Annotated in this window: 436 protein-coding genes, 7 tRNA genes, 11 pseudogenes and 1 riboswitch (3 of these 455 running past the window's edge); of the genes and pseudogenes, 215 read left to right on the top strand and 239 right to left on the bottom strand. The window is 61.7% G+C overall.

The annotated features are described in order from the left end of the window. On the bottom strand, positions 1-200 hold the start of the coding sequence (gene chrA, locus ABIE40_RS03700) for a chromate efflux transporter (protein ID WP_199626783.1). 1,183 nt of this gene lie to the left of the window's left edge; the window shows 200 of its 1,383 coding nt (coding positions 1-200); its start codon is at positions 198-200; the stop codon falls past the left edge of the window. A gap of 214 nt (positions 201-414) precedes the next feature. On the opposite strand from chrA, the gene groES reads away from it, so the two are divergent. The 4 genes from groES (at position 415) to ABIE40_RS03680 (ending at position 3,512) form a co-directional block, all read left to right on the top strand. Beyond that, positions 415-711 (top strand): co-chaperone GroES, encoded by a 297-nt coding sequence (gene groES / locus ABIE40_RS03695; RefSeq protein ID WP_004675403.1) that lies wholly within the window; start codon positions 415-417, stop codon positions 709-711. Positions 712-767: 56 nt separating this feature from the next. Beyond that, complete coding sequence (groL, locus tag ABIE40_RS03690) at positions 768-2,408, top strand: chaperonin GroEL (protein ID WP_025555501.1); 1,641 nt, start codon at positions 768-770, stop codon at positions 2,406-2,408. 334 nt (positions 2,409-2,742) lie between these two features. Then, positions 2,743-2,925, top strand: coding sequence for a hypothetical protein (locus tag ABIE40_RS03685; protein ID WP_130278970.1), 183 nt, complete (start codon positions 2,743-2,745; stop codon positions 2,923-2,925). Positions 2,926-3,065: 140 nt separating this feature from the next. Then, positions 3,066-3,512 carry a hypothetical protein gene (locus tag ABIE40_RS03680; protein ID WP_025555502.1) on the top strand — a complete coding sequence of 149 codons (447 nt, stop codon included), beginning with the start codon at positions 3,066-3,068 and terminating at the stop codon, positions 3,510-3,512. Positions 3,513-3,576: 64 nt separating this feature from the next. Here the strand turns inward: ABIE40_RS03680 and ABIE40_RS03675 are convergent, their stop codons facing one another. Further along, complete coding sequence (locus ABIE40_RS03675) at positions 3,577-4,287, bottom strand: glutathione binding-like protein (RefSeq protein WP_199626254.1); 711 nt, start codon at positions 4,285-4,287, stop codon at positions 3,577-3,579. 198 nt (positions 4,288-4,485) lie between these two features. On the opposite strand from ABIE40_RS03675, the gene ABIE40_RS03670 reads away from it, so the two are divergent. Further along, positions 4,486-4,911: a DoxX family protein gene (locus tag ABIE40_RS03670; protein ID WP_130278972.1), complete on the top strand. Its 426-nt coding sequence runs from the start codon at positions 4,486-4,488 to the stop codon at positions 4,909-4,911. A 76-nt stretch (positions 4,912-4,987) separates the two neighbouring features. Here the strand turns inward: ABIE40_RS03670 and hisG are convergent, their stop codons facing one another. From hisG to hisS, 3 genes are all read right to left on the bottom strand, one after another. After that, positions 4,988-5,683 carry an ATP phosphoribosyltransferase gene (hisG, locus tag ABIE40_RS03665; protein WP_112713045.1) on the bottom strand — a complete coding sequence of 232 codons (696 nt, stop codon included), beginning with the start codon at positions 5,681-5,683 and terminating at the stop codon, positions 4,988-4,990. Then, entirely contained in the window at positions 5,680-6,795 is a 1,116-nt protein-coding gene (locus ABIE40_RS03660) for an ATP phosphoribosyltransferase regulatory subunit (protein ID WP_199626253.1), read from the bottom strand. The genes hisG and ABIE40_RS03660 overlap by 4 nt, the downstream gene beginning before the upstream one ends. Positions 6,796-6,945: 150 nt before the next feature. Beyond that, a complete protein-coding gene (gene hisS, locus ABIE40_RS03655; RefSeq protein WP_199626252.1) occupies positions 6,946-8,466 on the bottom strand; it encodes a histidine--tRNA ligase in 1,521 nt (506 codons plus the stop codon). Between the two features lie 134 nt (positions 8,467-8,600). Between hisS and ABIE40_RS03650 the strand changes: the two genes are divergently transcribed. The 9 genes from ABIE40_RS03650 (at position 8,601) to ABIE40_RS03610 (ending at position 13,634) form a co-directional block, all read left to right on the top strand. After that, a complete protein-coding gene (locus ABIE40_RS03650; protein ID WP_199626251.1) occupies positions 8,601-8,834 on the top strand; it encodes a hypothetical protein in 234 nt (77 codons plus the stop codon). Positions 8,835-8,889: 55 nt separating this feature from the next. After that, complete coding sequence (locus ABIE40_RS03645) at positions 8,890-9,651, top strand: hypothetical protein (RefSeq protein WP_199626250.1); 762 nt, start codon at positions 8,890-8,892, stop codon at positions 9,649-9,651. Between the two features lie 66 nt (positions 9,652-9,717). Next, positions 9,718-9,996 carry a BrnT family toxin gene (locus ABIE40_RS03640; protein WP_130278978.1) on the top strand — a complete coding sequence of 93 codons (279 nt, stop codon included), beginning with the start codon at positions 9,718-9,720 and terminating at the stop codon, positions 9,994-9,996. Continuing rightward, positions 9,959-10,270: a BrnA antitoxin family protein gene (locus ABIE40_RS03635; RefSeq protein ID WP_199626249.1), complete on the top strand. Its 312-nt coding sequence runs from the start codon at positions 9,959-9,961 to the stop codon at positions 10,268-10,270. The genes ABIE40_RS03640 and ABIE40_RS03635 overlap by 38 nt, the downstream gene beginning before the upstream one ends. Before the next feature lie 43 nt (positions 10,271-10,313). Beyond that, positions 10,314-10,679, top strand: a complete 366-nt coding sequence (locus tag ABIE40_RS03630; protein WP_199626248.1) for a DUF2946 family protein — start codon at positions 10,314-10,316, stop codon at positions 10,677-10,679. Positions 10,680-10,750: 71 nt separating this feature from the next. Beyond that, positions 10,751-11,107 (top strand): CopM family metallochaperone, encoded by a 357-nt coding sequence (copM, locus tag ABIE40_RS03625; RefSeq protein WP_199626247.1) that lies wholly within the window; start codon positions 10,751-10,753, stop codon positions 11,105-11,107. 183 nt (positions 11,108-11,290) lie between these two features. Further along, a complete protein-coding gene (locus tag ABIE40_RS03620) occupies positions 11,291-12,595 on the top strand; it encodes a pilus assembly protein TadG-related protein (protein WP_199626246.1) in 1,305 nt (434 codons plus the stop codon). After that, positions 12,592-13,110, top strand: a complete 519-nt coding sequence (locus ABIE40_RS03615; protein ID WP_199626245.1) for a TadE/TadG family type IV pilus assembly protein — start codon at positions 12,592-12,594, stop codon at positions 13,108-13,110. The genes ABIE40_RS03620 and ABIE40_RS03615 overlap by 4 nt, the downstream gene beginning before the upstream one ends. After that, complete coding sequence (locus ABIE40_RS03610) at positions 13,110-13,634, top strand: TadE/TadG family type IV pilus assembly protein (protein WP_130278983.1); 525 nt, start codon at positions 13,110-13,112, stop codon at positions 13,632-13,634. The genes ABIE40_RS03615 and ABIE40_RS03610 overlap by 1 nt, the downstream gene beginning before the upstream one ends. A 31-nt stretch (positions 13,635-13,665) precedes the next feature. Here the strand turns inward: ABIE40_RS03610 and ABIE40_RS03605 are convergent, their stop codons facing one another. Further along, positions 13,666-14,715 carry an aldo/keto reductase gene (locus ABIE40_RS03605; RefSeq protein ID WP_130278984.1) on the bottom strand — a complete coding sequence of 350 codons (1,050 nt, stop codon included), beginning with the start codon at positions 14,713-14,715 and terminating at the stop codon, positions 13,666-13,668. 257 nt (positions 14,716-14,972) lie between these two features. Here ABIE40_RS03605 and ABIE40_RS03600 point away from each other — a divergent pair, with 257 nt between their 5' ends. Further along, a complete protein-coding gene (locus ABIE40_RS03600) occupies positions 14,973-15,662 on the top strand; it encodes an HAD family hydrolase (RefSeq protein WP_354540961.1) in 690 nt (229 codons plus the stop codon). Positions 15,663-15,665: 3 nt separating this feature from the next. On the opposite strand, the gene ABIE40_RS03595 is transcribed toward ABIE40_RS03600, so the two are convergent. Next, positions 15,666-16,169, bottom strand: a complete 504-nt coding sequence (locus ABIE40_RS03595) for a hypothetical protein (RefSeq protein WP_112713067.1) — start codon at positions 16,167-16,169, stop codon at positions 15,666-15,668. Next, positions 16,166-16,795: a DNA-3-methyladenine glycosylase I gene (locus tag ABIE40_RS03590; RefSeq protein ID WP_199626243.1), complete on the bottom strand. Its 630-nt coding sequence runs from the start codon at positions 16,793-16,795 to the stop codon at positions 16,166-16,168. Before ABIE40_RS03590 ends, ABIE40_RS03595 begins: the two co-directional genes overlap by 4 nt. Positions 16,796-17,006: 211 nt before the next feature. On the opposite strand from ABIE40_RS03590, the gene ABIE40_RS03585 reads away from it, so the two are divergent. The 3 genes from ABIE40_RS03585 (at position 17,007) to ABIE40_RS03575 (ending at position 19,555) form a co-directional block, all read left to right on the top strand. Further along, on the top strand, positions 17,007-17,762 hold the full coding sequence (locus ABIE40_RS03585) for a L,D-transpeptidase (protein ID WP_112713071.1): 756 nt from the start codon (positions 17,007-17,009) through the stop codon (positions 17,760-17,762). 136 nt (positions 17,763-17,898) lie between these two features. After that, a complete protein-coding gene (locus ABIE40_RS03580) occupies positions 17,899-18,570 on the top strand; it encodes a L,D-transpeptidase (protein WP_199626242.1) in 672 nt (223 codons plus the stop codon). Between the two features lie 325 nt (positions 18,571-18,895). Then, positions 18,896-19,555 (top strand): outer membrane protein, encoded by a 660-nt coding sequence (locus ABIE40_RS03575; protein WP_199626241.1) that lies wholly within the window; start codon positions 18,896-18,898, stop codon positions 19,553-19,555. An 8-nt stretch (positions 19,556-19,563) separates the two neighbouring features. On the opposite strand, the gene ABIE40_RS03570 is transcribed toward ABIE40_RS03575, so the two are convergent. The 4 genes and pseudogenes from ABIE40_RS03570 to ABIE40_RS03555 form a co-directional block, all read right to left on the bottom strand. Further along, entirely contained in the window at positions 19,564-19,995 is a 432-nt protein-coding gene (locus tag ABIE40_RS03570) for a hypothetical protein (RefSeq protein WP_112713077.1), read from the bottom strand. Between the two features lie 38 nt (positions 19,996-20,033). After that, positions 20,034-21,344 (bottom strand): glycolate oxidase subunit GlcF, encoded by a 1,311-nt coding sequence (gene glcF, locus ABIE40_RS03565; RefSeq protein ID WP_199626240.1) that lies wholly within the window; start codon positions 21,342-21,344, stop codon positions 20,034-20,036. 94 nt (positions 21,345-21,438) lie between these two features. Then, positions 21,439-22,642, bottom strand: a pseudogene (locus tag ABIE40_RS03560) (FAD-binding protein). Next, on the bottom strand, positions 22,639-24,078 hold the full coding sequence (locus ABIE40_RS03555; RefSeq protein WP_199626238.1) for an FAD-linked oxidase C-terminal domain-containing protein: 1,440 nt from the start codon (positions 24,076-24,078) through the stop codon (positions 22,639-22,641). Before ABIE40_RS03555 ends, ABIE40_RS03560 begins: the two are co-directional and overlap by 4 nt. Positions 24,079-24,211: 133 nt before the next feature. Between ABIE40_RS03555 and ABIE40_RS03550 the strand changes: the two genes are divergently transcribed. Both ABIE40_RS03550 and ABIE40_RS03545 read left to right on the top strand, forming a co-directional pair. Beyond that, complete coding sequence (locus tag ABIE40_RS03550) at positions 24,212-25,108, top strand: LysR family transcriptional regulator (RefSeq protein ID WP_199626237.1); 897 nt, start codon at positions 24,212-24,214, stop codon at positions 25,106-25,108. Between the two features lie 42 nt (positions 25,109-25,150). Continuing rightward, on the top strand, positions 25,151-26,062 hold the full coding sequence (locus ABIE40_RS03545; protein ID WP_199626236.1) for an agmatinase: 912 nt from the start codon (positions 25,151-25,153) through the stop codon (positions 26,060-26,062). A gap of 7 nt (positions 26,063-26,069) precedes the next feature. Here the strand turns inward: ABIE40_RS03545 and ABIE40_RS03540 are convergent, their stop codons facing one another. Both ABIE40_RS03540 and ABIE40_RS03535 read right to left on the bottom strand, forming a co-directional pair. Further along, positions 26,070-27,281: an adenosylhomocysteinase gene (locus ABIE40_RS03540; protein ID WP_354540960.1), complete on the bottom strand. Its 1,212-nt coding sequence runs from the start codon at positions 27,279-27,281 to the stop codon at positions 26,070-26,072. A 35-nt stretch (positions 27,282-27,316) separates the two neighbouring features. Continuing rightward, positions 27,317-28,198, bottom strand: coding sequence for a LysR substrate-binding domain-containing protein (locus tag ABIE40_RS03535; RefSeq protein ID WP_199626234.1), 882 nt, complete (start codon positions 28,196-28,198; stop codon positions 27,317-27,319). Positions 28,199-28,458: 260 nt separating this feature from the next. On the opposite strand from ABIE40_RS03535, the gene ABIE40_RS03530 reads away from it, so the two are divergent. From ABIE40_RS03530 to ABIE40_RS03510, 5 genes are all read left to right on the top strand, one after another. Then, the gene (locus ABIE40_RS03530; RefSeq protein WP_112713094.1) at positions 28,459-28,971 is read left to right on the top strand and encodes an NUDIX hydrolase; all 513 of its coding nucleotides are present in this window, start codon (positions 28,459-28,461) and stop codon (positions 28,969-28,971) included. 63 nt (positions 28,972-29,034) lie between these two features. Next, entirely contained in the window at positions 29,035-30,534 is a 1,500-nt protein-coding gene (locus ABIE40_RS03525; protein ID WP_199626233.1) for an inorganic phosphate transporter, read from the top strand. A gap of 14 nt (positions 30,535-30,548) precedes the next feature. Next, positions 30,549-31,286: a 16S rRNA (uracil(1498)-N(3))-methyltransferase gene (locus tag ABIE40_RS03520; RefSeq protein WP_199626232.1), complete on the top strand. Its 738-nt coding sequence runs from the start codon at positions 30,549-30,551 to the stop codon at positions 31,284-31,286. A gap of 151 nt (positions 31,287-31,437) precedes the next feature. Continuing rightward, on the top strand, positions 31,438-32,811 hold the full coding sequence (locus ABIE40_RS03515; protein ID WP_199626231.1) for a glutamate--cysteine ligase: 1,374 nt from the start codon (positions 31,438-31,440) through the stop codon (positions 32,809-32,811). A 71-nt stretch (positions 32,812-32,882) separates the two neighbouring features. Further along, complete coding sequence (locus ABIE40_RS03510) at positions 32,883-33,746, top strand: DUF937 domain-containing protein (RefSeq protein WP_199626230.1); 864 nt, start codon at positions 32,883-32,885, stop codon at positions 33,744-33,746. Between the two features lie 86 nt (positions 33,747-33,832). On the opposite strand, the gene ABIE40_RS03505 is transcribed toward ABIE40_RS03510, so the two are convergent. Then, positions 33,833-34,129: a DUF1127 domain-containing protein gene (locus tag ABIE40_RS03505; RefSeq protein WP_112713106.1), complete on the bottom strand. Its 297-nt coding sequence runs from the start codon at positions 34,127-34,129 to the stop codon at positions 33,833-33,835. 203 nt (positions 34,130-34,332) lie between these two features. Here ABIE40_RS03505 and ABIE40_RS03500 point away from each other — a divergent pair, with 203 nt between their 5' ends. Beyond that, a complete protein-coding gene (locus ABIE40_RS03500; RefSeq protein ID WP_112713108.1) occupies positions 34,333-35,289 on the top strand; it encodes a LysR substrate-binding domain-containing protein in 957 nt (318 codons plus the stop codon). Between the two features lie 3 nt (positions 35,290-35,292). Here the strand turns inward: ABIE40_RS03500 and ABIE40_RS03495 are convergent, their stop codons facing one another. The 4 genes from ABIE40_RS03495 to ABIE40_RS03480 form a co-directional block, all read right to left on the bottom strand. Beyond that, positions 35,293-35,922, bottom strand: a complete 630-nt coding sequence (locus ABIE40_RS03495; RefSeq protein ID WP_130279002.1) for a TetR/AcrR family transcriptional regulator — start codon at positions 35,920-35,922, stop codon at positions 35,293-35,295. Positions 35,923-36,118: 196 nt separating this feature from the next. Further along, a complete protein-coding gene (locus tag ABIE40_RS03490; RefSeq protein WP_199626229.1) occupies positions 36,119-36,994 on the bottom strand; it encodes a dienelactone hydrolase family protein in 876 nt (291 codons plus the stop codon). A gap of 81 nt (positions 36,995-37,075) precedes the next feature. Next, on the bottom strand, positions 37,076-37,495 hold the full coding sequence (locus tag ABIE40_RS03485; protein WP_112713114.1) for an MAPEG family protein: 420 nt from the start codon (positions 37,493-37,495) through the stop codon (positions 37,076-37,078). 108 nt (positions 37,496-37,603) lie between these two features. Continuing rightward, complete coding sequence (locus tag ABIE40_RS03480; RefSeq protein WP_199626228.1) at positions 37,604-38,359, bottom strand: SDR family oxidoreductase; 756 nt, start codon at positions 38,357-38,359, stop codon at positions 37,604-37,606. A gap of 96 nt (positions 38,360-38,455) precedes the next feature. On the opposite strand from ABIE40_RS03480, the gene ABIE40_RS03475 reads away from it, so the two are divergent. Beyond that, complete coding sequence (locus ABIE40_RS03475) at positions 38,456-39,370, top strand: LysR family transcriptional regulator (protein WP_199626227.1); 915 nt, start codon at positions 38,456-38,458, stop codon at positions 39,368-39,370. Here the strand turns inward: ABIE40_RS03475 and ABIE40_RS03470 are convergent, their stop codons facing one another. Continuing rightward, on the bottom strand, positions 39,371-39,922 hold the full coding sequence (locus ABIE40_RS03470; protein WP_199626226.1) for a hypothetical protein: 552 nt from the start codon (positions 39,920-39,922) through the stop codon (positions 39,371-39,373). A gap of 2 nt (positions 39,923-39,924) precedes the next feature. Further along, the gene (gene guaB, locus ABIE40_RS03465; RefSeq protein WP_112713122.1) at positions 39,925-41,409 is read right to left on the bottom strand and encodes an IMP dehydrogenase; all 1,485 of its coding nucleotides are present in this window, start codon (positions 41,407-41,409) and stop codon (positions 39,925-39,927) included. Positions 41,410-41,701: 292 nt separating this feature from the next. On the opposite strand from guaB, the gene ABIE40_RS03460 reads away from it, so the two are divergent. Further along, positions 41,702-42,313: a class I SAM-dependent methyltransferase gene (locus ABIE40_RS03460; RefSeq protein ID WP_199626225.1), complete on the top strand. Its 612-nt coding sequence runs from the start codon at positions 41,702-41,704 to the stop codon at positions 42,311-42,313. A 39-nt stretch (positions 42,314-42,352) separates the two neighbouring features. Here ABIE40_RS03460 and ABIE40_RS03455 read toward each other — a convergent pair whose 3' ends face one another. Continuing rightward, positions 42,353-43,342, bottom strand: a complete 990-nt coding sequence (locus tag ABIE40_RS03455; protein WP_199626224.1) for an MBL fold metallo-hydrolase — start codon at positions 43,340-43,342, stop codon at positions 42,353-42,355. 236 nt (positions 43,343-43,578) lie between these two features. Here ABIE40_RS03455 and ABIE40_RS03450 point away from each other — a divergent pair, with 236 nt between their 5' ends. After that, entirely contained in the window at positions 43,579-45,003 is a 1,425-nt protein-coding gene (locus ABIE40_RS03450; protein WP_199626223.1) for a DHA2 family efflux MFS transporter permease subunit, read from the top strand. Position 45,004: 1 nt separating this feature from the next. On the opposite strand, the gene ABIE40_RS03445 is transcribed toward ABIE40_RS03450, so the two are convergent. The 3 genes from ABIE40_RS03445 to ABIE40_RS03435 are packed head-to-tail and all read right to left on the bottom strand — an operon-like array spanning position 45,005 to position 47,717. Next, positions 45,005-45,388 (bottom strand): VOC family protein, encoded by a 384-nt coding sequence (locus tag ABIE40_RS03445; RefSeq protein ID WP_199626222.1) that lies wholly within the window; start codon positions 45,386-45,388, stop codon positions 45,005-45,007. A 57-nt stretch (positions 45,389-45,445) separates the two neighbouring features. Next, positions 45,446-46,165, bottom strand: coding sequence for an RlmE family RNA methyltransferase (locus ABIE40_RS03440; protein WP_130279010.1), 720 nt, complete (start codon positions 46,163-46,165; stop codon positions 45,446-45,448). A 7-nt stretch (positions 46,166-46,172) separates the two neighbouring features. Next, positions 46,173-47,717 carry a Ppx/GppA phosphatase family protein gene (locus ABIE40_RS03435; RefSeq protein WP_199626221.1) on the bottom strand — a complete coding sequence of 515 codons (1,545 nt, stop codon included), beginning with the start codon at positions 47,715-47,717 and terminating at the stop codon, positions 46,173-46,175. A 247-nt stretch (positions 47,718-47,964) separates the two neighbouring features. On the opposite strand from ABIE40_RS03435, the gene ABIE40_RS03430 reads away from it, so the two are divergent. Both ABIE40_RS03430 and ABIE40_RS03425 read left to right on the top strand, forming a co-directional pair. Beyond that, a tRNA-Gln gene (locus ABIE40_RS03430) sits at positions 47,965-48,038 on the top strand. A 164-nt stretch (positions 48,039-48,202) separates the two neighbouring features. Beyond that, a complete protein-coding gene (locus tag ABIE40_RS03425) occupies positions 48,203-49,120 on the top strand; it encodes an AbiU2 domain-containing protein (RefSeq protein ID WP_354540959.1) in 918 nt (305 codons plus the stop codon). Positions 49,121-49,125: 5 nt separating this feature from the next. Here the strand turns inward: ABIE40_RS03425 and ABIE40_RS03420 are convergent, their stop codons facing one another. The 6 genes from ABIE40_RS03420 to ABIE40_RS03395 form a co-directional block, all read right to left on the bottom strand. Next, the gene (locus ABIE40_RS03420) at positions 49,126-50,133 is read right to left on the bottom strand and encodes a glycoside hydrolase family 25 protein (protein WP_354541063.1); all 1,008 of its coding nucleotides are present in this window, start codon (positions 50,131-50,133) and stop codon (positions 49,126-49,128) included. Positions 50,134-50,396: 263 nt separating this feature from the next. Further along, entirely contained in the window at positions 50,397-50,558 is a 162-nt protein-coding gene (locus ABIE40_RS03415; RefSeq protein WP_112387679.1) for a DUF1328 domain-containing protein, read from the bottom strand. 94 nt (positions 50,559-50,652) lie between these two features. Next, positions 50,653-51,192, bottom strand: a complete 540-nt coding sequence (locus ABIE40_RS03410) for a hypothetical protein (protein ID WP_199626219.1) — start codon at positions 51,190-51,192, stop codon at positions 50,653-50,655. A 55-nt stretch (positions 51,193-51,247) separates the two neighbouring features. Then, the gene (locus ABIE40_RS03405; RefSeq protein ID WP_199626218.1) at positions 51,248-52,045 is read right to left on the bottom strand and encodes an anti-sigma factor family protein; all 798 of its coding nucleotides are present in this window, start codon (positions 52,043-52,045) and stop codon (positions 51,248-51,250) included. After that, positions 52,042-52,647 (bottom strand): RNA polymerase sigma factor, encoded by a 606-nt coding sequence (locus ABIE40_RS03400; RefSeq protein ID WP_199626217.1) that lies wholly within the window; start codon positions 52,645-52,647, stop codon positions 52,042-52,044. Before ABIE40_RS03400 ends, ABIE40_RS03405 begins: the two co-directional genes overlap by 4 nt. Before the next feature lie 43 nt (positions 52,648-52,690). Next, the gene (locus ABIE40_RS03395) at positions 52,691-53,227 is read right to left on the bottom strand and encodes a tetratricopeptide repeat protein (protein WP_199626216.1); all 537 of its coding nucleotides are present in this window, start codon (positions 53,225-53,227) and stop codon (positions 52,691-52,693) included. A 167-nt stretch (positions 53,228-53,394) separates the two neighbouring features. Between ABIE40_RS03395 and ABIE40_RS03390 the strand changes: the two genes are divergently transcribed. From ABIE40_RS03390 to ABIE40_RS03375, 4 genes are all read left to right on the top strand, one after another. Further along, positions 53,395-54,447 (top strand): type III polyketide synthase, encoded by a 1,053-nt coding sequence (locus tag ABIE40_RS03390; RefSeq protein ID WP_199626215.1) that lies wholly within the window; start codon positions 53,395-53,397, stop codon positions 54,445-54,447. Beyond that, the gene (locus tag ABIE40_RS03385) at positions 54,444-54,935 is read left to right on the top strand and encodes an isoprenylcysteine carboxyl methyltransferase family protein (protein WP_199626214.1); all 492 of its coding nucleotides are present in this window, start codon (positions 54,444-54,446) and stop codon (positions 54,933-54,935) included. The genes ABIE40_RS03390 and ABIE40_RS03385 overlap by 4 nt, the downstream gene beginning before the upstream one ends. A gap of 88 nt (positions 54,936-55,023) precedes the next feature. Then, positions 55,024-56,271 (top strand): NAD(P)/FAD-dependent oxidoreductase, encoded by a 1,248-nt coding sequence (locus tag ABIE40_RS03380; RefSeq protein WP_112713150.1) that lies wholly within the window; start codon positions 55,024-55,026, stop codon positions 56,269-56,271. A gap of 124 nt (positions 56,272-56,395) precedes the next feature. Continuing rightward, positions 56,396-57,616 carry a YeeE/YedE family protein gene (locus ABIE40_RS03375; protein WP_199626213.1) on the top strand — a complete coding sequence of 407 codons (1,221 nt, stop codon included), beginning with the start codon at positions 56,396-56,398 and terminating at the stop codon, positions 57,614-57,616. Here the strand turns inward: ABIE40_RS03375 and ABIE40_RS03370 are convergent. From ABIE40_RS03370 to ABIE40_RS03335, 8 genes are all read right to left on the bottom strand, one after another. Further along, positions 57,613-58,146, bottom strand: coding sequence for a gluconokinase (locus tag ABIE40_RS03370; protein ID WP_199626212.1), 534 nt, complete (start codon positions 58,144-58,146; stop codon positions 57,613-57,615). The two genes, ABIE40_RS03375 and ABIE40_RS03370, sit on opposite strands and share 4 nt — an antisense overlap. A 30-nt stretch (positions 58,147-58,176) precedes the next feature. Further along, complete coding sequence (locus ABIE40_RS03365) at positions 58,177-59,010, bottom strand: dipeptide ABC transporter ATP-binding protein (RefSeq protein WP_112713156.1); 834 nt, start codon at positions 59,008-59,010, stop codon at positions 58,177-58,179. Then, on the bottom strand, positions 59,007-59,846 hold the full coding sequence (locus ABIE40_RS03360; RefSeq protein ID WP_112713158.1) for an ABC transporter ATP-binding protein: 840 nt from the start codon (positions 59,844-59,846) through the stop codon (positions 59,007-59,009). The genes ABIE40_RS03365 and ABIE40_RS03360 overlap by 4 nt, the downstream gene beginning before the upstream one ends. Position 59,847: 1 nt before the next feature. Next, a complete protein-coding gene (locus tag ABIE40_RS03355; RefSeq protein WP_112713160.1) occupies positions 59,848-60,738 on the bottom strand; it encodes an ABC transporter permease subunit in 891 nt (296 codons plus the stop codon). A 9-nt stretch (positions 60,739-60,747) separates the two neighbouring features. After that, complete coding sequence (locus ABIE40_RS03350) at positions 60,748-61,752, bottom strand: ABC transporter permease subunit (protein WP_112713162.1); 1,005 nt, start codon at positions 61,750-61,752, stop codon at positions 60,748-60,750. 87 nt (positions 61,753-61,839) lie between these two features. Next, a complete protein-coding gene (locus ABIE40_RS03345; protein ID WP_112713164.1) occupies positions 61,840-63,435 on the bottom strand; it encodes an ABC transporter substrate-binding protein in 1,596 nt (531 codons plus the stop codon). 347 nt (positions 63,436-63,782) lie between these two features. Continuing rightward, the gene (gene rirA / locus ABIE40_RS03340) at positions 63,783-64,262 is read right to left on the bottom strand and encodes an iron-responsive transcriptional regulator RirA (RefSeq protein ID WP_112713166.1); all 480 of its coding nucleotides are present in this window, start codon (positions 64,260-64,262) and stop codon (positions 63,783-63,785) included. A gap of 173 nt (positions 64,263-64,435) precedes the next feature. Then, positions 64,436-65,932: a CoA-acylating methylmalonate-semialdehyde dehydrogenase gene (locus ABIE40_RS03335; RefSeq protein WP_112713168.1), complete on the bottom strand. Its 1,497-nt coding sequence runs from the start codon at positions 65,930-65,932 to the stop codon at positions 64,436-64,438. A 171-nt stretch (positions 65,933-66,103) separates the two neighbouring features. On the opposite strand from ABIE40_RS03335, the gene ABIE40_RS03330 reads away from it, so the two are divergent. Then, positions 66,104-66,418 (top strand): putative quinol monooxygenase, encoded by a 315-nt coding sequence (locus tag ABIE40_RS03330; RefSeq protein WP_199626211.1) that lies wholly within the window; start codon positions 66,104-66,106, stop codon positions 66,416-66,418. Beyond that, positions 66,415-67,296, top strand: coding sequence for a LysR family transcriptional regulator (locus ABIE40_RS03325; RefSeq protein ID WP_112713172.1), 882 nt, complete (start codon positions 66,415-66,417; stop codon positions 67,294-67,296). The genes ABIE40_RS03330 and ABIE40_RS03325 overlap by 4 nt, the downstream gene beginning before the upstream one ends. Here ABIE40_RS03325 and ABIE40_RS03320 read toward each other — a convergent pair. From ABIE40_RS03320 to ABIE40_RS03300, 5 genes and pseudogenes are all read right to left on the bottom strand, one after another. Further along, the gene (locus ABIE40_RS03320) at positions 67,291-67,452 is read right to left on the bottom strand and encodes a hypothetical protein (RefSeq protein ID WP_165402627.1); all 162 of its coding nucleotides are present in this window, start codon (positions 67,450-67,452) and stop codon (positions 67,291-67,293) included. The genes ABIE40_RS03325 and ABIE40_RS03320 overlap by 6 nt on opposite strands. 29 nt (positions 67,453-67,481) lie before the next feature. Next, the gene (locus ABIE40_RS03315; protein WP_199626210.1) at positions 67,482-67,919 is read right to left on the bottom strand and encodes a DUF4174 domain-containing protein; all 438 of its coding nucleotides are present in this window, start codon (positions 67,917-67,919) and stop codon (positions 67,482-67,484) included. 128 nt (positions 67,920-68,047) lie between these two features. Next, the gene (locus ABIE40_RS03310) at positions 68,048-68,293 is read right to left on the bottom strand and encodes a helix-turn-helix domain-containing protein (RefSeq protein WP_112713176.1); all 246 of its coding nucleotides are present in this window, start codon (positions 68,291-68,293) and stop codon (positions 68,048-68,050) included. 200 nt (positions 68,294-68,493) lie between these two features. Then, a tRNA-His gene (locus tag ABIE40_RS03305) sits at positions 68,494-68,570 on the bottom strand. Between the two features lie 129 nt (positions 68,571-68,699). Further along, a pseudogene (locus ABIE40_RS03300) lies at positions 68,700-69,150 on the bottom strand (phasin). 212 nt (positions 69,151-69,362) lie between these two features. Between ABIE40_RS03300 and ABIE40_RS03295 the strand changes: the two are divergent. After that, positions 69,363-72,983: an ATP-binding protein gene (locus ABIE40_RS03295; protein WP_199626209.1), complete on the top strand. Its 3,621-nt coding sequence runs from the start codon at positions 69,363-69,365 to the stop codon at positions 72,981-72,983. A gap of 225 nt (positions 72,984-73,208) precedes the next feature. Here the strand turns inward: ABIE40_RS03295 and ABIE40_RS03290 are convergent, their stop codons facing one another. Beyond that, positions 73,209-75,161: an acetoacetate--CoA ligase gene (locus ABIE40_RS03290; protein WP_199626208.1), complete on the bottom strand. Its 1,953-nt coding sequence runs from the start codon at positions 75,159-75,161 to the stop codon at positions 73,209-73,211. Positions 75,162-75,324: 163 nt separating this feature from the next. On the opposite strand from ABIE40_RS03290, the gene ABIE40_RS03285 reads away from it, so the two are divergent. Next, positions 75,325-77,214, top strand: coding sequence for an AsmA family protein (locus ABIE40_RS03285; protein WP_199626207.1), 1,890 nt, complete (start codon positions 75,325-75,327; stop codon positions 77,212-77,214). Here ABIE40_RS03285 and ABIE40_RS03280 read toward each other — a convergent pair whose 3' ends face one another. The 5 genes from ABIE40_RS03280 to ABIE40_RS03260 all read right to left on the bottom strand — a co-directional run bounded on the left by ABIE40_RS03280 (position 77,215) and on the right by ABIE40_RS03260 (position 82,831). Continuing rightward, positions 77,215-78,033, bottom strand: a complete 819-nt coding sequence (locus ABIE40_RS03280; protein WP_112713186.1) for an ABC transporter permease — start codon at positions 78,031-78,033, stop codon at positions 77,215-77,217. It lies immediately after the preceding gene. Positions 78,034-78,036: 3 nt separating this feature from the next. Continuing rightward, positions 78,037-78,948, bottom strand: coding sequence for an ABC transporter permease subunit (locus ABIE40_RS03275; RefSeq protein WP_112713188.1), 912 nt, complete (start codon positions 78,946-78,948; stop codon positions 78,037-78,039). Positions 78,949-78,950: 2 nt separating this feature from the next. Beyond that, positions 78,951-80,093 carry an ABC transporter ATP-binding protein gene (locus tag ABIE40_RS03270; protein WP_199626206.1) on the bottom strand — a complete coding sequence of 381 codons (1,143 nt, stop codon included), beginning with the start codon at positions 80,091-80,093 and terminating at the stop codon, positions 78,951-78,953. 97 nt (positions 80,094-80,190) lie between these two features. Next, positions 80,191-81,288, bottom strand: coding sequence for a polyamine ABC transporter substrate-binding protein (locus ABIE40_RS03265; protein WP_112713192.1), 1,098 nt, complete (start codon positions 81,286-81,288; stop codon positions 80,191-80,193). 133 nt (positions 81,289-81,421) lie between these two features. Beyond that, on the bottom strand, positions 81,422-82,831 hold the full coding sequence (locus tag ABIE40_RS03260) for a helix-turn-helix domain-containing protein (protein ID WP_199626205.1): 1,410 nt from the start codon (positions 82,829-82,831) through the stop codon (positions 81,422-81,424). A 159-nt stretch (positions 82,832-82,990) separates the two neighbouring features. On the opposite strand from ABIE40_RS03260, the gene aceA reads away from it, so the two are divergent. The 4 genes from aceA to ABIE40_RS30995 all read left to right on the top strand — a co-directional run bounded on the left by aceA (position 82,991) and on the right by ABIE40_RS30995 (position 85,724). After that, positions 82,991-84,280, top strand: coding sequence for an isocitrate lyase (gene aceA / locus ABIE40_RS03255; protein ID WP_112713196.1), 1,290 nt, complete (start codon positions 82,991-82,993; stop codon positions 84,278-84,280). A gap of 23 nt (positions 84,281-84,303) precedes the next feature. Continuing rightward, positions 84,304-84,540 (top strand): SMc00767 family acetate metabolism repressor, encoded by a 237-nt coding sequence (locus tag ABIE40_RS03250; protein WP_112713198.1) that lies wholly within the window; start codon positions 84,304-84,306, stop codon positions 84,538-84,540. A gap of 106 nt (positions 84,541-84,646) precedes the next feature. Next, entirely contained in the window at positions 84,647-85,690 is a 1,044-nt protein-coding gene (locus tag ABIE40_RS31000) for a helix-turn-helix transcriptional regulator (RefSeq protein ID WP_502944773.1), read from the top strand. Continuing rightward, positions 85,665-85,724: a hypothetical protein gene (locus ABIE40_RS30995; protein WP_502944796.1), complete on the top strand. Its 60-nt coding sequence runs from the start codon at positions 85,665-85,667 to the stop codon at positions 85,722-85,724. The genes ABIE40_RS31000 and ABIE40_RS30995 overlap by 26 nt, the downstream gene beginning before the upstream one ends. 1 nt (position 85,725) lies before the next feature. On the opposite strand, the gene ABIE40_RS03240 is transcribed toward ABIE40_RS30995, so the two are convergent. After that, positions 85,726-86,595, bottom strand: a complete 870-nt coding sequence (locus ABIE40_RS03240; RefSeq protein WP_199626204.1) for a LysR family transcriptional regulator — start codon at positions 86,593-86,595, stop codon at positions 85,726-85,728. Positions 86,596-86,684: 89 nt separating this feature from the next. On the opposite strand from ABIE40_RS03240, the gene ABIE40_RS03235 reads away from it, so the two are divergent. Further along, positions 86,685-86,918 (top strand): hypothetical protein, encoded by a 234-nt coding sequence (locus ABIE40_RS03235; RefSeq protein WP_199626203.1) that lies wholly within the window; start codon positions 86,685-86,687, stop codon positions 86,916-86,918. Here ABIE40_RS03235 and ABIE40_RS03230 read toward each other — a convergent pair. From ABIE40_RS03230 to ABIE40_RS03215, 4 genes are all read right to left on the bottom strand, one after another. Then, complete coding sequence (locus ABIE40_RS03230) at positions 86,891-88,735, bottom strand: methyl-accepting chemotaxis protein (protein ID WP_199626202.1); 1,845 nt, start codon at positions 88,733-88,735, stop codon at positions 86,891-86,893. The two genes, ABIE40_RS03235 and ABIE40_RS03230, sit on opposite strands and share 28 nt — an antisense overlap. A gap of 251 nt (positions 88,736-88,986) precedes the next feature. Then, positions 88,987-91,515, bottom strand: a complete 2,529-nt coding sequence (locus ABIE40_RS03225) for a methyl-accepting chemotaxis protein (RefSeq protein WP_199626201.1) — start codon at positions 91,513-91,515, stop codon at positions 88,987-88,989. 286 nt (positions 91,516-91,801) lie between these two features. Then, complete coding sequence (locus ABIE40_RS03220) at positions 91,802-91,945, bottom strand: hypothetical protein (RefSeq protein WP_199626200.1); 144 nt, start codon at positions 91,943-91,945, stop codon at positions 91,802-91,804. A gap of 151 nt (positions 91,946-92,096) precedes the next feature. After that, positions 92,097-93,278, bottom strand: coding sequence for a BaiN/RdsA family NAD(P)/FAD-dependent oxidoreductase (locus tag ABIE40_RS03215; RefSeq protein WP_199626199.1), 1,182 nt, complete (start codon positions 93,276-93,278; stop codon positions 92,097-92,099). A gap of 126 nt (positions 93,279-93,404) precedes the next feature. Here ABIE40_RS03215 and ABIE40_RS03210 point away from each other — a divergent pair, with 126 nt between their 5' ends. The 5 genes from ABIE40_RS03210 (at position 93,405) to edd (ending at position 100,359) form a co-directional block, all read left to right on the top strand. Further along, positions 93,405-94,841 (top strand): glutamine synthetase family protein, encoded by a 1,437-nt coding sequence (locus ABIE40_RS03210; protein WP_199626198.1) that lies wholly within the window; start codon positions 93,405-93,407, stop codon positions 94,839-94,841. A 12-nt stretch (positions 94,842-94,853) separates the two neighbouring features. Then, complete coding sequence (locus ABIE40_RS03205; protein WP_199626197.1) at positions 94,854-96,152, top strand: NAD(P)/FAD-dependent oxidoreductase; 1,299 nt, start codon at positions 94,854-94,856, stop codon at positions 96,150-96,152. A gap of 135 nt (positions 96,153-96,287) precedes the next feature. Continuing rightward, positions 96,288-97,763 (top strand): glucose-6-phosphate dehydrogenase, encoded by a 1,476-nt coding sequence (gene zwf, locus ABIE40_RS03200; RefSeq protein WP_199626196.1) that lies wholly within the window; start codon positions 96,288-96,290, stop codon positions 97,761-97,763. Between the two features lie 11 nt (positions 97,764-97,774). Then, on the top strand, positions 97,775-98,473 hold the full coding sequence (gene pgl, locus ABIE40_RS03195; protein ID WP_199626195.1) for a 6-phosphogluconolactonase: 699 nt from the start codon (positions 97,775-97,777) through the stop codon (positions 98,471-98,473). Positions 98,474-98,538: 65 nt separating this feature from the next. Beyond that, the gene (gene edd / locus ABIE40_RS03190) at positions 98,539-100,359 is read left to right on the top strand and encodes a phosphogluconate dehydratase (RefSeq protein WP_112713220.1); all 1,821 of its coding nucleotides are present in this window, start codon (positions 98,539-98,541) and stop codon (positions 100,357-100,359) included. A 56-nt stretch (positions 100,360-100,415) separates the two neighbouring features. On the opposite strand, the gene ABIE40_RS03185 is transcribed toward edd, so the two are convergent. The 6 genes from ABIE40_RS03185 to ABIE40_RS03160 form a co-directional block, all read right to left on the bottom strand. Further along, a complete protein-coding gene (locus tag ABIE40_RS03185) occupies positions 100,416-100,769 on the bottom strand; it encodes a hypothetical protein (RefSeq protein ID WP_112713222.1) in 354 nt (117 codons plus the stop codon). 175 nt (positions 100,770-100,944) lie between these two features. Beyond that, positions 100,945-102,033, bottom strand: a complete 1,089-nt coding sequence (locus ABIE40_RS03180; protein ID WP_112713224.1) for an ABC transporter ATP-binding protein — start codon at positions 102,031-102,033, stop codon at positions 100,945-100,947. Positions 102,034-102,053: 20 nt separating this feature from the next. After that, positions 102,054-103,706, bottom strand: a complete 1,653-nt coding sequence (gene bglA / locus ABIE40_RS03175) for a beta-galactosidase BglA (protein WP_112713226.1) — start codon at positions 103,704-103,706, stop codon at positions 102,054-102,056. Between the two features lie 35 nt (positions 103,707-103,741). Then, positions 103,742-104,905, bottom strand: coding sequence for a carbohydrate ABC transporter permease (locus tag ABIE40_RS03170; RefSeq protein WP_112713228.1), 1,164 nt, complete (start codon positions 104,903-104,905; stop codon positions 103,742-103,744). 1 nt (position 104,906) lies between these two features. After that, positions 104,907-105,920, bottom strand: coding sequence for a carbohydrate ABC transporter permease (locus ABIE40_RS03165; RefSeq protein ID WP_130279045.1), 1,014 nt, complete (start codon positions 105,918-105,920; stop codon positions 104,907-104,909). Between the two features lie 163 nt (positions 105,921-106,083). Next, positions 106,084-107,445, bottom strand: a complete 1,362-nt coding sequence (locus ABIE40_RS03160) for an ABC transporter substrate-binding protein (RefSeq protein WP_112713232.1) — start codon at positions 107,443-107,445, stop codon at positions 106,084-106,086. 284 nt (positions 107,446-107,729) lie between these two features. Between ABIE40_RS03160 and ABIE40_RS03155 the strand changes: the two genes are divergently transcribed. After that, positions 107,730-108,755: a LacI family DNA-binding transcriptional regulator gene (locus ABIE40_RS03155; RefSeq protein ID WP_112713234.1), complete on the top strand. Its 1,026-nt coding sequence runs from the start codon at positions 107,730-107,732 to the stop codon at positions 108,753-108,755. On the opposite strand, the gene folD is transcribed toward ABIE40_RS03155, so the two are convergent. From folD to ABIE40_RS03025, 26 genes and pseudogenes are all read right to left on the bottom strand, one after another. After that, a complete protein-coding gene (gene folD / locus ABIE40_RS03150) occupies positions 108,756-109,655 on the bottom strand; it encodes a bifunctional methylenetetrahydrofolate dehydrogenase/methenyltetrahydrofolate cyclohydrolase FolD (RefSeq protein WP_112713236.1) in 900 nt (299 codons plus the stop codon). A gap of 135 nt (positions 109,656-109,790) precedes the next feature. After that, positions 109,791-111,521 carry a succinoglycan biosynthesis protein exop gene (locus tag ABIE40_RS03145; RefSeq protein ID WP_199626194.1) on the bottom strand — a complete coding sequence of 577 codons (1,731 nt, stop codon included), beginning with the start codon at positions 111,519-111,521 and terminating at the stop codon, positions 109,791-109,793. Between the two features lie 114 nt (positions 111,522-111,635). Continuing rightward, entirely contained in the window at positions 111,636-112,475 is an 840-nt protein-coding gene (locus ABIE40_RS03140; RefSeq protein ID WP_199626193.1) for a WecB/TagA/CpsF family glycosyltransferase, read from the bottom strand. 290 nt (positions 112,476-112,765) lie between these two features. Beyond that, positions 112,766-113,308, bottom strand: coding sequence for a hypothetical protein (locus tag ABIE40_RS03135; protein WP_130279049.1), 543 nt, complete (start codon positions 113,306-113,308; stop codon positions 112,766-112,768). Then, positions 113,308-113,673, bottom strand: coding sequence for a hypothetical protein (locus ABIE40_RS03130; protein ID WP_112713244.1), 366 nt, complete (start codon positions 113,671-113,673; stop codon positions 113,308-113,310). Before ABIE40_RS03130 ends, ABIE40_RS03135 begins: the two co-directional genes overlap by 1 nt. 12 nt (positions 113,674-113,685) lie before the next feature. Continuing rightward, positions 113,686-114,246, bottom strand: coding sequence for a rod-binding protein (locus tag ABIE40_RS03125; protein ID WP_112713246.1), 561 nt, complete (start codon positions 114,244-114,246; stop codon positions 113,686-113,688). Positions 114,247-114,281: 35 nt separating this feature from the next. After that, the gene (locus ABIE40_RS03120) at positions 114,282-114,692 is read right to left on the bottom strand and encodes a hypothetical protein (RefSeq protein ID WP_199626192.1); all 411 of its coding nucleotides are present in this window, start codon (positions 114,690-114,692) and stop codon (positions 114,282-114,284) included. 4 nt (positions 114,693-114,696) lie between these two features. Beyond that, a complete protein-coding gene (gene fliR, locus ABIE40_RS03115) occupies positions 114,697-115,449 on the bottom strand; it encodes a flagellar biosynthetic protein FliR (protein WP_112713250.1) in 753 nt (250 codons plus the stop codon). Further along, positions 115,446-117,533 carry a flagellar biosynthesis protein FlhA gene (gene flhA / locus ABIE40_RS03110; RefSeq protein WP_112713252.1) on the bottom strand — a complete coding sequence of 696 codons (2,088 nt, stop codon included), beginning with the start codon at positions 117,531-117,533 and terminating at the stop codon, positions 115,446-115,448. The genes fliR and flhA overlap by 4 nt, the downstream gene beginning before the upstream one ends. A 92-nt stretch (positions 117,534-117,625) precedes the next feature. Further along, positions 117,626-117,892, bottom strand: a complete 267-nt coding sequence (gene fliQ, locus ABIE40_RS03105; protein ID WP_112713254.1) for a flagellar biosynthesis protein FliQ — start codon at positions 117,890-117,892, stop codon at positions 117,626-117,628. 48 nt (positions 117,893-117,940) lie between these two features. Then, positions 117,941-118,426 carry a flagellar hook assembly protein FlgD gene (gene flgD / locus ABIE40_RS03100; RefSeq protein WP_199626191.1) on the bottom strand — a complete coding sequence of 162 codons (486 nt, stop codon included), beginning with the start codon at positions 118,424-118,426 and terminating at the stop codon, positions 117,941-117,943. Next, a complete protein-coding gene (gene flbT, locus ABIE40_RS03095; protein WP_112713258.1) occupies positions 118,417-118,866 on the bottom strand; it encodes a flagellar biosynthesis repressor FlbT in 450 nt (149 codons plus the stop codon). Before flbT ends, flgD begins: the two co-directional genes overlap by 10 nt. Continuing rightward, a complete protein-coding gene (flaF, locus tag ABIE40_RS03090) occupies positions 118,863-119,210 on the bottom strand; it encodes a flagellar biosynthesis regulator FlaF (protein WP_112713260.1) in 348 nt (115 codons plus the stop codon). Before flaF ends, flbT begins: the two co-directional genes overlap by 4 nt. A gap of 29 nt (positions 119,211-119,239) precedes the next feature. Continuing rightward, positions 119,240-120,364 (bottom strand): flagellar hook-associated family protein, encoded by a 1,125-nt coding sequence (locus tag ABIE40_RS03085; protein ID WP_199626190.1) that lies wholly within the window; start codon positions 120,362-120,364, stop codon positions 119,240-119,242. A 2-nt stretch (positions 120,365-120,366) separates the two neighbouring features. Beyond that, entirely contained in the window at positions 120,367-121,911 is a 1,545-nt protein-coding gene (gene flgK / locus ABIE40_RS03080) for a flagellar hook-associated protein FlgK (RefSeq protein ID WP_199626189.1), read from the bottom strand. A 20-nt stretch (positions 121,912-121,931) separates the two neighbouring features. Beyond that, positions 121,932-123,257, bottom strand: a complete 1,326-nt coding sequence (locus ABIE40_RS03075; RefSeq protein WP_199626188.1) for a flagellar hook protein FlgE — start codon at positions 123,255-123,257, stop codon at positions 121,932-121,934. Between the two features lie 126 nt (positions 123,258-123,383). Then, complete coding sequence (rem, locus tag ABIE40_RS03070; protein ID WP_112713268.1) at positions 123,384-124,055, bottom strand: transcriptional activator Rem; 672 nt, start codon at positions 124,053-124,055, stop codon at positions 123,384-123,386. Positions 124,056-124,336: 281 nt separating this feature from the next. Continuing rightward, positions 124,337-124,921: a transglycosylase SLT domain-containing protein gene (locus tag ABIE40_RS03065; RefSeq protein ID WP_112713270.1), complete on the bottom strand. Its 585-nt coding sequence runs from the start codon at positions 124,919-124,921 to the stop codon at positions 124,337-124,339. Next, positions 124,842-126,251: a flagellar hook-length control protein FliK gene (fliK, locus tag ABIE40_RS03060; protein ID WP_199626779.1), complete on the bottom strand. Its 1,410-nt coding sequence runs from the start codon at positions 126,249-126,251 to the stop codon at positions 124,842-124,844. The genes ABIE40_RS03065 and fliK overlap by 80 nt, the downstream gene beginning before the upstream one ends. Before the next feature lies 1 nt (position 126,252). After that, positions 126,253-127,566, bottom strand: coding sequence for a chemotaxis protein MotC (gene motC / locus ABIE40_RS03055; RefSeq protein ID WP_112713272.1), 1,314 nt, complete (start codon positions 127,564-127,566; stop codon positions 126,253-126,255). A gap of 3 nt (positions 127,567-127,569) precedes the next feature. Next, positions 127,570-128,856, bottom strand: a complete 1,287-nt coding sequence (locus ABIE40_RS03050) for a MotB family protein (protein ID WP_199626187.1) — start codon at positions 128,854-128,856, stop codon at positions 127,570-127,572. Beyond that, a pseudogene (locus ABIE40_RS03045) lies at positions 128,853-129,492 on the bottom strand (hypothetical protein). Before ABIE40_RS03045 ends, ABIE40_RS03050 begins: the two are co-directional and overlap by 4 nt. A 167-nt stretch (positions 129,493-129,659) precedes the next feature. After that, positions 129,660-130,607 (bottom strand): flagellin N-terminal helical domain-containing protein, encoded by a 948-nt coding sequence (locus tag ABIE40_RS03040; RefSeq protein ID WP_199626186.1) that lies wholly within the window; start codon positions 130,605-130,607, stop codon positions 129,660-129,662. 300 nt (positions 130,608-130,907) lie between these two features. After that, on the bottom strand, positions 130,908-131,813 hold the full coding sequence (locus ABIE40_RS03035; RefSeq protein WP_112713280.1) for a flagellin N-terminal helical domain-containing protein: 906 nt from the start codon (positions 131,811-131,813) through the stop codon (positions 130,908-130,910). A gap of 245 nt (positions 131,814-132,058) precedes the next feature. Then, positions 132,059-132,958: a flagellin N-terminal helical domain-containing protein gene (locus ABIE40_RS03030; protein ID WP_112713282.1), complete on the bottom strand. Its 900-nt coding sequence runs from the start codon at positions 132,956-132,958 to the stop codon at positions 132,059-132,061. Between the two features lie 270 nt (positions 132,959-133,228). After that, complete coding sequence (locus tag ABIE40_RS03025; RefSeq protein WP_112713284.1) at positions 133,229-134,125, bottom strand: flagellin N-terminal helical domain-containing protein; 897 nt, start codon at positions 134,123-134,125, stop codon at positions 133,229-133,231. A 392-nt stretch (positions 134,126-134,517) separates the two neighbouring features. Here ABIE40_RS03025 and ABIE40_RS03020 point away from each other — a divergent pair, with 392 nt between their 5' ends. Then, positions 134,518-136,434 carry an O-linked N-acetylglucosamine transferase, SPINDLY family protein gene (locus tag ABIE40_RS03020; protein ID WP_199626185.1) on the top strand — a complete coding sequence of 639 codons (1,917 nt, stop codon included), beginning with the start codon at positions 134,518-134,520 and terminating at the stop codon, positions 136,432-136,434. Positions 136,435-136,539: 105 nt separating this feature from the next. Here the strand turns inward: ABIE40_RS03020 and fliP are convergent, their stop codons facing one another. From fliP to flgF, 13 genes are all read right to left on the bottom strand, one after another. Then, positions 136,540-137,277, bottom strand: coding sequence for a flagellar type III secretion system pore protein FliP (fliP, locus tag ABIE40_RS03015; protein ID WP_112713288.1), 738 nt, complete (start codon positions 137,275-137,277; stop codon positions 136,540-136,542). Then, positions 137,274-137,792: a flagellar basal body-associated FliL family protein gene (locus ABIE40_RS03010; RefSeq protein WP_112713290.1), complete on the bottom strand. Its 519-nt coding sequence runs from the start codon at positions 137,790-137,792 to the stop codon at positions 137,274-137,276. Before ABIE40_RS03010 ends, fliP begins: the two co-directional genes overlap by 4 nt. Positions 137,793-137,804: 12 nt before the next feature. Further along, complete coding sequence (gene flgH, locus ABIE40_RS03005) at positions 137,805-138,521, bottom strand: flagellar basal body L-ring protein FlgH (protein ID WP_112713292.1); 717 nt, start codon at positions 138,519-138,521, stop codon at positions 137,805-137,807. Beyond that, entirely contained in the window at positions 138,518-139,060 is a 543-nt protein-coding gene (locus ABIE40_RS03000) for a MotE family protein (protein ID WP_112713294.1), read from the bottom strand. Before ABIE40_RS03000 ends, flgH begins: the two co-directional genes overlap by 4 nt. Then, positions 139,057-140,181, bottom strand: coding sequence for a flagellar basal body P-ring protein FlgI (locus ABIE40_RS02995; protein WP_112713296.1), 1,125 nt, complete (start codon positions 140,179-140,181; stop codon positions 139,057-139,059). Before ABIE40_RS02995 ends, ABIE40_RS03000 begins: the two co-directional genes overlap by 4 nt. Then, complete coding sequence (flgA, locus tag ABIE40_RS02990; protein ID WP_112713298.1) at positions 140,178-140,660, bottom strand: flagellar basal body P-ring formation chaperone FlgA; 483 nt, start codon at positions 140,658-140,660, stop codon at positions 140,178-140,180. The genes ABIE40_RS02995 and flgA overlap by 4 nt, the downstream gene beginning before the upstream one ends. Positions 140,661-140,678: 18 nt before the next feature. Further along, the gene (gene flgG / locus ABIE40_RS02985; RefSeq protein WP_199626184.1) at positions 140,679-141,467 is read right to left on the bottom strand and encodes a flagellar basal-body rod protein FlgG; all 789 of its coding nucleotides are present in this window, start codon (positions 141,465-141,467) and stop codon (positions 140,679-140,681) included. An 18-nt stretch (positions 141,468-141,485) separates the two neighbouring features. Then, positions 141,486-141,818 carry a flagellar hook-basal body complex protein FliE gene (gene fliE / locus ABIE40_RS02980; protein ID WP_112713302.1) on the bottom strand — a complete coding sequence of 111 codons (333 nt, stop codon included), beginning with the start codon at positions 141,816-141,818 and terminating at the stop codon, positions 141,486-141,488. Next, complete coding sequence (flgC, locus tag ABIE40_RS02975; RefSeq protein WP_112713304.1) at positions 141,818-142,234, bottom strand: flagellar basal body rod protein FlgC; 417 nt, start codon at positions 142,232-142,234, stop codon at positions 141,818-141,820. The genes fliE and flgC overlap by 1 nt, the downstream gene beginning before the upstream one ends. A gap of 4 nt (positions 142,235-142,238) precedes the next feature. Continuing rightward, positions 142,239-142,631, bottom strand: coding sequence for a flagellar basal body rod protein FlgB (gene flgB, locus ABIE40_RS02970; protein ID WP_112713306.1), 393 nt, complete (start codon positions 142,629-142,631; stop codon positions 142,239-142,241). A 164-nt stretch (positions 142,632-142,795) separates the two neighbouring features. Beyond that, entirely contained in the window at positions 142,796-143,347 is a 552-nt protein-coding gene (locus tag ABIE40_RS02965) for a flagellar protein (RefSeq protein WP_199626183.1), read from the bottom strand. Between the two features lie 2 nt (positions 143,348-143,349). Continuing rightward, entirely contained in the window at positions 143,350-144,744 is a 1,395-nt protein-coding gene (fliI, locus tag ABIE40_RS02960; RefSeq protein WP_199626182.1) for a flagellar protein export ATPase FliI, read from the bottom strand. A gap of 17 nt (positions 144,745-144,761) precedes the next feature. Continuing rightward, on the bottom strand, positions 144,762-145,496 hold the full coding sequence (gene flgF / locus ABIE40_RS02955; protein ID WP_112714354.1) for a flagellar basal-body rod protein FlgF: 735 nt from the start codon (positions 145,494-145,496) through the stop codon (positions 144,762-144,764). A gap of 248 nt (positions 145,497-145,744) precedes the next feature. Between flgF and motA the strand changes: the two genes are divergently transcribed. The 6 genes from motA (at position 145,745) to ABIE40_RS02925 (ending at position 150,924) form a co-directional block, all read left to right on the top strand. Then, positions 145,745-146,617 (top strand): flagellar motor stator protein MotA, encoded by an 873-nt coding sequence (motA, locus tag ABIE40_RS02950; RefSeq protein WP_112713312.1) that lies wholly within the window; start codon positions 145,745-145,747, stop codon positions 146,615-146,617. Between the two features lie 6 nt (positions 146,618-146,623). Continuing rightward, entirely contained in the window at positions 146,624-147,565 is a 942-nt protein-coding gene (locus ABIE40_RS02945) for a FliM/FliN family flagellar motor switch protein (RefSeq protein WP_112713314.1), read from the top strand. Between the two features lie 63 nt (positions 147,566-147,628). Beyond that, on the top strand, positions 147,629-148,195 hold the full coding sequence (gene fliN / locus ABIE40_RS02940; RefSeq protein ID WP_112713316.1) for a flagellar motor switch protein FliN: 567 nt from the start codon (positions 147,629-147,631) through the stop codon (positions 148,193-148,195). 30 nt (positions 148,196-148,225) lie between these two features. Continuing rightward, a complete protein-coding gene (gene fliG / locus ABIE40_RS02935) occupies positions 148,226-149,266 on the top strand; it encodes a flagellar motor switch protein FliG (protein WP_112713318.1) in 1,041 nt (346 codons plus the stop codon). Between the two features lie 129 nt (positions 149,267-149,395). Further along, a complete protein-coding gene (flhB, locus tag ABIE40_RS02930; protein WP_112713320.1) occupies positions 149,396-150,475 on the top strand; it encodes a flagellar biosynthesis protein FlhB in 1,080 nt (359 codons plus the stop codon). 5 nt (positions 150,476-150,480) lie between these two features. Continuing rightward, positions 150,481-150,924 carry a BspJ family T4SS effector nucleomodulin gene (locus ABIE40_RS02925; RefSeq protein WP_112713322.1) on the top strand — a complete coding sequence of 148 codons (444 nt, stop codon included), beginning with the start codon at positions 150,481-150,483 and terminating at the stop codon, positions 150,922-150,924. 57 nt (positions 150,925-150,981) lie between these two features. Here the strand turns inward: ABIE40_RS02925 and visR are convergent, their stop codons facing one another. The 13 genes and pseudogenes from visR to ABIE40_RS02860 form a co-directional block, all read right to left on the bottom strand. Then, positions 150,982-151,722, bottom strand: a complete 741-nt coding sequence (gene visR / locus ABIE40_RS02920) for a transcriptional regulator VisR (protein ID WP_112713324.1) — start codon at positions 151,720-151,722, stop codon at positions 150,982-150,984. Between the two features lie 10 nt (positions 151,723-151,732). Beyond that, positions 151,733-152,479, bottom strand: a complete 747-nt coding sequence (visN, locus tag ABIE40_RS02915; RefSeq protein ID WP_112713326.1) for a transcriptional regulator VisN — start codon at positions 152,477-152,479, stop codon at positions 151,733-151,735. Between the two features lie 585 nt (positions 152,480-153,064). Then, positions 153,065-154,765: a flagellar basal-body MS-ring/collar protein FliF gene (fliF, locus tag ABIE40_RS02910; RefSeq protein ID WP_112713328.1), complete on the bottom strand. Its 1,701-nt coding sequence runs from the start codon at positions 154,763-154,765 to the stop codon at positions 153,065-153,067. 109 nt (positions 154,766-154,874) lie between these two features. Continuing rightward, positions 154,875-155,264: a chemotaxis protein CheT gene (gene cheT, locus ABIE40_RS02905; RefSeq protein WP_112713330.1), complete on the bottom strand. Its 390-nt coding sequence runs from the start codon at positions 155,262-155,264 to the stop codon at positions 154,875-154,877. Positions 155,265-155,280: 16 nt separating this feature from the next. After that, positions 155,281-155,835, bottom strand: a complete 555-nt coding sequence (gene cheD, locus ABIE40_RS02900) for a chemoreceptor glutamine deamidase CheD (protein WP_112713332.1) — start codon at positions 155,833-155,835, stop codon at positions 155,281-155,283. After that, a complete protein-coding gene (locus tag ABIE40_RS02895) occupies positions 155,832-156,221 on the bottom strand; it encodes a response regulator (protein WP_112713334.1) in 390 nt (129 codons plus the stop codon). Before ABIE40_RS02895 ends, cheD begins: the two co-directional genes overlap by 4 nt. Next, positions 156,221-157,267 carry a protein-glutamate O-methylesterase CheB gene (gene cheB, locus ABIE40_RS02890; RefSeq protein WP_112713336.1) on the bottom strand — a complete coding sequence of 349 codons (1,047 nt, stop codon included), beginning with the start codon at positions 157,265-157,267 and terminating at the stop codon, positions 156,221-156,223. The genes ABIE40_RS02895 and cheB overlap by 1 nt, the downstream gene beginning before the upstream one ends. Further along, positions 157,264-158,175 carry a protein-glutamate O-methyltransferase CheR gene (gene cheR, locus ABIE40_RS02885; RefSeq protein ID WP_112713338.1) on the bottom strand — a complete coding sequence of 304 codons (912 nt, stop codon included), beginning with the start codon at positions 158,173-158,175 and terminating at the stop codon, positions 157,264-157,266. The genes cheB and cheR overlap by 4 nt, the downstream gene beginning before the upstream one ends. Then, positions 158,172-158,639, bottom strand: coding sequence for a chemotaxis protein CheW (locus tag ABIE40_RS02880; protein ID WP_112713340.1), 468 nt, complete (start codon positions 158,637-158,639; stop codon positions 158,172-158,174). Before ABIE40_RS02880 ends, cheR begins: the two co-directional genes overlap by 4 nt. Positions 158,640-158,643: 4 nt before the next feature. Then, on the bottom strand, positions 158,644-160,941 hold the full coding sequence (locus tag ABIE40_RS02875; RefSeq protein ID WP_354540958.1) for a chemotaxis protein CheA: 2,298 nt from the start codon (positions 160,939-160,941) through the stop codon (positions 158,644-158,646). A 17-nt stretch (positions 160,942-160,958) separates the two neighbouring features. Next, positions 160,959-161,324 (bottom strand): chemotaxis response regulator CheY1, encoded by a 366-nt coding sequence (gene cheY1 / locus ABIE40_RS02870; protein WP_003570362.1) that lies wholly within the window; start codon positions 161,322-161,324, stop codon positions 160,959-160,961. Further along, positions 161,321-161,618: pseudogene (locus tag ABIE40_RS02865) on the bottom strand (STAS domain-containing protein). The gene cheY1 and the pseudogene ABIE40_RS02865 overlap by 4 nt, the downstream one beginning before the upstream one ends. A gap of 63 nt (positions 161,619-161,681) precedes the next feature. Beyond that, on the bottom strand, positions 161,682-163,310 hold the full coding sequence (locus tag ABIE40_RS02860; protein WP_130279060.1) for a globin-coupled sensor protein: 1,629 nt from the start codon (positions 163,308-163,310) through the stop codon (positions 161,682-161,684). Between the two features lie 647 nt (positions 163,311-163,957). Here ABIE40_RS02860 and ABIE40_RS02855 point away from each other — a divergent pair. Further along, positions 163,958-165,385, top strand: a complete 1,428-nt coding sequence (locus ABIE40_RS02855) for an ArnT family glycosyltransferase (RefSeq protein ID WP_112713348.1) — start codon at positions 163,958-163,960, stop codon at positions 165,383-165,385. Here the strand turns inward: ABIE40_RS02855 and ABIE40_RS02850 are convergent. Continuing rightward, a complete protein-coding gene (locus ABIE40_RS02850; RefSeq protein WP_112713350.1) occupies positions 165,382-165,645 on the bottom strand; it encodes a helix-turn-helix transcriptional regulator in 264 nt (87 codons plus the stop codon). The two genes, ABIE40_RS02855 and ABIE40_RS02850, sit on opposite strands and share 4 nt — an antisense overlap. A gap of 79 nt (positions 165,646-165,724) precedes the next feature. Between ABIE40_RS02850 and ybaL the strand changes: the two genes are divergently transcribed. The 4 genes and pseudogenes from ybaL to ABIE40_RS02830 all read left to right on the top strand — a co-directional run bounded on the left by ybaL (position 165,725) and on the right by ABIE40_RS02830 (position 171,419). Next, a complete protein-coding gene (gene ybaL / locus ABIE40_RS02845; protein ID WP_130279062.1) occupies positions 165,725-167,542 on the top strand; it encodes a YbaL family putative K(+) efflux transporter in 1,818 nt (605 codons plus the stop codon). Between the two features lie 57 nt (positions 167,543-167,599). Continuing rightward, positions 167,600-167,977, top strand: coding sequence for a hypothetical protein (locus ABIE40_RS02840; protein ID WP_112713354.1), 378 nt, complete (start codon positions 167,600-167,602; stop codon positions 167,975-167,977). A gap of 89 nt (positions 167,978-168,066) precedes the next feature. After that, the gene (secD, locus tag ABIE40_RS02835; protein ID WP_199626181.1) at positions 168,067-170,622 is read left to right on the top strand and encodes a protein translocase subunit SecD; all 2,556 of its coding nucleotides are present in this window, start codon (positions 168,067-168,069) and stop codon (positions 170,620-170,622) included. A 94-nt stretch (positions 170,623-170,716) separates the two neighbouring features. Next, a pseudogene (locus ABIE40_RS02830) lies at positions 170,717-171,419 on the top strand (sensor histidine kinase). Positions 171,420-171,424: 5 nt separating this feature from the next. Here ABIE40_RS02830 and ABIE40_RS02825 read toward each other — a convergent pair. From ABIE40_RS02825 to ABIE40_RS02815, 3 genes are all read right to left on the bottom strand, one after another. Beyond that, the gene (locus ABIE40_RS02825; protein ID WP_112713360.1) at positions 171,425-171,862 is read right to left on the bottom strand and encodes a response regulator; all 438 of its coding nucleotides are present in this window, start codon (positions 171,860-171,862) and stop codon (positions 171,425-171,427) included. A gap of 14 nt (positions 171,863-171,876) precedes the next feature. Beyond that, positions 171,877-172,581: a response regulator transcription factor gene (locus ABIE40_RS02820; RefSeq protein WP_112713362.1), complete on the bottom strand. Its 705-nt coding sequence runs from the start codon at positions 172,579-172,581 to the stop codon at positions 171,877-171,879. 469 nt (positions 172,582-173,050) lie between these two features. After that, positions 173,051-173,419, bottom strand: a complete 369-nt coding sequence (locus tag ABIE40_RS02815; RefSeq protein WP_199626179.1) for a response regulator — start codon at positions 173,417-173,419, stop codon at positions 173,051-173,053. Positions 173,420-173,606: 187 nt separating this feature from the next. Between ABIE40_RS02815 and ABIE40_RS02810 the strand changes: the two genes are divergently transcribed. From ABIE40_RS02810 to ABIE40_RS02780, 7 genes are all read left to right on the top strand, one after another. Further along, positions 173,607-175,754 (top strand): PAS domain S-box protein, encoded by a 2,148-nt coding sequence (locus ABIE40_RS02810; protein WP_354540956.1) that lies wholly within the window; start codon positions 173,607-173,609, stop codon positions 175,752-175,754. After that, a complete protein-coding gene (locus ABIE40_RS02805; protein WP_112713368.1) occupies positions 175,741-176,166 on the top strand; it encodes a response regulator in 426 nt (141 codons plus the stop codon). The genes ABIE40_RS02810 and ABIE40_RS02805 overlap by 14 nt, the downstream gene beginning before the upstream one ends. A gap of 2 nt (positions 176,167-176,168) precedes the next feature. Beyond that, the gene (locus tag ABIE40_RS02800) at positions 176,169-177,791 is read left to right on the top strand and encodes a response regulator (RefSeq protein WP_199626178.1); all 1,623 of its coding nucleotides are present in this window, start codon (positions 176,169-176,171) and stop codon (positions 177,789-177,791) included. 62 nt (positions 177,792-177,853) lie between these two features. Then, complete coding sequence (locus tag ABIE40_RS02795) at positions 177,854-179,413, top strand: VOC family protein (RefSeq protein ID WP_502944772.1); 1,560 nt, start codon at positions 177,854-177,856, stop codon at positions 179,411-179,413. A 514-nt stretch (positions 179,414-179,927) separates the two neighbouring features. Then, the gene (locus ABIE40_RS02790; RefSeq protein ID WP_199626176.1) at positions 179,928-180,857 is read left to right on the top strand and encodes a glycosyltransferase family 2 protein; all 930 of its coding nucleotides are present in this window, start codon (positions 179,928-179,930) and stop codon (positions 180,855-180,857) included. Between the two features lie 49 nt (positions 180,858-180,906). After that, positions 180,907-182,397, top strand: coding sequence for a lipopolysaccharide biosynthesis protein (locus ABIE40_RS02785; RefSeq protein ID WP_199626175.1), 1,491 nt, complete (start codon positions 180,907-180,909; stop codon positions 182,395-182,397). Positions 182,398-182,437: 40 nt separating this feature from the next. Further along, positions 182,438-183,463 carry a polysaccharide pyruvyl transferase family protein gene (locus ABIE40_RS02780; RefSeq protein ID WP_130279071.1) on the top strand — a complete coding sequence of 342 codons (1,026 nt, stop codon included), beginning with the start codon at positions 182,438-182,440 and terminating at the stop codon, positions 183,461-183,463. A gap of 3 nt (positions 183,464-183,466) precedes the next feature. On the opposite strand, the gene ABIE40_RS02775 is transcribed toward ABIE40_RS02780, so the two are convergent. Both ABIE40_RS02775 and ABIE40_RS02770 read right to left on the bottom strand, forming a co-directional pair. Continuing rightward, positions 183,467-184,360: a DMT family transporter gene (locus ABIE40_RS02775; protein WP_130279072.1), complete on the bottom strand. Its 894-nt coding sequence runs from the start codon at positions 184,358-184,360 to the stop codon at positions 183,467-183,469. A gap of 109 nt (positions 184,361-184,469) precedes the next feature. Further along, positions 184,470-184,898, bottom strand: coding sequence for an OsmC family protein (locus ABIE40_RS02770; RefSeq protein WP_130279073.1), 429 nt, complete (start codon positions 184,896-184,898; stop codon positions 184,470-184,472). A gap of 116 nt (positions 184,899-185,014) precedes the next feature. Between ABIE40_RS02770 and ABIE40_RS02765 the strand changes: the two genes are divergently transcribed. Beyond that, positions 185,015-186,229, top strand: coding sequence for a TIGR03862 family flavoprotein (locus ABIE40_RS02765; protein ID WP_199626174.1), 1,215 nt, complete (start codon positions 185,015-185,017; stop codon positions 186,227-186,229). Here the strand turns inward: ABIE40_RS02765 and ABIE40_RS02760 are convergent. The 11 genes from ABIE40_RS02760 to ABIE40_RS02710 form a co-directional block, all read right to left on the bottom strand. Next, the gene (locus ABIE40_RS02760; RefSeq protein ID WP_199626173.1) at positions 186,226-186,582 is read right to left on the bottom strand and encodes a VanZ family protein; all 357 of its coding nucleotides are present in this window, start codon (positions 186,580-186,582) and stop codon (positions 186,226-186,228) included. The genes ABIE40_RS02765 and ABIE40_RS02760 overlap by 4 nt on opposite strands. 127 nt (positions 186,583-186,709) lie before the next feature. Further along, positions 186,710-186,785: transfer RNA gene (locus tag ABIE40_RS02755), tRNA-Phe, on the bottom strand. 183 nt (positions 186,786-186,968) lie between these two features. Continuing rightward, entirely contained in the window at positions 186,969-187,181 is a 213-nt protein-coding gene (gene yacG, locus ABIE40_RS02750) for a DNA gyrase inhibitor YacG (protein ID WP_112713388.1), read from the bottom strand. 19 nt (positions 187,182-187,200) lie between these two features. Then, positions 187,201-187,821 (bottom strand): Maf-like protein, encoded by a 621-nt coding sequence (locus ABIE40_RS02745; protein WP_112713390.1) that lies wholly within the window; start codon positions 187,819-187,821, stop codon positions 187,201-187,203. Between the two features lie 45 nt (positions 187,822-187,866). Next, the gene (gene infA, locus ABIE40_RS02740) at positions 187,867-188,085 is read right to left on the bottom strand and encodes a translation initiation factor IF-1 (RefSeq protein ID WP_112713392.1); all 219 of its coding nucleotides are present in this window, start codon (positions 188,083-188,085) and stop codon (positions 187,867-187,869) included. Between the two features lie 119 nt (positions 188,086-188,204). Then, on the bottom strand, positions 188,205-188,690 hold the full coding sequence (locus tag ABIE40_RS02735) for an arsenate-mycothiol transferase ArsC (RefSeq protein WP_502944771.1): 486 nt from the start codon (positions 188,688-188,690) through the stop codon (positions 188,205-188,207). Then, entirely contained in the window at positions 188,687-189,160 is a 474-nt protein-coding gene (locus ABIE40_RS02730) for a UPF0262 family protein (protein ID WP_112713396.1), read from the bottom strand. Before ABIE40_RS02730 ends, ABIE40_RS02735 begins: the two co-directional genes overlap by 4 nt. A gap of 3 nt (positions 189,161-189,163) precedes the next feature. Then, the gene (hisD, locus tag ABIE40_RS02725; protein ID WP_199626171.1) at positions 189,164-190,462 is read right to left on the bottom strand and encodes a histidinol dehydrogenase; all 1,299 of its coding nucleotides are present in this window, start codon (positions 190,460-190,462) and stop codon (positions 189,164-189,166) included. Between the two features lie 53 nt (positions 190,463-190,515). Then, complete coding sequence (locus tag ABIE40_RS02720) at positions 190,516-190,953, bottom strand: DUF2948 family protein (protein WP_112713398.1); 438 nt, start codon at positions 190,951-190,953, stop codon at positions 190,516-190,518. Positions 190,954-191,107: 154 nt separating this feature from the next. Then, positions 191,108-192,400 (bottom strand): UDP-N-acetylglucosamine 1-carboxyvinyltransferase, encoded by a 1,293-nt coding sequence (gene murA / locus ABIE40_RS02715; RefSeq protein ID WP_199626170.1) that lies wholly within the window; start codon positions 192,398-192,400, stop codon positions 191,108-191,110. 106 nt (positions 192,401-192,506) lie between these two features. Continuing rightward, positions 192,507-192,701: a hypothetical protein gene (locus ABIE40_RS02710; protein WP_112713402.1), complete on the bottom strand. Its 195-nt coding sequence runs from the start codon at positions 192,699-192,701 to the stop codon at positions 192,507-192,509. Positions 192,702-192,855: 154 nt separating this feature from the next. Between ABIE40_RS02710 and ABIE40_RS02705 the strand changes: the two genes are divergently transcribed. Then, a tRNA-Thr gene (locus ABIE40_RS02705) sits at positions 192,856-192,930 on the top strand. A 219-nt stretch (positions 192,931-193,149) separates the two neighbouring features. Here the strand turns inward: ABIE40_RS02705 and ABIE40_RS02700 are convergent. Together ABIE40_RS02700 and ABIE40_RS02695 are read right to left on the bottom strand one after the other, a co-directional pair. After that, a complete protein-coding gene (locus tag ABIE40_RS02700; RefSeq protein ID WP_199626169.1) occupies positions 193,150-193,524 on the bottom strand; it encodes a hypothetical protein in 375 nt (124 codons plus the stop codon). After that, a complete protein-coding gene (locus ABIE40_RS02695) occupies positions 193,508-194,008 on the bottom strand; it encodes an ImmA/IrrE family metallo-endopeptidase (protein ID WP_199626168.1) in 501 nt (166 codons plus the stop codon). Before ABIE40_RS02695 ends, ABIE40_RS02700 begins: the two co-directional genes overlap by 17 nt. 221 nt (positions 194,009-194,229) lie before the next feature. On the opposite strand from ABIE40_RS02695, the gene ABIE40_RS02690 reads away from it, so the two are divergent. Next, positions 194,230-194,472 carry a DUF982 domain-containing protein gene (locus tag ABIE40_RS02690; RefSeq protein ID WP_199626167.1) on the top strand — a complete coding sequence of 81 codons (243 nt, stop codon included), beginning with the start codon at positions 194,230-194,232 and terminating at the stop codon, positions 194,470-194,472. Between the two features lie 44 nt (positions 194,473-194,516). Here the strand turns inward: ABIE40_RS02690 and ABIE40_RS02685 are convergent, their stop codons facing one another. Beyond that, complete coding sequence (locus ABIE40_RS02685; RefSeq protein ID WP_199626166.1) at positions 194,517-194,756, bottom strand: hypothetical protein; 240 nt, start codon at positions 194,754-194,756, stop codon at positions 194,517-194,519. A 35-nt stretch (positions 194,757-194,791) separates the two neighbouring features. Further along, complete coding sequence (locus ABIE40_RS02680; RefSeq protein WP_112713410.1) at positions 194,792-195,058, bottom strand: hypothetical protein; 267 nt, start codon at positions 195,056-195,058, stop codon at positions 194,792-194,794. 162 nt (positions 195,059-195,220) lie between these two features. On the opposite strand from ABIE40_RS02680, the gene ABIE40_RS02675 reads away from it, so the two are divergent. The 3 genes from ABIE40_RS02675 to ABIE40_RS02665 all read left to right on the top strand — a co-directional run bounded on the left by ABIE40_RS02675 (position 195,221) and on the right by ABIE40_RS02665 (position 197,876). After that, a complete protein-coding gene (locus tag ABIE40_RS02675; protein ID WP_162708636.1) occupies positions 195,221-195,358 on the top strand; it encodes a hypothetical protein in 138 nt (45 codons plus the stop codon). A gap of 136 nt (positions 195,359-195,494) precedes the next feature. After that, entirely contained in the window at positions 195,495-195,725 is a 231-nt protein-coding gene (locus ABIE40_RS02670) for a hypothetical protein (protein ID WP_246777543.1), read from the top strand. Between the two features lie 90 nt (positions 195,726-195,815). Then, positions 195,816-197,876 (top strand): ATP-dependent helicase, encoded by a 2,061-nt coding sequence (locus ABIE40_RS02665; RefSeq protein ID WP_199626165.1) that lies wholly within the window; start codon positions 195,816-195,818, stop codon positions 197,874-197,876. 6 nt (positions 197,877-197,882) lie between these two features. Here ABIE40_RS02665 and ABIE40_RS02660 read toward each other — a convergent pair whose 3' ends face one another. From ABIE40_RS02660 to mscL, 5 genes are all read right to left on the bottom strand, one after another. Beyond that, positions 197,883-198,941, bottom strand: a complete 1,059-nt coding sequence (locus ABIE40_RS02660; protein WP_199626164.1) for an enoyl-CoA hydratase/isomerase family protein — start codon at positions 198,939-198,941, stop codon at positions 197,883-197,885. Positions 198,942-199,005: 64 nt separating this feature from the next. Next, entirely contained in the window at positions 199,006-200,979 is a 1,974-nt protein-coding gene (locus ABIE40_RS02655; protein WP_199626163.1) for a putative bifunctional diguanylate cyclase/phosphodiesterase, read from the bottom strand. Positions 200,980-201,090: 111 nt separating this feature from the next. Next, the gene (gene galE / locus ABIE40_RS02650; RefSeq protein WP_199626162.1) at positions 201,091-202,125 is read right to left on the bottom strand and encodes a UDP-glucose 4-epimerase GalE; all 1,035 of its coding nucleotides are present in this window, start codon (positions 202,123-202,125) and stop codon (positions 201,091-201,093) included. Positions 202,126-202,327: 202 nt separating this feature from the next. Then, positions 202,328-203,494, bottom strand: coding sequence for a pyridoxal phosphate-dependent aminotransferase (locus ABIE40_RS02645; protein ID WP_199626161.1), 1,167 nt, complete (start codon positions 203,492-203,494; stop codon positions 202,328-202,330). A 127-nt stretch (positions 203,495-203,621) separates the two neighbouring features. Continuing rightward, entirely contained in the window at positions 203,622-204,053 is a 432-nt protein-coding gene (mscL, locus tag ABIE40_RS02640) for a large conductance mechanosensitive channel protein MscL (protein ID WP_112713422.1), read from the bottom strand. A gap of 214 nt (positions 204,054-204,267) precedes the next feature. Between mscL and ABIE40_RS02635 the strand changes: the two genes are divergently transcribed. After that, positions 204,268-207,765, top strand: a complete 3,498-nt coding sequence (locus tag ABIE40_RS02635) for a PAS-domain containing protein (RefSeq protein WP_199626160.1) — start codon at positions 204,268-204,270, stop codon at positions 207,763-207,765. Here ABIE40_RS02635 and ABIE40_RS02630 read toward each other — a convergent pair. Further along, complete coding sequence (locus ABIE40_RS02630; protein WP_199626159.1) at positions 207,725-208,312, bottom strand: TetR/AcrR family transcriptional regulator; 588 nt, start codon at positions 208,310-208,312, stop codon at positions 207,725-207,727. The two genes, ABIE40_RS02635 and ABIE40_RS02630, sit on opposite strands and share 41 nt — an antisense overlap. 138 nt (positions 208,313-208,450) lie before the next feature. On the opposite strand from ABIE40_RS02630, the gene ABIE40_RS02625 reads away from it, so the two are divergent. Beyond that, the gene (locus ABIE40_RS02625; RefSeq protein WP_199626158.1) at positions 208,451-209,656 is read left to right on the top strand and encodes an MFS transporter; all 1,206 of its coding nucleotides are present in this window, start codon (positions 208,451-208,453) and stop codon (positions 209,654-209,656) included. A gap of 146 nt (positions 209,657-209,802) precedes the next feature. Here the strand turns inward: ABIE40_RS02625 and ABIE40_RS02620 are convergent, their stop codons facing one another. Further along, positions 209,803-210,393, bottom strand: coding sequence for a hypothetical protein (locus ABIE40_RS02620; RefSeq protein ID WP_354540952.1), 591 nt, complete (start codon positions 210,391-210,393; stop codon positions 209,803-209,805). A 115-nt stretch (positions 210,394-210,508) separates the two neighbouring features. Here ABIE40_RS02620 and ABIE40_RS02615 point away from each other — a divergent pair, with 115 nt between their 5' ends. The 5 genes from ABIE40_RS02615 (at position 210,509) to greA (ending at position 215,676) form a co-directional block, all read left to right on the top strand. After that, the gene (locus tag ABIE40_RS02615) at positions 210,509-211,021 is read left to right on the top strand and encodes a glycosyltransferase family 4 protein (protein ID WP_354540951.1); all 513 of its coding nucleotides are present in this window, start codon (positions 210,509-210,511) and stop codon (positions 211,019-211,021) included. Between the two features lie 8 nt (positions 211,022-211,029). After that, positions 211,030-212,007 (top strand): NAD-dependent epimerase/dehydratase family protein, encoded by a 978-nt coding sequence (locus ABIE40_RS02610; RefSeq protein WP_199626157.1) that lies wholly within the window; start codon positions 211,030-211,032, stop codon positions 212,005-212,007. A gap of 138 nt (positions 212,008-212,145) precedes the next feature. Continuing rightward, on the top strand, positions 212,146-213,639 hold the full coding sequence (locus ABIE40_RS02605; protein ID WP_199626156.1) for a cobaltochelatase CobT-related protein: 1,494 nt from the start codon (positions 212,146-212,148) through the stop codon (positions 213,637-213,639). Positions 213,640-213,774: 135 nt separating this feature from the next. Next, a complete protein-coding gene (locus ABIE40_RS02600) occupies positions 213,775-215,124 on the top strand; it encodes a peptidoglycan L,D-endopeptidase MepK (RefSeq protein ID WP_199626155.1) in 1,350 nt (449 codons plus the stop codon). 69 nt (positions 215,125-215,193) lie between these two features. Then, positions 215,194-215,676 (top strand): transcription elongation factor GreA, encoded by a 483-nt coding sequence (gene greA / locus ABIE40_RS02595; RefSeq protein WP_199626154.1) that lies wholly within the window; start codon positions 215,194-215,196, stop codon positions 215,674-215,676. Between the two features lie 162 nt (positions 215,677-215,838). On the opposite strand, the pseudogene ABIE40_RS02590 reads toward greA, so the two are convergent. The 5 genes and pseudogenes from ABIE40_RS02590 to ABIE40_RS02570 all read right to left on the bottom strand — a co-directional run bounded on the left by ABIE40_RS02590 (position 215,839) and on the right by ABIE40_RS02570 (position 221,817). Beyond that, positions 215,839-218,053: pseudogene (locus ABIE40_RS02590) on the bottom strand (FAD-dependent oxidoreductase). Between the two features lie 13 nt (positions 218,054-218,066). After that, positions 218,067-219,275, bottom strand: coding sequence for an acetyl-CoA C-acetyltransferase (locus ABIE40_RS02585; RefSeq protein WP_199626152.1), 1,209 nt, complete (start codon positions 219,273-219,275; stop codon positions 218,067-218,069). 37 nt (positions 219,276-219,312) lie between these two features. Further along, entirely contained in the window at positions 219,313-221,109 is a 1,797-nt protein-coding gene (locus ABIE40_RS02580) for an acyl-CoA dehydrogenase C-terminal domain-containing protein (RefSeq protein ID WP_199626151.1), read from the bottom strand. A 156-nt stretch (positions 221,110-221,265) separates the two neighbouring features. Further along, positions 221,266-221,568 carry a hypothetical protein gene (locus tag ABIE40_RS02575; RefSeq protein WP_130279100.1) on the bottom strand — a complete coding sequence of 101 codons (303 nt, stop codon included), beginning with the start codon at positions 221,566-221,568 and terminating at the stop codon, positions 221,266-221,268. Positions 221,569-221,628: 60 nt separating this feature from the next. Then, positions 221,629-221,817, bottom strand: coding sequence for a hypothetical protein (locus tag ABIE40_RS02570; protein ID WP_025555255.1), 189 nt, complete (start codon positions 221,815-221,817; stop codon positions 221,629-221,631). A gap of 189 nt (positions 221,818-222,006) precedes the next feature. Here ABIE40_RS02570 and ABIE40_RS02565 point away from each other — a divergent pair, with 189 nt between their 5' ends. Beyond that, positions 222,007-222,483, top strand: coding sequence for a VOC family protein (locus ABIE40_RS02565; RefSeq protein ID WP_199626150.1), 477 nt, complete (start codon positions 222,007-222,009; stop codon positions 222,481-222,483). On the opposite strand, the gene ABIE40_RS02560 is transcribed toward ABIE40_RS02565, so the two are convergent. Further along, positions 222,473-223,372 (bottom strand): DMT family transporter, encoded by a 900-nt coding sequence (locus ABIE40_RS02560; RefSeq protein WP_199626149.1) that lies wholly within the window; start codon positions 223,370-223,372, stop codon positions 222,473-222,475. The genes ABIE40_RS02565 and ABIE40_RS02560 overlap by 11 nt on opposite strands. A 106-nt stretch (positions 223,373-223,478) precedes the next feature. On the opposite strand from ABIE40_RS02560, the gene ABIE40_RS02555 reads away from it, so the two are divergent. Then, positions 223,479-224,903: an aminotransferase-like domain-containing protein gene (locus ABIE40_RS02555; RefSeq protein ID WP_199626148.1), complete on the top strand. Its 1,425-nt coding sequence runs from the start codon at positions 223,479-223,481 to the stop codon at positions 224,901-224,903. Here ABIE40_RS02555 and ABIE40_RS02550 read toward each other — a convergent pair. Next, positions 224,882-225,910, bottom strand: coding sequence for a GGDEF domain-containing protein (locus ABIE40_RS02550; protein ID WP_199626147.1), 1,029 nt, complete (start codon positions 225,908-225,910; stop codon positions 224,882-224,884). The two genes, ABIE40_RS02555 and ABIE40_RS02550, sit on opposite strands and share 22 nt — an antisense overlap. A 171-nt stretch (positions 225,911-226,081) precedes the next feature. On the opposite strand from ABIE40_RS02550, the gene ABIE40_RS02545 reads away from it, so the two are divergent. Together ABIE40_RS02545 and ABIE40_RS02540 are read left to right on the top strand one after the other, a co-directional pair. Beyond that, the gene (locus ABIE40_RS02545) at positions 226,082-226,501 is read left to right on the top strand and encodes a nuclear transport factor 2 family protein (RefSeq protein WP_199626146.1); all 420 of its coding nucleotides are present in this window, start codon (positions 226,082-226,084) and stop codon (positions 226,499-226,501) included. 83 nt (positions 226,502-226,584) lie between these two features. Then, entirely contained in the window at positions 226,585-226,947 is a 363-nt protein-coding gene (locus ABIE40_RS02540; protein ID WP_025555261.1) for a hypothetical protein, read from the top strand. 12 nt (positions 226,948-226,959) lie between these two features. Here the strand turns inward: ABIE40_RS02540 and ABIE40_RS02535 are convergent, their stop codons facing one another. Further along, positions 226,960-228,243, bottom strand: a complete 1,284-nt coding sequence (locus ABIE40_RS02535) for a cystathionine gamma-synthase family protein (protein WP_199626145.1) — start codon at positions 228,241-228,243, stop codon at positions 226,960-226,962. Positions 228,244-228,369: 126 nt separating this feature from the next. Here ABIE40_RS02535 and ABIE40_RS02530 point away from each other — a divergent pair, with 126 nt between their 5' ends. The 6 genes from ABIE40_RS02530 (at position 228,370) to ABIE40_RS02505 (ending at position 236,631) form a co-directional block, all read left to right on the top strand. Continuing rightward, entirely contained in the window at positions 228,370-228,828 is a 459-nt protein-coding gene (locus ABIE40_RS02530; RefSeq protein ID WP_199626144.1) for an Lrp/AsnC family transcriptional regulator, read from the top strand. A 257-nt stretch (positions 228,829-229,085) separates the two neighbouring features. After that, entirely contained in the window at positions 229,086-232,829 is a 3,744-nt protein-coding gene (locus tag ABIE40_RS02525) for a peptidoglycan-binding protein (RefSeq protein WP_199626143.1), read from the top strand. A gap of 169 nt (positions 232,830-232,998) precedes the next feature. After that, a complete protein-coding gene (locus ABIE40_RS02520; RefSeq protein ID WP_199626770.1) occupies positions 232,999-233,565 on the top strand; it encodes a hypothetical protein in 567 nt (188 codons plus the stop codon). Between the two features lie 30 nt (positions 233,566-233,595). Beyond that, positions 233,596-234,663 carry a D-alanine--D-alanine ligase family protein gene (locus ABIE40_RS02515; protein ID WP_199626142.1) on the top strand — a complete coding sequence of 356 codons (1,068 nt, stop codon included), beginning with the start codon at positions 233,596-233,598 and terminating at the stop codon, positions 234,661-234,663. Between the two features lie 241 nt (positions 234,664-234,904). Continuing rightward, positions 234,905-235,825, top strand: coding sequence for a sulfite exporter TauE/SafE family protein (locus ABIE40_RS02510; protein ID WP_025555267.1), 921 nt, complete (start codon positions 234,905-234,907; stop codon positions 235,823-235,825). Next, positions 235,825-236,631 (top strand): TIGR02186 family protein, encoded by an 807-nt coding sequence (locus ABIE40_RS02505; RefSeq protein WP_112713470.1) that lies wholly within the window; start codon positions 235,825-235,827, stop codon positions 236,629-236,631. The genes ABIE40_RS02510 and ABIE40_RS02505 overlap by 1 nt, the downstream gene beginning before the upstream one ends. On the opposite strand, the gene ABIE40_RS02500 is transcribed toward ABIE40_RS02505, so the two are convergent. Both ABIE40_RS02500 and ABIE40_RS02495 read right to left on the bottom strand, forming a co-directional pair. Then, positions 236,632-237,135, bottom strand: a complete 504-nt coding sequence (locus ABIE40_RS02500; protein ID WP_199626141.1) for a winged helix-turn-helix transcriptional regulator — start codon at positions 237,133-237,135, stop codon at positions 236,632-236,634. It abuts the gene before it with no gap. 53 nt (positions 237,136-237,188) lie between these two features. Continuing rightward, entirely contained in the window at positions 237,189-237,767 is a 579-nt protein-coding gene (locus ABIE40_RS02495) for a TetR/AcrR family transcriptional regulator (RefSeq protein WP_199626140.1), read from the bottom strand. An 87-nt stretch (positions 237,768-237,854) separates the two neighbouring features. Here ABIE40_RS02495 and ABIE40_RS02490 point away from each other — a divergent pair, with 87 nt between their 5' ends. Both ABIE40_RS02490 and ABIE40_RS02485 read left to right on the top strand, forming a co-directional pair. Then, entirely contained in the window at positions 237,855-238,778 is a 924-nt protein-coding gene (locus ABIE40_RS02490) for an alpha/beta hydrolase family protein (RefSeq protein WP_199626139.1), read from the top strand. An 80-nt stretch (positions 238,779-238,858) separates the two neighbouring features. Then, the gene (locus ABIE40_RS02485) at positions 238,859-239,440 is read left to right on the top strand and encodes a transglycosylase SLT domain-containing protein (RefSeq protein ID WP_112713478.1); all 582 of its coding nucleotides are present in this window, start codon (positions 238,859-238,861) and stop codon (positions 239,438-239,440) included. A gap of 29 nt (positions 239,441-239,469) precedes the next feature. On the opposite strand, the gene pdeM is transcribed toward ABIE40_RS02485, so the two are convergent. From pdeM to ABIE40_RS02470, 3 genes are read right to left on the bottom strand one after another with little or no spacing between them, the layout of a single operon-like run. After that, on the bottom strand, positions 239,470-240,195 hold the full coding sequence (gene pdeM / locus ABIE40_RS02480) for a ligase-associated DNA damage response endonuclease PdeM (protein ID WP_199626138.1): 726 nt from the start codon (positions 240,193-240,195) through the stop codon (positions 239,470-239,472). A gap of 22 nt (positions 240,196-240,217) precedes the next feature. Further along, entirely contained in the window at positions 240,218-242,728 is a 2,511-nt protein-coding gene (locus ABIE40_RS02475; protein ID WP_199626137.1) for a ligase-associated DNA damage response DEXH box helicase, read from the bottom strand. A 44-nt stretch (positions 242,729-242,772) separates the two neighbouring features. Continuing rightward, positions 242,773-243,408 (bottom strand): YitT family protein, encoded by a 636-nt coding sequence (locus tag ABIE40_RS02470; protein WP_025555275.1) that lies wholly within the window; start codon positions 243,406-243,408, stop codon positions 242,773-242,775. Positions 243,409-243,570: 162 nt separating this feature from the next. Between ABIE40_RS02470 and ABIE40_RS02465 the strand changes: the two genes are divergently transcribed. From ABIE40_RS02465 to ABIE40_RS02455, 3 genes are all read left to right on the top strand, one after another. Next, the gene (locus ABIE40_RS02465; RefSeq protein WP_199626136.1) at positions 243,571-244,503 is read left to right on the top strand and encodes an alpha/beta hydrolase; all 933 of its coding nucleotides are present in this window, start codon (positions 243,571-243,573) and stop codon (positions 244,501-244,503) included. Positions 244,504-244,584: 81 nt separating this feature from the next. Beyond that, entirely contained in the window at positions 244,585-245,088 is a 504-nt protein-coding gene (locus tag ABIE40_RS02460) for an Rrf2 family transcriptional regulator (protein WP_199626135.1), read from the top strand. 26 nt (positions 245,089-245,114) lie between these two features. Beyond that, positions 245,115-245,576: a carboxymuconolactone decarboxylase family protein gene (locus ABIE40_RS02455; protein WP_025555278.1), complete on the top strand. Its 462-nt coding sequence runs from the start codon at positions 245,115-245,117 to the stop codon at positions 245,574-245,576. Between the two features lie 43 nt (positions 245,577-245,619). On the opposite strand, the gene ABIE40_RS02450 is transcribed toward ABIE40_RS02455, so the two are convergent. From ABIE40_RS02450 to ABIE40_RS02440, 3 genes are all read right to left on the bottom strand, one after another. After that, complete coding sequence (locus ABIE40_RS02450; protein WP_199626134.1) at positions 245,620-245,775, bottom strand: hypothetical protein; 156 nt, start codon at positions 245,773-245,775, stop codon at positions 245,620-245,622. A gap of 82 nt (positions 245,776-245,857) precedes the next feature. Then, entirely contained in the window at positions 245,858-246,493 is a 636-nt protein-coding gene (locus ABIE40_RS02445; protein ID WP_199626133.1) for a YitT family protein, read from the bottom strand. Positions 246,494-246,698: 205 nt separating this feature from the next. Further along, positions 246,699-247,631, bottom strand: coding sequence for a class I SAM-dependent DNA methyltransferase (locus tag ABIE40_RS02440; protein WP_199626132.1), 933 nt, complete (start codon positions 247,629-247,631; stop codon positions 246,699-246,701). A 142-nt stretch (positions 247,632-247,773) separates the two neighbouring features. Between ABIE40_RS02440 and ABIE40_RS02435 the strand changes: the two genes are divergently transcribed. The 3 genes from ABIE40_RS02435 to ABIE40_RS02425 are packed head-to-tail and all read left to right on the top strand — an operon-like array spanning position 247,774 to position 249,917. Beyond that, the gene (locus ABIE40_RS02435; RefSeq protein WP_025555281.1) at positions 247,774-248,040 is read left to right on the top strand and encodes a DUF6460 domain-containing protein; all 267 of its coding nucleotides are present in this window, start codon (positions 247,774-247,776) and stop codon (positions 248,038-248,040) included. A 2-nt stretch (positions 248,041-248,042) separates the two neighbouring features. Further along, positions 248,043-248,540 carry a CAP domain-containing protein gene (locus tag ABIE40_RS02430; protein ID WP_199626131.1) on the top strand — a complete coding sequence of 166 codons (498 nt, stop codon included), beginning with the start codon at positions 248,043-248,045 and terminating at the stop codon, positions 248,538-248,540. A 30-nt stretch (positions 248,541-248,570) separates the two neighbouring features. Continuing rightward, positions 248,571-249,917, top strand: coding sequence for an MATE family efflux transporter (locus tag ABIE40_RS02425; RefSeq protein WP_199626130.1), 1,347 nt, complete (start codon positions 248,571-248,573; stop codon positions 249,915-249,917). On the opposite strand, the gene ABIE40_RS02420 is transcribed toward ABIE40_RS02425, so the two are convergent. Then, on the bottom strand, positions 249,893-250,981 hold the full coding sequence (locus ABIE40_RS02420; protein WP_199626129.1) for a quinone-dependent dihydroorotate dehydrogenase: 1,089 nt from the start codon (positions 250,979-250,981) through the stop codon (positions 249,893-249,895). The genes ABIE40_RS02425 and ABIE40_RS02420 overlap by 25 nt on opposite strands. Further along, on the bottom strand, positions 250,981-251,331 hold the full coding sequence (locus ABIE40_RS02415) for a DUF952 domain-containing protein (RefSeq protein ID WP_199626128.1): 351 nt from the start codon (positions 251,329-251,331) through the stop codon (positions 250,981-250,983). Before ABIE40_RS02415 ends, ABIE40_RS02420 begins: the two co-directional genes overlap by 1 nt. Positions 251,332-251,447: 116 nt before the next feature. On the opposite strand from ABIE40_RS02415, the gene ABIE40_RS02410 reads away from it, so the two are divergent. The 5 genes from ABIE40_RS02410 to ABIE40_RS02390 all read left to right on the top strand — a co-directional run bounded on the left by ABIE40_RS02410 (position 251,448) and on the right by ABIE40_RS02390 (position 254,579). After that, positions 251,448-251,846, top strand: coding sequence for a hypothetical protein (locus ABIE40_RS02410; RefSeq protein ID WP_199626127.1), 399 nt, complete (start codon positions 251,448-251,450; stop codon positions 251,844-251,846). Positions 251,847-251,936: 90 nt separating this feature from the next. Continuing rightward, the gene (locus tag ABIE40_RS02405) at positions 251,937-252,584 is read left to right on the top strand and encodes a response regulator (protein WP_199626126.1); all 648 of its coding nucleotides are present in this window, start codon (positions 251,937-251,939) and stop codon (positions 252,582-252,584) included. A 104-nt stretch (positions 252,585-252,688) separates the two neighbouring features. Further along, the gene (locus ABIE40_RS02400; RefSeq protein WP_112713502.1) at positions 252,689-253,354 is read left to right on the top strand and encodes a S24 family peptidase; all 666 of its coding nucleotides are present in this window, start codon (positions 252,689-252,691) and stop codon (positions 253,352-253,354) included. An 11-nt stretch (positions 253,355-253,365) separates the two neighbouring features. Next, positions 253,366-254,103: a thermonuclease family protein gene (locus ABIE40_RS02395; protein WP_199626125.1), complete on the top strand. Its 738-nt coding sequence runs from the start codon at positions 253,366-253,368 to the stop codon at positions 254,101-254,103. 62 nt (positions 254,104-254,165) lie between these two features. Then, the gene (locus tag ABIE40_RS02390; RefSeq protein WP_112714368.1) at positions 254,166-254,579 is read left to right on the top strand and encodes a tellurite resistance TerB family protein; all 414 of its coding nucleotides are present in this window, start codon (positions 254,166-254,168) and stop codon (positions 254,577-254,579) included. Here ABIE40_RS02390 and ABIE40_RS02385 read toward each other — a convergent pair. Next, positions 254,576-255,448: a transporter substrate-binding domain-containing protein gene (locus tag ABIE40_RS02385; protein WP_199626768.1), complete on the bottom strand. Its 873-nt coding sequence runs from the start codon at positions 255,446-255,448 to the stop codon at positions 254,576-254,578. The two genes, ABIE40_RS02390 and ABIE40_RS02385, sit on opposite strands and share 4 nt — an antisense overlap. Before the next feature lie 61 nt (positions 255,449-255,509). Here ABIE40_RS02385 and ABIE40_RS02380 point away from each other — a divergent pair, with 61 nt between their 5' ends. The 3 genes from ABIE40_RS02380 to ABIE40_RS02370 all read left to right on the top strand — a co-directional run bounded on the left by ABIE40_RS02380 (position 255,510) and on the right by ABIE40_RS02370 (position 260,672). Beyond that, positions 255,510-257,414, top strand: a complete 1,905-nt coding sequence (locus ABIE40_RS02380) for a glycosyltransferase family 2 protein (RefSeq protein WP_199626124.1) — start codon at positions 255,510-255,512, stop codon at positions 257,412-257,414. A 276-nt stretch (positions 257,415-257,690) separates the two neighbouring features. After that, positions 257,691-259,715, top strand: coding sequence for a methyl-accepting chemotaxis protein (locus ABIE40_RS02375; RefSeq protein WP_199626123.1), 2,025 nt, complete (start codon positions 257,691-257,693; stop codon positions 259,713-259,715). Between the two features lie 183 nt (positions 259,716-259,898). Beyond that, positions 259,899-260,672, top strand: coding sequence for an ABC transporter permease (locus ABIE40_RS02370; protein WP_354540950.1), 774 nt, complete (start codon positions 259,899-259,901; stop codon positions 260,670-260,672). An 18-nt stretch (positions 260,673-260,690) separates the two neighbouring features. On the opposite strand, the gene ABIE40_RS02365 is transcribed toward ABIE40_RS02370, so the two are convergent. Then, positions 260,691-261,413: an acyltransferase gene (locus tag ABIE40_RS02365; RefSeq protein WP_199626121.1), complete on the bottom strand. Its 723-nt coding sequence runs from the start codon at positions 261,411-261,413 to the stop codon at positions 260,691-260,693. A gap of 194 nt (positions 261,414-261,607) precedes the next feature. Between ABIE40_RS02365 and ABIE40_RS02360 the strand changes: the two genes are divergently transcribed. Continuing rightward, positions 261,608-262,708, top strand: coding sequence for a polysaccharide pyruvyl transferase family protein (locus ABIE40_RS02360; RefSeq protein ID WP_199626120.1), 1,101 nt, complete (start codon positions 261,608-261,610; stop codon positions 262,706-262,708). Between the two features lie 157 nt (positions 262,709-262,865). Further along, a pseudogene (locus tag ABIE40_RS02355) lies at positions 262,866-263,828 on the top strand (capsular polysaccharide export protein, LipB/KpsS family); the annotation flags it as partial. Positions 263,829-264,085: 257 nt separating this feature from the next. Here the strand turns inward: ABIE40_RS02355 and ABIE40_RS02350 are convergent. Beyond that, positions 264,086-264,159: transfer RNA gene (locus ABIE40_RS02350), tRNA-Gly, on the bottom strand. 43 nt (positions 264,160-264,202) lie between these two features. After that, positions 264,203-265,297, bottom strand: a complete 1,095-nt coding sequence (locus tag ABIE40_RS02345; protein WP_199626118.1) for a 2'-deoxycytidine 5'-triphosphate deaminase — start codon at positions 265,295-265,297, stop codon at positions 264,203-264,205. A 73-nt stretch (positions 265,298-265,370) separates the two neighbouring features. Then, a riboswitch (SAM riboswitch) is annotated at positions 265,371-265,449 on the top strand. A 43-nt stretch (positions 265,450-265,492) separates the two neighbouring features. On the opposite strand from ABIE40_RS02345, the gene ABIE40_RS02340 reads away from it, so the two are divergent. Next, on the top strand, positions 265,493-266,677 hold the full coding sequence (locus tag ABIE40_RS02340; RefSeq protein ID WP_112713522.1) for an O-succinylhomoserine sulfhydrylase: 1,185 nt from the start codon (positions 265,493-265,495) through the stop codon (positions 266,675-266,677). Positions 266,678-266,889: 212 nt separating this feature from the next. After that, positions 266,890-267,282 (top strand): Co2+/Mg2+ efflux facilitator ApaG/CorD, encoded by a 393-nt coding sequence (gene apaG, locus ABIE40_RS02335; RefSeq protein ID WP_199626117.1) that lies wholly within the window; start codon positions 266,890-266,892, stop codon positions 267,280-267,282. Between the two features lie 3 nt (positions 267,283-267,285). Here apaG and ABIE40_RS02330 read toward each other — a convergent pair whose 3' ends face one another. The 3 genes from ABIE40_RS02330 to ABIE40_RS02320 form a co-directional block, all read right to left on the bottom strand. After that, entirely contained in the window at positions 267,286-268,278 is a 993-nt protein-coding gene (locus tag ABIE40_RS02330; protein ID WP_199626116.1) for an Hsp33 family molecular chaperone, read from the bottom strand. 94 nt (positions 268,279-268,372) lie between these two features. Further along, entirely contained in the window at positions 268,373-269,290 is a 918-nt protein-coding gene (gene argF, locus ABIE40_RS02325; RefSeq protein ID WP_112713528.1) for an ornithine carbamoyltransferase, read from the bottom strand. Between the two features lie 39 nt (positions 269,291-269,329). Continuing rightward, complete coding sequence (locus ABIE40_RS02320; protein ID WP_199626115.1) at positions 269,330-270,529, bottom strand: aspartate aminotransferase family protein; 1,200 nt, start codon at positions 270,527-270,529, stop codon at positions 269,330-269,332. Between the two features lie 426 nt (positions 270,530-270,955). On the opposite strand from ABIE40_RS02320, the pseudogene ABIE40_RS02315 reads away from it, so the two are divergent. Further along, a pseudogene (locus ABIE40_RS02315) lies at positions 270,956-271,474 on the top strand (GcrA family cell cycle regulator); the annotation flags it as partial. A 100-nt stretch (positions 271,475-271,574) separates the two neighbouring features. Here the strand turns inward: ABIE40_RS02315 and phoB are convergent. From phoB to phoR, 7 genes are all read right to left on the bottom strand, one after another. Continuing rightward, complete coding sequence (gene phoB, locus ABIE40_RS02310) at positions 271,575-272,258, bottom strand: phosphate regulon transcriptional regulator PhoB (RefSeq protein ID WP_112713534.1); 684 nt, start codon at positions 272,256-272,258, stop codon at positions 271,575-271,577. A gap of 33 nt (positions 272,259-272,291) precedes the next feature. Next, positions 272,292-273,005 (bottom strand): phosphate signaling complex protein PhoU, encoded by a 714-nt coding sequence (gene phoU, locus ABIE40_RS02305; RefSeq protein ID WP_112713536.1) that lies wholly within the window; start codon positions 273,003-273,005, stop codon positions 272,292-272,294. 44 nt (positions 273,006-273,049) lie between these two features. Further along, positions 273,050-273,865: a phosphate ABC transporter ATP-binding protein PstB gene (gene pstB, locus ABIE40_RS02300; protein WP_112713538.1), complete on the bottom strand. Its 816-nt coding sequence runs from the start codon at positions 273,863-273,865 to the stop codon at positions 273,050-273,052. A 15-nt stretch (positions 273,866-273,880) separates the two neighbouring features. Beyond that, complete coding sequence (pstA, locus tag ABIE40_RS02295; protein WP_199626114.1) at positions 273,881-275,203, bottom strand: phosphate ABC transporter permease PstA; 1,323 nt, start codon at positions 275,201-275,203, stop codon at positions 273,881-273,883. Continuing rightward, the gene (pstC, locus tag ABIE40_RS02290) at positions 275,200-276,681 is read right to left on the bottom strand and encodes a phosphate ABC transporter permease subunit PstC (protein ID WP_199626113.1); all 1,482 of its coding nucleotides are present in this window, start codon (positions 276,679-276,681) and stop codon (positions 275,200-275,202) included. The genes pstA and pstC overlap by 4 nt, the downstream gene beginning before the upstream one ends. A gap of 159 nt (positions 276,682-276,840) precedes the next feature. Then, a complete protein-coding gene (locus ABIE40_RS02285) occupies positions 276,841-277,875 on the bottom strand; it encodes a substrate-binding domain-containing protein (protein ID WP_112713544.1) in 1,035 nt (344 codons plus the stop codon). Positions 277,876-278,074: 199 nt separating this feature from the next. Then, positions 278,075-279,295 (bottom strand): phosphate regulon sensor histidine kinase PhoR, encoded by a 1,221-nt coding sequence (gene phoR, locus ABIE40_RS02280; RefSeq protein ID WP_112713546.1) that lies wholly within the window; start codon positions 279,293-279,295, stop codon positions 278,075-278,077. A gap of 238 nt (positions 279,296-279,533) precedes the next feature. Here phoR and ppk2 point away from each other — a divergent pair, with 238 nt between their 5' ends. Both ppk2 and ABIE40_RS02270 read left to right on the top strand, forming a co-directional pair. Then, the gene (gene ppk2 / locus ABIE40_RS02275; protein ID WP_199626112.1) at positions 279,534-280,415 is read left to right on the top strand and encodes a polyphosphate kinase 2; all 882 of its coding nucleotides are present in this window, start codon (positions 279,534-279,536) and stop codon (positions 280,413-280,415) included. An 8-nt stretch (positions 280,416-280,423) separates the two neighbouring features. Next, positions 280,424-280,846 carry a hypothetical protein gene (locus ABIE40_RS02270; protein ID WP_199626111.1) on the top strand — a complete coding sequence of 141 codons (423 nt, stop codon included), beginning with the start codon at positions 280,424-280,426 and terminating at the stop codon, positions 280,844-280,846. 9 nt (positions 280,847-280,855) lie between these two features. On the opposite strand, the gene ABIE40_RS02265 is transcribed toward ABIE40_RS02270, so the two are convergent. Beyond that, positions 280,856-282,064, bottom strand: coding sequence for a RodZ family helix-turn-helix domain-containing protein (locus ABIE40_RS02265; RefSeq protein WP_112713552.1), 1,209 nt, complete (start codon positions 282,062-282,064; stop codon positions 280,856-280,858). A gap of 254 nt (positions 282,065-282,318) precedes the next feature. Between ABIE40_RS02265 and ABIE40_RS02260 the strand changes: the two genes are divergently transcribed. The 4 genes from ABIE40_RS02260 (at position 282,319) to ABIE40_RS02245 (ending at position 286,175) form a co-directional block, all read left to right on the top strand. Beyond that, positions 282,319-283,278 (top strand): NAD(P)H-dependent flavin oxidoreductase, encoded by a 960-nt coding sequence (locus ABIE40_RS02260; RefSeq protein ID WP_199626110.1) that lies wholly within the window; start codon positions 282,319-282,321, stop codon positions 283,276-283,278. 120 nt (positions 283,279-283,398) lie between these two features. Next, positions 283,399-283,474: transfer RNA gene (locus tag ABIE40_RS02255), tRNA-Thr, on the top strand. Between the two features lie 169 nt (positions 283,475-283,643). Next, entirely contained in the window at positions 283,644-284,489 is an 846-nt protein-coding gene (locus ABIE40_RS02250) for a hypothetical protein (protein ID WP_199626109.1), read from the top strand. 195 nt (positions 284,490-284,684) lie between these two features. After that, entirely contained in the window at positions 284,685-286,175 is a 1,491-nt protein-coding gene (locus tag ABIE40_RS02245; RefSeq protein ID WP_199626108.1) for an MDR family MFS transporter, read from the top strand. A 3-nt stretch (positions 286,176-286,178) separates the two neighbouring features. Here ABIE40_RS02245 and ABIE40_RS02240 read toward each other — a convergent pair whose 3' ends face one another. Further along, positions 286,179-287,075, bottom strand: coding sequence for a GntR family transcriptional regulator (locus tag ABIE40_RS02240; protein WP_199626107.1), 897 nt, complete (start codon positions 287,073-287,075; stop codon positions 286,179-286,181). Between the two features lie 228 nt (positions 287,076-287,303). On the opposite strand from ABIE40_RS02240, the gene ABIE40_RS02235 reads away from it, so the two are divergent. The 7 genes from ABIE40_RS02235 to ABIE40_RS02205 all read left to right on the top strand — a co-directional run bounded on the left by ABIE40_RS02235 (position 287,304) and on the right by ABIE40_RS02205 (position 295,270). Continuing rightward, complete coding sequence (locus ABIE40_RS02235; RefSeq protein ID WP_199626106.1) at positions 287,304-288,806, top strand: UxaA family hydrolase; 1,503 nt, start codon at positions 287,304-287,306, stop codon at positions 288,804-288,806. A 33-nt stretch (positions 288,807-288,839) separates the two neighbouring features. Continuing rightward, positions 288,840-289,859 (top strand): aldo/keto reductase, encoded by a 1,020-nt coding sequence (locus tag ABIE40_RS02230; RefSeq protein ID WP_199626105.1) that lies wholly within the window; start codon positions 288,840-288,842, stop codon positions 289,857-289,859. Positions 289,860-289,868: 9 nt separating this feature from the next. Next, positions 289,869-290,315 (top strand): RbsD/FucU family protein, encoded by a 447-nt coding sequence (locus ABIE40_RS02225; protein ID WP_130279144.1) that lies wholly within the window; start codon positions 289,869-289,871, stop codon positions 290,313-290,315. 210 nt (positions 290,316-290,525) lie between these two features. Then, entirely contained in the window at positions 290,526-291,512 is a 987-nt protein-coding gene (locus ABIE40_RS02220) for an ABC transporter substrate-binding protein (protein ID WP_199626104.1), read from the top strand. Between the two features lie 121 nt (positions 291,513-291,633). Then, a complete protein-coding gene (locus ABIE40_RS02215; RefSeq protein ID WP_199626103.1) occupies positions 291,634-293,187 on the top strand; it encodes a sugar ABC transporter ATP-binding protein in 1,554 nt (517 codons plus the stop codon). Between the two features lie 28 nt (positions 293,188-293,215). Then, positions 293,216-294,190 (top strand): ABC transporter permease, encoded by a 975-nt coding sequence (locus tag ABIE40_RS02210; RefSeq protein WP_112713573.1) that lies wholly within the window; start codon positions 293,216-293,218, stop codon positions 294,188-294,190. Positions 294,191-294,250: 60 nt separating this feature from the next. Continuing rightward, positions 294,251-295,270: a zinc-binding alcohol dehydrogenase family protein gene (locus ABIE40_RS02205; RefSeq protein ID WP_199626102.1), complete on the top strand. Its 1,020-nt coding sequence runs from the start codon at positions 294,251-294,253 to the stop codon at positions 295,268-295,270. A 6-nt stretch (positions 295,271-295,276) separates the two neighbouring features. Here the strand turns inward: ABIE40_RS02205 and ABIE40_RS02200 are convergent, their stop codons facing one another. Beyond that, the gene (locus ABIE40_RS02200; protein WP_199626101.1) at positions 295,277-295,999 is read right to left on the bottom strand and encodes a copper homeostasis protein CutC; all 723 of its coding nucleotides are present in this window, start codon (positions 295,997-295,999) and stop codon (positions 295,277-295,279) included. A 34-nt stretch (positions 296,000-296,033) separates the two neighbouring features. Further along, positions 296,034-297,245 (bottom strand): LysR family transcriptional regulator, encoded by a 1,212-nt coding sequence (locus ABIE40_RS02195; RefSeq protein WP_199626100.1) that lies wholly within the window; start codon positions 297,243-297,245, stop codon positions 296,034-296,036. A gap of 420 nt (positions 297,246-297,665) precedes the next feature. On the opposite strand from ABIE40_RS02195, the gene osmF reads away from it, so the two are divergent. From osmF to ABIE40_RS02165, 6 genes are read left to right on the top strand one after another with little or no spacing between them, the layout of a single operon-like run. Further along, positions 297,666-298,574 (top strand): glycine betaine ABC transporter substrate-binding protein OsmF, encoded by a 909-nt coding sequence (gene osmF / locus ABIE40_RS02190; RefSeq protein WP_199626099.1) that lies wholly within the window; start codon positions 297,666-297,668, stop codon positions 298,572-298,574. Positions 298,575-298,632: 58 nt separating this feature from the next. Next, complete coding sequence (locus tag ABIE40_RS02185) at positions 298,633-299,799, top strand: ABC transporter permease (protein WP_199626098.1); 1,167 nt, start codon at positions 298,633-298,635, stop codon at positions 299,797-299,799. Further along, the gene (locus ABIE40_RS02180) at positions 299,796-300,740 is read left to right on the top strand and encodes an ABC transporter ATP-binding protein (RefSeq protein WP_130279151.1); all 945 of its coding nucleotides are present in this window, start codon (positions 299,796-299,798) and stop codon (positions 300,738-300,740) included. Before ABIE40_RS02185 ends, ABIE40_RS02180 begins: the two co-directional genes overlap by 4 nt. After that, a complete protein-coding gene (locus tag ABIE40_RS02175) occupies positions 300,737-301,486 on the top strand; it encodes an ABC transporter permease (RefSeq protein ID WP_199626097.1) in 750 nt (249 codons plus the stop codon). Before ABIE40_RS02180 ends, ABIE40_RS02175 begins: the two co-directional genes overlap by 4 nt. A gap of 46 nt (positions 301,487-301,532) precedes the next feature. Then, the gene (locus tag ABIE40_RS02170; protein WP_199626096.1) at positions 301,533-301,928 is read left to right on the top strand and encodes a VOC family protein; all 396 of its coding nucleotides are present in this window, start codon (positions 301,533-301,535) and stop codon (positions 301,926-301,928) included. A 10-nt stretch (positions 301,929-301,938) separates the two neighbouring features. Next, positions 301,939-304,380 (top strand): glycoside hydrolase family 2 protein, encoded by a 2,442-nt coding sequence (locus ABIE40_RS02165; RefSeq protein ID WP_199626095.1) that lies wholly within the window; start codon positions 301,939-301,941, stop codon positions 304,378-304,380. A gap of 57 nt (positions 304,381-304,437) precedes the next feature. Here ABIE40_RS02165 and ABIE40_RS02160 read toward each other — a convergent pair whose 3' ends face one another. After that, on the bottom strand, positions 304,438-304,830 hold the full coding sequence (locus tag ABIE40_RS02160; protein WP_112714372.1) for a PRC-barrel domain-containing protein: 393 nt from the start codon (positions 304,828-304,830) through the stop codon (positions 304,438-304,440). 233 nt (positions 304,831-305,063) lie between these two features. Here ABIE40_RS02160 and ABIE40_RS02155 point away from each other — a divergent pair, with 233 nt between their 5' ends. From ABIE40_RS02155 to ABIE40_RS02145, 3 genes are all read left to right on the top strand, one after another. After that, positions 305,064-306,764, top strand: a complete 1,701-nt coding sequence (locus ABIE40_RS02155) for a long-chain fatty acid--CoA ligase (RefSeq protein ID WP_199626094.1) — start codon at positions 305,064-305,066, stop codon at positions 306,762-306,764. Between the two features lie 426 nt (positions 306,765-307,190). Then, on the top strand, positions 307,191-308,816 hold the full coding sequence (gene pgi, locus ABIE40_RS02150; protein ID WP_199626093.1) for a glucose-6-phosphate isomerase: 1,626 nt from the start codon (positions 307,191-307,193) through the stop codon (positions 308,814-308,816). 117 nt (positions 308,817-308,933) lie between these two features. Beyond that, positions 308,934-309,794 (top strand): alpha/beta fold hydrolase, encoded by an 861-nt coding sequence (locus ABIE40_RS02145; RefSeq protein ID WP_199626092.1) that lies wholly within the window; start codon positions 308,934-308,936, stop codon positions 309,792-309,794. Here ABIE40_RS02145 and ABIE40_RS02140 read toward each other — a convergent pair. Together ABIE40_RS02140 and ABIE40_RS02135 are read right to left on the bottom strand one after the other, a co-directional pair. Next, positions 309,739-310,665 (bottom strand): carbohydrate kinase family protein, encoded by a 927-nt coding sequence (locus ABIE40_RS02140; protein WP_199626091.1) that lies wholly within the window; start codon positions 310,663-310,665, stop codon positions 309,739-309,741. The genes ABIE40_RS02145 and ABIE40_RS02140 overlap by 56 nt on opposite strands. A gap of 61 nt (positions 310,666-310,726) precedes the next feature. Further along, a complete protein-coding gene (locus ABIE40_RS02135; RefSeq protein WP_199626090.1) occupies positions 310,727-311,422 on the bottom strand; it encodes an orotate phosphoribosyltransferase in 696 nt (231 codons plus the stop codon). Between the two features lie 332 nt (positions 311,423-311,754). Here ABIE40_RS02135 and ABIE40_RS02130 point away from each other — a divergent pair, with 332 nt between their 5' ends. Next, positions 311,755-312,657, top strand: coding sequence for a GGDEF domain-containing protein (locus ABIE40_RS02130; protein WP_112713603.1), 903 nt, complete (start codon positions 311,755-311,757; stop codon positions 312,655-312,657). On the opposite strand, the gene ABIE40_RS02125 is transcribed toward ABIE40_RS02130, so the two are convergent. Continuing rightward, positions 312,654-313,304: a TetR/AcrR family transcriptional regulator gene (locus ABIE40_RS02125; RefSeq protein WP_199626089.1), complete on the bottom strand. Its 651-nt coding sequence runs from the start codon at positions 313,302-313,304 to the stop codon at positions 312,654-312,656. The genes ABIE40_RS02130 and ABIE40_RS02125 overlap by 4 nt on opposite strands. Before the next feature lie 92 nt (positions 313,305-313,396). Here ABIE40_RS02125 and ABIE40_RS02120 point away from each other — a divergent pair, with 92 nt between their 5' ends. Then, positions 313,397-313,879, top strand: a complete 483-nt coding sequence (locus tag ABIE40_RS02120; RefSeq protein WP_199626088.1) for an anthrone oxygenase family protein — start codon at positions 313,397-313,399, stop codon at positions 313,877-313,879. 34 nt (positions 313,880-313,913) lie between these two features. On the opposite strand, the gene ABIE40_RS02115 is transcribed toward ABIE40_RS02120, so the two are convergent. The 8 genes from ABIE40_RS02115 to ABIE40_RS02080 form a co-directional block, all read right to left on the bottom strand. Further along, a complete protein-coding gene (locus ABIE40_RS02115) occupies positions 313,914-314,450 on the bottom strand; it encodes a glyoxalase superfamily protein (protein WP_199626087.1) in 537 nt (178 codons plus the stop codon). 186 nt (positions 314,451-314,636) lie between these two features. After that, the gene (locus ABIE40_RS02110; RefSeq protein WP_199626086.1) at positions 314,637-315,818 is read right to left on the bottom strand and encodes a GGDEF domain-containing protein; all 1,182 of its coding nucleotides are present in this window, start codon (positions 315,816-315,818) and stop codon (positions 314,637-314,639) included. 188 nt (positions 315,819-316,006) lie between these two features. Then, positions 316,007-317,047, bottom strand: coding sequence for a dihydroorotase (pyrC, locus tag ABIE40_RS02105; RefSeq protein WP_199626085.1), 1,041 nt, complete (start codon positions 317,045-317,047; stop codon positions 316,007-316,009). Positions 317,048-317,127: 80 nt separating this feature from the next. Next, entirely contained in the window at positions 317,128-318,270 is a 1,143-nt protein-coding gene (locus ABIE40_RS02100) for an MFS transporter (RefSeq protein ID WP_199626084.1), read from the bottom strand. 207 nt (positions 318,271-318,477) lie between these two features. Beyond that, positions 318,478-319,107 (bottom strand): nucleoside triphosphate hydrolase, encoded by a 630-nt coding sequence (locus ABIE40_RS02095; protein WP_199626083.1) that lies wholly within the window; start codon positions 319,105-319,107, stop codon positions 318,478-318,480. Next, positions 319,104-319,886, bottom strand: coding sequence for an ATP-binding cassette domain-containing protein (locus tag ABIE40_RS02090; protein ID WP_112713619.1), 783 nt, complete (start codon positions 319,884-319,886; stop codon positions 319,104-319,106). Before ABIE40_RS02090 ends, ABIE40_RS02095 begins: the two co-directional genes overlap by 4 nt. Beyond that, positions 319,886-320,965, bottom strand: coding sequence for an ABC transporter permease (locus ABIE40_RS02085; protein WP_199626082.1), 1,080 nt, complete (start codon positions 320,963-320,965; stop codon positions 319,886-319,888). Before ABIE40_RS02085 ends, ABIE40_RS02090 begins: the two co-directional genes overlap by 1 nt. A 159-nt stretch (positions 320,966-321,124) precedes the next feature. Continuing rightward, positions 321,125-322,144: a sugar ABC transporter substrate-binding protein gene (locus ABIE40_RS02080; protein ID WP_112713623.1), complete on the bottom strand. Its 1,020-nt coding sequence runs from the start codon at positions 322,142-322,144 to the stop codon at positions 321,125-321,127. A 239-nt stretch (positions 322,145-322,383) separates the two neighbouring features. On the opposite strand from ABIE40_RS02080, the gene ABIE40_RS02075 reads away from it, so the two are divergent. Genes ABIE40_RS02075 through ABIE40_RS02060 form a run of 4 tightly spaced genes read left to right on the top strand, consistent with a single transcriptional unit; the run spans position 322,384 to position 324,716 of the window. After that, positions 322,384-323,631: an ROK family transcriptional regulator gene (locus tag ABIE40_RS02075; protein ID WP_199626081.1), complete on the top strand. Its 1,248-nt coding sequence runs from the start codon at positions 322,384-322,386 to the stop codon at positions 323,629-323,631. After that, entirely contained in the window at positions 323,615-324,097 is a 483-nt protein-coding gene (locus ABIE40_RS02070) for an RbsD/FucU family protein (protein ID WP_025555520.1), read from the top strand. Before ABIE40_RS02075 ends, ABIE40_RS02070 begins: the two co-directional genes overlap by 17 nt. A gap of 50 nt (positions 324,098-324,147) precedes the next feature. Next, complete coding sequence (locus ABIE40_RS02065) at positions 324,148-324,423, top strand: BrnT family toxin (RefSeq protein WP_199626080.1); 276 nt, start codon at positions 324,148-324,150, stop codon at positions 324,421-324,423. Next, positions 324,408-324,716 (top strand): BrnA antitoxin family protein, encoded by a 309-nt coding sequence (locus ABIE40_RS02060; RefSeq protein WP_025555372.1) that lies wholly within the window; start codon positions 324,408-324,410, stop codon positions 324,714-324,716. The genes ABIE40_RS02065 and ABIE40_RS02060 overlap by 16 nt, the downstream gene beginning before the upstream one ends. A gap of 15 nt (positions 324,717-324,731) precedes the next feature. Here ABIE40_RS02060 and ABIE40_RS02055 read toward each other — a convergent pair whose 3' ends face one another. The 3 genes from ABIE40_RS02055 to ABIE40_RS02045 all read right to left on the bottom strand — a co-directional run bounded on the left by ABIE40_RS02055 (position 324,732) and on the right by ABIE40_RS02045 (position 328,401). Further along, a complete protein-coding gene (locus ABIE40_RS02055; RefSeq protein WP_199626079.1) occupies positions 324,732-325,769 on the bottom strand; it encodes a proline racemase family protein in 1,038 nt (345 codons plus the stop codon). A gap of 42 nt (positions 325,770-325,811) precedes the next feature. Beyond that, positions 325,812-327,062: an NAD(P)/FAD-dependent oxidoreductase gene (locus ABIE40_RS02050; protein ID WP_199626078.1), complete on the bottom strand. Its 1,251-nt coding sequence runs from the start codon at positions 327,060-327,062 to the stop codon at positions 325,812-325,814. A gap of 85 nt (positions 327,063-327,147) precedes the next feature. Beyond that, a complete protein-coding gene (locus ABIE40_RS02045; RefSeq protein ID WP_413710894.1) occupies positions 327,148-328,401 on the bottom strand; it encodes an alpha/beta hydrolase in 1,254 nt (417 codons plus the stop codon). A 177-nt stretch (positions 328,402-328,578) separates the two neighbouring features. Here ABIE40_RS02045 and ABIE40_RS02040 point away from each other — a divergent pair, with 177 nt between their 5' ends. Then, positions 328,579-328,962: a hypothetical protein gene (locus ABIE40_RS02040; protein ID WP_025555417.1), complete on the top strand. Its 384-nt coding sequence runs from the start codon at positions 328,579-328,581 to the stop codon at positions 328,960-328,962. A gap of 352 nt (positions 328,963-329,314) precedes the next feature. Here ABIE40_RS02040 and ABIE40_RS02035 read toward each other — a convergent pair whose 3' ends face one another. Then, positions 329,315-330,196 carry an aldo/keto reductase gene (locus ABIE40_RS02035; RefSeq protein ID WP_199626077.1) on the bottom strand — a complete coding sequence of 294 codons (882 nt, stop codon included), beginning with the start codon at positions 330,194-330,196 and terminating at the stop codon, positions 329,315-329,317. A 218-nt stretch (positions 330,197-330,414) separates the two neighbouring features. Next, complete coding sequence (locus ABIE40_RS02030) at positions 330,415-330,729, bottom strand: hypothetical protein (protein ID WP_112713633.1); 315 nt, start codon at positions 330,727-330,729, stop codon at positions 330,415-330,417. Positions 330,730-331,042: 313 nt separating this feature from the next. Here ABIE40_RS02030 and ABIE40_RS02025 point away from each other — a divergent pair, with 313 nt between their 5' ends. Then, positions 331,043-331,225, top strand: a complete 183-nt coding sequence (locus ABIE40_RS02025; RefSeq protein WP_199626076.1) for a Flp family type IVb pilin — start codon at positions 331,043-331,045, stop codon at positions 331,223-331,225. Positions 331,226-331,346: 121 nt separating this feature from the next. Here ABIE40_RS02025 and ABIE40_RS02020 read toward each other — a convergent pair. The 3 genes from ABIE40_RS02020 to ABIE40_RS02010 form a co-directional block, all read right to left on the bottom strand. Continuing rightward, a tRNA-Arg gene (locus ABIE40_RS02020) sits at positions 331,347-331,423 on the bottom strand. Positions 331,424-331,543: 120 nt separating this feature from the next. Next, a complete protein-coding gene (locus tag ABIE40_RS02015) occupies positions 331,544-333,049 on the bottom strand; it encodes an ATP-binding protein (RefSeq protein WP_199626075.1) in 1,506 nt (501 codons plus the stop codon). 153 nt (positions 333,050-333,202) lie between these two features. Then, positions 333,203-335,206, bottom strand: a complete 2,004-nt coding sequence (locus ABIE40_RS02010) for a methyl-accepting chemotaxis protein (RefSeq protein WP_199626074.1) — start codon at positions 335,204-335,206, stop codon at positions 333,203-333,205. A 466-nt stretch (positions 335,207-335,672) separates the two neighbouring features. Here ABIE40_RS02010 and rpmH point away from each other — a divergent pair, with 466 nt between their 5' ends. The 4 genes and pseudogenes from rpmH (at position 335,673) to yihA (ending at position 338,815) form a co-directional block, all read left to right on the top strand. After that, entirely contained in the window at positions 335,673-335,807 is a 135-nt protein-coding gene (gene rpmH, locus ABIE40_RS02005) for a 50S ribosomal protein L34 (protein ID WP_025555461.1), read from the top strand. A gap of 22 nt (positions 335,808-335,829) precedes the next feature. Continuing rightward, complete coding sequence (gene rnpA / locus ABIE40_RS02000) at positions 335,830-336,237, top strand: ribonuclease P protein component (protein WP_130279171.1); 408 nt, start codon at positions 335,830-335,832, stop codon at positions 336,235-336,237. Next, a pseudogene (gene yidC / locus ABIE40_RS01995) lies at positions 336,237-338,028 on the top strand (membrane protein insertase YidC). The gene rnpA and the pseudogene yidC overlap by 1 nt, the downstream one beginning before the upstream one ends. A 130-nt stretch (positions 338,029-338,158) precedes the next feature. After that, complete coding sequence (gene yihA, locus ABIE40_RS01990; RefSeq protein ID WP_199626073.1) at positions 338,159-338,815, top strand: ribosome biogenesis GTP-binding protein YihA/YsxC; 657 nt, start codon at positions 338,159-338,161, stop codon at positions 338,813-338,815. A 49-nt stretch (positions 338,816-338,864) separates the two neighbouring features. Here yihA and ABIE40_RS01985 read toward each other — a convergent pair whose 3' ends face one another. The 3 genes from ABIE40_RS01985 to ABIE40_RS01975 all read right to left on the bottom strand — a co-directional run bounded on the left by ABIE40_RS01985 (position 338,865) and on the right by ABIE40_RS01975 (position 340,787). Then, positions 338,865-339,422, bottom strand: a complete 558-nt coding sequence (locus ABIE40_RS01985; RefSeq protein ID WP_199626072.1) for a fasciclin domain-containing protein — start codon at positions 339,420-339,422, stop codon at positions 338,865-338,867. A 109-nt stretch (positions 339,423-339,531) separates the two neighbouring features. Further along, the gene (locus ABIE40_RS01980; RefSeq protein ID WP_025555363.1) at positions 339,532-340,251 is read right to left on the bottom strand and encodes an anti-sigma factor; all 720 of its coding nucleotides are present in this window, start codon (positions 340,249-340,251) and stop codon (positions 339,532-339,534) included. Then, entirely contained in the window at positions 340,248-340,787 is a 540-nt protein-coding gene (locus ABIE40_RS01975) for a sigma-70 family RNA polymerase sigma factor (RefSeq protein ID WP_199626071.1), read from the bottom strand. Before ABIE40_RS01975 ends, ABIE40_RS01980 begins: the two co-directional genes overlap by 4 nt. Before the next feature lie 144 nt (positions 340,788-340,931). On the opposite strand from ABIE40_RS01975, the gene argB reads away from it, so the two are divergent. Continuing rightward, complete coding sequence (gene argB / locus ABIE40_RS01970) at positions 340,932-341,819, top strand: acetylglutamate kinase (RefSeq protein WP_025555365.1); 888 nt, start codon at positions 340,932-340,934, stop codon at positions 341,817-341,819. 7 nt (positions 341,820-341,826) lie between these two features. Here the strand turns inward: argB and ABIE40_RS01965 are convergent, their stop codons facing one another. From ABIE40_RS01965 to bchE, 3 genes are read right to left on the bottom strand one after another with little or no spacing between them, the layout of a single operon-like run. Next, positions 341,827-342,600, bottom strand: coding sequence for an isocitrate lyase/PEP mutase family protein (locus ABIE40_RS01965; protein WP_199626070.1), 774 nt, complete (start codon positions 342,598-342,600; stop codon positions 341,827-341,829). After that, positions 342,597-343,676 carry a bifunctional transcriptional activator/DNA repair enzyme AdaA gene (locus tag ABIE40_RS01960; RefSeq protein WP_199626069.1) on the bottom strand — a complete coding sequence of 360 codons (1,080 nt, stop codon included), beginning with the start codon at positions 343,674-343,676 and terminating at the stop codon, positions 342,597-342,599. The genes ABIE40_RS01965 and ABIE40_RS01960 overlap by 4 nt, the downstream gene beginning before the upstream one ends. A gap of 55 nt (positions 343,677-343,731) precedes the next feature. Continuing rightward, positions 343,732-345,255 carry a magnesium-protoporphyrin IX monomethyl ester anaerobic oxidative cyclase gene (gene bchE / locus ABIE40_RS01955; protein WP_199626068.1) on the bottom strand — a complete coding sequence of 508 codons (1,524 nt, stop codon included), beginning with the start codon at positions 345,253-345,255 and terminating at the stop codon, positions 343,732-343,734. A 174-nt stretch (positions 345,256-345,429) separates the two neighbouring features. Between bchE and ABIE40_RS01950 the strand changes: the two genes are divergently transcribed. Together ABIE40_RS01950 and ABIE40_RS01945 are read left to right on the top strand one after the other, a co-directional pair. Beyond that, positions 345,430-346,137 (top strand): pyrimidine 5'-nucleotidase, encoded by a 708-nt coding sequence (locus tag ABIE40_RS01950; protein ID WP_025555369.1) that lies wholly within the window; start codon positions 345,430-345,432, stop codon positions 346,135-346,137. 101 nt (positions 346,138-346,238) lie between these two features. Further along, on the top strand, positions 346,239-346,850 hold the full coding sequence (locus ABIE40_RS01945) for an EF-hand domain-containing protein (RefSeq protein WP_199626067.1): 612 nt from the start codon (positions 346,239-346,241) through the stop codon (positions 346,848-346,850). Positions 346,851-346,899: 49 nt separating this feature from the next. Here ABIE40_RS01945 and ABIE40_RS01940 read toward each other — a convergent pair whose 3' ends face one another. After that, entirely contained in the window at positions 346,900-347,766 is an 867-nt protein-coding gene (locus tag ABIE40_RS01940; RefSeq protein WP_199626066.1) for an LOG family protein, read from the bottom strand. 181 nt (positions 347,767-347,947) lie between these two features. On the opposite strand from ABIE40_RS01940, the gene dapD reads away from it, so the two are divergent. From dapD to ABIE40_RS01925, 3 genes are all read left to right on the top strand, one after another. Next, positions 347,948-348,808, top strand: coding sequence for a 2,3,4,5-tetrahydropyridine-2,6-dicarboxylate N-succinyltransferase (gene dapD / locus ABIE40_RS01935; RefSeq protein ID WP_199626065.1), 861 nt, complete (start codon positions 347,948-347,950; stop codon positions 348,806-348,808). Positions 348,809-348,918: 110 nt separating this feature from the next. Further along, positions 348,919-350,112, top strand: coding sequence for a succinyl-diaminopimelate desuccinylase (dapE, locus tag ABIE40_RS01930; protein WP_199626064.1), 1,194 nt, complete (start codon positions 348,919-348,921; stop codon positions 350,110-350,112). Then, the gene (locus ABIE40_RS01925) at positions 350,099-350,695 is read left to right on the top strand and encodes a hypothetical protein (protein WP_025555447.1); all 597 of its coding nucleotides are present in this window, start codon (positions 350,099-350,101) and stop codon (positions 350,693-350,695) included. Before dapE ends, ABIE40_RS01925 begins: the two co-directional genes overlap by 14 nt. Here ABIE40_RS01925 and arsC read toward each other — a convergent pair. The 7 genes from arsC to ABIE40_RS01890 all read right to left on the bottom strand — a co-directional run bounded on the left by arsC (position 350,683) and on the right by ABIE40_RS01890 (position 355,689). Beyond that, entirely contained in the window at positions 350,683-351,099 is a 417-nt protein-coding gene (gene arsC, locus ABIE40_RS01920) for an arsenate reductase (glutaredoxin) (RefSeq protein ID WP_199626063.1), read from the bottom strand. The two genes, ABIE40_RS01925 and arsC, sit on opposite strands and share 13 nt — an antisense overlap. Further along, on the bottom strand, positions 351,077-351,883 hold the full coding sequence (truA, locus tag ABIE40_RS01915) for a tRNA pseudouridine(38-40) synthase TruA (RefSeq protein WP_199626062.1): 807 nt from the start codon (positions 351,881-351,883) through the stop codon (positions 351,077-351,079). Before truA ends, arsC begins: the two co-directional genes overlap by 23 nt. Beyond that, positions 351,883-352,818: a methionyl-tRNA formyltransferase gene (fmt, locus tag ABIE40_RS01910; protein WP_199626061.1), complete on the bottom strand. Its 936-nt coding sequence runs from the start codon at positions 352,816-352,818 to the stop codon at positions 351,883-351,885. The genes truA and fmt overlap by 1 nt, the downstream gene beginning before the upstream one ends. A gap of 20 nt (positions 352,819-352,838) precedes the next feature. After that, on the bottom strand, positions 352,839-353,261 hold the full coding sequence (locus ABIE40_RS01905; RefSeq protein WP_199626060.1) for a type II toxin-antitoxin system VapC family toxin: 423 nt from the start codon (positions 353,259-353,261) through the stop codon (positions 352,839-352,841). Further along, the gene (locus tag ABIE40_RS01900; protein ID WP_199626059.1) at positions 353,258-353,521 is read right to left on the bottom strand and encodes a FitA-like ribbon-helix-helix domain-containing protein; all 264 of its coding nucleotides are present in this window, start codon (positions 353,519-353,521) and stop codon (positions 353,258-353,260) included. Before ABIE40_RS01900 ends, ABIE40_RS01905 begins: the two co-directional genes overlap by 4 nt. 61 nt (positions 353,522-353,582) lie before the next feature. Next, a complete protein-coding gene (def, locus tag ABIE40_RS01895) occupies positions 353,583-354,098 on the bottom strand; it encodes a peptide deformylase (RefSeq protein WP_112713665.1) in 516 nt (171 codons plus the stop codon). Positions 354,099-354,195: 97 nt separating this feature from the next. Beyond that, positions 354,196-355,689 carry a methyl-accepting chemotaxis protein gene (locus ABIE40_RS01890; protein ID WP_130279185.1) on the bottom strand — a complete coding sequence of 498 codons (1,494 nt, stop codon included), beginning with the start codon at positions 355,687-355,689 and terminating at the stop codon, positions 354,196-354,198. Positions 355,690-355,893: 204 nt separating this feature from the next. Here ABIE40_RS01890 and ABIE40_RS01885 point away from each other — a divergent pair, with 204 nt between their 5' ends. From ABIE40_RS01885 to ABIE40_RS01875, 3 genes are all read left to right on the top strand, one after another. Continuing rightward, positions 355,894-357,120, top strand: a complete 1,227-nt coding sequence (locus tag ABIE40_RS01885; protein WP_112713669.1) for a DNA recombination protein RmuC — start codon at positions 355,894-355,896, stop codon at positions 357,118-357,120. Between the two features lie 46 nt (positions 357,121-357,166). Continuing rightward, positions 357,167-358,066, top strand: a complete 900-nt coding sequence (locus tag ABIE40_RS01880) for a ribokinase (RefSeq protein WP_199626058.1) — start codon at positions 357,167-357,169, stop codon at positions 358,064-358,066. Between the two features lie 229 nt (positions 358,067-358,295). Beyond that, entirely contained in the window at positions 358,296-360,623 is a 2,328-nt protein-coding gene (locus ABIE40_RS01875) for a methyl-accepting chemotaxis protein (RefSeq protein WP_199626057.1), read from the top strand. A 74-nt stretch (positions 360,624-360,697) separates the two neighbouring features. On the opposite strand, the gene ptsN is transcribed toward ABIE40_RS01875, so the two are convergent. The 6 genes from ptsN to lptC all read right to left on the bottom strand — a co-directional run bounded on the left by ptsN (position 360,698) and on the right by lptC (position 365,831). Further along, a complete protein-coding gene (gene ptsN, locus ABIE40_RS01870) occupies positions 360,698-361,162 on the bottom strand; it encodes a PTS IIA-like nitrogen regulatory protein PtsN (RefSeq protein WP_130279189.1) in 465 nt (154 codons plus the stop codon). A gap of 70 nt (positions 361,163-361,232) precedes the next feature. Next, positions 361,233-361,808, bottom strand: coding sequence for a ribosome hibernation-promoting factor, HPF/YfiA family (gene hpf, locus ABIE40_RS01865; protein ID WP_112713677.1), 576 nt, complete (start codon positions 361,806-361,808; stop codon positions 361,233-361,235). Between the two features lie 215 nt (positions 361,809-362,023). Beyond that, positions 362,024-363,559, bottom strand: a complete 1,536-nt coding sequence (rpoN, locus tag ABIE40_RS01860) for an RNA polymerase factor sigma-54 (RefSeq protein WP_199626766.1) — start codon at positions 363,557-363,559, stop codon at positions 362,024-362,026. Positions 363,560-363,716: 157 nt separating this feature from the next. Next, positions 363,717-364,499: an LPS export ABC transporter ATP-binding protein gene (lptB, locus tag ABIE40_RS01855; RefSeq protein WP_112713681.1), complete on the bottom strand. Its 783-nt coding sequence runs from the start codon at positions 364,497-364,499 to the stop codon at positions 363,717-363,719. A gap of 36 nt (positions 364,500-364,535) precedes the next feature. Then, on the bottom strand, positions 364,536-365,150 hold the full coding sequence (locus ABIE40_RS01850) for an LptA/OstA family protein (protein ID WP_112713683.1): 615 nt from the start codon (positions 365,148-365,150) through the stop codon (positions 364,536-364,538). A gap of 15 nt (positions 365,151-365,165) precedes the next feature. Continuing rightward, positions 365,166-365,831, bottom strand: coding sequence for an LPS export ABC transporter periplasmic protein LptC (lptC, locus tag ABIE40_RS01845; RefSeq protein WP_112713685.1), 666 nt, complete (start codon positions 365,829-365,831; stop codon positions 365,166-365,168). A 217-nt stretch (positions 365,832-366,048) separates the two neighbouring features. Between lptC and sppA the strand changes: the two genes are divergently transcribed. The 3 genes from sppA to ABIE40_RS01830 all read left to right on the top strand — a co-directional run bounded on the left by sppA (position 366,049) and on the right by ABIE40_RS01830 (position 367,773). Continuing rightward, a complete protein-coding gene (gene sppA / locus ABIE40_RS01840; protein WP_112713687.1) occupies positions 366,049-366,999 on the top strand; it encodes a signal peptide peptidase SppA in 951 nt (316 codons plus the stop codon). A 29-nt stretch (positions 367,000-367,028) separates the two neighbouring features. Continuing rightward, on the top strand, positions 367,029-367,328 hold the full coding sequence (locus tag ABIE40_RS01835) for an integration host factor subunit beta (protein WP_018898213.1): 300 nt from the start codon (positions 367,029-367,031) through the stop codon (positions 367,326-367,328). A gap of 112 nt (positions 367,329-367,440) precedes the next feature. Beyond that, the gene (locus ABIE40_RS01830) at positions 367,441-367,773 is read left to right on the top strand and encodes a LapA family protein (protein WP_112713689.1); all 333 of its coding nucleotides are present in this window, start codon (positions 367,441-367,443) and stop codon (positions 367,771-367,773) included. Here the strand turns inward: ABIE40_RS01830 and ABIE40_RS01825 are convergent. Both ABIE40_RS01825 and ABIE40_RS01820 read right to left on the bottom strand, forming a co-directional pair. Next, complete coding sequence (locus ABIE40_RS01825; RefSeq protein WP_199626056.1) at positions 367,765-368,211, bottom strand: GNAT family N-acetyltransferase; 447 nt, start codon at positions 368,209-368,211, stop codon at positions 367,765-367,767. The two genes, ABIE40_RS01830 and ABIE40_RS01825, sit on opposite strands and share 9 nt — an antisense overlap. 44 nt (positions 368,212-368,255) lie before the next feature. Further along, positions 368,256-368,708 (bottom strand): SRPBCC family protein, encoded by a 453-nt coding sequence (locus ABIE40_RS01820; RefSeq protein WP_199626055.1) that lies wholly within the window; start codon positions 368,706-368,708, stop codon positions 368,256-368,258. Between the two features lie 116 nt (positions 368,709-368,824). Between ABIE40_RS01820 and ABIE40_RS01815 the strand changes: the two genes are divergently transcribed. The 7 genes from ABIE40_RS01815 to ABIE40_RS01785 all read left to right on the top strand — a co-directional run bounded on the left by ABIE40_RS01815 (position 368,825) and on the right by ABIE40_RS01785 (position 375,204). Further along, positions 368,825-369,922: a class I SAM-dependent methyltransferase gene (locus ABIE40_RS01815; RefSeq protein WP_199626054.1), complete on the top strand. Its 1,098-nt coding sequence runs from the start codon at positions 368,825-368,827 to the stop codon at positions 369,920-369,922. Then, positions 369,919-370,776, top strand: coding sequence for a TrmH family RNA methyltransferase (locus tag ABIE40_RS01810; protein ID WP_199626053.1), 858 nt, complete (start codon positions 369,919-369,921; stop codon positions 370,774-370,776). The genes ABIE40_RS01815 and ABIE40_RS01810 overlap by 4 nt, the downstream gene beginning before the upstream one ends. Then, entirely contained in the window at positions 370,773-371,276 is a 504-nt protein-coding gene (lspA, locus tag ABIE40_RS01805; RefSeq protein ID WP_130279197.1) for a signal peptidase II, read from the top strand. The genes ABIE40_RS01810 and lspA overlap by 4 nt, the downstream gene beginning before the upstream one ends. A gap of 55 nt (positions 371,277-371,331) precedes the next feature. Next, on the top strand, positions 371,332-373,578 hold the full coding sequence (locus ABIE40_RS01800) for a hybrid sensor histidine kinase/response regulator (RefSeq protein ID WP_199626052.1): 2,247 nt from the start codon (positions 371,332-371,334) through the stop codon (positions 373,576-373,578). A gap of 104 nt (positions 373,579-373,682) precedes the next feature. Beyond that, positions 373,683-374,558 (top strand): l-ornithine N(alpha)-acyltransferase, encoded by an 876-nt coding sequence (olsB, locus tag ABIE40_RS01795; protein WP_112713703.1) that lies wholly within the window; start codon positions 373,683-373,685, stop codon positions 374,556-374,558. A gap of 53 nt (positions 374,559-374,611) precedes the next feature. Continuing rightward, complete coding sequence (locus tag ABIE40_RS01790; RefSeq protein ID WP_199626051.1) at positions 374,612-374,917, top strand: type II toxin-antitoxin system RelB/DinJ family antitoxin; 306 nt, start codon at positions 374,612-374,614, stop codon at positions 374,915-374,917. After that, positions 374,914-375,204, top strand: a complete 291-nt coding sequence (locus ABIE40_RS01785) for a type II toxin-antitoxin system RelE/ParE family toxin (RefSeq protein WP_199626050.1) — start codon at positions 374,914-374,916, stop codon at positions 375,202-375,204. The genes ABIE40_RS01790 and ABIE40_RS01785 overlap by 4 nt, the downstream gene beginning before the upstream one ends. 36 nt (positions 375,205-375,240) lie before the next feature. On the opposite strand, the gene ABIE40_RS01780 is transcribed toward ABIE40_RS01785, so the two are convergent. Further along, positions 375,241-377,526, bottom strand: coding sequence for an NADP-dependent malic enzyme (locus tag ABIE40_RS01780; RefSeq protein WP_199626049.1), 2,286 nt, complete (start codon positions 377,524-377,526; stop codon positions 375,241-375,243). Positions 377,527-377,831: 305 nt separating this feature from the next. On the opposite strand from ABIE40_RS01780, the gene mutS reads away from it, so the two are divergent. The 4 genes and pseudogenes from mutS to murJ all read left to right on the top strand — a co-directional run bounded on the left by mutS (position 377,832) and on the right by murJ (position 385,429). Further along, positions 377,832-380,546, top strand: coding sequence for a DNA mismatch repair protein MutS (gene mutS / locus ABIE40_RS01775; RefSeq protein WP_210341048.1), 2,715 nt, complete (start codon positions 377,832-377,834; stop codon positions 380,544-380,546). A 10-nt stretch (positions 380,547-380,556) separates the two neighbouring features. Then, positions 380,557-380,829, top strand: coding sequence for a hypothetical protein (locus tag ABIE40_RS01770; protein WP_112713713.1), 273 nt, complete (start codon positions 380,557-380,559; stop codon positions 380,827-380,829). Positions 380,830-380,956: 127 nt separating this feature from the next. Further along, on the top strand, positions 380,957-383,851 hold the full coding sequence (locus tag ABIE40_RS01765; protein WP_199626047.1) for a [protein-PII] uridylyltransferase: 2,895 nt from the start codon (positions 380,957-380,959) through the stop codon (positions 383,849-383,851). Further along, positions 383,848-385,429: pseudogene (gene murJ / locus ABIE40_RS01760) on the top strand (murein biosynthesis integral membrane protein MurJ). The gene ABIE40_RS01765 and the pseudogene murJ overlap by 4 nt, the downstream one beginning before the upstream one ends. Before the next feature lie 3 nt (positions 385,430-385,432). Here murJ and ABIE40_RS01755 read toward each other — a convergent pair. Further along, positions 385,433-385,861, bottom strand: coding sequence for a YcbK family protein (locus tag ABIE40_RS01755; protein ID WP_112713719.1), 429 nt, complete (start codon positions 385,859-385,861; stop codon positions 385,433-385,435). Between the two features lie 332 nt (positions 385,862-386,193). Between ABIE40_RS01755 and ABIE40_RS01750 the strand changes: the two genes are divergently transcribed. The 17 genes from ABIE40_RS01750 (at position 386,194) to trmB (ending at position 401,182) form a co-directional block, all read left to right on the top strand. Then, a complete protein-coding gene (locus ABIE40_RS01750) occupies positions 386,194-386,595 on the top strand; it encodes a VOC family protein (protein WP_199626046.1) in 402 nt (133 codons plus the stop codon). Positions 386,596-386,686: 91 nt separating this feature from the next. Beyond that, a complete protein-coding gene (gene trpS / locus ABIE40_RS01745) occupies positions 386,687-387,751 on the top strand; it encodes a tryptophan--tRNA ligase (protein ID WP_112713723.1) in 1,065 nt (354 codons plus the stop codon). Positions 387,752-387,866: 115 nt separating this feature from the next. Further along, on the top strand, positions 387,867-388,826 hold the full coding sequence (locus tag ABIE40_RS01740; protein ID WP_130279203.1) for a hypothetical protein: 960 nt from the start codon (positions 387,867-387,869) through the stop codon (positions 388,824-388,826). A gap of 60 nt (positions 388,827-388,886) precedes the next feature. Then, complete coding sequence (locus ABIE40_RS01735) at positions 388,887-389,378, top strand: universal stress protein (protein ID WP_112713727.1); 492 nt, start codon at positions 388,887-388,889, stop codon at positions 389,376-389,378. Between the two features lie 112 nt (positions 389,379-389,490). Beyond that, positions 389,491-390,057 (top strand): NifU family protein, encoded by a 567-nt coding sequence (locus tag ABIE40_RS01730; RefSeq protein WP_130279205.1) that lies wholly within the window; start codon positions 389,491-389,493, stop codon positions 390,055-390,057. 99 nt (positions 390,058-390,156) lie between these two features. After that, positions 390,157-390,816, top strand: a complete 660-nt coding sequence (gene tsaB, locus ABIE40_RS01725) for a tRNA (adenosine(37)-N6)-threonylcarbamoyltransferase complex dimerization subunit type 1 TsaB (protein ID WP_112713731.1) — start codon at positions 390,157-390,159, stop codon at positions 390,814-390,816. After that, entirely contained in the window at positions 390,813-391,313 is a 501-nt protein-coding gene (locus ABIE40_RS01720) for a GNAT family N-acetyltransferase (RefSeq protein ID WP_246777525.1), read from the top strand. Before tsaB ends, ABIE40_RS01720 begins: the two co-directional genes overlap by 4 nt. Before the next feature lie 38 nt (positions 391,314-391,351). Then, positions 391,352-391,780 carry a Fur family transcriptional regulator gene (locus ABIE40_RS01715; RefSeq protein WP_112713735.1) on the top strand — a complete coding sequence of 143 codons (429 nt, stop codon included), beginning with the start codon at positions 391,352-391,354 and terminating at the stop codon, positions 391,778-391,780. A 30-nt stretch (positions 391,781-391,810) separates the two neighbouring features. Further along, entirely contained in the window at positions 391,811-392,605 is a 795-nt protein-coding gene (gene olsA / locus ABIE40_RS01710) for a lyso-ornithine lipid O-acyltransferase (protein WP_502944770.1), read from the top strand. Positions 392,606-392,654: 49 nt separating this feature from the next. Then, the gene (gene miaB / locus ABIE40_RS01705) at positions 392,655-394,070 is read left to right on the top strand and encodes a tRNA (N6-isopentenyl adenosine(37)-C2)-methylthiotransferase MiaB (RefSeq protein WP_199626045.1); all 1,416 of its coding nucleotides are present in this window, start codon (positions 392,655-392,657) and stop codon (positions 394,068-394,070) included. A gap of 23 nt (positions 394,071-394,093) precedes the next feature. Further along, the gene (locus ABIE40_RS01700; RefSeq protein ID WP_112713741.1) at positions 394,094-395,146 is read left to right on the top strand and encodes a PhoH family protein; all 1,053 of its coding nucleotides are present in this window, start codon (positions 394,094-394,096) and stop codon (positions 395,144-395,146) included. Further along, the gene (gene ybeY / locus ABIE40_RS01695; protein ID WP_199626044.1) at positions 395,146-395,661 is read left to right on the top strand and encodes an rRNA maturation RNase YbeY; all 516 of its coding nucleotides are present in this window, start codon (positions 395,146-395,148) and stop codon (positions 395,659-395,661) included. The genes ABIE40_RS01700 and ybeY overlap by 1 nt, the downstream gene beginning before the upstream one ends. Next, positions 395,658-396,797 (top strand): hemolysin family protein, encoded by a 1,140-nt coding sequence (locus ABIE40_RS01690; protein WP_199626043.1) that lies wholly within the window; start codon positions 395,658-395,660, stop codon positions 396,795-396,797. Before ybeY ends, ABIE40_RS01690 begins: the two co-directional genes overlap by 4 nt. Positions 396,798-396,877: 80 nt before the next feature. Continuing rightward, entirely contained in the window at positions 396,878-398,479 is a 1,602-nt protein-coding gene (gene lnt, locus ABIE40_RS01685; protein WP_199626042.1) for an apolipoprotein N-acyltransferase, read from the top strand. A gap of 150 nt (positions 398,480-398,629) precedes the next feature. Further along, the gene (locus ABIE40_RS01680; RefSeq protein ID WP_112713749.1) at positions 398,630-399,049 is read left to right on the top strand and encodes a helix-turn-helix domain-containing protein; all 420 of its coding nucleotides are present in this window, start codon (positions 398,630-398,632) and stop codon (positions 399,047-399,049) included. Between the two features lie 181 nt (positions 399,050-399,230). Then, positions 399,231-400,484 carry a methionine adenosyltransferase gene (metK, locus tag ABIE40_RS01675; protein ID WP_112713751.1) on the top strand — a complete coding sequence of 418 codons (1,254 nt, stop codon included), beginning with the start codon at positions 399,231-399,233 and terminating at the stop codon, positions 400,482-400,484. Beyond that, a complete protein-coding gene (trmB, locus tag ABIE40_RS01670; RefSeq protein ID WP_112713753.1) occupies positions 400,481-401,182 on the top strand; it encodes a tRNA (guanosine(46)-N7)-methyltransferase TrmB in 702 nt (233 codons plus the stop codon). The genes metK and trmB overlap by 4 nt, the downstream gene beginning before the upstream one ends. 31 nt (positions 401,183-401,213) lie before the next feature. Here trmB and ABIE40_RS01665 read toward each other — a convergent pair whose 3' ends face one another. Together ABIE40_RS01665 and ABIE40_RS01660 are read right to left on the bottom strand one after the other, a co-directional pair. After that, on the bottom strand, positions 401,214-401,471 hold the full coding sequence (locus ABIE40_RS01665) for a BQ00720 family protein (protein ID WP_112713755.1): 258 nt from the start codon (positions 401,469-401,471) through the stop codon (positions 401,214-401,216). A gap of 48 nt (positions 401,472-401,519) precedes the next feature. Continuing rightward, positions 401,520-401,945, bottom strand: coding sequence for an Hsp20 family protein (locus ABIE40_RS01660; protein WP_112713757.1), 426 nt, complete (start codon positions 401,943-401,945; stop codon positions 401,520-401,522). A gap of 275 nt (positions 401,946-402,220) precedes the next feature. Here ABIE40_RS01660 and ABIE40_RS01655 point away from each other — a divergent pair, with 275 nt between their 5' ends. Beyond that, a complete protein-coding gene (locus ABIE40_RS01655) occupies positions 402,221-403,165 on the top strand; it encodes a nucleoside hydrolase (protein ID WP_199626041.1) in 945 nt (314 codons plus the stop codon). A 50-nt stretch (positions 403,166-403,215) separates the two neighbouring features. On the opposite strand, the gene grpE is transcribed toward ABIE40_RS01655, so the two are convergent. Both grpE and hrcA read right to left on the bottom strand, forming a co-directional pair. Further along, the gene (gene grpE, locus ABIE40_RS01650; protein WP_112713761.1) at positions 403,216-403,848 is read right to left on the bottom strand and encodes a nucleotide exchange factor GrpE; all 633 of its coding nucleotides are present in this window, start codon (positions 403,846-403,848) and stop codon (positions 403,216-403,218) included. A gap of 100 nt (positions 403,849-403,948) precedes the next feature. Further along, entirely contained in the window at positions 403,949-405,040 is a 1,092-nt protein-coding gene (hrcA, locus tag ABIE40_RS01645; RefSeq protein WP_112713763.1) for a heat-inducible transcriptional repressor HrcA, read from the bottom strand. A gap of 180 nt (positions 405,041-405,220) precedes the next feature. Between hrcA and rph the strand changes: the two genes are divergently transcribed. From rph to hemW, 4 genes are read left to right on the top strand one after another with little or no spacing between them, the layout of a single operon-like run. Continuing rightward, positions 405,221-405,940 (top strand): ribonuclease PH, encoded by a 720-nt coding sequence (rph, locus tag ABIE40_RS01640; RefSeq protein ID WP_112713765.1) that lies wholly within the window; start codon positions 405,221-405,223, stop codon positions 405,938-405,940. Next, positions 405,937-406,353 carry a VOC family protein gene (locus tag ABIE40_RS01635; RefSeq protein WP_112713767.1) on the top strand — a complete coding sequence of 139 codons (417 nt, stop codon included), beginning with the start codon at positions 405,937-405,939 and terminating at the stop codon, positions 406,351-406,353. Before rph ends, ABIE40_RS01635 begins: the two co-directional genes overlap by 4 nt. Positions 406,354-406,362: 9 nt before the next feature. Further along, entirely contained in the window at positions 406,363-407,007 is a 645-nt protein-coding gene (gene rdgB, locus ABIE40_RS01630; RefSeq protein ID WP_199626040.1) for an RdgB/HAM1 family non-canonical purine NTP pyrophosphatase, read from the top strand. 9 nt (positions 407,008-407,016) lie between these two features. Further along, positions 407,017-408,219, top strand: coding sequence for a radical SAM family heme chaperone HemW (gene hemW, locus ABIE40_RS01625; RefSeq protein ID WP_130279217.1), 1,203 nt, complete (start codon positions 407,017-407,019; stop codon positions 408,217-408,219). A gap of 3 nt (positions 408,220-408,222) precedes the next feature. Here hemW and ABIE40_RS01620 read toward each other — a convergent pair whose 3' ends face one another. After that, positions 408,223-409,143 carry a DMT family transporter gene (locus ABIE40_RS01620; RefSeq protein WP_199626039.1) on the bottom strand — a complete coding sequence of 307 codons (921 nt, stop codon included), beginning with the start codon at positions 409,141-409,143 and terminating at the stop codon, positions 408,223-408,225. Between the two features lie 199 nt (positions 409,144-409,342). Between ABIE40_RS01620 and gcvA the strand changes: the two genes are divergently transcribed. Together gcvA and fhuF are read left to right on the top strand one after the other, a co-directional pair. Continuing rightward, positions 409,343-410,230, top strand: coding sequence for a transcriptional regulator GcvA (gcvA, locus tag ABIE40_RS01615; protein ID WP_199626038.1), 888 nt, complete (start codon positions 409,343-409,345; stop codon positions 410,228-410,230). 193 nt (positions 410,231-410,423) lie between these two features. Beyond that, complete coding sequence (fhuF, locus tag ABIE40_RS01610) at positions 410,424-411,182, top strand: siderophore-iron reductase FhuF (protein WP_210341045.1); 759 nt, start codon at positions 410,424-410,426, stop codon at positions 411,180-411,182. Between the two features lie 101 nt (positions 411,183-411,283). On the opposite strand, the gene dnaA is transcribed toward fhuF, so the two are convergent. From dnaA to mutM, 4 genes and pseudogenes are all read right to left on the bottom strand, one after another. Next, positions 411,284-412,840 (bottom strand): chromosomal replication initiator protein DnaA, encoded by a 1,557-nt coding sequence (dnaA, locus tag ABIE40_RS01605; protein ID WP_112714384.1) that lies wholly within the window; start codon positions 412,838-412,840, stop codon positions 411,284-411,286. Between the two features lie 876 nt (positions 412,841-413,716). Then, a pseudogene (rpsT, locus tag ABIE40_RS01600) lies at positions 413,717-413,996 on the bottom strand (30S ribosomal protein S20). A 193-nt stretch (positions 413,997-414,189) separates the two neighbouring features. Beyond that, the gene (locus tag ABIE40_RS01595) at positions 414,190-414,963 is read right to left on the bottom strand and encodes an enoyl-CoA hydratase (protein ID WP_199626037.1); all 774 of its coding nucleotides are present in this window, start codon (positions 414,961-414,963) and stop codon (positions 414,190-414,192) included. 10 nt (positions 414,964-414,973) lie between these two features. After that, positions 414,974-415,864 carry a bifunctional DNA-formamidopyrimidine glycosylase/DNA-(apurinic or apyrimidinic site) lyase gene (gene mutM / locus ABIE40_RS01590; RefSeq protein WP_199626036.1) on the bottom strand — a complete coding sequence of 297 codons (891 nt, stop codon included), beginning with the start codon at positions 415,862-415,864 and terminating at the stop codon, positions 414,974-414,976. Positions 415,865-416,016: 152 nt separating this feature from the next. Between mutM and ubiE the strand changes: the two genes are divergently transcribed. From ubiE to ertB, 7 genes are all read left to right on the top strand, one after another. Continuing rightward, complete coding sequence (gene ubiE / locus ABIE40_RS01585; RefSeq protein WP_199626035.1) at positions 416,017-416,793, top strand: bifunctional demethylmenaquinone methyltransferase/2-methoxy-6-polyprenyl-1,4-benzoquinol methylase UbiE; 777 nt, start codon at positions 416,017-416,019, stop codon at positions 416,791-416,793. Positions 416,794-416,798: 5 nt separating this feature from the next. After that, positions 416,799-418,373 (top strand): 2-polyprenylphenol 6-hydroxylase, encoded by a 1,575-nt coding sequence (ubiB, locus tag ABIE40_RS01580; RefSeq protein WP_199626034.1) that lies wholly within the window; start codon positions 416,799-416,801, stop codon positions 418,371-418,373. Between the two features lie 92 nt (positions 418,374-418,465). After that, positions 418,466-420,049, top strand: a complete 1,584-nt coding sequence (locus ABIE40_RS01575) for an aromatic amino acid lyase (RefSeq protein ID WP_199626033.1) — start codon at positions 418,466-418,468, stop codon at positions 420,047-420,049. A 25-nt stretch (positions 420,050-420,074) separates the two neighbouring features. Then, positions 420,075-421,457, top strand: coding sequence for a hydantoin-5-propionate amidohydrolase (ertD, locus tag ABIE40_RS01570; RefSeq protein WP_199626032.1), 1,383 nt, complete (start codon positions 420,075-420,077; stop codon positions 421,455-421,457). Further along, positions 421,454-422,716 carry a Zn-dependent hydrolase gene (locus ABIE40_RS01565; protein ID WP_199626031.1) on the top strand — a complete coding sequence of 421 codons (1,263 nt, stop codon included), beginning with the start codon at positions 421,454-421,456 and terminating at the stop codon, positions 422,714-422,716. The genes ertD and ABIE40_RS01565 overlap by 4 nt, the downstream gene beginning before the upstream one ends. Continuing rightward, entirely contained in the window at positions 422,716-423,813 is a 1,098-nt protein-coding gene (gene ertC / locus ABIE40_RS01560) for a thiohydantoin desulfurase (protein ID WP_199626030.1), read from the top strand. Before ABIE40_RS01565 ends, ertC begins: the two co-directional genes overlap by 1 nt. Before the next feature lie 189 nt (positions 423,814-424,002). Further along, the gene (gene ertB, locus ABIE40_RS01555) at positions 424,003-425,664 is read left to right on the top strand and encodes a thiourocanate hydratase (RefSeq protein WP_199626029.1); all 1,662 of its coding nucleotides are present in this window, start codon (positions 424,003-424,005) and stop codon (positions 425,662-425,664) included. 15 nt (positions 425,665-425,679) lie between these two features. Here the strand turns inward: ertB and ABIE40_RS01550 are convergent, their stop codons facing one another. From ABIE40_RS01550 to ABIE40_RS01535, 4 genes are all read right to left on the bottom strand, one after another. Beyond that, on the bottom strand, positions 425,680-426,081 hold the full coding sequence (locus tag ABIE40_RS01550; RefSeq protein ID WP_199626028.1) for a GFA family protein: 402 nt from the start codon (positions 426,079-426,081) through the stop codon (positions 425,680-425,682). After that, a complete protein-coding gene (locus ABIE40_RS01545) occupies positions 426,078-426,560 on the bottom strand; it encodes an SRPBCC family protein (protein ID WP_199626027.1) in 483 nt (160 codons plus the stop codon). The genes ABIE40_RS01550 and ABIE40_RS01545 overlap by 4 nt, the downstream gene beginning before the upstream one ends. Beyond that, positions 426,550-426,888 (bottom strand): ArsR/SmtB family transcription factor, encoded by a 339-nt coding sequence (locus ABIE40_RS01540; protein WP_112713802.1) that lies wholly within the window; start codon positions 426,886-426,888, stop codon positions 426,550-426,552. The genes ABIE40_RS01545 and ABIE40_RS01540 overlap by 11 nt, the downstream gene beginning before the upstream one ends. 85 nt (positions 426,889-426,973) lie before the next feature. Next, on the bottom strand, positions 426,974-428,215 hold the full coding sequence (locus tag ABIE40_RS01535) for an MFS transporter (protein WP_199626026.1): 1,242 nt from the start codon (positions 428,213-428,215) through the stop codon (positions 426,974-426,976). Positions 428,216-428,329: 114 nt separating this feature from the next. Between ABIE40_RS01535 and ABIE40_RS01530 the strand changes: the two genes are divergently transcribed. Beyond that, a complete protein-coding gene (locus ABIE40_RS01530) occupies positions 428,330-429,202 on the top strand; it encodes a LysR family transcriptional regulator (protein ID WP_130279233.1) in 873 nt (290 codons plus the stop codon). On the opposite strand, the gene ABIE40_RS01525 is transcribed toward ABIE40_RS01530, so the two are convergent. Next, positions 429,199-430,101 (bottom strand): LysR family transcriptional regulator, encoded by a 903-nt coding sequence (locus tag ABIE40_RS01525; protein WP_199626025.1) that lies wholly within the window; start codon positions 430,099-430,101, stop codon positions 429,199-429,201. The two genes, ABIE40_RS01530 and ABIE40_RS01525, sit on opposite strands and share 4 nt — an antisense overlap. Before the next feature lie 115 nt (positions 430,102-430,216). On the opposite strand from ABIE40_RS01525, the gene ABIE40_RS01520 reads away from it, so the two are divergent. Both ABIE40_RS01520 and ABIE40_RS01515 read left to right on the top strand, forming a co-directional pair. Next, a complete protein-coding gene (locus ABIE40_RS01520) occupies positions 430,217-430,981 on the top strand; it encodes an SDR family oxidoreductase (protein WP_199626024.1) in 765 nt (254 codons plus the stop codon). A 104-nt stretch (positions 430,982-431,085) separates the two neighbouring features. Beyond that, on the top strand, positions 431,086-431,835 hold the full coding sequence (locus ABIE40_RS01515; protein ID WP_199626023.1) for an SDR family oxidoreductase: 750 nt from the start codon (positions 431,086-431,088) through the stop codon (positions 431,833-431,835). Between the two features lie 42 nt (positions 431,836-431,877). Here ABIE40_RS01515 and ABIE40_RS01510 read toward each other — a convergent pair whose 3' ends face one another. Continuing rightward, positions 431,878-432,738 carry an NmrA family NAD(P)-binding protein gene (locus ABIE40_RS01510; protein WP_199626022.1) on the bottom strand — a complete coding sequence of 287 codons (861 nt, stop codon included), beginning with the start codon at positions 432,736-432,738 and terminating at the stop codon, positions 431,878-431,880. A 118-nt stretch (positions 432,739-432,856) separates the two neighbouring features. On the opposite strand from ABIE40_RS01510, the gene ABIE40_RS01505 reads away from it, so the two are divergent. The 3 genes from ABIE40_RS01505 (at position 432,857) to coaBC (ending at position 436,059) form a co-directional block, all read left to right on the top strand. After that, on the top strand, positions 432,857-433,756 hold the full coding sequence (locus ABIE40_RS01505; protein WP_199626021.1) for a LysR family transcriptional regulator: 900 nt from the start codon (positions 432,857-432,859) through the stop codon (positions 433,754-433,756). A 94-nt stretch (positions 433,757-433,850) separates the two neighbouring features. Further along, positions 433,851-434,774 (top strand): DMT family transporter, encoded by a 924-nt coding sequence (locus ABIE40_RS01500; RefSeq protein ID WP_199626020.1) that lies wholly within the window; start codon positions 433,851-433,853, stop codon positions 434,772-434,774. A gap of 73 nt (positions 434,775-434,847) precedes the next feature. Beyond that, positions 434,848-436,059 (top strand): bifunctional phosphopantothenoylcysteine decarboxylase/phosphopantothenate--cysteine ligase CoaBC, encoded by a 1,212-nt coding sequence (coaBC, locus tag ABIE40_RS01495; protein ID WP_199626019.1) that lies wholly within the window; start codon positions 434,848-434,850, stop codon positions 436,057-436,059. Here the strand turns inward: coaBC and ABIE40_RS01490 are convergent. After that, entirely contained in the window at positions 436,046-436,855 is an 810-nt protein-coding gene (locus ABIE40_RS01490) for a class II glutamine amidotransferase (protein WP_199626018.1), read from the bottom strand. The genes coaBC and ABIE40_RS01490 overlap by 14 nt on opposite strands. Positions 436,856-437,445: 590 nt before the next feature. On the opposite strand from ABIE40_RS01490, the gene ABIE40_RS01485 reads away from it, so the two are divergent. From ABIE40_RS01485 to otsA, 5 genes are all read left to right on the top strand, one after another. Further along, the gene (locus ABIE40_RS01485; protein WP_199626760.1) at positions 437,446-438,123 is read left to right on the top strand and encodes a FadR/GntR family transcriptional regulator; all 678 of its coding nucleotides are present in this window, start codon (positions 437,446-437,448) and stop codon (positions 438,121-438,123) included. Beyond that, the gene (locus ABIE40_RS01480; protein ID WP_199626017.1) at positions 438,120-439,409 is read left to right on the top strand and encodes a CynX/NimT family MFS transporter; all 1,290 of its coding nucleotides are present in this window, start codon (positions 438,120-438,122) and stop codon (positions 439,407-439,409) included. Before ABIE40_RS01485 ends, ABIE40_RS01480 begins: the two co-directional genes overlap by 4 nt. Before the next feature lie 129 nt (positions 439,410-439,538). Continuing rightward, complete coding sequence (locus ABIE40_RS01475) at positions 439,539-441,032, top strand: S10 family peptidase (protein WP_199626016.1); 1,494 nt, start codon at positions 439,539-439,541, stop codon at positions 441,030-441,032. A gap of 57 nt (positions 441,033-441,089) precedes the next feature. Further along, complete coding sequence (gene otsB, locus ABIE40_RS01470; protein WP_199626015.1) at positions 441,090-441,887, top strand: trehalose-phosphatase; 798 nt, start codon at positions 441,090-441,092, stop codon at positions 441,885-441,887. 43 nt (positions 441,888-441,930) lie between these two features. Then, positions 441,931-443,304 (top strand): alpha,alpha-trehalose-phosphate synthase (UDP-forming), encoded by a 1,374-nt coding sequence (gene otsA / locus ABIE40_RS01465; protein WP_199626014.1) that lies wholly within the window; start codon positions 441,931-441,933, stop codon positions 443,302-443,304. Positions 443,305-443,308: 4 nt separating this feature from the next. On the opposite strand, the gene ABIE40_RS01460 is transcribed toward otsA, so the two are convergent. Then, positions 443,309-444,208, bottom strand: a complete 900-nt coding sequence (locus tag ABIE40_RS01460; protein ID WP_199626013.1) for a choline sulfate utilization transcriptional regulator — start codon at positions 444,206-444,208, stop codon at positions 443,309-443,311. Positions 444,209-444,332: 124 nt separating this feature from the next. On the opposite strand from ABIE40_RS01460, the gene betC reads away from it, so the two are divergent. After that, positions 444,333-445,847, top strand: a complete 1,515-nt coding sequence (gene betC / locus ABIE40_RS01455; protein WP_199626012.1) for a choline-sulfatase — start codon at positions 444,333-444,335, stop codon at positions 445,845-445,847. 15 nt (positions 445,848-445,862) lie between these two features. Here the strand turns inward: betC and ABIE40_RS01450 are convergent, their stop codons facing one another. Continuing rightward, the gene (locus ABIE40_RS01450; protein WP_130279249.1) at positions 445,863-447,446 is read right to left on the bottom strand and encodes a peptide chain release factor 3; all 1,584 of its coding nucleotides are present in this window, start codon (positions 447,444-447,446) and stop codon (positions 445,863-445,865) included. Between the two features lie 91 nt (positions 447,447-447,537). On the opposite strand from ABIE40_RS01450, the gene dut reads away from it, so the two are divergent. Further along, positions 447,538-448,006, top strand: partial view of a dUTP diphosphatase gene (gene dut, locus ABIE40_RS01445; protein WP_130279250.1) — the 5' portion only. The gene runs 2 nt beyond the window's last position; the window shows 469 of its 471 coding nt (coding positions 1-469); its start codon is at positions 447,538-447,540; only part of the stop codon is in view: it crosses the right edge, with 1 base visible at position 448,006. After that, on the top strand, positions 448,005-448,006 hold a 2-nt sliver of the coding sequence (locus ABIE40_RS01440) for a GNAT family N-acetyltransferase (RefSeq protein ID WP_199626011.1). It continues 886 nt past the right edge of the window; only 2 of the gene's 888 nt are visible here; its start codon straddles the right edge of the window (only 2 of its three bases are visible, at positions 448,005-448,006); its stop codon lies beyond the right edge, outside the window. Before dut ends, ABIE40_RS01440 begins: the two co-directional genes overlap by 4 nt.

Raw genomic sequence — 448,006 nt, 5'->3', positions numbered from 1 at the left:
GTGGCGAGCTGCTGGGCCTCCGGGCCGGGCAGAAGCATGCAGTAATTCAGGGCGTGCAGGAAACGGTCTTCGGAGATCCAGCGCTTTTCGTCGACCACCGTCTTATGCATCAGGGCGATCTGGCCGGCGGGGCCGCCGAAGCTCAGGCAGCCGATGCGGGCCCAGACGGCGAAGGCTTCGGAAAAGGCGGGCCGCGGCATGGGTTCGGCAACCACGTCAGACAAATCTCCTACCCTCTCGCTAATTCGGGCCCTCTCCACAATTCCGGCGTAAAAATCCGCGAAGGCTTTCCTTGACTCTTTCTGGAGCCATCCCTAAATGCACGGCGTCTAGCACTCCTCACTGGAGAGTGCTAACACTCATCCATGTGGGCCACCCCGGTCCGCGAATGTCATTTGATCGAGGGATTAGACAATGGCAAGCACCAATTTCCGCCCCCTTCACGACCGCGTCGTTGTTCGCCGCGTTGAGTCCGAAGAAAAGACCAAGGGTGGCATCATCATCCCGGACACCGCTAAGGAAAAGCCGCAGGAAGGCGAAATCGTCGCTGTCGGTTCCGGCGCTCGTGACGAGTCCGGCAAGGTCGTCGCTCTCGACGTCAAGGCTGGCGACCGCGTTCTGTTCGGCAAGTGGTCGGGCACCGAAGTCAAGATCAACGGCGAAGACCTTCTCATCATGAAGGAAGCCGACATCATGGGCATCATCGGCTAATCAGCCGGTCATCCCGTCCCGATTATCGCTGACACCCCTTTTCAGGAGTTATCAAAATGGCAGCTAAAGAAGTAAAGTTCGGCCGCTCTGCGCGCGAAAAGATGCTGCGCGGCGTCGACATCCTCGCTGACGCAGTGCAGGTCACCCTCGGCCCGAAGGGCCGTAACGTCGTTATCGACAAGTCCTTCGGCGCTCCGCGCATCACCAAGGACGGCGTGTCGGTCGCCAAGGAAATCGAACTTGAAGACAAGTTCGAAAACATGGGCGCCCAGATGGTCCGCGAAGTTGCTTCGAAGACCAACGACATCGCCGGCGACGGCACGACGACTGCAACGGTTCTGGCCCGCGCTATCGTTCGCGAAGGCGCCAAGGCTGTTGCAGCCGGCATGAACCCGATGGACCTGAAGCGCGGTATCGACCTCGCTGTTGCCGAAGTCGTCAAGGATCTCCAGGCCAAGGCCAAGAAGATCAACACTTCGGAAGAAGTTGCCCAGGTCGGCACGATCTCCGCAAACGGCGAAAAGCAGATCGGTCTCGATATTGCTGAAGCCATGCAGAAGGTCGGCAACGAAGGTGTTATCACCGTCGAAGAAGCCAAGACCGCTGAAACCGAACTCGAAGTCGTAGAAGGCATGCAGTTCGACCGCGGCTACCTGAGCCCGTACTTCGTCACCAACCCGGAAAAGATGGTTGCTGACCTCGAAGACGCCTTCATTCTCCTCCACGAGAAGAAGCTCTCGAACCTGCAGTCGATGCTCCCGGTTCTCGAAGCCGTCGTTCAGACCGGCAAGCCGCTCCTCATCATCGCTGAAGACGTCGAAGGCGAAGCTCTTGCTACGCTCGTCGTCAACAAGCTGCGCGGCGGCCTCAAGATCGCTGCCGTCAAGGCTCCTGGCTTCGGCGACCGCCGCAAGGCCATGCTGGAAGACATCGCCATCCTGACGGGCGGCACTGTCATCTCCGAAGACCTCGGCATCAAGCTCGAATCCGTTACGCTCGACATGCTCGGCCGTACCAAGAAGGTTTCGATCTCGAAGGAAAACACCACGATCGTCGACGGCGCTGGCGCCAAGTCCGACATCGAAGGCCGCGTTGCCCAGATCAAGGCTCAGATCGAAGAAACCTCTTCCGACTACGACCGCGAAAAGCTGCAGGAACGTCTTGCCAAGCTCGCTGGCGGCGTTGCCGTTATCCGCGTTGGCGGTTCGACGGAAGTCGAAGTCAAGGAAAAGAAGGACCGCATCGACGACGCTCTGAACGCGACGCGCGCTGCTGTTCAGGAAGGCATCGTACCGGGCGGTGGTATCGCTCTGCTGCGCTCTTCCACGAAGATCAAGTCCAAGGGTGAGAACGACGACCAGGAAGCTGGCATCAACATCATCCGCCGCGCTCTGCAGGCTCTGGTTCGCCAGATCGCAGAAAACGCTGGTGACGAAGCTTCGATCGTTGTCGGCAAGGTTCTCGACAAGGATCAGGACAACTACGGCTACAACGCCCAGACGTCCGAATATGGCGACATGATCGCCATGGGCATCGTCGACCCGGTCAAGGTCGTCCGTACGGCTCTGCAAAACGCAGCTTCGGTTGCTTCGCTGCTGATCACCACGGAAGCCATGATCGCCGAGCTGCCGAAGAAGGACGCTCCGGCTGGCATGCCTGGCGGCATGGGCGGCATGGGCGGTATGGACATGATGTGATAGGCGAAAGCCTGCACATCTGAGCCAACCGGTTCAGTTACGGAAGGGCGGTCTTCGGGCCGCCCTTTTTGTTTGCGGAGAACCGATTCGGCCTTACCAATTTTCGAGGCCACAGGAACCGAACTGGTAAAACGTTTAAGCGTCTATTTTGTGTGAAAATCGGACTCCGAAGCTTTCGCGAGACTTACCAAGCGGCGTTTTTTGTCATCAGGTGAAATACTCTCAGTGAAATTGGTTTCACCGCTGCAGTGTGAAATTTTTGCGAAGCGTAACCGTTTACATCTCACAAAACGGGCAACTTTTTACTTTGATTTCTTCTACCTTTTATAGAAGCATGCAATATATCGCATCCTTCGCGTTGCGGATTACCCCCGAAAAAGCATTTGCCGCCTCTCAAAAACTGCCTATAAATCCGCGCTGCAAATTGCAGTGCATGACGATATTTTTCCGCCCGCCAGCGGAAGACCGTATTTTGCAAATGACGCCGGCTGCAGAGCATTCCGCGCCAGAATTTTGAAATAGAGCATGAGAGGGGTTCCGCATTGGCGGCGCCGTATTTTGCTCACGCCCGGACATGATGACCGGTGTCGCATGAAGATGTTTTCGTCACACCGCACGAGCGCTGCATAGAACTGCGCACGACACGGGGAACCCCATTTGTTCAAGATCGCCAAAGCCAATGTTGCAGCCCCTCTTACGCCTGGCTCCTTTGATCTGACCCATCACAACCAGGAAATGCTGGCGCAGTTTTCCGTCTCTGAAGCGTGGAACGGCGATTTCTCCAGCGGTGTCATCCAGCTTGGCGAATGGAGCTCGATGCTTCACGGTCTCGCCGGCCGGGAATGCGGGCTGCTCAGCCTGATGCGCTGTTACGACGTGAAGGATCGCGCCCATATCCTGGCGCTCTTCGAGCAGGCCGCGACGCTCTCCTCGTCCTTCTGCTTCTCGACGACCATCGTCATGCCGAACGGCTTCCGCCAGCCGCTGTTCTGCATGGGCGAGTCTGCCGGACTGGAAGAGAAGTACAGCGGCAGCATGGTCGGCGTCTTCATCTTCCCGCGCTTCAAGCTCGACAACGCCAACCAGATGGCGAGCCGCCAGTAAGCGTCACTGCGCAGGCACAGAATTGAAAAAAGGCCGGTCCTTCGACCGGCCTTTGCTGTTTGGCTTACACCGGCTTGACCGGGATGTTCAGCCCCTTGGCGCTTGCCGGGCGGGCGATGCAGCGCTCCAGCCAGGCCATCACTGCCGGGAATTTCGCGTATTCCAGCACCTCGCGGCCGCCATAGAAGATGTCGGCGCCACGGATCCACGGGAAGGTGGTGATGTCGGCGATGGTGTATTCATCGCCCATGATCCACTGGCGGCCCCGCAGGCGGCTCTCCAGCACGCTCAGCAGGCGCTTGGCCTCATCGCGGTAGCGCTCCATCGGATAGCTGTTGTTGGCGACCTTATCGGCTGCCGCCTTGTAGAAATGGCCGAACTGCCCGAACATCGGGCCAATGCCGGCCATCTGGAAGAAGACCCACTGGATGGTCTCGTAGCGGCCGGCGGCATCGGCAGGGATCAGCTTGCCGGTCTTCTCGGCGAGATAGAGCAGGATGGCGCCGGATTCGAAGAGGCCGATCGGTTTGCCATCCGGACCATCGGGATCGATGATCGAGGGTATGCGGCCGTTCGGATTGAGCGAGACGAATTCCGCGGATTTCTGGTCGTTCTGAGCGAAGCCGACATAATGCGGCTCATAGGGCAGACCGAGCTCTTCCAGCGCGATCGAGATCTTCACGCCATTCGGCGTCTGCAGCGAATAGAGCTGGATGACATCCGGGTTCTTTGCCGGCCAGCGCTCGGTGATCGGGAAGCTTGAAAGGTCTGCCATTGAAATCTCCGTGGGGGTTGGTGGCCGACCATAAGAGAGCGACCGCCGGGAAGACAAGCCGCCTTCAAGAGACGATCGTTTCAAAATACTGAACGAACCGTCCCCGTTCGTTTATCTTTCCAGCTGCGACAAAATGCGCGACAAGTATGGCCAACGAGATCAGCGGATCTCACAGTCATTCAAACGGAGATTACGTCCATGTCGAATACCTCTAGCCTTCTTCTCGTGCTTGCCCGCATCCTGCTGTCGTTCATGTTCATCCTCGCCGGCTTCGGCAAGATCACCGACCCGGCTGGCACTGCCGGCATGATCGCCGGTGCTGGCCTTCCGGCCGCAACCGCGCTGACCTATCTCGCAGGCCTCTTCGAACTGCTGACCGGCCTTGCCGTTCTCGTCGGCTTCCAGGTTCGCATCGTCGGCTGGCTGCTCGCTGCCTTCTGTGTGTTCACCGCCGTCGTCTTCCACCTCCCCTATGCAAGCGGTGCTGAACTCGTGAACATCCTGAACCAGATCATGGTCATGAAGAACTTCACGCTGGCTGGTGCCTACATCCTACTCGCAACGGTCGGTGCCGGTGCCTACTCGATCGACGCCCGCCGCGGTGTATCGGCTCTTACGGCCTAAGCCGAAGCCCTCCCAAGCATAAAGAAACCCGCCGTCTCGCGACGGCGGGTTTTTTCGTTTTCAGCATGCTGAAAAATCAGAGAGCGCCGCGGACGGCAGCAACGATCTTCGCCACGACGGGTTCTGCCGCGTGGCTTTCCTTGCGGGCACGCACGAGGCATGCCTCCGAGCGCAGGATGACACCGTCGTTCAGGACGCGCAGGTGGTTTGCCCGCAGCGTCGAGCCGGTGGAGGTGATATCGACGATGATATCGGCCGAGCCGGATGCAGGCGCGCCCTCGGTGGCGCCCAGGCTCTCGACGATACGATAGAGCTGGATGCCGTGCTGGCTGGAGAAGAACTGCTGCGTCAGGCGCCAGTATTTGGTGGCGATGGTCAAGCGGCGGCCGTGGCGGGCGCGGAAGTCGGCGGCGACATCGCCGAGATCGGCCATCGTATCGACATCAAGCCAGATTTCCGGAACGGCGACGACGACATCGGCATGGCCGAAGCCGAGGCGGGCGCAGAATTCGACGCGCTTGTCGGTCTCTGCCAGGCCCTCGCGCACCAGATCCTCGCCGGTGACGCCGAAATCGATCGAGCCGTTGCCGAGTTCGCGGGAGATTTCCGAAGCCGACAGGAAGGCGACCTCGACATCATCCCAGCCTTCGACGCGGCCGCGATAGGAGCGGTCGTTGCCGACGGCTGATATCTTCATGCCGGCGCGTTCGAAGATCGCCGAGGCATCGTCCTTCATGCGGCCCTTGGACGGCAGTGCGATGGTAACGGTCATGCCGCTGCCCTTTCCGTTTCGATGCGGTCGAGCCAGAGCGAGAAGCCGACGGCCGGGATGCGTTCGCGGGCGCCGAGGAAGTTCAACAGCCTGTCGAAGCGGCCGCCACCGGCGAGAACCGCCGACGAGCCCTCGACGCTGACCTCGAAGACGAGGCCGGTATAGTAATCCAGCGGGCGGCCGAAGGCGGCGCGGTAATCCATCGATGAGAGATCGAGACCGGCATTGGAGAGTGCCGCCAAACGGCTGTCGAAATGCGAGAGCGCGGTGCCGATCTTCAGGCCGGCGGCATCGGCAAAGCCTGCCAGCGCCGAGGATGCATCGGCCAGCGGCACGTTCAGCGACAGGAATTCTTCGAGCACGCGGAAGGCATCGTCATCGAGCCGGGTTTCGGAGAGCACCAGCTTCTCCTTGAGGCGGCGGGCGATATCGGCGGGCGAACGGCTGGCATTGGTGGAATAGCCGGTCGCTTCCATCGTCTGGTCGATATGGGCGATCAGCGCCTGGTCGTCGCCTGCTGCCACGAGCCTGGCGATCTCATCGTCGAGACCGGTGACGAATTGAGGGCTGACGAGGCTGGCCAGCAGCGCCTCGATCTGCGTCATGTTGCCGAAGGCGTGGATCAGCCGCTTCTGCCAGCCGAGCGGCAGGCCAAGCGCCTGGACGACAGCTTCGAAGACCGCCTGGTCGCCGAGAACGGTCGAAAAGGTCTTGCCGGGGATCAGCCGCTGCAGGATGGCGACGGCATCGCCGATAGCGCGCGCATCGGCGCTCGCCGTATCGGTCTCGCCAAGATCTTCGATCCCGGCCTGATAGAACTCGTTGCCGCCATCACGGCGCTGGCGGAAGACCTCGCCGAGATAAGAATAGCGCTTCGGCGTGCCGGTCGCGGTCTCGATGTGGCGCAGGCAGACGGGAATGGTGAATTCCGGGCGCAGGCAGAGGCTGGCGCCGGTCTCGCTCTCCGTCATGAAGATACGGCGGCGAAGGTCTTCGCCGGCGATATCGAGGAAGGGTTCGGCCGGCTGAATGACGGGCGTGTCGATCCGCTCGGTCTTGCGGGTGGCGAACTCGGTGAGGAGGTCGGTGGCGAAGTTGGGTAGATTGATCAAAGTCCCCTCCCCAACCCCTCCCCACAAGGGGGAGTGACTAACCCGCGGCACTCGCCGAGCGAGGCCGGAAATCTCTCAGTTGCGGCATTGCGCGAGACAGCGCCGCGTGAAGCCCCTCCCCCTTGTGGGGAGGGGTTGGGGAGGGGAAGGTCACGCATTCGACGCCCGCTTCCGGTCTTCCGCCTGAGCCGCCAGGATTTCCTTCACCTTGGCGACGAGATTGGCTTCCGGGACGGTTTCCTGCGCGACGCGTGCTTCGCGCCAGCTGGCATTGTCCTCGATCTCACCGGAGAGGCGCTTGCCCTCGATCAGGTCCTTGATCTGCACGACGCCCTGCGCCCGCTCGTCACCACCCTGGATGATGGCGACGGGGCAGCCGCGGCGGTCGGCATATTTCAGCTGGTTGCCGAACTTCTTCCAGTTACCCTGGAACATCTCGGCGCGGATACCGGCGGCGCGCAGCTCCTGCGTCAGGCGCTGATAGCGGCCCATCGCCTCGACATCGCCGTCCATGACGGTGACGAGAACGGGCTCGATGACCTCGCTCTGGCCGAGCTTGCCGAGGTTCTTCAGCGCCGTCATCAGGCGCGAGACGCCGATCGAGAAACCGGTCGCCGGAACCGGCTGACCCATGAAGCGGGAGACGAGGCCATCATAACGGCCACCGCCGCCGACCGAACCGAAGATGACCTTTTCGCCCTTCTCGTTGGTGACGTCGAAGAGCAGCTCGGCTTCGTAGACCGGGCCGGTGTAATATTCGAGGCCGCGGACGACCGAAGGGTCGATCTTGATGCGGGTGCTGTCGTAACCGCCGCTGGTGACGAGGCTGCCGATGAAATTCAGTTCCTCGACGCCTTCGCCGCCCTTGGACGTACCGGCCACCAGCTCGGCGAGCTTGTCTGCGCTTTCGGCATAGTCCTTGATGCCGACGAAGAAGAGGACCTTGTCGATCTGGCTCTGGTCGAGACCGGCACCCTTGGTGAAGTCGCCGGACTCATCCTTGCGGCCGGGACCGAGCAGCAGGGCGACGCCCTCGGGGCCGAACTTGTCGAGCTTGTCGATGGCGCGCAGTACGTTGAGGCGCTGGGCGGCCTTGTCGTCACCGCCGAGGCCGATCGCTTCGAGCACGCCGTCAAGAACCTTGCGGTTATTGACGCGGATCACGTAATCGCCGCGCTTGATGCCGAGGGCTTCGAGCGTATCGGCCATCATCATGCACATTTCGGCATCGGCCTGCACACCGGGTGCGCCAACCGTATCGGCATCGAACTGCATGAACTGGCGGAAGCGGCCGGGGCCGGGCTTTTCGTTGCGGAACACGTAGCCGGCGCGATAGGTGCGGTAGGGCAGCTGAATGTCGTTGAAATTCTCAGCGACATGGCGGGCGAGCGGCGCCGTCAGGTCGTAGCGCAGGCTCATCCACTGCTCGTCATCATCCTGAAGCGAGAAGACGCCCTCGTTCGGACGGTCGGCATCCGGCAGGAACTTGCCGAGCGCATCCGTATATTCGAAGAGCGGCGTTTCGACAGGATCGAAACCATAATGCTCATAGACCTCGCGGATCTTCGCGGTCATTTCGTTGACGGCGCGGATATCGGCAGCCGAGCGGTCAACGAAGCCACGCGGCAGGCGGGCCTTGAGCTTTTGCGGTTTCTTCTGCTTGTCGTTCATAGGGTTACTGGCCAGATTTTCCAAACTGCTGAATGAAGGGTTCTCTTAGAGGAACGAGCCGGGGGCGGCAAGGGCAACGGCTGGCGAACAGCGCCGCCCGCTGCTATAGATTTCCCGCGAAAAGGAGCCCGGCGATGACCAAGATCATGACCATCGAAATGCCCGATGAAATGCACGCAATCATCGCCGAGCACGCCGCCGAGGCTGAGATGTCTGTCGAGGATTATGTCTTCCAGGTCATCCAGCAATATGTCGAGGACGCGCAGGACCTTGAGGAGGCAGAAGCCGAGCTGGACAGTATCGAAAGCGGGGAATCGGCCGATACCATGGACGATTTCTTGCGGCGGCGCCTCGGCCTGACCGATTAGTCGCTTTCCGCGACGCACGCAGTCTATATTGCCGGGAACGTACCAGTAGAATTCCATGATCGCCGAAATCCTCCAGTATGCCGCCACAGTTCCCGTGACGACCAAGGCCCACCGCGGCTATATCCGCTATTCCGTCAATCTCTGGTCGCGCGCCCGGCGCTGCAGCAGTTCATGGGCGGTGCATGAGGAGAAGAGCCGGGCGGCGATGCTAACGGCGGCTGCCGCTCTTCGGCAGAAGCGGACGGTTGTCGTGCTCGGGTCTGGACTGCTGCGTGACGTGCCGATCGAGGCGCTGGCGAAGACCTTCGATACGGTCGTGCTGGTCGATCTCGTGCATCTCGCCTCTGTGCGGCTGTGGCTGAGGGCGAAGGGGTACCGGAACGTCCGGCTGATCGAGCGTGATCTCTCCGGCTATGACGATTTGCGACAGACGGGCAATGCGGAGCCGCTCGGCTTTCTGCGCGGCGTCCCCTATCTCGATCTGGTGATCTCGGCGAACCTGCTGTCGCAGATCGGCCGCGGAGTGAAGCGGCGTTTCGAGGCGGAGCAAGGCAGCGCAATGCCTGATGATACCGTGCAGCGATTGATCGCCGCACATATCGAGGGGCTGCGGGCCCTGCCCTGCGCCAACTGCCTCGTCACCGATATCTCCTATGCCGTCATCGACCGGACGGGAAAGACGCACGAGACGGCCGACCTGCTGCAGGGCGTCTCGGTGCCGCGGGACATAAAGGCATCCTGGAGCTGGCCGGTCGCGCCGCTCGGCGAGGAAAGCCGCGACTACCAGATCGTCCATCAGGTGATTGCCGACTATTGAGATGCATCTTATTCTGGTTGCAATCCAGAATTTATTGTATCACTTTTAATATCGGATATCATTGAGGTGAAGATCGTTTGGGATGAGCCGAAGCGGTTTAGAAATCTGGCAAAGCACGGCCTCGACTTTCGCGAGCTAGATCTCGAATTCTTTGCGGATGCTGTGATCATCGACGCCCGGGATAGGCGGCTGAAGGCGATCGGCTTTGCTATCGGGGATATTCTTGCGGTCGTCTTCGCGACCTTGGGGAGCGAGGGCATTTCGATCATCTCGATGCGGCCCGCGAGCCGGAAAGAGAGGAAACTCTATGAGCAAATCCAAGCGGATCATTCCCGCCCTCACTGACGAGGAAGAGGCGCGGATTCAGCGTGGCATCGCTGAAGACCCCGACAATCCCGAATGGACCGAGGAAGACTTCAAGAATGCCCGGCCCTTCGCCGAGGTCTTCCCGGAGCTGGCCGAGAGCATTCGCCGGGCGCGGGGCAGGCCTGCGGTCGAGAAGCCGAAGCGGCAGATTTCGCTGCGGCTCGATCCTGATGTGATCGATGCCTTCAAGGCGACCGGCAAGGGTTGGCAGGGGCGGATCAACGAGGTCCTGAGAAAAGCCGCCAAGCTCTGATCCGCCTCTTGGCGAAGCAGGCGCCCTCACCTATCTTCGGCTCATGCGTTTCGTTGCGATCATGGCGATGATATTGGGGTGGCTGACGTTCAGCGCGTCCGCCTGGGCGGGCTGTCCGATGTGCGCGTCGATGAGCCAGCCGGCCGCTTCCGGCATGCAGCATGACATGCCCGGAATGGGTACGCCCCACCATATGGCGATGGATCATGGGCAGGACGCGGCGAAGGATCCGTGTTCGCCCGGCAATCCCGGCCACATGACGACCTGCTCCTACTGTCTGGTGACACCCGCGGCTGTGGTGATCGTCGATGGCGGAAAGCCTGTTTTCGCCTATCCGGCACCGGCTGCCGGCAGGGTGCTTGCCGATCTGCGCCCGGCGCCGCAGGCCCCTCCTCCCCGCTTCGTCTGACAATTCCCGCGACTACGCCTGCACGACAGTGATCGTGCATTCTCTTTTGTCAGACAGAGGAAGGACCTCGCATGTCTATGAAAATCATCGCTATCATTTCCGCCCTTGCCTTCGCTGCCCCGGCATTTGCCGAGGACATGCAGATGGATATGAGCAAACCGATGGGCGATCACAGCCCCTCCAGCCATGCCTTTGCCGAAGCCAATGCCAAGATGCACAAGGACATGATGGTCAAGATGACCGGCAATGCCGATGTCGATTTCGTTCGCGGCATGATCCCGCATCACCAGGGCGCGATCGACATGGCGAAGATCGAGCTCAAATACGGCAAGGATCCCGAGATTCGCAAACTCGCCGAAGCCGTGATCAAGGCTCAGGAAGCGGAAATTGCCGAGATGAACGCATGGTTGAGTAAAAACGCTAAGTAATCAATCATGACTGGAGGCGCCGGTGAAAAGCTGGCGCTTCCTCATCTCAGATTGCTCGTATTTCGATACTTGATAAATTAGAACTCTATTTTTGCGTTTTATTTACAACGACTTAGTAATGTTTTGATTACGAAATTCTAATTTATCTAAAATACAAACGGTCTCATCAACTTAGGAAAAGCGATGAGACATCTTCTTTCGAAAGCGCGAATGCTTGCCGGCGAAACCAAGGGCAATGTCGCCATGGTTTTTGCGCTGCTGCTGGTGCCGCTGATTGCAGCGGGCGGCGCGGGGATCGATCTGGCGCGCTATGAGGCGATCCGTGTCGAACTGCAGGATGGTCTCGACCGCGGCGTGCTGGCCGCCGCCTCGCTCTCCCAGAAGGAGAAGCCCGAGGATACGCTCCGCAGCTTCATGAAGAACCTCCCCTATGCGCAGGATGTGGCCGTCAACTTCACCGAGACGAAGGGGCTGAACTCGCGGAAGATCAGCGCCAGCGCCGCCTATGTGATGGACACGACCTTCATCCACCTCGTCGGCGTTCGCCAGCTCAGCGTCGCGGCGGTCTCGACGGCGGAGGAAGCCAAGCAGAATATCGAGATGTCGCTGATGCTCGACATGTCGGGTTCGATGAACGGCAACCGTATCAAGAACCTGAAGAAGGCCGCCCAGCAGTTCATCGATCAGGTCCTGACCGACGAAACCAAGGATTACACGACGATCACCATCGTGCCCTATGCCGGCCATGTGAATGTCGGCTCGGCCATTTTCGACAGGCTCGGCGCCAAGCGCGATCACTCCAATTCGTCTTGCATCGAGCTCAGCACGTCCGGCTTCGGCGGCAGCGTGCCGAGTTTCAAGGATGCGGCGCAGGTTCCGCATTTCACGCAGTGGAACTATGGGCGCACCGACCTGAAGCCCTGGTGGTGCCCGGTGGAATCGACGGCGATCACCTATTTCTCCAACGATGCCACCTATCTGAAGAACCGCATCACACAGCTCGAACTGCATGACGGCACCGGCACGCAGAATGCGATGCAATGGGGCTACATGCTGCTGAACCCGGCGGCAAAGACCATCGTCAACGCGGCAGTCGATGCCAAGCTGATGGATGCGAAATTCGCGAACCGTCCGGCGGCCTTCGGCGATCCGGATACGATGAAGGTCATCGTGCTGATGACCGACGGCGCGATCACCGAACAGTACCGGCCAAAGGATTACAGCCGCCCGGTCACCCAGGCGCCTGACAACAAGCAGATCATCAACTCCACCGACACGGCCAAGATGCTCTCCTCGGTCTGCACGGCGGCGAAGTCGAGCGGCATCACCGTCTTCACCATCGGCTTCGAGGTGAGCGGCAATGCAACGACACAGATGACCAACTGCGCCACCAGCCCCGGCCATTACTATCCGGCTTCGGGATCGGGCATCGGCGATGCCTTCAAGTCGATCTCGACATCGATCAAGAAGCTGAGGCTGACGCAATGACCGGCATTCTCAAGCGCCTCCGGCGGGACCGCGCCGGGGCTGCGGGTATCGAATTCGCCATCCTCGCACCGATCGTCTTCTCGCTCGTCTTCTCCACATTCGAGGCGGGCTGGATCATGACGCAATCGATCATGCTCGACCGCGCCGTCAGTCGCGGGTCGCGCGCGCTGCAGGTGACAGGCTCGAACTTCACCTATGACGATTTCAAGAAGAAGGTCTGCGACGAAGCAATCATCCTGACCAACTGCATCAAGTCGATCCGTATCGAATTCACGCCGATCAGCAAATCGACCGACTTTCCGACCTCGGAAACCTCCTGTGTCGATCGCAGCGTCAATATCGATCCGGTGACGACCTATACCGGCGGCCAGCGCTCGCAGATCGTCTTTGCCCGCGCCTGCTATGTCGTCGATCCCCTGGTGCCGGGGCTGGGTTACGGACTGGCGCTTCCCAAAGACAATACCGGCGGCGTGCGCCTGACCTCGCGCTTTGCCTTCGTGAACGAGCCAGGCTGATGATCCGCATTCTGAAAGAGTTTCTGAAAAGCCGCTCGGGCGCCTCGGCGATCGAATTTTCCTTCGTCGCGCCGGTGATGATCTTCTTCTTCATCGCCAGCGTCGCCGTCTTCGACATGTTCCGCACCTATCAGAACATCGTCGAGGCCAATGGCGTGGTGGCGGACGTGATTTCCAGGCAGACGTCGATCGACGCCACCTTCGTCTCCAATATCTACGGCGTCTTCACCAATCTGCAGCAGAACAGCACGGCGCCGAGCGCGCTCAGGATCTCGAGCATCAAGAAAACCGGTGGGGTCTACAAGCTCGACTGGAAGAAGGAGAGCGGCACAGTCAGCCTGCTGAAGGCGCAGGTGCTCGACAGTTCGACGCTGCCGCAAATCACCGATGGCGATTCCGTCATCTATGTCGAGGGCGCCACGACCTACACGATGCTCTCGAGCATCCTCGGCTTCGGCCAGATGACATTCGCCGAGCGCGCCTTCACGCGGCCGCGCTTCATCAGCGCGGTCGCGTTCAATTGAGGCGCCGGGCGGGCCGGCGCCTCGTCTGTTATCAGGCCTTAGGTTCGAAGGGTTCCGGACGGCGCGCGGCACCCTGGCGGGAAAGCATCCAGCCCGGATATTCCGGCGCTAGCGCGCTGACGTCATCCAGCTTCTTCATATCGTCGGCATCGAGCTTCAGCTGCGTGGCGGCGAGGTTCTGGTCGAGTTGCTCGATGCGCTTGGCGCCGATGATGACCGACGTGACGAAGGGCTTGGCCAGCACATAGGCGAGCGCCACGGTCGCGACACTGGCGCCATGCTTCTCGGCAACTTCGCGCATCACCGCGACGCATTCCCATGCCTTGTCCTTGTCGACAGGCGGGAAATCGAAATTGGCGCGGCGGCCCTCACCATTGCCGGGCGCGCCTGGGCCATATTTGCCGGAGAGCAGACCGCCGGCCAGAGGCGACCAGACCATCAGGCCGAGCTTTTCCTCGTTCATCAGCGGCACGATCTCGCGCTCGAGATCACGCCCGGCGATCGAATAGTAAGCCTGGATGGTTTCGAAGCGGGCGAAGCCGCGGCGTTCGGAGACGCCGAGAGCCTTGGCGACGCGCCAGGCCTGCCAGTTGGAGACGCCGACGTAGCGCACCTTGCCCTGGGAAACGAGATCGTCGAAGGCGCGCAGCGTTTCGTCGATCGGCGTCACCGTATCGGTCGCATGGATCTGGTAGAGATCGATATGATCGGTCTGCAGACGCTTCAGGCTGGCTTCGACCGAATCCATGATGTGACCGCGCGAGGCGCCGCGATCATTCGGCTTGTCGCCCATGACGCTGTAGACCTTGGTGGCGATGACCACGTCCTTGCGGGGAACGTTGAGGTTCTTCAGCGCCTGCCCGAGAAGCCTTTCGGATTCACCGAAGGAATAGACGTCGGCCGTGTCGATGAAGTTGACACCGGCTGCCAGCGAGCGCTCGACGATCTTGTCGGCGGCGGCCTGATCGACATCGGCGATGGCGCCCCAGAAGTTGCCATCATGCGCTTCGCCGAAGGTCATCGTGCCCAGGCAGATCTCCGAGACGAAGAGGCCCGTGTTTCCAAGCTGATTGTATTTCATGCGGAAATTTCCTTGTGACTGCCACAGGCGGGGGTGCCTGCGGGCTGCGGAATGCAATGTTTTTGATTATTGGCCTGCGGGACAGGCACAGCCGGGGCTGGCTGCTGATGAGGCATGATGTACGTAAGTGCGTGTTTCGGCTTTTCAACTGCATGCGGCAACCTGACCGGCAAAAAACAAAGCCCTTGTCTCGGCGGCCGGCGCCGATAGATTCGCCTGGAGGGAATTGCGGGAGCATCCGATGAGCAAGCACGCGCGTGACGACGATCGGCTTCGATGCTGATGATACGCTCTGGCAGAACGAGCAATATTACCGGCTGACCGAAGCGCAGTTCACCGAGCTGCTCTCCGATTTCGCCGAGGGACCGAAGATATCCGAGCGGCTGCTGGAGGCCGAGAAGCGTAACCTCGCGCATTACGGCTTCGGCATCAAAGGCTTCACGCTGTCGATGATCGAGACGGCGATCGAGATCACCGAGGGCAAGGTGCCGGCGAGCGTGGTCGCCCAGATCCTCGATACCGGCCGCGATCTGCTCTCGCATCCGGTCGAGACCATGCCGCATGTGCAGGAAACGCTGGAGACGCTGGCGGGCAACTACCTGCTGGTGCTGATCACCAAGGGCGACCTGTTCGACCAGGAGCGCAAGCTGGCGCAATCGGGGCTCGGGGATTTCTTCGACGCCGTGGAAATCGTCTCCGACAAAACGGCGGTCACCTACCGGCGGATCTTTTCCAAGGTCGGCGATGGGCCGGAGCGGGCGATGATGGTCGGCAATTCGCTGAAGTCGGATATCGTGCCGGCGATTGCCGCAGGCAGCTACGGCGTCTTCGTGCCGCACGAGCTCACCTGGGTGCTGGAGCATATCGACGAGCCATCCGATGCACCGCGTTTCCGCAAGATCCCGCATCTCGGCGAGTTGCGGGACCTGCTGGATGGGCTCGGCTAAGCCTTACTCTTCTTCGCCCGCGTCGGATTTCGGCGGGAACAGCGTCGGCCGCTGCGGTGTCTCCGGCTTGGCGGCGGGCGGGGCGGTGCCCGGAGCCTGCGGCTCGATCATCAGCGTATAGGGGGCGCCGAGACCGCGGCGCGGCGAGACCTTGGAATAATAGGGCCTGAGCAGCCAGGTCGTATCGTCCTTGACGACGGTATCGAGCGCCGATCCATCCTCATCCGTGCCGAAGAAGGCCTCGTCGTCGGCTTTCGACAGATCGAAGATGGCGAGAAAGGCGAATTGGCTGCGGGTCTCGAAGCTGATCTTCACGTGCTGCCCGGCCTTGACCGGCAGCGTGAAGACGTGGCTGTTGCCGAACTTCGTCCAGCCCTTGATCTGCATGGTCACGGCGGGGAACTGAAGCTTTTCCAGCTTCTCGCCGGGATCGAGCTGCGGCGCCTGCGCCAGGGCAGGTGCTGCGGCAAAGGCGATCAGAACGGCTGTCGCAAGCAATTTCCTCATGGACGTACCAGTGCTTTCCGCATGGATTCAACTTCGGAGCGGCAGAAGCAGCCCTCGACGTGATCATTAACAAGACCCATGGCCTGCATGAAGGCATAAACTGTGGTCGGGCCGACAAAGGTCCAGCCGCGCTTCTTCAAATCCTTGGAGATGCGCACCGAAACCGGCGTCGTCGGATTGGCGGCGATATAGGCGCGGTCGACGGCGCCGGGGCGGTCGGCAGCACCCGGCTCGAAGCTCCAGAAATAGCGGGCGAGCGAGCCGAATTCCTTTTTGAGCTCGATAGCGCGTTTCGCATTGTTGATCGTCGAGACGATCTTGCCGCGATGGCGGATGATGCCGGCATCGGCGACGCAGCGTTCGATATCCGCATCGTCGAAGAGTGCGACCTTCTCGAAATCGAAACCGGCGAAGGCAGCGCGGAAATTCTCGCGCTTGCGCAGGATCGTCAGCCAGGAGAGACCGGACTGGAAACCTTCGAGGCAGATCTTTTCGAAGAGGCGGATATCATCTGTTACGGGCCGCCCCCACTCCTCGTCGTGGTAGCGCATGTAATCAGGAAGGTTGGCGTGCCAGTGGCACCGGCTCTTTCCGTCATCGCCGGCAATCGTGCCCGTATCGCTCATGCTTCCCCACTGATTTTACGCTTCAATTGCGGCTTTACCATTTAGAAACCCCGTTTCCAAACCGGATAGTAACCCTGACGAAAAGTTTATCCGGTGCTTCGCAGTTTAATGAATCGATCTTTACCATTCGCTGGCCGGAGCGGTGGCAGCATCCCGCCAGGCGGAAGTGCCCGCCCCAGCATTTTCGGTCATTTGTAGAGAGTTCCGTCCGATGATGAAATCCGTTTTGATTACAGCCGGCCTGATCGGCCTGCTGACCTCGCCCGCGCTTGGCGACGACCGCTATGCGAGCCGCCCGCCCGTCGTTTTGAGCCCCGACCTGACGGCGCCCTGGATCAACCAGCTTGGCGGCAGCAATGTGCGCCCGGTCGTCTATCAGCGCCCGGTCATCCGCCAGCAGCCGCGCGGGCTTTTCCAGTATCAGCCGCGCGTGATGCGCCAGGCTCCGGCCGCCGTGCAGCAGGCTGCTGTCGTGCGCCCGGATGGCATTCCGGTGATCCGCGAGCGGTTCGACCCGCAGTTCCTGCCGCAGATGGTCGACTACGACACCAAGGAACGGCCGGGTACGATCGTCATCGATACCAACAACCGCTTCCTCTACCTCGTCATGGCAAACGGCAAGGCGCGCCGCTACGGCGTGGGCGTCGGCAAGCCGGGCTTCGAATGGGCCGGCGAGCACAAGATCACCCGCAAGGCCGAGTGGCCGGACTGGACGCCGCCTTCCGAAATGGTCAGCCGCGAGGCGGCCAAGGGCCACTACCTGCCCGCCCGCATGGATGGCGGCCCGGAAAATCCGCTCGGCGCCCGCGCCATGTATCTCGGCTCGACGCTTTACCGCATCCACGGCACCAATGCGCCCTGGACGATCGGCAGTGCCGTCTCCTCCGGCTGCATCCGCATGCGCAACGAGGACGTGACTGACCTGTACGAACGCGTCAACGTCGGCACCCGCGTCATTGTGATCTAAAGCCCGCAAGGCTGCGGCGGGCCGTTGCAAGAACGGCGCGCCGCAGCACAAAAAACCGGCGCAAACCCCTCTCAAGCTTGAAATCCAGGGCAAATTGGCTAGCTTGGCCGTGATCCTGAATAGAGGGGAATAGAGAATGAAGCATATTGTCCGGCTTGCGGCAGCCACTGCGATCGCACTGGCCAGCACGTTGAGCCTTGCCCATGCCGAGCCTCAGCTGACCGCAACCGACGCCGTGCGCGGCGTCAAGCAGGTGAAGACGGTCAAGCCGCAGTTCAAGAAGCGCGTCGTACGCCTCGTCACCGATGAAGCCCCCGGCACCGTCATCGTCGATACGACCAACAAGTATCTTTATCTCGTCGAAGGCAACAACCGCGCCACCCGCTACGGCATCGGCGTCGGCCGCGAAGGCTTCGGCTGGTCCGGCGTTGTGAAGGTCGGCCGCAAGGCTGAATGGCCGGGCTGGACCCCGCCTCCGGAAATGCGCGCTCGCGAAGCCAAGGCCGGCCACAAGCTGCCCGCCTTCCAGCCCGGCGGCCCGGACAATCCGCTCGGCGCCCGCGCCATGTATCTATACCAGGGCGGCCGCGACACGGCTTTCCGCATCCACGGCACCAACCAGCCCTGGACGATCGGCCTGAACCTGTCTTCCGGCTGCATCCGCATGGTCAATAACGACGTGCAGGATCTCTACGAACGCGTGCCCGTCGGCACCAAGGTCATCGTCGTCGGCCCCGGCAACAAGCAGGGCAACGTCGCCTTCCAGGACCGCGGCATCGACGTGCTCAGGACGCTGTTTGGCGGTTGAGATTTGTTAGGTCGATGGAATTGAAGAGGGCGCTTTCGGGCGCCCTTTTTGTTTCGTTGGTGCTGCGGCGTGGAGCCCCCTCACCCTGCCTACCGGGGCCGAGCCGACGGTCTCGACCCGTCCTGCGGACCCCCGAGGGGAGAGGGGATGTTTGCGCAAGAGGTTGCCGGAGTTCCCTTCTCCCCAGCGGGGAGAAGGTGCCTGAAGGGCGGATGAGGGGGCCGCTTGCGCAGACGCCCCAGAAATCTCACACCCCACCACAACTGCAATAAGCCTGTTACACAACGCGGGATAGATGGGCGGCATTGTCATCCGGGGATCCCTCATGCATCGCGCCTTCCTGCCGGCCTTGGGGCTCGCCGCCCTTGCCTGTCTCGCCTCGCCTGCCCTTGCCGAAGACCTGCAGTTTTCCGTCTATGGCGGTTACCAGACGGCGCCGCATAGCGGGGTCGATGTCTCCGACGGGACGCATTTTACCGCGGGGTGGGAAGGAAAATCCTTTGCTTCGCCGCCTTATTACGGCGCGCGCGTGACATGGTGGCTGCAGGATCTCGGGCATCCCAATCTCGGCCTGTCGATCGACTATACCCATGACAAGGTCTATGCCGACAGCAAGACGCTGGCGACTTCGGGCTGGTCGCATTTCGAGTTCACCGACGGGCTGAACCTCGTGACCGCCAATGCGCTCTACCGCTTTCCGCAGGATGGCGGGCGCTGGACGCCCTATCTTGGCGCCGGCGTCGGCGTCAACATTCCGCATGTCGAGGTGACCAGGCCATCCGGCAAGACCTTCGGCTACGAATTCGGCGGCGTGACGCTGCAGGCGCAGGCCGGTGTCGATTTCCGCGTCACCGAGCGTTGGTCGACCTTTGTGGAATACAAAGGCACCTATTCGAAGGTGGATGTGCCAATCGACAGCGGCGACCGGCTGAAGACCGATATCTTCACCAATGCCGTCAATCTCGGCGTTTCATTTCACTGGTAGGAAGCGGCTCACTTCGAGCCGCAGCTGACCTTGCCGCTGGCGGTGAAGGGCTTGGCACCGCCCGTCACGGTCATGCCGTAGGTGCCGCTGAAGGCCTTGCCCTTGGCTTCGGCCATGACCACCATGTTGAGCGCCTGGCCCGAGGTGTCGTCGCCGTTGTCGTCGTAGATTTCCATGCGCAGTTCGCCGCCGCTCGACCAGCGGTTGGTCAGGCGGCTGGAATCGAAGACGCGCTTCTTGAACTGGTCGGGAACCGAGGCATCCTTGATCATCAGGCCGCCGCGGAAATGGTTCAGCACATGGCCGCCGTCATCCTTGAAGCCGATCTCCACGGTGAAGCGGGCGGCGGCATCATCGGCGGAACAGAAGTAACGGCTATCGGCATGCGCAGTGCCTGCGGCACCGAAAAAGACAGAAAGCAAAACAAGTGTACGCCGCATAGCGCTCAATCCTGTGACCCGCCGACAACCGGCCGAATTCAGGCTATATGCAAATCTATTAATTTTTGAGGTACAGAGCCACCGTAAGCCCAATCGAGCAATTCTACGGTATGGACAATTGGAATTGCCGTGCCTGAGGCGATCTGGGTGATGCAGCCGATATTGCCGGTGGCGATCACATCCGCCTTTGTCGCTTCGATGTTCTTGACCTTGCGGGCCTTCAGCGCTGCCGAAATATCCGGCTGCATGATGTTGTAAGTGCCGGCGGAGCCGCAGCAGAGGTGGCCTTCGGCCGGATCACGCACCGTGAAACCCGCCGCCTTCAGAAGCTGCTTCGGCGCCATGGTGATCTTCTGGCCGTGCTGCATCGAGCAGGCGGAATGATAGGCGACGGTGATGCCCTTCGGCATATGCGAGGGGAGATCGAGGGTCGCCAGATATTCGGTGACGTCCTTCGCCAGGCCGGAGACGATTGCCGCCTTCTCGGCATAGGCAGGATCGAGGCGGAGCATGTGACCGTAATCCTTGATCGTCGTGCCACAGCCGGAGGCGGTGATGATGATCGCATCGAGCCCGCCCTTTTCTATCTCGCGTATCCAGACATCGACATTGGCCCGGGCGCTGGCGAGCGCCTGTTCCTCGCGGCCCATGTGATGCACCAGCGAACCGCAGCAGACCTCGCCTGATGGTGCCACGACCTCGACGCCGAGGCGGGTGAGCAGCCGGATCGTCGCTTCGTTGATGCCGGGGTCGAGCACGGGCTGGGCGCAACCGGTGAGGATCGCGACGCGGGCCTGCTTCTTGCCCTCTGCCGGATGGTTGCCGGGGCGGGAGTAGACGGAGGGGGCCGGAACCGAGCGCGGCGCGAGCGCCAGCATCGCGGCGAAGGGTTTGAGCGCCGGGGCACTCATCAGGCCGCGGAACGGGCGGCCGAGGCGGGCGAGCTGCAGCGCGATACGGAAGCGGCTGGGATAGGGAAGCACGGCGGCGAGGATGGCGCGCGTCAGCCGGTTCATGAACGGGCGCTTGTAGGTCTTCTCGATATGGGCGCGGGCGTTATCGACCAGATGCATGTAATCGACGCCGGAGGGACAGGTGGTGACGCAGGCAAGGCAGGAGAGACAGCGGTCGATATGGGTGACCACCTCGGCATCGGCCGGGCGATCGTTTTCCAGCATGTCCTTGATCAGATAGATGCGCCCGCGCGGGCTATCGAGCTCGTTTCCGAGCGTCACGTAGGTCGGACAGGTCGCGGTGCAGAAGCCGCAATGCACGCATTTGCGCAGGATCTTCTCGGATTCGGCGACATGAGGATCGGCAAGCTGCTCGGCGGTGAAATTGGTTTGCATCAGTGGTGTCCCGTCGAGGCCTGGTGGGTGGGGTTACCCCCCTCTGCCCTACCGGACAGAGGGGGGTGCGCCACATATTCAAAGCGAACCATCATCACCACCCCATCTTCCCCGGATTGAATATCCCGGCCGGATCGAACTTTTCCTTCACTCGCGCCGACAACATCGCAACCGCTTCCGGCTGCGGCTGGAAGGCGGCGACGTCGGCCCGCATCGCCTCCGCGGCACGGATCAGCGTTGCATGGCCGCCCCCAAGCGCCTTGATGAAGCGGCGCAGCAGGCCGGCTTCGGGATCGGCTTCCATGCGCATCCAGATGAGACCGCCCTGCCAGTCGTAATAGGCATCGACCCCGGCTTCGAGGCGGAGTGCGGCAACCAGCTGGTGCCCGGCGGAGGGCGCGACCGAGACGCGCCAGACGGGGCGCATCGTGCCATCGGCATAGGGATAGACATCGCGGATTTCGCGCCAGAGGGTGCGGCTCATCTCCTCACCGATCCGGGCGACTGGGCCGAAGGCGGACATGGCCTTGGCAAGTTTTTCGGCGCGCGCCTCGACGGAGCCCGGCAGTCCTTCGAGACGGAGGACCGTCGCCTCGCCTTCCGGCAGCTTGCCGCCCGCGAAACGCCAGGTGACCGTCATCGGCAGGTGCGCTGCGCCGGAGACCTCGACCGGCAACGCCATCGCCGCGGCCATGGCGTTGGCCGCCTCGGCATCGTTGAGGCCGGAGATGACGATCGTCTCCTCCGCCTTCGGGCGCGGGGGGACGCGGAAGGTGACTTCGGTGAGGAAACCGAGCGTGCCGTGCGAGCCGGCCAGCAGCTTCACCAGATCGAGGCCGGTGACATTCTTCATGACCCGGCCGCCATTCCTGACGATCTCGCCGCGGCCGTTGACGAAGCGGATGCCGAGCAGGCTGTCGCGCGCCGCACCGGAGATGAAACGGCGGGGACCGGAGACATTGGCGGCAAAGACGCCGCCGATCGTCGGTTCGCCCGAGGTGCCCATGACGCCGCGGTGATCCATCGGCTCGAAGGCCATCATCTGGCCATTGGCGGCAAGAGCTGCTTCGATTTCGGCAACGGGTGTTCCGGCGCGCGCGGTCATGACCATCTCGCCGGGATTATAGGCGGACGATACCGGAGAGGCGGGTGGAGCGGAGCGTGTCTTCGGCCTCGACCCTGTTGCCGAAACCGGCGCGGGTGCCGCCGCCGGATATGGCGAGCGGCCTGCCTGATGCGGCGTGGTCGCGGATCAGCGCTGCGGCTTCATCTTCGCTTTCGGGAAAGAATGCGCTCATGCGGCCGGCCGTCCATCGAGCGGGAAGACTTTCGACGGGTTGAGGATCCAGCCGGGATCGAAGGCGGCGCGGACCGACATCTGCTGCGCCAGATCGGTCTCGGAATATTGATGGCGCATCAGGTCTCGCTTCTCAATGCCGACGCCGTGCTCGCCGGTGAGGCAGCCACCGGCATCGACGCAGAGCCTGAGAATATCGTTGCCTGCCGCCTCGGCGCGCGCGGCATCTTCGGGGTCGTTGGCATTGAAGAGGATGAGCGGATGCATGTTGCCATCACCGGCGTGAAAGACGTTGGCGACGCGCAGGCCGTAGTGGTCGACGATCTCCGAGGTCTTCTTCAGGACATAGGAGAGCTGGCTCAGCGGCACCGTGCCGTCCATGCAGATGTAATCGGCGATGCGGCCGGTGGCGCCGAAGGCCGACTTGCGGCCTTTCCAGATGAGCGCGGCTTCCGTTGCCGACTGGCATTCGCGCACGGTCTTGACCCGATGCTTGCGGGCGATCTCGACGATGCTTTTCAGCATGTCGTCCATTTCGGCTTCAGAACCCTCGACCTCGACGATGAGGAGCGCGCCGACATCCAGCGGATAACCGGCATGGGCGAAGGCTTCGCAAATCTCGATCGCCGGCTTGTCCATGAACTCGATGGCGACGGGGATGATGCCGGAGGCGATGACATCGGCAACGCAGGAACCGGCATCTTCCGACGTATCGAAGCCGAAAAGGACGGGGCGGGCGCCCTCCGGCTTGGCGATCAGGCGGACGGTCGCTTCGGTGACGATGCCGAGTTGGCCCTCGTGGCCGCAGACGAGACCCAGCAGGTCATAGCCGCCGGCATCCAGCGCCTTGCCGCCGAGCTCGATCACCGTGCCGTCGGTCAGCACCATCTTGACGCCGAGCAGGTTGTTGGTCGTCACGCCGTATTTCAAACAGTGGGCGCCGCCGGAATTCATGCCGATATTGCCGCCGATGGTGCAGGCGAGCTGCGAGCTCGGATCAGGCGCATAGAAGAAACCGTCTGCAGAGACGGATTCCGAGATATTGAGATTGGTGACACCCGCCTGGACAACGGCGACGCGATTGGCGAGGTCGATTTCGAGGATGCTGTTCATCTTCGAGAGGCCGATCACGACGGCATCTTCCTGCGGAATGGCGCCGCCCGAGAGCGATGTACCGGCGCCGCGCGGCACGACGGGGATGCCGTAGCGATGGCAGTATTTCATGACGGCGGCGACCTCGGCGGTGGAGCGCGGCAGGGCAACGGCGAGCGGCAGGCGGCGGTAGGAGACGAAGGCATCGGTCTCGAATGGCACCAGTTCGCGGGCCTCATGCACCAGGCATTCCGGCGGCAGGAGATCGATGAGATCACCGACGATCTGGCTGCGGCGGGCGAGCACGTCGGCGCGCGGAGCAAGAAACGAAATGGCGTCGGACATGGCGCGCTTCCTCCCGATATGGCAGCGGGACCAGCCTGTCCTCCATGGCAGCCGGTTTAGCCCGGCTTAGCACTTTCCCGAAACCGGCGCAAATGCTAAGCACTTATGTCAAAAGGGGAAATAGTGCCGCACAATGACCAATCTGGGTGATCTCGAGATTTTTGCCAAGGTCGTTTCGACCGGCAGCATGTCGCTGGCCGGACGGGCGCTCGGCTTTTCTCCGGCGGTCGTTTCCAAGCGTATCAAGCGGCTGGAAGACCGGCTCGGCACGCGCCTGCTGCAGCGCACGACGCGGCAGATTTCGCTGACCGAGGCAGGACAGGGTTTCTACGACCGGGTGCTCGGCATTCTCGCCGGGCTGGAGGAGGCCGAGTATTACATTTCCGGCCGTTCGGCGCAGATGCATGGCACGCTGAAGATCTCGGCCCCGACCTCTTTCGGGCGAATGCATATCGCTCCGCATCTCAAGCGCTTCATGGAGGCGCATCCGGAGCTGGCGATCAATCTCGTGCTGACCGACGAGTTCAGCGACATCGTCGGCGCCGGCTTCGATCTGGCGATCCGCATTGCCGAACTGACCGATTCCAGCCTTGTCGCCCGGCGGCTGGCGCCGGTGCGGCGTCTGCTCTGCGCCTCCCCTTCCTATCTCGACAGCCATGGCATGCCCACTGGCATCGAGGACCTCCGGAACCATCGCTGCCTGCCTGCGCACAACAATGACGTCTGGCGGCTAGAAGGCCCCGACGGCGCGATGACGCTGCGGCCGGAGGGCATGCTGATCACCAATTCCAGCGAGGTGATCCGCGAGACGGTGATATCAGGGCTCGGCATCGCGCTGCGCTCGACCTGGGATATCGGCGAGGAGTTGAAGAGCGGCAAGCTTGTGCAGGTGCTGCCCGCCTATGAGGGGTCGCGCAGCGTCGCGCTTTCGGCCGTCTATCCGAGCCGCCAGTTCCTGCCCGCCAAGGTGCGGCTGTTCATCGATTATCTGGCGGAGCTTTATGGGCCGGTTCCCTATTGGGAGCTGTAGCCCTTCCGCGTGACCTTGCAGACCATTCTCTGGAGCCTCGACATGACTGCTTCGTCTTCCTTCCTCGGCCTTCCCGATCGCCTCGATGACGGCTGTGCGCCGCGCATGGTGATCTTCGGCGCCGGTCACGGCACCACCTATCCTGGGAAGGACAGCAGCGGCTATGCCGGTGCGGCAAACGCCATTCGTGCCGCAAGCCAGGAAGATGCAGGGCTTATCGAGCATTGGGATTTCGATCTCGGCGGGCCGCTCTTCAATGGAGGGCCGGTGTGCTGCATCGATAGCGGCGATCTGCCGACGGCGATGCATGACAATGCCGCGAACCGGGCAATGATCGAGGCGAAGACGCGCGACATCCTGGCGGGCGGGGCCCTGCCGATCCTGCTCGGCGGCGACGATTCCGTGCCGATTCCGTTTTTCGCCGGTTTCGCCGATCGCGGGCCGGTCTGGATCCTGCAGATCGACGCGCATATCGATTGGCGCGATGAACTGCATGGAGAGCGTTACGGCTATTCCAACCCGATGCGCCGGGCGAGCGAGATGAGCCACATCGCCGGGATGGTGCAGGTCGGCATGCGCGGCGTCGGCAGCGCCCGTATCTCGGAGATCGACGCGGCGCGGTCCTATGGCAGCCATCTCGTTACGGCGCGTGAGGTTCATGCCCAGGGCGTCGAGGCGGCACTACGGCATATTCCGCAGGGCGCGCAGGTGGTGATCACGCTCGATTGCGACGGGCTGGATCCCAGCATCATGCCGGGTGTCGCGGCCCGCACGCCGGGCGGCCTCAGCTACACACAGGTGATCGACTTGATTGCAGGCGCCGGCCGCCGTGGCCGGATCGCTGGCTTCGATCTCGTCGAGCTCTATCCACCCGCCGATATCGACGGTATCTCGGCCCTGACGGCTGCTCGCCTTCTCGTCAACGCGATCGGGACGATCGTCCGGCAGGGCTGAGCCGCCCCTACCGCGCCAGGTCGAGATAGGTGCTTGCGACCATGGCGTCGATATCCGCGGGCACCGGCACGATGCAGGATTCGGCGCCGACGCTGCGCTTGGCAACGCGCTCCAGGCAACGGGCCTGCAGGGTGAAGCCGAGATCCATGGATTCGACGGAATTGCCGAGCGGGCGCGGGCCGGCGAGGTTCGCCATGTGGCCGCCGCCGAGGATATGGATCGAGCGGCCATCCTTCAGATGCAGCGTTTCCATGACATCGGCGGCATAGCGATCGATCGAGACGACATCGGAATGCGCACGGAAGCCCGCAACGTCGATCTCCAGCGGGAAGTGGCCGCCGTTCATGAGGATTGCGCCGTCCTTGATCAGCGGCAGATCGGCGATCGTGACGATGCCGGGGAAGCCGGTGACCGTGACGATGACGTCTGCGGCGCGGATCGCGTCTGCGCGCAGCGGCGTCACGAAGCCGTCGAGATGGGCTTCGAGCGCTGTGACCGGATCGATATCGACGACGCTGACGGTCGAGAAGGCGTTGCGGAAGCTCGCTGCCGTGCCCTTGCCGCAGGCGCCATAGCCGAAGACGGTGACGCGCTTGCCGTTGGTGGAGCGGTTGGTGAAACGCATGTAGCTTTCGAAAAGGCTCTGGCCGACAGCATGCTTGTTTTCGGCGAATTGCTTGATCGGGCTGTCGTTGATGACAAGGATCGGCATGTTCAGTCTGTCGCGCATCGGCAGCAGACGGGTGCGGCCCGACGTCGTCTCCTCGGTGCCGCCGAGGAGACTGGCATAGGGACGTTCGGCCGCGATGGCGAAGAGGTCGCCGCCATTGTCGAGCAGCAGGTCGGGCTTGGCATCGACCACGGCTTCGAGGCTGCGGTGATGCTCGGCGGGATCGGTGGTCTGCGTTGCGAAGACGGTGATGCCCTGAGAGCGCAGATAGTCGACCGTCGATGGCTGGGTGCTGTTCAGATTTCCGGTGCAGACGAGCTTTGCGCCGCCGGCACGCAGCGTCGTCAGGAGCGCCACCGTCTTCGGCTCCAGGTGGATACCGGTGCCGATCGTCAGTCCTTGAAAGGGACGGGTGCGCTCGAATTCGGCGGCGGTTGCCTTGAGCAGGCGGCAGCTGTTTCCGATCCAGTCGATGCGGGTGGCGGTATTTTCCATGATGGTCTCCTGTCGCGATAAGCCGTCATAACGCCCATGAAGACCGCGCGGCATGGATATTCCACTGCCAATACCGCAGAAAATCTGCCCTATTCGGTCCCTTCGCCTGCCTTGACCAGCCAGTCGCGCAGCGCGGTGAAATGCGGCTTTCGGAGATCGGTGGTGCGGCAGCAGAGGCTGTAGCCTGCCGGGCGGCGGATGAAGCCAAAGGGGGCCGAGAGGATGTTGCGTGCCAGATCGTCCTCGATCGAGGCGCGGGGCGCGAGTGCGACGCCGAGGCCGGAACGGGCAGCGCCGAGCGCCAGCAAGAGATCCTCGAACTCCTGACGGCGGCCGAAGCTGACGGGGGGCGTGCCGCTTTCGGCGAACCACTCGTCCCAGAGCTTCGGCACGCTGCGGCTGACAAGCATGGCCGCCGAGGACATTCCGGCCGGATCGCTGCCGAACGTCGTGGCGAGCTGAGGAGATGCCACCGGGCCGAACTCGTCTTCCATGAAGCGGATGGCGGCGACACCGGCCGAGGGGCGGTATTCGCCACCCATGATGACCGCATCGAGTTCGGGATGCTGCAAAAGCGGCTCGGCGACCGCCATCGGCACGATATCGATCTCGCTATCGCCAAGCGCCCGCTGCAGGCTGCCGATGCGCGGCATCAGCCACCAGATGCCGAAGGCCGAGGGGACGCCGAGGCGCAGCTTGCGGCTGTCGTCTTTCTGAAGGTCGCCGGCGGCATGCTGCAGCAAGGAGAAAGCGGCCGTCGCCGCTTCCGCAAAGGCCTTGGCCCGGTCAGTCGGCACGAGGCGGCGGCCCTCACGGGTGAAGAGCTTCTCGCCGAAATAATTCTCCAGTGCCGCGATCTGCAGGCGCACAGCGCCGCGCACGACGCCGAGCTCCTGGGCAGCCCGCAGAACACTACCCTGGCGGCAGACGGCTTCGAAAGCTCTGATTGCATTGAGTGGCGGAAGGCGCATGGCGGTCATCAACAGGAAACGATGCCCCCAGATTGATATGGGCATTGAATGAAAGGCAAGAAGGCCCCATATTGAACACCTGTGCAAAGACGGAAACGGAACAGGATTTGACGGAATTGCGACCCGCTGCGGTGTGATATTTCCGTATTAAAAACCAAAGCCGCGTTATGCACCGTTAAATGGCGCATGGATCGCGCAAGCTTTCCAGCACATGCTAATATTAGTGATTCCTTGGAACGACTCAAAAGGTGACCCGACCGTTGACGCTTCTCGCCCGTTTAGCCTCTGATGTGCAGCTGATGTTCCGGCGCCCGCCGCGACAGCAGTATGCAGCGCTCTGCTACCGGGTGAAGAAAAAGGGCAACGAGGTCGAGGTTCTCCTGATGACGAGCCGCGATACCGGCCGCTGGGTAATCCCCAAGGGCTGGCCGATGAACGGCAAGTGTTCCTATGAGGTCGCCGCCCGCGAGGCCTACGAGGAAGCGGGCGTACGCGGCGCCGTCGAGCACGAGACGCTCGGCGCCTACAGCTATCCGAAGGTCCTGAAAGACGGGCTGAAGGTGACCTGCAAGGTGCAGGTCTACGCTCTCGAGGTCACCGATCTCGCCAAGAACTTCAAGGAAAAGGGCGAACGCACGATCGAGTGGGTTTCCTGCGACGAGGCCTGCAAGCGGGTTCGCGAGCCGGAGCTTCGCGATCTCTTCCTGCAGTTCAAGCGCCGTATCAACGAACATCTTCAGGCAAGCCGCGCCAAGCAGATTCCGGCTGAATGATTCCTGCCATCTTGCGCTGTTAGGAATGACAGCGTTAAAGCGGGATTCTTTCCAGGAAAGAGAATGGCCGAGAAGACACCCGTCCTTACAAAACGAACGCTCGACAAGGACCTCGACAAATATAGCCATGTCGAGGATGCCTCGAAGTTCGTCGCGCGAAAACTGATCGCACCCGGCATCGGCCTGGTGTTCCTCGGTCTCGCGATGCTGTTTGCAGGCGTCTACGTCTTCGACCGGCCGGGCGCCGTGCTCGTCATCGCCGCTGCCGCACTTGCGGCCTATATGGCCATGAATATCGGCGCGAACGACGTGACCAACAATGTCGGCGCTGCCGTCGGCGCGCGTGCGATGACGATGGCGCAGGCGCTGGTGATCGCCGCGATCTTCGAAGTGCTGGGCGCGACGATCGCCGGCGGCGAAGTGGTGAAGACCATCTCGTCGAGCATCGTCGATGCCGTGAGCGTTCCCGAGGGACTGCTGGCCTGGATCATGATGGCGGCGCTGATGGCTGCCGCTCTCTGGATCAATCTCGCGACATGGCTGAATGCGCCTGTTTCCACCACGCACGCGATCGTCGGCGCCGTGATCGGCGCGGGCATTGCGGCTGTCGGGCCGGAACCGGTGAACTGGCGGGTGATGGTGGAGATCTCGTCGAGCTGGGTGACGTCGCCGCTGATCGGCGGGATAATCGCCGCCGGGCTGCTGTTTCTCGTCAAGACATTCGTCATCTACCGTGACGACAAGATTGCCGCCGCCAGGCGCTGGGTCCCGGTGCTGATCGCGATCATGACTGGTGGCTTTACCGCCTACATGATCCTGCAGCTGACGACACCCGATCGCTTCCCGGCAGTGACGGTCCTCGCTTACGGCCTGGCGGCGACGGTGGTCTCCTGGCTGGTCGCCCGCCCGATCGTCCGGCGCCAGGCGGAGGGGCTCGAAAACCGCAACAGCTCGCTGCGCATCCTCTTCAAATATCCGCTGATCGGCTCGGCCGCCCTGCTCTCCTTCGCCCACGGCGCCAACGATGTCTCGAATGCCGTCGGGCCGCTGTCGGCGATCGTCCGCTCGACGACGGTTCTGCCCGTGCATGGCGATGTCGCGCCGCCGCTCTGGGTGATGCTGATCGGCGCCTTTGGTATTTCGATCGGTCTGCTGTTGTTCGGGCCGCGCCTGATCCGCCTCGTCGGCGAGCAGATCACCAAGCTCAATCCGATGCGCGCCTATTGCGTGGCGCTGTCGACGGCCTTCACCGTCATCGTCGCCTCCTGGTTCGGGCTGCCGGTCAGCACGACGCATATCGCCGTCGGCTCCGTCTTCGGCGTCGGCTTCTTCCGCGAATGGTACACCCGCAACTCGAAGCGCCGCATCGCCTATATGCGCCACAAGGCCGAGAGCTGGGCGATCGACGAACCTGTTGATCCGAACGTGCATGAAACCCGCCGCCGCTATCTGGTGCGCCGCTCGCATTTCATGACGATCATTGCCGCCTGGGTGATCACCGTGCCGGCATCGGGCGCGCTTGCGGCGCTTCTCTATTGGGTTATGTTCGCCCTCTTCGTTTGACCGGGAAAGATCGAATGCGCGCCAATTTCCGCATGCAGCGGCTGTTCATCGATGCACCGCTTTCAGCCAATGCAGCCGTGGAAACCGATTCCGACCAGTATAATTACCTGGCCAACGTGCTGCGTATGAGCGACGGCGCGGAGATCCTGGTTTTCAACGGCCGGGATGGCGAATGGAAAGCCACGCTCGGCTTTCCGACCCGCAAGCGCATTCTGCTGACACCGGTCGAACAGACGCGGCCGCAGCCTGCCCCCTCGGACCTTCACTATCTCTTCGCGCCGCTGAAAGTCGGACGGCTGGATTATCTGGTGCAGAAGGCGGTGGAGATGGGTGCCGGTCTTCTGCAGCCGGTCATGACCCAGCATGTGCAGGGCAAGATCACCAATCTCGACAAACTGAAGGCGAACGTCATCGAGGCGGCCGAGCAGTGCGGCATTCTCGGCATTCCTGATGTTGCCGAACCGGTGAAGCTTTTCGATCTCCTGGACGGCTGGTCCAGCGATCGCCGGATCATCTATTGCGACGAAGGCGATGCCGGGCAGAACCCGCTGCCGCTGCTTTCGGCGATTGGCGAGAAAAAGCTCGCGCTTCTGGTCGGCCCGGAAGGCGGATTTTCGGAAGAAGAGCGCGCGCGGCTGCGCAGCCTCGATTTCGTCACCGCCATCCCGCTCGGCCCGAGAATCCTGCGTGCGGATACGGCTGCAGTCGCGGCGATGGCCGTGATCCAGGCGGCGATCGGCGACTGGAATTAACCTTCGCCATATCCACTCAAGAAACAGCATGCTATTTTTTTGAACCGGCGTTGAAAGAATTTCACTTGCAACATACCTGAGAGCGGTCCTAATCACCCTTCCAATTGCCGCGCCCCACAAGGCGTTCCCCCAGAATACAGGTTAGATTTGCATGGCTCGCGACACCACCGACCAGACCCCGCTCTCTTCGGTTCAGGAGCTGACCGATTATCTCGCTGCGGGGAACAAGCCGGCCGAGAAATTCCGCATCGGCACCGAGCATGAGAAGTTCGCCTTCTTCCGCGCTGACAACAGCCCCGTTCCCTATGCCGGCGATGCCAGCATTTCCGCGCTCCTGAAGGGGCTGCAGGAGCGTTCCGGCTGGGAGCCGATCATGGACGGTGAGAATATCATCGGCCTTGGCGAGCAGCATGGCATGGGCGCGATCTCCATCGAGCCGGGCGGCCAGTTCGAATTGTCTGGCGCGCCGCTCGAGACGATCCACGAGACCTGCAAGGAATCCAACCAGCACCTCGCCGTTCTGCGCGAGATCGCCGAGCCGATGGGCATCCGCTTCCTCGGCATCGGCGGCAGCCCGAAATGGACGCTGGCGGAAACGCCGCGCATGCCGAAATCCCGCTACGACATCATGACCCGCTACATGCCGAAGGTCGGCTCCAAGGGTCTGGACATGATGTACCGCACCTGCACGATCCAGGTGAACCTCGACTTCTCCTCGGAAGCCGACATGCGCAAGAAGATGCGCGTCTCGATGAAGCTGCAGTCGCTGGCGACCGCGCTGTTTGCCTCCTCGCCCTTTACCGAAGGCAAGCCGAACGGCCTGCTCTCCTGGCGCGGCGACATCTGGACCGATACCGACAACCGCCGCTCCGGCCCGCTCGACTTCACCTTCCGCGACGATTTCGGCTTCAAGGACTATGCCGAATGGGCGCTCGACGTGCCGATGTACTTCATCGTGCGCGACGGCCGCTACAAGGACTGTACCCACGTCACCTTCCGCCAGTTCACGAACGGCGCGCTGAAGAGCGAGATCAAGGACTGGGAACCAACGATGGGCGACTGGACCAACCATCTCTCGACACTCTTCCCGGACGTTCGCCTGAAGCGCTTCCTCGAAATGCGCGGCGCCGATGGCGGCCCGTGGCGCCGCATCTGCGCCCTGCCCGCCTTCTGGGTCGGCCTGCTCTATGATGAAGCCGCGCTCGAGGCTGCCGACCAATTCACCAAGGACTGGAGCTTCGACGAGGTCATCGCGCTGCGCAATGCCGTGCCGGCCGAGGGCCTGAAGGCTTCGTTCCGCGGTCATCAGCTGTTCGACACGGCAAAGGACGTGCTCGCCATTTCCAAGGCGGGTCTCACGTCGCGCAACCGGCTGAACAAGGAAGGCCAGGACGAGACGATCTTCCTGTCGCCGCTCGACGAAGTCATGGCCAAGAAGGCGACGCTTGCAGAAGACCTGCTCGCCCGCTTCAACGGACGCTGGAACGGTTCCGTCGAACCTGTCTTCGAAGAATATCAGTACTAAAAGCCGTTTGCGCATTCCCATTTCCGTTTATAGTAGCGATTCAAACGCACTAGAGAGCGGAAGGACTGCCCATGCTGCCACTCTTCGACATGATGATGCAGGCGCAGAATGGCGCGGCGATGGATGCCATCGCCAAGCAGTTCAACCTCGCGCAGGAACAGGCGACCAAGGCGATGGCGGCGCTGATGCCCGCCTTCTCCGCCGGGCTGAAGCGCAGCACCGCCAATCCCTATGACTTCATGGGGCTGATGCAATCGGTGGCATCCGGCAATTACGGCAAGTATTTCGAGGATATGAGCAAGGCCTTCACGCCGCAGGGCATCAATGACGGCAACAATATCCTGTCCCAGCTCTTCGGCTCCAAGGAAGTCTCCCGCGCCGTTGCCGCGCAGGCCGCCCAGATGACCGGCATCGGCCAGGAAATCTACAAGCAGATGCTGCCTGTCATGGCCGGCACGCTGATGGGCGGGCTGTTCAAGCAGTCGACCGGGCAGATGTCGTCGCCGGTCAATCCCTTCGTCAACACGGCGATGGGCGAAACCATCCAGGCCTGGCTCGAAAGCACCGGCTTTGCGCCGAAGCAGAAGGCCGCGCCCGAGCCCAGCATCTTCGACAATCCCTTCACGCAGGCCATGCAGCTGATGTTCAGCGTGCCGAAGCCCGAGCCGGAAAAGACGGCGGCCAACCCGTTCCTCGACAATCCCTTCGCCAAGGCCTTCCAGGAAATGATGGCCGGCATGAGCCAGCCGCAGCAGGCCGCCAAGGCCCCGGAGCCGCCGAAGGAAGAGGCCAAGGAGCCGTCCGAAAGCTACATGGACATGCTCAACACCATGTTCGACAGCGGCCTCGAAGTGCAGAAGAGTTATCAGAAGAGCCTGGAAACCATCTTCGACGCCTATCGCCCGAAGAGCGCACCACCCTCCTCCAAGCCATAAAAAAACCCGGAGACGGCTGGGAAAGCCGGTCACCGGGTTAAGAGGCAGGGCTATTGGCTATCACCCTGCGGGGAAACGGTCCGCTCCTAGTCTATGTAGGAGCGGAAGATCGACAGGCGCCAGCGGCGGCGGGCCGAGGTCGTCAGGTGGGCCGACGGATCCTCGAAGAACGACGACGTCAGAAGGGCGGCAGCGATATCGGCGCGGGTGAGGCCGATATCCCTCAACTGATAATCGTCCAGTTCATGGAGGCCGTTGATCGCTCTGCGATTGCGGTAGGCGCGAAAGAGAGCGGCCAGCGGAGCCATGATGCCCACGAGACGTGTGGACGTTGCCGGCTGCTTGGCACAGTCGAGTTCTAAAGTCTGGTCAATCATGCGCATCGAACTCTCCTTTCTTTCGGGCGCAACGATCCGCCCGTCCCGCGAGGTCGAGCGGGACGGTGTGTGGATCGAAACTCAAGTCGGACAGAGCGGTCTCTGTCCTTCACTTTGCTTGATTTGCAGCCAGAAGATGCCAAAGCCCTATTGATCAGTCCAACGAATGTTTCTAATGGTTATTATCAGAGATCGTTATAGGTGAGCCCATGTCCGCGCCTCTTGATATTGACCAGTTGCAGACTTTCATCGCCATCGTCGACTCCGGCAGCTTCACCAAGGCCGCCGATCGCGTCTACAAGACGCAATCTGCCGTCTCGATGCAGATGCGGCGTCTTGAAGAGCGGATCGGCAAGCAGCTTTTCATCAAGGACGGCCGCGGCAACCGCCTGACGGTCGAAGGCGAGAAGCTCCTGAACTACGCGCGCCGCATCATCCGGCTGAACAACGAGGCGATCGCGGCCTTCGACGACAACCGTCTCGAGGGCACGCTGCGCATCGGCACGCCCGACGACTATGCCGACCGCTACATGCCGGAGATCATCGGCCGCTTCGCCAAGACGCATCCGAATGTCGAGCTCTACATCGTCTGCGAACCCTCGGTGGATCTCGCCGAGCGGATGCACAAGGGCGAGCTCGATATCGCGCTGGTGACGCATAACCCGCGCGAGCGCATGTCGGATGTGGTCAGAACCGAGCCGCTCTGCTGGGTGGGCTCTGCCAACCATCCGATCCGCGACGATGCGCCGGTTCCGCTTGCTGTCGGCCGCCGTGATTGCCAGTGGCGCCAGCTTGCCTGCTCGGCGCTCGATGCCGTCGGCCGCGAGCATCAGATCCTGTTCACCAGCTGGTCCTGCACCGTGGTTGCGGCCGCAGTGCTGGCCGGCATGGCCGTCTCCGTCATGCCGGAATCGGCGTTGCGCACGGGTATGAAGGTGCTGAGCCAGGCAGACGGCTTCCCCGCCCTGCCCCCGGTGCAGATCGGCATCATGAAGCGTCCCGGCGTTTCGATCTCGCTGATGAATGCGATCACGGCGCATATCACCGCTTGCCTCGACAACATCACGCCTGCCGTCGTCGACGACAATCTGGAGGCCGATGTGAAGAGCGCTTACGCGCGGAATTTCCCGCGCCTGAAGGCCGCCAACATGGTGCCGAGCTGGTAAGCCTCAGCTTACCTCTACGAACAGGCAAGCGCGGATGACGCGCTTCCATTCTTCCAGCATGCGCTCGGCGAGCGCTTCCTCGCTCTTGACCGCGAGGCGGATCGAGGCGCCGATCAGGTGGCTGAAGAGATAGGTGCGCGCCTGCATGTCGACCGCTTCCAGCTCCGGCGCGACGCGCCTGACGGCATCGAGAAAGATATCGGCGACGCGGTTGCTGTGTTCGATATTGAGGCGCAACAGATCCTGGTCGGTTTCCGTGCCCATCCAGACGCCGAGATAGGTCGGGTTGTTGCGATAGGCATTGTAATACCAGTCGATCATTCCCTCGATCAGGGTCAGAGACTCCTCGAGCGACTGGACGCCGGCAAACATCTTGGCGGTCTTGGCCTGCACCTCGCTCGCATGACGGTCGAAGAGCGCTTTGACGATCGCCGCCTTTTCCGGGAAATACTGGTAGACCGAGCCGATCGGCACCTTGGCGGCGACCGCAAGCTCGGTCATGCGCATGGCGCTGACGCCCTTTTCGGCGATGATCTCGGCAGCGGCTGACAGGATGAGATCGAAACGCTGAATGCTGCGTTCCTGCTTGGGCTTTCGGCGAAGGCCGATGCGATCCACACTGTCTACGCTCATTTCACCCCCGTATTTTTATGAATGAGCGGCGGTGTCTGTTTCAAACCGGCGCATGCGAGCGATATGGCATGCAGCCCTTCATGCGCCGTAAATGGAAAGCATCGCATTTTAACGAACTGTCAAACTCCACAAAAATCGGGGCACGCGGCCCCGATTTTCCATGTTTATCCCTGTGGATTTCCAGTCGATCGCAAGATCAGGCGAGGTTCTTCTTCAGGAATTCGACCGTACGACTCCAGGCCAGGTCGGCGGCCTTCTTGTCATAGCGCGCCGAGGACGTATCGTTGTTGAACGCGTGATTGACGCCGTCATAGACGAAGATCTGGAAATTCTTGCCGTTCGCCTCAAGCGCCTTCTTGTAGTCGTCGATGCCGGCATTGATGCGATCGTCGAGGCCGGCATAGTGCAGCATCAGTGCCGCCTTGATGGCGGGCACCTGATCGGCTTTCGGCTGGGCGCCGTAATAGGCGACACCGGCCTTGAGCTCCGGTGACTTGGTAGCGAAGTTGTTGACGGTGCCGCCGCCCCAGCAGAAGCCGATGGCGCCGACATTGCCGTTGGCGTCGGGCAGGCCCTGCAGGTATTTGAGACTGGCTTCGGCATTGGCCGCGGTGGCGGCTGCATCCAGCTTGCCGAACATCTCGCGGGCCTGATCCTCATTCTCCGGCGTACCGCCGAGCGGCGAGAGGAAATCCGGGGCGAGCGCGATAAAGCCTTCGAGCGCCATGCGGCGGGCGACATCGCGGATATGCGGATTGAGGCCACGGTTCTCGTGAATGACGATGACGCTGCCGAGCTTGCCGGATGCATCCTTGGGCTGAACGAGATAGCCCTTCATTTCCCCGGCGCCGCCGGGATAGGTGACATCGGCGGCCTTCAGCCTGGCGTCATCGGCGGAGATAACTTCGGCGGCCGCCTTGTTGGCGGCCAGCATCGGAGCGATCACGGCTGCGGCCCCCGCCGAGCCTGCGAGCTTCGACAGCTTGTCCATGAAGCCGCGCCGATCCAGCGTCAGATGCGTGTATTCGTCATAGGCGTTGATCATCGCCTGGGTGATTTCCGGCTTGTCCATGTGGTTCTCCTCTTCCCTACCCGGGGTTCTGCCCGCTGAGGAAGATAGGTCACCGCACAACGCGCGGAGAACACATGTGCGTTACCCGCTGAAGGCCATCCAGCCGACCAGCCATCCCCACATGCCGATCAGCACGACGAAGCCGGCGGCGAACAGCGGGCTGCGGATGCGCAGGCGGTTGCTGGTGACGTGGACATAGGCATGGGCATAGCGCAGCGCGACGAAGACCCAGGCCGCGACATCCGCCGGGATGTTGTCGGCTTCGGTGATATAGAGAAGGATGCAGCAGACATAGAAGAGGATCGGCAGCTCGAACTGGTTGGCGATGCAGTTCTTGACGAACAGGCTTTCCTGCGGCTCGACCCGGTTTTCGCGGTATTCGGATATCCTGACCTTGCCCTGCTTCACCATCTGGCGGCGGCGATAGCCGAGCAGACCGTAGAGGATGAAGACCAGCGCGACATGGGCGACGATGGGCCAGAACATCTCGAAACCGGTCATGTGGGCATTTCCTTTCCGCTTCTTCCAAATTTTTCAAAGCAGTAAAGGAAAACATCCGGCGTTGCCAGACGAACGCCCGCCGCGAAAAGCCGCAGCGGGCAAACGACGTCAGACCTGGGCGATGCCGCCGTCGGCGAAGAGTTCTGCGCCGGTCACGAAGCTGGAATCGTCTGAGGCAAGGAAGAGTGCTGCGGCGGCGATTTCATCCGCATGGCCGACGCGGCCCATCGGGACCTGCGAGCTCAGGTAATCGAGCAGGCCCTGCTGTTCGGCCTTGCCGGGACCGGCAAGCTCGACGAGGCCGGTGGTTTCGGTCGGGCCCGGGCTCAGGGTGTTGATGCGGATGCCGCGGCCCTTTAGATCGAGGATCCAGTTGCGCGAGAAGTTGCGGATCGCGGCCTTCGAGGCGGCATAGACGCTGAAGGCTGCCGTCCCCGTCGAGCCTGCAGTGGAGCCGGTGAGGATGACCGAGGATCCCTTGGCGAGCAGCGGCAGCGCCTTCTGCACGGTAAACAGCACGCCCTTCACGTTGCGGCCGAACGTATCGTCATACTGCTCCTCGGTGATCTCACCGATCGGCGCGAAGGAACCGCCACCGGCATTGACGAAGAGCACGTCGATGCGGCCGGCCTTTTCCTTCACCTCGGCATAGAGGCGGTCGAGGTCGGAAAGCTTCGAGGAGTCAGCCTGGATGCCTTTGACATCGCCGCCGATCTCGGCAACGGCCTTCTCCAGAACATCGGCGCGGCGACCGGTGATGAACAGGCGGGCGCCTTCGGCAGCGAAGCGCTTGGCGGTGGCAAGGCCAATGCCCGAAGTGGCGCCGGTGATGACGGCGATCTTTCCATTCAGTCTCTGTGTCATTGTGTCGTCTCCTTTGTGCGACTGAACAGAAGATATGGACGGCAAGATCGTTTCGGAATAGAAAGAAAAGCAATCCATCATTGCAGAAATGAAACGATGAAACTGCCGGACTTTGAAGGCTTTGCAATGTTCGCCAAGGTGGCCGAGGAGCGCTCCTTTGCGCGGGCCGCCAAAGCGCTCGGCGTATCGACGGCAACGGTGTCGCGCGGCGTCAGCCGGCTCGAGGAGCGGCTGGGAGCCCGGCTCTTCAACCGGACATCGCGGCAGCTGTCGCTGACCGAATTCGGCTCCCGCCTTGCCGACCGGGCGTCGCGGATCTTCTCCGAGGCAGAGGAGATCGAGAATGCGGCGCGCGAGCTCTCGAGCCGCCCGCGCGGGCTTATCCGGCTGGCGGCGCCGATGTCCTTCGGCGTGCGCTGGCTGGCGCCGATCCTGCCGGATTTCTTCGAGCAATATCCCGATATCAGCATCGATCTGCATATGAGCGATGCGAGCACGGATCTCGTCGGCGAAGGCTTCGATGCGGCGCTGCGGATTGCCGTGCTTCCGGATTCCTCGCTGGTGGCGCGGCGTCTGGCGCCGGTGGCGCCCTTCATCGTCGCCGCGCCCTCCTATCTCGAGCGATACGGCTGCCCACAGCATCCGCGCGATCTCGAGGCGCACCACCTGATGGGCTATGCCTATCGCCCGCGCCAGGACATCTGGCGGCTGAAGAGCCGGGAGGGAGAAGAGATTTCCATCACCCCGAACGGGCCTTTGCGGGCGACGAATTCCGAAGCGCTCATTCCGATGGCGCTGCGCGGGCTCGGCATCTGCGAGCTTCCCGAATTCATGGCGAGCGAGTATCTGGCGGACGGGCGGTTGAAGGCGATCCTGACCGACTGGACGCTGCCGAGCGGCGCGCTCTATTTCGTCACGCCCTCGGCGCGGTCGCGGCCGGCAAAGATTGAGGTGCTGGCGGAATTCTGCACGGCGCGGCTGACAAACCCGCCCTGGCGCTGGCCGCGCTGACTACTCTGCCTTCGGGCCGATGCGGATCAGCACGAAGCGGACGATGGCGATCAGCGTGACGGCGAGTGCCGCGAATTTGAGCTTGGTGAGCCAGGGAAGTGCTGCTGCGGCGATGGCGGCCGATGCGCTGTCGCTGAAAGCCGTCAGGCTTGCGAAGTTCTCGCCGTAGTCGGCCAATGCATAGAGCATCGGCAAGGCGCAGACAGCCTTGACCAGGGCCGGATGAACCGGACGGCCGAAATAGCGGCTGCCGGTGTCGAGCTTGAGGATGACGGTGAGGAGCAGCATCGCGAGCAACGCCGGAAGCACCAGTTCCGGGCCGAGATACATGGCGCGGAGCATATCGTGCGCCACCGGATTGCCGTTAAGCAGAACCTGCATGGCGGCAACCGTCGCCTCGTCATAACCCGCGACATAGGTGTCGAGCACGGCGCGGCCGGTTTCGTGCTCAAACGGCAGCACGAAACCGAAGACAGCCCAGCCGAAGGCGGCAAGGCTGAGGATGGCGAGCAGCCAGATGATCCAGGCGGGTATCCGGCTGCCTGCTTCCATGATCAGACGCCGGAGCCCGGATAATTCGGGCTTTCGCGGGTGATCGTCACGTCATGCGGATGGCTTTCGCGAAGACCGGCGCCGGAGATGCGCACGAAGGTGGCGCGCTCCTGGAACTCCTTGATGTCCTTGCCGCCGACATAGCCCATGGCTGCCTTCAGGCCGCCGGCGAGCTGGTGGACGACGCCGGAGACCGGGCCCTTGTAGGGAACCTGGCCTTCGATGCCTTCCGGGACGAGCTTCAGGGTGTCGCGCACTTCGGCCTGGAAGTAGCGGTCTGCCGAGCCGCGCGCCATGGCACCGACGGAGCCCATGCCGCGATAGGCTTTGAACGAACGACCCTGGTAGAGATAGACTTCGCCCGGGCTTTCATCGGTACCTGCAAGCAGCGAGCCGATCATCACGGCGGAGGCGCCGGAGGCAATCGCCTTGGCGACGTCGCCGGAGAACTTAATGCCGCCATCGGCGATAACCGGAATGTTCTGCGCCTGCGCGGCTTCGACGGCCAGCATGATCGCCGCAAGCTGCGGAACGCCGACGCCGGCAACGACGCGCGTGGTGCAGATCGAGCCCGGGCCGATACCGACCTTGACGGCGTCCGCACCGGCATCGATCAGCGCCTTGGTGCCTTCCGATGTCGCAACGTTACCGGCCATGACGCGGACCGAATTGGAGAGCTTCTTGACGCGGCCGACGGCTTCCAGAACACGGGCCGAGTGGCCGTGGGCGGTATCGACGACCAGCAGGTCGACGCCTGCATCGATCAGGCGCTCGGCGCGCTCGAAGCCATCTTCACCAACGCCGACGGCAGCGGCAGCACGAAGACGGCCCTGTGCATCCTTGGCGGCGTTCGGGTTGAGCTGTGCCTTTTCGATGTCCTTGACGGTGATCAGACCGACGCAGCGGCCTTCGCCGTCGACGACCAGCAGCTTCTCGATGCGGTGTGCGTGCAGCAAGCGCTTGGCTTCCTGCTGATCGACGCTTTCCTTGACCGTCACGAGGTTCTCGCGGGTCATCAGTTCGTAGATCTTCTGGCTCGGATCGGAGGCGAAGCGGACGTCGCGGTTGGTGAGGATGCCAACGAGGCGGCCGGACTTTTCGACAACCGGGATGCCGGAGATCGAGTACATCTTCATCAGCGCCAGCGCATCGGCCAGCGTCGCATCGGGGCCGATCGTCACCGGATTGACGACCATGCCGCTTTCGAACTTCTTGACCTGGCGGACCTGCTCGGCCTGCTCGGCCGGGGTCAGGTTCTTGTGGATGACACCGAGACCACCGGCCTGAGCCATGGCAATTGCCAGGCGGGCTTCGGTGACCGTGTCCATGGCGGCGGAGATGATCGGGATGTTCAGTTCGAAGTCGGGAGCGAGGCGGGTGGCAACGCTGGTCTGGCCCGGCAGAACCTCGGAATGACCGGGCTGCAGCAGCACGTCATCGAAGGTGAGTGCGTCCAATCCGGTTGGCGTTTCAATGATGCGAGCCATGGCCAATTTCCTTCAATTAAGAAAAAATGCGACCCCACCCGGAACGAATCGTCCGCACCGGCGGTGTGCAAGGGTTGCTTTGGAAGTTGGCGAGGGCTGGTAACACGTCTATGACAGGTTGGGAATAGCAAAACGCGAATGCCAGCCGCGCGTCCAGGGAATAGGACGGGATGGCGCATTCTTGCGGCTGATGGCCTTGTTTGGCTCATTCGCGGCTCCCATGTGTCCACGGGCTGGACTGCATTTTCTTCAAGACGTCATACTTCCCACCCTTCAACGGAGCCTGCACGCCGTGAACACCACTTGCACCTGCACATCGTCAGATACGTTCGTCTTCCTGCGCGCCTGGCTGCGCAATCCGCTGCGGGTTGCCTCCGCCATTCCCTCGGGCCGCTCGCTCGGCCAGTTGATCACCCAGGAGATCGATCCGGCATGCGGCCGGGTGATCGAGCTCGGACCCGGCACCGGCGTCTTCACCCGCGCCCTCATCGGCCGCGGTGTTGCCGAGAGCGATCTGGTGTTGATCGAAGAAGGCCGCGAATTTACCGGCATGCTGGCAGAGCGGTTTCCGCAGGCAGCGATCGTGGAAAGCGATGCGGCGAAGATTGGCCAGCTTGAACTTGGCGGTCCGGCAGGCGCCGTCGTCAGCGGACTGCCGCTTCTCTCGATGCCGCCGCGCCAGGTGATGGGCATTCTTGCCGGCGCCTTCAGGCATCTCGGCAATCAGGGCAAGTTCTACCAGTTCACCTACGGGCCGCGCTGCCCGGTGCCGCGGCCGATCCTCGACCGGCTGGGCCTGAAGGCGGTGCTCGTCGGACGGACGATCCAGAACTTTCCGCCGGCTGCGGTCTATCGCATTTCCCGGCGCAATCCGCTGGCCTTCTGGCAGCGCAACGCGGATTGAAGCGGGCGGGAGCGGTGAGAGCCGCTCCCGCTTTCGTCATCAGATATCGAACTGATAGCTCTTCGGCACGAAGCGGTAGCCCGCGCCTTGCTTCTCGACAAAGCCGACGGCCGGGAACGGCATGTGATAGCCGAGGAAGGCGATCTTGTCAGTGGCGATCAGGTCGAACACCTTTTTGCGCGATGCTGCGGCTTCCGCCTTGTTCATGTCGAAGCGCACCTCCCATTCGGGATGCAGCAACGACAGGATGTAGTGGTTTGCGGTATCGCCGGTGAAGACCATCTGCTTGTTATCCGACTGCGCATGGAAGACCATGTGGCCGGGCGTGTGACCGGGCGCCAGCATGGCGGTAATGCCGCTGACGACGGAATCGCCTTCCTTGATGAAGGTGGTCTTTTCGGCAAAGGGAACGACATTGGCGAGAACCGCCTTGTGGCCGCCTTCGGCCGGCGTGCCTTCGCGGGCCTTGTCCGTCCAGAAATCGTATTCCGCCTGTCCTGCGACATAGCGGGCATTCTTGAAGGCGGGAGCACCGTTCTCCATCATGCCGCCGATATGGTCGCCGTGCATATGCGTGAGCGCCACGACGGTGACGTCATCGGCCGAGTAGCCGGCGGCCTTCAGGCCATCCTGCAGCTTGCCCATGCCGCGCTCGCGGGCGCCGGCGCCGAAGCCGGTATCGACGAGGATCACATCCGATCCGGTATCGATGATGGCGGGCGAATAGCTGTTCACGAACTTGTCGCCCGGCAGGAAATTGTCGGTCAGCAGCTTCTTGACCGTTTCCGGATCCTGATTGGTGCCGAAGGTCTCGAAGGGTTTCTCCAGCACGTTGCTGCCATCGCGGATGGCGGTGATCTTGAACGAGCCGAGCTTGAATTGATTGATCTCTGGCAATGCCGTCGTCATTTTACCTGTATCTCCAGTCGCGGCCGCCTGGGCCGTCGTTCTTAAAATGGCCGGCGCTGCCAGCAGGCCAAGGCCTGCGGCAAAAAGTGTGCGCCGCTTCATCCCCAATGAAACTGCCATATATGGATCCTCCGGCAATGTGCGATCTTTTCGCACCCATCCCTTGTGAATTCGCCGAGATTTCTTGCCCCGGCGGCGTAAGCATATGTCAATCTTGAAAGGAGAAGTTGCCGAACAAGCCGTCTCACGCAGACGTGAAGCAGATGTGTAAACTTCGGCGTTTCCGGGATTGGCAGAGACCTAGACCAGGACTAAACAGCACCCGCCCCCAAGACCACCATTCAAGGCTTTCGCCTATGAACCGCATTGTTCCGCTGATCCTCGCCGTCGCTCTGTTCATGGAGCAGATGGACTCGACCGTCATCGCCACCGCCCTCCCAGCGATCGCCAATGACCTGCACGTCAACCCGATCACCCTGAAGCTTGCGCTGACATCCTACATGGTGTCGCTCGCCGTCTTCATTCCGATCAGCGGCTGGATGGCCGACAGGTTCGGCGCCAAGAACATCTTCCGCCTGGCGATCTGCGTTTTCGTCGTCGGCTCGATCTTCTGCGCCTTCTCTTCGAACCTCGTCGAATTCGTCATTGCCCGCTTCCTGCAGGGCATGGGTGGCTCGATGATGACGCCGGTCGGGCGTCTCGTGCTCGTCAGGACGACGCAGCGAAGCGATCTCGTATCGGCCATGGCGCTGCTGACCATCCCGGCGCTGGTGGGGCCTCTTGCCGGACCGCCGCTCGGCGGCTTCATCACCACCTATTTCAGTTGGCACTGGATCTTCCTGATTAACGTGCCGGTCGGCGTTGTCGGCGTTTGGCTGGCGACGATCTTCCTGCCGCATGTGGAGGCGACGAGGCCACCGAAACTCGATTTCATAGGCTTCATCCTGACTTCGGTTTCGGCCGCCGGCGTGGTCTTCGGCCTGTCGGTCGTCAGCCTGCCGGCATTGCCGCCGATCATCGGTATTGCCGCCACCGTCATCGGCCTCATCTGCGGCTGGCTCTACGTCCGCCATGCCAAGAGCCATCCGGCGCCGATCCTCAATCTCGATCTGTTCAAGAACGCAACGTTCCGCGCCTCGACGACGGGTGGCACGCTGTTTCGCATCTGCGTCGGCGCCATGCCCTTCCTGACGCCGCTGATGCTGCAGCTCGGCTTCGGCCTGACGCCGTTCCAGTCCGGCCTCATCACCTTCTCGGGCGCGATCGGCGCGATCACCACCAAGTTCATGGCGCGGCGCGTCTTTGCCGCCGTCGGCTTCCGCTCGACGCTGCTGACCGCTGCCTGCGTGACCACCGTCGTCACCGCCGCTACCGGCTTCTTCACGCCCGAGACCCCGCATCTGGCGATCGTCATGATCCTGCTGATCGGCGGCTTCTCGCGCTCCTTCATCTTCACCGGCATCAATGCGCTGGCTTTCGCCGACATCAAAGACTCGGAAGCCAGCCAGGCGACGTCGATGAGCTCGGTGCTGCAGCAGATCAGCCTGGCGCTCGGCGTTTCCGTCGCCGCCATGATCCTGGAGACCTGCATCTATTTCCGCGGCGAGGCGCTGCAGGTGGCGGATTTCCATATGGCCTTCTACGTGATCGCCGCGCTGACGATCATCGCCATGATCCCGTTCATCCGCATGGACAAGAATGCTGGCGCGCTGGTCTCCGGCCATCGCGGCAAGCGCGTGGCGCCTGCCGTCATGGAAGCCGAGCAGCCGGCGGTGAAATAGCTCACTCCGGCTGTTCGCAGACGGCGCTCAGCTTGTTGCCGTCCTGATCGCGGACATAGGCGGCGTAAAAATCCGCATGGAACGGGCGAAGGCCCGGCTTGCCTTCATCGACACCGCCAGCGGCGATCGCCGCGGCATAGAAGGCATCGACATCGGCCCTCGATGCTGCCGATAGCGCCACCATGGTGCCGTTGCCTGCCGAGCCCCGGCGGCGGTTGAAGGGCGTGACGATCCACAGACGGCAGCGGCTATCGCCATCCGCCGAATAGCCGATTTCTTCTTCCGAATAGCGCTGGCAGCGATAGCCGAGCAGAGGCAGCACGGCGTCATAGAAACGCCGGGCCCGCTCGACGTCATTGGTTCCGAGGGTCACATAGAGAAGCATAGGTCGATGGCAGTCCTGTCTTGGGACTGTCATAATCGCCCGAGATCCCTGGAAAGATCAAGCTTCCGTAACGTCAGTTTGCGCCTGGCGGCCCTTGAAGCCCTTGGCGAGCAGGAACATCTCCACGGATTCCGCCCGCGAGGACGCCGGCTTGACGTGCACGACCTGCTTGAAATGCTGTTTCAGCATGGTCAGGAGTTCGCGCTCGGTGCCGCCCTGGAAGGTCTTGGCCAGGAAATGACCGCCCTCGCCCAGCACTTCGATCGCAAAATGCGCCGCGACCTCGCAGAGATGCATGGTGCGCAGGTGATCGGTGCGGTGATGGCCGGTCGTCGGCGCCGCCATGTCGGAGATGACGAGATCGGGCGTACCGCCGACGGCTTCGATCAGCCTGGCAGGCGCTTCCGGATCGAGGAAGTCGAGCTGCAGGATCTTGACGCCGGGGAGCGGCGCCATTTCCAGGAAGTCGATCGCGGCAACGCGGATATCCTCATCAGTGGAATCGGTCACCTTGGCGGCGATCTGCGACCAGCTGCCCGGGGCGGCGCCGAGATCGATGATGCGGCGCGCACCCTTGAGGATGCCGTGCTTCTCGTCGATCTCCAGCAGCTTGAAGGCGGCGCGGGCGCGATAGCCTTCCAGCTGCGCGCGCTGCACATAGGGATCGTTGATATGGCGGTTCAGCCACTGGCGCGAGGACGCCTTCATCTTCTTGTTCTTGACGCGCTGGCCGAGCTTGCGGCCGGTGCGGTTGCCCGCGATGGGTGCCTTGGTCATTCTTCCCCTACCTTCCACGCTGGCCGCGGCGATTGCGATGGCGGCGCCAGACGCCGTCATCCGCCATCATGTCCGTCAGCAGGCCTTCTCTCAAGCCGCGATCGGCAACGCGCATGCGCGGGCTCGGCCAGCGGCGGCGGATCGCCTCCAGAATGGCGCAGCCCGCCAGAACCAGATCGGCCCGGTCAGGCCCGATGCACGGATTGGCGGCGCGGCTTGCAAAATCCCATGAGAGCAGCTTTGCCTGCATGGCCGAAACTTCGTCATCCGAGAGCCAGATGCCATCCACCTTGCGGCGATCGTAACGCGGCAGATCGAGATGCACGCCGGCCAGCGTCGTGACCGTACCCGAAGTGCCGATCAGATGGAAATCGGTCGATTCGACCACCTCGATCTCCGGGCAGATGAAATTCGACAGCATGCCGGCCACTTCGGAGACCATGCCCTCGAAAACATCGGGCGTCACATCGCGCCCGCCATGCCGCTCCGAGAGCGTGACGACGCCGACGGGCAGCGACGTCCAGTGGGTGATGTGATTGGCAAGGCGGCTGAAACGGTTTTCGCCGATGCGGATGACGGCGATTTCCGACGAGCCGCCGCCGATATCGAAGAGCACGACCGAGCGCGTCTCGCGCCCGACCAACGACGAGCAGCCGGAGACGGCAAGGCGCGCTTCAGTTTCGCGGTCGATGATCTCGAGCTCAAGGCCGGTTTCGGCAACGACGCGCTTCAGGAAGTCTTCGCCATTCGACGCCTGACGGCAGGCTTCGGTGGCGATCAGCCGCATGCGGCGGATCTCGCGGTTCTTCAACTTGCCGGCGCAGACGCGCAGCGCATCGACGGCGCGGTCCATCGCCTCGTCGGAGAGACGGCCGCTCGCCGCCAGCCCCTCTCCAAGCCTGACAATGCGCGAAAACGCATCGACGACGCGGAACTGGCCAGGACGGGTCGGCTGGGCGATCAGCAGGCGGCAATTGTTGGTGCCGAGGTCGAGCGCGGCATAGAGCTCGTCCGGCCAGGGATGTTCGTGGGCGTGATGTTCGCGCTCGGGAAGCCGCGGCGGACGCTGCAGCTCGCTGCCGCGCGGCTCGGCGGCACCATTGGCGCGCGCCGAAGCGGGGGCAGAAACAGCAGACGGCTGGACGGCCGCCTTGCCCGGCGTCAGCGGACGGCCCTGCAGGCCGCGCTTGCCGCGATGCTTGCGCCGGTTGCGGCGCGAGGGATGCTCCGAATCACCGGCGCTCGATGCTGCTGCTTCGGGCGCCTTTTGCGGATGATTGTGTGCGGGAGCCCCGGAATCGGCCTGTCCTGCGGCATGACCACCGCCACGGCGGCGGCGCTTGCGTTTGCGGGACGGATTCCCTGCTGCGTTTTCCGTCGGGCGCGCAGCGTCTCCGGGGGTGCCGGAGGCGGTCTGCGAAGCGGCCTGGGGCGCGTTGCGGGATTGCCCGCCACGTTTCCCCTTGCGGCGCCGGGACTTTTTACCGTCCTTGCGTCCTGCCGCTGGCGCCCCGTCAAATTGCGGCTTGGCGCCGCCTTCGGGGTCTTCCACGTTCTTTTTCCACGCGCCGCGCAAGGCCTGACCGGTATGCTGCTGGCGCTCATTAGATTTTTGCGTTGCCGCAAGAATACCAGCGCATGCGAAAATCACCAAATTCTTTTTGAAATCAGTTTTAGAAGGCCCTGAAACGCCCCTTCCACAGCTCTCTCGATTTTTTTCAAAACAGGTATTTGCATTCCGCCGTCTTTTGGTTATAAGCCCCGCACGACAGCGAAGCGGCCGACAGCGCCGCTCCTGCTGGGGAATAGTTCAATGGTAGAACGACGGACTCTGACTCCGTTAATCTTGGTTCGAGTCCAGGTTCCCCAGCCAAATCTTTTTCTTCCTTATCAATGTGTTCGCCCTCGGCATCTGAATAGCCGCTTTCACTCACATTCGTTGGCGTGCTGAGCGAGATCTCCCATTTCCGCTTCCCGCGCCCGCTTTGATAGGCCAGATATTCTCCCGATAGCGCGTCGATAAGAGAGACGAGGCAGATGAGCAGGCTTGCAATGTCGCAGCGTGACGCGAATTTAAAGGCCCGCATACAGCGCTGGCGCGATGCCTTTCGCGACAACACAACCGGTATCAATAAGACCATGCACGATATGGTCTGGTACTACGCGGCGTTCCGCACGGCTCTCAAGATAGTAAACCTTTCGACAGAGAAGGGCGATCAAGGGCCGCCTCTCAATGAGATGATGTTTGACCTCGTGCAAACCGGATATTGGTCAAGCCTATTAATCGGTGTCCGTCGACTTCTTGATGCCAGCAGCGCACTTAGCGGGAAACGAGGCGTCTATTCGCTCCGTTCAGTAATTCGAGATATCGAAGCATCTAGATCTCTGATCACCCGTCGTGTTTACGTCGAGTGGGTCTGTGAAGCACAGTATGACGTCGAGCGCTTAAGGAAGCAGCACTGGGAAACTTTACGTGCAGCCGATGGCAAAGCGGTATGGGGCGACCCTGAGTTGCCTAAAAGCGAATGGAGCCACCGTTATTTTGACCGCCTAAGCAGCGTGTCCCCCGATGAACGCGCACCAGATGACCTAATCGATGCAAGAACTTTTATGTTGCTCGAAGCGCGTTTGGCACGGTTGGATTCAATTGCCGAATACGTCAGCTCACATGTTGTTCATGCAGGCAACGTTGAGAGCAGGCAGGGTAGAGGCATTGGTGACTTCAACATTGAGGATGCTCGCCTAGCGCTGAAAGAGCTTAAGCAGATAAGCGACCTCGTAGGCATTTGGTTTGCCGGCGCGAGCAGTGCGGGTCTTGCAACGTATATCGGCGATCAATTTTTAGGCTTAGACAGCCCGATGGTTACTCGCGCTGAAATCACCACTTTGGAGCAGCAGTGGCACGAGATCGAGCAAGATGTTGCAGGCTGGTCGACATCGCTAGGGGAACTATAGCCCCCTCACCCCGCCGTTGGTGAAGCAAACTCATGCCATTCCGCCTCGGACCCGTGGAACACGTTCAGATCGATCTTCCCTTCCACACCCTGAGAAAGCCCTGAACCCGAATATTGCCAGAGCATCCAGCGGCGGCCGGGATAGACCTGGGCGGGGTGGGCGGCGACGGAGCGGAGCCAGAAGGGGTGGTTCTGGAACTGGCCGCGCAGGTTGTCGCGGTAGAAGTCGGGCGCGGTGTAGATGATCGGGCGCTTGCCGTAGTGGCGCTCCAGCTTGTCCATGAAGACCTGCATCTTTTCGACGACGCGCTCGGGTGACGGGCGGCGCTTGCAGCTGGATTCGCCGTTCCACTCGACGTCGATCACCGGCGGCAGGGCGTCCGGGTCGCGCGGGACGTTGCGGATGAACCAGTCGGCCTGTTCGCCGGCGGTGCGGCACCAGTAGAAGAAGTGATAGGCGCCGCGCTTCATGCCGGCGGCCTTGGCGCGCTGCCAGTTGGTGCGGAACATCGGGTCGAGATGGTCGCCGCCGTCGGTCGACTTGATATAGGCGAAGTTGGCGCCCTGGCTGCGCAGCGTCACCCAGTCGATATCGCCCTGCCAGCGCGAGACGTCGACGCCGTGGACGGCGAGCTTGCGCGGCGAGGCGCGGCCGAAGTTGATCGGCTTGGCATCGCGGAAGCGGTGGGCATAGATGCGCGAGCGGGTGCGCGGAGAAAAGGCGGGTTCGGCAACGGGCGGCGGTGCTGCCATCAGCGCTTCGGGGCGCTCTGCCGGAACGGGGGCGCCGACCATGCGATCAACCGGCTCGAAAGCCTGCGGCTGCGGCACGCGGCCTGCCCAGGCGAGTTCTTCCTGATGCGGAACGGCGGCGGGCGGGGCGACTTCGGCCATGATGGGGGCTGCCGGAACGGCGGCAGGCGGCGGTGAAGCGGAAACCGAGCTCGTCGTTTCCTTCGACACGACGCCTGATACCAGGCCCTCCGGGGTCGTGCTGGATGCGCAGCCCGAAATGGTCAGGCAGGCAAGAAAGATCGCGGGTACAGCCGAAAAACGCATGGAACTCGTACACAACACAGAAAACGACACTGACGCATCCAGCCTGAACGAGGCCGGACGAATGGCTAACGGCAGTTTACTGGGAAATGTTGAATCCAATCTTTACGCCGGAATTTTCCGGACGAGCGTGTCATTTCCGCACGAGATCGGCTGATCCAGACACAGAAAACCCGGCGTTTCACCGCCGGGTCCGGATGCGATCCTGTTCATTCGAGGTGTCAGCGGCGCATCAGGCGCATGACGAGCGATACGACGAAGAGAACCAGGAATATGAAGAAAAGAACCTGCGCTATGGACGCCGAAGCGCCTGCAATGCCGCCGAAGCCGAGCACGCCGGCAATCAGTGCCACGACGAGGAATACCAGAGCGTAATACAGCATGGCGATCTCCTATGCGTTGGACTGACATAATAACGGCCGCCCAAGGACTTAGTTCCATCGGGCGGCCGGATCCGGCACAGATTGGCGGTAAAGCTCAGCCGAAGTTGAAAACGGCGCGCTCGGCGCGGTCGCCCTGATCGGGTGCAGGCGGCTCGGCGGCATCGAGATAGAACTTCACGGGTGCGGTCAGCACGAACCAGACGCAGGCGCCCGCCATGAAGGCGTGACCGACGGGATCGTCGCTGCCGGCCAGAAACGGCAGGCCGCCCGAGACCGAAAGCACCGTCATGCGCAGCGACCATTCGGCCTCACGCTTGGAGACGGCGCGGGCGCGGGCCGACTTGTATTGGCGGGCATCATAGGCATTGGATTTCTTCAGCCGCAGCAGCTTGCGCAGCGACGGCAGAGCGAGCGCCACGAGCGTGGCGATGCTGAGCGCCAGCGGCATGCCCGCGAGACCATACCAGCAGCCTGCCGTCAGCAGCGAGATGACGGTGAGATTCCAGACCGGCTCCAGCCGCTCCGGCGCCTGGCCGGTGCGGATATGCCATGCCTTGAGCACGCTCGCCGCGCCGTCAAGCAACGGCTCGTCGATATAACGATTGATCCAGTTCACGCTGATGCGCCCCTTCATTAGGAGAGGCTCAGCCAAAACCACGCAAAATCGGCATGAAGATGGCGAGAGCGCCTCAAGCCGTCAGTTTTGGCCTGACGGCATCGGCAATTTCGCGCATGCGATCGACCGGCGCATGGCCGATCAGCATGAAGGCATGGGTGGCTGTCGACCAGTAGATAACGTTCATGCCCTTGCGCCCCTCGATGTCGGGCTCCTTCTCGCCCTTGTCTGAGCGGACGATACAGAGCGCCATCGGCCCGGTCTCGGGATCGAGATAGGCGATCTGAGCCAGGGGGTGGTCGTCATATTCGAGCAGCTGGGCGCGCTTGAAATCGACACCCGGCAGGGCGACGGCCTCCGGCGAAAGGTTGAGGCCGAGCTTGCTATCGACGCGGGCGAGCTGGGCGGTCTGGACATCGGCGGGGGGAACCGGGCCTGCCAGCGTGTCCGGCGTATAGAGCGCGATATATTCGGCAACGACGCTGCGCCATTCGCTGCCCTCGTCGCGGCCGAGATTGCGGCCGATGCCGAGATAGGCGCGGTCGGCGATGATGCCGACGGCAAGCGATGCGGCGAGTGCGCCGAAGAGACCGCGGCGGGTGATGGCGGAGCGCTCCGTTTTGGCAGCGGCAGCGGGCGCCGGGATTGCCGCAAGCATCGCTTCCAGCCGGTCTTTCGGAGCTTCATCGAGCAGTGGCGCGAAGGCCTCGCGGAACGGCATGCTGCCGTTTGCCAGAAACTCGATACGGGCGGCCACTTCCTCGTCTTCATTGGCAAGCGCTTCGATGCGCGCCATCTCCTGCTGCTGCAGTTCGCCGTCGAGGAAGGCGGTTAGCTGTTCGTCGGAAGGCATGCGGATGTCGCTGGTCATGGGCGCCCTCCTTCGGCTGTTTCGGCGGAGAGCCTGGCGCGGGCGGCGGCGAGGCGGCTCATCACGGTTCCGATCGGTATGTTCAAGATTTCTGCGACCTCACGATAGGCGAGCCCTTCGACATAGGCGAGGAATACGGCACTGCGCTGAGCCTCCGGCAAGGCATCGACCTTGCGCAGCAGCTGGGCGGCGGCGACATGGGTTTCCGTTGCCCCTGCCCCATCGAAAACCAGGGCTTCCTCGGCATCGGCAAAGCCTTGGCCCTGCCGCACCTTGCTGGCCCTGATCTCGTTCAGCCAGATGGAATGGAGAATGGAAAACAGCCAGCGGTCCAGCCGGGTGCCCGGCTCGAACTGGGCGGCGCGTTCCAGCGCCCGCACGCAGGTCTGCTGCACGAGATCTTCAGCGACATCCCGCTTGCGCGAGAGCACGAGGCCATAGCGCCAAAGACGGGAGAGATGCTCCGTCAGGCCCGTCCTGATATCCGCTTCGCTCGCGATGGCCGCCTCCGCGCCTGCTGTTTTCGGCGGTGCCGCCGGTTTGACCGGCGACTCCGATTTCGCGCGACTATAGGCAAGAAACGGGGCGTGTGCGACCGCCATCAGAGCAATCCTTTGCAGCCGGCTTCGCCCATTTCCCGACGCCTCAGATCTTCGAGGGATCGATGATCGCGGCGTTCAGATCCTGATACTCTTCGCAGCCGGTGCCGCAGATCGTCTTGATCGTTGCCAGCTGGTCCTTGGCCATGTCGAGCTGGCCCTTGATGACGTAGGCCTCGCCGAGATATTCGCGAACCTTGGCATATTGCGGATCGAGCTTCACGGACTGCAGGTAGTAGGAAATGCCTTCATCGGTGCGGCCGAGCTTGCGGGTGGCATAGCCGCGGTAGTTCAGCACTTCGGCGTTGTTCTGGTCCTTGACCGTGTCGAGCATGGCGAGCGCTTCGTCATAGCGGGCGGCCTTTGCCAGCGAATACGCATAGTCAGTGCGGTTCTCGTCGGTGATGTTGGCGCTGCTCTGCTTCACGCACTTCTTGGCCTTCTTGTCGTAGACCTCGCCCTTCTTGCAGACCGGCATGGTCTCGCTGTCGTCGCCCGCGGCGAAGACCGGGACGGAGCATGCCGACGCGGCAATCAGGCCGCCGAGGACGAGAGAAGCGATACGGACAGTCGTGGTCGTCATGGGAAAATCTCCAGGGAAAATGACGTTGCGGGCCGAGAACACTGCTGGCCGGGATTTTATTCGGCGGGGCTGACGATTTTCTCCGATCACCTTTTTGTGAGGGCTCCGCGCCGAATAAAGCCGGTGCCCGGGTGTTCTCCGCCCGCCGGCAGAACAAGGAGAACTCCGTGAACCCAACGGTGAAACTGCTCAGTCTCGCGACCGCCGTTCCGACTGATATCATTACGCAGGAGGAGGCCGCAGCTGCCTCCGCGCGGCTGTTTGCGCATCGTTTCAAGGATTTCCGGCATCTTGCCGGCGTGTTCGAGAATGCCGGGATCAGCAAGCGGCATGCAGCACGGCCGCTCTCCTGGTTCGACACGCATCACGGCTGGCAGGACCGGATGGAGGCCTATGCTGAGGTCGCCAGCCAGCTCTTTGCCGAGGCGGCGGAAAAGGCGCTGGCGCAGGCCGGTATCTTTGGAAGCGATATCGACTGCGTGGTGACGGTCTCCTCGACAGGGATCGTGACGCCGAGCCTCGATGCGCGTCTTGCCAGAAAGCTGGGGTTCAGGGCGGATATCGAACGTGTGCCCGTTTTCGGGCTCGGCTGTGCGGCCGGTGTTTCCGGTCTCGGCATCGCGTCGCGGATCGCGGCGGTGCGGCAGGGCAAGACAGTGCTTTTCGTGGCGCTCGAGCTCTGCACGCTGGCCTTCCGGCTGGACGAGCTGACGCGGCCGAACATTATTGCCACCGCGCTGTTTGCCGATGGCGCGGCGGCCTGTGTGCTGCAGAATGGCGAGCGCGGCATCGCCGAGGTGGAGTCTTCGGGCGAGCATCTCTTTCCGGATACGCTCGATATCATGGGCTGGAAGATCGACGATACCGGCTTCGGCATCCTGCTGGCGCAGTCGCTGCCGCCCTTTGCCGAGCGCGAGCTTGGTCCGGCGATCGATGGCATTCTTTCGCGCAGCGGGCTCACCCGCCGGGATATCGGCCGCTTCATCTGTCATCCGGGCGGCGCGAAGGTGATCGGCGCCATGGAGACGACGCTTGGGCTGGAGCCGGGAAGTCTCGATCACGAGCGCGCGGTGCTTGCCGAATTCGGCAACATGTCGTCGCCGACAGTGCTCTTCGTGCTGGAGCGCGCCATCCGCGCGGGCCTGCCGGAGCGCGCCGCCGTCATCGCCATGGGACCCGGCTTTTCCGCAAGCTGCGTGACGCTGAAGAGGATCGGATGATGCTGCCTTCCCTCCTTCTCCTCGGCTTCGTGACACTGCAGCGGCTGGCCGAATTGCTGATTGCAAGACGCAACACGCGGGCGCTCATGGCCCGCGGCGCACGAGAGGCGGGGGCGGCGCATTATCCTGTCATGGTCGCGCTGCACGCGGCTTGGCTCGGCGGTCTCTGGCTGCTGGCGCTTGGGCATCAGGTGCAGGTTGGCTGGCTGGCGGTGTTTCTGCTGCTGCAGGCGCTGCGAGTCTGGGTGCTGATGACATTGAAAGGGCGATGGACGACGCGGGTGATCGTGCTGCCCGGCGAGCAGCTGGTGACAGCAGGCCCCTACAGGCTCTTCAGGCATCCGAACTATGTGATCGTGGCAGTCGAGATCGCGGCGCTGCCACTTGCCTTTGGCCTCCCCCTCTACGCCCTGCTTTTCTCCATTCTCAACGCGGCGATGCTGTGGGTGCGCATCGGCGTTGAAAATGCCGCACTGAGCGGGCAATGAAATTGAAATGAAAGGCGATTTTTCGTTTGCACCGCGGCCAGCCTAAGGGCATTTTCGGGTCTTGGAACTCAGTGGGCTGCAAGAAAAAATGACCAAGACTGCGATCGTTCTCGGTGCCGGTATCATCGGTGTTTCGACTGCCATTCATCTGCAACGCCGCGGGCGGCAGGTGGTGCTGGTCGATCGCAAGGCACCCGGCAACGAAACGTCGTTCGGCAATGCCGGTCTCATCCAGCGCGAGGGCGTGGTGCCCTACGGCTTTCCGCAGCAGCTCGGCCTGTTGCTGCGGTATGCGCTGAACAACCGCATCGACGCCCATTATCACCTGAAGACGCTGCCGAAGCAGGTGGCGTTCCTCGCCCGCTACTGGTGGAACTCCAATGCGCGCCGCCACGAGGCGATCACCCGCGCCTATGCGCCGCTGATCGAGAACTCGGTTTCCGAACACCGCGACCTGATCGAATCCTCAAATGCCGAGGCGCTGATCCGCAAGGACGGCTGGATGCGGGTGTTCCGCACCCAGGAGAAATTCGACGAGGCGGTGGCCGAGGCAGCGCTCTGGGAGCGCGAATTCGGCGTCACCTATGACAAGCTCGGTTCCGCCGATGTTGCCGGCATCGAGCCGGGGCTGACGCAGACCTTCAAGGGCGGCCTGCGCTGGCGCGATCCGTGGTCCGTGCTGGATCCGCATGCGCTGACGGCCGCCTATTGCGCCTATTTCGAAAGCATCGGCGGCCGCTTCGTCAGCGGTGACGCCAACTCGCTGGGACAGGCCGGTTCCGGCTGGCGGATCGCGACCGTCGAAGGGCCGGTCGATGCCGATGACGCGGTGCTGGCGCTTGGCCCCTGGGCGGCGGTGGCGACGAAGCGGCTCGGCTATTCCTTCCCGCTCGGCGTCAAGCGCGGCTATCACATGCATTACGCCGCGCAGGGCAATACCGTGCTCAACAACTGGACGCTCGATGCCGAACGCGGCTATTTCCTGGCGCCGATGAACAAGGGCATCCGCCTGACGACCGGGGCGGAATTCGCAACGCTCGATGCGCCGAAGACCCCGGTGCAGCTCGATCGCGCCGAGAAGGTGGCCCGCACCATCTTCCCGCTCGGCGAGCGCCTCGACCCGGAACCGTGGATGGGCGCCCGCCCCTGCACGCCGGATATGATGCCCATCATCGGAAAGGCGCCGCGCCATAACGGCCTGTGGTTCGCCTTCGGTCACGCCCATCACGGGCTGACGCTCGGGCCGGTGACCGGCCGGGTGCTGGCAGAGCTCATCACCGGCGAGACGCCGTTTATCGATATCTCGGCCTATTCGCCGCAGCGCTTCAATGCCTAAGCGCTTGCGTAATTTAGCTTTTCGGCGCCAGATGAATCCGCATCGCGCCGCTTCAAGGAAATAGGATTCCTCCAAATGTGGAGCCTGAAGTTCTAGTATTGCGCTAGAATTTCAGGAGAATCCAATGTCCATCGCTTCACCCAGCCTTCCCGGGCTGAAAGAACCATCGCTCGGAACGCCGGGCCTCGGCTCGCTTGCCGTCCTCGTTCTCGGCACGCTGCTGCTCGGCTATTTCTACGGACCGGCGCAGGGCGCGCTGTTCCTCGTCGGCGGGGCGCTCGGTATCGCGCTCTATCATGCCGCCTTCGGCTTCACCTCCGCCTGGCGCGTTCTCATTCTCGACGGCCGCGGCCGCGGCTTGCGAGTGCAGATGATCCTGCTTGCGATCGCCGTGGTGCTGTTCTTCCCGTTCCTCGCAAGCGGCACGCTGTTCGGCCATGAGGTGAAGGGCTCGGTTTCGCCTGCGGGCCTCGGCGTCATCGCCGGATCCTTCATGTTCGGCATCGGTATGCAGCTTGGCGGCGGGTGCGCTTCGGGCACGCTGTTTACCGCCGGTGGCGGCAATGCGCGCATGCTGATCACGCTCTTGTTCTTCGTCATCGGCTCTGTGCTCGGCACCGTGAATTTCGACTGGTGGGTGAGCCTTCCGTCGCTGCCTCCGACTTCGCTCGTGCAGAGCTTCGGCGCCGTGGGCGGTATCGCGGTTTCGCTTCTGATCTTCGCTGCCGTCGCCTGGATCAGCGTCATCGTCGAAAAGCGCTGGCATGGCTCGCTCGAGCAGCCGGCCCCCTCGCCGCGACAGGGCCTTTCACGCTTCCTGCGCGGTCCCTGGCCGCTGGTGCTCGGCGCCGTGGCGCTTGCGCTTCTCAACTTCGTGACGCTCGCCATCGCCGGCCGCCCCTGGGGCATCACCTCAGCCTTTGCGCTCTGGGGTGCGAAGGGCGCGCTGCTGCTCGGCATCGACCCGACCGCCTGGGCCTACTGGCAGACGCCGGCCAATGCCAAGGCGCTTTCCGATAGCGTCTTTGCCGATATCACCTCGGTCATGGATTTCGGCATCATCGCTGGCGCAATGCTCGCATCATCGCTTGCCGGCCGCTTCTCGCCGAGTTGGGATATCCCGCTGCGCTCGGTCGTTGCAGCTGTCGTCGGCGGTCTGCTGCTCGGCTATGGCGCGCGCATCGCCTATGGCTGCAATATCGGCGCCTATTTCTCCGGCATCGCATCGGGCAGCCTGCATGGCTACCTCTGGGCGTTTTCGGCCTTTGCGGGGAATATCGTCGGGGTGAAGTTCCGCCCGTTCTTCTTCCTGGAAAAGAAGAACCTGCGCCGGATCGACGGCTAGGAAATACCGAGCGGCGCGAGCTTGTTTCGCGCCGCTTCCGCAATTCCCTCGATCGTATCGTCGATATCGACGGTGACGACGCCGGGTTCGCCGGTCGGGACTTCGAGGGTTGCGAGCTGGCTTTCGAGCAGCGAGGCCGGCATGAAATGGCCGGTGCGGTGGCCCATGCGGTCGGTCAGCAGCTCCTTCGAGCCGTCAAGATAGACAAAGAAGAGATTGCCGCCGGCGGCACTGCGCAGCCGCTCGCGGTAGATGCGCTTCAGCGCAGAGCAGGAGACGATGACGCCCTCTCCCTTGGCGAGCGCGGCCTTGATCGTCTCGCCGATGAGATCGAGCCAGGGCATCCGGTCGTCGTCTGTCAAGGGAATGCCCTTCGACATCTTCTCGACATTGGCGCGTGGATGAAGCTGGTCGCCTTCGACGAAGCGGAGGCTGAGCGCCTCCGCCAGTTTCTCGCCGATCGAGGATTTGCCGGAGCCGCTGACGCCCATGACGATGATGGCATGGGGCTTGCGGTCGATCTCCGGCATTTCTGATCCTCGTTTTCGGGCTATCGTCCCTTAGGAAGCAACGGCCGCCTTGCGGGCCAGACGTGCCCGGATGGTATCGACATCGGCTCGCGGCGTCGCCGCAAACAGCGTCTTGGTATAGCTGTGCTGCGGATCGCTGAAAACCTGATCGCGGCTACCGTATTCGACTGCTTCGCCGAAATACATCACCATGACGTCGTCTGCCATGTAGCGAACGACCGAGAGGTCGTGGCTGATGAAGACGTAGGTGAGGTTCAGCTCGTCCTGCAGGTCGGCGAGCAGGTTCAGCACCTGTGCCTGCACCGAGAGGTCGAGCGCCGAGACCGGCTCGTCGAGAACCAGAAGCCGCGGCTTCAGCATCAGGGCGCGCGCAATGGCGATACGCTGGCGCTGACCGCCGGAGAACATGTGCGGATAGCGATTGAAGTGGATCTCCTGGAGACCAACCTTCTTGAGCATCGCCATCGCCAGTTCGCGGCGTTCGGCAGCGGGCGTATTGGTGTTGATGATCAGCGGCTCCATCAGGATATCGCCGATCTTTTTGCGCGGGTTCAGCGAACCATAGGGGTTCTGGAAGACGATCTGTACCTTGCGGCGGATCTCGGGCGTCAGGTCGCCGGCGGCGATATCCACCTTCTTGCCGTCGATCATCAGCTCGCCCGCCGTGGCAGGGTCGATCATGGTGACGATGCGGGCAAGCGTGGACTTGCCGCAGCCGCTTTCGCCGACGATCGCCAGCGTCTTGCCCTGCTCGACCTTGAAGCTCACGCCCTTGACGGCATGAACGGTCTTTGCCTGCTTGAAGAGGCCGCCCGGCAGATAGTAGTCGCGGACGATATTCTTGGCTTCGAGGACTGGCGTCATTGAGCCGCTCCCTGATTGAAAAGCTCGCCGATAGTCGGCAGGCGATCACCGGTGGCGTTGTCGGGAAGAGCGGCGAGCAGAGCGCGTGTATAATCGCTCTTCGGCGCTTCGAAGAGCGACAGGACGTCGGCCTCTTCCATCTTCTTGCCCTTGTACTGAACGATCACGCGATCGGCGGTTTCCGCGACCACGCCCATGTTGTGGGTGATCATGATCAGGCCCATGCGATGTTCCGTCTGCAAGCGCATCAGGAGATCGAGGATCTGCTTCTGGATCGTGACGTCGAGCGCGGTGGTCGGCTCGTCGGCGATCAGGAGCTTCGGATTGCAGGCAATCGCGATGGCGATCATCACGCGCTGGCACTGACCGCCCGACATCTGGTGCGGGAAGTGGTTGAGCCGCTCGGCCGGGTTCGGAATACCGACCGCCTCGAAGAGTTCGATCGCGCGCTTGCGGCGGGCGGTCTTGTCGAGGCCGAGATGGATCTTCAGGACTTCCTCGATCTGGAAGCCGACCGTGAAGCACGGATTGAGGCTGGCGATCGGTTCCTGGAAGATCATCGACATGTCCTTGCCGATGATCTGGCGGCGCTGAGCACCGGACATGCCGAGCAGGTTCTGGCCGTCGAAGACCATCTTGTCGGCGGTGACCTTGGCGGTCCAGGGTAGAAGGCCCATGGCGGCCAGCATCGAGACCGACTTGCCGGAACCGGATTCACCGACAATGGCGAGAACTTCGCCCGGATCGACCTTCAGGGAGACGCCGTCCACGGCACGGAAGGCACCGGTCGACGTCTGAAACTCGACGACGAGATTTTCGATTTCGAGAAGTGCCATATCAGGACCTCTTCAGCTTGGGATCGAGCGCATCACGCAGGCCGTCACCCATCAGGTTGATGGCAACGACGGTGATGAGGATCGCGAGACCCGGGAAAGTGACCACCCACCAGGCGCGCTGGATGAACTCGCGCGCTTCGGCAAGCATCGTGCCCCACTCGGGTGTCGGCGGCTGTGCGCCCATGCCGAGGAAGCCGAGGGCGGCGGCATCGAGGATCGCCGCCGAGAAGGCGAGCGTTGCCTGAACGATCAGCGAGGCCAGGCAGTTCGGCAGGATGGTCTTGAACATCAGGCGCAGCGTGCCGGCACCGGCAACGCGGGAAGCGACGACATATTCCTTCTCGCGTTCGCTCATGACGGCAGCACGCGTCAGGCGGACGAAGTGCGGCTGGTTGACGATCGAGATGGCGATCATCGCGTTGGTCAGGCCCGGGCCGAGAACCGCGACCAGCACGAGGGCGAGCAGCAGCGACGGGAAGGCCAGGATGATGTCCATCAGGCGCATGATGACGATGTCGACGCGGCCGCGGAAATAACCGGCAACGAGACCGATCAAAACGCCGGCGACGACCGAGAGCGTGACGACGACGACGCCGATGAACAGCGAGAAGCGCGCGCCGTAGATCAGACGCGACAGGATATCGCGGCCGACGGCATCGGTGCCGAGCGGATAGGAGAAGCTGCCGCCGTCCATCCAGAACGGCACCGACAACAGAAGCTGGCGGTTCTGCTCGTCAGGCGCATGCGGAGCGACGATTGGCGCACCGATGGCGATGACGAGGATCAGCAGGAAGATGAAGAGGCCGATGACGGCGCCCTTGTTTCGCGAGAAATAGTACCAGAACTCCGCGAGGGCGGATGGCTGGCCGGTTTTGGTAGATACCGTGCTCATGGGCCGCTCCTAGTGACGAATACGCGGGTTGATAAGGCCATAGGTGACGTCAACCAGCAGATTGACCAGCATGATGATGCCGGCGATCAGCAGAAGACCACCCTGGACGACCGCGTAGTCACGCTTGAAGACCGCATCGACCATCCACTTGCCGATACCCGGCCAGGAGAAGATCGTCTCGGTCAGGATCGCGCCTGCGAGAAGCACGCCGACCTGCAGACCGATGGTCGTGATGACGGGGATCATGGCATTGCGCAGCGCGTGGACGCCGACGACACGCAGGGGCTTCAGACCCTTGGAGCGGGCGGTGCGCACATAGTCCTCACCCAGCACTTCGAGCATCGCCGAGCGCGTCTGGCGCGCGATGACGGCCAGCGGAATGGTAGCGAGAACGATGGTCGGCAGGATGAGATAGCTGACGGCGGACTTGAAGGCGCCGGCCTGGCCGGACAGCAGACTGTCGATCAGCATGAAGCCGGTGACCGGCTTGAAGAAATACATCAGCGAGATGCGGCCCGAAACGGGCGTCCAGCCGAGATAGCCGGAGAAGAAGATGACGAGCAGCAGGCCCCACCAGAAGATCGGCATCGAATAGCCGATGAGGGCAACGCCCATCACACTCTGGTCGAACCAGGTCCCTCGCTTGACCGCGGCGAAGACGCCGGCGGGAATGCCGAGCAGAGCCGCCAGGATGATGGCGCAGAGCGACAGTTCCAGCGTAGCCGGGAAGAGCGTGAAGAATTCGCCGAGAACCGGGCGCTTGGTGACGATCGAGGTTCCGAGATCGCCGTGCAAGACCTTACCCAGGTAATCGAAATACTGCACATACATCGGCCTGTCGAAGCCGAGATCATGCATGATCTGGGCGTGACGTTCAGGCGCCATGACTCGTTCGCCCGACAACAACATGACGGGGTCGCCCGGAAGCAGGCGGATGAACGAAAAGGCGATGAGCGAAACGCCGAGGAACGTTGGGATCAGCACCGCGAGGCGGCCGATGAAAAAACGTAACATGGCAGGTGTCCAATAGTTTCCGGCGGTCAGGATGATCCTGACCGCCGGCCAAGCCCGGCTCTCGCCGGACAGTTTACAGATTTTCTATTATTCGGAAATGTCCACGCCGTCGAAGCGGTGGATACCGAGCGGGTCCATGTGGAAGCCCGTGACCTTCTTGCTCATCGGAACGAAGACGACCGAGTGGTCGATCGTTGCCCAAGGAGCTTCCTTCTTGAAGATCAGCTGAGCCTGCTCATAGAGCTTGGTGCGTTCTGCGACGTCGGCCGTCTGCTTGGCCTTCTTCATCAGATCGTCATAGTCCTTGTTGCACCACTGAGCGCGGTTGTTACCGCCAACAGCCGTGCAGCCGAGCAGCGTGTCCATGAAGTTGTCCGGGTCGCCGTTGTCGCCGGTCCAGCCGAGGATGACGGCGCCATCGCGCTTCACGTCGGAGGAGAGCTTCAGGTATTCGGCCCATTCATGGGTAACGATTTCGACCTTGACGCCAACCTTGGCGAAGTCGGCCTGCATCAGTTCAGCTGCGCGGCGTGCGTTCAGCATGTACGGACGCGAAACCGGCATTGCCCAGATCTTCATCGAAAGATCCTTGATGCCTGCAGCTTCAAGAGCCTTCTTCGAGCCTTCCGGATCGTACTTGTCGTCAACGACGGCATCATTGTACGACCACATCGTCGGCGGGATCGGGTTCTTGGCAACGGTGGCGGCGCCCTGGAAGACGGCGTCAACGATAGCCTGCTTGTTGATCGCCATGTTCAGCGCGCGGCGGACTTCCGGCTTGTCGAAGGGAGCCATCTGCGTGTTGTAGGCGAGGAAGCCGATGTTGAGGCCCGGCTGTTCGGCAACGGTGAGGTTCTCGTCCTTCTTCAGCTCGGAAACGTCAGCAGCGTTCGGATAAGGAACGATGTGGCATTCGCCGGCCTTCAGCTTCTGGGCGCGGACCGAAGCGTCGGTGGTGATCGCGAATACGAGATCGTCGATCTTTTCCTTGCCCTTGAAGTAGGTTTCGTTGGCCTTGTAGCGGATGACGGCATCCGGCTGGTAGGCAACGAAGGTGAAGGGACCGGTGCCGAGCGGCTGCTGGTTCAGCTGAGCCATCTTGCCGTCAGCTGCGAGCTTGTCGGCATATTCCTTGGAAACGATCGATGCAAAGTCCATGGCGAGGTCGGCCAGGAACGGAGCTTCCGGACGGTTCAGCGTGAACTTGACCGTCAGGTCGTCAACCTTTTCGATCGACTTGACGAGATCCGGGAAGCCCATGCCGGCAGCGTATTCGTAAGAACCGCCTTCAACATACTTGTTCCACGGATTGTCGGCGCGCAGCTGGCGCTCAAACGAGAAAACGACGTCATCGGCCGTCAGGTCACGCGTCGGCGTGAAGAAGTCGGTCGTCTGGAACTTTACGCCCGGATGCAGCTTGAAAGTGTATTCCTTGCCGTCGTCCGAAACGGTCCAGCTGTCGGCAACGCCGGGCTCGATCTCCGTACCGCCGTGCTTGAATTCGACGAGGCGGCTGTAAACCGTACGCGAGGAAGCGTCAAAGGTCGTGCCTGCGGTGTAGAGGCTCGGATCGAAGCCTTCCGGCGATCCCTCAGAGCAGTAGACAAGCGTCTTGGAGTAGGCGGCGGTGGCCATGACCGAAGCCAGGGCTGTCGCTGCCAGCAGGACAGAGAACTTTTTCATGATGTTGTTTCCCAGGTTTGTTCTTTTTGATCTTTGGAGATCGGCGCTAGTTATCCCGATCGGCGGGCCGATGGAACGACATTTATTTGCTGAAAGCAACGCCATCCGCAGAAAATTTTTCCGTAAAAGCAACTTTAGAAATTTTCGGTCAAAAATAGGCCCAAATTTGCAAGATTGAGGCACATTCGCCCGCGATTCTGTCGCATTTGGTATAATTTCGCGTCTCTCGACGGCATTGAAAGCGGTTTCAAGAGGCTGTGATATATCAACAAGACGTGACCAGAAACGAGAAACCGCAGCTACCGGGAGTAGCTGCGGTTTCATGACGATTTTCGACTATTCCAATATTAGGCAGCCGGAGCGGGTATCGCAGGCTTGCGAAAAGCCTGGTCGCCGGTAAGGCCGAGCAGGAAGTTGATCTGCGGGCGGGCCTTCACGAGGTCGTCGATGGAATACTCGGTCAGCACGTCGAAGAAGGCGTTCAGCGCCTTGCGCAGTGCCGAGTTCAGACCGCAGCTATCGACCAGCGGGCACTCGACCGCGCCATCTTCAAAGCACTCGGCCATCGCGAAGCTGTCTTCGGTGACGCGCACGACATCGAACAGGCTGATATCGGTTGCCGGCTTGCCAAGGCGCACGCCGCCATTGCGGCCACGAACGGTTTCGACGAGACCCGCCTTGTTCAGCGGCTGCAGGATCTTGAAAAGGAAAAGCTCGGAAACACCATATGCCTTGGCGATTTCGGGGATCCGGCTCAGATGTCCTTCATTGGCAGCGCAATACATCAACATGCGAACCGCATAGTTGGTCTGCTTCGTCAATCGCATGCCGTTCTCCTGACTCGATAGGGGCTGAAGCCTATATAGTGGCTTTGATAGTTTTGAACAATTCCAAAATATGAAAATCGGAGTCACGTTTATGCGGCCCCTCGCCGCATAGCGTCAAACGAAAAACGGGCCCCGCCGGGAGCCCGTTTTCCTGATCTTATAAAGTGGATCGCTTACTTCATCGTCGGCATGACGAACTCGGCGCCATCCTTGATGCCCGACGGCCAGCGGCTGGTCACGGTCTTGGTGCGGGTCCAGAACTTGATCGAGTCGGTGCCGTGCTGGTTGAGATCGCCGAAGGACGAGGACTTCCAGCCGCCGAAGGAGTGGTAGGCGAGCGGAACCGGGATCGGAACGTTGACGCCAACCATGCCGATGTTGATGCGCGAGGCGAAGTCGCGGGCCGCATCGCCGTCACGGGTATAGATCGCGACGCCGTTGCCATATTCATGCTTCATCGGCAGTTCGAGGGCTTCCTCGTAGTTCTTTGCACGGACGACCGACAGGACCGGTCCGAAGATTTCGGTCTTATAGATGTCCATATCGGGCGTGACGTTATCGAACAGGCAGCCGCCGACGAAATAGCCGTCTTCATAGCCCTGGAGCTTGAAGTCTCGACCGTCGACGACGAGCTTTGCGCCTTCATCGACACCCTTGTTGATCAGGCCCATGATGCGCGCCTGGGCTTCCTTGGTGACAACCGGGCCCATGTCCGCCTTGTCGTCGGTGTAGGGACCGATGCGCAGCGACTCGACCATCGGGGTCAGCTTGGCGATCAGGCGGTTAGCGGTTTCCTCGCCGACCGGAACGGCAACCGAGATCGCCATGCAGCGCTCGCCGGCAGAGCCGTAGCCTGCGCCCATCAGCGCGTTGGCAGCCTGATCGAGATCGGCATCCGGCATGATGATCATGTGGTTCTTGGCGCCGCCGAAGCACTGGGCGCGCTTGCCGTTCTGGGCAGCGGTGCCATAGACGTAGCGGGCGATCGGCGTGGAGCCGACGAAGGAGACGGCCGAGATATCCGGATGCGTCAGGATCGCATCGACCGCGCCCTTGTCGCCGTTGACGACGTTCAGGATGCCGGCAGGCAGGCCTGCTTCGATCATCAGTTCGGCAAGACGGATCGGAACGGACGGATCGCGCTCAGATGGCTTCAGAATGAAGGCGTTGCCGCAGGCGATCGCCGGGGCGAACATCCACATCGGGATCATGGCCGGGAAGTTGAACGGGGTGATGCCGGCGCCGATGCCGACGGCCTGGCGGATCGAATACATGTCGATATTCGGACCTGCGCCTTCGGTGAATTCGCTCTTGGCGAGATGCGGAATGCCGATGACGAATTCACAGACTTCGAGGCCGCGAATGATATCGCCCTTGGAGTCTTCGATGGTCTTGCCATGTTCCTTGGAGAGCAGTTCGGCAAGCTCGTTCATGTTGTCATTGAGCAGCTGAACGAACTTCATGAACACGCGGGCGCGGCGCTGCGGGTTGGTGGCAGCCCACTTCGGCTGAGCAGCCTTGGCGCTCTGTACCGCTGCATCCATCTCGGCATCGCTGGCGAGCGCGACCGTTGCCTGAACTTCGCCGGTTGCCGGGTTATAGACGTTGCTGGTGCGGCCGCTGGTGCCTGCAACCTGCTTGCCGCCGATGAAATGTCCGATCTGACGCATGAGAAGTGCTCCTCCTATTTTTTTGGATGGCGAACAATCGCACTTCAATTTGCACAAATCAATGAGCTGAGATAAGCAACCGTTGTGCATAAATTATAGCGCGATGCGAAATACGGCCGAAGCGCCCGATGTTCGGGCAAGCGGGCAAACTCAAGATAAGGCGATCCATCAATGAGTGAAGAACGTGTCGTCAGAATGGCGGAAATCGAGATCGATATCAGGCATCTCGACGCCTACCACGCGCTGCTTGCCGAGGAGATTTCGGCATCGGTCGCCTTCGAAGACGGCGTGCTGTCGCTCAGTGCGGTGGCCGTCGTCGGTTCTCCGGAGAAGATCCGCATCCTCGAGGTCTATGCCAACCGGGAGGCCTATGAAGCGCATCTGCAGACGCCGCACTTCCTGAAATACAAGACCGGCACGGCCGGCATGGTCACATCGCTGACGCTTCTCGATGTCGAACCGATCATCATGTGCAGCAAGCCATGAACTGGGACGACGTTCGCATCTTCCTCGCCGTTGCCCGCACCGGGCAGATCCTTGCCGCCTCGAAGCGGCTGGGGCTGAACCATGCGACGCTGTCGCGTCGGCTGACCTCGCTGGAGGAAGCGCTGAAGACGCGCCTCTTCGTGCGCCGGACGAATGGCTGCGAGCTGACCGCCGAGGGCGAGGTGTTCCTGGCCTCCGCCGAACGGATGGAGACCGAGATGCTGGCCGCACAGGCCAATCTCGGCAGGACGGATACGGCAATCGCCGGGACGGTGCGCGTCGGCGCGCCCGATGGTTTCGGCGTCTCGTTCCTGGCGCCGCGCATGGGACGGCTGATCGAGCGCCATCCGGAACTGAAGATCCAGCTGGTGCCGGTGCCCCGCTCCTTCTCGCTGTCGCAGCGCGAGGCCGATATCGCTATTACTCTGGAACGGCCGGAACAGGGGCGGCTGGTTTCCGCCAAGCTCACCGATTACACGCTCGGCCTTTACGCCTCTCAGAGCTATGCCGACGCCAACGGCCTGCCTGCCGATGCCGAAGCGCTGAAGCAGCACCGGCGGATCGGCTATGTCGAAGACCTGCTGTTCTCGCAGTCGCTGAATTTTACCGGCGAAGTGATGCGCAACTGGGATGCCGCTTTCGAGATTTCATCGGCCACCGGGCAGACCGAGGCGGTGCTTTCCGGCGCCGGGATAGGCATCCTCCACGACTATATCGCCCGCCAGCACGACAAGCTGATCCGCATCCTGCCGGAAACCTCGATCCGGCGGGCTTACTGGACGACGTTCCACGAAAGCGCGCGCGAACTGGTGCGCGTGCGCACCGTTTCCGATTTCCTGCAGGAGCTCGTCGCCGCCGACAGGCACATCTTCCTATAGAAGGTGCTTCGGCGGCTCCTCGTTTTCGTCGGGATTGGGGTTCGGAGCCTCATCCGGAAGCCTGTCGGGCTCCGGCTCCTTGATCGGCGGCTCCGGCTTCCAGCCGGGTCCCGGCATCGGCGGCTGATCGGGGATAGGTTCGTTCGGTACGGACATATCCTGCTCCTTCCGTCTTGTTGGATTGTTCAGTTGTCCGGCTTCACGGCCTCGGCGGCGCGCATCGGCATGCTGTCGATGATTGCGAAGAGCTCGCCATTGCTGACGGGCTCACTGACCTTCAGCTTCACCGTGCCATCCTTGCCGATCAGCGCCGCATGGAAATCTCCGGCATCGGGTGTGTCGAGTTCGGTGCGCAGCGCCTCCGCCGCGATCGGTTCGGCGGAACCGAAGACCGGCTTGACGCCGTTGCCCGCGACTTTCAGGACGATCATGTCGCGCTCGTCGAGTGCCGGCCGGTCGGCCAGCAACTGGTTCTCCTGGCGCGCGGCGCGACTGTTATCCCTGTCGGAGAAAATCACGAAGACGCGGTTCTTCCACTGGAACTGCTCGAGGCTGGCGATTGCCGCATAGGCGACATTCGTCTCGTCCACCTTGGTCGCACCGTATAGAAGCGTCTTCGACATTCCCGTTCTCCTGTCCACGGATAGAACGGCTGGAGGGAACCGGGAGTTCCATGATTACCGGGAACGAGGTCCTGAAACGAAAAAAGCCGGTCAGATCGACCGGCTCTTTTGGTTCGCCCTGAAGGCAATTACATCGGGACGAAAGCAGAAACCGGAACCTGCAAGGCAGCGGCGATGCGCTTCAGCTTTGCCGGGTCGGCATGTTCCCCATTTTCAATTTCAGTAATTTCCGCAGCCACCAGGCCACAGGTTACCGCCAGATCATCAACACTGTACCCAACAGCTTCGCGGGCCTTCTTGACCTCAGCGGCGACATTGATGGCTGAAATGGCGGTGGCTTTGGATTGATCCAGATTCTTGAGAGAAATGGACATTAAAGTCTCCTTCTAAAAGCACTCAAGTAACCCCCGGCACAAAATGGCACTCCCGCTCACATTTTGCAACGCAATATAAGAGAAAGTTTACTTGTGCCGCAGCCGGTAGATAGGCGGGCGGCGCCACAGGGCAATAGCCGGGGGATTCGTCATGCGGATCGGGCGATCACGCACCATTCACTTCGATGTTTTGAGAGGAATGGTACGGTTGGGGGGTCTCGAACCTCCGACCTCAGGTGCCACAAACCTGCGCTCTAACCAACTGAGCTACAACCGCACAATGCCGCGCTCGGCGCGACGGGGGTCACATACGAGGACTTGAAAATTAATTCAAGCCCTATCTCCCCTCAATATACAAAAAGGCTGGACGAGGGGTCCAGCCTTTCTTTGATTTTCGATCAGCGGATCAGGCGACCTTGAAGGAGGCCATGACCTTTTCAGCGGCTTCCTTGGAAGGCTTTGCCAGCTTTTCGGCAACCTGCTTGGAGGTTTCCTGCATCGATTTTGCCTGCTCGACGGTCAACTCGGCCTGCTTGCGGACGAAAGCGGTCTGCAGCTCGACGAATTCGGCAATGGACTTGACGCCGAGGAGCGCTTCCATGTGCGACAGGGAATTTTCTGCGTTGGTGCGCAGGGCGTCGATCGCCTTGAGGCCGATCTCGACAGAACCGGCCTGCGCGCGTCTGAACGGTGGCTTCCAGGGTCTTGCCAGCTTCTTCGCCGGCAGACTTCATCTTGGAATAAGCATCACGGGACTGCTGTGCGCCCTTTTCAGCAAAATCGCGGAAGGATTCTGCGAACTTGGACGGATCGAATGCAGCCATTGAAAAAACGTCGTCGGTCTTTATGGTAGCCATGGATGCGAGCTCCTTGAGTCCGGGCGTTTGACGCCCCTTAGTTTGGATAGAGCTTATATAGACGATCTTATTGTGCATTGCAACATAATTGTGCGACGCACAACGCATTAACCTTTCCGCCCGAAAAGGCGGCCTCAAGCTGGACCCCTTTCCGGCGCATCGTTATTAATAGACCGTTAATTTAAATGAGGCCGAAGGCAACAAGGTTCCCCATGCCCGCTGTCCAGTACCCGTTCATCGATATTGCCGTGCATCAGCGGGTGCGGGAGCGCTTTTCGCGCGGGGAAGCCATGGTGCTGTTCTCCGCCGATCTGACCCGCCTGCTCTGGGCAAACGGCACCGGCGCCGAGCTTTTCGGCCACTCAGCCGTCTATGACCTGCTCGACCAGGGCGTCGGCAATGGCGACATCACCTTCCGCCAGCTGGAGACGACGGCTCGGCAGCTGACATCGACCGGCGACAGCCGCAATCTGATGATCCGCATCGTCAAGGGCTTTCAGCGCGTGCCCGTTCAGGCCGTGGTCGAGCGCATCGCGCTTTCGACCGGCGAGCGGGCCATCCTGTTTTCGGTTCCCGTTGCGGGCAAGGCCTTGCCGGCCAGCGCTTCGGCGGCGCAGATGATCCAGGGTCTCGACGATCCCGATACGCATATGGCGGTGATCGGCGCCGAGGGCGAAGTGATCGCCTCCTCGCCCGGCTATGCCTCTCTCGGAATCACCCAGCAGACCGCAAAGAGCCTGACTGGCCTTGCCGCCGCCCATCCGGACCGGCTGGTGAAGCGCCCTGTTGCCACCGGTAAGGGCTACCTGCCGGCCGCCGTCGGCAAGCTCAGCGACGAACCGGTCCTCAACCTGCTTTTCGCCGTCGAAACGGTGCTCGGCCACCTCGACCCGATCGATGTTGCAGTGCCGGAACCGGCCTTATCCACAGCCGCCGTTAACCATATCGAGCAGCCGAAATTCGACGAGGCGCTCAATGCGGTCGCCGGCATCGAGGATGTCGAAGAGGTTCTGGAGAGCGTCGCCGAGGCTGAGGAGCCTGTTGCCGAAGAGCCTGAAGTCGAAGAACTCGTTGCCGACGTAGAGGCCCGGGCGGATCTGGCGGAAGGCGCTGTCGAGGAAGAAGAGACGCTTCCCGAGGCTGCCGAGCTGGAAACAACTGCCGCCGAAGACGACGGCCCCATCGCGATCGAGCCGGAACCGAATGTCGTGCTGGATGCGGAGCCTCTGGACGCCCCTGCCGAGGATGTTGCGGAAGAAGAGCCGGTAAGCGCGGTTTCGGAGGAGCCCGAGCAAGAGAGCGTTGCCGCGGCCGAAGCGGCTCCGGTTGACCCCGTTGCTGCAGCGCCCTCCTCCGGCTTCAAGTTCCAGCCGAACAGCCGCGCCACGCGCTTTGTCTGGAAGATCGATTCGGCCGGCTGTTTCAGCGAAGTGTCGAACGAGTTTGCCGAGGCGGTCGGCCCGAATGCGGCGAATGTCATCGGCGTTGCCTTCAGCGATATTTCCGCCCTCTTCAATCTCGACCCCGAAGGCAAGATCGCCGAGGCGCTAGAGCGCCGCGACACCTGGTCGGGCAAGACCATCCATTGGCCGATCGAAGGCACCAGCCTCGTCGTGCCGGTCGATCTCGCGGCCCTGCCGACCTATACGCGCCAGCGCGAATTCGACGGCTTCCGCGGCTTCGGCGTCGTGCGCCTGTCGGATGCGGCGGAAGATCCGCTCGCCCTTGGCCTGACGCTCGGGCCTGATGGGATCGGCCGGGATGCTGCCAGCCTCGACCAGCCGATCGACGTGCCGGAAGAAGCGATTGCCGAAGTTGCCGAAGAGCCGGCGAATGTAGAAGCCGAAGCTCCCGCACCTGTCGAAATCCCGCTACCGCGCGAAGAGCCGCCGGTGCTGCGCATGGCGGAAACACCGAGCCGCCGCCTGACCGACAAAATCGTGCAGCTGCACAATGCCGGACCGGGGCTCAGCGCTGCCGAGCAGGCAAATTTCCGCGAGATCGCCAAGCGCCTCGAGGCTTTTGGCGTACGCGATACCGAAGATGAAGCCGGCGAACCGGTACAGCCGGAAACGCCGGCTGCTGCCAATGATGCGGCTCCGGTGGAGATCGAGACGGCTGCTCCTGCTGAGGAGATTTCAGACGCCGAAGACGTTGTGAGCTTCGAGGCTGCCAACGAAAACGATGATGTTTCTGCGGAAGCCGCAGAAGACGAGACCGTTGCCGACGATAGCGATGACGATGCCACCGAGGGGCTGCCGGAAACGTCGGTGAGCCCGCTCGACATGCTGAGCAGCGTCATCCCGCCCCGCGTCAAGATGACGGACGGGCTGTCGTCCGCCACCGTCGATCAGCTACCGGTCGCGGTGCTGATCCATGCCGGTGACGAGCTGATGCATGCCAATCCGGAATTCATGCGCCTGACCGGCTATGCCTCGCTCGAGGCGCTCGACGAGGTCGGCGGTCTCGATGCGCTGCTGCAGCGCCGGGAGCTGGAAGAAAATACCGGCCGTCCGGGCGTGATGATGCTTGTTACCGCCGATGACAGCCTGGTGCCGGTGACGGCACGGCTGCAGTCGGTTCGCTGGGAAGATGCGAGCGCGCTGATGCTGGCGCTGATGCCGGTCGAGGCCAAGGACGTGCCGCCTGCGAAGGTGGAAGAAGAGCCGCGCCAGGAAAACCGCTCCGACCGCATGGTCGAGAAGGTCGCCAAGCTGCAGGTCGAAGTCGAGGAACTGCGCTCGATCCTGGAGACGGCCACCGATGGCGTCGTCGTGATCGGCGCCGAGGGCGATATCCGCTCGATGAACCGCTCGGCAAGCGCGCTCTTCAACTACGACGAAGAGGAAACGCGCGGCAAACCCTTCGTCATGCTCTTCGCTCATGAAAGCCAGAAAGCGGTGCTCGACTATCTGAACGGTCTTTCGGGCCACGGCGTTGCCAGCGTGCTGAACGACGGGCGCGAAGTGATCGGCCGCGAGGCGTCCGGCGGTTTCGTGCCGCTGTTCATGACGATGGGCCGCCTCACCTCCTCCAGCGGCTATTGCGCCGTCATCCGCGACATTACCCAGTGGAAGCGGACGGAAGACGAGTTGCGCAGCGCCAAGGGCGCGGCCGAAACCGCCAATGCCCACAAGACCGATTTCCTGGCGCGTATCAGCCACGAAATCCGCACGCCGCTGAATGCCATCATCGGCTTCTCCGACATGATGGCGACCGAGCGTTTCGGACCGATCGGCCATCCGCGTTATATCGAATATGCAAATGACATCGGCCGCTCCGGGCGCCATGTGCTGGATATCGTCAACGACCTGCTCGACATCTCGAAGATCGAGGCGGGCGAGATGGATCTCGATTTCGCTTCGGTCGGCCTGAACGATGCTGTGTCAGAGGCCGTGGCGCTGGTGCAGCCGCAGGCGAACGGGCAGCGGGTGATCATCCGCACGGCGCTGTCGCAATCGGTGCCGAATGTCGTCGCCGACCTGCGCTCCGTCAAACAGATCGCGCTGAACATCCTGTCGAATGCGATCCGCTTCACGCCGTCGGGCGGCCAGATCGTCGTCTCGACTTCCTATGAGAGCAATGGCAGCGTCGTGCTTCGCGTCCGCGATACCGGCATCGGCATGACGCGTAGCGAGCTCGACCAGGCGATGAAGCCGTTCAGGCAAGTCTCGGCGCAATCGCGCCACCGCGGTGACGGCACCGGTCTCGGCCTGCCGCTGACCAAGGCGATGGTCGATGCCAACCGGGCGATCTTCGCGATCAACTCGGCGCCGAACGAAGGCACGCTTGTGGAGATTACCTTCCCGTCGCAGCGGGTTCTGGCCGGCTGAACGAAAAAAGGCAGCCTGGGGTTTAGGCTGCCTGGAGTTTGGTGCTGTTCAACAAGGGGCTCAGTCGCTCAACGTCATGTCACGGGAGCCAAGTGCTCCTAGCTGCCTATCATTCACAGCTCCAAGTGCCATCACCTTTGACGGACCTCCGTTAACGAATGGTTGCCGGAACCGGGAAGCTCTGAAGGATGGAAGCTTGTAGTTTCGGGCGCATTTTACGCGACTTTAAACGTTTAACTCGGCCAATCCTGCAAATAGCTCAAGCGCTTCGGGATTTGCGAGCGCCTCCTTGTTCTTAACGGGACGGCCGTGAACCACCTCGCGGACGGCGAGTTCGACGATCTTTCCCGACTTGGTACGCGGGATATCGGCGACGGCGATGATCTTTGCCGGAACGTGGCGAGGCGAGGCGCCGGTGCGGATGCGGTTCTTTATCACCTTCGCAAGATCCTCGCTGAGCGCGATCCCGGGCGCCAGGCGGACGAAGAGCACAACGCGGACGTCATCATCCCAGTCCTGGCCGATGCAGAGCGCCTCGGCGACCTCTTCCATCTGCTCCACCTGATTGTAGATCTCGGCAGTACCGATGCGCACGCCGCCCGGGTTCAATGTCGCATCGGAGCGGCCGTGGATGACGAGGCCGCCATGCTCCGTCCATTCGGCGAAATCGCCGTGGCACCAGATATTGTCGAAACGCTCGAAATAGGCGGCGCGATACTTGGCGCCATCGGCATCGTTCCAGAAACCGACGGGCATGGAGGGAAATGCCTTGGTGCAGACGAGCTCGCCTTTTTCCTGGCGCACCGGCTTCGCGTCATCGTTCCAGACATCGACGGCAAGGCCGAGACCGGCGCCCTGGATCTCGCCGCGCCAGACCGGCTGCAGCGGATTGCCGAGCACGAAGCAGGAGACGATATCGGTGCCGCCGGAAATCGAGGCTAGCTGGATGTCCTCCTTGATGCCTTCATAGACGAAGGTGAAGCCTTCGGGCGAGAGCGGCGATCCAGTCGAGGTCATCAGACGCAGGCTCGAAAGGTCATGGCTGCTGCGCGGCGTCAGGCCGCTCTTGCGGACGGCGTCGATATATTTGGCCGAGGTGCCGAAGACTGCGAATTTTTCGGCCTCGGCATAGTCGAAGAGCACGTTGCCATCGGGAGCGAAAGGCGAGCCGTCGAACAGGCAGAGCGTGGCGCCCGCGGCAAGGCCGCTCGCCAGCCAGTTCCACATCATCCAGCCGCAGGTGGTGAAGTAGAAAAGCTTGTCGCCCGGCTCGATGCCGCAATGCAGGCGGTGTTCCTTGAGGTGCTGCAGCAGCGTGCCGCCGGCCGAATGGACGATGCATTTCGGCACGCCGGTCGTGCCTGAGGAAAAGAGAATGTAGAGCGGGTGCGCGAAAGGCAGCTGGGCGAATTCGACCGGCTTTGCCTGATAGGGCGCGATCATCGCATCGAAAGTCCTGGCGTCCGTTACAGCGGCGGCCACGGCATCGGCATTGCCGGCATAGTGGACGATCATCGACGGCGCCTGCAAATTGGCGGCGACGGTGGCGACCTTGGCGGAGACATCCTGCAGCTTGCCGTTATACCAATAGGCATCGCAGGCGATGAAGAGCTTCGGGCTGATCTGGCCGAAGCGGTCGAGCACGCCCTGTTCGCCGAAATCAGGAGAACAGGAGGACCAGATCGCGCCGATCGAGGCCGCGGCCAGCATGCAGGCGATAGTCTCCGGCATGTTCGGCATCATCGCGGCGATACGATCGCCCTCGCCGATGCCGAGCGCCCGGTAGGCCTGCTGCAACTTCGAGACCGTTTCGTGCAGGCGGTTCCAGGACCAGCGATCCTGCACCTTGTCCTCGCCGCGGAAGATCAGCGCATCGCCCTCGCCGGTATTGCACAGCAGGTTCTCGGCGAAGTTCAGCCGGGCATCGGGGAAGAAGCGCGCCTTCAACATGAGATCGCCATCGGCCAGCACCCGCTCGCCGCGTTCGCCGCGCACGCCGCAGAAATCCCAGAGGGTGGACCAGAAATGCTCGCGCTCGGCGATCGACCAGGCATGCAGGCCGGCATAGTCTTGAAGTGACAGGCCGAACGCCTCGTTGCAGCGCTGCATGAAGGCATGCATCGGGCTCTTCTCGATGAACTCCCGCGACGGCGTCCAGAGCGGCACTGTGTCGTTCATTCCCATTTCCTCCCGTTTATTCGCTATATAACATGCTGCACTGCATTATAAAGTGTGCATGGCGCTCTGCGATCGGCCGTCCGAATTGCATATGGCGCGTATTTCATATATCCGGCAAGATCAGCGCCTAACGGGTAAGCGACTGAAAATACTGGCAGAGCTCATGAGTACGTCAAGACAACCGAAGTGGCGTAAAAAGATGGCCCCCGTTTCCCGCTGGCTTCCGGGTATTACACGTCTCGCAACCCTGCTCTTGCTTATTTCCGCCGTGATCTTTGTCGCCCTGCGCGTCGCCGCACCTTTCGTGGTTTCGACGGGCATGGTGCGCTCCGGCATCGAGGATGCGCTGTCGCGCTGGACGGGCTACAAGGCCGAGATCAAGGGCAGCCCGGAACTCGAATTCTGGCCGACGCCGCGCATCACGCTGCACCAGATCGCCATCCGCCAGCCGCCGAATGCCGGAAACAAGCTGCTCGGCACGATCGACAGCCTCTCGGCCGATTTCAGCCTGATCGAGGCGCTGCGCGGCCATGCCAGCTTCCATGAATTCCATCTGCTGCGGCCGAACCTCTCGCTAACGCGCGACCAGCAGGGCCTGATCGACTGGACCTATGCCGGCCAGCTCGCCAAGGCGATCGACGGCGCGCACCAGGATGGCAATGCGCAGGTGCTGGACCGCAAGCTCGATGCCGAGGTCGGCGCCATTACCGTCGAGGACGGGACGCTCAATGTTACCGATCTCGCGACATCCAAGACCTATCACTTCGAGGGTGTGACGGCCGATATCAACTGGCCGCGGCTTTCGAGCGGCATGTCGGCCGTGCTGATTGCCCGGACTGCCGGTCAGGATCTGAAGCTCGACTTCTCCTCGCGCAATCCGCTGCTGGTCTTCGGCGGCAAGACCACCGAGCTGAAGGCATCGCTTGCCTCGAACCTCGTCACCGCCTCTTTCTCGGGGCTCGGCAGCATCACCAACTTGACCGGTCTCTCCGGCAATATCAGCGCCACGATCGGCGACATGCCGGCCCTGCTTGCATGGTCGGGGAAGTCGATCCCGGGGATCGAGAGCCTCAAGTCGTTCTCGATCAGTAGCGACGTGCTCTCGGCCGCCAATGGCCTGCGCTTCAACAATGTGACACTCGGGCTGAACGGCGCGACGGCAACCGGCGTGATGGACATTTCCAGCGTGCGCAACAACCGGGCGAAGCTCGGCGGGACGCTCGCTTTCGACACCATGAACCTGAAGCCGTTCTTCGACGCCTTCGCGCTGCGCCTTGCGGCCGGTGAAGAAACGGCAACGCCGGACGGTGGGCCGTTGCAGCGTCTCGATCTCGATCTGCGCTTCTCCGCCAAGGAGATGCAGCTTGCGCCCTTCAACCTGTCGGATGTCGGGGCCAGCGTCATCGTTTCCAGCAACGAAGCCAAGTTCGATATCGGCGACAGCCAGTTCGAGGGCGGCACGATGCTGGCGCATCTGGAAGCAACGCGCGGCGATTTCGATGGTGGCGGCAAGCTGCAGATGTCGATCCGCGGTGCGGATTTCGGTGCTCTGGTCGAACGGCTGCAGCTCAAAGGGCCCTTGCCGCTGACGACCGGGTCACTCGACTTGAACCTGAAGACGACAAAGCCGCTTTGGACGGCTGGACTCGGCGACGTGACCGGTCAGCTCACCTTCCATGCGGGAACCGGCTCGATCGCCAATCTCGATGTCGAAGCGATCCGCAATCAGTCGGCGCAGCAGAAGTTCTTCCCGCTGAGTGCCGCGGGCGATCATTCGTTCCCGTTCACCGAGGCGCAGCTGACGGCGAATTTCTCGGCTGGTTCGGCAGAGCTTGAAGGCGTCAGCATCAAGGGCGCGGTGGAGACGCTGACGCTCTCCGGCATCATCCCCTACGAATCCAACGGGCTGGCGCTTTCCGGCTCGCTGCAGGCGACCGACGATACACGGGCGGCCGAGCTACCGCTTCTACCCTTCTTCATCGGCGGTTCCTGGCCCAATCCGGTGATATCGCCGGTGCCGGTGCTGACGCAGCCGGCACCCAGCGCTCAGTAATCAGGGCGCGTTGGCGGCAGCGCGTTCATCGCGTTCGCGCTGGACTTCACGGCGCTTGGTGATCACCGATGCCGCGATGACGCCGACGGCAACGACGGCGATCAGGATGGTGCAGACCGCATTGATCTCCGGCGTCACGCCCAATCGCACCTGGCTGTAGATCCTCATCGGCAGCGTCGTCGCGCCCGGGCCGGAGGTGAAGCTCGCAATAACCAGATCGTCCAGCGACAGAGTGAAGGCGAGGATCCAGCCGGAGAATACGGCCGGCGCGATGATCGGCAGCGTCACCTCGAAGAAGGTGCGCACCGGCGGGGCGCCGAGATCCTGCGCGGCCTCCTCGATCGACTGGTCGAAGCTCATCAGACGCGACTGCACGACGACGGCGACGAAGCACATGGTCAGCGTCGTATGCGCCAGCGTAATCGTCCAGAAGCCGCGGTCGAGGCCGATCGCCACGAAGAGCAGCAGCAGCGACAGGCCGGTGATGACTTCGGGCATGACGAGCGGTGCATAGACCATGCCTGAAAACAGCATGCGGCCGCGGAAGCGCGTGTGGCGCACCAGCGTGATTGCCGCCAGCGTACCGAGGATGGTCGCCGCCGTTGCCGACAGGACGCCGACGCGGACCGTGACCCAGGCCGCATCCAGCAGGGCGTCATTGTGCATCAACGACACGTACCACTTGGTCGAGAAGCCGCCCCAGACGGTGACGAGTTTCGACTCGTTGAAGGAGAAGATCACCAGGAGCACGATCGGCAGATAGAGAAAGGCGAAGCCGAGCGTGACCGAGATGATGTTGAAGCGTGTCCAGCGTAGCATCTCTTATCTCCCCTGCTCGTCGGCTTTGGCCTGGGCATTCTGGAAGAACACGATCGGCACCACGAGGATCAAGAGGAGGATGGTCGCCACGGCCGAAGACACCGGCCAGTCGCGGTTTGAATTGAACTCGTTCCACAGCGTCTTGCCAATCATCAGCGTCTGCGACCCGCCGAGCAGGTCGGGGATGACGAATTCGCCGACGGCGGGGATGAAGACCAGCATGCAGCCGGCGACGACGCCGGGCAGCGACAGCGGGAACGTCACCCGCCAGAAGGCGCGGATCGGCGTGCAGCCGAGATCCTGCGCCGCCTCGATCAGCGTGCCGTCCATCTTCTCGAGCGAGGAATAGAGCGGCAGCACCATGAACGGCAGGTAGGAATAGACGATGCCGATATAGACCGCGACATTGGTGTTCAGGATGATCAGCGGCGTATCGATGATGCCGGTTCCGATCAGCAGCTGGTTCAGCAGTCCTTCCGGCTTGAGGATCGCGATCCAGGCATAGACGCGGATCAGGAAGCTCGTCCAGAACGGCAGGATGACCAGCATCAGCAGCGTCGGGCGGATGCTGCGCGGCGCCTGCGCCATGCCGTAGGCGATCGGATAGGCGATCAGCAGCGTCAGGAAGGTGGAGACACCGGCGATGACGAGGCTTGAGATATAGGCGTTGAAATAGAGCGGGTCGTCGATCAGGTAGCTGTAATTGTCGAAGGAGAAGGTCGAAATCTTCTCCATGAAACCGGCCCAGCCATCGCTGAACGAGAAGGCCGGCTCATAGGGCGGCATGGCGATCGCGGTCGTCGACAGCGAGATGCGGAAGACGATGAAGAACGGCGCCAGGAAGAAGATCAGCAGCCAGGCATAGGGAACGATAATGACCAGGCGGCTGTAGATGGCTGAACCGAGCTTGCCCATGGTCAATCCTTCAAGAGCACGCCGGCATCTTCGGCGAAGGTGACCCAGACTTCCTGGTCGTAGGTGAAGGGATCGTCGACGGCGCGCTGGGCATTGAGCAGCGAGGCCTTGACCACCTGGCCGCTCTTCAGCTTGACGTGGAAGACGGTCATGTCGCCGAGATAGGCGATGTCCCAGAGCTCGCCCGAGGAGGCGTTGACATTGGGATTGGCCGGTGGCTGGCGGGTGACCTTCAGCTTTTCCGGGCGGATCGCGAAACCGGCAGTGCTGCCCTTGGCGGGCATGTCTGATGTCGCGACCTTGACGCTGAAGCCGGCATCGATGGCGAGCTCGACACTCGTGCCATCGGCGGAGACCACCTTGCCGTCGAAGATGTTCACGTCACCGATGAAGTCGGCGACGAAGCGGCAGTTCGGCGCTTCGTAGATTTCGGCAGGCGTTGCGACCTGCACAACCTTGCCATGGCTCATAACGGCGATGCGGTCTGCCATCGTCATCGCCTCTTCCTGGTCGTGGGTGACGACGACGAAGGTCAGGCCGAGATTCTGCTGCAAGTCCATCAGTTCGAACTGGGTTTCCTCGCGCAGCTTCTTGTCGAGCGCACCGAGCGGCTCGTCGAGCAGCAGCACCTTCGGGCGCTTGGCAAGCGAGCGGGCGAGTGCGACGCGCTGGCGCTGGCCGCCGGAAAGCTGGTTGGGCTTGCGCGAGGCGAACTGCTCGAGCTTGACCATCTTCAGCATCTGCGACACGCGCTCGGCGATCTCGTCCTTACCCATGCCATCCTGGCGCAGGCCGAAGGCGATGTTCTTCTCGACCGTCATGTGCGGGAAGAGCGCGTAGCTCTGGAACATCATGTTGACCGGCCGCTTGTACGGCGGCGTGCCGGCCATGTCGGTGCCGTCGAGGATGACCTCGCCCGCGGTCGGCTGTTCGAAGCCCGCCAGCATGCGCAGCAGTGTGGACTTGCCGCAGCCGGATGCGCCGAGGAGAGCGAAGAACTCGCGATGGTAGATATTCAGACTGAGATCGTTGACGGCGGTGAAATCGCCGAAGCGCTTCGTGACGTTCTTGAATGAGATAAAAGGCTTGGAGGCAGGATCGGCCCAGGGCGCGAAGGAGCGGCGAATATTGCCAAGAGACTTCATGGTTTTCCCCGAAATTATGAATTTGAAACCGGCGCTCCCCCGACGGCCGGCACGTCAATAAAAGGCCCGGGCGTTGCCGTCCGGGCCGAAGTCTCGATTACTGGCCGGTGACGACCTTTGTCCAGATTCGTGTCACGAGGCGCTGCGTTTTCGGATCGAGCGGCGGCACCGTGAAGAGCTTGGCCATAACCTCGGGCGTCGGATAGATCGCCGTATCGCCGATGACTTCCTTGTCCAGGAACTCCTGCGAGGCCTTGTTGCCGTTGGCATAGAAGACGAAGTTCGATGCCTTGGCGGCGACTTCGGGCTTCATCATGTAATTGATGAATTCATGCGCTTCCTCGACATGCGGAGCATCCTTCGGGATACCGAAGACGTCGAAGAAGATCTGCGCGCCCTGGCTCGGAACCGAGTAGTCGATCGTCACGCCGGCCTTGGCTTCGGCAGCGCGGTCGCGGGCCTGGAACATGTCGCCGGAATAGCCGAGCGCGATGCAGATATCGCCGTTGGCGAGCGCGCTGATATATTCGGACGAGTGGAACTTGCGCACGAAGGGACGAACCTTGAGCAGGACTTCCTGCGCCTTGTCGAGATCGGCCTGCTTCTTGCTGTTCGGGTCGAGGCCGAGATAGGCGAGAACCGACGGGATGACGTCGGTCGGCGAATCCAGCATGTAGATGCCGCAATCCTTGAGCTTCTCAGCCTTCGCCGGATCGAAGAGCGCATCCCAGTTCGGCTTCTCGTCGGTGCCGAGCGCGGCCTTCACCTTGTCGACGTTATAGCCGATGCCGGTGGTGCCCCACATGTAGTCGACGCTGTATTCATTGCCGGGGTCGAAGGTTGCGACGCCCTTCATGACGACGTCCCACATGTTCTTCAGGTTCGGCAGCTTCGACTTGTCGAGCTTCTGATAGACGCCGGCAGCGATCTGGCGCTGCATGAAGGAAACGGTCGGAACAACGACGTCATAGCCGGTGCCGCCCGCGAGCAGCTTGGTCTCCAGCGTCTCGTTGGAATCGAAGGTGTCGTAGACGACCTTGATGCCGGTTTCCTTGGTGAAGTCCTCAAGGATCGAGCTGTCGATATAATCGGACCAGTTGTAGACATTGACGACGCGTTCCTGGGCGTAGGACGGCGCGGCGGCAAGAATGGCCACGGCAACAGTTGCCGCGAGCTTTGCAATGACTGACCTCATAATCTCTCCTGTGGCTTATAATTATTAGGTATCACGCCCCCGGACACCCATTCCCTCTGGATTTTTAGCTAGACTAAGAAGGATTTTGAGAGCCGACAAGCGCAAAATCCTGCGCTCTCAATGATTTCAACTATCACTGAAAATCAAAGGCGCTGAGACCGGCCACCATCTCGTCTAGCCCAAGCGGGCGAGTGACCGGCGGCTCGGCACGGGCAAGACAGCCCTTTCGCTCACAAAGGCGGCAGGCCGGGCCAATTGCAACTGCATGTGGCGAAGATGACGCCGCCTGAGCGTAGACGGTCGCATCCCTGAACTGGGAGTCACAGGCAATGAGCAGCGCGGTGCGCCTGACCCTCTCGCCGAAGGGGGCTGCCGGGCCTTCCAGCGTTCGTGCGATCGTCAGAAAGGCGCTGCCATCCGGCGTCTCGACGGTTTCCGCCAGGATCTGGCCGGGTTGCAGGAAGGCGGCGTGAATATTGAGCTTGGGACAGCCGCCGCCGAATCGAGCCTGCGGGAAGCCCGACGCCCCTGCCCGGCGCAGACGGTTTCCTGCCGCATCGATCTCCATCAAGAAGAATGGCACGGCGCTGTTCGACGGCCGCTGCAGCATCGTGAGCCGAGCCGCCGCCTGGCCGAAGGAACAGCCGAAGCGGCTACGCAGCAGATCGATGTCGTAGCGCACGGCTTTTGCCGCCGTCAGGAAGGCCTCGTAAGGCATCATCAGCGCCAGTGCGGCAGCGCGGGCGAGCTCGAAGCGGGCGATGCGCTGGGCTTCCGGCGTCGACAGAGCGAGCCCTTCCAGCTCCTTGCCGATCGCCGCCTTCAGGGCGAGCGTTGCGGCCTCGATGGCGATCTCCTGCAGCTGGTCCTGCGGCGACAGGCGCTCGGAGAGGAAGAGCCGCATGGAGTGGCGATCGAAGCGGCGGCGCAGATCCGGCATGACATGGACAGGCAGGACGCGCACGGTAATGCCGCGCTCCTTCTGCAGCCAATCCCTCAGCACCTGTTGCAGATCGCCCGAGGGAAGCGTCATGAAGAACTGTTCGGCGGCATCCTCGATGACGGCGAAATAGGCCGGGCGCCGCTCCAGCGCGTCGCGCACCTCGTCGGCCGGAAGGCGCGCTCCGGCAGCGGGGACCTGCGCCCCGTCAGCCATCAGCGCACTGAGATCCGAAAGCCGGGCAGCCTGTTCGCGGTAGGCGCGGTAGAGCTTCACCATGCCGCTCGCCGCATTGGGCGCAGCGTCCGATATCTCCACCAGCTCCTGATCGCCGGGAAGCTCGCCCGACAGCAGCGGGTCGGCGAAGACTTCGCGCAGTTCGGCGAGGTTATTGCCCTGCTCGCTCTGGAGCTCATCGAGATCAACCTTGTAGACCGAGGCAAGCTTCAACAGCAGCTGAACGGTGAGCGGCCGTTGGTTGCGTTCGATCAGGTTCAGATAGGACGGCGAGATGCCGAGGGCTTCGGCCATCGCCGTCTGCGTGACGCCGAGGCCATTGCGGATGCGCCTGACTTTCGGTCCGGCAAAGATCTTCCGTTCCATACCGATGCCTTTTACAAAATTTTACAAATTGACAAAGCCAGCTTGTAAATCTTGCGCCAATATAACCTCTTTCTCAGGCACTTAAGCAAGTCTTTTCTGGCTTTTGACGGCGATCTTGTAAATTCTGTCACACAAGCAATCGAGCTGAAGGAGGATATTGTGACTGAGTTTGACAAGCTGATCCGCAACGCACCGGCTGGCCGTTTCGACGGCATCGAGCGCCCCTATTCCGCCGAGGACGTCAGACGGCTGCGCGGTTCCGTGGAGATCAGCCACTCGCTGGCGGAAATGGGTGCTGCGAGGCTCTGGGAACTCCTGCGCCGCGACGATTTCGTCAATGCGCTTGGCGCTCTGTCCGGCAATCAGGCCATGCAGATGGTCCGTGCCGGTCTGAAGGCGATCTACCTCTCCGGCTGGCAGGTCGCGGCAGACGCCAATACCGCCTCGGCGATGTATCCGGACCAGTCGCTCTATCCCGCCAATGCCGGGCCGGAGCTTGCCAAGCGCATCAACCGCACGCTCCAGCGCGCCGACCAGATCGAGACGTCTGAAGGCAAGGGCCTCTCTGTCGAGAACTGGTTTGCGCCAATCGTTGCCGATGCCGAGGCCGGTTTCGGCGGGCCGCTGAACGCCTTCGAGATCATGAAGGCCTATATCGAGGCGGGCGTTGCCGGCGTCCACTTCGAGGACCAACTGGCATCGGAAAAGAAGTGCGGCCATCTCGGCGGCAAGGTTCTGATCCCGACGGCGGCGCATATCCGCAATCTCAACGCGGCGCGTCTGGCAGCCGATGTCATGGGCGTTTCGACGCTGGTCATTGCGCGCACGGATGCGGAGGCGGCAAAGCTGCTGACTTCCGATATCGACGAACGCGACCAGCCCTTCGTCGATTACGATGCCGGGCGCACCGTCGAGGGCTTCTATCAGGTCCGTAATGGGCTGGAGCCCTGCATTGCCCGCGCGGTCGCCTATGCGCCCTATTGCGATCTGATCTGGTGCGAGACTTCGAAGCCCGATCTCGATCAGGCGCGGCGCTTTGCCGAAGGCGTGCACAAGGTGCATCCGGGCAAGCTGCTGGCCTATAACTGCTCGCCGTCCTTCAACTGGCGCAAGAACCTGGACGAGGCGACGATCGCCAGGTTCCAGCGCGAACTCGGCGCCATGGGCTACAAGTTCCAGTTCATCACGCTTGCCGGCTTCCATCAGCTGAACTTCGGCATGTTCGAGCTGGCACGCGGCTACAAGAGCCGGCAGATGGCCGCCTATTCCGAGCTGCAGCAGGCGGAGTTTGCCGCCGAGGTCAACGGCTACACCGCGACTAAGCATCAGCGCGAAGTCGGCACCGGCTATTTCGATGCCGTATCGCTTGCCATCACCGGCGGCCTGTCCTCGACGACCGCGATGAGGGAATCGACCGAACACGCACAGTTCAAGCCCGCAGCGGAATGACCGCGCAACAGGAGGAGAAGACAATGGCTTCCATCTCACGTGTCCGCGAACGCGCGGAAGAGCAGTCCTCGACGATGACGCCGGACCAGCAGAGCATGATCCGCATGCTCGCCAACGATCTGCACCGGCTCAATCAGTCTGTCATGAAGGCGGTTGAATCCGGTATTTCGGTAGAGCTTGTCCGGTCCGCCCGCCATCACGGCGGCGACGGCAACTGGGGCGATCTGATGATCCCGGTTGTCGTTGCCAACCGCACCTAAAGAGGGAGAAGGCGCCGGGAAAACCGGCGCCTTCTGCGTCATTTGACGCAATTGTCAGTCCCAGCAAAGGCGAGCATAATATCATCAAGCTCTTATGGGACGTCATATGCCTGCAACAATACGCGCGGACGTGCAGTCCCTGACCGATATGGTCTATGGGGCACTGCTCGGGGAAACCAGCTGGCAGGATTTTCTGGATACGCTGAACACGCGCATGCCGGATGGAAAGTCGACGCTCTTTTTTCATGATGCGGTTCTCGGCTCCGGCGGGCTGTCGCTTTCATCCGGCCTCGAAGACGCTGCCGCGAAAGCTTACAACACCCATTTCAGCACCGTGAACCCGTGGATGGCGAAGGCCGCCGTGCGCCCCGTCGGGCTCGGCGTCATCGCCGATCAGATGCTGCCGCATGAAGAGCTGCTGAAAACCGAATTCTATCACGACTACCTGCGCAGCATCGGCTGCCGCAGCAGCATCGGTGTGACGATCATGCGGGAGAAGGGGCGGTCCTTCAATCTCTCGACGCTGACATCGAGCACCGACGCCGGCTATAACCGCGCCAACGCCCAGGTGCTGACCGAGCTTGCCCCGCATCTGCGTCGGGCCTTCGATTACCTGCGCCGCGAGCGAAGCAACGAGGCAGGCGGCAAGCCGCTGCTCGATGCGATCGGCGTCGGGCTGATCTATCTCGGCGAGGAGCGCAAGGTGCGCTCGATGAACACCGCGGCGCAGATGATGCTGACGGAGGGATGCGGCATCAGCGTGACCCCGACCGGGCGGCTGAATGTCAACGATGCCAATGTCAACGAGCAACTGCGCGCCACCGGCCGCTCCCGCGAGCCGCTGCAGCCGGTTTGCAGCGGGCGCATCGGCAACATCAAATACACGCTGGTTCGGCTGCAGTCCGATTTCATGAGCGAGTTCCTGCAGGAGCCGACATCGGCGCTGATCATCGAGCGCTCCGGCAGCATCTGCGCCCATCTGAACGACAGGCTGAGCGGTAACGAGCACCTGACGGCCGCTGAACTGCGCATCGCCTCGTCGATCGCCAGCGGGCTGTCGACTGCGCGATACCGCCAAGCTGAACGACATCAGCTACGAGACGGCGCGCTCGCACCTGAAAAACATCTTCTCCAAGCTCGGCGTCAATAGCCAGGTGGCCTTGGTACGAAGGCTGATACCGTGAGCTAGCTGCGGCTGGCGCGCTTGCCGGCGAAAAGATCGGAATAGCTTTTCAGCAATTTGGTCATGCGATCGGCAACGGCGCGGATTTCCGGCCGGTGGCGGTCTTCGTTGTTCATGACGATCCACTGGCGATGCTTGAGTTCGGGAATTTCGCCGCCGAGCCGCTGAAGCTCCGGATCGAGATCGCCGACGAAACACGGAAGCACCGCCCTACCCGCCCCGGCGCGCACCAGATCCGGCAGCGACCGCGGCCGGTTGACGGTGGCGGCGATCGGGCCGGACGCGTTGCGATAGGGCCAGCGCAAATAGCCGGAGATCGCTTCGTCCTCGGCAACGGCCACCCATTGCTCCGCAGCCTCCGCAGCATTGCGCCTGACATAGACGGCATAGGCGACCTCTCCGAGCAGACGCGCGGCAAGGTTTGCCTCGTCGGGTTCGAAGGCGCGGATGCCGATATCGCTCTCCCGGTAGGAAAGATTGGCGCGGGTTTCGCCGATCGTCAGCGAGATGGCAAAGCCATCGCCGGGCATGCGGATCGCCGAGAAGTTCTCGGTCAGCAACCAGGCAACCCAGGTTCCCGCCGCAACCTTGACAGTCGCCCCGCCCTCGCCCGACTGGCGCCAGGCATCGACCTTGCGGGCGGCGGCCTCCATCTCCTGCAGGTGGTCAAGGAGAGCCTGACCATCCGGCGCCAAGCGGTAACCGGTCTGGCTGCGCAGGAAGAGCGTGCGGCCGGTTTCCTGCTCCAGCTCCAGCATGCGGCGGCCGACCGTCGCCGGGCTGAGGCCACTGGTGCCGCTCGCGCCGGTGAGGCCGCCGAGACGGGCGACCTGCAGGAAAAGCTGATAGGAATCCCAAGCCGTGTTTTTCATCGGTGAAAATCGTATGCCGATTTCAGCTGTTTAAGAAGCGATTTTTGATGTGTATCTGAAGTGATGTCTTTGAAACGGAGGACATCACCATGATCGACCAGATCGCCATTGCCAGCATGCTCGGCCTCTCACGGGGCGACCGGATTGCCTGCCAGACATCCGAAGACGAATTCTATGAGCAATATGGCAGCTCGCGCATCATCCGCGCCGTCGCCTGGCTCACCGACATAGGCCTGAAAAGCAAAGGCCGCGCTGTCGATGCGCGGCCCAAGGATACTCGTGTAAAGCGCGTGGATCAGGCAGCCTGCCTTGCCGGGCGGTGAGCGGCCGCACCGTTGCCGATGCGGAACTGCTGAAGCAGGCCCATCAAGGCATCGGCCTCGTCGGCAAGCTGGCGGCTTGCCTGCGTCGTCTCCTCGACCATCGAGGCGTTCTTCTGGGTCATCTGGTCCATCGCATTGACGGAGCCGTTGACTTCCTGAAGGGCCGCCGACTGATCCTGGCTTGCCGTCGCGATTGTATCGACATGCTTGCTGATGACGATGATTTCCTGGCTGATCGAGGCGAGAACATTGCCGGTTTTCTGCACCAGCTCGGAACCGGCGGTCACTTCGCGGCTCGACTTTTCGATCAGGCCCTTGATCTCGCGGGCGGCATCGGCGGAACGCTGCGCCAGCTCGCGGACTTCCTGGGCGACGACGGCGAAGCCCTTGCCGGCTTCACCGGCGCGCGCTGCTTCGATGCCGGCGTTCAGCGCCAGAAGGTTGGTCTGGAAGGCGATGTCGTCGATGACCTCGATGATCTGTTCGATCTGCTGCGAGGCTTCCTCGATGCGGCTCATGGCGGCGACGGCATCGCCGACGACGGCACCGGAGCTGTCGGCGGTCTTCTTGGTCAGAGCCACCGTGTTGTTGGCTTCGCGGGCGCGATCGGCGGACGAGCGCACGGTGACCGTGATCTCCTCGACCGCAGCGGCGGTTTCTTCGAGGCTGGCGGCCTGGGCTTCCGTGCGCTTCGAGAGCTCACCGGCAGAGGCCAACATCGCGCCGCTGTTGCGCTGGATGGCGTTGGCATTGTCGCGGATGCGGGTCAGCGTGTCCTGCAGGCGCAGCAGCGAACTGTTGAAATCGACGCGCAGCTGCTCGAGGCGGCCGACGAAGGGCGTCTCGATTGTTTCGGACACGTCGCCCTGTGCCAGACGGCCGAGACCGGCTGCGAGCTGGTTGACGGCAAAATCGATCTGGCCGTCGAGCGTGCGCTTTTCGGCATCGTTGCGGGTGCGTTCGGCTTCGGTCAGCGCGCGCTGCTCGGCGGCCTGCGTTTCGAGATCCAGGCGCGCCTTGGCGCTATCGCGGAAGGCCGACAGCGCGCGGCCGATCTCGCCGAATTCGTTCGGCTTGTCGACGCAGGGGATGGCGCCGGAGAGATTGCCGGCGGAGATCGAATGCACCGTCTTCGTCAGCGCCTGGAGCGGGCTGACGGTGCGGCGGATCGCGAAGAAGGCGAGCAGGCTGACGACCAGCATGACGGCGGCACCGGCGCCGATCACGAGGATCTGCAGATGCTGGAGACGAGCAAAATAGACTTCCATCGGAATGCCGATGAAGAGGATGCCGGTATTGGCGCCAGCGGCATTCTTCACCGGGAAATAGCCGGTCATGTAGTTCTTTCCGAACAGCACTGCAGGACCGTAATAGGCGTCGCCCTTGGCGAGCGCGGTCTGCGCCGGGTGATCGGCGGCGAGGTTGGTGCCGACGGCGCGGCTACCGTCTTCCTTCTTCACATTGGTGGAGACGCGGACGTAGTCGCCGCCCTGCTTGTCGAAGATCGTCGCGACACCGGCAATGGATTCCGCCGTGCGATCGACCAGTGAGTGATCGGTGAATGCGGGGATCTTTTCTTCGGTGACCGTAGAGAGCTGCGCATCCTTGACGGCGATCTTCGCGCTGTCATCGGCCGCGCCGTAGAGGATCGCCATCGTGCGGCTGGCATCCTTGGCGTCGGCCACCGCATTGTCCATGACATAGCGGCTCAGATCATAATAGGTCACGGCAACGATCGCGCCGGTGCTGACCACAAGCAAACCGAGTGTGATGGCAACCGCCTGGCGGACGATGGATGTCGAGAAAAAGCGCAGCATAGCAATCCTCTGCAATACGAATTGCAGCTATTCTATGCGTTAAACGTTAAGGAAAATTATCAGCTAATTATCTGAAAACACTGTAATAACTTGTATAAATATGACTATTCGTCAGCATCTTTTCGAACATCGGTAGAAAATCAGTGGCGTCGCGATCGAAACACAACCTTTGCGTCCATATTTCAGGCATTCCGCACAAACAAAAACGGCGCCTTGCGGCGCCGTTCTCATAGTCTGGATTTTCGCTGATCTCAGGCGGCGCGATAGTAGGTCGCGTGCGTTTCGCCGTCGATCTTGAACTGCTGTACGAGGGCCAACAGGCTGTCTGCCTGCGAGGCAAGCTCGCGGCTGGCGGCGGTCGTTTCTTCCACCATCGCGGCGTTCTGCTGGGTCATCTGGTCCATCGAGTTGACAGTCGAGTTGACTTCCTGCAGGGCGCCCGACTGGTCGTGGCTGGCGCGGGCGATCATCTCGACATGCTGGCTGATGGTGACGATCTGGGCGCTGATCTTCGCGAGCACCGTGCCGGTTTCCTGGACGGACTGCGAACCGGAGCTGACTTCGGTGGTCGACTTGTTGATCAGGCCCTTGATCTCCTGCGCGGCAGCGGCGGAGCGCTGGGCGAGTTCACGGACTTCCATGGCGACGACGGCAAAGCCCTTGCCCGCTTCACCGGCACGCGCGGCTTCGATACCGGCGTTGAGGGCGAGCAGGTTGGTCTGGAAGGCGATCTCGTCGATGACGCCGATGATCTGCTCGATCTGGCGCGATGCATCCTCGATGCGGCCCATGGCGTCGATCGCCTTGCCGACGACGGTCGCCGAGTCATCGGCGCTGCGCTTGGCCTGGCGAACGATCTGGTCTGCATCCTTGGCGCGTTCGGCAGACGAACGGACGGTGACGGTGATCTCGTCGACGGCAGCCGCGGTTTCTTCGAGAGAAGCGGCCTGCTGTTCCGTACGCTTGGCGAGATCCTCGGCCGACTGGGCCATCTGGTTGCCGTTGCCCTGGATCATCTGCACGTTGTCGCGGATCTGGCTCATGGTCGCCTGGAGGCGAAGCATCGAGCCATTGAAGTCTTCACGCAGTTGCTCGAGGCGGCCGATGAACGGCGTGTCGATAGTCGTGGAGATATCGCCCTGCGACATGCGCTCGAGGCCGGCAGCGAGCTCGTTGACCGCGAATTCGATCTGGCGGTCCATCTCGCGCTTTTCGGCATCGTTGCGCTGGCGCTCGTGTTCGGCGGCCTGACGCTCCTCGTCGCTCTGCTCCTCGATACGGATCTTGGAGATTGCGTTTTCCTTGAAGATGCCCAGTGCACGGGCCATGTCGCCGATTTCGTCGAAGCGCTGCTCACCGGAAATGCTGGTGTCGAGCGCGCCGTCTGCGATGCGGCGCATTGCGGCGGTGATCTGGCCGATCGGGCGCTGCAGGGTCAGGACCAGGGCGATACCGCCGATGATCGAGACCAGGATGCCGAGGCCGGTGGTGCCGACGGAGATGCTGTTGGCCTGATCGCGCTCGGCGCCGGCCGTCTGCTTCTGCAGTTCGGCGAAGCTCGTCAGCTGGCCCCAGACACTGTCGAGCTCCTGGCGGGCAGCGGCATAGTCGGCAACGCGCTGGTTGATGACGTCAACGAGGCTTTGTGCGTCCTTGTCCATCGAGACCAGTGCCGGATTAATCGCAGCGATGATGTCGCTGGCGAAGTCCATGCCCTTGGCGCTGGCCTGCAGGGTGTTCAGCATGGTGTTGAGGGTGGCGATTTCCTGGTTCAGGCGAACGCGGTTTTCCTTGCTCGGCTTGGCGCTGAAATCGGCCAGAACGAGCTGGAGCGAATAGATCGAGGTCTCGAGACGGCGGGTGTCTTCCAGAACCGAGTTGGTCTGGGCGATGCGGCTGTCGAGCTGGACGAAGGTGGTGGTGGCTTCGCGCATCATCTGCGTTGCCGTCAGCTGCGTGTAGGTCGACATCTGGCGGAAGCGCGACACGAGGCGGCCGAGATTGGCGACGCCATCATCGGTGCCGGCATCAGGTGCGGCTGCCTGGGTCTTCAGGTCGCTGATGGTCTGGGCCATCGACTGCGTCATGCTCTTCTGGTTCTGCGGAACCGAGATTTCGATCATGCGCTGCGCCTTGATGATCGACGGCAGCGCCGTGGTCACCACCTTCAGCTTGTCGGCAGGAAGCTGCGCCTTGCTAAAATCGTTCATGGCCGTCGCCAGCGTGTCGCCACCCTTGAGCAGACGGTCGGCGGCGCGCAGCGTTGCGGTCGCGTTGCCTTCGTCGGTGCGCACGCTCTCTTCGAGCTGGCGGGCGTCATAGCTGACGTTGAAGCGGTTGGTGATCATCACCTTCTGGGAGTCTTCGATCTGCTGGCGCAGCATGACTTCCTGCTCATGCAGCGTCCAGAGCTTGCCGACAGTGCCCGAGATGGCGCTGGTGCCATCGATCGCGGCCTGCAGGTTCTCGCGGCCGGCATTCTCGCCGATCTGCGACAGCGTGGAATTCAGCGTCTGGCCCTGCGTCTTGATATCCGTATAGAGCTTGTCGCGAGCCTGCTCATTGGTGTTCTGCAGGAAGTCATCCATCGAGCCGTAGAGATCCTTGAAGCCGCTGAGCGACTGCAGGATGCTGTTCGAAATCTCCATGCGCCCTTGCAGCATGCCCGAGGCATAAAGCCCGGTGAGGCCGACGGCCGAGATGGCGACGACGAAAGGCAGAACGAAGATCAACACCTTCGTCTTGATCTTGAAGCGCGACAGGATCTTATCAATGAACATGGCTATACCGGCCTTCCATACACCACTCCTCCCACCGGCTGCTGTTGCGGCGCCGGCCGAGTGCATCGAGCTGACTTTTTTGGAATAATGGGAAACCCGAGGGCTCAGGCGGCAGTCATTGCCAAGTCATCGCCGCGCGAACGGGATGCCCATAGTTTCAGCAAGTGTGACAGAAGAGATATTAATTTTCGGATAAGCCAAATCGTTTGAAATCGTACTTATGGCCGCCCGTAAGCGGCTGGCACGAAAGGGCTAGCCGCTATTTATATGACAATTGTGGGAATGGTCAGATGGTGTGGGCGATCAGAAGTGCGATAATCGCGGCAGTTGCACCGGTGGCCAACATGAGAAAGCGGAGCGTCGCAAGCTTGGTGTCAGGCTTTGCCTGGGCGATTGCGATGGCGCGAGCGCGGCGTGTGTTCCTATTCATGTAAAGGACCTCACTTTCTCAATACTGTAACAATCCATCAAAATGGCTGTCCGGTAAAGCTTTAAATGGGCAGCTTGTTCCATGGACGCCATTGGGACACGATGGCGCACCCGGCTTAAGAAGTCTTGAATCTATTGATCCGGATTCGACCCTATAAGGATTCACCTGCCGCAAAGCCCGAGGCCCAGGCCCATTGGAAGTTATAGCCGCCGAGCCAGCCGGTAACGTCGACGCATTCGCCGATAAAATAGAGACCGGAAACGGCCTTCGCTTCCATCGTCTTGGAGTCAAGCGCCGATGTGTCGATGCCGCCGAGCGTCACTTCCGCCGTTCGGTATCCTTCGGAACCCGAAGGTTTGACGGTCCAGTTCTGCGCGGCATCGGCAAGCCTTGAAAGCGCCTTGTCGGAGAGATCGGCCATGTTGCCGGAGATGCCTTCGCGCTCGGTCAGATGCTGGGCGAGACGCTTCGGCAGGATTTCCGCCAGCGCCGTCTGCGCCGACTGGCGGCCGTTCGTCTGCTTGGCTTTCTTCAGATGCTGGAGCAGATCGACATCGGGTTCGATATCGACGGTGATCCCCTCGCCTTCGCGCCAGTAAGACGAAATCTGCAGGATGGCAGGACCGCTGAGGCCGCGATGGGTGAAAAGCAGCGCTTCCCGGAATGCCGTCTTGCCGTGGCGGATTTCTGCCGGGGCGGCGATACCCGAGAGTGGCGCGATCGCTTCAAGCAGGACGGGATCGAGCGTCAGCGGCACGAGGCCCGGGCGGGTTTCGGTCATGGCGAGACCGAACTGCTCGGCGATGCGATAGGCAAAGCCGGTGGCGCCCATCTTTGGGATCGACTTGCCGCCGGTGGCGATGACAAGCGAGGCGCAATCGTAGGTGCCTTCCGATGTGCTGACGCGAAAGCCGCCATCGGTCTTCTCGATGCCGGTAATCTCGGTGCGCAGCTGCCATTCGGCGCCGGCCGACCGCATCTCGTCGAGCAGCATGTGGATGATGTCCTTGGCGCTGTCGTCGCAGAACAGCTGGCCGAGGGTCTTCTCGTGCCAGGCGATCTTGTGGCGATCCACCATGGCAACGAAATCGGCGGGGGTGAAGCGGGCGAGCGCCGACTTGCAGAAATGCGGATTGGCCGAGAGGAAATTCTTCGGACCGGCATGGATATTGGTGAAGTTGCAGCGGCCGCCGCCGGAAATGCGGATCTTCTCGCCAGGCGTCTTGGCGTGATCGAGGACGAGCACGGAGCGGCCGCGCTGGCCGGCGCGAATGGCGCACATCATACCGGCCGCGCCCGCGCCGATGACGATCACATCGCTTTTTTCTGCCACGCCCCGATCCTTCTCTGAACGGCGTCTTCTTTTTCTATCAAATGGCGAAAGTCAACGTCTCTACCCCCCTCGCCAATTGCCAAACTCTGGCTATGATGGCCTTCCGATCAACGTAACCGGTGTGTCATGTCTCCAAAAAAGACGACGCTTAAGCCTGCCAAGAACGTCCGCCCCACCATCAAGACTCCCCCTGACCCCGGGTCGTCGCGCGGCGTAGCGAATTGGAAGGAAGCGGCACAGTGGCTACGGGCACGCGGCATCGAAGACATCGAATGCATCACTCCCGACCTTGCCGGGGTTCCGCGCGGCAAGATGATGCCGACCTCGAAATTCACCTCCAACACCTCGCTCGCGCTGCCTTCGGCGATCTACCGCCACACGATCTCGGGCGCCTATCCCGAGGAGACGGAAAGCTTCCGCTACGAGCCGCGCGACAGCGACCTGAAGCTGGTGCCGGACCTTTCGACGCTGTCGGTGGTGCCGTGGGAAACCGATCCGACGGCGCAGGTCATCTGCGATATCGTCAATTCCGACGGCGCCGAGGTGTCCTACACCCCGCGCAACGTGCTGAAGCGCATCATGGGGCTCTACAGCGCCCGCGGCTGGAAGCCGGTCGTCGCACCCGAAATAGAGTTCTATCTGGTCGCCACCAATGACGACCCAGACTATCCGCTGCATCCGCCGAAAGGCCGTTCGGGCCGTTCGATCCTCGGCGGTCAGGGCTATTCGATCGCCGGGATCAACGAGTTCGACGAACTGATCGACGACATCTATCACTTCTCGGAAAAGCAGGGTCTCGAGATCGACACGCTGATCCATGAAGAGGGTCCGGCGCAGCTGGAAATCAACCTGCGCCACGGCAACCCGATCGAGCTTGCCGACCAGGTATTCATGTTCAAGCGCACGATCCGCGAGGCGGCGCTGAAGCACGGCATCTACGCCACCTTCATGGCCAAGCCGATGCAGGGCCAGCCGGGTTCGGCGATGCATATCCACCAGTCTGTGGTGCATGAAGGCACAGGCAAGAACATCTTCTCCAATGCGGACGGTTCGCCGTCGAAGGAGTTCTTCCACTTCATCGGCGGCATGCAAAAATACGTGCCGAGCGCGCTGGCGATGCTGGCGCCCTACGTGAATTCCTACCGCCGCCTGGCGCCGAACATGTCCTGCCCTGTCAACAACGCCTGGGGCTACGACAACCGCACGACCGCTTTCCGCGTTCCGGTCTCGGATCCGCAGGCGCGGCGCGTCGAGAACCGGCTGCCGAGCTCGGATGCCAATCCGTATCTGGCGCTCGCCGCATCGCTGGCATCTGGCCTGCTCGGGATCACCAAGCAGATCGAGCCGACCGCCCCGACCGAGGATTCCGCCAACGAGGGGTCGATCGACCTGCCGCGCGGCCTGCTGGAAGCGATCGCGCTGATGGAAGACGAGCCGGCCTTCGAAGAGGTGTTCGGCGAGGAGTTCATCGGCCTCTATGCCGGCGTCAAGCGCGGCGAGTTCGAGACCTTCATGGAAGTGATCAGCCCCTGGGAGCGAGAGTTCCTGCTGCTCAACGTGTGAGGAGATTTCCTCATGGCACTGAAGCAAGACTGGCAGAGCCCCATCGCGCCCGGCGTTTCCTGGTATCAGGCGACGGCGGGCGAGCGGGCGACCTATCCGGAGCTTGACGGATCGAAGACATGTGACGTCGCCATCGTCGGCGGCGGCTATACCGGGCTGCAGGCGGCGTACAATCTCGCTAAGGCGGGGGTCTCGGTCGTATTGATCGACGCCAACCGCTTCGGCGACGGCGCATCCGGCCGAAACGGCGGTCAACTCGGCACCGGCCAGCGCTGGTGGCCGGAGGAACTCGAAGAGAAGATCGGCTACGAGCGCTCCAGGGCGCTGTTCGATCTGGCGGAAGGGGCAAAGAAGCACCTCCTCGATTTCGCCAGCGAACACCAGATCGACATCGAGTTCATGCCCGGGCAGATCAACGTGGCGCACAAGGAGAGCTACAAGCGCTCCTATATCGAAAACGCCGAGATCGCAGCCACTCGCTACGACTATCCGCATGTCCAGTTCATGGACAGGCAGGAGACGCAGGAACGGCTGGGTTCGAAGCGTTATCACTGCGGCGTGCGCGACACCGGCACCGGGCATATCCACCCGCTGAAGCTGCTGATCGGGCTTGCCCGGGTAGCGGCCAACGCGGGCGCCCAGATCTACGAGATGACGCCGGCAACGGCTGTTCGCAACGACGGCGGCAAGGTGAGGATCGATACGCCGAAGGGGACGATCACCGCGGACAAGGCGCTGATTGCCTGCAACGGCTATATCGGCAATCTGGAACCGGTGACGGCGAGCCACGTGATGCCGATCCGCTCTTTCATCGGCGCGACGGCACCGCTCGACAGCTTTCCCTCGGTAATTCCAGGCGGCGAGGCGGTGGCGGACTCGCGCTTCGTGGTGCGCTACTTCCGCAAATCCAGGGATGGCCGGCTGCTGTTCGGTGGGCGCGAGGCCTATACGGCGGATAACCCGCGCGACATTTCCGATCATATCCGCCGGCAGATCACCGAGATCTATCCGGCTCTCAAGGATGTCGAGATCACCCATGCCTGGGGCGGCTCCGTCGGGATCACCATGCCGCGGCAGCCCTTCGTGCGCGAAGTGATGCCAAATGTCACATCGATCGGTGGTTATTCCGGCCACGGCGTCATGCTGTCAAATTACTGCGGCAAACTTTATGCAGAAACAGTGCTTGGAAAATCCGCCGATCTAGATCTCTTCAAGGGGCTCGATATCCCGGCTTTTCCCGGCGGTGCGGCCATGCGTGCCCCACTGCTGTTTCTAGCCTTGTCCTGGTTCGCGCTGCGCGACAAGTTTTAGGGCGATTGCGGGATTTCCTCTCGGGTCAATTCGCTTTAAAACCGGGACCCGAGAGATTCATTGCATCGCACACTGGCTTTTTTAAATCGATTAGATTAAAACGGCCGCCAACCAGACTGATTGAGAGAAAAGCTCATGAGCAGCCAAATCATTCCCGTTGAACCCTTTGACTATGTCGTCTTCGGCGGCAGTGGCGATCTCGCCGAGCGCAAGCTTCTGCCGGCGCTCTATCACCGCCAGATCGAGGGCCAGTTCACCGAGCCGACCCGCATCATCGGCGCTTCGCGCAGCCCGCTGACCGACGAGGAATACCGCAAGTTCGCCCAGGAAGCTCTCAAGGAGCACCTGAAGAAGGGCGAGTATGACGAGGCTGAAGTCGAAAAATTCTGCAAGCGCCTGCACTATGTATCGGTCGACGCCCGCTCCGACGGCGGCTGGGACAAGCTGAAGAAGCTGCTCGACGACGGCAAGGATCGCGTTCGCGCCTTCTACCTCGCCGTTGCCCCGGGCATTTTCGGCGATATCTCGCAGAAGATTCACGAGCACAAGCTGATCACCAAGTCGACGCGCATCGTCGTCGAGAAGCCGATCGGCCGCGACCTGGCTTCCGCCCTGCAGCTGAACGACACGATCGGCAAGGTCTTCAAGGAAGAGCAGATCTTCCGCATCGACCACTATCTCGGCAAGGAAACCGTGCAGAACCTGATGGCGCTGCGCTTTGCCAACGCCCTCTACGAGCCGCTGTGGAATGCGAATTACATCGACCACGTACAGATCACCGTCGCTGAAGCCGTCGGCCTCGAAGGCCGCGCGGGCTATTACGACACGGCCGGCGCGCTGCGCGACATGGTGCAGAACCACATCCTGCAGCTGCTCTGCCTGACGGCGATGGAAGTTCCCTCCTCGATGGATTCCGAAGCTGTTCGTGACGAAAAGCTCAAGGTGCTGCGCGCCCTGAAGCCGATCGACGCATCGAATGTCGAGCAGTTCACCGTTCGCGGCCAGTACCGCGCCGGCGCGTCCGGCACCGGTCCGGTCAAGGGTTATCTCGAAGAGCTGGAAGGCGGCGTTTCCAATACCGAAACCTTCGTCGCCATCAAGGCCGAGATCAACAACTGGCGCTGGGCCGGCGTTCCCTTCTTCATCCGCACCGGCAAGCGTCTTGCCGGCCGCATGTCGGAAATCGTCATCACCTTCAAGTCGATCCCGCACTCGGTCTTCGACCAGTCTGCCGGTCGCATCAGCCAGAACCAGCTGATCATCCGCCTGCAGCCGGACGAAGGCGTCAAGCAGTCGCTGATGATCAAGGATCCGGGTCCGGGCGGCATGCGCCTGCGCAACGTTTCGCTCGACATGAGCTTTGCGGAAGCGTTCCATGTCCGTAACCCGGATGCTTACGAGCGCCTGCTGATGGACGTCATCCGCTCCAACCAGACGCTGTTCATGCGCCGCGACGAAGTCGAGGCGGCATGGGACTGGGTCGACCCGATCCTGAAGGGCTGGGAATCCACCGGCCAGCTGGTTCAGGGTTACACCGCCGGCACCTGGGGCCCGAGCCAAGCTATCGCACTCATCGAGCGCGACGGCCGCACCTGGCACGACAACATCTAGGATCAACAGCGATGGCAGCGACCATGCATGCTTTTGCCAATGCCGCGGAACTGGCCACCAACCTTGCAGACAAGGTAGCGGACGCGCTTTCCAAGGCGATCGCAGCGAAGGGAACGGCCACCATCGCCGTTTCCGGCGGCTCCACGCCGAAGGCCTTCTTCCAGGCGCTTTCGACGCGGGACCTCGACTGGCCGAAGGTGACGATCACGCTCGTCGACGAGCGTTTCGTGCCTGCGACCAGCGACCGCTCCAACCATCTGCTGGTTGCCAGCAACCTGCTGCAGAACAAGGCAAAGGCGGCGCGGTTCCTGCCGCTGTTCCACGACACGGGCTCCGCGGAAACGGCCGCGAAGCTTGCCGCCGCGGAGACGGCATCGATCGGCAACCCGTTCGATATCGTTATCCTCGGCATGGGTGGCGACGGACATACCGCCTCGTTCTTCCCGGGCGGCAACAACCTGGCCGTTGCGCTGGATCCGAAGACGCCGCGCGGCATCATCACCATGGAAGCACAGGATGCGGGCGAACCGCGCCTGACCTTCACTTTCTCCAGCCTTCAGGACGCCAAGCTCCTGGTGCTTCATATCGAAGGCCAGGGCAAGAAGGACGTGCTGACGAAGGCTGAAGGCGCCGGAGACGAGGCAGAGATGCCGATCCGGGCCGTGCTGCGGCGGGCGGCGACGCCTGTCGATATCTACTGGGCTCCGTAACACCAAGCCTTCGGGCCGAGCCGCGAACATACAATTTGAACAGCAACCAAGGCAGGATAACTCCCATGTCCGCTAACGCACGCATTTCTGCGATCACGTCCCGCATTGTCGAGAGATCCAAACCGACGCGCGAGCGATATCTGGAGCGCCTGCGCGGCGCGGCATCGAAGGGTGCCGTCCGGTCTATCCTCGGCTGTGCCAACCTTGCGCACGGCTTTGCGGTCTGTTCCCCCGCCGAAAAGGATGCGCTCGCCGGCGACCGCGTTCCGAACCTCGGCATCATCACCGCCTATAACGACATGCTCTCGGCCCACCAGCCGTTCGAGACCTATCCGGCGATCATTCGGCAAGCTGCCGCCGAAGCCGGCGGTATCGCCCAGGTCGCGGGCGGCGTGCCTGCCATGTGCGATGGTGTTACCCAGGGACAGCCGGGCATGGAGCTCTCGCTCTTCTCGCGCGACCTTATCGCCATGTCGGCAGGCGTCGGCCTGTCGCACAACATGTTCGATGCGGCGCTGTTCCTCGGCGTCTGCGACAAGATCGTTCCGGGCCTCGTCATCGCCGCCCTCTCCTTCGGTCACCTGCCATCGATCTTCGTGCCCGCAGGCCCGATGACGACGGGCTTGCCGAACGACGAGAAGTCGCGCGTGCGCCAGCTCTATGCCGAAGGCAAGGTCGGCCGCGCCGAGCTGCTGGAAGCAGAATCCAAGTCCTATCACGGCCCGGGCACCTGCACCTTCTACGGCACCGCCAATTCGAACCAGATGCTGATGGAGATCATGGGCTTCCATCTGCCCGGTTCGTCCTTCATCAATCCCGGCACGCCGCTGCGCGAAGCGCTGACCCGCGAGGCCGCCAAGCGCGCGCTGGCGATCACCGCGCTCGGCAACGAGTTCACGCCGGCCGGCGAGATGATCGACGAGCGCTCGGTGGTCAACGGCGTCGTCGGCCTGCACGCAACGGGCGGTTCGACGAACCATACGCTGCATCTCGTGGCGATGGCACGCGCCGCCGGCATTCAGCTGACGTGGCAGGATATTGCCGAGCTCTCGGAAGAGATCCCGCTGCTGGCCCGCGTCTATCCGAACGGTCTTGCCGACGTGAACCACTTCCACGCGGCAGGCGGCATGGGCTTCCTGATCAAGGAACTCCTGAAGCAGGGCATGCTGCATGACGACGTGCGCACCGTCGCCGGTCAGGGCCTTGAAGCCTATACGATCGACGCCCGCCTCGGCGAGAACAACACCGTCGTGCGCGAGCCCTCCCCTGAGAAGAGCCACGATCCGAAGGTGCTCGCCAGCATCGAGACGCCGTTCCAGGCGAATGGCGGCCTGAAGATGTTGCGCGGTAATCTCGGCAAGGCGGTCATCAAGATCTCCGCCGTCAAGCCGGAGCGCCACATCATCGAGGCACCGGCGATCGTCTTCCACAGCCAGCAGGAGCTGCAGGACGCCTTCAAGGAAGGCAAGCTCAACCGCGATTTCGTTGCCGTCGTGCGCTTCCAGGGGCCGAAGGCAAACGGCATGCCTGAGCTGCACAAGCTGACGCCGCCGCTCGGCGTGCTGCAGGACCGCGGCTTCCGCGTGGCGCTGCTGACCGACGGGCGCATGTCCGGCGCGTCGGGCAAGGTTCCGGCCGCCATCCACGTCACCCCCGAGGCTGTCGAGGGCGGCCCGATCGCGCGCATCAAGGATGGCGATATCATCCGTCTCGACGCGATCCGCGGCACGCTCGAAGTGCTCGTCGATGCCGCCACCATGGCCGAGCGCGAGCCGGTGACCGCCGATCTCTCCGAGAACGAATATGGCATGGGCCGCGAGCTCTTCGCGCCCTTCCGCCGGGCGGTCGGTGCTTCCGACCACGGGGCGAGCGTTCTCTTCCACTGAAACGAAAAAAGCCCGCGAGACGATCGCGGGCTTTTTCTTTTGTGCCTTGCAGCCGATCAGCCGCGAACGTCGAGAACGTAATCGCGATGGGCGGGATGCGTGCTGTAGACGAAGATCTTGTTCAGCTCCTTCTGCGTCAGCAGGCGCAGGAAGCGGACTTCGACGGTGTTGTTGGCATTCACCCGCATCAGCATGCAGCCGACCTTGGTGATGCGCGCATCCGGAATATCCAGATAGAACTGCTTCGGCAGATTGAACTGCGTCAGGATGGCGAGAACCGCCGAGCTCATGGAAATGCGGATGATGTCGCAACGGCGCGAGGCCATGTGCATGACGCCCTTCTCGGTATATTCGAGACGCGCCGCGTTCATCGTGTCCTCCATTTTGAACCGCTGTTCGCGGTCATACATGAAGGATTCTTCCTTATTCAAAAAATGCCCAGATGGCGATGGATTGGCAATACCCAAGACCGTAACCCCACTCAATACAATGGGGGAATGCTAGCAGCCGGGACTTAACAGAAGGTATTGGAGAGACACGTTTGGGGGCTTGTTTTCAAAGCCCCCAAATTTGGCCGCGACATCCTCAGCGGCGATAGGTGCGGCCTTCGGCATCGAAGAGATGCAGCTTCTGGCGATCGGCGGAGAACCGCATCTTCTGACCCTTCTTGATGTCGATGGTGCCCGGCAGCTTGACGATGATCGGTTCGCCCTGAACGAGGCCCTCGATATAAAGCAGCGTGACTTCGCCGAGCGCTTCGACGATCGAGACTTCGCCCTCGAACAGGTAGTCGTCGCCCGAGGCGATGATCAAATCCTCGGGGCGCACGCCGAAGCTTGCCGACTTGCCCTTCTCCGATGCCGCCGTTGCGATATCGAGCGTGACCGACTTGCCGCCGGTGAGCGTCACCGTCGTGGCGCTACCAGCCTCGGCAACGACAGCCGGGATAATGTTCATGGCCGGCGAGCCGATGAACTTGGCGACGAAGAGGTTTGCCGGGCGCTCATAGAGTTCGAGCGGGGCGCCGACCTGTTCGATATGGCCGGCTGAGAGAACGACGATGCGGTCCGCCAGTGTCATCGCCTCGACCTGGTCGTGGGTGACGTAGATCATCGTCGTATCGGCCATCTGCTCGTTCAGACGGGCGATCTCGATACGGGTTGCGACGCGAAGGGCCGCGTCGAGGTTGGACAGCGGTTCGTCGAAGAGGAAGACCTTCGGGTTGCGGCAGATGGCACGGCCGATGGCGACACGCTGGCGCTGGCCGCCCGAGAGCGCCTTCGGGAGGCGGTCGAGATACTTGGTGAGCTGCAGGCTTTCGGCAGCGGCGCGCACGCGACGGTCGATCTCCTGCTTGCTCTCGCCGGCGATCTTCATGCCGAAGGCCATGTTATCGAAGACCGTCATGTGCGGGTAGAGCGCGTAGGACTGGAAGACCATGGCGATGCCGCGCTTCGAGGGCGGCACGTCGTTGACGTGCTGGCCGTCGATGTACATGTCGCCGCCAGTGATGTTCTCCAGGCCGGCAATCATGCGCAGCAGCGTAGACTTGCCGCAGCCGGAAGGACCGACGAAAACGATGAACTCGCCCTGATTGATCTCAAGGTCGATGCCGTGGAGCACGTCCACGGAACCGTATGACTTGCGAATTTCCTTAAGCGACAGTCCTGTCATCAGTGCCTCCCTCTGATTTCTTAGGCGAGCCGGGCGAAATATGCGCCCCACGCCGGAATATCTATCTTCCCACCGTAGTTATTGCTGGTGAAGCCGTGACCCGTCAACGCCTGCCAGTTGCCCTCGGGCAGCGCCACGGCGGTTTCGGCAGCGCCCATATTGAAAACGCAAAGCAGCTTCTCGTTTCCATATTCGCGCATGAAGATCAGCGCGTCGCCCTGCGGCTCGGCAAAGGCGATCTCGCCCTTGGCGAAGGCCGGGAACTGTTTGCGGAAGGCGAGGAAGCGGCGGTAGTGCTCCAGCACCGAGTTCTCGTCGCCCTGCTGAACGCTGACGGCGCGCAGGATGTGTTCGACCGGAACCGGCAGCCACGGCTTGACCGTGGAGAAGCCGCCCTGGGCGACCTGGCTGTCCCAGACCATCGGCGTACGGCAGCCGTCACGGCCCTTGAACTCCGGCCAGAACTGGATGCCGTAGGGATCCTGCAGATCCTGATAGGCAAGGTCGGCTTCGGTCAGCCCGAGTTCTTCGCCCTGATAGAGGCAGACTGAACCGCGCAGCGTCATCAAGAGCGATGCATATTGCTTGGCGAAGGCATCGTGATCGGAGACCAGCGAGCCCCAGCGGCTGACATGGCGCATGACGTCGTGGTTGGAGAAAGCCCAGCAGGCCCAGCCATCCGGAGCGGCACGGCCGAAATCCTTCATCACCTCCTCGACGCGATCGGGCGAGAGCGGATCGGGCGCCAGGAACTCGAAGGCATAGCACATATGCATCTTGTCGTTTCCGGACGTGTATTCGCCGACGATCTCCAGGCCGCGCTGGCTATCGCCGACTTCGCCGACAGCGGCGATTGCCGGAAACTCTTCGAGCACGGCGCGGAAGCGCTTCAGGAACTCGAGATTTTCAGGGCGGTTCTTGTCGTAGATATGCTCCTGGAAATTATAGGGGTTCACGGCAGGCGCAGTGGAGGCGTTGCGGCGCTCAGGCGCCAGCGCCGGGTTGTCGCGCAGCTGCTTGTCGTGGAAGTAGAAGTTGATCGTATCCAGGCGGAAGCCATCGACGCCGCGCTTCAGCCAGAAGCGCACGACATCGAGCAGGCGGTTCTGAACCTCGGGATTATGAAGGTTCATGTCCGGCTGCGAGGTCAGGAAGTTGTGCATGTAATATTGCATGCGCGTCGGATCCCACGCCCATGCGGAGCCGCCGAAGATCGACAGCCAGTTGTTCGGCGGCGTGCCATCCGGCTTGGCATCGGCCCAGACATACCAGTCGGCCTTGGCATTGGTGCGGCTGGAGCGGCTCTCGACGAACCAGGGATGCTGGTCCGACGAGTGCGAGATGACCAGATCGATCATGACGCGGATGCCGAGACGATGGGCTTCGGCGATCAGCGTGTCGAAATCGACGAGCGTGCCGAAGATCGCATCGACATTCTCGTAATCCGACACGTCGTAACCGAAGTCGCGCATCGGTGAGGTGAAGAACGGCGAGATCCAGATGGCGTCGGCGCCGAGGCTTGCGACATGCGGCAGCCGGGCGGTGATGCCCTTGAGGTCGCCGATGCCGTCGCCGTTGGAGTCCTGGTAGGAGCGCGGATAGATCTGATAGATCACCGCGCCACGCCACCAGTCCTTGTCGTCAGCCAGTTGGGGTTGAGATGCCACGCTCATGTGCTTTCCTATGCGAAGTCAGGTCTTGGGATTGATCAACCGCCCTTGACCGAGCCCGCCAGCAGGCCGCGCACCAGATACCGTTGCAGCGCGAAGAAGACGCAGAGCGGCACGATGATGGTGACGAAGGCCGAGGCCGTCAGGATTTCCCAGTTGCCGCCGCGCGAACCGAGGAGCGCATTTAGCGCACCTGTAAGCACGAGGTGCTGCCTGTCGGTGCCGAGGAAGACCATGGCGACGAGCAGGTCGTTCCACACCCACAGGAACTGGAAGATCGCGAAGGACGCGAGCGCGGGGAAGGACAAGGGCAAAACGATTTTCACGAAGATCTCGAAATCGCTGGCGCCGTCGACGCGGGCGGACTCGATGATCTCCTTCGGCAGCCCCGCGATATAGGCGCGGAGCAGATAGATGGCGAGCGGCATACCGAAAGCGGTGTGCGCCAGCCAGATGCCGGGATAGGTCTTGGACGGCGCATCGAGCAGCATGCCGACCTGATTGTAGAGCCGCAGAAGCGGGATCAGCGACATCTGCAGCGGCACGACGATGAGGCCGACGACCAGCGCGATCAGCAGCGCACGGCCGGGGAATTCCATCCAGCTCAGCGCATAGGCCGCGAAAGCCGCAATCAGGATCGGGATGATCGTTGCCGGGATGGTCACGGTCAGCGAGTTGATGAAGGACTGGCCGATCCCCTCGCCCGTCAAAACGGTGCGGTAATTGTCGAGGGTGAATTCCGGCGGCGTCGAGACCGCGACATAGACGCGGCGGCCGGCATCATCATCGGTAAAGGCAGCCGGCTTGGAATAGCGGTAGCTACCATCGGCATTGACCTGCAGCGACAGGCCCTCGCCGAGATCGGCGGTTTCGCCGGCCTTGTAGGCGGAGGGCTGCTGGACGCGGGTGCCGAAGGCGGTCAGCGAATGACCTTCCTGGCCCTGCAACAGGTTGCCCGCGATCACATAGGTCGCGCCTTCCTGTTTCTGCTGGTCGACGCCGCCGACGCGGGCGGCGACCGTGCGGGTCGAGCCGGCAAAGGAGGTCCACCAGCCGGAGACGACGATCTGGTCCTTGTCGCGCAGCGCGCTGACGAAGATGCCGAGCGTCGGGATCAGCCAGATGATGACGATCAGGAGAACGCAGGCGTGAACGAACAGACGGGCGGGGCCGATCTTGAAGAAGCTTGCAGTCGCAGTCATCTCAGTGGCCTCCGAGTTCGCGGTTGGCGCGGCGGACGTTCCAGACCATGATCGGCGTCACGGCCAGCATGATGATCAGCGCGATGACGGCGCTTCGGCCGGAATCCCCGCCTCCGCGGAACATCCAGTCGAACATCAGGTTGGCGAGCACCATGGTCTGCCACTGGCCGTTGGTCATCGTCAGAACGATGTCGAAGACCTTGAGGACGAGAATGGTGATGGTCGTCCAGACGACGGCGATCGTGCCCCAGACCTGCGGCACCATGATGCGCCAGAAAATCTGCCAGCCATTGGCGCCGTCGATGACGGCGGCCTCGATCGTCTCCTCGGGAATGCCGCGAAGGGCAGCCGAGAGGATGACCATGGCGAAGCCGGTCTGGATCCAGATGAGGATGACCATCAGGAAGAAATTGTTCCAGAAGGGAACCGAGATCCAGACTTCCGGCGTGCCGCCGAAGAGCTGGACGATAGCGTTCAGCAGGCCGATCTGGACGTCGTTGCCGCCGCGATATTCGTAGATGAACTTCCAGATGACGGAAGCGCCGACGAAGGAGATCGCCATCGGCATGAAGACGATGCTCTTGGCGATGTTGCCCCACCAGATGCGGTCGGTCATCACGGCGATGACGAGCCCGAAGAAGGTGCAGGCGGCGGGTACGACGGCAAGCCAGAGGATGTTGTTGAAGATCGACTGGCGGAATTCGCGATCGCCCAGCGCCCACTGATAGTTGGCGAAGCCGACGAAATTGACGCCCGAGCGATCGTAGAACGACAGGATCAGCGTCGCGACGACGGGATAGACGAGATAGACGACGAGCAGAAGCAGCGCCGGACCGATGAACAGCCAGGGGCGGATCAAGCCGCGGCGATTGAGATTGCGCGATGCGGCGCGGATGTCGCCATCCTTCACCGGCAGCGCCAGATCCAAGATCTTGTTCGAGAAATAAAAGTAGGCCGAGCAGGCGAAAACCGCCACGACCACCACGCCCAAAGCGGAAACTATCTGCGATAGCATTCGTCCCTCCCCTGCTACCCCTGTCTATCTGAAGGGCTTACGCCGGCCTGCGTCAACTTCTCTACGCGTTTGACCACAGTGCTGGAGCCGGCCGAACCCCTTTGAGGATCCGGCCCTGCATGCAGCGATGCCGCGGCCGAGCCGCGGCATCTGACAACGATGATTACTTGATGGCGTCCCAGGCAGCCTGGATTTCCTTGCCGGTATCTTCGGCAGACTTGCCGCCGACGAAATCGACCATGCCGGTCCAGAAGGCGCCGGCGCCGATCTTGCCCGGCATCAGGTCCGAACCGTCGAAGCGGAAGGTCGTGGCAGTGGTCAGGATTTCGCCTTCACGCTTCATCTGCTCGTTGGCGTAAGCCGCGGTGCTGACACCCTTGTAAGGCGTCAGGAAGCTCGACTGAGCCATCCAGACTTCATGAGCGATCGGGGTCTTCAGGAAGTCGACGAAGGCGCGGGCCGTCTTCGAGTCCTTGGCGATCGAGACCAGCGTGCCTGCACCGAGAACCGGCTTGCCGAGATCGGCGTGCGAGGCATAGGTCGGCATGTAGAAGAAGTCGGCGTCCTGGCCGAGCTTCGTTCCTTCCGGGAAGAAGGACGGGATGAACGAAGCCTGGTGATGCAGGTAGCACTTCGGCGGAACGGCGAAGAGGCCCTTCGGGCTGTCGCGGAAGTCGGTCGAAGCCACGGCTGCAACGCCGCCATCGACATACTTTTCGTTCTTGGCGAACTTGCCGAATTCCTCGATCGCGGCAACAACGGCCGGATCGGTGAACTTCACTTCGTTCGTCGTCCACTTGTCGTAGACATCAGGCTTCTGCGTGCGCAGCATGATGTCTTCGATCCAGTCGGTCGCCGGCCAGCCGGTTGCGCCGCCAGAACCGAGACCGATGCACCACGGAACGCCGCCGTCCTTGACGATCTGGTCGGTGAGCGCGAAGAGCTCTTCCATGGTCGTCGGGACCTTGTAGCCCGCTTCCTTGAAGTTTTCAGGCACATACCAGACCAGCGACTTCACGTCGGCCTTGTAAGGGAATGCGTAGAAGCCTTCCTTGCCGTCCTTGCCCTTGTAGGTGCCGTAACCGACCCAGCTATCGCCGGCGCCGTAATTGTCCTTGACCCACTTGGAGGTATCGTCGCCGAGCGGCGTCAGGAAGCCCTTGCTGGCGAGGTCAGCAAGAAGGCCCGGCTGCGGCAGGATCGCGACGTTCGGCGGCGAGCCGGCCTGGGTGTCGATGACGATCTGCTGCTCGTAGTTTTCCGAGGACGAGTAGGTCGCTTCGATGCCGGTCGCTTCGGTGAAATAAGCAAGAATACTGCGGAAGAAGGCTTCATCTTCGCCGCGCCACGGTCCGAAGATCGTCAGCGGCTGACCCTTGAGGTCGGCATGCGATGCCTTGAATTCGTCGTAGCTCTTCCAGTTGAACTTGGCGTCCTGCCCCGGAGGAAACTTGAGATCGGCAGCCGAGACGCTACCTGCAAAAAGCGCCGCCGCAGCGACGCCCATCAGAAAAATCTTTTTCATGTGATCAACCTCCCATCACAATCCCAACCGCACTTTCAGCCTCTCACCGGAGCCTTTCAAAGCGCTTTGACAACAAAGTCATTCCACTTTCCTCCGAACGGAGTCAAGCTAATTCGCGAATACCGCGCAAACACTGGCAAATTTCGCGTTGCAGCAACGCTTACACGGGAATATGGAGCGATTTTTCTTGAGTCAAGCGGACCAAATGCTACATAATTTAAAAGCGCTTTGAACGGTCCGGGAGAAACCGTTGCGTGCAGAAACCGGCGGAGGAAGCATAGCACGTGAATCTGAAACAGCTATCGGAATTGCTCGGTCTTTCCCAGACGACCGTCAGCCGCGCCCTCAATGGCTATCCCGAAGTCAATGAGGCGACGCGCGAGCGTGTGCTCCAGGCTGTCAAGGAAACCGGCTATCGTCCGAACAAGGCGGCCCAGCGTCTGGCGACCGGCAAGGCCGGCTCGATCGGCCTCGTGATGCCGACCGCTCCCGGCCACCAGTCCGACGTGCATTTCGGCGAATTCCTGGCGGGGCTTGGCGAGGAAGCGCTGCGTCACGACTTTCATTTCGTAATCATGCCATCGGACCCCGATGACGAGGTCGGCGCGCTGCGGCGGCTGGCGATCAGCGGCAATGTGGATGCGCTGTTCGTCGCCTATATGCGCGGCCACGATCCCCGGCTTGCGATGCTGAAATCGCTTTCGACGCCCTTTGTCGTCCATGGCCGTTCGCATGGAACGGAGCCCGATTACCCCTATCTCGACATCGACAACGAAGCCGCCTTCTACGATGCGACGAAGCTCCTGCTGCAGCTCGGGCATACGCGCTTCGGGCTGATGAATGGCCCGGCGCATCTGGATTTCGCGATCCGGCGGAGAGAAGGCGTCGAGGCGGCGCTTGGCGAGCGCGGCCTGCATCTCAACGAAGACTGCATGAGCCACTCGCTGATGACGGACGAGCAGGGGATGGTGGCGATGGAGCAGTTCCTGCAGCTGCCGGAGCGGCCGACGGCGATCCTCTGTTCAAGTACGGTGCTGGCGCTCGGCGCCATCCGCGCCGTCAACCAGGCGGGACTGAAGCTCGGTGAAGACATCTCGCTGATCGCCCATGACGACGTGCTGCCGCTTCTGAAGCCGGAGAATTTTTCCGTGCCGCTGACGACGACGCGCTCGTCGCTACGCGCCGCGGGCGCCCGCATCGCGCAGCGCCTGATCGGAACGGTCAAGCAGACCGCCGCCTTCCCCGAGCAGGAGCTCTGGAAGGCGGAACTGATCGTCAGGGGATCGACAGGCCCTGCCCCGCGCAGCTGATCAGAACTGCGGCGGCTTCTGGCCGGCGGTGCGGTGAGCGGCGATCACGGTATTGGCCATCAGCATGGCGATCGTCATCGGGCCGACGCCACCCGGAACCGGGGTGATGACGGCGGCAACCTTTTCCGCCTCGGCAAAGGCGACGTCGCCGACGAGGCGGGTCTTGCCCTCACCCTTTTCCGGTGCCGGAACGCGGTTGATACCGACATCGATGACGGTTGCGCCGGGCTTCACCCAATCGGCCTTGACCATCTCGGGACGGCCGACGGCTGCGACCAGAATATCGGCATTGCGGCAGACGGCCGGCAGATCCTTGGTGCGCGAGTGCGCGATGGTGACGGTCGCATTGGCGTTCAGCAGCAGCTGCGCCATCGGCTTACCGAAGAGGTTCGAGCGGCCGATGACGACGGCATTCAGACCGGAGAGGTCTTCACCATGCGTGCGGCGAACGAAGACCATGGCGCCGGCCGGCGTGCAGGAGACGAGACCGGTTTCGAGATCGCCGGTGGCGAGCTTGCCGGCGTTAACGACATGCAGGCCGTCGACGTCCTTCTCCGGCAGGATCGACTGGATGATCGGCTCGCTGTTCAGCGGCTTCGGTAGCGGCAGCTGCACGAGAATGCCGTGGATCGAGGCGTCATCGTTCAACGATGCGACCAGAGCGGCAAGCTCTTCCTGCTTCGTTTCGGCCGGCAGCGTGTACTGCACCGACTTGAAGCCGCATTCCTTCGCCATCTTGCTCTTGGAATTGACATAGGCATGGCTTGCCGGATCATCGCCGACGATCACCACTGCAAGACCCGCCTTCACGCCGCTCTGCTTTTCGAGCGATGCCGTCGCCGCCTTCACGGTTTCGATCACCGAAGCGGCTACCTGCTTGCCATCGATCACTGTCGTCACGCGTCTCTCCCGCCTGTGCCATCGCGTGCGAAGCTAGGCCTTCGCCCGCCACGCCGTTTGCCTCAGAACGCCCTATCCTGTTTAAAAGCGGCAAATGCAAGGGCAATGATGCCGCCGCGCGAGGAGAAATCGCGGTTAGCGGCCAGTTGCCGCATAGCTCTGGAAGCGGCTGCGCAACTCTGCCAGTTCGGCCCGCAGCGCCGTGAGATCGTCCGGCTGCTCCGGCTCGGGCTCCGGCTGCTGGACGGCGGGCGGCTCGACGATCACCGGGATATCCAGGAGATCGAGCGGGTCTTCCTGTCGCTTGCGAAACAGGCCTGACAGCATCGAGGCGGCAAGACCGAGGATCAGGCCGATGCCACCGCCGATCGCGGAGCGAAGGGGCGTGCTGTAGCCGGTCGCGATCGCGAAGACCTGCGGAGCAGCCTGCATGGAGATATTGCCGTCGCCCATGCCAGCCTGAGGCAGGGTCGTATCGAGCCGCGACTTGGCTGCATCCGCCTTGTCGCGCAGCTCAGTCAGCTTGGCGAGATCGACGCCGGTATCGCGGCTCTGGGCGATCAGGCCGTTGCGTTCGTCGCTGAGCTTGCGGCGCGCGTCGACTGCGGATTTGGCATCGACGGCAGCATCCTTCGCCTGCACCAAGAGTTCGCGGGAGAGCTTGTCGCGAAGACCATCGACGATCCCCTGCTGGGCAAGAAGCTTCGGGTGACGCGGGCCGAGATCGATCGAGAGCTGCGAAAGCGTTGCCTTCTCGGCGGCATATCTGTCACGCGCGTCCAGCAGCACCGGCGACATCATGTCTGTGGGCAGCACGCCATCGACGACATCGGCCGGTTTGGCCGCCTTCAGACGATCGGCGCGCTCCTTCGAGAGGGTGATACGCTGTTCGGCGACCTTGAGATCGGCATCGAGCTGGTTGATCCGCTGCTGAAGGTCGATGGCGACCTTGACGTTGCCTTCACCGGTCTTGGCCGTGAAGGCGTCTAGTTCGGCGCGGGCCTGCTCATAGGCCTTCTTCAACGTGCCGTCCGATCCGGCAGCGCTGCCTGCCGGCGACGCGAGCAGCATGCCTGACAGGCGCGCGGCGATCTGGCGGGATTTCTCGGCGCTTGCGGTGGAGACATTGAGCCTGACGAGCCCGGTGCCGCCATCCGGCGCGGCTTCGACGGCTGCCGCCAGAGACACTTCGGCGCGGGACGCGGCATCTGCCGCCGCGCCATTGCCGGACAAGAGATCGAGGGCAATGCCGACGGCATTGGGCTTCTCACCGGCGAATTCAGGATCGCGGTCGAGCTTCAGCGAAGCCACGGCCGCGGCGATCATCGGGGCGGAGACCAGCTTCTTCGCGGCCGCCTGCGTCAGTGCCGGACGGGTCGCCGCATCGCCGCCGACATGCAGCACGGTGGCGGCGGAATAGCGGACGGGCGCCTGAGGCATCATGAGTGGAAAGGCCGCGCCGAGCATCAGGCCAACAAGCGCAAACGCAATCGCCTTCAAGGGAAGATGGAGCGGCTCGTCATCGATGGCTGCGGGGATGTCATTGGTATTGGCGGGGACGAATACCGGTTCCGGCAGCTGCGGGACGACGGCAGGCTGGACCGGGGGCTTTTCTGCTTTCACCGGCTGCGATGGCGCGTCATTGGCGGGCGCGAACTGCGGAGCGAGAATGGCTTCGATACGGCTTGTCAGCGGAGCCTCTGCCCTCGCCCGCGCCTGGCGTTGCTCTTCGAGCGCCTTTTCGATGACACGCAGCAATTCGGCTTCGGAGGGACGAACCGCAGGCGCATCACCGCCGCGCGATGCTTCCCGCGCGCCGAGCGGGGCGCCTGTCCGTCTGCCGTTCAATGCCTTGTTGTCATACATGGATGCCACTTCTCACGCACGTGATGGTCCGGCCATTACCCGCGGCTCAGCGAGTATTAATCGAGCCTAAACAATCATGGCAAAGAAATGGTTAATGAACGGTTCAGGAGGCCGCTATTGATGCGTGCCGCTGCGCTTCTGCGGCGGCAGAGAATTGCCGCGATCACCATCGAGTTTCAACATCCGCTCGCGCCGGCTGAACCGGTATTGCAGAACATGAAACAGGAAGACCGGAATGCCGACGACATAACGGCGCCAGAGGCGGGACGGCTCCTGGACCAATCGGTAGGCCCATTCGAGCCGCATCATCCGCACCGTTTCCGGCGCGCGCGGGATCTCGCCCGAGACGAAATCGAAGAGCGCGCCGACCGTCAGCACGAGACGGGCATGCTCCGGACGGACATGGCGATGCGCCCACTTTTCCTGCAGCGGCGTGCCCATGCCGATGATCAGCATGTCGACCTTCTGGGCGTCGAGCTCGGCGATGACATCGACGGGATTGTCCTTGTCGAAATAACCATCGGAAATGACGACGAATTCGTGCCACGGCGCATGCTTGGCGAAATTCGCCGCAGCGCGCTCGACGACGGCGCGCTTGCCGCCGATCAGGCCGACGCGGCGCGGCGTTTCCATGAAGGTCAGCAGTGCGGGGACGAAATCGGTGCCGTTGAGATTGGCCGGGAACGGGCCGCCATGCGACACCTGCGAGGCGATGTTGAGGCCGATACCATCGGGCAGGACCAGGTTCTGCTCGAGGATGTCGCGATATTCCGGATCGCGCAGCGTCATCAGCATGTTGTGGGCATTGACGAAGGAGATGACCGTCTGGCCGACCGGCAGTGACGCCAGCTCATTGATGAAGACGAGCGCGTCGTCCCATCCGAGATCGCAGACCGGCACGTCGAAAATCGTGCGGCGCGAGGCCATAACCGCGAAATTCGCGATCAGATTCATCCCAACCTCCTGCAGGGGGTGCTTCATGCGCCCAGCATCCCGGAAAACAAGCGACAGACGGCACTCCTGCCGGTGATGGCGGGGAGCGTGGCTGGCAAAGCCTGCAGCCGCTATCCCGGATGCAGAGCCATGACTGGCCTGAACCAAGGGTATATCAGCTCAATTTCAAACAACCTTTAGGAAAACCCGTCGCATTGCGGGAACCGGGGAAAGGAACGGTTAACCATCACCGACCCGAAAACGCAGATGGCGCCCGTGGGGCGCCATCTCGACCTGGACGATGAATACGATCAGTGCGCGGCCGGGGCCGCTGCCGCATCCTCTGCAGGTGCAGCTTCGACGATCTTGACCGGCTTGCCCATCTTCGGCTGCTGGCCGGAGGTGGCGGCCTTTTGATCTTCCTTCGAGAGATAATCGAGCTGCTGCAGCATGACGTCGGCGATATAGTCGCCGCCCAGCCGCTCGTTCATGCCCTTCTTGACCGCATCGCGGAATGCCTGCGGATCGAAGGACTTCACCTTGCTGATATCGACCATCTTGTTGCCGACGAGCAGCGTGAACAGCTGATCCGTCGTCATTTCCGTCAGCGGCAGCGTGGCGCCCTTCACGACATCCTTGTTCATCATGAAGTTCAGCTGGCCAATGAAATAGCCGGTTACCGCACCATCGCCGATGATCGGAATGGTGACGGTCTCGCCTTTGACAAGCTCGAGCTGCGCCTGCTTGGAATCGTCCGGCGGCGGCGCTGGCGCGGTGGCCATCTTCACCGAGAAATAGACCGAAGCCAGCGTGATCACGCAGACCCAGATGCCTGTAAAGACGAGTTTAAGCATCAGTTATCACGCGCGACGAATTGTTCCTGGGAATAGGTACCGTCGGCATCCGCATCCTGCACGGCGCTCTTCAGGAGATCGGCCACGGCACGGACGGCTTCGAGGTGAGCCTCGACGCGGCGCGCGTTGAGCGTCAGCTTCTTCTTCAGACCATGCAGCTGGTCGAGATGCGAAGCGGCAAGTTCAGCCGGATCGGTATCGCGGAACAGCATCGACAGCTCATACAGGCAACGGCTCTTGTGCGCGTTCGATACCTTGAGGTCGAACTGCGGATCGGCACCGATACGCGTATTCTCGTTATCGATGATCATTTCCAGGCGGCCGAGGACCGATTTGATACGATATTCGTTCGAGATTATTTCCATTTTTATCCTCGGCTATGCTTCTTTACTGGACTTGGTCTCCGCCGTCGGCGTGCCAAATGTCTTGCGCTGGAATTCGTCGATCATGCTGAAGGCGACCTTGCGGTCATCCTGGTCGGCAGTGGCGTTGACGATGCCGCCTTCCTTCTTGCGAAGGGCATCGTGATAGAGCTGCTTGGCGATGCCGATGCCGTCACCCTTGGAGATGACGTTACCGAGCTGCTCGGCCATCATGCCCTTCCAGATGTCGCCGGTGGCGCCCTTGCCGTAGACCTGCTCGCTATCGCTCGGCAGCATGTTCTTGATGAAGTTCTGCAGAACCATCGATTCGAACTTCCGGTAGGTTTCCGGAATCTGTTCGGTCTTTTCGCGGTTCTTGACGTCGTCGAGGCCGGTTTTCGCCGTGCTTTCGAGACCTTCGATCTTCGAGGAGAAGCCATTGCCGTTCTCGGCAAGGCTGGTTGCCCGGAACGCAGCACGGGCTGCCTTCAGTTTCTCCTGGGCGGCCGCGACCTCTGTCGGGTCGGCAGCTTTGACAACGTCCAGGACAAGATCACTGGGGGGCGAGATAGCCAACGTCACAATCCTCTAATGTAAGGTTGTGGCGATTATTATTTTTGAAGCTTGCTGGAGGCTGGCGTTGCAAATTTCTGGTCGATGATATCGTAGACCGCACTGTCATCGGCCTCGCGGCGCTCGGATTCCAGGGCTTCTTTCATCCCCTCCTCCAGCCTGTCGCCCTTTGCACGCTCGCGCTGCAGGCGCATTTCGTGCAGCTGCTGGATGCCCGTCAGCTGTTTGTCCTTGGTGCTGAGTCGCTCGAAGCGGTCGGCATAGCTCTGCGAGAAGGCGCGGTGAATCGGATCGACGGAGCCCAACGCATCGATGACATTCTCCATCGACTGGTTGACCTCGACGCGCTGGCGCGCTGTTTCGGCCAGGTCGTATTCGGCCATCTGCTCAAGATGACGCTGCACCGCGACCAGGCGCTTCAGCTTCTGAGACCGGGTCTGTTCCGCCATTGCTCTAGAGCCCTATGAAGACGGTGGGGAAGGACTGCGCAAACTGGCTGATCAGGGCCGCGACCGAGAAATAGAACAGGAAGAGCCCGCCGAGCAGCAGATAAGGCGTCGAGATGAAGTAGACCGGGATCTGCGGCGCCAGCTTGTTGATGAAGCCGATCGAGACGTTGAACATCATGCTGTAGATCAGGAACGGGCTCGAGAGCCGGAGCATGATGTAGGTGGTCGAGACCAGCGTATCGGTCAGCGAGATCAGGTTGGCGCGCATGTCGCCGGGGCCGCCGAAGGGCATGGTCGTGTAGGAATCGACCAGCGCCTTGAAGACGATGTGATGGAAATCCATCAGGAAGAGAACCATGATGCCGGCGAAGGTGATGAAACCGGACAGGCTGGTTTCCTGCGAATCTTCGACGACGTCGTTGCCGGCCGGCGAGGTGTAGCCGACCATCATGGCGATGATCGTTGCGGCAAACTGGAAGCCCATCGTGTAGACGCGGGCGAGCAGGCCGTACATGACGCCGATCAGCGATTCGGTGAAGATCAGGCCGATATAGGTGGCGCTGGTGCCGCTGACCGAGGGATAGACCGTATCCCACATCATCGGCAGCAAGGCGAGAGACAGACCGGCAGCAACGAAAACCCGCAGGATTTCAGGCACGCGTGCCGAGGAAAACCCCGGCATCGCCAAGACGCAACCACCAACCCTGCAAAAGATCAGAAAGAGCGCAAGGATGGTGCCCTGCGGGTCTGTTATCATGAAACCGAGCCCAAAATCTTTATCTCGATGCCCTTCGCCAACTCGACGTGGGACAGAACCGGAAGCGTCGCGAACAAGCGTTCGATGATCATGCGCACATAGGAGCGCGTTTCCGGCGACGTGACAAGGCAGAAAGGCAGGCCGCGATCCATGAATTCACGGATAACCTTCGTCGCCTGCTCGCTGAACTCTTCGAGAGCACGCGGATCGATGTCGAATTCGACAACTTCGCCCTTGTTGTCGCGCTTCAGAGCCTGGTGGAAGGCGAGATCCCACTTGCTGCCGAGTCGCAGGACGCGGAGCACACCGTTATCGGCAAGGTCGCCGCAAATCTGCTGCGCCATGCGGATGCGGACGTGTTCCACGATCTGCTCGGTCTTGCGGACATGCGGTGCGAGCTCGGCGACGGCTTCGAGGATCAGGTGCAGGTTGCGGATCGAGACGCGCTCGGCGAGCAGCAGCTTCAGCACCGCCTGCAGCCCCGAATAGGACATGTGCGAGGTGCAGATTTCGTCCGCCAGCTTCTTGTATTCCGGATCGAGCCGGTCGATCAGCACCTTGACGTCCTTATAGGACAGGAGCTGCGGCAGGTTGTTGCGGATGACTTCGCTCATATGCGTCAGGACGACGGAGACGTTGTCGATCGGCTGGAAGCCTTCGCGCTTCAGATCTTCGGTAAAGGCTTCGAGGACCGAAACCGCCGGCATGCCGAAAGCGGGTTCGCGGATTTCGTCTCCCGGAATACGCGGCTTGCGGCCGGAACCGGTGACGACCAGCACTTCACCGACACGCAGCTGGTTCGATGCGACGGTCGTGCCGTGGATGCGGATCTGGTAGGATTTTTCGGCGATCGCGATATCGTCGGTGACCTTGATTTCGGGAACGACGAAACCGTATTGCGTCGCGAACTTCTTGCGCATCTTGCCGACGCGGAAGGCGAGTTCCTGATGCGCGCCGAGCAGGCGGGTCGAGACCATCTTGCCGAGTGCGAGCTCGATCTCCGAGGTGCGCAGGACCGACTTGACCGAGTCCTTCTCGAGCTCCTTGCTCTGGACGACCTTCTTTTCTTCCTGTTCGCGGCGGATCTTGTTCTCAGCCTCGATCTGGCGCGGGATGAACCAGGCGCCGAAAGCCATCAGGCCGCCGAGCAGCATGAAGGGGACGGTCGGCAGACCGGGCATCAGGCCGAGGATGGCCATGAGGGCGGCCGAGACCGAGAGCGCGCGCGGATAGCCGGAAAGCTGACCGATAACCGCTTCGTCGGTGGAGCCGACATTGCCGCCGCGCGAGACCAGGAGGCCTGCAGCGAGCGAAACGATAAGAGCCGGCATCTGCGACACGAGACCGTCGCCGACCGAAAGCTTGACGAAGACGTCAGCTGCTTCGCCGATCGGCATGCCGTGGCGGAAATAGCCGATGATGATGCCGCCGAAGACGTTGATGCCGGTGATCAGAAGGCCGGCGACAGCATCACCGCGCACGAACTTGGACGCACCGTCCATGGCACCGAAGAAGGAGCTTTCTTCTTCGAGTTCCTTACGGCGCCGTTGGGCTTCCTTCTCGTCGATGATGCCGGCCGAAAGGTCAGCGTCGATCGACATCTGCTTACCGGGAATGGCGTCCAAGGTGAAACGCGCGCCGACTTCCGCGATACGCGTCGCACCCTTGGTGATGACGATGAAGTTGATGGTGATCAGGATCAGGAAGACGATCAGACCGATCACGAAGTCGCCGGACATGACGAGGCTTGCGAAGCCGGCGATAACGCCACCGGCCGCATCATGGCCTTCGTTGCCGTGCGAAAGGATGACGCGCGTCGTGGCGATGTTCAGCGCCAGTCGCGTCATGGTCGCGATCAGCAGAATGGTCGGGAATGACGAGAATTCCAGCGGCTTCTTGATCCACAGCGCGACCATGAGGATCAGCACCGAGAAAGCGATCGAGAATGCCAGGCCGAGGTCGATCAGAAATGGCGGAATCGGCAGGAAGAGAATGCAGATGATAACGATGATGCCGAAGGCAAAGCCGATATCGCGCAAACTCGGTGCGGATTTGGGAAGCGGTAGTGCAGGTGGTTGCGCCATAACTGGTTCCGTCTCTTCATGAGAGGAGGCGGATACCGGGACCCGCCCTATTCGGATCGACAGTTAAATGGCGAAGCTTGCGCGAAGATGGCTCAGAAGCCGGACTGGATGCGCGAAAAAACCATGTCCGTGAAGATCGAAATCTGCGAGCCGACGAAGGGCGCCGAGATGCCGACGGTGATCAGGACGGCAACGATCTTCGGAACGAAGGTCAGCGTCGCTTCCTGGATCTGCGTGAGGGCCTGAATGAGCGCGATGATCAGACCGACGACCATGGCCGCAGCAACCGCGGGGCCCGCCGCGACAAGCACGGTCCAGATGGCTGCCTGGAACAGATCGAGTGCATCAGCTTCATTCATAAGGCAACCTCATATCGCCCTGGGAGAAAAGTCCGGCGCGAGCCGGACTTAGGTGCTGGACGAGCTGCCAGAGCTGCTGTTATCGCCTGTCGTGGTCGAGCCGTCCGTCGGGGTCGTCGCCGGCGCCGAATCAGAGATCGTGACGCCAGTCTGGACGAGAATTTTACCGCCATCCTTCGTCGTTGCAATGATGCCGTCGGAATAAACCTTGACCGAGGAGATGACGCCTTTGACGCTACCGTCCGCGCTTTCCATGTACTTGCCGATGTAGCTGCCGGCCTGAGTGAGGCTGGAGCTGGAAAGCAGCGTGTCGAGCTTGGTATTCGTCTGGATCGTCTGTTCGACCTGCGAGAAGCTGGCGAGCTGAGACATTTGCTCGCTGGCATCTACGGGATCGGTCGGATCCTGGTTCTTCATCTGCGCGATCAGCAGCTGAAGGAAGTTATCGTAGTTCAGCGTCGCCTTCTGCTGGGCAGAAGACGTGCTGCTCGACGAGGACGAAGTGTCCGTCGCTCCGACGCCGCTTACCGCCATGGTGCGATCTCCTTGCGGATCTGTTCGACCATCGCCGGCGCCATTTCCTGCGTGTTGAGGATGTTGTCCTCAATGGCGTAGAGCGAGCGGATCGCCTTCAGAGCATCAAAGGCGCGGCCGGTCGAAACCAGACCGTCGATGCGCTTCAGTTCGGCCAGAACTTCCTCGTTGCGGAAGCAGGTCAGCAGCATGGTGATCGACTTGCGGAACATCGCCGTCGACTGTTCCTTGCCTTCCGGGTTGATGAGGATCATCTGCGCGATGAAGTAAAGCTGGCGCAGAGGCGTCGTGGCATCTTCCGGCTGCAGGACGTGATTCTCGAGAAGGAAGGTCACATCATTCAGGAATTCCAGCGCGACCTTGCGGTCAACGCGCAAAACCGCGCCGTTGATGAAGATTCTTTCCCCGGCTTTAAGTGAAATGCGAAGTGTACTTTTCATTTAAGTCCATCCCTGATGATGGTGGTAATGTCGATAATGCCCTGGTAGTTGTCCGATTGCCGCCGTCTGATCCTGTCGCATTCCTTCAAAATCCAGATTGCGATCGAAATCAGATTGGCGCGGAGCTCAATCTCAAGCTGATTGTCCGGGTGCTTCAAGTCCTCCACGAAGCTGACCCAAACGCGGCGAGTGTAAAACAGCGCCTCGATGGCTTCCCGGCCGTATTTTCCCTTGTCGCGCGCCGCGGCAAGCATTTCGATAGACCGATCGAGAACTTGTCGTTCCCTTTCTTTTGCATCGGCCACCGAGTCTTGCATGACCTCGGCATAAGAGAACTGATACATTCATGCATCCTTCTAGGTACCTTTGATCATCAAAGGTAGTTTACGAGGCTCAACTGCTGGATCTTCGAGATGATCGTGTAAGAGGTCTGAAGCTGGGTTTCCATGTTCTTGACGATCGTGGTCGCCTCGACCGGATCCACGCCCGTGAGATCGATGAGTTTGCCCTGCAGAATAGTCGACTGCGCATCCAGTGCGTCGTTGGACTTCGTCACACGCTCCTGGGAGAGACCAAGCTGGCTCTGCTGGCCCGTCAGACCGTCAACGGCCCGGCCTGCATAGTCAATTGCGCCATCCGACAGACCCGCCATGCCGGCCGTTCCAAGCCCCTGACCGGCCAGGGCCTGCGTCATGATCGTCGCCATGGCGAAATAGCGCATGCCGTCCGAATTGGCATTGGTCGAAGACGTGACGACTTCCGAATTGCTGATGCGGCTGGTCATGTTCTGGTTCGATGCAGAAGACCAATCGCCCCAAGCCGGCGGGTTCGTGACGTAAGCGCCTGACGTCGGCACCGGTGCGCCGACCGGATAGCCTGCCGGCAACGTGTCACCGGTGAACATCGGCTCGACGAACGTCGTCATGAAATTCTTCATGTCGGTTTCATCGAGATCGGCAACCGTCTTGGGATTGCCGGTGACGGGATTGGTCAGGCCGCTGGCATAGGCCTGCAGATTGGTCTGCATGGCGCTGATTGCTGCAGAGCTCTGGTCGGTCAGCGGCGGCACATCGGTGTTGACGCCGGAGAAGAGGTACTCGCCGTTGGCAGACGAGTTCGCAGTCCCCATCAGCGTCGAGAACGCGCTGGATGCCTGCTGCAATGTGACGCTGATCGTCGTCGCGCTTTCGCTGCCCTTAAGCGCCGTCAGCTTGGCCATCAGATCGTCGGCAGAGCTGTTCAGGTCACCGAGACCGTTCTGCGACATTTCCAGGCGAAGGTTGACGACGGAATTGCTGTCCTTGATCGACTTGATACGGTCGATTTCGCGGTTGAAGTCGATGCTCTTCGCCGTATTCACACCGAGCGCTACGCCGACGTCGGCGTACATCTTGGTGCTGGCCTCGACTGCCGACTGAACCATCTGGTTCTGCGACTGACGGATCGTCAACCGCATGGCGTTCTGAATGGCCGAACTAGAAATGAATGAGCTTTTCATCGTTAACTCGCAATATCCAGCAATGACTTCAGCATTTCATCGACGGCGTTCAAAATCTTCGTCGCCGCCTTGTAGGACTGCTCGATATCGAGCATCAGCGTCAGCTCCTCGTCGAGGTTGACGCCAGTCTCATTTGAATAGGCCTGGTCCGAGCGCGACAGAGCAGCCGACGTGTTCTCAGAGGCATCGCTGGCGCTGCTGCGGTACTGTTCGAGCCAACCGACAGAGTTGGCGGCAAAATCCATGATGCTGACGTTGGAATCGATGCCGGAGCCGGTGTTGAAACCGACTACGCCGGTGCCCGGGTCGAAATCGACCTTCGCGCTCATCGCATTGTAGTATTTGTCGAGCTGCGCCGTGTAACCGCCATTGCCCGTAGGATTCGTATTGAAATAGGGCGGCGTCGTCGGGGCAGGCACCGGATCGTTGATCGAACCGTCACGAAGCTTCATGGGGTCGCCACCTTGTGAGGTGATGACCGCGGAGCTTACCTTGATCGAACCTGCCAAGCCTGAGATGATCGGGCTGGTGGCTGGGTTCGTGGTCGTATCGATCGGCGGCATTCCGCCGACAGCGCCGGTCGAATCCGTCCATGTGAACAAGCCTGGCTTCGTCGAACTGCCGTCGGAGTTGGTCTCCGCGAACATGTTGATGAGGCCCTTGGCGATTTCGTCCAGCTGGTTCTGGAACTTCGGCGCGACGTCATCGCGAATCTGCAGAAGCGCCTGAAGGCTTCCCTGGCCAGAGGTCGTGCCGCCCTGCCCCATGGCGAGAGCCACGCCGTCAATATAGACACCGTTGCCCTTGTCGCTCGCCTGGTAGGTCGGCGTCGGCGTGAATTGAACCGAGCGCGGAACGGTGTCGAAGAGTACGACGCCATCGGCGGTGTAAAGCGCCATGTCGTTGCCGCTGCGCGACACCGGATTGACGCTGACGATGCTGGAGATCTGCTTCAGCAGCTTGTCGCGCTGGTCCAATGCATCCGACGGGTCGGAGTTGGTGTTGACCGCATTCTTGACGGCGTTGTTGGCCGTCTCGAACTGCGAGAGCAACGAGTTCAACGTGTCAACCTGGGTCGCGATCGACTTGTCTGCGGCCGCTCGGGTGTTTTGAACCGATGCCGTCGCATTGTTCAGCGAGTTTGCAAGGTCTTGCGCTGCGCTGATCGCGCCTTGTGCGGCAACGGCGTTGTTCGGGGATGTCTGGAATGCGCCGAGCTTTTGCTGGAAGGCGGCGAGGTATGAGGACGGGGACGTCTCATAATCGTTACCGCCGAGAATGCTCTTGACGTCTTCAAGGCCGTTCAACAGCGTCTGCTGTGCACTGTCCTGCGAGTTGCTTGCAAGGTACTGGCGCAGGAGAGCATCCTCCTGCGCACGGTCAATCTTGACTACCGATGCGCCATCCAGCGACGTGCTGATCATCGCCTGCCGGCGCACATAGTCCTTGTTGCCGGCATTGGCGATATTCCCCGACACGATCGCGCTCTGCGTGCCCGTGTTGTTGAAGATGCTTTGAGCCGTATTAAGTGCTGACGTGAGCGACATGGCTTACCGGTTACCCTAGATTATCGCTTGAGGTTGACGAGGACGTCCATGATGTCCGAACCCGTCTGGAAGACCTTGGAATTGGCGGTGTAGCTGCGCTGAGATTCGATCATCTCGGTCAGCTCACCTGCGAGGTCGACGTTCGAGCCTTCGAGTGCGCCGGCCTGGATAGAGCCGAAACCGTTGGTCTGGGGGTAGCCGGTGACCGTAACGCCCGATCGGCCGTTTGCCTGATAGACGTTGCCGCTGAGAAGCGTCAGCTCGTCCGGGCTGGCAACAGTCGCCAGAGGAATGCGGAAGACCGGCTTCGGATCGCCTTCCTTGTAGTTGGCGTAAACCGTGCCATCCTTGTCGATGGTGACGCCGGTGACTTCACTGGCCGGCTGACCGTTCGGCGAACCCGTGCCGCTGTTGGCGGAAGCCTTCTGCGTGTACTTCGAAAGATCGAGATCGATGCTGAGATCGCTCGTCGTATCTGCAATGGTGACGTTTCCGGTAATCGAACCAGCGTCCGCATCGGCCGGGTCGGTAATCAGATTGCCGCTCTTGTCGAAGACCATCGTGCCGCTGGCAACCGGAGTAGCCGGGGTATACGGGAACGAGCTCGTGCCTGACGTTGCCGCCGCGTCCTTGCGGTAGATCGCCACGTCCCATTCACCGGACGTCGTCGCAGTGGCTGCGGCTGACTTAGTGAAGTAGAAATCGTACTGAACCTTGCCACCAAGCTTGTCGAAGACAACCATCGACGTCTTGTAGGTGTTGGGCGTACCGGCCGCGCTGACGCCCGGGTCGACGTTTGCGCTCGGCAAGTCGGCAGCCGGCACAACGGGCATGTCGGAGTTCAAGTTGCCGGAGAAGGTGGCGCTCGTCGATTCGATCGCGGTCAGGCCGGACTGGTTGACGTTGACGGGAACGAGGCCATCGAAACCGTTGACGACGACTGCCGGCGGGCCTGCCGTGTAGGGATAGCCCATGAGCGTGAAGCCGGCGGCGTTGACCAGGTTGCCGTTCTTGTCCTTGGTGAAATCGCCGGCGCGGGTCAGAACCGAGGTTCCGTCCGGGCTCTGGACGATGAAGAAGCCATCGCCCGAAATGGCGAGGTCGGTGCCCGAGGTCGTGTAGGAGAGATCACCCTGGGAAGTCACGGACTGGCGGACGGACGTCTGAACACCACCGGAGTTGTAGTTGCCGGCCGAGGACGGCAGGACGAGCGACGAAAATGCCGTCGATACCGACTTGTAGCCCGTGGTGTTTGCGTTCGCGATGTTGTCGGCGACGGTGCTCAGGCGGTTTGCCTGGGCATTCATGCCGGACACTGCCGTCTTCATGCTGCCAAAAATGCTCATCTGAAAACCTCGTTTTCCTTGATAGCTTGGAGAGTATTTGGCGGGCCTTGCGTGAAGCTGTCTGGTGGCGAGCGGCCCGTTCGAAATGTTGAACGGGCGCCCGCGCAGCAGGGCCCAGCACTGAAATCAGTTCCAGTCGATGCAGTAGCCAAGGAAGCGCTTCGAATCGACCGGGTCGAAACCGAGCTTCTTGCGCAGCTTCTTGCGCAGCTTGGAGATATGGCTTTCGACGACGTTCTCTTCGACTTCCTCGTCGAAGATGCCGTAGATGGCGTTGAAGATCTGGGTCTTCGTGACGCGGCGTCCACGGTTGGCAATCAAATATTCGAGGATGCGGCGCTCGCGGCGCGGCAGCGCGAAAACTTCGCCGTGAATCTCGGGATCGCGGCCGTCCGAGAAGACGCGGATGGCGCCGATATCGGTGTGGCTTGCAATCGCTTTCAGGCGGCGGCGGATGGCCGCAGCGCGAGCGAGGATTTCACGGGGGTGGACCGGCTTGCGGACCACGTCGTCGACACCGCAATCAAAAAGTGCAAGCGTCGTTTCGAGCGAGGGCTGATCGCTGACTGCGATGACAGGCGCCTGGGAGCGATCGCGGATTGCCCGCGGCAGCTCAAAGGTCTGCTGGCCCTGGCCGATCAGGAATGCTTCAACAGCAGCGATATCCGAGTCCGCCGCCGTCTGCACCCATTCGCCAAATTCGTTTGGATCAAAGCCTGTCGAAGGAATGCCTTCCCGGCCAAATAGAGATGTATATCCATCCTTAACGAGCTCGCGCTCATCAACCACGACGATCATTCGTCCGCCTCCGAATCAGTGTGGCACTTCGATGATCTATGGGTACGAATCGTACGAATCTGGAACAAGGTGTTGGAAGTTAATGGCAGGAATTAATAGTTGCTTAACCTTTGCGTCCCGATTTGCTCTACATATAGTAGGTCACCGGACTTATGCACACAAAAATTTCGTGGAAAAGTTAACACCTGGTAAATTAGGCCTTGCGTGGCCAGATTCTGGCGGATTCCTGCCACATTTCGACACGATTCCGCTTTGTTCTCTTTTTGCCATCTTTGATTGCATCAATTCTGACAGAAGTTACTCGCATTAGGAGTCCACTTGCCGTAGCCGGTGGCGACCAGATTGGCGATCACCCGGCAGACATACTGCTTCTGCGCGGGGTCGTTGTTGGGTCCTGCGTGGTATCTCGCTACCGCCATCGTCCAGGTTTCGTGACGGTCGTGGAGGTTGCGCAGGAACTTCGCCGCATATTCCACATTGGTGTGCGGGTCAAACATCTCCTCGGCGGAGCGGAAGTTCTCGCCATGAAAGTAATGGTTGATCTGCATGCAGCCGATGTCGATCAGTTTCGCGCCGGCGCGGGTCGCCGTATCGAACTGGCGCATGGCATCTGCTTCGGAGGGTGGAAAGACCGCCTTTCCCTCGATATTGAGCGCGAAGGGATACAACGATCCCTTGCGTCCCGTCTCCGTCAAACCGACCGAGTAGAGGATGCCTTCGGGGATGCCGTACTTGGCAGCGGCCGACTGGATTTCCTTCTCGCAGGCACCGTTGGAGGCGGCTGCCTCAGAGGTAAACGCCGCCAGAGCCGCTGCTGCGATCGGAGCCAGAAGCAGCGCCTTCCACGCCGGTCTCAGCTGCGCCATCAAAGCCTCCATTCCCTCGCTGTGCGGTCTGCGACTGGCGCTCACGCGCCTCGCCGCCCTGTCCCTGCTGCAGGGATTGCTGGCCGGACTGGCCCTGTGCGTTCGCCTGTGCGCTGGTATCGGTCTTTTCGACCGGCGCCATGCTAATGGTGACGTTGTCGACCGTGTAACCCTGGCTGCGCAGCGATTCGAGGATCTTGCTGTGATCTTCCTTGAGCTGACGGTAGGCCGCACCCGTCTCGACCTTCAGATCGACGTTGAGGGCATCGCCGGACAGGCGCATCGTCGCCGTGACGAGACCGAGATCAATCGGCGTCATCTGGATCTTCAGCGTATTGACGACCTTGCCGGTGCTCGTCCACTCGGCGGCGTTCGACAGCGCCGAGCCAGGCTGCATGGCCTGCGCCCATTCCTTGTCGCCGCTAATGGCAGCGGTGACCGAAGCGGAGTTCTGCGCGAGGCCGATATAGCGGCGCGATTCGAGCACGGTGACGTTCTCGATATCCGTCTTGGTCTTGGCGCCGGTCTCTCCGGCATTTTCGGTGCCGATATGAATATCCATCGATTCACCGCGGCCATCGGCGCGGCTCAAACGGAAGATCTTGCCATCGGCAGCCTCGGAGCCCTCAGCGCCAGGCACGGGCACCTCGGCAGCCTTCGGGCCGCTGATCGCCGCCAGCGCGTCCGTCGCATGCGTTTCCGCCTTGCCGGTTGCCTCGACCTTATCTTCCTTCTTGTCCTTGCCAGGCGCGGTGTCGTCCTTCGCCTTCACGGCGGTGCCCTGCATGACCGTGGTGATCACGGCAGGCTGCTGCGGGACGTCTTTCTTCAGGAGATCAAGCGCATCGCTTGCGGCATCCTCGGTCTCGCCCTTGGAAGACTTCTTGGTTTCTTCGCCCTTTGCCGGCTTGGCGCCCTTGGCCGCCTGCGGCAGGGTGTCTTCGTCGAGCTTGTCGGACTTGTCCTTGGTATTCTTTTCCTTCGGCAGCGCAGCGGCTTCCTGCAACTGCTCCTTCAGCGTCTTGCCGACCGAGACCGTCTCCGGCTTGGTTTCGGCCTGCGGCTTTAGCGAGGTGTCGCTGAGGTCGATGATCGGCTTCGGATGCTGGCGCGACCGGGCGATGACGTTGGCATCGGCCTGTGCGTCAGCGGGCTGCGAACCGTCAGCGGCCTGCGCGTCGTTCGCGCCCTGGCCGTTATCGCCGGCTTTCTGCAGGACGTCCGAAAAGCCGCCCTTGCCGCCATCATCGTCCTTGCCGACAGGGCGATTGGATTTCGCTGACGGCGCCTCAACCGGTGCCGTTCCCCCCGAAACGCTGATATCCATGATCTCAATTGCCCTCTTCGCCCAGCAACTTGTCGATATCGTCAAGCTTGGACCGGTTCGCAGCCATAAAGGATTTGTAGGCAGGATCAGCATTCTGCTGGTCCTGGCTGCTGTCTGCCGGGAGCGCCGGTGCCGCTCCGTCGTCAACCGGTTCCGATGGGGGAGCGGTGGGCGATTGCGATTCGGCGTCCGTAGTAACAGCGGCCTGTTCTGAAGTATTCTCTTCATTAGAAGAAGTAGAATCGCTTGCTTGCGTCAAGCTTGCAGGGTCAGGCGCTTTCAATACTTGTTCTGCCACGGAGCGGGCAGCGGCCCGCAGCGCCTTGTCGCGATCCGAGAGATCGCCATCGGCGACCTTGCCGATATGCTGGGCCGCCGAATCGACGTCCGGCGTCGAGACCGAGGCCATATTGCCATAGAAGCTCGCCAGCGCGCCGAGCGGATCGGTTTCGCCGCCCGACAGGGCCTGGGCGTGTTCGGCAGCAGTCTTGGAGAGCTCGACCTTGCCGGCAATGCCTGCAGCGCGCGCGATGCGCAGATAGACTTCGCGCTGACGCGCATCATCCATGAAACTCAGGATGCTGACGACGTCCTCGGTCTTCACGTCATGCTCATGATCGACGATCAGCTTGACGAAGAGATCGGCGAACTGGCTGGCATAGGGGGAGTGCAGGAAGCGGCGGACATAGCGCTGCGAATAGGCCATGCCCTTGTCGACAAGCCCGGCCTCGACGCTGATCGCCACGGAGCGGCGCAACGCCGCCTCCTCAACGATAGTACCGGGCGCCGATAGGCGCGCCTGATCGTAGAGCTTCAGCGCCTCGAGCGGACTGCGGGCAACCATGACGTTGCCGCCGACCAGCGAGAGATAGGGGCCGATCTTCTTGTCGCGATATTCGTTTGCAGTCTCGACCAGCGTCTTGGCGACGAGCAGGCCCTTGCCGCTCAGATACTTGCGCAGCACATCGGTGACGCGATTGTCGAAATAGCCGTTGACGTCGCGTGAGACGAGATATTCGAGCGTGGCGGGGTTACCGCCGCTCATCGCATAGACAAGCGCCGCATCGACGTTGCGATCGTCATCAAAGACGGCGGGATCGACGGTGCGTAGGCGCTGATCGATCGTGCCCAGCATGAAGCGCTGCATTTCCGCGGCGGAGTGATCGCCTGAGACAACGGAATCCTGCACGAACTGCAGCGAGCGCAGCATCTTGTAAGGCGCCAGATCTTCCTGCTCGTCGGCGCGCGCGGCCGCAGGCGCTGCAAGCGCCAGCCCGAGTGCGATCGACAGAAGACGATGGTGCTTGCGGCGCGCCATGGCTTACCCCTGATCCCCCTGGACGAGGATTTCGATACGGCGGTTTGCGGCATTGAGCGGATCATCGGGCAGCTTCAGCTTGCGATCGGCAAAGCCGGAGACCTGCGAGACACGCCCCTCTCCGAGACCGCCGCGAACCAGCATGTAATAGGCAGCCTGGGCGCGGTCCATGGACAGGCGCCAGTTCTCGTTATCGGCGCCCTTGTACTGACGCGCGTCGGTATGGCCGCGGATGACGACGGCACCCTGGCGGGCCTTCAGTACTTCGCCGATCTTCTCCATCGCCAGAACCATTTCCTTGCGGGGAACGGCCGAGCCGACATTGAACATGGAGTCGTTCGCCTGGTCCGACAGGCTGACCAGCAGCCCGCCTTCCGCCGGAACGACGGTGAGACCCTCGGCAAGCTTGCCGGCGACGCCGGTGATCTGCTTGGCGATCTCCTGCTTCAGTTCGTCGGCCTTCTTCTCTTCCTCGGCCTGCTTGACCGGATCGGACTTTTCTTCATCGGTCTTTGCGGCATCGTCAGGCTTCTGATCATCAGCCTTGCCGTCTGCAGCCTTGTCGGCCGGCTTTGCATGCTGGTCGGCGGGCTTGGCGTCCGCGGTGTCGGTGTCCGGCTTCTCGGCTTCGAGCTTTGCCAGCTCGGTCGCGTCAGGCTGCTCCTTGGCGTCCTTGGTCGCCGGCGTCTTGCCGGGATTGTCGGCGCGCGTCACCTCGACCTGCTTCGTCCAGAAATCCGGATCGAAGGGATCGCGATAGGCTTGACCGCCGTCGGCGCCGGTCGCGGGGCCGGAATCGGCTGCACCGCCCTCGCCCTTGGCACTGACATTGGCCTGCTGCCCGACTTCCTGGGCGATCTCAGCCAGAACGGAGTATGGGTTCTCGAAGAAGTCGGCTTCGGAATAGTTGGTCTGGTCGCCAGAGGTCGATGTCTGGTCGTCGCCGCTTGCAGCCGATGCGCCCTGCGTCTGCTGCTCTTCCTTCTGCTTGGACTTGTCCTTAGTCTCCTCGCCGTCAGCCGTATCGACAGGCTTCTTCAGGCCCTTTTCGGTCGGCTTTTCATCGGCGAGCTTGATCGGATTGAAGTAGGTCGCGACCGAGGCCTTGGTTTCCTCGTTGGCGGCGTTGACCAGCCACATGACGAGAAAGAAGGCCATCAGTGCCGTCATGAAGTCGGCATAGGCAATCTTCCAGGCACCACCATGGGCGCCATCGTGGTCGCCACCGCCATGTTTCTTGACGATGATGACTTCGTTCTTGCCGTGGTGGTGATTTTCGCTCTCACTCATTCCAGAACTTTCTTCAGGCTGGCCGACCAGGCCGAGATGCGCGTCACGAGAACGGAACCATCAACCTCAACTGCAAGATCCACATCATCCGTTTCGAGATGACGCAGCAGACCGGGGCTTTTCGCCGAGTGCCTTCTCCAGCAGGGCAAAGAGTTTCGCCGGTCCCTTGACGACGACAGGGCCGGCAGCGCCATCCAGGATCGCCTCGCGCAACAGGGCGGCGAGACTTTTGACGGCATCCTCGGCGACTGCCTCGGTCACGACAGGCGCAACGGCCTTGACGGCTGCGGCGCTGACGAGATCGGCAACATCGAATGCGATATTGGAAAGACGCGCGGCAATCAGCGCCGCCAGCTCTTCCTCATACTTGGCCTTCAGCTCCTCGAATTCACGCTGGTGAATGAGTTCGAGGGTCTGCATTTCGACGGCATGCTTTTCGCTGAGCTCCGCCGTCGCGGCCGCATGGCCCTCGGCATAGGCGCCGCGCTTCTCGGCTTCCAGATCGACCACCGGCTCTTCGGCGATATCGGCGAAGCCGCCAAAGGTGTCGTCGGCAAACTCCATCGGCTCCGGAGCCGGGGCGACGGGCTTGATGTCACTGAAATCCTTGAGATAGCGGGAAAGCATCGCGCTCATCGTGTCGACCCGTTATCTGCGAAAAGATGCGGCATGCCTGCGCCCCGTTCAAACCAACTCCGACGGCCGCCCAAAACCTGATGCGCCATCCTTGCCTGAAACCTAGAAAGCCAAACTTGCGCGAGGATGAATGGCGGGCGCAAACGCCCGCCATCTGGACGGGAATGCTACTCGAGAAGGATCAGGATGTTGCCGGCCGACGTGTTGAGGATGTTCATCGCTTCGGTGGCAACGTTGAGCTGCGTTCCGATCGCCGTCTGGCGCGTGGAGGCTTCGTCCATGTCGGTGTCGATGAGCGCGCCAACCGTGGTGTCCAGCGAATCCATCATCTTGCTGATGTAATCGGAGCGGGCGTCGATCTGGTTCTGCATGATGCCGAGACCGGATGCCGTCGTGTTCAGGCTCGAGAGGATCTTCTCGACCGCGGACTGCATGTCGGCAAGGTCCTGGCTCGATGTGCTGTCCGAAAGCGCAATCTCGGTGCCGGCGGCCGGCGTGCTGGAATTGGCGTTGAGCAGGTAAAACTGGCTACCGGTGCCGTTGCCGGGATCGATCGCCTTCGTCAGCAGGCCCTTCGACGCGTCGCGGGAATCGATCATCACCAGGTTCGACGAGGGAATGCTGATGTTCTCGGGGTAGAACTGGCCGTTCGGACCGCGCGTATAGCCACCGATCACCGAGCGGGTGTCGGGCATGGCGGAGCTGTTGTTGTAGAGCCAGTTTTCGCCGGAGAAGCTGGTGCCGGTGACGGCGGACTGGAGCTGGCCCTTCAGCTGCTGAAGCGTGGTGTTCAGCTTGTCGCGATCGTTTGCTGGGTCGGCAGCCGAGACGAGCGTCGACTTGATGTTGGTGACGAGGTCGATCAGCGAGTTCATCGACGTGTAGGTCGTATCGACCTTGGCGGCGCCGAGGCCGAGAGCGTCGTCGATGGTCTTCAGCGAATTGCCGTCGGTGCGCAGCGTCTGGGCGTAGGACCAGTAGGTGGCGTCATCGGCCGCGGACTGGATGCGCAGCTCGGACGAGATCTGCTGCTGGATCTTGTCGTTATCCTTGCCGAGGCCGCGCATAACGTTCAGTGCGGTCAGCGCAGCAGGGTCCTGAATGGAATAAGCCATCTGTCGATCTCTTGTATGAATGGAAAGGGACAGACCGGAAACCGGTAGCGACAGATTATGGCCTCATGCCCCCGGCAATCGGCCGGTGCGTCGCTGTAAAACAAATCAACTCGCCGGTGAAATTAACCCGAACTTAAGCATGCTTTCAAGGCTTGGAGCGGTCCGGCGGGCGGAAACTTCACGATCTCTGTAACAAATTGTTTTCAAATGAGAAATCGCGCCTTTTGAGCGCGATTTCGAGATCTTTTCTGCCGGTTGAAAATCGCGACGCAAGATTCGATCCAGCTTCAATTTTCCGGCTTAGCGCTGGAAGAGCGTGAGAACGTTCTGTGCGCTCGAATTTGCGATCGACAGCGACTGGATGGCGAGCTGCTGCTGTGTCTGCAACGCCGTCAGTTTGGACGATTCCTCTTCCATGTTCGCGTCAACGAGACGGCCGACACCGGAGTCGATCGAGTCGCTCAATGACGAGACGAAATTCTCCTGCAGCTGAATTCGCGTCGAGATCGAGCCGAGCTGCGAGGCAGCCTTGGTCATCGATTCCAGACCCTGCTCGACGACGTTCAATGCGAGTGTGATATCGCCGTCCGACATGTTGGAGATGTCGAGCGAGAAGATCGAGCCGACGGTGCCGTTGGTCGAGCCGATGATGCCGGTGGAGGTATCGATCGCGCCATTGCTGGTGCCGAACAGGACATTGCCGTTGGAGGCCGAATTGAGGACGTATTCGGTGGTCGTAACCGAGGTTTCGCCGTTGCCGTCGCGGACGAAGGAGGAGACGACGCTCTTCGTTTCGTTGCCTGCGACCCAGTTTTCGCCGGAGAAGGATGCCGATTGGGCGATGCTCAGGAGCTGCGACTGCAGCTGCTTCACTTCTTCCTGGATCTTGGTGCGATCGACGCCCTTTTCGGTTGCGGCGACGATCTTGGCCTTGATTTCGGTGACGACGTCGATGGCGTTGTCCATCGCAGAATAGGCGGTGTCTACCTTTGCGGCGCCAAGACCCAGTGCGTCAGAGACTGCGGACAGGGCCTTGTTGTCGGAGCGCATGGTGGTCGCAATCGACCAGTAGGCTGCGTTATCTGCAGCCTTGGAGACACGGTAACCCGAGGAAACATGGTTCTGTGTCGTTTCAAGATTATTATTAATGCTACGAAGTGTCTGAAGTGCAGCCATGGCTGCGACGTTCGTCAAAATGCTCGTCATGAAAAATGTGCCCCTTATTGGCAAAACGTCGAGAAGGGACATTCCGGCCTACCGGGAACGGGAAGCAGCGCTCATGCCTGTTAACCTGCGATTAATCTCGGTTAACTCACCGTTACGTTGAGCGCAGAAGACGGCAAAATGGTTAACAAATCGTTAACGCCAACGACAAAAAGCCGCACCTGTTAAGGCGCGGCTTCTTTTCAGTGCCCGCCGGACTAAGCCGGCGGGTATGTTTTCTGGACTTATTAGCCGCGGAAGAGCGACAGGATGTTCTGCGAAGAGGAGTTGGCGATCGAGAGCGACTGGATCGCGAGCTGCTGCTGCGTCTGCAGAGCGGTCAGCTTGGAGGACTCTTCTTCCATGTCGGCGTCAACGAGGCGGCCAACACCCGAGTCGATTGCGTCGCTGAGCGACGAAACGAAGTTGGACTGCATGTCGATGCGCGAGGAGATCGAACCGAACTTCGAACCGAGCGAAGTCATGTCCTTCAGAGCGGTTTCAACGTCGGTCAGCAGGTTGTCGATGTCGCCCTTGGTCGTGGAAGCGCCGATCGTGAACGAGGTGATCGAGAAGCCCGACGAAGCGCCGGTCGTGCCGAGAATACCACCCGTACCAGCCGTTGCGTCGGTGTAAAGCAGGTCGGTTTCGGCAGCCGTGTACTCGGTCGTAGTGACCGAAACGCCGCCGGAGCTGCTGCGGACGAAGGACGAGACAACGCTCATCGTTTCGCCGGCGCTGTTGGCAACCCAGTTTTCGCCGTTGAACGAAGCGGAAGAAGAGATGCTCTTCAGCTGAGCCTGGAGCTGGGTGATTTCGTCCTGAACCTTGGACTTGTCAACGCCGTCTTCAGTTGCAGCAACCAGCTTCGACTTGATTTCGGAAACGACGTCGATCGAGCTTTCAACGGCGGTGTAAGCCGTGTCGACCTTGGCAGCGCCCATGCCGAGAGCGTCAGAAACAGCGCCGAGGGCCTTGTTGTCCGACTTCATCGTCGTGGCAATCGACCAGTAAGCTGCGTTGTCGGCAGCCTTGCCAACGCGCAGGCCCGACGAAACGTGGTTCTGGGTGTCGGACAGGTTCTGGTTGACGTTGCGCAGCGTCTGCAGTGCGGACATTGCGGAATTGTTGGTAAGAATGCTGGTCATTTTAAATGTGCCCCTAATTGGCTACGTGATGAAGGGCATTCCGGTCTCACCGGGAACGGCGCTCAGCGTCATGCCTGCCGATCGTCTGTTGATCGACCGCCGTTTCGATGTCCCTAGGAAACAGCATCATAGTTAAAACAACCTAAACACGACCCAAAAAAAATCGTTAAAAATCGGTAACTTACGCTATTTTAGCATTAAGGACTTGTTAACGAAAAATGGCCGGTGAAACACCGGCCATTTCCATTTTTGCGATGTGCTGTTCCGGTCTTAGCGGAAGAGCGACAGGATGTTCTGCGAAGAGGAGTTAGCGATCGAGAGCGACTGGATCGCGAGCTGCTGCTGCGTCTGCAGCGCGGTCAGCTTGGAGGACTCTTCTTCCATGTCCGCGTCAACGAGGCGGCCAACACCCGATTCGATCGAGTCGCTGAGCGACGAGACGAAGTTCGACTGCATGTCGATGCGCGAGGAGATCGAGCCGAACTTGGAGCCGAGCGAGGTCATGCTCTTCAGTGCGGTTTCAACGTCCGAAAGCAGGTTGTCGATGCCGCCCTTGGTCGTGGAGGAGTCGATCGTGAACTCGGTGATCGACTTGCCCGACGAAGCGCCAGCCGTGCCGAGGATACCGCCGGTGCCGGCAGTTGCGTCGGTGTAGAGCAGGTCGGTATCGGCAGCCGTGTATTCCGAAGTCGTGACCGAAACGGCACCCGAGCTGCTGCGGACGAAGGACGAGACAACGCTCATCGTTTCGCCGGCGGTGTTGGCAACCCAGTTTTCGCCGTTGAACGAAGCGGAAGAAGCAATGCTCTTCAGCTGAGCCTGGAGCTGGGTGATTTCGTCCTGAACCTTGGACTTGTCAACGCCGTCTTCAGTTGCAGCAACCAGCTTCGACTTGATTTCGGAAACGACGTCGATCGAGCTTTCAACGGCGGTGTAAGCCGTGTCGACCTTGGCAGCGCCCATGCCGAGAGCGTCAGAAACAGCGCCGAGGGCCTTGTTGTCCGACTTCATCGTCGTGGCGATAGACCAGTAAGCAGCGTTGTCGGAAGCCTTGCCAACGCGCAGGCCCGACGAAACGTGGCTCTGCGTGGAGGAGAGGTTCTGGTTGACGTTACGCAGCGTCTGGAGAGCTGCCATTGCGGAAGTGTTGGTGTTAATGCTTGTCATAATCTGTCCCCTAGAAAACTAGATACAAAAAGGAGGACATTACCGGACTGCTATTACCGGCGATGACGGACCTGCTTCATGCAACTCGGCGCCTTCTTTTTTGGCCCCAAACCCGTCATGTCCAGGGCAATCTCGCAGCCAATACTTGCCAACTTCTTAAAAGTGGCAGGGGGCGCCAAACCCCCGCAGTCTATAGTTAAACAATCCGGAACAGGGGGTCGGAGACAGTTAAATTCCGCCCGTTCCAAAGCAATACACCGGCTTCGTGCAAGCTTCGGATGCAAATGTGCCATGGCCAGAAACAGCACAGCTCGCCTCGTCCAGACGCGGCGGCTCGCTGCGTGCGGCAGCATCGATGTTTTGATCAGCGCATTTCCTAACGGAGTTCGGTTTTGAACAGCAAAGTCTCGTTTTCGGTGGCGTCCCGAGAATTTCAGGCAGGCCGCTATACGCAGTCCCTCGCAACACTGAACCAGCTGATTGACACCCAGAAGGATGCGAAGACCTACGCCCTGCTCGCAAAGAACCTGCTGCAGCTCGGCTTCAAGTCCGACGCGGCGAAGTCCTACGGGCTTGCGGCCAAGGCCGGCGGTGCGAACGCCTACGAATATTACAAGCTTGCCGCGCGCCTGCACTACGATTGCGGCGAACACGATGAAGCGCTGGTCATCTGCATGCGCAACTTCGAGAAGGCGCAGAAGGATCCCGACCTGGCATTCATCCTGGTCTCGGTCTTCTATGCGCGCCAGCAGCGCGATCTGATCCAGCCGCTGAAGAACGTGCTGTCCAAGAGCAGCAACCGCGAACATCTCCAGGCCGCCGCGACGCTGGTCTCCAACGATCTCAGCGACCCGTCCAACGAGCAGCTCGCCCGCAACATCTTCAAGCGCTTCCCGAAGGATTTCTCGGCGCGCTTCCTGTATCTGATCTTCCTGCGCGAATTCAACGACTACGAGGAAAGCCTCAGGCACCAGAAGGTCGTCGACGACGCGGTCCTCGACGGCCGGCCGGAAGTGCTGCGCAAGGACCATCCTTTCTATCACCTGCACTGGTGCGGCAACGAAGATCTCAACCGCCTGCCGATGGTCGGCGTGCCGAAGCTCGATCCCGACAAGGTCGCGGCGCGCCGGGCGCAGCCGCATGCATGGTCGGACAAGATCCGCATCGGCTACATGTCCGCCGACTTCTGGGACAACCACGCAACCATGAAGCTGATGCAGCGGGTTCTCGAACTCCACGATCGCGACAAGTTCGAGATCGTGCTGTTCGACCACAGCGGCCCCTATGCCCTGTTGAACAACAAGACCGACCGCAGCAAGTGGGGCACGATCGTCGACATCCACGGTGTTTCCGACCAGGAAGTGCTGCGCCTGGTGCGCGAGCACAATATCGACATCATGGTCGACCTGAAGGGTCATACCGCAGATAGCCGCGCCAACAGCTTCAACATCCCGCTGGCGCCCGTGCACGTCGCATGGCTCGGCTTCCCGGGCAGCACGCTGGGGATCGACCTCGACTACGTCATCGGCGACCAGTTCGTCCTGCCTGACGTCGCCAAGCCGTTCTACCACGAGAAGTTCTGCCGCATGCCGGAGAGCTACCAGCCGAACGACCCGTCGAACCGTCCGCAGCCGAAGCCGGTGACGCGCGAGCAGTACGGCCTGGCAGACGATGCCTTCGTATTCGCTTCCTTCAACGGTAACCGCAAGATCACGCCGGAAGCCATTGCGAGCTGGACGCGAATCCTGAAGCGGGCGCCGAACAGCGTGCTGTGGCTGATGAGCAATTCTCCGCGCAACGAGGAGAACCTGCGCAAGGCGTTCCGGGCATCCGGTATCGCGGCGAACAGGATCATCTTCTGCGCTCGTACCGGCTACCAGGAGCATATCGACCGTATTCAGGCCGCCGATCTCGGTATCGACACCTTCCCGGTCAACGGCCACACGACCACATCGGAACAGCTGTGGGGCGGTCTGCCGGTTCTGACGATGAAAGGCACCAACTTCGCCTCGCGCGTCAGCGAGAGCCTGCTGAACGCCATCGGCCTGCCGGAGCTGGTCGGCAAGAATCTGCAGGATTACGAGGATATGGCTGTCGAGCTCGCCAACAATCGCGAGAAGGTCACGGCCTACAAGGCGCATCTCGCCGAGCAGCGCTATATCGCCCCGCTCTTCGACGCCGAGCGCTTCTGCAAGCATCTCGAGCAGGCCTTCGTGACGATGGCCGACCGCGCCAAGCGCGGCGAGGCTCCCGACCACTTCGACGTCCCTGCCCTGCCGGCCCGCACGCAGCCGTTCTGGACCGCATAAGGTTCGAGAGACCGACAAACACAAAACCCGCCGGAGAGATCCAGGCGGGTTTTTTGTTGTCTGCTGTGGCGGCCGAAGACCCGGACCGAGGAAGACTGCCGTGGTTTAGCTGAAGGAGCGAACCAGGCTGCCGACCAAGAGGTTCCAGCCGTCGATGAGCACGAAGAAGAGGATCTTGAAGGGCAGCGAGATCGACGTCGGCGGCAGCATCATCATACCCATGGCCATGGTGATGGTGGCGACGATCAGGTCGATGACGAGGAACGGCAGAACCACAAGGAAGCCGATTTCGAAGCCGCGGCGGATTTCCGAGATCATGAAGGCCGGGATCAGCACACGGTAATCGATCTGGGCGCCGGTCTGGACGTTCTGGCCACGCTCACGCGCCAGATCGACGAAAAGCGCCAGATCCTTGTCGCGGGTATTGGCGGCCATGAAGGTGCGGAACGGCTCGGCGATGCGCTGGATGGCCTCCTGCTCCTGGATCTGGTTGGAAAGCAGCGGCTGCACCCCATCCTGCCAGGCTTTGTCGAAGGTCGGCGTCATGACGTAGAAGGTCATGAACAGCGACAGCGACAAGAGGATCATATTGGATGGCGTAGAGGAGAGGCCGAGGCCGGTGCGCAGGATCGAGAAGGCGATGATGAAGCGCGGAAAGCTCGTCACCATGATCAGGATGCCCGGCGCGACCGAAAGAACGGTCAGAAGGCCGAATGTACGGATGATCCAGGCCGCGACCGAACCATCGACAGGGATATTCAACAGATTTGTCGGCAGCTGCTGAGCCACCGCCAATTCCGGTACCGCCATCATGGCGGCCAAGAAAATTATGAATCGAATCATTCGACGACAAAGGTCCTGAACATGACCTTGGATACGCGCCCCTGAGAGCGCAGGTCAACACGTTCCTGGATGTCATCCCGTAGATATTGGAAGCCGCGCGGACCTTCGATCTGCTGCAGCGAAACAGTGCGGATGTAAGCCATTATATCCTGATGGATATCCTCCGCGACCTTCACGTCGGGGGGGCCATTGAAGAGAAGTGCGACCTCTAGCCTCACCCAGTTTTCGGAGGGGTAAGCGAGGTTCGAGGTGATCGGCTCGAGCTGGACGACGTTGTTGGCCTCGGTCGAGATATGCGGAAGGCCGGTTTCGCCTTCCTTCTTCTCGCCACCGGCCGCCTTCGGGTCGGCCGGCTTTTCGGCCTGCTCGGCGCTCTTGACGTTCGGGGCGAGCATCGAGCCGACAGCCCAGCCACCGCCGGCGCCGAGAAGGGTCAATACCGCGACGCCGACGATCGTCATCATCGCTCCGGATTTCTTCTTCGGTTTGGCTTCGCCTGTTTCTTCGTCTGCCATGGTTTCCTGGCCTTAGAGCGGTGAGAAGAGATCGACGGCCTGCTGGCCGCGCGGCGGCTGCTGTACTTCCATCAAGCGGCCGCGGCCACCGTAGGAGATGCGGGCTTCGGCGATCTTTTCGTACGAAATCTGGTTTTCGGCGTTGACGTCCTGCGGGCGAACGATACCGGCGACATTCAGAATACGGATTTCCTGGTTGACGCGGACTTCCTGCGAGCCGCTGATGACCAGGTTGCCGTTTTCCAGGATGCCGGTGACCACCGCGGCAACGAGCAGCGTCAGCTTTTCGGAGCGGTCGATCTTGCCCTTGCCGTCGGTGCTCGTGTCAGAGCCGTAGGTCAGGTCGGTCTTGGACTTCGGGTTCCAGCCGAGGATATTGGCCTGGACGTCCCAGTTCATGCCGCTGGAATTGGTGCGGCTGCGGCTGGTATCGTTCTCGAACGACGCTTTGTCGTTGATCTGGATGTTGACCGTCAGGATATCGCCGACGTTCAGAGCGCGGGCATCCTTGAAGAGCGCGGCCTGGCTATCGCTCCAGAGCGAATAGCCCTGTGCGACCTGGCGCGGCTGCTTCGGATAAAGCGCCATCTGCGGCGTCTGGCCATAGGCCAGGCCGCTGCCGATCGGGCTCATGGCGGGCGCCCTGCCGATCTCTCTCACGGACTGCGGCGACTGGCAGCCGGCGAGAAGGGCAACGGCGGCGATGGCAGCCGGGAAACGCTTATTCATGAGGGATCCTTCGACGTATTGGGATCGGATGCACTTGCAATGATGTTGGCGATGACGGCTGCCTTTTCAGGATCCATCTCGGCAAGGATCAGGCTCGACTGACGCGCACCGAGCCGCATGATCACGGCCGCCGCGATCCCGGTATTGGCCTTCTCAAGCTGCAGCGCCGCCGCGTCCGGCTTCATATTCTTGTAGATGTCGGTGAGGCCCGCTTCCGCCTGCTTGAGGAAGTCGTTACGGCGCTTCAACCAATCCTGATATTCGGCCTTGCGCTTGTCCATCTCAGCCATGCGCGTATCGATATCGGCCCGGAGCTTTTCCAGATCCTGCTTCTGCAGCAGATAGCGCTGGTCGCGGGCGGGATCGGCAATGTTGGTGCAGAACTGCTTGATCTCGTCCTCGGAGGTGATGTCGCCCTCAGGCTTCGGCGCTTCCTGGGCAAAGGCGCCCGGGATCGTCAGCAGCATGACGGCGGCGGCCGGCAATGCCAGGCGCCGCACGAGTTCCGAGACGGTCATATCCTTGTTGAGCTTGATCATTGCAGTACGAGCTCCGCCTGCAGAGCGCCTGCAGATTTGATGCCCTGGAGGATAGCGATAATACCGTCAGGCTTGACGCCAATATTGTTCAGGCCGGCGACGAGCGTTCTGAGATCGGGCCCCTGCAATATCGCGACACGGCCACCGGTTTTCTGCGCAGCGATATCCGTCTGCGGCTGGACCGCCGTCTGCCCCTTGGAGAAGGGCAATGGCTGGATGACCTGCGGCGTCTCGGTGACCTGCACGGTCAGCGTTCCGTAGCTGACGGCCACCGGCGAGACGCGGACGTCCGCACCGATGACGATGGTGCCGGTGCGCTCGTTGACGACGACCTTGGCCGGCGTGTCGGTCTCGACGATGAGATTTTCGATATCGGCCATCAAGCGCGTGAGATCGGCTTCGCGCGGCTTCTGGACGATGACTTCCTGGGCGTCCTTGGCTTCGGCAACCGGGCCGCCGAAACGCGAGGATGCATAACCGTTGACGACGTCGGCGATGCGCACGGCCGTTGAGAAGTCGGGGTTGCGCAGCTGCAGCACGAGATTGACGGAATCCTTGAAGCGCGAGGGCAGCTCGCGCTCGATGATCGCGCCGCCGGGCACGCGGCCGGCGGTGGTCACACCTTCGGTCACGCTTGCGGCCGCACCCTGCGCCTGGAAGCCTGATACGACGACCGAGCCTTGGGCGACGGCGTAGATCTGGCCATCGGCGCCGGACAGCGAGGTCATGACCAGCGTACCGCCACGGAGCGACGTGGCATCGCCAAGCGAGCTGACATTGACGTCGATGCGGCTGCCGGGGCTGGCGAAAGGCGGCAGGTTGGCGGTGACCATGACGGCCGCCGTGTTCTTGGCGTTCGATTCACCGCCCTGCGTCGAGATGCCGAGGTTCTGCAGCATGGCGCGCATTGACTGCTCGGTGAAGGGCGAGGCGCGGAAACCGTCACCGCTTCCCTGCAGACCGACGATCAAGCCGTAGCCGATCAGCTGGTTGTCGCGGCCGGCCTGCAGCGAGGCGATATCCTTGATGCGCGAGGCCATCTGCGCCGAGGCGGGCGTCACGCTTCCCATGCACATGGAAAGAGCCGCAAACGCGGCGATGATGCGAGAGACGATCTTCATTTTGCCGCCACGTGAATGGTGCCGTCAGCGAGGACTGTACCGCTGATGATGACGCCCGAATCCATGTTGCGGGCGCGGATGACCTGACCGGTCGAGCCGTCTTCCAGCGGCGAACCGGCCGCCGAGATGGTCATGTTACCGATGTTGAAGACCAGCCGGATCTGCGAGCCGCGCGTCACCGTATAGGGTTCGCGCAGCGCCGAGACGCTGATCGTGCGGCCTGGAAGCAGGGTGCGCTTCGAAATCATCCCCTGCACCTCGTCGATCGACTTTGCATAGCCGCCGGAGAGGTTCGGGTTGGTGACTTCGACTTCCTGGAGCTGGCCGGCAGCGATGGTTTCGCCGGGATAGATGATCGCGGTCGGAACGACTGCGTAACCCATGCTGGCGTTCGCCGCCGGGGTCACGAGGATCCCGGCATAAGCGATCGCAGCGAATGCCGTCAGAGCGACGGTATTTCTCGCCCGGCGAAACATCATGTTCGGCCCTTTCCTAGATTACTTCAGGTTCTTGCTGACGATGGAGGCCATTTCGTCGGCAGTGGTGATGACCTTCGAGTTCATTTCATAGGCGCGCTGGGCGGAAATCAGGTCGGTGATTTCCTTCACCGGATCGACGTTCGACGATTCCAGATAGCCCTGCTTCATGTAGCCATAGCCCTGCTCGTCGGGCGTGCCGACGACAGCTTCACCGGATGCCGGCGTCTGCTGGAACAGGTTGTCGCCGATCGGCTGGAGGCCGGCTTCGTTGACGAAGTCTGCGAGCGTCAGCTGGCCGAGCGTGGTCGGATCGGTCTGGCCGGCGAGAACGGCGGTCACTTCGCCAGAGCGGCTGATCGTCAACTGCGTCGAGCCGGTCGGGATGGTGACGCCGGGAACGACGGTATAGCCGTCGGCGGTGACCAGCTGGCCGGTCTCGTTCTTGTTGAAGGCGCCGGCGCGGGAATAGAGCGTCGTGCCGTCAGGCGCCTGGACCTGGAAGAAGCCGCGGCCGACGAGCGCGACGTCGAGGTCGTTGCCGGTCTGGCTGAGTTCGCCCTGGATGTGCAGGTTACGCACGGCAGAAGTCTGAACGCCGAGACCGATATTCGCGCCTTCCGGCACGATCGCCTGGTTGGCACGGTTGGCAACGCCCTTGGCGCGTTCGGTCTGGTACAGAAGGTCGGTGAACTCGGCGCGGGCGCGCTTGAAACCGGTGGTGTTGATGTTCGCGATGTTGTTCGCGATGACTTCGAGGTTGGTCTGCTGGGCATCCATGCCCGTGGCCGCAATGGCAAGCGCTCTCATCGGTCCGTCCTTATCCGGTTACATCTGCATCTTGGTGACGTCGAGGAAGGCCGAAACGACCTTGTCACGGATGGCAATTGCGGTTTGCAGCGTCTGTTCCGCCTGCAGCATGGAGTCGACGACTTCGCGGGTCGTCGCGGTGCCCTTGAGGCCGGCGAAGGACATGGATTCCGCGCCCTTTACCGAGTCTATGGCCTGGGTGGCCATGTTGCCCATAACGGAGGCGAAGCTCTGGTCTGCCTTTGCACTTTCGGCCGCCGAAGTGACCGAAGAGGAAGAATTCTCGCCAACGACGCTGCCGAGGCCGCGTGTGGAGGAAAGAGAACCGATGTTCTGTACGTTGCTGATCATTACTGGCTCTTCAGGAGGTCGATGGTGGAGGAGATCAAGTCGCGGGTCTGCTTGATGGTCTGCAGATTGGCGTCATAGGATCGGTTGGCTTCGCGCATGTCGGCCATTTCGACCAGCATGTTGACGTTCGGCAGCTTCACCACGCCGCGCTCATCCGCTGCCGGATTGCTGGGGTCGTATTCAGTGGTGAATTCTGATTCGTCGACGCCGAGCTTCTTGACGTTGACGGTGGTCAAGCCGGCTGCACGGTCAACCTGTTCGCCGAAGGTAACGGTCTTGCGGCGGTAGGGATCGGCACCCGGCGTGTCACCGGTCGAACGGGCGTTCGCGATGTTTTCCGAGACAATGCGCAGGCGAGTCGATTGAGCCTCAAGCCCCGACCCAGCAATCTTCATGGCTGCTGATAAAGGATCCACGATTTTACTTCCTTACGGTCATCAACATCATTCGATTAAAGGAGCCGACCAGCGAGGTGTTCAGCTCGTATTGGCGTTTGATTTCGCCGGACTTGGAGAGTTCCTCGGCGAGACCGACGGTGTTGCCGGATTCCTGCACGCCGATCTCCTGATCGAGTGCGGCTTCCTTGACGTCGATGTCGCCGCTGGTGCTGAAGTCATTGCCGCTGAAATGCGCAGGATTGGTGCGCGCCATGGCAACATCAGACTTGTCGAGAACCGATTGAAAGGGCGTGATGTCCTTCGCACGGTACTTCGGCGTGTTCGCATTCGCGATGTTGCCGGCCACAACCTCCTGACGGATCGTCAGCCATTCCGCCTGCCGCGAGGCCAAGTCGAAAAGTTGAATCGGTTGCATGGGAACTCTCCGTTTTTACTGAGACGACCCTAGGGCGGTAATCTTGCGTCAGACTTACGGAGAATTCGGCTTTGCGGCCTGTTGCCGATCAGGCGCAGCACAAACGGAAAGGCCCCGGAAAACCGGGGCCGTGAAGCATTCCATTCAGCTCGAGAGGCTGACGCTTACTGGTAGATGTCGCCCTTGGAGGTGACGATCACCCATTTGCCGTCGCGCTGCTCGATCGTCGCCAGGCGGCTTTCGTCGGGAAGCACCGAACCGACGCGCACGACATACATGCCCGAGGGGTCTTCGATCAGCGCCCGGCCGTTTGCGACATGCAGGAGCTTGAAGCCGGAGCTCGCCGGGAATGGCTGGTCTTCCGGGACCAGGCCCTTGTCGATTTCCTTGCCGACGCTCGAGACCGTTGCTGTCGTCAGCGGGTCGATCGGCGGTTCCGGCTTGTTCTTGACTTCGTTCTTGTTGACCATCGCCAGCGGCGACACGCTGAAGACATTGCGGGCCGGCCAATCCGGGAGGTCGCGGGTGCGGTCGCCCTGGGCGATATTGAGGCTGAACTTGTCTTCGTTGAAGAAGACGTACCAAGGGAAGATCGCGGCAGCGCCGGCGAGCGCGAGACCGGTTACGGTCAGCACGCGGTCGAGCATCAGCGACTTGCGCTTCTCATCGGATTTCAGCGGAGCAATGCGCTCGTCGTCGTCTTCAAACCCGGTCACGTCTAACCTCTTTTGGGTGCAGGCTGGTTGGGCGGGGCTGCCCCAGCCTTGAGCGCAGCCGCGAGATCAGCAAAGGCATCTGCCGACGCCGATTCGCCCGGCGACTGTTTCAAAACATCGTAAATAATTGGTACCTGCTTGACCGCCATGTCCAAATCCGGGTCAGCACCCGGGCGGTAACCGCCGATCAGGCGAAGGTCGCGCGTCTCCTCGAAACGGTGGATCAGCGACTTCAGGCGCGAGACCAGCTTCTCCTGATCCGGCGTCCAGGCCTTGCGGGCGAGACGCGAGATCGAGGCCAGCGGATCGATCGGCGGATAGCGCCCCTCTTCCGCCAGGCTGCGCTGCAGAACGAGGTGGCCGTCGAGAATACCGCGGGTGGAGTCGGCGATCGGATCGTTGTGATTGTCGCCATCGACGAGGATCGAGATGATCGCGGTGATCGTGCCCGTGCCTTCGGGGCCGGGACCGGCGCGCTCCAGAAGACGCGGCAATTCGGTGAAGACCGAGGCCGGATAGCCGCGGGCGATCGGCGGCTCGCCGGACGCCGTCGCGACCTCGCGGATCGCATGGGCGAAACGGGTGACGCTGTCGACGATGAGCAGGACGTTCTGGCCCTGGTCGCGGAAATATTCGGCGATCGTTACCGCCGTCAGCGGCGCCATCTTGCGCAGCATCGGGCTTTCATCGCTGGTGGCGACGACGGCGATCGACTTCTTCATGTTCTCACCGAGCGTATCCTCGATGAATTCGCGCACTTCACGGCCGCGTTCGCCGACCAGCGCAATCACCACCTTGTCGAAGGCATCGGCCATGGCGAGCATCGACAAGAGCGTCGACTTACCGACGCCGGAGCCGGCGAAGATGCCGAGGCGCTGGCCGTGGCAGAGCGGCGAGAAGATATCGACGGCGCGAACGCCCGTCTTGAAGCCTTTGTCGACGCGGCGGCGCGTCATCGACGGCGGGGCGGTATTGGAGATCGAACGGCGATCGAGACCTTCGACAACCGGGCCGAGACCATCGATCGGCTCGCAGAGCGAGTTGATCGTGCGGCCGCACCAGCTTTCGGAGGGCGAAATGCGGAAGGCGCCCTTGCGGATAACCGTGTCGTGGATGCCGATCGGCTCACCGGGCTCGATGGGGCAGACATAGGCGAGATCCGGCTCGACGCGAACGACTTCGCCGAGATGGATACCTGTTGCCGACTTGTGGGCGACGAATTCGCCGAGTCGGACATGCCGGGAAAGGCCTGTCACGGTATAGTGGCCCGCCGCGATCGTCTGCACATGGCCGCCATGGGCGACGGAGAATTCCGGCTTGCTGTAGCGCTCGACCAGCGATGCGAGGTGGCCAAGCTTCGGCGAAAGCGCGCCTTCGGTGAGCGGTGTCTGGCTCATGTCTCAGACCCTTCCGCTTAGCGGCTGCCGCCCAGCGTCTTGATCGCTTCGCCGAATGAGTTTTCGCTATCCGTCGTCAGCGAGGCGATGCTTTCGAAGGCGCGGTTGACTTCGATCAGCTGGGTGATTTCGCGCATGGCGTTGACGTTGGAATTTTCGAGATAGCCCTGCTCGACGCCGATATTGAAGCGGTCGGTGACGGTGCGTGGCGTTTCCGTGGTCATGACGCCGCTGTTTTCGTAGCGGAGATAGCCCTTGGAGATATCGGCTTCGAAGAGGCCGATGGAGCCGACCTGGCGGCCGCCCTGATAGATATTGCCGTCAGCGCCGACCTTCGGCTCGCCGCCTGCCGTATTGAGGATGATCGGCGCGCCGCCGGCGTCGAGGACCGGATAGCCGCGAACCGACACGAGCTCGCCCGTATCCTTCATCGTGAAGCGGCCGTCCTTGGTGAGGACCTGACCGGCCGGGGTATCGAGCGAGAACCAGGCGTCGCCCTTGATCGCGAAATCCAGCATGTTGCCGGTGTGCTGCAGTTCGCCCGTCTCGTTGGAGAGATAGTCGTTGCCCTGCGAAACGAAGGCGACCTTGGCGTTCAGCTTGTTGTCGGTATTGCTGAGGATCTGGTTGAACTTCACTTCCGTGCCGCGGAAGCCCGTCGTGTTCACGTTTGCCATGTTGTCCGCGATGGTCGTCAAACGCTTTTCAAGTGCCATCTGTGACGACAGAGAAACATAAAGACCGGACTGCATCGGGGTAAGCTCCTGGCATTGGCGATGAACGGGACGAAAGCCGGGTTCCTTGTCGTTCGACGACGGCTTCCGTTGAGGCGGCATCTCAGAAACGGGCGAGATTCGCCCATTCGTCATCTTCAATCTGACGGCAATTCCTTGTGCGAAGCTGGCACGCTGAAAACCGGTTTCTGCGGCCTGCCGTCAGCCTGACGCAAGCCAGCAACCCTATCCCTTCCGGTGAAAATAACGATCAGGTGTGACTGACGATGAATATCATTATCGGATTTGTGATTACGCTCGGCTGCATCATCGGCAGCTTCATGGCCATGGGTGGCCATCTCGAGGCACTATTTCAGCCGTTCGAGCTCGTTATCATCGGCGGCGCCGGTCTCGGCAGCTTCATCATGGGTAACCCGATGAAGGTGGTGAAGGACTCGGGCAAGGCGCTCGGCGAAGCCTTCAAGCACACCGTTCCGAAGGAGCGCAACTATCTCGACACGCTCGGCGTTCTCTATTCGCTGATGCGCGACCTGCGCACCAAGTCGCGCAACGAGATCGAAGCGCATATCGACAATCCGGCCGAATCCTCGATCTTCCAGACCGCTCCGACGGTTCTGAAGAACAAGGAACTGACGGCCTTCATCTGCGACTACGTTCGCCTGATCATCATCGGCAATGCCCGCTCCCACGAGATCGAGGCGCTGATGGACGAAGAAATCAACACCATCCTGCACGACAAGCTGAAGCCCTACCACGCCATCCAGACCATGGGTGACGCCTTCCCGGCTATCGGTATCGTCGCGGCCGTTCTTGGCGTTATCAAGGCCATGGCGCACATCAACGACTCGCCTGAAGTCCTCGGTCACCTGATCGGCTCGGCTCTCGTTGGCACCTTCCTCGGTATTCTTCTCTCTTACTGCGTCTGCTCGCCGATCTGCTCGCAGATCAAGATCGTTCGCTCCAAGCAGCACCGCCTCTACGTCATCGTGAAGCAGACGCTGCTGGCCTACATGAACGGCTCGGTACCGCAGGTTGCTCTCGAATACGGCCGCAAGACGATCTCCGCTTACGAGCGTCCGTCGATCGACGCGGTCGAACAGGAAATGATGAACCCGGGTGGCGAGAACAAGGCGGCCTAAGCGACCATGAACAACGTTGCACTAGAGAATCCGGCAATGAATGCCGCACTGCTGGCCAAACTTACTGGCCGTCTCGGCGACAAGGCTACAATCGAAAAACTCTGCGCCGCATTCGCGGACGTCTACATCGAATTCATGCCGGACATGTTCAAGAGCGAGACCGGCCTCGACGTGACGATCGCCTATCTCGGCTGCGATTCCGGATACAAGAACGACCTGATTGCCGATCTCGGCGCCAACTCGACGCTGGTCGATGCGACGCTGCGCAACTGGTCCCAGGATATCACGCTTGCTTGCGGCAACGGCTTCGTCATCACGCTGATGGAAAGCCTGCTGGGTGCGGCGCCCGAAACGATCGAACCGCCGGCCGACCGCCTGCTTTCGGCGATCGAGCTCGAACTTGCGGTCATGGTGTTCGACAAGATTGCCGGCGTGCTGCGCTCTGCGGTCAACGCGCCTGGTGGCTTCGAGCCTGCGCTCGAACTGCCGCATGCGCTGGAAAACCGCCCGAAGCCTGCCGACGACAAGGCGGATGAATTTGGCGCGGCGATCAACATGTCGATCACGCTTGCCGGCATCACCTCGGAATTCTCGCTGATCGTGCTGCAGCAGGCCCTTCTGAAGACGCAGATTTCGGCGCCGAAGGCAAAGAGCCAGGCCTCGAAGTCGGCCGCCTGGACGGAGCAGATCAGCGAGCAGGTTCGCCGCTCGCAGGTGACGCTCGAAGCCAAGATCCGCCTGCAGGACCTGACGCTGCGCACGATCTCCAAGCTTGCCGCCGGCGATGTCATTCCTTTCCGCGATTCCGGCGATGTCCGGGTCGAGGTCAGCGCCAACAGCAAGGAATTGTATGTGTGCGAGTTTGGGCGTTCCGGCGAGAATTACACGGTCCGGGTCAAGGATACGATGAGCTCGGACGACGAGCTGATCCGCCACTTAATGAATTAATCGGTTCCCGCCATTTCGCTGCCACGGCAGCTTGAGGCAAGTTTCAACTGGAATAGTGATTTCATGGCTACGAAGAAAACACAGCAGAACGACGATCTGTCATTGGAGCTTCCGGGCAACGAGGCTGACCTCGATCAGGCGATCGATGATCTTCGCGGTGTCCTGAAGCAGGATTCCGAAGGCGGTCTCCCGGAATTCGGCGGCGACGCCGATGCATTCAGCACCGGCACCGACCTTTCGACCTTCGGCGACTTCGGTGGTGACGACGATGCCGGTGCGGCCTTTGGCGGCGGTGACTTCGGCGGCAGCTCGGATTTCGGTGATACCGGTTTCCAGGCAGGCTCCGGCGAACCTGCTCCGCTCGGCAGCGCGCTGTCTTCGAATTTCGAACTGATCATGGACATTCCGATCGACGTCCAGATCATGCTCGGCAGCAGCCGCATGCAGGTTTCCGGCCTGATGAACCTCAACGAGGGCGCCACGATCGCGCTCGACAAGAGGATCGGCGAGCCGGTAGATATCATGGTGAATGGCCGCAAGATTGCACGCGGCGAAATCACCGTTCTGGAAAATGACGACACGCGTTTCGGCGTAAAACTGATAGAAGTTTTAAGTACCAAAAAAGCCTGATCCCGGTTTTAGGGACGGAGAGGTTAGACCATGATGGACTTTGACGATTTCAGCGGCGCTATTGCCGGGAAACCGTTGACCCAGGCTGAAAAGGCAGCGGCTGTACTCCTCGCTATGGGGAAGGGAGTCGCTGGCCGGCTGTTGAAATATTTTACGCAGGCTGAGTTGCAGACGATCATCTCTTCGGCACAGGCCCTTCGTGCTATTCCGCCGGATGAATTGCTTGGCCTCGTCGCTGAATTTGAAGACCTGTTTACCGAAGGCGCTGGCCTTATGGACAACGCCAAGGCTATCGAGAGCATTCTCGAGGAAGGCCTGACGCCTGACGAAGTCGATAGCCTGCTCGGCCGCCGTACGGCCTTCCAGGCCTATGAGACGTCGATCTGGGATCGCCTTGGTGAAGGCGACCCGGCCTTCATCGGCAAGTTCCTGCTGCGCGAACATCCGCAGACCATCGCCTACATCCTGTCCATGATGCCGTCGTCCTTCGGCGCCAAGGTGCTGATGCAGCTGCCCGACAGCCGCCGCGCCGACATCATGAACCGTACGGTCAACCTGAAGTCCGTCAGCCCGAAGGCGGCGCAGATCATCGAGAAGCAGGTCATGACGCTGCTTGCCGAGATCGATGCCGAGAAGAATTCGAGCGGCTCGAACAAGGTCGCCGAGCTGATGAACGAGATGGACAAGCCGCAGGTCGATACGCTGCTCACCTCGCTCGAATCGATCAGCCGCGAAGCGGTCAACAAGGTTCGTCCGAAGATCTTCCTCTTCGAGGATCTGCTCCTCATGCCGCAGCGCAGCCGCGTCATGTTGCTCAACGACATTTCGGCAGACATTCTCACGATGGCGCTGCGTGGCGCCTCTGCCGAAATTCGCGAATCGGTTCTCGCTTCGATCAGCCCGCGTCAGCGCCGCATGATCGAATCGGATCTGCAGAGCGGTACGACGGGTATCAACCCGCGCGAGATCGCTATTGCCCGCCGCGCCGTCGCTCAGGAAGCGATTCGCCTGGCAAATTCGGGCCAGATCCAGCTCAAGGAGACCGAGGGCGAGCCAGCGGCGGCGGCATAAGCCACCGCAGCTGTTGACAATTATCTCCTCCCGGCGCCGCGCGGTTGATCGCCATGCGCCGGGAGACTACCCTTTCCCTGTCGGGCCGCGCTCTGTCGCGGCCTTTTCCGTTCAGGGAGTGCCGTTCACTTGGCTGATGAAGACAAGGACAGCAAAACAGAAGACCCGACAGGCAAAAAACTGTCGGATGCTGCCGAGAAAGGTAATACCCCCTTCTCGCGAGAGGTGCCGATCTTTGCCACGGTTCTCGCCACCTATGTCTATCTGACCTTCTACCTGCCCGACGGCATCAGCACCGTCAGCGAGCAGCTGCGCGACATTTTCGAGCAGCCGGACCAATGGAAGATCGAGACCGGCCCGGATGCCATGTCTCTCTTCGTGCATCTCGGCTGGGTCAGCGCGGTATTGCTGACGCCCGCCATGCTGCTGTTCATGTGTTTCGGGCTGATCGCGTCGCTCAGCCAGAACCTTCCGAGCGTCGTGCTGGAGCGTATCCGCCCGCAGTTTTCACGGCTGTCGCCGGCCAAGGGTTTCGCGCGCATGTTCAGCGTGCCCGGCCTGATCGAATTCGGCAAATCGCTGTTCAAGGTCGTCGTCGTCGGCCTCATCATGTTCTTCGTGCTGAAGAGCGAATATTTCAGCTCGATCGATTCGATGTTCTCCGACCCGCAGACCTTCTTCGAGCGGGCGATGACGATCATGCGCAAGATCGTGCTGATCGTGCTGTTTGCCACCGCCTTCGTGGCGATCGCCGACTTCTTCTGGACCCGCCATCACTGGTTCAGCGAACTGAAGATGACGCGCCACGAAGTGAAGGAAGAAAACAAGCAGTCGCAGGGTGACCCCTTCGTCAAGGGCCGCCAGCGCTCGCTGATGCGCGACCGCGCCCGCCGCCGCATGATCGCCAATGTCGAGCGCGCAACGCTGGTCATCGCCAACCCGACGCACTTTGCCGTGGCGCTGCGCTATGTGCGCGAGGAAAACGACGCGCCGATCGTCATTGCCAAGGGCCAGGACCTCATTGCGTTGAAAATCAGAGAGATAGCCGAGAAGCAAGGAATCCCCGTTTTCGAAGATCCGCCGCTTGCACGCTCCATGTTTGCGCAAGTCTCGATAGATAGTGTCATCCCGTCAGTCTTCTACAAGGCCGTCGCGGAGCTCATCCACCGGGTGTACGCCGCACAAGCCAAGAACAAGCGGGTCAGATAAACAGCATGAAGAAGTGCCCCTACTCCTCGCAGCGTGAAAGAATTCTAGCTGAGGCGATCAGCCCGGTTGCGACGGAGCTTCGGCTTCTGGACGCATCCGACCTGATTTCGCTGCTGCGATTCGAGTATTACGGCAATCTCGCCGATCTGGTGGCTTCCGCTGCCGAGCTTTTCTTCCATCCGGGCACCGTCAATTTCGGCCTGGGCGGCAATTACACGCTGGAATGGGGCGGCAAGCCGGAAGTGGTGCTCGATCTCGAGATCAAGCCGCGCGGCGTCACCGTCTATGCGCAGCTGACGCTCGCCGAGGATGTCGCCGGCATCGAGATCAATCACATCGCTTTCCAGGATCCGTCTGCGGATCCGGACGAGAACACCGCTTTCCTCGAGAATGCGCTGCGCGAAGCACGTTACAACGTGCGCCCGTCCTACCCGGCCTTCGCCGGCTGATCATTTTCGAAATTCAGTGCTGAAGCCCGGCTGGTTTACCCGCCGGGCTTTCTGCTCTCAGCTGATGTAGCCGAGGCGGATCGCCTTGGCGATCGCCTGGATGCGGTTGACCGAATCCAGCTTGATGGTCGCCGAGCCGAGATAGGCATTGACCGTGTGAACCGAGAGGCCGAGCTTGTCGGCGATCTCTTCGCTGATACGGCCGTCGCCGGCGAGCTGCAGGCAGGCGATCTCGCGCTCGCTCAGCGCTTCCGATGCGGCCGCGCGGCGCTCGTCGAGCGACAGCAGGTCCATCATGATATGGCTGCTGCGGCCGTGGAGCTCGATGATCGTATCGCTGCCGGGTTCCATGTAGTCGCCGGTAAAGACGACGTAACCGTTGCCGTTGGCGCCGAGGCGCACCGGGAAGGCCATGCCCGAGAACGGCAGCACGCCGTCCTTCAGACGCGTCAGGAAGGGTGCAAATGCTGCGGGGCCAGGAGCGGCCCTGTCGTGGCCTCCAGCCCATGTCAGCGGTAACAGAGACTTGTCGATATGTTCGAGCAGGAACTCGCCGTAGGCGTCGACGAAGGCCTTTGCGGCGTTGCTGGACGGTCCCCAATTCTCGAGCTCGCAGACGAGGCGCTGCTTGGCCGGAACGCCGGAGCCGCTGACCCGGAAGACACCGAAATTCTGCGCGTCAGCCAGCTTCTGCATGGCGACGAGGCGCGGGAAGAGATCGGAGCGGCTGGAAACCCTGCTGACCCGCATCGACCGTATGTCGGTATTTCCCATCGTTCTGGTTGACGGCTGCCCCATGTAACCCCTCTCAGACCAGACTGTTCCTGACCGCAAATGCAATCGCTTCAGACCGCGTCTTGGTAGCAGTCTTACGCATCACGCTTGTGATGTAGTTGTTGATTGTGTTGCGCGAGATGCCGAGGATCATGGCGATCTCGTCGCTGGTCTTGCCCTCGGCAATCCAGAACAGGCACTCGAGCTCGCGCTCGGTCAGTTCGAAGTCGCGGTCGGCCTTGGTGCCGCCGCAGCGCAGGAAGCTGGCGAAATAGCCGGCCAGCAGGCCGACGTCGCGCAGGCGCTCCGGAGAAAGAATGAAGCCGTCGTCGAAGAGGAACATCAGCGACAGGCGCGAACGGCCGACGTTGAACGACAGCGTGCAGTACTGGCGGCTGGCGCCATCCGGCACATCGGCATTGTCGGGCAGCAGCGAGAAGCTTGGCTGGAAGAGCTGCATGCACTTCTCAAGCTCGGTCGTGCGCGAATAACCGCTGACGAGCGCACCGGCCAGATCCTTGACCAGATCGAACGGCCAGTCGGAGGAAACGATGAAATCGAGGCCATCTTCCTGAACCAGGTCGGAGCGGGCGAGCAGGTAATGGGAGGCGCCGACGTAATCTGTCAGGGTGCGCATCGCAGGTTGCAAACGGCCGGTATCCGCGATCTCTCCGAGCTGCTTGATCAACTCGTCCCGCGAACACAGACTAGACGCCTGAAGGCCAATAAAATTCGCCGTTTGATTTTCGCCCTTAAGCGACTGCAATATATGCATATCCATAGGCAGCGTCCTGCGGCTCAAAACCAATCTTTGCAAAAGCACTAACTGCGCAGGTTCAACTCCGGCCCGCGGCAACCCTTACACGAATCACCAAAGCCTAGGCGAAGCGCTCCAAATCGCCATCTCCGAGTTCTGGGGATTTACTGTTGCCGCATTCCGTGCGCTGATTCGCACGCAGAGGTCGCTCGATTAATTTCTAGTAAAGCTAAATTGATTCTCTCTGTTCCGCAACACAATTCGCGCCATGCGCGAGGCAAGAACAGTCAATATTGCATCAGCATATCTAATGTATATCGCCAAGTGTCGATATTGATCAGCAATATTACGATGATTAGCGGAAAATGTACTTAATGAACAACTAGATAATCGTTTAAGCAATTCCTGTGTATTTCCCTTTTTCGTTCAATCGAGAGTATATGTTTCGCCTGGGGATTAAGGCCATTTTGCCACAATCGGACAAAATGCGTTTTCTTTGTGCCAGCTAATCATTCCCCCAAAAAAGGTCAGTCAAGTTGACGGATCGCCGGGCCGCTCCAGAGGCCTGTTACAGGCAAAGAAAAAGGCCGGTTGCCCGGCCTTTGTTCGTTACGCGGCGTGATCGACCGCCCATTTTCTGAGGATTTTCGCAGCGCGCTCCTCGTTGATTTCGACCATTCGAGACAGCTTGCGTTCCGGGCCTTCCTTGACGCGGCGATTGAAGTTGCCGTCGTCGTCGCCGAGGCTGAGAAGGTCCTCGGTGCTGTCGAAGCCGAAGTCCGAGCCGAAGCCGTCCATGAGCGCTCCGCCTGCCCCGCCGCCTGCTGCTGCCGGAGCGAAGTCGGGCAGTTCGAGGCCGGCCGATTCCGACGAGCTGTCGCCGAGGATGCCTGCGCCGGCACCACCGCCGCCGATCGAGCGGACCAGAGGACGCATGCCCATCCAGACCACGATGAAGGCGACACCCAGGAAGGCGAGTGAGTTGATGATGGTCGCAAGGTTGCGGCTCAGCATGTCGAGGACGCGGGGACCGCTGGTGGTATCGTCGAGAAGCTGGTTCTCGAGGAAGTCCATGGCGGTGACCGTCACGACGTCGCCGCGGCTGGCGTCGATGCCGGCGGCCGAGGAGACGATGCTCTTCATCTCGGCAAGGTAGGCGTCGATCTTGGCCTGGTCTGCGGGCTCGCCGACCATCTTGGCGATACGGCCCTTGTTGACGACAACGGCGATGGAGAGCTTTTCCATCTTGTAGCTGTTGCGCGTCGTGGCCGTCGTCTTGCTGTTGATTTCGTAGTTGGTCTGCTCTTCCTTCTTGTCGGACTTGTCTTCCGACTGAGGACCGGCAGCGCCACCAGCTTCAGGAGCAGCCTGGGGAACATTCTGCTCGACAGTCGTGGCGTTGTCAGACTGCTTCTGCGACGACTGGTTGGCTTCCTTGGTGGTGCGAACCGAGCGCTCGACCTTGGATTCCGGATCGTAGGTGGTTTCCTGGATCTGCTGAGCGTCGGTGTTGAGGCTCGCCGTCACGCTGGAGCGGAAGTTGTCCATACCGAGGAAGGGTGCGAGAGCCTTGTCGATATTGGATTCAACTTCCTGCTGGACGTTCTGCACGATGCCGAGAGAACGATTAAGCGTGTTGTTGCCGGCTTCGTCGCCGGAAGCGAGCAGCTGGCCGGTCGAATCGAGAATCGTGACGTCATCGACATCGAGCCCCGGCACAGCCGAGGCGACCAGGTGGCGGATGGAGCTTGCAGCGCTTCGCCCTGTGGCGGCGCTCGCTCTGATCATGACCGATGCCGTCGGCTTCTGCTCCGCTTTGCGGAAGTTGCCGACTTCGGGCATGACGATGTGAACGCGGGCGGCATTGATGCCCGAGATCGACTGGATGGTGCGACCGATTTCACCTTCAAGCGCGCGAACGCGAGTGACTTCCTGCATGAACGACGTCAGGCCGAGGGAGCCGACCTTGTCGAAAAGCTCGTAACCGGCATTGGCGCTGTTCGGCAGGCCGCGTTCTGCGAGAAGCAGACGAGCCTTGCCGGTCATGCCAGCCGGTACGGTGATGCTGGAACCGTCGGTACCAACCTCGAATGCCATATTGTTTTCGGCAAGCGCCATGCTGATCTGGTTGAGATCAGGGCTGTCGAGGCCGACGTAAAGGGTTTCCTGGGCAGGCTTATTAACAAAAAGGGCCGCAGCCAAAACAATTGCTATTGAAAGAACACCCACACCCGCAAGCGCCAGCAGGCGGGTCCGGCCTAGCGAACCGAGGTTCTTCATGACCTGAACTAATTGATTTAACAGATTCATTCTGTTCTCGCACGATCCGTCAAAGACAAAACAGGCTTATTGCCTCATTCCTTGATAGAGACCGAAACTTGTGCGAGCGTTTCGTCAGGGCATGCTTGGAAAGCAGGGATCAGAAAAAGTCGAAGTCGCCTGCTGCCTTGCTGAGAGGCTGGGAATGACCATGCCGCGTGGCACCGCCAAGGGCCTTCTGCATCTCTGCAAGCTTGACCAGGCTGAGGGCCGTTGCGACGTCGACGGTCCAGTTCTGCGGGATTTCGCCGGTGATCGTGTCGATGAATTCGGCGAGGCCGCGGGTCTTCTGGACGGCAAGGTCGATGCCCTGCATGACCTTCATGCTGTCGGGCGCATTGAGGATATCGGCACCGCCGATTTCGAGAAGCTGGGGTTCGATGCGTTCGATCAGGTAGGCAACGTCATGCAGCTCGGAAACGATGCGCATCAGGAGGTCGGGCAGAGCCTCCAACGGCGAGGGCGGTTCGATGGGGGCATTAAAAGTCATATAAAAATCCTCAAACTCAGAAAAATTCGATACTATTTTCAACAGGTTTGGCAGGCGCGACCGGACGCTGCTCAAGGGCAACGGTCTTCTGCGTCTCGGCGCCGGTAAGCGGATATTGACGGGCCCGGCCGGAGACCGGCCAGAATTCCAGCTTGCGGCCGTGATCGCCGCCGGTGCTGGAGCCGACAACGGGGATTCCTTCATCCCTCAGGAACTGCGCGGCGAAAGCGGCGTTCTGTTCGCCGACATTGGAGAAGGTCGAGATCGTCTTCGCCCCGCCAAAGATCTTGGCCTCGAGGCGGTCGCGGCGCGCGCCCTGCTTCAGAAGGCCGTTGATCAGCAGTTCCATCAGATGCACGCCGTAGCGCGTGGCATCCCCGCCGGTCATCGGCGTATTGCCGGTTCCCGGCAGAAGGAAATGGTTCATGCCGCCCACTCCTGCCACGGGATCCCGCAGGCAAGCAGCCACGCACGAGCCAAGAATGGTCGTCAGAACCGCATTCGGATCATTCAGGACTTTCCATTCTCCCTGGATGATGTGGACACGGCGGGCTGCTGCCTCGATTGTCATTTCAGTGCTCCGAACACGGCTTCGATAGCCGCTTTCATCTTTTCGATGGTAAAGGGCTTGGCAAGCACGTTGTTGGCGCCGAGTTGAGCGGCCTTCGTAACCAGCGCGCGGTCGCCCTGCGCGGTCAGGATGATGAAGGCGGCCTTCTTCGTTGCCGGGTTGGTGCGCACGGCCTGGAGCAGACCGAGGCCGTCCATCTTCGGCATGTTGAAGTCCGAGATGACCAGGTGGTGGGGCTGCTGGGCCATGATCTTCATGCCCTGTTCGCCGTCACCCGCAGAGGTGATCTGCTTGAAACCGAGCTGGGTCAGCGCATCGCTGAGCAGCAGGCGGCTGGTGACCTGATCGTCAACAATCAGAACCTTAATTTTCTCCGCTATCGACATTATTCTGTCCCTTCCTTTCGGGCGGCTGTCATTTTCAAGATTTCCTCGCCGATGGCATTCAGTGGCAGCTGATGCTCAACGGCTCCAAGCTCATAGGCAACACGGGGCATGCCGTAGACCACGCAGGTCTTCTCGTTCTGTCCGATGGTGCGTGCGCCCGCATGGCGCATCTTCAGCAGGCCAGCCGCGCCATCGCGGCCCATCCCTGTGAGTATCACGCCGACCGAGTTGCGGCCGGCAAGTTCCGCGACGGAATCAAACAGCACATCGACCGAAGGACGGTGGCCGTTGACGGGGTCACGCTCGACAAGCCTGCAGTGCGGCGCCGAGACATTGGCGACCTGCAGGTGTCGTTCACCTCCTGGTGCCAGATAAATCTTGCCAATTTCCAAACGAGCCCCGTCCCTCGCCTCTTCGACCACAGGGGCGCAGAGGCGATTCAGCCGTTCGGCGAAGCTTTTGGTGAAGGTCGGCGGCATATGCTGGGTGATAACCGTCGGCGGGCAATTGGCCGGAAACTTCTGCAGAACCGCAATCAGAGCCTCGACACCACCGGTCGACGAACCGATCGCGACGATCTTGCGGCCGACCCGGAAATCGGCGACCGCGGGCGGCGCAACGGGTGCTGCGGCCGGGCGCTGGGTGAACTGGCGCTGCGTGCGAGCGGCAGCCTTGACCTTTTCGGCGAGATCGCCGAACGGGCGGAGATCGCCCGGAGCCGGTTTGCCGATACAGTCGAAGGCACCGATTTCGAGAGCAGCAAGGCTTGCCTCGGCACCGCGATGGGTCAGCGTCGACACCATGATCACCGGCATCGGGCGCAGGCGCATGATCTTCTCGAGAAAATCGAGGCCGTTCATGTTCGGCATCTCGATATCGAGGGTCACGACGTCAGGGTTCAGCTTCTTGATCGCTTCACGCGCTTCGAGCGCGTCGCCAGCCTGGCCGATGACGGTTACGTCGGGATCGGCGCTCAGAACTGCGGTGATCAGGCCGCGCATGGTCGGCGAGTCATCGACGACGAGTACCCTTGCAGGTGCGCTCATGCCTTCCTCCCGACGCCCTTGGTCGTATAGCGGTACGTAGTGATGCCGATATTGTCGAAGACGTTCTTGGCATCGCCCGAGACGCGCTCGGAATGACCGATATAGAGGTGTCCGCCTTCCGGCAGCAGCTCGGCGAAGCGCGACCAGATCTTCATCTGGGTCGGCTCGTCGAAATAGATGACGACGTTGCGGCAGAAGATCACGTCGAACTTGCCCTTGAACGGCCACTGCGCCATCAGGTTCAGTTCGTTGTAGGTGATCAGGCGCTTGACGCGATCGTCGACCTGGAACTTGCGGCGGCCCTGGATCTCGACTTCCGAGAACCACTGCTTGCGCATCTGCGGCGACACGGTTTCCAGCGCGCTCTCGTCATAGGCGCCCTGCCGGGCGATCGCCAGGATCTTCGGGTCGATGTCGGTCGCCAGAATCTTGAAATCGTAATCGGCAACATTCGGCATCTGCGACAGCACGGTCAGTGCGATCGAATAGGGCTCCTGGCCATCCGACGAAGCGGCCGACCAGATGCGCACGCGGCCGCCCATCTTGGCACGGTGCAGAAGTTCCGGCAGCACCTGATCGCGCAGGTGATCGAAGTGATGGTTTTCGCGGAAGAAGCGCGTGAAGTTGGTCGTCAGGTGCGACAGCATCTCGCGGCGCGGTGCGGCACCGGCCGGCGAAGCCACCAGCGAACAGTATTCGCGGAAGCCGGACAGGCCGAGATTGCGGATGTGCTTCGACAGACGCGAGTAGACCAGCGAGGCCTTCGTCTCGTTGAGGAAAATCCCCGCGTCCGAATAGATCATGGCGGCGATCTCCGAGAGGTCGCGGCGGGTCAGCGGATATTCGCCGCTCGCCAGAACCTCGTCGGGGCTTCCCTGCCGCACATCTTTTGCACTCATGACACTCATGCAGCTTCGCTTTCAGCTTCCGGGAAGAGGGCTTCGAGTTCGATCAGGCAGATCATCCGCTTGTCGATCGACAGGATGCCGCGGGCAAACTGACGCTGGATATCGGATGCGATTTCCGGGGTCGGCTGGATATGCTGCTCGGTCACCGTGAGGATATCCGAGACTGCATCGACCAGCAGACCGACGACCTTCCGCTTGACCTGCGCCACGATGATGACGTGGCGCGGGGTCGGTTCGGCCGCCTTCATTCCAAGGCGGGCCGACAGATCGATGATCGGCAGGACCGCGCCGCGGAGGTTGATGACGCCGATGACATAGGCAGGCGCATGCGGCATGGGCGTTGCAGGCGTCCAGCCGCGAATTTCGCGCACCGCCATGATATTCACGCAAAATTCCTGGTCACCGATGCGGAAAGCGATGAGCTCGCTATCCCCATGGTTCAGATTTTTTACGCCGTACGACATCGTCTTATCCTACCGCTGCCAGGGAGATTTCCTGCTTCAAGGCCTGGCCGCGCGAGGCGCCGACCACCGCATCGACGTCGAGGATGAGCGCCACGCGCCCGTCGCCGAGGATCGTTGCAGCCGCGATACCCGGAACGTGGGTATAGTTGGCTTCGAGGCTCTTGATGACGACCTGACGCTGACCCTGGATGGCATCGACCATCAGAGCGCGCTGACCGCCGCCTTCGGATTCCACCAGCAGGGCAACGCCTTCGACCGGGTTTGCCTGGGTTGCGCGGAAGTTCAGGATCCGCCCGACATCCACCAGCGGGCAGAAGGAGTTACGGATCGAGATCAGGCGATGGCTCGCACCGAAGGAGTGGATCGCGGAGGCTTCCGGCTGGAGCGTCTCGACGATCGCCGTCAGCGGCACGACCAGCGTCTGGCCGGCAACCGTGACGACCATGCCGTCGAGGACGGCGAGCGTCAGCGGCAGGCTCATCGTGAAGACCGAACCCTGGCCCGGCTTCGAGGTGATGTTGATACGGCCGCCGAGTGCCTGGATCGAGCGCTTGACGACGTCCATGCCGACGCCGCGGCCCGAGATGTCGGAGATTTTGTCGGCCGTGGAGAAGCCCGGCAGGAAGATCAGGTTGTCGATTTCTTCATCCGACAGGTTGGCATCGGCCGGGATCAGCTCGTTGGCGATTGCCTTCTGCTTGACCTTTTCGCGGTTGATGCCGGCGCCGTCGTCGGCGAGTTCGATCAGGATGCGGCCCGAACGATGCTTTGCAGTGAGGCGGACGGTGCCTTCGGCGCTCTTGCCGGCGGCTGCGCGTCTTTCCGGCGATTCGATGCCGTGGTCGACGGCGTTTCGGATCATATGCGTCAGCGGTTCGGCGATCTTGTCGATAACCGTCTTGTCGACTTCGGTGTTTTCACCTTCGGTGATCAGGCGGATCGACTTGCCGGTCATGTCGGCGATTTCGCGAACGATACGCGACATGCGCTGGAAGACCGGCTTTACCGGCTGCGCGCGGATCGCCATGACCGAGTCCTGGATCTCGCGGGTGAGCTGCTGCAGCTCTTCGAGGCCCATGTTGATCGAGGACGTACCGGTCGTGTCGTTTTCGATGACGCTCTGCGAGAGCATCGCCTGGTTGATGACAAGCTCGCCGACGAGGTTGATCAGGCGGTCGACGCGATCGAGATCGACGCGGATCGTCTGGCCGGCGCTGTTGGCGGCGGCATTGTTCTGGGCTGCTGCAGCAGCAGCGGCACTGGCGGCGGCAGCCGATTCCTTCTTCTCGACACGGGCAGCGGCAGCGGCCATCTGCGTGACGTTGGAAGCGGTCTCAGCAGCAGCAACGGCTGCGGCAACATCCGACTTTGCGGGCTCGACCGGTGCTTCAGGCGCATCGTCGAGGGCCGAGAGATCGAACGGAACCGGGATCATCGGCAGCTCTTCGTTCGAAGCTTCCGCGGACTTGGCGTCCTCGACCGGCGTCACGGTCAGTTCGCAATCCCATTCGGCAAATTCGAAGACGGTGCGGATGGCGTCTTCACCCTTGTCCGTCTTGAGCGTGACGTTCCAGAAGAAATAGGCAGCTTCCGGATCGATCTCGTCGAGGCCGACGAGCGCGTCCATGTTGCAGTAGATGCTCATCTCGCCGAGGCGGGAGAGATCGCGCAGCAGCAGCGTTGCGTCGTTACCCTTGGAATAGAGGTCCGAGCGCGGCTTGAAGGTGATCTCGTAGGCCGGCAGATCGGAACCGGCTTCTTCTTCATCGCCGAAATCGCCGAAGGAGAAGGGGATCGGCTGGAAACCGCTATCATCGGTCGGAGCCGGGGCTGCTGCGGCAACGGGTGCCGGGGCCGGAGCAGGCTTTGCAGCCGCTTTCGGTGCGGGCGCTTCGGCGGCAGCCGACGACGACGGCATTTCGCCGTGTGCCAGAGCCTCGAGCTCCTTCACCAGGCCGCGGCTGCGGCTTTCGTCGATGCTGCCGCCATCGCGGGCAGCATTCGTCAAGTCGGCCAGAACGTCGGCCGACTTCAGCATGACCTTCAGGACGTCCTGATTAGGCTCAAGCTTGTTGGAACGAACGCAATCAAGTGTGGTCTCGAATACATGGGCGAAAGCGACGAGATCATCCAGACCGAAGGCGCCAGCGCCGCCCTTGATCGAATGGACGGCACGGAACACCGCGTTGACGGTTTCCGGATCACGATCGCCATCATTCATTTTCATGAGACCGGATTCCAGTTCGGCGAGCTGCTCCTCGCACTCCTGGAAAAAGATCTCTTTGATTTCGTTCATATCCATAGGAGAAATTCCTGGGTTTAAGCGGTTACACGCTCAATGGCATCTATCAGCTTGGCAGGGTCGAAAGGCTTTACGATCCAGCCCGTCGCACCGGCCTGGCGGGCACGGTTCTTCTTTTCGGCATCGCTCTCGGTGGTCAGCACCAGGATCGGGATCGCGCGGTACTTTTCGTTGCGGCGAACACCTTCGATGAAGCCGAAACCGTCGAGACGCGGCATGTTGATGTCGGTCACGATGACGTCAGGGTTCGACTCTTCGAGAACTTCGAGGCCCTCGACACCATCTTCCGCCTGGATCGTCTCGAAGCCCGCATTGTTGAGCGTCACGAGAAGCATGTTTCGGATCGTCCGTGAATCATCCACGGTAAGCACTTTTTTCTTCATTGCCGGATCTCCTTGGCAAGCAGGTGGTCTATATCGACGCCGACCAGCTGCATGGTTTTTTCGAATGCATCAGACACTTTCGAGAACTTGAAAGACTGCTTGTCCTGATCCCAGGTCTTTTCCGCAGCCATCAGCACCTGTGCGCAGAGGCCCACCAACACGCTCGACGCCCGATGCATCGATAACGATGTCGCTGCCGCGCATGGAAAGAAGCTTGTCGCGGAGTGCTGTCGCTTCATTGAGATCGAGTACCGCTGCAAGATTAAGCGTCTTGCCGCTCTTCTTCGCTGCCATCAGCCTGTCCTTGTCCCCTTGTGTCCAACCCGCAAAAGCGAGCGGACCTCATATTCCGATAGGTTAGTAAACATTCCGTCCTCCGAAGCTTGCTGCGGGGCGGGAAAAGTCGAAATCTTCGTTGTCGAACTGCTCGTCGAGCGTCACCGGCTGGGCGGCGATCTCGACGCGCGGCGCTGCTGCGCGAACCGGTTCGCGGCGCGCCGGCTGGGCGTTTTCGCGGGCGATGCGGAATTCGCGGATCGTCTGGCCGAGTTCTAGAATGACGGTGTGCAGGTGATCGGCACCATCGGCCGAATGGCGGGCTGCATTGGCATTGGCGGCGACACCGGCGCTCAGGCTCTTCACCTCGCCGGTGACGGCATCGAGGCTTGCGGCATGCTCGCCGGTATTGACGGCAATCGCGGCGATCGCCTCGTTGATGCCGGTGACCTGGCGGACGATGCTGCCGATCGAATCCTGGGTGCGGCCGACCATCTGGACGCCGGCATCGACCTGCGCCTTGGTGGTCGTCACCAGCGTCTTGATCTCGCGGGCGGCATCTGCCGAGCGCTGCGCCAGAGCGCGGACTTCCTGAGCGACGACGGCAAAGCCGCGGCCGGATTCACCGGCGCGGGCAGCCTCGATACCGGCGTTCAGCGCCAGAAGGTTGGTCTGGAAGGCGATCTCGTCGATGGCGCCGATGATCTGGCCGATCTTCTCCGCCGACTGCTCGATATCGGCCATGGCGGTGATCGCCCTGCCGACGACGGCGCCGCTCTCTTCGGCGGCAACGCGCGTCGACGCGGCGGCCTGTTCGGCGGCGCGGCTTCCCGTCGCCCCCTGACGGACGCTTTCGGCGATTGCCTGCAGCGCAGCAGCCGAGGACTGCAGCTCTCCGGCATGACCGGCGGCGTGACCCGCAAAGTTCTTCGATGCCTCGGAAAGCGAGCGCGTCGACAGCTCTGCCTTCTGGGTGCGATCGGAGATCCCTACGAATTCTGTCTGGACGGCGTCGAGCGCGGCGTTGAGGGCCGCGGCAAGTTCCGCATGGGCGCCATCGGCCTCGACGGGTGCGCGAACCGTAAGGTCGCGGGAGGCAAGACCATCGATAACGTCGCCGAAGATGCGGGCGATATCTGCCTTGTCCTTCTCGCGCTGCTCGGAGAGAGCGCGGCCCTGCGATGCGCGCAGAGCATTGAAGCGGAGCGAAACAGCAATCTCGACATCGACCATAACGAGGCGGATGATCGCCGTCATCATCTCGCTGATTTCCTTGGCGCGGCGCTTGGCGCCTGGAAGCAGCGGCTTGCCGGCGAGATCGCTCGCGAGACCGGAGATGATATGCTCGAGCATGACGCCGTGGCCGGCGACGTGCCAGCGCGGGTCGAGGCCCATCTTGCTCTGCGTATCGGAAAGAACCTTGACGCGCTCGGCATAGAGGCTGTCGAAGCGCGCATCCGTCAGCACATCCCAGTGCGAGGATTGCAGATCGTGCAGCCGGTCGAGCTGGCGGTCGTTCTGGAAATTGCTGGCAGCGTCCGGAAATGCCTGGAAACGCTGGAAAAGATCGCGAAGGCCGCTCTTCAGCTCGGTTTCGAGCAACGGGCGGTGGCGGCGAACAAGCTCGCATTGCGCGGCATCGAGGCCGGCAAAACGCAGGCGATCACGGAGGCTGCCTGCCTGCGCGCCCTTGGCCTGATCTGATGGCATATCCTGCCGCAATGCCTATCCCCAACCACATCCGGACCTGGTCCGGTGAAAAACCGTTTTGCTCCATCCGACGAGCACAATGCAGGGAAGCGGCCTTCAGCCTCCGGCAGTATGGCCGGAAGACAGGCGTCTCCCATCAACAGAAATCTGTTTCGGAAAAGAGTGGATACCGGATCGAGCCGGTACGGCGGGACGGCGTCATGCCTGGTGGGAACGAGCAACATTTCCCATTCCGACGTGTAACGCCATGTTTATGGTTAATTCCTTGCTTGAAGGTTAATGCGCTTTTTAATCAACGCAGCCGCTGAAAGCATTTTTTGGAGCAACAAATGAAATAGTCCCAAGGAGTTGCAGGCGCGCTACAAGTCCTGCGCAAGCTTTGTGTTATATCGCACCCTTAAGACATGACATGATGTCGTTAAGGATAGAGCAATGATTGTTCTCGGATTGGGATCCTGCCTCATCGCAATTGCCACTTTGGCAGCCGTCGCCCTGCTCGATCAGATCGAGGCGCGCCGCGGCAGCATCGACCTTCGGGTTCTCTGAAAAACCTTTGACTGCGGCATAGTGCGGCTTTGTGAGCCGCCCTTGTTGGCAGCCTTGCTTCGCTGATGTATGGCAGGCGCCTTAACCAGCGGAAGTTCTATATGTCTGCCAGAACCGGCCTTTTCATCATTCTTGCCGTCACCTTGTGGCGCATCGTGACGCTGCATTTCGATACGACGGATTTCTTCGTCGACGAGGCGCAATACTGGTTCTGGTCGCAAAATCTCGACTTCGGCTACTATTCCAAGCCGCCGATGATCGCCTGGTTCATCCGGGCGATGACCGATATTGCCGGTTCGACCGATATTTTCTGGGTGCGGCTCTGCGGACCGATCGTTCACGCCGCCACCGCCTTCCTGCTGATGAAGCTCGCCAAGCGCGTCGTCGGACCCGAGGTCGAGGGATGGACGGGCGCCATCTATGTGACGATGCCGGCGGTTGCCCTTTCGTCGGTGTTCTTCTCCACCGACGTCGTGCTGCTGTTCTTCATGACGATCGGACTCTGGGCCTATGCCGGCCTGACGAAGAAGTCCTCGATCGGGCTGGCACTCCTGATGGGCGCTGCCTTCGGCTGCTCGTTCCTGTCGAAATACGCGATCCTCTTCGTCGTGCCCGGCGGATTGATCGCGCTGCTCTTCGTGCCTGCGGCGCGCATTGCCTGGCGCGATTTCTTTATTTCCGTCGTCACGGCGCTGATCTTCGCTTCGCCGAACCTCTGGTGGAACTTCACGCATGACGCGACCACGGTTCGCCACACCGAGGACATCGCCAAGTGGGACCAGATGAAGCTGGATTTCGCCGGCGCTGCGGAATTCTTCGCTGCGCAGTTCGGCGTCGTCGGCCCGATCATCTTCTTCGCAATGCTCTGGGCCGGATGGCGGATGATCCGGGGCCGGAGCGGAGAAACGGAAAAGCTGCTCGTCTGGTTCTCGCTGCCGGTGGTGTTCCTGATCACCCTGCAGGCATTCGTCGCCAAGGCCGAGGCCAACTGGGGCGTGACGGCGTATGTCGCCGGGACTGTGCTTGCCGTGACCGTTCTTTCACGCCTCTGGCCGAAGGGGCTCAACATCTCGCTGATCATCGGCGCTGTCGCCAGCATCCTCTTCCCGCTGGCTACGATCTTCGCGCATGAACTCGTGCTACCCGGCGGCAACGAGATCATGAAGCGCTATCTCGGCCGCGCCGAAATCAGCCGCGAAGCCGCCGCGCTTGCCAAGCAGGCAGGGACCGCGACGATCGTCACCGACAACCGCGATTTCGTCGCCGACATGTTCCACACGCTGCGCAACGAGCCGGTGAAGATCTATGCCCGGGCGCCCGTCGATCTGCCGAACAGCTATTACGAGCAGAACTTCGCCCTGCCCGCGGGTTCGCAGGAGCCGGTGCTTTTCGTCAGCCGCAATGAATTTACCTGCACCACCGGGACGGCCGAGCTGGTGAAGAGCTGGCAGCCGGCCGACGGTTATTATCGCGGCAAGGACGTCTACGCCTACAAGATGCCGGGCAGCTGCCTCGACCGGCAGCGCTAGGCAGGCGCTTGCGGGGGCAGGCAGAGACCGGTCCCCGCGCCTTCCACATCGACGAATCTCACGCCGCCTTCCTCGAAGGCGAGGCGCAGCTGTGCCTCCGTCGCACGGTGGATTTCGTGGTGCCGGCCTTCATAGTCGCGTATCGTGCTGCGTGAGACGGCGGCCTTGTCGGCAAGGTCGCTCTGCGTCCAATCGAGCAAGCCTCGGGCAGCGCGGCATAAAGCAGGCGTCAGAATTGTTTCTTTAGCGCCTTGACCCATGATTTCAAGTCACCCATATTGGTCAACATAAGCCATATATGTCATGTTTTGAACGGGAATACCAGATCGGGAGATTGCGATGCCGCACGACACACCTTTGATTTCGACAATCGTCGGAGGTCTCGTGCTGGCGTTTATCTTCGGCGCCATCGCCAACAGGCTGAAGCTGCCGCCGCTGGTGGGCTATCTGCTCGCCGGCATTCTCGTTGGGCCGCATACGCCTGGTTACGTCGCTGACCAGAATCTCGCTCCCGAGCTCGCCGAAATCGGCGTCATCCTGCTGATGTTCGGCGTCGGCCTGCATTTCTCTCTCAAGGATCTTCTCTCCGTCCGCGGCATCGCGGTGCCCGGCGCGATCGTGCAGATCGGCTTTGCGACGTTGCTTGGCTGGGGTCTCGGCTGGCTGATGGGCTGGCCGACGGGCGGCAGCCTGGTCTTCGGCCTTGCGCTGTCGGTCGCCTCGACCGTCGTGCTTCTGAAGGCTTTGCAGGAGCGGCGTCTCGTCGAGACGGAGCGCGGCAAGATCGCCGTCGGCTGGCTGATCGTCGAAGACCTTGCCATGGTGCTCGCGCTCGTTCTCATCCCGGCGGCTGCGAGCATCGGCGGCGGCGAGCATGCGACGGTCGAGCCGCTCTCGGCCGGTCTCAACCGCCTGCTCGGCCTCGATCTTGGCATCGGCGGCATCATCGGCATGACGCTGGTCAAGGTGGCGCTGTTCGTGGCGCTGATGCTGATCTTCGGCCGCAAGCTGATCCCCTGGACGATGCATCGCATCGCCCATACCGGTTCTCGCGAACTGTTCCGCCTCGGCGTTCTCGCCATCGCGCTCGGCGTTGCCTTCGGCGCCTCGAAGATGTTCGGCGTTTCGCTGGCGCTCGGTGCCTTCTTCGCCGGCATGGTTCTGGCCGAAAGCGAGCTCAGCCACCGCGCCGCCCAGGAAAGCCTGCCGCTGCGCGATGCCTTCGCGGTTCTCTTCTTCGTTTCGGTCGGCATGCTGTTCGACCCGAACATTCTGATCGAGAAGCCGCTGCCGGTTCTTGCCACTGTCTTCATCATCGTCATCGGCAAGTCGGTCGCAGCGCTGCTGATCGTGCTGCTGTTCAGGAAATCGGTGGGCACGGCGCTGACGATTTCGGCGAGCCTTGGTCAGATCGGCGAATTCTCCTTCATCCTCGCCGCCCTAGGCGTCGATCTCGGCCTGTTGCCGGAAGAAGGACGCGACCTCATCCTCGCCGGTGCGATCATCTCGATCATCCTCAACCCGGCGCTGTTTTATCTCTGCGATCGCATCAAGCCCCTCCTGGAGCGCCCGAAGCGCGAGGAGCCAGCGGCAGAGGCAGCGGAGTCCCCAGAGTCCGCCCCCGTCGAGCCTATCCAGCCGGAGGAGGACGACATCCAGCCGACGTCCCTGTCCGGCCATGTCATCCTCGTCGGCTATGGCCGCGTGGGCAGCATCGTCGGGCAGAACCTGAAATCGTCAGGCACGCCGTTCCTCGTCATCGAAGATTCCGAAAAGCGCATCGAAGAGCTCTCGGCCCAGGGCGTCGAGACGGTGCTCGGCAATGCCGCGGCGCGAGAGGTGCTCGATCTCGCCAATCTCAACGGCGCCCGCAGCCTGGTCATCGCCATTCCGAATGCCTTTGAGGCATGCCACGTGGCGGAGCTCGGCCGTACGGTCAACCCCTCGATCCTGATCGTCGCGCGGGCGCATTCGGATGCCGAGGTGGAAGAACTCAAGCAATATGGCGCCGATACCGTGATCATGGGCGAGCGAGAAATCGCCATGGGGATGGTTGACCGGCTCGCTCAAGTGCATCATGACAGACCAGCCTATGAAGATGGGCCGGAGACTGATACAATTCCGCCCGCGGCCACAGAGCCGCCGGAGAAAGAATGACGGGTTTTTGCGCTTTTGAGCCGGTTTGAGAGCGAGATCGCAGGACATGACGAGGGAATGCCGGATGCGCGCCGCCTGAGCGCCCGCATCGCCGTTTCCCTCTTGCTTGCCGTCTTCGCCTATCTCGGCCTGCTTTTCGGCGGCAACCTCGTTCTTGGCCCCGACTCCCAGAGCAATAATGCGCTGAGCGCGCCCGGCAAGGAAAGCCAGCCGCTGCAGCTGACGGCGCGTGAAGCCGTGCGCGGGCTGCTTGCCACCGAGCGCAAGATCGCGCCGAAACAGACACTGCACGATTCCGATGCCGCGGCACTGCCGCTTCTTGCGCATCTCGCATTCGCCGAATGGCCGGCACCTGCGCCCGCAGGCATCGCCGATACGGTCATCCGGCCTGCCGCCCCGGCGGCCCATCAGCCCCGCGCACCGCCGGTCGCCTGATTTTCCGCGCCCCTGACGGGCGCCTCCAGAACTGCAGAGACACAGCCAGCGCCTTGCGCCGGCCTACTTTTATTCAAGGAACTGAAAGAATGCGCAATTCACCATGGCTGGTGTTCACCTATTCGGTGATCATCGTGCTCGGCATTATCATCGCGCTGCCGAACATGCTCTCGCAGAGCACCCTCGACAAGCTGCCCGCCTGGCTGCCGCACAGCCAGGTTTCCCTCGGTCTCGACCTTCGCGGCGGCTCGCACCTCGTGCTCGAAGTCGATGAAGCGGACCTGACCAAGGAACGTCTCCAGACGCTGCTGCAGGACGCCCGCCGCGTTCTGCGCGAAAAGAACATCCAGACCAAGTCTATCGTTCTCAACAACAACCAGATCGTCGTGACCCCGGTTGATCCGGCGCAGAGCAGCGAAGCCATCACCCAGCTGCAGACGCTCGGCAACCCGATCAGCACCGGTCTCAGCGCCGGCCAGTCCGACCTCTCGGTCACGGCAAATGGCGGCAACGTCATCGTCGCCTTCTCGCCGGCCGGTCTTGCGAGCCACGTCGACTCCGCCGTCCAGCAGAGCCTTGAAGTCATTCGTCAGCGCGTCGACCAGGTCGGCGTTGCCGAACCGACGATCCAGCGTATCGGCGCCAACCGCGTTCTCGTGCAGCTGCCGGGCGCCCAGGATCCGTCGCGCCTGCGCCAGCTGCTCGGCTCGACCGCCAAGATGTCGTTCCACATGCTTGCCCCGAACAACCAGCCGGGTCCTGGCGTGACCATGCTGAAGGACGATCAGGGCAACACCTATCCGGTGCTCGACCGTGTCGAAATCTCCGGCGACCGCCTCTCGGATGCCCGCGTCGGCTTCGATCCGAACACGCATGAGCCGATCGTCAGCTTCCGCTTCGACAGCGCCGGCGCGACCCGCTTCGCAGACATCACCCGCCAGAATGTCGGCAATCCCTTCGCCATCGTTCTCGACGACAAGGTGCTGAGCGCGCCTGTCATCCGCGAGCCGATCACCGGTGGTTCGGGCCAGATCTCCGGCAGCTTCTCGCCGGATACGGCAACGACGCTCGCCGCCATGCTGCGCGCCGGCGCCCTGCCCGCCAAGCTGACCGTCATCGAAGAACGCACCGTCGGTGCCGACCTTGGCGCAGACGCGATCCGCATGGGTATCTATTCGGGTATCGTCGGCTTCGTTCTCGTCGCCCTCTTCATCTTCGTGCTCTACGGCACCTGGGGCTTCCTCGCGAACTTCGCCCTGCTGATCCACACGATCCTGACCTTCTCGGCCCTGACCCTTGTCGGCGCGACGCTGACGCTGCCGGGTATCGCGGGTGTCGTTCTCGGTATCGGTCTTGCGGTCGACGCGAACGTTCTCATCAACGAGCGCATTCGTGAAGAAACGCGCAAGGGCAAGAGCGCCTTTGCCGCTATCGATACCGGCTTCCGCCGTGCCTACTCGACGATTATCGACGGCAACATGACGGCGCTTATCGCTGCCGCCATCCTGTTCTGGTTCGGCTCCGGCCCGGTCCGCGGCTTCGCGGTCACCATGGCACTCGGCCTGATCATCTCGATGTTCACCTCGGTCGCCTTCGTTCGCGTCACGATGATCGAGATCACCCGCCGCCGTAAGCTCAAGGTTCTGAACATCAAGCCGCTGCTGCCGATGATGTTCAACCCCTACGGCCGCCACATCCAGTTCATGAAGGCACGCTTCTTCGGCGTCACGGTCTCGGCCCTGCTGTCGATCGCATCGGTCGTGCTCTTCATCCATCCGGGCCTCAACTACGGCGTCGACTTCCGTGGTGGTATCCAGATGTCGGTCAAGACGACCGAAGCTGCTGATCTCGGCAAGTTCCGTGAAGGCCTGAACAGCCTCGGCCTCGGCGAAGTCTCGCTGCAGTCCTATGGCGACAACAACACCATGGCGGTGCGTGCGCAGCGCCAGGAAGGTGGCGAAGAGGCACAGACGGCAGCCGTCGAAAAGCTGAAGGCCGAGATCGTCAAGATCGATCCGTCGGCAACCGTCACCGGCACCGACGTCATCGGCCCGAAGGTCTCCGGCGAACTTGCGTGGGCAGGTATCCTGTCCGTCGTCATCGCCAGCCTGGCGATGCTCGCCTATATCTGGGCACGCTTCGAATGGCCATTCGCTGTCGGCGCCATCGTGACGCTCGTCCTCGACGTCACCAAGGCGATCGGCTTCTTCGCGCTGACCGGCCTCGACTTCAACCTGACGGCTATCGCGGCGATCCTGACGCTGGTCGGCTACTCGGTGAACGACAAGGTCGTCGTCTATGACCGCATGCGTGAAAACATGCGCCTCTACAAGTCGATGCCGTTGCGCGAAATCATCGACCGCTCGATCAACGAGACGCTGGCACGAAGCCTCTACACCAACGCCACCGCATTCCTCGCCCTGCTTCCTATGGCGATCTGGGGCGGTAGCGCGGTCGAGAGCTTCGCGATCCCGATGGTCTTCGGCATCCTCGTTGCCGGTGCTTCGTCGATCTTCATCGCAGCGCCGATCCTGCTCTTCCTCGGCGACTGGCGCCGCCGCCATGCCAAGCCGGCAGCGGATGCGAAGCCCGAAGCAGAGATCATTCCGCCGGACGCTGTGGAGCCGCGCAAATCGATCGGCTAAAAACCGGTTGTTAACAAAAGCTTGAGGCGGGCGCCGGTTGCAGAACCGGCGCCCTCTTTTTATGGTAGCCCTGAGGTCGAGGGGAGATACCGCCATGTCATCCAGCACGACGCCGCAGGAGACGAACACTACCGAGGAGCGCATCCGCCGCTTCCTCGCAGTCGCATCGCACGACCTGCAGTCGCCGCTCCGTCATATCGCCATGTATTCGGAAATCCTGCTTGAGGATCTCGAAGGCAGGATCAGCGCCGACGAAAAGCAGAGCCTGACGACCATTCTCGACAAGGTGCAGACGGCACAGCGGCTGACCAAGGCGCTGATGACCTTTGCCGCCGGAACGCCGCAGGTGGCCCCGCGAGAACGTCAATCTCAACGCTGCTGTGCAAACGGCATGGGATGAGGCGATTGCCGAGGTTCCCGGTACCGATGCGACCCTAGTCCACGGGGAACTGCCGGAACTGCGCACCGACGGCGCGCTGCTGACCGCGGTGCTGAGGCAGCTATTCGCGAATGCGGTTTTTCATGGCGACAGGGATGCCCTGCGGGTGGAGGTAACGGCGGCCCAGGATGGGTCGGCGCTGGTCATCGCCATTGCGGACAATGGACACGGCATCGATCCTGATCATCAGGGGCGCATCTTCGAAGCCTTCTGGAAATTGCCGAAGCCAGGCCGCATTGCGGGTCCGGGGCTCGGGCTGTCGATCTCGCGCGAGCTGATCACTGCTATGGGCGGAACACTCGATCTCGCAAGCTCATCCGAGAATGGCAGCCGGTTCGAAATCCGCCTGCCCGCCTGAAATCGTCAGATATTGTAGTCGTCCTTCCAGAAGTCGGGGACGTCGTAGGTCACGTATTCGCGGATGATGTATTGCAGCGTGCGCGCGTCCATCTCGTCCTTGCCGATGCGGAAATCGACGCCATAATCCGGAAACTGCTGGAAATAGCCGTCGGAAATATCCGTCGAGATGACGCCGATCGGGCCGGTATAGCCGATGCCGCGCAATTCCGGCACCGTCTCGCGGAAATCGGCATTCGGCAGCAGGCGGTTGTCGAGCAGGATCAGGTCGAACTTGACGCTCTTCATCTTGTCGACGGCATCGCCCACCGACTGGGCATATTCGACATCGACCGCCGGCTCCGACAGGCTGCCGATCTTCTTCTTCAGCGAGCGGAACTCGATGAACTCGTCGTCCACGAACAGGACCTTGACGGTCCCCGCGGCTCTGGCCTCGGCTGTCATCTGATCTCCTCCGGTCACGAAACGAGCCCGTTTCTCAGCGCTATCGCAACCATATGAACGCGATTGACCGCATCGAGTTTCCGCACCGCAGCGGTGATATGCGAATTCACCGTATGCTCCGAGAGGCCAAGAATGATGGCGATCTCGGCAGAGGTCTTGCCTTCGCTCGTCCACTTGACGATCTCGGCCTCGCGCTGCGTCAGACGTCCAGTCATTTCCTGGGTCAAGATTTCCTCGTACAGCTTGTCGAAGATGCGCATGACATCGAGGAGGACATCGGCGATCTCGCTCTGGTCCGGCTCCTGGCGAATGCCGCTGAGCACCAGACAGTAGCGGCGGCCCTCGGGCGTGAAGAGCGGGATGAAGAGGAAAGTGTTGCCGTTGAACTCGTTGAACACCAGATCGGCGGGATAGCCTTCCAGCTGAGCGCTCTTGCCGAAGACCGGCGTCGTCAGGAACTGCGCGGACTTGGCCTTGATCGTTCCCAGCGCTTCCTTGAGCGTCTGGATGAACAGGCTGGCGCGGCGCTCGGCGATATTGGTGATGACGATTTCGCGCTCGCCGAACGGGGCGGCGGCTTCGGAAATCTTCGCCAATGCGAAATTGTCGAAGTGATAATGGTGCGCCGCCGCCTTAAACAGGCGGAAGAAATCGGTGCGGTTGATGGCCCGGTTCAGCTCGGGCCCAGTATGAAAAGGAACAGCCGCTGCGTTGGTCATTCCGGCAACCTTACCTCGAAGCCTTCACAAGTCACCCCACCTCATCCCGAAATCTTGGGATATACGTCCTAAACGCGAACAGTTAGAAAAATTTCCGAGACAGTTGATGAGGATAAAGGAACAGGGACCTCCAATATCCTGAGGCATAAACGCTCATCGATTTCTCAACCGCAAGTGATGCAAAGGCCAGATGTACTGAAATCGTAGTCTTACCTAGGTATCGCATTTTTCGTTATTCTTGATCTCTCGAATAGCGGAAAAAGTGCCGGAAGTAAGCGCGGGAGGGCCGATAGATCCGTTCAGCTAAGGGGTTGGCTGAAGTTCGTGGCGGCGAACAAGGGTCGGTCGGCTCTCTCAGCGCTCAAATCACTCCTCTTCCCATTGGTTGTATCTTGAGACGCTGAAACGGCCTTGTCAATCGGCCTTTCCGTGCGCGCCAGGAGCGTTCCGAGCGCCGGTTCCATGCTGCTCAACCGAGCGGAATATCTTCAGGATTCAAAGGCTTCAGGAAAAACACATGAGCGCCGGCTGCCAGCGAACGCTGGCGGTCTTCTTCCGCATCCGAGCCGCTGCAGACACCCAGCCTGATGCCTGCGAATCGCGGATCCTGACTGATCTGCCGGATCAAAAGCAGCCCGCCATCGAGCGGCATATAGAGATCTGCGATCAGCAGATCGGGCATCGGCTCGCCTTTTCCATGGCGCGCTTCCAGCATTTCCCACGCCTCCTGCGGCTGGGAAAAGGTGACGAGATCCGCCTTCAGCACGTTCTTGCGGCGCATGTAGTCGAGATAGAAAAGATCATCCTTGCTATCGTCGATGTAGAATATCAAAGGCATAGCTGCTCGATCCGATCATCGGCGGGCCTCGCTTCACTGACCCGAAACATGACACTAGATATGTTTCGCTAACAATCGCTATCAATCCTGTGAAAATCGTCAGTAGAACACGATCGCAACCCTGCGTTTCCTATTGAGTATTCGCTGAATTCGGAAAAGATGGCACGAACTCAGGAGGACAGGGCGCGTGTGGGCTGAAGCCGCTGGCAAATCGCGGGACGACGAGCGGAAGAAGAAGCGCTATCGGGCGACAGCACTGACCGTCAGCAGCTTGATCGGGCTGCTCGGCATCGCCGCGGTTGCCGGCTGGTTGCTCGAGGTCGAGGTGATCGTCTCGGTGGTGCCGGACTTTCCGGCGATGGCCTTCAACACGGCGCTCTGCTTCATCCTCTCCGGCTTCGCGCTCGCCGGCTCGGTCTCGACCAGGCGGCGCTTCAATATCGCGGCCTCGGTGTTTGCCGCCGGCGTCATTGCGATCACGCTGATCCGCTTCAGCGAAATCATCGCACTCGGACGAACCTCACATCTCGTCGACCGGTTGCTCACCAATCTTCTGGTTTCCCAGGAATTTTCCGACCTGATCGGCGGCGGCATGGGGCCAAATACGGCGCTGATCTTCCTGATCGGCAATGTCGCGCTGTTTGCGACGCTGAACTGGAAGGACGAGCGGGCGCCGCTCGTCCAGGAACTGACGAGCTATGTGGCGATCACGCTCGGGATGATCGCCTTTGCCGCCTATATCACCAGCGCCGAGCATGGCTACCGGTGGGGACCCTATGCGGCGATGGCGCTGCATACGTCGATCGGCATGATGGTGTTCGGCGGCGGGTTGCTGGCGAGCGCCTGGTGGCGGCAGCCGCAAGGCGGCGCCAGCGTGCCGCTCTGGATCCCGGGCGTCATCTGCTTCACCGGCCTGCTCGCCGACCTCTATACGCCGCTCGGCGTTGCCAACGGCATTCTCTATGTCCCCCTGGTGCTGACGGCGCTCTGGTTCGGCAATCGCAAGGCACCGCTGTTCTTCGCCTTCGTCTGCACCATCCTGATCCTGCTCGGCTTCTTTGCCGTCAGCCACCCGGACGACATTTTGTGGCAGGAAATCGCCAATCGCACGGTCACCATCGCGATGCTGTGGCTGATCGCCTATCTGGTGCATCACTACATGCGCAACAGCGCGAGCCTGGAGACCGAGCGCATCCGCTTCAGCTCGCTGGTGCGCAACACGCCGGATGCCGTCATCACCATGGACGAGCGCGGGGTGATCTCGAGCTTCAATCCGGCGGCGGAACAGATGTTCGGCTATACGCCGGCCGAAGCGCTGGGCAAGAATATCAAGATGCTGATGCCGGAGCCCTATCACTCCGAGCATGACGGTTATCTCAGCCGCTACCGGCAGACCGGCGAGGAACGGATCATCGGCACGACCCGCATGGTCTCCGGCCGGCGCAAGAATGGCGCTGCCTTTCCGCTCGATCTCTCCGTCAGCGTCGTGCCGACCGGTGGTTCGCGCACCTTTGTCGGCATCGTGCGCGATATCAGCGAGCGCATTCGCCAGGAGGAACGGTTGAAGACCATGGTCGGCCAGCTCGAGGCCTATACGGCCGATCTGGAGCGCAGCAACCAGGATCTCGACGAATTCGCCTATATCGCCTCGCATGACCTGAAGGAGCCGCTGCGTGGGCTGCACAATCACTCCCGCTTCCTGCTCGAAGACTATGAGCAGCAGCTGGACGAGGATGGCGTGCGGCGTCTGAACCGCCTCGTTCGCCTCAGTCAGCGGATGGAGAAGCTCGTCAACGACCTGCTCTATTTCTCCCGCATCGGCCGCCAGCAGCTGGCGGTGAAGCGCACCGACATCAACCTCGTGGTCAAGGATGTCGTCGGCACGCTCGAAGTGTTCCTGGAGGAGCGCAATGCGCAGGTGACGACGGATGGGGAACTTCCCGAGGTGGTCTGCGACGCGACGCGGCTGACCGAGGTGTTCCGCAACCTCGTGACCAACGCCGTCAAATACAACGACAAGGCCGAGCCGCTGGTGACGATCGGCTATCTCGACCATTACCATGGCAAGGACGGCTCGGAGGCGAGCGACGTGTTCTTTGTCCGGGACAATGGCAAGGGCATCGCACCGGAATTCTACGAAGACATTTTCCGCATTTTCAAACGCCTGGAAAAATCGCAGGATTCGGATGATGGGACCGGAGCCGGTCTGACCTTCGTGCGCAAGATCATTGCCCGCCACAATGGCGAGATCTGGCTCGAATCCGAGCTCGGGACAGGCACGACATTCTATTTTACGCTGGGAAGCAAACGAGAGGACCAGAATGCAGCCGCGTGACATGCAGCCGATCCTGATTGTCGAGGACAGCGAGGACGACTTCGAGGCGACGATGCGCGCCTTCAAGCGCACCAACCTGCGAAACCCCATCCGCTGGGCCGCATCCGGCCAGGAAGCGCTCGACGCGCTGGCGGAGATGAACCCGCGCCCCGGCCTGGTTTTACTCGACCTGAACATGCCGGGTCTCGATGGGCGCAAGACGCTTGAGGCCATCAAGTCCAATGCGCATTGGCGCAAGATCCCGGTCGTGATCCTGACGACATCCGACGACGAGCGCGATATCGAGGGCTGCTATGCGCTCGGCGCCAATACCTACGTGCAGAAGCCGGTGGATCTGGACGGGCTCTTCGCCGCCATCCAGCGGCTGAAGGAATACTGGTTCGAAATTGCCATCCTGCCGCACGAGGACTGACATTGGCGGAAGACTGCCCGGTACTGATCATCGACGACAATATCGACGACCGTGAGGTCTACCGGCGGATGCTCTCGCGCGTCGCCGGGATGAACTACATCGTCTCGGAAGCCGAAACCGGCGATCAGGGCATCAAGCTCGCCGAGAGCAAGCGGCCGAGCTGCATCCTGCTCGACTATTCTCTGCCCGGCCGCGACGGCCTCGGCGTGCTGGCGGAAATCCTCAAGCGCGACCCGACAGCCAATGTCATCATGCTGACCGGCCAGGGCAACGAGACCGTTGCCGTCGAGGTGATGAAGAACGGCGCCCGCGACTATCTGACGAAGGATTCGCTCTCGCCTGAATCGCTACATCGCTGCATTCAGAGCGCCGTCATGCATGGCGCGCTGGAGATGAAGCTGGAGCAGAAGCGCCAGTCGCTGGAGATCTTCACCCGTGCCATGGCGCATGACCTGAAGGAGCCGCTGCGGACCATCAAGTCGTTCAGCAAGATCCTGCATGGCTCTGCAGCGCTTCCGACGGAAGATCGCGAACTGCTCGACTACATCCTGAGCGCCGCCGACCATATGGAAGACCTGATCGTCAAGGTTTCCGGCTTCACCAAGCTGGAGGTCTCCGGTGATCTGGAGATGAAGCCGGTGTCGATCGCCGCGGTGCTCGACCAGGTCGAGGACAACCTGCACCAGCAGATGGAAAGCCGCCAGGCGACGATCGTGCGCGGCGAGCTGCCGGAGGTGATGGGCGACGGGACGCTGCTGATCCAGGTGATGCAGAACCTGATCTCCAACGCCATCCGCTATTGCGAGGATCAGCGGCCCGAAGTGCGGGTAACCGCCGAGGCGGCCGATGGCGGGCTCTGCCGTCTGCTCGTCAGCGACAATGGCCCCGGCATCGATCCCGAGCATCGCGAACTGATCTTCCAGCCTTTCAAGCGGCTGGTCGGACGCGGGATCGAGGGAACTGGGCTTGGCCTTGCGATCTGCCGGCGTATCGCCCAGCTGCATGGCGGGGCGATCTGGTGCGAGGCAAAGATCGGGCGTGGGGCGACCTTCGTGCTCGAACTGCCGCTGGCGCGGAGCATGCCTGCCACAGCTGCCCGCGGTGCCGAGGCACAGGCGGCACGCGTCTCCGAGCAGAGCGCCGATACCGGTGGGCGGCTTGCCGAGGTTCTGCTCGTCGAGGATAGCCCGGCCGATATCCAGCTTCTGAAGCTAAAGCTGATGCGGCGCGAAAAGGTGAGCTTCAACCTGCATGTGGCGACGAACGGGCGCGAGGCGATGCGGCTTCTGGAGGATCGGGCGGGCAACGTTTCGCAGCCGCCGATGGACCTGATGCTGCTCGATATCAACATGCCGATCATGGACGGTTTCGAGGTACTGAACGCGCTTTCGGCGGACGCGCGCTTCAAGGAAATACCGGTCTGCATCCTGAGCACATCGAGCGACGAAGGCGACATGCAGAGGGCCAAAGACCTCGGCGCTCTCGCCTATATGATCAAGCCGCCGACGCTCCAGCAGTTGGAGCAGGCGCTCGAAGGCGTCGACAGTTTGGAATTGCAGCCGCGCGGTGATGCCCTAGTTCTTTGTGCAGAACAATCGAGGCAATCTCCAACGGCACTGGTATGACTTTAGTATCCGCATTAGTTCTGGCGCTTCTCGCCACTCCCCAACAATACGGACTGCTTTCGATGATTTCTGGCATACATCACATCACCGCCATCACCCGCAAAGTGCAGGCGAATGTGGATTTCTATGCCGGTTTCCTCGGTATGCGGCTCGTCAAGCAGACCGCAGGTTTCGAGGACGAAACCCAGCTGCATCTCTTCTATGGCGATGGCGAGGGCACGCCCGGCTCGCTGCTGACCTTCCTTGCCTGGGAAGACGGCTCACAGGGACGCGCCGGCTTCGGCCAGATCAGCGAGATCGCGCTGGCGATCGACCCAACGAGCATCGGCTACTGGCTGACGCGGGCCATGAGCTTCGGCATCCGCATGGAAGGGCCGGCCGATGAATTCGGCGAGCCGGTACTGCGCTTCAAGGACCCTGACAACATCATTCTGAAGCTTGCCGGAAACAGAGAGCTCAAGAGCGCGGCGGCCTGGACGGACGGACCGGTTCCGGTCGAGCACGCGGTACAGCGCGTGCGCGGCGCGACAATGCTGACCGAGACGCCCGATGCCAGCCGCGCCTTCATCGAGAGCCATTTCGGCTATCGCTTCCAGGAAAACAAGGGCGCCATCGACCGCCTGGTTTCGGATTCCGGCGATGTCATCGATGTTCGCAACGCGAAGGGTTTCTGGTCGGGGGCGCCGGGCACCGGTGCGATCGATCACGTGGCTTTCCGCGCGGCGGACGAAGCCGAGCTGACATCCGTTCATGACGCGCTTGCCAGGTCGACGGACTCGGCGACTAACATGCATGACCGGAAGTATTTCAAGTCGCTCTATGTGCGCGAACCTGGTGGCACGCTGATCGAGCTTGCGACCGACAAGCCCGGCATGACGATCGATGAGCCGGCACCGACTCTCGGCACCAAGCTGTTCCTGCCGCCGAAGGATTCGATCAAGGACCTGAAGGACCTCAAGGTCATCCTGCCGCAATTCTCGATGCCGGGCGAACCGCGCGTGAATTACCGCGAACTGCCCTTCGTGCACCGCTTCTACACGCCGCCGGATCCGGATGGCAGCGTCTTCGTGCTGCTGCACGGGTCGGGCGGTAACGAGACGACGCTGATGCCGCTGTTGCACAAGGTTGCCCCGCGAGCGACGCTGCTTGGCGTGCGCGGCCGCGCCACCGAGGAAGGCTTCCCGCGCTGGTACAAGCGCATCACACCCTTCTCCTTCGATCAGGACGACATCAAGAACGAGGCGGAAGCCTTCGCGGCGTTCATCGATGGCGCCGTCAAATCCTACGGGCTCGACCCGAAGAAGATCGTCTATGTCGGCTATTCCAACGGCGCGAACCTTCTGAACTCGCTGATCTACCTGCACCCCTCGCTCATTCACAAAGCGGTGCTGCTGCGCTCCATGCCCGTCTTGACCAACTATCCGCATGCCGACCTGAAGGGCACCGACCTGCTCGTCATCAGCGGCAAAACAGACGCCTATGGCAAATATGCGAGCGAGCTGGAAGGGCGGCTGAAGACCTCGGGCGCGACGGTCGATTCGGACGTTATCCCCGGCGGGCACGATCTCGGCGACGCCGACGTGCCGATTATCCAGCAATGGCTGCTCAGAGAAAACCAGTGACGGCACCGCGCGGAAAGACTGTCCGCGCCGCCGCTTGTTCTTGGTTTTGAACTTGCGCTTGAAGTTAATCCGGCAGCAACCGGTGTTTTAGAACTTTGCGGCAGGCAGGATGCAAATAGCTGAAGTCACCGGTTTCAGCGCACAACCTTCTATTGTGCAGCGCAAATCAGCCAGTGAGCATCGGAAAAACAATCATCAAAGAAAAATAAATATATCTCTATCGGATTCACATATATTTTTGCGACATAAAACCGATATTACAGAGATTATATCGATGCTGAGATTACCTTAAATACCAATCGACTTATAAATTTCACGTTGATCACAAATTATTACAAATATTCGGAAGATCAATTTACATAATTCACGAATAAAATTCATTCGCCTATAAATTACCTCATTCTTTCCGTTTCTTCTGCGCTTGTTCTATTTTGCTGCATTGCAAAAATTTCTTGCCGAACCTCTGTGTCCGACCTATCTTGCCCCGGACATCGATCGCAGAAGGGGAAATTGAATGCCTCCTCGGCCCGTTGACATCAGCCTGATTATCTCATCGAGAAATCGGGCGAGTGGCCTGTTGAACTGCCTGGATGCGATTGCAAATGCCGCCCGTCTGTCGGGCGATTTGCAGTTGGAGCTCGTCTTCGTCGATAACGGATCGACGGACGATACGTCGGAAGTATTCCGCCGCTGGGCCGCGGTCGCGCCCCTGCATACCAATCTCATCTACGAGACGCTGCCGGGGCTCGCCAATGCCCGCAATTCCGGCATCGCCGCGGCCGCCGGACGGCTTCTTGCGTTTACCGACGACGATTGCGAAGTGCTGCCCGACTATTTCACCGTGATCGCCGGTCTGTTTGCGGCCGACCAGGGCATCGTCATGCGCGGCGGCCGGGTGGAGCTCGGCGATGTCCGCGATCTGCCTGTCACGATCAAGACCGAGCGCGAACCGGCAGTGCTGACGAACGAACTCCATGCCGGTGGCTTCATCCATGGCTGTAACATGGTGTTTCCGCGCGCCCTCGTCGATCAGGTCGGCCAGTTCGATCCGCGCTTCGGCGCCGGAGCGACGTTCCGCTCGGGCGAGGACACCGATTACATCCACCGCGCCTTCAATGCCGGCATTCGCGTCGAATATGTTCCGGATCTCGTGGTCAAGCATTTCCATGGCCGCCGAAAGATCGAGGATATCCACCGCCTGCACGCAGGCTATGCCTTCGGCAACGGCGCGCTCTACGCCAAATATCTGTTCGACAAGCGCTCGAACATGCGCGGCATGCTGCGCTGGGATATCCGCCAGGCATTCCGCGAGGCGATCGGCGGCCAGCCGATGAGCAAGGAGATGGGCCTCACCTATCGCCGCCAGCTCAGGGACAATCTGACCGGCATGCTCGCCTATTGGCGCAGCACGCGCGGCAAGACCCCGGCCGCAGCCCGCACCTGAAACAGATCCAAAGGCCGCCCGCGAGCGGCTGCAATCGATAGGACGCCGAATGGCAGAACATGCAGTTGCGCACGCCGACCTGAAAAAGAAGACGGCCCTTTCCGTCCTCTGGTCGGTGGTCCGCGTGGCCTGGAGCACGATCGCGACCTTCGTGATCTTCGTGATCCTGGCGCGCATTCTCGGCCCCGGCGATTTCGGTACCTTTGCGCTTGCCAGCCTCTTCGTCGAGATCGGTCGCGTGCTTGCCTATGCCGGGCTTGGCGATGCCATCACCCGGCAGCTCGATCTCGATGAGGAGCTGGCCGACACCTGCTTCTGGGCGACCGTCGCCTTCAGCGCCATCGTGGCGGCGATCGTCTTCGTCTTCGCACCCTATTATGGCGAGCTCGTTCGCGACGAATCCGTATCCGGCATCCTGCGCTGGCTGGCGCCGCTGCTGCCGGTCTCCTCGCTTGCTGTCATCCACAATGCGCGCCTTGCCCGGGAGTTCGGTCACAAGAACCTTGCGGCGCAGAGCATTGCCGCCAGCCTTCTCTCCGGCATCACCGCGGTCGTCTGCGCCTATCTCGGCTGGGGCATCTGGGCATTGGTGGCGCAGACCGCCGTCAACGCCGCGGTCACCGTCGTTCTCGGCTGGGTCGCCTATCCCTGGATGCCGCGCCTGCGCTTCAACGTCGAGAAGTTCCGCTCGGTCTTCCTGTTCAGCGTCAGCCTGGTCGTGACGCAGCTGATGTGGATGCTGCTGGCGCGCGTGCAGGACATCTTCATTTCGCGCTGGTACGGCGCCGTCGAAGTCGGCCGCTACCGCATCGCCTGGCGGCTCATCGAGCTAATCGGTCAGGCCGTCTTGGCGCCGATCGGCAGCGTTTCGCTGGTGACGCTCTCGCGCCTGCAGAACGACCGCGTCGCCTTCCGCAACGCCTATAACAAGATTGTCGGCGCCGCGGCGCTCGGCACCATTCCGCTGCTCTTCGGCTTCGGCGCCCTGTCGAACGACATGATCGCCCTGCTCTTCGGCGACAAGTGGGGCAATGCCGGCGATATTGCCACCGTGCTGGTGCTGATGTCGGTGCCGTTCGTGACGAACTTCTTCGCCTCCTCGGCGCTCTCAGCCGTCAACCGCGCGGAATCGATCCTTTCGGTCGCCGCCCTGCAGTTTGCCGCGACGCTGCTGCTGACGTGGCTGCTGGTGCCATACGGCATTCTCGCCGTTGCGGCCGGTTACGTCCTGCGCGCCTGGCTGACGATGCCCTATCAGCAATATGTGCTGCATCGCTATGCCGGCATCGACTCGCTCGGCACCTTCAAGGCCGTGGCGTTGCCCTTCTGCGGTGCCGCCGTGATGGCCGTCTGCGTCTGGTTCGCGCACCCCGTCATTGCCGCCCATATCCAGAGCCGCTGGCTGGTGCTCGGGTTCAGCATCGGCCTTGGCGCCGTCATCTATCTCGCCTTCCTGCCGGTCTTCGGCAGATCCGCAATCCGCCCCTATATCGCGCTCGGCAAGTCATTGCTGCCGTTCGGGAAGCGGGCAGAGGCCTAGCCGCCGGGGCTGGGCCAGACTCTTCAACAGGAGCCACTGTATGCAGGAAACCAACATTACGATCATCAACCGCCTTCAGGGTTTGATCGCAAATTGCCTTTCCGATCTTGTCGATCCGGCCGAGCGCTTCGCGCTGCTCGATTTCCCGAACCACTACAATATCGGCGACAGCGCCATCTGGCTGGGGGAACTTGCCTATTTCGACCGCCGCAAGACGCGGCCGGCCTATGTGACGGAAATCCCGACCTATAACGATGAGCGCATGCTGGCGGCGATCGGCGATGGCCGCATCTTCCTGCACGGCGGCGGCAATTTCGGCGATATCTGGGCCGGCTACCGGCAGTTCCGCGAGGACATGCTGACGAAGTACAAGGGCCGGCCGATCGTGCAGATGCCGCAGACGATCCACTTCAGGGAGCAGGCTGGTATCGACAGCACGGCCCGCGCCATCGAGAAGCACGGCAATTTCACGCTTCTGGTGCGCGACCACAAGAGCTTCGAATTCGCCAAGCGCTGGTTCCAGTGCGATGTTCGCCTTTGCCCCGACATGGCCTTCTGCATCGGTCCGGTCTCGCGCCCTGCTCCGCAGCACGAACTGCTGCTCAACCTGCGTGAAGACCAGGAAGTCGGCGCGCCGCAGGATCTGACCGCCGCCACCAGCCGCCCGGGCACGGTGAAATCCGACTGGCCTGATGAGCCCGCCGATTTCCAGCGTCATACGAAGCACACGGCGATCCTGAAGGGGCTGATGTCCGGCCGCATCGGCGGACGCGCGAAAATGACCGAGCTTGCCTATCGCGAGCGGGCGCAACAGCGCTTCGACCGCGGCGTCGCCCTGCTCAGCTCCGCGCGGCAGGTCATCACAGACCGCATGCACGGCCATATCATGTGCGTGCTTCTCGGCGCCGACCATTGCGTGCTCGACAACAGCTACGGCAAGACCAGCAGCTTCATCGAGGCCTGGGGCACCTGCAACAATGCTGAGAAGGCAGCGATCGCTGCAACGGTCGACGAAGCGCTCGGCATCCTCGACGCGCGGCGCATGCAGCCGGCAGCCGTCGCCTGACGATCAGCCTCGCCGGGCGATCATGATCCCGGCGAGCACCACCAGACCGCCGAGCGCCTGCATCGGGCCGATCGCCTCGTTGAGCAGCACCCAGGCGAGAATGGCCGCGACGACGGGCTGCAGCAGCAGCGTCAGCGAAGAGAAGGCGGCCGGCAGATAGGCGAGCGCGAAGGCGATCGCCACCTGGCCGCTGGCATGGCTGACGAAGGCGAGACCGAAAACGATCGCCCAGCCATAGGCCGTCGGCGGCAGCATCTGCGGCTCGAAGAAGAAGCCGAGCGGGAAGACGCAGACGGCGGCCGATGCCGTGCTCCAGAGCATGATGCGAACCGTATCGAAGCGGCTGCGCAGCTGGCCGATCGCCAGGATATAACCGGCATAGAAGACAGCAGCGATGATCGCGACGCCATCGCCGCGCAGATCGCCATTGCCGAAGGCAGACGGGCCGCCCTTCAGGACGATGACGCCGACAAGCGCCAGCGCCAGACCCATCACGAAGATGCGGGAAACCGGCGCGCGGAAGAAGATGAAGCCGATGACGGTGACGAAGACGGGCGCCAGGTTTGCGAGCAGCGTCGCATTGGCGACCGAGGTCATGGTGATCGACAGGTGCCAGGCGGCAAGATCGGCCGCCAGGATCACGCCCGGCAGGATCAGCATTGCGTAATCGGAAAGCTTTTCCGGCTTCGGGCCGCTGTCCTTCTTGATCAGCGAGAAGATGAAGATCGGGATCAGCGCCAGCGCCACGCGCCAGAAAGCCGTCGCCATCGGCCCGACTTCCGAGAGCCGCACGAAGATCGGCGAGCCGCCGATCGCGGCACCGCCAAGAATGAGCGCGGTCAGGGCAAAACGCTGGGAGGGAGCGGTTTCAACGGAGGGGGCTGCGGCCTGCGACATGATCTTCTATGCTTTCAGGGCGGCTAGGATTGAGGTGCCAGCCCTGAGGCGGATTATCAGATCGCCATGTCGAGGGATAGCGCAGGAACGACACCCCCGAAACAAAAGCTCAGCCGGTGACCACGGAGGAGAATTCCGGGTTGCCGCGGATCGTATTGCTGACGGTGCAGATTTCGTCTTCGGCGAGATGGGCGATCTTCTGGCGGGTCTCGTCGTCGATATCGCCCTTGATCGAGAAGGCGATGTTGAACTTCTGGACGCGCGACAGGCCTTCGGGCGCCTTCTCGCCCGTCACGTCGGCGGTTATCTCGGTGATCTTGTCGAGAATGCCGAGATTGCTGGCGGCGATGCGGGCGCTGAGCACCAGGCAGGCCGAGAGCGAGGAATAGAGAAGATCGAGCGGGTTGAAGCCCGGCTGCGACGGGCTGGTGACGATGTCGATCTCGCCCTTGGTCGCCGATGTGACATGCGGGAAACCGGTGCGGCCGAGAACGGCCTTGGCACCTGTGGGTCTGGGTCTTGCTTTGAGATCGGCCATGCCGCGACACTCCATTTGATATGAGATTGAGATAGTGAGTTTGGCAGCGGGAAGCAACGAAACGGCTTCTCTCAAATCCGGAGACGTGCGCATTTGAATGCTGTATCAGGCAGCACATGAAGAAAAAACAGATCGCGATCATCGGGGGTGGCCCGGCGGGCCTGATGGCGGCGGAAACGCTGGCCGGTTCCGGGCATGCGATCACCATCTACGATGCGATGCCGACGCTGGCGCGCAAGTTCCTGCTGGCGGGAAAATCCGGGCTGAACATCACGCATTCCGAAGACTATGAGCGGTTTGCGGCGCGCTTCGGCGGCGCTTCGGCGCGGCTTCGCCCGGCGCTCGATCAGTTGACGCCTGCGGATATCCGCGAATGGGCCGCCGCGCTCGGCACCGAAACCTTCGTCGGCTCCTCCGGTCGCGTCTTCCCCACAGTGATGAAGGCCTCGCCGCTGCTCCGCGCCTGGATCGCCCGGTTGGAGAGCCAAGGCGTTGCGATCGCCAAACGCCATCGTTGGACCGGCTTCGACGGCAACGCCTATGTGTTCGAAACGCCCGAGGGCAGCAAGACCATAGAAGCCGATGCCGCCCTCTTAGCCCTCGGTGGCGCCAGCTGGCCAAAGCTCGGCTCCAACGCCGCCTGGGTGCCCTGGCTGCGCCACAGGGGTGTCGAGATCGCACCCTTCCGCCCGGCCAATTGCGGCTTCGATGTCGACTGGAGCGCGATCTTCCGGGATCGCTTCGCCGGTGCGCCGCTGAAGGCAGTGACGGCGACATCCGCGGCTGGCACCCTCCCCGGCGAATTCGTCATCTCGCGCCACGGCATCGAGGGCAGCCTCGTCTACGCGCATGCGGCTGCGCTTCGCGATGAGCTTGACGGCAAGGGAACAGCATCCCTCATCGTCGACCTGGCGCCGGGACGGCCGCTCGAGCGCATCGCGGCCGATCTTGCCCGGCAGGACAGGAAGGCCAGTCTCTCGAACCGCCTGCGCAAGGGAGCTGGTCTCGATGCGGTGAAGGCTGCGCTGGTTCGCGAACTTGCGCAGCAGGACGCCTTGCAGGATCCGCAGCGGCTTGCCGGGCAGATCAAGGCGCTGCCCATCCCGCTGACGGCAACCCGCCCGATCGCCGAAGCCATCTCATCGGCCGGCGGCATTTCGTTCGATGCGATCGACGACGGCTATATGCTAAAGGCCCTGCCCGGCCTGTTTGCCGCGGGCGAGATGCTGAACTGGGAAGCGCCGACCGGCGGCTATCTGTTGACCGCCTGTATGGCGACCGGAAAGGCTGCAGCCGCTGGCATGCGGGCCTGGCTGGAGAAAACCGCCTAGCCGGCCTTGTGCCGTATACCCCTGATACGGTTGACGACTTCGGCCAGGAAGACACCGAACAGCGCCCCCATGCTCTTCGTCGCCGCATCCTCGAAATGCGCGTGGCGCGTCGGGGACAGGAACTGCAGCGTCTCCAGCGCAAAGGCACCGATGACCAGCAGCACGGCACAGAGCACGATACGGCGCGGATAGCCGGTGACGAAGAGAATACCCATCACCATGAACGCCATGGCCCTGTCGACATCGACATCGATGATGTCGTGCGGCCGGTATTCGATGGGGCAGACGGTAACGAAGATGACGGCCGCCAGCGACAGCCAGGCGGCCACTCTTACCAGAAACAGCTTGTTCATGGGCCGAAAGCCTAGGCGGATGGCGAACGGGCGCAATTCAGCCAAAAGTACAAAATGGGCTAATCCGCGCGCTGCTAGGCGGTGCGATCAAACAGTCAGCGTTTATTGATTTGATGAGAAAGAAGAGTGGTGCCCAGACGCGGATTTGAACCACGGACACGCGGATTTTCAATCCGCTGCTCTACCAACTGAGCTATCTGGGCATTCCTGCTTCGGCCTGCATTCCTTCCAAGAAGGAACCGGAGGGTTTGGTGTGCCCCGGAAGCGAGCGGGGTTATAGCATCTTGTCGGGACATGGCAAGCGTCAAATGACAGTTTTTTGCCAGTTGTCGAATTTTTACAAATTAACGAGCAAAATGAATGAGTTCGCTCGCAAAAATCTGTGGCTATTCCTCGTCCTCGTAACCGGCCTTCTTCTCATCCTCGGCAACGGGGATGGCATAGGAGCCCGTCAGCCAGCGCGAGAGATCAACCTCGCGGCAGCGGTTCGAGCAGAACGGATAGTGTTCGCGATGCGATGGCTTGCCGCATTCCGGGCAGGGACGCGTCTTGCGCAGCGGTTCGACCTTGGCGGTCGGTTTCTTTTCGTCTTCGGACATGAGGATGTCTCCTCCGGGCTTAGCCCTCGGGCCACCGGCTGTGCACGTCGAAGCCTTCGCCAGTCAGCAAGAGGATGGTTTCATAGAGCGGCAGGCCCACGACATTGGTGTAGGAGCCAACCATTTTCTGCACGAAGCTACCCGCCAGGCCCTGGATGCCGTAGGCACCGGCCTTGCCGCGCCATTGGCCGGAGGCGAGATAGCTTTCGATCTCGAAACCGGAGAGGCGCTTGAAGCGCACCTTGGTCTCGACGATCTTCTGACGGACCTTGCGATCCGGGGTTACCAGGCAGACGCCGGTATAGACCCAGTGGCTGCGGCCGGAAAGCAGATGCAGCGAGGCAGAGGCCTCATCCGCAAATTCGGCCTTGCCGAGGATGCGGCGGCCGACGGCCACGACCGTATCGGCCGCCAGAATGTAGCTGCCCTTCCAGGCCATGTCGCCCTTGATCGCAGCGAGCGCGGCTTCCGCCTTTTCAGTGGAAAGCCGGCGCGCCAGCGAGCGGGGATGTTCCGATTTCTTCGGCGTCTCGTCGATATCCATCGGCATCAGCCGCGACGGTTCGATCCCTGCCTGATTGAGCAGGTCGACGCGGCGCGGCGAACCGGAAGCCAGGATGAGCTTGTATGTGAGCGCCATGGAACCTCGACCGGAAAGGAAGCCTCGAGGGCTTGCGGCCCAAGCTTACTTGAAACGGTAGGTAATACGGCCCTTGGTAAGGTCGTACGGGGTCATTTCCACAAGAACCTTGTCGCCAGCCAGAACGCGAATGCGGTTCTTGCGCATGCGGCCGGCGGTGTGGGCGATGATTTCGTGATCGTTCTCAAGCTTCACGCGGAAGGTCGCGTTCGGCAGAAGTTCGGTCACGATACCCGGAAATTCAAGGACTTCTTCTTTAGGCATATAAGGCTTTTCTTCCTGTCGGTTGAGATGGCGGACCTGGGCCGCCTCAAAATTTGCGCGGAAACTACACAATCAAGGGTCATTTGTGAACCTAATTGATTGGGCTTTCTTCCTTTTGTTCACGCGGACTGCGCGGCGATGCCACTTCGCCTGAGTAGCCGGCTCTCGATCAGCGCCGATATGTGATCCCGTACCTCTCTATAGGCATCGAGAATCTGGTCGCGACTACCGGTTTCGCCGGTCGGATCCATGGTCGGCCAATACACCACTTCAACGGCGTTGGCGCGCGTCAGTTCCAGAGCGGCATGATGGGCCTGCGGCGACAGCGTGATGATGAGATCGAAATAATCGTCTTCGAGCTCGTCCAGCGTCTTCGGCAGGTGGCGGCCGAGCGAAAGGCCAATTTCCTCCAGCACAACATCGACGAAAGGATCGCGCTCACCGGCGCGAACGCCTGCAGAGCGTATATAGGTATTGGAGGGCAAAATGCTGCGGGCGATCGCTTCGGCCATCGGCGAGCGGATGGCATTCATGCCGCACATGAAGAGGATCGCGCCCGGCGCCTTGCCTTCAGCGGTGAGCGGAGCGGGCTCCATCCCGGTCATCCGCGCCAGTAGAGCACGCAGACCAGCGTGAAGATGCGGCGCGCCGTGTCGAAATCGACGTCGATCTTGCCCTTCAGCCTGTCCTTCAGGGTCTGCGAGCCCTCGTTGTGGATGCCGCGGCGGCCCATGTCGATCGCTTCGATACGGCTGGGAGAGGCAGAACGGATCGCCTCGTAATAGCTCTCGCAGATCATGAAGTAGTCCTTCACGATGCGGCGGAACGGCGTCAGCGACAGGATATGAGTCGCGACATCGCCGCCCTCCTCCGTCTTGATGACGAAGACCAGCTTGCTGTCGACAAGCGAGATGTTGAGCTTGTACGGCCCGCCCGGGTGACCGGCAGGCTCAAAGGTGTTTTCCTCGATCAGATCGAAGATCGCGACGGCGCGCTCGTGTTCGACATCGGGCGTCGAACGGCCGATCGTGTCGTCGAGGACGACATCAGAAAGCCGGAAGTCGCCCTTCGCCATGCCTCACCTTTCGAGATTGAGGCGGATCGCGACCGATCGCGCGTGGGCATCAAGGCCTTCGGAAACCGCAAGCGCGATCGCCGCCGGGCCGAGTTCGCGCAGCTGCTGCGGGCCGAGGCGCAGGATCGAGGTGCGCTTGACGAAATCGAGCACTCCAAGGCCGGACGAAAAGCGCGCCGACCGCGCCGTCGGCAGAACGTGGTTCGAGCCGCCGACATAGTCACCGATCACTTCAGGCGTATGCGCGCCGATAAAGATCGCGCCGGCATTGCGGATGCCATCGAGCAGCGCATCCGGATCGGCGGTGGCAAGCTCCAGATGCTCCGGCGCGATGCGGTTTGCGAGCGGGATGGCGTCCTTCAGATCCTTGACGAGGATGATCGCGCCGAAATCGCGCCAGCTAGCGGCTGCGGTATCGGCACGGTTCAGCGTTTTCAGCTGGCGCTCGACGGCGGCTTCGACAGCCTTGGCGAATTCCGCATCATCGGTGGCGAGGATCGCCTGCGAGCTTGCGTCATGTTCGGCCTGGGCCAGGAGATCGGCGGCGATCCAGTCCGGATTGTTGTCCTTGTCGGCGATGACGAGAACTTCCGAGGGACCGGCGATCATGTCGATGCCGACGGTACCGAAGACATGGCGCTTGGCGGCAGCGACATAGGCATTGCCGGGGCCGGTGATCTTGGCTACCGGGGCGATCGTTTCGGTACCATAGGCGAGCGCCGCAATCGCCTGCGCGCCGCCGACACGGTAGATTTCCGAAACGCCTGCGAGCTTGGCGGCAGCCAGAACGGCCGGATTGACCACGCCGCCGGTCGCCGGAACGGCGATGACGATGCGATCGACACCCGCAACCTTGGCCGGAACGGCATTCATCAGCACGGAGCTCGGATAGCTCGCCGTGCCGCCGGGCACGTAGAGACCGACGGCTTCGATCGCCGTCCAACGCGAGCCGAGGCCGACACCCATCGCATCCTCGTAGATATCGTCCTTGGGCAGCTGGCGGCGGTGATGGGATTCGATGCGGACGGCGGCGACCTTCAGCGCGCCGAGCACTTCGGCCGGCACAGCCTCGACGGCAGCGTCGATCTCGGCTTCGGTGACGCGCATCGGCACCTTGGCAAAATCGATGCTGTCGAATTTCTTGGAATATTCGGCAAGTGCGACGTCGCCGCGGGCGCGGACATCATCGATGATGGCGCGGACGGCGATGTTGACGTCTTCGGAGACTTCGCGCTTGGTCGTCAGGAACGCGGCAAAACGCTGCTCAAAACCTTCGGATGCCTGATCAAGCCAGATTGCCACGCTCAATTCCCTTCCAAACCAACGCTAAACGCCAAACAGCGCAGAAAAGATCGTTACGCGCCGGGATGGCGCGGCTTGGAGGCGGTTTCCCATGCCCCGCCGATATCTGCAAGCTGAACTTCGATGCATTCGACATCAAGAACGATCTCGGCGGCGCCCGACAGCGTAATTTCGATCGTGCCTTCAGGACCCTCGCCCTTCGGCTCGAAGACGACGGAGAGGAGCGACAGCACTTCATCGCGGCGCTTGCGGTCGATGCCAGTGGAGCGGACGGCAAGAACGCGCTTGAAGACGAGGGCGGCGCGGCGGCGCTCGAAGCCCTTGCGCTTGCCGTTCGCCTCTTCCCAGACGAAGCGGTTTGCCGCGAAGGCGAACTGCGCATCCTTGGGCGACCAGGCGATGTCGCCGACCTTGAAAACGGCGTCCTGCAGATGCGCGGAGACCACGGCGAGGTCTTCACTGTCGAGTGCAAGAAGCTTCAGATCGGTCATGCAGGCTGTACCCCCGGTCGATGATGCCGCATCGCCAGTATGACGATGCGTTAGACAAGGGAAATAGGACGCCGCGCGGCAATGCGCAACTCCCAAGCGGCAATGCGGCGCGGCCGCATTGCCGGGGGATAAAAGGGCGGAAACCGCCCTTCCCTTATTCGCTGACGCGCTCGACGATCGCGCCGCAGCGCGTGAGCTTTTCTTCGAGACGCTCGAAGCCGCGATCAAGGTGATAGACGCGCGACACCATGGTCTCGCCTTCAGCCGCGAGACCAGCGATGACGAGCGATACGGAGGCGCGCAGATCGGTTGCCATGACCGGGGCGCCCTTGAGACGCGGAACGCCTTCGATCTTCGCCGTCTGGCCCGACAACGAGATCTTGGCGCCGAGGCGGGCAAGCTCCTGCACGTGCATGAAGCGGTTTTCGAAGATGGTTTCGGTGACATGGGAGACGCCCGACGAGCGGGTCATCAGCGCCATGAACTGCGCCTGCAGGTCGGTCGGGAAGCCCGGGAAGGGGTCGGTGACGACGTCGACGGGCTTGATGCCGGCGCCATTGCGCTTGATGCGCACGCCGCTATTGGTGGCCGAGACATCGGCGCCGGCGCGGCGCAGGGTTTCGAAGGCGGTTTCGAGAAGCGCCATGTCGGTGTTTTCGAGAACGACGTCACCGCCGGTCATGGCAACGGCCATGGCATAGGTGCCGGTTTCGATACGGTCCGGCAGAACGCGGTGGCGGGCGCCGGAGAGCGACTGCACGCCTTCGATGGTGATGGTCGAGGTGCCGGCGCCTGATATCTTGGCGCCCATGGCGATCAGGCAGTTGGCGAGATCGACGACTTCGGGTTCGCGGGCGGCATTGCCGATCACGGTCGTGCCGCGGGCAAGCGTTGCCGCCATCATCATGACGTGGGTGGCACCGACGGAAACCTTAGGGAAGGTGTACTTCGCACCGATCAGGCCGCCCTTCGGAGCCGTGGCGTTGATATAGCCGCTATCGATCTCAAGATTGGCGCCGAGCGCCGTCAGGCCCTCGAGGAAGAGATCGACCGGACGCGTGCCGATGGCGCAACCGCCCGGCAGCGAAACGCGGCACTGTCCCTCGCGGGCCAGCAGCGGACCGATGACCCAGAAGGATGCGCGCATCTTCGAGACCAGCTCATAGGGAGCGGTCGTATCGACGATGGTGCGGCAGGTGAAATGGATCGTGCGGGAATAGGCATCGTCCTGGCGCTCGCGGCGGCCATTGACGGCAACGTCGACGCCATGATTGCCGAGAATGCGCATGAGCAGCTCGACATCGGCCAGGTGCGGCACGTTTTCGAGGGTCAGCGTGTCGCTGGTCAAGAGCGAGGCGATCATCAGCGGCAGTGCGGCATTCTTGGCGCCGGAAATCGGGATGATGCCGTTCAGCTCATTCCCGCCGACAATTCTGATACGATCCATGGGGGCTTACGGGCTGCGCCCGCCTTTCCTGAAAGTTCTGCCTTTAAAAGGGATGGGGGTCTTTAGACGAATTCCCGCGACGCTTCAATTCGCCGCGGAGCCAACATTACGATTCGTCCATTTTTGCGGCAGGCAGGCCGATCGTCTGATCCGCCTCGCCGGAACGGCGCGCCCGGGTCTGCTGTTTGCGTCGGGAAAGATTTTCCCGAAGTTTTTCTGCAGCCCGCTCACGCCGGAGCCGGGCCTGCTCTTCGATCGCCGCCTTGCGGCCGTTTGCAGGCTTTTCGCTATTGTGTTCCATGTGTTCTGCTTACCGGATTCCCGCCCTTGTCAAAAGAGCTTCGTCGTTAATCCACGCGAAGTTGGAAATTGCGGCTTGCGCTTGTCAAGAACCTGTGGCAATAGGCGCCCCGTCCACGCAACACAGCCCAACGGCTCGAAGCGTTCCTGGTCCTGCTGCCGTAGCTCAGTGGTAGAGCACACCCTTGGTAAGGGTGAGGTCGGTGGTTCAATCCCACTCGGCAGCACCAGTTTTTCTTCTCGAAGTAGAATGGGAAGAACGTGCGACATATGCACTGCGTGACCGCAAATCAACACCAAAGGGCCGAGCAACACGAGTTGCGCAAGCGATCCGCGCCGTCTTCTCGCAGTTCAGTTTGATGGGCAACCTCTCGAAAGCAAGGCGGTGCTCTTTCCGCGATAAGACATTGCCTCTATAGGTGGCGCCACTTAGTCGGAGGCGCAAAACACTATCGAGTTCCACGTCCAAATATATAGGCAAGGGCACTCGCAGCAAATGCCATGGCCCGCTCCGCTTGAGTTGACCAGAACTCAGTCATCGAAGCGTTGTACGCCGCCATACCCCAGCAGAAGCCAACGGCAACTAGCCCAAAGACGGTCACAATGAAGGCGACATATGTGGGTGCGGATTTCTCGCCGCCGAAGGCGCGGCCAAAGAAACCGATCTCCTGCTTTCGCATATGTTCGCTGTGACGGTTATTTTCTTGTGTAAGCTTTAGCTGGAAGTCATGAGCACTAGACTGAACAGCATCGAATTCTGGGTCCGCGCCCTGTGTCTCCTTGATCGCCGCTTTAGCGGCCTGTCGATCAAACCCCGTACTCAAGCGAAATCCGATTCTTAATCACGGGAACGGAAACAGCGAACAACTTAGAAAGGCCCTCCACCGATGTGGACTGCCAGTATCTATCCAGCATGAACCGAGGCACAAGGAGGTTTCCAGCGAACGCGTTGGCTTCCTTCTCATGTGCTTCACTGCCGTTGTAGTCGGAGTCGCGCATCAGCATGGTATATTCGCTGGTTTTCGCCCACTCCCGATGAAGCATGTGGTGCCCAAGTTCATGGGCTACCGTAAAGGTCTGCCGGAGAGGGTACTCATGCGCGTTCACGATGATTGCGTTGGAATCGCAATCATAGAACCCGGAGATACCATAAAACTTGCCGCCGAACGTCGCGAACTCTACTTCCAGACCAAGTTGCCGCGCAACATCGACCGGATTAACCGGAGGCGAGGTTATACCTAAGTCATCTATGATGCCGTCCACGACCCGCTTTACACGGGCATAGTCTGGCGTGACAAGTTTCTCCAAAAGTCCACTCCGGCTCATGATGAGCCTTAGATATAGGTGATTTGCGAATCATGCACCAGAGTCCACTCTAGTGTAAGTATAGCGCGGCTAGCCGCGTACCCGCATCTCCCCCCATTGCCCCGGCAAAATAACCCGCTAAAATACTCTCATGCAGCGGCACTGCGGGAGGAACGCGAGGGGCTGGCTGCGCGTTTTGGCGTACACACTGGAGGAATACGCCTATGGCAACTGAAAGATGGGATAGTCCGGTCAAGGTGGGTTTCGAGGATACCGATGCCCGTACCGTGAACGGTCCGTTCGATGCATTGAAGTGCCTTGCCGATCTCTGGCCCGCCGCGCGCGGGTTGCGCTACCTCAAGGCCCGCAGTACCTGCCGTGCTGCACTCGATGGCCGCAAGACGGCCGAGGAAGCGCGGATGGAGTTCGTGGCAGCTGCGGAAGAGGCGAAGCTCAAGCTTCACTAAACGTCTCGCCGGGCGAGCCGGGCCTGCCCGCACTCGGGCATGGCTCACTCGCCGGGAACGGTCGCAACGTCATGCGGACTGATATCGCTGAATGCGGTTTTGCCGGCGCCGTGCCGGAACGGGATGGCCGTTAATTTTCGCTTAACCGTGGGGGAATCTGGCGCGGGATAGCCCAAGTATTGCCGTTGCGCCCTTGCGTTGTGCATCAATAGAACATCTGCAGCCATCATGATGATGGTCAGAGGCTCGTCACCCTCTGCATTATGCAGACGAGCCTCGAACAACCGATATTCTGGCAATACTTCAAGAATTTCATGCGTTAACAGCCGGCGTCGCTCTGGCTGTCCATTTCCAGATAGCCGACACCGATGATCGTTCCGTCGGGAGCGCGGATGAAGGACGGCACGTAGTGGGATTCGGGCTGCGGGCAGGCGACGGTGCCGCTATATTCGTTCAGCGCCATCTGGTCCTGCGGCAGGGCCGAATAATAATCGACATCGGTTTCGAGAGCGGCGGATGCGGGAATGGCGAAAGCGGCACTTGCAATAAAAAGGGCTGGAACCCCCAGACGGATGCAGGTCCTCATGACTATCTCCAGCGTTGAAATCCGCCCAATCAACCCGTGAAGGGCAGCTTTGGTTCCCCGCTTTTCTTCGCACGTTTTCGTGCACACTTGCCGGAACTTTTCGGGCAGCGGCGCTGTTCAATAAGGTTGAGAACAGCATGGCCGGACGAAGTAGAATTAATCATGAAAACACTGATGCTGATCATCATCGCGCTCATGGTCGCTTCCATTCTGAGTATCCTTGTCATCAAGCCCTTCGAACAGGGCGGCAGCCAGGACGACACGCCGCAAAAGACCATCCAGCAGCCGGAGCCTAAGTAGCGCCCCGCTCTTGCCCCCGCAAATTTCAGCGCGCTCTACTTGGCGAAGCGGATTTTTGGCGCCATATCAATGATGGGTCGAAATGGGGGCAGCTTTCATGTTCAAGGTCATCGTTCCGGTTTTCACCGCCGCCGCCATGCTGGTGGCCTGCAGCGCTGCCGATAGCGCCGGGCCGACGCCGATCCCGGGAAGCCTCACCTATGGCGGGCCGGCGCGCTCGAAGCTGACGAAGTCGCCGCCCGGCAGCTATGTCTATAACAGCTTCTACAATTCCAGCGGCCAGAAGGTGCAGGAGACCTATATCCTGCAGCCGGACCGGACGCTGAAGCTGACGCGCCAGGAAGTGGTTTCAGACTTCGTTTACTGACCGCGCTTGACAGGAATCACTATCAAGAACATTCAAGGAACGTCTCATAGTCCGTGACGCCAAGCGCGCGGGCGCCAACCGGACGGCTGGATGTATCTCGAAAAGCTCAACCCGCAACAGCGCATGGCCGTGGAACACGGAACCCTTACCGAGGGCAGCCATGTCGCAGGCCCGCTGCTCGTCATTGCGGGCGCCGGTTCCGGCAAGACCAACACGCTGGCCCATCGCGTCGCGCATCTGATCGTCAAGGGAGCCGATCCGCGCCGCATCCTGCTGATGACCTTTTCGCGCCGGGCCGCCTCCGAGATGGCGCGGCGCGTCGAGCGCATCTGCGCCGAAGTGCTCGGCGCCAATTCCGGCATCATGGCGGATGCGCTTGCCTGGAGCGGCACGTTCCACGGCATCGGCGCGCGGCTGCTGCGCGACTATGCCGAGCAGATCGGTGTCGATCCGGCCTTCACGATCCACGACCGGGAAGACAGCGCCGACCTGATGAATATCGTGCGCCACGATCTCGGCTTCTCAAAGACCGAGAACCGCTTTCCGACCAAGGGCACATGCCTGGCGATCTATTCGCGCGTCGTCAATTCCGAAGGCGAGCTGCCGCTCGTCTTGCGCGATGCGTTTCCGTGGTGTGCGACCTGGGAGAACCAGCTGCGCGAGCTCTTCGGCGCCTATGTCGAGGCCAAGCAGGCGCAGAACGTTCTCGACTACGACGACCTGCTGCTCTACTGGGCGCAGATGGTGGCCGAGCCGATGATTGCCGAGGATATCGGCAGTCGCTTCGACCATGTGCTCGTCGACGAATATCAGGACACCAACCGGCTGCAGTCCTCGATCCTGCTGGCGCTGAAGCCGGATGGGCAGGGGCTGACCGTCGTCGGCGACGATGCGCAGTCGATCTATTCCTTCCGCGCCGCGACGGTGCGCAACATTCTCGACTTTCCGGCCTCGTTCACGCCAGCCGCCAACATCGTGACGCTCGACCGCAACTACCGCTCGACGCAGCCGATTCTTGCCGCCGCCAATGCCGTCATCGATCTCGCCTCGGAACGCTTCACCAAGAACCTCTGGACGGAGCGGCAATCGGCCGAGCGGCCGCGCCTCGTCACCGTGCGCGACGAGGCGGATCAGGCGCGCTTCGTTGCCGACAAGGTGCTTGAGAACCGTGAGGAAGGCGTGAAGCTGAAGAGCCAGGCGGTGCTGTTCCGCGCCTCGCATCACAGCGGCGCGCTGGAAGTCGAGCTCACACGGCGCAACATTCCCTTCGTCAAATTCGGCGGGCTGAAGTTTCTGGACAGCGCGCATGTGAAGGACATGCTGGCCGCACTGCGCTTTGCGCTCAATCCGCGCGATCGCGTTGCAGGGTTCCGGCTGATGCAGATCCTGCCCGGTGTCGGGCCCTCGACGGCGCAGAAGACGCTGGATCATATGGCGGCCGATCCGAGCCCGATCCAGGCGCTTGCCGAACTGGCCGCACCGCCGCGCTCCGGCGATGACTGGACGGCCTTCGTGTCCGTGATGCAGGAGCTGAAGACCGGCAAGGCGGGATGGCCGGCCGAGATCGGGCTCGTGCGGGAATGGTACCAGCCGCATCTGGAACGGCTGCATGAGGACGCCTCGACGCGCCAGGCCGACCTGCTTCAGCTCGAGCAGATCGCCGCAGGCTATCCTTCCCGCGAGCGCTTCCTGACGGAGCTGACGCTCGATCCGCCGGATGCGACCAGCGATCAGGCCGGCGTGCCGCTGCTCGACGAGGATTATCTCATCCTCTCCACCATCCATTCGGCCAAGGGGCAGGAATGGACCAAGGTGTTCATGCTGAACGTCGTGGACGGCTGCATTCCCTCCGACCTCGCTGTCGGCACCAGCGCCGAGATCGAGGAGGAGCGGCGGCTCCTCTATGTCGCGATGACGCGGGCGAAGGACAATCTCGATCTCGTCGTGCCGCAGCGCTTCTTCACGCACGGCCAGAATGCCCAGGGCGACCGTCATGTCTATGCCGCCCGCACCCGCTTCATTCCGGCGACGCTTCTGCAGTTCTTCGAAGTCTGCGGCTGGCAGCAGGCCAAGGCCGAGACGGCGGCCAGCCAGCACGCGCGTCAGGTGCGGATCGATGTCGGCGCGCGCATGCGCGGCATGTGGCGCTAGGACCGCCTAAAGCGCCAGAGGTTTGACGCTGCCGAAAAACGGTTCAATGGCTTCCGGGCTGACGGCGGCAAGCTCGGCCGGTTTCCATTTCGGATTGCGGTCCTTGTCGATGACGGCGGCGCGCACACCTTCGTAGAAATCCGGTGTCTTCAGGATTTGCATGCAGGCGGCGAGCTCGCGGTTCAGGCATTCGGCGAGATCGGCACTCGCCCTGCCCTGGCGCAGCAGCCTCAGCGTCACCTTGAGGCTGGTCGGCGAGCGCTTGAGGATGGTGGCGCGGGTCTCGGCTGCAAACTCGCCCTCCTCTGCCTCCAGGGCCGCGACAATCTCCTCGACGCTGTCGAAGCGGAAGGCGCGGTCGATCACCTCGCGGTTATGCTGCGGGTGGCCGGCATGCGGGTGGATGGCGATATGCTTCAGCAGCGCATCGACCGCGGTCGAAGACGATCCGAGCGGCATGCGGGCCAGTGCATCGATCATCTCTGGCAAGCGGCTGGAGGCGATCTTGACGTCGGCGAGACCGGCATAGAGCGCGTCGGTGGCGTTCATTTCAAGACCTGTGAGGCCAGCCCATGTGCCGGTTTCGCCCGGCATGCGCGGCAGCAGCCAAGTGGCGCCGACATCCGGGAAGTAGCCGATGCCGGTTTCCGGCATGGCAAGCCGGGTGCGCTCGGTCACGACCCGGTGGCGGCCATGCGCCGAGAGGCCGACACCGCCGCCCATGGTGATGCCATCCATGACCGCGACATAGGGTTTCGGGAAGTGGGCGATGCGATGATTGAGCGCGAACTCCTCGCGCCAGAAGGCTTCAGCATCTCCGGATCCGGAAAGACCGCTCTGATGCAGAGCGCGGATATCGCCTCCGGCGCAGAAGCCGCGCTCGCCCTCGCCTGTGACGACCACGGTTGCGACGTCAGGGTCACCCTCGAATTCGTCAAATGCAGCATCCAGCATGCGCACCATCGGCAGCGTCAGGCTGTTGAGAGCCTTGGGGCGATTGAGGCGGACAATGCCTGCGCTGCCGCGCTTTTCGATGAAGACTTCCCGGTCGCTGTTCTTGTGCATGGTGTGCCGCGCCTCCTTGATCAGCTAATCAATAGACAGGCAGGGCACTTCGTTCCAGTGGGGATCAATACGGAAGCAGCGCGTGGAGCGGTTCGTGAGCCATCGTCATCGCGTCGCGCTGGAGCGCATAGTCGATCGCGGCGTTGAGTTTCAGCGGCCTGGAGAAGTGGTAACCCTGGGCCAGCCGGACGCCCATGGCGCGCAGGCCGTCGGCGATTTCCTCGCTCTCGACGCCTTCGGCGACCGAGGCGATGCCGAGGTTCTGGCAGAGATTGGCGACCGAGCGGGTGATGTTCATCGAGCGGACATCGCGATCGAAATTCATCACGAAGGTCTTGTCGATCTTCAGCTTGTCGAAGGCCAGGCGGTGGATATGGCTGAGGCTTGAGAAGCCGGTGCCGAAATCATCGAGCGCGATCGAAATGCCGGCGGCGCGCAGCAGGCCGATCACCTGGTCGGCGGTATCGAAGTCCGACAGCAGCGCCGTCTCGGTGATTTCGAACTCGATGCGTTTCGGATCGACGCCGGAGCGGTGGATCATCGCGAGCAGGTTCATCGAGGTCTCGTGGTCGCAGATGTCGCGGGCCGAGAGATTGAACGACAGGCAGAGATGATCGGGGATCCGCTTCAGCGCATCGAGCGCCTGGCCGAACAGCACGCGGGTCATCCGGCCGATGACGGCGGTGCGCTCGGCGGCGGGGATGAAGGCATCCGGGCTGATCCGGCCGAAGCGGGCGCTATCCCAGCGCGCCAGCGCCTCATAGCCGACAACGCGGCCGCTCTTCAGCTCGATGATCGGCTGGTATTCCAACGACAGTTCGCTGGAGAAATCGTTGGCCTGCAGCTCCAGCTCGATCTGATAGCGCTGGTTCAGGATCTTCTCGTGCTCCGAAGAGAAGAACTCGACGCCGCCGCGGCGCTTGCTCTTGACCTGATAGAGGGCGAAGTCCGCCTTCTCATAGAGGTCTTCGGCGGTGGAATCACGATCCTCGGGATAGACGATGCCGCAGGAGGCCGAGACGCGGACCGAACCGTCGGGGATTTCGAAGGCTTCGTGCACGGAGGCGCAGAGGGCATGGCCGAGATCGGCGACATCCTTGCGGCTGATGCCCTGCGGGAAGATGAGGCCGAATTCGTCGCCGCCGAGACGCGAGACGACCGCTTCGCTGCCGGCAAGTGCGGCAAAGCGGCGGGCGGTTTCCTTCAGCACGAGATCGCCTGCCGAATGGCCGAAGACGTCGTTGACCGGCTTGAAGCCGTCGAGATCGATGATGCCGATGACAGGCGGCTCGTTGGGATTCTGCTGCAGCAGGCGCTCCAGCGACAGGAAGAAGCTGCGGCGGTTGGCAAGACCGGTCAGCTGGTCCTGCAGCGCGTTGCGGCTGTTGACGAGATTGAGCTCTTCGGCTTCGGCCTGCTTCTTCTCCAGCTCCTCGGTCATCTGCACGAGACCGGCGAAGTTCTGGAAGTAGCTGTTGATCACCCGGAGGAACGGCAGGATCAGGAAGAGGCCGCTGACGGCAGTGGCGATGAAAACCGGATTGCCCGAGGACAGGAAGGTCAGCGCCATCGCGGTGAAGGTGATGACCGTGGTGATTGCAGCCGCGATCGGCAGATGCATGAGACAGAAGATGCAGGAAATGCCAGTCACGACCAGGAAATAGGCGATCTGGCCCTGCTGAAAGGCATTGCCATAGCTATAAAGCGCCACCGCCCAGAAGCCGAAAGCAACCGTCAGGATGCAGGAGCCGACGATCGTGAAGCGCATCAGCTTGTAGGCGCGCTCGGGGGTAACGTTTTCCTTGCCGTTGATTTCCCACCAACAGAGACGGAAGAGGCAGACGACGCTGAGGCCGGTCGGAATATAGAGCGCCAGCCAGAGCGGCGCGGTCTTGATATGGGTGATCGCGACGGAGAGCGCGTTGATGATCAGCAAGACATAGAGAATCGGGATCTGTGTCGACAGAGCCTGAAACTGTGCCATCAAGAACTTCGGGTTGTCTTTTTGCAGCCGTAGCGAAGCGATGAAGCTTTTCATTGTCCCTTTTCCCTTGGCCACAGAACAGCCAGAGAAAGCTTGATTTTTTCTTAGTTTCGCTGTTTTCGCACGGCTATCCCGCCGCGGATGGTAAATGTCGTGTTAGCGCGATCAGAACGACGCGGCAGCCAGTTCGCGGTAGATGCCCTGCAGATCGCCGACGCGGCGATGCATCAGCTCCAGTTCCCAGTCGAGTGCGCTGCGCACGATGGTTTCGAGCGCATCATGCTGCGGCACCCAGCCGAGCACGCGGCGCGCCAAGGTTGCGTCGGCGACGACACTCGCGGAATCGCCGGGGCGGCGTGGTGCCATGTGGATCTTGAAGGAGTGGCCGTGAACGCGGGTGACCATGTTCAGCACGTCGAGAACCGAATAGCCGAAACCATAGCCGCAGTTGGCGACCAGCGAACCCTTGCCCTGGCGCAGGTGCTGCAGCGCCTTCAGGTGCGCATCGGCGAGATCGGTGACGTGGATATAGTCGCGCACGCCGGTTCCGTCATGGGTCGGGTAATCGACGCCGTAGACGCTGACGCCGTCGCGCTTGCCGAGAGCGGCTTCGCAGGCGACCTTGATCAGATGCGTGGCGCCATTGGTGGACTGGCCAGCGCGGCCCTGCGGGTCGGCTCCGGCTACGTTGAAATAGCGCAGTGCCACATAGTTGAAATCATAGGCTGCAGCGGCATCGCGCAGCATGAACTCGGTCATCAGCTTCGACTGGCCGTAGGGATTTTCAGGATTGAGGGTCGCGGTTTCCTTGACCGGATCCGACGTCTTCTGCGGGCCATAGACGGCGGCGGTCGACGAGAAGACGAAATGGCGGACACCGGCTTCGATAGAGGCGCTGAGCAGCGCGCGAGTCTTGCCGGAATTGTTGTCGTAGTATGAGAGCGGATCGGCGACAGAGACCGGCACGACGGCCGAACCGGCGAAGTGAATGATCGCCTCGATATCATTTTCGATGAAGATGGTCCGCAGGATTTCGGGGTCTGCGACATCGCCGAGATAGAAGCGGGCCGCCGGCGCCACCGCCCAGCGGAAGCCCGTCGACAGACGGTCGAGAACGACGACGTCCTCACCTGCCTCCAGCAGTGTCCAGACCATATGGCTGCCGATATAGCCAGCGCCGCCCGTCACCAAGATTGCCATGTCCCGCATTCCCTGTTTTATCGCACAGGGGCATCAGACGGATTTTCCCTTTCGGATTTTCTTATCAAAGGCCCGTTTTGGGCCGTTCCGGCGGGTAAGTTTGCGGGTGTGGTTAGAGGCCGATTTCGGCTTTCGCTACAATTTTATCGAACCGGCCGAATCCGGGGCAGATGCCCGGCTGAGGGAGCCGGGCATGCCGTGTTCAGCGGCTCATGATGTAGTCGCAAAGACGCTCGGCGGCGATGCGCACCTGAGCCGGATCGCGCAGGAAGCAGGCGCGCAGGAAGAGCTCGCCACCAGCGCCGAAGGCCGCACCGGGCGCCAGGCCGACGCCGGTCTTGTCGACTATATCGAGCGCCGCCTTGCGGCTGTCGGTGACGCCGTCGATCTTCAGGAACGCATAGAGCGCGCCATCGGGCTTCAAGGTCTCGACACGATTGGTGGCAATCAGCGCGTCGCAGAGGATATCGCGGGCTTCGGTGGCCTTGCGGACGTTGGCGGCGACGAAATCGTCGCCGTGGTTGAGCGCCGCGACCGCGCCCTTCTGCATGAACTGCGCGACACCCGAAGTCGAATACTGGATCAGGTTTTCGAGCACCTGGCCGGTTTCCGGCGGGCCGACGATCCAGCCGACGCGCCAGCCGGTCATAGACCAGTTCTTCGAGAAGGAATTGACGAAGAAGATCTTGTCGCCGGGCTCCATGACATCGAAGAACGACGGCGCGCGGCCGCCGGCATAGAAGTAGCGGGCGTATATCTCGTCGGCCATGATCCAGAGACCGTGCTTGCGGGCGATTTCGAGGATCTGTTTCAAATCCTGCTTCGTCGCCGTCCAGCCCGTCGGGTTCGACGGCGTGTTGACGAAGAGGCCTTTGGTCTTCGGCGTAACGGCCGCTTCGATGCGGTCGAGATCGACAGCCCATGTGCCGCCTTCGAACTGCAGCTCGACGCCTACAGAGCGGGCACCGGCGATTTCGAGGGCTGCCGCGATATTCGGCCAGGCGGGCGTCAGGTAGACGATTTCGTCGCCGGGCGAGGTCATCGCCTGCACGGCGATCTGGATCGCCTGCATGCCGGAGCCGGTGACGTAGAAATGTTCAGGAGACAGCGTCACGCCGAAGTGGCGGGCATAGTAATCCGAGAGCGCCTGGCGAAGCTCCGGGATGCCGCGCTGCCAAGTGTAGAAGGTCTCGCCGGCCGCCAACGCATCCATCGCCGCCTTGCTGATGAAATCGGGCGTCGGCAGATCGCCTTCGCCGACCCAAAGCGGCAGCAGGCCTTCGCGGCCGCGTGCATAATTGACGACTTCGACGATCCCGCTTTCGGGTGCCGTGATGGCGCGCGGGCTGAGGCTATTGACGATCGACATGAAGGACTCCGGTTTTGGCCTTCATAGAACAAAACCCGGCGCAAATCCCAATGAGAATGCGTGATGTCACATCGATTTTCGTGATGGATTGAGCCCTGCCGGAAAGCAGGGCTCAAATGCCCCCGGATCAGGCCGGGCGCTTGGCCAGGAGATCGCGGATTTCGGTGAGAAGCGCGACATCGGCCGGCGGCGGCGCAGCTTCCGCAGCCTTCTCCTCGTTGCGCTCGACCTGCTTGCGCAGCGTGTTCACGCCCTTGACCATCAGGAAGATGATCCAGGCGAGGATCATGAAGTTGATGACGACGGTGATAAAGTTGCCGTAGGCGAAGACGGCGCCCTGGGCACGGGCGGCAGCCAGCGTCGGTGCATTGACCGCCGACGACAGGCCGATGAAGTAGTTGGAGAAGTCGAAGCCACCGAAGATGGCGCCAACGATAGGCATGATGATATCGTCGACAAGCGACTTGACGATACCGCCGAAAGCGCCACCGATAATGACACCGACCGCCAGGTCCATGACGTTACCGCGGGCAATAAACGCTTTGAATTCGTTGAGCATCCGATCTGTCTCCCTCTGAAGTGCTCTCACTGACAGTCCGTGCGCTAATTAGCTACATCTCCGCCACAATTATTCAATTGTTAATTTTGAATAATCACCGCTTCCTACGTCTTGGACTTAATGCCTAGATCACCCCAATTTCCAAAGTGGGGGATTTCACCTAATCTCGCATGCATCAGGGAGAACCGGCGCATGACACGCCGGTGGAGGATCGATGCTTCCGGGTTGGGTGATCATTGCTTCTGCCTTCGGCTACATGCTTCTGCTGTTTGCCGTCGCAAGCTATGGCGACCGCAAGAGCCGCCGGCTCGGCACTCTTGAGGGCGGCTGGCCTGTTGTCTATGCGCTGAGCCTGGCGATCTACTGCACCTCCTGGACCTATTTCGGCGGCGTCGGCCTCGCCTCGCAGCATGGGCTTGAGTTCGCCGGCATCTATATCGGCCCGATCCTCGTCTTCACGCTCGGCATGCCGGTATTGAGGCGGATCATCGAACTCGCCAAGGCCGAGAAGCTCACTTCCGTCGCCGACTTCATCGCGGCGCGCTACGGGAAAAATTCAACCGTCGCGACGATCGTGGCGCTGATATCGCTGGTCGGCGTCATCCCCTATATCGCGCTGCAGCTGAAGGCGATTTCGAGCACGGTATCAGTCGTCGTCAATCCGCAGGATTACGGCATCGGCAGCGGCAATCTCTATTTCCTCGACCTGCCGCTGATCGTGACGCTGGTGCTTGCCTGTTTTGCCGTGATGTTCGGCACCCGCCACACGGATGCGACCGAACATCAGGACGGGCTGATTCTTGCGGTCTCTATGGAATCCGTCGTCAAGCTCATCGCCTTCCTGACGGCCGGGGTCTGTGTCATCTGGTTCCTGTTCGACGGGCCGATGGACCTGTGGGAGAAAAGTGCGACAAACCCGCTGGTGACGGCGGCGCTGGAATACCAGACGCCGATCAGCCGCTGGATCGTGCTGACGCTGCTTTCGGCCTTCGCGATCATCATGCTGCCGCGACAATTCCATGTGACGGTCGTCGAAAACCGGACGGCCAAGCAACTGAAGCTCGCGGGCTACCTGTTCCCGCTCTATCTCATCGCCATCAATCTCTTCGTGCTGCCTGTGGCAATCGGTGGATTGCTGACCTTTGGCGGCGCCGGCAATGCCGACCTCTATGTGCTGTCGCTGCCGCTGGCGGGCCAGATGCCGGTCGTTTCGCTGATCACCTTCATCGGCGGCTTCTCGGCGGCTACGGCGATGGTGATCGTCGATTCCGTGGCGTTGTCGATCATGGTGTCGAACGACATCATCATGCCGATCTTCCTGCGGCGGAAGCTTGCCGGGCGGGCCAGCCAGCGTGACGATTTCGCCAAGACGCTGCTCAATATCCGCCGCAGCGCGATCTTCGCGGTGCTGCTGCTCGGCTATGCCTATTACCGGTCGACCGACAGCACGGCGGGCCTCGCCTCGATCGGCCTGCTCTCCTTTGCGGCAATCGGCCAGATCGCGCCGGCACTGTTCGGCGGTCTCATCTGGCGGCGGGCGAATGCGCGGGGCGCGATCCTCGGCCTCACCTCCGGCTTCGTCATCTGGTTCTATCTGCTGTTCCTGCCCTCGCTCGGCGGGCCTGACTATTCCTATATCGCCAGCGGCTTCCTAGGCTTCCTGTTCCCCGGCACGACGGTTTTCACCGCTCCGGATGCCGATCCGCTGGTGAACGCAACGGCCATGAGCCTGCTCGTCAACACCGCCTTCTTCATCGTCGGGTCGATGACGCGCAATGCGCGGCCGCTGGAGCGCATCCAGGCGGGCATCTTCGTCAAGCGCCAGTCGCGCTCGCAGTTCGCCACGCGCGGCTGGAAGACGCGGATCAGCGTCGGCGACCTGAAGGCGGCGATTGCCCGCTATCTCGGCGAGGAGCGCATGCAGCGTTCGCTCGCGACCTATGAGCAGAGCTCCGGCCGCAAGCTCGAAGACGACCAGCCGGCCGACATGGCGCTGATCCACTTCACCGAACAGCTGCTCGGCAGCGCCATCGGTTCGTCGTCGGCACGGCTCGTGCTGTCGCTGATCCTGCAGAAGATCGAGGATGCCTCTTCCGATACGGCCTGGCTGCTCGACCAGGCGAGCGAGGCGCTGCAATATAACCAGGACATGCTGCAGACGGCGCTTTCGCAGATGGACCAGGGCATCGCCGTTTTCGACAGTTCCAACCAGCTGACGATCTGGAACCGGCGCTTCCGCCAGCTGCTTGACATGCCCGAGGATGCCGGCCGCGTCGGCTTTCCGCTGTCGGAGATCGTCGCCATTCTCGGCCAGCGCGGCGATATCGCGCCCGCCGATCTGGTGCAGACCGTTCGTCACTTCCAGACGCTCGACAAGCCCTTCTCGCTGGTGCTTGGCGGCGGCGAGCGGATCATCGAAGTGCGCTCCAATGCCATGCCCGACAAGGGCATCGTTGCGACCTTCACCGACATCACCCAGCGCGTCGCCGCAGACCGGGCCCTGAAGCAGGCGAACGAGACGCTGGAGCAGCGTGTTGCCGAGCGCACCGTAGAGCTGACCCGGGTGAACCACGAGCTTGGCGAAGCGCGGGCCGCCGCCGACGAGGCGAATATCGGCAAGACGCGCTTCTTCGCCGCCGCCGGCCACGACATTCTGCAGCCGCTGAATGCGGCCCGGCTCTACTCCTCGGCGCTGGTGGAGCGGATGGCGCAGTCGGACAACGGGCCGATCGTGCGCAACATCGATTCGGCGCTGGAATCCGTCGAGACCATTCTCGGCGCGGTGCTCGATATCTCCCGGCTCGATACCGGCGCCATGCGGCCGCGGCTGACGACGGTGCCGCTCTCCGACCTGCTTCAGCGGATCGAGACTGACTTCGCGCCGATCGCGCGTGAGAAGAAGCTCAAGCTTACCGTCATGCCGACGACGCTGCGGGTGCGCTCCGACCCCAATCTTCTGCGTCGTCTCGTGCAGAACCTCGTCTCGAACGCCATCAAGTATACGCTGACGGGCAAGGTGCTGGTCGGGGTCCGGCGGCGTGGCGACAAGGTGGTGATCCAGGTGATGGATTCCGGCATAGGCATTCCGCCCTCGAAATTCCGCACCGTCTTCAAGGAATTCGCCCGTCTCGACGAGGGCGCGAAGACGGCGACTGGGCTTGGGCTTGGCCTGTCGATCGTCGATCGCATCGCCCGCGTTCTGAACCATCCGGTCGAGCTGCATTCGACCCATGGCAAGGGCACGGATTTCCGCATCGTCATGCCGCTCGATGTGACGAAGGCAGGGAGCGCGCCTGTCGCTACCGTTGCGGCCGAACGTCAGACGCAGACGCTGCGCGGTCTCAACATCCTCTGCATCGACAACGAGCCGAAGATCCTCGAGGGGATGCGGCTCCTGATTTCCGGCTGGGGTTGCGAGGTGCAGTCGCTGGCCTCGCTTGCGGAGGTCGCTGATTTCCGCTCGGCGGCGCCCGATCTGGTTATCGCCGATTACCATCTCGACGATGGAACCGGCATTGCCGCCATTCTCAATCTCCGGCAGCGTTTCGGAGCCGAGCTTCCGGCTCTGCTGCTGACCGCCGACCGGACGCTGGAAATCCGCGCCGAGGCAGAGCGCTACGGCATTGCCGTGCAGCACAAGCCGGTGCGCCCGGCAGCGCTGCGCGCCTTCATCACCCAGATTTCAGGGCAGAAGCGGGCCGCGGCGGAATAGATTTCATCATGTCTTCGACCAGCACCGCAACGCGCTCCGGCCCCAAGGCCGTGTCGAAGAGGATGCGGTAGATGATCGGCGCGACGACCCGATCCAGCACATGCTCGATATCCGGGAAGGCCTCGCCGCGGCGGGCGGCGCGGGCGGCGATCACGCCGATCTGCTGGCGGGTGAAATCACAGCATTGCTGCGCGCCCGCGGCCTCGATGGAAGCGAGCGTGTCGCGGATCACCTGGCGTCCGGGGCCGGAGGCCATTTCCTCGGCATATTGCTCCGCCCATTGCTGCAGGTCGCGCTGGGCGTTGCCGGTATCCACCGGTTGCATGTCCGGCCGCAGGCGCTCGACGGCGACGTCTGCCAACAGCTCGCGCAGATCGCCCCAGCGGCGATAGATCGTCGAGGGCGTGACGCCGGCTTCGGTGGCGATCAGCGGCACGGTGATCTCGGCGCGATCCATCTTCGCCAGGAGATCCTGCACGGCCTTGTGCACCGATGCCTGAACCCTTGCGCTTCTGCCGCCCGGACGCGGGCCTTCCCTGCCTGCCATCCCTCTTACCCTGCCTTTCCTGCCCGGCGTCGATCGTTCAGCGATTCTCATAGAACCATAAACGCAAATTATTTGCTTTTAGCATCGCGCCGCCCTACATGAGGCAAACGCAACGATTTAGCTTTAAGAGGTATATAGATGGTCTCGGATCGCAAATCCAGTGAAGCGGATGCCGCAGCCCGCAATCCGATCGCCTTTCATGCCGTGACGCTCGCCACCGTCTTCGGCGCGTCGGCGGCGCCGACGCCGCTCTATCGCATCTATCAGGAGAGCTTCTCCGTCTCGCCGGTGATGATCACCGTCGTCTTCGCCGTCTATGCCTTCGCGCTGCTGACGGCGCTGTTGATCGCCGGTTCGATTTCCGACCATCTCGGCCGCAAGCCGGTGATCTTTACGGCACTCATGCTGGAGATCGCGGCAATGGCGCTGTTCACCGTCGCCAGCGGCCCCGGCTGGCTGATCGCCGCCCGCATCGTCCAGGGTCTTGCCACAGGCATTGCCGGCGCCTCGATCGGGGCGGCGCTCGTCGATGTCGACCGCGCCCGCGGGCAGCTCGTCAATTCGCTGGCGCCGCTTTCGGGCATGGCGGTTGGCGCGATCGGCACCAGCACGCTGATCCAGTACGGCCCCTTCCCGCTGCACCTCGTCTATGCGCTACTGCTGATCGGCTTTGCGATCCAGGCTGTCGCGATCTGGCTGACGCCGGAGACCGGCGGCAAGCGGCCGGGCATGCTCGCGTCGCTGAAACCGCAGATCGCCGTGCCGCCGCAGGTGAAGCGGACACTGGCGCTGGTGACGCCGATCAACATCGCCAACTGGACGCTCGGCGGCTTCTATCTGTCGCTCGTGCCCTCGCTCGTCGTCTCAACTACCGGCAGCCACGCGCCGCTGACGGGTGGCGCTGTCGTCACCGCGCTGATGATCTCCGGCGCAATCGCCGTCTATCTGCGCCGCGCGCAGGCGCCGAGGGCCAATCTTCGCTTCGGTGTTTCGGCAACGACTGCGGGTATTCTGACCGTCGTCGCGGGTGTGCATCTTGCCAATGTTCCAGTGCTGCTCGCCGGCACGCTGCTGACCGGCATCGGCTTCGGCGTCAATTTCATGGGTTCGGTCGGCTCGATCATGCCGCTTGCCAAGGCTGACGAGCGGGCGGGCCTGCTGTCTGCCTTCTACATCCAGAGCTATCTCGCCTTCAGCCTGCCCGCCATTCTGGCCGGTTTCCTGGCGAAATCGATCGGCTATGCGCTGACGACAGATATCTATGGCACGGCGATCGTGCTGGTCAGCCTTGCCGGGCTGCTGGCGGTGATGAGGGCGGGAAAGCCAAGCGCGGCGGTTGCATAAAATGCAGCCGCCTATGCGCGCAATGGTAGGCTAATGCAAAAGGCTGAATTGCAATAGCGTGCGATCCATCGCCTCATTGAGCCGGGCAACAATCTTCTATCCTCATCGACACGGGTCCGCCCTGGGCCCCTGGCAACGCTTTGGTTTCACACATGCGCCTGATTGTCGTCAATGACGTGTCCGTTGTCCGGGGTGGCGCCACCAAGGTTGCGATCCAGTGCCTGGAGGCATGCGTCGATGCCGGGGTCAACTGCACCTTCTTCGTCGGCGACGACGGGGCCGGGCTGAAGGAATACGGGCTTGATGTGCGTACCATTGCGCTCGGCGAAAAGCCGCTGCGCGACGGGCCCGCGATCGCCAATATCTTCGACCGGCATTTCAACAAGCGGGCCTATGAGGCGCTCTCCGGGCTGCTCGCCGAATCCGCCGACGAAACCGTCGTGCATGTCCATGGCTGGAACCAGATTCTGTCGCCCTCGATCTTCCACGCGCTGTCGCAGAGCAATGCGCGCGTCATCATCACCGCCCATGATTTCTTCCTGAACTGCCCGAATGGCGGCCTCCTGAACTACAAGAGCGGCGAGATCTGCTCGGTGACGCCGATGTCGATGAGCTGCCTGACCACCAATTGCGACAAGCGCAACTATCTCCACAAGCTCTGGCGCTTCCGCCGGACCTTGGCGCAGGCGGGTGTCGGCGATGCCTTCTGGGAGCGGATCGAGGTGATCCTCGCCCATGAGAACATGGAGGCCTATCTGACGCCGGGGCCGCTCAAACATTTCCAGACGCTGCGCACGCCGACCGAACCGCTGACCCCGCCAGCCGACCGAACCCTGGCTGCGCGACCGCATCATGTTTCTCGGCCGCATGACCTGGGAAAAGGGTGTGCGCACACTCGGCGAAGCGCTGCGGATGACCGGCCAGGCGGCGACGCTGATCGGCCGCGGGCCGCTGCTGGAAGAGATGCAGAAGACCCTGCCGCATTGCTGGGTGCCGGGCTGGCTCGACGATGCCACCGTCGCCAAGCTTGCCGGCGAGGCGCGCGTCTTCATCATGCCGTCGCGGATGCCCGAGCCTTACGGCCTGGTCGCGGCAGAGGCGATCATGAGCGGCATTCCGCTGATCGTCAGCAGCAATGCGCTGATCTCTGAAGAGATCGCGGCGAATGGCGCCGGGCTGGTGTTCAAGAGCGGCGATGCCGCCTCGCTTGCCGATGCGCTCAACAAGGTCAAGAGCGACAGCCTTGTCCAGAAGCTTACCGAAGGCGCCCGCGCCTTCGGACAGAAGATCGCGCCCTCCCGCCAGGAATGGGACCAGCGGATGATCGCGATCTACACGGGGGAAAATGCCTTTCTTGCGGCCTAGGAGGGATCATGGCGCGTGCATTGGTGACTGGGGGATGCGGCTTCGTCGGCCGGCATCTATGCGAGCGGCTGCTTGCCGAAGGAATGGACGTCGTCTCGGTGGACCTGATGAAGCCGGGCACGGGCGCGCTGCCGCCATCGCCTAGGCTGCTTTCCAACCGCCGTTTCACCTTCCTGCAGGAGGATTGCCGCAGCTATTTCGAGCGCACGGACGAGCATTTCGACTATGTCTTCCATCTCGCGGCACTCGTCGGCGGGCGCATGACGCTGGAGAGCCAGACGCTTCTCGTTGCCGAGGATCTCGCCGTCGATGCCGCGCTCTGGCGCTGGGCGGGCGAGAGACGGCCTGGAAATGTCGTCTATTTCAGTTCGAGTGCGGCCTATCCCGTTTCGCTGCAGACCTTCGAGGCGCAGACGATCCTTTCCGAAGACATGATCTCCTTCGACCGGCCGATCGGCGTGCCGGACCTCAGCTACGGCTGGACGAAGCTGACCGGCGAATATCTGATGAAGCTCTATGTCGAGCGCTATGGCGGCCGCGCCGTCGCCTACCGCCCGTTCAGCGGCTATGGCGAAGACCAGGACCTCGCCTACCCCTTCCCCGCCATCTGCCGCCGCCTGATCCGCGAACGCGGGGCGCCGAACGTCTCCGTCTGGGGCAGCGGCCACCAGTGCCGCGACTTCATCCACATCTCCGACTGCATCGGCTTCGTCATCGACACGATGGACGCCATGACCTCGGGCACCAGCCTCAACCTTTCGACCGGGGACGCCACCTCCTTCATCGAACTCGCCAGACTGATCGCCCGCGAACTCGGCTGGTCACCGGAGGTCAACGGCACCGCGAGCCGGCCTGAGGGCGTGTTCTACCGCTGCGGGGATACCGCGCTGCAGCGGGAATTCGGGCTGGCGCCGAAGGTGAGCCTTGAGGAAGGGATCAGGCGGTCGCTGGAGTTTCATCGGGAGATGGAAGGCGTGATGGCTTGAGAATTGCGGGCATGGCCCAACCATCAATTTGAATGTTATCGAGACGTGTACAACGTCGCTCGTTTGAGAGGCGCAGCTTGCAAAGAGCTACAATTTTAGGCTGAATGGCGACCCAGTTTCCATTGGTTATTGACCCGGATGAGCGACCCAGTTGCATTCTTGAGCTATGTGCGTGCAGATGATGAACACGATCACGGACGAATTACTGCACTTCGACATCGTCTAGAGGGCGAGGTGCGAATGCACACGGGAAGACCCTTCAAGATATTTCAAGACAAGTCTGACATCCAATGGGGCCAGCAATGGAAAGAGCGGCTGGATTCGACCCTTCTAAACGTCACTTTCTTGATACCGGTTGTTACTCCAGGCTATTTTACAAGCTCGGCTTGCCGAGATGAATTCCAGAAATTTCTTCTTCGAGAAAAACAACTCGGAGAAAACAGCTTAATTCTTCCGATATACTATTTTTCTGCCGAACAACTCGAAAATGGAGACGGAGATTATTTTGACGATATGGGAGAAATACTAGCATCTCGCAATTGGTCTGACTGGCGACAGCTTCGTTTCCGCCCCCTTGGATCCGAGGAGGTTGAGCGCGCCATCTCAGATATGGCAGGAAGAATAAAACAAGCGACCAGAGATCTTGGTCAAGTCATCAAGGCAGCTGCAACTACTATTGAAGTTAAGACTGAGACCGAGGCGCCCGAGATATCTAAGGAAATAATTGACCTCTCGGATTTTTCTCCGGAAATACCGACTTTTGTCGATTTCAATGCGTCGCGCAGCGGGCGCAAGCACGCGCCCGATTCCGGCTATTACGCATATACAAAAGAGTTTGACGAAGAGGTAAGTGCGGAAGATCTATCGGACCCTGCCGAGTTACGACGCCTAGGAAAGCGCTTCAAAACTCTTGTTCAATCGCTTGAGAACCAGCATGCAGACCTAATAAGGAAAATCAAAGCGGAGATGCTATTGGGCAGCAAAGCGCCGTTTCCCAGCGTTGCCTTGCTGATCGACAATTCCGGCAGCATGAAAGGTCCTAAAATAGAATATACGGCTGCATGGAGTTTCATAGCCTGTAAGATTCTCGAGGAAACTGGATATCAAACGGAGATTTTAGGCTTTACCACCCGCACATGGAAAGGGGGGCAATCGCGAGAAAAATGGCTAACCAGCGGTAAGCCGAAGTCACCCGGCAGGCTGAATGACTTGCGGCATATTATTTACAAGGACTTTAGTCAGTCGGTACTTAGCTCGCTGTCAAGAGTTTCACTGATGACGAGAGTCGGTCTGTTGAAAGAGAATATCGACGGAGAGGCCATGCTTTGGGCCTACAATCGCATTAAAGAGCATGGTGATCGGCAGTCATCGATAGTTGTTATCAGCGATGGCGCGCCAGTTGATGATTCCACGCTCGCGAGCAACAAAGGCGACTTCCTCGCTAAACACCTCATATCCACTATTGAATGGCTGTCGCGCAGCGAAGGCGTGAACGTAATTGGGATTGGCATCGACCACGATTTGTCACGCTATTACAAAAACACTTCCCATGTGGAAGGAGCATCAGAGAATGGCTTTGAGATCATAAAGGCTTTGCCTCTGCTGCTGATGGCTCCTGAAAAAACAGCCTAACGCCAGTAAAACCTTCCCCACCCCTATCAACCCCTTGTTAAACCTTTATTGACCATAATCGCCGCTTCAGGCGCGGTATTGTAGGCGTTCACCGGACCTCTGCTGCCTTTACTCGCGTAAGACGGAGATGGTCATATGGAATGTGCGGCGAAGACGCGGGCGGGTCAGGATGGGAAGGGGTTTGGCCTCTTTTCGGCGCTGGCGCGGCAGGCTGTGCGGGCCGTCGTGGCGTCGTTCCTGGCGGTGCCGGCCTTTCTCGGGTCCGAGGTTGCGGCTGCTGCCGAAGACCGGGCGCTGAAGCTTTATTTCACCCATACCGGCGAGAAGGCGACGATCACCTTCAAGCGTGACGGCAGGTTCGATCCGCGCGGGTTGAAGCAGATCAACCGCTTCCTGCGCGACTGGCGCCGCAACGAGCCAGCACGGATGGATCCGCGGCTGCTCGATCTCGTCTGGGAGGTCTATCAGAAGGCCGGCGGGCGCGATTACATTCATGTCGTCTCCGCCTACCGCTCACCTGCCACCAACAACATGCTGCGCACCCGCTCGCGGGTGACGGGCGTTGCCAAGAACAGCCAGCACATGCTCGGCAAGGCGATGGATTTCTATATTCCGGGCGTGCAGCTCGCCAAGCTGCGCGGCATCGCCATGCAGATGCAGGGCGGCGGCGTCGGTTACTATCCGAAATCCGGTTCGCCCTTCGTGCATCTCGATGTCGGCCGGGTGCGCGCCTGGCCGCGCATGTCGCGCCAGGAGCTGGCGCGAATCTTCCCGACCGGCAAGACCATGCATGTTCCGGCCGACGGACGGCCGCTGCCGGGCTACAACCAGGCGGTCGCCGAATACAAGAAGCGCGGCAGCGTGAAGACCGTCGAAGTCGCTTCCGTCGAGGACGACGAGGATACGGGCAGCAGTGCTGCACTTCCGAGCAAGCTCGCGACGGCGCTGGTGCCGACGCCGCGTAGCAGCGTGAAGCGCGACATTCCGATGCTTTCGGCCGTGCCGGTTCCTGAAAAGCCCGCACCCGAGAGCTATACCAATCTCGCCTCGCTCAGCGTGCCGCTGCCCGTTCTGCGGCCTGGCAGCGAGAAGGCGAATGCGCCTGTCGATCCGGTGCAGACGGCTTCGATCGATCCGGTCGCCATCCGCCCGGAAATCCGCCCCGCCGGTCCCTCGTTCGGCGCCAGCGCGCTTGCCTCTCTCAAGCCGAGCTCGATGCCCGGTGCGCAGTCCGAGCTGATGGCGGCGCTGCCGCTCGCCAAGTCGCCGGAGCTCGATGGCGGCGTTTCCAGCATCTCCGACGAGGCACTGATGGGCTGGGCGCTGCATGGCAACGGCCGCGAGCTCGGCATGAGCGCGCCGCGCATCATCCGCCGGGCGATCCTTGCCGATCACAGCATGGCTTACGAGATCCTCGACGACGAAGAGGAAGCCGACGAAGCCGAGTTCGATGTTGACCGCTTCGGGTCCGATCAGGCAGGCTGAGGGGATGGGCGCCGCCTGAGCGCCCCTCTGCGCCCGATGATGGCGCGTGCCTGAATGGAGTCTTGAGAATTGAGTACCGCTTTCGTCAAGGAAGAGAGCGCCGAAACCGCGGCAGAAACCCACCTGCCCGACCGGCCGATCTCGCCGCATCCGAACCTCGTCACCGAAGCCGGGCTGAAGGCGCTGGAAGCGCAGCTGCAGCAGGCGCGCGAGGGCGTGGAAGCTGCAGCCGGGATCGAGGATGTCAACGAGAAGCGGCGCCAGACGGCCATTCCGCTGCGCGATTTCCGCTATTTCGCCGAGCGCGTGCGCACCGCGCAGGTGATGCCGGTGCCGGCCTCCAACGATGTCGTCGCCTTCGGCAGCACGGTGACCTTCAGCCGCGACGACGGCCGCGTGCAGACCTACCGCATCGTCGGCGAGGACGAGGCCGACCCCAAGGCGGGGTCGATTTCGTTTGTCTCACCGGTGGCCCGGGGGTTGATGGGCAAGGGTGTGGGCGATGTCGCCATGGTTGGTGATCAGGAGCTGGAGATTACGGCGATCGCTTGAGAGCGGCCACCAAGGCCGTCATCCTCGGCCTTGTGCCGAGGATCTAAGGATTCCTTGCGTCTGCCGTTTCACTCCATGTCTGCCGTTGCAGATGCTCGGGACAGGCCCGAGCATGACGGCGTGGTGGTGGGCCGCGGCCTGCCCTAGCCTGCCAGAGGCGGCCTACGCCGCCTCCTTTTCCCCGCGGTAGGGGTCGAAGCGGCCGTAGAAGGTTTCGCCCTTGGCGGCCATGTCCTTCAGCAGCGGCGTCGGCTTGAAATGCGGGCCGTAGGAGGCCGCGAGCTTTTCCGCCAGTTCGACGAAGGCCTTGGCGCCCATGCCGTCGATATAGCTCAAGGCGCCGCCCGTGTATGGCGCGAAGCCGAAGCCGAGGATAGAGCCGACATCGGCCTCGCGCGGATCGGTGACGATACCTTCCTCGACGGTGCGGGCCGCTTCCAGCGCGATGGTGACGAGGAAGCGCTGCTTCAGCACTTCGATATCCACCTCATCGGCCTTCTTCTGCGGATAGAAGGTCTTCAATTCAGGCCAGAGCGATTTTTTGGCGGGCTTCGGCGGGTAGTCGTAGAAGCCCTTGGTGTTCTTGCGGCCGAAGCGGCCTTCCTTCTCGACCATGCGGGCGACGAGCTCCATGTGGCGCGGGTCGATCGCCTTGTCACCCAGATCGGCGACGGTGGCCTTGAGGATCTTCAGCGATAGGTCGATCGCCACTTCATCGTTCAGCGCCAGAGGTCCAACAGGCATGCCGGCCATCTTGGCGGCATTCTCGATCATCACAGGAGGCACGCCTTCGATCAGCATGTCATAGCTTTCCGACATGTAGCGCAGGACGCAGCGGTTGACGAAGAAGCCGCGGGTGTCGTTGACGACGATCGGCGTCTTCTTGATCGCCGCGACGTAATCGAGCGCCACAGCGAGTGCCCTGTCGCCGGTTTCCTTGCCGAGGATCACTTCGGTCAGCATCATCTTCTCGACCGGCGAGAAGAAATGGATGCCGATGAAGTCGGCCGGGCGCCTGGAGTTCTTGGCGAGACCGGTGATCGGCAGGGTGGAGGTGTTGGAGGCGAAGATCGCGCCCTCGGGCAGCGCTTCCTCGACTGCCTCGATCACGGCCTTCTTGACTTCGCGGTCTTCAAAGACGGCTTCGATGACGAGGCCGGCATCCCGGAGATCGGCGTAATCGGCAGACGGGGTGATGCGAGCAAGGATGGCGGCTGCCTCATCCTGCGTCAGCCGGCCCTTGCCGACGGAATCCTTCGCCAGCCCCTCGCCCGTTGCCTTGCCCTTGCTGGCGGCGTCGATATCGCGGTCGATGAGCGTGACCTCGAGACCAGCGGCGGCCGAGACATAGGCGATCGAGGCGCCCATGAAGCCGGCGCCGACGACACCGATCTTCTTCAGCTCGGTCTTCGGCTGACCGGCCGGGCGGCGCGCACCCTTGCCGAGTTCCTGCATCGAGATGAACAGCGAGCGGATCATCGAGAAGGCTTCGGTGGTCTGCAGCACCTGGGTGAAATAGCGCTGCTCGATCTTCAGCGCCGTATCGAAGGGCACCTGCAGGCCTTCATAGACGCATTTCAGGATGGCAAGCGCGCCCGGATAGTTGCCCGCGGTCTCGCGGCGCAGGATCGCCGGAGCGGCCGGCCAGAGCTGCGCGGAGGCCGGCGTCCAGATGCCGCCGCCGGGAACCTTGAAGCCCTTCTCATCCCAGGGGGCGACCGGCTTCAGGCCATCTTTGATCATCTGCTTGGCGGCCGGGATCAGCTGGTCCGGCTCGACGACCTGATGCACGAGGTTCATCGCCTTGGCGCGCGAAGCGGTCAGCGATTGACCTGTTGTCATCATCTGCAGCGCGGACTGCGCATCGGCGAGGCGCGAAACGCGCTGCGTACCGCCGGCACCCGGGAAGATGCCGACCTTGACTTCGGGGAGCGCGATCTTGACCGACTTGGCATTCGAGGCGACGCGGCCATGGCAGGCGAGCGACATTTCCAGCGCGCCGCCCATGCAGGTGCCGTTGATCGCTGAGACCCACGGCTTGCCGCAGGTCTCCAGCTTGCGGAACAGGCCGGTCATGCGCCCGACGAGATCGAACAGCTTTTGTGCGGCGGTATCGGGATTGGCGGCCTTCTCGGTCTGGTACAGCGTGAACATCGACTTGATCATCGACAGATCAGCGCCGCCGGAGAAGGACGACTTGCCCGAAGTGATCACCACGCCCTTGACGGCGCTGTCGGCGACAGTGGCGTCAACGATGGCGTTGAGCTCCTCCATCACCTCTTCGGTGAAGACGTTCAATCGACTTGCCGGGCATGTCCCAGGTGACGAGCGCAATGCCGTCTGCGTCGGTCGCGAGGGTGAAATTCTTGTAGGTCATGGTCTTTCCTCCCTCAGACGCGTTCGATGACGGTTGCCGTGCCCATGCCGGCGCCGATGCAGAGCGTGACCAGCGCGGTGTTCAGATCGCGGCGCTCCAGCTCGTCCAGCACGGTGCCGAGGATCATCGCGCCGGTGGCGCCGAGCGGGTGGCCCATGGCGATGGCGCCGCCATTGACGTTGATCTTGTGGTGGTCGATGTCGAAGGCCTGCATGTAGCGCAGCACGACGGCGGCGAAGGCTTCGTTGAGCTCGAAGAGATCGATATCGGCGAGCGACATGCCGGTGCGCTTCAGCAGCTTTTCGGTGACGTCGACGGGGCCGGTCAGCATCAGCGCCGGATCGGAGCCGATATTGGCGAAGGCCTTGATGCGGCCGCGCGGCTTCTTGCCGAGGCTTTCGCCACCGGCCTTGGAGCCGAGCAGCACGGCGGCTGCGCCATCGACGATGCCGGAGGAATTGCCGGCGTGGTGGACGTAGTTGACGCGCTCGACCTCCGGGTGGGCCTGGATGGCGACGGCTTCGAAGCCGCCCATTTCGCCGGGCATCTGGAAGGACGGGTTGAGCGAGGCAAGCGCCTGCATGTCGGTGCCGGGGCGCATGTGCTCGTCATGGGCGAGGATCGTGAGGCCGTTCTGATCCTTCACAGGGATGACGGAGTTCTTGAAGTAGCCCTTCTCCCAGGCGTTGGCGGCGCGCTTCTGGCTCTCGACGGCATAGGCATCGACGTCGTCGCGGGAGAAGCCGTATTTGGTTGCGATCAGGTCGGCGGAAACGCCCTGCGGCATGAAATAGGCCGGGAAGTTGACGGAGGGGTCCATGAACCAGGCGCCGCCGGACATGCCGAGGCCGACGCGCGACATGCTTTCGACGCCACCGGCAATGACGATGTCATCGGCACCCTGGGCGATCTTGGCCGCACCAAAATTCACGGCGTCGAGGCCCGAAGCGCAGAAACGGGAGATCTGCATACCGGGCGCACGGGTAGAATAGCCTGCTTCGAAGGCAGCCGCCTTGGGGATCACCGCACCGGCATCCATGACCGGATCGACGCAACCCATGATAATGTCATCGACGGTGTTGGTGTCCAGCCCGTTGCGATCGCGGATCGCTTCCAGCGTCTTGGCGGTAAGGCGCACGGACGGCACTTCATGCAACGAGCCATCCTTCTTGCCGCGGCCGCGCGGCGTGCGCACGTGGTCGTAAATGAATACGTCGGTCATCGTCTTTTCTCCCTCGCGGCGTATGGCGCCGTTCAACTCAGAATGCTTCGGCGGCCAGTTCCATCATCGTGTCGGCGCCGGTTTCGATGCGGGCCTTGCGCAGCGCCGTCTCCGGCATGATGCGCTCCATGTAGAACTTGCCGGTGACGAGCTTGGTCTTGAGGTAGTCGGCGCGAGCGCTGTCGCCGCTCGCAAGCGCGTCTTCGGCCGCCTTCGCCATCTTCGCCCACATGTAGCCGAGAACGACGAGGCCGAAGAGGTGCATGTAATCGGTCGAACCGGCGCCGGCATTGTCGGGCTTGGCCATGGCATTCTGCATGAACCACATGGTCGCCGCCTGCACGTCGTTCAAGCCCTTCTTCAGATGCTTGGTGAAGAAGGCGAGCTTCTCGTCGTTGCGGTTCTCTTCACAGAAATCGCCGATCTCCTTGAAGAGCGCCATGACGGCGCGGCCGCCATTGAGGCCGAGCTTGCGGCCGACGAGGTCGAGCGCCTGGATGCCGTTGGCGCCTTCGTAGATCATGGCGATGCGGGCATCGCGCACATACTGGCTCATGCCGTGTTCTTCGATATAGCCGTGGCCGCCGAAGACCTGCTGGGCCATCACGGCGTGGTCGAAGCCCTTGTCGGTCATCAAGCCCTTGAGGATCGGGGTGACGAGGCCGAGGATATCGTCGGCCGTCTGGCGTTCCTTGTCGTCGGCCGAGCGGTGGGCGATGTCGGATTTCAGAGCGGTCCACAGCAGGAAGGCGCGGCCGGCCTCGTTGAAGGCGCGGATGGTCATCAGCGAGCGGCGGATATCCGGATGGACGATGATCGGGTCGGCCTTCTTGTCCGGCGCCTTGGGGCCGGAGAGCGAGCGGCCCTGGATGCGCTCGCGGGCATAGTTGACGGCGTTCTGATAGGCGATCTCGGAGATCGACAGGCCCTGCAGGCCGACGCCGAGGCGGGCCTCGTTCATCATCACGAACATGGCGTTGAGGCCGCGGTTTTCGGCGCCGATCAGATAGCCGGTCGCCTCGTCATAGTTCATGACGCAGGTGGCGTTGCCGTGGATGCCCATCTTGTGCTCGATCGCGCCGCAGGAGACAGCGTTGCGGTCTCCCGGCGTGCCGTCTTCCTTGACCATGAATTTCGGCACGATGAAGAGAGAGATGCCCTTGGTACCCTCCGGCGCGCCCTCGATGCGGGCGAGCACGAGATGGACGATATTGCCGGTCATGTCGTGTTCGCCGGCGGAGATGAAGATCTTCTGGCCGGAGATCTTGTAGCTGCCATCGCCCTGCGGCACGGCCTTGGTGCGCAGCAGGCCGAGATCGGTGCCGCAATGAGGTTCGGTCAGGTTCATGGTGCCGGACCATTCGCCGGAGACCATCTTCGGCAGGTACGTCTGCTTCTGCTCGTCGGAACCGTGGACGAGGATCGCGGCGATCGCGCCCTGCGTCAGGCCCGGATACATCATCAGCGACATGTTGGCGGCGGAGGTGTATTCGCCGACAGCCGCATGCAGCGTGTAGGGAAGCCCCTGCCCGCCGAATTCTTCCGGCACGGCAAGCCCGGTCCAGCCGCCCTTGCAATAGGCGTCGTAAGCTTCCTTGAAGCCCTTGGGAACAGTGACCGAGCCGTCGTCGCCGCGCTTGCAGCCTTCCTGATCGCCTGAATAGTTGAGCGGGAAAAGCACCTCTTCGGCCACCTTCGCGGCCTCGCCGAGGATTGCCTCGATCATGTCAGGTGTCGCATCCGCAAAGCCCGGGAGATTGTTGTAGCGCTCCAGACCCAGCACGTCGTTCAGGACGAAGAGCGTGTCATTAACCGGGGCCTTATAGACTGGCATCGTTCGAATTCCTCCAATTCGCAGACCGGACCGAGACCGGCACATGGGAGTGTCTTACAAAATATTGACGTTTGCGTAAACGTCAAATTCTGCATTTGCTCGAATTTGTGATGAGGATCACGGCACAGCGGATGGACGGAGATTTCCGCCTGGAGGTCAGTGAAGTTCGGCCGACAGCGCGGCGCTTCTGCGAACGACGTCGCTCATGGTTTTCAACAGTGAGGAAAACTCCTCGAGGACGAGGCCGAAATAGGCGTCGTCGGTCTCGGCGAGCGCCGTGATCGAGGCGCAGGCATTGAAGATCAGCTTGTCGAGATTGTCGCTCTGATCGAAGAGGCCCTCGGAAAGCTCGTCATCGCGCAGTGTGTGAAGCTCGTCGACAATCTTGCGGATGAGCGAGCGACGCTGCCAGCGATGCATGCCGGAGATATTCTTCTGCGCATGCCGGATTTCGGACATCAGATTTCTATGCAAGAATCAGCCCTCGTGAGCCGCCCACTCTAGCTGCGCTTTGTAACGCTATCGTGTGAGCCTCGGGCGCAGGCAATTTGCCATCAGTTCCTGCTTGGTGGCGAAGTGGCCGAAGAGCTGGACAAGCTCGCGCTCCTGCTTGCGGTCCAGACCTTGTTTGCGGGCGAAATCACTGACACTCCAGACTTTTCTGGCATCTTGCAGCGATGTGACTTTGGGGTCGATGTGCGAGCTCATGGGACCGCCCTCCTTCAAGGCGTCAAATCAACGCCGAGGACTACCCCTCAGTTCCTGCCGATCACGGCTTTTTGCTCTCCGTACGAAAGAAGACAAAGGGCGGGAAAACGTGCCGGAATTGTCGGGAAGCGCTCCGCTCAGCCGTCCTCGGATTGCTCAACCCCAAAAGGCAACAGAGGAGGACTTCTCATGACCCGGATATCGAACAATCTCTGGTTCGAAAAGGACGCCCAGCAGGCAGTGGATTTCTATGTCTCCGTAATCCCGGACTCGACCTTCATCCGCTCGACCGTCATTCCCGCCGATACGCCGAGCGGGCCGGAAGGCAGCTGCAAGGTGATCGAATTCCGGCTCGGCGACCAGAATTATCTGGCGCTTGAGGCAGGACCGCTCGATGCCTTCAACCATGCCTTCTCGATCATCGTGGAATGCGACAGCCAGGCCGAGATCGACCGCATATGGGATGCGTTTCTGAGCAATGGCGGAACGACGGAAGCCTGCGGCTGGCTGAAAGATCGCTGGGGCCTCTCCTGGCAGATCACCCCGCGCGTGCTCGGCGAGATGATGGCCGATCCGGATCGTGCCAAGGCGCGGCGGATGACGGCAGCGATGCTGCAGATGGTGAAGCTCGACCTCGCCAAGCTAGAGGCAGCCTTCAACGGCTGAGTGCGGCGCCAGTCACAGATGGAGCGGCCTTGGCGAATTTCTTCGCGCCGGCGACGCAGGCAACCACAGCCAGCGTTGCCGCCAGCATGCTCCAGCTGACGCTCTCCTTGAGCAGTGTTGCCGCCAGCACCAGGCTGAAGAACGGCTGCAGCAGCTGCAACTGGCCGACACCGGCGATGCCGCCAAGCGCCAGGCCGCGATACCAGAAGATGAAGCCGATCAGCATGCTGAAGAGCGACACATAGCCAAGGCCAAGCCAGGCGGGATTGCTGATTTCAGGCAAGGTCTGCGGCATCGCAACGACCGACAGGACCAGCATCAGCGGCAGCGACAGGACGAGCGCCCAGGAGATCACCTGCCAGCCGCCGAGCTTGCGGGAAAGGCGTGCGCCCTCGGCGTAGCCCAAACCGCAGACGACGATGGCCGCGAGCATAAGGAGATCGCCGGCCGATGTCGCGCCATCGCCCTGTGCCAGCGCGAAGCCGGCGACAATGGCGCTGCCGAGGCAGGAAAACAACCAGAAGACCGGCTGCGGCCGTTCGCCGCCGCGCAGCACCCCGAAGATCGCCGTCGACAGCGGCAGGAGACCGATGAAGACGGTCGAATGGGCCGAGGTGATATGCTTCAGCGCGATTGCGGTCAGCAGCGGAAAGCCGATGACGACCCCGAAGGAAACGACCGCGAGCGAGACGAGATCGCTGCGCAGCGGGCGCTTTTCGCGGAAGAGGATCAGCAGGCCACCTGCCAGAATGCCGGCGATCACCGCCCGCGCGACGGTGAGGAACAGCGGATCGAAACCGGCAACGGCAACACGGGTCGCGGGAAGCGAACCGCTGAAGATGAGTATCCCCATAAAGCCACTAAGCCAACCGGCTGCCGTCTTGTCCATGCGCACATGCTCCTGTTCTCGCCCGCTATGAACCCGAAGGCATGGCATTGCCAGCAACAGTACGGTACAGTTTGCGCAAACTGTTATGGACACGGATACAGTACAGATGGATCAAGCGGTCAAAAACCTGGACAGTGGCAAGCGCATCGGTGCCGTAATGACGGAAATCCGCCGGCGGATTGCCGGGCGGGAACTGGTACCGGGGTCGCGGCTACCCTCGGTGCGCGCCTTCGCGAAGATCATGCACGTCTCGGCCTCCACCGTCGTCGAGGCCTATGAGCGGCTGGCCGCCGAAGGGCTGATCCGCTCGCGCCCAGGCTCCGGTTTCTATGTCTCGAGCTCGCCGCAGCCGCTGACGCTGTCGGAGATCGGGCCGAAGCTCGACCGGGCGATCGATCCGCTCTGGGTCTACCGTCAATCGCTGGAGGACAGCCCGGATCTCCTGAAGCCCGGATGCGGGTGGCTTCCGGAAAGCTGGATGCCGGTCGATGCAATCAGAAAGGCATTGCGCACCATTGCCCGGGGAGAGGATGCCGTTCTTGCCAATTACGGCACGCCGCTCGGCCAGCTTCCATTGCGGCAACTGCTTTCCCGGCGGATGAACGAGCGTGGCATTCCCGCCTCGCCCGACCACATCATCCTGACGGAATCCGGCACGCAGGCGATCGATCTGGTGTGCCGGTTGCTGATAGAGCCCGGCGATACCGTCATCGTCGACGATCCCTGCTACTTCAACTTCCATGCACTGCTGCGCGCCAATCGTGCCAAGGCCATCGCCGTGCCGATGACGCCGCAGGGACCGGATATCGAGGCCTTTGCGCAGGCGATCGAGCAGCACAAGCCGCGGCTCTACATCACCAATTCCGCCATCCACAATCCGACCGGAGCCACCTGCTCGGCCGTCGTCGCGCACAAGCTGCTGAAGCTCGCGGAACGGGCCAATCTGACGATCATCGAGGACGACATCTTCGCCGATCTGGAGCACGAGCCCTCCCCGCGCCTTGCCGCCTTCGACGGGCTGGAGCGGGTCGTGCATGTCGGCAGCTTTTCCAAGACGCTTTCCACCTCGGTGCGCTGCGGCTTCATCGCGGCAAAGCCGGAATGGGTCGAGCCGCTAATCGATCTCAAGCTGGTGACGAGCATCGGCGGCGGCCGGCTGAATGCCGAGCTGATCCTCCTGCTTCTGACCGACGGCAGCTACCGCAAGCATCTCGATACGCTGAAGGTGCGGCTTTCGAAGGCGATGGACGAGACGATCGGGCGGCTGGCGCCGCTCGGCATCACGCCCTGGATCACGCCGCAATCCGGGATCTTCCTGTGGTGCCAATTGCCGGACGGTATCAATGCAGGCGATATCGCCCAGTCCTGCCTTGCCGACAATGTCGTGCTGGCGCCCGGCAATGCCTTCAGCACGGCGCCGGAGGGGAGCCGGTTCCTGCGCTTCAATGCGGCGCAATCCGGCGATCCACGCATTTATCGCGCGCTTGAGAAAGCCCTGAAGGCGGCGCGTCACATGCCGGCGATCAGGTAGCGGTCACGGCCTGCGGCCTTTGCCTGATAGAGCGCGGCATCGACGACCTTGAGGAGATCGATGCGGTTGCTGCCTGCCTGTGGCGCCAGCGCTCCGCCGATGCTGAGACGCGCACCGACCGATATGCCTTCGACCTCGAAAGGTTCGCGGAAAGCGGCGACCAGGCGCTCGGCGACGGACGATAATGCGGCGGCATTCGGCGGATTGGGGATGAAGACGGCGAACTCGTCGCCGCCCATGCGCACGGCAATATCACCGGCCCGGATGACGGCGCGGATACGGTTTGCCGCCTCGCGCAACACCTCGTCGCCTGCATGATGGCCGAGGCGGTCGTTGATGCCCTTGAACCCATCCATGTCGAGATAGAGGGCGCCGAAGGTCTGGCTCGCCGCAAGCGACCGTTCGAGTTCGCCATCGACAAGGCTCGCAAGCGCCGTGCGATTGTAGAAGCCGGTCAGCGGATCGGTCATTGCCGCGGCGCGCAGGCTGGTTTCGGCAAGGCCCATGACCATGTTGGCCTTCTGCAGGCGCAGCAACGCACCCGCGACCAGCGCGAAGCGGCTGAGATTGCCGATCTCGGCATCGGACAAATCCCGCGGTTCCACATCGAGAATGCAGAAGGCGCCGACGGCCAGGCTGCCCTCCATCTCGATCGGCGCGCCAGCATAGAAGCGAAAATGCGGGTCGCCGGTCACATAAGGCATATCCGACAATTCCGGATGGCGCTGTAGATCGGGAACGATGACGAGGTCGTTGGCGTAGACGACACGGGTGCAGATCGAGAGATCGCGCGAGCACTCGGCGAGCTTCATCCCCGCCTGGCCGGCAACGCGCTGCCAATCCTCATCGATGATGTTGATGGCCGCGAAGGGTGTTTCGAAGACGCCGCGCGCCAGCTCGGCGAGAGCCGCAAGCTCCGGCGTCGAACTGCGGCTTACGGCATTCAAGGCGCGGACCGCCAGCAGCCGTTCTGCTTCATTGGCGGGGAGCCGGACGACCTGTCCCATTCATACCTCCGTCAGTTCGCAACCCGTTGCTAAAACATGATGTCATGATTTGTCAGGGCAAGGGCAAAGTTTGACGAATGTTAACAAGGCGTTGCCAGCAGCAATGTCTGGCAGCGGACATTGGCGCGGAAAGCTGGTAAACTGATTTCGGGCTTGCAACCGGAGGAGCGCATGGACGACCGTCAAGCCATTTCAGATCTGATCGAGCGGCAGTTTGCCAGTCTCAGCTGGGCGCATGGCACTGGGCCCGATGCCGAGGGCTTCATGGAGGATTTCCACTCGGATGCCCTGCTGTTTGCCTCGGCGCGTCCCGCAAGGGCACAGACGCCGCGGAAATTCCTGGAGCGCATGGAGGGGCTGTCGCAGACGTCGCTGCGCGCCTTTGCCGAACATTGTCCGGCGCGAGAAATCCGCATCTTCGGCAATGTTGCCGTTGCGGTTGCCGCCTGTGAGAACGTCGAGAACAATCGCGAGCGCAGCCGCAATGTCGAGATGATGCTGCTGGTGAAGGACAGCAGCGGCTGGAAGATCGCGGCGCAGGCATGGGACAAGATGACGCCGGGCCAGAGCTTTCCGGACTGGCTTTCGTAAGGCGGTTGCTTCCCGCGACAGGTGCGTTACATTTCGTTGGCTAACCGAAGAACGAGCTTGGGAGGAGCGACTTCATGAGACGGATGTGGCCTGAGGAGTTCAATTTCATCCTGAACGGCGCGGAGGAAGTGACGCTGGATATTCCGGCGACCGTGCACGAAGACGGCTCGCATGGCGAGGCGACCCATCGCCAGGCGCTGCGGGTGCGGATTTCGCAGCAGGATTACGAGCGCATCTGGCCGCTCGCCGAGGCGCGCTACCGCCTCGACGGCAAATTCGCCGGCAAGGCGATCACGCTGATCGCCAATAATCCACATTACCATACCTGGCATCCTGCCGATGGCGGCACCGCGGACGAGACATCGGACAGCGGCAGGCACTACACGACGAAATATGTCGTCGTGCATTTCCTGCTGGATGACGTGCGGGAGGCAGCGGCGGCCTGAGGCCGCCCGCCCTTACGCCTCATCAAGCGCCAGCGTGAGATCGGCAATCAAGTCGTCGGGATGCTCGATCCCGATCGACAGGCGGATCGTTGATTCAAGCACGCCGATGCGCTGGCGCACATCTGCCGGCACGCCCGAATGCGTCATCGTCGCCGGATGAGACGCGAGCGATTCCGTTCCGCCGAGGCTGACGGCCAGCTTGAAGATCTTCAGCGCGTTCAGGAATTTGAACGAGGCCGGCTGGCCACCCTTGATATCGAAGGAGAAGGTCGAGCCCGCGCCGCTGCACTGGGCCGTAAACGTGCGGCCGACCGGCGACTGCGGATCGTTGTAGGGCAGATAGTGAATCTTCTCGACCTTCGGATGCTCGCGCAGGAAACCGGCGACGGCTTCGGCATTGCTGTTGGCGCGCTCCATGCGGATCTGCAGCGTTTCCAGTGAACGGCCAAGCATCCAGCAGGAATGCGGATCAAGCTGCGTGCCGATCGCCCCACGCAGTGCCTTGACCTGCTTCATCACGGCCTTGCGGCCGAGTGCGGCGCCGGCGATCAGGTCCGAATGGCCGCCGACATATTTGGTCAGCGAATAGAGCGAAATGTCGGCGCCATGCTCGATCGGGCGCTGGAAGACCGGGCCGAGCAACGTGTTGTCGCAGGCGATGATTGGCGTATGGCCCTGCTTTTCGCCGATCGCATCGGCGACACGGCGGATCATCGCGACATCGACGAGGCTATTGGTCGGATTGGCCGGCGTTTCGATGAGGATGACGGAGACGCGGCCCTTGGCCATCGCCTGTTCGGCCGCGGCGTTTACCGAGCTCTCGCTGACACCATCGGCAAAGCCGACGGCGGAGACGCCGAGATTGAGGAAGGTCCTGGCAAGCAGCGTTTCCGTGCCGCCATAGAGCGGTTGCGAATGCAGGACGGCATCGCCGGGACGGACAAAGGCGAGCAGCGTGGTGGCGATCGCCGACATGCCGGACGAGAAGAGCGCGCAGCTTTCGGTGCGCTCATAGACGGCAAGGCGGTCTTCGACGATCTCGCTATTCGGATGGTTGAAGCGGGAATAGACGAGACCCGCACCCTTGCCCTCCGGGGGCTCCTTGCGGCCGGAGACATAGTCGAAGAAATCCCGGCCATCCTCGGCGGACTTGAAGACGAAGGTCGAGGTCAGGAAGACCGGCGGCTTGACGGCGCCTTCCGACAATTCCGGATCATAGCCGTAGTTCAGCATCTGGGTTTCCGGATGCAGGGCGTGATTGCCGATATGGGTTCTCGACGGGTGCGGCGCAGTCATGAAACGTCTCCTCAAACAATGTCACGGACTTCGCCCGGCAAATTATATCAGATGCAGCGGCGGGTTCTTGCTATTTGGCGCGGCCTGATATTGTTGGAAGCAACTTCTTGCGGAGATCAGCGAAAAGTGACGCAGAAAATTGCCGATACGATCGACCGCCGTATCCTCAAGGAACTGGCGGCCGACGCGCGCATCACCAACAACGAATTGGCGGAGCGTGTGGGGCTTTCGGCATCGGCTTGTTTGCGGCGGCTACGGCGTCTGGAAGAGACCGGCGTCATCCAGGGTTACACCGCGATGATCGACCCGGCCGTCGAGGGCTGGACGATGACGGCGATCGCCTCGGTGCGGCTCAGCCGCCAGCACGAGGACGAGATCCGGATGTTCGAGGATGCCGTGCGCGGCTGGGACGAAGTGCTGGAATGCCACCTCGTTACCGGTTCCAAGGACTATGTGCTGAAGGTGATGAGCTCCGGGCTCGAACAATACGAGCGGTTCATCAAGGACAAGATCGCCAAGCTGAAATGCGTCGAGACGATCGAGACCAGCTTCGTGATGAACACCATCAAGGCGCGGCGCTCCTGAGCGTCAAAAATGCCCATAAAGCCTCAAGTGTTAAAAAATTCTCACACAAATTAACGGGTTGTTTACCACGTTTCGTGAAAGGTGCGCGGTGAGCAGTGGTGATCCGCATTCCTTTTCCTAGTCTCGCGTTTTTCGTTGGAATGCCGCTACGCCGTCCAGTTTGAGGAAAGTCTAAAAAACTAAACTCGGATGAAACGGTCTCTCAAGCCAATAGCCGAACCCTGACGAGGGACGCGGCAGACGAAGCGAGCAAGAAGATGAACGGATCGCGATCAAATTCTCCCCGGAGCGCCGACAGGTCCTCCCTCGACGCGCTGAACCGCACGATCGAAGGGCTCGAGGCGCGTATCGAAGGGCTGATGGGCAGCAACGGTCCGCGGGATCCGGCGCCACGGGCTGCCGCTCCCGAACGCGATAGCTACGCACGTTCCTATGAGCCGCGGCCGGCCTACGCCGCCGCCGAGCCCCGTCCCGACCCGCTAGCCGAAATCCGCCAGCGCCAGCGCATTCTCGAAGCCGGCCGCGAACGCGCAGCCGCAGAGCGTGCCGCCTACCGCGAACCCGTTCCTGCGCCGCGCGCACCGGCTCCAGCCGCCGCCGCTCCCGTCTACGGCGCCTCGAACGACACGATGACCGAAATTGCCCAGGCGCTCGTCAACCTGCGCCAGGATTTGAAGCGCGACATCTCCGAGGGCGTGACGCGGGAGATGAATGCGCTGCGCGGCGAGCTCCGCGAGATCAAGTCGAGCGCTCAGGACAACCGTTTCGCCGACGACATCCGCGCCGACATGGGCCGGCTTGCGCAGAGCATCGACCAGCTCTCGCACCGCTCCGCGAGCCCGGAGGCCGCTGGCCTGCGCAGCGAATTCGACGAACTCCGCTCGCTGATGGATGGCTTGGCCCGCGAAGATTCCGTCCGCCACATGGAGCGCCGCTGGGACAGCTTCGAAAACCAGCTGCACACGATCGACACCGCCGGCCTTCAGGAAGAATTGGTTTCGCTCGCCTACCGGCTCGACGATATCAAGCGCCATATCGGCGGCATGGGCGAGAGCCCGGCCGTCCGCGCTCTCGAAGACAAGCTGATCTCCATTGCCAGCGCGATGGAACAGTTCGGCAGCATGATCCAGCCGCATGACCGGGCGATGTCCGAGCAGTTCGCGGCGATGGATACGCGCCTCGACGAAATCAGCCGCGCCATTGCCGCCAGCAGCCGCAATGCCTCCAACGGCGACCCGGCGCTGATGCACCGCCTCGAAGGCCGTCTCAATGCGCTCGGCGAGCAGATCGACCTGATGGGCCGAAGCGTTGCCAACCGCACGGCACCGGCCGATGGCCTGACCGACCGGCTGGAAATGCTGACGCGCCGCGTCGAGGAGCTGGCCAATACCAAGGCGACGGCCCATCTCGACGAGCGGCTTGAGCAGCTCTCCTACATGCTGGAGCGCGCCCAGAAGGCCGCACCGCAGCCCGACCTCAACCGCACGCTCGCCGATATCTCCAGCAAGATCGACGCGCTGGAAACCGGTGCGGTCAACGACGTTCTTGCCGAGCGGCTCGACTATCTCGCCCGCCGCATCGACCAGATGGAAATCCAGCCGGCTCCCGTCATGGCGGCACCTGCCATCGACGACAGCGCTTTCCGCCGAATCGAGGGACGCCTCAGCGACATCGCCGCCCGTCTCGAAGAGAGCACCGCGGCACCGGCGACCGATTCGCGGGCGCTGAAGAGCCTCGAAGACCAGATCGCCAATCTCTCCACGCTGCTCCACGAGCCGCGTGCAGATGCCGGCATCTCCGCCGATCTCGACCGCCGCATGGGCGCCATCGAAGACTACATGGCGACCAGCGACGAATATATCATCGAGGCTGCCCGCCAGGCGGCTGAAGCGGTCGTCGAAGCCTATTCGCGCAATGGCGGCCTGCAGGCCGGCAGCGTTCCGGCCGCCGACATGTCGGCGCTGAATGCGCTGGCCGCCGATCTTCGCCACCTCGAAGACCTGAGCCGCAGCGGCGAGGAACGGACCCACAAGACGTTCCAGGCGCTGCATGAAACGCTCGTCCATATTGCCGACCGCCTCGACGACATGGAAACGCGCAACCGGCCTGCCGCCCGCATGCCGGCCGCCAATGTCGATTTCGAAGTCGATCCCTATTCGCTGATCCCTGCCGGCGCAGAGGCGGAAAAGCCTGCGGTGTTCGGCACCAAGGGCGTGGCGGCACCGCGCGCCGCCGTGGCTGAAGCCGTTGCACCGCAGCCGGCCCCGGCTCCCGCCGTCAGCGAAACCAGCGCCATCGCCATCGAAGCCGCCACCAAGCCTGCGGCCGAAGCCAAGCAGAGCAAGAGCCTGTTCCTGGCGATCGGCAAGAAGCTGATGCCCGGCAAGAAGGCGCCGAAGGCCGATGCCGCCGAGCGCACGATCATCGATCCGGCTCCGTCCATCGACCCTGTCGATGTCGTGCCCGGCGAAGAGGCCAACGAGCTTCTCGAGCCTGGCTCCGGCGCGCCTGACGTGAAGAAAATCCTGGAGCGGGTTCGCGCCAGCCAGAGTGCGGCGCGCGCCAACCCGAAACCTGCCTCGGAAAACGACCGCGCCGACTATATCGCCGCTGCCCGCCGTGCCGCCCAGGCCGCCGCTATCGAATCCGACCCGAAAGCGCAGCCGCTGAAGGCCGACAAGAAGAGCAAGGCTCCGAAGCCTGCCGGTGGCGCCAGCGCCTTCTCGCGCTTCCGCCGTCCGCTGCTTCTCGCAGCCGGCGCCGTGCTTCTGGCGATCATGGCATTCCCGCTTGCCCGCACGCTGACCACAGGCCAGAGCGCACCGCCCGCCGAAGTCGCGGTCATGAGCGATGCGAACCAGGCTCCGGCAACAGCAGATACAGCGGCCGTACCGCAGATCGATAACCAGGCGACAGCCAATCTCGAAGCACCGGCGGCACCAGAGGCCGTTCCTCCGGCCGCCGATCCGGCACCGGCATCACCGGCCGATCATCTGACCGATGCTGCGCCGCTCGATGGCGAAGGTGCTGCGACGCTGACGCCGGGCGCTCCGGCTCAGGATGCCACGGCCTTTGCTCCGAAGGATGCTCCCGCCACCACCAATGCGGCACCGGCACAGCCTGAAATCGCTGTTCCCGATGTAATCCAGCCGGCGGCACTTGCCGATGCGGCACGCGGCGGCGATGCGCTGGCGCTCTTCGAAATTGCAGCCCGCTACAGCGAAGGACGCAATGGCGTTACCGCCAGCGAAGCCGATGCGGTCAAGTGGTACCAGATGGCCGCCGACAAGGGCTTTGCCCCGGCGCAGTACCGTCTCGGCAGCATCTACGAGAAGGGCACGGGTGTCGCCCGCGACATCAACAAGGCCAAGGGCTATTACGAGCAGGCTGCTGATCAGGGCAATGCCAGCGCCATGCACAATCTCGCAGTGCTCTACGCTTCCGGCGCGCTCGGCCAGCAGGACTATGCGACGGCTGCCAACTGGTTCACCAAGGCCGCCAATCTCGGCATCACCGACAGCCAGTTCAACCTCGCCATCCTTTGCGCCCGCGGCAATGGCGTGACGCAGGATCTCGGCGAGAGCTACAAGTGGTTTGCGATCGCTGCCAAGGGTGGCGACAAGGACGCCGGCGCAAAGCGCGACGAAGTCGCCAAGGCGATGAAGCCTGCCGACCTCGACAAGGCGAAGGCGACAACCGAGGCCTGGAAGCCGCAGCAGCTCGACAACAAGGCCAACGGCATCGACGTGCCCGACGCCTGGACCGGCAAGGGAACCAGCACCTCAAGCGTCGACATGAAGAAGGCGATCCGCAACATTCAGGCGATCCTGAACAACAACGGTTTCGACGCCGGCACGCCTGACGGCGAGATGGGCGCCAAGACCGTCGCGGCGATCAAGAGCTTCCAGAAGTCGATCGGCCAGGATCCGTCCGGCAAGATCAACGACGATACGGTCAAGGCCCTGCTGGAACGCAACGCCAAGAACGCCACCAAGGCATAAGGCGCCAATCCGGCCCTCGCCTCGAAAAATCACGACGACCCTTTTGCCTTCGCCGCAAAAGGGTCGTTTTGCTTTCAGAGTTTCGCGGCGGGATTGATTGCCGGTCGGGGGATTCGTGAGCGTTCAGCGGGACAAGATTCCCTATTTCAGCCAGTGGGAAACGCCGGAGATGACGTTATCAGTGCTTGCCGAGGGGTCGGCGGCGCTGCTGCGGGATCCGCTCTGGCGGCAGTCAGGCGCCGAGACGGTCGAGGACTATGCGCGCTGGGCGGTCAATGTCTGCGGCATGGCCCGCCTGAAGATGATCCTGGCAGCGCGCGGCGAGCTGCATCCAACGCTTGCTCTCGCCCGCGCCTGCACCGCCTATGGCGGCTATGTCGTCAACGAGCTCGATGCCTCGATCAAGGGGCTGATCTACGCACCTTTCGTAACCTATGTGCGCGAACACTTCGGGCTCTCGGCGGAGACGATGACGGGTGTCGCGACAGAGAGCATTCCCGGGCTGCTGGCCGACCGTCCGTTCTTCATCGCCTCGGTCAATAGCGGCATCCGCTGGCCAGAGAGGACACCGCCCTCGAAAGGCGGGCACCTCGTTCTGGTGACGGCAGCGTCGGGTGAGACACTCCGTTTCCACAATCCATCCGGCCATGACGCCGCGAGCCAGGCAGATGTGACGCTGCCGCTTGCCGTCTTCGACCGATTCTTCGCCAATCGCGGCATTGCCGTCGGTTTCTGACATTTCGACCAAGAGCATTCTGGAGGTTCCATGACATCTTCCCGCGGCAAGCTGCGCATCGCCGTTCTCTTCGGGGGCCGCTCGGCCGAACACGACGTCTCCGTGATGTCGGCGACGAATGTGATGGGGGCGCTGGAGCCTTCGAAATACGAGGCGGTGCCGATCTTCGTGACGCGGGAAGGCGAATGGCTGCTCAGCCGCTTCGAGAATGGCACGCTCGCCAAGCCGGCAAGCGGCGCCGAAATCGCGCTGGTGCCCGGCGGGCGCGGGCGGATGATCGCGATCGACGGCGGCCGGATGAGCGATGCCGGGACGATCGATATTCTCTTCCCCGTGCTGCACGGAATTTTCGGCGAAGACGGCTCGGTGCAGGGGCTGGCCGAAGTGGCCCGCGTACCACTGGTCGGCTGCGGCATCCTGGGTTCGGCAACGGCGCTCGACAAGGATATCGCCAAGCAGCTGCTACGGGCTGCGGGCCTGCCGGTGGCGCGGGCGGTGACCGTGCATGCGAATCAGGCGCCGTCCTTTGATACGCTTGAGAGCGCCCTTGGACTGCCGCTGTTTATCAAGCCTGCGCGTCAGGGCTCCTCTGTGGGCGTGCGCAAGGTTTCCGGCAGCCAGGAATTTGCACCGGCGCTTGCGGAAGCCTTCAAGCACGACCGCAAGCTGCTTGCCGAAGAGTTCATCCGCGGCCGCGAGATCGAGTGCAGCGTGCTGGAGGACACCAAGGGCGGATTGTTCGTCTCCCGCCCGGGCGAAATCATCCCGGCGGAAAGCCACGGCTTCTACAGCTACGATGCGAAATATATCGACGAAGACGGCGCGGCGCTGAAGGTTCCGGCGGAGCTTCCGGCCGAGGTCGAGGCCAAGATCCGCGAGACGGCAGCGCTTGCCTTCCGGGCGCTCGGTTGCGACGGCATGGCGCGCGTCGATTTCTTCCTGACCGAGGACATGACCTTCCTGATCAACGAGGTGAACACCATTCCCGGCTTCACCAATATCAGCATGTACGCGAAGGCGATGGCGGCAAGCGGCGTCAGCTATCCTGAGGTGATCGACCGGCTTGTCGAGCACGGTCTCGCACGCGCCGGCCTCTGACCCGGAAAATGTCTCTTCCCGGTGTGGCAGGCACGCACCGGGAAGAAAAACGCCGCGACTTCGCCCCGCTCTGTCACAAAACCTGAAAAAAGCCGGATTATTCGGGAGTTATCGCTCGCGGAATGTGCGGCCTGGATGTCGTTTCTCGAAAGCCTCTGGCAACGATTTCCCATTATGATGCGCCATTCGAACGGGACAAGCGCGCCTGCCCGGCGGGGGCAGTGAGTAATCGGGGTCGGTTGTGGCAATCTATCTGCCCATCGCAGAATTGTCGGTGAACATCTTCATCATTCTCGGCATGGGCGCCGCTGTCGGCTTCCTGTCGGGCATGTTCGGCGTCGGCGGCGGCTTCCTGATCACCCCGCTCTTGATCTTCTACAACATCCCGCCTGTCGTTGCAGTCGCCACCGGCGCCAACCAGGTCGTGGCTTCCTCGATCTCCGGCGCGATCACGCATTTCCGGCGCGGCACGTTGGACGTCAAGCTCGGGTCGGTGCTGCTGATCGGCGGTCTGTCCGGCGCCACGGTCGGCATCTGGATCTTCTCGCTGCTGCGCCGCCTCGGCCAGCTCGATCTCTTCATTTCGTTGCTCTACGTCGTCTTCCTCGGCACAGTCGGCGGGCTGATGCTGCTCGAGAGCGTCAATGCCATGCGCCGCGCGGCCAAGAACGTGCCGCCGACGCCACGCAAGCCCGGGCATCACCACTGGGTGCACCGCCTGCCCTTCAAGGTGCGGTTCAAGAAATCGAAGATCTATCTCAGCGTTATCCCGGTCATCGCGCTCGGCTTCGCGATCGGCATCCTCACCTCGGTCATGGGTGTCGGCGGCGGTTTCATCATGGTTCCCGCGATGATCTATCTGCTGCGCATCCCGACGAATGTGGTTGTCGGCACCTCGCTGTTCCAGATCATCTTCGTCACCGCCTATACGACGATCGTGCAGGCGGCGACGAACTTCTCCGTCGATATCGTGCTCGCCTTCATTCTGATGGTCGCCGGCGTCATCGGCGCGCAATACGGCGTGCGTGTCGGCCAGAAACTACGCGGCGAACAGTTGCGCGCGCTGCTCGGACTGCTCGTTCTCGCCGTCGGCATCCGTCTGGCGATCTCGCTGGTGGTAACGCCCGCCGATATCTATTCGATCGTGATGGGAGGCAATTGATGCGCTGCCTTCCAGCTCTCGCCCTTTCGCTCTTCCTTGCCCTGCCGGGTCTCGCCGCGGCGCAGACGCTGCTGCCGGGGCAGAATGCCGAGAGCGTGCGCGAGGGGCTGGAGATCGGCACCTCGACCAGCGAAATAGCCATTACCTCCGACTTCAAGGGCGCGGATCTGACGATCTTCGGCGCGGTGACCGAGACCGACCAGCTGCTGCTCGCCGTCGGCCAGTATGATGTCGTCGTCGTGCTCGAGGGGCCGCGTGAGAACGCGACGGTGCGCAAGAAGCAGCGCGTCTTCGGCATCTGGATCAATACCAGCTCGATGACATTCGAGGCCGTGCCGCATTCCTATTCGATGTCGAGCTCGCGGGCGATCGACGATGTGACGACGCCGCTCGACCTTACAGACGAGGGGATCGGCATCGACCATATTCCGCTGACGCCTGTCGGTTTCGTCGGCGATGGCAGCAGTCTCGGGGAATTCCGCGAAGCCTTCCGGCGGCTGCAGCAGAGCGGTGGCCTTTACGAGCGCGATCCATCCGGCGTGCGCTTCGTCAGCTCCAACCTGTTCAAGGCGAGTCTCCGCCTGCCCGCCAATATTCCGAACGGCGTGCATACCGTTCGCGCCTATCTCTTCAAGAGCGGCAAGCTGGTGAACCAGAAATCCGTGCCGCTACGCGTCATCAAGACCGGCATCGAGCAGATGATCACCGACGCCGCACATGAGCGGCCGATCGAGTACGGTGCCTTTGCCGTGTTCCTGGCGCTGGTGACGGGCTGGGCCGCCAGCATCGTGTTCCGCAAGGATTGATCAGGCGCTCTTTTCGCGCGCTGCAACCTCGTTGCGGGCTTGCGTCAGGCGGGCAAGCACGGATGGCGTATCCGTCGTCAATGGCGTACCGAGATGCCTGGCGCGCAGCTCGTCCATGAAATCCGACCATAGCTGTGGGCCGCCCTCCTCCAGGATTTCGGCGCGGATCGCCAGCGCGTCGGAAACCGGCAGATGCTTGCGGCCCCAGGCGCCCATATGCGCGAGAAGCGGCACGAGCTCGATGGCCATCTCGGTCAGGCTATAGACTGACTTCTGCTTGTGGCTCGGGTCGTCTTCCTTGGTCAGCAGGCCGTTCTCGACAAGGCGGCGCAGGCGATCGGCGAGGATATTGGTGGCAATGCCCTCGTTGGAGCCCTGCATCAGTTCGCGGAAATGGCGCCGGTTGCCGAACATGATGTCGCGGATGACGATCAGGCTCCAGCGGTCGCCGAGAACCTCCAGCGTCAGGTTGATGGGGCAGCCGGAACGGTGCTCTTCACTCATGCTCATTCTCCAAAAGCCGCTTGCATTTTGCCACCAGAGCATCGGCAGTTCAATCAGGTGCGGGCGGCCGCGGCGATCAGTGCGGCGGCGGCCCGCCCGGCGGTCTCGATATAGGATGGATCACGGCGCAGAAGCACGGTGGCAAAGCCGCCATCGAGCAGCAGCATGACCTGCCGCGCCAAGATTCTACTGTCGCTTATCCCATCGGCTTCGAAGGTCTCCGCCAGCCAGTCCTCCACGCGCTGCTTGTGGACGATACCGGCCTTCACCGCGGGATGGCCGGGCATATCGGCAAGCTCAGCGGCGGTGCGCAGGAAGCCGCAGCCTTTCCATTTCGGATGGCGCGCGGCTTTCGCCAATTCGTCGAAGATCGCCTTGACCTTCTCCTCCACACCGCCCTCTGCCACAGCATACCATTTCTGGAACAGCGCGAGGTTCGGCTGATCGCGGCCTTCGAGATAGGCGGTGATCAGGTCGTCCTTGCTGTCGAAGTGGTAATAGAGCGTCCGTTTTGTGACACCGGCCTTCTCGGCGACGGCATCGACGCTGACGGCGCGGATACCCTGCCCGTAGAAGAGCTTTGCGGCGGCATTGACGATACGGTCACGGGTGCTTTCTGTCGGCTGTTTCATGGCGGCAAAGTATACCGACTAGTGAGTGTTACCAAGAGCGCTGTGAGCCTATGGATCAGCTCCTCGGAGATGGTGGAGCGAGCGGCGATGGATAGCGGGAGCCAGACAGGTATTGCAGGGCAGCGTATCGATATCGGATGCCGCGATGGCGTGATCCTAGGCGGCCACCTCTGGCCAGCGGTTGGCCGGTGCGATGGCGCCGTGATCATCAACCCGGCAACCGGCGTGCTCGCCAGCTACTATCACCGCTACGCCCGGTTTCTCTCCGCTCATGGCTTCCAGGTACTGACCTATGATTATCGCGGCATCGGTTTGTCGCGCCCGGCTCGTCTGCGCGGCTGCGGCTATCGCTGGCGCGATTGGGGAACACTCGATTTCGAGGCCGCGCTCACCTTCGCGCGGGAACGCGATCGGCTGCTGCCGGTTGCTATCGTCGGCCACAGCATCGGCGGCTTCCTGCCGGGATTTGCAGAGAGTGCTCCCGGCATTGAGCGCATGCTCACGGTCGGCGCGCAATATGGCTATTGGGGCGATTACGCCAGATCGCAGCGCCGCTCGCTGTTCTGGAAGTGGCATGCCGCCATGCCCGCTCTTACGGCGGTATTCGGCTACTTTCCGGGAAGGCGACTCGGCTGGCTGGAGGATCTTCCGGCTGGCGTCGCCAATGAATGGAGCTTTCGCGGCGCGCGGATGGAGCATAGCTATCCGGCCGGTGAGCGGGAGGAGATCATCGCCCGCTTCGACGCGGTACAAGCACCCATTCTGGCGATCGGCATGTCCGACGATCCGATCGGCACGCCGGCCGCAATCAGCCGCGGGCTCAGCTACTACAGGAATGCGGATGCGATACACGTGACGATCACGCCGGGCGATCTCGGACTTGAGGCTGTCGGCCATTTCAGCCTGCTCCATCAGCGGCATGCGAACGGCTTCTGGCTGGATACGCTTCTGTGGCTGCGCGACGGGATCAACCCCTGGCCGCAGCGGCTCTGCCCCGCTCCCGCCTTTTGAGGGACACAACTTCGCCTTTGAATAAAAACCGGTCTTTAAGATTTACCAGTTAGTAATCTCTCGAAACGAGAGGTTCTGTTTTGCGTATCCGTACACTTCTCGCCCTGGTGCTGCTGGCGCTCGTTGCCGGCTGCGCAACGGCACCCCGTCAGACCCGGAATATCTGCGCGGTCTTCGACCAGCGCGACGGCATTTTCACCAGCTGGCAGCGTTCCGCCGAGAAGGCAGAAGCCAAGTATGGTATCCCGGTGCCGATCCTGATGGCGACGATGTATGTCGAATCCGGCTTCCAGCCCTATGCCCGCCCGCCGCGCACGAAACTCTTCGGCTTCATTCCCTGGACGCGCCAGTCGACCGCCTATGGCTATTCGCAGGCGCTGAACGGCACCTGGGATCACTACCAGTCCGCCACAGGCAACTGGGCCAGCCGCCGCACCAACTTTGCCGATGCCATCGACTTCATCGGCTGGTATCACTCCGAAAACAGCAAGGCGACCGGCATTGCGCCCAACGACGCCTACAGCCTCTACCTCGCCTATTATTCCGGCCCGACCGGCTACCGCCGCGGCGACTGGCGCTCGAACGGTCAGCTGCAGAAGACGGCACAAAAATTCGCGACCATGGCGGCGAACTATCAGCAGCAGTTGCAGGGATGTAATTGAGACTTCCTTCTCCCCTCGGGGGAGAGGAGTTACCCGCGCAGGTTTCCGAACCTGACGGAGTAGATGCGGTCGCGACCCAGGAGATGGGCGACAAGCGATGCGTGATCGAAGAGCCCCTTCATCGCCTTGTGGCCAAGGTCGAGCCCACCGCTCATGACGCCGAAGGCGGGCATCAGCAGCCGGGCGCCGTCGGTGGCGAAGCAGGGGCGGCGGATCGATTTTTCGCGGCGACGGACGGTGGCGGCCGGATGAAGATGGCCGGCGATTTCGCCCTGCTGCAATCCACCCTTCGGCTCATGCCGGAAGGTGAGGCCGGCATAGTGGATCTCGTCGGCGCAGATGCCGGGCAGATCCACGGTCCCGTCAGGGTCATGATTGCCGTTGATCCAGATCCATTCGCGGCCACGCGCCATGTCGGCGATCAGCGTCCGGAAAATATCCGGCAGGTGCTCGGAACCGACGCGATCATGGAAATTATCGCCGAGCGAGACGACGATCTTCGGGTCGTAGCGGGTGATGACGGCGGAGAGGACCGTGAGCGTCGCCAGCGTATCGTAGGGCGGCAGCATCATGCCGCGGCGGGCGAAGGCGGCGCCTTTCTCCAGGTGGAGATCGGAGACGACGAGCGCGCCTGTGTCGGGCAGGTAGAGAGCGCCGAGCGGATCGCAAACGGCGGCGACGCCATTGACCGACGTTTCCACGCCGGGCATCGGGACCAGTCCGTTGAGTTCGCGCGCCAGCGCCAGGCGGTTCATTGCGGTCTTCTATCCTAAATCTTCAGCTCATCGCCTCGGCGATGAGGTCGTCTGCCGCTTCGGCCAGCAGTGCGTCATGGGCTTCGCCTGGCACCGCCTCCTTGCCGATCTCGAGCATGACAGGCACGGCGAGCGGCGAAATATGGTCCAGCGCACGATGCGTGATGTGACCCTTGATTCGTCTCAGCATATCGCCAAGGCGGGAAATATCCAAAAGCCCGGTGCCTGCATCCTGCCGCGTCGCCTGCAGCAGAATGTGATCCGGCTCGTGGCTGCGCAGTACGTCGTAAATCAGATCGGCCGAGACGGTGACCTGCCGCCCGCTCTTTTCCTTTCCGGGATGACGGCGCTCGATCAAGCCTGCAATCACGGCGCAATTGCGGAAGGTGCGCTTCAAAAGGAAGGATTCGTCGAGCCAGGCTTCGAGCTCGTCGCCGAGCATGTCCTCGTCGAAAAGGTCGGCGAGACTGAGGCGGCCGCTGGCGATCATCTGGCCCAGATCCTCCAGGCCCCAGATGCCGAGCGAATAATCGGTACAGACGAAGCCGAGCGGTTTGGCGCCCGCGCGTTCGAGGCGGCGCGTCAGCAGCATGCCGAGCGTCTGATGCGCCAGCCGGCCCTCGAAGGGATAGGCGACCATGTAACAACGGCTGCCGCGCGGGAAGGTCTCGATCAGCAGTTCGTCGCGCTTCGGCAGCATCGACTTGTCCTTCTGGATCGAGAGCCAGTCGCGCACCTGATCCGGCAGATCGCCCCAACGATCGGGATCGGCGATCATCGAGCGGACCTGATCGGCGAGATAGGTCGAGAGCGGGAATTTGCCGCCGGCGTAAGAGGGGATCTTGGGATCGAGCGAGAAGGCCTGCGAGGCCAGCGCCTCGTTCTCGCGGATGCCCTCGAAACGCAGCACCTTGCCGGAGAAGATGAAGGTGTCGCCGGGAGAGAGCTGCTCGAAGAAATACTCCTCCATCTTGCCGAGCACCGCGCCGCCGCGGCCGATGCGCCCGCCCTCGCCGCGCTTGACCATCTTCAGATTCAGCATTGGGCTTTCGACGATGGTGCCAAGGTTCAGACGGTATTGCTGGGCGACCTGCGGATTGGAGACGCGCCAGAGACCGTCCTTGTTCCTGCGGATACGGGCATAGCGCTCATAGGTGCGCAGCGCGTAGCCGCCGGTGGCGACGAAATCGACGATCCGCTCGAAGGTTTCCCAAGAAAGAGCCGCATAGGGAGAGGCGCTGGTGATCTCGTCATAGAGCTGCAGCATGTCGAAGGGGGCGGCGCAGGCCATGCCGAGAACATGCTGGGCGAGCACATCCAGCGCACCCTGCCCGACCGGCGGCGTGTCCTGCGCGCCGATATAGTTGGCGTCGAGCGCCGCCTGACACTCCATCACCTCGAAGCGGTTGGCAGGCACGAGGATCGCCTTCGACGGTTCGTCCATGCGGTGATTGGCGCGGCCGATGCGCTGGGCAAGGCGCGAGGCACCCTTTGGCGCGCCGACATGGATGACCAGATCGACATCGCCCCAGTCGATACCGAGATCGAGCGTCGAGGTGGCGACGACGGCGCGCAGCTTGTTGGCGGCCATCGCCGCTTCCACCTTGCGCCGCTGGCTGACATCGAGCGAGCCGTGATGCAGGGCGATCGGCAGGTTATCCTCGTTGATCGTCCAGAGCTCCTGGAAGAGCATTTCGGCCTGCGAGCGGGTGTTGACGAAGAGCAGCGTCGTCTGGTGGTCGAGGAGCTCTTTGTAGACATCGGGGATCGCATATTTGGCGGAATGGCCGGACCAGGGGATGCGCTCTTCCGTCTTCAGGATCGAGATCTCCGGCTTGGCGCCGCCTTCGACAGTAACCAGACCGGCGTGATGCTCGCGTCCCTCTTCCTGCGCGACCAGCCATTTCTGCAGGTCCATCGGCTCTGCGACCGTGGCGGACAGGCCGATCGTCTGCAGGTTCGGCGCCAGCCTGCGCAGCCGGGCGATGCCGAGCGACAGCATGTGGCCGCGCTTCGAGGTGACGAGCGAATGCAGTTCGTCGAGCACGACATATCTCAGGTCCTTGAAGAAGCGCTCCGCCTCGCCATTGGCGAGCAGCAGCGCCACCTGTTCCGGCGTCGTCAGCAGGATATCGGGCGGATTGAGCTTCTGGCGCTGGCGCTTGGCATTCGGCGTGTCGCCGGTGCGATTCTCGATGGTGACGGGCAGGCCCATCTCCTCGACGGGCTTCGTCAGGTTGCGCTCGATATCGACGGCAAGTGCCTTCAGCGGCGAGACGTAGAGCGTGTGGATGCCTGTGAAGGCCGAGCCCGGCGGGATCTTGCCGCGACGGGTGAGATCGGTGAGTGCCGGGAGAAAGCCGGCGAGCGTCTTGCCGGCTCCGGTCGGCGCGATCAGCAGCGTGCTTTCGCCGGCCTCGGCGCGGGCCAGCAATTCCAGCTGATGGGCGCGCGGCCGCCAGCCCTTTTCCGCAAACCAGCGGATGAAGGGGGCAGGCAGGGCGATGCTGGTTTCGGCGTCGACGTGATCCACGCCATAAAGGTAGTGAAATCAGACCGAAAGAGAAGGGCATCGCCTCACATCGCGATGTAACGGTCCTTGCGGTGATTGATGGCGAGCGTGAGATTCAGCACCACTGCGCCAAGCACCGAACAGGCGATGATGAAGGGGCTCGCGACAAAGAACGACAGCGCAAGAATGACGCCGTCGAAGCCGAGCTGCACCAGACCGGCCCGCCAGCCAAAGCGCTCCTGGATATAAAGCGCAAGAATGCCGACACCGCCAAGGCTGGCGCGATGGCGAAACAGCGCCAGCATGCCCGCTCCGATGACCAGCCCGCCAAACAGCGCACCGACAATCGGATCGACATGCGAGAGGCTGATGAAGCGTGGCACGATTTCCGACAGGGCCGATGTCAGCGCGATGGCGGCGAAGGTCTTGACGGTGAAAGCCGGGCCGAGACGGCGAAAGGCCAGATAATAGAAGGGGAGATTGACGGCGAAGAAGCAGAGGCCGAAGCTCCAGCCGGTGGCGTAGTGCAGCAGAAACGCCATGCCCGCCGTGCCGCCCGTCAGAAGGCCTGCGCCCGAGAGCAGCGAGACGCCGAGCACCGCCAGCATGCTGCCGGCGACCAGTCCCTGGGCATCATCGAAGAGCGAGTGGCGATCCGCCGAAGAGTTCAGGGCGCCTGCGAAAGCAGTCCGTGCGGCCATTATTTTCCCCTCTGATTTTTCGTTCTTTCTATCCTGACGCGGCTGCTTGGCAAGATGATTTCGGGGTTGGGATCACATGCGGCCTTCTATCCATTCCAGCGGCCTGCATTTTCGCCGCATTCCGGGCGCGGCCTGACGGCGAACGCAGATGAGAGACAATCGATGCCAACACGCCGCGCGATCCTGGCCACGATGGGCGCCCTCGCCCTTTTTCCCCGGACCTCGAATGCAGCGCCCGCCGCTGCCGCCAACCTGACGCTCTGGCCGGGCACTCCCCCTGAAGGCGGCGGCCCCTCCGGTGATGTGGAGGAAAACGCCAAGGGCGCGATCAGCAATATCGCGGCGCCCAAGATCGACATCTACCAGCCAGCCTCGCCGAACGGCATGGCGGTTCTGATTGCTGCCGGTGGCGGCTACAAGCGCATCGAGATGCGCAACGAGGCGCTGCCAGCCGCCCGCTGGCTGAATGCGCGTGGCATCACCGCCTTCGTGCTGTCCTACCGGCTGCCGGACGAGGGCTGGGAGACCGGTCCGCTGGCACCATTGCAGGATGCGCAGCGGGCGCTGCGGCTGATCCGGGCCAATGCCGGAAAGTTCAAGATCGATCCCGAGCGGCTGGGCGTCCTCGGCTTTTCGGCGGGCGGGCATCTCCTCGGCATGGCGGCGGCGCGGTCTGCCTTTGCTTCCTACCCGGCGATCGACGATGCCGATGCGCTCCCGGCGCGGCCCGCCTTCGCAGCCCTCGTCTATCCCGTCATCACCCTGAAGCCGCCCTATGACCATACGTCGACGCGCAAAGTGCTGATCGGCAGTCACCCGAGCGCTGCCCTGAGTTCGGAATGGTCGGTGGAAGACCATGTCAAAGCCCGATGCCCGCCGGTGTTTCTGGCGCAGGCGGACGACGATCCGGTTTCCGATCCGCAGAACACGCTGATCATGCAGGCTGCCTGCGAGCAAGCGCATGTACCTGTCAAGCTGCACCGGCTGGCCGATGGCGGACATGGGTTCGGCATGGGCAAGCCCGGCACCGCCTCGATGCAATGGCCCGGCTATTTCGCCAGCTGGCTCGACAGGCAGACCCTGCCTCCCGGCTGAAAACCAGCACGTCTCAAAAGCCGCTTGACTCCCGTGTTAATCGTAGATATTTTTTATCCACGATTTAAGGAGATGGTTTCGATGAAACTCAGCGACGGTGTCGAGCAGGCTATTCACTGCGTGGCGGTTCTCGCCGGCTTGTCCGCCGATGGCGTGCTTTCGGCGGCAGCCCTTGCGGAATTTCACGGTGTCTCGACCAGCTATCTGCTGAAGCATATGCAGGCGCTGTCGGGCGCCGGTCTGGTCAAGACCGTGCCCGGGCCGAAGGGCGGATACCGGCTGGCGAAGGAACCGGGCGAGATTTCGCTGCTCGATATCGTGCTCGCCGTCGAAGGCCCTGCACCCGCCTTCCGCTGCAGCGAGATCCGCCAGCGCGGGCCGAACCCGTTGCCTCAGCGCTATTTCACCAAGCCGTGCCAGGTGACGGCGGCGATGCTGAAGGCGGAGCGCGCCTACAGGGCCGAGCTCGCCAAGACGAAGATTGCAGACATTCTGGCGGATCTTTCCGCCGATGACGACGGAGCCATCGCCGCCCGCGGCTGCGCCTTCATGGAATTGCACGAACGCAAATCAGCGGCTCGCTGAGCCTCAACCCCCAAAGGAGAATGACGATGCAACCCCGTTTCAATTTCGCCAAAGCCTCGCAGGATGCCTACAAGGCTGTCGTTGCCCTTGAGCAATATGTCCAGACATCCGGCCTCGAGCGCCGCTTCATCCACCTGATCAAGCTGCGGGCATCGCAGATCAACGGCTGCGCCTATTGCGTCGACATGCATGTGAAGGAAGCGCGTCACGACGGTCTCTCCGAACAGTGGATCAACCTGATGTGCGTCTGGCGTGAATCGCCGGTTTACGACGCCAAGGAACGGGCGCTGCTGGGCTGGGTCGATGCGGTCACGAACATCGCTTCGACGGGTGCTCCGGATGCGGATTTCGAAACGCTGAAGGCACATTTCAACGAAGAAGAGATGACCAAGATCACGGTTGCCATCGGCACGATCAACGTCTGGAACCGTCTTGCCGTGAGCTTCCGGGCACAGCACCCGATCGACCAGCCGGCAAAGGCCGCCTGAGCCTGCGAGCCCCTCTCTCCAAACGGGGAGAGGGGTTCATTCATCAATTCGTCTTGGGTGCGGTCTGGGCCGGCCGTTCGGCTGTGGGATCGACGCCATTGAAAAGCTGGCGGAGGGTCTGGGAGATTTCCTCGGCTGAGGCACCCTTCGCGTATTCTTCCTTCATGCGGCGTCTGACAAGCTTTTCCAGTTCTGACATATCGTCACCTCATCATTTCCGGCGCGAGATCAGTTTCGCGCTGCAGCATGGATGAGGCAAGTTACGATTTGTTCACGCGCGCTCACAGCGCGATGTAGCGATCGGCGCGATGGTTAATCGTCAGAAAAAGATTGAGCACGACGGCGCCCAGCACCGAGTAGAAGACAACCGGCGGCGTGGTGACGAAGAAGGCCGCGGCAAGCACGCACATATCGACGGCGAGCTGCACGAGGCCGGCGCGAATGCCGAAGCGCTCCTGCATGTAGATGCCGAGAATGCCGACGCCGCCGAGGCTGGCGCGATGGCGATAGAGCGCCAGAAGACCGAAGCCGAGCAGCAGACCACCGAGAAGAGCGGCCCAGGCCGGATGGATCGTGGCGATCGCCATGACCTTCGGCTGCAGGCTGGTCAGCGCCGAGGTGAGGCCGATGGCGATGAAGGTCTTGATCGTGAAGGCGACGCCGAGCCGCTTCCAGGAGAGATAGAAGAACGGCAGGTTCAGGAAGAAGAAGGCCAGGCCGAAATTGATGCCGAAGGCATAGTGCAGCAGGAAGGCGATACCGGCGGTGCTGCCGGTGAGCAGGCCGGCGCTGGCGAGCACATAGAGGCCGAGAGCCGAAATGAGCGCGCCGGAGAAGATGCCCTGGACGTCCTCGACCGGGGTATGCCGGGTGGCGGTGGTGTTCCAGAAACCGAGGGCACTGATGAGCTGGGTCATGTCGCTAATCTCCAAACGGCAGACGAGTTCAAGAGCGCCGGAGACAATCCCGCGCGACGGATTTTCAATGATGAGAGGGCCGAGGCGTTCATGCTGATCGCGGCGCTTGTCGGCTATGGGCTGAATTATCAGGCTTTTCGCAGGTGCGAGCAAGTGAAATATGTAAGTAATGCTGACCTATTTCAAAATCGCAACAAAGATGCGTTCAGCCATTTCGCCGCGTAAGGAAAAGAATGCCGGAAACCGGTTTGCCGCCATCTTTGCGAATGGTGGTTTTCTCGATTTTCAGGACATCGAAGCCGTAGCGGGCGCAGAGACCGCGCACATAGGCTTCGGAGTGGGCGTAGCGCAGCGACGGCGCCAGATGGAAGCCATCGCCCTCGCCGGCATCCTCGACCGAGAAGGCAAAGTCCGCGCCTGAGGCCGCAAGCCGGGCGGTGATCAGGAAGACGCTTTCGAGATTGCCGAGATACATCAGCACGTCAGCGGCTGTGACGAGATCGGCACGGCTCTCGGGTTCGCCCGAAAAGATGCCGGAAGCTTCCGGCTTCAGCGAGAGGTCGGCCTGCGCCAGAAGCGCATAGACTTGTTTCTCCTCGGCCTTGGCCAGCATGTTCTGCGAGAGGTCGTAGCCTTCCAGCCGCGCCACCTGGCCTGCGATTTCAGGCCCGAGCAGACCGGTGCCGCAGCCGAGATCGACGGCAAGCGCATAGTGCCTGCCGGTGGAAGTGACGAGGGCGGCAAGCTTCTGCGGCACGGAATAGTCGAGCTTATCGACCAGCGAGGTCTCGAAGCGGCCGGCATAATCATCGAAGAGCCGCTCGACATAGCGGCTCGGCGGCTGGTCCGGGGTTTCGGTTTCGCCGAGCAGCGCGAGCTTCAGCGTTGCGCCGAAGATGTCATCGGGGTCGAGCGCCAAGGTTTTCCGGTAGGCTTCGGCAGCCTCAGTGCGATGGCCGGCCTTCTCGCGGTAGGTCGCCAGCCGGTACCAGCCGGCAGCCCAGCCGGGTGTGAGCTCCAACGCCTGCTCCATCAGCTCGGCAGCCGCATCCGGCTCGCCGCCCTCATCGAGCATCTTGGCGTAATCGGCGCGGCGGTCGGCGATGACGTCGCCTGAAGTGAGCTGGCTCTGCTGCATGATGAGACCCGTTGAATGCCCGCGCATTTGGCTGCGGCCACAAAAAAACTCAAGTCCTATTTCAGAGGCGAAGCCGTCGGCTCTGGAAAAGGCTTGCGGGCAGCGATTCGCGACCGTATCTCAGAGCAAACAGGAGATGTGAATGTCCGATCAGGTGAACAAGTTTCTCGGCGACTCGCTCGGCCGCACGTTGGTGAAGCTCTTGGTGGTTTCGCTGATCGTCGGCTTCGTGATGACGATCTTCGGCTGGACGCCCTATGAGATCGTCTACGGCATTCGCGATTTCATCCGGGAAATCTGGTACCGCGGCTTCTCGGCTCTCGGCCGCGTCGGCGATTACCTGCTGCTGGGCGCCACGATCGTCATCCCGATCTTCGTCATCATCCGTCTCTTCAATTATCGTCGCTGACCATGACCTTCACAATCGTTTCCCGGCGCGGGCTACTGCGCCTTTCAGGCCTGGCGCTCGTCGCGGGCGTTGCAAGCTGCACCACCACACCAAAGATGTCCTCGACGCCCTCCGACGGCCAGGACGAGACGGCGGCTGCCCTGCCCCTCGTAAACCAACTGCGCGCCAAGAACGGCCTGCCGCCGCTGAGGATCGATCCGGCGGCGAGCACTGCCGCCATCTTCCAGGCAAAGCGCATGGCAAGCGCCGGCAAGATGGCGCATCTGATGGGCATGACAGACAGCTTTGGCGCCCGCGTGAAGGCGAGCGGCGTGCAGCTGCCCGCAGCCGAGAATATCGGCGTCGGCCAGAAGTCGGTCGACGGCATCGTCCAAGCCTGGATCAACTCGCCGCATCATCTGGAAAACATGCTCGGCCGGTATAGCGGCGTCGGCGTTGCCGTCGCGCATAATCCATCTTCCAACAACTGGCCCTATTGGGCCATGGTGCTCTCGAACTGAGGCGATTCTGCCTCCTGACCCGAGGCAGGCATGAGCGCTACCAGCGAACGCAATCTATTGGCATTTGACGTCACGCACCGGCTGGTGCTGTCGATCGCCATTCCGATGACGCTCGGCTTCATGACGACGCCGCTGCTCGGCCTCGTCGATACCGGCGTCGTCGGCCATATGGGCCAGCCGGATGCGCTGGCGGGTCTCGCGATCGGCGCCATGCTGTTCGACCTGATCCTCGGCAGCTTCAACTTTCTCCGCGCCTCGACAACCGGCCTGACGGCGCAGGCGCTCGGGCGCCATGATCTGCGCGAGCAGCAGGGCGTCTTCTGGCGGGCCTTCATCTCGGCAATCGCCTGCGGTCTTGCGCTGCTTTGTCTTTCGCCGCTACTTCTCATTGCCGGGCTGAAGCTGATGGGGCCGGAAGCGGGCGTGGCGCAGGCGACGAGCACCTATTTCTCGATTCGCATTCTCGCCGCACCCGCAGCGCTTGCCAACTATGCCATTCTCGGCTTCGTGCTGGGCCGTGGCCAGGGCACGATCGGCCTGGCGTTGCAGATCCTGATCAACGGCATCAATATCGTGCTCGCCATCTATCTCGGCCTGGAGCTCGACTGGGGCGTAGCGGGCGTTGCCTGGGGCACGATGGTCGGCGAAAGCGTCGGTGCGCTGGCCGGTCTCGCGATCGTGCTGCGAAGCTTCAAGGCGGGCGAGCGGCCGCAGCGCGCCGAGATCTTCTCGCGCCACCGTCTCTCAGAGCTCTTTGCGCTCAACCGCGACATCCTGATCCGCACCTTCGTGCTGATCGGATCCTTTGCAATCATGACCCGGATCGGCACCAGCTTCGGCGCAGTGACGCTCGCCGCCAATGCGGTGCTGATGAACTTCTTCCTGCTGTCCGGCTATTATCTCGATGGCCTTGCGAATGCCGCCGAACAGATCACCGGACGAGCGATCGGTGCGGCGCACCGCCCGGCTTTCGACCGCGGGCTGAAGCTGACGGCAATCTGGTCCTTCGGCCTTGCCGCCGCCGTCTCGGCTTTCTTCTTTGCCGCGGGTCCCTGGCTGATCTCGGTACTGACGACCTCGGAAGACGTTCGCGCCGCAGCCAATACCTACATGCCCTGGGCGGCGATCACCGGCCTGACCGGGGCGCTCGCCTTCCTGATGGACGGCGTCTTCATCGGCGCCACGTGGTCATCGGACATGCGCAACCGGATGCTGATGTCCTTTGCCGGATATCTGGCAGCGCTCGCGGTCTTCGTGCCGCTCTTTGGAAATCACGGCCTGTGGCTGGCGATGAACGCCTTTCTGCTGTTTCGCGGCATCTTCCTGGCGATGCTGGTGAAGCCGCGGGCCGATCAGACCTTCGCAGCCGCCCAGTGATCCGCCCTGGTGTCGCGGAGTTCGCGGATCGACGAGACTTTCTCGCGATCGAGGAGCTTCGACAGGCCGCGGACGATATCGCCGGGCAGGCCCGGTCCCTCATAGACCATGCAGGAATAGAGCTGTACGAGATCGGCGCCAGCCTTGATCTTCTCCAGCGCCGTTTCCGCCGATGACACGCCGCCGACGCCGATGATCGGCAATGCCGGACCGGCGCGCTTGCGCATGCGGGCGAGAACCGCCGTCGACTTGGCAAAGAGCGGCGCGCCGGAAAGGCCGCCCGCTTCCTTCGCCTGCCGCTGATCCTTCAGACCATCGCGCGCCAGCGTGGTGTTGGAGACGATCAGGCCGTCAAGCGCATGAGACAGCACTTCGGCAGCGATATCATCCATGCCCTCTTCCGTCAGATCCGGCGCGATCTTCAGGAACACCGGGATCTTGCGCCCGGCCTTGGCGGCCTCTTCATCGCGAGCGGCGAGAACCGCCGACAGCAGCGCGGCGAGGCTTTCGCGCGCCTGCAGGTCGCGCAGGCCGGGCGTGTTCGGCGAGGAGATATTGGCGGTGAAATAGCGGGCGACGGAATAGAAGCGGCGGATGCCGGTGACGTAATCGCCGATGCGGTCCTCGCTATCCTTGTTGGCACCGATATTGACGCCGATGATACCATCGCCGCGGATCGGCGCGAGGCGCTGGAATGCGGCCTCATGGCCCTCGTTGTTGAAGCCCAGGCGGTTGATGACGGCGTTGTCCTCGACGAGGCGGAAGATGCGCGGGCGCGGATTGCCGGACTGTGGCTTCGGCGTCACTGTGCCGATTTCCGTGAAGCCGAAGCCGAGCCGCAGCAGCGCTTCCGGCACTTCGGCATTCTTGTCGTAACCGGCGGCCATGCCGAGCGGATTGGCGAAGGTGAGGCCGGCGACGGTCTGCGTCAGACGCGGATCGGCGGGAATGCGGCAGGCCGGAACCAGACCGGATTTCAGACCGGCGATCGACATGCCATGCGCGGTTTCCGGATCGAAGAGGAAAAGGCCTTTGCGCGTTGCCTGCTTGAAAAGGTCCATCATCAGATAAGCTCCGGAAAGATATGATTGCCTGCCTCGTCGAGCAGCAGCGGCTTTTCCCAGATGACGGCCGAAAGCGGCAGCTCGCCATAGAGATGCGGGAAGAGATCGCCGCCGCGCGAGGGTTCGAAGATCAGCTTTTCGCCGAGCTTTGCCGTATCGGCCGCGATCAGCATCAGGCCCGCCTGACCGGCGAAATAAAGCGCTGCCGTCTGGCGCGCCTGGGCTGCGGTCGAGAGGTGAATGAAGCCGTCGTTGAGATCGATCCCGGCGCCGCGGAAGACGCCGTCCCGGCGTGCCTGCTGCCAGAGGGTTTCCGTCACGATCTTGTAAACCGCCGGTGTCACGGTCATGATGGCCTCACGAATGGCTGATCCTGGTTGCCAGCGCTTTGCCGCAAAGAGACGGCGATGTCCACGGCCCGCAGGCGAAAAACGACGGCCGCACCGAAAATCCGGAGGATGATCAGATGAAGACGATCGCAATCGGACTTGCCACCCTGCTTTTCCCCGCCACGCTGCTTGCCGCCGAACCCGATGCGGCGCGTTTCCAGCTCGAACGCAGCGGCGATCATTTCGTGCGCCTCGACAGGCAGACGGGCGCCATGTCGCTCTGCGAGGAGAAAGATGGATCGCTGGTCTGCCGCATGGCGGCGGATGAACGCGCCGCCTACGAGGACGAACTCGACCGTCTCTCCGACCGGGTCAGCGCGCTCGAAAACAAGAGCATCGTCAACAAGGCGCTGCCCTCGGATGCCGAAATCGACCGCTCGATCAGCATCATGGAGAAGATGATGAAGAGCTTCATGGGCGTGGTGAAGCAATTCCAGGAGGATGAAAAGACGGCGCCTCTTCCGCAGAAGACCTGATTTGATATAGTCATATAAGGATGGAGACATGTGTGGCGGGCGCCGCCGCATATGGAAGGACAGGATCGAGCTCTTGGGAGGGAGTGATCGATGCAGGAACAGACGATCATCATTGCCGATGACCACCCGCTTTTCCGGGATGCGCTTCGCCAGGCGGTGTCGGGCATGGAGGGTGAGCAGCGCATCATCGAAGCGGGGGATTTCAGCGCGGCCCGGGCCGCAGCCAGCGATCATTCCGATGCCGATCTGATGCTGCTCGATCTGGCCATGCCGGGTGTCAGCGGTTTCTCCGGGCTGATGTCGCTGCGCTCCGAATATGCCAGCCTGCCGATCGTCATCATCTCCGCCACCGACGACGCGACGACGATCCGCCGGGCGCTGGAACTCGGCGCCTCGGGCTTCATCTCGAAATCTTCGGGGATCGACGATATCCGCCGCAGCATCCAGACGGTGCTCGCCGGTGATATCGCAACGCCCGAGAACTACCGGGACGGTCAGGAACAGGATCCCGACGTTGCCGACCTGATCCACCGCCTGCACACGCTGACACCGCAGCAGAGCCGCGTACTGACCATGCTCGGCGAAGGGCTGCTCAACAAGCAGATCGCCTATGAACTCGGCGTCTCCGAAGCGACGATCAAGGCGCATGTCTCGGCCATCCTGTTGAAGCTCAATGTCGACAGCCGCACACAGGCGGTGATCCAGCTCGGCAAGATCAACATGGCAATGGTCGCCTGATCCAGAACAGGATTTTATTCCTCTATCCTCTTTACTATGCGTGAGCTTGGCGTTAATCTTTGCGCCGACTGGAGAGTAGCGCTCAGCGCGCAGGATCACGCACGATGCTGTCACACGAGCAGATTTGGGGAGCGATCGACAGGCTTGCCGAGCGGCACGACCTGACGCCGTCAGGTCTTGCGCGGCGCGCCGGCCTCGACCCCACCTCCTTCAACAAATCCAAACGTCTTTCGGCTGACGGCAGGCTGCGTTGGCCATCGACGGAGTCGATCGCCAAAGTGCTCGATGCGACCGGCGCCACGATGGAGCAGTTCCTGACCTTCATGCGCCCGGCAACGAGCTTTTCCGGACTTCCGGATGGATCGTTCCCGGCGCAGGGTAGCTCCATTCCCCTTCTCGGCTTTGCGCAGGCGGGCGCCGGCGGCTTTTTCGACGATGGCGGCTTTCCGGCGGGCCAGGGCTGGGATGTCGTCGAGTTTCCCGCCGCGCCCTCGCAAAAGGCTGGCGTCTATGCGCTTGAGGTCCAGGGGGACAGCATGATGCCGCTCTACCGCGACGGCGACGTGCTGATCGTCGAGCCCGGCGCGCAGGTTCGCCGCAACGACCGCGTTGTCGTCAAGACGCGCGAGGGCGAGGTCATGGCGAAGGTGCTGTTACGCCAGAGCCCGCGCTCCATCGAATTGATGTCGCTCAATCCCGAGCATCCGAACCGGACGATCGAGCTTTCCGATGTCGACTGGATAGCCCGCATCATCTGGGCCAGCCAATAGGAAAATCTTCCATGAGGCCTGCGGCACTTCTGACAGCTGTTGCGGGTATCGCCATCGTCATGGGCATGCTGATGGCAGGACGCGACCGGTTTTCGGGGCCGGATGCATCGGCAGTCGCCAGCGAAGCAGCCGCGCCTGACGCAGGTAGCGCCGACGCTCCTCCACCGCCGCCAACCGCCGATCCGCAGGCCAGCATGAATGCCCGGCCGGTCGACGATGCAAGCCAGTTCTATCCGGCACAGGTGGAAGGCAAGCCGCTGGAGCGTGTCGCAGCGCCCGAGCCCGAGAAGCCGAAGCCGGAACCGAAGAAAGATGCTGTCCTGCCGCGGCCGGTTGCCGAGAATGCGGGCGTGCTTGCCTTCGGCGACCGCAAGCTCGCGCTATCAGGCGTCATCGCCACGCCCGACGACAAGACCTGCAAGGATGCGGATGGCAGCGAATGGCCATGCGGCATGCTGGCCAAGACGAATTTCCGGCTGTTCCTGCGGCTACGCTCGGTCACCTGCGATCTCGACGACGCCAACTGGTCGGGCACGGCAATGGCAAGCTGCAAGATCGGCACCCAGGATCTTTCCGCATGGCTGGTCGACAATGGCTGGGCCGAGGCGGCTACCGGCTCGCCGCTGATAGAAGCCGGTGAGAAGGCCAAGACGGAGAAAAAAGGCATCTTCGGCGACGATCCACGCAAGGGCGCGCCCGTGGCGCCGCCGCCCGATCCGCCTGCAGACAATCCTCTCGATCCGATCTGACAATCCCTTGTAATGCCTGAGGGCAATTCCTAAACTTCGGAAGAACAGAGGGAATGACCGAAATGAACAAGCCGCTTTCCGCCCATGATGCCCTGATCTACGTGATGGTGATGGCCTCGGCCGTCGACAGCACGATGAACGACCGCGAGATGGAGCGTATCGGCCAGCTGATCGGCTTCCTGCCTGTCTTCCGCGATTTCGACGACGAGAAACTGATCCCGATCGCCCGCGATTGCGCCTCGCTGCTCTCCGGGCCGGAAGGGCTCGATGTGGTGCTGGAGACCGTCAAGGATACGCTTCCGGCGAAGCTTTACGACACCGCCTATGCGCTCGCCGTGGAAGTGGCCTCGGCCGATCTTTCGGTCAAGGCGGAAGAACTGCGCCTGCTCAGCCTGCTCCGCGACCGGCTCGGCCTCGACAAGCTGACCTGCGCCGCAATCGAGCGCAGCGCCATCGCCCGCTTCCGCAAGGGCTAATACAAACCGTTCGGGAAATAGCGCAGGTAGATCTCCTGCAGGCGGCCGTTGCGTGACAACGCTGCCAACGCATGGTCGAGCGCCGCCGTGAGGATCGCATCGTTCCGGCGCAGCATGATGGTCATCCCCTCGCCCAGGAACTGTTCCGACGGGTATGGCCCGTCGAAGAGCGAGCAGCATTTCGCAGAGGCCTGGGACGATACCCAGAAGGATAGCTGCAGCGCATCGGCAAAGGCGGCATCGGTCTTGCCATCCTTCAGAGCCGTCAGCAGCGCTTCCTTGTTATCAAAGGGGACAGACTTGATCGCTGGGAAGTAGGCGGCGAGCATGGCTTCGTGCACCGTTCCCTTGACGACGCCGACCTGCTTTCCAGCGAGCGCCGCGGCGCTATTGCCCTTGATATCGGCCTTGTCATTGCGGGCGAAACGGGCGGGAAGCATCAGATAGGGACGCGAGAAGGTAAACCGGCTGCGCAGCTCCGGCGAGACAGCGAGCCCGGCAATGACGGCGTCCCCTTGCGAGGCCGCCAACGCTTCCGTCATATCGGCGAAAGGCAGCGCCTGGATCTCGCATTTGGCGGCAATCTCCAGCTCATTGCAGATCTCGCGGGCCAGATCGACATTGAAGCCGGCAAGCTTGCCGTTCTGATCGGTAAAGTTGAACGGTGGAAAATCGACCGAGGTCAGAAAGCGAAGTCGCACCAGAGCCGAGAGATCCGGCTTGGCAAGGCGTTCGCGCGAGTCGAACAGCAGAGGCAACGCGGCAGACGGCTGCTGTGCACCGGCACTCAACGGCGAAAACACAACCAGCGACAGCAGAAAGGTGAAGAATCCCTTAAAAGCTAGGGATGCAATTGAGGATTGTGTCATTACTATCCAGCCTCGGGTTAGGGGCAGGGCGTCGCCGCTTCGGTGACGGTGTATCAGAGTCATGCGTATCGGGGAATATGCGCCCGGCGGTGCCATCAATGGCGCACGGGAAAACCATGGCAGCAATACCCAGACTATCTCCGCCGCGGCGGAGGACGATGACCTGTTCCGCACGGAAGCGCGCGTTCTTCTGGAGCTCGGCATCGGCAAGCCGATGATCGCCGAGGCAGTGGCGCTTGCACGCGCCAACGGCACCTCGATCGAGGAACAGCTGCTGGCGTCCGGCTGGCTTCTGCCTGAAAATTACTATGCTGGACTGGCGCGCATGCTCCGCCTGGACTTCGCGGAGACGCTGGATCCCGATCTGATCTACGATATCGACAATCTGGACAGCCAGCTGCTCGATCCCAAGATGCTCAAGCTCCATCACATGCCGCAAAGCATGAACGTGATCGTGCCGCAGGCGCGGCAGATCCCGGCATTGCAGGCACGGCTCGCGGCGCGGCCGGACCTTCGCCCGCACATGCAGGTGACGACGCCTTCGGAAATGCGCCGGGCGGTCTGGGAGCGCGGTGCTCAAAGGCGGGTCAGGCAGAGCGTCAATACGCTGTTTGATCGCGAGCCTGATATGAGCGCGCGCATCGTGCTGCTCGGCAAGCAGGGTTTTGTCGCAGGCGTTGCGGTGACCGCGCTTGCCGCCGGCATATTGGCAAGCGCTGACGTTCTGCTTCTTCTCCACCTCTTCGTCTCGCTATTTTATCTCGCGGCCATGGCGATCCGGTTTCTGGCTCTGGCAAAGCCCGCGCCGCGCTTCAATCTGCGCGCGGAAGAGAATGGACCGCTGCCGATCTACACCGTGATGGTCGGGCTCTACCGGGAGGCCGCGGTCGCGGAACAGCTCGCCGCCTGTCTCAAGCGGCTGAACTGGCCGGTCTCGAAACTCGACATCAAGCTCGTCTGCGAGGCCGACGACCGCGAGACCATCGCGGCCCTCAAGGCGCAGGATCTCGGCCCGCATTTCGAAATCGTCGAGGTGCCTGCCGCCCGGCCGCGCACCAAGCCAAAGGCGCTGAACTACGCCCTGACATCCGCCCGCGGGAAATACCTGGCGGTCTACGACGCCGAGGACAGGCCGCATCCGGATCAGCTGCGCGAGGCCCATGCCACCTTTCTCAGGTCGCCCGATGATATCGTCTGCCTGCAGGCGCCGCTGGTCATCGCCAATGCGCGCGACTCCTGGATCTCAGCCGCCTTCGCGCTCGAATATTCGGCGCTGTTTCGCATGCTTCTGCCGGTGCTTGCCATGCTGCGGCTGCCGATGCCGCTTGGCGGCACCTCCAACCATTTCAAGACCAAGATCCTGAAGGACGCCGGGGGCTGGGATCCGCACAATGTCACCGAGGATGCCGATCTCGGCATGCGTCTCTACCGTCGGGGTTATCGCTGCGGCGTCCTCAGCAGCCATACGCTGGAGGATGCGCCTTCCACGGCCAAGACCTGGCTTCACCAGCGGACCCGTTGGTTTAAAGGTTGGCTGCAAACGTGGCTGGTGCTGATGCGCGATCCGGCCCAACTATTGCGCGAGATGGGAATATCCGGGTTTGTCGTCTTCCAGCTTTTGATCGCCGGGATGCTGCTATCGGCCCTTGCCCATCCCTGGATGCTGTTCTTCATCGGCAGCTCGATCATCGATCTCTTCCAGCAAGATGCGGTGATGGATCCGGCGCATAGGGTGTTGCTTGTGATGGACAGCTGCAACGTGATCGCCAGCTACATTCTTTTCATCCTGCTCGGCCGCAAGCGCATGACGCCATGGGAAAGGCGTGCGCTTCGTCTGCGCTGGCTGGCATTGCCGCTCTACTGGATGATGCTGTCGATGGCCGCCTGGCGGGCCGTCTGGCAGCTCCGCAGCAATCCGTTCTTCTGGGAAAAGACGCCACACGCGCCAAGCCGCAAAACGGCATAGATTTTCAATCCCGCGATTTTCGATTTCGTAGCGGCAAGCATCTCTTTTCTGTGGTTTGCCGCGCGCCGTTAGGGGCGCATTAAGCAATCTGGATTCTTATCAGCCGCGACGACACCGGCCCCCACACCGTCTGCATGATGCGCGCTCGTCTGACCTTTCCAGGGTATTTCGGAATGCCGCAAGAACGCAGCAGATTACAGCTGAGTTTCAAACATTGATTTCAATCTCTCGCCGCGCGCCAGCAACAAGCCGCAGCGAATGCAACGGGCTTTTTCCATGCTCAAACATCTGAAAATCCGGACAAAAATCCTCTCCGTCATCGCGCTTCTCGGGGTGATCACGATTGCCGGCGTGGGTTACATCATCACCGAATTCCGTCGGGCGGACGCCAATTACAGCGCCTTCATCGACCATGAAGCACTCGCCGCCATGCAGGGCTCGCGCGCCAGCGCCTCGCTGGTGTCCTCGGTGCTGCAGACCTCGACGCTTGCCAATATGAAGCCCGATACGCCGGCCTTCAAATCGGCGCTCTCCAGCCCGAGCAAGATCCCGCAGGCGCGTGATCGCCTGCAGCAGGCGGCGGACCTCGTTCCCGCTCGCAAGGAAGCGATCGGTGAGCTCTTGAAAAGCATCGACGAGATGGAAGCGCTTTCGGCAAAGGTCGTCGAGGCGGGCAAGGCTGGTGACATGGGTGCCGCACAGCTGGCCTCCGCCATGATGGTCGCCAAGCTCAATGCTCTGACGCCGAAGATGACGGCCAATAACGATGCGATGATGTCGATGCTGAACGATGGCGGCGACGCGCTCTCGGTCGCCGTCAACCAGCGCATCAATATCTGCCTTGCAATCATCGCCGCTGCGATCGCCGCAGCCATCGCGCTCGGCGTGTACATGGCGCAGATCGGCATCACTGCGCCGATGATGCGGCTGCGCGAACGGATGACCTCGCTTGCCGAGGGCCAGACCGATGCCGATGTACCCGGTCTCGACCGCAGCGACGAAGTCGGCCAGATGGCGGCAGCCGTCGCCGTCTTCCGCGACAACGCCGTCGAACGCCGCCAGATCGAGGCGCGCGCCGAGAGCGAACGCAATCTCAGCGACAGCGAACGCCGCCAGCGCGAAGCGGAAAAGATCCGCGAAGCCAACGAGCTTGCCCGCACCGTCGACGAACTGGCAAACGGCCTGAAGCGCCTTGCCTCCGGCGACCTCGTCTCGCAGATCGATCAGGCCTTCCCTGAGCACCTCGAAGGTCTGCGCGCCGACTTCAACAATTCCGTCGGCCGCCTGAACCAGACGATGAATGCCGTTGGCGCCAATGCCCGCGCGATCGGCGCCGGTGCCAACGAAATCCGCTCTTCGGCCGACGAACTGTCGCGCCGCACCGAGCAGCAGGCGGCCTCCGTCGAGGAGACCGCCGCCGCCCTCGAGCAGATCACCACGACGGTCAGGGACGCGGCCCGCCGCGCTCAGGAGGCGAGCCAGCTCGTCACCCGCATGCGGGGCGGCGCCGAAAAATCCGGTGAGATCGTCCAGAAGGCGGTCAATGCCATGCAGCAGATCGAGCAGTCGTCGGTCGAGATCGGCAACATCATCGGCGTCATCGACGACATCGCCTTCCAGACCAACCTTCTCGCCCTGAACGCCGGCGTCGAAGCCGCGCGTGCGGGTGAGGCCGGCAAGGGCTTCGCGGTCGTCGCCCAGGAAGTGCGTGAACTCGCCCAGCGCTCGGCCAATGCCGCCAAGGAGATCAAGTCGCTGATCACCAATTCCGGCACGCATGTGCAGACGGGCGTGGCGCTCGTCGGCGAGACCGGCAAGGCGCTCGATGCGATCGTTCACGAGGTGCAGGAGATCAACCAGCACGTCCACGCGATCGCCGAAGCCGCCCGCGAACAGTCGACCGGCCTGCAGGAGATCAACACGGCGGTCAACACGATGGACCAGGGCACGCAGCAGAATGCCGCCATGGTCGAGGAAAGCACGGCCGCCAGCCACAGCCTGGCAACCGAGGCGGCCTCGCTCAACAACCTGCTCTCCGAGTTCCGCCTGACCGGCACCGGCGGCTTTGCGGCGGCAGCACCGGCATCGGCAACCACCCGCCCGATCGCCTCGCGCCCCGCGCCGATCCAGCCGGCAGCACCCGCAGCCAAACCCCGCCCGGCCTCGATCCGCGTCGCCAACTCCACCACCGCGAGGCCGGCAGCCTCGCCTGCCCGTGCACTCGGCCAAAAGCTAATGAGCGCCTTCGGCGGCGGCGGCACCGCCAGTGAGAGCAAGGAAGCGGATTGGACGGAGTTCTGATCGGCCGAACCTTAGTAGACGATGGGCGGCTCCGGCCGCCCATCGCAATTTCAGGGCTGCTTATCAGCGATCGCTCAAACCCCATCAGCAACCGGAAAGCGTGCAGAGACGCTCCGGCGAACTTGCCCTCCGCCCGGCTTTCGGCTACTTCCTAAGCCGATCTCATCGTGGAAGTCGCAGCCGTTGAGCCTCATCAAACTTCATTTCCGGGTCGTTGCCAGCCTTATCATCCGCGAGATGAACACGCGCTATGGCAACAAGATTGGCGGCTATATCTGGGCGATCGTCGATCCGCTCGCCTATATCGTCTTCCTGAGTTTCATCCGCCGCTCGCTCAGCGCCACGCCCCCCCTCGGCGGCAGCGTCGCGCTGTTCATCTCGACCGGCTATCTCGGCTTCCTGTTTTACGTGAACCTGTCATCCTACGTCTCGTCGGCCGTCAAATCCAACAAGGCGCTGATGAACTACCCGCGCGTCGCGCCCTTCGACGCGATCGTCTCACGCGTCGTGTTGCAGTTTTCGACCACGGCGGTGGTGACGGCGCTGACACTGTTCACACTGGCCGAGGGCCTTGGCGGCCTGCCCAGCGTCAATTGGCCGACGATCATCGAAGCGGCACTCTCGACCTCGATGATCGCGATCGGCATCGGCCTGATCAATGCCGGCCTGTTCGTTCGCTGGCCTTGGTACGAAGAGGTCTTCGGCATCGTCAACCGCCCACTTTTCATCCTGTCAGGCGTCTTCATGCTACCCGACGAGCTGCCGCATCCCTATTCGGATTACTTTCTGATGAACCCGTTGGTGCATTGCGTGATCTGGTTCAGGACGGGGTTTTATCCGGAATATAGGGCTTATGGGCTTGATAAGGGGTATGTGGTGGAGACGGCGGTGATGCTGGTGTTTGTGGGGATGACGGTGTTTTCTCTCAGCGGCAAGATCATCAAGAACGACCCATAGTACTTCCGGCACAAAAATCTAATCTTCCGCCTTCCAATGATACAATTCATCCAGCGGAAATGACGCCTTACGAGAGCGGTTCCATGTAATATTGCGTTTTACTATCTGAGCAGGGGTCCCTGCAAGAATTATGCCCTCTTCTTCAAAGCCGCGATTCACAAAGCTCATAGCGCCAACGATCGAGTCGCTTGGCACAATTGATCCCTTGTTTAGGATCGATCCTACGCCGACCCATACGTGGTCGCCCACAATTACATCGCCAGGACTATTAAGACGCTGGCCTGTGTCACGATCAACCACTGAATGTGCATCGGTCGTTCGAATTTCAATCTCTCGGGAAAACATACACCATTTCCCGATCAGAACATTCCGGTTTTCTTGGCACAATATATAGATGCCGGCGCTAGTCGAATGATCGCCAAAAGAAACTGTTTGGTAGTCTCCTCTTACGAGGATATCCCCGCGAAAATTGCAATTATCTCCGATTGCAACCCTGTTTCCATTCCCACTTACCGCGACACTTCCAGAAAATTTTGCTCCTTCTCCGATCACCAAGCAATTGCCTGTGCCTTTGACAACGGTAGCGCTACCCTTTGTGATCGCCGTCTTCGCAATCCTTACCTCGTTTTCCGTCGCCCAACCGTCGGCAAAGCGTCTTTTCTTGGATTTTACATGAAAAAAGGGGGATGCTATTTTGCCATAAAACGCTCTGAAAAATACCGGGGCTATCGACTTAAACATTCTGTAACTGCTCAAATTTTCTTACTCATTGGATTGTGCGATCAACCCTAGTTTGAAAGTGGTTTCTATGCCATATCCAATTTGGGATAGTTAGTCACATCGACAACTCTGTTGATCACATCATGGCGGGAGCAGGCGACGTACTCCCTTGAGGCACCGTGACGATTAAGAAAGCTAAAACTGAAAGATTGGTTATGAAGACAGCGCTTCTGGGTTACAAGACGAAAAACATTGGAGACGACCTTCAGAGCTTCTCACTACTCAATATTAGCAATACTGTTGATGCCATTGTTGATCGCGACTGCCTCGCAGACGCTTATTTGGCCGGAAAGCATCAGCTAGTCCTCAATACTTGGTTTAAACTAGGAAATGACAACCGCTCACCCGCGACGAATATCGCGCCGATTTTTTTTGGTTTTGCGCTTGGTGACGAGAATATTCTAGACACGAAACTGAGAGACTACCTGAAGGCGCACGAGCCGATAGGATGTCGCGACATCTGGAGCGCAGAGCGCCTTAACGAAGCCGGCATTGATGCTTACTGGACGGGATGTTCCAGCATTTTTGCTGGTAACTTTATCGTCAAACCTAGCTCGAGAACGGGCATCTTCAATTTTGATGTGCCGTTGGAATTTCTAGAAAAGATTGCTCCCGCTTCAATCTTGAAACAAATCGAGACCACATCAAATCATGTCGCACCAGCCAGTCAACATGATCAACTGCAGCGTTTTTCGCTGGTTGATCGCTTTCTAAGGTTGTTAGCTAGTGCCGAGCTGGTAATTACCCGACGCCTGCACATCGCGCTTCCATGTATTGGCCTCGGAACACCAGTAATCTACCTTCCGGACGAGCGCCTTAGCTTCTCTCGGAGACGCGCGTCAGGCGTTGACAAGATGATTCCTGTTTATTTCCAATCCGATGTCGAGGCCGGCTTGGCCGTAAACTGGGAGGGACAGCCGCCTCGGAGTATAAGTGAGCCGATTCTTCAACACTACGAACGGCTCAAGGCACGCCTCGGACGAAGCGGAGAGAATGGCAAAAAGCCCGAGGAGATATACGGTAGGGAATTCATTCGGATATCCAACCGACGTTTTGGGACAAGGCCAGGCAGGATATTTTTGTCGCTTCCCGGCCTAGATCGCGAAGTTCGCATTGAGTACTGCTGTGATAAATTTATCGACACAGACGTTCGCTATTTTTCAGGTATAGAACGACTATCTCTGAACGTTCAGCATGAAAAATCGAATTCATTTTCGCGGCCGACTGTCGGCACATTAAATACATTAATGATTTGATCTTTAAAGGAAGCGCGTTATGGTTACTGCCTCGCAAATTTTTAGCGCAGCTCTATCTACGCCATACTGGGTGGCAAGCTCCCTATATGCACGGCGCCGTGGGCAGAAGGGCAATCCTCCGTTGTTTCTGTTCGGTTTTGCCAAATGGAAAACCTTCATGGCGGATTGGTTTCCCGATCACGATGTGATCTTCGTACCCAACAAGCTACTAGCAATTGAATTTGAAATTGAGTGGAAATGGCGAATCATCGCCGATCCGAGATCTATAGTTTTGGCTTGGCAGTACAAAAGCCTCCCAAATCTTAAAAAATTCTGCAATAAAAATAATATTAAATTTCAGTTTGTGGAGGACGGCTTTCTGCGATCAGTTGCGCTCGGGGCACTTCAAGCGCCCCCGATTTCACTGACCTTCGACAGCCAAGATATGTACTTCAATTCTCGAGCGCCCAGCGACTTGGAAGACATACTGAACACCTATGATTTTAAATCGGACACACTTTTAATAGATCGAGCACGAACCGTTATTGATATTTTACTTTCTACGAAGTTGAGCAAATACAATTCGAGCAGCCCAACCGACGTTGCCGCAGTGTACGGGCCTAAAGTGCGAAAGAGGGTTCTTGTTATCGGTCAAGTAGAGCGTGATGCGTCAATAAAATATGGGTGCAATGTACCAATAAACAATAACGACTTGGTGTGGTTGGCGATTCGCGAGAATCCAGATGCGCAGATCATCTACAAGCCTCACCCTGAAGTTTTACAGGGAACGGCCGAGGCAAAATCCAATCCTGACCTGGTTCGCGGAGTTGCTCTAGTTTTGGATAATGACATTAGCCTTGCCGATTCACTTGAAACAATCGATCATGTATACACCATAACTTCTCTTGCGGGATTTGAGGCGTTGCTGCGACGAATACCCGTGACAACATTTGGATGCCCATTTTATTCGGGATGGGGCCTCACTGATGATAGGCAAATTAATGAGAGGCGAGGAAGAAAGCTCACTTTAGAAGAGATTTTTGCTGCAGCCTATATAATTTACCCGAAGTACATCGACCTCAACACGAAAAAAAGAATAGAAATAGAGAAGGCCATCGAACTATTAGACTTTATGAAAGCGCGCACGACTAAAGATTTTCCAGCCGATAAGGAGGTCGAGGCGCGGGCGAGCAAGCTGGTATCGATGCTCGGCAAGAGCGACGACTGCACTGAATTGGTAGCGCGCTTTCTCGGAGTAAAGCGTGTTACCCGTCCGAAACTGGACGCATTCATGTCGGCTTTGAATGCCAGACTGTCCGGCGATCGACCACTATCTTAGTGAGCGGGCTGAACGCCAACGAATTGTAGCCATGTGACTGAGCTTAGGTTGAAACCAACTGGAGCGGGTGAAGGGAATCGAACCCTCGTATTCAGCTTGGGAAGCTGCTGCTCTACCATTGAGCTACACCCGCGCAGCACCAGCCTTCCAACAGATGGGAGGCGGTGTCAAGGCGGTCAGATGCGGAAGTGTTTCGAGAGCTTAAGGCCCTGGGCCTGGTAGTTGGAGCCGAGGCCGGAGCCGTAGAGGCTGACGGGCTTTTCAAGCATGTGCTCGTAGATCAGGCGGCCGACGATCTGGCCGTCTTCGAGGATGAAGGGGACTTCGTGGCTGCGCACTTCGAGGACGGCGCGGCTGCCGCGGCCGCCGGCGGGTGCGTGGCCGAAGCCGGGGTCGAAGAAGCCAGCGTAGTGGACGCGGAATTCGCCGACCAGCGGGTCGAAGGGCGTCATCTCGGCCGCGTAGTGCGGCGGGACGTGGACGGCTTCGCGGGAGACGAGGATGTAGAATTCGTCCGGATCGAGGATCAGCTCGTTGCGGCCGCGACTATAGAGCGGCTCCCAAAAATCGAAGATGTCGTGCTGTGCCTTCTTGTCGACGTCGACGACAGCCGTGTGGTGCTTGCCGCGGTAGCCGATCAGGCCTTCCTTGTCGCCGGTAAGATCGATCGACAGCGCAATGCCGCCGCCCGAGACGTTCGGCTTGCTGCTAGCGACCAGCGTTTCGGCGTCGTGCAGGGCGTGCAGCTCCGGCTCGCCCAAAATGGAGTGGCCGACGCGGAAGCGGATCTGCGACAGGCGCGAGCCGCGGCGCACGACGATCGGGAAAGTGCGCGGCGATATCTCGAGATAGAGCGGCCCGGAATAGCCGGCCGGGATCTTGTCGAATTCCTGGGCGTAATCGGTGATGACGCGGGTGAAGATGTCGAGACGGCCGGTCGAGCTCTTCGGATTGGCCGAGGCCGACATGTCGGAGGGCAGGTCGAGGCGCTCCATCAGCGGCACGATATAGACGCAGCCGGTTTCGAGAACCGCGCCTTCCGAGAGATCGATGACGTGCAGGCTGAGGCGATCGAGCTTGTCGGCCACAAGATGCGAGGGGCCGGGCATGAAGCTGGCGCGGACCCGGAAAGCCTTGGCGCCGAGACGCAGATCCAGGCTCGCCGGCTGGATCTGATCGCGATCAAGCTCCCGCTCCGACACGAGGCGGCCGGCTTCAAACAACGCAGCAATGGCACGATCGGCCAAAATTCCAGTTTCGCGAGCCATCATGCTCCATCCATAGTTCGTGGCCGACAAAACCAAATACAGGGAATTGACGCAAGAAGCTAACGGCAGTATTGCAGCTTTATCCCGTGGTGATTTGGCCGGTCGGCTTGCAGCCACGTTAAACAAGTGGCTAAAAAGACCGGGTGTGAAACCGGTCTGCATTTGCGGCCGGTTTTTTTATGTTTTTGAGGTGATGGCATGAGCAAGTCCTGGCGCCCTGCAACCCAACTCGTTCACGGAGGCACTCTGCGCTCGCAATATGGCGAGATGTCGGAAGCGATCTACCTGACGCAAGGCTTCGTCTACGACACGTCCGAAGCGGCCGAGGCGCGCTTCAAGGGCGAGACCGACGGCTTCATCTATGCCCGCTACGGCAGCCCCACCAACGACATGTTCGAAAAGCGCATGTGCGCGCTTGAAGGTGCTGAAGATGCGCGCGCCACGGCTTCCGGTATGGCTGCCGTTACCGCGGCGATCCTCTGCCAGCTGAAGGCCGGCGATCATATCGTTGCGGCCCGCGCCCTGTTCGGCTCCTGCCGCTGGGTGGTCGAGACGCTGGCACCGAAATACGGCATCGAATGCACGCTGGTCGACGGCCGCCACCTGGAAAACTGGGAAAAGGCGATCACCCCGAAGACCAAGGTGTTCTTCCTGGAAAGCCCGACCAACCCGACGCTTGAGATCGTCGATATCGCCGGTGTTGCCAAGCTGGCGAACCAGATCGGCGCCAAGGTCGTCGTCGACAACGTCTTTGCGACACCGCTCTTCCAGAAGCCGCTGGAGCTCGGCGCCCATATCGTCATCTATTCGGCGACCAAGCATATCGATGGTCAGGGCCGCTGCCTCGGCGGCGTCGTTCTCTCCGACAAGCAGTGGATCGACGAAAACCTGCACGATTATTTCCGCCACACCGGCCCGGCCATGTCGCCGTTCAATGCCTGGACGCTGCTGAAGGGCATCGAGACGCTGCCGCTGCGCGTCGCCCAGCAGACAAAGAACGCCGCGAAGATTGCCGATTTCCTGGCAGAGCAGAAGCAGGTTGCCCGCGTCATCTATCCGGGCCGCAAGGACCATCCGCAGGCCGATATCATCGCCAAGCAGATGACCGGTGGCTCGACGCTGGTCTGCTTCGAGCTGAAGGGCGGCAAGGAAGCGGCGTTCAAGCTGCAGAACGCGCTCGACGTCGTGACGATCTCCAACAATCTCGGTGACACCCGCAGCCTGATCACGCATCCAGCCACGACAACGCACAAGAACCTGTCGGACGAGGCGCGCGCCGAGCTCGGCATTTCGGCAGGCACCGTTCGCCTGTCGGCTGGCATCGAAGATACCGATGATCTGCTGGAGGATTTCGCGCAGGCTCTGTCGAAGATCCCCGCCTAAGCAAAGAGCCGCCGGACTTGCCGGTCCGGCGGCCTGCCCCACCTAAGGGACAAGCCAGCTCTACCTTATTAGAGTCATTAACTTTGAATGTTAGGATTAACGATCAAAACGGCGTGCAATCGTCTGTATTTGACTGATGATGCAGCGGCATTTCTTGACGGAGCCAATGCCGTATAAGATACGAGTAAGATATCCCGACTAAGGTGTAAGGCATGTACCGGGCCCTCACACGCGATATAGAAGTTGTTGTCGAGCCGTTTTATCTGGAGGAGCAATCCGATCCGGACGATGACCGCTATGTCTGGGGATATCGCATCGTCATCAGCAACAATTCCGAGCTCTCTGTAAAACTCGTCAACCGTTACTGGAACATAACGGATCAGAACGGCGTGGTTGACGAAGTGACGGGGCCGGGCGTGGTTGGCGAACAGCCGCGGCTGGAGCCCGGTGATACCTATGAATACTCATCGGGATGCCCGCTCGATACGCCATCGGGGCTGATGTTCGGCCATTACCAGATGGAGACGGATGAAGGCGAGCTCTTCGATGTCGAGATACCCGCCTTCTCCCTGGATTCACCCGGCCTGCTCAGAGTGCTGAACTGACCGTCACTCGGCCGGCTGCAGTTCGGCCGGTTCGAAGCGGTAGGTCGTCGAGCAGAACTCGCAGGTGACCGCGATTTCGCCATTCTCCTGGCTCGCTTTGATCTCGTCTGCCGAGAAGCCCTTCAGCACGCCCTTGATCTTGTCGCGCGAACAGCTGCAGCGGTCGAAGACCTCCTTGGCGTCATAGACGCGCACGCCGCGCTCGTGGAAGAGGCGGAAGAGCAAACGCTCGGTTCCGACCTGCGGGTCGGTCAGCTCGTCGGCATCGATGGTTTCCACCATCGTGCGTGCCTCGGTCCAGGAATCGTCTTCCTTCAGCGGCTGGCCGGTCTCGTCGCCATCGCCACCGTGCAGATCCTGCTGGCGCATGCGCTCCGGCGCTTCCGGCAGGAACTGGGCGACGAGGCCGCCTGCCCGCCAGCGATGGCGCGGCTTGCCGCTGTCGTCACGGTCGAGCAGTTCGGCCGCAGCGAGACGAACCCGCGTCGGGATCTGCTCGGACTGACGGAAATAGGTGCCGGCAATCTCTTCCAGCGAGGCGCCGTCGAGCGCGACGATGCCCTGATAGGGCTGGCTGAACTTGCCCTGGTCGATCGTGAAGGCGAGCACGCCCCTGCCGAGCAGCTGTTCGGGCTCGGTCTGGCCGGCGGCGATCGCTTCGTCGAGCAGCGCCTGATCGAAGCGCGCATAGGCGCGCACATTCTCGGGCGTCGAGAAATCGGCGACGAGCAGATCGACCGGGCCATCGCCCTTCGTCTGGACGGTGAACTTGCCGTCGAACTTCAGCGACGTGCCGAGCAGCACCGTCAGCACGATCACTTCGGCGAGAAGGCGGGCAACGGGTGCGGGATAGTGGTGGCGCTCCAGGATGGCGTCCAGCATCGGGCCGAGCTGGACGGCGCGGCCGCGCACATCCAGACCTTCAACCTGAAACGGGACAACATGATCATCACCGGCGAAATCGAACTCGCCAAGAGCGGCTGCAGCTTCTGCCATGGTCTTACTCCTAGTATTCAGAGCGGCAGACCAAGGCGTCTCTCCGCTCGCGCGGCCACAAGGCCGTCAGGCCGGATGTGGCGTCCAGTATGGTTCAGATCGCGCCCAGGCACCATGCAAGAATCGACTTCTGCGCATGAAGACGGTTTTCCGCTTCATCGAAGACCACGGATTGCGGGCCATCGATCACTTCGTCCGTGACTTCCTCACCACGATGGGCGGGCAGGCAATGCATGAACAATGCATCCTTGCCGGCCTTTGCCATCAAAGCCTGATTGACCTGATAGGGCTGGAAGACGTTGTGACCGCGAGCCCGATGTTCCTGATTCATGGAGACCCAGGTATCGGTTACCACGCAATCGGCGCCTTCGACCGCACGGTCGGCATCATGGCTGAGCAGGATTTCGGCGCCCTCATTGCGGGCCCAGTTCAGATAGTGATCCTTCGGCTCGGAACCAAGGGGTACGGCCATGTTCATGCGATAGCCGAAACGGGCAGCGCCTTCGACCAGCGAATGCAGCACGTTGTTGCCGTCGCCCGTCCAGGCGATCGTCTTGCCCTTGATCGGGCCGCGATGCTCTTCGAAGGTCATGATATCGGCCATGATCTGGCACGGATGCGTATCGTCGGTCAGCGCGTTGATGACCGGCACGGTGGCATGCTCGGCAAGCTCGAGCATGCGGTGATGCTCGGTGGTGCGGATCATGATCGCATCGACATAGCGCGACAGGACCTTCGCGGTGTCGCCAATCGTCTCGGCGCGGCCGAGCTGCATCTCGGTGCCCGAGAGGAACAGTGTCTCGCCGCCGAGCTGGCGCATGCCGACATCGAAGGAGACGCGGGTACGTGTGGACGGCTTTTCGAAGATCATCGCCAGCATCTTGCCGGCGAGCGGCTTGTCGCCGGCGCCGGCCTTGAAAGCCTGCTTGCGCGAGATCGCATCATTCATGATGACGCGCAGATCGGCGGAGCTGACCGCCGAGAGATCGAGGAAGTGTTTGGGGGAAGCCATGTCGTCCTTACCTGTTTGCCTCGTAAGGCATCTATCCGTTCAAGCCGTCTTCTTGGCCTTGGCTGCGCGAATGCTCTCGGCGGCCTGCTCGATGCGTGCGAGGCCTTCGCGGGCTTCTTCCGCAGTCACCACCAGAGGCGGCAGGAGACGGATGACGTTATCGCCCGCCGGGACACCCAGCAGATGCGCGCCGCGGATCGCAGCCAGGAGTTCGCTCGAGGGAACGGCGGCCTTGATGCCGAGCAGCAGGCCTTCGCCGCGGATATCCTCGATCACGTCAGGATAGCGATCCTTCAGCGACGCCAGCCCCTGGCGGAAGACCAGCGACACGTCGCGGACGTGCTGCAGGAAGCCATCGGCGAGCACGATATCGAGAACGGCACTGCCGACGGCCATGGCGAGCGGATTGCCGCCATAGGTCGAGCCGTGCGTGCCGGCCTTCATGCCGGAGGCCGCCTCAGCCGTCGCAAGGCAGGCGCCGAGCGGGAAACCGCCGCCGATGCCCTTGGCAACAGCCATGATGTCGGGGCTCACACCGGACCATTCATAGGCGAAGAACTTGCCGGTACGGCCAACGCCGGTCTGCACTTCGTCGAGGATCAGCAGCAGGCCATGCTCATCGCAGAGCTGGCGCAGCGCCTTCATGAACTCGACGGTCGCCGGGCGGATACCGCCCTCGCCCTGTACCGGCTCGATGAGAATGCCAGCCGTCGCATCGGTGATCGCCGCGCGGACGGCTTCAACATCGCCGAAAGGCACCTGATCAAAACCAGGGGTCTTAGGACCGAAGCCTTCGAGATACTTTTCCTGGCCGCCGGCGGCGATCGTCGCCAGCGTACGGCCATGGAAGGCGCCTTCGAAGGTGATGATATGGAAGCGCTCCGGATGGCCCTTCGAATACTGGTAGCGGCGCGCGGTCTTGATCGCGCATTCCAGGGCTTCCGCACCCGAATTGGTGAAGAACACCTTGTCGGCGAAAGTCGCTTCCGTCAGCCTCGTTGCGAGCTTTTCCTGGCCTGGGATCTCGTAGATGTTGGAGAGGTGCCAGACCTTCTCGGCCTGCGCCTTCAGGGCATCGACAACATGAGGATGGCTGTGGCCGACAGCGGTCACGGCAACGCCGGCGCCAAAATCCAGATATCGCTCGCCGGACTCGGTAATCAGCCAGACGCCCTCACCTCGCTCGAACCGCAGAGGGGCACGAGAATAGGTATCATATAGCGGCGCGGCTTCAGCCATGGCGCGGTCTCCTGTCAGCGTTATGGGCAACCGGACTCCGGCTAAAAAACCAGGTCCGAAAAATTAAAAATGCCGCCTCTCGGCGGCGCTGTGCACTATTTACTTTTCGCACTGCAATGTCAACAAAACTACGGCTTTCGTGGCTTCTGGGTGACGCTCAAGCGATGTCGCGTTTCATCAACAGCTAATGTTGCAGAAATGACTCTGTGGGGAAGCAAGTTGGGGAAAACTTGAAATTCGATTCATCCGGATTCCCGCGACTCTTGTCACGGAGTCAGCCTCACACTAGGTTAAAACTCAATTACTAGACTGCATGCGGCGGAACTAGTCACCAAAATTAGTCAAGCGTTTCTTGTGTCGGATTCATCCGGGGCAAACGGTGAAGGATTCTGCCTTCACAACGCTTAAACGGCGGAGACACAGGGCATGAACTGGACAGACGAGCGGGTCGAGAAACTCAAGAAACTGTGGTCCGAAGGGTTGAGCGCTAGCCAGATCGCGGCGCAACTTGGAGGCGTGAGCCGGAATGCCGTTATCGGCAAGGTTCACCGTCTGGCACTGCCGGGCCGTGCCAAGGCCGGCGGCAATGCGACGGCGGCACGGGCTCCGAAGCGCACGACTTCGGCACCGCGCGCTCCGAACTACGCATCGCGCATGACGACCCGCACCGTTGCCCGCCCGCAGGGCGCAACGATGCTGAAGGAAGAGATCGAAATCGACGTCATGGAGGAGATGGAATATCGTCCCGCTTCCAACGTTGTCGTGCCGATCTCGCGCCGTCTCGGCCTGACGGAACTGACCGAGCGTACCTGCAAGTGGCCGGTCGGCGATCCGCTGAAGGACGATTTCCATTTCTGCGGCTGCGAAAGCCCGGATTCTTCGCCCTACTGCACCTATCACCAGCGCCTGGCTTACCAGCCGGTCAATGATCGCCGCAGGGCCGCACGCCCGGGCAAACTGAGCCGGGTAAAGACAAACGAAAAACGGGCCTTTCGGCCCGTTTTTTTGTATCTGCATATCAGGAGGCCGTAGCCTCCTTGATCACTCAGGCTTCCATGGAATAACCGGCACCGCGGACGGTGCGGATGACATCCTGCATGTTCGAGAAGTTGAGCGCCTTGCGCAGGCGGCCGACATGGACGTCGACGGTACGCTCGTCGACATAGATGTCGTGACCCCAGACGCCGTCGAGCAGTTGCGAGCGCGAGAAGACGCGGCCCGGCGACGACATCAGAAACTCCAGGAGGCGGAACTCGGTCGGTCCGAGACGGACTTCGCGGGTCTTGCGGTGAACGCGGTGCGTTTCGCGGTCGAGTTCGATATCGCCGCACTTCAGCACGGTCGAGAGAACTTCCGGCTTGGCGCGCCGCAGCATCGCCTTGACGCGGGCAACGAGCTCGGGCGTCGAGAACGGCTTGACGACATAGTCGTCGGCGCCGGTCGACAGGCCACGGACGCGCTCGCTCTCTTCGCCGCGCGCCGTCAGCATGATGATCGGCAGACGCTCGGTTTCCGGGCGCATGCGCAGCCGGCGGCAGAGCTCGATGCCTGATACGCCAGGCAGCATCCAATCGAGGATAAGAAGGTCCGGCGTGCGCTCCTGGAGGCGGATTTCCGCCTCGTCGCCGCGCAGGATGGTATCGACTTCGAAACCTTCGGCTTCGAGATTGTAGCGAAGAAGCACGCTCAGTGCTTCTTCGTCTTCAACGACTGCAACTCTCGGGATCATTCTATTCTGTCTCCTGAGGCCCGGTCCGGATGATTATTCCGTTACCGCGCCGACGGTGTTGGCGGTGTCGTCCTTCGGACGCTCGCCTTCCGGCTGAGCGCCGGTCGCCATGTAGTAGATGGTTTCAGCAATGTTGGTGGCGTGGTCGCCGATGCGCTCGATGTTCTTGGCGCAGAAGAGCAGATGCGTGCAGCTGGTGATGTTGCGCGGATCTTCCATCATGTAGGTGAGGAGCTCGCGGAACAGCGACGTGTACATCGCGTCGATTTCCTCGTCGCGCTCGCGGATCGACTTCGCCTTGTCGGCAGCACGCGTCGTGTAGACGTCGAGCACTTCCTTCAGCTGGACGAGAGCGAGCTCGGAGAGATGCTCCAGGCCACGGGCGAGCTTGCGCGGAACGCCGGTGCTCTGCACGGCGATGACGCGCTTTGCGGTGTTCTTGCCGAGGTCGCCGACGCGCTCGAGGTCGGCGGCGATGCGGATCGAACCCATGATCTCGCGCAGGTCCGACGCCATCGGCTGGCGGCGGGCGATGGTGACGATCGCCTTGTCGTTGATCTCGCGCTCGGCGTGATCGAGGATCACGTCGTCGGAGATGACCTTCTGCGCCAGTGCCGCGTCGCCGTTGACGAGGGCGCGGACAGCGTCGGAAACCATCTGCTCGGCCAGGCCGCCCATTTCGGAAATGCGGCGCGAGAGGAACTTCAGGTCTTCGTCATACGCAGAAAAAATATGTGTCGATGCCATGGGGAAAGTCCTTGAGTGTCTATCGGGGGTCGTGACGCCAAAGATCAGCCGAAGCGGCCCATGATGTAATCCTGGGTGCGCGGATCGTCCGGATTGGTGAACATCTTGTCGGTGTCGTTCTCCTCGACGAGATTGCCGAGATGGAACATGGCCGTGCGCTGCGAAACGCGAGCGGCCTGCTGCATGGAGTGCGTGACGATGACGATCGTGTAGGCTTCGCGCAGCTCGTGGATCAGTTCCTCGACCTTTGCGGTGGCGATCGGGTCGAGTGCCGAGCACGGCTCGTCCATCAGGATGACTTCGGGCGAGACGGCAACGGCGCGGGCGATGCAAAGGCGCTGCTGCTGACCGCCGGAGAGGCCTGTGCCGGATTCATGAACGCGGTCCTTGACCTCGTTCCACAGGCCGGCGCGTTGCAGGCTGGTCTCTACGATCTGGTCCATGTCGGCCTTGGTCTTGGCAAGACCATGGATGCGCGGGCCGTAGGCAACGTTCTCATAGATCGACTTCGGGAACGGGTTCGGCTTCTGGAACACCATTCCGACGCGGGCGCGCAGTTCGACGACGTCGATATCCGGATCGTAGATATCGTCGCCATCGAGCGTGATCTTGCCGGTGACGCGGCAATTGTCGATCGTGTCGTTCATGCGGTTCAGGCTGCGTAGGAAGGTGGACTTGCCGCAGCCGGACGGGCCGATGAGCGCCGTGACGGTGTTTTCGCGGATGTTCAGCTTGACGTCGAAGAGGGCGCGCTTTTCGCCGTAATAGACGGAAACGTCCTGGCCGATCATCTTGTAGGGAATGCTGTTCATCTTCTGGTCCAGAGCCTTTTCAACTGCTGCTTCTGTCAACATGTTCATTGGGTTTTACTCCGTTTACCAGCGGCGCTCAAAGCGACGGCGCAAGAGGATGGCTCCGAGGTTCATGACGATCAGGAACAAGAGGAGGACGATGATGGCACCCGACGTACGTTCCACGAAGGCGCGTTCGGCTTCGTTGGCCCACATGTAGACCTGGACGGGGAGCGCGGTGGACGGGTCGAGAGGCGTGGCCGGTGCATTGGCGACGAAGGCGACCATGCCGATCAGCAAGAGCGGCGCGGTTTCGCCGAGCGCGTGCGCCAGGCCGATGATGGTGCCGGTCAGGATGCCCGGCATGGCGAGCGGCAGCACATGGTGGAACACCATCTGCATCTTCGAGGCGCCGAGACCGAGAGCGGCCGCGCGGATCGACGGCGGGACGGCGCGAAGAGCCGCACGCGTCGCGATGATGATCGTCGGCAGCGTCATCAGCGTGAGCACCAGACCGCCGACCAGCGAGGCCGAGCGCGGCATGCCCATGAAGTTGATGAACACTGAGAGACCGAGCAGACCGTAGACGATCGAGGGAACCGCAGCCAGGTTGTTGATGTTGACCTCGATGAGATCCGTCAGCCGGTTCTTCGGTGCGAATTCCTCGAGATAGATCGAGGCGGCGACACCGATCGGCAGCGACAGCACAAGAACGATCGCCATCAGATAGAGCGAGCCGATGAGGGCAACGCCGAGGCCGGCGGCTTCAGGACGGCTGGAATTGCCGTTGACGAAGAGGCCCGTGTTGAACTGCTTGAAGAGAGCGCCGCTCGACTTCAGTTCGTTCATCCAGCCAACCTGCTTGTCGTTGACCTTGCGGTTCTTCTCATCGACGCTCAGATCGATCTGGCCCTTGTTGGCGCTGTCGACATTGGCGTCGGCCAGAACCGTGACGTTGATCGTCTTGCCGATGATCGACGGGTCGGCGACGACCATGTCGCGCAGCTGGATCGGAGCGCCCTTGGAGAGCATCGCCGAGGCATCGCGCACGTCGGGACGGCTCGATGCGTTGATGTTGAGCTGCTTGACGATGGCGTCACGCAGCAGGGCGCCGTAATTGGCGGCGATCAGGACGGACGGATCGGTCGCGCGCTTGTTGCCCGGATCGATCGTCTTCTCAGTGAACTCGATCGGCAGCGAGATCGCCGTCTGCTGGAAGGCGGTGTAGCCCTGACGGATGACCGTCGACAACAGGATGACCAGGAAGATCAGGCCGAAAGCGATAGCGGCCATGCCGTAAGCCTGGAAGCGGCGTTCGGCGGCATAGCGGCGCTTGATGCCGATGTCGCGGCGCGCAGGCGCCTTGGAGACGAGGGTGCCGGAAACCGGAGAAGCGATATTCGTCATTCGTACTGCTCCCGGTATTTGCGCACGATGTAGAGCGCGTAGATATTGAGGCAAAGCGTGATCAGGAAGAGCGTGATGCCGAGCGCGAAGGCGACGAGCGTCTGCGGCGAGGTGAATTCAAGGTCACCCGTCAGCTGGTTGACGATCTTGACCGTCACGGTGGTCATCGGCTCGAACGGATTGATCTGCATGCGGGCGGCAACACCGGCCGCAAGCACGACGATCATGGTTTCGCCGATGGCGCGCGAGGCGGTCATCAGCAGTGCGCCGACGATGCCCGGGAGAGCAGCGGGAAGCACTACCTTCTTGATGGTTTCGGAGCGCGTGGCACCGAGGCCAAGCGAACCGTCACGCAGGGCACGCGGCACGGCGGTGATGATGTCGTCCGACAGCGAGGAGACGTATGGGATCAGCATGATGCCCATGACGATACCGGCGGTCAGAACGCTCTGTGCCTGGATGAAGTTCGTGTAGTTGCCCGTCAGGAGGCCGCTGACCTGCGAGGAAAGATCGCGCAGGAACGGGCCGACGGTGACGAGGGCGAAAAAGCCGTAGACGATTGTCGGGATACCGGCCAGAACTTCGAGCAGCGGCTTTGCCAGCGAGCGAAGCTTCGGCGAGGCATATTCGGCCATGTAGATCGCCGCAAACAGGCCGACCGGAACGGCGACCAGCATGGCGACGAGGCCGATATAGAGCGTGCCGAGCAGCAGCGGGATGAGACCGAACTGGCCTTCCGACGAGCTGCCGGCGCCGGCAAAGCGCGGATCCCAGACGGTGCCGAAGAAGAATTCGAGCGGTGGGACGCTGGCGAAGAAGCGCAGGGCTTCCGACAGCATCGACAGAACGATGCCGATCGTCGTCAAAATGGCGATCGAGGATGCCAGCAGCAGACCCCAGAGCATGACGCGCTCGACGCGGTTGCGGGCGCGGAAGCGGGGCGTGATGCCGCGCAGAGCATAGAGCGCACCGGCAACGGCCAGCACCAGCACGATGGCGCTCATGATCAGGCGGCTGCCGGCGCTTTCGGCGTTCAGCAGCTTGGCGGCGTCCAGCATGTAGGGCTGCGGCTCGCCGGCGAGCGGAACGCCCTTTTCGTTGAGCTTGGCCTGGACGGCCTTGGTGTCGGCACCGAGCGCGATGAGCTCGTCAGCCGTCAGCAGATTGAACCCGCGGCCGATAGTGGCGACCATGCTGTAGCTCAAGTCCTGCTCGGCAGCGCTCTTGGCCTTCACATCTTCAGGGAAGGCGTTGCGGACGGTGGATTCGATGATGCCCGGGCTGGCGGCGAGCCAGACACAGAGAACGACGAGGGCCGGAAGGACGGCCCAGATGGCGGCATAGGCGCCGTAATAACCCGGCCGCGAATGCAGCGCGGAAGACTTGCCCCCGGCAAGCGCCGTGGCACGGCTGCGGGCGGCCACATAGGCCAGCGCGCCGAATACCACGAGACACAAGAGTATAATGGATGTGCTCATTCTTTACGTCCCCAGGCGCTCAGCCCCAAGAGCATATGCGGCGATGTCCCCGCACAGCTTCCCAATCATGGACAAACTCAAAACCTTGCCATGCAGCGGCAAGGGTACTGTCATTAGAAAACCGGCGCGGCACCCCCTGATGCCGCGCCGGCTTATGCATTACATGGTCTTTTCTGCTTCGACGGCCTTGCGGATTTCTTCGCGCTCGGCGTCCGGAGCAGCAACCAGGCCGTATTCGACGAGCGGGCTGTCAGGGCCGATCATCTGGTCGGATACGAAGAAGTTGACGTATTCCTTCAGGCCCGGGACGGCGCCGAGATGTGCCTTCTTGACGTAGAAGAACAGCGGGCGGGAAACCGGGTAGGTGCCGTTCGAGATGGTCTCGGTCGACGGAACGATGCCGCTCATGGTCGCGACCTTGAGCTTGTCAGCGTTGTTTTCGTAGAAGGAGAGACCGAAGACGCCAACGCCGGTCTTGTTGGCAGCGATGCGTGCCAGCGTTTCCGGATAGTCGCCGTCGATGTCGACTGCAGCGCCGTCCTTACGAACTGCAACGCAAGCCTTGGCCTGAGCAGCCTTGTCGGTGATTTCCTTGGCGATGACTTCCTGAGCGCCCGAAGCCTTGCAGCCTGCAGCGAGAACGTTCAGTTCGAAGACTTCGCGGGTGCCGTGCTTTTCGCCCGGGATGTAGGCAGCGATATCAACAGCCGGGAGCTTCGGGTTGACTTCCGACCACTTCTTGTAGGGGTTGGCAACGAGCTTGCCATCAACGACGACCTGAGCAGCCAGCGCCTTGTAGAGATCTTCCGGAACGTAGGCGACGTCAGGGTTGGAAGCGTCGGTTGCGAAGACGATACCGTCATAACCAATCTTGACTTCCTGGATGTCCGTTACGCCGGCAGCCTTGCAGGCTTCCATTTCGTTCTTGTTGATCGGACGCGAAGCGTTGGCAACGTCGATCGTGTCTTCGCCGACGCCCTTGCAGAATTCCTTCAGGCCAGCGCCCGTGCCGCCAGATTCAACAACCGGCGTCTTGAAGTTGGTGAAGGTTTCGCCGAAGGACTCGGCAACGATCTTGGCGTAAGGCAGAACGGTGGACGAACCGGCAACCTGAATCTGGTCGCGAGCGGCTGCAGCGCCTGCAAAGGCAACGGTTGCGGCGAGAGCGGCAACGGTGAGTTTAAGCGTGTTCATCAGAAAAATCTCCCGGCATTGGGCTTTGTGTGGGCAGGCCCCCCAGGGCCCTCGCATTGCCTTTTTTCATCGGCAGCCACTCTTTAGCCCCTGATGCACAGAGCTTTTATGTCACTTTGATGAAACATTTGTGACAGTCTAAAATACTGAAATACATAGATAAAATTTTTCGATGTAATGGGTGTGTTGCGGCTTTATGTCAAAACCGCACGGTAAAGGCCGTTCCCTTGCCAACCTCGGACTTAACGATCAGCCGTGCACGATGGCGCGTCAGGATATGCTTGACGATGGCAAGCCCCAGACCGGTGCCCTTTTTCGAGCGGCTGTCCTCGATATTGACGCGGTAGAAGCGCTCGGTAAGGCGCGGCACATGCTCGGCGGGGATGCCGGGCCCGCGGTCCGCGACGGTGACTTCGACAGGCTGGCCCTGGCCGTTCTTGATCGAGACGTCGACCGTCTTGCCTTCCTGGCCGTATTTGCAGGCGTTTTCGATCAGGTTCTCGAAGACCTGCACCAGCTCGTCTCGATCGCCGAGCACCTCCGCCCGGCCTTCCGGCAGATTGAGATTGATCTCGACGCCGACATCCTTCGCCAGCGGCTGCAGGGAATCCCGGACATGGCCGAGCAGCGGCACGAGATCGACCTTTTCGTCGGGCGCGATATGCGACTTCAACTCAAGCCGCGACAGCGACAGCAGATCGTCCACGAGACGGCTCATGCGCGTCGTCTGGTCGAACATGATGCCAAGGAAGCGTTCCTGCGCCTTGGCATCGTTCTTGGCCGGACCCTGGATAGTCTCGATGAAGCCGCGCAGCGAGGCGAGCGGTGTGCGCAGCTCGTGGCTGGCATTGGCGACGAAATCCGAGCGCATGCGGTCGATGCGGCGGACTTCCGAGATATCGCGGAAGGAGAGCATGAAGAAACGCTCGCCACCCTCCCCCTCACCGAGATCGATCGGGGCGCTGCGAACGATATAGACCCGCTCGGAGGGAAGCCGTTCGGAATGCTCGATCTGGTTCGGCGCATTGGTGGCGATCGTTTCGCGCACCATGTCCAGAATGCCGGGCGAGCGCAGGCGCGCCGACAGATGCGCACCGATGATCATCTCGCCGAACGCCTTTTCGGCCGCGCGGTTCTGGAACAGCACCGAGGCATCGCCGGAGAGAACCATGACGGGGATATCGAGCCCGGCAAGCGTGGCGGCCACTTCAGGCAGGCGGCTCTTCGGCGCTTCCGGCTCAGGCTCAGGGATTTCGGCAAGCTTGGCCTGTACTGCCGGCTCGGCATTCATGACGACGACGAGCAGCATCAGGACGACGAGCGCCAGTACGCCCCATTTGTTCATCCCCGAAACCAGCGCCACCAGCCCGATGACCAGAGCGGCAAGAAGCACGGGGCGTTCCTGCCTGATGCGGGCCATCAGCCCCGATGTCCACGGCATTTCCTCTTCCACTTGCCCCTCGCCCGGCTTTCAGTCGCAATCATTGCTTCAAACTTTGCCTGATAGCCGTGATTCATGACAGAAGTTTTCGACTGCTTCCACCAAGCGAAAAAGCCGCAGTGGAAACACACAACTATTTTCATGCCGCGGCGAGCAATTTGATTTTTAACGCGAAATATGATCGCCTGCTCAGAAGCCGAAGCGCCGGGAGGAAATGATGGCCGAAGATGTCGAGAGCCGCGCAGTCGAACTGGATATCAGAGGCAAGAAGCGCGTCTTCGATGTGGACGATCCGGTGCTGCCTGCCTGGATCGACGAAAAGGCACTCGAATCCGGCGACTTTCCCTACAAGAAGAAGCTGAAGGAAGAAGAATATCTCGAAGATCTCGAGAAGCTTCAGGTGGAGCTCGTCAAGGTGCAGTTCTGGCTGCAGGCGACCGGCAAGCGCGTCATGGCGGTGTTCGAGGGACGCGATGCGGCCGGCAAGGGCGGCGCGATCTCGGCCTCCTCCGGCAAGATGAACCCCCGCCTTGCGCGTGTCGTGGCACTCGCCAAGCCGAACGACCGCGAGCTCGGGCAGTGGTATTTCCAGCGCTATATCGCCCAGTTTCCAACGGCCGGCGAATTCGTGCTCTTCGACCGTTCCTGGTATAACCGCGCCGGCGTCGAGCCGGTCATGGGCTTCTGCACACCGAAGCAATACGAGGATTTTCTCGAGCAGGCGCCGCTGCTCGAAAAGGTCATCGCCCATGAGGGCATCTATCTCTTCAAGTTCTATCTCGATATCGGCCGCGAAATGCAGCTGAAGCGCTTCCATGACCGGCGGCACGATCCGCTCAAGGTTTGGAAGCTATCTTCCATGGATATCGCGGCACTGACGAAATGGGGCGACTACAGCGACAAGCGCGACCGGATGCTGAAGGCAACGCATGCGGACGCAGCGCCCTGGACCGTCATCCGCGCCAACGACAAGCGGCGCGCCCGTCTCAATCTCATCCGTCACATGCTGAAGACGATGGATTATGACGGCAAGGACGAGAAGGCGATCGGCGAGCTGGATGAGAAGATCATCGGCTGGGGTCCGGGCTTTCTGAAATAGGAGTGAAGATGCGGCCTGCGGCTGTAATCGGCGGACTACTCGTGATGATGGGGCTGGCGGCTGAGGCGCAGGCCTGCGTGCTGCTGCAGGATGTCGATTACAGCGTGCTCTACCGCTCGGATGCGATCGTTCGCGCCAAGGTCATCGGCTATCAGGCGCGTCCCGAGCAGAAGGATGCGCTGTTCCGCCTGGAGATCGAGCAGGTGCTATCAGGCAAGCCGCTTGCCGCACCCGTCATCGAAGCGCGCTGGGAACGGCGCTACAAACCGGCGCCGCAGATCTGGGATGGCTACAACAACGTCATCGTCGGCCTGAAACTGACCAATGGCGCTCCGGCATTGATCGTGCGCGAAAGCTGCGGCTTCGACGGCATCGTCGAGGATACGCCGCAGGATCTCTCGATCCTGCTCAGCCAGGCACCCGGCACCTGACGCGGCGGCTTATTGGCCCGGCAGGATGCGGACGGCGTAGAGGTTGATGCCGCGAGCCTTGCCGTCGACATCGCTGTTGATCAACAGTTTTCCAGCCGAGCTCGGCGCCAGAGACCGGTCGAAATTGACCTGAACCAGCACATCCGACTTTTCGCGCGTGACACTGAAACGATGGCGGGCGCAATTGCCGAGCGTCTGGAAATTGCACTCGACGGTGATCTGCGTCGGCTCATCGCTCGTCGACTGCAGGGTAATGGCGATGGTCGAGGACTTGCCCGCCAGCTGCTGCAGCACATCGGCGGCGACGGGAATGGCGATATTGCCATCGGCGCCGTTGCTCTGCGAGATCAGGCGGACGGCCGCCTCGTCGTTTTCGGTGATGTTTTCGGTGCGCGCCTGGGCGCCGTTCTCGATCTTGCCGGCATCCGAGGCCTTGAAGACTTCGATCCAGGCAGCCGAGAAGCTGTTCTGCGGGTCGATCGTCACCGGCTGATCGGTATGCGTACCGGCATTATTGTTGTTGTCGGCGGTCTGGCTGTCGCTGCCGTCGAAATCTTCCGGCTGGGTGCTCGCCGGCGGATTGGCGACGCTGGTGTCGCGCTCCTGCGCCGTGAGCAGCAGCCCGGACTTGTGCGCCCACCAGGCGCCGGTGCCGACGAAGGCGATCAGCACGCACCAGACGAGCAGGCGGGAGAAGATCTTGCGCGGCTTGCGGCGCTTGGCCGCTCCTTCCGGGCGGAAATCCATATTGGCGGCGGCAGACGGCGCCCGGCGCTCGGCGGCGAAGCTCTCTTCGGCAGCGGGCGCTGCACCCAGATGATCGGCCTCGCCGGCATGCACGCCATCGAGGCTGGCCTCGTCATAGGCACGGCGCGGCTCTTCGGCATAGCGGGTCTCGCCAGCGAGTTCCGGCGCCGGGGCTTCCGGCTCAACCTGGTGATGAACGGGCTCGGGGACATCGACAACCGGCGGAACCGGCACTTCCGGCGGCCCCTGGCGCGGATGCATGCGCTCGCGCTCCTCGGCCTCGATCATGTGGATCGTGGTTTCCAGACGGTGGCGGTGATGGGCGATCGCCTCGCGGTCGGTAATGTCCTGCTTGCGCAGCCCCGCTTCCAGCGCCTGGCGGGCAGACTGATAGATTCTGGCGCGGATCTCGGGATTGTCGCGATCGGAATTGCCAAGCGCAGTTCTGATGGCCGTTTCTAATCCGCTCACGTGCGATCCTTCACTCTTGAAACCGGCATTCCGCTCAAATGTTTACAAATGCCTAACAAAATCCGGTAGCGGCAACAGCGCCAAACCGCAAGCCTCCGGCGCGCCGCCCGGCCGATCGGCAGGGGAAAACGCCGCCTTTCAGAATATCCGAAAATCGCGAAATCGGTAGCCTGCCCAGTTGGGTGGCCTTTTCGGCGCGATGGAATTCTGTTATCAGATTGACGCTTCCGTAAACGTCAATTGATGGTGATCTCATGGCCATGCCCGAAATCCTGACGAAGAACCTGCGCCTGCCGGTCGTGGCCTCGCCGCTGTTCATCATCTCGCATCCGGCGCTGACGCTGGCGCAGTGTAAGGCAGGAGTGATCGGCGCCTTTCCGGCACTCAACGCCCGCCCCGAAAGCCAGCTTGACGAGTGGCTGGCAATGATCACCGAGGATCTCGCCGCCCATAATGCCGCCAATCCCGACAGACCGGCAGCCCCCTTCGCCGTCAACCAGATCGTCCATATGTCGAACAAGCGCCTTGAGCACGATCTCAGGCTCTGCGTGAAATACAAGGTGCCGGTCGTCATCTCCTCGCTCGGCGCGGTGCCGGAGGTGAATGCCGCGGTGCATTCCTATGGCGGCATCGTGCTGCACGACGTCATCAACAATCGGCACGCCAATTCGGCGATCCGCAAAGGCGCCGATGGGCTGATCGCGGTCGCTGCCGGTGCCGGCGGCCATGCGGGCACGCTTTCACCTTTCGCGCTTGTCCAGGAAATCCGTGAATGGTTCGACGGGCCCCTGCTGCTGGCCGGCGCGATCGCCAACGGCGGTGCGATCCTGGCGGCGCAGGCGATGGGCGCCGACATGGCCTATATCGGCACCCCCTTCATCGCCACCGAAGAAGCTCGCGCCAGCGACGCTTACAAGAACGCCATCGTAGAGGGCGCCGCCAACGATATCGTCTATTCCAACTATTTCACCGGCGTGCACGGAAATTACCTGAAGCCTTCGGTAAAGGCCGTCGGCCTCGATCCCGACAATCTGCCGGTTGCCGATCCCTCGAAGATGGATTTCGAACAGGCCGTCGGCGGCGCCAAGGCCTGGAAGGATATCTGGGGCAGCGGCCAGGGCATCGGCGCCATCAAGGCCGTCGAACCGGTCGCCAAGCTGGTCGGCCGCCTCGAGAGCGAATACCACGCCGCCCGCACCCGCCTCTCGCTTTGAACGGATTTCCACAGCGCCGTTCTTTTTTACCAAAGCGATCAGACGGCGCTTGAAATCTTCAAACAATGCCTGTATCAGCGCCATGCAAATCGCGGGCCGAACGCTTCGCCCGCCTGGATCGCCGCTTTAGCTCAGTCGGTAGAGCACATCATTCGTAATGATGGGGTCACGTGTTCGAGTCACGTAAGCGGCACCATTCTCTCTCCCGACGCACTCTTGCCCTTCGCAAAAACTACAGCCTATGGCTTTGTTCAGTTTTTGTTTGATTACGCAATGATTGAAATACATGGTTAACCCTTGGTTGATACGGTCTTGCCAGTTTTGATTACTGGGGGACTGCTTCGATGAAGGTTTTGGCGGCTTGGATGTTGGGTCCGGGCATCTCGTTGCTTGCGGCGCAGGGCGCTTTGGCTGCTGATCTGGCACCCAACGACGTGATGGTGCCGAAGTTTTTGCTGGATGAACCGGCAACGACGCCGGCGACGGCGAGCCGCTTTACCGGCTATGTGGAGGGCGGTTTCGAGGCTGGATCTTCGCGGGATACGGATCTCGATAGCCACTCGTGGCGGTTGCGCGGATCGATGAATGCGAGCTCCGACACCGGACTCAACCTGCAGGCGGATGCCGATTATGCGCATTCCTATCTCCAGGAATTCGGCTGGAACGACAATATCGGCGGCACGCTGCATGTCTATTACCGGCCGGACAGCAACTATGCGGTCGGCGTCTTCGGCCAGACGGGACGGTTTGAATCGCGTTTCCTGCCTGATACGACAGCCCGCGACTATCTCGGCGGCCTGGAGGCCGCATGGCTCGGCACCGACATGACCATCTATGGCCAGGCCGGCCTTGGCACGACCGATATCGGCGGGTTCGACTACGATCACTATGCCGGCCGCGCCGGCATGCGTTACTTCTTCACCGACAATATCCGTGCCGATGCCGAAGTTGCATTCGACCGCTATCAGGACGATGTCGAGACGGCCGATGTCTGGAAGATCTCGGCGATCGGCAATTACCGGCCGGATGGCACGCCGGTTTCCTTCTATGCCGGTTATCGCTTCGAGCATGCCAAGCTCTCTGTCGACGGCTTTGGCAGCGACAGCGACATCGCCAACAACTTCCTCGTCGGCATGCGCTATCACTTCGGCTCGAGCAGCCTGAAGGACGAAGAGGGCAACGGCCCGATCTGGCGCGGCTCGTCGTTCTAAGCTTAAAACCCTTCCCGGCCGCCGCAGCGAGAACCACGCTACGGCGGCCGGGCCTTTTGTAACTGTACGGATAATTACCTTTACAGCAGCAGCAGCTAGGGCCTAAAAACCAAAGCAGCACTTCGCGCCGGCACTGCCCCCTTCTGCCGAGCCGCCCTCTGACGGCCTGCCGCGAAGCATCCTGAAAGGTAAGTCATGTCTGATACGGCCCAGCGCTCGAACCGCGTTCTCGTTGTCGCGACCATCATGTTTGCCACCTTCATGGTGGCGATCGAAGCCACGATCGTCGCGACCGCCATGCCGCGCATCGTCGGACAGCTCGGCGGCTTTACCTATTACAGCTGGGTGTTTTCCGCCTTCCTGCTGGCGCAGTCGACGACGACTGTCATCTACGGCAAGCTCTCCGATATCTTCGGCCGCAAGCCGGTGCTGATCGCAGGCATCGTCGTCTTCCTGATCGGCTCGCTGCTGTGCGGCCTCGCCTGGTCGATGACCTCGCTCATCCTGTTCCGCCTGCTGCAAGGGCTCGGCGCCGGCGCCATTCAGCCGGTGACGATGACGATCATCGGCGACCTCTTCAGGCTGGAGGAACGCGGCCGCGTTCAGGGCATCATGGCGACCGTCTGGGCGACATCGGCCGTCGTCGGACCGCTCGCCGGCGGCATCATCGTCGACAATATCTCCTGGGCCTGGATCTTCTGGATCAACCTACCGATCGGCATCTTCTCGATCATCGCCTTCTCGCTGTTCCTCAAGGAAACCGTGGCGCACAAGCAGGCGAGCATCGATTATCTCGGTTCCATCCTCTTCTCGATCGCCATCATCGCGCTGCTGGTCATCCTCACCGAGACGGATGCCGAAGCCTGGATCCTGCTGTCGCTCGCCGCTGTCTTCGTGATCTCGGGCGCCCTGTTCTTCTGGCAGGAGAAGCGCGCGCCGGAACCGATCATTTCGATCGCGCTCTGGAGCCGCCGCCTCGTGGCGACCAGCAATATCTGCATGCTGCTCGCCGGCATGGCGCTGATCGGCCTCTCCACCATTCTGCCGGTCTATATCCAGGGCGTACTCGGCCGTTCGCCGATCGTTGCCGGGTTCACGCTGACGATGCTCGTCGTCGGCTGGCCGCTGTCGGTGATGATGTCGAGCAAGCTGTTCAAGGCTTTCGGCATCCGCAACACGCTGCGCTTCGGCAGCCTGCTCTTCCCGTTCGGCGCGCTCTTCCTCCTGTTTCTGACACCGGACAGTTCGCCCATCGTCGCCGGCGCCGGTTCCTTCTTCATGGGCTTCGGCATGGGGCTCATCAATCTCACCAGCATCGCGCTGGTGCAGGACAGCGTCGAATGGTCGATGCGCGGCAGCGCCACAGCGTCGATCATCTTTGCCCGCAGCCTCGGCAATACGCTCGGCGCCACGGTTCTCGGCGCGATCCTGAATGCCGGTATCAATCACTATGCGAGCGGTGACACCGCCGATAACCTGCACAACGTTCTCAACCAGCCGACGGGGCTGACGGAGCTCGCAGGGGATCCTGTCGTCCGCGGCATCTTCGATGCATCGCTGCACTGGAGCTTCTGGGGCATCGTTGTCGTCGCCGTCATGACGCTGGTTTCGACCTGGCTGATCCCGGTCGGCCACCATGGCCGCAAGACCACCAGCGTTCCCGCCAGCGAGGCCGCCTCACATTAACAGTCAGGCTTCGGCCGGATTCTGCGGCAGCGATTGCAGCAGGGTCTGGCGCGCCGAGCGCAGATGCAGACGCGCCGAGAAATCGATCTGGGCCTGATCGCCTGATTCAAGGGCGGCGATATAATCGAGATGCTCGTGAATGGCGCGCTCGTTGCGCTGGCGGGCGGCTGCCTTGTTCCATTGGTAGTGATAGTGGAAGATGATGGCGATCGCGTCGTAGAAATCGGCAATGAAGCGGTTTTTCGAGGCGCGGTGAATGAGGAGATGGAAGCGCTCGTCGAGTGCAGAAAACTCCTTGTAGCGCTGGTCCATGTCGGAGAGCACGTCGAGGTGATCCTGCTTGATCGCCGCAAGATCGGTCCAGGCCGCGTGATCCTTCGGCAGCCTGCCGAAATCGGCGGCGGAATGCAGCTCGAACATCTCGCGCACGTCGGCGAGCTCCAGAGCGAATTCGCGGGTGAAGCCCTTCAGGATCCAGTGACTGTTCGGGCGCTTCTCGATCAAGCCGAAGCGGGAGAAGCGGATCAGGAATTCGCGGACGCTGGTCGTACCGGTGCCGATCTCGCGGGCAAGCTCGAGCTCGTTGATCTGCATGCCCGGCGCCGCATCATCCGAGAGAATGCGCTGCATGAAGCTGCGCTCGATGATGTCGTGCAGCGAATCCGTTTCCTCGGATGGGAAGAGATCCTTGGCGGTCGGGGCGCGGAGCACCACTTTCTGGCGCTTGTTCCAGCGGATGATGCCCTCGTCGCTCAGCCTCGTGAGGATGGCGCGAGCGGTGCTGCGGCTGATGCCGAGCTGGGCCGCGATTTCAGGCTCCGACGGAAGTGCGGCCTCCGGACGCAATGCGGCGGCATAGCGATTGTATGCTTCCTTGAAGACTGTATTCTGTCTTGCCATGCGACCCCGCTCCTGCCCGTCCGCTATCGGCGCACGCGATGGTGCGGCCGGTGCGCCGGGAGCTTATCTATTGCAATCCTTATATTATTCTGGATCGCTTGCGGCTGTTTGCCTCCCTCGTCCACAGGAACAATATTCCCGTTGACTTGAAAATGTTTATTGTAGATAAAAAACAAAATCAATGCGCATTTCGCCGATGCAGCGAGCGTTTCCTCAGGGAGAAGTAAATTGGATAAACTGCCTTGGCTCATCCTTTCGGCCGGAGATAACGTTGCCGTCGCAACGGCGGCGATCGAGCCCGGAGCCATCGTCGCCGGCGTTGCCGCGCGCCAGAAGATCGATCCCGGCCACAAGGTCGCCATCGCCGATATCCCGTCCGGCAGCGCCGTGGTCAAGTACGGGCAGGCGATCGGCCGCACGACCGCCGACGTGAAGGCCGGCGATCACGTTCACAGCCACAATCTGCATTTCGAGAACGACCGCCTGGCGGCGACCGCCAATTCCGCACCGGAAGCGGCGACCGCCGAAGACAAGGCGCGCACCTTCATGGGCTACAAGCGCGCCGACGGCCGCTCCGCGACCCGCAACTATATCGGCATCATCGCCAGCGTGAACTGTTCCACCACCGTCTGCCGGGCGATCGCGGACGAGGCCAACCGCACGATCCTGCCGCATTACGAAGGCATCGATGGCTTCGTGCCGATCGTTCACGATCAGGGCTGCGGCATGAGCTCCAGCGGCGACGGCATGGCCGTTCTGCACCGGACGCTTGCCGGCTATACGCGCCACGTCAACTTCGGCGGCGTGCTGATGATCGGCCTCGGCTGCGAGGTCAACCAGCTGACGCTCTACGGCCAGAGCGGTGCGGGTGACACCAAGCGCCATTTCAACATTCAGGATGCGGGCGGCTCGCGCCGCGCCGTCGAACGCGCCATGGGCATGCTGCGCGAGATCGCTGCCGATGTCGGCAAGGAGCGTCGCGTGGCGCTGCCGATCAGCGACATCATCATCGGCCTGCAGTGCGGCGGCTCGGATGGCTTTTCGGGCATCACCGCCAATCCGGCGCTCGGCGTTGCTGCCGATCTGCTGGCGGCGGCGGGCGGCACGTCCATTCTTTCCGAGACTTCGGAAATCTATGGCGCCGAACACCTGCTGCGCAGCCGCGCCGTCAGCGATGACGTCGCCAGAAAGCTCGACGAAAAGATCGTCTGGTGGGAGAAATATGTCGGCCTGCATGGCGCATCGCTCGACAACAATCCTTCGCCCGGCAACAAGCGCGGCGGCCTGACGACTATTCTCGAAAAGTCGCTCGGCGCTGTCGCCAAGGGCGGTCGCTCGCCGCTGACGGCCGTCTATGGATATGCCGAGCGGGTCACCGCATCCGGCCTGGTCTTCATGGACACGCCCGGCTACGACCCGGTTTCGGCAACCGGCCAGGTGGCCGGCGGCGCTAACATGATCGCCTTCACCACCGGCCGTGGCAGCTGCTTCGGCTGTCGTCCGGCCCCGTCGCTGAAGCTGTCCAGCAACTCGGCGCTCTATGCGGCGATGGAAGAGGACATGGATATCGACTGCGGCACGATCGCATCGGGTGACGCGACGATCTCCGGCAAGGGCCGCGAGATCTTCGAACTGATCATCGACACCGCATCGGGCAAGAAGACCAAGAGCGAAGAGTTCGGCTATGGCGATAACGAATTCGTGCCGTGGCATCTCGGAGCGACGCTCTAATATAAAGCTGCACAAGTCTTCAGAGGAGGAATGATGAAGACGAGGAGGATCGGCAAGACGGATCTGCAGGTGACCGAAATCAGTTTCGGCGCCGCAGCTCTCGGCGGCCTTTACCGCGCCTGCCCGCGCGACCAGGCCATGGAAACGCTGGAAGCTGCCTGGGCGGCTGATATCCGCTATTTCGACGTTGCTCCCTGGTACGGCCTCGGCCTCGGCGAGCGCTATGTCGGCGATTTCCTGCGGGCAAAGCCGGAGAATGACTACGTGCTGTCGAGCAAGGTCGGGCGTCTTCTGCGTCCGGTGCCGACGGGCACCGTTCCTGACTACAGCTATGTCGACCCGCTCTCCTTCGATGCCGATTATGACTATTCCTATGACGGCATCATGCGCTCGGTCGAGTTCAGCTATGCGCGGCTTGGTCTCAACCGCATCGACATTCTCTATGTCCACGATATCGGCGGCTATACGCATGGCGCGGCCAAGAATGCCGTCTACATGAAGCAATTCCTCGACAGCGGCATCAAGGCGCTGGAGCAGCTGAAATCCAGTGGCGCAATCAAGGCATTCGGCCTCGGCGTCAACGAGGTGCCCGTCTGCCTCGACGTGATGCGCAACGCCGATATCGACGTCATCCTGATGGCCGGGCGCTACACGCTGCTCGACCGCTCAGCGGTCGCCGAGCTGATCCCGCTTTGCCGCGAAAAGGGTACCAGCCTCGTGGTCGGCGGCGTCTTCAACTCAGGTATCCTGGCAACCGGCCCCGTCCCCGGCGCGCATTTCGACTATATGGCGCCGACGCCTGACGTCGCCGCCAAGGTCACGGCCATGGAAGAGATCGCCAAGCGCCACGGCGTTCCGCTTGCTGCGCCTGCCCTGCAGTTTCCGCTGCGCGACCCGATCGTCTCGTCGGTGCTGATCGGCACCGCCAAGGCATCGAGCGTCGACCGCAACATGCAGCTCTTCGAGCCGCGGCTGCCGGACAGCATTTACCCAGAATTCGAAAGTCAGACGCTGGTCGCCAAGCCCTTGGGCAGCGACGCCGTCCGCGTATAGGAGTGAAGCATGCTCAAGGGTATCCATCCCGTCCTCAGCCCCGATCTGCTTCTGGCGATCGCCAGGATGGGGCATGGCGACGAGATCGTCATCGCCGACGCCAACTTTCCGTCGGCCAGCATGGGGCCGGAGATGATCCGCGCCGATGGCGTTTCGGCGACCGATATGGCCGAGGCGATCCTGACGCATTTCCCTCTCGATACCTTCGTGCCGGAAAGCGCATGGCGCATGGAAGTGGTCGGTGATGCCGCCGCCGTGCCGGAGGTCTGCAAGGAGTTCCAGGCGATCGTCGACCGCAAGGCCGGCGACTTCCGCATCGCCACGCTGGAGCGCTTCGCCTTCTACGAGCGTTCGCGCAAGGCGGCCTATATCGTCGCGACAACCGAATTCCGCCTCTACGGCAATCTGATCTTGAAGAAAGGCGTCGTTCTTCCTGAAGAGGTCTATCGCGGCTGATTGTAATTTTAGAGCATCTTTAAATTGATGGAAAAACATAAGCTTACGGAGGATTGAAGAGAGCAAAAAAGGCGAAATTGCCCCACTTGCAATTTCAAAAGGCCTCAGCTAGCTTCATCGAGCAAATGTTTTTTATCGATAAAAATCGTCCGCCTGCGTTCAGCGGTCTGGTTTCCTGGAGGAGAACGCAACTTGGGAGGAGAACCCACAATGAGCATGAAGTCCATCCTGTCGCGCCGGGCATTTAGCGCTCTCGCAGGCGCAGCCTTTATCGCCACCACAATGCCGGCCGCGTCCTTCGCTGCCGACGTGACGATCCCGATCATCGTCAAGGACACCACGTCCTTCTACTGGCAGATCGTTCTGGCCGGCGCCCGCAAGGCCGGCACCGATCTCGGCGTCAAGGTACCGGAACTCGGCGCACAGTCTGAATCCGACGTCAACGGCCAGATCAGCATTCTCGAAAACGCCGTTGCCGGCAAGCCGGCCGCCGTCGTCATCTCGCCGACCGAATTCAAGGCGCTCGGCAAGCCGATCGACGAAGCTGCAAAGTCCGTTCCGATCATCGGCATCGACTCCGGCGCCGACTCTAAGGCCTTCAAGTCGTTCCTGACCACCGACAACGTCCAGGGCGGCCGCATCGCTGCCGACGGTCTGGCCGCTGCCATCAAGGGCGCCACCGGCAAGGAAGAAGGCGAAATCGCCATCATCACCAGCATTGCCGGCGCCGGCTCGCTGGAACAGCGCCGCGAAGGCTTCCTCGATCAGGTCAAGACCAAGTATCCGGGCCTCAAGGTCATCGCCGACAAGTATGCTGACGGCCAGGCAACCACCGGCCTCAACATGATGACCGACCTCATCACTGCCAACCCGAACATCGTTGGCGTCTTCGCGTCCAACCTGATCATGGCACAGGGCGTTGGCCAGGCGATTGCTGAAAACAAGCTCGGCGACAAGGTCAAGGTCATCGGCTTCGACAGCGACGACAAGACGGTCGGCTTCCTGAAGGATGGCGCACTTGCCGGTCTCGTGGTGCAGGACCCCTATCGCATGGGTTACGACGGCATCAAGACCGCGCTGGCCGTCTCCAAGGGCGAGAAGGTCGAGCAGAACGTCGATACCGGCGCCAATCTGGTGACCAAGGCCAACATGGCTGAACCGAAGATCGACGCTCTTCTGAACCCGAAGATCAAGTAATCTTCAGTCGAGGCCGCGCGCAAGAAATTCCGCGCGGCCTTTTCTTCACCTGTGTTATCGTCCGCACATGGAGAGCGGGCGACGGTGGAGGACCGGAATTCGCATATGGGAGGAGAGGTCCATGGACGGACTGGAAGAGGTCAGTCATCGCCACGATGACAGTGCCACGCTGAAAGAGGCAAGCCGTATTCCGGCAGGTTCGCCCATTCTGGAACTCAAGGGATTGCAGAAGAATTACGGCTACGTCCAGGCGCTGAAACCAGCGACAGTGACGTTTCTGGCCGGTGAAATTCATGCGATCGTCGGCGAAAACGGCGCCGGAAAATCCACACTCATCAAGCTTCTGACCGGCGTCATCACCAGAACCGCCGGTGAAATTCTCTGGTGCGGCCATCCGGTCGGCCTGTCATCGCCGAATGAGGCGATCGCCCGCGGCATCAACGCCGTTCACCAGGAAGTGGTGCTCTGCCCGCACCTGACTGTTGCGGCCAACCTCTTTCTCGGCGACGAGGTCAACAAGTTCGGCCTGATGCGCAAACGGCAGATGGTCAACATGGCGCAGACCGTGCTCGACGACCTTGGCTTTGGCCTGCCTGCTGGTGCGCTGCTCAGCGATCTGACAATCGGCCAGCAGCAGCTGGTCGCGACAGCGCGTGCGGCAATGCGCGGCACGCAGTTCCTGATCTTCGACGAACCGACCGCCTATCTGACGCGCCAGGAATCGGCACAGCTCTTCAAGCTGATCCGCCGTCTGCAGGCCGAAGGCGTGACGATCGTCTATATCAGCCATCGCATGGAAGAAGTGTTCGAGCTCGCCGACCGGGTTTCGGTGCTGCGCGACGGAACGCATGTCGGCACCCGGCTGATCGGCGAGACCAACGAGAACGAACTGATCGCCCTGATGATCAACCGCTCGATCGAGCAGATCTATCACAAGGAGCAAGTGCCGATCGGCGAGACGATCGTCGAAGTGCGCGGTCTCTCGGGACCGGGTTTCGAGGACGTGTCGCTGAGCGTCAAGGCAGGGCAGATCGTCGGCCTCTATGGCCTGATCGGCGCCGGACGCAGCGAATTCGCGCTCGGGCTCTACGGCCGGGAGAAGACGACTGCAGGTGAAATCCACTGGATGGGCAAGAAGGTCGACATCAAGAACGAGCGCGCCGCCATGGACCTCGGCATCGCCCTGGCGCCAGAAAGCCGCCGTGACCAGGGTCTCTGCCTCAACCTGCCGATCGGTCTCAACATCAATCTGCCGGTCTTCAAGCGGCTGAGCAGCGGCCCCGTGATCAACCACAGTGTCGAAACGGCCAACGCCGAAAAGCAGATCCGCGATCTCAGCATCAAGACGCCGAGCCGCCGCGTCAATGCCTCCAGCATGTCCGGCGGCAACCAGCAGAAGATCGTCATCGGCAAGTGGCTGAGCCATGGCGCGCGGCTGTTCATCTTCGACGAGCCGACCGTCGGTGTCGATGTGGGTACCAAGGCGGAAATCTACCGGCTGTTTTCCAAACTTCTGAAGGAAGGCGCGGGCATCATCCTGATCTCCTCCTACCTGCCTGAGGTTTACGAGCTCGCTGACCGGCTGCACGTGTTCCGCGCCGGCAAGCTTGTCGCCAGCCATGATCTCCACGCGGCGTCGCACGAAGAAGTGCTTGGCGAAGCGATCGGCGTCTGAGCAAGAAGAATAAGAGGGAGAGAGAACAGTGACTGCAACCCCCACCGAAATTGCACCGCCGCCGCCACGCCGCAAGGTCAACATCCTCTTCGGCCTGACGCTGATCGGCCTGCTGCTCTTCCTCTGGCTAATGCTCGGAATTTTCACCGCCAGCTTCTGGACGCCGCTGAACATCAGCAACCTGCTGCGGCAGGGCTCGATGACAGCAATTCTGGCGCTGGGGCAGACCTTTGTCATCATTACCGCGGGTATCGACCTGTCGGTCGGCGCAATCGTCGGCTTTGCCGGTGTCATAATCGCCTGGCTGCTACAGGCAGGGGTGCCGGTGTGGGCAGCGATCCTGATCACGCTGCTGTTCGGCGTGCTGATCGGCACGTTCCACGGCTTCGGCATCGTCAAGATGGGCCTGCCGCCCTTTATCATCACGCTGGCGACGCTGACATCGCTGCGCGGCGTCGGGTTGCTGATCACCAACGGCTCGTCGATCAACATCGTCAACGAAGACTTCTCGAACTTCGCCCGCGCCGATTTCCTGGGCATCCCGAGTCTGTTCTGGATGGTCATCCTGGTGGCGGTGCCGAGCTTCGTGTTCCTGCATCTCAGCCGCTGGGGACGCTATCTCTTCGCCGTCGGCTCGAATGCGGAAGCCGCTCGCCTCTCCGGCGTCAACGTCAACCGGATGATCTTCCTCGCCTACATCCTCTCGGCCACCTTCGCCGCCTTCGTCGGCGTGCTGCTCGCCTCGCGTATCGCCATTGGTAACGCGACACAGGCTGATGGCTGGGAGTTGCAGGCGATCGCCTCGTCGGTTATCGGCGGCACGTCGCTCTTTGGTGCTGTCGGCTCGGTTCACGGCCCGCTGATCGGCGCCTTCATTCTGGCGACCATCAACAACGGCGCCAACCTGCTCAACGTCAACTCCTTCTGGCAGCGCATCATCACCGGTCTGCTGATCATCGTGATCGTCTATTTCGACCAGCTGCGCCGCCGCCGGAGCGTCTAAGACAACGACATGAAGCCGGTCGCGAGGCCGGCTTCTTCATTTCAGAATGCGAGAACCAAGATGAAAGCAGTGCTTTGCCAAAAGCCCGGCGTGCTCGAAACCGTCGAGCGCCCTTCCCCTGGCACGCCCGCTCCCGGCTCGGTGCGACTGGCGGTCAGCCATGTCGGCATCTGCGGCACGGACTACCACATCTTCGAAGGCAAGCATCCCTTCCTCGAATATCCGCGCGTCATGGGTCACGAGATCTCTGCGACCGTCCTCGAGGCCGGCGACGGCGTGGCGATGGCGGTGGGCACGCCTGTCATCGTCAATCCCTATCTCTCCTGCGGAAGCTGTGTTGCCTGCCGCAAGGACAAGCCGAACTGCTGCACCAACATCAAGGTTCTCGGCGTCCACACAGACGGCGCTTTCTGCGAGGAGATCACCGTTCCGGCCGGCAATCTCTACGCCGCCAAGGGGCTAAGTCTCGAGGCCGCCGCGACCGTCGAATTCCTGGCGATCGGCGCCCATGCCGTGCGCCGGTCAATGGCGCCTGCTGGCTCTCGCTCCCTGGTCATCGGTGCCGGACCGATCGGGCTCGGTGCCGCAATCTTCTCGCGAATTGCAGGTCATGAGGTGACGCTGCTCGACACCAGCGCCGAACGGCTGCAGATGGCGGCCGAGCGTTTCGGCTTCCAGTCGGGCGTCGTTGCGAATGAAGCGGTTGCGGATGCGGTCAAGGCCGCGACGGATGGCGATGGATTCGACGTGGTCTTCGATGCCACGGGCTACGGGCCGTCGATGGAGAAGGCCTTCGGCTTCGTCGCCCATGGCGGCGCGCTGGTACTCGTCAGCGTCGTCAAGGACGACATCCGCTTCTCCGATCCGGAATTCCACAAGCGGGAAATGATGGTGATCGGCAGCCGCAATGCGACGCGCGTCGATTTCGAGCATGTGGCGGATTCGATCGCCAAGGGTCTCGTTCCGGTCGAGAAGCTGATCACACACCGCACGACGCTTGCCGATGCGCCGCGGGACCTTGCCCGCTGGGCGCATGAGAAGAGCGGCTTGATCAAGGCCGTCATCAAGGTCGCAGGCTGATCCCGTTCAGATCGCGTCGATGACCTGGCGCATCTGCCTGACAACTGCAGTATCCGTCTGATTGGAACTCGGCGCTTCGAAGCCGAAAGCAACGGCGCGCGGGTCCATGCTCGCTACCGGCGAGCTGCAGGAGCCATGGATTTCCCGGGCACCGGTGGCACGCAGGATTTCGGCCGCGTTTGACGGACGAACGCCGCTTCCCGGCATGATCGAGATGCGGCCGGCAGCCTTGGCGGAGAGACGCTTCAGGGTTTCCAGACCGTCCATCGCCTTCGGCAGGCAGCCCGAGGTGAGAATGCGCTCGCAGCCGAGTTCGACCGCCTGCTCCAGCGCCGCGTCGGCATCCGGGACCAGATCGAAGGCGCGATGCAGCGTCGAGCCGAGGCCCGCGGCATGCGCCTTGAGGCGATGGATGAGCGGCATGTCGAGCGTGCCATCGGGCCGGTTGGCGCCGATGACGACGCCGGCGAGGCCGAAAGCCCTGACGGCATCGATATCCGCCATCATCGCCATCTCGTCAGCCGCATCGAAGATGAACGGGCCCGCGTGCGGGCGGATCATCGCATAGACGGGGATCGGTGCCGCCGCTGCGGCCTTCATCATGCCTGCGACCGGGGTCAGGCCGCCGACTTCGAGAGCAGAGCAGAGCTCGATGCGGTTGGCGCCGCCTTCGATTGCGGCGGCAAGGCCCTTGGCACTGTCGACGCATACTTCAAGCAAAACCGGCATCTCTCATCTCCCTCGTATTGGCGCGCCGAACGCTCTACGCCATGGCCGGCGATTTTGCGATGGGCTGGCCGACGATTTTGCGGACGGCCTCGATGATCATCGTGCAGGCATCGGCCGAGGCTTTCCGGTGATTGAAAGCAACATGATAGGAAATCGGGATCGGCTCGGCGAGATCTACGATCCGGACGCGATCAGCGATCGGCAGCGCGCTGACGCGACCGAGGAACGAAACATAGCCGTGATTGGCGACGAGATCGACGATCACGGGCAGGGAGTCCGCCGCCCGGATATCCTGATTGCGGAAGCGGCGGCTTACCATGCCGGCGCGGCTTAGTTCCGTTGCAGCGTCACCCAAGCCGGTGCGCTCGCTCGGCGTGCAGATCGGGTGGGCGGCGACCAGCGCTGCGACATCCGTCTCCGTGCTGCCGGGCGGGGCGATCGCGACGAGATCGGTGCGCAGCAGTTCGCGGTTCTGGAAGCTTTCGAGGCCGAAGACGGAATCGAGGATGGCGACGTCGATGCGGCCGGATTTCAGCGCTTCACGCAAATCGTCGGCGGTCATCGAAATCAGCGAGATGGCATTCTTGTTGCGGCCGCTATTCCAGTCGGCGACGAGCGCGCCAAGGCAGCGGGCCACCCAGCTTTCCGCACCCGTCGGGATGATCGAGCCGATGCGCAACGAGCGTGCCGTGCGCTGATAGCGTTCGTCGGCCGCCGATTTCAGATCGTTCCAGGCCTGGCTGATCGCCGAGAAGATCGCGTAGGCGCGCCTGCCATCCTCCGTCAATGCCGAGCCCTGGGCCTGCCGCTCGAAAAGCTTCTGGCCTGTGAACTTCTCCAGATTGGCAATCTGCAGCGAAAGCTGCGGCTGACCGAGACCAAGGCGGCGGGCGGCGCGATTGATGCTGCCCTGATCGGCGACTTCAAGGAAGCGCTCCATCGTGGCGATCTTCACCGGGATGCGCGCGGCCCAGCCTTCGAACTCTTCCGGCGCCTCTCCGGATAGCTCGGCGAGCTGCGCGATCGCCTCCAGTATCGGCGTCAATCCCTGGCGCACCTGGCTGCTTGCGATCAGCGTCACCAACTCTCCGGCACTGCGCTCCGTCAGCTTCAGCGCCAGCTCGCTTTCGAGGTTCGAGACGGCCGCGGAGACCGTCGACGCAGCAAGCGAGAAGCGCCGCGCCGTCTCCCTGACCGACCCCGACGAGAGGACGTGGCTGGCGATAAAAAGAGCGCCAAGATGCAAAGCGCCGACCTCCGGAAGTGACTGAAAAGCGGACACTATTGTGTGTTCACGAAAAAAGATATCCCTTTTCGGAATCCGCAGGCTATCGTCACCGGACAAGAAAAGCGGGGCCGGTGGCTGATGGAGCGATTGAGCACCCGATGATCGTGGAAACACGCAAGGGGACAAAAACAAATCGCTGCGGCGTTGCAGAACGAAATGCAATTGCGCGCATGGCGTTGCTTTCACGGCGATAATCGCGCCGCGATCGCAAATACTGGAGAGGGGTTGCATCGATTTTTCGAGAGCGCACACTATTTCCATGATGCTCGTAGGTCCGGCATTCCGGCGGGTTGTCCGTCTGGGCCGGGGGATTTCACACGTGGAGCTTTCCGCCAGGGTCTCCGCGTTCGTAAACGGTGTTAACCAAGGGGACACTCCATGCTGAAGAAACTCGCGCTTGCCGTTTCTATTTCCGCCTTCGCGGCGGGTGCGGCCCATGCTGCCGACGTCGTCGTTTCGTCGAAGATCGATACCGAAGGCACGCTGCTCGGCAACGTCATCGCGCTCGCCCTCGAAGCCAACGGCATCAAGACGCAGGACCGCATCGCGCTCGGCGCAACGCCTGTCGTTCGCAAGGCGATCACCGCCGGCGAAATCGACATCTATCCTGAGTACACGGGCAATGCCGGCTTCTTCTTCAACAAGGCCGATGACGCCGCCTGGAAGAATATCGACCAGGGCTACCAGATGGCCAAGAAGCTGGACTATGACGCCAACAAGATCGTCTGGCTGACGCCCTCGCCCGCCAACAACACCTGGGCGCTCGCTGTGCGCAGCGATGTCGCCGGTCCGAACAATCTCAAGACCATGTCCGATTTCGGCAAGTGGGTTGCCGGTGGTGGCGCTGCCAAGCTTGCCGCTTCCGCCGAGTTCGTCAACTCCGCCGGCGCGCTGCCCGCCTTCCAGACGACCTACGGCTTCAAGCTGACGGCCGACCAGGAAGTCGTTCTCTCCGGCGGCGACACTGCAGCGACGATCAAGGCGGCAGCCGACCAGACCAACGGCGTCAACACCGCCATGGTCTACGGCACGGACGGCGCCATCGAAGCGGCCGAACTCGTCGTTCTCGAAGACGACAAGAGCGTGCAGCAGGTCTATGCGCCGACCCCGATCATCCGCGAAGAGGTGCTGAAGGCCAATCCTAAGATCGAGGAAGTGCTCGCCCCGATCTTCAAGAGCCTGACGGCTGACGAGCTCCGGAAGCTCAACGCCAAGATCCAGGTCGATGGCGAACCGGCAAAGTCCGTTGCCGAAGGCTACCTGAAGGAAAAAGGTTTCCTGAAGTAATTCGCAGTGCTCCGCCCTCCGGGGCGGAGCATCCTTCTTTCCTGATAGGGATGGATCGATGGAAGAAACCTTAGCGGTCCGCAAACTGGACCGGCTCGGCGTGGTTCTGGTGATTGCTGGCGTTCTTGCCACTGCACTTCTGCCCTTCATCTATGTGAAGGCAAACCGCATTGCCTCAGGCAAGCCGATGCTTCTCACGCAGCTTCTCGACCAGCCCGCCGCCATCATTCTCACTCTCCTGCTCATCGCCACCGCCTTTGCAGCACTCTTCCTGCAGAATGCCGTGCTGCGGCTTGCGATCGGCACGCTGGCGCTTGCGGCGCTGATCGCCGCGATCGGCTTTGCCGCCACTGCCTTTACGCCGCCGAACAGCAATGCCGCGCGCATGACGCCCGGCGGCAGCTTCTGGATCCTGCTCGGCGTCGTCGGCCTGATCATCTCCGATGCGCTGGTCAAGATCCGGCTGACGCCCTGGATGCGGGTTGGCGCTCTCATTGCCTACAGCGCGCTGCTGGCCGTGTGCCTGACATCCGGGCTGCTCGACAGCCTGTCGATCATGAAGGAATTCGCCACGCGTTCGGCGCAGTTCTGGACGGAAGCCAAGTCGCATCTTCTCCTGGCTTTCGGCTCGCTGGCGATCGCCATCGTCATCGGCCTGCCTCTCGGCATCTTCTGCTTCTGGGTGCCCAAGCTGCGCGCCGCCGTGCTTCAGGGTCTCAGCCTCATCCAGACGATCCCGAGCCTTGCGCTCTTCGGCATCCTGATGCTGCCGCTCGGCTATATCGCCACGCATGTGCCGCTGGCCGCCGAGCTCGGCATTCGCGGCATCGGCACGGCGCCGGCGCTGATTGCGCTCGTGCTCTATTCGCTGCTGCCGATCGTCGCCAATACCGTCGTCGGCCTCGAAGGCGTCGATCCCTCGGTGCGCGATGCGGCAGCCGGCATGGGGCTGACGCGCCGCCAGATCCTGACCGGGATCGACCTGCCCCTGGCCCTGCCCGTCATCGTCACCGGTATCCGCATCGTGCTGGTTCAGGCCATCGGCCTCGTGACCATTGCCGCACTCATCGGCGGCGGCGGCTTCGGCATCTTCATCTTCCAGGGCATCGGCCAGACAGCGATGGACCTGGTGATGCTCGGCGCCGTACCGACAGTCTTCTTCGCCTTCTCATCGGCCGTCATCCTCGATGCGGTCATCGACAGCATACGGGGATCCGCCGCATGACCATGATCGAGATCAGGAACGTCACCAAGCGCTACGGCGCCGCCACCGTTGTCGACAATGTCTCGATGAGCGTCGAAAAGGGATCGGTGACCGTCATCGTGGGCACGTCCGGTTCCGGCAAATCGACGCTGATGCGGATGATCAACCGGCTGGTGCCGATCACCGAAGGTGAGATTTTCGTTGCCGGCCAGAATGTCATGGACGCGCCGGTGACCGAGCTTCGCCGCAAGATCGGCTATGCGATCCAGGGCCACGGCCTTTTCCCGCATCGCACCGTTGCGCAGAATATCGCGACCGTGCCGCAGCTTCTTGGCTGGGATGGCGCGCGGATCGCCAAGCGCGTCGATGAGTTGCTCGGCCTCTTCAATCTCGACCCGGCGACCTTCGCCGAGAAATACCCGCATCAGCTCTCCGGCGGCCAACAGCAGCGTGTCGGCGTCGCACGCGCGCTTGCGGCAGAGCCGGAAGTGCTGCTCATGGACGAGCCTTTCGGCGCGCTGGACCCCGTCATTCGCGGCAAGGCGCAGGACGATCTGCTGGCGATCCAGAAGCAGTTCGGCACGACCGTCATTCTCGTCACCCACGACATGGACGAGGCCTTCCATCTCGGCAACCAGATCGCGGTGATGAGTGGCGGCAAGCTGCTGCAATGCTCGACGCCGGAGAAGATCCTCACCGAACCTGCCGATCCCTTCGTGCAGCAGCTGACTGGTACGTCTGACCGGGCGCTGAAGCTGATGTCGCTTTCGCCGCTGAAGGAAAGCATGGCGCCGGCAAAGAGCGGCCTCGGCTTCACGCTGCCGCAATCGCTCAGCCTGCGCGATGCGCTGGCCGAGATGATCTGGCAGGGTGCCGATGAAGCGGCGGTAACCGATGGCGCGAAGGCGCCTGTCGGCTCGATCTCGATGGCAAAGCTTCTCGAACTGGGCCGCAAGGCATGAAGTTTGTCGTCGCCAATATCTTCCGTGTGGCGGCTTTCGTGCTGCTCCTGATCCTGCTCTTCAGGACGGAGTGGCTCTCCTTCATGCTCGTGCCGCTGACCAGCAACAACGCCCCACCCGTCTACACGCAGAACAGCCTGCCCTCGCTGGCGCTGGCGCATCTCGAACTCGTCATCGGCTCGATCATCTGCACCGCGATCCTGGCGATCCTCGCCGGTGTCTTCGTCACCCGCAAAAGCGGCGCCGACTTCCTGCCGCTGTCGCGCGCCATCGCCAATGCCGGTCAGACCTTTCCGCCGGTCGCCGTGCTGGCGCTAGCCGTTCCCGCGACCGGTTTCGGCGCCGGGCCGACGCTGATCGCGCTGTTTCTCTATAGCCTGCTGCCGATCTTCGAAAACACCGTTTCCGGCATCCGGCAGGTCAACCCCGCCGTGCTCGATGCGGCCGACGGAATGGGGATGAACCCGACGCAGCGGCTCTTCAAGGTGGAGCTTCCGCTCGCGCTGCCGCTGATCCTCGAAGGTCTGAAGGTGGCGACCGTCATCAATATCGGCACGGCAACGATCGGCTCGACGGTTGCCGCCAAGGGGCTTGGCGAAGTGATCATTGCCGGACTGATTTCCGACAATACCGCCTTCATCCTGCAGGGCGGTCTGATCGTCGGCCTGATGGCGGTGCTGATCTATGACGCGATGGGTGTCGTCGAAAGCGCGATTACCCGTAGAATTGGCTTGCGCCCCGCCTGATCCGGCAGCTACCAAGGCTGCCGTGATACGGCAATAGGAGGCCGCCTTGGCAAAGATGATCCACTCCATGATCCGCGTTCTCGACGAGGCGCGATCCGTCGAGTTCTACGGCAAGGTCTTCGGCCTCAAGGTTGCCGATCGCATCGACTTCGAGACCTTCACGCTCATTTACATGAGCAATCCCGAGACCGGCTTCGAGCTGGAACTGACGGTCAACAAGGGCCGCATCGAGCCCTACAATCTCGGTGACGGATATGGCCATCTCGCCGTCTCCGTCGATGAAGTGGCTGTCGAACACGCGCGGCTGGAGAAGGCCGGGCGCAACCCGGGCAAGCTGGTCGAGCTCAACCGCGACGGTAAGCTCTTCGCCCTGTTCTTCTTCATCACCGATCCCGACGGCTACAAGATCGAAGTCCTGCAGCGCCACGGCCGTTTCCAGTAAGAGCATCCGCATGATCGAGAAAACAGAGCTCCACACCGGATGGACCCTTTCCTGCAACGATACAGCCCGGCCCGGACTGCCCGACACCATCCTCGCTACGGTGCCCGGCTGCGTCCATATCGACCTGCTGGCGGCCCGCCTCATTCCGGACCCCTATCTCGATGTCAACGAGATCACCAACGACTGGATCGGCCGCTGCGAATGGATCTACCGGCTCAGCTTCGATGCGGCGCCGGATGCCGGCAAGGTGCAGGAGCTGGTCTTCGACGGGCTGGATACGATCGCAACGATCCGGCTGAACGGCGAAGAGATCGGCCGGACCTTCAACCAACACCGCACCCATCGCTTCGACGTCTCGAGCCGCCTCAAGGCCGGAGCGAACGACCTGACCGTCACCTTCCATTCCGCCTATGCCTATGGCGCGGAGATGGAGAAGCAGTACGGCTACCGGCCGAACAACTATCCCGGCCCCGGCAACCTGATGCGCAAGATGGCCTGCAACTTCGGTTGGGACTGGGGTCCGACGCTGGTGACGGCCGGTATCTGGAAGCCGGTGCGGCTTGAAAGCTGGGATCGCGCCCACCTGACGGAGACTCGTGTTTCTGCGACGCTTGCCGGGGGTGATGGCGTCGTGACGATCAACGCGAAGATCGCTGCCGAGCAGGACGGTCCGGGCTGCTCGATCGTTGCGCAGATCGGTGGCGTTTCGCGAACGATCGAGGTCGATGCTTCAGGCGAGGCAAGCTTCCAGGTGACGGTTCCCTCACCGCAGATCTGGTGGCCACATCATCTCGGCGGGCAGCCGCTCTATCCGCTCTTGATCGAACTTCTCGATAGCGACGGCCATATGCTGGACAGCTATTCCAAGGAGATCGGCTTCCGCTCCGTTCGCCTCGACACCGCGCCGGATGAGCACGGCTCAGCCTTCACCTTCGTCGTCAACGACGTTCCGCTCTTTGCCTGCGGCGCCAACTGGATCCCCGACGATTGCTTCCCGTCGCGCGTCACCGCCGAGCGCTATGCTGCACGGATCGATGAGGCAAAGGCGGCCAATATCAATCTGCTGCGCGTATGGGGCGGCGGCATCTTCGAGCGGGACGAATTCTATGAGGCTTGCGACCGGGCCGGCATGATGGTCTGGCAGGATTTCCTCTTTGCCTGCGCCTCCTATCCTGAGGAGGAGCCGCTACGCAGCGAAGTGGAGGCCGAGGTTCGCGACAATGTTGTCCGCCTGATGCCGCATGCCTCACTGATCGTCTGGAACGGCAATAACGAGAACATCTGGGGCTTCGACGAATGGGGCTGGCGCCCGATCATCAAGGACGGCGTCAGCTGGGGCCTCGGCTACTATCTCGATGTTCTGCCGAAGCTCTGCGCCGAACTCGACCCTGACAGGCCCTATTATCCCGGCAGCCCCTATTCCGGCACGATGGATATCGAGCCGAACGACGATCGTCACGGTTGCAAGCATATCTGGGATGTCTGGAACGATGTGGGCTGGGAGGTCTACCGCAACTATATCCCGCGCTTCTGCTCCGAATTCGGCTGGCAGGCGCCACCGAACTGGGCGACGCTGGAGGAGAGCGTGCATGATGCACCGCTGACGCCGCAATCGCACGGCGTCTTCCATCATCAGAAGGCGACGCAGGGCAATGAGAAGCTGATCCGCGGCCTTGCCGGACACCTGCCGGTGCCAGACACGATGGATGACTGGCATTTCGCGACGCAGCTCAACCAGGCGCGCGCCATCCGCTTCGCGATCGAGCACATGCGCTCGCACCGGGCGATCTGCAAGGGCGCGATCGTTTGGCAGTTCAACGATTGCTGGCCGGTGACCTCATGGGCAGCCCTCGATTCCGCCGGGCGGCGCAAGCCTCTCTGGTATGCGATGCAGCAGGCTTTCGATCCGCGCCTGCTGACCATCCAGCCGCGTGGCGACAAGCTCGCAGCCGTTGCCGTCAATGAGCGGACGCTGTTCTGGCGATCGAAAATCTCGGGCAAGCGCGTTCGGCTCGATGGCACGGTGCTGGCCGAGTTCGAATTCTGGCGGCTGCTCTGCGACCGGTTCGAAGCGAAGGAATTCGAGCTTGCGGACGACATTGCGACGCCTGACGACGCGGCGAACGAGGTCGTGGTGGTGCAGATGCTCGACAAGCGTGCCTTTCACTATTTCGTCGAGGATATCGATCTGAAACTGCCGAAGCCTGAGATGAAGGTTTCGGTCAGTGCCACTGCCGATGGCGTCAATGTGACGGTCACAGCGGGGACTTTCCTGAAGGATCTCTGCCTGGTGATCGACCGGCTGGATCCCGCGGCCGTCGTCGACAGCATGCTGATCACTCTCCTGCCGGGCGAAAGCCATACGTTCTCGATCAGGACCAGGAGGACGTTCAAGGCTGAAGACATCACGCAAGGCGTCGTCCTGCGCTGCGCCAACGATCTCCTGCCCTAAGACGCCAAAAGGCCCCGCATGCAGCGGGGCCCTTTCCGGCTCGTCCTAGCGAACGACTTACATCCAGTACGGCGGCACACCGTAATAGTCGTAAACACGGCGGCCATTATCGTTGTACCAGGTGTCGTCATCGTCCGCATAGCTCGGCGCGCCTTCGATCTGCTCCTTGGTGAGATCGATGCGATAGCCGTCGAGTTGCGTATCGTAGTTCAGCTTTTCCCACGGCAGCGGATAGTGATCGTGACCGATGCCCAGGAAGCCGCCGAAGCTCAGCACGGCATAGGCGACACGGCCATCGCGCTTGCCGATGATCAAGCGCTCGATCGAGCCGATATGCTTGCCATCTGCGCCATAAACGCGGGTGCCTTCCACGCGGTCGCTGGCAATCAGCGAATGCGTGTCCTTGACATTGGGATCGCGGCGGCTGGCGTCTGTACCCTGATTAAGCATTTTCAGCTCCTTTGCTGTTTGCATGATGGGAAAACGCCAGGCCGGAATCATTGTTCCCGCGTCCGTTTCAAATGTACGGAGGCGAATTGTTGACGTTTACGTCAAAGTTAGTGTAACGCTTATAGCGGCTTGAACCGTTCGGCCATTGGCATAAGCTGCCCGCAAGGATGATGGAGGATCGTCCGGCCGGCAGCCGTGAACCGGCACCGTGGCCGGATAGGGAGAGAGACACGATGAACAGCATTTCCGTGCATCCAGGTGGCGAAAAGCGGCAGAAGCCCTGGCTCGCGACCTATCCGGATATCGTACCGGCCGAAATTCCGCCGCTGGAATACGAATCGGTTGCCGAACTGCTGGAAAAGTCCTGTGAGCGCTATGCCGATCGCGTCGCCTTCTCCAGCATGGGGAAGGCGCTGACCTATCGCGATCTCGAAGTGCAGACCCGCAAGGTCGCCGCCTGGCTGCAAAGCCTCGGCCTGCAGAAGGGCGATCGCGTCGCCGTGATGATGCCGAACGTGTTGCAGAACCCGGTTGCCGTCTATGGCATCCTGCGCGCCGGCCTCACAGTCGTGAACGTCAATCCGCTCTATACGCCGCGCGAGCTCGAACATCAGCTGCGCGATGCCGGCGCGAAAGCGATCTTTGTGCTGGAGAATTTCGCCCGCACGGTGGAGCAGGTCCTGGTCAAGACCGACGTTCGCCATGTCGTCGTCACCTCGCTCGGCGAGATGCTCGGCACCAAGGGACTGATCGTCAATCTGGTGGTGCGCAAGGTCAAGAAACTCGTGCCGTCCTGGTCGATCCCGCAGCACAAGACCTTCAAGCAGGTTCTGTCGGAAGGTGCGGGACGGTCGCTGCAGCGCCCGACGCTCAGCGGCGATGATATCGCCTTCCTGCAATATACCGGCGGCACGACCGGCGTTGCCAAGGGCGCGATCCTGACGCATCGCAACCTGCTCGCCAACAAGCTGCAGCTGCAGCTCTGGCTGAAATCGGCCTTCGACAAGAAGAAGCAGCCGGATGTGCTGAACTTCCTCTGCGCCCTGCCGCTCTACCATATCTTCGCGCTGACGGTGAATTCGCTGATGGGCATGTCGCTCGGCGCGCATAACATCCTGATCGCCAACCCGCGCGACATTCCGGGCTTCGTAAAGGAATTCAGCAAGGCCAATGTCCATATCTTCCCCGGCCTCAACACGCTCTTCAACGCGCTGATGAACAATGCCGAGTTCGCCAAGCTCGACTTCTCGTCGCTCGTCATGTCGCTCGGCGGCGGCATGGCCGTGCAGCGGCCGGTGGCGGAGCGCTGGCTGAAGATGACCGGCTCGCACATCACCGAAGGCTATGGTCTTTCGGAGACGTCGCCTGTTGCCACCGCCAACCGCTTCGATTCCCCGGAATTCACCGGCTCGATCGGCCTGCCGATCCCCTCGACCGAACTTGATATCCGCGACGAGGACGGCAATTCGCTGCCGCTCGGCGAAATCGGCGAGATCTGCATCCGCGGACCGCAGGTGATGGCCGGCTACTGGAACAAGCCGGAGGAGACGGCGCGCGTGATGACCCCGGACGGCTATTTCCGGACCGGCGACATGGGCTTCATGGACGAGCGTGGCTATACCAAAATCGTCGACCGTAAGAAGGACATGATCCTCGTCTCCGGCTTCAACGTCTATCCGAACGAAATCGAGGAAGTGGCGGCCATGCACCCGGGCATTCTCGAGGCTGCCGCGGTCGGCGTTCCGGATGGCCATTCCGGCGAGACGGTCAAGCTCTTCGTAGTGCGCAAGGATCCCAACCTGACGGAGGCCGAAGTGAAGGCGCACTGCGCCGAGAACCTCACGAACTACAAGCGGCCGCGGATCATCGAATTCCGTGACGAGCTGCCCAAGAGTCCGGTCGGGAAGATCCTGCGCAAGGATCTGCGCGGTTGATCCTCACACGCAATTGAAAGCAACCATAAGGTGTGATTTGATCATGCCGTTTCTGGGCAGAAGCAGCAGGGGTCGAGACCAGCCGACCCACCGGTGAGGATGGGCCACACCGGCTTCGGCAAGAGCCTTGCCACTAGAAACGGAGGTGGTGTGATGTGGTGTAAACCGCTGAGCGTCACGCTTATGGTAAGGAAAACCCGGACGAGCTGGTCGATCTCGGTCCGGGTCACAATCCAAAAGTCATAGGCAACGGCAGGCGGAGCTCGAACTCCGCCTGCCACTCCCCAAATATACCCACACTCTCCCTTTTCATCAAGCGCGGCACAACTTGTGTCATTTTTTGCAGGCAGCTTGTGGCTGAACTTGATTTGCGCCCTACAAAGCGAATAGTTTCCGCAACCCTCTCCGCCTCCAAAGGAGCCTCCCATGAATGCCATCGTCGAAAAGCTGAAGAGCACTGCGGCAGCCACCAAAGCCACCGATATCCGCGCTGCCTTCGCCGCCGATCCCAACCGCTTCTCGCGCTTTACCGCCTCCCTCGACGATCTCCTGATGGACTATTCGAAGACCGCGGTGAATGACGAGATCCTGGCGCTGCTCGTCAAGCTCGCCGAAGAAGGCGGCGTCGCGAAGAAGCGTGACGAGATGTTCTCCGGCAAGGCGATCAACTTCACCGAAGATCGCGCCGTGCTGCACACCGCGCTGCGCAACCGCTCCAACACGCCGGTGCTCGTCGACGGCAAGGACGTCATGCCTGACGTCAACTCGGTGCTCGCCGCCATGGGCAAATTTGCCGATGGCATCCGCTCGGGCGCGCTGAAGGGCGCGACTGGCAAGAAGATCACCGATGTCGTCAATATCGGTATCGGCGGCTCGGATCTCGGTCCGGTGATGGCGACGCTGGCGCTGGCGCCTTTCCATGACGGTCCGCGTGCGCATTTCGTGTCCAACATCGACGGCGCGCACATTGCCGACACGCTGAAGCTCGTTCAGCCTGAAACCACGCTGTTCATCATCGCTTCGAAGACCTTCACGACGGTCGAGACTATGACCAACGCGCAGACCGCGCGCAACTTCATCGCCAAGGCTCTCGGTGACGCTGCGGTTCAGCACCATTTCGCCGCCGTTTCCACCGCACTCGACAAGGTCGCCGCTTTCGGCATCGGCAGCGAGCGGGTCTTCGGCTTCTGGGATTGGGTCGGCGGCCGCTACTCGCTGTGGTCTGCCATCGGCCTGCCGATCATGATCGCTATCGGCCCCGAGAATTTCGGCAAGTTCCTCGATGGCGCCCATGCCGTCGACAATCACTTCCGTCAGGCTCCGATTACCGAAAACCTGCCGATGCTGCTCGGCCTGATCGGCTTCTACCATCGCAATGTTCTTGGCTATCCGACGCGCGCCGTGCTGCCTTATGACCAGCGCCTGTCGCGCTTCCCGGCCTATCTGCAGCAGCTCGACATGGAATCGAACGGCAAGGGCGTGACGATCGATGGAACGCCAGTTGACGGCAATTCCGGTCCGGTGGTCTGGGGTGAACCAGGCACCAACGGCCAGCACGCCTTCTACCAGCTGATCCACCAGGGCACGAGCATTATTCCGGCAGAATTCATGATCGCCGCCAATGCCTTCGAGCCCGAGCTGCGTCATCAGCACCAGCTGCTGATGGCAAACGTTCTCGCCCAGTCGGAAGCGCTGATGAAGGGCCGTACCTTCGAGGAAGCCAAGAAGCAGCTCACCGACAAGGGCATGGAAGACAAGAAGGCCGATTTCATCGCCCCCCACCGCGTCTTCACCGGCAACCGCCCGTCGATCACTTTCGTCTATGACAAGCTGACGCCCTATGCGCTCGGCCGCCTGATCGCGCTCTATGAGCACCGCGTCTTCGTCGAAGGCGTGCTCTTCCGCATCAACTCCTTCGATCAGTGGGGCGTCGAGCTCGGGAAGGAACTGGCGACGGGGCTGCTGCCTGTCGTCGAAGGCAAGGAAAGCGCTGCAGGCCACGATTCCTCGACGCAAGGTCTCGTCGCTGCTCTGGCAAAGCTCGCCAAGTAAGGCACCTTTCGATCGCTTATCGAGCCCATCCGCCAGCGCGGGTGGGCTTTTTTGTTTGATGCTGTCGAATGATGGGACATCTATTCGTCCTATGGGAAATGCACGAGGAGATTGCCCATGGAATTCGCCGACGACGAGCTTTTCAAATTCGATCAAGACGGCGCCGAGCCGCTCCCCGCCTCCGGCGCGGAAGGCCGGGTTTCGAATGACGGTGCTGAGATCTGGTATGCCAGCTACGGCGCCGGTCCGGCGGTGATCCTGCTGCATGGCGGGCTCGGGAATGCCGGGAACTGGGGCTATCAGGTGCCGGCCCTCGTCGATGCCGGATATCGCGTCATCGTCATCGACAGCCGGGGCCATGGCCGAAGCACGCGCGACGACCGGCCGTTCAGCTATGTGCTGATGTCTGAGGACGTGCTTGCTGTGCTGGATCGTCTGGAGATTGAGCAGGCATCAGTCATCGGCTGGAGCGACGGCGCGTGTACGGCGCTGATCCTTGCCGACCGGCATCCGGAGCGCGTCTCGGGCGTGTTCTTCTTCGCCTGCAATATGGATGCGACTGGAACGCTCGAGTTCCATCCGACGCCTGTCATCGACCGCTGCTTCAGCCGTCACCGGAAGGACTATCAGGCGCTTTCGGCAACGCCCGACGGTTTCGAGGCTTTCGTCGCAGATGTGGGGAAGATGATGCAGAGCGAGCCGAATTATACGGCGGCAGAGCTAGCGGCGATCAAAGTGCCGGTCACTATTGCGATCGGGGAAAGCGACGAGTTCATCCGCCGTGAACATATGGATTATCTCGCGGAGACAATCCCTGACGCCGAGTTCACTCTGATACCAGGCGTCAGTCATTTTGCGCCGCTGCAGCGACCCGCTCTCTTCAATGAAGAAATCCTGCGCTTTCTCAAGCGTGGACCTGATCTCAGAGACCGATCTCGCGTGCCCAAGGCGGATTGGCGCCGGCACGCGACACGGTAACCGCAGCCGCCTTGGCGCCGAGCGCCAGCGCGTTGCGAAGCGCCGTCTCATCGAGCGAGGCGACCTGGGCCTTGGTCAGCAGGTTGTCCATCTTCAGCGACGCCAAGACGCCGGCATCGAACGTGTCGCCGGCACCGACGGTATCGACGACGGTGACGCGTTCGCTTGGAACGGTCACCTTGCGCTCGTTGGTGTAGCCGGATGCACCCTCGGCGCCCTTGGTGATGACCACAAGCTTGGCACCGTGCTTCAGCCAGTAGGCAGCGAGATCGTCGTGGCTGCCTTCGAGGCCGAACCACTCCAGATCCTCATCCGAGAATTTCAGGATATCCGACTTGGAGGCCATGCGCTTGATGCGCGCCATGTGGGCTTCCTTGTTCTTGATGAAGCCCGGGCGGATGTTCGGATCGAGCGAGATGACGCGCTTGGCAGCTTCGCGATCGAGCAGTGCCTCATAGGTCTCGCCACAGGGGCTCGGGATCAGGCTGATGGCGCCGAAATGCAGCGCTTCGCAATCGTCGCCAAGAACAGGAAGATCATCGATGGTGATCATGCGCCCTGCGGTGCCCTCGTCGTAGAAGGCGTAGGTCGCCTGGCCGTTGACGAGTTTCACGAAGGCGATGGTCGAGGGCCGCGGCGTGATTGCGCAGGGGCTGTAATCGACATTGCTGGCCTTCAGGGTGCCGAGCAGGATTTCGCCCATCATGTCATCGGCAATGCCGGTGAAAAAGGCAGTCGGCACGCCCAGGCGGCCGAGCGCGATCGCGGTGTTGAAGATCGCGCCGCCGGCATAGGGCGCAAAGCCCTTTTCACCCAGCGTCGTCTCACGCGGCAGCATGTCGATCAGCGCTTCGCCACAGCACAAAATCATCGCAATTCCTCCCAGAAGGCTCTTGTTGCCTCAATCCAATAAGTGAGCTTTTGTCAAAAGGCTAGAGCGAAAGCTCACTTACGCCACCGTTCCGGCCAGACCAGGCAAGCGGCGCGTCCAGGAAGGACTCCACTTCGCTCAGCGTCTTTTCGTCAAACAGCTTCTGCTCCTTGGCAACAGCCAGAACGTTGCGCCAGGTGGCGATATGGTGGAGCTTCACCTTGCCATCGGCAAAGCGCAAGGCGCCTTCATTAAAGATGCCGTAATAGAAGAGCGCCATGCCGTGATCGACGATGCCGCCGGCTGCGCGGATCGCATCGATGAAGGTGAACATGCTGCCGCCGGCGGTCGTCAGGTCCTCGATAACGAGAACGCGCGACCCCTCGGGCATATGACCCTCGATCTGGGCATTACGGCCGTGACCCTTCGGCTTCTTGCGAACATAGATCATCGGCAGGCTGAGGCGATCTGCCAAGAGCGCTGCGAAAGGGATACCGGCCGTCTCGCCACCGGCGATGCAATCGAAGCGCTCGAAGCCGGCGTCGCGAGTGATGACGCTAGCGGCGAAATCCATCACCGCCGAGCGGACGCGCGGATAGGAGAGCAGCTTGCGGCAATCGATATAGACGGGGCTGGCCATGCCGGAGGCGAGCTTATAGGGCTGCTCGGCGTTGAAGTGGACCGCCTTGATTTCCCAGAGCATCTTGGCAAGGAGTTCCGCCATAATGGCGCGGTCGGGAAATGTCGTCTTGGTCATGGCTCTCTCCTTCGGCTTACGGTGCTATGCGGCAATAGCAGCAACGAAAAAATCTTTCCAGTGCCGGAACTTTTTGCACGTTCGACGCGGGCGCGAGCGCCATCCGGAGCGGCAAAACCATAGCGCGTTCGCAGCGTAGCGCCCTCGATTTTTTCCACAAATCCGCGCAAATTTAAGGACCTACTGATAAATATTGGGAACCAAGGCTTTTGGCCTTACCGGACCGGCAAACCACCGGTATTCGCTAAAATTCTAATGGATGCCTTAGGATTTGAAAAACACCTGGCGGGCCAATTTCTGCGCGGTTCTGAAAGCCGTGCAAGGAGTCCGGAATGAATCTGGCGGTGTCCGAAATCACTCAGAAGTTCAACGCGTCACTCACTTTCAAGATTTTCTCAATATGCTTTGCATCGACGCATATCCCCCTACTCGCCCTCATCACCTACCTCGTCACCGGCTTTCGCAGCGAAGCCATCCCGGTGCTTGGAACTGTGTTGGGCGCCACGCTCATCGGCACGGCGTTCTGCCTGGCATCGGTCTGGATGCTGATCAAGCCGTTGCATGAGATCGCAAAGACTGTGGAGACCTATCGCGCCACCGGCGCGGTCAAGCCGGTGCGCAGCAAGCGCACGGACGAGGTCGGTGTCGTCACCAACGGCATTTCGGTTCTCATTGTCGAGCTGGACGCCACTCTCTCGCAGCTGCGCCGCCAGGCGACGACAGATGTTCTCACCGGCCTCGGCAATCGCCGCTGGCTGAAGGATATCGGCTCGATGGAGATCGCCCGGGCGGCACGCGAGAGCACGGCAATCAGCGTCGTCGTCTTCGACCTCGACCATTTCAAATCGATCAACGACGAATTCGGCCACGATGTCGGCGACCAGGTGCTGATGGCGGCGGGCGCGACGATCCAGCACAATCTTCGGCCCTACGATATCGCCGCCCGCATCGGCGGCGAGGAATTCTGCCTGGTTCTGCCAAGGACCGGCACCACGGCGGCGATCGCCATTGCCGACCGGCTGCGCAAGGAACTGGCCGCCAAGGCGATCGGGCCGCTTCCGGCCGGACGCGTGACCGCAAGCTTCGGCGTCTATCGTGGTGACCCCAAGAGCGAGAGCTTGAAGGTGATGCTGACGGCAGCAGACCGGAAGCTCTATTCGGCAAAGAACAATGGCCGCAACGCCGTGCACTGGGCGGCAGCCCGCTCGGTCTCCGGCGAAAGCGTCGCGAGCTAGACCAAGCGCTCGAGATCGGCGGGCAGCATCTTCTTGTAGAGCGCGATCGCCGTCTCCCCCTCCTCATCATCCAGCGAGATCGCATAGCGCACGGCCGCCGCCAAGAGCTGCATCAGCAGCCGCGCGGCGGGCAGCAGGTCACTTTCCCTCCGTCCGGGCCAGAGGCGCTTCAGCACCGAGAACAGCGCCTGCGCATGAAACTCCATGTCTTCGGCATCGACGGCTCGCAGCAAACGGTCTGCCTGCGTCGCATGCCAGATATCGCGCATGACAGGCTCGCGGCGGAAGAAGCGGTAGTATTCGTCGGTGATCGTGCCGAGCGCCCGGTGCAGCGAGGCGGCATCCGTAACCTTCGACAGCTCCTCCTCGACGCACCGCCTGCCCTCTTCGTTGAAGCGTTCGGCAAGGGTGCGAATGATCGAGGTCTTGTCCGGGAAATACTGATAGAGGGCGCCGAAGGAGAGCTCCGCCTTCTCGACGATCTCGCTCATCTTCAGGGCATCGCTGCCGTTCTTCTCGATCAGTTCGGCAGCCACAGCCAGAATCTTCTCAAAGCGATCGCGGCCGCGCTGCTGGCTCGGGATACGCCGGGGTTGCCCCACGGGCACGGCTTGCCGCCTGCGCCGCACCGGCGTCTTGTCGTCCATGCGCATCCCTCCTCGGTTGACAACGAAAATAAGAGAGTTTATCTCATTTTGCAAATGAGAGATTTTCTCTTATTTTATGGAGGAGTTTCGCCATGGCATTCATTCTTCCCATCCTGCTCGTCGCCGCGGCGATCGGCAGCGGCCTGATCGCCGGCATATTCTTCGCCTTCTCGACTTTCATCATGACGGCCTTTGCGCGTATCCCGCCCGAGCAGGGTATCGCGGCAATGAACTCGATCAACGTGACGATCGTGCGCTCACCCTTCATGCTGCTGTTCATCCCGGTCGCGATCCTCTGCATCACGATTGCGGTCATGGCCTTCATGGATTGGCGGGGGAGTGCCAGCATCTGGATGATCGGCGGTGCGGCCGCCTATATCGTCGCCTGCTTCATCTCCACCATTGCCTTCAACGTGCCGATGAACGACGCCTTGGCGAATGTCAGCGGCAACGGCAGTGACGCCGTAGCGCTCTGGGATCGCTATCTGAGCGACTGGACCTGGTGGAACCATGTGCGCACGGTGGCGTCGCTGGCTTCCGCCATCGCCTTTGTTCGCGCACTGATGATCCTTTGAATGAGGCGGGAGGGCATTCATCCCGCCCTCACCGTCACTTCTTTTCACAGAAGGCGATCCGGTTGCTGAACGGATCGGTGACCGTCATCTCAAGCCCCCAGGGCGCGTCCTCGATCCCCGGCTTCATGTAGCGATAGTCCTTGGCCGACAGTTCTGCCTGGAAGGCGCGCACGCCTGTCATCCACACGAATGCCTTGGCACCGGGGCTCGCATCGCCGGAATGCTCGCTGAGATGCATGATCAGCTTGCCGCGCGAAACCTGGCAATAGAGCGGGAAGTTCTCGCCGAAGCGGTGTTCCCAATCGAGCGTGAAGCCGAGGAAGCCGCAATAGAATTCCATGGCCTTTGCGACATCGAAGATGCGGAAGATCGGGATCGGCGGCTCCAGCGCAATCGCTGAACTCGAGCCTTCCGCCTCGTCCAGCTTGGCGGCGAGGATATTCCATTGGTCGAAGCCGAATTGCCGGGCCACGATCTCCAATGTCTCGCTATGGGTGAGGGAAATATCGCGGCAAGCCAGCGCTTGCCGCAGTGCTTTTGCCATGATCTTGGCATCGCGAAAATCGCGCATGGTTCATCCTTCCATCGGCAGCGAACAGGAAGATCAGTGCCCGCGTCTGCTGACCCGTTCGCCATCGTTTGCCATTGGCAAGGATGTGAAGGATTTCATCTGGATGCATTCACCTTAGCGCTTGCGCGCCGCGGGACGGCTGGCTGCATCCGGCCAGTCCCGACATTAGCAACTCGTGCCGGATGATCAAGAGGCGCTGCGCACCGAGGGCGCGGCCGGAACCGCCTGCAGGTGGTTTGCGAGCTCGACGCGGTTGCGCCCGGCGCGCTTGGCAGCATAGAGCGCCTTGTCGGCCTCACTGAGCATGGTATCGAAATCCATCGGCGCCGCACGGCCGGGCGCGACACCGATCGAGACGGTGCATTTCAGCACTTCGTCATCGATATAGATCTCACGTTCCTCGAAGGTACGGCGGATGCGCTCGGCGATCATCTCGGCGCGGCCGGGCATGATCTCCTTGAGAACGAGCGCGAATTCTTCACCGCCAAGACGGGCAGCGGTATCGCCCGAGCGGCAATGGGCGGCGAGTTCGCCGGCAAAGATCTTGAGAACGCGGTCACCGGCGGCATGACCATGGCGGTCGTTGATCGACTTGAAATGATCGAGATCGAAGATGATGACGGCGGTCGACGAACCCATCTGGCGCTCGCCATGACGATCGAAGAGCGCGCGGCGATTGAGAAGGCCGGTCAGAGAATCGGTGATCGCCTCCTGGCGGTGTCGGGCGGCAAGCCGCCACTGGTGCAGCGCCAGCGATAAGGCGCCGATGCCGGTCATGCTGGCAATGCAGACGGCGAGGCTCAGATCCTCGGCCCAATTGTTGGGCGCGGCACCCAGCACCAGCTTGCCGTCCCAGATCAGCACGGCGGCGCATAGCGCAAAGGATATGCCCGTCAGCGTGTAGAGCACCGTGATGCCCATGATCGGCGCGGGCGCCTCGGCTCTTGCCCGCCAGTATTGAAGAGCGGTCGCCAGCAGCAGCAGGGTGATCGAGGTGTTGTCGGCGATGAAGCCGAGGCCGTCATACCCTGTCGCCATCGCGCCCACCGGCAGCAGCATGGCCGACAATGCACGGGTCAGGATTCCCGCGAGCGGCAGACGGTTGGTGCGAAACTGATAGCCTGCGCCCCAGATGGCGGCAAAGCCCGCCTGGAAGAGCACGAAGCTCGCAACACCCATGACAATGCCGGGCGACGAGACATAGATGCTGTAGACGAAGATGCCGCTGACGACGAGCACGAGGCCGCAGGTGCATGTGAGCAGGAAGGTTTCCGCACGCCGTGCGAACCAGCTGCCCATCAGGGTCACAGCCAGACACGTTGCTGAAACGCCGAGCGCCAGCAGAAGGGAATTATAATCCAGCATCATGCTTTGGTAACTCCGCGGCTCCTGCCGCGCCCAATAATCCGTCCACAGGCTATCGTGCCACTGGTGACGAATGTCTTACGCATTCTGTTAAAAAATCATGGACCGCGAACACGAATGTTAGAGCGGTAACAATTGCACAGTAAAAGCGGCGGGAATACCCGCCGAAATTGACAGTTTTCGCGCTTTATTCAGCGCTTTACGTCCCAATGAAGCGGGAACATCGGATCGAAGACCGTGACCGGGCCCGCGCCTGTCTCGATTTTTGACGGAAACGTGATCGCGTCTTCGCGCTTGACCAGCGTGATCTTCTCTTCATTCGGCTGCAGGCCGTACCAGGCCGGACCATTCAGCGAGACGAAGGCTTCGAGCTTGTCGAGCGCGTTCTCCTGCTCGAAGACATGCGCCACGCAGCTCATCGTATTGATGGAGGTATAGATACCGGCGCAGCCACAGGCGCATTCCTTCAGCGGATCGACATGCGGCGCGGAATCCGTTCCCAGGAAGAAGCGCGGATCGCCGCTGACGGCGGCGGCGCGCAGCGCCAGGCGATGGTTCTCGCGCTTGGCGACCGGCAGGCAATAATAATGCGGGCGGATGCCGCCGACGAGGATAGCATTGCGATTGATGATCAGGTGATGCGTGGTGATCGAGCCGGCCAGATTGGCCTTGGACGACTTGATGTAGTCGATGCCATCGGCCGTCGTCACATGCTCCATCGTCACCTTCAGTTCCGGCAGACGCTTGCGCAGCGGATCGAGCACGGTTTCGATGAACACGGCTTCGCGGTCGAAGATGTCGATTTCAGGCGTCGTGACTTCGCCGTGGACGCAAAGCGGCAGGCCGATCTTCGCCATGCGCTCCAGAACCGGCATCGCCTTGTCCATATCGCGCACGCCGCCATGCGAATTGGTGGTGGCGCCGGCCGGATAGAGCTTCACCGCGGTAATCAGCCCGCTCTTCTTGCCCTCTTCGACATCATCGGCGCTGGTATGCTCCGTCAGGTAGAGGGTCATCAGCGGCTCGAACCGGTCGCTTGCAGGCAGAGCCTTCATGATCCGCTCGCGATAGGCGCGCGCGTCCGTCGTCGTGACGACGGGAGGCACGAGGTTCGGCATGATGATGGCACGCGCAAAATCACGGCTGGTATCGCCGATCACCCCCTCCAGCATGGCGCCATCGCGCAGATGCAGATGCCAGTCATCGGGACGGCGGATGGTGATCGATTGCATGGGAGCCTCCGGAGCGCTGCGGGTGGCGCTTCGATAGCATCAACAGGCCGATGGAAACAACCGTTTAGACGGGGCCGCAATCACTTGTGAGCGACGGCCGCAAACCGGCCGACGATACCGGCCAAAGCAGAGGCGCAGACGGCATAGCATGCGTATGCCGCGGCCTGGCTCGCGAGCGGAATGCCGGCATCCAGCAGCTTTCCGGCCACCAGCGGAGCGCCGCCGGTAACGACGATCCGGATCGCCTCGAAGCGCGAGCGGACATAGCCGAACTGCCCGGCGCCGAAGAGATCGGCCCAGAGAATGGTGCCGAGCTTCAGATCGATCGCGGCGGACATGCCGAGGAGGCCCATATAGACGGGCGCCGCCCAGAAGCCGTCGAAGAGTGCGATCAGGCTCAGCCCTAGTGCGAGCGGCAAGAGGAAGACCGGCAGGATGCGGACGGCGCGGATCCTATCGATGACGGGTGCCACGAGAACCGATGTCGCCGCCTGGGCGATGGCAAAAACGGAAAAGCAGGCCGCCAGCCATTCGAGCGGCCAACCCTTTTCTGCGGCAAGGACTGCCTGATGGAAGATCATTGCCGTGAGGATGAAGGAGACCGCCAGCATCGTCGGACACAGGAGCAGCATCAATGCGAGCTTCGGCCGGGCTGCTTGCGGCTTCGCCGCCTGAACACTGGTCTTCGCCGCATTGCCGGACGCATCATCCCGCGATAGCAGCAGGCATGCTGCGCAGACACCGAGAGCGACGGCTACGCCCGTCAGCAGCCACGTCCCCCGCCAACCGGCGACGCCCATGACGGCAACCGCAACGGCCGGAATGAAGACCAACGCGGCCGAATAGGCGAGGCTGACGACGGCCATCGCCTTTCCGCTGTCGGCCGGGAAGAACCGGACCATCGACGTCATTGCCGTGTGAACCATCAAGCCCTGACCGGCCAGCCGAAGCAGGAAGAGGCAGACGGCAAAGAAGAGAACCGATGCGGGCGAGAGGGCAATCATCGCGCAGGCTGTACCGAGCAACAGGCCGGCACCGAGCGTGAAGCTGCGAAGGCTTACCCTGTCGATTTTCTGGCCGAGATAGGGCAGCGCCAGGGCCGACGCGAAAGTCGCAATGGCAAACACTGTTCCCAGATTGCCGTCAGTGAGCGCGTAGTGGCCGCGGAACGCTTCAGAAAATAGCGAGAAGAAGAATGTCTGCCCGGCGCTCGACAGGATCATCAGGATGACCGCGTAACCGAGGAGCCGGGGGTTCTGGCGTGCAAAAGCAAGATAGGATCGGAGCATTGGCAAAGGCAGATTTGAAAATCGCGTGAGGCTTGAAAACAGATGCCTGCCGCTGAAAATGAAAAACCTCCGGCCGGATAAGCCAGAGGTTGAATGGATGTCGCGATTCTCGTCGGTCGGCAAGTGCCGCAATAGTGAGCCCTAGAGCGCGATCTCGAGGGTAACATCGGACGGACGGCGGTTTTCCAGGATGAGGCGGCCGTTCGGGAGGTCGTTGCCGTAGACCTTGGCGCTGGCTTCTTCTTCGCTGAGCTTGTAGCCGCGCCAGCGCTCCCAGAGGCGCTCTTCGAGAACCTCGATCGGCGGGGCGAGCATGATTGTAAAATCGAAGATGCCGTCGAGCTCGGCCCATTTACCCTGCGTGAAGAGCAGGTAGTTGCCCTCGATGATGATGAAGCGGTCATGGGGCGAGATGGGGCGGGCGGAGGCGATGGCGAGCTCGCGGGAGCGGTCGAAGACCGGGACCAGCACTTCCTGATCGGCCGGGCGGACGGCGCGGACGATGTCGAGGAAGCCGCGGACATCGAAGGTCTCGGGGATGCCCTTGCGGGCGAGCAGGCCACGCTCGATCAGCACGGCATTATCCATGTGGAAGCCGTCCATCGGCAGCACGGCCGCGGTCTCTCCGCGGGCCTTGAGGCCGTTGGCGAGATTATCGGCCATTGTCGACTTGCCGGCGCCGGGCGGACCGGCAATGGCGATCAGGAAGCGCTTCGCACTTCCGGCGCGGTCGAGCACCGCGCCGGTAATCTCGTCTATCCTCAGGTTCATGCGGCGACCGTCTCCTGGGGAGCGGCCTTGGCGCCGGTCATGAAGGCGACGGCATCCGACATCGTGTATTCCTTCGGATTGATCACCGTGAGACGGCGTCCGAGACGGTGGATGTGGATGCGGTCGGCGACTTCGAAGACATGCGGCATGTTGTGCGAGATGAGCACGATCGGGATACCGCGCGAACGGACGTCGAGAATGAGCTCCAGAACGCGGCGGCTTTCCTTGACGCCGAGGGCGGCCGTCGGTTCATCGAGGATGATGACCTTCGAGCCGAAGGCTGCGGCGCGGGCAACGGCGACACCCTGGCGCTGACCGCCGGAGAGCGTCTCCACCGCCTGGTTGATGTTCTGGATGGTCATCAGGCCGAGCTCGGAAAGCTTGGCACGCGCCTGCTTTTCCATCGCCGAATGATCGAGCTTTCGGAAAAACTGGCCCATGAAGCCGGGTTTGCGAAGCTCGCGTCCGAGGAACATGTTGTCGGCGATCGACAGCGCCGGCGACAGGGCGAGGTTCTGATAGACCGTTTCGATGCCGGCCTTCCGAGCCTCGATCGGCGACGAGAAGTGGATCGGCTGGCCTTCCAGCCGGATCTCCCCCTCGTCGGGACGGATAGCACCCGAGATCGCCTTGATGAGCGAGGACTTGCCCGCGCCGTTGTCGCCGATTACGGCGAGGATTTCGCCGGGATAGAGGTCGAAATCGGCATGATCGAGGGCAGTGACGCGACCGTAACGTTTGACCAGGCCGCGCGCCGTGAGAAGAGGTTCGAGTGCCATCAGCCTGCTGCCTTTCTGATCCACTGATCGATTCCAACTGCGGCGATGATGAGCACGCCGATCAGGAGGTAAGTCCATTGCACGTCGGTGCCGAGAAGGCGCAAACCGAGCGAGAAGACGCCGACGATAAGCGCGCCGAACATCATGCCGAGAATGGAGCCGCGGCCACCGAAGAGCGAGATGCCGCCGATCACCACAGCGGTGATGGATTCGATGTTGGCGAACTGCCCGGCAGTTGGAGACACCGAACCGATACGGCCGATGAGAGCCCAGCCGGCCAGCGCACAGATGAGGCCCGAAAGGACATAGGTCGATACCAGCATACGCTTGACGTTGACGCCGGAAAGACCGGCGGCCTCGGGGTCGTCGCCGACGGCATAGAGATGCCGGCCCCATGCCGTATGGTTCAGGATGTACCAGAGAACCGCCACGAGCAGCACCATGGCAATGACGCCATAGGTGAAGACCGCGCCGCCGATGCGGAACGTATTGCCGAAGAGCTGCAACAACGGCGCCTGGGTTTCGATATCCTGCGCACGGATCGTCTCGTTGGCCGAATAGAGGAAGTTCGTGGCAAGCACGATCTGCCACATGCCGAGCGTGACGATGAAAGGCGGCAGCTTCATTCGGGCGATCAGCAGGCCGTTTATGTAGCCGCAAAGGGCACCGACGGCGAAGCCGCAGAGAACGGCGAGTTCGACCGGAAGGCCGTAGCGGAACACGAACTGTCCCATGACCACCGACGAGAGCACCATGATGGCGCCGACGGAAAGATCGATGCCGGCCGTCATGATGACAAGCGTCTGCGCGGCGCCGACAATACCGGTGATCGCCACCTGCTGCAGGATCAGCGTCAGCGAAAATGCCGAGAAGAACTTGGTCCCCAAAAGGGCGCCGAAGATGATCAGCGACAGCACAAGGACGATCAGCGATACGGCCGATGGCGACGAGTGCAGGAAATGCCTGAATTTCTGGATGACCGAGTTGTCGTCCGTGTCAAAGGAAGCAACGTCCTTCGAACTGTCCTTGAGGACTTTTTCATAATCGTGATGCGGTGCGGCTGTTGTCGGCTCGCTCATGGAAATCCTCCGCGTGACCCCACTCCCTAAGGGGCATCCCGCCAGCTTCTGGCAGGACGTGGGATAAGCTGCACCCAATTCGGCGCGCTGTCAAAGATGAGCAGGGAGCGGAGATGCCGCTTCAGGCATCTCCGCGTTTTGGTTCAGGCTAGGCGGGGATCAACCCCAGCACTTGCCCAGGCCTTCCTTGGTGTCGATCGACTTGACGCCGGAAACCGGCTTGTCGGTGACGAGGGTAACGCCGGTGTCGAAGAAGTTCTTGCCTTCGGTCGGCTTCGGCTTTTCGCCGCTATCGGCGAACTTCTTGATCGCTTCGATGCCGAGAGCGGCCATCTGCAGCGGGTACTGCTGCGAGGTGGCGCCGATGACGCCATCAGCAACGTTCTTGACGCCCGGGCAACCGCCGTCGACGGAAACGATCAGCACGTCCTTCTCACGGCCGACAGCCTTCAGCGCTTCATAGGCGCCGGCAGCAGCCGGTTCGTTGATGGTGTGGACGACGTTGATGGTCGGGTCCTTCTGGAGAAGGTTTTCCATCGCGGTACGGCCGCCTTCTTCGTTGCCGTTGGTGATGTCGTGGCCGACGATGCGCTTGTCGTCTTCGTCACCGATCTTGTTCGGATCCTTCGGGTCAATGCCGAAGCCCATCATGAAGCCCTGGTCGCGCAGAACGTCGACGGACGGCTGGGACGGAGTGAGGTCGAGGAAGGCAACCTTGGCATCGGCAGCCTTGTCGCCGAGCGTTTCCTTGGCCCACTGGCCAATCAGCTTGCCGGCGAGCAGGTTGTCGGTTGCGAAGGTCATGTCGGCAGCGTCGATCGGCTCAAGCGGGGTGTCGAGCGCGATGACGAGCAGGCCGGCGTCGCGCGCCTTCTTGATGTTCGGAACGATGCCCTTGGTGTCAGAAGCAGCAATCAGGATACCCTTGGCGCCGTCAGCGATGCAGGTTTCGATAGCGGCGACCTGGCTTTCGCTGTCACCGTCGATCTTGCCGGCGTAGGACTTCAGGTTGACGCCGAGTTCCTTGGCCTTGGCCGTCGCGCCTTCCTTCATCTTGACGAAGAAGGGGTTGGTATCGGTCTTGGTGATCAGGCAGGCCGAAACGTCGGCGGCCATTGCCGGAGCCGAGAAGGCGACGCCGAGTGCGAGCGCGCCGAAAGCGAGAACTGATTTCTTCATGAGAACTCCTCCCAGAGATTAACCGGATCGCCACGATGGCCGAACCCGTATTTTCAAGCACGAACGCGGCCGCGGATTTCGCGTTTAGCCTCCTCCCAGGCCGCTCGATGCCGTTCACGTTGGCGATTAAAAGCGAAAAGAAAATCGCTTGTCAATAAATAAATCCAATTGAATTATTAATTCGCTATGGCATGCTGGTTGAAAATCAGGCATAGGCCGATGGTCGGGAGGAGTGGCCAATGGCATCCTTGGAAGGCCCGGTGCACGCACCGGCCCAACCGCCAATATTGAACCCCGCCGGGGGCGCGAACCAGATCCGGGTGCGCGCCTACAACGAGCGGCTCGTGCTTTCGCTGGTGCGCCTCTACGGCGCGCTGTCGAAGGCCGATATCGCGCGCCGCAGCGGTCTATCGGCGCAGACGGTTTCCGTCATCATGCGGGAGCTTGAGAGGGAAGGTCTGCTTTCGCGTGGCGCCCCGGTGCGCGGCCGCGTCGGCCAGCCGTCGATACCGATGCATCTCAACCCGGATGCCGTCTATTCCTTCGGCGTGAAGATGGGCCGGCGAAGCGCCGACCTGGTGCTGATGGATTTCGTCGGCAATATCCGCATGCAGCTGCACAAGACCTATGCCTATCCCCTGCCCGGCGATTTTCTCGATTTCATCGTATCAGGCATTGCCGAGCTCGAGGGACGGCTGGATGCGCAGCAGCGCGGACGGATTGCCGGGATCGGCATCGCCGCCCCCTTCGAGCTCTGGAACTGGGCCGAGGAAGTCGGTTCGCCGCCCGGCGCCATGGATGTCTGGCGCGGCTTCGACCTGCAGGGCGAGGTGACGAAGCGGGTTTCCTACCCCGTCTTCCTGCAGAACGACGCGACGAGTGCCTGCGGCGCCGAGCTCGTTTTCGGCGTCGGCCCCTCCTATCCCGATTTCGTCTATTTCTTCATCGGCTCGTTCATCGGCGGCGGCATCGTCTTGAACTCGGCGATCTTTTCCGGCCGCACCGGAACGGCGGGCGCCATCGGCCCCCTCCCCGTGCGCGGCAAGAACGGAGAGACGCTGCAGCTGCTTGAAATCGCTTCGATCTTCGTGCTCGAAAACATGCTGCGCGAACGCGGCATCGATCCCGAGCCGCTCTGGTATTCCGCCGACGACTGGGTGGATTTCGGCGAGGCCATGGAGCTCTGGATCCAGGATTCCGCCAAGGCGCTGGCGCAGGCGATCGTTGCGGCCGCCTCGATCATCGACTTCAGCGCCGCCGTCATTGATGGGGGCTTTCCGGGCTGGGTGCGCGAACGGATCGTTCGGGCAACGATGCGTGAAGCCGAGAAACTCGACCTTCAAGGCGTCGTCATGCCGGAGATCATCGAGGGCGCTGTTGGGTCGCAGGCACGCGCGATCGGCGGGGCGAGCCTTCCGATCTTTGCGCGCTATCTGACCGATCAGAACGTGCTGTTCAAGGAGATTGAAAATGCTGAAGGGGCTTGATCCGCTCTTGAGTCCGGAGCTGCTTTCGACGCTGCGCGCCATGGGCCACGGCGACGAAATCGCCATCGTCGACGGCAATTATCCGGGCGTCGAACACGCCCGCCGGCTGATCCGGCTCGACGGCCATGGCCTTATCCCGGTGCTGGACGCCGTGCTCAGCGTGCTGCCGATCGACGACTTCGTGCCCGAAGCAATCTTCCGCTCGACGGTCAAGGCCGAGCGCGACAAGCTCGATCCCGTGCATGAAGAAATGATCGACTGCTGCGCCCGCCACGAACCGCATCGCGCCGTCACACCACTGATCGGCCAGGATTTCTACGGCCGCGTCCGCGCCGCCCACGCCATCATCCAGACGAGTGAACCGCGGCTCTACGCCAACATCATCCTGCGCAAGGGCGTGATCTATCCGCAGACTGCGGACCAGCATGGCAACGCCAAAGGCAAGAGCGATCCTTTCGAGTATTGAGGTCATTTGCGATGCGTTGCAAACTTCAATAAAGTAGCTACATTAAATTCATGAAGATCGTCTGGGACGAGCCTAAGCGGCAGTCAAATCTTGATAAGCATGGATTTGACTTTGCCGATGTCGATGAGCTCGACTGGCGCCGCGCTGTTATCGAGGTGACCAAGCCTGACGCCGAGGGCAAACAGCGGATGAAGGCAATTGGCTACTATCGTGATGGGACAGCCGTTGTGATTTTCGCGACGCTCGGAAATGAAGCCATATCCGTCATCAGCTTTCGAAAGGCTAACGCGAAGGAAAGGAGCAAGCTTGAATGGCCAAAACCCTAAAGACATTTCAGCCCGGCCGTGGCTACTCCAAGGATGATTGGGACGCCGTCGATTCACCACCACTGACGGACGAAGAACTTGCCGCCATGCGTCCCGCGCAAGACGTTTTGCCCAAAGCATTTTTCGATGCAATGGACGAGCACCGGCGCGCACGCGGCCGGCCACCGATCGAACATCCCAAGAAGCAGATCACACTGCGCATTGACGAGGATGTCGTCGCGAAATTCCGTGAGAGCGGCAAAGGCTGGCAAGGACGAATGAACGCTGCCTTGCGGAAAGCTGCCGGGCTCTGAGCCCGGCATTATTCCTTAAATCTCGCCCGCCTGTGGCCCCCAGACGTCTGTCAGCGCGAAACCGCCCGGGTGCGGGTCGAAGGGGTCGAGGGCGACCTGTGAGAGGCCGAAGGTGAAGCCGCGGCCGGTGATGGTCGGGATGATCGCCGGGCGGCCCGCGACTTCGGTGACGGACTGCAGGCCGACTTCGAATTCCGAGCCGATGATCGAGCGCGACGTGAAGATGTCGCCGGGCTTTGCCTTGCCGCGCGCATGCAGGGTGGTGAGGTTTGCCGAGCTGCCGGTGCCGCAGGGTGAGCGGTCGGCGCGGCCGGGCCACATGGTCGTGCAGGTGCGCACGGCGCCATCCGGCTCGATATCGCGGAACATGACATAGGCGACGCCCGAGATCGCCGGAATTTCAGGATGCACGACCTGGATGTCGCGGTTGATGATGTCCTTCAGAACCATGCCGGCACGAACCAGCTCGGCGGCATTGGACTTCTCGATCTTCGAGCCGATCTGGCCGACATCGACGAGCGCATAGAAGATGCCGCCGTAGCAGAGATCGACTTTGATCTTGCCCCATTCCGGCGTCTCGACCTCGACATCGAGCTCGTGGACGAAGGCGGGAACCATCGTCAGGCGCACCTTCTCGCAGCGGCCGTCGCGGCAGGTGGCGACCGCCTTGACGAGGCCGGCGGCCGTTTCGAGCGTGACGACCGTTTCCGGCTCCTTCATCTCGACGATACCGGATTCGAGCAGCGCGGTCGTGACGCAGATCGAATTCGAGCCGGAGCTCGCATGTGCCTGGTCGGGCTGCAGGATGATGAAGGCCGCATCGGCATCCGGATGCTTCGCCGGCAGCAGAAGATTGACGGAGCCGATCGGCGCGCCGCGTGGCTCGAGGCAGAGGAAGCGGCGAAGCTCGGTGCCCTTGGGATCGGTATTCAGCCAGTGCAGCTGGGCAGCCACTGTTTCACCGGGGATCTTCGGCACGCCGCCAATCGCCACCTTGCCGATTTCGCCTTCGCAATGAACGTCCAGAAGCTGGATCGTGCGCTTCCATCTCATCTGCCTAGTCCTTCCAGTGCGAGCTCAGGCTCGTCATGCAAATCAATATCTATCGATGCGGAACGGCTTCATGTCGATCGCCGGCTTCTCTCCGGAGACCATATCGCCGATCAGCTGCGCCGTCGTCGCTGCCAGCGTCAGGCCGAGATGGCCATGGCCCGTCGCGTAGAACACGCCGGGCACCTTCGACGAAGCCGAAATGATCGGGATCGTGTCCGGCAAGGCCGGGCGATGGCCCATCCACTCGCTGGTGTCCTCGACCGTAAGGCCGGGAAGCACGCGCTGTGCATGGCGTACCAGAACACGCGGGCGACGGAAATCGGGCGCGGCATCAAGACCGGCGAGTTCGACATTCCCGCCGATGCGGATCCCCCCTGCGGTCGGCGTGACCATGAAGGCGCGGTGCGGCCAGATCACCGAATAGCGCATGGAAATGCCGGGCTTCATGATCTGCGTGTGGTAGCCACGCTCGGTTTCGAGCGGGATCGGCTCGCCGAGTTTTTCGGCAAGCGTGCGCGTATGGACACCGGCAGCGAGGACGACCGAACCGACCTCGATACGCCGGCCGCTTTCCAGGATGACGGTTTTACTTCCATCGGGCTTGCGCTCGATTCCCTGCACGCTGCCGGACAGGAAGTGCGCACCAGCGGCTTCAGCCGCGGCTGCAAGCTTGACGACCAGCTGATAGGGATCGCGGATCGACTTGTTGTCAGGCAGCAGCACCGCCTTGGCAACCTTGGACGACAGCGTCGGCTCGTAATGCTGGATCGCGCCGCCGTTCAGCACTTCGAACTCGAAGCCGTAGCGCTGCATCATCTCGATATGACCGCGGTCGCCGGCAAATTCGGCTTCCGTCTCGTAGATCGCCAGGCAACCTTCGTCGGTCATCAAGTCAGGCGCGCCGATCGCCGAGAGCATGGTGCGGAAATCGCCGAGCGCGCGGCCGGTCAGCAGCATGCCGGCATCCTCGATCTCGCGCAGGCGCGACGGCCGGCCGGCGGCGATGAAGCGCAGGAACCAGGGCAGCATCTTCGGCGCGTAGGAGGGACGAAGCCATACCGGGCCTTCCGGATCGAGCAACCATCGGGGGATCTTCTTCCAGGTCGTGGGGCCGGATCCGGCCGCGAAATCGAGCGCGATGCTAGCCATATTGCCATAGGAGGTGCCGCGACCGGGTTCACCCTTGTCGATCAGCGTTACCTGGAAGCCGCGCCGTTGAAGCTCGAATGCAATCGAGGCGCCGATCACACCCGCGCCGACCACGGCAACCGTTTGCTTCACATTATCCGTCATCGCGCCATCCATTCCCATCGGCGCCCTGGAGATCGCCGTCAAAGGACGTGATATATCAGATCAATCCACTTGCCTATGGGAATTTTTACTGGCTCGGCAGCCCGGCGCCGACGCTGTCTCCGACGGAGCCTGCGGTGTTCTCCACCGACTGACCGAGCCGCTTCAGCTGCGCATCGTAATTGCGCCGGGTGCGCGGATCGAAGATCGCAATCGGTGTGCTGACGGCAACGCTGGCGGCACTGCCGACAGTCTGTGCAGCACCGATGGCGACGGCACCGACAGCTTCGCCGAGACCGACATTGGAATCCGTGATGGTCTGTCCCGCAATCAGCCGATCACCGATCAGCTTCACCACTTCGGGGCTTTCTGCGAACTTGCCGTGGTTGAGGCGGTCGCCGCCCTTGAGCTTGGTAAGATCGAGCACTGTGATGCCCGCCGCTTCGAGTTTGCTGCGGTAAGGCTCGACCGAGGGATCGATCTGGCCGAGGCGATCGACATTGCCCGAGATGCGGCGCGACAGGGCAAGCGCCCGGTCATCCCGTGAGACGAAGATGGTGAAATGCGGCTTGTCCTTGCCGAGGCTGACAAACTGGCGGCCGAAGACATCGACATCGAGATCCGGCGACGCCAGGATGACATTGTTGATCTTCGGGGCCACGCGTCCATCGCGGATCGCCATCTGCCGCAGCGCCTCGACGGTCAGCCAGGTGCCCATCGAGTGCGCCATGATCGTCACATCGCTAACGGCGGGGTTCTCGGCGGTACGGCGCAGCAGCTCTTCCAGCGCATCGCGGGAATAGTTGGTGCTTTCCTTGTCGTAATTATAGTCGAAGATCGAGCCGCGCGACGGCCAGGTGAAGACGACGGGCGCGACGTCGGCATGCGAGTCGTGAACGATCTGCGCGAAGCGGTAGACCGCATCCTCATAGAGATTGTTGAAGCCGTGAACGAAAATCAGCACCCGGCGGCTCTTCGGCATATGGCCCTTCAGCCAGCCCTCCCCCGCCTTCTCGCCCTGCAGCGGATCGACAGAGACGGTGACAAAATCACGCAAGGGATCGGCGGGCAGCCGCTTCGGCCACTGGACCTGGCCGACCTTGCGATTGGCATCCGGCGGGATCGAGACATCGACGGCATTGACCATCAGACCGGTGCCGCGCTCGCCGGAGAACAGAACGCCTGGGTCGGTATCCGGTGCGCGAGTGGTCGCGACCAGCAGATTGACTTGAGAGGTGCCCGGCTGCGTCGCGCCTACGGGGGTCATGACGCCGACGGCGCGGCCACCGCAGCCGGTCAGCAGAAAGGCTGCAAGCGTCATCGCAGCAAGCGTCTTTTGCATCGCCCCTGATCCGCCGAGCATGCCATCTCCCCGTTACTGCCGGCAGTCCGGCCGCCCGCCAAATAAGACGGCCAATGCAGCGGAGTCAAATAAGGCAGGCCGATCACGTCCGGGTGAAACTTTATCTTCGTCTTGTCCGTTCTTCACCCAATACTCATGGATAGATGGACGGATGCAATGAAGGCTATTCTGATCGCCCTCGCCTCGGCGGCATTGCTGATGCCGTCGCTCGCGCATGCGGAACGGCTGGCGGAAGACGACATCCGCCGCGATATCATCGGCAAGACGATCTATCTCGCCACACCGCTCGGCGGCGAGCTGCCGCTCAACTATCACACATCGGGCGCCGTCGACGGCAGCGGCAAGGCGATCGGTCTCGGCCGCTACTTCAAACCCAGCGATACCGGCAAATGGTGGATCCAATCGGACCAGCTCTGCCAGAAATTTCAGACCTGGTACAAGGGCGCACCGATGTGCTTCCAGCTGGAGCGTGCCGGCCCCGGCAAGGTGAAGTGGACGCGCGACAACGGCGAGACCGGCGTGGCGCGGATCGGCGACTGATTTCCAAGCACTGAAATAAACGGGGCTGAAATGGAAAAGAGCTCGGTGCGGGAGGAGGTGCACCGAGCTCTTGATCTTGACTGGCAACTGGGAGGAGGAGTGTTACCAGTCTTCGTAAGAGCGCTGGGAGGAGGAGTGCGCTGCTTACGGAGATATAGATAGCCCATTCATTTGATCAGGAATAGGGATATTACCGCAACGCAGCAATGCATCATTCGCATAGCTAACTGTCGCACATTTGCGAAGTCGCCTCATTTTGCAGCAATTTTAATCAACCGGTCAAATTCCTGACCGATTTTCGGCCGGATGCGGGGGCATGGCGACGGTTGCCGCCACACCTTTCGTCACAATATCAGGCGGCCTTGAAAAGCTTCTTGCCCTCGGCATCGAGAGCCGCGAACTCGTCATCCGACAGCGTGATGCCGACAGCGGCAACGTTTTCTTCCAGATGCTTGACCTTCGAGGTGCCGGGGATCGGCAGCATCACGGGGCTGCGCTTCAGCACCCAGGCAAGGGCGATCTGGCTCGGCGCCGCGTTGTGCTTCCTGGCGATCGTATCGAGCAGCGAGCCCGGCTTGGCGAGGTCGCCAGCGGCGAGCGGATACCAGGGGATGAAGCCGATATTGTGCTTTGCCGAATAGTCGAGCACATCCTCGCTGGTGCGATCGACCAGATTATAGCGGTTCTGGACGGTGGCGACCTTGAAGTATTTCGATGCCGCCTCGATATCGGCGACGGAGACTTCGCTCAAACCCGCATGGCGGATCAGACCGGAGGCCTGCAGCGACTTGATCGCATCGAACTGCTCACCGGCCGGGACCTTCGGGTCGATGCGGTGGAGCTGCCAGAGATCGATCCTGTCGACGCCGAGATTGCGCAGGCTCTTGTGCACCTGCTGGATCAGATATTCGGGACGGCCGACGGGAAGCCAGATATTCGGGCCATGCCGGGTCAGGCCGCCCTTGGTGGCGATGATGGAGCCCTTGCTGTAGGGATGAAGCGCTTGCTTGATCAGCCATTCGGAAATGTCGGGGCCATAGGAATCGGCAGTGTCGATGAAATTGACGCCGAGTTCCGGAAGGCGCTTCAGCGTACGGATGGATTCGGCATGATCGGCCGGCTGGCCCCAGATACCGTCGCCGGTGACGCGCATGGCGCCGAAGCCGAGCCGATTGACCTCGAGATCGCCACCGATCTTGAAGGTGCCGGATTGTGCAGCATTCAAAGCGGACATTGTCTTTCCTCTCTTATCGATGCGTGAAAACAATCAAAACGGACGAGAGGCAGCAGCCGGAGCTGGCCGGACATCCAAATGCGCACAGCTCGGCAATTCCGCTTCCGGCGGCAAGGCAGAACAATGCTGAAGATAGATGGGCAGCGACCATGTGCGGGGCAATATGCTGCCCTCGTCAGCCGGCACGTTTTTGAGAGGTGTTGGGGCGCCTACACGGTCTATTGATCGTAGACGGCCCGATAGCCTTCCGACGAGGCGCAGGCGGTGTAGGCACGGCGCGCGGCACTACGCGAGACCGCCTTGCCTTCATCCTCATCATATTGACCGCTGATCTGCGAGCGCTCCTTGTAGAGCCGCATCGATTCGTCATAGGCCGCATTGCCCTCCCCCATGCACATCGCATGCGCGACGAAGGACGGATTGGTAGGCGTACCAACAGGATAGAGAACCGGAGAATTGGCACGATCGACGCAACCGGCAAGCAAAGCCGCCATACCGGCGACCGAGACCACAACCAAACCACTTGCCTTCATTGCATTCTCTCCTGCGCGCAATCCGGACAATCCGGCTCAAGACGCAGATAGCCGCGCAAGGTTGCGCGAAGCTAGGTTGGGGAACCGTTTAATAAAAGGAGACCACCCTCGGCGTAACGAAGCTGTTATCACCATGTACACCCTCAAAGCACAGCAGCCACTTTTAGGCTATTCTGTATGTTCTGAAATATTATCCAGAAATTTATAGATAATAAAACCCATATTAATGGAAGCTAAACGATAGCTTGCTACTTTGTAGGCGCCATAGCTTTTGGCCGAACTCTCATTTTAACAGCCCCCATACGAGGAACTCATGACCAAGCTTCTTGCACGTCTCTTTAGAGATGAATCCGGCGCAACCGCAATCGAATACGGCCTGATCGCGGCGCTCATCTCCGTTGCACTGATCGCCGGCGCCTCCAGCCTCGGCAACGGGCTGAGCGATACGTTCAACGTCGTATCGTCGAAGCTGACAAACGCAACCAGCGGCCTCTAAGCATAGCCGCCCCGCGTGACGGACTCGCCGGACACGCGGCGAGTCATCGAAGGCCATGCGAGACCGCAGTAGCGCCACGCGGTTTCGTTGCTTCGTACTAGGTTTTTGAAAAATGAGAGAGTGGCGCACCCGAAGAGATTCGAACTCCTGACCCCCAGATTCGTAGTCTGGTGCTCTATCCAGCTGAGCTACGGGTGCGTCTCGAAGCGGCTGAACCGCTTGCGTGGCGATCCTCTAAAGGGTCCTCCGGGGGAATGCAATAGGGTTTGTGAAAAAATCGCGACTTTCGTTCCGCAGAGCTGATCTGCGGAATTTGCATTACTTTTCAGCGTGGCTGCGGGAGCGGTAATCGTCCAGGGAAACCGGGCGATCCGGGATCTCGATGCGGAATTGCGTGCCGGCCGCAGGTTTTTCCACAAGGGCGATGGTGCCGCCGTGGGCGAGCACCAGCTCGCGGGCGATCGTCAGGCCGAGACCTGTGCCGCCGGAGCGGGCAGAGCCGCGGAAGGCCGTAAAAAGGTTCTGACGCGCCTTCAGCGGCATGCCGGGACCGGTATCGTCGACGATAATACTCACGACGCTGCCGACACGCTGGCCGGAGACAGTGATTCGCTTGATCCCATCCATTCCAAGCTCGCCCGGCATCATCAGCGCCTGCAGCGCATTGCGGCAGAGGTTGTGGATGACACGGAAGAGCTGCTCGCTGTCGCCATCGATTTCGAGATCAGTCGACATCTGCTCGACGAACTCGACGCCGCTTGCCGGATCGATCGCCAGCATGTCGCGGACATCCTGGGTGAGCTCGTAGAGACGGATGCGGCGGCGGCGCGGCGCCGATTCGCTCGCCTGGCCGTAAGAGAGCACTGCGGTCGTGTAGCCGACGGCGCGGTCGATGGTTCTGAGCAGCTTCGGCGCGAAGCTCTTGACCATGGGATCATCGACATCGACGAGACGGTCGGACATCAGCTGAGCCGAGGCCAGGATATTGCGCATGTCATGATTGATCTTCGAGACGGCAAGGCCGAGTGCGGCAAGGTTCTTCTGCTGCTTCAACGTCTTCTGCAGCTCGACCTGCATCGAGGTCAGATGGCGCCCAGCAACGGCCAGCTCGTCGCGCCCGCCCTCGCCGACGAAGACGTTCTGCGGATTTTCGGGATCGGCCGAGAAGTCCTGCATGCTGCCGGTCAGATTGCGGATCGGCCGGATGAGGATGCGGTTGATGACGAAGAAGACCAGCGTTGCCGTGAACAGCGAGATCAGGATCGACAGCAGGAGAACGTTGCGGGCATAGACGAACATCGCATTGCGCAATGCCCGATCCTTCATGACCACTTCGACCCCGGTCGCGGTATCGCCGACAGGGCCGTAGACGCGGATCATCCGGTTGCCGCCGAAGATCAGCGTATCCAGTGCATCGCAGATGGCGCTGACGGGCGTGACCTTGGTCAGATCATATTGCTCGTCGACGGATGTCGGCATCTCGCTCATCGCCAGCAGGCGGGATGTGCCGTCCTTGCGCAGAACGATCGCCTTGGTGCCGGTCGCTTCCAGCGTTTCCTTCTGGACGGAGCGCGGCAGCTCCACCGGCTGCAGGCCATCGATGACGATCGCGGCGGCAGCGGCGGTGTTCAGCTTGTCGTCCAGCCAGCGGATACGCATGCTGGCGATCGAGGGGAAGAAGATCAGCACTTCGGCGAGCATGATGAACAGCACAATCATCCAGAGCAGCTTGCCCGAGAGACCACTGAGCCAGCCTGCCGGGCGTTCACCGCCAGCAGCCATCGTTACATTTGCTGAAATTCCGCTTTGGTCTTGCACCGGCATCGCTGTTTCCGTTCGGCGCAAGCGCCTGCGAGGCAGAGACTTATATTAGACGGATTATTTTGCACTTTCAAATCTTCGCGAGGCGCGGCAGTTCGTCACAAAAGAAAACGCCGCCCGGAGGCGGCGTTTCCTGAATTCGAGCGCGTCTGGCGATCAAAACTCTTCCCAGCTCTGCTCGGCGACCGCAGCATTGCCGTTGAAGGCACGGGCGACCGTGTTCATGGCACGGCGGGCCGGCGACGCGACCGGGCGATGCTCTTCGCGGCGGGCGACGGCGACCGGAGCTGCGGCATGGCCCGTATTCGACACCTTGAAGCGCGAGATCAGGCGCACCAGGCCATCGGCCTCTGCCGAGAGCTTGTGGGTCGCAGCCGAGGTTTCCTCGACCATCGCGGCGTTCTGCTGGGTCACCTGGTCCATCTGGTTGACGGCGGTGTTGACTTCCTTGAGGCCGGTCGACTGTTCCTTCGCCGCGGTTGCGATCGAATGGATATGGTCGTTGATGGCGATGACGCGGGTCTCGATTTCGGAGAGCGCCTCGCCCGTTGCCTGCACCAGCTTGACGCCGACATTGACTTCATCGCCCGACTTGGTGATGAGCGCCTTGATGTCCTTGGCGGCGGTGGCCGAACGCTGCGCCAGTTCGCGGACTTCCTGTGCGACGACCGCGAAGCCCTTGCCGGCTTCACCGGCACGCGCTGCCTCGACGCCTGCGTTCAGAGCAAGCAGGTTGGTCTGGAAGGCGATTTCATCGATCACGTTGATGATCTGGCTGATTTCGCGGGATGCCTGCTCGATACGGCCCATGGCGTCGACGGCGTTGCGGACGACCACACCGGAGGCGCCGGACTTATCCTTGGCTTCGGAGACCATGACGCTGGCTTCCTGGGCGCGTTCCGTCGAGTTCTGGACGACTGCGGTGATCTCATCGAGTGCGGCAGACGTCTCTTCGAGTGCAGCGGCCTGCTGCTCGGTACGCTTCGACAGATCGTCGGTCGCAACGCGCAGTTCGTTGGTGTTGCCGTTGATCGCTTCGGTCGTTTCGCGAACTTCGCGCATCGTCGTCTGCAGGGTGACGAAGGTGCTGTTGACGTTCTGCTGCAGTTCGGCAAAGGCGCCCTGGAACTCGCCGCGCATGGTCTGCGTCAGGTCGCCCTCGGCGAGGCTTGCGATAACGCGGCGGGTTTCGTTGACACCGCTATCAACGCTCGAAAGCAGCGAGTTGATGTTGCCGGCAAAGTGGTTGAGGCTGTCGTCCTCGTAGTCCTTCTCGATGCGGCGGCTGAAATCGCCGGCAGCAGCGGCGGCGACGACGACGGACATGCTGGACTGCAAGTCGTCGCTCTTGGCGCGCATTGCGGCTTCCTGAGCATTCAGGCGCTTCACGGCGAGACCGTTCTGCTTGAAGACGGCGACGGCAGCGGCCATGTCGCCGATTTCGTCCTGGCGGCCGGCATAAGGCACTTCGGCGTCGAAATTGCCATCGGCAACTTCCTTGATCGCGGTCGTGACCTTCTTGATCGGATGGCTGAGGTGGCTGGTGCCAATATAGAAGCCGAGGCCGACGCCAGCGGCAATGCCGAAGGTGGTGATGGCAAGCACGAGCCAGAAGATGGACTCACGGAACGCCTCGATCTCGTCGTCAACGGCATCGAGTTCAGCGCGGTCGGTCTTGACGATGGCGTCGATCTCGGCCTGGAAGGCCTTGCGGTTGGCGCGGTTGGCGTCGTTGTTGCCCTGATCGTTTGCGGCAGCCGGGCTCACTTCAGTACCAAGACGAGCGGTCTCGGTGCGGAAGGTGCGGAATTCCTTGGAGCGATCGACGAGCTTGCTGAAGGTATCCTTCTGGCTATCGGGCACGAGCGGCGCCCAGCTGGCGATAACCTTGTCGATCTCGTCGAGATCGGTTGTAATGCCCTTGGCGAAGGGTGCGACGTCCTTGACGTCCTTGGCGGCGTAGATACCGCGGGCTTCCATGACGACGGCCGTCACGAAACGGTTCAGGCGCTCACCGGCATAGGCGCGGCTGGAAGCGCTTTCATATGCGGTCAGCTTATTGTTGTATTCGTTCATAGCGAACAATGCCGTGGCGCCGATAACGAGCGCAACGCCGGCCATCACGCTGACCAGCAAATTGATCTTTCCACGAATTTTCAAAGTATAGTCTCCCTGGGGGTGAAGAGAGCCTGGAAAGCAATTTCCCAGCCGATGAACAAAATATCGGCGAAATTTCTTAAAGTTATGTTTCGGATTTTAGTTGTTCCGACTACAAGAAATTATCCCTATTATTCCGGAACGAAGCACGATTTTCGCAAAAATTGCAAGCGTTGCGGCCGAGACACCGGAAAATCGTAACGGCAGCCACACATCTGCCGCAAAATTCAACCTTTCCGGGCCTTGCCGTAGTCGTTAACACCAATGTGCGACTTTTTGCATTGTGCAACTTTGATGGGCAGCGCCGGCAAGATCATTTGCGCTGGTATAATTGACTTCCGGGGTCACCATCCGTATAAGCCGCCGCACGTCCGGTCATTCAAGGTCTCTGACCTCGTCCGTTCGCAAAACAACGCTCCTTGCACTTTGCAAAACTTAAGAAGGGCCGCACTCCGCGGTGTTTAAATAAATGAAGCGTACCTACCAACCATCCAAGCTTGTCCGCAAGCGCCGCCACGGCTTCCGTGCGCGTATGGCCACCAAGGGCGGTCAGAAGGTTCTGTCTGCTCGCCGCGCCCGCGGCCGCAAGCGTCTTTCGGCCTAAGGCCGGAATTGCCCGATAAGAGATGGCGGGCGAATTGACGACCAAAAAAGAACAAGAAAAATCGACTGTCGGGCGGCTGAAAAGCCGCCCGCAGTTTCTTGCTGCGCGCAATGGCGAAAAACGCCGCGGCGGCTTCTTCCTTCTCGAGGTCCTTGACCGGAAGGAACCCGACACCGAAGCCCGTGTCGGCTTCACAGTCACCAAGAAACATGGCAACGCAGTCGAGAGAAACCGCATGCGGCGGCGTCTTAAAGAGGCCGTGCGGCTTCATGCAGGGTTTGCAATGCAAGCCGGACACGACTATGTGGTTGTCGCAAGAAGGGATGTCCTGAAGGCATCTTTCCAACAGTTGACTGCGGAGCTCAAAGCCCGCGTTGAAAACAAGCCGAAACAAAAGCGGTCGAATGAAGGCCGCTCCAGGAACGTATGATGCAAAACAACCGCAATTATTTCATTGCGATCGCTCTTTCCGTGCTGATCGTTCTTGGCTGGCAGTTCCTTTATATGAATCCGCGCATCGAAGCGCAGCGCAAGGCGCAGGAAGCCCAGAAGGCGCAGCAGACCACCGAACAGACGCAGACGCCCGCCGCTGGCGGCGCTCAGCCGCAGACGAATGGTGCCGCACCGACCGGCCAGGCGGCAGTGACGACCACGCGTGAAGAAGCGCTTGCCAAGTCGCCGCGCGTCGTCATCGACACCGCCGCTCTCTCGGGCACCATCAACCTGACGGGCGCACGCCTCGACGACCTGAAGCTCAAGGGCTATCACGAGACCGTCGACAAGAGCAGCCCGATCATCACGCTGTTCTCGCCGGCTGAATCGAAGGACGGCTACTTCGCCGAGCTCGGTTATGTCGGCAACGACCAGACGGGCACGGTTCCCGGCGCATCGACGGTATGGACGGCACCCGAAGGCGCCAAGCTGACGGAAAAGACCCCGGTCACGCTGACCTATACCAACGACAAGGGCCTGACCTTTGCCCGTACGATCTCGGTCGACGAGCGCTACATGTTCACGATCACCGACAAGGTGACGAACAGCGGCGCCGGCGCGGCATCGATCTCTTCCTATGGCCGCGTCACGCGCAACAACAAGCCGACGACGCCTTCCGTCTACGTCCTGCACGAAGGCTTCATCGGCGTCATCGGTGACGATGGCCTGGTCGAAACCAAGTATAGCGCCGCCGAAAAGGAAGCCGTTACGCCCGCCAAGTCCACCGGCGGCTGGCTCGGCATCACCGACAAGTATTGGGCTGCGACGATCGTTCCGCCGCAGAAATCGGCCTATGAAGCCCGCTTCGCCTACTATGCCGGCGAGCGGCCGACCTACCAGGCAGACTACAAGGAAGACGCCGTCAGCATTCCGGCCGGCCAGTCTGTCGAGCTGAAGAGCCTCGTCTTCGCCGGCGCCAAGGAAGTTCCGGTCATCGACGGCTACGAAACCTCCTACGAAATCCCGCGCTTCGACCGCCTGATCGACTGGGGCTGGTTCTACTTCCTGACGAAGCCGATGTTCAAACTGATGGACTTCTTCTTCCGTTACTTCGGCAATTTCGGCGTGGCGATCCTGCTGACCACCATCGTCGTCAAGGCGCTGTTCTTCCCGCTCGCCAGCAAGCAGTACGCTTCGATGGCGAACATGAAGCGCATGCAGCCGAAGATGGAAGAGCTGAAGGCGAAGTTCGGCGACGACCGCATGGGCCTGCAACAGGCAATGATGCAGCTCTACAAGGAAGAGAAGATCAATCCGGTGGCGGGTTGCTGGCCGATCGCGCTGCAGATCCCGATCTTCTTCTCCCTTTACAAGGTGATCTACATCACCATCGAAATGCGCCACGCGCCGTTCTTCGGCTGGATCAAGGACCTTTCGGCTCCGGATCCGACCTCGATCGTCAACCTTTTCGGCCTGCTGCCGTTTGAGGCACCGACCCTGCTGCATCTCGGCGTCTGGCCGCTGATCATGGGCGTGACGATGTTCCTGCAGATGCGCATGAACCCGACGCCTCCGGATCCGACCCAGGCAATGATCTTCAACTGGATGCCGCTGGTATTCATGTTCATGCTGGCAAGCTTCCCGGCCGGTCTGGTCATCTACTGGGCCTGGAACAACACGCTCTCGGTCATCCAGCAGTCGGTCATCATGAAGCGCCATGGCGTGAAGATCGAGCGTCTTCGACAATCTGAAGGGCCTCTTCAAGCGAAAACCGGCACCATCGAAATGACGTTGAAAGCCCCGCTCCGGCGGGGCTTTTTCGTTTCAGGGCGCCGTTACCGCACAGCCGCAAGGTTGACATTCAGCCGCAAAAGCTGAATGCGGTAGCTGACAGATTTCTGATACTGGATAAGGGCCGGATGACGGACAAGAACGACAAGCCACTCTTCGGACGCCCGTGGATCTTTATCCGCGGCGTGCCGTCCATGAAATTCCTGCCGCCGGAAGGACCTTTCGAGGTTGCCTTTGCCGGGCGCTCGAATGTCGGCAAGTCGTCGCTGATCAATGCGCTTGTCGGCCACAAAGGTCTGGCGCGCACATCGAACACGCCGGGCCGCACCCAGGAGCTCAATTACTTCGTGCCCGACGGCTATACCGGCGAAGGCGGCGACCTGCCGCCGATGGCGCTGGTCGACATGCCGGGCTACGGCTATGCCCAGGCGCCGAAGGATCAGGTCGACACCTGGACGAAACTGGTCTTCGATTACCTGCGCGGCCGCGCGACGCTTAAGCGCGTCTATGTGCTGATCGACAGCCGCCACGGCATCAAGAAGAACGACGAGGACGTGCTGACGCTGCTCGACAAGGCGGCCGTCTCCTACCAGATCGTTCTGACCAAGACCGACAAGATCAAGCCGCCGGCTGTCGTCAAGCTGCTCGCGGAGACCACCGAGAAGATCAAGAAGCGCCCGGCCGCCTATCCTTTCGTGATTGCTACCTCTTCTGAGAAGAGCGACGGACTGGACGATTTGCGCCAGGCGATCGCCGAAACGGTGGAAATCACCAACTGGAAATGAAAGAGGCGCCCCGAAAGGCGCCTCCCCACATTCTCCTGCCTGCAATCATTTACATCTTCGGCAGAAGCACCTTGTCGATGACGTGGATGACGCCGTTCGACTGCTTGACGTCGGCGATCGTGACGTGAGCCACGCCGCCGTTTTCATCGGTCAGCGTGATCTTGCCCATGCTTTCCTTGGCCTTGATGATGCAGCCGCCGACCGTCTTGATGTCGTGCTCGCCGCCATCGTCCTTGATCATCTTGGCAACCGTCTTCAACATCGCGTCCGCGGCAACGACGTGGCAGGTCAGCACCTTGGTGAGCTTGGCCTTGTTCTCCGGCTTGAGCAGCGTATCGACGGTACCGGCCGGAAGGGCCGCGAAAGCCTCGTTGGTGGGCGCAAATACCGTGAACGGCCCTTTGCCTTCGAGCGTGGAAACCAGGCCCGCCGCCTTCACGGCTGCAACGAGCGTGGTGTGATCCTTGGAGTGAACGGCATTCTCGACGATATTCTTCGTCGGGTACATGGGTGCACCGCCGACCATCGGGTTCTTCGCCTGGGCCGCAAAGGCGATCCCGGATACGGCGGCGGCAAGCGCGATGGTGCGCATAGCGGACTTGAGCATGATCTTCTCCTCCAAACCGGCCGCGTAACGCTGGCCTGATGCCTCGCGCCGCCCGGTCAGGAGAGCTACGGAGGCTTTCGGAAAAGAGTTTCAGACGGGACTGAAGTTTTTACGGATGGTGTGCCGCGCCGCTGGCGATCACGGGTCCGGTGGGCAGACCTGTGGTCGAGCCGCCGAAGGGTTCGAGGCTGACCGCGAGCGTAGCGCCTTCGCCGATCTGGCTGCGCATATTGGCCGGGATCAAGAGATCCCCGCCCTCACCCGGCTGGAAGACGCCGAGAGACTGCGGTGCACCGCTGCCCGGGACGAGCCACAGCTGCAGCGATTTTTCTTCGGGCTTGCCGGCTGCGACAGGGACGATGCGAAGACGACCGGTATCTGCCTGATAGGAGGCCAGCAGATTGACCTGGCTGCCTGCGGCCGACAATTCCGCCACCAGCGGCGCTGCGCCCTGCGGCGGCGGCACGATGCCGGAGGCGAAAATGATCGCACCGGCGGCAACGACCAGCGAGGCGAAGGTCAGCGAGCGCCAGAAGACCGCCGAATTCCAGAGGCCGCGCGAGAAAGAGGGCGAATGCGCCGCATCGCCGAAAAGCCGGGCCTCGACCTGCTTGAAGGTCTCGCGGCTCGGGGCGACGCTTTCATATTCATCGTTGAAGGCGGAGAGGTTGGTTTCCCAGCGGCTGACGATGGCGGCAAACTGCCGGTCGCGGCGCATGCGTTCTTCGACGACCCGCCGATCCTGGTAAGAGAGAACGCCAAGAACATACTCGCCTGCGAGCACTTCGTCGCGAGAGCGGCCTCCCTTGCTTTGATCAGGCGATGTCATCGTTCCATGCACTCTCTCAGCTTCAAAAGGCTGCGCCGCAGCCATGTCCGCATGGTGTTGAGCGGAACGCCGAACTGATCGGCAAGTTCCTGGTAGCTCAGTCCTTCGACATAGGCCCGCCTAACCGATGTCGCCCTGTCAGCTTCCAACTCTTCCATGCAGGTGTCAATCCGCCTTCCTTCATCGGATATCATAGCTTGCTTTTCCGGATCCAATCCGGAGTCGGCAAGATCGTAGGCGGTGTCCAATTCATCGGCGACCGGCTTTCGTGCCCGCATCGTGTCGATTGCCTGATTGCGCGCAATTGCCGCAAGCCAGGAATTGGGAGCGCCCTGCGATGAGGCGAAGGCCTTGGCGCGCTGCCAGATCTTCACATAGATCTCCTGCAACGCCTCCTCGGCTTCCGCCCGATCCTTCAAGATACGCAGGCAGATCGCAAAAAGTTTCGGGCTTGTTTCCCGATAAAGTGCGACGAACGCCTGGCGGTCGGACATCGCCACGCGGCCAATCAGTTTTGCGAGTTCGTCGCCTGTCATGCCGCTGCCGCTCTCCCTGTGCTCCCCTAGATAAAAGGCAGGGCGCAAAATTGACAAGAGCGCAGCCAACTAATGACCTGCACATTATTCCATCTGTCAAAAACTTGAGATAAAAGGCCCGCGATCCATTCTGCGGGGTAAGCCATGAACCAGTCCGAAAGCGAAATGCAGGCCCATCTTCTCGCGCAGGCGCTGCCTTACATGCAGCGCTACGAGAACAAGACGATCGTCGTGAAATACGGCGGCCATGCCATGGGCAACCCCGAACTCGGCAAGGCTTTCGCCAGCGACATCGCGCTTCTGAAGCAGTCGGGCGTCAATCCGATCGTCGTCCACGGCGGCGGTCCTCAGATCGGCGCGATGCTGACGAAGATGGGCATCGAATCCAAGTTCGAAGGCGGTCTGCGCGTTACCGACGCCAAGACGGTCGAGATCGTCGAGATGGTTCTCGCCGGCTCGATCAACAAGGAAATCGTTGCGCTGATCAACCAGACCGGCGAATGGGCGATCGGCCTCTGCGGCAAAGACGGCAACATGGTCTTCGCCGAAAAGGCGCAGAAGAAGATCAAGGATCCGGATTCCAACATCGAGCGCGTTCTCGATCTCGGCTTCGTCGGCGAAGTCGTCGAAGTCGACCGCACGCTGCTCGACCTGCTCGCCCGCTCCGAGATGATCCCGGTTATCGCACCGGTCGCTCCCGGCCGCGACGGCGCGACCTACAACATCAATGCCGATACGTTCGCAGGCGCGATCGCCGGTGCGCTGAACGCCACCCGCCTGCTCTTCCTCACCGACGTTCCCGGCGTTCTCGACAAGCAGGGCAACCTGATCAAGGAACTCTCCGTCGCCCAGGCGCATGCGCTGATCGCCGACGGCACGATCTCGGGCGGCATGATCCCGAAGGTCGAGACCTGCATCGACGCCATCAAGGCAGGCGTCCAGGGCGTCGTTATCCTGAACGGCAAGACGGCCCATTCCGTCCTGCTCGAAATCTTCACGGAACATGGTGCGGGCACGCTGATCGTGCCCTGAGCACCCTTCAAGGCGCGGCGGCGTAAACCGCTGCCGCGGCCTCCTTCAGCTTTTCCATCATCATCCGGTAAGGTCCCGGGCCGTAGCTGATACGGCCGACGCCGAGGCTTGCCAGGATTTTCGCGTCAGGGACACCCGCGCGCATAATGATGTTGACCGGCAGCGTGGAAGCCGCGCAGATTTTCTCGATGAGCGCAGGATTGGCGAGGCCAGGTACGAAGAGGCCATTGGCACCGGCCGCCGCATAGGCCTTACCGCGTGCTATCGCTTCATCGACGAGACCTGCGTGCTTGGCCTCATCGCGTTCTGCGAGGAAGAGATCGGTTCTGGCATTGATGAAGAACGCGATGCCGCGGGCATCCGCCATCGCCCGGATCGCCTTGATCTTGGCCGCCTGCTTTTCCGCCGGATGCAGGCCACTCCCGCCGACGATCTGATCCTCGAAATTGACACCGATGGCTCCTGCCTCGATCACCTTGGCGACATTGGCCGCAGCACCATCCGGCTCTTCTGAATAGGCGCCCTCGAAATCAACGGAAAGCGGCAGATCAGTTGATGCGGCGATTGCTCTCGCCGTATCGATAAGCGCCGCCATCGGCAGTTCCTGGCCATCGGCATAGCCCTGCGCAGCGGCAACCGACCAGCTGCCCGTCGCCAACGCCTTGGCGCCGCCCTCGGCCACCGCCTTTGCGGTTCCCGCATCCCAGATATTGTAGAGAACGACCGGCTTGCCCTTCTGGTGCAGTGCCGCGAATGCCTTTGCCTTGTCCGCCTGGTTCATGATGCTTCCTCCATCTGGGGCTTTGCCGCCCGCATTTTCGCTTCGTGTTTCAAAAGCCACTGCTTGCGCCAGAGGCCACCGCCGTATCCGGTCAGCGATCCGTCCGCGCCGATCAGCCGGTGGCAGGGGATGACGACGGCGATCTGGTTGGCGCCGTTCGCCCGCCCCACAGCGCGGACGACTTGCGGATTGTCCATGTCGCGGGCGAGATCGCCATAGGCGCGCGTCTCGCCGACGGGAATGCGGATCAGCCTCGCCCAAATCTCCCGCTCGAAGTCCGTGGCAAAACTCAGCGCCAAAGGCGTCTCAAATTCCGTCAACCGGCCGTCGAAATAGGCTTTCATCTCCGCCTCTATCCGCTCGATCGCCGACGTCCTTCCGGCTGCAACAGTCGAGCGCGTCTTGCGCTGCAGCTTCTCGAGTTCGCCCGGCAACGCCTTGCGATCGTGAAACTCGAGGAGATGCAGATGCGTCTGGTCGGCCACCGCAATCATCGGCCCGAGCGGCGTATCGAAGATATCGGCAAAGAGCAGTTCGCGGTTCTGCACGATCACAGGCGCCTTGCCGATCATCCGGTGGAAGGCAGCGCGAAAGCTGCTGGCGGATTCATAGCCGGCATCCAGCTGCGCATCGATGACGCGGGCGCCATCGGCCAGCTGCTTGGCGGCCTGACCGAGGCGGCGGTAACGGGCGATATCGAGAAAGGTCATGCCGAGTGCGCGCTTGAAGGCGCGGCGAACGGTCGAGGGATCGTAGCCGAGATCGACGAGATCATCCTCCGTCCAGCGCACCGAGGGATCGCGATCCAGCGCCTTCAGGAGATCATCGACGATCGCTTCACGCCCCGCCTGCTCCAGCGGTCTGCAGCGCTGACAGGGACGGAAGCCCGACTGCATGCAGGTGGCGATGGAATCATAGAACAGCGTATTCTCCCGCTTCGGCTTGCGCGCCGGGCAGGTCAGCCGGCAGAAGACGCCCGTCGTCTTGACGCAGGCATAAGCGAGCCCCTCGTAATCGGAGCTCCGGGCAATCAGCGCACCATAAAGCGCATCGTCATCTGGCAGATCAAACAGCATGGCGTCTTTCTACCACCGCACCGACCGGCCGTCCGCCCGAAAACGGGCGTCTATTTTATTCGGCGGCGTCGAGGCTTTTTGCACGCCTTGCAGGACGCAGCATGGATTCCTCCTCGGCATCCTGCGGCGCGCCCCAGAATGCTTCGAGGCTGGGACCAGCCTTAAGATGCCGCCGTCGAAAGAGAAACTCGAATATCTCATGCACCCAGACCCGGCGCCCCATCTGCGTATACCACCGCATGGAATGGCGCTGCTGCCTGTCGCGATGGAAGAGGCCGCGCATCAGCGCCTTTGGGCGGGCCTGGATTGCGACCTCGATCAGCTTGACCGCAGCGAGCAGGACGGCCGGGTGCAGGTGGCGCATCTGCAGGACCTGATGTTTGTAGTCCCACTTGCGAATATCGGCCTCGATCACCTGTCTGCTGCGCGCGATGCGGAAGAACGGCGTCCAGCGATGCGGCGTGACATAGAGCGCCTGGATCTGGTCGGGATCATAGGCGAGCAACTGGCGGAAGCCGCGCCAGAGGTCGCTCAGCTTCTCCTCGTCGAACCCGACGACCCATGTCGCCATCGAAAGAATGTCGTGCTGGCGCAGGAGGCGGATCGCCTCGCGGTCCGTTGCCTTGCCGCCGCCCTTCTTGATCAGCGCCAGCGTTGCCTCGTCGGTATTCTCCATGCCGAGAAGCCATCGGACGACCCCGGCCTTGCGATAGAGATGAAGGATGTCGGCATCGCGCACGATGTCGTCGGCCCGCGTCGAACCGACGATCTGGACCGGGACGTTCTCGGCGATCATTGCTTCCAGAAAAGCGAGCCATGCCTTTCGCGAGGAAGTCGGGTTCTCGTCGGCGAGATTGATCAGCTCGACGCCTTCCTCGCGATAGAGGCGTGCGATCTCGCGGGCGAAGAGTACGGGCGACCGGTGGCGCCACCGCGTCCAGAAACCGCGCTGGCCACAGTAGTTGCAAAGATGGGGACAGCCCCGCGAGAACTGCAGGACGACCGCGCGCTTTCCACCCCAATAGCTGTAGCGGCGATGATCGATCAGCTCCCAGCCGATGCGATAGTCATCGAGGTCGGAAATCGCCTGCATCGGCGGCGTCGCCACGATCTCGCCGGCCTCGCTTCGGAACGCGATGCCCGGCACTGAGCCGAGCGCACCGCCATTGTCCAGCGCAGCAGCCAGGCGCCGCATCGTCTCCTCGCCCTCCCCGCGCACCAAGACATCGAAGGCCTCTGTTTCCGCCAGCACCTCGCGCCAGTGATAGGTCGGGAAGACCCCGCCATAGACGATGCGTATCCCTGGCTTGACGGCCTTGATGGCCTGCGCGATCGCACAGGCCGTCGGATGCGCTGACGTCGAGCCCGAGTGTCCGATCAAGACAAGATCGGGATCGCCGACGTGACTGACGATGTCAGGGATCGCCATCGGCCCGAAGTCGGCATCGACAAGCCGGACGGCGTGACCGTCATCGATTAGGGGACCACCAACCGCGAGAAGTCCGAGCGGCGGAAGATGGTCGTCGGGAATGCGGCTGCCGATCGCGGTATGAGGTGGGTTTATCAGAACGATTTTCATGCACTGCCCCCGGTGCGCCTGCCTCTATGCATAAATCAACAGCGATACATGGCGGCATCAGGTCAAAATCTCCTTAAAGTTGTGAAGACTTGAAGGCATTTTCGCGAAGTGCTTTGCCGCCTGGACCACGCGAAAGATTTTGGCTTCCTGCGCGAGGCATGCCATAAGGCGCGCATGACAAAGATCGACCGCACTCCGACGACTTCCGATTTTGCGCATGTGAGCGAATGGGTCTTCGACCTCGACAACACGCTCTACCCGCATCACATCAATCTCTTCGCGCAGATCGACAAGAACATGACGGCCTATGTGTCGGCGCTGTTGCAGTTGGAGCGGGACGAGGCGCGGAAGCTCCAGAAGCAGTATTATTACGATCACGGCACGACGCTTCAGGGGCTGATGATCCATCATGGGGTCGATCCCAACGATTTCCTCGAGAAGGCGCATGCGATCGATTACTCCTCGCTGCTGCCGCAACCGGAGCTTGGCGAGGCGATCAAGGCGCTGCCGGGCCGGAAGTTCATCTTCACCAATGGCAGCGTGAAGCACGCCGAGATGGCAGCGGGCGCGCTCGGCATTCTCGATCATTTCGACGATATCTTCGACATCGTCGCTGCCGATTTCGTGCCGAAGCCGGCGCAGGTGACCTATGACAAGTTCATGGCCCTGAAGCGCGTCGAGACCAGGAAGGCCGCGATGTTCGAGGACCTGCCGCGCAATCTCGTGGTGCCCAAGGCTCTCGGAATGGCGACGGTTCTTCTGGTGCCGAACAACCTCGAAGACACCGTCGTCGAGTGGTGGGAGAAGACCAGCGGCGACGAGGATCACATCGATTTCGTCACCGATGACCTCACCGCATTTCTGGCGAAGATTACCGGCTGACTTACGAAAGTTTCATCCAGCTTACCTAGGTTTAATTGGGTTTTCCGGCATCGCAGCCTTACCTTTTGGTCGTGAAGGGATACGAACCGAAAGGAATTCTCATGTATCGCAACAAGCTTATCCTGGCAGGTCTCTCCGCCGCTCTGATCGCCGGAGCCGCCGGCGCGAGCTTTGCTGCCAACGGCAAACATCCCGACCGGCCGCGCCACCACCACGAAATGATGGGCGGGCCGCGCGGCGCCGCCTTCCGTGAAATCGCCTTCGTGCGCATGCTGAAGCAGTTCGACGAGAACAAGGACGGCAAGATTTCCAAGCAGGAGGCGATCGATGGTGTCGACAAGATCTTCGCGGCCGCCGACAAGAACAATGACGGCAGCCTGACGCCCGGCGAAATCCGCGAATATCACCAGGCGCAGATCAAGGCTTGGCGCGATGCGCACAAGGACGCCAAGAAGGACGGCGGCGACGATCAGCAGATGGCTCAGAACGACGGCAAGGGCCGCCACGGCGGCCCCGATGGCCACCGCTGGGGCAAGCGCCATGGCGGCGACATGATGTTCGTCGCGATGATGCGCCGCGTCGACAAGGACGAGAACGGCCAGATTTCCAAGCAGGAAGCAGAAGATGCGATGAGCCGCTTCTTCGACCGCCTGGACACCAACAAGGACGGCTTCATCTCGATCGACGATATGCCCGACAGGCCGTTCCTCTAAGAGAGGCTGGAAAGATTGGAACCCGCCACGTCTCGCGGCGGGTTTTTTCTTATTCCTGGTGCTCGTAGAAATCCTGGATGATCTTCCAGGCAGCGTCGGCCGTGTCGACGAAACTGATGAGATTGACGTCGTCAGGGGCGATGGTGCCGAACTCGGCAAGCGCCTCGAAATTGACGATGCTGCGCCAGAACTTTTCACCGAACAGGATCAGCGGCATCTTTTCCATGCGGCCGGTCTGGATCAGCGTCAGGCACTCGAAGAACTCGTCGAGCGTGCCGAAGCCGCCGGGAAATACCGCGATCGCCTTTGCGCGCACCATGAAGTGCATCTTGCGGATGGCGAAATAGTGGAAATTGAAGCTGAGCTCCGGCGTCACATAGACGTTCGGCGCCTGCTCGTGCGGCAGCACGATGTTGAGGCCGATCGAAGGGGCGCCTTCATCCGCAGCGCCACGATTACCGGCTTCCATCACGCCCGGGCCGCCGCCGGTGACGATCACATACTCATGGAAATCGTGAGCTGCCGAATAGCGCGAGCAGAGACGGGCGAATTTGCGGGCCTCGTCGTAATAGACCGAGGCGGCCTCGAGATTGGCGCGCTGGATATCGTTGCGGGCCGCCCAGGCGCTCTGGCCGGGGGCCGGAATGCGGGCGCCGCCGAACATGACGACCGTCGATTTGATGCCGCGTTCGGCCAGCAGCATTTCCGGCTTAAGCAATTCGAGCTGAAGGCGGATCGGGCGCAGTTCTTCGCGGCAGAGGAAGTCTTCGTCGACATAGGCCAGGCGATAGGACGGCGATAGTGTCTGAGGCGTTTTCGGTACGGCGCGGGCGCGATCCTTGTCGGTTTCGCTCGTCTTCAGCGGATCCCAGACCCCATCCTTGCGCCGGAGCCTGCCATTCTTACCCTTTGCCATTCTCAAATGCCTTTCAGTCCTTACCAAGCGACGTCTTTAACGCCTTGAATCCAGAACGATCTGGTTCGAAAAATCATTCCATTTTGGGCGTCCATGCGATAGAGCAGATCGCATCTTGCCGATCACAATTCCCGGAGGCGCTGTAGCCTTCAGGATAAAGTTCGAAGTTTAAGGAATCCTCATGAGCGCTACCGATCTCGCATCCCTCGAAAAGACCATCGAAGCGGCCTTCGACAACCGCGACAACGTCAGCACGTCCACCAAGGGCGAAGTTCGCGATGCGGTGGAAGCTGCGCTCGAACTGCTCGATGGCGGCAAGGCTCGTGTGGCCGAGCGTGGTGCCGATGGCGCCTGGACGGTCAACCAGTGGCTTAAGAAAGCCGTGCTGCTCTCCTTCCGCCTGAACGACATGGAAGTCGTCAAGGGCGGTTCGGGCAACTCGACCTGGTGGGACAAGGTTCCCTCGAAGTTCGAAGGCTGGGGCGAGAACCAGTATCGTGACGCCGGCTTCCGCGCCGTTCCGAACTGCGTCGTGCGCCGCTCGGCCTTCATCGCCAAGAACGTCGTGCTGATGCCCTCCTTCGTGAACCTCGGCGCCTATGTCGGCGAAGGCACGATGGTCGATACCTGGGCGACCGTCGGTTCCTGCGCACAGATCGGCAAGCATGTGCATCTTTCGGGCGGCGTCGGCATCGGCGGCGTTCTGGAACCGATGCAGGCCGGCCCGACGATCATCGAAGACAACTGCTTCATCGGCGCCCGCTCGGAAGTCGTCGAAGGCTGCATCATCCGCGAGGGCTCGGTCCTCGGCATGGGCGTCTATATCGGCAAGTCGACCAAGATCGTCGACCGCGCCACCGGCGAAGTGATGTATGGCGAAGTGCCGCCCTATTCCGTCGTCGTCGCCGGCTCGATGCCATCAGGCAACAAGACCATGGCGAACGGCCTGCCGGCACCGCATCTCTACTGCGCCGTCATCGTCAAGCGCGTCGATGAGCAGACCCGCTCGAAGACCGGCATCAACGAGCTGCTGCGCGACTAAGCTGCAGTGACAGCCGGACCGCGATCCGGTAAACAGACGGCACCCTCTTAACGCGAGGCGGTCTCCGCCTCGCCATGCCTTTGCCATTCCTGCCGGATAATTCGACCGTCATGACCGCTACCGATCCCGTCGCCAACCTCCAGACCCTCATCCGCTGCCCGTCCGTTACGCCCGCCGAAGGTGGCGCGCTCTCGGCGCTCGACGCGATGCTTTCGCCGCTCGGCTTCAAGGTCGACAAGGTGATGGCTACCGAGCCGGGCACGCCCGATGTCGAGAACCTCTATGCGCGGATCGGCAATGACGGCCCGCATCTGATGTTTGCCGGGCATACGGATGTCGTGCCTGTCGGTGACGAGGCGGCATGGACGCACCCGCCCTTTGCCGCCGAAATCGCCGGCGGCGAAATGTTCGGCCGCGGCGCCGTGGACATGAAGGGCGGTATCGCCTGCTTCGTGGCCGCCGTTGCCCGCCACGTCGAAAAGCATGGTGCACTGAAGGGCTCGATCTCCTTCCTGATCACCGGTGACGAGGAGGGACCCTCGATCAACGGCACGATCAAGCTGCTGCAATGGGCGGCGGAACGCGGCGAGCGCTGGGATGCCTGCGTCGTCGGCGAACCGACCAATCCGGATGCGCTCGGCGACATGATCAAGATCGGCCGCCGCGGCTCGCTTTCGGGCAAAATCACCGTTCACGGCGTCCAGGGCCACGCCGCCTATCCGCATCTTGCCGACAATCCGGTGCGCGGCCTGCTGCAGCTGACGACGGCGCTGATGGATCCGCCCTTCGACGGCGGTACCGAGAGCTTCCAGGCCTCCAATCTCGAAGTGACGACCGTCGATGTCGGCAACCCGGCGACCAACGTCATTCCGGCGAAGGCGACGGCGAGCTTCAACATCCGCTTCAACGACACCTGGACCGCCGACACGCTGCGGGCGGAAATCATCCGCCGCCTCGATGCCGCTGCGGCAGAGGGCAAACTGCGTCCGGGCCGCGAGCCGGTTCGCTACGAGATCATCTGGGCTGATCGTCCCAGCCATGTCTTCCTAACGCGCAACAATGCGCTGATCGCCTCGCTTTCCTCCGCCGTCGAGAACATTACCGGCAAGGCGCCGAGGCTGTCGACGACGGGCGGCACGTCGGATGCGCGCTTCATCAAGGATTACTGCCCTGTCGTCGAATTCGGTCTCGTCGGGCAGACCATGCATATGGTCGATGAACGCGTTTCGGTCGCCGACCTGGAGACGCTGACGCAGATCTATCAGACCTTCATCGAGCGCTGGTTCGAGAATGCCGGGGCTTAGGGAAGTCCAATATTATCTGGCGGGACTCTGGCTGCTGATCCGCATGGATCCGCGCGGCTTCCGCTTTCTCGACGTCTCGGATCGCGGCGTCAACCGATCCTTCTGGGCGATGGTCTGGTGCCTGCCGCCCATGGGGATTTCGTGGCTCTGGTGGCGACAGGCCTTCCTGCAGACGATGCCGCCGCATTACGATGTCGGCCTGCCCTTCTATTTCCGGCTGGGCATGGTCGAGATCGCCAACTGGTTCGTGCCGCTGGTTCTCACCGGGATCCTGCTGCTGATCTTCAAGATGGGCAACCGCTTCGCCGCCGTCGTCGTCAGCGTCAACTGGCTGGGTGTGCCGCTCTCCTACATCAACGGGCTGCTGCTGGCGCTGGTGTTCTTCATTCCGGGCACGGTCAGCATCGTTTCCATCCTGCTGCTGATCCTGATGATCGCGCAGGTTTTCATCCTGGCCCGCATCCTGCGGATGATCTTTCACGGCCACGGGCTGATGGTCGGGGCGCTGACGCTGGCACTTCTGGTGCCGACGATGATGCTTGCCGAATACCTGCAGAAGTTTCTCGGGATCTATCCGGCCTGATTTCGGCCGGGAACGACTTCGCCATCTTCCTTTGTGAAGGTTCCGATATCGGGCTTGGGAAGGATGTCGAGCACCAGTTCGGACGGGCGGCAGAGGCGCGCGCCCTTCTCTGTCACCACGATCGGCCGGCTGATCAGGATCGGATGGGCCATCATCGCATCGACCAGTTCATCGTCCGAGAGCGCGGGATTATGGAGGCCGAGCTTGTGAAAGGGCGTGCCCTTCTCGCGCAGCAGATCGCGTGCGGACATCCCCAGTTCTGCGATCAGGGCAATCAGCTCGCCACGGGTTGGCGGCGTCTTCAGATATTCGATAACATCAGGCTCCTCGCCCGACTGGCGGATCATCGCCAGGGTGTTGCGCGAGGTGCCGCAGGCCGGGTTATGATAGATCTTCACCGTCATCGCTGCTCTCCGCCGTTGCGCGCCTATCCGTGATCACATCGGGGTAGTCGACCTGCATGAAATAGAGACCATCCGGCGGCGCCACCGGGCCACAGGCCTTGCGGTCACGCGCTTCGAGCGCGGCCTGCACATCGTCAGGCGTCCATTTTCCCTCGCCGGCGAGCTTCAGCGTTCCGGTGAAGGAGCGGATCTGATTGTGCAGGAAGCTCTGCGCCGTAGCGCGGATCTCGATGAGCTCGCCACTGCGGGTCACATCCAGCCTGTCCAGTGTGCGCACCGGACTGTTCGCCTGGCAATGCGCCGAGCGGAAGGTCGAGAAATCATGGTTGCCGACGAGGCGCTGGGCGGCCGCATGCATGGCCTCGTGATCGAGAACCTTCGGCACCCACCAGGCCTTTCCGGCCTCGATCGCCAGCGGCGCGCGGCGGGTGATGATCCGGTAGAGATAGTGGCGGCGCAGCGCCGAGAAGCGCGCGTCGAAGAGATCGCTGACGGCCTCGACATCGAGGATGGAAACCCGCTCGCTGGCGAGCTTCAGATGGGCATTCAGCGCATTCTGCAGCTTGAAGGGCGACCATTCCCTGGCGAGATCAGCATGGATGACCTGGCCAAGCCCATGAACGCCGGAATCGGTGCGCCCCGCGCCGCGGATCGAAACGGTCTCGCCGCTCAGCGACAGGATCGCGGCCTCGATGGCGCCCTGTACGGACGGGCCGTTATCCTGGCGCTGCCAGCCGACATAGGGCGCGCCGTCATATTCGACGGTCATCCGGTAGCGCGGCATCAGACGAGCCTTGTGCCGCGGGCAAGCGGCGTGCCGCGCAGGAAGTCTGCGGCAGGCAGCGGCTTGCCGCCGGCCTTCTGAAGCTCGGTCAGCCGGATAGCGCCGGTCGCGCAGGCAACGACCAGATCGTCGCTCAGCAACTCGCCCGCCGGGCCGCTGCCTTCGGCGAGTTCGGATCCGAGAACCTTGACGCGCTCCGGCTTGCCGCCGATCTCGAGTTCGAACCAGGCACCCGGGAACGGCGCCAGACCGCGGATGTGATTGTGAACGTCAGCAGCGTCCCTGGCAAAGTCGATCCGCGTTTCGCCCTTGTCGATCTTGCTCGCGTAGAGCACGCCTTCTTCCGGCTGCGGCGTCAGCGGCAGGTTGCCGCTCTCCAGTGCAACCATCGCCTCGCCGATCGCCCTGGCGCCGACATGCATCAGTTTATCGTGCAGCTCACCGGCCGTCATGTTCGGGGCGATCTCGACCTCGCGGGTGAGCGCGACAGGACCGGTATCCAGCCCCTTGTCCATCTTCATCACCATCATGCCGGTCTTTGCGTCACCGGCCATGATCGCCCGCTGAATCGGCGCGGCACCCCGCCAGCGCGGCAGCAGCGAGGCATGGCCGTTGTAGCAGCCGTCGCGCGTACCCGTCAGGATCGCTTCGGGAAGCAGAAGGCCATAGGCAACCACGACGGCGACATCAGCATCGAGTGCGCGGAATTTCTCGCGCTCTTCCGGATCCTTGAAATTCACCGGCGTGAAGACAGGCAGGCCGAGCAATTCGGCAGCCTGATGCACCGGCGACTTCTGTAGATCGAGCCCACGGCGGCCACCCGGACGCGGCGGCTGCGAATAGACGGCAACGATCTGATGCCCGGCATCGACAAGCGTGCGCAGCGTCGGAACCGAGAATTCGGGCGTGCCCATGAAGATGATGCGAAGTGACATACTATTCCGCCGTTTACCGATCAGCCGTCTTCAAACGGGTTTACGAGCTTGAGATCAAGCCCCTCGAAATCTTTTATGTTACGAGTCGCCAGCGTCGCGCCATGCGAGAGGCAGATGGCGGCGATCATGGCGTCCTTTGTTTCCATACGCCTTCCGCGCCTTTCTTGCTCGGCCCGGAGCTTCCCATAGCGGCGCGCCGCATCAACCGTGAAAGCCGCAATGCGCCCTGCAAAGGCTTGCTCAATCCGCAAATAGCTCTCGATCAAGCCGTCGCGCCGCCGGCCGTCAGGCAATCTTGAAAGGCCGTACTGAATCTCGGCGATGCTGATGGTGCTGATCAAGAGTTCGTCCGGACGATAGCCATTCAGCCACGAGACAAGCCGCTCGCTATACAGCCGACCTTCCAGCTCCGAAAGCACGTTGGTATCGAGCAGGACACTCATTCGTCGAACTTCGGCGGTTCGCGGTCGGGCTCTCGCCGGGCGGTCTCAATCGCTGCCAATTCGTCATCCGTCCACCGCTCGGTGGAAAGCAGTGCGGCGAGCCACTCGCCCGCCGGACGGCTGCCGCTCCCGGCGGAAGCAAGTGACCGGCGCAGATGAGCGATTGCCTCGTCGGAAAGACTGCGGCCGCTTTCGCGGGCGCGCTCCTGAAGCTCACGCTTCAGCGCATCATCCAGATTCCTGATCAGCAGATCGCCCACGAAAGTCTCCCATGATATCACTGATATCATAGTGCCTTCGCGCGTCTTTTTCAACGACCGGTCAGATCGCCTTCGACTTCGCAGCCTTGGTGAACTTCTTGATCACCATCTCGCGCTTCAGCCGCGAGATATGGTCGATGAACAGCACGCCGTTCAGGTGGTCGATTTCGTGCTGCAGGCAGGTCGCCAGCAGGCCGTCGGCTTCGGCGGTCAGTTCCTTGCCGTCGCGGTCGAGATATCTGACGGTGATCGTGGCGGGACGTTCGACCTCGGCATAGTAATCCGGGATAGAAAGGCAGCCCTCTTCATAGACAGAGCGCTCGTCCGAAGACTTCAGGATTTCGGGATTGATGAAAACCTGGGGCTGCTTGTCTTCGCCTTCGCGCGAGACGTCAATGACGAGCATGCGGCGCGGTACGCCGATCTGGATCGCTGCAAGGCCGATGCCCGGCGCGTCATACATGGTTTCCAGCATGTCGTCGGCGAGACGCTTCAGTTCATCGTCGACGCGCTCGATCGGCTTGGAAGCCTGGCGGAGAATGGGATCGGGAAGAATGATGAGTGGCTTGATGGTCATGGCGTTCCCATAACCTATCTTTTCGGGCGTGGGAATTATCCCGAAACTTCCGGAGGCGGTTTTTTGCTGCCGCCTCCGGAAAATCGCCGTATTCGTCTTACGCAGCGCGGCGGCTGATGGTGCCGCGGATATCGGCCTGGGTGCGGAAGCGCTGCAGCAGATCCATGAGATTGCTGACCTCGCCGCGCAGGCGGCGGGTTTCGGCCGAGGTGTGCTCGACCATGCCGGAATTCTGCTGGGTGATCGTATCCATGTTGCGGATGGCGACACTGACTTCGTTGACACCAGTCGCCTGATCGCGGGCGGCAGCGGCGATCTCGGCGACGACATGGTTGATCATGTCGATGCGGCTGATCATGTCGTTCAAAGCTTCACCAGTGCTGCTGACGATGCCGACACCCTCGTCCACCTGGGCGGAGCTTTCCGAAATCAGGTTCTTGATCTCCTTGGCAGCTTCCGCCGTGCGCTGGGCAAGCTGGCGAACTTCCTGCGCCACGACGGCAAAGCCCTTGCCCGCCTCACCGGCACGGGCGGCCTCGACGCCGGCATTCAGTGCCAGAAGGTTGGTCTGGAAGGCGATCTCATCGATGACGCCGATGATCTTGGCGATCTCGTCGGATGACTTCTCGATGCCGGCCATGGCCGAGACGGCGCTGCTGACGAGCTCGCCGGAGCTCTTCGCACGCTGCTGCGTCTCGCGAACCGCGTCAGAGGCCTTCTCGGCATTGGCCGCTGTGAGGCCGACACTGACGGACAGCTGCTGGAGGGCGGCCGAGCTCTCCTCGACGCCGGCTGCCTGCTGCGCGGTGCGCAACGCCAGATCGTCTGTTGCCTTGGAGATGGTGTTGGTGCCGCTCAGGATCTCGGCGGACGTGCTGCGGACCGAGCCGAAGGAGCTGCGCAGAGCCGCAACGGCGCGGTTATAGTCTTCGGCCATATGCTTGAAATTGCCTGGCAGATCGGCCGGGAGGGAGGCTTCCAGATCGCCGTTCGACAGCGCTTCGAGGCCGCGGCGCAAATGATCGAGCGCCATCGCCTGATCCGCCTCGGCCTTGGCGCGCTCCTCTTCCAGCTTGTGGCGCCGCTCTTCGAGCGCTTCGAGATAGACGGAGATCGAGTAATCCATGTCGAGCATCGCTGCCTTGATGACGGCGGAGAGCTTTTCGGCGAGCGCCTTGCCCTGCTGGCGGCCGAACATAGACGGCCACTGCTTTTCCATGATGCCCTTGACGAGTTCGGACATGACGATCGCGTAGCCGCCGATATACCAGCGGGGCTCCAGACCGATGCGCGCATGCGTGCGGCCGACGGCGGTGACGCCCTTCACATAGGTCTCGTCGAAATTGCCGCCCGCGAGGTTCGCCCAGTGATTTTCCTGCGCCTTCTTGGCGTGGCCCATATGCGACTTGTCGGAGAAGAAGCCGGCGACGGCAGGGGTCTTGGCGATCTTGGCGTAGAACTTGTCCAGCGCACCGCCGACCAGCGAGCTGATCACCGGCCGCATCTCGCTCATCGTCTTGCGCGCGGTATCATCGAGCTCGATGAAATCAAGGCGCTGCTTGAGGGAGGACTGCGAATGCTGGCTGGTCATGATGATCTCTGTCTGCCGGGGGCGATGTAAGGAATTGTTTCCGCTGCGACATTTCTAAAATATGGTTGAGCAATCGTTAAACCCCGCCACGATTTATCGTTGCAGCAACTTGGCAGGCTGCGGCCTTTTGCCGGCATCTCCTGCAGCTGTTGATATGTTCACGTTTTGATCTAGTCAGGGCGCTGAAGTTTGCTATGGTGGGGCATGAACAATTCTGCCGACTCGCTCGCCATTTCGCTCGCCGCCATCAATCCGGCCATTCTTGCTCTCGTCGGCGGCGCCATCGCCGCGATGATCGTCCTGCTGGTTTTCCTGCTTTTCAGGAGCGGTAATCTCAGACGGGAGCAGAATGAGGAAGCGGCCATTCGCTCCGCCGAAGCGGATGCGCGCATGGCCGAACTGCTGAAGATCCAGGCCGAGATGCAGGGCCGCATCTCGACGATGGCCGAGGTCTTCGGCACTCGTCAGGCCGAGCTCAATCAGGCGATCAACCAGCGGCTGGACGGCATGTCGCAGCGCGTCAGCCATACGATCACCGAACAGACGAAATCGACGCACGAGAACCTGCAGCGGCTTCAGGAGCGGCTGGCCGTCATCGATGCGGCGCAGAACAACATCCAGACGCTTGCCAAGGACGTCGTCGGCCTGCAGGCAATCCTCTCCAACAAGCAGACGCGCGGTGCCTTCGGCCAGTCGCGCATGGAAACGATCGTCGCCGATGGCCTGCCGATGGGTGCCTATGCATTTCAGCAGACGCTGTCGAACGGCTCGCGCCCGGACTGCACGGTGAAGATGCCAAATGGCGCACCGCCGCTGGTCATCGACGCCAAGTTTCCGCTGGAGGCCTGGAACGCGATCCGCGATGCCGGCGGTTCGGATGCCGGCAAGGCGGCGTCCCAGCAGTTTCGCCGCGACATGGAAATCCATATCCGCGATATTTCCGAGAAATACCTGATTCAGGGCGAGACGCAGGACACGGCCTTCATGTTCGTGCCGTCGGAATCGATCTTTGCCGAGATCCACGAGAATTTCGAGCCGATCGTTCAGAAGGCGCACCGGTCGCGGATCGTCATCGTCTCCCCATCCCTGCTGATGCTGTCGATCCAGGTGATCCAGGCCGTCCTCAAGGATCAGCGTATGCGCGCGCAGGCGCATGTGATCCAGGGCGAGGTCGCCAACCTGATGGACGATCTCGGACGTCTGGACGAGCGTGTGCGCAAGCTGCAGGGTCATTTCGCCATGGCGCAGAAGGATGTCGACATGATCGTCACCTCTGCCGACAAGCTGACCAAGCGCGGCTCCAAGATCGAAGCGCTGGAATTCGAGGCGACCGCTGACGGCGCCAAGCCGGAGCGCGACGCGCAGCCGGCCGCGAAATCCGTCGAGAGCCGCACCGGTCTTCTCAAGCTCAGGGTGGTTGACGAAGAGTGAGGCCTTCGGGCAGTGTCGCGCCAAAATCAAAGGACGGGACATTCACATGATCACTGTGTTCGGCTCCATCAATATGGACCTCATCGCCACCACCGCACGCCTGCCGAAGCCCGGCGAAACGGTCGCCGGAAACGGCTTTGCGACCGCTGCCGGCGGCAAGGGCGCCAATCAGGCGCTGGCGGCCCGGCGCGCCGGACGCACGGTGCGGATGGCGGGCGCCGTCGGCAAGGACGAATTCGCGGCGCCGGCGCTGGCGCTGCTCGATGACGCCGGAACCGACCTCGCGACGGTCAAGCGCGTCGAAGGCCCGACCGGCACTGCGCTGATCCTCGTCGGCGGCGATGGTGAGAACATGATCGCCGTTGTGCCCGGCGCCAATGGTGCGGTCAGCGCGGCGGATGCCGATGCTGCGATCGCAGCGATGGATGCCAGCGATATCCTGATGCTGCAGCTTGAGGTTCCCGCCCCTGCGGTGGAGCGTGCGCTCGAAGCCGCCCGCAAGAAGGGCGTTCGCACCGTGCTCAATCTTGCACCGCTGATTGCCGATGCCGCACGCCTCGGGCGCCTCGCCGATATCGTCATCGCCAACGAGACGGAATTCGAGCTGCTTGCCGGCCAGGAGAACATGACAGCGGGCGACCGCGAGGCCGCGCTTCAGCGCCTGCATGGCGAGACCGGCCAGACGCTGATCGTGACGCTCGGAGCCGATGGCGTGATCGCCATTCGCGACGGCCAGCTGGTGCGCGCAAAGGGTCTGAAGATCGAGCCGATCGATACGGTCGGCGCCGGCGATACCTTCTGCGGATACCTCGCCGCCAGCCTCGATGAAGGGCTCGATTTCGAGGCCGCGCTGCGCCGGGCAGCCGTTGCCGGATCGCTTGCCTGCCTCAAGGCCGGAGCCCAGCCGTCGATCCCGCTGAGTGCCGAAGTCGCAAACAAGCTATAGACTTTTCTGTTTCCGATAGGCGCAAGCAAAAAGTGAAGGCGTTCAGGCGACTAACGGTCCGCTTTCATACAATTTCACTCAAATTTAAGAGATTTCTGGCGATCTTTTCGGCGATCGCCAGGCCTCCTCAGAGGGTGCCCGGTTTAGCCCCACGGCCGCTCCATGACGAAGCGGCTCACCTCGCCTTTGCCGGAAATGTTCGTCCGGCAAGTCGCCCCGCCGAGGCACCATGTTCATCTTTCGCATGAAGTCGCTTGCCGCAAAGCTTATTGTCATCACGGGCGTTGCAATCGCGCTCGTTCTTTTCGTTTCTAACTTTTTCCTGATCGATCAGACGCGCAGCCGCGTGCAGACCCTGACGATGGATCAGGCCAATCTTGAAGCTAAAGCCATTGCCAACGAAATCGCCGCCAATGTCGGCGAACTCGCCAGCGCAGCGCGCTCCATGTCCGGTGTCGTCGGCCGCGGCCACGAGGGCGGCAATTTCGACCGCAAGGGCATCATCAACGTCCTGAAGGCCAATCTCGAAAAGAACCCCTTCGCCTTCGGCAGTTGGTTCTGCGAGCAGCTCGGCGCCTTCGACGGCAAGACCACCGAGATTGCCGACAAGCTCGATCAGGGCACCAACAAGGCCGGCGCCTTCACGCCCTACTGGTCGAAGACCAAGGACGGTGCCATCCAGTTCTCGACCTTCGATAACGATTATACCGCCGAGTGGTGGAAGCTTGCTGCCGAGAGCGGCAAGGGCGCGATCACGTCGCCCTATCTCGCCGAAGGCACCGACGTTCCGACCCTCCTGACCTCGATCGCCTACCCGGTTGTCTCGGGTGACAAGATGATCGGCGTCGAAGGCGTCGATATCTCGCTGAAGTCGCTGACCGACAAGCTGCAGGCCCTGCATCCGTTCGGCTCCGGCCGCGTCACGCTCGTTGCCCAGAATGGCAACTGGATCGTCGCGCCGACCAAGGAACTGATGTCGAAGCCTTATGAAGGCGACGGCTCGACCGAGATCAAGAACGCCCGTGCGTCGATGGCGCCGACCGTTGTCCGCAACCTGACCTTCGATGGTTACGAGCCCTTCGACCGCGTCGTCTATCCGTTCGCCGTCCCGGATCTCAACGCAACATGGGTCGTCCTCGTCGACGTACCGCATACCGCGATCAATGCCCCGGTTCAGGATCAGACCTTCATGATGATCGTCGGCGGCATTCTCGTCCTCGGCGCGGTCATGCTGGCCCTCTACTTCGCCGTGCGCTCCTTCGTGCAGAAGCCGCTCGGCCAGCTGGTCGCCGGCGTCAAGAAGCTGAGCGACGGCGCCTATGATCAGCCGGTTGCCGGTCAGGATCGTGCCGACGAAATCGGCTCGGTCGCCAAGGCTCTCGAAGGCTTCCGTTTCGCTCTTGCCGATACGCGCCGCCTTGAAGCCGAAGCAAACAACCAGCGCAGCGCAGCTGAATCCGAGCGCAGCCGCTCCGAGAGCGAGCGTCAGCAGTCGGTCGCCCTGCAGCGCCAGATCGTCTCGATCGTCGGTGCCGGTCTTTCCGAACTGTCGCAAGGCAATCTCGGCCACCGCATCAACGAGGATTTCCCGGGCGAATACGCGAAGCTGAAGCAGGACTTCAACGCCGCCCTCGCCAGCCTCGAAGAGACCGTCCATACGATGAACACGAGCGTCGTGAACATCGGCTCCGGCACCAGCGAGATCAGCAACAGCGCCTCTGACCTTGCCAAGCGCACGGAACAGCAGGCTGCAAGCCTCGAGGAGACCGCTGCGGCGCTGAACGAGCTGACTGCGCAGGTCAATTCGAGCGCCGAGAATGCCCGCACCGCGGCTGACAACGTCAACCTCGCCTGCGAGGATGCCGAGAAGTCCGGTGAAGTCGTGCAGAAGGCGATCGCCTCGATGCACGGCATCGAGCAGTCGTCCACGGAAGTGTCGCGCATCATCGGCGTCATCGACGAGATCGCGTTCCAGACCAACCTGCTCGCCCTCAACGCCGGTGTCGAAGCCGCGCGTGCCGGTGAGGCAGGCAAGGGCTTCGCCGTCGTCGCACAGGAAGTCCGTGAGCTCGCACAGCGCTCTGCAAGTGCCGCAAAGGAGATCAAGACGCTGATCAACACCTCGGCCGTCCAGGTCAAGGAAGGCGTCGATCTCGTCGGCCGCGCCGGCGGTACACTGCACAAAATCGCCGAGCAGGTCATGGGCATCAACGGCCTGATCCGTCAGATCTCCGCGTCGGCCAGCGAGCAGGCGATCGGGCTGAAGGAAATCAACCAGGCCATGAACCAGATGGACCAGGTGACGCAGCAGAACGCCGCGATGGTGGAAGAGGCAACGGCGACCAGTGTGACGCTGAACGACGAGGCGCAGACGCTGAAGGCGCTCGTGCTGCGCTTCCGGGTTTCCGGCCAGGCAAACAGTGCGGCGCTGCGGGCAACCGCCGAGCATCTGCGCGCGCCCGTCGCCGCACCCGCATACCGGGCTCCGGCACCACGCCGAGCGGCTGTCTCCCACGGCTCGGCCGCAGTCGCGCAGGACAATTGGGAAGAGTTCTGAGAACTAACCCATATCAAACGAAAAGAGGCGCCCGGGATGACCGGGCGCCTCTTTCATTTCTGCGATTGAAAATCTCAGGCGGCGTTCGAAGTCTGCTCTTCGTTGAGGAAGGCATAGATCGCCGAGGCAGAGTCGGTGGCGCGCAGCTTGGCGACCAGATCCTGGTCGCGCAGCACGCGCGCGATGCGCGACAGGGCCTTGAGATGATCGGCGCCCGCCCCTTCGGGAGCGAGCAGCAGGAAAACGAGATCGACAGGCTGATCGTCCAGAGCCTCGAAATCGACCGGGCTCTCGAGACGTGCGAAGACGCCGACGATCGAGCGGACGCTGGCGAGCTTGCCATGCGGAATTGCGATGCCATTGCCGACGCCGGTCGAACCCAGACGTTCACGCTGCAGCACGACGTCGAAGATTTCCCGCTCAGACAGGCCCGTGATTTTCGAGGCCTTTGCCGCCAATTCCTGAAGCAGCTGTTTCTTGGAATTTACCTTGAGGGCGGGGATAATCGCATCTTGATGCAGCAGATCTGCCAATGCCATTTCTTTTTCCTTCTGTGGCCGAAGCCGGGTGATTGGAAGAGCGGCGCTTGGCGCCGCTCATCGCCCGATCTCAGCTCTTGATATTGGCTGCGTCGATCCAGCCAATATTACCGTCATGCCTGCGGTAAACGATGTTCAAATGTTCCTTGCCCGGGCTGCGGAACAGGAGCAGCGGCTCATCCGTCATGTCGAGCGCCATCACGGCGGTTGCGACGGACATGGTCTTCAGCTGCTTCGTGCTCTCGGCCACGATGGCCGGGGCGAAATCGTCGGGAACCTCTTCTTCGTGGTCAGGCACAGCGTCCATGACCGTATAGGCGACTTCCGCAAAACCGTTCAGATGATTTCCGGCATGATGATCCTTGAGCTTCCGCTTGTAGCGGCGCAGACGCTTCTCGATACGCTCCGAAGCGGCATCGAAAGCCACCTGCGGATCCATCGCCTCACCAGCCGCATGCAGCACGACCCCGCTATCGAGGTGGAGCTTGCAATCGGCCGAGAAGCGCGAGCTCGACTTCTCAACGATCACTTGACCAGAATATCCCCCGTCGAAGTATTTCGTGACGGCCATGGCCACTTGGTCCTCGATCTTTTGACGGAACGAGTCACCAATTTCCATATGTTTACCGGATACACGCACACTCATGGAGTTTCCCTTCTTATAGTGGTTTGCGGTACCAGTTTACGCCAAGCCTACTTCTCATCCAAGCACTTCACGCAAACTCAAGCAAGATCGGCTTAAGTCTCGTGCTTCAAGCGCCCTGAGGATGATGGGGATAAGTCTGAACGCTGTTCACAGCGCCAATTGCGGCGGGCTAATAAACGGAGGTTACCAAAAAGTCAACGCCCGGCCGTCAGGCCTCAGAAGCCCGCGACCTTGGCGAGCGCCCGCTTTTCGCGGCGGCGCTGCACCGAAGAGGCGATGTTCATCGCTTCCCGGTATTTGGCGACGGTGCGGCGGGCGAGATCGATCCCGCCCTTTTTCAGCATGTCGACGATATCGTCGTCCGACAGCACGGCTTCCGGGCTTTCCTGCATGATCAGCATGCGGATCTTGTGGCGGACGGCCTCCGCAGAGTGTCCATCGCCGCCTTCGACGGCGCTGATCGAGACGGTGAAGAAGTATTTGAGCTCGAAGAGCCCGCGCGGCGTCAGCATGTATTTGTTCGAGGTGACGCGGCTGACGGTCGATTCATGCATCTTGATGGCGTCGGCAACGGTCTTCAGATTGAGAGGGCGCAGATGATCGACACCATGGAGCAGGAACGCATCCTGCTGGCGGACGATCTCGGTCGCCACCTTCATGATCGTCTTGGCGCGCTGATCGAGGCTGCGCGTCAGCCAGTTGGCATTCTGCAGGCATTCGGAAAGGAAAGCGTGCTCCTCGCCATTCTTCGTGACATTGGCGAAATAGGACTGATTGACCAGCACGCGGGGCAGCGTGTCGGGATTGAGCTCCACCAGCCAGCTGCCGTCGCTCGACGGCCGCACGACGACATCCGGCATGATCGCTTCGGAGACCCCGGCCTCGAAACCGCTGCCGGGCTTCGGATTGAGCTGGCGAAGCTCCGTCAGCATGTCGAGGAGATCTTCCTCATCGACGCCGCAGAGGCGCTTCAGCGTCGAGAAATCGCGGCGCGCCAAGAGTTCGAGATTGGCGACAAAGGCCTGCATCGCCGGATCGAAGCGATCTTTCTGGCGTAGCTGGATCGCCAGACATTCCGCGAGGTTGCGGGCAAAGACGCCGGGCGGATCGAGGGTCTGCAGCGCGCCGAGCACACGCTCCACATCGGCCGCCGTGGCGCCGAGCCGTTCGGCGGCTTCGGCGATATCGCCCTGGAAATAGCCGGCCTCATCGAGCTGATCGAGCAGGTGCTGGCCGATCAGCCGGTCGGCCATGTCAGGCAGGACGAAGGGCACCTGCTGGACGATATGGTCGCGCAGCGAAACCTGGCCGGCGACAAAGTCATCGAGATCATAGGCTTCGCCCTCGGCGCTGCCGGGCATCGACTTCCACTGGCTCATCAGCTCCGGCGCATCGGCCCGCTGCGGCGCGCCGTCGTCCTGGAAGACATTCGAATAGTTGGAATCGAGCTCTTCGCTCAGATGGCTGACGCTGCCTTCGCTGCCATTGTCGTACCAGTCGCCGGAGAGCGCATCGGTGCGCTCGTCGTCATCCTGCTGGTGGGCGTGGGGTTCATCTTCGCCGTCACGCTCGCTGCCCGTTTCCGCGTCATTTGACGGAAATTCCAGCAGCGGGTTCTTTTCGACTTCCTGGGAGATGAATTGAACGAGCTCGAAATGCGTCATCTGCAGCAGCTGGATGGACTGCATCAGCTGCGGCGTCATGACGAGGGATTGGTTCTGTCGCAGGAAAAGATTGGCTGACAGGGCCATGGCGGACGCGAAACTCCCGTTCATTTCCTCCGGGAAGCCGCGTCCGAACAAGTATTTCAGGCCACGGAAATCCAGTTGGCCCAAAAATTGCTTTTTTATTCTATTTGGTCAAGCTCAAGTGTGACGGGAAGGTGAATTTCCGTCGCCTTTGACCGTATCAAAGGCTGAAATTGTCGCCAAGATAGAGGCGGCGAACCTCAGGGTTGTTGACGATATCGTTGGCCCGGCCATGCGTCAGAACTTCACCGGCGTGGATGATGTAGGCGCGGTCGATCAGACCCAGGGTCTCGCGGACATTGTGGTCGGTGATCAGAACGCCGATGCCGCGTGCCGTCAGATGGTGCACGAGGTTCTGGATATCGGAGACCGAAATCGGATCGACGCCGGCGAAGGGTTCGTCGAGCAGCATGAAGGTCGGGTCGGTCGCCAGCGCGCGGGCGATTTCCAGACGCCGGCGCTCACCGCCCGACAGCGATACGGCTGCCGCCTTGCGGAGCTTCGAGATGTGGAACTCTTCGAGCAGCTCGTCGAGCTTCTTCTCGCGTGCCGCCTTGTCCTTCTCGTGAACTTCGAGAACGGCGCGAATGTTTTCCTCGACCGTCAGGCCGCGAAAGATCGAGGCTTCCTGCGGCAGGTAACCGACACCGAGGCGCGAGCGGCGATACATCGGCATGGTCGTGACGTCGTTGCCGTCGATCTCGATCGTGCCTTCATCGACCGGCACGAGACCGGTGATCATGTAGAAACAGGTGGTCTTGCCTGCGCCGTTCGGCCCGAGAAGCCCTACCGCTTCGCCGCGCCGGACGACCAGCGACACGCCATTAACGACACGCCGGGTGCTGTAGGTCTTCGTCAGACCGCGCGCAATCAGCGTGCCCTGGTAACGGCTTTTGTCTCCGGCAGATGCGTCCGCGGCCTGCGGCGCGGACTTGCCGAACATTTTGGGAAGCGAGAGAAGTTTCACGAGAGGGCCGGGTCAGTTCTTCTTCTGGGACTTCGGATCGAGCTGAATCTGGACGCGGCCCCCGCAGCTATCCAGTTGTGCCTGTCCGGTTTGCATGTGGACCGTGAGCTGGCAGCCGGTGAAGACATTCGGGCCATCCGAGAGCACAACCTTGTCGCCCTTCAGGATGAATGTCTGCGCCGCCATGTCGAAGGCGCCGTTATCGGCGGTTGCCGTCTGTGTGCCGGAGCTCAGGAAAACCTTGTCGGTGACCACGATGTGGTCGATATCGGCGTTGCCGGACGATATCGATGCAGCGCCGGCATCCGGCTTGGCATTCGCATCCGTCGCCTGACCGTCGGCATTTGCCTTCGGCTTGTAGAAGACCGTCATGTGGCCAGCCTGCAGCGTCGTCTTGCCCTGAACGACCTTCACGTTGCCAGTAAAGTCGGCCTTGTGTTCCTGGTCGTGGATTTCGAGCTTGTCGCTCTCGATCTGGATCGGCTCGTTCTTGTCGAGCTTGAGGCCGTCCATCTGGCTGGTCGTTGCCTGCGCGAATGCAGCTCCTGCAATCATCAGAAGCGCCAGAGCGCCGCCGGTTGCTGCTGCGCCAAGCTTACGAATTGGAGAGTGACAATCTTTTGTCATTAAAGAACCCGGCTGTTAGGTGCCCTGTTTGCGGATGGCGGATGGATCGACGTTCATACGAACTTTCCCCTCGAACGTGATCACGCGACCCTTATCCGTCATCTTGAGGGAGTTCGCAACAACCGAAGTTCCCTCTTTGGTAATGGTTACGGGGTCGTCCGTGCTCATGCTGCCGCCCTTGATATCGAGCTTGGCAGACTTGAAATCGGCGGTCAGACCGTTGCTCAGGAGAACGGTGAATGGCGAGGTGAGCGCGAGCTTGTCGGTCGAGCGGTCGTAATCGGCCGATTGCGCCTCGACGCGAGCGATCAGATCGTCGTTGACGGGGACGGCCGCCTTGATCGTCTCCAGCGTGATGAGGCTCGGGTTCTTGATGTCCTGCAGGGCGCGCTCGGCAAGCATCGAATAGTTGATGCCATCGGAATTGCGGCCGGCGATCGCGGGCTTGGCCATGACGACCTTGCCGTTCTCGATCTTGGCGCCCTCGATCTTCAAGTTTTCCGGCAGATAGGCGCGGACCATGGAGACGGCGATGAAGGCCAGAGAAACGACGACGGCGGCGACCGGAAGCAGCACCTTCAGACGGCGCACGCGCCCCGAATGACTGAGCGCAGCGCCATAGGCAGTGCGCGCGGGTCGGGCAAAGGCAGCCTTCCCGCCGCTGTTGATCGTATCGAGCATTAAGCCTGTCCGTGTCTGTCGATCGGCATTCCTATATAGGAACTACTTCGGCCGATCACAGATCGTTTCGCATTATTACATTACCTTGCCAATATGGATTTTTTTCTGCAACAAGCAACAAAGGCAAGAAAACGCGGCAAACCGGCATTTTCACAACAGCATGCCGCCTTATCTGATATCGCTGTGAATTGTGGCCGTCTCAGGCCCTGGAGGACTTATGGACAGCTCGACGATCGCCGACCGCCGCAGACTTCGCCGGCGACTGGGCTTCTGGCGGATCGCAGCAGCGGTGCTTCTGGTAGCGCTCGGCCTCTCGCTCTACCTGTTTTTCCGCAGTGATATCGAGCAGAGCCGTCCGCAGATTGCCCATGTGACGATCTCCGGCCTGATCACCGATGACGACGAGCTGCTTGAGCGGCTGAAGAAGATCGAAGAGAACAATCAGGTGAAGGCCGTGATCGTCTCGATCTCCTCGCCGGGCGGCACGACCTACGGCGGCGAGAAGATCTTCAAGGCGATCCGGGCGATCTCGGCCAAGAAGCCCGTCGTCTCGGACGTGCGTACGCTCGCCGCTTCCGCCGGCTATATGATCGCCACCGCCGGTGACACGATCATTGCCGGAGACAGCTCGATCACCGGTTCGATCGGTGTCATCTTCCAGTATCCGCAGATCCAGCCGCTGCTCGAAAAGCTCGGCGTATCGCTGCAGGAGATCAAGTCTTCGCCGCTGAAGGCCGAGCCCTCGCCCTTCCACAATACCAGCGAAGAGGCCAAAGCGATGATCAACAACATGGTCCAGGACAGCTATGCCTGGTTCGTGGATCTCGTCGCCGATCGCCGAAAACTGCCGCGCGATGAAGTACTTAAGCTCGCTGACGGGACGATCTATACCGGCCGCCAGGCGCTGAAAGTGAAGCTGATCGACCAGCTCGGCGGCGACCCTGAAATCCGCGACTATCTGGCCAAGCGGGACATCAGCAAGGACCTGCCGGTGGTCGATTGGGACAAGAAGAGCAACACGCCCTTCCTGCTCGCCGGCGCGGTTTCGAAGGTCGCCACACTTCTCGGCTACGGCGACCTCTTCAAAGCCCAGGACCTTGAGGGCATTCTGCCACAAAAGTTGCTCCTTGACGGGCTCGTTTCAGTTTGGCAGTTTGGCCGCGATTGATAAGAAATCAATAATTTAAGGGGGCGACCGTGATCAAGTCGGAACTGGTGCAGATAGTTGCCGCGCGCAACCCGCATCTCTATCACCGCGACGTCGAGAATATCGTCAATGCCGTCCTCGACGAGATCACCGATGCACTGGCGGCGGGCAACCGCGTCGAGCTGCGCGGCTTCGGCGCCTTTTCCGTCAAGAACCGCCCATCGCGCTCCGGCCGCAACCCCCGCACCGGCGACACCGTTTTCGTCGAAGAGAAGTGGGTTCCCTTCTTCAAGACCGGCAAGGAGCTGCGCGAGCGGCTGAACCCCGGCCAGGCCGATCAGGACGATTGAGCCTTCCGCCTGCGGCGAAACCGCGCTTGAAGTTCGCCGCCGGATTCCTATTCTGCTCTTAGCTTGAGAAGCGCCGTTTCAACGACGGCGCCATAATGCGCGGAGGCCATACATGGCGAAGAAGATCACCAACCTTTTGATTTTGCTGCCGCTCGGCATCATCCTGATCATCTTCTGCGTGGCCAACCGGCAGAGCGTGACGCTTGCTTTCAACCCGTTCCGCCCGGAAGATCAGGTTCTGTCGCTCTCCGCGCCATTCTTCGTCTTCCTGTTCATCGCGCTGATCATCGGCATGCTCGCCGGCTCTGCCGTCACCTGGTTCAGCCAGGGCAAGCACCGCAAGCGGGCGCGCGTCGAAGCCAAGGAAGCAATCCGCTGGCAGGGCGAAGCCGGCCGCCACAAGGCGCGTGCGGAAGAGATCGCCGGGCAGCTGCCCTCACGCTGATTGGCGCGACGGATCGAAGGTCAGCTCTTCGTATTCGCCTTCGGCCGAAGTTCCGGTGCCGGTCACGGCAAAACCCTTCGCGACATAGAAGGCCTTGGCGCCCACATTGTTGACCAGGCATTTGAGCCGGTATCTGTGGCGCGGCCAATCAGGGAGTGCGCCCAGCAGCGCCGTTCCGACGCCCCTGCCCTGCCATTCCTTGCGGATATAGAGCATGTGAATGAAATCGTCGGCCGCCCAGAGCGTCATGAAGCCGGCAATGGCGCCATCCGCCGCCTCGGCGAGCCAGACGAGCTCGCCTTGCGTATGGAAAAAGAAATCCTCGTGCTTGAAGCGCGACGGATCGACCCAGGTGAAAGTCTGGCGGCGGACCGCGAGATAGATATCGGCAAGCTCCTCGCGGTCCGACGGCCGCGGCGTCCTGATCAGCAAATCCATGATCAAGAATTAGCCGATGAACGGACAGCCGCCAATGGCCGGGATCACGTACCCGCCTTTTCCGAAACGGCGGCGTTGAAATCGGCAAAGAATTGCTGCGCCAGCTTCTGCGAGGTGGAATCGACCAGGCGGGCGCCGAGCTGAGCGATCTTGCCGCCGACCTGGGCCTTGGCGCTATATTGCAGCACGGTCTCCGCGCCGTCTTCTTTCAATACGACATCGGCGCCGCCCTTGGCAAAGCCGGCGATTCCGCCCTTGCCCTCGCCCGAGATCGTGTAGCTTTCCGGCGCATTGATGTTGGAGAGGGTCACCTCGCCGTTAAAGGTTGCCGAGACGGGGCCGATCTTGATCTTGACGGAGGCGGCGAGCTCGGTGGGCGACTTCATCTCCAGGGTCTGACAGCCCGGAATACAGCGCTTGAGGACTTCGGGATCGTTGAGCGCCGCCCATACGGCATCGCGCGGTGCGGTGATGCGTTCTTCGCCGGTCATATCCATTCGAAATCCTCCCATTTCGGATTGCTAAACTTATCACAGCGGGAAAGCGCTTTGCCAAGGTGAAACGGAATGCTATTTGCACGGGCTCCATCGAATTGAAGACGCGGAAAACCACGTTGAGACAAAAAGACCGCCGGCCGGGCACAAAGACGCCTTCCGGCTCCTCCGGCCCTCGCCGCAGCGACGACCGTCCGAACCGCCCGGCCAAGCCGGCTGCCAAACCCGCAGCGCCCCGCGAGGCGGTGCGTGAGGCCGCCGTGCCTGTTGCCGTCGAGCGACCGCTGAAGACCCGCACCGGCGACCGCCCGATCGAGCGCGTGCCCGTCATCCTGGAATCGCTCGGCGCCGGCGACTTCCACCTGATCGACAGCGGCAACGGCCAGAAGCTCGAACAATACGGCCCCTATCGCATCGTACGGCCCGAGGGACAGGCGCTGTGGCAGCCGACCCTCTGCCAGCCGGTCTGGGACAAGGTCGATGCCGTCTTTACCGGCGATGTCGACGAAGAGGGCACCGGCCGCTGGCGCTTCCCGAAGGAAGCGCTCGGCGAAACCTGGCCGCTGCACCTGCTCGGCGTCGATTTCTTCGGCCGCTTCACCTCGTTCCGCCATGTCGGCGTCTTCCCGGAGCAGATCGTCCATTGGAGCTGGATGAAAGAGCAGGTGGAGAAGGCAGGCAGGCCCCTGAAGGTGCTCAACCTCTTCGGCTATACCGGTGTCGCCTCGCTGGTGGCCGCCGCTGCCGGCGCTGAGGTCACCCATGTCGATGCATCCAAGAAGGCGATCGGCTGGGCGCGCGAAAACCAGGCGCTCGGCCGCATGGAAAAGCTGCCGATCCGCTGGATCTGCGAAGACGCGATGAAGTTCATCCTGCGCGAAGAACGCCGCGGCAATACCTATGACATCATCCTGACCGACCCCCCGAAATTCGGCCGTGGCCCGAATGGCGAGGTCTGGCATCTGTTCGAGCATCTGCCGCTGATGCTCGATATCTGCCGGGAAATCCTCTCGCCGAAGGCTGTCGGTCTGGTGCTGACCGCCTATTCGATCCGGGCGAGCTTCTATTCCATCCACGAGCTGATGCGCGAAATCATGCGTGGCGCCGGTGGCGCCGTCGAGTCGGGCGAGCTGGTCATCCGCGAAGGCGGGCTTGACGGCAAGACGCCGGGCCGCGCCCTCTCCACATCCCTCTTTTCGCGCTGGGTGCCGAAATGAACGAATTCCACGACCGCGGACCGCGCCGGGTCGGCCAGGTGAAGGAAGTCACCTCGCTTGCCAATCCCATCATCAAGGACATCAAGGCGCTCAGCGACAAGAAGTCCCGCGAGCAGAGCGGCACCTTCATGGCCGAAGGCTTGAAGCTCGTCATCGACGCGATCGAGCTCGGCTGGACGATCCGCACGCTTGTCTATGCCAAGGCTGCCAAGGGCAAGCCGCTGGTCGAGCAGATGGCGGCGAAAACCGTCGCCTCCGGCGGGTTGGTGCTTGAAGTCAGTGAGAAGGTGCTCTCCTCGGTCACCCGGCGCGACAATCCGCAGATGGTGGTCGGCATTTTCGAGACCCGCTGGAAGCCGCTGCGCGACATCCGCCCGCAGCAGGGCGAGACCTGGATTGCGCTCGATCGCGTGCGCGACCCCGGCAATCTCGGCACCATCATCCGCACTGCCGATGCGGCCGGCGCCTCAGGCGTCATCCTGGTCGGCGAGGCAACTGATCCCTTTTCGCTCGAGACCGTGCGGGCAACGATGGGTTCGGTCTTCGCCGTGCCGGTCGCCCGGGCATCGATGGACGAGTTCATCGCCTGGAAGAAGACGGCAGGCGTGCAGGTCGTTGCCACGCATCTGGCCGGCTCCGTCGATTACCGCACCATCGACTACAAGAAGAAGCCTGTCGTGCTCCTGATGGGCAACGAGCAATCCGGCATTCCGGAACAGCTCGCCAGGGAGGCCGATGCGCTTGCCCGCATTCCGCAGCAGGGCCGCGCCGACTCGCTCAACCTTGCCGTTGCGAGCGCCGTCATGCTCTTCGAGGCACGCCGCCACCTTCTCTCACTGTCAGAGGCAAAATGACCGAACAGACGCTTCCGCGCCCGGCCCTCTTTTCGCGCCCGCTGCCGATCCTGCTCTTCATCATCGTGGCGGTGATCCTCGACCAGATCGTCAAGATCGCCGTCGATCATTACCTGCCGCTGCAGGAAGCCGTTCCCGTCATTCCGATGCTGGCGCTCTACCGCACCTACAACCTCGGCGTTGCCTTCTCGATGCTGTCAGGGATGGACGGCTGGTTCATCGTCGGCATGCGCCTTGTTATCGTCGCCTTCGTCATCTGGATGTGGCACCGCACCGCCAAGGACCGCTGGATTGCCCATACCGGCTTTGCGCTGATCATCGCAGGCGCGCTCGGCAACCTTATCGACCGGTTTCTCTACGGGCACGTGATCGACTATATCCTGTTTCATACGGAGACATGGTCGTTCGCAGTTTTCAATCTTGCCGATAGTTTCATCACGATCGGCGCGGGATGCGTGATTCTTGACGAGTTGCTGCAACCGAAAAAGAGCGAAAGCTAAAATCTTAGTCTTTTCCTGAAGGCATTCGGAAGAGCGCCTATGTTAGCCAGCAGTCATGCAAAGCTTGGCTCAACTGCAGGAAAGACTGGCCGCTGCTTTCGGCCCCGCCAAACCGCAGGACGTGCGGACGGCCGAGGATTCCCTGCAACCGGTGGCTGGTCCGAGAACGATACAGCGCAAGAAGTCACTGGTCTCGCTTTGGCTCGGCGGCGCCGGCATTCTTGCCGCGGCCCTGCTCCTCATCCTCGGTCAGGCCGGCGGCCCGCTGCTCTTTTCGATCGGGCTTGCAGCAATTGCCATTGCCCTCATTACCTATCTCGTGGTTTCCAGGCGCAAGGCGAAGGCACTGCCGAAGAAACAGACAGGCAGCGCTGCAACGAGCGAAGCTGCCGAGCTCTTCGCCAATGTGCATGACGTTCTCGGCGACATCACCGTTACCCGCAGCATCGACCGGCGCATCATCGGCGCCAATGCAACGTTCCGGCGCCTGACCGGCCGCCTGAAGCCCGAGGGGCAGACCTGCGAGGAGATCGGCATCGCCTTTCGCCCGGGTGCCGAGCCGCATCGCTTCGATGTCGAGATTTCGACGCTGGAAGGGCAGCGGATCTTCGTCTGGCACGATGTCGTCACCCGCGATCCGGCAAACGGCAATCTGCTGATCCAGAGCATTGCCCGCGACGTGACCAACGAGCGGCTGACCGCCCAGGCCCGCGAAGAGGCCCGCCAGAAAGCCGAATATAACAGCGCCGCCAAGTCGCGGCTGCTTGCGACCGTCAGCCATGAAATCCGCACGCCGCTCTCGGGCATTCTCGGTATGACCCATCTGCTCGCCCAGGCGCAGATGACGCAGGAGCAGCAGAACTATCTCGGCGGCATCCGCCAATCCGGCCACGCCCTGACCCAGCTGGTCGAAGACCTTCTCGACTTCTCGACCATCGAAGTCGGCCGCTTCCAGCTGCGCCCGCGGTCGGAATCGCTGCGGCAGCTTCTCGAAAGCGTCGTGGAAATGCTGGCGCACCGGGCGCACGAGAAGGACATCGAGATCGGCGCCACGGTCTCGTCCGATGTGCCTGAGTTCATGAGCTTCGACCCGGCGCGGCTGCGCCAGGTGCTTTTCAACGTGATCGGCAATGCCGTGAAGTTCACGCAGGCCGGCGGCGTCTTCATTCGCGCCACACTGTCTGACGAAGACCTCGTCATTACCGTCACCGACACCGGCCCAGGCATGACTGCGGAGGAGCAGTCCCGGATCTTCGGTGAATTCGAACAGGGAGGAACCATGGTCGAAAAGAGCGGCGGCACCGGCCTCGGCCTGACCATCTCGGCGCGCATCATGCGCGAATTCGGCGGCTCGCTGACGGTTGCCAGTGAGAAGGGCAAGGGCAGTGAATTCACCATCCGCTTTCCGGCGGGCATCACCGAAGAGGGCCGCGGCCGGCGCAAGGGTCTGCTGGCCGGCAATACCGTCGTCCTGCTTGCGCCTGCAGGCGCTGCGCGGGCTGCGATTGCCGAAACGGTCACCGCGCTCGGCGGCGCCTGCCATCTCGTCGAGGATGGTGAGACCGCCCGCGAGACGCTGCTCTATATGGCCGGCCGCGGCCAGCGCCCGACCGACATCATCATCGACCACCGTCTTTCGACCGAGTTCTCCAGCCATCTCGCCGACCGCACCGACATTGCGGCGCTTGGCCTGCGCAAGATCCTGCTCGTCAACCCGGAAGAGCGGAACGCCCATGCACTCGATCTCTTCGACGCCTGGCTGATCCGGCCACTGCGCGAACAGTCGCTGATCGACGTGTTGCGCGGACGGATGCGTGGCATGGAGAAGCGCGATGCGCTGAACGACAATCAGCCGGGCTTCAGCGCCTCCATTCCCGAAGCCAGCCTGCAGCGCGGTCTCAACATCCTGCTTGGCGAGGACGACCCGATCAATGCCATGCTGGTGCGCGCCATGCTGGAGAAGGGTGGCCATGCGGTTCGCCATGTCGAGGACTTCGAGAGCCTGCTTGACGGCGCACTTTCAGAGAATGGCAGCCGCCCCGATATCGTCATCAGCGATCTCACCATGCCGGGCGGCGAAGGCGTCGACATGATCGGCCGCTTGCGCGGTCATGAGCGGCGTCTCGATCTGGTGCCGGTGCCTGTCATCGTGCTGACGGCAGACAAGCGCGACGAGTCCCGTCGTGCCGTTCTGCTGGCCGGTGCTAACCGGGTGATGATCAAGCCGGTCGATCCGATCCGGCTACTGACCGAGGTTCAGGCCGTGGCCGCGCTCTCGGCACGGCGGGCGGAAGCGCTATAAAGCGGGGTGACATTGCCCCAATTTCTCCGTAACGTTCATGTCACTTTCCTGTCGCACATAAGTGTTTTATGGCAGCTCATGAGCCGGCAACGGGAGAATCTTCAATGGATATCGACACCTTGAAACGCGAGACGATTGCGGAGACCAGCCGGTCTTCGGCGACTGTTGCGCCGAAGGAAGGCGACGTTCTCGGCCGTATCGGCAATCTCGAGACCCGGCTGGCCCGCAGCGCCAGCGAAATCGATGCCGCCCAGCATGTGCGTTACCGCGTCTTCGTCGAGGAGATGAAAGCACAGCTTCCGGCCGAAGCCATGCGCCGCGAGCGCGATTTCGACGCCTATGACGCTTTCTGCGATCACCTGCTGGTGCTCGACCGCTCGCTGGAAGGCGACAGCGAAGACCAGATCGTCGGCACCTACCGCCTGTTGCGTCAGGATGTCGCGATGGCGAATGGCGGCTTTTACTCGGCTTCCGAATTCGCGATCGGCGAGCTGCTTGCCCGCCATCCCGACAAGAAATTCATGGAGCTCGGCCGCTCCTGCGTGCTGCCGGAATACCGCACGAAGCGCACGGTCGAACTGCTCTGGCAGGGTAATTGGGCCTATGCTCTGAAGCACGGCATGAGCGCCATGTTCGGCTGCGCCTCCTTCCCGGGCATCCACCCGGAAAGCCATGCACTGGCCCTCTCTTTCCTGCACCACACGGTCCAGGCCAAGAACGAATGGGCCGTCAACGCCCTGCCGCATCTGGCCCGTCCGATGGACCTGATGCCGCCGGAAGCCGTCAACCCGAAGAAGGCGCTGATGGCACTGCCGCCGCTGATCAAAGGCTACCTGCGCTTGGGCGCCATGGTCGGCTCCACCGCCGTGGTCGACCACGCCTTCAACACGACCGACGTGCTGATCGTTCTGCCGATCTCCAGCATCTCGGACCGCTACCTGAACTACTACGGCGCCGACGCCGGCCGGTTCTCTAGCTAAGCTGGCACTTGTCATTCAAATGAAGTACGGTCATCTCCTGACGGAGGTGACCGATGTCTTCGACCACGCTTGTTCAAACGAGAATCGATCCTGAGATCAAGGAACGCGCGGCAGCCGTTCTTGAGACGATGGGCCTGACCGTTTCCGATGCTGTCCGGATTTTGCTGACGAGGACGGCGAACGAAGGCGCTCTACCACTCGAACTGGTGAGCAGCAGCGAAGCGCATAACGCCTGGTTCAAGGCGAAAGTGCTGGAGGCGCTTGCGGATACATCGGCGGATGTAGACGACGACGAGGTGGCAGCGCATTTCGCAAAGAGACGCGCCGACGCCTTGCGCAATGCAAGGGGCGGCCAGTGAAGCTTGTCTGGACCCGCTATGCGCTTTCAGACCGAGACGACATCTTCTCCTTCATCCAGACGGAAAATCCGCAGGCCGCAGTGCTGATCGACGAGCAGATTGCGGCTGCCGCCCAGCGCCTGACCGCGTTTCCGCAAAGCGGCAGAGCCGGCCGGATCGAAGGGACGCGCGAACTCGCTGCGCCGCGCACGCCCTATGTCATCGCTTACATCGCCTTGCCGGATCGGGTGCGAGTACTGCGCGTTCTTCACGGCGCGCGCCTGTGGCCGGGCAAATTCCCGGAATAACGCCCTACCGCGCGATATCGCGATAGGGCCTTGTCTTTACGACCCCGCCGCATAGGCCGCGATTGCGGCCATGTTGACGATGTCGCTGTCCTTGGCGCCCATCGAGGTGATCTGGACGGCCTTGTCGAGGCCGACGAGGATCGGGCCGATGACGGTGGAGCCGCCGAGTTCCTGGAGCATCTTGGTGCTGATCGAGGCCGAGTGGAAAGCCGGCATGACGAGCACGTTGGCCGGGCCGGACAGACGGCAGAACGGATATTGCTCCATCGCCTTTCGGTTCAGCGCCACGTCTGCCGACATTTCACCGTCGTATTCGAAATCGACGCGGCGCTTGTCGAGGATTTTCACCGCTTCGCGGACGCGCTCCGAGCGCTCTCCCGACGGATGGCCGAAGGTGGAATAGGCGAGCATCGCGACGCGGGGCTGGTAACCCATGCGGCGCGCGAGGCCCGCGGCCTCCTCGGCAATATCCGCCAACTCTTCCGCCGTCGGCATGTCGTGGACGGCGGTATCGGCGACGAAGACGGTGCGGCCGCGGGCGAGCACCAGCGATACGCCGATGACGCGGTGGCCGGGCTTTTCGTCGATGCAGCGGCGGACATCTTCCAGCGCTGTCGAGTAGTTGCGGGTGATGCCGGTGACCATGCCATCGGCGTCGCCGAGCGCCACCATGGTTGCCGCGAAATGGTTGCGGTCGTTATGGATCAGGCGCTGCGCATCGCGGTGAAGGTATCCCTTCCGCTGCAGGCGGGCGTAGAGATAGTCAATATAGGCTTCGACGCGGGTCGAGATGCGGGCGTTGACGATTTCGAGGCCTGGACGGTTGAGGTCGATGCCTGCACGCTCGGCGGTTGCCTTGATCAGATCCTCGCGGCCGAGAAGGATCGCGGTGCCGAGCTGCTGGTTGGCATAGGACATGGCAGCGCGCATGACCTGCTCTTCTTCAGCCTCGGCAAAGACGATGCGCTTCGGCCGGCGGCGCACGCGCTCGTAGAGGCTTGCAAGCGTCGAGGCGATTGGATCGCGGCGGGCGGAGAGCTCGCGGCGATAACCTTCCATATCGGTGATGACCTTGCGGGCGACGCCGCTCTCGATCGCAGCTTCGGCGACGGCAGCCGGAATGGCCGAGATTAGACGCGGATCGAAGGGAACCGGGATGATGTACTGCGCGCCGAAGCGCGGACGATTGCCCTGATAGGCGGCAACGACATCGTCAGGAACGTCTTCGCGGGCGAGGCTCGCGAGCGCCTTCACGGCAGCGATCTTCATGTCGTCATTGATGGTCGTGGCGCGAACATCGAGCGCGCCGCGGAAGATATAGGGGAAACCGAGGACGTTGTTGACCTGGTTCGGATAGTCGGAGCGGCCGGTCGCCATAATCGCATCGTCGCGGATGCGGGCGACTTCCTCCGGCGTGATTTCCGGATCCGGGTTTGCCATGGCGAAGATGATCGGCCGGTCGGCCATCGAGCGGATCATGTCCTCGGAGAAAGCGCCTTTCTGCGACAGACCGAAGACGACGTCCGCACCCTTCATGGCCTCTTCCAGCGTGCGGGCCTTGGTCTTCACCGCATGCGCCGACTTCCACTGGTTCATGCCCTCGGTGCGGCCCTGGTAGATGACGCCCTTGGTGTCGCAGAGAACAATATTCTCGGGCGCGAAACCCATGGCCTTGATGAGCTCGACGCAGGCGATTGCCGCCGCACCTGCGCCGTTGCAGACGAGCTTGGTCGTCTTCAGGTCGCGGCCGGTCAGTTCCAGCGCGTTGATCAGGCCGGCGGCGGCGATGATTGCCGTGCCGTGCTGGTCGTCGTGGAAAACAGGGATATCCATGAGCTCGCGCAGGCGCTGCTCGATGATGAAACAGTCGGGAGCCTTGATATCTTCGAGATTGATGCCACCGAAGGAGGGGCCGAGGAAGCGGACGCAATTGATGAACTCGTCGACATTCTCCGTATCGACTTCCAGGTCGATGGAATCGACATCGGCGAAGCGCTTGAAGAGGACGGACTTGCCTTCCATCACAGGCTTCGACGCCAAGGCACCGAGATTGCCGAGGCCGAGAATGGCCGTGCCGTTGGAGATGACGGCGACCATGTTGCCGCGCGAGGTGTAGTCGTAGGCGGTGGCGGGATCCGCGGCGATGGCCTTGACGGGAACGGCGACGCCCGGCGAATAGGCAAGCGAGAGATCGCGCTGCGTCGCCATCGGCTTGGTCGGGTTGACCTCGAGCTTGCCCGGCCGCCCCATTGAGTGGAAGTCGAGTGCTTCCTTGTCGGTGATGCCGTTGGCGGGGCGCTGCTTGCTGTTCATGTCGGGCATATCTCCTCCAAATCTCCTGGCAATCGGCTTTCGATTGCGCCGTTTCCCCAATCTATAGACAGGGCCATAGGGGCTGACACGACGCCTTGCGAAAAAGCCGTACGGCTACAATCGATTAAAATATCCGTTGGAACTGGCAGGCGCCCCTCAAGGGCTTCCTGACCGTGCGGTTCAGCGAATACCTCCCTCAATCCTCCTGTGGGCTAACGGCTCCCATTTCCCGATAGCTGTTGTCTTCTATAGCCGCGCTTCGATAGGGTGGCACCTGATTTTTTAGGGAAAAGCCTACCGACGTGAACGACAGAATGGATCCTCGACACGAAGCCTTTTCGGCTGCCGAACTCGCGACAGAGGAAAGCCGCGCTTCGGCGACGCCGATGATGGAGCAGTTCATCGAGATCAAGGCGAACAATCCGGATTTGCTGCTCTTCTATCGCATGGGCGATTTTTACGAGCTGTTCTTCGAGGATGCGCTCGATGCGTCGCGCGCGCTCGGCATCACGCTGACGAAGCGCGGCCAGCACATGGGGCAGGATATCCCGATGTGCGGTGTGCCGGTTCATGCGGCCGACGACTATCTGCAGCGGCTGATCGGTCTCGGTTTCCGCGTCGCTGTCTGCGAGCAGGTGGAAGATCCCGCGGAAGCGAAGAAGCGCGGCTCGAAGTCGGTCGTCAAGCGTGACGTCATCCGTCTCGTCACGCCCGGCACGATCACCGAAGAAAAGCTGCTTTCGCCATCCGAATCCAACTACCTGATGGCGCTCACCCGTATCCGCGGCGCGTCCGAACCGCTGATGGCGCTTGCCTGGATCGACATTTCGACTGGTGTTTTCCGTCTCGCAGAAACAGAGACTTCCCGCCTGCTGGCCGACATCCTGCGCATCGACCCGCGCGAGCTGATCGTGCCGGATACGATGTTCTACGACCCGGAACTGAAGCCTGTTTTCGACGTGCTTGGCCGGGTGGCCGTGCCGCAGCCGGGCGTGCTGTTCGACAGCGCGACGGCAGAGGGCCGCATCACGCGCTATTTCGGGGTTTCGACACTGGACGGTTTCGGCACCTTCTCGCGTGCCGAACTTGCGGCAGCTGCGGCTGCCGTCGCCTATGTCGAGAAGACCCAGATCGCCGAGCGGCCGCCGCTTGGAAAGCCCGAACGGGAAAGCGGTGCCTCGACACTGTTTATCGACCCCGCCACACGTGCCAATCTCGAACTGGCAAAGACCCTTTCAGGTGACCGGAACGGGGCGCTGCTGAAGGCGATCGACCGTACCGTGACCGGCGGCGGCGCTCGCCTCCTGGCCGAGCGGCTGATGTCGCCGCTGACGGATCCGGCAAGGGTCAACGAGCGTCTCGATTCCATCGGCTTCCTCATCGAGGAGCCGTCGCTCTGTGGCGACCTGCGGGATGCCCTGAAGCATGTGCCCGATATGCCGCGCGCCCTTTCGCGGCTGGCGCTCGATCGTGGCGGCCCGCGCGATCTCTGGGCGATCCGCCAAGGACTGGGTGCTGCCAGCGAACTGGTCGGCCAGCTTGACAGCGCCCTGCTGCCGCTCGAACTCAACGCGGCCCTCGATGGGTTGCGAGCCCTTCCCTCCGAGCTGGAAGCCCTGCTCGGCGAAACGCTGGCCGATGAGTTGCCGCTGCTGAAGCGCGACGGCGGCTTTCTGCGCGATGGCGCCAACGCCGAGCTCGACGAAGTCCGGGCGCTGCGCGATCAGTCGCGCCGGGTGATTGCCAGCCTACAGCTGCAATATGCCGACGAAACCGGCATCAAGTCGCTGAAGATCAAGCACAACAACGTTCTCGGCTATTTCATCGAAGTCACGGCCGGCAATGCCGGGCCGATGACGGATACGGCGGAAGCCAAGGCGCGTTTCATTCATCGCCAGACGATGGCAAACGCCATGCGCTTCACGACGACGGAGCTGGCCGATCTCGAAAGCCGCATTGCCAATGCCGCCGACCGGGCGCTGCAGATCGAGCTTGCCGCCTTCGACCGGATGACGGCGGCTGTCGTTGCCGAGGCCGAGGCGATCAAGGCCGGCGCCCGGGCGCTTGCCATTATCGACGTTGCGGCTGCACTGGCGCTGCTTGCCGAAGAGCAAGCCTATTGCCGCCCGCTCGTCGACGGCTCGAAGATGTTCGCGATCGAGGGCGGGCGTCATCCCGTCGTAGAGCAGGCGCTGCGGCGTCAGTCGTCCGGCCCCTTCGTTGCCAATAATTGCGATTTGTCACCGGTCTCCGATGGCAAGGACGGCGCTATCTGGCTGCTGACCGGCCCGAACATGGGCGGTAAATCGACCTTCCTGCGCCAGAACGCGCTGATCGCGATCCTGGCGCAGATGGGCTGCTTCGTTCCGGCGACGTCGGCGCATATCGGCATCGTCGACCGTCTCTTCTCCCGCGTCGGCGCCTCCGACGATCTGGCCCGCGGCCGATCGACCTTCATGGTCGAGATGGTCGAGACCGCGGCTATCCTCAACCAGGCCACCGACCGCTCGCTCGTCATTCTCGACGAAATCGGCCGTGGTACCGCGACTTTCGATGGCCTCTCGATCGCCTGGGCGGCCGTCGAGCATCTGCATGAAGCGAACCGCTGCCGCGGGCTTTTTGCGACGCACTTTCACGAATTGACCGTGCTTTCCGAAAAGCTTGCCCGGCTATCGAACGCCACGATGCGGGTGAAGGAATGGGACGGCGAGGTCATTTTCCTGCATGAAGTCGGCCCGGGCGCTGCCGATCGCTCCTATGGTATCCAGGTTGCCCGGCTGGCCGGTCTGCCGGCTTCCGTCGTTGCCCGTGCACGCGATGTGTTGACGCGGCTTGAAGATGCCGACAGAAAGAACCCGGCGAGCCAACTGATCGACGACCTGCCGCTCTTCCAGGTGGCGGTGCGCCGCGAGGATACAAATCGCGGTCCGTCCAAGGTCGAGGAAACGCTGAAGGGCATGAGCCTTGACGACATGACGCCGCGTGAGGCGCTGGATGCGCTTTACGCATTGAAGAAACAAGTGAAGTAGGAGCCGTCCGATGTTCATGCGCAGCCTCGTTCGTGAGACACAGCGGCTCTCCGATATGTTCACGATCCTCGAAGCGCTTCGTCGCGCCGACGAGCACGGCAATCCGCGCGGCTGGAAATCGCCCTACGGCCTGCTTGAGGTTACCCGCTGCTGCACGCTGATCTGCGAGCTCGCCTCGATGATCGCCAAGGCGGGTTACCGCGAATGCGACCGGCCGACGCTGGAGGCGATTACTCAGGAAGCCCGCCAGGTGCTCTACTCGGTTCAGGCCCAGACGGTCTGACCGCCGGCAATCTGCCAACTTGCGGCAAAGCGCCCCGCCCCGGCGGCTCGCAACACCTTTTCGCCAAAATTAAAGGTTCTTGAGGTATGAAGCCGGTGTCATCAGCCGGGTAGAGAGGCTATATCGCATGCAGACGAAACGAGAGGCGCAGACTGAGCAAGCCGCGCCGCGCGAACACAGCATGGCGAAGCAAGACATCGACTTTTCCGGCATCCTCGATACGGCCTATCTGCAGAGCCAGTGCGATGCCGTGGCCGAAGCCAACAAGAACCGCCCGGACCTTCTGCGCTCGGATCTCCTCGCACTCCTGAAAAAGGCCAGCAACGAGGGCCGCCAGAAGGCCCGCGAGCTGCTTTCGGAAGATGGCGGCGGTCTGCATTGCGCCTACCGCATTTCCTGGCTTCAGGACCAGATCATCACGGTCCTCTATCATTTCACCGTCACGCATATCTTCCCGAAGCAGAAGGACAAGTTCTCGGTCACCGCTGTCGGCGGCTACGGGCGCGACACGCTGGCGCCGGGTTCGGATATCGACCTGCTGTTCCTCTTCCTGCCGAAGCCCGGCGAGGAGACGCACAAGGCCGTCGAGTTCATGCTCTACATTCTGTGGGACATGGGCTTCAAGGTCGGCCATGCGACGCGCACCGTCGAGGAATGCATCGCGCTGTCGAAGTCCGACATGACGATCCGCACGGCGATCCTCGAAATGCGCTACATCTGCGGCTTGCAGTCACTGGAGACCGACCTCGAAGCCCGCTTCGACAAGGAAATCGTCACCGGCACCGGCCCGGAATTCATCGCCGCCAAGCTTGCCGAACGCGACGAGCGCCACCGCAAGGCGGGCGACACGCGCTATCTGGTCGAGCCGAACGTGAAGGAAGGCAAAGGCGGCCTTCGCGACCTGCACACACTGTTCTGGATCTCGAAATATTATTATCACGTCCGCGATCCCGCCGAACTGATCAAGCTCGGGGTTCTTTCCAAGCAGGAATACCGGCTGCTGATGCGCGCCGAAGACTTCCTCTGGGCGGTGCGTTGCCACATGCATTTCCTGACCAACAAGGCAGAAGAGCGGCTTTCCTTCGACATCCAGCGCGAGATCGCCGAGGCGCTCGGCTATCACGCCCGCCCCGGCCTATCGGCCGTCGAGCGATTCATGAAGCACTATTTCCTCGTTGCGAAGGATGTCGGCGACCTGACGCGCATTCTCTGCGCGGCGCTTGAAGACCAGCAGGCGAAGACGATCCCCGGCCTGACAGGCGTGCTCAGCCGCTTTACCCACCGCACCCGCAAGATCGCCGGAAGCGTCGAATTCGTCGAGGATCGCGGCCGCATCACGCTTGCCGACCCCGATGTCTTCAAGCGCGATCCGGTTGCCATCATCCGGCTCTTTCATGTCGCCGATCTGAACGGGCTTGAGTTCCACCCGGATGCCTTGAAGCGCGTCAGCCGCTCGCTCGGGCTGATCGACAACGATCTGCGCGACAACGAGGAAGCAAACCGCCTTTTCCTGTCGATCCTCACCTCGCATCGCGACCCCGCCCTGATCCTGCGGCGGATGAACGAGGCCGGCGTGCTCGGACGCTTCATTCCCGAATTCGGCAAGATCGTCGCGATGATGCAGTTCAACATGTACCACCACTACACGGTGGACGAACATCTGATCCGCAGCGTCGATGTTCTCTCGGAGATCGACAAGGGCAAGGCCGAGGAGCTCCACCCGCTCTCCAACAAGCTGATGCCGCATATCGAGGATCGCGACTCGCTCTATGTCGCGGTGCTGCTGCACGACATCGCCAAGGGCCGCCAGGAAGATCACTCGATCGCCGGTGCCCGCGTCGCCCGCAAGCTCTGCGCCCGCTTCGGCCTGTCGCAGAAGCAGACGGAGATGGTCGTCTGGCTGATCGAGGAGCATCTGACGATGTCGATGGTCGCCCAGACCCGCGACCTGACCGACCGCAAGACGATCACCGATTTTGCCGATCGCGTGCAGTCGCTCGACCGGCTGAAGATGCTGCTGATCCTGACGATCTGCGATATCCGCGCTGTCGGCCCGGGGGTCTGGAACGGCTGGAAGGGCCAGCTGCTGCGCACGCTTTATTACGAAACCGAGCTTCTGCTCGCCGGTGGCTTCTCGGAAGTGTCGCGCAAGGAACGCGCCGGCTTTGCCGCCGAGGCGCTGTTCAACGCGCTCTCGGAATGGACGCAGAAGGACCGCAAGACCTATACGAAACTGCACTACCAGCCCTATCTGCTCTCGGTGCCGCTGGAAGACCAGGTGCGCCACGCGCATTTCATCCGCCAGGCAGACAAGGCCGGCCAGGCGCTGGCAACGACGGTGCGGACCGACAGCTTCCACGCGATCACCGAGATCACCGTGCTCTCGCCCGACCATCCGCGCCTGCTCGCCGTCATCGCCGGCGCCTGCGCGGCAGCGGGTGCCAACATCGTCGACGCGCAGATCTTCACGACCTCGGACGGACGCGCGCTGGACACGATCCATGTCAGCCGCGAATTTCCCAATGACGAGGACGAGCTTCGCCGTGCCGCAACGATCGGCCGGATGATTGAGGACGTGCTTTCCGGCCGCAAGCGGCTGCCCGAAGTCATCGCCACGCGGACGAAGAACCGCAAGAAGAGCAAGGCCTTCGTCATTCCGCCGTCGGTCAACATCACCAACAACCTGTCGAACAAGTTCACCGTCATCGAGGTCGAGTGCCTCGACCGCGCCGGGCTGCTGTCGGAAATTACCGCGGTGCTTTCCGACCTCTCGCTCGACATTCAATCCGCCCGCATCACCACCTTCGGCGAGAAGGTGATCGACACCTTCTACGTCACCGACCTCGTCGGCCAGAAGATCACCAGTGACAGCAAGCGCTCCAACATCACCGCCCGGCTGAAGGCCGTCATGGCCGGTGAAGAGGACGAGCTGCGCGAACGCATGCCATCCGGCATCATCGCGCCCGCTGCCACGGCACGCTCTTCGCAGCCGAGCGACAAGAAAGCCGGTTCCCCCGCATGAGCCTCGTCAAGAAATTTGCCACCGTCGGCGGCGCCACGCTCGGCAGCCGCATCTTCGGTTTTGCCCGTGAAACACTGATGGCCGCAGCGCTCGGCACCGGCCCGATGGCCGACGTTTTCTACGCCGCCTTCCGCTTTCCGAACCTCTTCCGGCGCCTGTTTGCCGAAGGCGCGTTCAACGCCGCCTTCGTGCCGCTGTTTGCCAAGGAGATCGAGGCGAACGGCACCGACGGCGCCAAGCGCTTCTCCGAAGAAGTCTTCGGCGTGCTCTTCTCGGTACTGCTGCTCATCACCATCGTGATGGAGCTCTGCATGCCGCTTCTGGTGCGCTTCATCATCGCGCCCGGCTTCACCGACGATCCGGACAAGTTCTCGATCACCGTGCGCATGGCGGCGGTGATGTTCCCTTATCTGATGTGCATGTCGCTGACGGCGATGATGAGCGGGATGCTGAACTCGCTGCATCACTTCTTCGCCGCCGCGGTCGCGCCCGTCTTCCTGAACGTCGTGATGATCGGCGCGCTGTTCTATGCGCTCTACACCGGCTCGGAGCCGCTGCAGACGGCTTGGTATCTCTCCTGGGGCGTTCTCGCGGCCGGTATTCTGCAGCTCGCCGTCGTCTATCTCGGCGTCATCCATGCCGGCATGAGCATCGGCCTTCGCCGCCCGCGCATGACGCCCAACGTCAAGCGGCTGCTGATCCTCGCGGTGCCCGCAGCCGTCACCGGCGGCATCACGCAGATCAACCAGATGATCGGCCAGGCGATCGCCTCGTCTCGCGAAGGCGCGATCGCGGCGCTTCAGTATGCCGACCGCATCTACCAGCTTCCCCTCGGCGTCGTCGGCGTCGCGGTTGGCGTGGTATTGCTGCCGGAACTGGCGCGTGCGCTGAAGGGCGGCAATCTGCGCGAGGCGGGCAACCTGCAGAACCGGTCGATCGAATTCGTGCTGTTCCTGACGATCCCGGCTGCCTTCGCGCTCTGGATCCTCTCCGACGAAATCATCCGCGTGCTCTACGAGCGTGGCGCCTTCCATCAGGAAAACACCCTGATTGTCGGCTCCATCCTGGCGATCTACGGCATCGGCCTCCCGGCCTTCGTGCTGATCAAGGCGCTGCAACCCGGGCTTCTACGCCCGCGAGGACACCAAGACACCGATGCGCTTCTCGGCGATCGCGGTCGGCGTCAACTGCGCGACGGCGCTGACGCTGTTCCCCTATCTCGGCGCTCCCGGCATCGCGGTCGCCGAAGCGACGGCGGGGTGGATCAGCACGGTCCTGCTTTTCGTAACGCTGCTGCGCCGCGGGCATCTGGCCTGGGAATGGGCGCTGGCGCGGCGGGCCGCTCTGCTCGTCGTCTCGGCCGCCGTCATGGGTGCCGTCATCATCTATCTGCAGCATCGCTGGGCGCCGTCGCTCGCATCAGACGCGCATCTGACGACGAAGGTCGGCACGCTCGGTCTGCTGATCGGCATTTCCATGATCGTCTATTTCGCGACAGCATTCCTGATCGGCGGCGCCGATCTCGGCATGATCCGCCGCAACCTCAACCGCAAGCCCGCACCCTCGACCGAAGGCTGAGGCTCAACAATAGGTCCAGCGCCGCTTCGGCCCGGTATCGACATGAACGATACCGTTGCAATAGCGGCCGATACCGCCAATACCCGGTGCGCTCTGAGCGGCGGCAATGACCACGCGCTCGGAAACGCCGGGCACTCGGATATCGGCGGCATTGCAATGCCGGTGCTGTGAGTGCGAGCGGCCGGAATGCGGCCGGAAGCCCGATGTCACCATCGGCCGGCGTCCGGTTTTTGCGGCGATATGCGCGAGAATTCCTCTCAGCCGCGGCGGGAAGCAGCCGACACGGACGCTGACGGTCTGCACCGTATAGGCGGAATTGGCGCTGTTCTTCAGCAGTCTGACGGATGGCTTCTTGGCTGTCTGTGCATTGGCGTTGAGGCAACAGGACACGGCGAACAGGCCGGCGAGCGCCAGGGATAGAATGGTATGCATCGACGTCCCTCCGGAAAGGGCCGGGCTGAAGGGGCGCTGCCCGGCCGGATGGCGGGAGGAACGTTGGTTTCAATTGTGACCATTTTGTGAAATTTTCTACTAATTCAAAATGTGAAAATCCCTCATTTATAGGATATCACCGTTTTCAACATAGCTATTTGTGAGTATAAAATACTCCCGACACCCAAAACGGAATCAATGCGTTGAAGGCGGCGTGCATAGCCCGTTCGAAATCGCGGAAGACGCGCGAAAAATGCGGTGTGGCGGCTCAAAAAAGTTTAAGAGAGTGATCTTCAACCCGTTGAAATGCCTCGAACCAGGAGCCCGGACCGATGCAATCGCTGTTTCTCGTCACGCTTGTCGTCGATGATTACGATCGCGCCAAAGCTTTCTATTGCGGTGCGCTCGGCTTCGACTGCCAGCAGGACGAGGCAATGCCGGATGGCAAGCGATGGGTGGTGGTGAAGCCGCGTGACGGTGATGGCGCTGCATTCCTGCTGGCACAGGCAGCGGACGACAGGCAGAAGGCTGCGATCGGCAACCAGACCGGCGGACGCGTCGGCTTCTTCCTGAAGACCGATGATTTTACGCGCGATCACGCGGCAATGACCAGCGCCGGTGTCCGCTTTCTGGAGGAGCCGCGGCACGAGGTTTACGGCACCGTCGCGGTGTTTTCGGATCCTTACGGCAACACCTTCGACCTCATCCAACACGCCGCACCCGCAGCCTCTTGATTGCCGCCCTTGGCGCGTGCATAAGCGCGCCCGTTAGCAACATGGGCGTCTAGCCCTGGGGCCCTCCACCAGCCTAATCGAGGACATCATCATGGGCGAATTCAAGAAGCTCGTTTTCTCCGGCGTTCAGCCGACCGGCAATCTGCATCTCGGCAATTATCTCGGCGCGATCCGCAAGTTCGTAGCGCTGCAGGACGGCAATGACTGCATCTATTGCGTCGTCGATCTGCACTCGATCACCGCACAGCTGGTGCATGAGGATCTTCGCGGCCAGATCCGCTCGATCGCCGCCGCGTTCATCGCATCCGGCATCGACCCCGAGAAGCATATCGTCTTCAACCAGTCCGCCGTGCCGCAGCATGCCGAGCTCGCCTGGATCTTCAATTGCGTCGCCCGCATCGGCTGGATGAACCGCATGACGCAGTTCAAGGACAAGGCCGGCAAGGACCGCGAGAATGCCTCGCTCGGTCTGCTCGCCTATCCGAGCCTGATGGCTGCCGACATTCTCGTCTATCGCGGCACGCATGTTCCCGTCGGCGACGACCAGAAGCAGCACCTCGAGCTGGCGCGCGACATCGCCATGAAGTTCAACCTCGACTACCAGGATCATATCCGGCGCGCCGGTCACGGCACCGACATCACCGTCGGCGATGAGCCCGTGCACGCCTATTTCCCGATGGTCGAGCCGCTGATCGATGGCCCGGCGCCGCGCGTGATGTCGCTGCGCGACGGTACCAAGAAGATGTCGAAGTCCGATCCGTCGGATCTGTCGCGCATCAACCTGATGGACGACGAGGACGCGATCTCGAAGAAGATCCGCAAGGCCAAGACCGATCCGGATGGTTTGCCGAGCGAACTCGAAGGCCTGAAGGGCCGCCCTGAAGCCGACAATCTCGTCGGCATCTATGCGGCGCTTGCCGACAAGACGAAGGCGCAGGTTCTTGCCGAATTCGGCGGCCAGCAGTTCTCCGTCTTCAAGCCGGCGCTGATCGATCTCTCCGTTCAGGTGCTTTCGCCGATCACGGCCGAAATGCGCCGCCTGATGGACGATACGAGCCATATCGACGCGATCCTGCGCAATGGCGGCGAACGCGCCCGCGCCCGCGCCGAGGCAACGATGAAGGACGTCCGCGACATCATCGGCTTCCTCTACTAGCAGATAGCGAGCCGGGCTTTGCAAGCCCGGCTCAAGCTCTCCCGCCTATGGTATGAGACAGACCGCTGCGGTGCCGCAGCCGCAGTCCAGCAATCACATGCTATAGGGAATATCGATGACCCCGTTTGCCGCTATGCAGGCCGCTACGTATCTGCCCGATGCCGCGACGGTTGCCGCAAAGGCGTCGCAGAGCGGATGCCTGGTCTACCAGCCCTACCTCAACAGCGACCAGCGGGCGTCTCTCCATCCGGACGCGATCGCCTTCGATATCTCGTTCAATACGGATGCCAATACCCGCGAGTACGAGCTTTTCCGCACCCTCTACGACCACCACAAGGCTATCGGTCTTGATCGGGAGGCGTTCTGGGGTCTGGTCTCAAGCAAATTCGAGCTGAAGGCTGCGACGTCATTTTCGCATTTCGCATCGGAAGCAGCGAAGGCCAAGGACGCCGGGTTCGATTGCTATATCTACAATCCCATGCTCGCGAATGCCGCGATCTACATCAATGTATGGGAGCAAGGCATAGCGACCGGCCATACCGGCCTGGACAGGATCTGCGAGTATCTCGGCAACAAAGGCTACCCTGTCGTTCAGCCGCAGGGGCAGGATACGTTCTTTCTGTGCAACTACGTCTGCGGCAACGAGCGCTTCTGGCGTGGTTACTTCTCCTATTGCGAAGCCGTTCTCTACGGCCTCGATCAGGAAGCCGGCATGGGCCGTCCGGCAGGCCTCGCCTATCGCGGCGTCGCCAATTATGCCCGTGACAGAGGCGCCGGAATGCGGCCATTCGTGATCGAACGCCTGCTCGGCCTCTATGTGCAGACGGCGAGCGCCGAGGGACTGAAAGTCGCGACGTTCAAACCTCAGCCTGAGGATTTCGACCGAAAATTCGGCCATCGGCTGGGACCGGTGCTTTCCAAACTTTTCCATGAAAAGAACGAGGCGCTCGCCAGCAACCATCCTGTTCGCATCGAGGCCTGGAAGCAGGCGCGGCTCGCGATCACCTCGCGATCGGTGCTCGCGCTCCACGCCGACGATCCGCCGAACTGGCTGCCCAATGTCACAGGACCCTGAACATTGAGTTCACAGGCCGGGGCTTGCAAATTTTCGGGTTAGGGTGTCAGAGTCCGCGCCATGGTATCAAAGCGACTCTCACGTCTCGAAGGTCATCGCCGCAAATTCATGGCGGTCATTGACGGTACACCCGAATGCCAGCGTGCCGTCCACTATGCCGGCCGGCGCGCCAAGAATTCGAATGGCGGCCTCGTTCTCGTTTATGTGATCCCGGAAGGCGATTTCCAGCAGTGGCTGGGGGTCGAGGAGATCATGCGTGCCGAGGCGCGCGAAGAGGCGGAAGCCGTGGTCGCCAAATCGGCGCAGGTCGTGCGCGAGACGATCGGTATCGAACCGGAAATCGTCATTCGCGAAGGCAGCGCTGCCGAGCAGATCAACATGGTAATCGAGGAAGACCGGGACATCGCGATCCTGGTGCTTGCGGCGAGCTCGGCGAAAGAGGGACCGGGACCGCTCGTTTCCTCCGTCGCAGGCAAGGGCGCGGCCTTTCCGATCCCGGTAACGGTGCTGCCCGATACATTGACGAACGAAGAGTTGGACGCGCTGGCCTAAACCAGCAATTCTGGAGTCATTATCTCTTGAATGGCGCGTCCAAACGGCCTATTTTCTTTTGAAGAATTCTAAAGACGGTAACGAGCGACGGCTCGACCGCATGGAGAGCGACATGTTCATTCAGACCGAAGCCACCCCGAACCCCGCCACGCAGAAGTTTCTGCCGGGCAAGGTGGTGATGGAGAACGGCACGGCCGAATTCCGCAGCGTGGAAGAAGCCCAGGCTTCGCCGCTCGCCGCGCGCCTCTTCGAAATCCCGGGCGTAACCGGCGTCTACTTCGGCTATGATTTCATCTCCGTCTCCAAGGACAATGCCGAGTGGCAGCACCTGAAGCCGGCGATCCTCGGCTCGATCATGGAACATTTCATGTCCGGCAAGCCGGTCATGGGCGACGCCTCCATTCTCTCCGAAGATGCCGATGCCGGCGACGAGTTCTTCGATGCCGGCGACGAGTCGATCGTCCTGACGATCAAGGAACTGCTCGATACCCGCGTGCGCCCGGCCGTTGCCCAGGATGGCGGCGACATCACCTTCCGCGGCTTCAAGGACGGCAAGGTCTATCTCAACATGAAGGGCTCCTGCTCGGGTTGCCCTTCCTCCACCGCGACGCTGAAGCATGGCGTTCAGAACCTGCTTCGCCACTTCGTTCCCGAAGTGCAGGAAGTGGTCGCGGCCTAAACAACAGTATTTGCGCATGAATTCACCCGGCCGGGCTATTGCAGCACGGCCGGATGAATTTATTCTGCGCGCGGAAGAATTTATTCGGAAATTGATGGCATGATTGTTCTGGCGCTCGACACGGCAGGTGTGGATTGCGCTGCCGCTGTTTATGACAGCGGTAGTGATACGATGCTGGGGGAGGCATCGGACATGATTGGAAAGGGGCATGCAGAACATCTGATGGGCATCGTTGACCGCGTGCTGGCGCAGGCGGGAAAGAAGCTCGCGATGGTCGAACGCATTGCCGTCACGATCGGTCCAGGCTCGTTTACCGGTATCCGCGTCGGTGTTGCCGCAGCGCGCGGCTTTGCCCTCGCCCTGAATATCCCGACCGTTGGCATCACCACGCTCGAAACCATGGCCGCAGCCCAGCGCGTGAAAACGCCCGGCCGCGCCGTACTCGCAGCGATGGATGCCAAGCGCGGTGAAATCTATCTGCAGAGCTTTTCGGCCGAGGGCGAGCCTCTCGACGATCCCCGCGCCGTCACCATCGAGGAAGCGCAAGCCTTCGCCTCGACCTTCGATGGCGAGATCACCGGTTCCGCAGCACCACTGCTGCGCCCCGAACTGACTGGCGACTACGCCAATTCCTTCCCCATCTCGTTCGTGGCGCGCCTCGGCGCTGCCGCCGACCCGTCTTCCGGAAAGCCGAAGCCCCTTTATCTGCGTGGACCTGACGCCAAGCCACAGGCGGGGTTTGCGATTGCGCGAGTATGACAATGCTGGAAGCCTATCTGACGCTTAAGCCGGAATTCGAGATTGTCCCCATGGACGGCGACGACTGCCACGCCGTTGCCGTGCTGCATGGCGAACGCTTTGCCCGCCCCTGGGGCGATGGCGAATTTCACAGCCTGCTCAGCCAGGACAATGTCTTCGGCTTCGTGGCGCGCCAGACCAATGCCTTCCTGAAGAAGCCGCTGCCCGGTTTCGTACTCGCCCGCCAGGTGGCCGGAGAGGCCGAAATCCTGACGGTCGCCGTACAGGCCAAGGCTGCGCGCTCCGGTCTCGGCTGGCGGCTGATGCAGGCTGCGATGCGTGAAGCCCATGCGCGCGGCGGCGAAAGCCTGTTCCTCGAAGTCGATGCGGGCAACGCACCGGCGCTCGGTCTCTACCGCAAGCTCGGCTTCGAGAAGGTCGGCGAGCGCCGCGGCTATTACAAGGACGACAAGGGTGCTGTTTCCACGGCGCTTGTCATGAAGCGCGTTCTTCGCTAGTTCCCTTGCGGAACTGGAATCTGTTGTGAAGGCCGCCAATGACCGACGTAGCCAAGACCCTTGAGGAGCTATGCGCCGAACGCGGCATGCGGATGACCGAGCAGCGCCGCGTCATTGCCCGCATTCTCGAAGAATCTGCGGATCATCCTGATGTCGAGGAACTCTATCGCCGCTCCGTGAAGGTCGACGCGAAGATCTCGATTTCGACGGTTTACCGCACCGTCAAGCTGTTCGAGGATGCCGGCATCATTGCCCGTCACGACTTCCGCGACGGCCGCTCGCGCTATGAGACGGTGCCGGAAGAGCATCACGATCACCTGATCGACCTGAAGAACGGCGTCGTCATCGAGTTCCGCTCACCGGAGATCGAGGCGCTGCAGGAGCGGATCGCCCGCGAGCATGGCTTCAAGCTGGTCGATCACCGGCTGGAGCTCTATGGCATTCCGCTGAAGAAAGACGAACGCTGATCCGATGACCGCAGCAGAAGGCCTCCGCTGATGGTGTGGGTGCGCATGATCTATGCCGCCGTCGTCATTGCGCTGGCGAGCATCCTGCTGATGCCTTTCCAGCTGCTGGCGCTTAAATTCGACTGGAAGCTCCGCCGCACGCTGCCACGCGTCTGGCACAAGTTCGCCTGCCACGCTCTGGGAATCCGGGTCAGGGTCAAAGGCACGCTCGAAACCCGCCGCCCGCTGATGCTCTGCGTCAACCACGCCTCCTGGATGGATATCATGGTGATGTCGTCGGTGGCCGACGTCGCCTTCATCGCTAAGATCGAAGTCAGCGGCTGGCCGGTATTCGGCCATCTCGCCAAGCTGCAGAAGAGCGTCTTCATTGTCCGCGAGGAAAAGCGCAACACCGGCAACCAGGCGAACGAGATCGCCGGGCGCATGGCCGATGGCGAGATCATCGTGCTCTTCCCTGAAGGCACGACCTCCGACGGCAACCGGCTGCTCGAGGTGAAGTCCTCTCTCTTCGGCGCCGCCGCGATGGCCGTGCCGCACTCCCCGAGTGGCTCGGTTTTCGTCCAGCCTGTAGCGATCGCCTATACTGGTGTTCATGGCATCGCGATGGGCCGCTATCACCGCCCGCTGGCGGGCTGGCCGGGTGATGTCGAACTGATGCCGCATCTCCTCGATGTTCTCAGAATGGGGGCGCTCGATGCCGAAGTGAGCTTCGGCGAGCCGGTCGATTACCGTGCGGATTCGAAGCGCAAGGATGTCAGTGCGACGATCGCGCAGCGCATCCGCGCGATGCTGAACAGCAGCCTGCGCGGCCGCGACATCGCCTGAGACAAGATTTCGATTTTCTAGCGGGCAAAAAACCACTAAATAGCCCGCCATGACCCAAGACAGCGCCCTTCTTCAGGCCCCGGAGCAGCTCCCGAGCGAGAGCCTCCGCGATGGCAGCAACAGCCGCAAGGTCTTCATCAAGACCTATGGCTGCCAGATGAACGTTTATGACTCGACGCGCATGAGCGACGCTCTGGCCCGCGACGGCTATGAACCGACAGAGGATATGGAAGAGGCCGACCTCGTCCTGCTCAATACCTGTCATATCCGTGAGAAGGCAGCTGAGAAGGTCTATTCCGCCCTCGGCCGCCTGCGGGAAATGAAAAAGAAGAAGGCTGCCGCCGGCAAGGAGATGATGATCGGCGTTGCCGGTTGCGTCGCCCAGGCCGAAGGAGAAGAGATCCTGCGCCGCGCGCCGGCCGTCGATGTCGTGATCGGTCCGCAGACCTATCACCGTCTGCCGGAAGCGCTGCGCAAGGCCAAGGAAGGCCAGCGGATCGTCGATACGGAATATGCGCTCGAGGACAAGTTCGAGCATCTGCCGATCGCCGAAACGAAGAAGATCCGCTCGCGCGGCGTCACCTCGTTCCTGACTGTGCAGGAAGGCTGCGACAAGTTCTGCACCTTCTGTGTGGTGCCCTATACCCGCGGCTCTGAGGTCTCGCGTTCTGTCGCGCAGATCGTCGAAGAGGCGCAGCAGCTCGTCGAAGGTGGCGTGCGCGAGATCACGCTGCTTGGCCAGAACGTCAATGCCTGGCATGGCGTCGGCCCGAACGGCGAAGAATGGAGCCTCGGCGACCTTCTTTACCGCCTCGCCGACATCCCCGGCCTGGCGCGCCTGCGCTACACGACCAGCCATCCGCGTGACATGGACGACCGGCTGATCGAGGCGCATCGCGATCTGCGGGCGCTGATGCCTTATCTGCATCTGCCGGTTCAGGCCGGATCGGACCGCATTCTTAAAGCCATGAACCGCCGCCATACGGCTGCCGAATATCTGGCGCTGATCGAGCGTATCCGTGCCGCGCGGCCCGATATAGCTCTTTCGGGTGACTTCATCGTCGGATTCCCGGGGGAGACAGAGGCCGATTTTGAGGATACACTCAAGCTTGTCGAGGAAGTGCGCTATGCGCAGGCTTTCTCGTTCAAATATTCGACACGTCCGGGTACGCCCGGCGCTGACTTGAAGGACCAGGTGCCCGAAGAGATCAAGGCAGAAAGGCTCGAACGCCTGCAGGCGCTTCTCTTGAAGCAGCAGCAGGAATTTGCCGAATCCTGCGTCGGTAAAACGATTGATCTGTTGCTCGAAAAGCCCGGTCGCATGGAAGGACAGCTTATTGGGCGTTCTCCCTGGCTTCAGTCTGTGAATGTTGATGCAAAAGCATCGCAAATCGGTGACATTATTAAAGTGCGAATCACCGGAACCGGAACCAACAGCCTGTTTGCCGAATTTGCAGAGGGCTGAGGTTCAACAAGGAGCTCGACCGCTTGAACGGACAAGAATTGGTTTCTTCTTCACCGCGCCACCCACGCATTGCGAGCGACGCCAATCACTTTGTCCTGACGTTCGAGAACAACCGGTTCGCCAGCGAACTTTTTGGTCAGTTCGATCAGAACCTGAAGCTGCTTGAAGAGCGGCTTCATATCGACGCCCGCGCCAGAGGCAATTCCGTCGTCATCACCGGAGACGTGATCGCCACCAACCAGGCGCGGCGCACGCTCGATTATCTCTATGAAAAGCTTCAGAAAGGTGGCAGCGTGGAACGATCTGACGTCGAAGGTGCGATCCGCATGGCCGTTGCCGCCGACGACCAGCTGAGCCTGCCGACGATGGAAAAGAAAGCCAAGCTGACCATGGCGCAGATTTCGACGCGCAAGAAGACCATCATCGCACGGACGCCGACGCAGGACGCTTATATGCGTGCGCTGGAGCGCAACGAGCTCGTCTTCGGTGTTGGCCCGGCGGGTACCGGCAAGACTTATCTCGCTGTCGCCCAGGCAGCCCAGCTTCTGGAGCGCGGCGCCGTCGAAAAGATCATCCTGACCCGGCCGGCCGTCGAAGCCGGCGAGCGCCTGGGCTTCCTGCCCGGCGACATGAAGGAAAAGGTCGATCCTTATCTCCGTCCGCTCTATGACGCGCTGTACGACATGATCCCGGGCGACAAGGTGGAGCGGGCGATCACTGCCGGCGTCATCGAAATCGCCCCGCTCGCCTTCATGCGCGGCCGCACGCTCTCCAACGCCGCGATCATTCTCGACGAAGCGCAGAACACGACATCCATGCAGATGAAGATGTTCCTGACGCGTCTCGGCGAAAACTCGCGGATGATGATTACCGGCGACCCGAGCCAGATCGACCTGCCGCGCGGCGTCAAGTCGGGCCTTGTCGAAGCTCTGCGTCTCCTGAACGAAGTCGAGGGCATCTCGACCGTCCGCTTCAAGGATGCAGACGTCGTGCGCCATCCGCTGGTCGGCCGCATCGTACGCGCCTATGACGCGACCTATACGGCGCGCGAAGAAGACGCGGTCAATCAGGACTGATGACCCTGCTCGATATTCAGATCAGTGTGGAGGAAGGCGGCTGGCCTTCCGAGGATGAGCTGCAGCCTCTGGCCGAACGCGTGCTGGAGGCGGCCGCCGGTCACCTGAAGACGCACGCCAAGCAGAAGTTTCCGAAGATGGCGACCGAGCTGTCTCTGGTCTTCACCGACGACGAATCCATCCGGGCGATCAATGCCGAGTGGCGCCAGAAGGACAAGGCGACCAATGTCCTGTCTTTCCCGGCCTATCCGATCACGCCGGGCAAGATGCCGGGGCCGATGCTTGGGGATATCATCATCGCCAGGGAAACCGTCGAACGGGAGGCTGCCGAGCTCGAAAAGCCCTTCGATAACCATCTGACGCATCTGATGGTGCATGGTTTCTTGCATCTGTTCGGCTACGACCATATGAATAATGCAGAAGCCGAAATTATGGAGGGGTTGGAGACTCGCATTTTGGCGGATCTCGGCCTATCTGACCCATACGAGGGTCAAGACCTTAAATTGGAACCATGAGCGACTTTACAGCAAAACCCGCGGCAGACACCAAGGATGCCGACCAGTCTTCCTCCTCCGACGAGGGGGGAAGTAGTAGACACTCCGGACGATCTTTCTGGGCACGCGCGGCCCGCATCCTCCGGCCACAACAAGGCTCGCGCCTGCGCGAAGACATTGCCGACGCGCTGATGACCAGCGATACCGGCGATGACGCCTTTTCGCCCGACGAGCGGGCGATGCTTCATAACATCCTGCGCTTCCGCGAAGTCCGCGTTGCCGATGTCATGGTGCCACGCGCCGATATCGAGGCCGTCGACCAGACAATCACCATCGGCGAGCTGATGATCCTCTTCGAAGAGTCCGGCCGCTCGCGCATGCCCGTCTATGCCGATACGCTCGACGATCCGCGCGGCATGGTCCATATCCGCGACCTTCTCTCCTATGTCGCCAAGCAGGCACGCAACAAGCGCCGCGCCGGCGCCAAGACCAAGGCTGCCGAGCCGCTGGTCGAGATCGCGCCCGAAAACATCCAGAAGCCGAGCCGCGCCGCCAAACCGAATTTCGATCTGGCGCGCGTCGACCTGCAGAAAACGCTCTCCGAGGCGGGCATCATCCGCAAGATCCTGTTCGTTCCCCCGTCGATGCTGGCATCGGACCTGCTGCGCCGCATGCAGGTCAACCGCACGCAGATGGCGCTTGTCATCGACGAGTATGGCGGCACCGATGGTCTCGCCTCGCATGAGGACATCGTTGAAATGGTCGTTGGCGACATCGACGACGAGCATGACGACGACGAAGTGATGTTCAAGCGCGTCTCCGAAGACATGTTCGTTGCCGATGCGCGCGTCGAACTGGAAGAGATCGCCGCGGCGATCGGCCCGGATTTCGACATTGCCGAACAGGTGGACGAGGTCGATACGCTCGGCGGCCTGATCTTCTCGGCGCTCGGACGTATTCCGGTGCGTGGCGAAGTCGTTCAGGCGCTTCCAGATTTCGAGTTTCACATCCTCGATGCCGATCCGCGGCGCATCAAGCGCGTGCGCATCACGCGCAAGCGCCAGGCAATCCGCCGCCGCGTCAAGGCGGACGGTGACGGCGTTGGTGGCTCCGAGCAGGGCGACGATAGGCCCGCGGAATCTTCTGCGGCAAACTGAGTGCCCGTAAAGCACGACAAACAGCTGCTTTTTTGAAAGACTGCGAGCCGGGTTGATTCGCGGCTTGATGGGGACTGCGCATGGAGCGGCTTGCGGACAGGGTTATCCTGGTCTGGGGTTTCAAAAGGGCACTGCTGGCGATCCTGGCTGGCGCCATCGGCGTTATAGCGCTCCCCCCGATCGGCTTCTTTGCCGCGATGTTCATTTCCTTCACGCTGCTCGTCTGGCTGATCGACGGGGCGGCGGCCTCTCCGGAGGCAAGCTTTATCGGCCGTCTTTGGCCGGCCTTCATCACCGGCTGGCTTTTCGGCTTCGGCTATTTCGTTGCCGGCCTCTGGTGGCTGGGGCATGCGCTCCTGATCGATTCCGACGCCTTTGCCTGGGCTCTGCCGCTTGCCATTCTCGGCCTGCCAGCGGTGCTGGCGATTTTCTATGGGCTGGCGGCGGCCGCCGCGCGGATCTTCTGGTCGGAGGGACTGGGGCGGATTGCCGCACTGGCCGCAAGCTTCGGCCTGTTCGAGTGGCTGCGAAGCGTGGTCTTTACCGGCTTTCCCTGGAACGCCATCGGCTACGGGATGATGCCGGTTCCGCTGATGATGCAGTCCGTGCACATCCTGGGCGTCATGGGGATCACCGCCCTCTCCGTCTTCGTCTTTGCCGCCCCTGCCCTTCTCGGCACGCGTCAGGGCGCAAAGATCGGCGTGACGCTCGCCACCCTGCTCTTTGCGGCGCATGTCGGCTATGGCGGTTACGTTCTCTATTACTTGCCGAAGCCCGAGGCTGCGCCTGCCGACAAGCAGCCGGTCGTGCGCCTGGTACAGCCGATGATCGACCAGGCGGCAAAGCTCGACAGCGATGCCGACCGCTCGGCGATCTTCGAGAAACATCTCAAGCTCTCTGCGGAAGCGCCGAAGGATGGCGGCAAGAAGCCCGATATCATCGTTTGGCCGGAAACCTCTATCCCCTTCATTCTAACGGATAATCAGGACGCGCTGACGCGGATTGCCGATACGCTCGACGACAACCAGGTCCTGATCGCCGGCGCCGTTCGCGTCGAGGAAACCGGCCCCGGTAACGCACCGCGCTATTACAACTCGATCTACGTCATCGATGGCCGCGGGCAGATCATTGCAGCATCCGACAAGGTGCATCTCGTTCCCTTCGGCGAATATGTGCCGTTCGAGAATTTCCTCGATGATTTCGGCATCCAGAACGTCGTGGAAATGCCGGGCGGCTTCACCGCCGCCGCGAGCCGCGAGATGCTCAATCTCCCGAGCGGCCTCTCGCTCTACCCGCTGATCTGCTACGAGATCATTTTCCCCGGAGAGATGGCCGGCATCAATCAGGCCAATGCTATTCTCAACATTACTAACGATGCTTGGTTTGGATCTACGCCTGGACCTTATCAGCACTTTCAGCAGGCAAGAATCCGCGCAGTTGAGACAGGATTACCGCTGATTCGCGACGCCAACAGCGGCATTTCAGCGCTGGTGAATTCACGCGGAGAGATTATTAGTGGACTTAGCCTCAATGAGAGCGGTTTCATAGATGCAACTCTTGAGAGCTTTAAGGCCGATTCAACAGCAGGCTATCCACATCAAGCCTACTTTTGGTTGACTGAAACGTTGCTGTTTATGATTGCGCTGATTTCTCGCATGGGTTTTATTTTCAAGCAGAATTGACCGAAAACCCCTAAAATTGCATAGTAGTTCAGATCGGCGTTGTTAACGTATGCTTGAGGGTGGGTTAACGCCTCATGCAACGTGGCGTTACGGATGGGTTCAGGGAATGCCGGTTTCACTCGTTGAAATATCTTTTGTTAGGGCACGACCATGATTGAGAACAAGAAGAAGCCGAACCCGATCGACATCCATGTTGGCAGTCGCATTCGTCTTCGCCGCACTATGCTTGGCATGAGCCAGGAAAAACTTGGCGAAAGCCTTGGCATTACATTCCAGCAAATTCAGAAGTACGAGAAGGGCACGAACCGCGTCGGCGCCAGCCGTCTGCAGAACATCTCGAGCATCCTGAACGTCCCGGTTTCCTTCTTCTTCGAAGACGCCCCCGGCGAGCACGCCGGCGCAATGAGCGGCATGGCTGAAGCCTCCAGCTCCAACTACGTCGTCGACTTCCTCTCCTCCTCCGAAGGCCTGCAGCTGAACCGCGCCTTCGTGAAGATTTCCGACCCGAAGGTACGCCGCAAGGTCGTCGAGCTCGTCAAGGCGCTGGCCGCCGAAGCCGACTCCGACTAAGCGCTCCCAACAGCGTCCAATGACAGAAGGCGGTCGAAAGGCCGCCTTTTTCGCGTTTTTAAGGCAAAATTTGTCATTTAGCCGTAGATATAAAGATATATTTATGTCCTTCTGCGCTTGTTTTTCGAGCGTGAACTGAGTACCAATTCGTCGAACTTTATTCTTTGAGGGGAATCCCGGAATGCGCGCTAATTACCTCTTCACCAGTGAGTCTGTTGCCGAAGGTCACCCGGACAAGGTGTGTGACCGTATCTCGGACGAGATCGTGGATCTGGTCTACCGCGAAGCGGCAAAGACCGGCGTAAACCCCTGGGGCGTGCGCATTGCCTGCGAAACGCTGGCCACCACGAACCGTGTCGTGATCGCTGGTGAAGTACGCCTGCCGCCGAGCCTGATGAAGAAGGATAAGGACGGCAAGGACGTTATCAACCCGTCGAAGTTCAAGGCTGCCGCACGCCGCGCCATCAAGGACATCGGCTACGAGCAGGACGGCTTCCACTGGAAGAAGGCGAAGATCGACGTTCTCCTGCACTCGCAGTCCGCAGACATCGCCCAAGGCGTCGACAACGCTGCCGACCAGCAGGGTGACGAAGGTGCCGGCGACCAGGGCATCATGTTCGGCTACGCCTGCAAGGAAACGCCGGACCTCATGCCGGCGCCGATCTACTACTCGCACAAGATCCTGCAGCTGCTCGCCACCGCCCGCAAGAAGGGCGACGGCGACGTTGCCAAGCTCGGCCCTGACGCCAAGAGCCAGGTGACCGTTCGCTACGTCGACGGCAAGCCGGCGGAAGTGACCTCGATCGTTCTTTCGACCCAGCATCTCGACGAGAAGTGGGATTCGAAGAAGGTTCGCGCCGTCGTCGAGCCCTATATCCGCGAAGCTCTCGGCGACCTGCCGATCGCCAGCGATTGCAAGTGGTACATCAACCCGACCGGCAAGTTCGTCATCGGCGGTCCGGATGGTGACGCTGGCCTGACCGGCCGCAAGATCATCGTCGACACCTACGGCGGTGCGGCTCCGCATGGCGGCGGCGCATTCTCCGGCAAGGACACGACCAAGGTCGACCGTTCGGCTGCTTACGCTGCCCGCTACCTCGCCAAGAACGTCGTTGCCGCCGGTCTCGCCGACCGCTGCACGATCCAGCTGTCCTACGCTATCGGCGTTGCACAGCCGCTGTCGATCTATGTAGACCTGCACCAGACCGGCAAGGGCGTGACCGAAGATCAGGTCGAAGCCGCGATCCGCAAGAACATGGACCTGTCGCCGACGGGCATCCGCCGCCACCTCGACCTCAACAAGCCGATCTACGCAAAGACCTCGGCTTACGGTCATTTCGGCCGCAAGGCCGGCCGTGACGGCTCGTTCTCCTGGGAGCGCACCGACCTCGTGAAGGGCCTCAAGGAAGCCATCAAGCTCAAGGCCGCAGCATGACGGATATGGAACGCCGCGGCCGCGCGACCGAAGCCTTCTTCGGTCGCCGCAAGGGAAAGGCTCTACGCGGACAGCAAGCGGAAAAGCTGAGTACTCTGCTCCCGGCATTCCTCATCGATATTTCAGCGGCTCCCCCCGAGCCGCTGAAAGGCCTTTGGCCGGTTCCGGTCGAAAAGTTGCGGCTGGAGATCGGCTTCGGTGGCGGCGAGCATTTGATCCACCGCGCCCAGGAACTGCCCTCCACCGGCTTTATCGGCGTCGAGCCCTTCATCAATTCCATGCAGAAGCTGCTTGCCAGCGTCGAGGACAAGGGCGCCAGAAACGTCCGCGTCTATAACGACGATGCGACGCAGCTGCTCGACTGGCTGCCGGATGGCTGCCTCGACCAGATCGACCTGCTCTATCCCGATCCCTGGCCCAAGCGGAAGCACTGGAAGCGCCGCTTCGTCTCGCAGACGAACCTCAAGCGTTTCCATCGCGTGCTGAAGCCGGGCGGACTGTTCTGCTTCGCTTCGGATATCGATACCTATGTGAACTGGACGCTGCTGAAATGCCGCGACCACGGCGGCTTCGACTGGCTGGCGAGCAATGCTGCGGATTGGCTGACGCCCTACAAGGGCTGGCCGAGCACGCGCTACGAGGCCAAGGCACGGCGCGAAGGCCGTTCGTCCGCCTATCTGACTTTCAAGAAGATCTAAGCCAGCAGGCAAGTGACATAAGCCCGCACGTTTAGTGCAGGCTTACCGTCTTGAGCTCGTCTTCAGCCGCCTTGAAAAAGGTGCTGGAGCGGTTGTCCGTGAGCAGGATCGGCGTGCCGTCAGCGCCGAAAAGGGCCCAGAGGTCGACGCCAGGGTCGATATCGGGCGCTTCGGGGAAGCACTTCGATACTTCTTCAGTACGCATTTTGCGGATATAGGCGACCTCGCCGTTGCCGATACCGGCAAGTTCGGATTTGGTCAGGTGAGAATTCGCTTCTTTCATCAACATTCCTGTACCTCCAAGAGAAGGGACCAACGGCGCAATCGAACCGTTGTCCTACTGTGAGACCGAAATGTTAATTTTCTTGACCATGCGTGCGGGCTCCGGGCGAATTAGATCGACGGAGAGAAGACCGTTCTTGAGGCCGGCGCCGAGAACCTGCATGCCATCGGCAAGCACGAAAGTGCGCTGGAACTGACGCGCGGCGATGCCGCGATAGAGATATTCGCGCTCGCCCTGCTCGACCTGCCGGCCGCGGATGAGAAGCTGGTTTTCCTCGGTGGTGACATCGAGCTCATCCTCGCCGAAACCGGCGACGGCAAGGGTAATCCGCAGGCGCTCCGGCTGACCGTGATCGGCGGCAATACGCTCGATATTGTAGGGAGGATAACCGTCGCTCGCCTTGGAAATCCGCTCAAGCGTCTTTTCCATGGCGTCGAAGCCCAGGAGCAGCGGGCTGGCGAAGGGAGTGATACGGCTCATGTTTTCAAGTCCTTGATGCAAGCGACCTTTCCGGACCTAAGCTAGCATCCGGGCCTTGCTAATATGGGAATTGGCGCGCGGTCGCGCAAGGTTTTGCGGCCGCCGGGCAAGGACCCGGAAATTTTAGGGTAAACGCCGGCTTCGTCCTTGCTTGACAAAGCGCATGGAGGCTCTCATCAAATCGTCACCCGCGAGGGCTGCGCCGATTTGCGACGCAATCATAAACAAATGGTGCCTGCCAAAACGACGTGCACCTGAGGAGGGACCCGACGTACATGGCAAACCCCAGAAAGATCATCATCGATACCGATCCCGGCCAGGACGATGCCGCAGCGATCATGCTCGCCTTCGGCAGCCCGGAAGAGCTCGAAGTGCTCGGTATCACCACGGTCGCTGGCAACGTGCCGCTGTCCTACACCAGCCGCAACGCGCGCATCATCTGCGAGCTCTGCAAGCGCACTGACATCAAGGTCTTTGCCGGCGCAGACAAGCCGATCGCCCGCAAGCTGGTCACCGCCGAGCATGTGCATGGCAAAACCGGCCTCGACGGCCCGACGCTGGCCAAGCCGACCATGCCGCTGCAGCCGCAGCATTCCGTCGACTTCATCATCGAGACGCTGCGCCGCGAGCCTGAAGGCAGCGTGACGCTCTGCACGCTCGGGCCGCTGACCAACATCGGCCTCGCCTTCCAGAAGGCGCCAGATATCGTCGCACGCGTCCGCGAACTGGTGATGATGGGCGGTGGCTTCTTCGAAGGCGGCAACATCACGCCGGCTGCCGAATTCAACATCTATGTCGACCCTGAAGCGGCCGACATCGTCTTCCGTTCGGGTGTGCCGATCGTGATGATGCCGCTCGACGTGACCCATCAGCTGCTGACCCGCAAGGACCGCGTCAAGCGCATGGCCGACCTCGGCACGGCGCCCGCCCAGGCAATGGTCGAGATGCTGGAATTCTTCGAGCGCTTCGACATCGAGAAATACGGTTCCGACGGCGGCCCGCTGCACGACCCGACGGTTGTCGCCTATCTCCTGAAGCCGGAGCTATTCAAGGGCCGCGAGTGCAATGTCGAGATCGAGGTGAAGTCGGAGCTGACGGTCGGCATGACCGTCGTCGACTGGTGGCATGTGACCGACCGCGAGCGCAATGCCCAGGTGATGCGCTTCGTCGATGCCGACGGTTTCTTCGATCTTCTGATCGAGCGCTTCGCCCGCATCTGAGCGGCGGCAGACCGGAAAAGAAAAGGGCCGCTTCTCAGCGGCCCTTTTCATTATGCGTCCTTCTGATCCAGATAGGAATTGGCAGCTTCCGCCTCGGGCTTCGGACCGCCCTTGGCGACACCGACCATGGCCGGGCGCAGAACGCGCTCGCCGATCGTGAAGCCTGCCTGCACCACCTGGACGACGGTGTTGTTCGGGACTTCCGTGTTCGGAATTTCGAACATCGCCTGATGGAAATTCGGGTCGAACTTCTGGCCGACGGGATCGAGCTGGCGAACGCCATGGCGCTCGAGCGTCGAGAGCATGGAGCGCTCGGTCATCTCGACGCCTTCGATCAGCGTCGTCAGGCCGGCTTCGCCCGCAGCCTTGGCTTCGGCCGGGATCGAGTCCAGCGCGCGGCGCAGGTTGTCGGATACAGCCAGCATGTCGCGCGCGAAGGAGGCGACCGAGTAGGACTTGGCGTCCTTCACATCACGCTCGGTGCGACGGCGCAGGTTGTCCATCTCCGCGGCGAGACGCAGGTAGCGGTCCCGCAGCTCGGCATTTTCGGCCTTCACGAGTTCCATCGGATCCGGCTGGGACGATGCCTCAGCGGCCGCTTCATTCTCGACGTTTGCGGCTGCGTCCGCAGCAGCGTCGGCCGCGGCAGCCTCAGGTCCGTTTTTCGTCGTTTCGTCAGTCATGACGGTCTCCGGGTAAAGGGTTCTTTCGGATGCGCCCGATATCGAGCTTTGACCGCAAAAAATCAAGTCTGCGTGACAAAGAAGCGGAAAATCGGGCTTTTCAGAGGGCGCCACCGCGCGAAAGGCGGGAAATCAGCTGCGCGGTGTAATCGACCATCGGCACGATGCGCGAATAGTTGAGCCGCGTCGGGCCGATGACACCGACCGCGCCGACGATCCGGTCGTCGTCATCGCGGTACGGCGCAACGATGAGCGAGGAGCCGGAAAGCGAGAAGAGCTTGTTTTCCGAGCCGATGAAGATGCGCACGCCCGGTCCGCTCTCGGCGAGGTTCAGGAGCTCGATAAGGCTGTCCTTCTTCTCGAGATCGTCGAAAAGCATGCGCAGGCGATCGAGATCGTCGGCACCGGCGAGTCCTTCCAGCAGGTTTGCCCGGCCACGGATGATGAGCTGCGCCGGCTTGCCCTCGTCAGGGCTGCCGGACCAGACGGCGATGCCGCGCTCGACGAGGTCCTGCGAGAGAGCATCGAGTTCATGGCGAACATCGATCTTCAGCTTGTCGAGTTGCTTGCGCAATTCCGGCAAAGTCTGGCCAGTCATATGGGCATTCAGGAAGTTCGCAGCTTCCGTCAGCTGCGAGGAGGTCACGCCAGCCGGTAGCTCGATGATGCGGTTTTCGACCTGATCATGCTCGCCGACCAGCACCGCCAGAGCCTTGGTCGGCTCGAGGCGGATGAACTCGACATGCTTGAGGATGGGATCGCTCTTGGCGGTAATGACAAGCCCTGCGCCGCGCGAAATGCCCGAGAGCATCCGGCTCGCCTCGTTCATCATCGATTCCACCGGGTTGTCGCGGCTTTCGGCGCGCACCTGGCGATCGATGCTGGCGCGGTCCTCGGCAGAGAGATCACCGACCTGCATGAAGGCGTCGACGAAAAACCGCAGGCCCACCTGGGTCGGCAGGCGCCCGGCGCTGACATGCGGCGAATAGATGAGGCCGAGCTCTTCGAGATCGCTCATGACATTGCGGACGGAAGCCGGGGAAAGCGACATCGGCAGGATGCGCGACAGATTGCGCGAGCCGAGCGGTTCGCCATTCTCGAGATAGCCCTCGACGATCCTGCGGAAGATTTCCTTGGAACGCTCGTCCAGCGCAGCAATGGCATCCGAAACCGGCGACGACCTGAAGGCCATGAATCCTAAAACACCCACGCTGATGAAACTCCGGAAAATATAGTCAATCTCGCGGGCGTGGCAAAAGGGAATTTGCAAATGGCCGCAGCCAATCGTAGAAGCGGGGCAGCATCAGAAACACGCATGACTACGCCCTGCCGCCGCCGCGGCCACGAGGCCTCATGCAGCAGGAGACAGAGAATGCGGCCGTCAGGCAGAAAAACCGACCAGATGCGCAAGGTCAGCTTCGAGCGCAACTTTTCCAAGCACGCCGAGGGCTCCTGTCTCGTGAAGTTTGGCGACACGCATGTGCTCTGCACCGCGAGCCTGGAAGAAAAGACGCCGCCGTGGCTGCGCAACACCGGCAAGGGCTGGGTCACCGCCGAGTACGGCATGCTGCCACGCGCCACCGGCGAGCGCATGAAGCGTGAGGCGGCTGCCGGCAAGCAGGGCGGACGCACGCAGGAAATCCAGCGCTTGATCGGCCGCTCGTTGCGCGCCGTCGTCGATCTGACCGCACTCGGCGAGCGCCAGATCACCATCGACTGCGACGTCATCCAGGCGGATGGCGGCACGCGCACGGCCTCGATCACCGGCGGCTGGATCGCGCTCTACGACTGCCTGAAGTGGATGGAAAGCCGCAACATGATCAAGGTCGACCGCGTCCTCAAGGACCATGTCGCCGCGATCTCCTGCGGTATCTTCGCAAACCAGCCGGTCATCGATCTCGACTACCTGGAAGATTCCTCGGCCGAGACCGACGCCAACTTCGTCATGACCGGCGCCGGCGGCATCGTCGAGATCCAGGGAACGGCTGAAGGCACGCCCTTCTCCGAAGCCGAATTCGCATCGCTGATGGGCCTTGCCAAGAACGGTATCGCCGAACTCGTGGACCTGCAGAAGCAGGCGATCGCCGGGTGAACGACATGCTGGAAGGCATGCTGGAAACGGCGCTCTACGCAAAGGATCTCGATAAAGCCGAGGCTTTCTATGAAGGTGTTCTCGGCCTTGCGAAGATTACGCGTGCGGCCAACCGGCATGTCTTCTTTCGCTGCGGCCCGGGCGTGCTGCTGATCTTCAATCCGGACGAGACGGTAAAGCCACCGGCAGCCGATTCCCTGCAGGTTCCGCCGCATGGTACCGAGGGAGCCGGGCATGCCTGCTTCCGGGTCTCGGCTGCGAATATCGACGCCATGGCTGCCAAGCTGCAGGCCGCCGGCATCGCCATCGAATCCGAAGTTCACTGGCCGAATGGCGGCCGCTCGATCTACTTCCGCGACCCTGCCGGCAACAGCCTGGAATGCGCCGAAGCCCGGATCTGGGGCATCGAATAGGAAAACAGAATGCGCAAACTCGATACCAAGACGATCGTTGTCGCCAGCCATAATGCCGGCAAGATCCGCGAAATCCAGGACCTGATCGGCCCTCTCGGCTTCACCGCCAAGTCGGCCGCCGAGCTCAATTTCATCGAACCGGATGAAACCGGCACGACCTTCGAAGAAAACGCCAGGATCAAGGCGCTTGCCTCTGCGAGCGCCGCCAACATGCCGGCACTCTCTGACGATTCCGGTCTGGTGATCGATGCGCTCGGTGGCGATCCCGGCGTCTATACGGCCAACTGGGCCGAGACCGCCGATGGCACGCGCGACTTTGCGATGGCGATGGAGAAGGTCGAGAAGGCCCTTGAAAAGGCTGGAGCCGCCAAACCCGAGCAGCGCACGGCCCGCTTCGTCAGCGTTCTCTGCCTGGCCTGGCCCGATGGTCATACGGAGCTCTTCCGCGGCGAAGTGGAAGGCACGGTCGTCTGGCCGCCGCGCGGCACGCAGGGTTTCGGCTATGACCCGGTATTCCAGCCGCAGGGCTATGAGACCACATTCGGCGAGATGAGCGCCGAACAGAAACACGGCTGGAAGCCCGGCGACGAGCAGGCGCTGTCGCATCGTGCGCGCGCCTTCAAAGTCTTTGTCGAAGCCTGCCTGGAAGCGTAAGATCCGCCAGTGGATGATTTGAACAACCTGACTTCGCTGCGTGATGCCAAGCTTCTGCCGGATACGGGGGAGCCCGGTTTCGGCGTCTATGTGCACTGGCCCTTCTGCGCCGCGAAATGCCCCTATTGTGACTTCAACAGCCATGTCCGGCACCAGCCTGTCGATCAGGAGCGCTATGTTGCGGCCTTCCTGAAGGAGATGGCGACGATCCGTCAGTTGAGCGGACCGAAGACCGTCACCAGCGTCTTCCTCGGCGGCGGCACGCCGTCGCTGATGAAGCCGGAGACTGTCGATGCGATCCTGAACGGCATTGCCAAGGAATGGCACGTGCCTGCCGGCATCGAAATCACCATGGAGGCCAATCCCTCCAGCGTCGAGGCCGAGCGCTTCCGCGGCTACCGGGTGGCCGGCGTCAATCGCGTCTCGCTCGGCGTCCAGGCGCTGAACGATCGCGATCTGAAATTCCTTGGCCGCCTGCACGACGTTGCGGATGCGCTGAAGGCGATCAAGCTTGCCCGCGACATCTTTCCGCGCATGTCCTTCGATCTCATCTATGCGCGTCCCGACCAGACCGTGGACGAGTGGGAGCGTGAGCTGAAGCAGGCCATCTCCTACGCCGTCGATCACCTGTCGCTCTACCAGTTGACGATCGAGGAAGGCACGCCCTTCTTCGGCCTTCACAAGGCCGGCAAACTGATCGTTCCGGATGGTGACCAGTCTGCGGCTCTCTACGAGGCGACGCAGGAGATCACGGCGCGCGAAGGCATGCCCGCCTACGAAGTTTCGAACCATGCCCGTCCGGGCGCCGAGAGCCGTCATAACCTGACCTACTGGCGCTATGGCGACTATGCAGGCATCGGCCCCGGCGCCCATGGCCGCCTCAGCCGCGGTCCGGAGAAGATCGCGACGGCGACCGAGCGCAAGCCAGAAGCCTGGCTCGAGATGGTCGAGCGCGACGGGCACGGTATTCTCGACGAGGAACGGCTCGGCTACGAGGAGCAGTCGGACGAACTGCTGCTGATGGGCTTGAGGCTCAAGGAAGGCGTCGATCTCGCCCGCTGGCAGCAGCTTTCCGGCCGCGATCCCGATCCGGCACGCGAAGAGTTTTTACTGGAACACGGCTTCATCGAGCGGATCGGCAATTCGAGGCTGCGCTGCACGCCTGCGGGCATGCTGATCCTTGATTCCGTCGTTGCCGATCTCGCGTGCTGAGCTTCAGACCGCCCGCTTCCGCCCGATCGACATCAGCCGCCCATCGATAGCCGCAAGGCCGATGGCGATCATTGCCATGCCGATCAGATGCTTGGTCTGCAGCTGCTCGCCGAGCACCAGCGCGCCGAGCAGGATGGCGCTGACCGGGATCAGGAAGGTAACGAGCATCAGATTGGTCGCGCCTGCCGTTGCCAGAATGCGGAAGAACAGCACGTAGGCGACCGCCGTCGACAGGATGGCGAGACCGGCGAGAGCGAGCCAGGTTTCCATGCCGGGCATGGGAAGCGTCCAGGGCTGGTCGGCGATCAGCGCAATCGGAATCATCAGAATGGTTGACGCCGTGACCTGGCCCGCGGCCGGCAACAGCGGCGGCATACCCATGGCGCGGAAGCGGCGGCCCCAGATCCCGGCGAAGGAATAGGAAATCGCCGCTCCCAGCACCGCAAGCTGCGCCAGCACATTCGAGCCGAGATCGTGCAGGGCATCGAAGCCGATCATATAGGCGACACCAGCAAAGCCGACGACGACGCCGATCAGCCTGTTGGCGGTCATCTTCTCATCCGCGGTCAGCAGATGGGCGACGACGACCGCGAACAGCGGCGTCGTGGCATTGAGGATCGAGGCGAGGCCGCTGGCGATATGCGTCTGGCCCCAGACGATCAGGCAGAAGGGGATCATGTTGTTCAGGACGCCCATGCCGAAGAAGGCGACCCAGCTCTTGCCGTCGCGCGGCATGGCATGGCCCATCACCCGGACGATCAGATTGAGCGCAATCGCCGCCAGCAACACGCGGCCGGTGACGATCGTGAAGGGCGGCAGCGCCTTCACCAGGATGCCGTTGAACAGGAAGGAACCGCCCCAGAGCAGCGACAGCACCAGCATCATGCCCCATTCGGCCAAACCCATCTGCTTCTGCATCGTCATCCTCCATTCGATTCCTGCCTGCTTAGGACACCACTGATGGCGCCGCCACCCGTTTCCTGCGCAGTGAAATGTTCGATTTATTCTCGTAACAAACCGGCATTGGATCGGTGTTGCGATACATCTTGATGCTGATATTATTTCGCTAATTAAGATGGATCAAACGAGTCTTTCTCGCGCAACACTTTAGCTGAGCTAAATCATGAGCGATTATCTGCCCTCCCTTTCCGCACTTCGTGCCTTCGAAGCGGCAGCACGGCATCTCAGCATGACGCTGGCGGCAAAGGAGCTGAACGTGACGCCCGGCGCCGTCAGTCTGCAGATTCGCGATCTTGAGGCGGCACTCGGCGTTCAGCTTTTCGAGCGCAAGCCGCGGGCGCTGGCCTTGACCGTCGAGGGTGCCGATTACTTCACGACGCTGCGGGCCGCCTTCCGGCTGGTGCGGGAAGCGACGGCGGCGATCACGGCGCGCAGCCGCGGTGCGATCCTCAACGTGACCTGCACGGCTGGGTTCGCCACCTATTGGCTGGTGCCACGGCTCGGCAGGTTCGAGGTGCTGCATCCCGATATCGACGTGCGCATCAGCGCCTCGCATCGCGTGCTGGATTTCCAGCGCGACGGTATCGACCTTGCCATCCGCCACGGGCTCGGCGGTTATGAAGGCCTTGTCAGCGAGCGGCTGGTGGATGACGAGTTGGTGCCGGTCTGCATCCCCAAGCTCGCCGCAGAGCTCGGCGACCATCCCTCGCCTGCCGCACTGGCGCCCTTCACGCTGATCCACGACGTCTACAGGCACGACTGGCAGCTCTGGCTGGAGGCCGCGGGGGCAGCCACTGCCGTCGATGCCTCCCGTGGCCCGATCTTCATGCATGGCAACGGCGCCTATGACGCAATGAAGGCGGGTCTCGGCATCGCATTGATGCGCCGCTCCTTCGTCGAAGGCGAGCTGAAGGAAGGCACCATGGCGGCCCCCTTCCCCCTCGGCGTCGCCAGCCGCCTCGCCTTCCACCTTGTTTACCCCGGCGCCTCCCTGGAACGCCCGGCAGCTGCCGCTTTCCGCCGCTGGCTGCTCAGCGAGTCGAAAGCGTGAAGATCCAAAAAGATGACTTCAACAGTCATCTTTTTCTTTCCTTTTCCGTTCAGGCGTGATTATCAGGTTAGCGACTGCCGATATTCGAGCCGACCGGTGTCATGAGAAACCAGCGCCTTCGACCATACCCGCTTGTTCAACCGAGCAATGCTGCTGCCCGCCTTGGCCGACTGCAGGCGGTGGCGCTTTGACGATGACCGAAACGCTCGAACGCTCCATCAAGGACATCACGCAGCCAGAGCCGCTGGCGGCCCTGTTTGCCGGCGAGCATTCCTGGTGGGCTCAAAAGCTGATGCTCTCCAGTGATCTTGATGACGGGACGTCGTTACGGACCTTCTTTGCCGATGGCAGCTTCAACGAGGCGATCGATCGCTATACCGCCGCCTCGGGCGGCGCAGACCGCCGCGCGGTCGTCTCCATGTGGTCGCTCTACTATTTCTCCGGCCTGACGATTCCCTACCTGATCGCCCGGCAGCTGCGCCGCCGGTTGCTACCGGTTTCCTTCGACGAAATGACGATTGCTGTCGGCGAGGATGGCCTGCCGCGCGCCTTCGGGGTGCCGCATGCGGGATGGCAGGATCGCAATCCTTCTGCCGACTCCTTCGAGGCCGTGGATTCGCTCTTGGAGACGCATCTCTTCAAGGCCGTCGATCTTCTGAAGCAGAACGGGATTTCCGCAAAACTCTGCTGGAACAATGCGGCCGTCTATATCGACTACGCGCTGCGCCTGACCGAAGCGGAAGGTGCCGAGCCCTGCCGGTCCGACCTGCCGCTATTCGTGCGCGGCTGCCTGCCGAATGGCGGGGTCAATCCGTTTTCGGGCTGCGTGCGGCAAGTCGAGGACGAAGGCGAATATGTCGCCCGCCGCAAGCTCTGCTGCCTGCGCTACATGCTGCCCGGCATCCCGAGCTGCGGCAAGTTCTGCGCGCTCCCGGAAAAGCGCAAGCAATAGGCCTTAGGCGGCGGCCCAAGCGCCATCTTCACCCCAAAATACCGATAAAAGAAAACGGCCGGGATCGCTCCCGGCCGCGGATTTCAGCACCAAGTGGCGCACTATTCGTTGATCAGGCGCTTCAGCAGCTCGATCTCGTGGGACAGCTTTGTGTCCTCGGAAATCAGCTCTTCGATCTTGCGCACGGCGTGCAACACGGTGGTGTGGTCGCGCCCGCCGAAGCGGCGGCCGATTTCCGGGAAGGAGCGCGGCGTCAGTGTCTTCGAGAGATACATGGCGATCTGGCGCGGCTTGACGATAACGCGCGTGCGGCGGTTCGAGACCAGCTCCTGACGCGAGACATTGTAGTGGCGCGCGACGATGCGCTGGATGTCCTCGATGCGAACGCGGCGGGGCTCGCCGGAGCCGACGAGATGGGCCAGAAGCTCATCCACGCGCTCGATCGACAGGTTCGGCTCGAAGGAGCGGCGGAAGATCAGCTGGTTGAATGCGCCTTCCAGTTCGCGGCCGCTGGCCGTGACATTGCGGGCGACATGCGACATCAGCTCGGCCGGAATTTCCAGCGACGGATCTTCGACACGGGCAACGGCCAGACGGCGCTTGAGGATTTCGAGACGCATCTCGTAATCCGGGCCGTCGAGCTCGATCGCAACGCCACCCTGCAGACGCGAGCGGACGCGCGGGTCGAGCGATTCCAGCTCCCAGGGAGCGCGGTCGGCAGCGACCACGACCTGCTTGGCACTGTCGAGCAGCATGTTGAGCAGGTGGCAGAACTCGTGCTGGATCATCTTGCCCTGCAGGAACTGCATGTCGTCGATGATCAGGAGGTCGATGTTGCGCAGCGAGTCCTTCAGCGTCAGGGCATCATTGTCGCGGATCGCGGTTGCGAAACGCCACATGAAGTATTCAGCCGTCAGATAGACGACGCGCAGCGAGCGCGGGTTCTGCACGGCGGCATTGGCGATCGCCTGCAGCAGGTGCGTCTTGCCGAGGCCGACCGTCGAGTGAACGAAGAGCGGGTTGAAGCGCACAGCGCCCTGGCCAGCTTCTGCGATCGTCTTGGCAGCTGCGAGAGCAACGCGGTTGGAGCTGCCTTCGACGAAGGTGTCGAAGGTGAAGCGGGAGTCGAGCGGCGAGCCGAAGAGCGGCTGGCCGGTACCGGTCGTTGCCGGGCGGGCTGCGGCTGCAGCGGCGACCGTCTGCTGAACCGACTGACCTGCCGGCTGCATGCTGGTCGAGCGGCGCATCGGCGCCACCTGGGTCACGGGCTCTTGGGTAGCCGCATTGTCCATAGGCTTGGCGCCAGGACGAGCCGCCGTCCGGACGAGGATTTCGACCTTCAGGATATCAGCGTTTTCCTGCTGGAAGAGGCTGGTGATCAGATCGATGTAACGGTTGTTGATCCAGGACTTCAGAAAGGTCGTCGGCACCGTGAGGCGAACGACGCTCTTGGAAACCGAATGAAGCTTCAGGCCCTGGAACCAGCTTGCAAAAACGTCGGGGCCAACCTGGGCCTTCAGACGGGCGCTAACGCGATCAAAAAGTACGCCATGTTTCATGTCTCCCTTTTCCCCCGCCGCATCAAGGCAAGTAGAGTCAAACGCCGGTGCCTTGTCCCCATTCTCAAGAGCACCCGCCGCCATAGAATTCATCTGCATCATGCCGCCTTCCAATTTCATTTCACCGGGCGGTCATCCGAAAAACGGCCGCCCGATTAATTTTCCCCGTTAGGCAGGCTGGCGTCCCCTCATGAGCCGCAGGCTTGCCGGTTCACTCAATACAGATGTCCCAGCCCAAAAAGACCGGCGCAAAAACCCGTGGCGGAAACCGCCATCATGGGGCCTCCGTCATGCTGTTTCCTCGCCGTGCTGGCTGGCGGCCCTCGTTTGCCCGCTAACCAACCGGAACACAAAAGTAGTTTCCCCATCCCCTTCGGTTTCGCCTCAGGCGTGTAACCGTCGAGAGCACAAAAGATACCCGTTCCGAGACCAGCCACGGCCGCGGTGCAAATAGCTCAAGTGCTTGAAAAAACGGAGAGATAGACTGCTCCGCGACAAAAGGCACAAAAACCCATCGCCCTGCCGGTGTGGCAGTTTAGACTGTACCCTTGCAGGTGATGTCCGCGCCCTTTGCTGGAAGTCATTTAGGCAGGATCGATGGCGCCTTGCAACGATGAATTTTACGCAAAATTAAGAGGGAGCCATTGACTCCGGGCGCCGGTTTAGGGCGTCACGCCGATGTCAAAAAAGAATCGCAGAAGAATCAATGAGATTCCCAAAGTGGGTATTTTCGACACGCTATGAAAGAAAAAAAATAAAAATCCGCTTGACTCATTTCGCCCCCCTTCCGGGAGGGCGAGAGTCGCGCATTCTGGAAAGAACCTTGCGCAACTATTTGATTTTCAACGCATATTAGTGTCATTCCCCTGACACGAAATCGTCGCCGAATTAACCATTCAAGGGGCAGATCTCGGAATCGAAAAAGCCCGGTAAAATTACCGGGCTAATCATAACGAGCAGTTCGTTAATGAAATGTTATGCGCTTGCCGAAGCCGACAGCGTCTTCACACGAGCGGCAAGACGCGAGATCTTGCGGGATGCCGTGTTGGCGTGCAGGACGCCCTTGCTTGCTGCGCGGGCCAGTTCCGGCTGCGCTGCGATGAAGGCTGCCTTAGCCTTGGCCGCATCACCAGATGCGAGTGCCTCTTCGACCTGGCGAACGAAAGTACGAACGCGCGAGCGACGAGCCTTATTGACGTCGGTACGGCGGGCGATCTTGCGGGTCGCTTTTTTCCGCCGAAGTTGTATTGGCCATGGATGCCTCTCTCAAGAATTCGAACAAACTCCGTCATTACCGCGGGCCCTGCGGCCACAAATTCAGCAATGCGGGAGCATTATCGGGAAAGACCAGAATGGCTTCCCGAACCGTGGACGGGCGTATAACCCTAAAGCCGGGCCGCGTCAACGCGCATTTTCAAGGAAAAGCCGCCTTTCTCCATGAATCCGGCTCAGCGGTGTTTGAAGTCCGGTTTGCGCTTTTCGATGAAGGCAAACATGCCTTCCTTCTGGTCTTCCGTGGCAAACAGGCTGTGGAACAGACGGCGCTCGAAACGCAGCCCTTCCTCCAGCGTTCCCTCGAAAGCGCGGTTGACGGCTTCCTTGGCCATCAGCACCGAGGGGCGCGACAGCGAGGCAATTTTGGCCGCCGCTTCCAGCGCCTCGTCGAGCAGCCGCTCAGGCGCCACCACACGCGAAACGAGTCCCGCGCGCTCGGCTTCGGCCGCATCCATCATGCGGCCGGTCAGCACCATGTCCATCGCCTTCGACTTGCCGACGGCACGCGTCAGCCGCTGCGAGCCGCCCATGCCGGGAATGACGCCGAGGGTGATTTCGGGCTGGCCGAACTTGGCGGTCTCGGAAGCAATGATGAAATCGCACATCATGGCGAGCTCGCAGCCGCCGCCGAGCGCAAAGCCGCTAACGGCGGCGATGACGGGCTTGCGGGCGCGCCAGATCTCTTCCCAGCCGCTGATGAATTCCGACTTATATATATCTGCGAAATTCAGCGGCTGCATTTCCTTGATATCGGCACCGGCGGCAAAGGCGCGCTCGGAGCCGGTGAGAACGATGGCGCCGACCGCCTCGTCGGCGTGAAAGTCCGCATAGGCCCGCTTCAGATCGGCCAGAACGGTGGAATTCAGCGCGTTCAGCGCCTGCGGCCGGTTCAGCGTGATGAGGCCGACATTGCCACGGGTTTCAACGATCAGGGTTTCATAGGCCATGCGTTCCTCCTCACTTCTGGCAGACGGGGCAATAGAATGTCGAGCGGCCCGCCTGCACGATGCGCGAAACCGTACCGCTACAGCCGGGCGTGCGGCAAGGGTCACCTTCACGGTCATAGACGGAGAAGGAGTGCTGGAAATAGCCGAGCGAGCCGTCCGTCTGGATATGGTCGCGCAATGAGGAACCACCGGCCTTAATGGCGTCCGCAATCACATCGCGGATCGATGAGACGAGGAGGTTCAGCGCTTCCTTCGGCTTTCCGGTTTTCGTCACCAGCGTGCCGGCAGCATTGGTCGGCATCAGATGCGAGCGCCAGAGGGCTTCGCACACATAGATATTGCCGAGGCCGGCGATATTCTTCTGATCGAGAAGCGCGCCCTTGAGCGGCTGGGCCTTGCCGGCGAAGCGCTCCGCCAGATAAGCGGCGCTGAGCTCGTTGCCTGTCGGCTCCGGGCCGAGGCCGAAGAGGAAGGGGTTGTTCTGCAGCTCGGTGCGCTCGGCAATATCCATGAACCCGAAACGGCGGGGGTCATTATAGATGACGCGGCACGGACCTTCGCTGCCTTCCAGGTGAAAGATCGCGTGGTCGTGCTTTTCGTCCTTGGACCGCTCGTGATGAAACTCGCCAGGCGTCGTCTTCTGCCTGCCTTCCTCTATACGGAAGGAGCCGGACATGCCGAGATGGGAGATGATGGTCTTGCCGCTGTCGAGATCGATCAGCAGGTATTTCGCCCGCCGCCCGAGCGAGACGATGGTGCGCCCGTTGACATCGTCCTCGAAATTCTCGGGAAAGGGGAAGCGCAGATTGCCGCGGCGAAGCTCCAGCCGTTCGATGCGGGCGCCCTCCATCGCGGGGGTCAGGCCGCGCCTGACTGTTTCGACTTCTGGCAATTCCGGCATCGTTACCCATCTGTAGCTAAACGTGTTTCAACCGCGGATGATGTGCGCTATAGCGCCAGAAGGCCGCGGCTTTTGATCCGCGCATACAGATAGCGTCCAAAGCATCGCTTCGCTATGGTCGCCGCACCGATTTCGAGTAACGGAGTTGTCCGATGTCAGATAGCCGCACTTCCGCCGATGGCGGCATGGAAACGTCCTACGGTTTCCGCGAGGTGCAGAACGGCGAAAAGCAGGGCCTCGTCAACGAGGTCTTCCATAAGGTCGCCAAGCGCTACGACATCATGAACGACGTCATGTCGGCTGGCATGCACCGGGTCTGGAAGGACGCGATGATCGCGTCGCTGAACCCGCGCAAGGAAGCGGGATACAAGGTGCTCGATGTTGCCGGCGGCACGGGCGATATCGCCTTCCGCATTGTCGAAGCCTCGAACCGTCTTGCCCATGCCACCGTGCTCGACATCAACGGCTCTATGCTCGGCGTCGGGGCCGAGCGGGCCGCCAAGAAGAAGCTCTCGGACAATCTGACCTTCGTCGAGGCCAATGCCGAGGACCTGCCTTTCGAGGCGAACAGCTTCGACGCCTATACGATCGCCTTCGGCATCCGCAACGTGCCGCGCATCGATGTGGCGCTTTCGGAAGCCTATCGCGTGCTGAAGCGTGGCGGGCGGCTTCTGGTGCTTGAGTTCTCCGAAGTGGAGCTGCCGGTTCTCGACAACGTCTATGACGCCTGGTCGTTCAACGCGATCCCGAAATTCGGCAAGGCGATCACCGGCGATGCCGAGCCCTATCAGTATCTCGTGGAGTCGATCCGTAAATTCCCAAACCAGGAGAATTTCGCGGCGATGATCCGCGAGGCGGGTTTCTCGCGGGTTTCCTACACCAATTATACCGGCGGTATCGCCGCGCTGCATTCCGGCTGGAAATTATAGAATAGATGAGTGCTTTCGGCGCATATTTCCGGCTTTGGCGCGTCGGCTGGGTGCTCGTGCGCGAGGGGGTCGTCTCGGCCCTCCCGTCTGAAGGGCTGCCGCCCGTGGTGGCGCTTGCCAAATCCTCCGTGACGATCTTCGAGCGCAGCAAGGCAAAGCGCCAGAAGCGCAGCGACCGGCTGGCGCGCGCGGTCGAGCGTCTCGGTCCGTCCTATGTGAAGATCGGCCAGTTCCTGGCGACGCGTCCTGACGTCGTCGGCGTCGATTTCGCCAACGACCTGTCGCAGCTGCAGGACCGGATGACCTTTTTCCCGATTGCGGCGGCAAAGGCCAATATCGAGGGATCGCTTGGGCGTCCCGTCGAGGAACTCTACGCGAGCTTCGGCGATCCGATTGCAGCGGCCTCGATCGCCCAGGTTCATCCGGCTGAAGTCGATGGTAACGAAGGCCGCAAGAAGGTGGCCGTCAAGGTCGTACGCCCCGGCGTGCGCCAGCGCTTCGGCCATGACATCGAGGCGATGTATCTCGTCGCCCATCTGCAGGAGCGCTTCATGCCCTCCAGCCGCCGGCTGCAGCCGGTGGAGGTGACGAAGACGCTGGAGCAGACGACCAAGGTGGAGATGGATCTCCGGCTCGAGGCCGCCGCCCTCTCCGAAATCGCCGAGAATACCGAGAAAGATCCGGGCTTCCGCGTCCCCAAGGTCGATTGGGAGCGCACCGGGCGCGACGTCATCACCATGGAGTGGATCGACGGCGTGAAGATGTCGGATGTCGAGGGGCTGCTCGCCGCCGGCCACGACCTCAACGCGCTCGCCGACACGCTGATCCAGTCCTTCCTGCGCCATACGCTGCGCGACGGCTTCTTCCATGCCGACATGCATCCCGGCAATCTCTTCGTCGATGCCGACGGCATGATCGTCGCCGTCGACATGGGCATCGTCGGGCGGCTTGGAAAGAAGGAGCGGCGCTTCCTCGCCGAGATCCTCTACGGCTTCATCACCCGCGATTACATCCGGGTGGCCGAAGTGCATTTCGAAGCCGGCTATGTGCCCGGACATCACAATGTCGAGAGCTTCGCTCAGGCGATCCGGGCGATCGGCGAGCCGATCCACGGCCAGCCGGCAGAGACGATCTCGATGGGCAAGCTGCTGACGCTGCTTTTCGAGGTGACCGAACTCTTCGACATGCAGACGCGGCCTGAGCTCGTCATGCTGCAGAAGACGATGGTCGTCGTCGAAGGCGTGTCGCGCATGCTCAATCCGCGCTTCAACATGTGGAAGGCGTCCGAACCTGTCGTCGGCGAATGGATCCGCAACAATCTCGGCCCGAAACGCATCGTCACCGACCTGAAGGACGGGCTGAAAGCCGCGGTGAAGCTGGCCGAAGCGGTGCCCGAAATCGCCGCGCAGACGGAAAAATTCCATCACCAGCTCCTGCATATGAGCGAGCATGGACTGCGTTTCGACGAGCAGACGGCCGAGGCGATCGGCAAGTCCGAGGCGCGTCATAACCGTTCTGCCCGCATCGCCCTCTGGATTATTGCGCTGACGCTTCTCTATATTGCCTGGACGCTGAGCTGACCTCAGGCATAAAGCAACATGCTGTGTTCGGCATTTGGGATATCCCATGATGCGAGACGCTCGCTTAGTCTCGCCTTCAAGGAGACCAGCAGATGAAGCATGAACGCCCCGGCATCGAACTATCCGGCCAACCCCTCGGCTTTGCCGAGATGGTAAGGATCGGGTCGGGCAAGGTGGCGCTTTCGGCTTCGGCAGCGGGCATGGCGCGCGTCGAGCATGCGCGCTCGATCGTCGAGGATGCGATCGATGCGGGCGTTCCCGTCTACGGCTCGACGACAGGCGTCGGGGCCATGAAGGATGTCGAGTGGTCGAATGACGAGCTCGAAGCCTTCAATCTCGGCCTCGTGCGCGCCCACCATTTCGGCACCGGCACACCCTTTTCCTGCGCTGTGGTGCGCAATGCGATGGCCATCCGCATCAACACGGCGCTGACGGGACAGGTCGGCTGCACGCCCGAACTCATCGAAGCCTATATGCGGCTGCTGGATGCCGATCTTATCCCGCTGGTGCGCCGCACGGGATCGATCGGTTGTGCCGATATCGGCCTGATGGGCCAGATCGGCGCGGTGCTCACCGGCGTCGGCGAGGCCGTCTATCGCGGCAAGCGCATGCAGGCGGCGGAGGCCTTCCAGGCCGCCGGTCTCGAACCTATCAAGATGGCGCCACGCGACAGCCTGGCATCGCTCAGCGTCAATGCCGTGAGCTTTGCGGCTGCCGGTGAGGCGACGCGCAATGCCGCCGCCTCGATCCGCGTGTTGCTGGCGACCGGCATGATGGCCTCTGGCGCGCTTGGTGCTTCGCGCGATCCGTGGAAGGCCGTGCGTCATGTCGGCACCGCCCGCGAAGCGCTGATCGGCTCATGGCTCTGCAATGCCTCGGAAGCCTGGAACTGGCCGGTTGCCACGCACGTGCAGGATCCTCTGAGCCTGCGCATGGTCGCCCAGGTCTTCGGCGCGGTGATCGAGAACCTGCTGTCAACGGGCCACAAGATCCTCGCCGCCACCGGCCGCTCGGACGACAATCCTGTCGTCGTCGAGGGCCGCGTCATGACCTCCGGTGGTTCTCTGCCGCTCGATGTCACGATCCTGCTCGAATCCGCCGCGCTCTGCATGGCGCATGCGGCGCGCAATGCCTTCAATCGCTGCGTCATTCTCGGCAACGGTCAGCGCCGCGATCTGCCGGTCAATCTCGTTCCGCCCGGCCGCATCGCCACCGGCTTCGGCCCGATCATCAAGCTCGCCGGCGAAATCTTCTCGCGCGTGCTATCGATGTCCAATCCGGTCTCGGCGCAGTCGCTGGTGGTCGCCGCTGGACTCGAGGACGAGGCGGCCTTCCTGCCGCTGGTCATCGAGCGTTTCGAGCGCCAGATGCGAGCGCTTCGGCGCCTTGCGGCGCTGGAAGCCCTGCTTTCCGCGCAGGCAATCGACATTCTCGGCGACGAGCCGCAGGGCGTTGCGAAGATGATCTACGATCTCGTGCGCAGCCACGCCGCCTTCTACACGGTCGACCGGCCGCTTTCGGCCGAAGTCGAGGCGATCGAGGAAGAGCTCGGCTCCGACGCCTTCATCTCGAAGCTGATCGGCGAAGTGCCGATCGCATCCTTCGACGATTTCTTCGCCCTCGGCTCGCTGGAGCGCATCGAGGAACGGCTCGCAAGCGAACCGATGGTTCTCTGACAACAACAGCATCTGGAGGCGCCGCATGGCTGATTTCGATCTCGTTCTGCAAGGGACTGTCGTCCTGCCCGAGCGCATTCTGGAACAGGGCTATGTCGCAGTGCGCGACGGCAAGATCGCCGAAGTCGGCGTCGGCGTTCCGCCCGCGGCAAAGGAGCGCCATCTGCTTGGCAAGGCGCTGATCCTGCCTGGCGCGATCGACGCCCAGACGCATTCGCTCTCGCAGAAGGACCAGGAAGATTTCCTCTGGTCGACCCGTTCGGCCGCGGCCGGCGGTGTCACGACGATCGTCGACATGCCCTATGACGAAGGCAATCTCGTTTGCTCCGCCGCGGCGGTAAAGAAGAAGGTGGATCACGCGAGCCCGCAGGCCCGCGTCGATTTCGCGCTCTACGGCACCGTCGATCCCGAGGAAGGTGCGGTCCGTATCCGCGAGATGGTGGATGCCGGTGTTGCCGCCTTCAAATTCTCGACCTTCGGCACGGATGCCAAGCGCTTCCCGCGTATTCCCCCGGCCCTGCTCGATGAATGCTTCGCCGCGATCGCGCCGACCGGCCTGACGGCTGGCGTGCACAACGAGGATGACGAGGCGGTCCGGACCTATATGGAGAAGGTCAAGGCGAGCGGCATCACCGACTGGCGCGCCCATGGCCTGTCGCGCCCGCCGATCACCGAACTGCTGGCCATGCATACGATCTTCGAGACCGGCGCTCATACCGGCTGCCCGTCGCATGTGGTGCATTGCTCGCTCGGCCGCGGCTATGACATCGCCCGCGCTTATCGCCGCGATGGCTTCGAAGCCACCGTCGAGTGCTGCATCCACTATCTGACGCTCGACGAGGAAAACGATGTGAAGCGCCTCGGCGGCAAGGCGAAGATCAATCCGCCGATCCGCCCGCGCGCCGAAGTCGAGACCCTGTGGCGCAAGGTCGCCGAGGGCAATGTCTGGCTGGTTTCAACCGATCACGTCAGCTGGTCGGAAAACCGCAAAACCAATCCGGATATGCTTGCCAATTCCTCAGGCGTGCCCGGCCTCGAAGCCATGGTCCCGCTGTTCGTGAAAGGCGCGCTGGAGCGCGGCGTTTCGCTGACCTGGGCTGCAAAGCTGATGGCCGAAAATCCCGCAAAGCATTTCCGCCTCAACCACATCAAGGGTGCGCTGACACCCGGCAAGGACGCCGATATCGTCGTGCTGGAGCCGCGCGAGATGGTCTACGATGCAGCCGCGAGCGGTAACAACATCGTCGGCTGGAGCCCCTATAACGGCATCCGCTTGCCCTGGACCGTTTCCGCAGCCTATCTGCGCGGCGAAAAGATAACCGATGGCGCCAAGGTGCTTTCCGAGCCCGGCAACGGCAAGTTCGTCCGGCCCCTGCCCCGTCATGTCATTGCTGGAGAAGCCGCATGAGCCGCAACCTGCCCGTCAACGCCGGACGTATCGCCGAAGATATCGACGCCTTGGCAAAGATCACCGAGCCCGATCATCCCTGGACGCGCCGCGCCTTCTCGCCGCTCTTCCTGGAAGGACGCGCCTATATCGAGGCGCGGATGAAGGCAGCCGGTCTTGAGACGCGGATGGATGCCGCGGGCAACCTGATCGGCCGCCGCGCCGGTACAAAGCCAGGTCTCGGCACGATCATGGTCGGCTCGCATTCCGATACCGTGCCTGACGGCGGCCGCTTCGACGGCATCGCCGGCACGATCACGGCGCTCGAAGTGGCCCGCTCGCTGAAGGACCAGGACATCCAGCTCGATCATGATCTCGAGATCATCGACTTCCTGGCCGAAGAAGTCAGCATTTTCGGTGTCTCCTGCATCGGCAGCCGCGGCATGACCGGCCAGATCCCCGAAGCATGGCTTTCGCGCACCAACGGCGACCGCACGCTCGCCGACGGCATCACCGAAGTCGGCGGCGATCCGGCAACGCTGCTCTCCCAGAGCCGTCCTGATCTGAAGGGCTTCCTCGAACTTCACATCGAGCAGGGGCCGATCCTGGAAAACGAAAAGAAGGATGTCGGCATCGTCACCGCGATCGCCGGGATCACCCGCATCGAAATCACCGTCGAGGGCCGCGCCGATCACGCCGGTACGACGCCGATGGATGGCCGCGCCGATGCGCTGGTCGCCGCCTCGCAGCTGGTGCTGGACATTCGCGAAGCCGCCGCCCAGCGGGCCAAGACACCCGGCCATTTTGCCGCGACTGTCGGTGAATTCCGCATCGAGCCGAACGCCGCCAATGTCGTGCCCTCGAAGGTCGTGCTGCTGATCGACGGGCGCGCCGAAATCCGCGGCGACATGGAAGCCTTCTGCGAGTGGCTGGATGCCCATGTCATCAAGCTAGCGATCGCGCAGGGCGTCACAATCAAGTCGCCGAACCGCGTTTCAGACAATTATCCGACGCCCGGCGATCCGCGCCTCCTGAAGATCCTGGAGCAGGCCTGCGACACCGTCGGCGCCAAGCATCGCCGCATGGCATCGGGCGCCGGTCACGATACCGCCTGGGTCGCCAAGGTGGCGCCTGCGGCGATGATCTTCGTGCCCTGCAAGGAAGGCCGCAGCCACTGCGCCGACGAATGGGCCGAGAATGACGACATCGCGCTTGGTGCCGCCGTTCTGTTCGAGGCGGTACGCGACATGGACAAGAGCTTGAACGAGGAGAAGGCTTGATGGGACGCATACTCGTTGAGAAAGACGTCGAGGCTGCAGTCAAGGGCGGGTCCGTTTATGCGGCTGGCGGTGGCGGCTGGGCAGACCACGGCCGGATGCTCGGCTATGCGGCCGTCAATGTCGGCAAGCCGGAACTCGTCTCGATCGACGAACTCAAGGACGACGACTGGATCGCGACTGCCGCCGCCATCGGCGCGCCGGCCTCGACCACACCCTGGGAAATGCAGGGCATCGATTACGTCAAGGCCGTGCAGCTGCTGCAGGACGAGCTTGGCGATAGGCTTTCCGGTCTGATCATCGGCCAGAACGGCAAGTCCTCGACGCTGAACGGCTGGCTGCCCTCGGCCATTCTCGGCACCAAGGTCGTCGACGCCGTCGGCGATATCCGCGCGCATCCAACCGGCGATATGGGCTCGATCGGCATGGCGGGATCGCCGGAGCAGATGATCCAGACGGCAGTCGGCGGCAACCGCGCCGAAAACCGCTATATCGAGCTTGTCGTGAAGGGCGCGACGGCGAAGATTTCGCCGATCCTGCGGGCTGCGTCGGATCAGTCCGGCGGCTTCATTGCAAGCTGCCGCAATCCGCTGCGGGCTTCCTATGTGCGCAAGAATGCGGCGCTCGGAGGCATCTCGATGGCGCTGGCGCTTGGCGAGGCGATCATCGCGGCCGAGAAGAAGGGCGGCTCCGCCGTCATCGACGCGATCTGCAAGACAACCGGCGGCCATATCCTGACCGAGGGCATCATCACCAAAAAGGATGTCGTCTACACGAACGAAGCCTTCGATATCGGCACCGTCTCCGTCGGCGCCGGCGATAATGCGGTGACGCTACATGTGATGAACGAATACATGGCGGTGGACGATGCCGACGGCAAGCGCGTCGCGACCTTCCCATCCGTCATCACCACGCTGTCGCCGGAGGGAGAACCACTCTCTGTCGGCCAGCTGCAGACAGGTATGCATATCTTCATCCTGCATGTGCCGATGGATATCATTCCGCTCTCGGCAAGCGTTCTCGACCCAACCGTCTACCCGCCGGTGGAGAAGGCCATGGGCATCGAGATCGCCCGGTATGCGCTGGGGGCGCTGGCTTGAGCTGAGCATCCCTTCTCCCCAGCGGGGAGAAGATGTCCGTCAGGACAACAGATGAGGGGGCGAGCGCCGGAAGCGCGAGCGGCCGAGCGAAAGTGAGGCCGAGGACTTGCCCCCCTCATCCGACCCCTTCGGGGCCACCTTCTCCCCGCGGGGAGAAGGGAAAGTCGAAATCAAACGAGGAACACCGAGATGCCCAAAGCCAACCCACGCCATCCGAAATTTCCGATCCCGGGCGGGCCGGAGCTGCGCGCCAAGGGCTGGCGGCAGGAGGCGCTGCTGCGGCTTCTCGAAAACGTGCTCTCGGTCGGCGAAGACCCCGACAATCTCATCGTCTATGCCGCGCTTGGCAAGGCGGCGCGCAACTGGGCGGCTCACAAGGGTATCGTCAAGGCGCTGACCGAGATGGACGAGGATCAGACGCTGCTGATCCAGTCCGGCAAGCCGATCGGTCTCGTGAAGACCCATGCCAAGGCGCCGCTGGTGATCATGGCCAACTGCAACATCGTCGGCCAGTGGGCGAAGGCTGAGGTATTCTACGAGCTGCAGCGAAAGGGCCTGATCTGCTGGGGCGGCCTGACGGCCGGCGCCTGGCAATATATCGGCAGCCAGGGCGTCATCCAGGGCACCTACGAGATCTTCATGCGGATTGCCGAGCGGCGCTTCGGCGGCGACCTTTCCGGCCGTTTCGTGCTGACGGCTGGCCTCGGCGGCATGGGTGGCGCACAGCCGCTGGCCGGCCGCATGGCGGGCGCGGCTATCCTCTGCGTCGATATCGATGCCGAGCGGGCGAAGAAGCGCCAGGAGATCGGTTACCTGCAGGAGATCGCGCCCGACGTCGATACGGCGCTGAAAATGATCGACGATGCCGTGAAGCAAAAGCGCGCGCTGTCCGTCGGCCTCGTCGGCAACGCGGCGGAAATCTACCCGGAGATCGCCCGGCGCGGCATCGTGCCTGATGTCGTTACCGACCAGACCTCGGCGCATGATCTCGTCTATGGCTACGTGCCCAAGGGCATGAGCATCGCCCAGGTGAAGGAACTGCGCGACGACGGCCAGGGCCAGCTGATGGCGGCAAGCCGCGCCTCGATCGTCCAGCATGTGACGGCGATGCTAGACTTCCAGAAGAAGGGCTCCGAGGTCTTCGACAATGGCAACCTGATCCGCACGCAGGCGAAGGAAGGCGGCGTTCAGAACGCATTCGACATCCCGATCTTCACCGAAGCCTATCTGCGGCCGCTGTTTGCACGCGCTATCGGCCCGTTCCGCTGGATGGCGTTGTCTGGAGAGGAAAGCGACATCGCCCGGATCGACGATCTGCTGCTCGAGATGTTCCCCGACAACAAGATCATCACCAACTGGATCCGGCTGGCGCGCGAGCATGTGCCCTTCGAGGGCCTGCCGGCGCGCATCGCCTGGCTCGGCCACGGCGAACGAACGGCGCTGGCGCGGCGCGTCAACGAACTGGTCGCGAGCGGCGAGCTCAAGGGACCCGTCGCCTTCTCCCGCGACCACCTCGATGCCGGTGCGATGGCGCATCCCAACATCATGACCGAGCGCATGAAGGACGGCTCCGACGCCATCGCCGACTGGCCGCTCATCGACGCGATGATGCTGTGCTCCTCGATGGCCGATCTCGTCGTCGTCCACTCCGGCGGCGGCGGCTATGCGGGTTACATGACGAGCTGCGGGGTCACGGTCGTTGCCGACGGTACAGTTGATGCCGATGAGCGGCTTGATCACGCGCTGACCAACGACACAGCGCTGGGCGTCATGCGCTATGCGGATGCGGGTTATGAGGACGCGCTTGATGAGGTGGCCAAGAAGGACGTGCCGTATATCCGGCTTGATTGACCTCCTGATGCGGCATCAGAGATGCCGCGTCTCCTCCGGCGGCGTGTCATAGCGCTCATGCAGGCCATCGACATAGGCGACGGGGGCGTTGACGAGCTCGTCAGCCGTGGCGTCATCGAGGCAATTGACGGCGACAGCGAAGAACGTGCCGAGGGCTTCGTTTTCGCCCCAGGCATAGGAGCTGACGCCGCAATTCCTGCAGAAGAGATGATGCAGCTTACGGGATGCGAACTGATATTCGCCAAGCGCTTCCCTGCCTGAGAGCAAGCGGAAGTCTTCGGGCGATGCCACCGCGAGCCAACTGCGCTTCTTCCTGCAGACGGAGCAGTTGCAGCGAAAGGTGCCCGCCTGGAGGTCGAGCGCGGTTTCGTAGCTGACTTCGCCGCAGTGGCAGCTGCCATGATAGGTCTTCTTCATGATGCTCTCCTCCCTGCTTGCTCCTCAGCATAGGCCGCCACCTTATCGAGCGCTTCCGCCCAGCCGCTGCTCTGAAGCTTGAATTCCGTGTCGCTTGGCAGTTGATGTTTGCGGAAGGTGAGCTTCGTCCTGCCGCCCTTATCTTCCAACTCCACAATCGCCTGCATCTCGTGTTCCGGCTGACCGGCCGAATTCTCCCAGGCGAAAGTGAAGACCAGCCGCTCGGGCGGGGTGATCTCGATGTAGCGGCCGCGGCTCCAATATTCCTTGCCATCAGGCGCGAGGATGCAGTGACGCCAGGCACCGCCTTCGCGCAGATCGACGGAGACGGATGGCGCCGAGCAATTGTGCGGACCCCACCATTTCAGCAGGTGCTCCGGCTCCGTCCAGAGACGGAAGACGAGTTCGCGCGGGGCATCGATCTCGCGCACCAGTACGATTTCGCGGCTGCGCACAGCCGGGCTGACATCACTTGCCATTCTTTTCCTCCTTGCTCTTCAGGCTCGCGGCATAGGCTTCGAGCTTGTCCAGGCTTTCGCTCCAGAAAACGCGGTAGTTCTCAAGCCAGTCGTCGACGACACGCAGCGATGCCGGCTCCAACCGGCAGGGCCGCCATTGAGCTTCCCGGCCCTTCGATATGAGCCCGGCATTCTCCAGCACCTTGAGATGCTTGGAGACGGCGACCAGCGACATGTCGAAGGGTTCGGCGAGCTCCGATACGGATGCCTCTCCCGAGGCGAGCCGGGCGAGGATTGCCCGCCGTGTCGGATCGGCCAGTGCCGAAAAGGTCGCGCTCAAGCGGTCCATTATTTATCCACTAAGTTAATTAACTTTTCAGTTAAATAATGGACGATGCGGTGCCAGTCAAGGCCTCTGTGTCAGATGGCGATTGCTAGACGCGCGCTGCCTTTGAAAGACGCCTTGCGCCATAGGCGCAAGCGAAGGCGCAAAGGAGCATGGCGAGGGTAAAGAACACCACGGCCGACCAACCCTCAGCAGAGAAGAACCAGCCGCCCGCCGACCCCATGACGCTGGAGCCGACATAGTAGGCAAGCATGTAGAGCGAGGAGGCGTGGCCCTTGGTGCCCTTCGCCAGCTTGCCGACGAGGCCGCTGGCGATCGAATGGCTCATGAAGAAGCCACTCGTCAACACGATGATGCCGAGGATGATGACAGGCAGCGACGATGAAAGGGTCAGAGCGCTTCCGGCTGCGGTGACGGCAAGGCCGGTCAGGAGCACGGCGAAATGGCCGAAGCGATCACCCAGGATGCCGCCGATCGACGAGGCGCCGATGCCGAACATGTAGACTGTGAAGATAAGGCCGAGTTCGGTCTGTGTCAGTTCATAGGGTGACGCAACGAGCCGGAAGCCGGCGTAGTTGTAGATCGTCACGAAGGAGCCCATCGCCAGGAAGGCGATCGAAAAGACGAAGGGCAGCGCCGGATTTTGGAGATGGCCGGCCCAGGCTTTCAGATGAAAGCGCGGATCGAAGCCGGGGCGGCGGATGAAATTGCGTGAGGCCGGCAGAAGGACGATGAAGCCGATGGCGGCGGCGAGGCCGATCACGCCCATCAGCGCCATGGCGGGACGCCAGCTCAGGTATTCGGCGAAGATGCCCGTCAGCACGCGGCCGGACATGCCGCCGAAGGCCGTTCCGCCGACATAGAGGCCCATCGTGGCACCGAGGCCCTTTGGATCGATTTCTTCGGCGAGATAGGCCATGGCGACGGCGGGCACCCCGCCAAGCACGAAGCCCAGCAGCGCCCGCAGCATCAGCAGCACATGCCAGTTCGGCGCGAAGGCCGCGGCGATCGTCAGCACTGCGGCACCAACCAGCGAAATCGACATCAGGCTGCGGCGGCCGAGACCTTCCGACACGGCGGCGGCACAGATGATGGCGACGGCGAGGAAGCCGGTGGACAACGAGAGCGCCAGGGAGCTCTGGGCCGGGCTCACCGCATAGTCGGAAGCGAAGACCGGCAGCAGCGGCTGGACGCAGTAGAGCAGCGAGAAGGTGGAGAAGCCGGAGAGAAACAGCGCCAGGCTGGCCCGCCGGTAGGGCAGCGTGCCGCGCGTCAGATATTGCTTGGCGGGCGGCGCTTCCGTCACCTCGATCGGGGAAATATCGCTCATTCTTGCTGCTGTCTTGGGCATGTCAGGCGCCTTTCATCCCTGATCTAGCCAGCGAGGCTCAATTTGTCCAATATATGGAACTGTCATTCTCGATAGGTTTTGGAGATACCGGGCATGGAGCTTCGGCACATTCGCTACTTTCTCGCCGTTGCCGAAGAGGCGAATTTCACGCGGGCGGCGGCGAAGCTCGGCATCGGGCAACCGCCGCTCAGCCAGCAGATCCGCGATCTGGAGGCGGAGATCGGCGCGGCGCTCTTCCACCGCGTGCCGCATGGTGCGGAACTGACGGCGGCGGGTGAGGCATTTCTCAGCGAAGCCAAGGCGTCGCTCGCCTCCGCAGAAAAGGCGAAGCTTGCGGCACAGCGCGCCAATCGCGGCGAGACGGGGCGCCTGGCGCTCGGCTTCACGGCGTCCTCGGCCTTCAACCCTGTTGTCAGCGCCACGATCCGGCGTTTTCAGGCGCGGTGGCCGGATGTGCGGTTGTCGTTGACGGAGCTCAATACGCTGTCACTGATGGAAAAACTGCATCGCGGCGAACTCGACGCCACCTTCATGCGGCCGAGCCTCGACGATCCGCCCGGCGTGCGGCTGAAGCGGCTGGCTGACGAGCCGATGGTCGTTGCCCTGCCCGCAAGCCATCCGCTGGCAAAGCGCGAAACGCTGCCGCTGGCGTTGCTGGCAACCGAGCCGTTCATCCTCTTTCCGCGGCTGGTCGGCCTCAGCCTGTTTGACGATGTGGTGCTCGCCTGCCGCAAGGCGGGCTTCGAGCTCACGGTCGCACAGGAAGCGCCGCAGATTTCCTCTGTGGTCAATCTTGTTGCCGCCGAGCTCGGCGTCTCGATCGTTCCGGAATCGATCGCGCAGATCAAGCTCGATGGCGTCGCCTACCGCCCGATCGAAGGACCGCCCGCCGTGGCGCGGCTGGCGCTCGCCGTCTTGAAGACACAGCGGTCGCCGGTGACGGAAAACCTGATGAGCCTTCTCTAGCGGCGCTCCCAATAGGGCGGGTCGCCGAAGGCCTTGCGGAGGTGATCGGCGATGGCGCGCAGTTTTGCCGAGGGGTTCCGGCCCTCGGGATGCGCCATGTAGATGAATTCCGGCTCCGGCTTGTCGCCGACATCGATCTCCGCAAGGCTGCCCTCGCGGATCGCCGGTCCGGCGATGAAGGCCGGGAGCAGCGCTATGCCGAGGCCGGCGATTGCGGCATCCCGCAGCATGTCGCCGTTGTTCATGCCCATAGAGAGATGAGCGCGAACGACCTCCGTGCCGTCAACCGTCTGGAAGCGCCAGTCGGCGACGCCGCGGTTGGTGTAGAAGAGGCCGCGATGCTCCTGCAGACCTGCAAGCGTGCGCGGAATGCCGGCTTTCGCAAGATAGGCAGGCGAGGCGACGAGCATCCGGCGGCTCGGCGCCAGCTTCCAGGCGACCAGGCGGGAATCGGCGATCGGCCCGTTGCGGATGATCGCGTCATAGCCTTCCGATGCCGCATCGACGCGTCGGTCGTCGATATCGAGCGTCAGTGCTATTTCCGGATGCTCCGCCAGGAAGGGATAGAGGGCGGGGCCGAGATGCATGCGCCCGAAGGTAACAGGGGCAGCAATCCGCAGCGGCCCGGCAAGTGTGCCACGGCGTTCGGCCATGGAAGCCGAGGCTTCATCGATCTCGTGAATGATGCGGAGCGCCCGCTCCAGAAAGGCCGTCCCATCCTCCGTCAGTGTCAGTTTGCGGGTCGTGCGGTGGAGCAGCGTGCCGCCGAGGGTTTTCTCCAGCTCGGCGAGCCTTTCGCTGACCACCGACTTCGACAATCGCAGGCGTCTGGCCGCCTCGCTGACCGATCCTGCCTCCACCACCGCGACGAAAGCCGCGATCCCCTCAATCCTGATCATCGTTCGGTATTTCCGAATTCGAGTTCCACTACTTGGAGACTAATCCGAACGAAAAGAAAATGCCATCTTCCACTCATCGAAGGGGCACAACACCCCGCAACAAGGAGATCGAACAATGAACCGCCTGAACAACAAAGTCGCAATCGTCACCGGCGCTAGCTCCGGTATCGGCCGCTCGACGGCAAAGCTCTTTGCCGCCGAAGGCGCAAAGGTTGTCGTCGGCGCCCGCCGCCAGGCTGAACTCGAAAGCCTCGTCGCCGAGATCAAGGCCGACGGTGGCGAAGCCGTTGCCGTTGCCGGTGACGTCCGCTCGGAAGATTATCACAAGGCGCTGGTCGCTGCCGCCGTTGCCAATTACGGCAAGCTCGACATCGCCTTCAACAATGCCGGTACGCTCGGCGAGGCCGGCCCCAGCACCGAGGTTTCCGAAGCCGGCTTTGCCGACACGCTGACGATCAACCTGACGGCCTCGTTCCTGGCAGCCAAGCATCAGGTCGCCGAAATGGTCAAGCATGGCGGTGGCTCGGTGATCTTCACCTCGACCTTCGTCGGCTACAGCTTCGCCTTCCCGGGTGTCGCCGCTTATGCCGCCAGCAAGTCCGGCCTGATCGGCCTGACTCAGGCGCTTGCCGCCGAATTCGGCCCGCAGAATGTGCGCGTCAATGCGGTGCTGCCGGGCGCGGTCGATACGGACATGTATCGCGAAATGAACGACACGCCTGACAAGAAGGGCTTCGTCACCAACCTGCATGCGCTGAAGCGCGTCGCCACGCCGGAAGAGCTTGCCCGCTCGGTTCTCTACCTCGCTTCCGACGATTCGAGCTTCGTGACCGGTACTGCCTCGCTCGTCGATGGCGGCGCATCGATCACCCGCACCTGACGAACGGGCGCGATCATCCGCATTCTTCGAAAGAAGGGATGGTCGCGCCTTCCATTTTCGTATGAATATCCGGCGCGTCAGCCCCCACCCAAAGGACCATCATCATGTCACGCCTTGCAAACAAGACCGCCCTCATCACCGGCGGCACCAGCGGCATCGGCCTTGAGACCGCCCGCCAGTTCATCGCCGAAGGCGCCCGTGTCGCCATCACCGGCAGCAGCGCCGCGAGCGTCGAAAACGCCCGCAAGGAATTGGGTGAGAAGGCGCTGGTCATCCAGGCCGATGCAGGCAATGCCGATGGCCAGAAAGCTGTCGCCGATGCCATCAAGAATGCCTTCGGCCATCTCGACATTCTCTTCGTCAATGCCGGTATTGCCGAGTTCGGCCCGCTTGAACAATGGACGGAAGCGGCTTTCGACAAGTCGATTGCCATCAATGTGAAGGGACCGTTCTTCCTGATCCAGGCGCTGCTGCCGCTTTTTGCGAAGGGCGCGGCGATCGTGCTGAACACGTCTATCAACGCCCATATCGGCATGCCCAATTCCAGCGTCTACTCGCTGACCAAGGGTGCGTTGCTGACACTGGCAAAGACGCTGTCCGGCGAACTCATCGGCCGCGGCATCCGCGTCAACGCCGTCAGCCCCGGCCCGATCGCCACGCCTCTCTACAGCAAGCTCGGCAGCTCGGAAGCCGAGTCCAAGGCGATGACCTCGCATATCCAGAGCCAGATCCCCACCGGACGCTTCGGCGATCCCTCGGAGGTCGCCAAGACCATCATCTTCCTGGCATCGGATGAAGCCGCCTATATCGTCGGCAGCGAACTGATCATCGATGGCGGGATGAGCAATCTCTGACATGCAAGAGGCCGCGGCGCCGTTGACGCCGCGGCCTTTTCATCAGTTAAGTTCGACCAGCTCGCGGATGGCGGTTTCGAACTTGATCTCGCCCTTGCGCGATCCGGCTTCGCCGCCCTCGAACTCGATCCAGCCTTCATTGAAGCCATCGAGCATGCGCATGCGGGGTCCGGGGTTTTGCATGCCCTGGCTGCGGAACAGGGCTTCCCACGCATCCCGCTCGATCGTCTCGGCTTGCACCGGACGGCCAAGCACCGTGGCAAAGGCTTCGGCCATTTGCAGCGGCGTGATGCGGTAGGGACCTTCGAGTTCGACGATGCGCTTGCCGGTCCAGTCCTCCTGCAGCATCTCGGCAGCAACGGCGCCGACATCGCGAACGCCCACCATTGGAACGGGCTTATCCAGCGGCTGCAGGAAGCTCGGCATCACGCCGTCGCGCGCCGGGGCGATATCCCACACCGAGTTTTCCATGAACCAGCCGGCGCGCAGAAAGGCGACCGGCATGGGCAGCTCGGACAGCGCCCGCTCGACGAGGCCGAGTTGCGTCAGCAGATTTTCTTCCTTTGCCTGAGCGCCGATCGTGGACAGGCAGACGACCTTCTTTGGCGCCGCCTTCATCAGAGCTGTCTTCAAGGCTTCGATGATGATCTTTGCCTGCGCAAAGCCCGGTGCCGGATCGAAGGCCGGCGGGATCAGCAGGAAAACGGCTTCCGCTCCGGCAAAGGCATCGGCAAGCGCCGCTGCATCCGTCATCTCGGCGATGGCTATCTCGGCACCGCGTTCGCGCCAGCTTCCTGCTTTCTCGGCATTGCGCATGACAGCGCGAACGGGCAATCCGCGCTCCAGCAGCTTCTCCCCGACGACGGCGCCGACCTGGCCTGTTATTCCGGTTACAGCAAACATGTTCGAGCTCCTTCTGACAGCGGCCTGTGCCGCGATGGCCAAAAGATGCGCCAAAGCCGCCTTTGACTGAATTGCGCTTTTGTCAGATAATTCATGACTGAAAATCAGGAATGAAATGATGTTTGACGGGCGATTGCTGAATGGAGTCAGCGTGCTGGCTGCCGTGGTCGAGAGCGGCAGTTTCGCGCGGGCGGCCGAGGCGCTGGGGCTGACGGCATCGGGGGTCAGCCGGGCGGTGGCGCGCCTTGAGAGCCGGATCGGCGTACGCCTGCTCGATCGGACGACGCGGTCATTGCGGCTGACCGATGACGGCGCGCGCTTCTACGAGCAGGTGGTGCCGCTGCTTGGCGGTATCGAGGAAGCGGCCGCCTATGCTGCCGGAACGACGCAGGCGGTGCGCGGGCGGCTGCGGATCAATGTCGATCCGTATTTCTCCAGGCTGATCCTGGCGCCGAGGCTCGGCCTCTTTCTCGACCGCTATCCCGACCTGCAGATCGAGGTGGTGACGCGCAATGAGATCGGCGATCTCGTGGCCGACGGCATGGACGTGGCGGTGCGTTTCGGGGAGATCCCGGCGAAGAGTTCGCTGATTGCCCGCCAGCTGTTTCGCACACGGGTGATTACGGTCGCAGCGCCCTCCTATCTCGCGAAACATGGCACACCGAAGCTGCCGGCCGATCTCGCCGATCACACCTGCATCCAGTATCAGGACCCGCTGACCGGCAGGCCTTTCGAATGGGAGCTCAGGCGCGGCAAGAAGGTGGTGCCGATCGAGACGCGCGGCCGCGTCCTCGTCAACGATGCCGGCACGACGCTCGCGACTTGCCTTGCCGGGATCGGCATTGCCCAGGTTTTCTCGCTCGGCATGAAGCCCTATCTGGACAGCGGGCAGCTGGTCGATCTCTATCCGGATTGGCCGGACGAGACCTTCCCGGTGCATTGCTTCTATCCGTCCCGCCATCATGTGCCGGCCAAGGTACGCGCCTTCATCGATTTCTGTGTCGAAATCATCGGCTAGATGTCGCGGCTGAGACTTGTTTGGCCAGTGCCCGCAGCCTATCAAGAAGGCATCCAGTCACTTCATCGTCCGGCGATTTCGCCTCGGGTGTTCCATGCTTCTCGGTATTCTCTGCGGCCTCGCCACATGCGCCTTGTGGGGAGTGACCTTCGTCGTGCCGCGCGCCATCGCGCCCTTCAGCACCATGGATCTGACAGTGACGCGCTACGGTTTGTTTGCGCTGGCGAGCATCGTGCTGATGGTCAGCCCACGCTTTCGTCCCAGGAACATCAAGCCGCGCATGGCGATCACAGCGCTGCTGCTTGGCGGTATCGGATATGTCGGCTACTTCGTCAGCGTCGCCTATGCGGTTCGGCTGGCGGGCGCTGCCATCCCGCCGCTCGTCATCGGCACCATGCCGGTGCTTCTCGCCGTCATCGCCAATCTGCGTGACCGCTCGGTGCCCTGGCGGCTGCTGGCGCTGCCTTTGATCCTGATCGCGATCGGCATCGGCTGGGTCAATCTGTCGATCTTCGCGACGACGCCATCGGGCGATCAGGGCGCGATCCTGCTCGGCATCGGCTCGGCGATGATCGGGCTGATCCTGTGGGTGATCTACGGCCTCGCCAGCACCGCCGCGATGCAATCGCCCGACGCGCCCGACATTCTGCAATGGACCGGATTGCAGGGCATCGGCGCCGGGATCGGCTGCCTCGTGCTCATCCCCTTCACCTCGGCCGGCACCGACATTGTCTTCACCGCGGCCGAGCTCTGGCGCTTCATTCTCTGGTCGCTGATCATGGGGCTTGCCGGCGCGTGGCTCGCGACATTGCTCTGGATGATTGCCTCGAAGCGGCTGCCGCTGGCGCTTGCGGCGCAGCTGATTGTTGCCGAAACGGTGTTCGGGCTCATCTTCGGTTTCCTCTTCGAGCAGCGGCTGCCGACGATCGCCGAAGCCGGCGGCTCGATCCTGCAGCTTGCGGGCGTCGGGCTGGCGATCGCCATCTTCACGCCGGCGCGCGGGCGGCGGGCGCACTGAGCGCTGCACGCATTGCATGTTATTCGCCAAAGGCTTAGGCTCACCGCAACAACAAAACGACGGGTAGAAGGCCATGGCTCTCAGCGGCAAACGCATCCTGCTTATCATCTCGGGCGGTATCGCAGCCTATAAGAGCCTCGATCTGATCCGCAGATTACGCGAGCGCGGCGCTTCTGTGCGTCCCGTCATGACATCGGGCGCGCAGGAATTCGTGACGCCGCTCGCGGTCGGCGCGCTGGCCGCCGATCATGTCTTCACCGATCTCTTTTCACGGCAGGACGAACAGGATATCGGCCACATCCGGCTGGCGCGCGATTGCGACCTGGTGCTGATCGCACCTGCCACTGCCGACCTGATGGCGAAAATGGCGAACGGCCTTGCCGACGATCTTGCCTCCACCATTCTGCTCGCGACCGACAAGCCTGTGCTCGCCGCACCGGCGATGAACCCGCGCATGTGGGCGCATCCGGCGACGAAGCGCAATGTCGCGACGCTCGCTGCCGACGGCATCCGGATGATCGGGCCGATGGCGGGAGAGATGGCGGAGAGCCGCGAGGCCGGCACCGGCCGCATGGCGGAGCCGCTGGAAATCGTCGCTGCTGCCGAAGCACTGCTGGACGATGGCCCGAAGCCGCTGGCCGGACGCAAGGCCGTCGTGACATCGGGGCCGACCCATGAGCCGATCGACCCGGTGCGCTATATCGCCAACCGCTCCTCGGGACGTCAGGGCCATGCGATCGCCGCGGCGCTGGCGAAGCTCGGCGCAGATGTGACGCTTGTTTCCGGGCCTGTGACGATTGCCGATCCGGTGGGCGTGAAGACCATTCATGTCGAGCGCGCCGAGGAGATGCGCGATGCGGTTCTGGCTGCCTTGCCTGCGGATATTGCCGTGATGGTCGCGGCCGTCGCCGACTGGCGCGTGGCCTCAGCTGCCAACCAGAAGATCAAGAAGCAACCCGGCGAATCCATTCCGACGCTGGCGCTGACCGAAAACCCGGACATCCTGAAGACCGTCGGCCATCACACGATGCGGCCGAAGCTCGTCGTCGGCTTTGCAGCCGAGACGCAGGATGTGGAGAGCAATGCCAAGACCAAACTTGAGCGCAAGGGCGCCGACATGATCGTCGCCAACGACGTCTCTCCGGCAACCGGCATCATGGGTGGAACGCGCAACAGCGTGAAGCTGATCAGCCGCGGCGGCATCGAGCAATGGCCCGATATGGCGAAGGAAGAGGTGGCCGATAAGCTGGCTGCCGTGATCGCCGAGCGGCTCAGGCAGGTATAGCGATATCGGCCTTGTTCGTGGCGCGCTGTTCCGGCCGGAACGGCACGACATGAATGCCCGTTTCGTTGATCGTCACGGCGCTGCCATCAGGGATTTCGGCCCAGGCATCGACATCGTCATTCAGCGGTTCGGAGACGAGGCAGTGCCCGTCGCGCATCGGCGAGGCATAGAGCGTCGGCGCCTTGCGATCGGTGGCGTAGCGGATGCCGTAGAGCGACTTGCCGTCGGAGAAAGCCGCGGTGAAGCGCAGGTGGACGCTGCCGAGCATGTTCTGCGAGAGGCCTTCGACGAAGCTCACCATTTCCGACATGGCAGCGACCGGCGCCTGGCGCAGGCCGAATTGCAGGGCGAGCAGGAACATCAGTTCCGAGTCCGTCGTGCCGCTGCGGGCATTGAAGAGCTCGTCGTCGAGCATGGCTTCCATTGCGCGGCGCAGGCGCTCAAAACCGCCGATCTGGCCGTTGTGCATAAAGGACCAGTTTTCGTGCGTGAAGGGATGGCAGTTGTCGCGGCGGGTGCCGCCGCCGGTCGCGGCGCGCACATGCGCGAGAAAAAGCGGCGAGCGGATCTGCCGCGCAAGGCTCTTCAGATTGCAATCGGACCAGGCGGGAAGGATATCGCGATAGCGGCCCGGCTCCGGCCGGTCGCCATACCAGGCGATGCCGAAGCCATCGCCATTGGTGGCGGTCTTGGCGCGGGTGGCGCAATGGGATTGCTCGATCAGCGAATGCGCGGGCGAGGATACCAGCTCCTCCAGATAGAGGGGGTCTCCGCGATAGGCTGCCCAGCGACACATGCTCTTTGCTCCAGCCTGCCGTCTTGGCGGCAGAAAATGCCCGAAAACACGAGATCCGATTGTCGGGCGCGGTGGTAAATAAGGCCTTAAGGGCTACCGGAGTCGCAAGCCTTTATGACGGATTGTTGACGTTTCCCGCGATCGTCTGGCGCTGCTCACAACTTTTCTCGGAGCGTGCGGTCAGTCTGCCACAGGGTGTCATCACTTTGATTTTTCTTAAATCTGCGTCGCAACGCTGCTCGAAGTCTTGGTGCGTCAGGCGGCACGGCACGGCTGCGGCCGGGTTTTTTCTTGCATCGCGGCCGAATCGGCCTACCTTTGAGTCATGTTCAACGAAACGAAAGGAAGGTGATCCAATGTCTAATGAGATTTCGGTCTTTGTAGAAGGCTTGGAAGTGGTGATGAAAGCGGGGCAGCCCTCGCTCTAAAGCCGGCCTTCCTAGGACCGCCTGACGGTCCGGCCAGTTCAAGGCCAAACTCATGGAAAGGGTCGCGAAAGCGGCCCTTTTTCCATTTCTGCAGAAAGCATTTGACGGCATGGGCCCCGCGTCATATTCATAAAGTCATCTGATGACTTTATGAATATGACCATGCAACCTCTCAGCAAGATCAATCTGGCGGAGACCGCGATCGAGGCAATCCGCAGCGAGATCCTCGCCAAGCGCTGGGCCGTCGGCGACAAGCTGCCGAACGAGGCGGCCCTCTGCGGCATGCTCTCCGTCAGCCGCGGCACGGTGCGCGAGGCCGTGCGCGTGCTGGTGTCGCAGGGCTATCTCGAAACACGGCAGGGTTCGGGCACCTACGTTCTCTCGACGACCGACAGCAGCATGCCGCTGACCATGGCGCGGCGGGCGGGACTGCGCGACCAGTTCGAGGCGCGCTGCGCACTTGATGTCGAGGCCGCCCGGCTTGCCAGCATCCGGCAGACGCCTGCCGTGATTGCCGGGTTGAGGACCCTGCTCGAAGAGCGCGGCAACTACGATGGCGGCGACAAGGCTGCCTTCATTGCTCGCGACCTCGCCTTCCACAAGGCGGTCATCGCCGCCGCGCAGAACCGCGCGATGATCGAGATCTACGACTTCTTCTCGGCGTCGATTGCCGAAACCATCGAAGCGACGCTCGGGCAGGATGTGCCGGAGCCGGATATGCAGGCGCATGCCGCTATCATCGATGCCATCGAAACTGGCGATCCCGAAAAGGCCGATGCGGCGGTGCGCCGCTTCATGGCCCCCGTGATCGCCGCACTGGACCGGATGCTCCTGTCATGACCACTCCCCTGAATGATGCCACGCACGCCTTCGATGCGGCGAGCGAACAGCTGATCGATGCCGAAACTGATAGCGTGCCGCCGGTGCAGCCACCCGCGGCGATGTCTTCGACCGCGCGTATCCTGCTCGGTGTCAGCCTCGTACTGATCGCCTTCAACCTGCGGCCGGTTTTCTCCAGCGCCTCAGCGTTGCTTCCCGAAATCCGCTCCGGGCTTGGCCTTTCGTCGCTCGGCGCCAGCCTGCTGACCACGCTTCCCGTCGTCTGCCTCGGCGCCTTCTCGCCGCTGGCGCCGAGGCTGGCGCAGCGCATCGGTTCCGAACGGACGCTGCTCGGCGTCATCTTCCTTCTGGCGCTCGGAACGGCGATGCGCGGACTCGATTCGATCCCGCTGCTGTTTCTCGGCACGGCGATCGCCGGTGGCTGCATCGCCGTCGGCAACGTGTTGCTGCCGGGTCTGGTGAAGCGCGACTTTGCCGATCGAGCCGCATTGATGACCGGCTGCTACACGATGGCGCTTTGCGCCGGCGCGGCGAGTGCCGCCGGGCTGACCTTGCCGATCGAGCATGCGCTCGGCGGTTCGCTTTCGGGCGCATTGGCCGCCTGGGCTGTTCCGGCTGTCGTCGTCGGGCTGATCTGGCTGCCGCAGGTTCTCAGCACCAAGAATGTCGCGAAGCGCAGCGGCTTCCGCGTCGAGGGACTGTGGCGAGACAAGCTTGCCTGGCAGGTGACGCTGTTCATGGGCTTGCAATCGGCCCTCGCCTATTGCGTTTTTGGCTGGCTGGTTCCGATCCTGCGTGAGCGCGGCCTCGACGGCGTCACCGCTGGTGCCATCGTTTCGATGTCGGTCATGGTGCAGGCCGCTGCCTGCCTGGTCGCGCCACACATCGCCGTACGCGGCAAGGATCAGCGGCTGATCAACGCTTCGCTCTGCGTTATCGCCGTCATTGCGCTCCTCGGCCTGCTCTTTGCGCCGCTCTCCACCGTCTGGCTCTGGGCAGCGCTGCAGGGCGTCGGCCAGGGCGGCCTGATTGCGGTGGCGATGACGGCGATCGTGTTGCGCTCGAAGGACTCGCATGTTGCGGCCCATCTTTCCGGCATGGCGCAATGCGTCGGCTATCTGCTGGCGGCGATCGGACCACTGATCGTCGGCATGATCCGCAGCTGGACGGGGAGCTTTGCCTGGTGCTCGGTGCTGTTCGTGGCGCTCGGCCTGGGTGCCGCAATCAACGGCTGGAATGCCGGGCGCGCGCTGCAGGTCAGTGCGAGGACGATCGAGACACCTTGATACCGGTCACTGGTGGCGCTCACCCGGGGGGATGAGCTATGCTCACCCGGGGATCACCATGTCTTGATGAGCCTCCACGGCAGGCGATGATACCCTGTGTCAGGCCGAACCTACGCCGGAGGAGATCATTTGCTGTTGCGCTCGCTGACGCTGACCATTGCCCTTACTCTCTCGCTTGCCGCCGCACCGGCCTTTTCCGAGGACCGGCCGGGTGTTCTCAAGCTGCTTCCGCAGGATGCCGTCACGGAGCACGAGGCAACGATCGGCGGCCGGAAACTGGATTATACGGCAACGGCCGGGACGCTCGATCTGTTCGGCCAGGACGGCAACCAGACCGGAGCGATCTTCTACACCGCCTATACCGCGAAGAATGCCGGTCCGAACCGGCCTCTCACCTTTGCCTTCAACGGCGGGCCGGGCGCCGCGTCCGCCTTTCTGCATCTCGGCCTCGTCGGCCCGCGCATTCTCGATTTCGGGCCGCAGGCGCGCGATGGCGCCTATGCGAAGCTCTCCGACAATCCCGGGAGCTGGCTGGATTTCACCGATCTCGTTCTGATCGATCCGATCGGTACCGGGTGGAGCCGGACGGCGAAGGCCGATGATGCCAAGGACTATTACAGCGTCGGTTCGGATGCGCAGAGCATTGCCAAGGCGATCGCCCTTTACGTCGCCCACAACAACCGTGCGGCCTCGCCGAAGTACCTGCTCGGCGAGAGCTATGGCGGCTTCCGCGCCGCGAAGGTGGCCGGGGCGCTGCAGGAGGGCCAGGGCATTATCGTTGCCGGCGCCATCATGCTGTCGCCGCTGCTTGAGGCGCAGCTGATGTTCAATGCCGACGAGTTCGCTCTCGGCGCTGCTCTCGAACTTCCCTCGCTCGCCGCTGCAGAGATGGACCGGCGCGGCGCTTTCTCAGCGGAGAAACAGACCGAGGCCGAGCGCTTTGCGCTGGGAGACTATCTGACGACGCTTGTGGGACCCGAACCTTCGGGCGATACCGCCAAGGCATTTTACGCCAAGGTTTCCGGCCTGACCGGAATTCCGGAAGACGTCGTGACCCGCAGCCGCGGTTTCCTCGGCAACGCCTTTGCCAAGAATTCCGGCAAGGAAAAAGGCGAGGTGATGAGCCCCTACGATGCCGGGTTTGCCTCGCCCGATCCGTATCCCGAATCGGATTATGATCGCGGCGACGACGCCATTCTCGACGGATTCACGCGCGCCTATGGCGGCGCCTTTGCCGATTACGCCCGCAACGAACTGGGCTTCAAGACCGAGATGACCTATTCGCTGCTCGACAACGATGTGAACCGGCAATGGGAATGGGGCGGGCGCGGCGGCGGATCGCGCCTGCAGGCGAGCGTCACCGGCGATATCCGGCAGCTCCTGGCCTCAAACCCGAGCTTCCACCTGCTGATCGCCCATGGCTACAGCGATCTCGTGACGCCCTATGGTGTCAGCCGCTATGTCGTCGATCACCTGCCGCAGAGCCTTGCCAAGGATCGCGTGCAGCTCGACGTCTATCGCGGCGGCCACATGTTCTACACCAATGCCGAACAGCGGGCGGCTTTCACGGCGGATGCGAAGGCATTCTACGCCAAGAATGGCGGCATCCAGCCAGGCGACTAGGGTTCGACACCGGACAAATAGGGTTGCCGCTTGGGAGCGCTGACATAGATAGGCCTCATGTCCTATCAAAAGCAGCCGCTTGTCATCGCGGAGTCGGATGCGGCTTCAGGCGAGGACTCCATCTTTGCCGCGCTGACCAGCGCTCCGGATTCCTGGGCCCTGTTTCTCGACATCGACGGCACGCTGCTCGACCTTGCGGAGACGCCTGACGGCATCGTCGTGCCGCCGGAGCTTCCCGGCCAGCTCGAAACGCTTTCCGCAAGGCTTGGCGGCGCATTGGCGCTGGTGACCGGGCGGGGCCTTTCCTATGCCGACCGGTTGTTTGCGCCGCTTCGCTTCCCGATAGCCGGGCTTCACGGCGCCGAACGCCGCGCAGCCGATGGGTCGGTGACGACGGCCGAAGCGACGGCGGAATTCGAGGCGCTGAAAGCCGATCTCGTACGCCAGACAAAGGGCTGGTCTGGCGTCCTCATCGAAGACAAGGGAGCGGCGGTTGCCGCTCATTACCGGCTGGCGCCGGATCGGGAAATCGATCTCGAACCACTGATGCAGCAGGCGCTCGACCGCGCCGGACCAGATTGGCACATGCAGCATGGTAAGATGGTGATCGAGATCCGCCCCTCCAGCGCCGACAAGGGCCACGCCGTCGAGGCCTTCCTGGCGCAGCCGCCTTTCAAGGGCCGCCGTCCGATCGCGATCGGCGACGATGTGACCGACGAGGCGATGTTCCGCGCGGTCAATCCTCTCGGCGGCCTGTCGATCCGCGTTGGGCCGCTCTCGCCCGCAAGCGAAGCGAAAGCATCGATCGCGTCCGCGGCAGCCCTTCGCGGCGTCATCGCCCGGCTGGCGGCGTGAACCATTTGAGCATCAAAACCATTTCCATGAAAAGGACTGAACCATGAGCCGTCTCGTCGTCGTTTCCAATCGCGTTCCCGTTCCCGACAAAGGCGGAATTGCGCCTGCCGGCGGCCTTGCCGTTGCGCTGAAGGCAGCGCTCGAAGAGCGCGGCGGCATCTGGATGGGCTGGTCGGGGAAATCGAGCGGTGAGCAGGAACCGGAGAAGCTTGCGGAAATCCAGCAAGGCAACATCACCTATGCGCTGACCGACCTGACCGACACCGATGTCGAGGAATATTATCACGGCTTTGCCAACCGCGTGCTCTGGCCGATCTGCCATTACCGGCTGGATCTCGCCGAATATGGACGCAAGGAGATGGCTGGATATTTCCGCGTCAACCGTTTCTTCGCGCACCGGCTGGCGCCGCTGATCAAGCCTGACGATGTCATATGGGTGCACGACTATCACCTGATCCCGCTCGCTGCCGAGCTGCGACAGATGGGGCTGAAGAACAAGATCGGCTTTTTTCTGCACATTCCCTGGCCGCCGGCCGATGTGCTCTTCACCATGCCTGTCCACGAGGAGATCATGCGCGGCCTCTCGCATTATGATCTCGTCGGCTTCCAGACCGATCATGACCTTGAAAACTTTGCCGGCTGTCTGCGCCGCGAAGGGATCGGCGACGAGCTTGGTGGCGGGCGCTTCAGCTCGCACGGCAGGACATTCAAGGGCGGCGCCTATTCGATCGGCATCGAGACCGCTGCCTTCGCCGAGTTCGCCCGCAAGTCCTCGACCCACAGCATGGTGCGCAAGGCGCGCGAGAGCGTCGAGGGACGTAGCCTGATCATCGGTGTCGACCGGCTCGACTATTCCAAGGGACTGACGCAGCGCATCGACGCCTTCGAGAGCTTCATCAAGGCCAATCCGGCGCAGCAGGGGCATGTGACCTATCTGCAGATCACTCCGAAATCCCGCTCCGAAGTGCCGGAATACGAGGCGATGCAGCGCACCGTCGCCGAACAGGCCGGACGGGTGAACGGCGCGCTCGGATCGGTGGACTGGGTGCCGATCCGCTACATCAACCGTTCCGTCGGTCGCCATATCCTTGCGGGGCTCTACCGTCTCGGCCGTGTCGGGCTGGTGACGCCGCTGCGCGACGGGATGAACCTTGTCGCCAAGGAATATGTCGCGGCGCAGGATTCCGACGATCCTGGCGTTCTCGTGCTGTCGCGCTTTGCGGGTGCGGCCCGCGAATTGAAGGGCGCACTGCTCGTCAATCCGTACGACGTCGAAGGAACCGCCAATGCCTTGGCGCGGGCGCTCAGCATGCCGCTCGACGAGCGGAAGGAACGCTGGAAGAAGATGATGGATCATCTTCTGGAATTCGACGTCTCCCGCTGGTGCAAGGATTTCCTGAAAGATCTCGGCGCCTGACGTTTCAGCGTCCCGCCTCGGCCTGCAGCCATTCCACCAGGCTTTCCGTCTCCGCGGTCTTCTCGCGAGGCGGGATGAGCCAATAGCCGCGATCGGCCGCCTCCAGAGCCGGTCCGGCGGTGACCAGCATGCCGGAGGCCAGCAGCGAATCCACCAGGCCCATCCAGCCAATGGCAATCCCCTGCTCCCCGACGGCCGCCTGAACGACGAGCGAATAGGTGTTGAAGCTCATCTCACCCGGCGCCGCCGAGCCGTCACGGCGCAGACCAAGCTCGGCAAAATAGCTCGGCCAGTCGAACCAGGGCGAAGCGCCGGGCACATCGAGATGTAGCAGACGTGCTCCCGGCAGCTCGCCGGCCGCGCCGAACGGCCCGTGCCTTGCCATGAAGCCCGGCGAGCAGACCGGGACGACCTTTTCCGGCATCAGCAGGATGCCGTGCGCGCCGAAATCGCGTCGGCTGCCGAAGACGATCGCCGCATCATGGCGGTCCGGCATCGGCCGCTCGACGAACTGGGTGGCAACGATCTGGATATCGAGGCCGGGGTGGCGCTGGCCGAATGCATGCATGCGCGGGATCAGCCAGAGCGAGGAGAAGGCATAATCGGTATGCAGACGGAGCGTCAGGCGATCGGCCTCGTTGCGGAAGCTGCGCACCAGCGTGTCGACATCTGCAACCGTGCGCGAGGCGATATCGAAGAGACGGCGGCCCTCCGCCGTCAACTCGACGCCGCGATGACGGCGCTCCAGCAGGCTGACCCGCATCTGCTCCTCCAGACGGCGGATCTGATAACTTACGGCAGGCTGCGTGAGCCCTAGCGCCTCGGCCGCCGACGACAGGTTTCCGAGCCTGCCGGCTTCGGCCAGAATGCGCAGCCATCCGAGATCAACCGGCCGGTCAGCCATAAAAATTCCTTTTGTCACACATCGAAAGAATTCAGCTTCACAAGGATGCACAGCCGTTGTTCAATAAAATGATCGAATAGCAGGCGAAGCGCAACGGCCTTCGAAACACAGGCAGGACAACAGTATGACGCGCCCGAATATCCTCATCCTCATGGTGGACCAGTTCAACGGCACCTTCTTCCCTGACGGTCCCGCGGACTTCCTGCATGCGCCGCATCTGAAGGCGCTTGCCAAGCGCTCGGTGCGCTTTGCCAACAGTTATACGGCAAGCCCGCTCTGCGCGCCCGCCCGCGCCTCCTTCATGTCCGGCCAGCTGCCGAGCCGCACGCGCGTCTATGACAACGCCGCCGAGTTCGCGTCCGATATCCCGACCTATGCGCATCATCTGCGGGCGGCCGGCTATCACACGGCGCTTTCGGGCAAGATGCATTTCGTTGGGCCGGACCAGCTGCACGGCTTCGAGGAACGGCTGACAACCGATATCTATCCGGCCGACTTCGGCTGGACGCCTGACTATACGAAGCCCGGCGAGCGGATCGACTGGTGGTACCACAATCTCGGCTCTGTCACCGGCGCCGGCGTGGCCGAGATCACCAACCAGATGGAATATGACGACGAGGTTGCCTATAACGCGACCCGCAAGCTCTACGACCTTTCACGCCGCCAGGACGACCGGCCCTGGTGCCTGACGGTGAGCTTCACGCATCCGCACGATCCCTATGTGGCGCGGCGGAAATTCTGGGATCTCTACGAGGATTGCCCGGCGCTCGACCCTGAAGTCCCGGCCCTACCCTTCGACGAACTCGATCCGCATTCGCAGCGCCTGCTCGAAGCCTGCGACTATAAGGCCTTCGACATCACGCCCGAGCAGATCCGCCGCGCGCGGCGCGGCTATTTCGCCAATATCTCCTATGTCGACGAGAAGGTCGGAGAGATCCTCGACGTGCTCGAGCGTAGCCGGATGGCCGAGGATACGATCATTCTCTTCGTTTCGGACCATGGCGACATGCTCGGCGAGCGTGGGCTCTGGTTCAAGATGTGTTTCTTCGACGGCTCCTCGCGGGTGCCGCTAATGATCAGCGCTCCGGGCTGGGAACCGGCGCTGATCACGCAGCCGGTCTCGACGCTGGACGTCACGCCGACGCTCGCCGGTCTTGCCGGTCTCGATATCACCTCACTGAAGAAATGGACCGATGGCGAGGATCTGGCGCCGCTCGCCAACGGCACCGGCGACCGCAACCCGGTTCCGATGGAATATGCGGCCGAAGGCTCGATCACGCCGCTCGTCGCGATCCGCGACGGCCGCTACAAACTGTCGCTTTGCGACGCCGATCCGGCAATGCTTTTCGACCTTGATGCTGATCCGCATGAACTGACTAACCTCGCGAAAGATCCCAATCACGCGGAAGCAATGAGCCGACTAAAGGCACAGGTGGATGCGCGCTGGAGCCTGCCCACCTATGACGCAGCGGTTCGCGAAAGCCAGGCGCGGCGCTGGGTGGTTTACGAGGCGCTGCGCAACGGCGCCTATTATCCCTGGGATTACCAGCCGCTGCAGAAGGCCTCGGAGCGCTACATGCGCAACCACATGGACCTCAACGTGCTGGAAGAAAGCAAGCGCTATCCGCGCGGGGAGTGACCCGCGCGGCTGCTATCACGCCGCCTTGGCGACGTGATATTCCTTGATGGCGTCCATCTTGATGTCGGGATAGCGCTCGGACTCGTAACGGAGCGAGAAGCTGTCCTGCGCCAGGAAGACCGGGTCGCCGTCGAGATCGCGGGCGATATCGCCGCGCTTGACAGTGAGGAACTTGTCGAGCTCGGCCGGCTTTTCCGACGAGACCCAACGGCACACAGAGAAGCGCGACATTTCGAAGGAGACCGGCAGGCCATATTCCTGCTGCAGGCGTTCCTTGAGAACATCGAGCTGCAGGGCGCCGACCACGCCGACGATCGCCGGTGAGCCATCTTCCGGCGAGAACAGCTGGACGACGCCTTCTTCGGCCATCTGCTGCAGCGCTTCCTTCAGCTTCTTTGCCTTCATCGCATCTTCGAGGCGCACGCGGCGCAGGATTTCCGGCGAGAAGTTCGGGACGCCCTGAAAGACCAGCGCTTCACCTTCGGTCAGCGTATCGCCGATGCGCAGCGTGCCGTGGTTCGGAATGCCGACGACATCGCCGGCGTAGGCGGTATCCGCCAGCTGGCGCTGCGAGGCGAAGAAGAACTGCGGGGCGGTGAGGCCGAGCTGCTTGCCGGTACGCGCCAGGCGCGCCTTCATGCCGCGCTCCAGCTTGCCGGAGCAGATGCGGGCAAAGGCGATGCGGTCGCGGTGGTTCGGGTCCATGTTCGCCTGAATCTTGAAGACGAAGGCGGTCATCTTGTCTTCATTGGCATGGACGGTGCGGATGTCCGCAACCTGATCGCGCGGCGGCGGAGCGAACTCGCCGAGCGCGTTGATGAGATCGCGAACGCCGAAATTGCGCAAGGCCGAACCGAAGAATACGGGCGTCATATGGCCTTCGAGGAAAGCCTGACGATCGAACGGGCGGCAGGCTTCGATCGCCAGCTCCGTCTCGTCGATGAAGGCCTGACGCTCGTTTTCCGGCAGGCGGTTGGCGACACTCTGCGGTCCATTGACCGGCGTGCCCTCGACCTCCGTGTCCGAACCGCGAACGGTGTTTGCCGCGAGATTGTAGGAACCGCAAAAGGTCTTCGAGCGGCCGATCGGCCAGGTGACCGGCGCGGTATCCAGCGCCAGCTTTTCTTCGACTTCATCGAGAATTTCGAAGGGATCGCGGCTTTCGCGGTCCATCTTGTTGATGAAGGTGATGATCGGGATGTCGCGCATGCGGCAGACTTCGAAAAGCTTCAGCGTCCGCGGTTCGATACCCTTGGCAGCATCGATGACCATAACGGCGGCATCCACCGCCGTCAGCGTGCGGTAGGTGTCGTCGGCGAAGTCTTCGTGACCGGGCGTGTCGAGAATGTTGAAGACGTTGTCGTCATATTCGAAGGTCATGACCGAGGTGACGACCGAGATGCCGCGCTCGCGCTCGATCTTCATCCAGTCGGAGCGCGTCTGGATGCGGTCCTTCTTCGCCTTGACTTCACCGGCGAGCTGAATGGCGCCGCCGAACAGCAGCAGCTTTTCGGTCAGCGTCGTCTTGCCCGCGTCCGGGTGCGCGATAATAGCGAATGTGCGGCGGCGGGAGACCGCCTCGGCGAGTGTTTCGGCCATCATGTGAATCCTGTGGAATTGCGGGCTATCTAGCGATTTAGGCCGGGTTTTGCAATTGACCTTCGGCGGCCGGACGCAAAGTAATGCCCCTATGAACATCCAAAGCGACCTCCGCCCGAAGCTCAACCTCGTTCGCCTGGCAAATGGCGAAGGACTGGACCTGCCCTCCTACGAAACATCGGGGGCAGCCGGTATGGACCTGCGCGCGGCTGTCGATGAGGGCGCGCCGATGACGCTGGCGCCCGGCAAGCGCGCGCTTGTGCCGACCGGATTCATCTTCGAAGTGCCCGACGGTTTCGAGGCGCAGATCCGCCCGCGTTCGGGGCTTGCCTTCAAGAACGGTATCACCTGCCTCAACACGCCCGGCACCATCGACAGCGATTACCGCGGCGAAGTGAAGGTTCTGCTGATCAATCTCGGCGAAGAGCCTTTCGAGATCAGCCGTGGCATGCGCATCGCCCAGATGGTGATTGCGCCCGTTACCCAGGTGCGTGTTGCCGAAATCACCGAGACAAGCGCCACGGCGCGCGGCGCGGGCGGCTTCGGCTCCACCGGCGTAT

The sequence above is a fragment of the Rhizobium sp. OAE497 genome (assembly GCF_040546565.1).
Taxonomy (GTDB): domain Bacteria; phylum Pseudomonadota; class Alphaproteobacteria; order Rhizobiales; family Rhizobiaceae; genus Rhizobium.
This window is presented reverse-complemented; position numbering and strand designations above follow the sequence as displayed.

What these genes read in the sequence shown, in the direction of transcription:
- ABIE40_RS02855 (WP_112713348.1), top strand. Translation starts at nt 163,958, where the DNA reads ATGTCTGCCAGAACCGGCCTTTTCATCATTCTTGCCGTCACCTTGTGG.
- ABIE40_RS03285 (WP_199626207.1), top strand. Translation starts at nt 75,325, where the DNA reads ATGAGTACGTCAAGACAACCGAAGTGGCGTAAAAAGATGGCCCCCGTT.
- murA (WP_199626170.1), bottom strand. Translation starts at nt 192,400, where the DNA reads ATGGATCGTATCAGAATTGTCGGCGGGAATGAGCTGAACGGCATCATC.
- ABIE40_RS03270 (WP_199626206.1), bottom strand. Translation starts at nt 80,093, where the DNA reads ATGAAGTCTCTTGGCAATATTCGCCGCTCCTTCGCGCCCTGGGCCGAT.
- ABIE40_RS01545 (WP_199626027.1), bottom strand. Translation starts at nt 426,560, where the DNA reads ATGGCAAGTGATGTCAGCCCGGCTGTGCGCAGCCGCGAAATCGTACTG.
- ABIE40_RS02790 (WP_199626176.1), top strand. Translation starts at nt 179,928, where the DNA reads ATGCCTCCTCGGCCCGTTGACATCAGCCTGATTATCTCATCGAGAAAT.
- ABIE40_RS02710 (WP_112713402.1), bottom strand. Translation starts at nt 192,701, where the DNA reads ATGGAACACAATAGCGAAAAGCCTGCAAACGGCCGCAAGGCGGCGATC.
- ABIE40_RS02690 (WP_199626167.1), top strand. Translation starts at nt 194,230, where the DNA reads ATGGCAACTGAAAGATGGGATAGTCCGGTCAAGGTGGGTTTCGAGGAT.
- ABIE40_RS02575 (WP_130279100.1), bottom strand. Translation starts at nt 221,568, where the DNA reads ATGTCCGAAATCCGGCATGCGCAGAAGAATATCTCCGGCATGCATCGC.
- ABIE40_RS02470 (WP_025555275.1), bottom strand. Translation starts at nt 243,408, where the DNA reads ATGGCCGCACGGACTGCTTTCGCAGGCGCCCTGAACTCTTCGGCGGAT.
- tsaB (WP_112713731.1), top strand. Translation starts at nt 390,157, where the DNA reads ATGATTGTTCTGGCGCTCGACACGGCAGGTGTGGATTGCGCTGCCGCT.
- ABIE40_RS02080 (WP_112713623.1), bottom strand. Translation starts at nt 322,144, where the DNA reads ATGAAGAAATCAGTTCTCGCTTTCGGCGCGCTCGCACTCGGCGTCGCC.
- ABIE40_RS01770 (WP_112713713.1), top strand. Translation starts at nt 380,557, where the DNA reads ATGTTCATGCGCAGCCTCGTTCGTGAGACACAGCGGCTCTCCGATATG.
- trmB (WP_112713753.1), top strand. Translation starts at nt 400,481, where the DNA reads ATGACGGATATGGAACGCCGCGGCCGCGCGACCGAAGCCTTCTTCGGT.
- ABIE40_RS02495 (WP_199626140.1), bottom strand. Translation starts at nt 237,767, where the DNA reads ATGAAACAGCCGACAGAAAGCACCCGTGACCGTATCGTCAATGCCGCC.
- motA (WP_112713312.1), top strand. Translation starts at nt 145,745, where the DNA reads ATGAATATCATTATCGGATTTGTGATTACGCTCGGCTGCATCATCGGC.
- fliI (WP_199626182.1), bottom strand. Translation starts at nt 144,744, where the DNA reads ATGAGCCAGACACCGCTCACCGAAGGCGCGCTTTCGCCGAAGCTTGGC.
- trpS (WP_112713723.1), top strand. Translation starts at nt 386,687, where the DNA reads ATGGGCGAATTCAAGAAGCTCGTTTTCTCCGGCGTTCAGCCGACCGGC.
- ABIE40_RS02925 (WP_112713322.1), top strand. Translation starts at nt 150,481, where the DNA reads ATGAAGAAGTGCCCCTACTCCTCGCAGCGTGAAAGAATTCTAGCTGAG.
- rdgB (WP_199626040.1), top strand. Translation starts at nt 406,363, where the DNA reads ATGCGCAAACTCGATACCAAGACGATCGTTGTCGCCAGCCATAATGCC.
- ABIE40_RS03410 (WP_199626219.1), bottom strand. Translation starts at nt 51,192, where the DNA reads ATGAAGGGGCGCATCAGCGTGAACTGGATCAATCGTTATATCGACGAG.
- ABIE40_RS01925 (WP_025555447.1), top strand. Translation starts at nt 350,099, where the DNA reads ATGCCGGGGCTTAGGGAAGTCCAATATTATCTGGCGGGACTCTGGCTG.
- bchE (WP_199626068.1), bottom strand. Translation starts at nt 345,255, where the DNA reads ATGAAAATCGTTCTGATAAACCCACCTCATACCGCGATCGGCAGCCGC.
- ABIE40_RS02155 (WP_199626094.1), top strand. Translation starts at nt 305,064, where the DNA reads ATGAACAGCATTTCCGTGCATCCAGGTGGCGAAAAGCGGCAGAAGCCC.
- ABIE40_RS03515 (WP_199626231.1), top strand. Translation starts at nt 31,438, where the DNA reads ATGGCTCGCGACACCACCGACCAGACCCCGCTCTCTTCGGTTCAGGAG.
- ABIE40_RS02360 (WP_199626120.1), top strand. Translation starts at nt 261,608, where the DNA reads ATGAAGACAGCGCTTCTGGGTTACAAGACGAAAAACATTGGAGACGAC.
- ABIE40_RS03085 (WP_199626190.1), bottom strand. Translation starts at nt 120,364, where the DNA reads ATGAAAAGCTCATTCATTTCTAGTTCGGCCATTCAGAACGCCATGCGG.
- metK (WP_112713751.1), top strand. Translation starts at nt 399,231, where the DNA reads ATGCGCGCTAATTACCTCTTCACCAGTGAGTCTGTTGCCGAAGGTCAC.
- ABIE40_RS01880 (WP_199626058.1), top strand. Translation starts at nt 357,167, where the DNA reads ATGATCACTGTGTTCGGCTCCATCAATATGGACCTCATCGCCACCACC.
- ABIE40_RS02535 (WP_199626145.1), bottom strand. Translation starts at nt 228,243, where the DNA reads ATGACTGCGCCGCACCCGTCGAGAACCCATATCGGCAATCACGCCCTG.
- ABIE40_RS02820 (WP_112713362.1), bottom strand. Translation starts at nt 172,581, where the DNA reads ATGACCAACGCAGCGGCTGTTCCTTTTCATACTGGGCCCGAGCTGAAC.
- ABIE40_RS02520 (WP_199626770.1), top strand. Translation starts at nt 232,999, where the DNA reads ATGACGTTATCAGTGCTTGCCGAGGGGTCGGCGGCGCTGCTGCGGGAT.
- ABIE40_RS02555 (WP_199626148.1), top strand. Translation starts at nt 223,479, where the DNA reads ATGGATCAAGCGGTCAAAAACCTGGACAGTGGCAAGCGCATCGGTGCC.
- ABIE40_RS03280 (WP_112713186.1), bottom strand. Translation starts at nt 78,033, where the DNA reads ATGCTACGCTGGACACGCTTCAACATCATCTCGGTCACGCTCGGCTTC.
- ABIE40_RS01735 (WP_112713727.1), top strand. Translation starts at nt 388,887, where the DNA reads ATGGTATCAAAGCGACTCTCACGTCTCGAAGGTCATCGCCGCAAATTC.
- ABIE40_RS02205 (WP_199626102.1), top strand. Translation starts at nt 294,251, where the DNA reads ATGAAAGCAGTGCTTTGCCAAAAGCCCGGCGTGCTCGAAACCGTCGAG.
- ABIE40_RS02645 (WP_199626161.1), bottom strand. Translation starts at nt 203,494, where the DNA reads ATGTCGATCGTCAATAGCCTCAGCCCGCGCGCCATCACGGCACCCGAA.
- ABIE40_RS02340 (WP_112713522.1), top strand. Translation starts at nt 265,493, where the DNA reads ATGAGCAAGTCCTGGCGCCCTGCAACCCAACTCGTTCACGGAGGCACT.
- ABIE40_RS02770 (WP_130279073.1), bottom strand. Translation starts at nt 184,898, where the DNA reads ATGGCCGATCTCAAAGCAAGACCCAGACCCACAGGTGCCAAGGCCGTT.
- ABIE40_RS01940 (WP_199626066.1), bottom strand. Translation starts at nt 347,766, where the DNA reads ATGGCAAAGGGTAAGAATGGCAGGCTCCGGCGCAAGGATGGGGTCTGG.
- ABIE40_RS01500 (WP_199626020.1), top strand. Translation starts at nt 433,851, where the DNA reads ATGCTTCTCGGTATTCTCTGCGGCCTCGCCACATGCGCCTTGTGGGGA.
- ABIE40_RS02585 (WP_199626152.1), bottom strand. Translation starts at nt 219,275, where the DNA reads ATGACCGACGTATTCATTTACGACCACGTGCGCACGCCGCGCGGCCGC.
- ABIE40_RS03580 (WP_199626242.1), top strand. Translation starts at nt 17,899, where the DNA reads ATGAAGCATATTGTCCGGCTTGCGGCAGCCACTGCGATCGCACTGGCC.
- pdeM (WP_199626138.1), bottom strand. Translation starts at nt 240,195, where the DNA reads ATGAACCGCCTGGCGCTGGCGCGCGAACTCAACGGACTGGTCCCGATG.
- ABIE40_RS03220 (WP_199626200.1), bottom strand. Translation starts at nt 91,945, where the DNA reads ATGAATAGGAACACACGCCGCGCTCGCGCCATCGCAATCGCCCAGGCA.
- ABIE40_RS03205 (WP_199626197.1), top strand. Translation starts at nt 94,854, where the DNA reads ATGGCACTGAAGCAAGACTGGCAGAGCCCCATCGCGCCCGGCGTTTCC.
- ABIE40_RS03400 (WP_199626217.1), bottom strand. Translation starts at nt 52,647, where the DNA reads ATGGCGGTCGCACACGCCCCGTTTCTTGCCTATAGTCGCGCGAAATCG.
- ABIE40_RS03590 (WP_199626243.1), bottom strand. Translation starts at nt 16,795, where the DNA reads ATGAGCGATACGGGCACGATTGCCGGCGATGACGGAAAGAGCCGGTGC.
- ABIE40_RS01985 (WP_199626072.1), bottom strand. Translation starts at nt 339,422, where the DNA reads ATGCTCAAGTCCGCTATGCGCACCATCGCGCTTGCCGCCGCCGTATCC.
- ABIE40_RS01715 (WP_112713735.1), top strand. Translation starts at nt 391,352, where the DNA reads ATGACCGACGTAGCCAAGACCCTTGAGGAGCTATGCGCCGAACGCGGC.
- apaG (WP_199626117.1), top strand. Translation starts at nt 266,890, where the DNA reads ATGTACCGGGCCCTCACACGCGATATAGAAGTTGTTGTCGAGCCGTTT.
- ABIE40_RS03145 (WP_199626194.1), bottom strand. Translation starts at nt 111,521, where the DNA reads ATGTATGACAACAAGGCATTGAACGGCAGACGGACAGGCGCCCCGCTC.
- ABIE40_RS03485 (WP_112713114.1), bottom strand. Translation starts at nt 37,495, where the DNA reads ATGACCGGTTTCGAGATGTTCTGGCCCATCGTCGCCCATGTCGCGCTG.
- ABIE40_RS03180 (WP_112713224.1), bottom strand. Translation starts at nt 102,033, where the DNA reads ATGACAGGACTGTCGCTTAAGGAAATTCGCAAGTCATACGGTTCCGTG.
- ABIE40_RS02040 (WP_025555417.1), top strand. Translation starts at nt 328,579, where the DNA reads ATGAAGGCTATTCTGATCGCCCTCGCCTCGGCGGCATTGCTGATGCCG.
- ABIE40_RS03290 (WP_199626208.1), bottom strand. Translation starts at nt 75,161, where the DNA reads ATGAACGACACAGTGCCGCTCTGGACGCCGTCGCGGGAGTTCATCGAG.
- fhuF (WP_210341045.1), top strand. Translation starts at nt 410,424, where the DNA reads ATGACCGAAACGCTCGAACGCTCCATCAAGGACATCACGCAGCCAGAG.
- ABIE40_RS02085 (WP_199626082.1), bottom strand. Translation starts at nt 320,965, where the DNA reads ATGAGCGAGCCGACAACAGCCGCACCGCATCACGATTATGAAAAAGTC.
- ABIE40_RS02895 (WP_112713334.1), bottom strand. Translation starts at nt 156,221, where the DNA reads ATGTCGATAGCGGAGAAAATTAAGGTTCTGATTGTTGACGATCAGGTC.
- rirA (WP_112713166.1), bottom strand. Translation starts at nt 64,262, where the DNA reads ATGCGATTGACGAAGCAGACCAACTATGCGGTTCGCATGTTGATGTAT.
- ABIE40_RS01945 (WP_199626067.1), top strand. Translation starts at nt 346,239, where the DNA reads ATGTATCGCAACAAGCTTATCCTGGCAGGTCTCTCCGCCGCTCTGATC.
- ABIE40_RS02090 (WP_112713619.1), bottom strand. Translation starts at nt 319,886, where the DNA reads ATGGCACTCGAACCTCTTCTCACGGCGCGCGGCCTGGTCAAACGTTAC.
- ABIE40_RS02610 (WP_199626157.1), top strand. Translation starts at nt 211,030, where the DNA reads ATGGCGCGTGCATTGGTGACTGGGGGATGCGGCTTCGTCGGCCGGCAT.
- pstB (WP_112713538.1), bottom strand. Translation starts at nt 273,865, where the DNA reads ATGAACATGTTGACAGAAGCAGCAGTTGAAAAGGCTCTGGACCAGAAG.
- ABIE40_RS02745 (WP_112713390.1), bottom strand. Translation starts at nt 187,821, where the DNA reads ATGGCGCTCACATACAAGCTCATCCTGGCTTCCGGTTCGCCGCGCCGC.
- ABIE40_RS02945 (WP_112713314.1), top strand. Translation starts at nt 146,624, where the DNA reads ATGAACAACGTTGCACTAGAGAATCCGGCAATGAATGCCGCACTGCTG.
- ABIE40_RS03490 (WP_199626229.1), bottom strand. Translation starts at nt 36,994, where the DNA reads ATGGACAAGCCGGAAATCACCCAGGCGATGATCAACGCCTATGACGAA.
- ABIE40_RS02180 (WP_130279151.1), top strand. Translation starts at nt 299,796, where the DNA reads ATGACCATGATCGAGATCAGGAACGTCACCAAGCGCTACGGCGCCGCC.
- ABIE40_RS02675 (WP_162708636.1), top strand. Translation starts at nt 195,221, where the DNA reads ATGAAAACACTGATGCTGATCATCATCGCGCTCATGGTCGCTTCCATT.
- ABIE40_RS02825 (WP_112713360.1), bottom strand. Translation starts at nt 171,862, where the DNA reads ATGACAGCCGAGGCCAGAGCCGCGGGGACCGTCAAGGTCCTGTTCGTG.
- ABIE40_RS02140 (WP_199626091.1), bottom strand. Translation starts at nt 310,665, where the DNA reads ATGATTTTGTGCTGTGGCGAAGCGCTGATCGACATGCTGCCGCGTGAG.
- ABIE40_RS03635 (WP_199626249.1), top strand. Translation starts at nt 9,959, where the DNA reads ATGAGCAAATCCAAGCGGATCATTCCCGCCCTCACTGACGAGGAAGAG.
- ABIE40_RS02390 (WP_112714368.1), top strand. Translation starts at nt 254,166, where the DNA reads ATGAACAAGCCGCTTTCCGCCCATGATGCCCTGATCTACGTGATGGTG.
- ABIE40_RS01790 (WP_199626051.1), top strand. Translation starts at nt 374,612, where the DNA reads ATGTCTTCGACCACGCTTGTTCAAACGAGAATCGATCCTGAGATCAAG.
- osmF (WP_199626099.1), top strand. Translation starts at nt 297,666, where the DNA reads ATGCTGAAGAAACTCGCGCTTGCCGTTTCTATTTCCGCCTTCGCGGCG.
- ABIE40_RS02015 (WP_199626075.1), bottom strand. Translation starts at nt 333,049, where the DNA reads ATGCCGGTGCAAGACCAAAGCGGAATTTCAGCAAATGTAACGATGGCT.
- flgG (WP_199626184.1), bottom strand. Translation starts at nt 141,467, where the DNA reads ATGAGAGCGCTTGCCATTGCGGCCACGGGCATGGATGCCCAGCAGACC.
- mscL (WP_112713422.1), bottom strand. Translation starts at nt 204,053, where the DNA reads ATGCTCAACGAATTCAAAGCGTTTATTGCCCGCGGTAACGTCATGGAC.
- ABIE40_RS03550 (WP_199626237.1), top strand. Translation starts at nt 24,212, where the DNA reads ATGACCAATCTGGGTGATCTCGAGATTTTTGCCAAGGTCGTTTCGACC.
- ABIE40_RS03595 (WP_112713067.1), bottom strand. Translation starts at nt 16,169, where the DNA reads ATGAGGAAATTGCTTGCGACAGCCGTTCTGATCGCCTTTGCCGCAGCA.
- flgF (WP_112714354.1), bottom strand. Translation starts at nt 145,496, where the DNA reads ATGCAGTCCGGTCTTTATGTTTCTCTGTCGTCACAGATGGCACTTGAA.
- hrcA (WP_112713763.1), bottom strand. Translation starts at nt 405,040, where the DNA reads ATGGCCTTCAGGTCGTCGCCGGTTTCGGATGCCATTGCTGCGCTGGAC.
- ABIE40_RS03320 (WP_165402627.1), bottom strand. Translation starts at nt 67,452, where the DNA reads ATGTCCGTACCGAACGAACCTATCCCCGATCAGCCGCCGATGCCGGGA.
- ABIE40_RS01965 (WP_199626070.1), bottom strand. Translation starts at nt 342,600, where the DNA reads ATGAACCAGGCGGACAAGGCAAAGGCATTCGCGGCACTGCACCAGAAG.
- ABIE40_RS01755 (WP_112713719.1), bottom strand. Translation starts at nt 385,861, where the DNA reads ATGCATACCATTCTATCCCTGGCGCTCGCCGGCCTGTTCGCCGTGTCC.
- bglA (WP_112713226.1), bottom strand. Translation starts at nt 103,706, where the DNA reads ATGAGCGTGGCATCTCAACCCCAACTGGCTGACGACAAGGACTGGTGG.
- ABIE40_RS03330 (WP_199626211.1), top strand. Translation starts at nt 66,104, where the DNA reads ATGAGTGAAGAACGTGTCGTCAGAATGGCGGAAATCGAGATCGATATC.
- ABIE40_RS03140 (WP_199626193.1), bottom strand. Translation starts at nt 112,475, where the DNA reads ATGAATCTGATCGCGAATTTCGCGGTTATGGCCTCGCGCCGCACGATT.
- ABIE40_RS02365 (WP_199626121.1), bottom strand. Translation starts at nt 261,413, where the DNA reads ATGTTTAAGTCGATAGCCCCGGTATTTTTCAGAGCGTTTTATGGCAAA.
- ABIE40_RS03310 (WP_112713176.1), bottom strand. Translation starts at nt 68,293, where the DNA reads ATGTCCATTTCTCTCAAGAATCTGGATCAATCCAAAGCCACCGCCATT.
- ABIE40_RS02680 (WP_112713410.1), bottom strand. Translation starts at nt 195,058, where the DNA reads ATGAGGACCTGCATCCGTCTGGGGGTTCCAGCCCTTTTTATTGCAAGT.
- ABIE40_RS03010 (WP_112713290.1), bottom strand. Translation starts at nt 137,792, where the DNA reads ATGGCAGACGAAGAAACAGGCGAAGCCAAACCGAAGAAGAAATCCGGA.
- ABIE40_RS02230 (WP_199626105.1), top strand. Translation starts at nt 288,840, where the DNA reads ATGAAGACGAGGAGGATCGGCAAGACGGATCTGCAGGTGACCGAAATC.
- mutS (WP_210341048.1), top strand. Translation starts at nt 377,832, where the DNA reads ATGGATCCTCGACACGAAGCCTTTTCGGCTGCCGAACTCGCGACAGAG.
- ABIE40_RS02160 (WP_112714372.1), bottom strand. Translation starts at nt 304,830, where the DNA reads ATGCTTAATCAGGGTACAGACGCCAGCCGCCGCGATCCCAATGTCAAG.
- sppA (WP_112713687.1), top strand. Translation starts at nt 366,049, where the DNA reads ATGGACAGCTCGACGATCGCCGACCGCCGCAGACTTCGCCGGCGACTG.
- ABIE40_RS02630 (WP_199626159.1), bottom strand. Translation starts at nt 208,312, where the DNA reads ATGGCAGGCAGGGAAGGCCCGCGTCCGGGCGGCAGAAGCGCAAGGGTT.
- ABIE40_RS03065 (WP_112713270.1), bottom strand. Translation starts at nt 124,921, where the DNA reads ATGGCGCAGCTGAGACCGGCGTGGAAGGCGCTGCTTCTGGCTCCGATC.
- ABIE40_RS02125 (WP_199626089.1), bottom strand. Translation starts at nt 313,304, where the DNA reads ATGGACGACAAGACGCCGGTGCGGCGCAGGCGGCAAGCCGTGCCCGTG.
- dapD (WP_199626065.1), top strand. Translation starts at nt 347,948, where the DNA reads ATGAGCGCTACCGATCTCGCATCCCTCGAAAAGACCATCGAAGCGGCC.
- otsA (WP_199626014.1), top strand. Translation starts at nt 441,931, where the DNA reads ATGAGCCGTCTCGTCGTCGTTTCCAATCGCGTTCCCGTTCCCGACAAA.
- ybaL (WP_130279062.1), top strand. Translation starts at nt 165,725, where the DNA reads ATGCCGCACGACACACCTTTGATTTCGACAATCGTCGGAGGTCTCGTG.
- cheB (WP_112713336.1), bottom strand. Translation starts at nt 157,267, where the DNA reads ATGAGCGCACCTGCAAGGGTACTCGTCGTCGATGACTCGCCGACCATG.
- yihA (WP_199626073.1), top strand. Translation starts at nt 338,159, where the DNA reads ATGACGGACAAGAACGACAAGCCACTCTTCGGACGCCCGTGGATCTTT.
- flaF (WP_112713260.1), bottom strand. Translation starts at nt 119,210, where the DNA reads ATGTATCAGTTCTCTTATGCCGAGGTCATGCAAGACTCGGTGGCCGAT.
- ABIE40_RS02060 (WP_025555372.1), top strand. Translation starts at nt 324,408, where the DNA reads ATGGCCAAAACCCTAAAGACATTTCAGCCCGGCCGTGGCTACTCCAAG.
- guaB (WP_112713122.1), bottom strand. Translation starts at nt 41,409, where the DNA reads ATGGCTCGCATCATTGAAACGCCAACCGGATTGGACGCACTCACCTTC.
- pyrC (WP_199626085.1), bottom strand. Translation starts at nt 317,047, where the DNA reads ATGCAATCGATCACCATCCGCCGTCCCGATGACTGGCATCTGCATCTG.
- ABIE40_RS02215 (WP_199626103.1), top strand. Translation starts at nt 291,634, where the DNA reads ATGGACGGACTGGAAGAGGTCAGTCATCGCCACGATGACAGTGCCACG.
- ABIE40_RS01875 (WP_199626057.1), top strand. Translation starts at nt 358,296, where the DNA reads ATGTTCATCTTTCGCATGAAGTCGCTTGCCGCAAAGCTTATTGTCATC.
- ABIE40_RS01960 (WP_199626069.1), bottom strand. Translation starts at nt 343,676, where the DNA reads ATGCTGTTTGATCTGCCAGATGACGATGCGCTTTATGGTGCGCTGATT.
- ABIE40_RS03250 (WP_112713198.1), top strand. Translation starts at nt 84,304, where the DNA reads ATGGCTTCCATCTCACGTGTCCGCGAACGCGCGGAAGAGCAGTCCTCG.
- flhA (WP_112713252.1), bottom strand. Translation starts at nt 117,533, where the DNA reads ATGGCGCAACCACCTGCACTACCGCTTCCCAAATCCGCACCGAGTTTG.
- ABIE40_RS02720 (WP_112713398.1), bottom strand. Translation starts at nt 190,953, where the DNA reads ATGACCGATCTGAAGCTTCTTGCACTCGACAGTGAAGACCTCGCCGTG.
- ABIE40_RS02505 (WP_112713470.1), top strand. Translation starts at nt 235,825, where the DNA reads ATGCGCTGCCTTCCAGCTCTCGCCCTTTCGCTCTTCCTTGCCCTGCCG.
- truA (WP_199626062.1), bottom strand. Translation starts at nt 351,883, where the DNA reads ATGCCGCGCTACCGGATGACCGTCGAATATGACGGCGCGCCCTATGTC.
- ABIE40_RS03265 (WP_112713192.1), bottom strand. Translation starts at nt 81,288, where the DNA reads ATGAGGTCAGTCATTGCAAAGCTCGCGGCAACTGTTGCCGTGGCCATT.
- ABIE40_RS03335 (WP_112713168.1), bottom strand. Translation starts at nt 65,932, where the DNA reads ATGCGTCAGATCGGACATTTCATCGGCGGCAAGCAGGTTGCAGGCACC.
- arsC (WP_199626063.1), bottom strand. Translation starts at nt 351,099, where the DNA reads ATGACGGTGAAGATCTATCATAACCCGGCCTGCGGCACCTCGCGCAAC.
- ABIE40_RS02490 (WP_199626139.1), top strand. Translation starts at nt 237,855, where the DNA reads ATGGATAGCGGGAGCCAGACAGGTATTGCAGGGCAGCGTATCGATATC.
- rph (WP_112713765.1), top strand. Translation starts at nt 405,221, where the DNA reads ATGCGGCCGTCAGGCAGAAAAACCGACCAGATGCGCAAGGTCAGCTTC.
- ABIE40_RS02120 (WP_199626088.1), top strand. Translation starts at nt 313,397, where the DNA reads ATGGCATTCATTCTTCCCATCCTGCTCGTCGCCGCGGCGATCGGCAGC.
- ABIE40_RS01620 (WP_199626039.1), bottom strand. Translation starts at nt 409,143, where the DNA reads ATGACGATGCAGAAGCAGATGGGTTTGGCCGAATGGGGCATGATGCTG.
- flgD (WP_199626191.1), bottom strand. Translation starts at nt 118,426, where the DNA reads ATGGCGGTAAGCGGCGTCGGAGCGACGGACACTTCGTCCTCGTCGAGC.
- ABIE40_RS02415 (WP_199626128.1), bottom strand. Translation starts at nt 251,331, where the DNA reads ATGACCGTGACACCGGCGGTTTACAAGATCGTGACGGAAACCCTCTGG.
- ABIE40_RS03235 (WP_199626203.1), top strand. Translation starts at nt 86,685, where the DNA reads ATGATCGACCAGATCGCCATTGCCAGCATGCTCGGCCTCTCACGGGGC.
- flgH (WP_112713292.1), bottom strand. Translation starts at nt 138,521, where the DNA reads ATGAATAAGCGTTTCCCGGCTGCCATCGCCGCCGTTGCCCTTCTCGCC.
- ABIE40_RS01905 (WP_199626060.1), bottom strand. Translation starts at nt 353,261, where the DNA reads ATGAGTGTCCTGCTCGATACCAACGTGCTTTCGGAGCTGGAAGGTCGG.
- ABIE40_RS02245 (WP_199626108.1), top strand. Translation starts at nt 284,685, where the DNA reads ATGTCTGATACGGCCCAGCGCTCGAACCGCGTTCTCGTTGTCGCGACC.
- ABIE40_RS03685 (WP_130278970.1), top strand. Translation starts at nt 2,743, where the DNA reads ATGCAATATATCGCATCCTTCGCGTTGCGGATTACCCCCGAAAAAGCA.
- ABIE40_RS02460 (WP_199626135.1), top strand. Translation starts at nt 244,585, where the DNA reads ATGAAACTCAGCGACGGTGTCGAGCAGGCTATTCACTGCGTGGCGGTT.
- ABIE40_RS02165 (WP_199626095.1), top strand. Translation starts at nt 301,939, where the DNA reads ATGATCGAGAAAACAGAGCTCCACACCGGATGGACCCTTTCCTGCAAC.
- ABIE40_RS02185 (WP_199626098.1), top strand. Translation starts at nt 298,633, where the DNA reads ATGGAAGAAACCTTAGCGGTCCGCAAACTGGACCGGCTCGGCGTGGTT.
- ABIE40_RS02225 (WP_130279144.1), top strand. Translation starts at nt 289,869, where the DNA reads ATGCTCAAGGGTATCCATCCCGTCCTCAGCCCCGATCTGCTTCTGGCG.
- ABIE40_RS02395 (WP_199626125.1), top strand. Translation starts at nt 253,366, where the DNA reads ATGAGGCCTGCGGCACTTCTGACAGCTGTTGCGGGTATCGCCATCGTC.
- fliQ (WP_112713254.1), bottom strand. Translation starts at nt 117,892, where the DNA reads ATGAATGAAGCTGATGCACTCGATCTGTTCCAGGCAGCCATCTGGACC.
- rpmH (WP_025555461.1), top strand. Translation starts at nt 335,673, where the DNA reads ATGAAGCGTACCTACCAACCATCCAAGCTTGTCCGCAAGCGCCGCCAC.
- ABIE40_RS01480 (WP_199626017.1), top strand. Translation starts at nt 438,120, where the DNA reads ATGACCACTCCCCTGAATGATGCCACGCACGCCTTCGATGCGGCGAGC.
- copM (WP_199626247.1), top strand. Translation starts at nt 10,751, where the DNA reads ATGTCTATGAAAATCATCGCTATCATTTCCGCCCTTGCCTTCGCTGCC.
- ABIE40_RS02880 (WP_112713340.1), bottom strand. Translation starts at nt 158,639, where the DNA reads ATGTCGTACGGCGTAAAAAATCTGAACCATGGGGATAGCGAGCTCATC.
- ABIE40_RS02135 (WP_199626090.1), bottom strand. Translation starts at nt 311,422, where the DNA reads ATGACCAAGACGACATTTCCCGACCGCGCCATTATGGCGGAACTCCTT.
- ABIE40_RS02320 (WP_199626115.1), bottom strand. Translation starts at nt 270,529, where the DNA reads ATGGCTGAAGCCGCGCCGCTATATGATACCTATTCTCGTGCCCCTCTG.
- visN (WP_112713326.1), bottom strand. Translation starts at nt 152,479, where the DNA reads ATGGATATGCATATATTGCAGTCGCTTAAGGGCGAAAATCAAACGGCG.
- ABIE40_RS03230 (WP_199626202.1), bottom strand. Translation starts at nt 88,735, where the DNA reads ATGCTGCGCTTTTTCTCGACATCCATCGTCCGCCAGGCGGTTGCCATC.
- ABIE40_RS01595 (WP_199626037.1), bottom strand. Translation starts at nt 414,963, where the DNA reads ATGGCCTATGAAACCCTGATCGTTGAAACCCGTGGCAATGTCGGCCTC.
- ABIE40_RS02515 (WP_199626142.1), top strand. Translation starts at nt 233,596, where the DNA reads ATGACATCTTCCCGCGGCAAGCTGCGCATCGCCGTTCTCTTCGGGGGC.
- fmt (WP_199626061.1), bottom strand. Translation starts at nt 352,818, where the DNA reads ATGTCACTTCGCATCATCTTCATGGGCACGCCCGAATTCTCGGTTCCG.
- ABIE40_RS02735 (WP_502944771.1), bottom strand. Translation starts at nt 188,690, where the DNA reads ATGACCGGGATGGAGCCCGCTCCGCTCACCGCTGAAGGCAAGGCGCCG.
- ABIE40_RS02175 (WP_199626097.1), top strand. Translation starts at nt 300,737, where the DNA reads ATGAAGTTTGTCGTCGCCAATATCTTCCGTGTGGCGGCTTTCGTGCTG.
- ABIE40_RS01885 (WP_112713669.1), top strand. Translation starts at nt 355,894, where the DNA reads ATGAACAATTCTGCCGACTCGCTCGCCATTTCGCTCGCCGCCATCAAT.
- ABIE40_RS01535 (WP_199626026.1), bottom strand. Translation starts at nt 428,215, where the DNA reads ATGAGCGATATTTCCCCGATCGAGGTGACGGAAGCGCCGCCCGCCAAG.
- ABIE40_RS01750 (WP_199626046.1), top strand. Translation starts at nt 386,194, where the DNA reads ATGCAATCGCTGTTTCTCGTCACGCTTGTCGTCGATGATTACGATCGC.
- ABIE40_RS02605 (WP_199626156.1), top strand. Translation starts at nt 212,146, where the DNA reads ATGAGCGACCCAGTTGCATTCTTGAGCTATGTGCGTGCAGATGATGAA.
- ABIE40_RS02780 (WP_130279071.1), top strand. Translation starts at nt 182,438, where the DNA reads ATGCAGGAAACCAACATTACGATCATCAACCGCCTTCAGGGTTTGATC.
- ABIE40_RS03500 (WP_112713108.1), top strand. Translation starts at nt 34,333, where the DNA reads ATGTCCGCGCCTCTTGATATTGACCAGTTGCAGACTTTCATCGCCATC.
- cheD (WP_112713332.1), bottom strand. Translation starts at nt 155,835, where the DNA reads ATGACAATCGAGGCAGCAGCCCGCCGTGTCCACATCATCCAGGGAGAA.
- ABIE40_RS01980 (WP_025555363.1), bottom strand. Translation starts at nt 340,251, where the DNA reads ATGACATCGCCTGATCAAAGCAAGGGAGGCCGCTCTCGCGACGAAGTG.
- edd (WP_112713220.1), top strand. Translation starts at nt 98,539, where the DNA reads ATGTCCGCTAACGCACGCATTTCTGCGATCACGTCCCGCATTGTCGAG.
- ABIE40_RS02200 (WP_199626101.1), bottom strand. Translation starts at nt 295,999, where the DNA reads ATGCCGGTTTTGCTTGAAGTATGCGTCGACAGTGCCAAGGGCCTTGCC.
- ABIE40_RS02670 (WP_246777543.1), top strand. Translation starts at nt 195,495, where the DNA reads ATGCTGGTGGCCTGCAGCGCTGCCGATAGCGCCGGGCCGACGCCGATC.
- ABIE40_RS01460 (WP_199626013.1), bottom strand. Translation starts at nt 444,208, where the DNA reads ATGGCTGACCGGCCGGTTGATCTCGGATGGCTGCGCATTCTGGCCGAA.
- ABIE40_RS02550 (WP_199626147.1), bottom strand. Translation starts at nt 225,910, where the DNA reads ATGGGACAGGTCGTCCGGCTCCCCGCCAATGAAGCAGAACGGCTGCTG.
- ABIE40_RS01530 (WP_130279233.1), top strand. Translation starts at nt 428,330, where the DNA reads ATGGAGCTTCGGCACATTCGCTACTTTCTCGCCGTTGCCGAAGAGGCG.
- ABIE40_RS03545 (WP_199626236.1), top strand. Translation starts at nt 25,151, where the DNA reads ATGACTGCTTCGTCTTCCTTCCTCGGCCTTCCCGATCGCCTCGATGAC.
- ABIE40_RS03350 (WP_112713162.1), bottom strand. Translation starts at nt 61,752, where the DNA reads ATGTTACGTTTTTTCATCGGCCGCCTCGCGGTGCTGATCCCAACGTTC.
- ABIE40_RS02130 (WP_112713603.1), top strand. Translation starts at nt 311,755, where the DNA reads ATGAATCTGGCGGTGTCCGAAATCACTCAGAAGTTCAACGCGTCACTC.
- ABIE40_RS02785 (WP_199626175.1), top strand. Translation starts at nt 180,907, where the DNA reads ATGGCAGAACATGCAGTTGCGCACGCCGACCTGAAAAAGAAGACGGCC.
- ABIE40_RS03455 (WP_199626224.1), bottom strand. Translation starts at nt 43,342, where the DNA reads ATGGCAGTTTCATTGGGGATGAAGCGGCGCACACTTTTTGCCGCAGGC.
- ABIE40_RS02430 (WP_199626131.1), top strand. Translation starts at nt 248,043, where the DNA reads ATGACCTTCACAATCGTTTCCCGGCGCGGGCTACTGCGCCTTTCAGGC.
- ABIE40_RS02860 (WP_130279060.1), bottom strand. Translation starts at nt 163,310, where the DNA reads ATGCCATCAGATCAGGCCAAGGGCGCGCAGGCAGGCAGCCTCCGTGAT.
- ABIE40_RS02115 (WP_199626087.1), bottom strand. Translation starts at nt 314,450, where the DNA reads ATGCGCGATTTTCGCGATGCCAAGATCATGGCAAAAGCACTGCGGCAA.
- cheT (WP_112713330.1), bottom strand. Translation starts at nt 155,264, where the DNA reads ATGACTTTTAATGCCCCCATCGAACCGCCCTCGCCGTTGGAGGCTCTG.
- ABIE40_RS03225 (WP_199626201.1), bottom strand. Translation starts at nt 91,515, where the DNA reads ATGTTCATTGATAAGATCCTGTCGCGCTTCAAGATCAAGACGAAGGTG.
- ABIE40_RS02375 (WP_199626123.1), top strand. Translation starts at nt 257,691, where the DNA reads ATGCTCAAACATCTGAAAATCCGGACAAAAATCCTCTCCGTCATCGCG.
- ABIE40_RS02805 (WP_112713368.1), top strand. Translation starts at nt 175,741, where the DNA reads ATGCAGCCGCGTGACATGCAGCCGATCCTGATTGTCGAGGACAGCGAG.
- ABIE40_RS02435 (WP_025555281.1), top strand. Translation starts at nt 247,774, where the DNA reads ATGTCCGATCAGGTGAACAAGTTTCTCGGCGACTCGCTCGGCCGCACG.
- flbT (WP_112713258.1), bottom strand. Translation starts at nt 118,866, where the DNA reads ATGAAAAGTACACTTCGCATTTCACTTAAAGCCGGGGAAAGAATCTTC.
- ABIE40_RS02635 (WP_199626160.1), top strand. Translation starts at nt 204,268, where the DNA reads ATGCTTCCGGGTTGGGTGATCATTGCTTCTGCCTTCGGCTACATGCTT.
- ABIE40_RS02095 (WP_199626083.1), bottom strand. Translation starts at nt 319,107, where the DNA reads ATGAACCTGAGGATAGACGAGATTACCGGCGCGGTGCTCGACCGCGCC.
- pgl (WP_199626195.1), top strand. Translation starts at nt 97,775, where the DNA reads ATGGCAGCGACCATGCATGCTTTTGCCAATGCCGCGGAACTGGCCACC.
- ABIE40_RS03525 (WP_199626233.1), top strand. Translation starts at nt 29,035, where the DNA reads ATGGCCGAGAAGACACCCGTCCTTACAAAACGAACGCTCGACAAGGAC.
- ptsN (WP_130279189.1), bottom strand. Translation starts at nt 361,162, where the DNA reads ATGGCATTGGCAGATCTGCTGCATCAAGATGCGATTATCCCCGCCCTC.
- ABIE40_RS02030 (WP_112713633.1), bottom strand. Translation starts at nt 330,729, where the DNA reads ATGAAGGCAAGTGGTTTGGTTGTGGTCTCGGTCGCCGGTATGGCGGCT.
- ABIE40_RS02570 (WP_025555255.1), bottom strand. Translation starts at nt 221,817, where the DNA reads ATGAGCTCGCACATCGACCCCAAAGTCACATCGCTGCAAGATGCCAGA.
- ybeY (WP_199626044.1), top strand. Translation starts at nt 395,146, where the DNA reads ATGACCCTGCTCGATATTCAGATCAGTGTGGAGGAAGGCGGCTGGCCT.
- ABIE40_RS03425 (WP_354540959.1), top strand. Translation starts at nt 48,203, where the DNA reads ATGAGCAGGCTTGCAATGTCGCAGCGTGACGCGAATTTAAAGGCCCGC.
- ABIE40_RS03345 (WP_112713164.1), bottom strand. Translation starts at nt 63,435, where the DNA reads ATGAAAAAGTTCTCTGTCCTGCTGGCAGCGACAGCCCTGGCTTCGGTC.
- ABIE40_RS03415 (WP_112387679.1), bottom strand. Translation starts at nt 50,558, where the DNA reads ATGCTGTATTACGCTCTGGTATTCCTCGTCGTGGCACTGATTGCCGGC.
- hisS (WP_199626252.1), bottom strand. Translation starts at nt 8,466, where the DNA reads ATGAACGACAAGCAGAAGAAACCGCAAAAGCTCAAGGCCCGCCTGCCG.
- ABIE40_RS01890 (WP_130279185.1), bottom strand. Translation starts at nt 355,689, where the DNA reads ATGACCAGCCAGCATTCGCAGTCCTCCCTCAAGCAGCGCCTTGATTTC.
- cheR (WP_112713338.1), bottom strand. Translation starts at nt 158,175, where the DNA reads ATGAGTGTCATGAGTGCAAAAGATGTGCGGCAGGGAAGCCCCGACGAG.
- yacG (WP_112713388.1), bottom strand. Translation starts at nt 187,181, where the DNA reads ATGTCCGAAGACGAAAAGAAACCGACCGCCAAGGTCGAACCGCTGCGC.
- ABIE40_RS02045 (WP_413710894.1), bottom strand. Translation starts at nt 328,401, where the DNA reads ATGCAAAAGACGCTTGCTGCGATGACGCTTGCAGCCTTTCTGCTGACC.
- ABIE40_RS02730 (WP_112713396.1), bottom strand. Translation starts at nt 189,160, where the DNA reads ATGGCGAAGGGCGACTTCCGGCTTTCTGATGTCGTCCTCGACGACACG.
- ABIE40_RS02600 (WP_199626155.1), top strand. Translation starts at nt 213,775, where the DNA reads ATGGAATGTGCGGCGAAGACGCGGGCGGGTCAGGATGGGAAGGGGTTT.
- ABIE40_RS01810 (WP_199626053.1), top strand. Translation starts at nt 369,919, where the DNA reads ATGAACGAATTCCACGACCGCGGACCGCGCCGGGTCGGCCAGGTGAAG.
- dapE (WP_199626064.1), top strand. Translation starts at nt 348,919, where the DNA reads ATGACCGCTACCGATCCCGTCGCCAACCTCCAGACCCTCATCCGCTGC.
- ABIE40_RS01540 (WP_112713802.1), bottom strand. Translation starts at nt 426,888, where the DNA reads ATGGACCGCTTGAGCGCGACCTTTTCGGCACTGGCCGATCCGACACGG.
- ABIE40_RS02875 (WP_354540958.1), bottom strand. Translation starts at nt 160,941, where the DNA reads ATGGATATGAACGAAATCAAAGAGATCTTTTTCCAGGAGTGCGAGGAG.
- ABIE40_RS01665 (WP_112713755.1), bottom strand. Translation starts at nt 401,471, where the DNA reads ATGTTGATGAAAGAAGCGAATTCTCACCTGACCAAATCCGAACTTGCC.
- ABIE40_RS03570 (WP_112713077.1), bottom strand. Translation starts at nt 19,995, where the DNA reads ATGCGGCGTACACTTGTTTTGCTTTCTGTCTTTTTCGGTGCCGCAGGC.
- ABIE40_RS01550 (WP_199626028.1), bottom strand. Translation starts at nt 426,081, where the DNA reads ATGAAGAAGACCTATCATGGCAGCTGCCACTGCGGCGAAGTCAGCTAC.
- ertD (WP_199626032.1), top strand. Translation starts at nt 420,075, where the DNA reads ATGGCTGATTTCGATCTCGTTCTGCAAGGGACTGTCGTCCTGCCCGAG.
- ABIE40_RS02240 (WP_199626107.1), bottom strand. Translation starts at nt 287,075, where the DNA reads ATGGCAAGACAGAATACAGTCTTCAAGGAAGCATACAATCGCTATGCC.
- ABIE40_RS01720 (WP_246777525.1), top strand. Translation starts at nt 390,813, where the DNA reads ATGACAATGCTGGAAGCCTATCTGACGCTTAAGCCGGAATTCGAGATT.
- secD (WP_199626181.1), top strand. Translation starts at nt 168,067, where the DNA reads ATGCGCAATTCACCATGGCTGGTGTTCACCTATTCGGTGATCATCGTG.
- ABIE40_RS03380 (WP_112713150.1), top strand. Translation starts at nt 55,024, where the DNA reads ATGACCAAGACTGCGATCGTTCTCGGTGCCGGTATCATCGGTGTTTCG.
- ABIE40_RS02035 (WP_199626077.1), bottom strand. Translation starts at nt 330,196, where the DNA reads ATGTCCGCTTTGAATGCTGCACAATCCGGCACCTTCAAGATCGGTGGC.
- ABIE40_RS02560 (WP_199626149.1), bottom strand. Translation starts at nt 223,372, where the DNA reads ATGGACAAGACGGCAGCCGGTTGGCTTAGTGGCTTTATGGGGATACTC.
- ABIE40_RS03505 (WP_112713106.1), bottom strand. Translation starts at nt 34,129, where the DNA reads ATGCGCATGATTGACCAGACTTTAGAACTCGACTGTGCCAAGCAGCCG.
- ABIE40_RS03170 (WP_112713228.1), bottom strand. Translation starts at nt 104,905, where the DNA reads ATGACTGCGACTGCAAGCTTCTTCAAGATCGGCCCCGCCCGTCTGTTC.
- ABIE40_RS01490 (WP_199626018.1), bottom strand. Translation starts at nt 436,855, where the DNA reads ATGTGTCGCTGGGCAGCCTATCGCGGAGACCCCCTCTATCTGGAGGAG.
- ABIE40_RS02410 (WP_199626127.1), top strand. Translation starts at nt 251,448, where the DNA reads ATGAAGACGATCGCAATCGGACTTGCCACCCTGCTTTTCCCCGCCACG.
- ABIE40_RS01505 (WP_199626021.1), top strand. Translation starts at nt 432,857, where the DNA reads ATGTTTGACGGGCGATTGCTGAATGGAGTCAGCGTGCTGGCTGCCGTG.
- ABIE40_RS01510 (WP_199626022.1), bottom strand. Translation starts at nt 432,738, where the DNA reads ATGTTTGCTGTAACCGGAATAACAGGCCAGGTCGGCGCCGTCGTCGGG.
- ABIE40_RS03610 (WP_130278983.1), top strand. Translation starts at nt 13,110, where the DNA reads ATGATCCGCATTCTGAAAGAGTTTCTGAAAAGCCGCTCGGGCGCCTCG.
- ABIE40_RS03440 (WP_130279010.1), bottom strand. Translation starts at nt 46,165, where the DNA reads ATGACCAAGGCACCCATCGCGGGCAACCGCACCGGCCGCAAGCTCGGC.
- lspA (WP_130279197.1), top strand. Translation starts at nt 370,773, where the DNA reads ATGACCGAACAGACGCTTCCGCGCCCGGCCCTCTTTTCGCGCCCGCTG.
- ABIE40_RS03275 (WP_112713188.1), bottom strand. Translation starts at nt 78,948, where the DNA reads ATGGGCAAGCTCGGTTCAGCCATCTACAGCCGCCTGGTCATTATCGTT.
- ABIE40_RS03375 (WP_199626213.1), top strand. Translation starts at nt 56,396, where the DNA reads ATGTCCATCGCTTCACCCAGCCTTCCCGGGCTGAAAGAACCATCGCTC.
- ABIE40_RS02440 (WP_199626132.1), bottom strand. Translation starts at nt 247,631, where the DNA reads ATGCAGCAGAGCCAGCTCACTTCAGGCGACGTCATCGCCGACCGCCGC.
- ABIE40_RS01655 (WP_199626041.1), top strand. Translation starts at nt 402,221, where the DNA reads ATGGCAAACCCCAGAAAGATCATCATCGATACCGATCCCGGCCAGGAC.
- ABIE40_RS03555 (WP_199626238.1), bottom strand. Translation starts at nt 24,078, where the DNA reads ATGTCCGACGCCATTTCGTTTCTTGCTCCGCGCGCCGACGTGCTCGCC.
- ABIE40_RS02795 (WP_502944772.1), top strand. Translation starts at nt 177,854, where the DNA reads ATGATTTCTGGCATACATCACATCACCGCCATCACCCGCAAAGTGCAG.
- ABIE40_RS03000 (WP_112713294.1), bottom strand. Translation starts at nt 139,060, where the DNA reads ATGATCAAGCTCAACAAGGATATGACCGTCTCGGAACTCGTGCGGCGC.
- cheY1 (WP_003570362.1), bottom strand. Translation starts at nt 161,324, where the DNA reads ATGAAGAAAAAAGTGCTTACCGTGGATGATTCACGGACGATCCGAAAC.
- ABIE40_RS02620 (WP_354540952.1), bottom strand. Translation starts at nt 210,393, where the DNA reads ATGGGCGAGGATCACCTCGATCCGCTCCCAGAAGGCATCGCCGACACC.
- ABIE40_RS03385 (WP_199626214.1), top strand. Translation starts at nt 54,444, where the DNA reads ATGATGCTGCCTTCCCTCCTTCTCCTCGGCTTCGTGACACTGCAGCGG.
- visR (WP_112713324.1), bottom strand. Translation starts at nt 151,722, where the DNA reads ATGGGGCAGCCGTCAACCAGAACGATGGGAAATACCGACATACGGTCG.
- ABIE40_RS03470 (WP_199626226.1), bottom strand. Translation starts at nt 39,922, where the DNA reads ATGGAAGCAGGCAGCCGGATACCCGCCTGGATCATCTGGCTGCTCGCC.
- ubiE (WP_199626035.1), top strand. Translation starts at nt 416,017, where the DNA reads ATGTCAGATAGCCGCACTTCCGCCGATGGCGGCATGGAAACGTCCTAC.
- olsA (WP_502944770.1), top strand. Translation starts at nt 391,811, where the DNA reads ATGGTGTGGGTGCGCATGATCTATGCCGCCGTCGTCATTGCGCTGGCG.
- flgK (WP_199626189.1), bottom strand. Translation starts at nt 121,911, where the DNA reads ATGTCGCTCACGTCAGCACTTAATACGGCTCAAAGCATCTTCAACAAC.
- ABIE40_RS01565 (WP_199626031.1), top strand. Translation starts at nt 421,454, where the DNA reads ATGAGCCGCAACCTGCCCGTCAACGCCGGACGTATCGCCGAAGATATC.
- ABIE40_RS03405 (WP_199626218.1), bottom strand. Translation starts at nt 52,045, where the DNA reads ATGACCAGCGACATCCGCATGCCTTCCGACGAACAGCTAACCGCCTTC.
- zwf (WP_199626196.1), top strand. Translation starts at nt 96,288, where the DNA reads ATGAGCAGCCAAATCATTCCCGTTGAACCCTTTGACTATGTCGTCTTC.
- ABIE40_RS03675 (WP_199626254.1), bottom strand. Translation starts at nt 4,287, where the DNA reads ATGGCAGACCTTTCAAGCTTCCCGATCACCGAGCGCTGGCCGGCAAAG.
- ABIE40_RS01485 (WP_199626760.1), top strand. Translation starts at nt 437,446, where the DNA reads ATGCAACCTCTCAGCAAGATCAATCTGGCGGAGACCGCGATCGAGGCA.
- ABIE40_RS01575 (WP_199626033.1), top strand. Translation starts at nt 418,466, where the DNA reads ATGAAGCATGAACGCCCCGGCATCGAACTATCCGGCCAACCCCTCGGC.
- ABIE40_RS02765 (WP_199626174.1), top strand. Translation starts at nt 185,015, where the DNA reads ATGAAGAAAAAACAGATCGCGATCATCGGGGGTGGCCCGGCGGGCCTG.
- ABIE40_RS01950 (WP_025555369.1), top strand. Translation starts at nt 345,430, where the DNA reads ATGACAAAGATCGACCGCACTCCGACGACTTCCGATTTTGCGCATGTG.
- ubiB (WP_199626034.1), top strand. Translation starts at nt 416,799, where the DNA reads ATGAGTGCTTTCGGCGCATATTTCCGGCTTTGGCGCGTCGGCTGGGTG.
- ABIE40_RS03615 (WP_199626245.1), top strand. Translation starts at nt 12,592, where the DNA reads ATGACCGGCATTCTCAAGCGCCTCCGGCGGGACCGCGCCGGGGCTGCG.
- pstC (WP_199626113.1), bottom strand. Translation starts at nt 276,681, where the DNA reads ATGAGCACATCCATTATACTCTTGTGTCTCGTGGTATTCGGCGCGCTG.
- grpE (WP_112713761.1), bottom strand. Translation starts at nt 403,848, where the DNA reads ATGACTGACGAAACGACGAAAAACGGACCTGAGGCTGCCGCGGCCGAC.
- ABIE40_RS02065 (WP_199626080.1), top strand. Translation starts at nt 324,148, where the DNA reads ATGAAGATCGTCTGGGACGAGCCTAAGCGGCAGTCAAATCTTGATAAG.
- ABIE40_RS03260 (WP_199626205.1), bottom strand. Translation starts at nt 82,831, where the DNA reads ATGGAACGGAAGATCTTTGCCGGACCGAAAGTCAGGCGCATCCGCAAT.
- ABIE40_RS02850 (WP_112713350.1), bottom strand. Translation starts at nt 165,645, where the DNA reads ATGGGTCAAGGCGCTAAAGAAACAATTCTGACGCCTGCTTTATGCCGC.
- ABIE40_RS03575 (WP_199626241.1), top strand. Translation starts at nt 18,896, where the DNA reads ATGCATCGCGCCTTCCTGCCGGCCTTGGGGCTCGCCGCCCTTGCCTGT.
- ABIE40_RS02815 (WP_199626179.1), bottom strand. Translation starts at nt 173,419, where the DNA reads ATGCCTTTGATATTCTACATCGACGATAGCAAGGATGATCTTTTCTAT.
- ABIE40_RS03520 (WP_199626232.1), top strand. Translation starts at nt 30,549, where the DNA reads ATGCGCGCCAATTTCCGCATGCAGCGGCTGTTCATCGATGCACCGCTT.
- ABIE40_RS03355 (WP_112713160.1), bottom strand. Translation starts at nt 60,738, where the DNA reads ATGAGCACGGTATCTACCAAAACCGGCCAGCCATCCGCCCTCGCGGAG.
- ABIE40_RS02285 (WP_112713544.1), bottom strand. Translation starts at nt 277,875, where the DNA reads ATGAACACGCTTAAACTCACCGTTGCCGCTCTCGCCGCAACCGTTGCC.
- fliF (WP_112713328.1), bottom strand. Translation starts at nt 154,765, where the DNA reads ATGAATCTGTTAAATCAATTAGTTCAGGTCATGAAGAACCTCGGTTCG.
- ABIE40_RS01820 (WP_199626055.1), bottom strand. Translation starts at nt 368,708, where the DNA reads ATGGATATGACCGGCGAAGAACGCATCACCGCACCGCGCGATGCCGTA.
- ABIE40_RS02070 (WP_025555520.1), top strand. Translation starts at nt 323,615, where the DNA reads ATGCTGAAGGGGCTTGATCCGCTCTTGAGTCCGGAGCTGCTTTCGACG.
- ABIE40_RS03650 (WP_199626251.1), top strand. Translation starts at nt 8,601, where the DNA reads ATGACCAAGATCATGACCATCGAAATGCCCGATGAAATGCACGCAATC.
- ABIE40_RS03295 (WP_199626209.1), top strand. Translation starts at nt 69,363, where the DNA reads ATGCCCGCTGTCCAGTACCCGTTCATCGATATTGCCGTGCATCAGCGG.
- ABIE40_RS01730 (WP_130279205.1), top strand. Translation starts at nt 389,491, where the DNA reads ATGTTCATTCAGACCGAAGCCACCCCGAACCCCGCCACGCAGAAGTTT.
- argF (WP_112713528.1), bottom strand. Translation starts at nt 269,290, where the DNA reads ATGGCTTCCCCCAAACACTTCCTCGATCTCTCGGCGGTCAGCTCCGCC.
- ABIE40_RS01690 (WP_199626043.1), top strand. Translation starts at nt 395,658, where the DNA reads ATGAGCGACTTTACAGCAAAACCCGCGGCAGACACCAAGGATGCCGAC.
- motC (WP_112713272.1), bottom strand. Translation starts at nt 127,566, where the DNA reads ATGGCGCGCCGCAAGCACCATCGTCTTCTGTCGATCGCACTCGGGCTG.
- ABIE40_RS03040 (WP_199626186.1), bottom strand. Translation starts at nt 130,607, where the DNA reads ATGGCTTATTCCATTCAGGACCCTGCTGCGCTGACCGCACTGAACGTT.
- coaBC (WP_199626019.1), top strand. Translation starts at nt 434,848, where the DNA reads ATGGCTCTCAGCGGCAAACGCATCCTGCTTATCATCTCGGGCGGTATC.
- groES (WP_004675403.1), top strand. Translation starts at nt 415, where the DNA reads ATGGCAAGCACCAATTTCCGCCCCCTTCACGACCGCGTCGTTGTTCGC.
- phoU (WP_112713536.1), bottom strand. Translation starts at nt 273,005, where the DNA reads ATGGCATCGACACATATTTTTTCTGCGTATGACGAAGACCTGAAGTTC.
- betC (WP_199626012.1), top strand. Translation starts at nt 444,333, where the DNA reads ATGACGCGCCCGAATATCCTCATCCTCATGGTGGACCAGTTCAACGGC.
- fliG (WP_112713318.1), top strand. Translation starts at nt 148,226, where the DNA reads ATGATGGACTTTGACGATTTCAGCGGCGCTATTGCCGGGAAACCGTTG.
- ABIE40_RS02400 (WP_112713502.1), top strand. Translation starts at nt 252,689, where the DNA reads ATGCTGTCACACGAGCAGATTTGGGGAGCGATCGACAGGCTTGCCGAG.
- ABIE40_RS02445 (WP_199626133.1), bottom strand. Translation starts at nt 246,493, where the DNA reads ATGACCCAGCTCATCAGTGCCCTCGGTTTCTGGAACACCACCGCCACC.
- miaB (WP_199626045.1), top strand. Translation starts at nt 392,655, where the DNA reads ATGACCCAAGACAGCGCCCTTCTTCAGGCCCCGGAGCAGCTCCCGAGC.
- ABIE40_RS01740 (WP_130279203.1), top strand. Translation starts at nt 387,867, where the DNA reads ATGACCCCGTTTGCCGCTATGCAGGCCGCTACGTATCTGCCCGATGCC.
- fliP (WP_112713288.1), bottom strand. Translation starts at nt 137,277, where the DNA reads ATGATTCGATTCATAATTTTCTTGGCCGCCATGATGGCGGTACCGGAA.
- ABIE40_RS01975 (WP_199626071.1), bottom strand. Translation starts at nt 340,787, where the DNA reads ATGACAGGCGACGAACTCGCAAAACTGATTGGCCGCGTGGCGATGTCC.
- ABIE40_RS03445 (WP_199626222.1), bottom strand. Translation starts at nt 45,388, where the DNA reads ATGCTTCTCTATGTGACCCTCGGAACCAATGACGTCGAGCGGGCCCGG.
- galE (WP_199626162.1), bottom strand. Translation starts at nt 202,125, where the DNA reads ATGGCAATCTTGGTGACGGGCGGCGCTGGCTATATCGGCAGCCATATG.
- ABIE40_RS03210 (WP_199626198.1), top strand. Translation starts at nt 93,405, where the DNA reads ATGTCTCCAAAAAAGACGACGCTTAAGCCTGCCAAGAACGTCCGCCCC.
- ABIE40_RS01680 (WP_112713749.1), top strand. Translation starts at nt 398,630, where the DNA reads ATGATTGAGAACAAGAAGAAGCCGAACCCGATCGACATCCATGTTGGC.
- ABIE40_RS02565 (WP_199626150.1), top strand. Translation starts at nt 222,007, where the DNA reads ATGACCCGGATATCGAACAATCTCTGGTTCGAAAAGGACGCCCAGCAG.
- ppk2 (WP_199626112.1), top strand. Translation starts at nt 279,534, where the DNA reads ATGGCCGAAGATGTCGAGAGCCGCGCAGTCGAACTGGATATCAGAGGC.
- ABIE40_RS01780 (WP_199626049.1), bottom strand. Translation starts at nt 377,526, where the DNA reads ATGCCCGACATGAACAGCAAGCAGCGCCCCGCCAACGGCATCACCGAC.
- ABIE40_RS01850 (WP_112713683.1), bottom strand. Translation starts at nt 365,150, where the DNA reads ATGACAAAAGATTGTCACTCTCCAATTCGTAAGCTTGGCGCAGCAGCA.
- ABIE40_RS02345 (WP_199626118.1), bottom strand. Translation starts at nt 265,297, where the DNA reads ATGATGGCTCGCGAAACTGGAATTTTGGCCGATCGTGCCATTGCTGCG.
- ABIE40_RS03535 (WP_199626234.1), bottom strand. Translation starts at nt 28,198, where the DNA reads ATGCGCCTTCCGCCACTCAATGCAATCAGAGCTTTCGAAGCCGTCTGC.
- ABIE40_RS01450 (WP_130279249.1), bottom strand. Translation starts at nt 447,446, where the DNA reads ATGGCCGAAACACTCGCCGAGGCGGTCTCCCGCCGCCGCACATTCGCT.
- ABIE40_RS03240 (WP_199626204.1), bottom strand. Translation starts at nt 86,595, where the DNA reads ATGAAAAACACGGCTTGGGATTCCTATCAGCTTTTCCTGCAGGTCGCC.
- ABIE40_RS03670 (WP_130278972.1), top strand. Translation starts at nt 4,486, where the DNA reads ATGTCGAATACCTCTAGCCTTCTTCTCGTGCTTGCCCGCATCCTGCTG.
- fliE (WP_112713302.1), bottom strand. Translation starts at nt 141,818, where the DNA reads ATGATCAGCAACGTACAGAACATCGGTTCTCTTTCCTCCACACGCGGC.
- ABIE40_RS02655 (WP_199626163.1), bottom strand. Translation starts at nt 200,979, where the DNA reads ATGAAAAGCTTCATCGCTTCGCTACGGCTGCAAAAAGACAACCCGAAG.
- ABIE40_RS03370 (WP_199626212.1), bottom strand. Translation starts at nt 58,146, where the DNA reads ATGCCGGAGATCGACCGCAAGCCCCATGCCATCATCGTCATGGGCGTC.
- ABIE40_RS02840 (WP_112713354.1), top strand. Translation starts at nt 167,600, where the DNA reads ATGCCGGATGCGCGCCGCCTGAGCGCCCGCATCGCCGTTTCCCTCTTG.
- hisG (WP_112713045.1), bottom strand. Translation starts at nt 5,683, where the DNA reads ATGACCGTTACCATCGCACTGCCGTCCAAGGGCCGCATGAAGGACGAT.
- ABIE40_RS02050 (WP_199626078.1), bottom strand. Translation starts at nt 327,062, where the DNA reads ATGACGGATAATGTGAAGCAAACGGTTGCCGTGGTCGGCGCGGGTGTG.
- dnaA (WP_112714384.1), bottom strand. Translation starts at nt 412,840, where the DNA reads ATGCAGATGAATTCTATGGCGGCGGGTGCTCTTGAGAATGGGGACAAG.
- ABIE40_RS03130 (WP_112713244.1), bottom strand. Translation starts at nt 113,673, where the DNA reads ATGGAAATAATCTCGAACGAATATCGTATCAAATCGGTCCTCGGCCGC.
- ABIE40_RS03630 (WP_199626248.1), top strand. Translation starts at nt 10,314, where the DNA reads ATGCGTTTCGTTGCGATCATGGCGATGATATTGGGGTGGCTGACGTTC.
- ABIE40_RS02660 (WP_199626164.1), bottom strand. Translation starts at nt 198,941, where the DNA reads ATGCACAAGAACAGCGACCGGGAAGTCTTCATCGAAAAGCGCGGCAGC.
- ABIE40_RS03475 (WP_199626227.1), top strand. Translation starts at nt 38,456, where the DNA reads ATGAAACTGCCGGACTTTGAAGGCTTTGCAATGTTCGCCAAGGTGGCC.
- ABIE40_RS02100 (WP_199626084.1), bottom strand. Translation starts at nt 318,270, where the DNA reads ATGATCCTGTCGAGCGCCGGGCAGACATTCTTCTTCTCGCTATTTTCT.
- ABIE40_RS02075 (WP_199626081.1), top strand. Translation starts at nt 322,384, where the DNA reads ATGGCATCCTTGGAAGGCCCGGTGCACGCACCGGCCCAACCGCCAATA.
- ABIE40_RS03510 (WP_199626230.1), top strand. Translation starts at nt 32,883, where the DNA reads ATGCTGCCACTCTTCGACATGATGATGCAGGCGCAGAATGGCGCGGCG.
- ertB (WP_199626029.1), top strand. Translation starts at nt 424,003, where the DNA reads ATGCCCAAAGCCAACCCACGCCATCCGAAATTTCCGATCCCGGGCGGG.
- ABIE40_RS02545 (WP_199626146.1), top strand. Translation starts at nt 226,082, where the DNA reads ATGGACGACCGTCAAGCCATTTCAGATCTGATCGAGCGGCAGTTTGCC.
- flgA (WP_112713298.1), bottom strand. Translation starts at nt 140,660, where the DNA reads ATGATGTTTCGCCGGGCGAGAAATACCGTCGCTCTGACGGCATTCGCT.
- ABIE40_RS02995 (WP_112713296.1), bottom strand. Translation starts at nt 140,181, where the DNA reads ATGAAGATCGTCTCTCGCATCATCGCCGCGTTTGCGGCTCTTTCCATG.
- ABIE40_RS03160 (WP_112713232.1), bottom strand. Translation starts at nt 107,445, where the DNA reads ATGAAAAAGATTTTTCTGATGGGCGTCGCTGCGGCGGCGCTTTTTGCA.
- ABIE40_RS01520 (WP_199626024.1), top strand. Translation starts at nt 430,217, where the DNA reads ATGAACCGCCTGAACAACAAAGTCGCAATCGTCACCGGCGCTAGCTCC.
- ABIE40_RS01800 (WP_199626052.1), top strand. Translation starts at nt 371,332, where the DNA reads ATGCAAAGCTTGGCTCAACTGCAGGAAAGACTGGCCGCTGCTTTCGGC.
- groL (WP_025555501.1), top strand. Translation starts at nt 768, where the DNA reads ATGGCAGCTAAAGAAGTAAAGTTCGGCCGCTCTGCGCGCGAAAAGATG.
- ABIE40_RS01765 (WP_199626047.1), top strand. Translation starts at nt 380,957, where the DNA reads ATGCAGACGAAACGAGAGGCGCAGACTGAGCAAGCCGCGCCGCGCGAA.
- ABIE40_RS01830 (WP_112713689.1), top strand. Translation starts at nt 367,441, where the DNA reads ATGGCGAAGAAGATCACCAACCTTTTGATTTTGCTGCCGCTCGGCATC.
- ABIE40_RS03135 (WP_130279049.1), bottom strand. Translation starts at nt 113,308, where the DNA reads ATGCTTAAACTCGTCTTTACAGGCATCTGGGTCTGCGTGATCACGCTG.
- ABIE40_RS02110 (WP_199626086.1), bottom strand. Translation starts at nt 315,818, where the DNA reads ATGATGCTGGATTATAATTCCCTTCTGCTGGCGCTCGGCGTTTCAGCA.
- ABIE40_RS02465 (WP_199626136.1), top strand. Translation starts at nt 243,571, where the DNA reads ATGCCAACACGCCGCGCGATCCTGGCCACGATGGGCGCCCTCGCCCTT.
- ABIE40_RS02775 (WP_130279072.1), bottom strand. Translation starts at nt 184,360, where the DNA reads ATGTCGCAGGCCGCAGCCCCCTCCGTTGAAACCGCTCCCTCCCAGCGT.
- ABIE40_RS03495 (WP_130279002.1), bottom strand. Translation starts at nt 35,922, where the DNA reads ATGAGCGTAGACAGTGTGGATCGCATCGGCCTTCGCCGAAAGCCCAAG.
- ABIE40_RS02625 (WP_199626158.1), top strand. Translation starts at nt 208,451, where the DNA reads ATGGTCTCGGATCGCAAATCCAGTGAAGCGGATGCCGCAGCCCGCAAT.
- ABIE40_RS03480 (WP_199626228.1), bottom strand. Translation starts at nt 38,359, where the DNA reads ATGACACAGAGACTGAATGGAAAGATCGCCGTCATCACCGGCGCCACT.
- infA (WP_112713392.1), bottom strand. Translation starts at nt 188,085, where the DNA reads ATGCCTAAAGAAGAAGTCCTTGAATTTCCGGGTATCGTGACCGAACTT.
- pgi (WP_199626093.1), top strand. Translation starts at nt 307,191, where the DNA reads ATGAATGCCATCGTCGAAAAGCTGAAGAGCACTGCGGCAGCCACCAAA.
- ABIE40_RS02425 (WP_199626130.1), top strand. Translation starts at nt 248,571, where the DNA reads ATGAGCGCTACCAGCGAACGCAATCTATTGGCATTTGACGTCACGCAC.
- ABIE40_RS02450 (WP_199626134.1), bottom strand. Translation starts at nt 245,775, where the DNA reads ATGTCAGAACTGGAAAAGCTTGTCAGACGCCGCATGAAGGAAGAATAC.
- argB (WP_025555365.1), top strand. Translation starts at nt 340,932, where the DNA reads ATGAACCAGTCCGAAAGCGAAATGCAGGCCCATCTTCTCGCGCAGGCG.
- rnpA (WP_130279171.1), top strand. Translation starts at nt 335,830, where the DNA reads ATGGCGGGCGAATTGACGACCAAAAAAGAACAAGAAAAATCGACTGTC.
- ABIE40_RS03540 (WP_354540960.1), bottom strand. Translation starts at nt 27,281, where the DNA reads ATGCCGCGCGGTCTTCATGGGCGTTATGACGGCTTATCGCGACAGGAG.
- ABIE40_RS03030 (WP_112713282.1), bottom strand. Translation starts at nt 132,958, where the DNA reads ATGACCAGCATTCTTACCAACAATTCCGCAATGTCCGCACTGCAGACG.
- fliN (WP_112713316.1), top strand. Translation starts at nt 147,629, where the DNA reads ATGGCTACGAAGAAAACACAGCAGAACGACGATCTGTCATTGGAGCTT.
- mutM (WP_199626036.1), bottom strand. Translation starts at nt 415,864, where the DNA reads ATGCCGGAATTGCCAGAAGTCGAAACAGTCAGGCGCGGCCTGACCCCC.
- ABIE40_RS03360 (WP_112713158.1), bottom strand. Translation starts at nt 59,846, where the DNA reads ATGGCACTTCTCGAAATCGAAAATCTCGTCGTCGAGTTTCAGACGTCG.
- ABIE40_RS01525 (WP_199626025.1), bottom strand. Translation starts at nt 430,101, where the DNA reads ATGATCAGGATTGAGGGGATCGCGGCTTTCGTCGCGGTGGTGGAGGCA.
- ABIE40_RS02380 (WP_199626124.1), top strand. Translation starts at nt 255,510, where the DNA reads ATGCGTATCGGGGAATATGCGCCCGGCGGTGCCATCAATGGCGCACGG.
- ABIE40_RS02330 (WP_199626116.1), bottom strand. Translation starts at nt 268,278, where the DNA reads ATGGCAGAAGCTGCAGCCGCTCTTGGCGAGTTCGATTTCGCCGGTGAT.
- flgB (WP_112713306.1), bottom strand. Translation starts at nt 142,631, where the DNA reads ATGCAACCGATTCAACTTTTCGACTTGGCCTCGCGGCAGGCGGAATGG.
- ABIE40_RS01660 (WP_112713757.1), bottom strand. Translation starts at nt 401,945, where the DNA reads ATGAGCCGTATCACTCCCTTCGCCAGCCCGCTGCTCCTGGGCTTCGAC.
- ABIE40_RS02420 (WP_199626129.1), bottom strand. Translation starts at nt 250,981, where the DNA reads ATGATGGACCTTTTCAAGCAGGCAACGCGCAAAGGCCTTTTCCTCTTC.
- ABIE40_RS03365 (WP_112713156.1), bottom strand. Translation starts at nt 59,010, where the DNA reads ATGACGCCAGTCCTCGAAGCCAAGAATATCGTCCGCGACTACTATCTG.
- ABIE40_RS02500 (WP_199626141.1), bottom strand. Translation starts at nt 237,135, where the DNA reads ATGAGTGAAGAGCACCGTTCCGGCTGCCCCATCAACCTGACGCTGGAG.
- ABIE40_RS02665 (WP_199626165.1), top strand. Translation starts at nt 195,816, where the DNA reads ATGTATCTCGAAAAGCTCAACCCGCAACAGCGCATGGCCGTGGAACAC.
- otsB (WP_199626015.1), top strand. Translation starts at nt 441,090, where the DNA reads ATGTCCTATCAAAAGCAGCCGCTTGTCATCGCGGAGTCGGATGCGGCT.
- ABIE40_RS03325 (WP_112713172.1), top strand. Translation starts at nt 66,415, where the DNA reads ATGAACTGGGACGACGTTCGCATCTTCCTCGCCGTTGCCCGCACCGGG.
- ABIE40_RS03025 (WP_112713284.1), bottom strand. Translation starts at nt 134,125, where the DNA reads ATGACAAGCATTAACACCAACACTTCCGCAATGGCAGCTCTCCAGACG.
- ABIE40_RS03315 (WP_199626210.1), bottom strand. Translation starts at nt 67,919, where the DNA reads ATGTCGAAGACGCTTCTATACGGTGCGACCAAGGTGGACGAGACGAAT.
- def (WP_112713665.1), bottom strand. Translation starts at nt 354,098, where the DNA reads ATGACCATCAAGCCACTCATCATTCTTCCCGATCCCATTCTCCGCCAG.
- ABIE40_RS03450 (WP_199626223.1), top strand. Translation starts at nt 43,579, where the DNA reads ATGAACCGCATTGTTCCGCTGATCCTCGCCGTCGCTCTGTTCATGGAG.
- ABIE40_RS02260 (WP_199626110.1), top strand. Translation starts at nt 282,319, where the DNA reads ATGGCCATGCCCGAAATCCTGACGAAGAACCTGCGCCTGCCGGTCGTG.
- ABIE40_RS02760 (WP_199626173.1), bottom strand. Translation starts at nt 186,582, where the DNA reads ATGAACAAGCTGTTTCTGGTAAGAGTGGCCGCCTGGCTGTCGCTGGCG.
- ABIE40_RS02525 (WP_199626143.1), top strand. Translation starts at nt 229,086, where the DNA reads ATGAACGGATCGCGATCAAATTCTCCCCGGAGCGCCGACAGGTCCTCC.
- lptB (WP_112713681.1), bottom strand. Translation starts at nt 364,499, where the DNA reads ATGTTCGGCAAGTCCGCGCCGCAGGCCGCGGACGCATCTGCCGGAGAC.
- rem (WP_112713268.1), bottom strand. Translation starts at nt 124,055, where the DNA reads ATGATCGTCGTGGTTGATGAGCGCGAGCTCGTTAAGGATGGATATACA.
- lnt (WP_199626042.1), top strand. Translation starts at nt 396,878, where the DNA reads ATGGAGCGGCTTGCGGACAGGGTTATCCTGGTCTGGGGTTTCAAAAGG.
- ABIE40_RS03165 (WP_130279045.1), bottom strand. Translation starts at nt 105,920, where the DNA reads ATGCTATCGCAGATAGTTTCCGCTTTGGGCGTGGTGGTCGTGGCGGTT.
- ABIE40_RS03035 (WP_112713280.1), bottom strand. Translation starts at nt 131,813, where the DNA reads ATGACGAGCATTTTGACGAACGTCGCAGCCATGGCTGCACTTCAGACA.
- rpoN (WP_199626766.1), bottom strand. Translation starts at nt 363,559, where the DNA reads ATGGCCCTGTCAGCCAATCTTTTCCTGCGACAGAACCAATCCCTCGTC.
- ABIE40_RS03185 (WP_112713222.1), bottom strand. Translation starts at nt 100,769, where the DNA reads ATGTATGACCGCGAACAGCGGTTCAAAATGGAGGACACGATGAACGCG.
- ABIE40_RS03605 (WP_130278984.1), bottom strand. Translation starts at nt 14,715, where the DNA reads ATGAAATACAATCAGCTTGGAAACACGGGCCTCTTCGTCTCGGAGATC.
- ABIE40_RS02615 (WP_354540951.1), top strand. Translation starts at nt 210,509, where the DNA reads ATGTTTCTCGGCCGCATGACCTGGGAAAAGGGTGTGCGCACACTCGGC.
- ABIE40_RS03050 (WP_199626187.1), bottom strand. Translation starts at nt 128,856, where the DNA reads ATGAGTGAGAGCGAAAATCACCACCACGGCAAGAACGAAGTCATCATC.
- olsB (WP_112713703.1), top strand. Translation starts at nt 373,683, where the DNA reads ATGGATATCGACACCTTGAAACGCGAGACGATTGCGGAGACCAGCCGG.
- ABIE40_RS02580 (WP_199626151.1), bottom strand. Translation starts at nt 221,109, where the DNA reads ATGCCAGTCTATAAGGCCCCGGTTAATGACACGCTCTTCGTCCTGAAC.
- phoB (WP_112713534.1), bottom strand. Translation starts at nt 272,258, where the DNA reads ATGATCCCGAGAGTTGCAGTCGTTGAAGACGAAGAAGCACTGAGCGTG.
- ABIE40_RS31000 (WP_502944773.1), top strand. Translation starts at nt 84,647, where the DNA reads ATGCCTGCAACAATACGCGCGGACGTGCAGTCCCTGACCGATATGGTC.
- phoR (WP_112713546.1), bottom strand. Translation starts at nt 279,295, where the DNA reads ATGGCCCGCATCAGGCAGGAACGCCCCGTGCTTCTTGCCGCTCTGGTC.
- glcF (WP_199626240.1), bottom strand. Translation starts at nt 21,344, where the DNA reads ATGCAAACCAATTTCACCGCCGAGCAGCTTGCCGATCCTCATGTCGCC.
- ABIE40_RS02250 (WP_199626109.1), top strand. Translation starts at nt 283,644, where the DNA reads ATGTTGGGTCCGGGCATCTCGTTGCTTGCGGCGCAGGGCGCTTTGGCT.
- ertC (WP_199626030.1), top strand. Translation starts at nt 422,716, where the DNA reads ATGGGACGCATACTCGTTGAGAAAGACGTCGAGGCTGCAGTCAAGGGC.
- lptC (WP_112713685.1), bottom strand. Translation starts at nt 365,831, where the DNA reads ATGCTCGATACGATCAACAGCGGCGGGAAGGCTGCCTTTGCCCGACCC.
- ABIE40_RS01515 (WP_199626023.1), top strand. Translation starts at nt 431,086, where the DNA reads ATGTCACGCCTTGCAAACAAGACCGCCCTCATCACCGGCGGCACCAGC.
- ABIE40_RS02540 (WP_025555261.1), top strand. Translation starts at nt 226,585, where the DNA reads ATGTGGCCTGAGGAGTTCAATTTCATCCTGAACGGCGCGGAGGAAGTG.
- ABIE40_RS02145 (WP_199626092.1), top strand. Translation starts at nt 308,934, where the DNA reads ATGGAATTCGCCGACGACGAGCTTTTCAAATTCGATCAAGACGGCGCC.
- ABIE40_RS02405 (WP_199626126.1), top strand. Translation starts at nt 251,937, where the DNA reads ATGCAGGAACAGACGATCATCATTGCCGATGACCACCCGCTTTTCCGG.
- ABIE40_RS03620 (WP_199626246.1), top strand. Translation starts at nt 11,291, where the DNA reads ATGAGACATCTTCTTTCGAAAGCGCGAATGCTTGCCGGCGAAACCAAG.
- ABIE40_RS02220 (WP_199626104.1), top strand. Translation starts at nt 290,526, where the DNA reads ATGAGCATGAAGTCCATCCTGTCGCGCCGGGCATTTAGCGCTCTCGCA.
- pstA (WP_199626114.1), bottom strand. Translation starts at nt 275,203, where the DNA reads ATGACGAATATCGCTTCTCCGGTTTCCGGCACCCTCGTCTCCAAGGCG.
- hpf (WP_112713677.1), bottom strand. Translation starts at nt 361,808, where the DNA reads ATGAGTGTGCGTGTATCCGGTAAACATATGGAAATTGGTGACTCGTTC.
- ABIE40_RS01825 (WP_199626056.1), bottom strand. Translation starts at nt 368,211, where the DNA reads ATGGATTTGCTGATCAGGACGCCGCGGCCGTCGGACCGCGAGGAGCTT.
- ABIE40_RS03395 (WP_199626216.1), bottom strand. Translation starts at nt 53,227, where the DNA reads ATGACGACCACGACTGTCCGTATCGCTTCTCTCGTCCTCGGCGGCCTG.
- ABIE40_RS02025 (WP_199626076.1), top strand. Translation starts at nt 331,043, where the DNA reads ATGACCAAGCTTCTTGCACGTCTCTTTAGAGATGAATCCGGCGCAACC.
- ABIE40_RS03585 (WP_112713071.1), top strand. Translation starts at nt 17,007, where the DNA reads ATGATGAAATCCGTTTTGATTACAGCCGGCCTGATCGGCCTGCTGACC.
- ABIE40_RS02270 (WP_199626111.1), top strand. Translation starts at nt 280,424, where the DNA reads ATGCGGCCTGCGGCTGTAATCGGCGGACTACTCGTGATGATGGGGCTG.
- ABIE40_RS03120 (WP_199626192.1), bottom strand. Translation starts at nt 114,692, where the DNA reads ATGGCGGAACAGACCCGGTCTCAGAAGCTGAAGCGCCTGGTCGCGGTG.
- ABIE40_RS03645 (WP_199626250.1), top strand. Translation starts at nt 8,890, where the DNA reads ATGATCGCCGAAATCCTCCAGTATGCCGCCACAGTTCCCGTGACGACC.
- ABIE40_RS02455 (WP_025555278.1), top strand. Translation starts at nt 245,115, where the DNA reads ATGCAACCCCGTTTCAATTTCGCCAAAGCCTCGCAGGATGCCTACAAG.
- ABIE40_RS03075 (WP_199626188.1), bottom strand. Translation starts at nt 123,257, where the DNA reads ATGAGCATTTTTGGCAGCATGAAGACGGCAGTGTCCGGCATGAATGCC.
- ABIE40_RS02385 (WP_199626768.1), bottom strand. Translation starts at nt 255,448, where the DNA reads ATGACACAATCCTCAATTGCATCCCTAGCTTTTAAGGGATTCTTCACC.
- fliR (WP_112713250.1), bottom strand. Translation starts at nt 115,449, where the DNA reads ATGATAACAGACCCGCAGGGCACCATCCTTGCGCTCTTTCTGATCTTT.
- ABIE40_RS02055 (WP_199626079.1), bottom strand. Translation starts at nt 325,769, where the DNA reads ATGAGATGGAAGCGCACGATCCAGCTTCTGGACGTTCATTGCGAAGGC.
- gcvA (WP_199626038.1), top strand. Translation starts at nt 409,343, where the DNA reads ATGAGCGATTATCTGCCCTCCCTTTCCGCACTTCGTGCCTTCGAAGCG.